Annotated in this window: 412 protein-coding genes, 8 tRNA genes, 1 rRNA gene, 1 pseudogene, 2 riboswitches and 1 other annotated feature (1 of these 425 running past the window's edge); of the genes and pseudogenes, 232 read left to right on the top strand and 190 right to left on the bottom strand. The window is 54.9% G+C overall.

Annotated elements, in window-relative coordinates:
* From rrf to aceK, 5 genes are all read left to right on the top strand, one after another.
* A 5S ribosomal RNA gene (rrf, locus tag MUU51_RS22255) occupies positions 1–73 on the top strand; the annotation flags it as partial.
* A gap of 266 nt (positions 74–339) precedes the next feature.
* Positions 340–1,269: a homoserine O-acetyltransferase MetA gene (gene metA / locus MUU51_RS14530; protein WP_159776557.1), complete on the top strand. Its 930-nt coding sequence runs from the start codon at positions 340–342 to the stop codon at positions 1,267–1,269.
* A 268-nt stretch (positions 1,270–1,537) separates the two neighbouring features.
* On the top strand, positions 1,538–3,139 hold the full coding sequence (gene aceB / locus MUU51_RS14525; RefSeq protein ID WP_258967997.1) for a malate synthase A: 1,602 nt from the start codon (positions 1,538–1,540) through the stop codon (positions 3,137–3,139).
* Positions 3,140–3,171: 32 nt separating this feature from the next.
* Positions 3,172–4,476, top strand: coding sequence for an isocitrate lyase (aceA, locus tag MUU51_RS14520; protein WP_159776561.1), 1,305 nt, complete (start codon positions 3,172–3,174; stop codon positions 4,474–4,476).
* Positions 4,477–4,526: 50 nt separating this feature from the next.
* On the top strand, positions 4,527–6,278 hold the full coding sequence (gene aceK, locus MUU51_RS14515; RefSeq protein ID WP_258967996.1) for a bifunctional isocitrate dehydrogenase kinase/phosphatase: 1,752 nt from the start codon (positions 4,527–4,529) through the stop codon (positions 6,276–6,278).
* On the opposite strand, the gene iclR is transcribed toward aceK, so the two are convergent.
* The gene (iclR, locus tag MUU51_RS14510) at positions 6,232–7,062 is read right to left on the bottom strand and encodes a glyoxylate bypass operon transcriptional repressor IclR (RefSeq protein WP_159776565.1); all 831 of its coding nucleotides are present in this window, start codon (positions 7,060–7,062) and stop codon (positions 6,232–6,234) included. The genes aceK and iclR overlap by 47 nt on opposite strands.
* A 182-nt stretch (positions 7,063–7,244) precedes the next feature.
* On the opposite strand from iclR, the gene metH reads away from it, so the two are divergent.
* The 3 genes from metH (at position 7,245) to rluF (ending at position 13,669) form a co-directional block, all read left to right on the top strand.
* Positions 7,245–10,928 carry a methionine synthase gene (gene metH / locus MUU51_RS14505; protein WP_159776568.1) on the top strand — a complete coding sequence of 1,228 codons (3,684 nt, stop codon included), beginning with the start codon at positions 7,245–7,247 and terminating at the stop codon, positions 10,926–10,928.
* A gap of 122 nt (positions 10,929–11,050) precedes the next feature.
* Positions 11,051–12,682 carry a Na/Pi cotransporter family protein gene (locus tag MUU51_RS14500; RefSeq protein WP_159776570.1) on the top strand — a complete coding sequence of 544 codons (1,632 nt, stop codon included), beginning with the start codon at positions 11,051–11,053 and terminating at the stop codon, positions 12,680–12,682.
* A gap of 105 nt (positions 12,683–12,787) precedes the next feature.
* Positions 12,788–13,669 (top strand): 23S rRNA pseudouridine(2604) synthase RluF, encoded by an 882-nt coding sequence (gene rluF, locus MUU51_RS14495; protein ID WP_110511073.1) that lies wholly within the window; start codon positions 12,788–12,790, stop codon positions 13,667–13,669.
* Between the two features lie 72 nt (positions 13,670–13,741).
* On the opposite strand, the gene MUU51_RS14490 is transcribed toward rluF, so the two are convergent.
* From MUU51_RS14490 to MUU51_RS14475, 4 genes are all read right to left on the bottom strand, one after another.
* Positions 13,742–14,014: a YjbD family protein gene (locus tag MUU51_RS14490; RefSeq protein ID WP_159776572.1), complete on the bottom strand. Its 273-nt coding sequence runs from the start codon at positions 14,012–14,014 to the stop codon at positions 13,742–13,744.
* A 104-nt stretch (positions 14,015–14,118) separates the two neighbouring features.
* On the bottom strand, positions 14,119–15,060 hold the full coding sequence (panS, locus tag MUU51_RS14485; RefSeq protein ID WP_258967995.1) for a ketopantoate/pantoate/pantothenate transporter PanS: 942 nt from the start codon (positions 15,058–15,060) through the stop codon (positions 14,119–14,121).
* Between the two features lie 95 nt (positions 15,061–15,155).
* The gene (lysC, locus tag MUU51_RS14480) at positions 15,156–16,517 is read right to left on the bottom strand and encodes a lysine-sensitive aspartokinase 3 (RefSeq protein WP_159776576.1); all 1,362 of its coding nucleotides are present in this window, start codon (positions 16,515–16,517) and stop codon (positions 15,156–15,158) included.
* An 85-nt stretch (positions 16,518–16,602) separates the two neighbouring features.
* Positions 16,603–16,797: riboswitch (Lysine riboswitch) on the bottom strand.
* A gap of 58 nt (positions 16,798–16,855) precedes the next feature.
* Entirely contained in the window at positions 16,856–18,643 is a 1,788-nt protein-coding gene (locus MUU51_RS14475; RefSeq protein ID WP_258967994.1) for a cation:proton antiporter, read from the bottom strand.
* A gap of 197 nt (positions 18,644–18,840) precedes the next feature.
* On the opposite strand from MUU51_RS14475, the gene pgi reads away from it, so the two are divergent.
* Complete coding sequence (gene pgi / locus MUU51_RS14470) at positions 18,841–20,487, top strand: glucose-6-phosphate isomerase (protein WP_258967993.1); 1,647 nt, start codon at positions 18,841–18,843, stop codon at positions 20,485–20,487.
* A gap of 203 nt (positions 20,488–20,690) precedes the next feature.
* Here the strand turns inward: pgi and MUU51_RS14465 are convergent, their stop codons facing one another.
* Positions 20,691–22,112 carry an L-fucose/L-arabinose isomerase family protein gene (locus MUU51_RS14465; protein WP_258967992.1) on the bottom strand — a complete coding sequence of 474 codons (1,422 nt, stop codon included), beginning with the start codon at positions 22,110–22,112 and terminating at the stop codon, positions 20,691–20,693.
* Between the two features lie 511 nt (positions 22,113–22,623).
* Between MUU51_RS14465 and yjbE the strand changes: the two genes are divergently transcribed.
* From yjbE to MUU51_RS14425, 8 genes are all read left to right on the top strand, one after another.
* Positions 22,624–22,866 carry an exopolysaccharide production protein YjbE gene (gene yjbE / locus MUU51_RS14460; protein WP_159776584.1) on the top strand — a complete coding sequence of 81 codons (243 nt, stop codon included), beginning with the start codon at positions 22,624–22,626 and terminating at the stop codon, positions 22,864–22,866.
* A 65-nt stretch (positions 22,867–22,931) separates the two neighbouring features.
* A complete protein-coding gene (locus MUU51_RS14455; RefSeq protein ID WP_159776586.1) occupies positions 22,932–23,570 on the top strand; it encodes a YjbF family lipoprotein in 639 nt (212 codons plus the stop codon).
* Complete coding sequence (locus MUU51_RS14450) at positions 23,567–24,304, top strand: capsule biosynthesis GfcC D2 domain-containing protein (RefSeq protein WP_258967991.1); 738 nt, start codon at positions 23,567–23,569, stop codon at positions 24,302–24,304. The genes MUU51_RS14455 and MUU51_RS14450 overlap by 4 nt, the downstream gene beginning before the upstream one ends.
* Entirely contained in the window at positions 24,304–26,400 is a 2,097-nt protein-coding gene (locus MUU51_RS14445; RefSeq protein ID WP_258967990.1) for a YjbH domain-containing protein, read from the top strand. Before MUU51_RS14450 ends, MUU51_RS14445 begins: the two co-directional genes overlap by 1 nt.
* A 137-nt stretch (positions 26,401–26,537) precedes the next feature.
* Positions 26,538–26,948, top strand: coding sequence for a phosphate-starvation-inducible protein PsiE (gene psiE, locus MUU51_RS14440; RefSeq protein WP_159776592.1), 411 nt, complete (start codon positions 26,538–26,540; stop codon positions 26,946–26,948).
* 287 nt (positions 26,949–27,235) lie between these two features.
* A complete protein-coding gene (locus MUU51_RS14435; protein WP_159776594.1) occupies positions 27,236–28,813 on the top strand; it encodes a PTS transporter subunit EIIC in 1,578 nt (525 codons plus the stop codon).
* A gap of 9 nt (positions 28,814–28,822) precedes the next feature.
* Positions 28,823–29,575 carry a 6-phosphogluconolactonase gene (locus MUU51_RS14430; protein WP_258967989.1) on the top strand — a complete coding sequence of 251 codons (753 nt, stop codon included), beginning with the start codon at positions 28,823–28,825 and terminating at the stop codon, positions 29,573–29,575.
* Positions 29,560–30,504 carry an isoaspartyl peptidase/L-asparaginase gene (locus tag MUU51_RS14425; RefSeq protein ID WP_159776598.1) on the top strand — a complete coding sequence of 315 codons (945 nt, stop codon included), beginning with the start codon at positions 29,560–29,562 and terminating at the stop codon, positions 30,502–30,504. Before MUU51_RS14430 ends, MUU51_RS14425 begins: the two co-directional genes overlap by 16 nt.
* Here MUU51_RS14425 and MUU51_RS14420 read toward each other — a convergent pair.
* The 4 genes from MUU51_RS14420 to malE form a co-directional block, all read right to left on the bottom strand.
* A complete protein-coding gene (locus tag MUU51_RS14420) occupies positions 30,501–31,520 on the bottom strand; it encodes a LacI family DNA-binding transcriptional regulator (RefSeq protein ID WP_159776600.1) in 1,020 nt (339 codons plus the stop codon). The genes MUU51_RS14425 and MUU51_RS14420 overlap by 4 nt on opposite strands.
* Before the next feature lie 161 nt (positions 31,521–31,681).
* Positions 31,682–32,572, bottom strand: coding sequence for a maltose ABC transporter permease MalG (gene malG, locus MUU51_RS14415; RefSeq protein ID WP_258967988.1), 891 nt, complete (start codon positions 32,570–32,572; stop codon positions 31,682–31,684).
* Positions 32,573–32,728: 156 nt separating this feature from the next.
* The gene (gene malF / locus MUU51_RS14410) at positions 32,729–34,273 is read right to left on the bottom strand and encodes a maltose ABC transporter permease MalF (protein WP_258967987.1); all 1,545 of its coding nucleotides are present in this window, start codon (positions 34,271–34,273) and stop codon (positions 32,729–32,731) included.
* A 64-nt stretch (positions 34,274–34,337) separates the two neighbouring features.
* Positions 34,338–35,528, bottom strand: coding sequence for a maltose/maltodextrin ABC transporter substrate-binding protein MalE (gene malE / locus MUU51_RS14405; protein ID WP_110511055.1), 1,191 nt, complete (start codon positions 35,526–35,528; stop codon positions 34,338–34,340).
* Positions 35,529–35,899: 371 nt separating this feature from the next.
* Here malE and malK point away from each other — a divergent pair, with 371 nt between their 5' ends.
* The 5 genes from malK to ubiA all read left to right on the top strand — a co-directional run bounded on the left by malK (position 35,900) and on the right by ubiA (position 41,063).
* Positions 35,900–37,009, top strand: a complete 1,110-nt coding sequence (gene malK, locus MUU51_RS14400) for a maltose/maltodextrin ABC transporter ATP-binding protein MalK (RefSeq protein ID WP_159776607.1) — start codon at positions 35,900–35,902, stop codon at positions 37,007–37,009.
* A gap of 43 nt (positions 37,010–37,052) precedes the next feature.
* Positions 37,053–38,399 (top strand): maltoporin, encoded by a 1,347-nt coding sequence (locus MUU51_RS14395; protein WP_258967986.1) that lies wholly within the window; start codon positions 37,053–37,055, stop codon positions 38,397–38,399.
* A 117-nt stretch (positions 38,400–38,516) separates the two neighbouring features.
* On the top strand, positions 38,517–39,494 hold the full coding sequence (malM, locus tag MUU51_RS14390) for a maltose operon protein MalM (RefSeq protein ID WP_159776611.1): 978 nt from the start codon (positions 38,517–38,519) through the stop codon (positions 39,492–39,494).
* Between the two features lie 188 nt (positions 39,495–39,682).
* The gene (gene ubiC / locus MUU51_RS14385) at positions 39,683–40,180 is read left to right on the top strand and encodes a chorismate lyase (RefSeq protein ID WP_159776613.1); all 498 of its coding nucleotides are present in this window, start codon (positions 39,683–39,685) and stop codon (positions 40,178–40,180) included.
* 13 nt (positions 40,181–40,193) lie between these two features.
* A complete protein-coding gene (ubiA, locus tag MUU51_RS14380; RefSeq protein WP_159776616.1) occupies positions 40,194–41,063 on the top strand; it encodes a 4-hydroxybenzoate octaprenyltransferase in 870 nt (289 codons plus the stop codon).
* Between the two features lie 103 nt (positions 41,064–41,166).
* Here ubiA and plsB read toward each other — a convergent pair whose 3' ends face one another.
* Positions 41,167–43,587: a glycerol-3-phosphate 1-O-acyltransferase PlsB gene (gene plsB / locus MUU51_RS14375; protein WP_258967985.1), complete on the bottom strand. Its 2,421-nt coding sequence runs from the start codon at positions 43,585–43,587 to the stop codon at positions 41,167–41,169.
* Positions 43,588–43,716: 129 nt separating this feature from the next.
* Here plsB and MUU51_RS14370 point away from each other — a divergent pair, with 129 nt between their 5' ends.
* From MUU51_RS14370 to MUU51_RS14355, 4 genes are all read left to right on the top strand, one after another.
* Positions 43,717–44,085 carry a diacylglycerol kinase gene (locus MUU51_RS14370; RefSeq protein WP_159776623.1) on the top strand — a complete coding sequence of 123 codons (369 nt, stop codon included), beginning with the start codon at positions 43,717–43,719 and terminating at the stop codon, positions 44,083–44,085.
* Between the two features lie 109 nt (positions 44,086–44,194).
* Positions 44,195–44,803, top strand: a complete 609-nt coding sequence (gene lexA, locus MUU51_RS14365) for a transcriptional repressor LexA (protein ID WP_159776625.1) — start codon at positions 44,195–44,197, stop codon at positions 44,801–44,803.
* Between the two features lie 138 nt (positions 44,804–44,941).
* Complete coding sequence (gene dinF, locus MUU51_RS14360) at positions 44,942–46,261, top strand: MATE family efflux transporter DinF (RefSeq protein ID WP_258967984.1); 1,320 nt, start codon at positions 44,942–44,944, stop codon at positions 46,259–46,261.
* Between the two features lie 147 nt (positions 46,262–46,408).
* A complete protein-coding gene (locus MUU51_RS14355; RefSeq protein WP_110511045.1) occupies positions 46,409–46,618 on the top strand; it encodes a CsbD family protein in 210 nt (69 codons plus the stop codon).
* A 76-nt stretch (positions 46,619–46,694) separates the two neighbouring features.
* Here the strand turns inward: MUU51_RS14355 and zur are convergent, their stop codons facing one another.
* A complete protein-coding gene (zur, locus tag MUU51_RS14350; RefSeq protein ID WP_159776629.1) occupies positions 46,695–47,216 on the bottom strand; it encodes a zinc uptake transcriptional repressor Zur in 522 nt (173 codons plus the stop codon).
* A 112-nt stretch (positions 47,217–47,328) separates the two neighbouring features.
* Between zur and MUU51_RS14345 the strand changes: the two genes are divergently transcribed.
* The 4 genes from MUU51_RS14345 to pspG all read left to right on the top strand — a co-directional run bounded on the left by MUU51_RS14345 (position 47,329) and on the right by pspG (position 50,767).
* Entirely contained in the window at positions 47,329–47,817 is a 489-nt protein-coding gene (locus tag MUU51_RS14345; RefSeq protein ID WP_159759789.1) for a cupin domain-containing protein, read from the top strand.
* Between the two features lie 176 nt (positions 47,818–47,993).
* The gene (locus MUU51_RS14340) at positions 47,994–49,304 is read left to right on the top strand and encodes a conjugal transfer protein TraF (RefSeq protein ID WP_258967983.1); all 1,311 of its coding nucleotides are present in this window, start codon (positions 47,994–47,996) and stop codon (positions 49,302–49,304) included.
* Positions 49,305–49,386: 82 nt separating this feature from the next.
* A complete protein-coding gene (gene dusA, locus MUU51_RS14335; RefSeq protein WP_258967982.1) occupies positions 49,387–50,385 on the top strand; it encodes a tRNA dihydrouridine(20/20a) synthase DusA in 999 nt (332 codons plus the stop codon).
* Positions 50,386–50,524: 139 nt separating this feature from the next.
* Positions 50,525–50,767 carry an envelope stress response protein PspG gene (pspG, locus tag MUU51_RS14330; RefSeq protein ID WP_110511040.1) on the top strand — a complete coding sequence of 81 codons (243 nt, stop codon included), beginning with the start codon at positions 50,525–50,527 and terminating at the stop codon, positions 50,765–50,767.
* Between the two features lie 287 nt (positions 50,768–51,054).
* Here pspG and MUU51_RS14325 read toward each other — a convergent pair whose 3' ends face one another.
* Entirely contained in the window at positions 51,055–52,038 is a 984-nt protein-coding gene (locus MUU51_RS14325; RefSeq protein WP_258967981.1) for a quinone oxidoreductase, read from the bottom strand.
* A gap of 91 nt (positions 52,039–52,129) precedes the next feature.
* Between MUU51_RS14325 and dnaB the strand changes: the two genes are divergently transcribed.
* The 5 genes from dnaB to MUU51_RS14300 all read left to right on the top strand — a co-directional run bounded on the left by dnaB (position 52,130) and on the right by MUU51_RS14300 (position 57,371).
* Entirely contained in the window at positions 52,130–53,545 is a 1,416-nt protein-coding gene (gene dnaB, locus MUU51_RS14320) for a replicative DNA helicase (RefSeq protein ID WP_159776639.1), read from the top strand.
* A 16-nt stretch (positions 53,546–53,561) separates the two neighbouring features.
* Positions 53,562–54,641 (top strand): alanine racemase, encoded by a 1,080-nt coding sequence (gene alr, locus MUU51_RS14315; RefSeq protein WP_159776641.1) that lies wholly within the window; start codon positions 53,562–53,564, stop codon positions 54,639–54,641.
* A gap of 137 nt (positions 54,642–54,778) precedes the next feature.
* Complete coding sequence (gene tyrB / locus MUU51_RS14310; protein ID WP_258967980.1) at positions 54,779–55,972, top strand: aromatic amino acid transaminase; 1,194 nt, start codon at positions 54,779–54,781, stop codon at positions 55,970–55,972.
* Positions 55,973–56,181: 209 nt separating this feature from the next.
* Positions 56,182–56,898 (top strand): acid phosphatase AphA, encoded by a 717-nt coding sequence (aphA, locus tag MUU51_RS14305; protein ID WP_159776645.1) that lies wholly within the window; start codon positions 56,182–56,184, stop codon positions 56,896–56,898.
* 119 nt (positions 56,899–57,017) lie between these two features.
* Complete coding sequence (locus MUU51_RS14300; RefSeq protein ID WP_159776648.1) at positions 57,018–57,371, top strand: MmcQ/YjbR family DNA-binding protein; 354 nt, start codon at positions 57,018–57,020, stop codon at positions 57,369–57,371.
* Here the strand turns inward: MUU51_RS14300 and uvrA are convergent, their stop codons facing one another.
* Positions 57,372–60,194 (bottom strand): excinuclease ABC subunit UvrA, encoded by a 2,823-nt coding sequence (gene uvrA, locus MUU51_RS14295; protein WP_159776650.1) that lies wholly within the window; start codon positions 60,192–60,194, stop codon positions 57,372–57,374.
* A 247-nt stretch (positions 60,195–60,441) separates the two neighbouring features.
* On the opposite strand from uvrA, the gene ssb1 reads away from it, so the two are divergent.
* Complete coding sequence (ssb1, locus tag MUU51_RS14290; protein WP_125354134.1) at positions 60,442–60,978, top strand: single-stranded DNA-binding protein SSB1; 537 nt, start codon at positions 60,442–60,444, stop codon at positions 60,976–60,978.
* 102 nt (positions 60,979–61,080) lie between these two features.
* On the opposite strand, the gene MUU51_RS14285 is transcribed toward ssb1, so the two are convergent.
* Positions 61,081–61,368, bottom strand: a complete 288-nt coding sequence (locus MUU51_RS14285; RefSeq protein ID WP_159776652.1) for a YjcB family protein — start codon at positions 61,366–61,368, stop codon at positions 61,081–61,083.
* Between the two features lie 544 nt (positions 61,369–61,912).
* Between MUU51_RS14285 and MUU51_RS14280 the strand changes: the two genes are divergently transcribed.
* Together MUU51_RS14280 and pdeC are read left to right on the top strand one after the other, a co-directional pair.
* Complete coding sequence (locus MUU51_RS14280; protein ID WP_159776654.1) at positions 61,913–63,310, top strand: GGDEF domain-containing protein; 1,398 nt, start codon at positions 61,913–61,915, stop codon at positions 63,308–63,310.
* A 302-nt stretch (positions 63,311–63,612) separates the two neighbouring features.
* Positions 63,613–65,211 (top strand): cyclic di-3',5'-guanosine monophosphate phosphodiesterase PdeC, encoded by a 1,599-nt coding sequence (gene pdeC / locus MUU51_RS14275; protein ID WP_159776656.1) that lies wholly within the window; start codon positions 63,613–63,615, stop codon positions 65,209–65,211.
* On the opposite strand, the gene soxS is transcribed toward pdeC, so the two are convergent.
* Positions 65,196–65,525, bottom strand: coding sequence for a superoxide response transcriptional regulator SoxS (soxS, locus tag MUU51_RS14270; protein ID WP_159776658.1), 330 nt, complete (start codon positions 65,523–65,525; stop codon positions 65,196–65,198). The genes pdeC and soxS overlap by 16 nt on opposite strands.
* Before the next feature lie 86 nt (positions 65,526–65,611).
* Between soxS and soxR the strand changes: the two genes are divergently transcribed.
* From soxR to MUU51_RS14250, 4 genes are all read left to right on the top strand, one after another.
* Positions 65,612–66,082, top strand: a complete 471-nt coding sequence (gene soxR / locus MUU51_RS14265) for a redox-sensitive transcriptional activator SoxR (protein ID WP_159776661.1) — start codon at positions 65,612–65,614, stop codon at positions 66,080–66,082.
* Between the two features lie 258 nt (positions 66,083–66,340).
* Positions 66,341–67,009 carry a glutathione S-transferase family protein gene (locus MUU51_RS14260; protein ID WP_258967979.1) on the top strand — a complete coding sequence of 223 codons (669 nt, stop codon included), beginning with the start codon at positions 66,341–66,343 and terminating at the stop codon, positions 67,007–67,009.
* 538 nt (positions 67,010–67,547) lie between these two features.
* A complete protein-coding gene (locus MUU51_RS14255) occupies positions 67,548–68,894 on the top strand; it encodes an NCS2 family permease (protein WP_258967978.1) in 1,347 nt (448 codons plus the stop codon).
* A gap of 139 nt (positions 68,895–69,033) precedes the next feature.
* The gene (locus MUU51_RS14250) at positions 69,034–70,680 is read left to right on the top strand and encodes a Na+/H+ antiporter (protein WP_159776667.1); all 1,647 of its coding nucleotides are present in this window, start codon (positions 69,034–69,036) and stop codon (positions 70,678–70,680) included.
* Positions 70,681–70,737: 57 nt separating this feature from the next.
* On the opposite strand, the gene murP is transcribed toward MUU51_RS14250, so the two are convergent.
* From murP to MUU51_RS14235, 3 genes are all read right to left on the bottom strand, one after another.
* Positions 70,738–72,189: a PTS N-acetylmuramic acid transporter subunit IIBC gene (murP, locus tag MUU51_RS14245; RefSeq protein WP_159776669.1), complete on the bottom strand. Its 1,452-nt coding sequence runs from the start codon at positions 72,187–72,189 to the stop codon at positions 70,738–70,740.
* A gap of 2 nt (positions 72,190–72,191) precedes the next feature.
* Positions 72,192–73,103, bottom strand: coding sequence for an N-acetylmuramic acid 6-phosphate etherase (gene murQ, locus MUU51_RS14240; protein WP_258967977.1), 912 nt, complete (start codon positions 73,101–73,103; stop codon positions 72,192–72,194).
* 161 nt (positions 73,104–73,264) lie between these two features.
* Complete coding sequence (locus MUU51_RS14235; RefSeq protein ID WP_159776675.1) at positions 73,265–74,152, bottom strand: LysR family transcriptional regulator; 888 nt, start codon at positions 74,150–74,152, stop codon at positions 73,265–73,267.
* Between the two features lie 101 nt (positions 74,153–74,253).
* Here MUU51_RS14235 and MUU51_RS14230 point away from each other — a divergent pair, with 101 nt between their 5' ends.
* Positions 74,254–74,664: a CidA/LrgA family protein gene (locus MUU51_RS14230; protein ID WP_159776677.1), complete on the top strand. Its 411-nt coding sequence runs from the start codon at positions 74,254–74,256 to the stop codon at positions 74,662–74,664.
* Positions 74,657–75,346, top strand: coding sequence for an LrgB family protein (locus tag MUU51_RS14225; protein ID WP_258967976.1), 690 nt, complete (start codon positions 74,657–74,659; stop codon positions 75,344–75,346). The genes MUU51_RS14230 and MUU51_RS14225 overlap by 8 nt, the downstream gene beginning before the upstream one ends.
* 34 nt (positions 75,347–75,380) lie before the next feature.
* Here MUU51_RS14225 and actP read toward each other — a convergent pair whose 3' ends face one another.
* The 3 genes from actP to acs all read right to left on the bottom strand — a co-directional run bounded on the left by actP (position 75,381) and on the right by acs (position 79,415).
* On the bottom strand, positions 75,381–77,030 hold the full coding sequence (gene actP, locus MUU51_RS14220) for a cation/acetate symporter ActP (protein ID WP_159776679.1): 1,650 nt from the start codon (positions 77,028–77,030) through the stop codon (positions 75,381–75,383).
* Entirely contained in the window at positions 77,027–77,341 is a 315-nt protein-coding gene (locus MUU51_RS14215; RefSeq protein WP_159776680.1) for a DUF485 domain-containing protein, read from the bottom strand. Before MUU51_RS14215 ends, actP begins: the two co-directional genes overlap by 4 nt.
* Positions 77,342–77,456: 115 nt before the next feature.
* The gene (gene acs / locus MUU51_RS14210; RefSeq protein ID WP_258967975.1) at positions 77,457–79,415 is read right to left on the bottom strand and encodes an acetate--CoA ligase; all 1,959 of its coding nucleotides are present in this window, start codon (positions 79,413–79,415) and stop codon (positions 77,457–77,459) included.
* A gap of 555 nt (positions 79,416–79,970) precedes the next feature.
* On the opposite strand from acs, the gene MUU51_RS14205 reads away from it, so the two are divergent.
* Together MUU51_RS14205 and gltP are read left to right on the top strand one after the other, a co-directional pair.
* Complete coding sequence (locus MUU51_RS14205) at positions 79,971–81,326, top strand: MFS transporter (protein WP_159776702.1); 1,356 nt, start codon at positions 79,971–79,973, stop codon at positions 81,324–81,326.
* A 481-nt stretch (positions 81,327–81,807) separates the two neighbouring features.
* Positions 81,808–83,121, top strand: coding sequence for a glutamate/aspartate:proton symporter GltP (gene gltP, locus MUU51_RS14200; RefSeq protein WP_258967974.1), 1,314 nt, complete (start codon positions 81,808–81,810; stop codon positions 83,119–83,121).
* A gap of 90 nt (positions 83,122–83,211) precedes the next feature.
* Here the strand turns inward: gltP and MUU51_RS14195 are convergent, their stop codons facing one another.
* Positions 83,212–83,883 carry a tetratricopeptide repeat protein gene (locus MUU51_RS14195; protein WP_159776683.1) on the bottom strand — a complete coding sequence of 224 codons (672 nt, stop codon included), beginning with the start codon at positions 83,881–83,883 and terminating at the stop codon, positions 83,212–83,214.
* A 124-nt stretch (positions 83,884–84,007) separates the two neighbouring features.
* Positions 84,008–86,155 (bottom strand): formate dehydrogenase subunit alpha, encoded by a 2,148-nt coding sequence (fdhF, locus tag MUU51_RS14190; protein ID WP_258967973.1) that lies wholly within the window; start codon positions 86,153–86,155, stop codon positions 84,008–84,010.
* Positions 86,156–86,417: 262 nt separating this feature from the next.
* On the opposite strand from fdhF, the gene MUU51_RS14185 reads away from it, so the two are divergent.
* Positions 86,418–87,176 (top strand): response regulator, encoded by a 759-nt coding sequence (locus MUU51_RS14185; RefSeq protein WP_258967972.1) that lies wholly within the window; start codon positions 86,418–86,420, stop codon positions 87,174–87,176.
* A 4-nt stretch (positions 87,177–87,180) separates the two neighbouring features.
* Here the strand turns inward: MUU51_RS14185 and MUU51_RS14180 are convergent, their stop codons facing one another.
* The 6 genes from MUU51_RS14180 to MUU51_RS14155 form a co-directional block, all read right to left on the bottom strand.
* Positions 87,181–88,188 carry a carbohydrate kinase family protein gene (locus tag MUU51_RS14180; protein ID WP_258967971.1) on the bottom strand — a complete coding sequence of 336 codons (1,008 nt, stop codon included), beginning with the start codon at positions 88,186–88,188 and terminating at the stop codon, positions 87,181–87,183.
* Positions 88,188–89,048: a ketose 1,6-bisphosphate aldolase gene (locus tag MUU51_RS14175; RefSeq protein WP_159776686.1), complete on the bottom strand. Its 861-nt coding sequence runs from the start codon at positions 89,046–89,048 to the stop codon at positions 88,188–88,190. Before MUU51_RS14175 ends, MUU51_RS14180 begins: the two co-directional genes overlap by 1 nt.
* Positions 89,049–89,059: 11 nt before the next feature.
* Complete coding sequence (locus tag MUU51_RS14170; protein ID WP_258967970.1) at positions 89,060–89,746, bottom strand: D-lyxose/D-mannose isomerase; 687 nt, start codon at positions 89,744–89,746, stop codon at positions 89,060–89,062.
* A gap of 120 nt (positions 89,747–89,866) precedes the next feature.
* Positions 89,867–90,808 (bottom strand): ABC transporter substrate-binding protein, encoded by a 942-nt coding sequence (locus MUU51_RS14165; RefSeq protein WP_159776688.1) that lies wholly within the window; start codon positions 90,806–90,808, stop codon positions 89,867–89,869.
* Positions 90,809–90,838: 30 nt separating this feature from the next.
* Positions 90,839–91,846, bottom strand: coding sequence for an ABC transporter permease subunit (locus tag MUU51_RS14160; RefSeq protein ID WP_159776689.1), 1,008 nt, complete (start codon positions 91,844–91,846; stop codon positions 90,839–90,841).
* Positions 91,843–93,363 carry a sugar ABC transporter ATP-binding protein gene (locus MUU51_RS14155; RefSeq protein WP_159776690.1) on the bottom strand — a complete coding sequence of 507 codons (1,521 nt, stop codon included), beginning with the start codon at positions 93,361–93,363 and terminating at the stop codon, positions 91,843–91,845. The genes MUU51_RS14160 and MUU51_RS14155 overlap by 4 nt, the downstream gene beginning before the upstream one ends.
* A 134-nt stretch (positions 93,364–93,497) precedes the next feature.
* Here MUU51_RS14155 and MUU51_RS14150 point away from each other — a divergent pair, with 134 nt between their 5' ends.
* Together MUU51_RS14150 and yjdP are read left to right on the top strand one after the other, a co-directional pair.
* Positions 93,498–95,789, top strand: a complete 2,292-nt coding sequence (locus MUU51_RS14150) for a hybrid sensor histidine kinase/response regulator (protein WP_159776691.1) — start codon at positions 93,498–93,500, stop codon at positions 95,787–95,789.
* 69 nt (positions 95,790–95,858) lie between these two features.
* Positions 95,859–96,200 carry a DDRRRQL repeat protein YjdP gene (yjdP, locus tag MUU51_RS14145; protein ID WP_258967969.1) on the top strand — a complete coding sequence of 114 codons (342 nt, stop codon included), beginning with the start codon at positions 95,859–95,861 and terminating at the stop codon, positions 96,198–96,200.
* Here yjdP and phnP read toward each other — a convergent pair.
* The 13 genes from phnP to MUU51_RS14080 all read right to left on the bottom strand — a co-directional run bounded on the left by phnP (position 96,197) and on the right by MUU51_RS14080 (position 105,291).
* Positions 96,197–96,955 (bottom strand): phosphonate metabolism protein PhnP, encoded by a 759-nt coding sequence (phnP, locus tag MUU51_RS14140; RefSeq protein ID WP_258967968.1) that lies wholly within the window; start codon positions 96,953–96,955, stop codon positions 96,197–96,199. The genes yjdP and phnP overlap by 4 nt on opposite strands.
* Before the next feature lie 9 nt (positions 96,956–96,964).
* Positions 96,965–97,396 (bottom strand): aminoalkylphosphonate N-acetyltransferase, encoded by a 432-nt coding sequence (gene phnO / locus MUU51_RS14135; protein ID WP_159776694.1) that lies wholly within the window; start codon positions 97,394–97,396, stop codon positions 96,965–96,967.
* Complete coding sequence (phnN, locus tag MUU51_RS14130) at positions 97,386–97,952, bottom strand: ribose 1,5-bisphosphokinase (protein WP_159776695.1); 567 nt, start codon at positions 97,950–97,952, stop codon at positions 97,386–97,388. Before phnN ends, phnO begins: the two co-directional genes overlap by 11 nt.
* Positions 97,952–99,088, bottom strand: a complete 1,137-nt coding sequence (gene phnM / locus MUU51_RS14125) for an alpha-D-ribose 1-methylphosphonate 5-triphosphate diphosphatase (RefSeq protein WP_258967967.1) — start codon at positions 99,086–99,088, stop codon at positions 97,952–97,954. Before phnM ends, phnN begins: the two co-directional genes overlap by 1 nt.
* Positions 99,085–99,765, bottom strand: coding sequence for a phosphonate C-P lyase system protein PhnL (gene phnL, locus MUU51_RS14120; RefSeq protein WP_159776697.1), 681 nt, complete (start codon positions 99,763–99,765; stop codon positions 99,085–99,087). Before phnL ends, phnM begins: the two co-directional genes overlap by 4 nt.
* Before the next feature lie 10 nt (positions 99,766–99,775).
* Positions 99,776–100,534 (bottom strand): phosphonate C-P lyase system protein PhnK, encoded by a 759-nt coding sequence (phnK, locus tag MUU51_RS14115; RefSeq protein WP_159776698.1) that lies wholly within the window; start codon positions 100,532–100,534, stop codon positions 99,776–99,778.
* Positions 100,531–101,376 carry an alpha-D-ribose 1-methylphosphonate 5-phosphate C-P-lyase PhnJ gene (gene phnJ, locus MUU51_RS14110; protein WP_133461422.1) on the bottom strand — a complete coding sequence of 282 codons (846 nt, stop codon included), beginning with the start codon at positions 101,374–101,376 and terminating at the stop codon, positions 100,531–100,533. The genes phnK and phnJ overlap by 4 nt, the downstream gene beginning before the upstream one ends.
* The gene (locus tag MUU51_RS14105; protein ID WP_258967966.1) at positions 101,369–102,433 is read right to left on the bottom strand and encodes a carbon-phosphorus lyase complex subunit; all 1,065 of its coding nucleotides are present in this window, start codon (positions 102,431–102,433) and stop codon (positions 101,369–101,371) included. Before MUU51_RS14105 ends, phnJ begins: the two co-directional genes overlap by 8 nt.
* On the bottom strand, positions 102,433–103,029 hold the full coding sequence (gene phnH, locus MUU51_RS14100) for a phosphonate C-P lyase system protein PhnH (RefSeq protein ID WP_258967965.1): 597 nt from the start codon (positions 103,027–103,029) through the stop codon (positions 102,433–102,435). The genes MUU51_RS14105 and phnH overlap by 1 nt, the downstream gene beginning before the upstream one ends.
* Positions 103,026–103,478, bottom strand: coding sequence for a phosphonate C-P lyase system protein PhnG (gene phnG, locus MUU51_RS14095; RefSeq protein ID WP_258967964.1), 453 nt, complete (start codon positions 103,476–103,478; stop codon positions 103,026–103,028). Before phnG ends, phnH begins: the two co-directional genes overlap by 4 nt.
* Positions 103,479–104,204 carry a phosphonate metabolism transcriptional regulator PhnF gene (phnF, locus tag MUU51_RS14090; RefSeq protein ID WP_258968001.1) on the bottom strand — a complete coding sequence of 242 codons (726 nt, stop codon included), beginning with the start codon at positions 104,202–104,204 and terminating at the stop codon, positions 103,479–103,481.
* A gap of 160 nt (positions 104,205–104,364) precedes the next feature.
* Positions 104,365–104,799 (bottom strand): VOC family metalloprotein YjdN, encoded by a 435-nt coding sequence (gene yjdN / locus MUU51_RS14085; protein ID WP_258967963.1) that lies wholly within the window; start codon positions 104,797–104,799, stop codon positions 104,365–104,367.
* 156 nt (positions 104,800–104,955) lie between these two features.
* Positions 104,956–105,291: a zinc ribbon domain-containing protein YjdM gene (locus MUU51_RS14080; RefSeq protein ID WP_159759687.1), complete on the bottom strand. Its 336-nt coding sequence runs from the start codon at positions 105,289–105,291 to the stop codon at positions 104,956–104,958.
* Between the two features lie 577 nt (positions 105,292–105,868).
* On the opposite strand from MUU51_RS14080, the gene crfC reads away from it, so the two are divergent.
* Together crfC and MUU51_RS14070 are read left to right on the top strand one after the other, a co-directional pair.
* On the top strand, positions 105,869–108,211 hold the full coding sequence (gene crfC, locus MUU51_RS14075; protein ID WP_258967962.1) for a clamp-binding protein CrfC: 2,343 nt from the start codon (positions 105,869–105,871) through the stop codon (positions 108,209–108,211).
* A complete protein-coding gene (locus MUU51_RS14070; protein WP_159775057.1) occupies positions 108,211–109,083 on the top strand; it encodes a diguanylate cyclase regulator RdcB family protein in 873 nt (290 codons plus the stop codon). The genes crfC and MUU51_RS14070 overlap by 1 nt, the downstream gene beginning before the upstream one ends.
* A gap of 23 nt (positions 109,084–109,106) precedes the next feature.
* Here the strand turns inward: MUU51_RS14070 and kdgT are convergent, their stop codons facing one another.
* On the bottom strand, positions 109,107–110,102 hold the full coding sequence (gene kdgT, locus MUU51_RS14065; protein ID WP_159775055.1) for a 2-keto-3-deoxygluconate transporter: 996 nt from the start codon (positions 110,100–110,102) through the stop codon (positions 109,107–109,109).
* Positions 110,103–110,845: 743 nt separating this feature from the next.
* On the opposite strand from kdgT, the gene proP reads away from it, so the two are divergent.
* Both proP and MUU51_RS14055 read left to right on the top strand, forming a co-directional pair.
* Positions 110,846–112,348, top strand: a complete 1,503-nt coding sequence (gene proP, locus MUU51_RS14060; protein ID WP_159775053.1) for a glycine betaine/L-proline transporter ProP — start codon at positions 110,846–110,848, stop codon at positions 112,346–112,348.
* A gap of 222 nt (positions 112,349–112,570) precedes the next feature.
* The gene (locus tag MUU51_RS14055) at positions 112,571–115,108 is read left to right on the top strand and encodes a penicillin acylase family protein (protein WP_258967961.1); all 2,538 of its coding nucleotides are present in this window, start codon (positions 112,571–112,573) and stop codon (positions 115,106–115,108) included.
* Between the two features lie 7 nt (positions 115,109–115,115).
* Here the strand turns inward: MUU51_RS14055 and MUU51_RS14050 are convergent, their stop codons facing one another.
* The 10 genes from MUU51_RS14050 to aspA all read right to left on the bottom strand — a co-directional run bounded on the left by MUU51_RS14050 (position 115,116) and on the right by aspA (position 123,828).
* On the bottom strand, positions 115,116–116,084 hold the full coding sequence (locus tag MUU51_RS14050; RefSeq protein ID WP_258967960.1) for a nickel/cobalt transporter: 969 nt from the start codon (positions 116,082–116,084) through the stop codon (positions 115,116–115,118).
* Positions 116,085–116,210: 126 nt separating this feature from the next.
* Complete coding sequence (gene cbpM / locus MUU51_RS14045) at positions 116,211–116,510, bottom strand: chaperone modulator CbpM (protein WP_258967959.1); 300 nt, start codon at positions 116,508–116,510, stop codon at positions 116,211–116,213.
* The gene (gene cbpA, locus MUU51_RS14040) at positions 116,503–117,432 is read right to left on the bottom strand and encodes a curved DNA-binding protein (protein ID WP_159775045.1); all 930 of its coding nucleotides are present in this window, start codon (positions 117,430–117,432) and stop codon (positions 116,503–116,505) included. Before cbpA ends, cbpM begins: the two co-directional genes overlap by 8 nt.
* A gap of 121 nt (positions 117,433–117,553) precedes the next feature.
* The gene (locus MUU51_RS14035; RefSeq protein WP_110510966.1) at positions 117,554–117,763 is read right to left on the bottom strand and encodes an HHA domain-containing protein; all 210 of its coding nucleotides are present in this window, start codon (positions 117,761–117,763) and stop codon (positions 117,554–117,556) included.
* 275 nt (positions 117,764–118,038) lie between these two features.
* A tRNA-Phe gene (locus MUU51_RS14030) sits at positions 118,039–118,114 on the bottom strand.
* 122 nt (positions 118,115–118,236) lie between these two features.
* Positions 118,237–118,812 carry a transcriptional regulator gene (locus MUU51_RS14025; protein WP_159775043.1) on the bottom strand — a complete coding sequence of 192 codons (576 nt, stop codon included), beginning with the start codon at positions 118,810–118,812 and terminating at the stop codon, positions 118,237–118,239.
* 36 nt (positions 118,813–118,848) lie between these two features.
* Positions 118,849–120,564, bottom strand: a complete 1,716-nt coding sequence (locus tag MUU51_RS14020) for a protein-disulfide reductase DsbD (protein WP_258967958.1) — start codon at positions 120,562–120,564, stop codon at positions 118,849–118,851.
* On the bottom strand, positions 120,540–120,863 hold the full coding sequence (gene cutA, locus MUU51_RS14015) for a divalent cation tolerance protein CutA (protein WP_125351829.1): 324 nt from the start codon (positions 120,861–120,863) through the stop codon (positions 120,540–120,542). The genes MUU51_RS14020 and cutA overlap by 25 nt, the downstream gene beginning before the upstream one ends.
* A 111-nt stretch (positions 120,864–120,974) precedes the next feature.
* Positions 120,975–122,276: an anaerobic C4-dicarboxylate transporter gene (locus MUU51_RS14010; RefSeq protein WP_258967957.1), complete on the bottom strand. Its 1,302-nt coding sequence runs from the start codon at positions 122,274–122,276 to the stop codon at positions 120,975–120,977.
* Positions 122,277–122,391: 115 nt separating this feature from the next.
* Positions 122,392–123,828 carry an aspartate ammonia-lyase gene (gene aspA / locus MUU51_RS14005; protein WP_159775037.1) on the bottom strand — a complete coding sequence of 479 codons (1,437 nt, stop codon included), beginning with the start codon at positions 123,826–123,828 and terminating at the stop codon, positions 122,392–122,394.
* Between the two features lie 336 nt (positions 123,829–124,164).
* On the opposite strand from aspA, the gene MUU51_RS14000 reads away from it, so the two are divergent.
* On the top strand, positions 124,165–124,635 hold the full coding sequence (locus MUU51_RS14000) for an FxsA family protein (protein WP_159775035.1): 471 nt from the start codon (positions 124,165–124,167) through the stop codon (positions 124,633–124,635).
* 36 nt (positions 124,636–124,671) lie between these two features.
* Here the strand turns inward: MUU51_RS14000 and yjeH are convergent, their stop codons facing one another.
* Positions 124,672–125,919: an L-methionine/branched-chain amino acid transporter gene (gene yjeH / locus MUU51_RS13995; RefSeq protein ID WP_258967956.1), complete on the bottom strand. Its 1,248-nt coding sequence runs from the start codon at positions 125,917–125,919 to the stop codon at positions 124,672–124,674.
* Positions 125,920–126,127: 208 nt separating this feature from the next.
* Between yjeH and MUU51_RS13990 the strand changes: the two genes are divergently transcribed.
* From MUU51_RS13990 to MUU51_RS13980, 3 genes are all read left to right on the top strand, one after another.
* Positions 126,128–126,421 (top strand): co-chaperone GroES, encoded by a 294-nt coding sequence (locus MUU51_RS13990; RefSeq protein WP_013367964.1) that lies wholly within the window; start codon positions 126,128–126,130, stop codon positions 126,419–126,421.
* A gap of 38 nt (positions 126,422–126,459) precedes the next feature.
* Positions 126,460–128,103: a chaperonin GroEL gene (groL, locus tag MUU51_RS13985; protein WP_159775031.1), complete on the top strand. Its 1,644-nt coding sequence runs from the start codon at positions 126,460–126,462 to the stop codon at positions 128,101–128,103.
* Between the two features lie 254 nt (positions 128,104–128,357).
* Positions 128,358–128,711 (top strand): DUF4156 domain-containing protein, encoded by a 354-nt coding sequence (locus MUU51_RS13980; RefSeq protein ID WP_110510957.1) that lies wholly within the window; start codon positions 128,358–128,360, stop codon positions 128,709–128,711.
* Between the two features lie 43 nt (positions 128,712–128,754).
* Here MUU51_RS13980 and yjeJ read toward each other — a convergent pair whose 3' ends face one another.
* Together yjeJ and epmB are read right to left on the bottom strand one after the other, a co-directional pair.
* Positions 128,755–129,603, bottom strand: coding sequence for a YjeJ family protein (gene yjeJ / locus MUU51_RS13975; RefSeq protein ID WP_258967955.1), 849 nt, complete (start codon positions 129,601–129,603; stop codon positions 128,755–128,757).
* Between the two features lie 121 nt (positions 129,604–129,724).
* Positions 129,725–130,753: an EF-P beta-lysylation protein EpmB gene (epmB, locus tag MUU51_RS13970; RefSeq protein WP_258967954.1), complete on the bottom strand. Its 1,029-nt coding sequence runs from the start codon at positions 130,751–130,753 to the stop codon at positions 129,725–129,727.
* Between the two features lie 40 nt (positions 130,754–130,793).
* Between epmB and efp the strand changes: the two genes are divergently transcribed.
* The 3 genes from efp (at position 130,794) to ecnB (ending at position 131,812) form a co-directional block, all read left to right on the top strand.
* Positions 130,794–131,360 (top strand): elongation factor P, encoded by a 567-nt coding sequence (efp, locus tag MUU51_RS13965; protein ID WP_159775025.1) that lies wholly within the window; start codon positions 130,794–130,796, stop codon positions 131,358–131,360.
* A 64-nt stretch (positions 131,361–131,424) separates the two neighbouring features.
* Positions 131,425–131,556, top strand: coding sequence for an entericidin A/B family lipoprotein (locus MUU51_RS13960; protein ID WP_373422901.1), 132 nt, complete (start codon positions 131,425–131,427; stop codon positions 131,554–131,556).
* A gap of 109 nt (positions 131,557–131,665) precedes the next feature.
* Entirely contained in the window at positions 131,666–131,812 is a 147-nt protein-coding gene (ecnB, locus tag MUU51_RS13955) for a lipoprotein toxin entericidin B (RefSeq protein WP_159775023.1), read from the top strand.
* 31 nt (positions 131,813–131,843) lie between these two features.
* On the opposite strand, the gene MUU51_RS13950 is transcribed toward ecnB, so the two are convergent.
* Positions 131,844–132,425, bottom strand: coding sequence for a LuxR C-terminal-related transcriptional regulator (locus MUU51_RS13950; RefSeq protein WP_159775021.1), 582 nt, complete (start codon positions 132,423–132,425; stop codon positions 131,844–131,846).
* A gap of 257 nt (positions 132,426–132,682) precedes the next feature.
* Here MUU51_RS13950 and sugE point away from each other — a divergent pair, with 257 nt between their 5' ends.
* Positions 132,683–133,000: a quaternary ammonium compound efflux SMR transporter SugE gene (gene sugE, locus MUU51_RS13945; RefSeq protein ID WP_110510950.1), complete on the top strand. Its 318-nt coding sequence runs from the start codon at positions 132,683–132,685 to the stop codon at positions 132,998–133,000.
* Here sugE and blc read toward each other — a convergent pair.
* From blc to frdA, 5 genes are all read right to left on the bottom strand, one after another.
* Positions 132,997–133,527 (bottom strand): outer membrane lipoprotein Blc, encoded by a 531-nt coding sequence (gene blc / locus MUU51_RS13940; RefSeq protein ID WP_159775019.1) that lies wholly within the window; start codon positions 133,525–133,527, stop codon positions 132,997–132,999. The two genes, sugE and blc, sit on opposite strands and share 4 nt — an antisense overlap.
* A gap of 101 nt (positions 133,528–133,628) precedes the next feature.
* Positions 133,629–133,988, bottom strand: a complete 360-nt coding sequence (gene frdD / locus MUU51_RS13935) for a fumarate reductase subunit FrdD (RefSeq protein ID WP_159759531.1) — start codon at positions 133,986–133,988, stop codon at positions 133,629–133,631.
* Positions 133,989–133,998: 10 nt separating this feature from the next.
* Positions 133,999–134,394 (bottom strand): fumarate reductase subunit FrdC, encoded by a 396-nt coding sequence (gene frdC / locus MUU51_RS13930; protein WP_159775017.1) that lies wholly within the window; start codon positions 134,392–134,394, stop codon positions 133,999–134,001.
* 10 nt (positions 134,395–134,404) lie between these two features.
* Positions 134,405–135,139, bottom strand: coding sequence for a succinate dehydrogenase/fumarate reductase iron-sulfur subunit (locus tag MUU51_RS13925; RefSeq protein WP_110510947.1), 735 nt, complete (start codon positions 135,137–135,139; stop codon positions 134,405–134,407).
* On the bottom strand, positions 135,132–136,922 hold the full coding sequence (gene frdA, locus MUU51_RS13920) for a fumarate reductase (quinol) flavoprotein subunit (RefSeq protein ID WP_258967953.1): 1,791 nt from the start codon (positions 136,920–136,922) through the stop codon (positions 135,132–135,134). The genes MUU51_RS13925 and frdA overlap by 8 nt, the downstream gene beginning before the upstream one ends.
* A 312-nt stretch (positions 136,923–137,234) precedes the next feature.
* Between frdA and epmA the strand changes: the two genes are divergently transcribed.
* Positions 137,235–138,212, top strand: coding sequence for an elongation factor P--(R)-beta-lysine ligase (gene epmA / locus MUU51_RS13915; protein ID WP_159775013.1), 978 nt, complete (start codon positions 137,235–137,237; stop codon positions 138,210–138,212).
* 266 nt (positions 138,213–138,478) lie between these two features.
* Positions 138,479–139,978, top strand: coding sequence for a glutamate/gamma-aminobutyrate family transporter YjeM (yjeM, locus tag MUU51_RS13910; RefSeq protein ID WP_159775011.1), 1,500 nt, complete (start codon positions 138,479–138,481; stop codon positions 139,976–139,978).
* Positions 139,979–140,023: 45 nt separating this feature from the next.
* On the opposite strand, the gene mscM is transcribed toward yjeM, so the two are convergent.
* The 3 genes from mscM to rsgA all read right to left on the bottom strand — a co-directional run bounded on the left by mscM (position 140,024) and on the right by rsgA (position 145,472).
* Positions 140,024–143,341 carry a miniconductance mechanosensitive channel MscM gene (gene mscM / locus MUU51_RS13905; RefSeq protein WP_258967952.1) on the bottom strand — a complete coding sequence of 1,106 codons (3,318 nt, stop codon included), beginning with the start codon at positions 143,339–143,341 and terminating at the stop codon, positions 140,024–140,026.
* A gap of 17 nt (positions 143,342–143,358) precedes the next feature.
* Positions 143,359–144,327, bottom strand: a complete 969-nt coding sequence (gene asd / locus MUU51_RS13900) for an archaetidylserine decarboxylase (protein WP_159775007.1) — start codon at positions 144,325–144,327, stop codon at positions 143,359–143,361.
* A 92-nt stretch (positions 144,328–144,419) separates the two neighbouring features.
* Positions 144,420–145,472 (bottom strand): small ribosomal subunit biogenesis GTPase RsgA, encoded by a 1,053-nt coding sequence (gene rsgA, locus MUU51_RS13895; RefSeq protein ID WP_258967951.1) that lies wholly within the window; start codon positions 145,470–145,472, stop codon positions 144,420–144,422.
* Positions 145,473–145,578: 106 nt separating this feature from the next.
* Here rsgA and orn point away from each other — a divergent pair, with 106 nt between their 5' ends.
* The 4 genes from orn to MUU51_RS13875 all read left to right on the top strand — a co-directional run bounded on the left by orn (position 145,579) and on the right by MUU51_RS13875 (position 146,868).
* Positions 145,579–146,124 carry an oligoribonuclease gene (gene orn, locus MUU51_RS13890; protein WP_159775002.1) on the top strand — a complete coding sequence of 182 codons (546 nt, stop codon included), beginning with the start codon at positions 145,579–145,581 and terminating at the stop codon, positions 146,122–146,124.
* Between the two features lie 200 nt (positions 146,125–146,324).
* A tRNA-Gly gene (locus MUU51_RS13885) sits at positions 146,325–146,400 on the top strand.
* Positions 146,401–146,558: 158 nt separating this feature from the next.
* Positions 146,559–146,634 (top strand) — tRNA-Gly (locus MUU51_RS13880).
* A 158-nt stretch (positions 146,635–146,792) separates the two neighbouring features.
* A tRNA-Gly gene (locus tag MUU51_RS13875) sits at positions 146,793–146,868 on the top strand.
* A gap of 272 nt (positions 146,869–147,140) precedes the next feature.
* Here MUU51_RS13875 and queG read toward each other — a convergent pair.
* Positions 147,141–148,280 carry a tRNA epoxyqueuosine(34) reductase QueG gene (gene queG, locus MUU51_RS13870; protein WP_258967950.1) on the bottom strand — a complete coding sequence of 380 codons (1,140 nt, stop codon included), beginning with the start codon at positions 148,278–148,280 and terminating at the stop codon, positions 147,141–147,143.
* Here queG and nnr point away from each other — a divergent pair.
* From nnr to rlmB, 14 genes are all read left to right on the top strand, one after another.
* Positions 148,279–149,829 carry a bifunctional ADP-dependent NAD(P)H-hydrate dehydratase/NAD(P)H-hydrate epimerase gene (gene nnr / locus MUU51_RS13865; RefSeq protein WP_159774998.1) on the top strand — a complete coding sequence of 517 codons (1,551 nt, stop codon included), beginning with the start codon at positions 148,279–148,281 and terminating at the stop codon, positions 149,827–149,829. The two genes, queG and nnr, sit on opposite strands and share 2 nt — an antisense overlap.
* A complete protein-coding gene (gene tsaE / locus MUU51_RS13860) occupies positions 149,798–150,259 on the top strand; it encodes a tRNA (adenosine(37)-N6)-threonylcarbamoyltransferase complex ATPase subunit type 1 TsaE (protein ID WP_159774996.1) in 462 nt (153 codons plus the stop codon). The genes nnr and tsaE overlap by 32 nt, the downstream gene beginning before the upstream one ends.
* 16 nt (positions 150,260–150,275) lie before the next feature.
* Positions 150,276–151,616, top strand: a complete 1,341-nt coding sequence (amiB, locus tag MUU51_RS13855; RefSeq protein WP_258967949.1) for an N-acetylmuramoyl-L-alanine amidase AmiB — start codon at positions 150,276–150,278, stop codon at positions 151,614–151,616.
* Positions 151,617–151,626: 10 nt separating this feature from the next.
* A complete protein-coding gene (gene mutL / locus MUU51_RS13850) occupies positions 151,627–153,486 on the top strand; it encodes a DNA mismatch repair endonuclease MutL (protein ID WP_258967948.1) in 1,860 nt (619 codons plus the stop codon).
* Positions 153,479–154,429, top strand: a complete 951-nt coding sequence (gene miaA / locus MUU51_RS13845) for a tRNA (adenosine(37)-N6)-dimethylallyltransferase MiaA (RefSeq protein WP_159775067.1) — start codon at positions 153,479–153,481, stop codon at positions 154,427–154,429. Before mutL ends, miaA begins: the two co-directional genes overlap by 8 nt.
* Positions 154,430–154,551: 122 nt before the next feature.
* Positions 154,552–154,863 carry an RNA chaperone Hfq gene (hfq, locus tag MUU51_RS13840; protein WP_159774990.1) on the top strand — a complete coding sequence of 104 codons (312 nt, stop codon included), beginning with the start codon at positions 154,552–154,554 and terminating at the stop codon, positions 154,861–154,863.
* 74 nt (positions 154,864–154,937) lie between these two features.
* On the top strand, positions 154,938–156,218 hold the full coding sequence (hflX, locus tag MUU51_RS13835; protein ID WP_110510932.1) for a ribosome rescue GTPase HflX: 1,281 nt from the start codon (positions 154,938–154,940) through the stop codon (positions 156,216–156,218).
* Between the two features lie 204 nt (positions 156,219–156,422).
* The gene (gene hflK, locus MUU51_RS13830; RefSeq protein WP_159774988.1) at positions 156,423–157,700 is read left to right on the top strand and encodes an FtsH protease activity modulator HflK; all 1,278 of its coding nucleotides are present in this window, start codon (positions 156,423–156,425) and stop codon (positions 157,698–157,700) included.
* 2 nt (positions 157,701–157,702) lie between these two features.
* Positions 157,703–158,707 (top strand): protease modulator HflC, encoded by a 1,005-nt coding sequence (gene hflC / locus MUU51_RS13825; protein WP_159774986.1) that lies wholly within the window; start codon positions 157,703–157,705, stop codon positions 158,705–158,707.
* 68 nt (positions 158,708–158,775) lie between these two features.
* Entirely contained in the window at positions 158,776–158,973 is a 198-nt protein-coding gene (locus tag MUU51_RS13820) for a DUF2065 domain-containing protein (RefSeq protein WP_110510929.1), read from the top strand.
* A 102-nt stretch (positions 158,974–159,075) separates the two neighbouring features.
* The gene (locus MUU51_RS13815; protein ID WP_159774984.1) at positions 159,076–160,374 is read left to right on the top strand and encodes an adenylosuccinate synthase; all 1,299 of its coding nucleotides are present in this window, start codon (positions 159,076–159,078) and stop codon (positions 160,372–160,374) included.
* Between the two features lie 259 nt (positions 160,375–160,633).
* Positions 160,634–161,059, top strand: coding sequence for a nitric oxide-sensing transcriptional repressor NsrR (gene nsrR / locus MUU51_RS13810; RefSeq protein WP_159774982.1), 426 nt, complete (start codon positions 160,634–160,636; stop codon positions 161,057–161,059).
* Between the two features lie 164 nt (positions 161,060–161,223).
* Positions 161,224–163,677 (top strand): ribonuclease R, encoded by a 2,454-nt coding sequence (rnr, locus tag MUU51_RS13805; protein WP_258967947.1) that lies wholly within the window; start codon positions 161,224–161,226, stop codon positions 163,675–163,677.
* 135 nt (positions 163,678–163,812) lie between these two features.
* The gene (gene rlmB, locus MUU51_RS13800) at positions 163,813–164,544 is read left to right on the top strand and encodes a 23S rRNA (guanosine(2251)-2'-O)-methyltransferase RlmB (RefSeq protein WP_159774978.1); all 732 of its coding nucleotides are present in this window, start codon (positions 163,813–163,815) and stop codon (positions 164,542–164,544) included.
* Between the two features lie 80 nt (positions 164,545–164,624).
* Here the strand turns inward: rlmB and MUU51_RS13795 are convergent, their stop codons facing one another.
* The gene (locus MUU51_RS13795) at positions 164,625–165,902 is read right to left on the bottom strand and encodes an MFS transporter (RefSeq protein WP_258968000.1); all 1,278 of its coding nucleotides are present in this window, start codon (positions 165,900–165,902) and stop codon (positions 164,625–164,627) included.
* 214 nt (positions 165,903–166,116) lie between these two features.
* Here MUU51_RS13795 and MUU51_RS13790 point away from each other — a divergent pair, with 214 nt between their 5' ends.
* Positions 166,117–167,739, top strand: a complete 1,623-nt coding sequence (locus MUU51_RS13790; protein WP_258967946.1) for an isovaleryl-CoA dehydrogenase — start codon at positions 166,117–166,119, stop codon at positions 167,737–167,739.
* A 34-nt stretch (positions 167,740–167,773) separates the two neighbouring features.
* On the opposite strand, the gene MUU51_RS13785 is transcribed toward MUU51_RS13790, so the two are convergent.
* Together MUU51_RS13785 and bsmA are read right to left on the bottom strand one after the other, a co-directional pair.
* Positions 167,774–168,049: a YdgH/BhsA/McbA family protein gene (locus tag MUU51_RS13785; protein WP_110510923.1), complete on the bottom strand. Its 276-nt coding sequence runs from the start codon at positions 168,047–168,049 to the stop codon at positions 167,774–167,776.
* A 132-nt stretch (positions 168,050–168,181) separates the two neighbouring features.
* A complete protein-coding gene (gene bsmA / locus MUU51_RS13780; RefSeq protein WP_235033684.1) occupies positions 168,182–168,493 on the bottom strand; it encodes a biofilm peroxide resistance protein BsmA in 312 nt (103 codons plus the stop codon).
* Positions 168,494–168,699: 206 nt separating this feature from the next.
* Here bsmA and yjfP point away from each other — a divergent pair, with 206 nt between their 5' ends.
* Positions 168,700–169,413, top strand: a complete 714-nt coding sequence (yjfP, locus tag MUU51_RS13775) for an esterase (protein WP_159774972.1) — start codon at positions 168,700–168,702, stop codon at positions 169,411–169,413.
* On the opposite strand, the gene ulaR is transcribed toward yjfP, so the two are convergent.
* Complete coding sequence (ulaR, locus tag MUU51_RS13770) at positions 169,410–170,165, bottom strand: HTH-type transcriptional regulator UlaR (protein ID WP_258967945.1); 756 nt, start codon at positions 170,163–170,165, stop codon at positions 169,410–169,412. The two genes, yjfP and ulaR, sit on opposite strands and share 4 nt — an antisense overlap.
* Before the next feature lie 127 nt (positions 170,166–170,292).
* Positions 170,293–171,357 carry an L-ascorbate 6-phosphate lactonase gene (gene ulaG / locus MUU51_RS13765; protein WP_159774968.1) on the bottom strand — a complete coding sequence of 355 codons (1,065 nt, stop codon included), beginning with the start codon at positions 171,355–171,357 and terminating at the stop codon, positions 170,293–170,295.
* A 364-nt stretch (positions 171,358–171,721) separates the two neighbouring features.
* Between ulaG and ulaA the strand changes: the two genes are divergently transcribed.
* Genes ulaA through MUU51_RS13735 form a run of 6 tightly spaced genes read left to right on the top strand, consistent with a single transcriptional unit; the run spans position 171,722 to position 176,152 of the window.
* Entirely contained in the window at positions 171,722–173,122 is a 1,401-nt protein-coding gene (gene ulaA / locus MUU51_RS13760) for a PTS ascorbate transporter subunit IIC (RefSeq protein WP_258967944.1), read from the top strand.
* A gap of 13 nt (positions 173,123–173,135) precedes the next feature.
* Positions 173,136–173,441 carry a PTS ascorbate transporter subunit IIB gene (gene ulaB / locus MUU51_RS13755; RefSeq protein WP_064540712.1) on the top strand — a complete coding sequence of 102 codons (306 nt, stop codon included), beginning with the start codon at positions 173,136–173,138 and terminating at the stop codon, positions 173,439–173,441.
* 9 nt (positions 173,442–173,450) lie between these two features.
* Positions 173,451–173,918, top strand: a complete 468-nt coding sequence (ulaC, locus tag MUU51_RS13750; protein ID WP_110510916.1) for a PTS ascorbate transporter subunit IIA — start codon at positions 173,451–173,453, stop codon at positions 173,916–173,918.
* Between the two features lie 12 nt (positions 173,919–173,930).
* Positions 173,931–174,587 carry a 3-keto-L-gulonate-6-phosphate decarboxylase UlaD gene (locus MUU51_RS13745; protein WP_258967943.1) on the top strand — a complete coding sequence of 219 codons (657 nt, stop codon included), beginning with the start codon at positions 173,931–173,933 and terminating at the stop codon, positions 174,585–174,587.
* 9 nt (positions 174,588–174,596) lie between these two features.
* A complete protein-coding gene (locus MUU51_RS13740; RefSeq protein WP_159774962.1) occupies positions 174,597–175,451 on the top strand; it encodes an L-ribulose-5-phosphate 3-epimerase in 855 nt (284 codons plus the stop codon).
* A complete protein-coding gene (locus tag MUU51_RS13735) occupies positions 175,451–176,152 on the top strand; it encodes an L-ribulose-5-phosphate 4-epimerase (RefSeq protein ID WP_258967942.1) in 702 nt (233 codons plus the stop codon). Before MUU51_RS13740 ends, MUU51_RS13735 begins: the two co-directional genes overlap by 1 nt.
* 88 nt (positions 176,153–176,240) lie before the next feature.
* Here the strand turns inward: MUU51_RS13735 and yjfY are convergent, their stop codons facing one another.
* Positions 176,241–176,492 carry a DUF1471 family protein YjfY gene (gene yjfY / locus MUU51_RS13730; RefSeq protein WP_374684500.1) on the bottom strand — a complete coding sequence of 84 codons (252 nt, stop codon included), beginning with the start codon at positions 176,490–176,492 and terminating at the stop codon, positions 176,241–176,243.
* Between the two features lie 363 nt (positions 176,493–176,855).
* Between yjfY and rpsF the strand changes: the two genes are divergently transcribed.
* The 5 genes from rpsF to MUU51_RS13705 all read left to right on the top strand — a co-directional run bounded on the left by rpsF (position 176,856) and on the right by MUU51_RS13705 (position 179,370).
* Entirely contained in the window at positions 176,856–177,251 is a 396-nt protein-coding gene (gene rpsF / locus MUU51_RS13725) for a 30S ribosomal protein S6 (protein ID WP_110510911.1), read from the top strand.
* A 6-nt stretch (positions 177,252–177,257) separates the two neighbouring features.
* Complete coding sequence (gene priB / locus MUU51_RS13720) at positions 177,258–177,572, top strand: primosomal replication protein N (protein ID WP_159759461.1); 315 nt, start codon at positions 177,258–177,260, stop codon at positions 177,570–177,572.
* 4 nt (positions 177,573–177,576) lie between these two features.
* Positions 177,577–177,804 carry a 30S ribosomal protein S18 gene (gene rpsR / locus MUU51_RS13715; RefSeq protein ID WP_002210155.1) on the top strand — a complete coding sequence of 76 codons (228 nt, stop codon included), beginning with the start codon at positions 177,577–177,579 and terminating at the stop codon, positions 177,802–177,804.
* A gap of 41 nt (positions 177,805–177,845) precedes the next feature.
* Positions 177,846–178,295, top strand: coding sequence for a 50S ribosomal protein L9 (rplI, locus tag MUU51_RS13710; RefSeq protein ID WP_110510910.1), 450 nt, complete (start codon positions 177,846–177,848; stop codon positions 178,293–178,295).
* A 145-nt stretch (positions 178,296–178,440) separates the two neighbouring features.
* Positions 178,441–179,370 (top strand): DMT family transporter, encoded by a 930-nt coding sequence (locus tag MUU51_RS13705; RefSeq protein ID WP_258967941.1) that lies wholly within the window; start codon positions 178,441–178,443, stop codon positions 179,368–179,370.
* A gap of 38 nt (positions 179,371–179,408) precedes the next feature.
* Here MUU51_RS13705 and MUU51_RS13700 read toward each other — a convergent pair whose 3' ends face one another.
* Positions 179,409–180,104 carry a LysM-like peptidoglycan-binding domain-containing protein gene (locus MUU51_RS13700; protein ID WP_159774956.1) on the bottom strand — a complete coding sequence of 232 codons (696 nt, stop codon included), beginning with the start codon at positions 180,102–180,104 and terminating at the stop codon, positions 179,409–179,411.
* Positions 180,105–180,236: 132 nt separating this feature from the next.
* On the opposite strand from MUU51_RS13700, the gene bamJ reads away from it, so the two are divergent.
* Both bamJ and cycA read left to right on the top strand, forming a co-directional pair.
* Positions 180,237–180,857 (top strand): BamJ family beta-barrel-assembly machinery protein, encoded by a 621-nt coding sequence (gene bamJ / locus MUU51_RS13695; protein ID WP_200849706.1) that lies wholly within the window; start codon positions 180,237–180,239, stop codon positions 180,855–180,857.
* Between the two features lie 308 nt (positions 180,858–181,165).
* On the top strand, positions 181,166–182,569 hold the full coding sequence (gene cycA, locus MUU51_RS13690) for a D-serine/D-alanine/glycine transporter (RefSeq protein ID WP_159774952.1): 1,404 nt from the start codon (positions 181,166–181,168) through the stop codon (positions 182,567–182,569).
* A 42-nt stretch (positions 182,570–182,611) separates the two neighbouring features.
* Here cycA and ytfE read toward each other — a convergent pair whose 3' ends face one another.
* The 4 genes from ytfE to MUU51_RS13670 form a co-directional block, all read right to left on the bottom strand.
* Complete coding sequence (ytfE, locus tag MUU51_RS13685; RefSeq protein WP_159774950.1) at positions 182,612–183,274, bottom strand: iron-sulfur cluster repair protein YtfE; 663 nt, start codon at positions 183,272–183,274, stop codon at positions 182,612–182,614.
* Positions 183,275–183,354: 80 nt separating this feature from the next.
* On the bottom strand, positions 183,355–184,329 hold the full coding sequence (locus MUU51_RS13680) for a DMT family transporter (RefSeq protein WP_159774948.1): 975 nt from the start codon (positions 184,327–184,329) through the stop codon (positions 183,355–183,357).
* Positions 184,330–184,402: 73 nt separating this feature from the next.
* Complete coding sequence (locus tag MUU51_RS13675; protein WP_159774946.1) at positions 184,403–185,227, bottom strand: AraC family transcriptional regulator; 825 nt, start codon at positions 185,225–185,227, stop codon at positions 184,403–184,405.
* A 78-nt stretch (positions 185,228–185,305) separates the two neighbouring features.
* Positions 185,306–186,154 (bottom strand): SDR family oxidoreductase, encoded by an 849-nt coding sequence (locus MUU51_RS13670; protein WP_258967940.1) that lies wholly within the window; start codon positions 186,152–186,154, stop codon positions 185,306–185,308.
* A gap of 90 nt (positions 186,155–186,244) precedes the next feature.
* On the opposite strand from MUU51_RS13670, the gene MUU51_RS13665 reads away from it, so the two are divergent.
* Complete coding sequence (locus MUU51_RS13665; protein WP_159774942.1) at positions 186,245–186,625, top strand: winged helix-turn-helix transcriptional regulator; 381 nt, start codon at positions 186,245–186,247, stop codon at positions 186,623–186,625.
* A gap of 46 nt (positions 186,626–186,671) precedes the next feature.
* On the opposite strand, the gene MUU51_RS13660 is transcribed toward MUU51_RS13665, so the two are convergent.
* Complete coding sequence (locus tag MUU51_RS13660; protein ID WP_159774940.1) at positions 186,672–188,615, bottom strand: bifunctional 2',3'-cyclic-nucleotide 2'-phosphodiesterase/3'-nucleotidase; 1,944 nt, start codon at positions 188,613–188,615, stop codon at positions 186,672–186,674.
* A 191-nt stretch (positions 188,616–188,806) separates the two neighbouring features.
* Here MUU51_RS13660 and cysQ point away from each other — a divergent pair, with 191 nt between their 5' ends.
* On the top strand, positions 188,807–189,547 hold the full coding sequence (gene cysQ, locus MUU51_RS13655; RefSeq protein WP_159774938.1) for a 3'(2'),5'-bisphosphate nucleotidase CysQ: 741 nt from the start codon (positions 188,807–188,809) through the stop codon (positions 189,545–189,547).
* Here the strand turns inward: cysQ and MUU51_RS13650 are convergent.
* The gene (locus MUU51_RS13650; RefSeq protein WP_159774936.1) at positions 189,541–190,098 is read right to left on the bottom strand and encodes a YtfJ family protein; all 558 of its coding nucleotides are present in this window, start codon (positions 190,096–190,098) and stop codon (positions 189,541–189,543) included. The two genes, cysQ and MUU51_RS13650, sit on opposite strands and share 7 nt — an antisense overlap.
* Positions 190,099–190,420: 322 nt before the next feature.
* Between MUU51_RS13650 and MUU51_RS13645 the strand changes: the two genes are divergently transcribed.
* Complete coding sequence (locus MUU51_RS13645) at positions 190,421–190,627, top strand: DUF1107 domain-containing protein (RefSeq protein ID WP_110510900.1); 207 nt, start codon at positions 190,421–190,423, stop codon at positions 190,625–190,627.
* A gap of 85 nt (positions 190,628–190,712) precedes the next feature.
* Here the strand turns inward: MUU51_RS13645 and paeA are convergent, their stop codons facing one another.
* The 6 genes from paeA to MUU51_RS13615 form a co-directional block, all read right to left on the bottom strand.
* The gene (paeA, locus tag MUU51_RS13640; RefSeq protein WP_110510899.1) at positions 190,713–192,050 is read right to left on the bottom strand and encodes a polyamine export protein PaeA; all 1,338 of its coding nucleotides are present in this window, start codon (positions 192,048–192,050) and stop codon (positions 190,713–190,715) included.
* Positions 192,051–192,197: 147 nt separating this feature from the next.
* Positions 192,198–193,742 carry an MFS transporter gene (locus MUU51_RS13635; protein WP_159774934.1) on the bottom strand — a complete coding sequence of 515 codons (1,545 nt, stop codon included), beginning with the start codon at positions 193,740–193,742 and terminating at the stop codon, positions 192,198–192,200.
* Between the two features lie 85 nt (positions 193,743–193,827).
* On the bottom strand, positions 193,828–194,850 hold the full coding sequence (locus MUU51_RS13630) for a Gfo/Idh/MocA family protein (protein WP_258967939.1): 1,023 nt from the start codon (positions 194,848–194,850) through the stop codon (positions 193,828–193,830).
* Positions 194,851–194,860: 10 nt separating this feature from the next.
* Entirely contained in the window at positions 194,861–195,928 is a 1,068-nt protein-coding gene (locus tag MUU51_RS13625; RefSeq protein ID WP_258967999.1) for a Gfo/Idh/MocA family protein, read from the bottom strand.
* A complete protein-coding gene (locus tag MUU51_RS13620; RefSeq protein WP_159774930.1) occupies positions 195,928–197,109 on the bottom strand; it encodes a Gfo/Idh/MocA family protein in 1,182 nt (393 codons plus the stop codon). The genes MUU51_RS13625 and MUU51_RS13620 overlap by 1 nt, the downstream gene beginning before the upstream one ends.
* Before the next feature lie 12 nt (positions 197,110–197,121).
* The gene (locus MUU51_RS13615; RefSeq protein WP_258967938.1) at positions 197,122–198,276 is read right to left on the bottom strand and encodes a Gfo/Idh/MocA family protein; all 1,155 of its coding nucleotides are present in this window, start codon (positions 198,274–198,276) and stop codon (positions 197,122–197,124) included.
* A gap of 190 nt (positions 198,277–198,466) precedes the next feature.
* Here MUU51_RS13615 and MUU51_RS13610 point away from each other — a divergent pair, with 190 nt between their 5' ends.
* The gene (locus MUU51_RS13610) at positions 198,467–199,525 is read left to right on the top strand and encodes a LacI family DNA-binding transcriptional regulator (RefSeq protein ID WP_159774926.1); all 1,059 of its coding nucleotides are present in this window, start codon (positions 198,467–198,469) and stop codon (positions 199,523–199,525) included.
* Between the two features lie 3 nt (positions 199,526–199,528).
* Here the strand turns inward: MUU51_RS13610 and msrA are convergent, their stop codons facing one another.
* Positions 199,529–200,170, bottom strand: a complete 642-nt coding sequence (gene msrA / locus MUU51_RS13605; RefSeq protein ID WP_159774924.1) for a peptide-methionine (S)-S-oxide reductase MsrA — start codon at positions 200,168–200,170, stop codon at positions 199,529–199,531.
* A gap of 212 nt (positions 200,171–200,382) precedes the next feature.
* Here msrA and tamA point away from each other — a divergent pair, with 212 nt between their 5' ends.
* From tamA to MUU51_RS13590, 3 genes are read left to right on the top strand one after another with little or no spacing between them, the layout of a single operon-like run.
* Entirely contained in the window at positions 200,383–202,116 is a 1,734-nt protein-coding gene (gene tamA / locus MUU51_RS13600; protein ID WP_159774922.1) for an autotransporter assembly complex protein TamA, read from the top strand.
* Positions 202,113–205,889: an autotransporter assembly complex protein TamB gene (gene tamB / locus MUU51_RS13595; RefSeq protein WP_258967937.1), complete on the top strand. Its 3,777-nt coding sequence runs from the start codon at positions 202,113–202,115 to the stop codon at positions 205,887–205,889. The genes tamA and tamB overlap by 4 nt, the downstream gene beginning before the upstream one ends.
* Positions 205,890–205,891: 2 nt before the next feature.
* On the top strand, positions 205,892–206,236 hold the full coding sequence (locus tag MUU51_RS13590) for a gamma-glutamylcyclotransferase family protein (protein WP_258967936.1): 345 nt from the start codon (positions 205,892–205,894) through the stop codon (positions 206,234–206,236).
* 154 nt (positions 206,237–206,390) lie between these two features.
* Here MUU51_RS13590 and ppa read toward each other — a convergent pair whose 3' ends face one another.
* On the bottom strand, positions 206,391–206,918 hold the full coding sequence (ppa, locus tag MUU51_RS13585) for an inorganic diphosphatase (RefSeq protein WP_110510886.1): 528 nt from the start codon (positions 206,916–206,918) through the stop codon (positions 206,391–206,393).
* A 417-nt stretch (positions 206,919–207,335) separates the two neighbouring features.
* Between ppa and ytfQ the strand changes: the two genes are divergently transcribed.
* From ytfQ to MUU51_RS13560, 5 genes are all read left to right on the top strand, one after another.
* A complete protein-coding gene (gene ytfQ / locus MUU51_RS13580; protein WP_159774907.1) occupies positions 207,336–208,292 on the top strand; it encodes a galactofuranose ABC transporter, galactofuranose-binding protein YtfQ in 957 nt (318 codons plus the stop codon).
* 214 nt (positions 208,293–208,506) lie between these two features.
* Positions 208,507–210,012 (top strand): galactofuranose ABC transporter, ATP-binding protein YtfR, encoded by a 1,506-nt coding sequence (gene ytfR / locus MUU51_RS13575; RefSeq protein WP_159774905.1) that lies wholly within the window; start codon positions 208,507–208,509, stop codon positions 210,010–210,012.
* 10 nt (positions 210,013–210,022) lie between these two features.
* The gene (gene ytfT, locus MUU51_RS13570) at positions 210,023–211,048 is read left to right on the top strand and encodes a galactofuranose ABC transporter, ATP-binding protein YtfT (RefSeq protein ID WP_159774903.1); all 1,026 of its coding nucleotides are present in this window, start codon (positions 210,023–210,025) and stop codon (positions 211,046–211,048) included.
* Entirely contained in the window at positions 211,035–212,036 is a 1,002-nt protein-coding gene (yjfF, locus tag MUU51_RS13565; protein ID WP_159465678.1) for a galactofuranose ABC transporter, permease protein YjfF, read from the top strand. Before ytfT ends, yjfF begins: the two co-directional genes overlap by 14 nt.
* A gap of 84 nt (positions 212,037–212,120) precedes the next feature.
* A complete protein-coding gene (locus MUU51_RS13560; RefSeq protein WP_258967935.1) occupies positions 212,121–213,689 on the top strand; it encodes a methyl-accepting chemotaxis protein in 1,569 nt (522 codons plus the stop codon).
* 125 nt (positions 213,690–213,814) lie between these two features.
* On the opposite strand, the gene fbp is transcribed toward MUU51_RS13560, so the two are convergent.
* Positions 213,815–214,813, bottom strand: coding sequence for a class 1 fructose-bisphosphatase (gene fbp, locus MUU51_RS13555; RefSeq protein WP_159774898.1), 999 nt, complete (start codon positions 214,811–214,813; stop codon positions 213,815–213,817).
* Positions 214,814–214,993: 180 nt separating this feature from the next.
* On the opposite strand from fbp, the gene mpl reads away from it, so the two are divergent.
* Positions 214,994–216,367, top strand: a complete 1,374-nt coding sequence (gene mpl, locus MUU51_RS13550; protein WP_159774896.1) for a UDP-N-acetylmuramate:L-alanyl-gamma-D-glutamyl-meso-diaminopimelate ligase — start codon at positions 214,994–214,996, stop codon at positions 216,365–216,367.
* 134 nt (positions 216,368–216,501) lie between these two features.
* Here the strand turns inward: mpl and yjgA are convergent, their stop codons facing one another.
* Complete coding sequence (gene yjgA / locus MUU51_RS13545) at positions 216,502–217,056, bottom strand: ribosome biogenesis factor YjgA (RefSeq protein ID WP_159774894.1); 555 nt, start codon at positions 217,054–217,056, stop codon at positions 216,502–216,504.
* Between the two features lie 94 nt (positions 217,057–217,150).
* Here yjgA and pmbA point away from each other — a divergent pair, with 94 nt between their 5' ends.
* Entirely contained in the window at positions 217,151–218,503 is a 1,353-nt protein-coding gene (gene pmbA, locus MUU51_RS13540; protein WP_258967934.1) for a metalloprotease PmbA, read from the top strand.
* A gap of 69 nt (positions 218,504–218,572) precedes the next feature.
* Entirely contained in the window at positions 218,573–218,959 is a 387-nt protein-coding gene (gene cybC / locus MUU51_RS13535) for a cytochrome b562 (RefSeq protein ID WP_159774890.1), read from the top strand.
* Between the two features lie 49 nt (positions 218,960–219,008).
* On the opposite strand, the gene MUU51_RS13530 is transcribed toward cybC, so the two are convergent.
* Positions 219,009–219,140, bottom strand: a complete 132-nt coding sequence (locus tag MUU51_RS13530) for a hypothetical protein (RefSeq protein WP_258967933.1) — start codon at positions 219,138–219,140, stop codon at positions 219,009–219,011.
* Between the two features lie 141 nt (positions 219,141–219,281).
* Between MUU51_RS13530 and MUU51_RS13525 the strand changes: the two genes are divergently transcribed.
* The 10 genes from MUU51_RS13525 (at position 219,282) to MUU51_RS13480 (ending at position 227,927) form a co-directional block, all read left to right on the top strand.
* Positions 219,282–219,611, top strand: coding sequence for a glycine dehydrogenase (locus tag MUU51_RS13525; RefSeq protein ID WP_110512152.1), 330 nt, complete (start codon positions 219,282–219,284; stop codon positions 219,609–219,611).
* Between the two features lie 10 nt (positions 219,612–219,621).
* Positions 219,622–219,984, top strand: coding sequence for an SFCGS family glycine-rich protein (locus tag MUU51_RS13520; protein WP_159759391.1), 363 nt, complete (start codon positions 219,622–219,624; stop codon positions 219,982–219,984).
* A gap of 1 nt (position 219,985) precedes the next feature.
* The gene (locus MUU51_RS13515; RefSeq protein WP_159774888.1) at positions 219,986–220,285 is read left to right on the top strand and encodes a DUF4312 family protein; all 300 of its coding nucleotides are present in this window, start codon (positions 219,986–219,988) and stop codon (positions 220,283–220,285) included.
* A 21-nt stretch (positions 220,286–220,306) separates the two neighbouring features.
* On the top strand, positions 220,307–221,083 hold the full coding sequence (locus MUU51_RS13510) for a DUF4311 domain-containing protein (RefSeq protein WP_159774886.1): 777 nt from the start codon (positions 220,307–220,309) through the stop codon (positions 221,081–221,083).
* Positions 221,084–221,094: 11 nt separating this feature from the next.
* On the top strand, positions 221,095–221,739 hold the full coding sequence (locus MUU51_RS13505; RefSeq protein WP_159774884.1) for a DUF4310 family protein: 645 nt from the start codon (positions 221,095–221,097) through the stop codon (positions 221,737–221,739).
* Between the two features lie 18 nt (positions 221,740–221,757).
* Positions 221,758–222,891, top strand: coding sequence for an amidohydrolase/deacetylase family metallohydrolase (locus MUU51_RS13500; protein ID WP_159774882.1), 1,134 nt, complete (start codon positions 221,758–221,760; stop codon positions 222,889–222,891).
* Positions 222,875–223,993: a DgaE family pyridoxal phosphate-dependent ammonia lyase gene (locus tag MUU51_RS13495; protein WP_159774880.1), complete on the top strand. Its 1,119-nt coding sequence runs from the start codon at positions 222,875–222,877 to the stop codon at positions 223,991–223,993. The genes MUU51_RS13500 and MUU51_RS13495 overlap by 17 nt, the downstream gene beginning before the upstream one ends.
* On the top strand, positions 223,990–224,730 hold the full coding sequence (dagF, locus tag MUU51_RS13490) for a 2-dehydro-3-deoxy-phosphogluconate aldolase (RefSeq protein ID WP_159774878.1): 741 nt from the start codon (positions 223,990–223,992) through the stop codon (positions 224,728–224,730). Before MUU51_RS13495 ends, dagF begins: the two co-directional genes overlap by 4 nt.
* An 87-nt stretch (positions 224,731–224,817) precedes the next feature.
* A complete protein-coding gene (locus MUU51_RS13485; protein WP_159774876.1) occupies positions 224,818–225,969 on the top strand; it encodes a lactonase family protein in 1,152 nt (383 codons plus the stop codon).
* 47 nt (positions 225,970–226,016) lie between these two features.
* A complete protein-coding gene (locus MUU51_RS13480) occupies positions 226,017–227,927 on the top strand; it encodes a BglG family transcription antiterminator (protein ID WP_159774874.1) in 1,911 nt (636 codons plus the stop codon).
* A 32-nt stretch (positions 227,928–227,959) separates the two neighbouring features.
* On the opposite strand, the gene nrdG is transcribed toward MUU51_RS13480, so the two are convergent.
* The 3 genes from nrdG to MUU51_RS13465 form a co-directional block, all read right to left on the bottom strand.
* Positions 227,960–228,424, bottom strand: a complete 465-nt coding sequence (gene nrdG / locus MUU51_RS13475; protein ID WP_258967932.1) for an anaerobic ribonucleoside-triphosphate reductase-activating protein — start codon at positions 228,422–228,424, stop codon at positions 227,960–227,962.
* Complete coding sequence (gene nrdD, locus MUU51_RS13470; protein ID WP_258967931.1) at positions 228,424–230,562, bottom strand: anaerobic ribonucleoside-triphosphate reductase; 2,139 nt, start codon at positions 230,560–230,562, stop codon at positions 228,424–228,426. Before nrdD ends, nrdG begins: the two co-directional genes overlap by 1 nt.
* A 373-nt stretch (positions 230,563–230,935) precedes the next feature.
* A complete protein-coding gene (locus MUU51_RS13465; RefSeq protein ID WP_159774868.1) occupies positions 230,936–231,679 on the bottom strand; it encodes a MurR/RpiR family transcriptional regulator in 744 nt (247 codons plus the stop codon).
* Between the two features lie 256 nt (positions 231,680–231,935).
* On the opposite strand from MUU51_RS13465, the gene MUU51_RS13460 reads away from it, so the two are divergent.
* The 3 genes from MUU51_RS13460 (at position 231,936) to celB (ending at position 235,021) form a co-directional block, all read left to right on the top strand.
* Positions 231,936–232,244, top strand: coding sequence for a PTS sugar transporter subunit IIB (locus MUU51_RS13460; protein ID WP_110512165.1), 309 nt, complete (start codon positions 231,936–231,938; stop codon positions 232,242–232,244).
* 81 nt (positions 232,245–232,325) lie between these two features.
* Entirely contained in the window at positions 232,326–233,633 is a 1,308-nt protein-coding gene (locus MUU51_RS13455; protein ID WP_258967930.1) for a 6-phospho-beta-glucosidase, read from the top strand.
* Between the two features lie 35 nt (positions 233,634–233,668).
* Entirely contained in the window at positions 233,669–235,021 is a 1,353-nt protein-coding gene (celB, locus tag MUU51_RS13450; RefSeq protein WP_258967929.1) for a PTS cellobiose transporter subunit IIC, read from the top strand.
* Positions 235,022–235,064: 43 nt separating this feature from the next.
* Here celB and treC read toward each other — a convergent pair whose 3' ends face one another.
* The 3 genes from treC to treR form a co-directional block, all read right to left on the bottom strand.
* Entirely contained in the window at positions 235,065–236,720 is a 1,656-nt protein-coding gene (gene treC / locus MUU51_RS13445; protein ID WP_258967928.1) for an alpha,alpha-phosphotrehalase, read from the bottom strand.
* Positions 236,721–236,771: 51 nt separating this feature from the next.
* Positions 236,772–238,190 (bottom strand): PTS trehalose transporter subunit IIBC, encoded by a 1,419-nt coding sequence (gene treB, locus MUU51_RS13440; protein WP_258967927.1) that lies wholly within the window; start codon positions 238,188–238,190, stop codon positions 236,772–236,774.
* A 155-nt stretch (positions 238,191–238,345) separates the two neighbouring features.
* Positions 238,346–239,293: a trehalose operon repressor TreR gene (gene treR / locus MUU51_RS13435; protein WP_258967926.1), complete on the bottom strand. Its 948-nt coding sequence runs from the start codon at positions 239,291–239,293 to the stop codon at positions 238,346–238,348.
* 187 nt (positions 239,294–239,480) lie between these two features.
* On the opposite strand from treR, the gene mgtL reads away from it, so the two are divergent.
* The 3 genes from mgtL to MUU51_RS13425 all read left to right on the top strand — a co-directional run bounded on the left by mgtL (position 239,481) and on the right by MUU51_RS13425 (position 244,965).
* The gene (mgtL, locus tag MUU51_RS22210) at positions 239,481–239,534 is read left to right on the top strand and encodes a mgtA regulatory leader peptide MgtL (protein ID WP_374684499.1); all 54 of its coding nucleotides are present in this window, start codon (positions 239,481–239,483) and stop codon (positions 239,532–239,534) included.
* 155 nt (positions 239,535–239,689) lie between these two features.
* The gene (gene mgtA / locus MUU51_RS13430) at positions 239,690–242,398 is read left to right on the top strand and encodes a magnesium-translocating P-type ATPase (RefSeq protein ID WP_258967925.1); all 2,709 of its coding nucleotides are present in this window, start codon (positions 239,690–239,692) and stop codon (positions 242,396–242,398) included.
* Positions 242,399–242,571: 173 nt separating this feature from the next.
* Positions 242,572–244,965, top strand: coding sequence for a beta-N-acetylhexosaminidase (locus MUU51_RS13425; protein ID WP_258967924.1), 2,394 nt, complete (start codon positions 242,572–242,574; stop codon positions 244,963–244,965).
* 77 nt (positions 244,966–245,042) lie between these two features.
* Here MUU51_RS13425 and MUU51_RS13420 read toward each other — a convergent pair whose 3' ends face one another.
* The 4 genes from MUU51_RS13420 to pyrL form a co-directional block, all read right to left on the bottom strand.
* Positions 245,043–245,429, bottom strand: coding sequence for an enamine/imine deaminase (locus tag MUU51_RS13420; RefSeq protein WP_110512172.1), 387 nt, complete (start codon positions 245,427–245,429; stop codon positions 245,043–245,045).
* Between the two features lie 83 nt (positions 245,430–245,512).
* On the bottom strand, positions 245,513–245,974 hold the full coding sequence (gene pyrI / locus MUU51_RS13415; RefSeq protein WP_258967923.1) for an aspartate carbamoyltransferase regulatory subunit: 462 nt from the start codon (positions 245,972–245,974) through the stop codon (positions 245,513–245,515).
* A gap of 11 nt (positions 245,975–245,985) precedes the next feature.
* A complete protein-coding gene (pyrB, locus tag MUU51_RS13410; RefSeq protein WP_159774849.1) occupies positions 245,986–246,921 on the bottom strand; it encodes an aspartate carbamoyltransferase in 936 nt (311 codons plus the stop codon).
* Between the two features lie 2 nt (positions 246,922–246,923).
* Entirely contained in the window at positions 246,924–247,061 is a 138-nt protein-coding gene (gene pyrL / locus MUU51_RS13405) for a pyr operon leader peptide (RefSeq protein WP_110512175.1), read from the bottom strand.
* 195 nt (positions 247,062–247,256) lie between these two features.
* On the opposite strand from pyrL, the gene MUU51_RS13400 reads away from it, so the two are divergent.
* Positions 247,257–247,709 carry a YhcH/YjgK/YiaL family protein gene (locus MUU51_RS13400; RefSeq protein ID WP_159774847.1) on the top strand — a complete coding sequence of 151 codons (453 nt, stop codon included), beginning with the start codon at positions 247,257–247,259 and terminating at the stop codon, positions 247,707–247,709.
* 96 nt (positions 247,710–247,805) lie between these two features.
* Here MUU51_RS13400 and argF read toward each other — a convergent pair whose 3' ends face one another.
* Together argF and argL are read right to left on the bottom strand one after the other, a co-directional pair.
* Positions 247,806–248,813 (bottom strand): ornithine carbamoyltransferase, encoded by a 1,008-nt coding sequence (gene argF, locus MUU51_RS13395; RefSeq protein WP_159774845.1) that lies wholly within the window; start codon positions 248,811–248,813, stop codon positions 247,806–247,808.
* Positions 248,783–248,878 carry a putative translational regulatory protein ArgL gene (gene argL, locus MUU51_RS22205; protein ID WP_374684791.1) on the bottom strand — a complete coding sequence of 32 codons (96 nt, stop codon included), beginning with the start codon at positions 248,876–248,878 and terminating at the stop codon, positions 248,783–248,785. Before argL ends, argF begins: the two co-directional genes overlap by 31 nt.
* Positions 248,879–248,976: 98 nt before the next feature.
* On the opposite strand from argL, the gene rraB reads away from it, so the two are divergent.
* Together rraB and miaE are read left to right on the top strand one after the other, a co-directional pair.
* Positions 248,977–249,402, top strand: coding sequence for a ribonuclease E inhibitor RraB (gene rraB, locus MUU51_RS13390; RefSeq protein WP_110512178.1), 426 nt, complete (start codon positions 248,977–248,979; stop codon positions 249,400–249,402).
* Positions 249,403–249,473: 71 nt separating this feature from the next.
* Entirely contained in the window at positions 249,474–250,235 is a 762-nt protein-coding gene (gene miaE / locus MUU51_RS13385) for a tRNA isopentenyl-2-thiomethyl-A-37 hydroxylase MiaE (protein WP_159774843.1), read from the top strand.
* 56 nt (positions 250,236–250,291) lie between these two features.
* On the opposite strand, the gene MUU51_RS13380 is transcribed toward miaE, so the two are convergent.
* Positions 250,292–250,795 carry a GNAT family N-acetyltransferase gene (locus MUU51_RS13380; protein ID WP_159774841.1) on the bottom strand — a complete coding sequence of 168 codons (504 nt, stop codon included), beginning with the start codon at positions 250,793–250,795 and terminating at the stop codon, positions 250,292–250,294.
* Between the two features lie 193 nt (positions 250,796–250,988).
* On the opposite strand from MUU51_RS13380, the gene MUU51_RS13375 reads away from it, so the two are divergent.
* Positions 250,989–252,188, top strand: a complete 1,200-nt coding sequence (locus MUU51_RS13375) for a YjgN family protein (protein ID WP_258967922.1) — start codon at positions 250,989–250,991, stop codon at positions 252,186–252,188.
* Positions 252,189–252,407: 219 nt separating this feature from the next.
* On the opposite strand, the gene MUU51_RS13370 is transcribed toward MUU51_RS13375, so the two are convergent.
* From MUU51_RS13370 to pepA, 3 genes are all read right to left on the bottom strand, one after another.
* Positions 252,408–255,263: a valine--tRNA ligase gene (locus MUU51_RS13370; RefSeq protein ID WP_258967921.1), complete on the bottom strand. Its 2,856-nt coding sequence runs from the start codon at positions 255,261–255,263 to the stop codon at positions 252,408–252,410.
* On the bottom strand, positions 255,263–255,709 hold the full coding sequence (gene holC, locus MUU51_RS13365; protein ID WP_159774835.1) for a DNA polymerase III subunit chi: 447 nt from the start codon (positions 255,707–255,709) through the stop codon (positions 255,263–255,265). Before holC ends, MUU51_RS13370 begins: the two co-directional genes overlap by 1 nt.
* Positions 255,710–255,810: 101 nt before the next feature.
* On the bottom strand, positions 255,811–257,322 hold the full coding sequence (gene pepA / locus MUU51_RS13360; RefSeq protein WP_110512184.1) for a leucyl aminopeptidase: 1,512 nt from the start codon (positions 257,320–257,322) through the stop codon (positions 255,811–255,813).
* Between the two features lie 154 nt (positions 257,323–257,476).
* On the opposite strand from pepA, the gene MUU51_RS13355 reads away from it, so the two are divergent.
* The 3 genes from MUU51_RS13355 (at position 257,477) to lptG (ending at position 259,773) form a co-directional block, all read left to right on the top strand.
* Complete coding sequence (locus MUU51_RS13355) at positions 257,477–257,527, top strand: hypothetical protein (protein ID WP_217448718.1); 51 nt, start codon at positions 257,477–257,479, stop codon at positions 257,525–257,527.
* 63 nt (positions 257,528–257,590) lie between these two features.
* Positions 257,591–258,691 (top strand): LPS export ABC transporter permease LptF, encoded by a 1,101-nt coding sequence (gene lptF, locus MUU51_RS13350; protein WP_258967920.1) that lies wholly within the window; start codon positions 257,591–257,593, stop codon positions 258,689–258,691.
* Entirely contained in the window at positions 258,691–259,773 is a 1,083-nt protein-coding gene (gene lptG / locus MUU51_RS13345; protein WP_159774831.1) for an LPS export ABC transporter permease LptG, read from the top strand. The genes lptF and lptG overlap by 1 nt, the downstream gene beginning before the upstream one ends.
* Positions 259,774–259,859: 86 nt before the next feature.
* Here lptG and MUU51_RS13340 read toward each other — a convergent pair whose 3' ends face one another.
* Positions 259,860–261,362: a helicase HerA-like C-terminal domain-containing protein gene (locus tag MUU51_RS13340; protein ID WP_258967919.1), complete on the bottom strand. Its 1,503-nt coding sequence runs from the start codon at positions 261,360–261,362 to the stop codon at positions 259,860–259,862.
* A 135-nt stretch (positions 261,363–261,497) separates the two neighbouring features.
* On the opposite strand from MUU51_RS13340, the gene MUU51_RS13335 reads away from it, so the two are divergent.
* Positions 261,498–263,138, top strand: coding sequence for a glycerone kinase (locus MUU51_RS13335; protein WP_258967918.1), 1,641 nt, complete (start codon positions 261,498–261,500; stop codon positions 263,136–263,138).
* A 58-nt stretch (positions 263,139–263,196) separates the two neighbouring features.
* Here MUU51_RS13335 and ahr read toward each other — a convergent pair whose 3' ends face one another.
* The 3 genes from ahr to MUU51_RS13320 form a co-directional block, all read right to left on the bottom strand.
* Positions 263,197–264,216, bottom strand: a complete 1,020-nt coding sequence (ahr, locus tag MUU51_RS13330; protein ID WP_159774825.1) for an NADPH-dependent aldehyde reductase Ahr — start codon at positions 264,214–264,216, stop codon at positions 263,197–263,199.
* Positions 264,217–264,359: 143 nt separating this feature from the next.
* A complete protein-coding gene (locus tag MUU51_RS13325) occupies positions 264,360–264,938 on the bottom strand; it encodes a class I SAM-dependent methyltransferase (RefSeq protein WP_258967917.1) in 579 nt (192 codons plus the stop codon).
* Positions 264,938–265,960 (bottom strand): HNH endonuclease family protein, encoded by a 1,023-nt coding sequence (locus MUU51_RS13320; protein ID WP_159774821.1) that lies wholly within the window; start codon positions 265,958–265,960, stop codon positions 264,938–264,940. The genes MUU51_RS13325 and MUU51_RS13320 overlap by 1 nt, the downstream gene beginning before the upstream one ends.
* 244 nt (positions 265,961–266,204) lie before the next feature.
* On the opposite strand from MUU51_RS13320, the gene MUU51_RS13315 reads away from it, so the two are divergent.
* Both MUU51_RS13315 and MUU51_RS13310 read left to right on the top strand, forming a co-directional pair.
* Positions 266,205–266,289, top strand: a tRNA-Leu gene (locus MUU51_RS13315).
* A 163-nt stretch (positions 266,290–266,452) separates the two neighbouring features.
* On the top strand, positions 266,453–267,706 hold the full coding sequence (locus MUU51_RS13310; protein WP_258967916.1) for a tyrosine-type recombinase/integrase: 1,254 nt from the start codon (positions 266,453–266,455) through the stop codon (positions 267,704–267,706).
* Positions 267,707–267,794: 88 nt separating this feature from the next.
* Here the strand turns inward: MUU51_RS13310 and dsr2 are convergent, their stop codons facing one another.
* The 4 genes from dsr2 to sid form a co-directional block, all read right to left on the bottom strand.
* On the bottom strand, positions 267,795–271,445 hold the full coding sequence (gene dsr2 / locus MUU51_RS13305) for an anti-phage defense-associated sirtuin Dsr2 (RefSeq protein WP_258967915.1): 3,651 nt from the start codon (positions 271,443–271,445) through the stop codon (positions 267,795–267,797).
* Positions 271,446–271,747: 302 nt separating this feature from the next.
* Positions 271,748–272,314 (bottom strand): phage polarity suppression protein, encoded by a 567-nt coding sequence (locus MUU51_RS13300; protein ID WP_258967914.1) that lies wholly within the window; start codon positions 272,312–272,314, stop codon positions 271,748–271,750.
* A gap of 16 nt (positions 272,315–272,330) precedes the next feature.
* Positions 272,331–272,576 carry an ogr/Delta-like zinc finger family protein gene (locus MUU51_RS13295; protein WP_000984204.1) on the bottom strand — a complete coding sequence of 82 codons (246 nt, stop codon included), beginning with the start codon at positions 272,574–272,576 and terminating at the stop codon, positions 272,331–272,333.
* Positions 272,573–273,310 (bottom strand): capsid size-determining scaffold Sid, encoded by a 738-nt coding sequence (gene sid, locus MUU51_RS13290; RefSeq protein ID WP_258967913.1) that lies wholly within the window; start codon positions 273,308–273,310, stop codon positions 272,573–272,575. The genes MUU51_RS13295 and sid overlap by 4 nt, the downstream gene beginning before the upstream one ends.
* 549 nt (positions 273,311–273,859) lie before the next feature.
* Here sid and MUU51_RS13285 point away from each other — a divergent pair.
* Genes MUU51_RS13285 through MUU51_RS13265 form a run of 5 tightly spaced genes read left to right on the top strand, consistent with a single transcriptional unit; the run spans position 273,860 to position 277,560 of the window.
* Complete coding sequence (locus tag MUU51_RS13285) at positions 273,860–274,117, top strand: helix-turn-helix transcriptional regulator (RefSeq protein ID WP_000556586.1); 258 nt, start codon at positions 273,860–273,862, stop codon at positions 274,115–274,117.
* A 5-nt stretch (positions 274,118–274,122) separates the two neighbouring features.
* Entirely contained in the window at positions 274,123–274,671 is a 549-nt protein-coding gene (locus MUU51_RS13280; protein ID WP_031608979.1) for a host cell division inhibitor Icd-like protein, read from the top strand.
* Complete coding sequence (locus tag MUU51_RS13275) at positions 274,668–274,895, top strand: hypothetical protein (RefSeq protein WP_258967912.1); 228 nt, start codon at positions 274,668–274,670, stop codon at positions 274,893–274,895. Before MUU51_RS13280 ends, MUU51_RS13275 begins: the two co-directional genes overlap by 4 nt.
* Positions 274,892–275,212: a DUF5375 domain-containing protein gene (locus MUU51_RS13270; RefSeq protein WP_063941034.1), complete on the top strand. Its 321-nt coding sequence runs from the start codon at positions 274,892–274,894 to the stop codon at positions 275,210–275,212. The genes MUU51_RS13275 and MUU51_RS13270 overlap by 4 nt, the downstream gene beginning before the upstream one ends.
* A 14-nt stretch (positions 275,213–275,226) precedes the next feature.
* Positions 275,227–277,560, top strand: coding sequence for a primase-helicase zinc-binding domain-containing protein (locus tag MUU51_RS13265; RefSeq protein ID WP_258967911.1), 2,334 nt, complete (start codon positions 275,227–275,229; stop codon positions 277,558–277,560).
* 526 nt (positions 277,561–278,086) lie between these two features.
* Here the strand turns inward: MUU51_RS13265 and MUU51_RS13260 are convergent.
* Positions 278,087–278,863, bottom strand: coding sequence for an NAD(P)H-dependent oxidoreductase (locus MUU51_RS13260; RefSeq protein ID WP_258967910.1), 777 nt, complete (start codon positions 278,861–278,863; stop codon positions 278,087–278,089).
* Positions 278,864–278,951: 88 nt separating this feature from the next.
* Between MUU51_RS13260 and MUU51_RS13255 the strand changes: the two genes are divergently transcribed.
* The gene (locus MUU51_RS13255; protein WP_258967909.1) at positions 278,952–279,848 is read left to right on the top strand and encodes a LysR family transcriptional regulator; all 897 of its coding nucleotides are present in this window, start codon (positions 278,952–278,954) and stop codon (positions 279,846–279,848) included.
* Between the two features lie 25 nt (positions 279,849–279,873).
* Here the strand turns inward: MUU51_RS13255 and MUU51_RS13250 are convergent, their stop codons facing one another.
* Positions 279,874–280,260: a VOC family protein gene (locus MUU51_RS13250; RefSeq protein WP_258967908.1), complete on the bottom strand. Its 387-nt coding sequence runs from the start codon at positions 280,258–280,260 to the stop codon at positions 279,874–279,876.
* Positions 280,261–280,390: 130 nt separating this feature from the next.
* On the opposite strand from MUU51_RS13250, the gene fos reads away from it, so the two are divergent.
* A complete protein-coding gene (gene fos / locus MUU51_RS13245) occupies positions 280,391–280,795 on the top strand; it encodes a fosfomycin resistance glutathione transferase (protein ID WP_258967998.1) in 405 nt (134 codons plus the stop codon).
* Positions 280,796–280,824: 29 nt separating this feature from the next.
* Here the strand turns inward: fos and MUU51_RS13240 are convergent, their stop codons facing one another.
* Positions 280,825–282,237, bottom strand: a complete 1,413-nt coding sequence (locus MUU51_RS13240) for an aminotransferase-like domain-containing protein (protein WP_258967907.1) — start codon at positions 282,235–282,237, stop codon at positions 280,825–280,827.
* Positions 282,238–282,415: 178 nt separating this feature from the next.
* Between MUU51_RS13240 and MUU51_RS13235 the strand changes: the two genes are divergently transcribed.
* The 4 genes from MUU51_RS13235 (at position 282,416) to MUU51_RS13220 (ending at position 285,298) form a co-directional block, all read left to right on the top strand.
* Positions 282,416–282,577 (top strand): DUF1127 domain-containing protein, encoded by a 162-nt coding sequence (locus MUU51_RS13235; protein WP_159771524.1) that lies wholly within the window; start codon positions 282,416–282,418, stop codon positions 282,575–282,577.
* Between the two features lie 121 nt (positions 282,578–282,698).
* Complete coding sequence (locus MUU51_RS13230) at positions 282,699–283,157, top strand: MarR family transcriptional regulator (protein WP_159771521.1); 459 nt, start codon at positions 282,699–282,701, stop codon at positions 283,155–283,157.
* A 10-nt stretch (positions 283,158–283,167) separates the two neighbouring features.
* Positions 283,168–284,235 carry an HlyD family secretion protein gene (locus MUU51_RS13225; RefSeq protein ID WP_159771518.1) on the top strand — a complete coding sequence of 356 codons (1,068 nt, stop codon included), beginning with the start codon at positions 283,168–283,170 and terminating at the stop codon, positions 284,233–284,235.
* Complete coding sequence (locus tag MUU51_RS13220; protein ID WP_159771515.1) at positions 284,225–285,298, top strand: DUF2955 domain-containing protein; 1,074 nt, start codon at positions 284,225–284,227, stop codon at positions 285,296–285,298. Before MUU51_RS13225 ends, MUU51_RS13220 begins: the two co-directional genes overlap by 11 nt.
* A gap of 55 nt (positions 285,299–285,353) precedes the next feature.
* Here MUU51_RS13220 and MUU51_RS13215 read toward each other — a convergent pair whose 3' ends face one another.
* From MUU51_RS13215 to xapA, 5 genes are all read right to left on the bottom strand, one after another.
* Positions 285,354–286,634 carry a DUF445 domain-containing protein gene (locus tag MUU51_RS13215; protein ID WP_258967906.1) on the bottom strand — a complete coding sequence of 427 codons (1,281 nt, stop codon included), beginning with the start codon at positions 286,632–286,634 and terminating at the stop codon, positions 285,354–285,356.
* Positions 286,635–286,803: 169 nt separating this feature from the next.
* On the bottom strand, positions 286,804–288,681 hold the full coding sequence (locus MUU51_RS13210) for a potassium transporter Kup (protein WP_445326612.1): 1,878 nt from the start codon (positions 288,679–288,681) through the stop codon (positions 286,804–286,806).
* 88 nt (positions 288,682–288,769) lie between these two features.
* The gene (locus MUU51_RS13205; protein WP_258967904.1) at positions 288,770–289,708 is read right to left on the bottom strand and encodes a LysR family transcriptional regulator; all 939 of its coding nucleotides are present in this window, start codon (positions 289,706–289,708) and stop codon (positions 288,770–288,772) included.
* 20 nt (positions 289,709–289,728) lie between these two features.
* Positions 289,729–290,925 (bottom strand): MFS transporter TsgA, encoded by a 1,197-nt coding sequence (gene tsgA, locus MUU51_RS13200; protein WP_258967903.1) that lies wholly within the window; start codon positions 290,923–290,925, stop codon positions 289,729–289,731.
* A gap of 45 nt (positions 290,926–290,970) precedes the next feature.
* Positions 290,971–291,804: a xanthosine phosphorylase gene (xapA, locus tag MUU51_RS13195; protein ID WP_258967902.1), complete on the bottom strand. Its 834-nt coding sequence runs from the start codon at positions 291,802–291,804 to the stop codon at positions 290,971–290,973.
* 329 nt (positions 291,805–292,133) lie between these two features.
* On the opposite strand from xapA, the gene MUU51_RS13190 reads away from it, so the two are divergent.
* Positions 292,134–293,489: an esterase-like activity of phytase family protein gene (locus MUU51_RS13190; protein WP_258967901.1), complete on the top strand. Its 1,356-nt coding sequence runs from the start codon at positions 292,134–292,136 to the stop codon at positions 293,487–293,489.
* 45 nt (positions 293,490–293,534) lie between these two features.
* On the opposite strand, the gene yjiA is transcribed toward MUU51_RS13190, so the two are convergent.
* The 13 genes from yjiA to hpaG all read right to left on the bottom strand — a co-directional run bounded on the left by yjiA (position 293,535) and on the right by hpaG (position 307,438).
* Entirely contained in the window at positions 293,535–294,491 is a 957-nt protein-coding gene (gene yjiA, locus MUU51_RS13185) for a GTPase (RefSeq protein WP_258967900.1), read from the bottom strand.
* Positions 294,492–294,501: 10 nt separating this feature from the next.
* Entirely contained in the window at positions 294,502–294,705 is a 204-nt protein-coding gene (locus tag MUU51_RS13180; protein WP_159771494.1) for a YbdD/YjiX family protein, read from the bottom strand.
* Positions 294,706–294,753: 48 nt separating this feature from the next.
* A complete protein-coding gene (locus MUU51_RS13175) occupies positions 294,754–296,907 on the bottom strand; it encodes a carbon starvation CstA family protein (RefSeq protein ID WP_159771491.1) in 2,154 nt (717 codons plus the stop codon).
* Between the two features lie 282 nt (positions 296,908–297,189).
* Positions 297,190–297,702, bottom strand: a complete 513-nt coding sequence (locus MUU51_RS13170) for a 4-hydroxyphenylacetate 3-monooxygenase reductase subunit (RefSeq protein ID WP_159771488.1) — start codon at positions 297,700–297,702, stop codon at positions 297,190–297,192.
* A 17-nt stretch (positions 297,703–297,719) separates the two neighbouring features.
* The gene (gene hpaB / locus MUU51_RS13165; RefSeq protein WP_258967899.1) at positions 297,720–299,282 is read right to left on the bottom strand and encodes a 4-hydroxyphenylacetate 3-monooxygenase, oxygenase component; all 1,563 of its coding nucleotides are present in this window, start codon (positions 299,280–299,282) and stop codon (positions 297,720–297,722) included.
* Between the two features lie 201 nt (positions 299,283–299,483).
* Positions 299,484–300,374: a 4-hydroxyphenylacetate catabolism regulatory protein HpaA gene (gene hpaA / locus MUU51_RS13160; RefSeq protein WP_159771483.1), complete on the bottom strand. Its 891-nt coding sequence runs from the start codon at positions 300,372–300,374 to the stop codon at positions 299,484–299,486.
* Positions 300,375–300,383: 9 nt separating this feature from the next.
* Positions 300,384–301,742, bottom strand: a complete 1,359-nt coding sequence (gene hpaX / locus MUU51_RS13155) for a 4-hydroxyphenylacetate permease (RefSeq protein ID WP_159771480.1) — start codon at positions 301,740–301,742, stop codon at positions 300,384–300,386.
* 21 nt (positions 301,743–301,763) lie between these two features.
* Entirely contained in the window at positions 301,764–302,561 is a 798-nt protein-coding gene (hpaI, locus tag MUU51_RS13150) for a 4-hydroxy-2-oxoheptanedioate aldolase (protein WP_159771477.1), read from the bottom strand.
* Positions 302,562–302,571: 10 nt separating this feature from the next.
* On the bottom strand, positions 302,572–303,375 hold the full coding sequence (gene hpaH, locus MUU51_RS13145; protein ID WP_258967898.1) for a 2-oxo-hept-4-ene-1,7-dioate hydratase: 804 nt from the start codon (positions 303,373–303,375) through the stop codon (positions 302,572–302,574).
* Positions 303,376–303,429: 54 nt separating this feature from the next.
* Positions 303,430–303,810: a 5-carboxymethyl-2-hydroxymuconate Delta-isomerase gene (locus tag MUU51_RS13140; protein ID WP_159771472.1), complete on the bottom strand. Its 381-nt coding sequence runs from the start codon at positions 303,808–303,810 to the stop codon at positions 303,430–303,432.
* Positions 303,811–303,819: 9 nt separating this feature from the next.
* Complete coding sequence (gene hpaD, locus MUU51_RS13135; protein ID WP_159771469.1) at positions 303,820–304,671, bottom strand: 3,4-dihydroxyphenylacetate 2,3-dioxygenase; 852 nt, start codon at positions 304,669–304,671, stop codon at positions 303,820–303,822.
* Between the two features lie 2 nt (positions 304,672–304,673).
* Positions 304,674–306,140, bottom strand: a complete 1,467-nt coding sequence (gene hpaE, locus MUU51_RS13130; RefSeq protein ID WP_258967897.1) for a 5-carboxymethyl-2-hydroxymuconate semialdehyde dehydrogenase — start codon at positions 306,138–306,140, stop codon at positions 304,674–304,676.
* On the bottom strand, positions 306,137–307,438 hold the full coding sequence (gene hpaG, locus MUU51_RS13125) for a 4-hydroxyphenylacetate degradation bifunctional isomerase/decarboxylase (protein ID WP_258967896.1): 1,302 nt from the start codon (positions 307,436–307,438) through the stop codon (positions 306,137–306,139). Before hpaG ends, hpaE begins: the two co-directional genes overlap by 4 nt.
* 272 nt (positions 307,439–307,710) lie before the next feature.
* Here hpaG and hpaR point away from each other — a divergent pair, with 272 nt between their 5' ends.
* Both hpaR and tsr read left to right on the top strand, forming a co-directional pair.
* Positions 307,711–308,166: a homoprotocatechuate degradation operon regulator HpaR gene (hpaR, locus tag MUU51_RS13120; protein ID WP_159771460.1), complete on the top strand. Its 456-nt coding sequence runs from the start codon at positions 307,711–307,713 to the stop codon at positions 308,164–308,166.
* A gap of 163 nt (positions 308,167–308,329) precedes the next feature.
* Positions 308,330–309,997: a methyl-accepting chemotaxis protein gene (tsr, locus tag MUU51_RS13115; RefSeq protein ID WP_258967895.1), complete on the top strand. Its 1,668-nt coding sequence runs from the start codon at positions 308,330–308,332 to the stop codon at positions 309,995–309,997.
* A gap of 113 nt (positions 309,998–310,110) precedes the next feature.
* Here the strand turns inward: tsr and opgB are convergent, their stop codons facing one another.
* The 6 genes from opgB to MUU51_RS13085 form a co-directional block, all read right to left on the bottom strand.
* Positions 310,111–312,402, bottom strand: a complete 2,292-nt coding sequence (gene opgB, locus MUU51_RS13110) for a phosphatidylglycerol--membrane-oligosaccharide glycerophosphotransferase (protein WP_258967894.1) — start codon at positions 312,400–312,402, stop codon at positions 310,111–310,113.
* Between the two features lie 184 nt (positions 312,403–312,586).
* On the bottom strand, positions 312,587–313,078 hold the full coding sequence (locus MUU51_RS13105; RefSeq protein WP_159771452.1) for a YjjA family protein: 492 nt from the start codon (positions 313,076–313,078) through the stop codon (positions 312,587–312,589).
* 60 nt (positions 313,079–313,138) lie between these two features.
* The gene (gene dnaC, locus MUU51_RS13100) at positions 313,139–313,876 is read right to left on the bottom strand and encodes a replicative helicase loader DnaC (RefSeq protein ID WP_159761806.1); all 738 of its coding nucleotides are present in this window, start codon (positions 313,874–313,876) and stop codon (positions 313,139–313,141) included.
* A gap of 2 nt (positions 313,877–313,878) precedes the next feature.
* Positions 313,879–314,418, bottom strand: coding sequence for a primosomal protein DnaT (gene dnaT, locus MUU51_RS13095; RefSeq protein ID WP_159771449.1), 540 nt, complete (start codon positions 314,416–314,418; stop codon positions 313,879–313,881).
* A gap of 102 nt (positions 314,419–314,520) precedes the next feature.
* Positions 314,521–314,994 (bottom strand): threonine/serine exporter, encoded by a 474-nt coding sequence (locus MUU51_RS13090; RefSeq protein WP_159771446.1) that lies wholly within the window; start codon positions 314,992–314,994, stop codon positions 314,521–314,523.
* A complete protein-coding gene (locus tag MUU51_RS13085) occupies positions 314,985–315,761 on the bottom strand; it encodes a threonine/serine exporter family protein (RefSeq protein WP_159771443.1) in 777 nt (258 codons plus the stop codon). The genes MUU51_RS13090 and MUU51_RS13085 overlap by 10 nt, the downstream gene beginning before the upstream one ends.
* Positions 315,762–316,036: 275 nt before the next feature.
* Here MUU51_RS13085 and pobA point away from each other — a divergent pair, with 275 nt between their 5' ends.
* The 4 genes from pobA (at position 316,037) to bglJ (ending at position 319,718) form a co-directional block, all read left to right on the top strand.
* Positions 316,037–317,221 (top strand): 4-hydroxybenzoate 3-monooxygenase, encoded by a 1,185-nt coding sequence (gene pobA / locus MUU51_RS13080; protein ID WP_159771440.1) that lies wholly within the window; start codon positions 316,037–316,039, stop codon positions 317,219–317,221.
* A gap of 23 nt (positions 317,222–317,244) precedes the next feature.
* Positions 317,245–318,114: a helix-turn-helix domain-containing protein gene (locus MUU51_RS13075; protein ID WP_159771437.1), complete on the top strand. Its 870-nt coding sequence runs from the start codon at positions 317,245–317,247 to the stop codon at positions 318,112–318,114.
* 255 nt (positions 318,115–318,369) lie between these two features.
* A complete protein-coding gene (locus MUU51_RS13070; protein WP_159771434.1) occupies positions 318,370–319,104 on the top strand; it encodes a helix-turn-helix transcriptional regulator in 735 nt (244 codons plus the stop codon).
* Positions 319,053–319,718: a DNA-binding transcriptional activator BglJ gene (bglJ, locus tag MUU51_RS13065; protein ID WP_258967893.1), complete on the top strand. Its 666-nt coding sequence runs from the start codon at positions 319,053–319,055 to the stop codon at positions 319,716–319,718. The genes MUU51_RS13070 and bglJ overlap by 52 nt, the downstream gene beginning before the upstream one ends.
* A gap of 10 nt (positions 319,719–319,728) precedes the next feature.
* Here bglJ and MUU51_RS13060 read toward each other — a convergent pair whose 3' ends face one another.
* On the bottom strand, positions 319,729–320,187 hold the full coding sequence (locus MUU51_RS13060) for a YbaK/EbsC family protein (protein ID WP_159771428.1): 459 nt from the start codon (positions 320,185–320,187) through the stop codon (positions 319,729–319,731).
* Positions 320,188–320,528: 341 nt separating this feature from the next.
* Here MUU51_RS13060 and MUU51_RS13055 point away from each other — a divergent pair, with 341 nt between their 5' ends.
* Positions 320,529–321,872 carry a PTS sugar transporter subunit IIC gene (locus MUU51_RS13055; RefSeq protein ID WP_159771426.1) on the top strand — a complete coding sequence of 448 codons (1,344 nt, stop codon included), beginning with the start codon at positions 320,529–320,531 and terminating at the stop codon, positions 321,870–321,872.
* Positions 321,873–321,943: 71 nt separating this feature from the next.
* On the opposite strand, the gene fhuF is transcribed toward MUU51_RS13055, so the two are convergent.
* On the bottom strand, positions 321,944–322,732 hold the full coding sequence (gene fhuF, locus MUU51_RS13050; RefSeq protein WP_258967892.1) for a siderophore-iron reductase FhuF: 789 nt from the start codon (positions 322,730–322,732) through the stop codon (positions 321,944–321,946).
* 93 nt (positions 322,733–322,825) lie between these two features.
* Positions 322,826–323,890 carry a GGDEF domain-containing protein gene (locus tag MUU51_RS13045; RefSeq protein WP_159771420.1) on the bottom strand — a complete coding sequence of 355 codons (1,065 nt, stop codon included), beginning with the start codon at positions 323,888–323,890 and terminating at the stop codon, positions 322,826–322,828.
* Between the two features lie 252 nt (positions 323,891–324,142).
* On the opposite strand from MUU51_RS13045, the gene MUU51_RS13040 reads away from it, so the two are divergent.
* On the top strand, positions 324,143–324,382 hold the full coding sequence (locus MUU51_RS13040; RefSeq protein WP_159771399.1) for a DUF1435 domain-containing protein: 240 nt from the start codon (positions 324,143–324,145) through the stop codon (positions 324,380–324,382).
* Positions 324,383–324,420: 38 nt separating this feature from the next.
* Here MUU51_RS13040 and MUU51_RS13035 read toward each other — a convergent pair.
* The 4 genes from MUU51_RS13035 to rsmC form a co-directional block, all read right to left on the bottom strand.
* A tRNA-Leu gene (locus MUU51_RS13035) sits at positions 324,421–324,507 on the bottom strand.
* A gap of 29 nt (positions 324,508–324,536) precedes the next feature.
* Positions 324,537–324,623, bottom strand: a tRNA-Leu gene (locus MUU51_RS13030).
* A gap of 29 nt (positions 324,624–324,652) precedes the next feature.
* Positions 324,653–324,739 (bottom strand) — tRNA-Leu (locus tag MUU51_RS13025).
* Positions 324,740–324,919: 180 nt separating this feature from the next.
* Positions 324,920–325,948, bottom strand: coding sequence for a 16S rRNA (guanine(1207)-N(2))-methyltransferase RsmC (gene rsmC, locus MUU51_RS13020; protein ID WP_159771396.1), 1,029 nt, complete (start codon positions 325,946–325,948; stop codon positions 324,920–324,922).
* Between the two features lie 138 nt (positions 325,949–326,086).
* Here rsmC and MUU51_RS13015 point away from each other — a divergent pair, with 138 nt between their 5' ends.
* The 9 genes from MUU51_RS13015 to MUU51_RS12975 all read left to right on the top strand — a co-directional run bounded on the left by MUU51_RS13015 (position 326,087) and on the right by MUU51_RS12975 (position 333,923).
* Positions 326,087–326,500 (top strand): DNA polymerase III subunit psi, encoded by a 414-nt coding sequence (locus tag MUU51_RS13015; protein ID WP_159771393.1) that lies wholly within the window; start codon positions 326,087–326,089, stop codon positions 326,498–326,500.
* Positions 326,469–326,915, top strand: coding sequence for a ribosomal protein S18-alanine N-acetyltransferase (gene rimI / locus MUU51_RS13010; protein ID WP_258967891.1), 447 nt, complete (start codon positions 326,469–326,471; stop codon positions 326,913–326,915). Before MUU51_RS13015 ends, rimI begins: the two co-directional genes overlap by 32 nt.
* A gap of 14 nt (positions 326,916–326,929) precedes the next feature.
* On the top strand, positions 326,930–327,610 hold the full coding sequence (gene yjjG, locus MUU51_RS13005; RefSeq protein WP_159771386.1) for a pyrimidine 5'-nucleotidase: 681 nt from the start codon (positions 326,930–326,932) through the stop codon (positions 327,608–327,610).
* 90 nt (positions 327,611–327,700) lie between these two features.
* Positions 327,701–329,290 carry a peptide chain release factor 3 gene (gene prfC, locus MUU51_RS13000; protein ID WP_159771384.1) on the top strand — a complete coding sequence of 530 codons (1,590 nt, stop codon included), beginning with the start codon at positions 327,701–327,703 and terminating at the stop codon, positions 329,288–329,290.
* Positions 329,291–329,625: 335 nt separating this feature from the next.
* Positions 329,626–330,237 carry a molecular chaperone OsmY gene (osmY, locus tag MUU51_RS12995; protein ID WP_159771381.1) on the top strand — a complete coding sequence of 204 codons (612 nt, stop codon included), beginning with the start codon at positions 329,626–329,628 and terminating at the stop codon, positions 330,235–330,237.
* A 112-nt stretch (positions 330,238–330,349) separates the two neighbouring features.
* Positions 330,350–330,511, top strand: coding sequence for a DUF1328 domain-containing protein (locus MUU51_RS12990; RefSeq protein WP_007373037.1), 162 nt, complete (start codon positions 330,350–330,352; stop codon positions 330,509–330,511).
* Between the two features lie 114 nt (positions 330,512–330,625).
* The gene (locus MUU51_RS12985; RefSeq protein WP_159771378.1) at positions 330,626–331,699 is read left to right on the top strand and encodes a patatin-like phospholipase family protein; all 1,074 of its coding nucleotides are present in this window, start codon (positions 330,626–330,628) and stop codon (positions 331,697–331,699) included.
* Positions 331,696–332,490, top strand: a complete 795-nt coding sequence (locus tag MUU51_RS12980) for a TatD family hydrolase (protein ID WP_159771375.1) — start codon at positions 331,696–331,698, stop codon at positions 332,488–332,490. The genes MUU51_RS12985 and MUU51_RS12980 overlap by 4 nt, the downstream gene beginning before the upstream one ends.
* A gap of 155 nt (positions 332,491–332,645) precedes the next feature.
* On the top strand, positions 332,646–333,923 hold the full coding sequence (locus tag MUU51_RS12975; protein ID WP_159771372.1) for a NupC/NupG family nucleoside CNT transporter: 1,278 nt from the start codon (positions 332,646–332,648) through the stop codon (positions 333,921–333,923).
* A gap of 1 nt (position 333,924) precedes the next feature.
* Here the strand turns inward: MUU51_RS12975 and MUU51_RS12970 are convergent, their stop codons facing one another.
* Together MUU51_RS12970 and MUU51_RS12965 are read right to left on the bottom strand one after the other, a co-directional pair.
* Positions 333,925–334,788, bottom strand: a complete 864-nt coding sequence (locus MUU51_RS12970; protein ID WP_159771369.1) for a YjjW family glycine radical enzyme activase — start codon at positions 334,786–334,788, stop codon at positions 333,925–333,927.
* Positions 334,760–336,298, bottom strand: a complete 1,539-nt coding sequence (locus tag MUU51_RS12965) for a YjjI family glycine radical enzyme (protein WP_258967890.1) — start codon at positions 336,296–336,298, stop codon at positions 334,760–334,762. Before MUU51_RS12965 ends, MUU51_RS12970 begins: the two co-directional genes overlap by 29 nt.
* 228 nt (positions 336,299–336,526) lie before the next feature.
* Here MUU51_RS12965 and deoC point away from each other — a divergent pair, with 228 nt between their 5' ends.
* From deoC to deoD, 4 genes are all read left to right on the top strand, one after another.
* On the top strand, positions 336,527–337,306 hold the full coding sequence (gene deoC / locus MUU51_RS12960; RefSeq protein WP_159771363.1) for a deoxyribose-phosphate aldolase: 780 nt from the start codon (positions 336,527–336,529) through the stop codon (positions 337,304–337,306).
* A 100-nt stretch (positions 337,307–337,406) separates the two neighbouring features.
* On the top strand, positions 337,407–338,729 hold the full coding sequence (gene deoA, locus MUU51_RS12955) for a thymidine phosphorylase (RefSeq protein WP_159771360.1): 1,323 nt from the start codon (positions 337,407–337,409) through the stop codon (positions 338,727–338,729).
* A 51-nt stretch (positions 338,730–338,780) separates the two neighbouring features.
* Positions 338,781–340,004: a phosphopentomutase gene (gene deoB / locus MUU51_RS12950; RefSeq protein WP_258967889.1), complete on the top strand. Its 1,224-nt coding sequence runs from the start codon at positions 338,781–338,783 to the stop codon at positions 340,002–340,004.
* Between the two features lie 92 nt (positions 340,005–340,096).
* The gene (gene deoD / locus MUU51_RS12945) at positions 340,097–340,819 is read left to right on the top strand and encodes a purine-nucleoside phosphorylase (protein ID WP_095280675.1); all 723 of its coding nucleotides are present in this window, start codon (positions 340,097–340,099) and stop codon (positions 340,817–340,819) included.
* A gap of 73 nt (positions 340,820–340,892) precedes the next feature.
* Here the strand turns inward: deoD and lplA are convergent, their stop codons facing one another.
* Complete coding sequence (gene lplA / locus MUU51_RS12940) at positions 340,893–341,909, bottom strand: lipoate--protein ligase (RefSeq protein WP_258967888.1); 1,017 nt, start codon at positions 341,907–341,909, stop codon at positions 340,893–340,895.
* A 40-nt stretch (positions 341,910–341,949) separates the two neighbouring features.
* Positions 341,950–342,597 (bottom strand): YtjB family periplasmic protein, encoded by a 648-nt coding sequence (locus MUU51_RS12935; protein WP_159771351.1) that lies wholly within the window; start codon positions 342,595–342,597, stop codon positions 341,950–341,952.
* Positions 342,598–342,700: 103 nt separating this feature from the next.
* Between MUU51_RS12935 and serB the strand changes: the two genes are divergently transcribed.
* The 3 genes from serB to nadR all read left to right on the top strand — a co-directional run bounded on the left by serB (position 342,701) and on the right by nadR (position 346,476).
* Complete coding sequence (gene serB / locus MUU51_RS12930; RefSeq protein WP_159771348.1) at positions 342,701–343,672, top strand: phosphoserine phosphatase; 972 nt, start codon at positions 342,701–342,703, stop codon at positions 343,670–343,672.
* Positions 343,673–343,681: 9 nt separating this feature from the next.
* Positions 343,682–345,064 (top strand): DNA repair protein RadA, encoded by a 1,383-nt coding sequence (gene radA, locus MUU51_RS12925; protein ID WP_110510686.1) that lies wholly within the window; start codon positions 343,682–343,684, stop codon positions 345,062–345,064.
* A gap of 179 nt (positions 345,065–345,243) precedes the next feature.
* A complete protein-coding gene (gene nadR, locus MUU51_RS12920) occupies positions 345,244–346,476 on the top strand; it encodes a multifunctional transcriptional regulator/nicotinamide-nucleotide adenylyltransferase/ribosylnicotinamide kinase NadR (protein WP_159771345.1) in 1,233 nt (410 codons plus the stop codon).
* A 79-nt stretch (positions 346,477–346,555) separates the two neighbouring features.
* On the opposite strand, the gene ettA is transcribed toward nadR, so the two are convergent.
* Positions 346,556–348,223: an energy-dependent translational throttle protein EttA gene (gene ettA / locus MUU51_RS12915; RefSeq protein ID WP_159771342.1), complete on the bottom strand. Its 1,668-nt coding sequence runs from the start codon at positions 348,221–348,223 to the stop codon at positions 346,556–346,558.
* Between the two features lie 242 nt (positions 348,224–348,465).
* Here ettA and sltY point away from each other — a divergent pair, with 242 nt between their 5' ends.
* Both sltY and trpR read left to right on the top strand, forming a co-directional pair.
* Positions 348,466–350,403, top strand: coding sequence for a murein transglycosylase (gene sltY / locus MUU51_RS12910; protein ID WP_159771339.1), 1,938 nt, complete (start codon positions 348,466–348,468; stop codon positions 350,401–350,403).
* Positions 350,404–350,491: 88 nt separating this feature from the next.
* Positions 350,492–350,821, top strand: a complete 330-nt coding sequence (trpR, locus tag MUU51_RS12905; RefSeq protein WP_125354026.1) for a trp operon repressor — start codon at positions 350,492–350,494, stop codon at positions 350,819–350,821.
* Here trpR and yjjX read toward each other — a convergent pair.
* A complete protein-coding gene (gene yjjX, locus MUU51_RS12900; RefSeq protein ID WP_258967887.1) occupies positions 350,812–351,327 on the bottom strand; it encodes an inosine/xanthosine triphosphatase in 516 nt (171 codons plus the stop codon). The genes trpR and yjjX overlap by 10 nt on opposite strands.
* A 51-nt stretch (positions 351,328–351,378) precedes the next feature.
* Between yjjX and gpmB the strand changes: the two genes are divergently transcribed.
* The gene (gpmB, locus tag MUU51_RS12895) at positions 351,379–352,026 is read left to right on the top strand and encodes a 2,3-diphosphoglycerate-dependent phosphoglycerate mutase GpmB (protein WP_159771334.1); all 648 of its coding nucleotides are present in this window, start codon (positions 351,379–351,381) and stop codon (positions 352,024–352,026) included.
* On the opposite strand, the gene robA is transcribed toward gpmB, so the two are convergent.
* A complete protein-coding gene (gene robA, locus MUU51_RS12890; protein WP_159771331.1) occupies positions 352,023–352,892 on the bottom strand; it encodes an MDR efflux pump AcrAB transcriptional activator RobA in 870 nt (289 codons plus the stop codon). The genes gpmB and robA overlap by 4 nt on opposite strands.
* Before the next feature lie 206 nt (positions 352,893–353,098).
* Here robA and creA point away from each other — a divergent pair, with 206 nt between their 5' ends.
* The gene (creA, locus tag MUU51_RS12885) at positions 353,099–353,572 is read left to right on the top strand and encodes a protein CreA (RefSeq protein ID WP_159771328.1); all 474 of its coding nucleotides are present in this window, start codon (positions 353,099–353,101) and stop codon (positions 353,570–353,572) included.
* Positions 353,573–353,627: 55 nt separating this feature from the next.
* Here creA and arcA read toward each other — a convergent pair whose 3' ends face one another.
* Positions 353,628–354,344, bottom strand: coding sequence for a two-component system response regulator ArcA (arcA, locus tag MUU51_RS12880; RefSeq protein WP_097162790.1), 717 nt, complete (start codon positions 354,342–354,344; stop codon positions 353,628–353,630).
* 96 nt (positions 354,345–354,440) lie between these two features.
* On the opposite strand from arcA, the gene yjjY reads away from it, so the two are divergent.
* From yjjY to MUU51_RS12850, 6 genes are all read left to right on the top strand, one after another.
* Positions 354,441–354,581 (top strand): YjjY family protein, encoded by a 141-nt coding sequence (gene yjjY, locus MUU51_RS12875; RefSeq protein WP_159771326.1) that lies wholly within the window; start codon positions 354,441–354,443, stop codon positions 354,579–354,581.
* Positions 354,582–354,980: 399 nt separating this feature from the next.
* Entirely contained in the window at positions 354,981–355,667 is a 687-nt protein-coding gene (locus MUU51_RS12870; RefSeq protein WP_159771323.1) for a tRNA/rRNA methyltransferase, read from the top strand.
* A gap of 216 nt (positions 355,668–355,883) precedes the next feature.
* Positions 355,884–356,001, top strand: a sequence feature (Thr leader region).
* Between the two features lie 26 nt (positions 356,002–356,027).
* Positions 356,028–358,490 (top strand): bifunctional aspartate kinase/homoserine dehydrogenase I, encoded by a 2,463-nt coding sequence (gene thrA / locus MUU51_RS12865; protein WP_258967886.1) that lies wholly within the window; start codon positions 356,028–356,030, stop codon positions 358,488–358,490.
* A gap of 1 nt (position 358,491) precedes the next feature.
* Complete coding sequence (gene thrB, locus MUU51_RS12860; RefSeq protein ID WP_258967885.1) at positions 358,492–359,421, top strand: homoserine kinase; 930 nt, start codon at positions 358,492–358,494, stop codon at positions 359,419–359,421.
* A 3-nt stretch (positions 359,422–359,424) separates the two neighbouring features.
* The gene (gene thrC, locus MUU51_RS12855; protein ID WP_159771314.1) at positions 359,425–360,711 is read left to right on the top strand and encodes a threonine synthase; all 1,287 of its coding nucleotides are present in this window, start codon (positions 359,425–359,427) and stop codon (positions 360,709–360,711) included.
* 223 nt (positions 360,712–360,934) lie between these two features.
* A complete protein-coding gene (locus tag MUU51_RS12850) occupies positions 360,935–361,252 on the top strand; it encodes a DUF2502 domain-containing protein (RefSeq protein ID WP_159771311.1) in 318 nt (105 codons plus the stop codon).
* Between the two features lie 32 nt (positions 361,253–361,284).
* Here the strand turns inward: MUU51_RS12850 and yaaA are convergent, their stop codons facing one another.
* Together yaaA and MUU51_RS12840 are read right to left on the bottom strand one after the other, a co-directional pair.
* A complete protein-coding gene (gene yaaA / locus MUU51_RS12845) occupies positions 361,285–362,058 on the bottom strand; it encodes a peroxide stress protein YaaA (RefSeq protein ID WP_159771308.1) in 774 nt (257 codons plus the stop codon).
* 66 nt (positions 362,059–362,124) lie between these two features.
* The gene (locus MUU51_RS12840) at positions 362,125–363,555 is read right to left on the bottom strand and encodes an alanine/glycine:cation symporter family protein (RefSeq protein ID WP_258967884.1); all 1,431 of its coding nucleotides are present in this window, start codon (positions 363,553–363,555) and stop codon (positions 362,125–362,127) included.
* Between the two features lie 203 nt (positions 363,556–363,758).
* Between MUU51_RS12840 and tal the strand changes: the two genes are divergently transcribed.
* The 3 genes from tal (at position 363,759) to MUU51_RS12825 (ending at position 366,936) form a co-directional block, all read left to right on the top strand.
* Positions 363,759–364,712 (top strand): transaldolase, encoded by a 954-nt coding sequence (tal, locus tag MUU51_RS12835; RefSeq protein ID WP_125354015.1) that lies wholly within the window; start codon positions 363,759–363,761, stop codon positions 364,710–364,712.
* Between the two features lie 109 nt (positions 364,713–364,821).
* Entirely contained in the window at positions 364,822–365,409 is a 588-nt protein-coding gene (gene mog / locus MUU51_RS12830) for a molybdopterin adenylyltransferase (protein ID WP_258967883.1), read from the top strand.
* A 228-nt stretch (positions 365,410–365,637) separates the two neighbouring features.
* Positions 365,638–366,936 carry an MFS transporter gene (locus tag MUU51_RS12825; RefSeq protein ID WP_159771299.1) on the top strand — a complete coding sequence of 433 codons (1,299 nt, stop codon included), beginning with the start codon at positions 365,638–365,640 and terminating at the stop codon, positions 366,934–366,936.
* A 54-nt stretch (positions 366,937–366,990) separates the two neighbouring features.
* Here the strand turns inward: MUU51_RS12825 and satP are convergent, their stop codons facing one another.
* The gene (satP, locus tag MUU51_RS12820) at positions 366,991–367,557 is read right to left on the bottom strand and encodes an acetate uptake transporter (protein ID WP_159771296.1); all 567 of its coding nucleotides are present in this window, start codon (positions 367,555–367,557) and stop codon (positions 366,991–366,993) included.
* Positions 367,558–367,853: 296 nt separating this feature from the next.
* Between satP and dnaK the strand changes: the two genes are divergently transcribed.
* The 4 genes from dnaK (at position 367,854) to nhaR (ending at position 373,308) form a co-directional block, all read left to right on the top strand.
* Positions 367,854–369,770 (top strand): molecular chaperone DnaK, encoded by a 1,917-nt coding sequence (dnaK, locus tag MUU51_RS12815; protein WP_159771293.1) that lies wholly within the window; start codon positions 367,854–367,856, stop codon positions 369,768–369,770.
* Positions 369,771–369,856: 86 nt separating this feature from the next.
* Entirely contained in the window at positions 369,857–370,996 is a 1,140-nt protein-coding gene (gene dnaJ, locus MUU51_RS12810) for a molecular chaperone DnaJ (RefSeq protein ID WP_258967882.1), read from the top strand.
* A 178-nt stretch (positions 370,997–371,174) separates the two neighbouring features.
* Positions 371,175–372,350 (top strand): Na+/H+ antiporter NhaA, encoded by a 1,176-nt coding sequence (gene nhaA, locus MUU51_RS12805; protein WP_159771287.1) that lies wholly within the window; start codon positions 371,175–371,177, stop codon positions 372,348–372,350.
* A gap of 61 nt (positions 372,351–372,411) precedes the next feature.
* On the top strand, positions 372,412–373,308 hold the full coding sequence (gene nhaR / locus MUU51_RS12800; RefSeq protein WP_110510707.1) for a transcriptional activator NhaR: 897 nt from the start codon (positions 372,412–372,414) through the stop codon (positions 373,306–373,308).
* Positions 373,309–373,377: 69 nt separating this feature from the next.
* Here the strand turns inward: nhaR and rpsT are convergent, their stop codons facing one another.
* Positions 373,378–373,641: a 30S ribosomal protein S20 gene (rpsT, locus tag MUU51_RS12795; protein ID WP_110510708.1), complete on the bottom strand. Its 264-nt coding sequence runs from the start codon at positions 373,639–373,641 to the stop codon at positions 373,378–373,380.
* Positions 373,642–373,759: 118 nt separating this feature from the next.
* Between rpsT and MUU51_RS12790 the strand changes: the two are divergent.
* From MUU51_RS12790 to rihC, 7 genes and pseudogenes are all read left to right on the top strand, one after another.
* A pseudogene (locus tag MUU51_RS12790) lies at positions 373,760–373,962 on the top strand (DUF2575 domain-containing protein); the annotation flags it as partial.
* A 7-nt stretch (positions 373,963–373,969) separates the two neighbouring features.
* The gene (gene ribF / locus MUU51_RS12785) at positions 373,970–374,908 is read left to right on the top strand and encodes a bifunctional riboflavin kinase/FAD synthetase (protein WP_159771284.1); all 939 of its coding nucleotides are present in this window, start codon (positions 373,970–373,972) and stop codon (positions 374,906–374,908) included.
* Between the two features lie 32 nt (positions 374,909–374,940).
* Positions 374,941–377,757 carry an isoleucine--tRNA ligase gene (ileS, locus tag MUU51_RS12780; RefSeq protein ID WP_159771281.1) on the top strand — a complete coding sequence of 939 codons (2,817 nt, stop codon included), beginning with the start codon at positions 374,941–374,943 and terminating at the stop codon, positions 377,755–377,757.
* A complete protein-coding gene (gene lspA, locus MUU51_RS12775; protein WP_258967881.1) occupies positions 377,757–378,257 on the top strand; it encodes a signal peptidase II in 501 nt (166 codons plus the stop codon). Before ileS ends, lspA begins: the two co-directional genes overlap by 1 nt.
* A gap of 94 nt (positions 378,258–378,351) precedes the next feature.
* On the top strand, positions 378,352–378,801 hold the full coding sequence (gene fkpB / locus MUU51_RS12770) for an FKBP-type peptidyl-prolyl cis-trans isomerase (protein ID WP_110510874.1): 450 nt from the start codon (positions 378,352–378,354) through the stop codon (positions 378,799–378,801).
* Between the two features lies 1 nt (position 378,802).
* Entirely contained in the window at positions 378,803–379,753 is a 951-nt protein-coding gene (gene ispH, locus MUU51_RS12765) for a 4-hydroxy-3-methylbut-2-enyl diphosphate reductase (protein WP_133460971.1), read from the top strand.
* Positions 379,754–379,937: 184 nt separating this feature from the next.
* Positions 379,938–380,852: a ribonucleoside hydrolase RihC gene (rihC, locus tag MUU51_RS12760; RefSeq protein WP_159771271.1), complete on the top strand. Its 915-nt coding sequence runs from the start codon at positions 379,938–379,940 to the stop codon at positions 380,850–380,852.
* 6 nt (positions 380,853–380,858) lie between these two features.
* Here the strand turns inward: rihC and MUU51_RS12755 are convergent, their stop codons facing one another.
* Positions 380,859–381,752, bottom strand: a complete 894-nt coding sequence (locus tag MUU51_RS12755; RefSeq protein WP_258967880.1) for a LysR family transcriptional regulator — start codon at positions 381,750–381,752, stop codon at positions 380,859–380,861.
* A gap of 92 nt (positions 381,753–381,844) precedes the next feature.
* Here MUU51_RS12755 and MUU51_RS12750 point away from each other — a divergent pair, with 92 nt between their 5' ends.
* The 3 genes from MUU51_RS12750 (at position 381,845) to MUU51_RS12740 (ending at position 383,901) form a co-directional block, all read left to right on the top strand.
* Positions 381,845–382,474 (top strand): alanyl-tRNA editing protein, encoded by a 630-nt coding sequence (locus MUU51_RS12750; protein ID WP_258967879.1) that lies wholly within the window; start codon positions 381,845–381,847, stop codon positions 382,472–382,474.
* Positions 382,475–382,562: 88 nt separating this feature from the next.
* Entirely contained in the window at positions 382,563–383,126 is a 564-nt protein-coding gene (locus MUU51_RS12745) for a glucose-6-phosphate isomerase family protein (RefSeq protein ID WP_258967878.1), read from the top strand.
* On the top strand, positions 383,119–383,901 hold the full coding sequence (locus tag MUU51_RS12740; RefSeq protein WP_258967877.1) for a glucose-6-phosphate isomerase family protein: 783 nt from the start codon (positions 383,119–383,121) through the stop codon (positions 383,899–383,901). The genes MUU51_RS12745 and MUU51_RS12740 overlap by 8 nt, the downstream gene beginning before the upstream one ends.
* Positions 383,902–383,977: 76 nt before the next feature.
* Here the strand turns inward: MUU51_RS12740 and MUU51_RS12735 are convergent, their stop codons facing one another.
* From MUU51_RS12735 to MUU51_RS12705, 7 genes are read right to left on the bottom strand one after another with little or no spacing between them, the layout of a single operon-like run.
* Complete coding sequence (locus tag MUU51_RS12735) at positions 383,978–384,793, bottom strand: PTS system mannose/fructose/sorbose family transporter subunit IID (protein WP_258967876.1); 816 nt, start codon at positions 384,791–384,793, stop codon at positions 383,978–383,980.
* Positions 384,793–385,590, bottom strand: coding sequence for a PTS mannose/fructose/sorbose/N-acetylgalactosamine transporter subunit IIC (locus MUU51_RS12730; protein WP_258967875.1), 798 nt, complete (start codon positions 385,588–385,590; stop codon positions 384,793–384,795). Before MUU51_RS12730 ends, MUU51_RS12735 begins: the two co-directional genes overlap by 1 nt.
* Positions 385,591–385,600: 10 nt before the next feature.
* Positions 385,601–386,095, bottom strand: a complete 495-nt coding sequence (locus MUU51_RS12725) for a PTS sugar transporter subunit IIB (RefSeq protein WP_159771252.1) — start codon at positions 386,093–386,095, stop codon at positions 385,601–385,603.
* Positions 386,096–386,106: 11 nt separating this feature from the next.
* Positions 386,107–386,535: a PTS sugar transporter subunit IIA gene (locus MUU51_RS12720; protein ID WP_258967874.1), complete on the bottom strand. Its 429-nt coding sequence runs from the start codon at positions 386,533–386,535 to the stop codon at positions 386,107–386,109.
* A gap of 2 nt (positions 386,536–386,537) precedes the next feature.
* Positions 386,538–388,283, bottom strand: coding sequence for a class I mannose-6-phosphate isomerase (locus tag MUU51_RS12715; protein ID WP_258967873.1), 1,746 nt, complete (start codon positions 388,281–388,283; stop codon positions 386,538–386,540).
* The gene (locus tag MUU51_RS12710; RefSeq protein WP_258967872.1) at positions 388,261–390,957 is read right to left on the bottom strand and encodes a glycoside hydrolase family 38 N-terminal domain-containing protein; all 2,697 of its coding nucleotides are present in this window, start codon (positions 390,955–390,957) and stop codon (positions 388,261–388,263) included. Before MUU51_RS12710 ends, MUU51_RS12715 begins: the two co-directional genes overlap by 23 nt.
* A gap of 11 nt (positions 390,958–390,968) precedes the next feature.
* Complete coding sequence (locus MUU51_RS12705) at positions 390,969–392,927, bottom strand: fructose-specific PTS transporter subunit EIIC (protein WP_258967871.1); 1,959 nt, start codon at positions 392,925–392,927, stop codon at positions 390,969–390,971.
* Between the two features lie 215 nt (positions 392,928–393,142).
* On the opposite strand from MUU51_RS12705, the gene MUU51_RS12700 reads away from it, so the two are divergent.
* From MUU51_RS12700 to folA, 8 genes are all read left to right on the top strand, one after another.
* Entirely contained in the window at positions 393,143–394,150 is a 1,008-nt protein-coding gene (locus MUU51_RS12700) for a LacI family DNA-binding transcriptional regulator (protein ID WP_258967870.1), read from the top strand.
* A 128-nt stretch (positions 394,151–394,278) separates the two neighbouring features.
* A complete protein-coding gene (gene dapB / locus MUU51_RS12695; RefSeq protein ID WP_159771238.1) occupies positions 394,279–395,100 on the top strand; it encodes a 4-hydroxy-tetrahydrodipicolinate reductase in 822 nt (273 codons plus the stop codon).
* Positions 395,101–395,555: 455 nt separating this feature from the next.
* On the top strand, positions 395,556–396,704 hold the full coding sequence (gene carA / locus MUU51_RS12690) for a glutamine-hydrolyzing carbamoyl-phosphate synthase small subunit (protein WP_159771234.1): 1,149 nt from the start codon (positions 395,556–395,558) through the stop codon (positions 396,702–396,704).
* A gap of 18 nt (positions 396,705–396,722) precedes the next feature.
* Positions 396,723–399,947, top strand: a complete 3,225-nt coding sequence (gene carB, locus MUU51_RS12685) for a carbamoyl-phosphate synthase large subunit (protein ID WP_159771212.1) — start codon at positions 396,723–396,725, stop codon at positions 399,945–399,947.
* Positions 399,948–400,143: 196 nt separating this feature from the next.
* Complete coding sequence (locus MUU51_RS12680; protein ID WP_159771193.1) at positions 400,144–400,377, top strand: YgdI/YgdR family lipoprotein; 234 nt, start codon at positions 400,144–400,146, stop codon at positions 400,375–400,377.
* A gap of 82 nt (positions 400,378–400,459) precedes the next feature.
* Positions 400,460–400,990, top strand: a complete 531-nt coding sequence (kefF, locus tag MUU51_RS12675; RefSeq protein ID WP_159760971.1) for a glutathione-regulated potassium-efflux system oxidoreductase KefF — start codon at positions 400,460–400,462, stop codon at positions 400,988–400,990.
* Positions 400,983–402,848: a glutathione-regulated potassium-efflux system protein KefC gene (gene kefC / locus MUU51_RS12670; RefSeq protein WP_258967869.1), complete on the top strand. Its 1,866-nt coding sequence runs from the start codon at positions 400,983–400,985 to the stop codon at positions 402,846–402,848. The genes kefF and kefC overlap by 8 nt, the downstream gene beginning before the upstream one ends.
* Positions 402,849–402,960: 112 nt before the next feature.
* On the top strand, positions 402,961–403,440 hold the full coding sequence (gene folA, locus MUU51_RS12665) for a type 3 dihydrofolate reductase (protein ID WP_258967868.1): 480 nt from the start codon (positions 402,961–402,963) through the stop codon (positions 403,438–403,440).
* A gap of 35 nt (positions 403,441–403,475) precedes the next feature.
* Here the strand turns inward: folA and apaH are convergent, their stop codons facing one another.
* The 6 genes from apaH to lptD are packed head-to-tail and all read right to left on the bottom strand — an operon-like array spanning position 403,476 to position 410,206.
* Entirely contained in the window at positions 403,476–404,324 is an 849-nt protein-coding gene (apaH, locus tag MUU51_RS12660) for a bis(5'-nucleosyl)-tetraphosphatase (symmetrical) ApaH (protein ID WP_159771184.1), read from the bottom strand.
* Positions 404,325–404,328: 4 nt separating this feature from the next.
* Positions 404,329–404,706, bottom strand: coding sequence for a Co2+/Mg2+ efflux facilitator ApaG/CorD (gene apaG / locus MUU51_RS12655; protein WP_258967867.1), 378 nt, complete (start codon positions 404,704–404,706; stop codon positions 404,329–404,331).
* Between the two features lie 3 nt (positions 404,707–404,709).
* On the bottom strand, positions 404,710–405,531 hold the full coding sequence (gene rsmA / locus MUU51_RS12650) for a 16S rRNA (adenine(1518)-N(6)/adenine(1519)-N(6))-dimethyltransferase RsmA (protein WP_159771181.1): 822 nt from the start codon (positions 405,529–405,531) through the stop codon (positions 404,710–404,712).
* The gene (pdxA, locus tag MUU51_RS12645) at positions 405,528–406,517 is read right to left on the bottom strand and encodes a 4-hydroxythreonine-4-phosphate dehydrogenase PdxA (protein ID WP_258967866.1); all 990 of its coding nucleotides are present in this window, start codon (positions 406,515–406,517) and stop codon (positions 405,528–405,530) included. The genes rsmA and pdxA overlap by 4 nt, the downstream gene beginning before the upstream one ends.
* Positions 406,517–407,803: a peptidylprolyl isomerase SurA gene (surA, locus tag MUU51_RS12640; RefSeq protein WP_159771175.1), complete on the bottom strand. Its 1,287-nt coding sequence runs from the start codon at positions 407,801–407,803 to the stop codon at positions 406,517–406,519. The genes pdxA and surA overlap by 1 nt, the downstream gene beginning before the upstream one ends.
* Positions 407,804–407,857: 54 nt before the next feature.
* The gene (lptD, locus tag MUU51_RS12635) at positions 407,858–410,206 is read right to left on the bottom strand and encodes an LPS assembly protein LptD (RefSeq protein WP_159771636.1); all 2,349 of its coding nucleotides are present in this window, start codon (positions 410,204–410,206) and stop codon (positions 407,858–407,860) included.
* Between the two features lie 261 nt (positions 410,207–410,467).
* Here lptD and djlA point away from each other — a divergent pair, with 261 nt between their 5' ends.
* The gene (gene djlA, locus MUU51_RS12630; RefSeq protein ID WP_159771172.1) at positions 410,468–411,286 is read left to right on the top strand and encodes a co-chaperone DjlA; all 819 of its coding nucleotides are present in this window, start codon (positions 410,468–410,470) and stop codon (positions 411,284–411,286) included.
* A 38-nt stretch (positions 411,287–411,324) separates the two neighbouring features.
* On the opposite strand, the gene rluA is transcribed toward djlA, so the two are convergent.
* The 6 genes from rluA to araB form a co-directional block, all read right to left on the bottom strand.
* On the bottom strand, positions 411,325–411,984 hold the full coding sequence (gene rluA / locus MUU51_RS12625; RefSeq protein WP_159771169.1) for a bifunctional tRNA pseudouridine(32) synthase/23S rRNA pseudouridine(746) synthase RluA: 660 nt from the start codon (positions 411,982–411,984) through the stop codon (positions 411,325–411,327).
* A 10-nt stretch (positions 411,985–411,994) separates the two neighbouring features.
* Positions 411,995–414,901 (bottom strand): RNA polymerase-associated protein RapA, encoded by a 2,907-nt coding sequence (rapA, locus tag MUU51_RS12620; protein WP_258967865.1) that lies wholly within the window; start codon positions 414,899–414,901, stop codon positions 411,995–411,997.
* 131 nt (positions 414,902–415,032) lie between these two features.
* Complete coding sequence (gene polB / locus MUU51_RS12615; protein ID WP_258967864.1) at positions 415,033–417,390, bottom strand: DNA polymerase II; 2,358 nt, start codon at positions 417,388–417,390, stop codon at positions 415,033–415,035.
* Between the two features lie 75 nt (positions 417,391–417,465).
* Positions 417,466–418,161 (bottom strand): L-ribulose-5-phosphate 4-epimerase, encoded by a 696-nt coding sequence (gene araD / locus MUU51_RS12610; protein ID WP_159771160.1) that lies wholly within the window; start codon positions 418,159–418,161, stop codon positions 417,466–417,468.
* An 84-nt stretch (positions 418,162–418,245) separates the two neighbouring features.
* On the bottom strand, positions 418,246–419,763 hold the full coding sequence (gene araA, locus MUU51_RS12605; protein WP_159771157.1) for an L-arabinose isomerase: 1,518 nt from the start codon (positions 419,761–419,763) through the stop codon (positions 418,246–418,248).
* Positions 419,764–419,773: 10 nt separating this feature from the next.
* Entirely contained in the window at positions 419,774–421,480 is a 1,707-nt protein-coding gene (araB, locus tag MUU51_RS12600) for a ribulokinase (protein ID WP_258967863.1), read from the bottom strand.
* A gap of 215 nt (positions 421,481–421,695) precedes the next feature.
* On the opposite strand from araB, the gene araC reads away from it, so the two are divergent.
* Positions 421,696–422,547: an arabinose operon transcriptional regulator AraC gene (araC, locus tag MUU51_RS12595; RefSeq protein WP_258967862.1), complete on the top strand. Its 852-nt coding sequence runs from the start codon at positions 421,696–421,698 to the stop codon at positions 422,545–422,547.
* 122 nt (positions 422,548–422,669) lie between these two features.
* A complete protein-coding gene (locus MUU51_RS12590) occupies positions 422,670–423,437 on the top strand; it encodes a DedA family protein (protein ID WP_159771148.1) in 768 nt (255 codons plus the stop codon).
* On the opposite strand, the gene thiQ is transcribed toward MUU51_RS12590, so the two are convergent.
* From thiQ to sgrR, 4 genes are all read right to left on the bottom strand, one after another.
* Positions 423,424–424,125 carry a thiamine ABC transporter ATP-binding protein ThiQ gene (gene thiQ / locus MUU51_RS12585; protein ID WP_159771145.1) on the bottom strand — a complete coding sequence of 234 codons (702 nt, stop codon included), beginning with the start codon at positions 424,123–424,125 and terminating at the stop codon, positions 423,424–423,426. The two genes, MUU51_RS12590 and thiQ, sit on opposite strands and share 14 nt — an antisense overlap.
* Positions 424,109–425,719, bottom strand: a complete 1,611-nt coding sequence (gene thiP / locus MUU51_RS12580; protein WP_258967861.1) for a thiamine/thiamine pyrophosphate ABC transporter permease ThiP — start codon at positions 425,717–425,719, stop codon at positions 424,109–424,111. The genes thiQ and thiP overlap by 17 nt, the downstream gene beginning before the upstream one ends.
* Positions 425,695–426,678 (bottom strand): thiamine ABC transporter substrate binding subunit, encoded by a 984-nt coding sequence (thiB, locus tag MUU51_RS12575; protein WP_159771139.1) that lies wholly within the window; start codon positions 426,676–426,678, stop codon positions 425,695–425,697. Before thiB ends, thiP begins: the two co-directional genes overlap by 25 nt.
* A gap of 31 nt (positions 426,679–426,709) precedes the next feature.
* A riboswitch (TPP riboswitch) is annotated at positions 426,710–426,860 on the bottom strand.
* Between the two features lie 36 nt (positions 426,861–426,896).
* Complete coding sequence (gene sgrR, locus MUU51_RS12570) at positions 426,897–428,552, bottom strand: HTH-type transcriptional regulator SgrR (RefSeq protein WP_159771136.1); 1,656 nt, start codon at positions 428,550–428,552, stop codon at positions 426,897–426,899.
* A gap of 87 nt (positions 428,553–428,639) precedes the next feature.
* On the opposite strand from sgrR, the gene sgrT reads away from it, so the two are divergent.
* Complete coding sequence (sgrT, locus tag MUU51_RS12565) at positions 428,640–428,795, top strand: glucose uptake inhibitor SgrT (protein WP_159771133.1); 156 nt, start codon at positions 428,640–428,642, stop codon at positions 428,793–428,795.
* A gap of 115 nt (positions 428,796–428,910) precedes the next feature.
* Entirely contained in the window at positions 428,911–430,089 is a 1,179-nt protein-coding gene (locus MUU51_RS12560; protein ID WP_258967860.1) for a sugar efflux transporter, read from the top strand.
* A 43-nt stretch (positions 430,090–430,132) separates the two neighbouring features.
* On the opposite strand, the gene leuD is transcribed toward MUU51_RS12560, so the two are convergent.
* The 5 genes from leuD to leuL form a co-directional block, all read right to left on the bottom strand.
* Entirely contained in the window at positions 430,133–430,738 is a 606-nt protein-coding gene (leuD, locus tag MUU51_RS12555; RefSeq protein ID WP_258967859.1) for a 3-isopropylmalate dehydratase small subunit, read from the bottom strand.
* A gap of 10 nt (positions 430,739–430,748) precedes the next feature.
* On the bottom strand, positions 430,749–432,149 hold the full coding sequence (gene leuC / locus MUU51_RS12550) for a 3-isopropylmalate dehydratase large subunit (RefSeq protein ID WP_258967858.1): 1,401 nt from the start codon (positions 432,147–432,149) through the stop codon (positions 430,749–430,751).
* A 2-nt stretch (positions 432,150–432,151) separates the two neighbouring features.
* Positions 432,152–433,243, bottom strand: coding sequence for a 3-isopropylmalate dehydrogenase (gene leuB, locus MUU51_RS12545; protein ID WP_258967857.1), 1,092 nt, complete (start codon positions 433,241–433,243; stop codon positions 432,152–432,154).
* Positions 433,243–434,814, bottom strand: coding sequence for a 2-isopropylmalate synthase (gene leuA, locus MUU51_RS12540; protein WP_159771118.1), 1,572 nt, complete (start codon positions 434,812–434,814; stop codon positions 433,243–433,245). Before leuA ends, leuB begins: the two co-directional genes overlap by 1 nt.
* 93 nt (positions 434,815–434,907) lie before the next feature.
* Positions 434,908–434,994 (bottom strand): leu operon leader peptide, encoded by an 87-nt coding sequence (leuL, locus tag MUU51_RS22195; RefSeq protein WP_159771633.1) that lies wholly within the window; start codon positions 434,992–434,994, stop codon positions 434,908–434,910.
* Positions 434,995–435,624: 630 nt separating this feature from the next.
* Here leuL and leuO point away from each other — a divergent pair.
* The 19 genes from leuO to ftsZ all read left to right on the top strand — a co-directional run.
* Positions 435,625–436,575, top strand: coding sequence for a transcriptional regulator LeuO (leuO, locus tag MUU51_RS12535; RefSeq protein ID WP_200849679.1), 951 nt, complete (start codon positions 435,625–435,627; stop codon positions 436,573–436,575).
* A gap of 398 nt (positions 436,576–436,973) precedes the next feature.
* Positions 436,974–438,698 (top strand): acetolactate synthase 3 large subunit, encoded by a 1,725-nt coding sequence (ilvI, locus tag MUU51_RS12530; RefSeq protein WP_258967856.1) that lies wholly within the window; start codon positions 436,974–436,976, stop codon positions 438,696–438,698.
* 2 nt (positions 438,699–438,700) lie between these two features.
* Entirely contained in the window at positions 438,701–439,192 is a 492-nt protein-coding gene (gene ilvN / locus MUU51_RS12525) for an acetolactate synthase small subunit (protein ID WP_097162857.1), read from the top strand.
* Positions 439,193–439,372: 180 nt separating this feature from the next.
* Positions 439,373–440,377 carry a catabolite repressor/activator gene (cra, locus tag MUU51_RS12520; protein WP_159771109.1) on the top strand — a complete coding sequence of 335 codons (1,005 nt, stop codon included), beginning with the start codon at positions 439,373–439,375 and terminating at the stop codon, positions 440,375–440,377.
* 602 nt (positions 440,378–440,979) lie between these two features.
* The gene (gene mraZ, locus MUU51_RS12515; protein WP_110510758.1) at positions 440,980–441,438 is read left to right on the top strand and encodes a division/cell wall cluster transcriptional repressor MraZ; all 459 of its coding nucleotides are present in this window, start codon (positions 440,980–440,982) and stop codon (positions 441,436–441,438) included.
* Between the two features lies 1 nt (position 441,439).
* Complete coding sequence (gene rsmH / locus MUU51_RS12510; protein ID WP_110510759.1) at positions 441,440–442,381, top strand: 16S rRNA (cytosine(1402)-N(4))-methyltransferase RsmH; 942 nt, start codon at positions 441,440–441,442, stop codon at positions 442,379–442,381.
* Complete coding sequence (gene ftsL, locus MUU51_RS12505) at positions 442,378–442,743, top strand: cell division protein FtsL (protein WP_110510760.1); 366 nt, start codon at positions 442,378–442,380, stop codon at positions 442,741–442,743. The genes rsmH and ftsL overlap by 4 nt, the downstream gene beginning before the upstream one ends.
* Before the next feature lie 15 nt (positions 442,744–442,758).
* Complete coding sequence (gene ftsI / locus MUU51_RS12500; RefSeq protein ID WP_159771106.1) at positions 442,759–444,525, top strand: peptidoglycan DD-transpeptidase PBP3; 1,767 nt, start codon at positions 442,759–442,761, stop codon at positions 444,523–444,525.
* Positions 444,512–445,999 carry a UDP-N-acetylmuramoyl-L-alanyl-D-glutamate--2,6-diaminopimelate ligase gene (gene murE, locus MUU51_RS12495; protein WP_159771103.1) on the top strand — a complete coding sequence of 496 codons (1,488 nt, stop codon included), beginning with the start codon at positions 444,512–444,514 and terminating at the stop codon, positions 445,997–445,999. The genes ftsI and murE overlap by 14 nt, the downstream gene beginning before the upstream one ends.
* Entirely contained in the window at positions 445,996–447,354 is a 1,359-nt protein-coding gene (gene murF, locus MUU51_RS12490) for a UDP-N-acetylmuramoyl-tripeptide--D-alanyl-D-alanine ligase (protein ID WP_258967855.1), read from the top strand. Before murE ends, murF begins: the two co-directional genes overlap by 4 nt.
* A complete protein-coding gene (mraY, locus tag MUU51_RS12485) occupies positions 447,348–448,430 on the top strand; it encodes a phospho-N-acetylmuramoyl-pentapeptide-transferase (protein WP_110510764.1) in 1,083 nt (360 codons plus the stop codon). The genes murF and mraY overlap by 7 nt, the downstream gene beginning before the upstream one ends.
* A gap of 2 nt (positions 448,431–448,432) precedes the next feature.
* Positions 448,433–449,749, top strand: a complete 1,317-nt coding sequence (murD, locus tag MUU51_RS12480) for a UDP-N-acetylmuramoyl-L-alanine--D-glutamate ligase (RefSeq protein ID WP_159771630.1) — start codon at positions 448,433–448,435, stop codon at positions 449,747–449,749.
* Positions 449,749–450,993, top strand: a complete 1,245-nt coding sequence (ftsW, locus tag MUU51_RS12475) for a cell division protein FtsW (protein WP_159771097.1) — start codon at positions 449,749–449,751, stop codon at positions 450,991–450,993. Before murD ends, ftsW begins: the two co-directional genes overlap by 1 nt.
* Complete coding sequence (gene murG, locus MUU51_RS12470; protein WP_258967854.1) at positions 450,990–452,057, top strand: undecaprenyldiphospho-muramoylpentapeptide beta-N-acetylglucosaminyltransferase; 1,068 nt, start codon at positions 450,990–450,992, stop codon at positions 452,055–452,057. Before ftsW ends, murG begins: the two co-directional genes overlap by 4 nt.
* A gap of 57 nt (positions 452,058–452,114) precedes the next feature.
* The gene (murC, locus tag MUU51_RS12465; protein WP_159771091.1) at positions 452,115–453,590 is read left to right on the top strand and encodes a UDP-N-acetylmuramate--L-alanine ligase; all 1,476 of its coding nucleotides are present in this window, start codon (positions 452,115–452,117) and stop codon (positions 453,588–453,590) included.
* Positions 453,583–454,503 carry a D-alanine--D-alanine ligase gene (locus MUU51_RS12460; RefSeq protein WP_258967853.1) on the top strand — a complete coding sequence of 307 codons (921 nt, stop codon included), beginning with the start codon at positions 453,583–453,585 and terminating at the stop codon, positions 454,501–454,503. Before murC ends, MUU51_RS12460 begins: the two co-directional genes overlap by 8 nt.
* 1 nt (position 454,504) lies before the next feature.
* Positions 454,505–455,344: a cell division protein FtsQ gene (gene ftsQ, locus MUU51_RS12455; protein WP_159771085.1), complete on the top strand. Its 840-nt coding sequence runs from the start codon at positions 454,505–454,507 to the stop codon at positions 455,342–455,344.
* Positions 455,341–456,597, top strand: coding sequence for a cell division protein FtsA (gene ftsA / locus MUU51_RS12450; RefSeq protein WP_097162871.1), 1,257 nt, complete (start codon positions 455,341–455,343; stop codon positions 456,595–456,597). Before ftsQ ends, ftsA begins: the two co-directional genes overlap by 4 nt.
* Positions 456,598–456,659: 62 nt before the next feature.
* Positions 456,660–457,126, top strand: the start of a protein-coding gene (gene ftsZ, locus MUU51_RS12445; protein ID WP_110510770.1) for a cell division protein FtsZ. The gene runs 688 nt beyond the window's last position; only the first 467 of its 1,155 coding nucleotides appear in the window; the start codon lies at positions 456,660–456,662; its stop codon lies off the right edge, out of view.

Genomic DNA, 457,126 nt, shown 5'->3' with positions numbered 1-457,126 from the left:
ACTCAGAAGTGAAACGCCGTAGCGCCGATGGTAGTGTGGGGTCTCCCCATGCGAGAGTAGGGAACTGCCAGGCATCAAACAAGTAAGAAACCCCGACCGAAAGGCCGGGGTTTTTTGCGTTTATACGCAGCCTGTCCACAGCGTTATCCACAAGCCTTTCTGAAACAAAAACCATCATTTAAAGCCTATTCTTCCCAAAAAAGGTCGATCCCACGGGCCGTAGCAGCCATGAAACTTTCTCACCTTTCACATGCGCACTCGACATTTCGTTTATTCCTGGTTATCTTCAGCTATCTGGATGTCTAAACGTGTATGCGTATGCTGTGAGGTAATAAGGTTATGCCGATTCGGGTGCTGGACGAGCTACCGGCCGTCAATTTCTTGCGTGATGAGAACGTCTTTGTGATGACGGCATCGCGTGCCACCAACCAGGAAATTCGCCCGCTGAAGGTGCTGATCCTTAATCTGATGCCGAAAAAGATCGAGACGGAAAACCAATTTCTTCGTCTACTGTCGAACTCACCGTTACAGGTTGATGTCCAGCTACTGCGCATAGATGCACGTGAATCCCGTAATACACCGGTCGAGCACCTCAATAATTTCTACTGCAATTTCGAAGACATCTGTGACGACAATTACGATGGTCTGATTGTCACCGGCGCTCCACTAGGTCTGGTTGAATTCAACGATGTCGCCTACTGGCCGCAGATCCAACAAGTACTCGAATGGGCAAAAGATCACGTGACCTCAACGTTGTTCGTCTGTTGGGCCGTTCAGGCCGCACTGAATATTTTGTATGGTATCCCGAAGCAAACCCGCTCTGATAAGCTCTCTGGCGTATATGAACACCACATCCTGCAACCTCATGCCTTGCTGACTCGCGGTTTTGATGATTCCTTCCTGGCCCCGCATTCTCGCTACGCTGATTTCCCGGCGGCGCTGATCCGTGATTACACAGACCTCGAAATACTGGCTGAAACGGAAGATGGAGACGCTTATCTGTTTGCCAGCAAAGACAAGCGGATTGCTTTCGTAACCGGACATCCGGAATACGATGCACATACCCTTGCTGGTGAGTTTTTCCGTGATGAGGAAGCCGGACTTTCCCCGGAAGTGCCCTATAACTACTTCCCACAAAATGATCCACAAAACAAACCGCGGGCAACCTGGCGCAGCCATGGGAATTTACTGTTTATCAACTGGCTGAATTATTACGTCTACCAAATCACGCCATACGATCTGCGACACATGAATCCTACGCTGGAATAATCCTCCACACGGACGATCGTAAAGCGATTCAGCACACCAGAACAGGCACCTACGGGTGCCTTTTTTATTTCCGAAAACATAACCAAATGGTGATGAAACTTTAAATTTAAAGTTATCAACATGTTAAGTTCCATTCAATTCAAAAATGGAAATAGTTTTTGATTTTGGATGATTATTGCGTAGGCTTAATTGAACTGAACGAAAACCAGACAACGATCATTGTTCGTTTTTGGGATGTGACTTTGGATCAACGACGAGGAGCCGCGCAATGACACAACAGGCAACAACCGCAGAAGAACTGGCCTTCAGCCAGCCCTTTGGCGAACAGGAACAGCAGATCCTGACCCCAGAGGCGATCGAATTTCTCAATGAACTGGTCACCCGGTTCACGCCAAAACGTAACAAGCTGCTGGCCGCACGTATTCAGCAGCAGCAAAATATCGATAACGGCCAACTGCCAGATTTCATTTCGGAAACGCATTCCATTAGGAATTCAGAATGGAAAATTCGCGGTATACCTCAGGATCTGCTAGACCGCCGGGTGGAGATCACCGGCCCCGTTGAGCGCAAAATGGTCATCAATGCGCTGAACGCCAACGTAAAAGTGTTTATGGCGGATTTTGAAGATTCGCTGGCCCCGAACTGGGACAAAGTCATCGACGGGCAAATCAACCTGCGCGATGCGGTTGACGGCGTTATCAGCCACACCAATGAAGCCGGGAAAATTTATCAGCTGGGGCCGGATCCTGCGGTGCTGGTATGCCGGGTTCGCGGACTTCATTTGCCAGAAAAGCATGTGACCTGGCGTGGAGAGTCCATTCCTGGAAGCTTGTTTGATTTCGCACTCTACTTCTTCCACAACCATAAAAACCTGCTCACCAAAGGCAGCGGTCCTTATTTTTATCTGCCGAAAACCCAGGCCTGGCAGGAAGCGGCCTGGTGGAGTGAAGTGTTCAGCTTTACTGAAGATCGTTTCGACCTCCCGCGCGGCAGCATCAAAGCCACGTTGCTGATTGAAACGCTCCCGGCGGTATTCCAGATGGACGAAATCCTGCATGCGCTGCGTGACCATATCGTCGGTCTGAACTGCGGGCGCTGGGATTACATTTTCAGCTATATCAAAACGTTGAAGAATCACCCAGACCGTGTGCTGCCTGACAGACAGATGGTCACGATGGACAAACCTTTCCTCAGTGCTTATTCGCGTTTGCTGATCAAAACCTGCCATAAGCGCGGAGCGTTTGCGATGGGCGGCATGGCGGCGTTTATCCCAAGCAAAGACGCCGGGCGCAATACACAGGTGCTCAATAAGGTGAAGGCGGATAAAGCGCTGGAGGCCAACAACGGCCATGACGGCACATGGATTGCGCATCCTGGCCTCGCAGATACCGCGATGGCGGTATTTAACGATGTGCTGGGCGACAGCCCAAACCAGCTGTCCGTGACCCGTGATGACGACGCACCGATTACTGCCGAACAGCTTCTGGCGCCATGCGATGGTGAACGTACGGAAGAGGGCATGCGCGCCAACATTCGTGTGGCTGTGCAGTACATCGAAGCGTGGATCTCCGGCAACGGCTGCGTGCCGATTTACGGCCTGATGGAAGATGCCGCGACGGCAGAAATCTCCCGCACCTCTATCTGGCAGTGGATCCATCACCAGAAGACGCTCAGCAACGGCACGCCAGTGACCAAAGCGCTGTTCCGCCAGATGCTGGCTGAAGAGCTGCGGGTTGTGCAGGATGAACTCGGTGAACACCGCTTCAGCAGCGGTCGCTTTGACGAAGCGGCGCGCCTGATGGAGCAAATCACCACCTCCGAAGAACTCGTCGATTTCTTAACACTTCCCGGCTACCGCCTGCTGGCCTAACCCATCCAATAATTAAAATGGAGCATCTGCCAATGAAAACCCGTACCCAACAAATCGAAGAGATCAAACAGGAATGGACCAACCCACGCTGGGAAGGCATTCGCCGCCCGTACAGTGCGGAAGAGGTGGTGAAATTACGCGGATCGGTGAACCCGGAATGCACACTGGCGCAGCACGGCGCGGCGAAAATGTGGCGTTTGCTGCACGGAGACGCGAAAAAGGGTTACGTGAACAGCCTCGGTGCGCTGACGGGCGGACAGGCGCTGCAACAGGCGAAGGCGGGGATTGAAGCGGTGTATTTATCCGGCTGGCAGGTTGCGGCAGATGCCAACCTGGCCTCGAGCATGTACCCGGATCAGTCGCTGTATCCGGCTAATTCTGTACCGTCGGTGGTGGATCGGATCAACAACACGTTTCGCCGTGCGGATCAGATCCAATGGGCGTCGGGCATTGAGCCAAACGATCCTCGTTATATCGACTACTTCCTGCCGATCGTCGCCGATGCGGAAGCCGGATTTGGCGGTGTGCTCAATGCTTTCGAACTGATGAAGTCGATGATTGAAGCAGGCGCGGCGGCTGTTCATTTTGAAGATCAGCTGGCCTCGGTGAAAAAATGCGGACACATGGGGGGCAAAGTACTGGTGCCAACCCAGGAAGCGATTCAAAAACTGGTTGCCGCACGTCTTGCTGCCGACGTGCTGGGCGTGCCGACGCTGTTGATTGCCCGTACCGATGCTGACGCCGCAGATTTGATAACCTCTGACTGTGACCCGTACGACAGTGAATTTATCACTGGCGAGCGTACCAGCGAAGGATTTTACCGCACCCGCGCGGGCATTGAACAGGCGATCAGCCGTGGGCTGGCGTATGCGCCGTATGCCGATTTGGTATGGTGTGAAACTTCCACACCGGACCTCGATTTGGCTCGCCGCTTCGCTGAGGCTATCCACGCGAAATATCCAGGCAAACTGCTGGCCTACAACTGCTCGCCGTCATTTAACTGGAAGAAAAATCTGGACGATAAAACCATCGCCAGCTTCCAGCAGCAGCTATCGGAAATGGGCTACAAATACCAGTTCATCACCCTCGCGGGCATTCACAGCATGTGGTTCAGCATGTTCGACCTGGCCCACGCCTACGCGCAGGGCGAAGGGATGCGCCATTATGTCGAAAAAGTGCAACAACCTGAGTTTGAATCGGGCAAACAGGGCTATACCTTCGTCTCCCATCAGCAGGAAGTGGGCACGGGCTATTTCGACAAGGTCACGACCATCATTCAGGGTGGTGCGTCTTCCGTCACTGCGCTGACAGGATCGACCGAAGAATCGCAGTTCTGATTTCGTCCTCTCTTCCTGCGGGGAGAGAGGAACCCACAACGGAGATGCAGATGACGCGTGGTCTCGAACTGTTAATCGCTCAAACTATTCTGCAAGGATTCGACGCGCAGTATGGCCGCTTTCTGGAAGTCACTTCCGGGGCGCAAGAGCGTTTCGAGCAGGCAGACTGGCACGCGGTACAACAGGCTATGAAGCAGCGTATTCATCTGTACGACCATCATGTGGGTCTGGTAGTGGAACAACTGCGTTGCATCACGGAAGGCAAAAGTCCGGATGCGGCTTTTTTGCTGCGGGTGAAAGAGCATTACACCGCGCTGCTGCCTGATTACCCTCGCTTTGAAATTGCCGAAAGCTTTTTTAACTCTGTGTATTGTCGGTTATTTGACCACCGCTCGCTGACTCCCGAGCGGCTTTTTATTTTCAGTTCTCAGCCGGAGCGCCGCTTTCGCGCCATTCCTCGACCACTGGCGAAAGATTTTTACCCGGAGAATGGCTGGGAGACGCTGTTCAATCACATGCTGACCGATCTGCCGCTGCGCCTGCCGTGGCAGGATAAAGCCCGTGATGTGGGTTATATCGTGGCGCACCTGATGGCGTCTTTCGAACCGGAGGTGCTACGTGAATCGCATTTGCAGGTCGCCAACGAGTTGTTTTATCGCAATAAAGCCGCCTGGCTGGTGGCAAAGTTACAGACGCCGCAGGGTGTGGTGCCACTGCTGTTGCCCATTCATCGCAGCGATGAAGGCGAGCTATTCGTTGATACCTGTCTGACAAGCAGCGCCGAGGCCAGCATTGTCTTCGGCTTCGCTCGCTCCTATTTCATGGTTTATGCCCCGCTCCCGGCAGCATTAGTCGAATGGCTGCGGGAAATACTGCCGGGTAAAACCACCGCCGAACTGTACATGGCGATTGGCTGCCAGAAGCATGGAAAAACGGAAAGCTATCGCGAATATCTGACCTATATTCGCCAGACCGATGAACAGTTCATCGAAGCGCCGGGCATTCGCGGGATGGTGATGCTGGTGTTCACGCTGCCCGGGTTCGACCGGGTATTTAAGGTCATCAAAGACAGGTTTGCGCCACAAAAAGAGATGAATGCGGCGCATGTGCGGGCCTGTTATCAGTTAGTCAAAGAACACGATCGCGTTGGACGCATGGCCGACACGCAGGAATTTGAAAACTTCGTGCTGGAAAAACGGCAAATATCACCCGCGCTGCTCGCCCTACTGTGGCAGGAAGTCCCGCAGAAAATCACCGATCTCGGGGACCGCATTGCCATCAGTCATCTCTACATTGAACGGCGGATGGTACCACTCAATATTTGGCTGGAACGGGTCAACGGCCAGCAGTTACGTGATGCGGTCGAAGAATATGGGAATGCTATTCGTCAGCTGGCTGCGGCCAATATTTTCCCCGGCGATATGCTGTTCAAGAATTTTGGCGTCACCCGCCACGGACGGGTCGTTTTTTATGATTACGATGAAATTTGCTACATGACGGAAGTGAATTTCCGCGACATCCCGCCGCCGCGTTATCCGGAAGATGAACTCGCCAGCGAGCCGTGGTACAGCGTTTCTCCGGGCGATGTTTTTCCCGAAGAGTTTCGCCACTGGCTGTGCGCCGATGCGCGTATCGGACCGCTGTTTGAAGAAATGCACGCTGACCTGCTACGAGCAGACTACTGGCGCGGCCTGCAAACGCGGATTCGGGACGGACACGTGGAAGATGTTTTTGCTTACCGTAAACGCCAGCGTTTTAGCGTGTGCCACCAAACGCCAGCGTCACTTCTTTCGCCGCCTTAATCACCAGCGCCCCAAGCTCGGTCACGCGATCGTCGGTCACACGGGAAATTGGCCCTGAAATGGAGATGGCAGCAAATGGTTCGCGATGCTCATCGTAAATACACGCCGCCACACAACGCAGGCCCAGTGCGTGCTCTTCATCATCAAATGAGTAACCGCGCTTGCGAATCTGCGCCAAATCTTCTTTCAGATGCACCGGCGATACCAGGGTTGCGTGCGTGTAGGCGTGGAGCCCTTTGCGGTGCAGCAGCCCGCTAACCTGCTCATCGGTCAACTGAGATAAAAATGCCTTCCCGGCGCCTGATGCGTGCATCGGTAGCTTGCCGCCAATCGGTGCGGACATGCGCATCAGCTGCGTACACTGCACCTGATCGATGATGATCGCCTGATGGTCGCTCTGGTCGAGCACCGCCAGGTTCACCGTTTCTCCGGAGTCATCCATCAGCTTGCGCAGGATAGGGTGCACAATCGCCAGCAGGTTACGGCTTTGCAGGAAACTACTGCCGACGATGAAGGCGTGCGCGCCCACCGTCCAGTGGCCCAGATCGCCGGTCTGACGAACAAAACCCAACTGCTGCATGGTGGTCAACAGGCGGTGAGTGGTGGAGTTCGGCAGGCCAGCCTGCTGCGCCAGCTCGGTCAACGCTACGCTGCCATGGGATTCTGCAATCGACTCCAGCAGCTTCAGGCCGCGTGTCAGCGACTGTACCTGACCGGTGGGCTGTGGGGCCGCTGCGGCAGGGGCGGGTTTTCTGCCACGTTTTGCGGGAACAGTTGCAACCATGACGAGCTCCTTATTCTGTATCGTGGAAATCATTTTCGTTTTATTTGATTATAATGCAACCGTTATCAGAACTGATCGGAGCAGTGGTAGTGAACATCTCTCATGTTCCGCGTGGTTCTCTTTTCCACAGTGGTTGAATATGCCACTATGGCTTGTTGATAAGAGCGTTGTCGGGAGTCCGCGTGAGCACCATCGAAAAGCAGCTGAAGCAGCAATTAAAAGATCGTATCCTGGTTCTGGACGGGGGCATGGGCACCATGATCCAGAGCTATCGCCTGAACGAAGAAGATTACCGTGGCGAACGCTTCGCTGAATGGTCGAGTGACCTGAAGGGCAACAACGACCTGCTGGTGCTGACCCAACCGGATATCATTGCCGCCATCCATAACGCCTATTTCGAGGCCGGGGCGGATATCGTTGAGACCAACACCTTTAACTCAACGACCATCGCCATGGCGGATTACCAGATGGAATCGCTGTCTGCGGAGATAAACTTCGCGGCGGCAAAGCTGGCCCGCGCTTGTGCCGATGAATGGACAGCCCGCACGCCGCACAAACCGCGTTATGTCGCCGGGGTTCTTGGCCCGACTAACCGCACGGCATCTATTTCTCCCGATGTAAATGATCCGGCATTTCGTAACGTCACCTTCGATCAGCTGGTGGTCGCCTACCGCGAATCCACCAAAGCGCTGGTGGAAGGGGGCTCAGACCTGATTCTTATCGAAACCGTTTTTGACACCCTCAATGCCAAAGCCGCGATTTACGCGGTGAAAGAGGAAATGGAGGCGTTAGGCGTTGATCTGCCGATCATGATTTCCGGCACCATCACCGATGCTTCCGGCCGTACGCTTTCCGGGCAAACTACGGAAGCGTTCTATAACTCGCTGCGTCATGCGGATGCGCTGTCGTTTGGCCTGAACTGTGCGCTGGGGCCAGATGAACTGCGCCAGTACGTGCAGGAGCTGTCGCGCATTGCTGAGTGCTACGTCACGGCGCACCCGAATGCCGGTTTACCGAATGCCTTCGGGGAATATGACCTTGATGCCGACACCATGGCGGCGCAAATTCGTGAATGGGCCGAATCTGGCTTCCTGAATATTGTCGGCGGTTGCTGCGGGACCACGCCGGAACATATTGCGGCGATGAGCCGCGCGGTGGAAGGCCTTGCGCCGCGCCAGCTGCCGGACCTGCCGGTCGCCTGCCGTCTGGCGGGCCTTGAGCCGTTGAATATCGGCGCTGAGAGCCTGTTTGTGAACGTGGGTGAACGTACCAACGTCACGGGCTCAGCCAAATTTAAGCGCCTGATTAAAGAAGAGAAATACGCCGAAGCGCTGGACGTTGCTCTTCAGCAGGTGGAAAGCGGCGCGCAGATAATCGACATCAACATGGATGAAGGGATGCTCGACGCCGAAGCGGCGATGGTGCGTTTCCTGAACCTGATTGCCGGTGAGCCAGACATCGCCCGCGTGCCAATCATGATCGACTCCTCGAAGTGGGAAGTTATCGAAAAAGGGCTGAAGTGTATTCAGGGCAAAGGCATCGTTAACTCCATTTCGATGAAAGAGGGTGTCGAAGCCTTCGTCGCTCACGCCAAAAAAGTCCGTCGCTACGGCGCTGCGGTGGTGGTAATGGCGTTTGATGAAATTGGTCAGGCCGACACCCGTGCGCGCAAAATCGAAATCTGCACCCGTGCCTATAAAATTCTGACCGAAGACGTGGGCTTCCCACCGGAAGACATCATCTTCGACCCCAATATTTTCGCCGTTGCGACCGGCATCGAAGAGCACAACAACTACGCGCAGGACTTCATCGGCGCGTGCGAAGACATCAAACGCGAGCTGCCTCACGCGCTGATTTCCGGCGGCGTTTCTAACGTCTCTTTCTCGTTCCGCGGCAACGACCCGGTGCGCGAAGCCATCCACGCCGTGTTCCTCTACTACGCGATCCGCAACGGAATGGACATGGGGATCGTCAACGCCGGACAACTGGCGATTTATGACGATTTGCCCGCTGAACTGCGCGACGCGGTGGAAGACGTGGTGCTCAACCGTCGCGATGACAGCACCGAACGTCTGCTTGATCTCGCTGAAAAATACCGCGGCAGTAAAACCGATGAAGCGGCCAATACTCAGCAAGCCGAATGGCGCAGCTGGGAAGTGAAAAAACGCCTCGAGTATTCACTGGTCAAAGGCATCACAGAATTTATCGAAATCGATACCGAAGAAGCACGCCAGCAGGCCTCGCGACCAATCGAAGTTATCGAAGGGCCGCTGATGGACGGTATGAACGTGGTCGGCGACCTGTTCGGCGAAGGCAAAATGTTTCTGCCGCAGGTGGTGAAATCCGCCCGCGTCATGAAGCAAGCGGTGGCGTATCTTGAACCGTACATTGAAGCCAGCAAAGAGAAAGGGCAGACCAACGGCAAAATGGTGATCGCCACTGTGAAGGGCGATGTGCACGACATCGGCAAGAATATCGTGGGCGTGGTGCTGCAATGTAATAACTACGAGATTATCGATCTTGGCGTGATGGTGCCGACCGACAAAATCCTCAAAACTGCGCGCGAAGTGAATGCCGACCTGATTGGCCTCTCCGGATTGATCACCCCGTCGCTAGACGAAATGGTCAACGTGGCGAAAGAGATGGAGCGCCAGGGCTTCACTATTCCGCTGTTGATTGGCGGCGCAACGACCTCGAAAGCGCACACGGCGGTAAAAATCGAGCAGAACTACAGCGGCCCGACGGTGTATGTGCAGAACGCCTCGCGCACCGTGGGTGTGGTTTCTGCACTGCTTTCGGCGACGCAGCGTGATGCGTTTGTTGCCCGCACGCGTCAAGAATATGACACAGTGCGTATCCAGCACGCGCGTAAAAAACCGCGCACGCCGCCAGTGTCATTGCAAGTCGCCCGCGATAACGATTTGGCCTTCGACTGGGCAAGCTACACGCCGCCAGTCGCGCATCGTCTCGGCGTGCAGGCCGTCAGTGCCAGCATCGAAACGCTGCGTAACTACATCGACTGGACGCCGTTCTTCATGACCTGGTCGCTGGCGGGAAAATATCCGCGCATTCTTGAAGATGAGGTGGTGGGTGAAGAGGCCAAACGTCTGTTTGCCGATGCCAATGAAATGCTCGATAACCTCAGTGCAAACAAATCGCTGAACCCGCGCGGTGTCGTGGGCTTGTTCCCGGCGAACCGTATCGGCGACGACATCGAAATTTATCGCGATGAAACCCGCACGCACGTGCTGGCGGTCAGTCGCCATCTGCGCCAACAGACTGAAAAGGTGGGCTTTGCTAACTACTGTCTGTCGGACTTCGTTGCACCGAAAATTTCCGGAAAGGCGGATTATATCGGCGCCTTTGCGGTCACCGGTGGGCTGGAAGAAGACGCGCTGGCGGATGCGTTCGACGCACAGCACGACGACTACAACAAGATTATGATCAAAGCGATAGCCGATCGTCTGGCGGAAGCGTTTGCGGAATACCTGCATGAACGTGTGCGCAAAGTGCACTGGGGCTACGCCGCCAATGAAAACCTCAGCAACGAGGAACTCATTCGCGAAAATTACCAGGGTATTCGCCCGGCTCCGGGTTACCCGGCCTGTCCGGAACACACCGAAAAAGCCACCATTTGGCAGCTGCTGGACGCCGAAACCCACACCGGCATGAAACTCACAGAGTCCTACGCCATGTGGCCAGGCGCCTCGGTTTCGGGCTGGTACTTCAGCCATCCGGACAGCAAGTACTACGCGGTGGCGCAAATCCAGCGCGATCAGGTAGAAGACTACGCCTTGCGTAAGGGAATGAGCGTCGCAGAAGCCGAGCGCTGGCTGGCGCCGAACCTGGGGTATGACGCTGATTAATTAATTTTTTCTTACAACAAACGAGGCGCCCTTACGGCGCCTTGTCTCTTTATTGTACGTAAACCCTTATACTGAAAGGGGGTCAGGATGCATATCCCGTAGAATAAGGAGAAAAATAACCCATGCTAATTTTATTACATCTGCTATCCGCAGTGGCGCTCCTGGTCTGGGGGACACATATCGTTCGAACCGGCGTGATGCGCGTTTTCGGCGCCCGCCTGCGTACCGTACTCAGCCGCAGCGTTGAAAAGAAACCACTCGCCTTCTGCGCGGGCATTGGTGTCACCGCGCTGGTGCAGAGCAGCAATGCCACCACCATGCTGGTCACCTCGTTTGTCGCGCAAGATTTAGTGGCGCTGACGCCTGCGCTGGTTATCGTGCTCGGTGCCGATGTGGGTACCGCGCTGATGGCCCGCGTGCTGACCTTCGATCTTTCCTGGCTGTCGCCGCTGCTGATTTTCGTCGGCGTTATCTTCTTCCTCGGGCGTAAACAAACGCGTGCCGGGCAGTTGGGGCGCGTGGGGATTGGCCTCGGGCTGATCCTTCTGGCCCTGGAACTGATTGTTCAGGCTGTTCACCCGATAACCCAGGCCAATGGCGTACAGGTGATTTTCGCCTCGCTGACTGGCGATATCATGCTCGATGCGCTGATCGGCGCGCTGTTTGCGGTCATCACCTACTCAAGTCTCGCCGCGGTGCTGTTGACCGCAACGTTAACGGCCACTGGTGTGATTTCGTTCCCGGTGGCGCTGTGTCTGGTGATTGGTGCGAATCTCGGTTCTGGCCTGTTGGCGATGCTGAACAACAGCACCGCCAATGCCGCCGCACGTCGCGTGGCGCTCGGCAGCCTGCTGTTTAAGCTGGTGGGCAGCCTGATTGTATTGCCGTTTATCCACATGCTGGCAGACGTAATGGCCCGCCTGCCGGTAGCGAAATCTGAACTGGTTATCTACTTCCACGTGTTCTACAACCTGATCCGCTGTCTGGCGATGGTGCCGTTCGCCGAGCCGATGGCTCGCTTCTGCAAGCGTATTATCGTGGAAGTGCCGGAGCTGGATGCACGTCTGAAACCGAAACATCTCGACCCAACGGCGCTGGATACGCCGACGCTGGCGTTGGCCAACGCCGCTCGTGAAACGCTGCGCATCGGTGATGCGATGGAAAACATGATGGCGGGCCTGCACAAGATTATTCACGGTGAGCCGCGCGAAGAGAAAGAGCTGCGCAAAATCGCTGACGACGTCAACGTGCTCTACACCGCCATCAAGCTGTATCTGGCGCGGATGCCGAAGGACGAGCTGGCAGAAGAGGAGTCCCGACGCTGGGCGGAAATCATTGAGATGTCGCTGAACCTCGAACAGGCTTCCGACATTATCGAGCGCATGGGCAGTGAGATTGCCGATAAATCACTGGCTGCGCGCCGGGCGTTTTCCGTCGAAGGGCTGAAAGAACTGGATGTTCTTTTCGAGCAGTTGCTCAGCAACCTGCAGCTGGCGATGTCAGTGTTCTTCTCCGGTGACGTCGACAGCGCCCGCCGTTTGCGCCGTAACAAGCACCGCTTCCGCATCCTGAATCGTCGCTACTCACATGCTCACGTCGACAGGCTGCATCAGCAAAACGTGCAGAGTATCGAAACCAGCTCGCTGCACCTGGGGCTGCTCGGCGACATGAAGCGCCTCAACTCCCTGTTCTGTGCGGTAGCGTACAGTGTGATGGAACAGCCGGACGAAGACGACGACCGCGACGATTATTGATTGTTGGTCCGTCTCATCAGCACCCCTGTATCTTGAAGAGCGACGGGGATAGCTGTTTTCTAAGGCTATCGGCCTTTGCTATAGTTCGCGCATACAGGAGAAACTATGCTGCCGACTCAATCAATCCGATTAAATAAATACATCAGCGAAAGTGGCATCTGCTCACGTCGTGACGCCGACCGCTATATCGAACAGGGCAACGTGCTCATCAACGGCAAGCGCGCCACCATTGGCGATCAGGTGGTGGCGGGCGACGTCGTGAAAGTTAACGGCCAGCTCATCGAGCCGCGTCAGGAAGACGATTTGGTATTAATCGTATTGAACAAACCGGTCGGGATCGTCAGCACCACCGAGAACGGCGAAAAGGACAACATCGTCGATTTCGTCAACCACAGCAGCCGCGTGTTCCCGATTGGCCGCCTGGACAAAGACTCGCAGGGCCTGATTTTCCTCACCAACCATGGCGACCTGGTGAATAAAATTCTGCGTGCCGGCAACGACCATGAAAAAGAGTATCTGGTCACGGTTAACAAACCGGTGACTGATGAATTTATCGCGGGAATGGGCAAGGGCGTGCCGATCCTCGGCACGGTAACGAAAAAGTGCAAAGTGAAAAGAGAAGCGCCGTTCACTTTCCGCATCACCCTGGTTCAGGGCCTGAACCGTCAGATTCGTCGCATGTGTGAACATTTCGGATTCGAAGTCACCAAGCTTGAGCGTACGCGAATCATGAACGTTAGCCTGAAAGGACTGCCGTTAGGCGAATGGCGAGACCTGACTGATGATGAACTGATCGAACTGTTTAAGCTGATTGAAAACTCATCTTCGGAAGCCAAACCGGCAAAAGCCAAAGCCAAGCCGAAAACCGCCGCAACCCCGGTGAAGAAACCGGCCAGCAGCGGCGCAAAAAACATGGCGAAAACCCCGGCAGAACTGGCAAACCGTAAGCGCTTTGCCTCACCAGGGCGCAAGAAGAAAGGGCGGTAAATCGCTCTGAGTTCAAAAGAGAAATGCCGGGAGATCCCCGGCATTTTTGTTCTTTCGTAGGCTTTATGGTGCTTAGCGTTTTCCTCGCGGCCCTGTGCTGGCAGTCCACGTGAATGTCGCTGTTTTATCGACTTTATAAGCCTGGTTTTTCTTCAACTGGCGGGCTTTCCTGGCTTCTGCTTCCCGCTCGGCCATCAGTTTGTCGATGTACTCTTTTTTGACGCTGTTGTTTTCCGCGTTGGTCAGCGGGCGGCCGTGGGCGATACGGGCGCGGTCGAGGAGGGTTTTCAGCTCGCGTTGTTCTTTCTCGGTCATGTCCTGCTGGGTCAGACGTGAAATTGCCATAGTGAAGCCTCCTGAGGAATAAGCCCAGAGTGTACCGCACAACCGGGCGATACGCTCTGGACTTCTTCTTGCATGACGTGGTGAGCCGCCACGCACTTCATCGATTAACTCTCTTTCGCCACCGCCACTTTCTGTTTCTCTACAGGTTTGCCTGACCAGTATCCCGCCAGCAGCGAGCCGGAAAGGTTATGCCAGACCGAGAACAGCGCGCCGGGTAGCGCGGCGAGTGGGCCGAAGTAGATTTTGCCCAGCGCCGCCGCCAGGCCGGAGTTCTGCATCCCGACTTCAATGGCCAGCGTGCGGCAGGTTGATTCGTCGAAGCCGAACAGGCGCCCGCCCCAGTAGCCGCCGAGCAGGCCCAGTGTGTTGTGCAGGATAACTGCGATAATCACCACAAAACCGACCGAAGCGATATGCGAAGCGGAGCCCGCCACCACGGCACTGATGATCGCCAGAATGCACAGCATGGAAAACGCAGGCAGGTACGGCTCTACTGCTTTCACCACGCGCGGGAGCAGGTGATGCACCACCAGGCCAAGCGCAATCGGGATCACTACAATTTGCAGAATGCTCAGCAGCATGCCCATTACGTCGACCTGAATGTGTGTGTCGACGTACAGGCGAGTCAGCAGCGGCGTGGCAATCACACCGACCAGCGTGGAGACGGACGAAATGGTCACGGACAGCGCCACGTCACCCTTCGCCAGGAAAATCATGACGTTTGACGCCGTGCCGCTGGCGACGCTGCCAACCAGCACCATCCCGGCAGACAGTTCCGGCGGCATATGGAACAGCAGCGCCAGCAGCCACGCGGCGAGTGGCATCACCAGATAGTGCAGGAAAATCCCGGCGGCAACCGGGGCCGGGCGTGACAGCACACGTTTGAAATCGTCAATTTTGAGATGCACGCCCATACCGAACATGATCAGCATTAGCAGCGTGGTCACCCACGGACCAATTGCCGTGAAAGTGGTCGGTGTTTTGTACGCCAGTACGGAGAGCAGCACGGCCCAGAGCGGGAACAGCCGCGTAAGTATCGAGAGCATGATGTATTCCTTGCAGATGTTATGTTGTCTTTTATAGGTATAAAAAAGCCGGGTTCGAGCCCGGCTATAGGTATTGTTTATCCTGCTAAGGATAATTATTCAAACAGATTATGATGAAGTTTTTGCACGACCTGCTCGGCTTCGGCACCGGGCACCAGGAAGCACAGGTTGTGGCTGGATGCGCCGTAGCAAATCATGCGGATGTTAAACGGTTCGAGTACGCCAAACACCTCTTTGCCCACGCCGCAGGCTTTCGACAGATCGTTCCCAATCAGCGCAACCAGCGCGAGGTTCTCTTCCACTTCCACGCGGCACAGGGCCGACAGCTCAATCAGCAGCGACTGCGTCAGCAGGGTATCGCTGGTGGCGGTCGAACCGGTGGTATCGAGGGTCAGTGCGATGCTGACTTCTGAAGTGGTGATCAGGTCAACTGAAATATTATGGCGCGCCAGGATGCCAAAAACTTCCGCAAGGAAACCGCGTGAATGCAGCATATTGAGACTGTGCAGTGTCAGCAGCGTTTGCTTGCGGCGCAGGGCCAGCGCGCGGAACAGGGGTGGGTTCTCGGTTTTGTTGCACACCAGCGTGCCACCGGCTTTCGGATCTTTGCTTGAGCCGACAAACACCGGAATGTCGCTGCGAACTGCAGGCAGCAGCGTGGCCGGGTGCAGCACTTTCGCGCCGAAGGTCGCCAGTTCTGCGGCTTCCTCAAACGCAATTTCATCGATGCGATGCGCGGCAGGCACCACGCGCGGGTCGGTGGTGTAGATGCCCGGAACGTCGGTCCAGATATCAACGCGAGACGCATGCAGCGCTTCACCCAGCAGTGCCGCGGTGTAATCACTGCCGCCACGGCCAAGCGTCGTGGTGCGGCCTTTGGCTTCGCTGCCGATAAAGCCCTGAGTGACCACCAGGCCCTCTTCCAGGCGCGGGGCGAGCTGTTGACTGGTCAGTTCAGCCAGCGCGGCGATGTCCGGCTCGGCGCGGCCAAAGCGGTCGCTGGTGCGCATGACTTTGCGGACGTCAAACCACTGGGCCTGGATATTACGTTCGCGGAGGATTTCGACGAACAGCAGCGTCGACATCAGTTCGCCATGGCTCACCAGCTCGTCGGTCAGTGCCGTTGACGTCGCCAGCGAAGCGGCTTCCGCCAGGGTGGTGATGTTTTCCAGCAGGCGTTCGACTTCTTCGCGGATAACGTTAGGGTTGTGCAGGCGTTCGAGGATATCGAACTGAATTCGGCGCAGCGCATCGAGTTTAACGAAGCGTTCGGTGGATTCGAGACCTTCCGCCAGGGCAACCAGCAGATTTGTCACCCCAGCTGAGGCGGACAGAACGACCAGGCGTGCGCCGGAATCGGAAAGCACCACGTCGGCGCTGCGGTTCATGGCTTCGTAATCGGCAACGCTGGTACCGCCAAATTTGGCTACAACGAGCGGAGAGTCTGCATGTGTCATAAAGATAAAAACCTCGTGTCAGGGAATTAAAAGTTCAGCCTTGGCACAAGGAAAGAGCGGAAGGGTAGACGTAGAAAGCTACAGTTCACCCAGAAGCGCTCCACCTTGTGAAGCGCCCGACTGCGGGTCGCTTCCGGTGACAGCCCAGAGGATTCAGCCTCTGTAGCCGATAGTGAACACTGCCAGATGTTCCGCTATCTCGGCATCGCTCCCCATAAGGTATTTTCGCAGGACTGGCTCCTCGAACACCTCGCCTGGGCGATGCTCCTCTTCTGGCCTGCGCACGAATGCGCAGGTAGGGTTTTATAAATAAAGGGTTCCGGGGGGTGTTGTCAATGTTACGATGATGTCGATTTTTCATTTTCAACAATCGCCACTAATGTACACGGTAGTGGCGGAGTCAGGTGACTGTTCATTGTCATCAAAACGCCATCCTCTTTTTGGGCAAACAGCGGCGTTGCGCCAGGGTTCGCTTTCAGATAATCCTCCCAACCAAAATTTTCATTCAGGCGGGTGACTTTCACTGCCGCACCTTTGGCGAGCAGGCTGCTGAGCCGCGCCCAGGTCACATCTTTGTCGAACAGGCGCTCATGCCGCGTCTCTTTTTCGCTACGGCCTTTGGTTTCCTGACCGGTACGAATCGAGAACACCCGGTTTTCGCCGAAGATGTGTTTGAAGTGCAGTACCGCGAGCGCATTTTGATGGCGGTTCGGTGAAAGGGCGATGACCTGACGCGTATCGCTCAGGTTGAGGTAGTTCTCCGCATGTTCCGACCAGGCATTACCGTACCAGGCCGGCAAACCGGCCATTCGCGCCAGACGATAATATTCCCAACTGTTATCGCTGAGCTGCACCGGAATATCGAGTTTTTTCAGCGCCTGCGCCAGCGTGCGGGCCACGGTATTCGCGCCGACAATCAAAATGCCCCGCGGTTTACGCTGTTGCACGCCGAGCAGTCGCGCCAGCCAGCCGCTGGTGAGGCTTTGCAGCACCACCGTGCCGATGATAATGGCGAACACCACTGTGACCAGCTGATCGGCGCCGTCGTAACCGTCTTTCTGTAGCGTCAGGGCGAACAGTGAACTGACCGCGGCGGCGACAATCCCGCGAGGCGCAATCCAGCACAGCAGCAGTTTTTCGCGCCAGCTCAGGGATGAGCCGTACGTTGAGACCAGAATACACAGCGGTCGCGCGACAAACTGCACCACCAATAACAGGCCTAACAGTGGCCAGCCCATCGCCCACAGCGCCTGGATGTCGAGCCGCGCCGCCAGAATGATAAACAATGCAGACAGCAGAATGGCCGATAGCTCCTCCTTAAACTCGACGATATCCGTCGTTTCGACTTCCTTCATGTTGGCGAGCCAGACACCGAGCACCGTCACCGCCAGCAGCCCGGACTCGTCCGCCAGGGCATTCGCCAGCCCGAACGTCAGCAGCACAATCGCCAACACCGCAAAGTTTTGCAGATAGCCTGGCAGCCAGCCACGTTTCAGCGCATTGCCGAGCAGGAAGCCAAATATCGCCCCGCAGGCCAGGCCCACGGCCAGCGTCTGCGCCAGCGTCATCAGCAGATGGAATCCGCCAGAGGAGGTTTCGTGTGCGGTGATAAATTCAAACACCAGTAGGGTAAAAATCGCACCGACCGGATCGATGACGATACCTTCCCAACGCAGCACCTGGTTGATGCCCGCCGTCGGGCGCACCACACGCATTAGCGGAGCGATAACCGTCGGCCCGGTGACCACCGTTACCGCGCCAATCAGCGCCGATATTTGTGGCGTAAGCCCAAGGATGCCCCAGCAGGCCAGTGAAATGGCCGCAAAGGTAATCAGCATCCCGACGGTGACCAGGTTGCGCACCACACCCCCGAGACCACGGATTTCGTCAAAGCGCAGCGTCAGCGCCCCTTCAAACAAAATGATGGCCACCGCCAGCGACACCAGCGGGAACAGCAGCGGGCCAAACAGCAGGTCAGGTTGTAAAATATGCAGGACCGGGCCAAGCCCGACGCCAATTAGCAGCAGCGGCAAAATGGCGGGAATGCGTAAACCCCATGCCAGCCATTGGGCCAGCAGGGAAGCGATGGCGATGATCACCAGGAGAAACGGGACCGGCAGTTCCATATTTTTCTTTTTTCCTTCGTCACGTGGAGCAAATCATTGTGCGAAATGACGCATGTGTAGATTATAAGCAGCAGTGATGAGTTCAGGATAACGAAGGCTGAACTGAAACGTCTCAATCACACAAAAATCATCACAAAAAGCGTCGCAGGCGCTACAATCGACCGAAGTCACATTTTTCAAATCAGAAGAGTATTGCTATGAAAAACATCAATCCAACGCAGACCTCTGCCTGGCAGGCATTACAGAAACATTATGATGAAATGAAGGACGTGTCGATTGCCGACCTGTTCGCGAAAGATGGCGACCGTTTCGCCAAGTTTTCTGCAACGTTCGACGATCAGATGCTGGTAGACTTCTCTAAAAACCGCATTACTGAAGAGACGCTGAACAAGCTGCAAGCGTTAGCGAAAGAGACTGACCTGGCGGGTGCCATTAAGTCTATGTTCTCCGGTGAGAAAATTAACCGCACCGAAGACCGCTCGGTACTGCATGTTGCCCTGCGCAACCGCAGCAACACGCCGATTATCGTTGACGGCAAAGATGTGATGCCGGAAGTGAATGCGGTGCTGGAAAAGATGAAGCATTTCTCAGAAGCCATCATCTCTGGCAGCTGGAAAGGCTACACCGGCAAAGCGATTACCGACGTGGTGAACATCGGTATCGGCGGCTCCGACCTGGGTCCATTCATGGTGACCGAGGCGCTGCGTCCGTACAAAAACCACCTCAATATGCACTTTGTGTCTAACGTCGATGGCACGCACATTGCTGAAGTACTGAAAGACGTGAACCCGGAAACCACGCTGTTCCTGGTCGCTTCTAAAACCTTCACCACTCAGGAAACCATGACCAATGCCCACAGCGCGCGCGACTGGTTCCTGAAAACTGCTGGTGACGAAAAGCACGTGGCGAAACACTTCGCGGCGCTCTCCACCAACGGTAAAGCCGTCGGTGAATTTGGTATCGATACTGCGAATATGTTCGAGTTCTGGGACTGGGTTGGCGGTCGTTACTCCCTGTGGTCTGCGATTGGTCTGTCGATCATTCTGTCCGTTGGCTACGACAACTTTGTTGAACTGCTTTCCGGCGCGCACGCAATGGACCAGCACTTCTCTACCACACCAGCAGAGAAAAACCTGCCGGTACTGCTGGCGCTGATCGGCATCTGGTACAACAACTTCTTCGGCGCTGAAACCGAAGCCATTCTGCCGTACGACCAGTACATGCACCGTTTCCCGGCGTACTTCCAGCAGGGCAACATGGAATCCAATGGCAAATACGTTGACCGTAACGGCAACGCGGTGGATTACCAGACTGGTCCAATCATCTGGGGTGAGCCAGGCACTAACGGTCAGCACGCGTTCTACCAGTTGATTCACCAGGGCACCAAAATGGTTCCTTGTGACTTTATCGCGCCGGCGATTACTCACAACCCGCTGTCTGACCACCATCCGAAGCTGCTGTCTAACTTCTTCGCGCAGACTGAAGCGCTGGCTTTCGGTAAATCTCGCGACGTGGTTGAGCAGGAATACGCTGACCAGGGTAAAGATCCGAAAACGCTGGAACACGTGGTGCCGTTCAAAGTGTTCGAAGGCAACCGTCCAACCAACTCCATCCTGCTGCGCGAAATCACGCCGTTCAGCCTGGGTGCGCTGATTGCGTTGTATGAGCACAAAATCTTTACTCAGGGCGCGATCCTCAACATCTTCACGTTCGACCAGTGGGGCGTTGAATTGGGCAAACAGCTGGCAAACCGTATCCTGCCAGAACTGACCGATGATAAAGACGTCAGTAGCCACGACAGCTCGACTAACGGCCTGATTAACCGTTATAAATCCTGGAAATAAACCCGAAATAAACGACAAAAAGCCTTCTCTTCGAGAAGGCTTTTTTTATGTTTGCACCCTCTCCCCGTGAGTGTGTACAGTCCGGGGTGAGGGCATCAGACCGCAGCGGACTTCCCCCTCACTCTACATTGCCCGGCGGCACTGGGTTTGCACGGTCCTACAAAACCGTAGGCACGATAAGCGAAGCGCCACCGGGCAATGACTCAGGCTATCCGGCAGCTTTGAATCCCTAACAACTTCGCAATTGCCTCGATTTTCTCTCCCACGTGACCCATGCCTATGGCGCAATGGTGTGCCGGACCGCCTTCGCACCAACGACGGGTAAACTCCCGGGCCGACAGCGAAAAACGATAATGGCTGTTGGTGTTACCGATATCCAGGGCCTCGCCAGGCACCGCTTCTCCTTCGGCGAACTGGAGCGTGACGCGACCATCCCGATGCTCAACCACCGATAAAAACGTCACCGGACCCGGCGTGACGGTCATCTGAATCGACACCCCTTTGCCCGGTTTTCCGTGGTATACCGGCAGCGGCACCAGCCTGACTTTTCCTTCCGACATCAGCGGATGCGCCGGGCCGTCGTGACCCCACTGCACGGTGTCGTTGTCGAAATCCATGCCGTAAGGCTCGGAGAACGAACCGCCCACTTTCAACAGACTGAGGATTTTCATCGCGAGCACATTCTTGATTTCACACTCTCCGGCCACCGGAATGTCGCGCTCGGTCAGCAGTGTATTGCCGAGAATGACCGAGGTGATGATGTTTTCCTGTGGCGAACCGGATGCGCCCTCGTAGTAATAGGCCATCGCGCCCAGCTGATGGCGGGCAACCAGCTTATCCAGCGCCACCGAGGTGGTTATCGCTCGCTGCAGTTCAAACTCCTCACATGCCGGGTCAACGTTCAGCACGTCGTACACCTGTTTGCGTTTTTGCTCATGCTCCTCAGAGGTTATCGACGGCAGCGAATCCGCCAGCTCGCAAATCTCCAGCACCCGGAAGCGCACGCCGAACTTCGCCGACAGATTGGTCATATCCGAGTAGACGTCGTACATGCCGTTGTAATAGTGGCCGAGTACGCCAACGTTGGTGGTTTTCAGGGCATGAACCGTTTGGGCGGCCGCCAGCCAGTTGTCGATTTCCCGCCACGCCTGGGGATCATCGAGATAACCCGGCACCAGGGTGTAACCGATGTTTGCCCGCTGGAATACGTTCGCCAGTTCCGGGGCGCTACAGGCCTGACAGTGCGCCAGCCATTGGCCGGTGCGTACACCGCGATCCGGATGCTGATTAATCGTGGCGCAGGGGACTTTTTTCTCTGGCTGTAGCGCCAGAATAATGACCGGGACGTTCAGCAGCTGCACCAACGGCAGGACGGTGGAACTCAGCGCATAAGTGGTGATGTACAGCACCAGCGCATCGACGTTTTTTGCGGCGAACGTCGCCGCAGCGGCATCCATGGTAGGCGGGTTATCAATCAGACCGGCGTTCACTACTGCCACGTCGCGGCGTTGTAATTGCTCGTCAACCCGGCCCAGATAGCCGTCGAGCTGTTCGCGCAAGCCGTGAAACTGCGGCCAGTAAGTATCAAGCCCAATGCCAAACAGACCAACGGTGAATGTTTTCATGATGGAGCCTCAGACAAGAGTGACAGGATGCCGTCACTTTACGCATCGGCAGGCGGGAAAACCTGCGGCTGATGGACATGCCTGAACCAGAGTTGGCAATTGAATCGAGGAACGGAGAATGTGGATCGCAGAATATTGATCCTGCGCGAAATGCATTTCCGCGAGGCAGAAATCGCAGTATTCATTTCCCATTAAAATTACAAGGAATAAAGAGGCAGGAGCCGCAAGGCTATTCCCTTCGCCTGTTCAGGTTAATCCTAAAAACGATTGTGACCAGCAATGCATAATCTGTTTTTTAGGATTTTCTTGAGGGGTGTATTTTAAATTGTGATTGAATTTAAAGGGTTTTATTATTTTATTTGATTGTTAAACAACAATTTTCTCTCATTATCCTAAAACCCGCCTGCTTATTTCCTGAGCCCTAATTCGACAGCTTTAGTTGTGTATACTCGATATCGCCTGAATTTCTCAGGTGAAACTCCATTCATTCAACCAATGAAGGGAAATAGTAATGAAAAAAGTTATGTATGGCATTTTTGCCATTTCTGCGTTTGCGGCGACTTCTGTCTATGCAGCTCCGGTGGAAACCGGTGATGCAGCAGGATCAGCAGCGACGTCTGTGTCTGCGGGCAGTTCCGCCGCAACCAGCGCCAGCGCCGTAAGTTCGGCCGTGGGGGTCGCACTGGCGGCGACCGGTGGTGGTGATGGCTCCAATACCGGAACCACGACCACAACAACCACAAGTACCCGCTAAGTTTCACGGGTCATTAACCCTAACCACACTTCGGTGTGGTTATTTTGCCCCTTCGGAGAAGAGTCGTGAAGCGACCTATTATTTTCACTCTTTGCCTGCTGCTTCAGGCCTGTTCAGCCAGCACGGAAGGACTCGGCAAGTCGTTGTGGCATAGCCTTTTCGGCACGCAAGGCGTGCAGCTTACCGCCGACGATATCCAGAACATGCCGTATGCCAGCCAGTACATGCAGCTCAATAACGGCCCGCAGCTGTTTGTGGTCCTCGCGTTTTCAGAAAACGGTCAGCAGAAGTGGGTGACGCAAGATCAGGCCACGGTGGTGACGCAGCATGGTCGCATCGTGAAAACGCTGCTCGGCGGCGACAACCTGCTCAGCGTGAATAACCTCGCCGACGATCCACTGGCAAAACCTAACCAGATTATCGATGGCGCAAGCTGGACCCGCACTCTGGGCTGGACGGAACACAAACAGGTGCGCTACGCCACCGCCCGCTCTGAATTCCACTGGCAGGGCACCGACACCCTGACGCTGGCGGGAGAATCCACCGTCGTGCGCGTGCTGGTGGAAGACGCCAGCACCGACCAGGCGAGCTGGCAGAACCGCTTTTGGGTAGATAGTGACGGACAAATTCGTCAGTCAGAACAGTATCTCGGTGCGAATTTCTTCCCGGTGAAAACCACCCTGATCAAGGCGGCGAAGCAATGAAAAAACTCACCCTTGCCGCAGTAATGACGCTGTTTGTTGCCCCGCTCGCGCTGGCCGCAGGCACCGTCGACGTGTATATCAACGGCGCAAAAGAAGCCAAAACCCTGACCGAGGCCGCCCATCTGGCGGATTTAGTGGCGCAGCCGAGGCTGGAAAACAGCTGGTGGCCAGGGGCGGTTATCGCTGAAAAACAGGCCACTGCCGTGGCCTTGCAGCAAAAACAGACGCTGATGTCGCAGCTTGGCGCGCTGGCGGCGGACGAAAACGGTGACGATGCCGCGGCCATTAACGCCCTGCGCCAGCAACTGCAAACGCTGGACGTCACCGGCAGACAGTTTGTCAGCCTCGACCCCGATCGCGTGCGGCTTGGGCGTCGCACGAACCCGCCGTTGGAAGGGCACTACAGCCTGTGGGTTGGCCAGCAGCCGACCACCGTCAGCGTGTTTGGGCTGATTAGCCGTCCGGGTAAAACCGCGTTTGTCCCTGGCAAAGACGTGGCAGCGTATCTCGATGAGATGAGCCTGCTGAATGGCGCGGACCGCAGCTATGCCTGGGTGATTTATCCCGATGGACGCAAAGAAAAAGCACCAGTGGCGTACTGGAATAAGCGTCACATTGAGCCGATGCCCGGCAGCATCATTTTTGTCGGTTTCGCCGACTCACTTTGGACGAAGAAGTATGACGATCTGAACGCCGCGCTTCTTCGTGCCCTTGCACAGCGGATCCCGGAATAATGAAAAAAAGATTTCTCTACAGCCTGCTGGCGCTGGGCGTGAGCGCGGCTTGCCATGCGGAAACGTACCCGGCGCCGATTGGCCCGTCGCAGTCAGATTTTGGCGGCGTCGGCCTGCTGCAAACGCCAACAGCGCGCATGGCGCGGGAAGGGGAACTGAGTCTCAACTATCGCGATAATGACCAGTACCGCTATTACTCTGCCTCGGTGCAGCTTTTCCCGTGGCTGGAAACGACCCTGCGTTATACGGACGTGCGAACCCGAGAGTACAGCAGCGTGGAAGCCTTCTCCGGTGACCAGACCTACAAAGATAAAGCCTTCGATCTTAAGCTGCGCCTGTGGGAAGAGAGCTACTGGATGCCGCAGGTGTCCGTCGGGGCGCGAGATATTGGCGGGACCGGCCTGTTTGATGCGGAATATCTGGTTGCCAGCAAAGCCTGGGGCCCATTTGATTTCAGCCTCGGTCTCGGCTGGGGCTACCTCGGCACCAGCGGTAACGTCAAAAACCCGTTCTGTAGCTACAGCGACAAATATTGCTATCGCGATAACAGCTACAAACAGGCGGGATCGATGGACAGCAGCCAGATGTTCCATGGCCCGGCCTCGCTGTTTGGCGGCGTGGAATACCAGACGCCGTGGCAGCCGCTGCGCCTGAAGTTGGAGTACGAGGGCAACAACTACAGCGAAGACTTCGCCGGAAAACTCGAACAAAAAAGCAAGTTTAACGTCGGCGCCATTTATCGCGTGACCGATTGGGCCGACGTTAACCTCAGCTACGAGCGCGGCAATACCTTCATGTTCGGCGTGACCCTGCGCACCAACTTCAACGATCTGCGTCCGTCGTACAACGACAACAGCCGACCGAAATACCGGCCACAGCCGCAGGATGCGATCCTGCAACACTCCGTGGTGGCGAATCAGCTGACGCTGCTCAAGTACAACGCCGGTTTTGCTGACCCGAAAATTCAGGTGAAAGGCGACACGCTGTACGTCACTGGCGAGCAGGTGAAATACCGTGATTCTCGTGAAGGGATTGAGCGTGCAAACCGCATCATCATGAACGATCTGCCGGACGGCATCAGCACCATTCGCGTGACTGAAAACCGTCTGAATATGCCGCAGGTGACCACGGAAACCAACGTCGCCAGCCTTAAGCGTCATCTGGAAGGCGAGCCGCTGGGTCAGCAGACCGAACTGGTGCAGAAACGTGAAGCGCCAGTGGTGCCGGACAAAACCGAGCAGGGCTGGTACATCGACAAATCGCGTTTTGATTTCCATGTCGATCCGGTGCTCAGCCAGTCTATTGGTGGGCCGGAAAGCTTCTACATGTACCAGCTGGGGGTGATGGCCACCGCCGACTGGTGGGTGACCGACCATCTGCTGACCACCGGCAGCGTGTTTGGCAACCTCGCCAACAACTACGACAAGTTCAACTACACCAATCCGCCAAACGACTCGACGCTGCCGCGCGTGCGTACTCACGTGCGTGAATACGTGGAAAACGACGTTTACGTGAATAACCTGCAGGCCAACTATTTGCAGTATCTGGGCAATGATTTTTATGGCCAGGTGTACGGTGGCTATCTGGAAACCATGTACGGCGGCGTGGGTGGCGAAGTGTTGTGGCGTCCGGTCGACAGCAACTGGGCGTTTGGCCTGGATGCCAACTACGTCAAACAGCGTGACTGGACCAGCTCGCTGGACATGATGAAGTTCACCGATTACAGCGCCAAAGTAGGGAATTTGACCGCCTACTGGACGCCGTCGTTCGCGCAGGACGTACTGGTGAAAGCCAGCGTTGGGCAGTATCTGGCGGGCGATAAAGGCGGCACGCTGGAAGTGTCGAAGCACTTCGACAGCGGCGTGGTGGTGGGCGCGTATGCGACGATCACTAACGTGTCGGCGGATGAGTACGGCGAGGGTGATTTCACCAAAGGGGTGTACGTATCGGTGCCGCTGGACTTGTTCTCGTCCGGCCCAACCCGCAGCCGCGCATCGATTGGCTGGACACCGCTGACGCGCGACGGCGGCCAGCAGCTCGGTCGTAAATTCCAGCTGTATGACATGACCAGCGATCGTAGTCAGAACTTCCGCTAAGTTTTCCCCTCACTCTGACCCTCTCTCCTATGGGGAGAGGGGCAACTTATGTGCGAAATATACACAAAAAATGTAGATCCCCGTCACATTTTTGCGTTATACAAGGGGTTCGCCACAACGAACGAAGGAGAAGCTGTATGACATCGCTGACTCGTCCACGCGTTGAATTTATCTCCACCGTTTTGCAGACTGTATTGAATCTGGGTTTGCTCAGCCTGGGCCTGATCCTGGTGGTTTTCCTCGGCAAAGAAACGCTCCATCTGGCCGATGTCCTGTTCGCCCCGGAACAAACCAGCAAGTACGAGTTGGTGGAAGGGCTGGTGGTTTACTTTCTCTATTTTGAATTTATCGCGCTGATAGTGAAATACTTTCAGTCCGGCTTTCATTTCCCGCTGCGCTACTTCGTCTACATCGGGATCACCGCCATTGTGCGGCTGATCATCGTGGATCATAAATCCCCACTCGATGTGCTTATTTATTCCGCCGCTATTTTGCTGCTGGTGATTACGCTGTGGTTATGTAACTCGAAACGTTTAAAGCGAGAATAAACAACCTGGCGACCATGTGTCGCCATTTTTTTATTAAGGGTTGTCATTACGCAAACATCTTATTATTAAATAAAATGCGAACGAAATATTAATCCGTTGGCGTTGTTAGTGCATCCTCTATTAATGTATTTATCTTTTAAAGATACTGGCCATATAATAATTTATGTGATCTTCTGCACAATGATTAACCGTTTAATCATTTAGCATCAATGGCGATTAATGAATAACATCACTGCCCACTGTCTCCTGTAGATAGTGAACTCTTTTTTTTTACAACTGGATTGTTTATGAAAAAGGAATATGTTCATTTTTTCCAGATGCTCTCACGTGCGTTTATCACGCCGATTGCACTGCTCTCCTTCGCTTCGCTGCTCTTGGGGGTTGCGTCCCTCTTCCTTTGGCATGAACGGCTAAGAGAATTGTTGCCGTTTATGAACTCATCAGTGATTCAGTATATTGCGAATTTACTGAATACTGTCGGCTCAGTAATAATGGACAATTTACCGCTATTATTCGCCGTATCGCTGGCATTTACCTTGGCGAAAAGTGAGCGAGAGTACGCGGCACTCGGCGCCATTTGCGGGTATCTGGGGCTATTGATGGGCATGCATGCGCTGATCGCCATCAACCCGCAAATCAGGGAAATGTTTCCAGAAAAAATATTTACTACCACGTTGGGTATTGAAACCGTAAATACCGGGGTGGTCGGCGGAATTATCACCGGGCTGCTTTCTGCGTTGATCCATAATAAAGTGTATCAAATCCGCTTTCCGGTTGCGCTGGCCTTTTTCGGCGGCGTGCGCTTCGTGCCGTTGGCGAACGTGATGTTTTTTGTCGCCTTTGGGCAATGTTTTCCTTTTTTATGGATTTTCCTCTCCAATATCATCAATAACGCCGCGCTGGGCGTTTCTCACGCGGGAATTTTCGCCCCATTTATTTATGGTTTTGGTGAGCGTCTGCTGCTGCCTACCGGTCTGCATCAGATCTGGAATACCGTTATTCGTGACACCATGGTGTCCGGTGTGGCGATATTTCCTGATGGTCATACGGTAGAAGGGGCGAGAGCGATTTTTGCGGAGTACCTGAAGATCAACGTACTGCCCGTCAATATGATGCTGCCGGATATCGTTAAGTTTTTACGCGGCGGGCAGATCCCGATCACCATGTTTACGCTGCCGATGATGGCCCTGGCAATGTACCACACCGCCAGACCAGAGCAGCGAGCCAAAATTAAACCCTTGCTGCTGACAGGTGCTTTCACCTCGATAATCGCGGGCGTTACGGAGCCGCTGGAATTTACCTTCCTGTTCGTCTCACCAGTCTGGTACCTGATTTATTCGCTGTTTAATGGCCTGAGCTGGATGCTCTGCTACATGTTCCACAGCCAGCTCGGCGGCACGGAGGCCAATATCATCGGCCTGGTGTTGTATGGCTTTCTGCGTCCGGAATCCCGTTTCTGGATAAACCTGCTGGTTGGCGTAGTGATGGCGCTGTGCGGCTATGGGCTGTTCCGCTTCTGGATCGTGCGTTTCGATCTCAAAACGCCTGGCAGGGGCAGCGACTATGAGCAAACGATCGACATTCTGGGGATCCTGCCGACTGACGATCAGCGCGCGAACGATCCTTTGCAACTTAAGGCCGCAGCAATCATTAAGGGGTTGGGCGGTAAAGAGAATATTCGCAATGTGGATTGCTGTTACAGCCGACTGAGAGTCTGCGTCAACGATGTCGCGCAGGTCGATGAAGCAATCATCAAAGCGACGGGATCGCTCGGCTATATCCCCATCGATGAGAACAATATCCAGATTGTCTACGGCACGACGGTAGACACTATCCGTAACGCAGTTAAAAAACAGCTTCAGTGAGGGAATACCATGCATTTTATGATTGTGAAGGACTATCAGGCAATGTCGCAGCAGGCGTTTAACGTTATCGCTCAGAGCATCCAAAATAGCGCGCGTCCGGTGATTTCGCTGACCACCGGCGCGTCGCCAATGGGGCTGTTTAAGCTTATGGTGTCGGCAGTGAATGACGGCTCGCTCGATATCTCAAAAACCGTGTTTTTGAATGTGGATGAGTATGTGGGCGATCAAAACGCGGTGTATACGGTACACACCTTTATGTTTACCCACTTTTATAACCAGATAACCCAGCGGCCTGCCTATTTTGATATGTTCAACGCCGGCAACCGCAACAAAGAGTATGAACTGTTACGCTACAAACAGGTGCTGTCTACCTATCCTCGTGATGTGCAACTGCTTGGGCTGGGGACTAACGGTCATATTGGCGCCTGCGAGCCGGGAACTCTATTTACCGCTTCGGCCTTCTGCGCCCGCCATGAAGAGTCAACCATTCAAAGTACCATGATGCTTTATGGTGTCAGCCGCCGTGAAGCGCCGACTGAAATGTTTACCCTTGGTTTTGAAGAAATCAGTGCGGCTAAAATTCCTCTGCTGATTGCCAGTGGTCAGAGCAAGGCAGAAGCGGTTCGCCGCCTGCTTGAGGAACCTGTCGATGAAGGCTGTCCGGCGTCGTTTCTGCGGATGCATCAGAATTTTACCTTCATCATTGATGAAGAAGCGGCATCGCTACTGAGCGAGGAGACACGGGCATGTGCAATACGTTGATTGCCACCTGGCGAATGGCGCTGGAGGGGATGACCGAAGTGGCGTCGGAAACGAATCTGCATCAGTCGGTGATTCGGGCGGTGATGAATGTCGAAAATAACCCGCTGTACCACTCCGTTGGCTATGGAGGATTGCCCAATATCGACGGTGAGGTGGAGCTGGATGCGGCATTTATGGATGGTGACACGCTGGATTATGGCGCCGTCGGAGCCGTCAGATACCTGAAAAACCCGATTCTCGCCGCCTGGGCGTTGAGTCGATATCAGCGCAGCAACGTGCTGGCAGGAGAAGGGGCGCTGACATTTGCCATTCAGAACGGACTGGCGTTACGTGATAATCGTCATCCGCTTGCGCATAACAAATGGCTGCTGGCGCGTCAGCAAAAGAGAGATAAAGAGCGGCAGGAGGCGTATGACGGGCACGATACCGTCTGCGTGCTCGGCGCCAGCCCCGGCGGATCGGTCTGTGCAGGAGTCTCCACATCCGGGTTGTTTCTGAAAAGAGCGGGGCGGTTGGGTGACTCGCCACTGATTGGCTCCGGCTGTTACGCGGACAGCGCTTCAGGAGCGGCGGCGGCCACTGGCGTAGGTGAAGACATTATGAAAGGCTGTCTTTCCTGGGAAATCGTGCGCCAGATGGCGACCCTCTCCCCACAGCTGGCATGTGAAAACGTGGTCCGGCAGCACACGGCAACGCTAAGACAGCGCAAAGGAGAGTGCGGCAGTATTTCCGTCATTGCGCTAAATCAGGCGGGGCAGTGGGGAGCCGCCACCAACAAAGAGACATTTTCGTTCGTGGTGAACGAGCCGGACAAAGGGCCGCAGGTCTGGCTGGCGCATTGTCGGGATCAGCAACATTCGCTTGAGATCGCGTCCGAATGCTGGCTGGTGGACTATCTTGCTGGGGTATCCGCCGGTACTGGCAACTAAGCGGAATCTCTGAGCAGAAGTTGCGGAGTCGGGGCAAGGTTATCTGCGTTGCCTGCACACTCATCAACCTGCAGGCTAAGCTGATGGGCACTGTTCCAGCCAAGCTGCCACATCGAAAAATCTAAACAGGTGATGGTGGGCGATAACAGTCCGCCATCATCCATTTTTTCCAGACAGATAACCGAGATATCCCGGCGAATATAGTTATCCTTGCCAATGTTCCGCCCGGCATTTTTGATGGCGGTGATAACACTTTTGGTAGTGTCAGTATCGTAGCAAAGAAGCGCGGTGACCCAGGGATGCGTCGTCAGCAGCTCACGCACGCAGTTCTCCAGTTCCAGCGGTCTGGAGGAGCCCGCAATAATCAGCTCTCTTGATTCCTCAATATTATGGTTTTTCAGAACCGAAAAATAACCCGCCAGTTTCTCAATACGATCCCAACGGTTCTCATCTCCGCCAATAAAGCCGATATGACGATGACCGTTGTTGACGAAATGCTGAGTAGCCAGCGCGGCGCCTTCAAAGGTGTGAATACTGAATTGATGATTTTTATTGGGTTGTGGCGCAGCGGTCAGCACGATGCAGGGAATATGACGTTGCAAAAGGCGCTGTTCAACAGCATCAACGCTGGCAGAACCGTCCATGATCAACACGCCGTCGACATTATAATTTAATGCCACGTTGAGCCGGGTGGAGATATCGCTCTGGTTTTCATAAAACAGAATAAATGCCACTTTGCCCTCCTGATCCAGCCGGGCATTAACGCCCTGGAGCATTTCAATGTTGTCAGGATGAGCAATGCCGTGGACCAGAACCGCAATGAGTCCGGTTTTCCCGCTTCTCAGCGTTGCCGCATTATTATTGCGGACATAGCCTAACTGGTCGATGGCTTCGTTAATGCGTCGGGTAGTCCAGGAGGAAATGCGTCCTTTTCCGGAAAGCACCATGGAGACGGCGGCGGTAGAGACATCGGCGAATTTCGCGACATCAGAAATAGTGGGTTTCTTCCTTGCCATGGTGCACCTATATCCTTGCATATCGTGATGTTATTGACGCTTTTTGGAGTATACGCCTCTCTTAAAGAATAAAAAAATGGCGCTCCAGGGAGCGCCAAATCAACAGTCACAAGTACAAATTGAGGATAACAGTGGCATTACAGTGGCAATAACAATGAAACTTAACCTTTCACCCCGCCTGCGGTCAGGCCGTTAACCAGCCAGCGCTGAGCCAGCAGGAACACCAGCGTGATCGGGATGGCGGACAGCACAGCCGCTGCGGCAAAGTCGCCCCACAGGTAATTTTGCGGGTTGAGATATTGCTGCATCCCAACGGCCAGGGTGTAACTGTTCACGTCGCGCAACAGCAACGAGGCGACCGGCACTTCGGTGATGGCGGCGATGAACGACAGAATAAAGACTACCGCCAGAATCGGCACCGACAGCGGCAGTAGCACCAGGCGGAACGCCTGCCATGGCGTGGCGCCGTCCAGTGCGGCGGCTTCTTCCAGCGAACCGTCGATGGTTTCGAAGTAACCTTTAATCGTCCAGACGTGCAGCGCGATGCCACCCATGTAAGCGAAGATAACGCCGCCGTGGGTATTCAGGCCGATAAACGGAATGTACTGGCCGAGGCGGTCGAACAGAGCATACAGCGCGACCAGTGACAGCACCGCCGGGAACATCTGGAAAATCAGCATACTTTTCAACAGTGTCGCTTTGCCCGGGAACTTCATGCGGGCGAAGGCGTAAGCGCAGGTAGTCGAGAGCGCCACGATACCCACCGCGGTGATACCGGCGATTTTGATCGAGTTCCACAGCCACAGCAGCACCGGGAACGGCGGTGGGGTGACGCGGCCATCGGCGTGCTCGACACTAAAGCCCAGCGCCAGTTTCCAGTGCTCCCAGGATATCTGGTCCGGGATCAGGCTGCCGGTCGCAAAGTTACCTTCACGCAGCGAAATGGCGATAACCATCAGCAGCGGGAACATGATTGCGGCGATGAAAATCAGTAGCAGAAGATGCGTGGTGAACAGTCGCACTTTCTGAGATTTCGGTTGAACCATAGCCATAAAATGAATCTCTCCTTAACACCGCTCCAGGCTATTTTACTTGCCATTTTGAACCTGGGCTGTGCTCAAAATCCTCACGTACTACGTGTACGCTCCGGTTTTTCCGCGCAGTCCAGGTTCAAACTGGCTGCGCCAATAACGCCTGGTCTTTTAGGCTTAATCGAATTTCATGCGCGTGGCTTTGAGATTGATAATCGCCAGCGCGCCTACCAACAGGAAGATCAGCGTGGCAATCGCCGCCGCCAGACCGAAATCCTGACCGCCGCCGCCTTCGAAGGCGATACGATAGGTGTAGCTCACCAACAGGTCGGTATAGCCCGCCGGAGTGGTGGTGCCGAGTCTGTCCGGGCCACCGTTGGTCAACAGCTGAATCAGCACGAAGTTATTAAAGTTAAAGGCGAAGCTGGCGATCATCAGCGGCGTCAGCGGCTTGATCAGCAGCGGCAGCGTAATCTTAAAGAAGTTCTGGAACGGGCCTGCGCCGTCCATTGCCGAGGCTTCGTACAGATCGTCCGGAATCGCCTTCAGCAGCCCCATGCACAGGATCATCATGTACGGATAACCGAGCCAGGTGTTGACGATGATAATCATCGAGCGCGCGGTGGTTGGGTCGCTGAACCACGCTGGTTTGATGCCAAACAGTGCGCTCAGCATCATGTTGATTTCACCAAAGCTCTGGTTGAACAGACCTTTGAAGATAAGGATCGAGATAAACGACGGCACGGCGTATGGCAGAATCAGCAGCACGCGGTAAATGGCTTTCCCTTTCAGCGATTCCCACTGCACCACGCAGGCCAGTACCATGCCCACGGCCACAGTCAGCAGTACGGTCAACACCGAGAAAATCACGGTCCAGACGAAAATGGCGAAGAAGGGTTTCTGAATGCCTTCGTCGGTGAAGACGCGGGTGAAGTTATCCCAGCCGATGCTGACGGTATATCCCGGGCTCAGCTTTTCATCACCCCAGTTACCGTCGGCGTTAACCGCCTGATAAAAACCCACCTGGTTATTGGGGTGATATTTCACGCCGCTCTGGTTGTTGGTCAGCTCGCCTTTTTCACCCTCGGTATACAGTGGGCGGGTGCCAGAGAACTGGCGCAGGGAACTCATAATCACTTTGCTGTCATCCGGCAGAATCGCGGTCAGCTGATTCAGCGCCTGACGATTTTGAGTGATGACGCGCAGGTTGCCACGTTCGCCTTCCGGCAAAGCATCGGCTTCTTTCAGGGTAATTTTTTGCTCGCCGCCAAATTTGAAGGCGTCGGAGACGTAATTTTTACCGCTGTCACCGTCGGTCAGCGCCAGCTTCCACGCATCGCCCGCCGGGTATAACCCGAAGTTATAGGTTTTGCCCGCCTGATAAGAACGGTCCATCAACACCTGCTGCGCGCGTTCCTGGGTCAGCTGGTTGGTGCTGCTGTAGTTGGTGAAGGCGATAGCGATGGTGCAGATCAGCGGGAACAGGACGAACAGCCCCATACCGGCCATGCCAGGATAAACATAGCGCCACGCGTAGGCTTTACGATTGGCGAAAATATACAGGCCAGCTGAGCTTAAAATCAGCGTCATGATGGCGAACAGGTACTCCCCCTGGGCGTACATTAAAACAACAAGGTAGCCGACCAGCAGGCCCAGCAGTCCGACAACGGACCACTTCAGCGTTTCGCTTTGCCACCAGTGACTCTTTTTAACGGCATCCATGGGGTCTATTCCTCTACAACGTTACTTTTCCCCTCTCCCCATCGGAGAGAGGGGTCGTGCGGTATTACTTGGTAATACGTCCCTGAGCATCTTTCAGCGCAGCGTCTACGGTCTGGCGACCGCTGGCGGCGTTGATGACTGCGGTGCGGGTGGCGTACCAGAAGGCGGCCATCTGCGGGATGTTAGGCATGATTTCGCCTTTCTGGGCATTGGCCATGGTAGCGGCGATGCGCGGATCTTTTTCCAGCTGTTCCTGGTAAGATTTCAGCGCAACGGCACCCAGCGGTTTATCCTTGTTTACTTCCGCCAGACCGTCGTTGGTCAGAAGGTAGTTTTCGAGGAACTCTTTCGCCAGTTCTTTATTCGGGCTGGCGGCATTGATGCCCGCGCTCAGCACGCCCACGAACGGTTTAGACGCTTTGCCTTTAAAGGTCGGCAGCATGGTGACGCCGTAGTTGATTTTGCTCTTGTCGATGTTCGACCACGCCCACGGACCGTTGATGGTCATCGCGGTTTCGCCTTTGTTGAAGGCCGCTTCTGCGATGGAGTAATCGGTGTCGGCATTCATGTGTTTGTTCTTGATAAGGTCAACCAGGAAGGTCAAACCTGCTTTCGCGCCTGGGCTATCAACGCCCACGTCTTTAACGTCATATTTGCCGTTTTCAAACTTGAACGCGTAACCGCCGTCGGCGGCAATCAGTGGCCAGGTGAAGTACGGCTCTTGCAGGTTGAACATCAGCGCGGATTTACCCTTCGCTTTCAGTTCTTTATCCAGCGCCGGGATCTCTTCCCAGGTCTTCGGCGGATTAGGCACCAGGTCTTTGTTATAGATAAGCGACAGCGCTTCCACTGCGATTGGGTAAGCAATCAGCTTGCCGTTGTAACGCACGGCATCCCAGGTGAACGGGTACAGTTTGTCCTGGAAGGCTTTATCAGGGGTCACTTCAGCCAGCAGACCAGACTGCGCGTAGCCACCAAAACGGTCATGCGCCCAGAAGATGATGTCCGGGCCATCGCCAGTAGCGGCAACCTGCGGGTATTTCTCTTCCAGTTTATCCGGGTGTTCAATGGTGACTTTGATGCCGGTGTCTTTCTCGAATTTTTTACCGACTTCAGCAAGGCCGTTATAGCCTTTATCGCCGTTGATCCAGATAACCAGCTTACCTTCTTCGATTTTGGCGAAGGCAGAGGCGGAAAACATCATCGTGGTCAATGCAGACAGCGCGAGGATGCGTGCGCCAGTTTTGATTTTCATATATCCCGTCCTATTTGGTGATGTACTCGTGGATACGCCTGGTGGCTTTTACAACGCTGAGTTTCCTTTCTTAGCAACCTCTTTCCATCCTCCCCGACCCTACGCCCCACCCCTCGTTTATGTGATCTCTGTTACATAGTTTTAAGTTATGGGTTCTGGCGCACACAATATGACACTGAATTTTGACGTGCCCATCACGCTTTTAGCCAGGCCACGCCACGAGCGGGCTCAGACCGGCTCTTCTCATCCTCCCGTCTCCTCCCCCATGAAAAACCCAGAGGGTGGAGGATTCACGAAAGTTATTGGTCGCGCATAGTCAGCCGCAGATGAATATTTCTTTTAGTGACGAGTTGTAACGAAGGGAGAAGGGGATGGCGAGCGTACAGCTGCGAAACGTAACGAAAGCCTGGGGTGACGTGGTGGTGTCGAAAGACATCAATCTCGACATCCATGAGGGGGAGTTTGTGGTGTTTGTCGGGCCATCGGGCTGCGGCAAATCTACGCTGCTGCGAATGATCGCCGGTCTGGAAACCATCACCAGCGGGGAATTGCTGATTGGTGAAAAACGCATGAACGAGACGCCGCCTGCGGAACGCGGCATCGGCATGGTGTTCCAGTCCTACGCGTTGTACCCCCATCTCTCTGTTGCAGAAAATATGTCTTTCGGCCTCAAGTTAGCCGGGGCAAAGAAAGACGTCATTACCCAGCGCGTGACTCAGGTGGCCGAAGTGCTGCAGCTGGCTCACCTTCTGGAACGTAAACCGAAAGCACTTTCAGGCGGTCAGCGTCAGCGTGTGGCCATTGGCCGTACGCTGGTGGCCGAACCGCGCGTTTTCCTGCTCGATGAGCCGCTGTCGAACCTCGACGCCGCCCTGCGCGTGCAGATGCGTATTGAGATTTCCCGTCTGCACAAGCGTCTGGGCCGCACGATGATTTACGTCACCCACGATCAGGTCGAAGCGATGACCCTCGCTGACAAAATCGTGGTGCTGGATGCCGGTCGCGTAGCGCAGATTGGCAAGCCGCTGGAACTCTATCACTACCCGGCCGATCGCTTTGTCGCGGGCTTTATTGGTTCGCCGAAGATGAACTTCCTGCCGGTGAAAGTCACTGCCACCGCCATTGAGCAGGTGCAGGTTGAACTGCCGAACCATCAGCAAATCTGGCTGCCGGTTGAAAGTACCGGCGTGCAGGTCGGCGCCAATATGTCGTTAGGTATTCGTCCTGAGCATCTTCTACCGAGTGACATCGCCGATGTCACCCTCGAAGGGGACGTGCAGGTCGTCGAGCAACTGGGTCACGAAACGCAAATTCATATCCAGATCCCCGCCATCCGTCAGAACCTGGTGTACCGCCAGAATGACGTGGTGTTGGTAGAAGAGGGAGCCAAATTCGCTATCGGTCTGCCGCCAGAGCGTTGCCATCTGTTCCGTGAGGATGGCACTGCATGTCGTCGGCTGCACAAAGAACCGGGCGTTTAAATCCCATAACAAAAGAAAAGCAATGGTCTCAGGAGATAGAACGATGATTACTCTGCGCAAACTTCCCGTGGCAATCGCCGTGACAGCAGGCATTTTGTCTGCGCACGCGGGCGCCGTAGATTTTAAAGGTTATGCCCGTTCGGGTATCGGCTGGACCGGTAGCGGCGGTGCACAACAGTGTTTCCAGGCAACTGGTGCACAAAGTAAATATCGTCTCGGTAACGAATGTGAAACGTACGCCGAGCTGAAATTTGGTCAGGAAGTGTGGAAAGAGGGCGATAAGAGCTTCTACTTCGACACTAACGTAGCGTACTCCGTTGCGCAGCAGAACGACTGGGAAGCGACTGACCCGGCGTTCCGTGAAGCCAACGTGCAGGGTAAAAACCTGATCGACGCACTGCCAGGTTCCACCATCTGGGCCGGTAAGCGTTTCTATCAACGTCATGACGTTCACATGATCGACTTCTACTACTGGGATATCTCCGGTCCGGGCGCTGGTCTGGAAAACGTAGACGTTGGCATCGGTAAACTCTCCTTCGCGGCAACGCGTTCAACGGAAGCTGGCGGTTCTTCTGCGTTCTCCAGCAACAACCTGCGTGATTACACCTCTTCAACTGCCAACGACGTGTTTGACATTCGTTTGGGCCAGATGGAAATCAACCCAGGCGGTACCCTGGAGCTGGGTGTTGACTACGGTCACACCAACGTTAATGACGATTACTACCTGCAGCCACAGGCGTCTAAAGATGGCTGGATGTTCACCGCTGAACACACCCAGAGCATGCTGAAAGGCTTTAACAAGTTCGTGCTTCAGTACGCCACTGACTCTATGACCTCCCAAGGTAAAGGCCAGTCTCAGGGTGCCGGTGTCGGTATTGGTAACAGCGAAGACGGTTCACTGTATGCTTACGGCATCAACAACGATGGCCACCTGCTGCGTGTTCTCGACCACGGTGCAATCTCCCTCGGCGACAACTGGGACCTGATGTATGTGGGTATGTACCAGGACATCAGCTGGGATAACAACAACGGGACCAAATGGTACACCGTCGGTGTGCGTCCAATGTACAAATGGACGCCTATCATGAGTACCTTGCTGGAAGTGGGCTACGACAACGTCAAATCGCAGAACACCGGCGACACCAACAACCAGTACAAAATCACCCTCGCGCAACAATGGCAGGCAGGCGACAGCATCTGGTCCCGTCCGGCTCTGCGTGTGTTCGCAACCTACGCCAAGTGGGATGAGAAATGGGGCTATGACACTGCTGGTAACCCGAACAGCAACAGCAACAACTACAACTCTAACTTCGGTATGCAGACCGGTGGCCTTGGCCGCGGCGACAGCGACGAGTGGAGCTTCGGTGCCCAGATGGAAATCTGGTGGTAATGTGCAGTTAAGTTAACCCACTGTTATGCCACACAAAGAGGGGCATAAGCCCCTCTGATTTAGACTCAGCGCGCTATTGCCTGGCTACCGCTGAGCCCTGTTTTTGAGGTCATTAAAATGAAAATGAAAAAAAGTCTCATCGCGCTGTGCCTCTCAGCTGGCCTGATGGCAAGCGTACCGGCCGTCAGTTTCGCTGACGTGAATTTCGTGCCGCAGAATACCGCTGCTGCCCCGGCTATCCCGGCTTCTGCCTTGCAGCAGTTGGTCTGGACGCCTGTTGATCAATCCAAAACCCAAAGTACCGATCTTGCCGGAGGCGGTCAGCCGCTGAATGTGCCTGGCATTACCGGCCCGGTGGCGGCGTATAGCGTCCCGGCTAACATTGGTGAACTGAATATCACCCTCACCAGCGAAGTGAACAAACAAACCCACGTTTATGCGCCGAACGTACTGATCCTCGATCAGAACATGACGCCATCCGCGTTCTTCCCAAGCAGTTATTTCACCTACCAGGAACCGGGCGTCATGAGCGCCGACCGCCTGGAAGGTGTGATGCGCCTGACGCCTGCGTTAGGTCAGCAGAAAATTTACGTGCTGGTGTTCACCACGCCGCAGGATTTACAACAGACCACGACGCTGGTTGATCCGGCGAAAGCGTATGCCAAAGGTATTGGTAACGCGGTGCCGGATATTCCGGACCCGATTGCGCGCCACGCCTCTGAAGGCACCATCAAGCTGAAAGTGAAAACGTCCTCCGCTTCAAGCGTGCTGGTCGGCCCACTGTTTGGCTCGTCCGGCCCAGGCCCTGTCACCGTGGGTAACACGGCGGCACCGGTATACGCAGCTCCTGCTGCGGCACCGGCAACGGCGGCGGCTGTTGCAGCGCCGGTTGCGGCTTCAGCGGCCTCTACGGCACCTGCCGCGAAAAGCGAGCCGGTTCTGAATGACACCGAAAGCTATTTCAATACCGCGATTAAACAGGCAGTTAACGAGGGCAACATCGACAAAGCCCTGAAACTGTTAAATGAAGCCGAGCGCCTCGGTTCGACTTCTGCCCGTTCCACCTTTATCAGTAGTGTAAAAGGCAAGGGGTGACCGTCTCCCCACATTGCTGATCTTTGGCCCAGGCCATTCGGTGCGTCCTTTTGGGCGCACCGTTTTTTCTGGCGCAACAGCGGTCGTTGCATGGCTGTTGCGCGGCTGATCGTATATTGACGTTTCTTCCTCCCGCGAACCCTTTTCTACGATACAATGCCGATAAGTTATGTATCGGAGAGCCTGGTATGTCACACCCTGCGCTGGCGCAGCTGCGTGCGCTACGCTATTACACCACCCTTCCGGAACTCGATGCGGCACAGCTTGACTGGTTGCTGCTGGAAGATTCCATGACCAAACGCTTCGAACAGCAGGGCAAGCGCGTCACTGTGACGCTTATCCGCGAAGGTTTTGTCGGTCAGGATGAGATTATTGCAGAGCAGGCATTGCTGCCTGTTGAAGCGCGCTACTGGCTGCGTGAAATTTTGCTGTGTGCCGACGATGAGCCCTGGCTTGCCGGGCGCACGGTTGTGCCTGAATCCACCCTGAGCGGGCCCGAGCTTCAGCTGCAACAGCTGGGCAAAACGCCGCTGGGGCGTTATCTGTTTACGTCATCCACTTTAACCCGTGATTTTATTGAAATTGGTAAAGATGCAGAGCTGTGGGGGCGTCGTTCCCGCCTCCGGCTGAGCGGAAAACCGCTGTTGTTAACCGAGCTGTTTCTGCCTGCGTCGCCGCTGTACTGAGAGGAAGTGAATTATGGATAAGAGTCTGACGCAGAATAAGCTGCAGGCTTATAGCCGTCTGATGAGAATTGATAAGCCAATCGGCTCGCTGCTGCTGCTTTGGCCGACGTTATGGGCGCTGTGGGTGGCGATGCCTGGCGTGCCGCCGTTGTGGATCCTCGCGGTATTTGTGGCGGGCGTCTGGCTGATGCGCGCCGCCGGCTGCGTGGTCAATGATTACGCAGACCGCAAAATCGACGGCCATGTTAAACGCACGGCACATCGACCTTTACCCAGCGGTGACGTGAGCGAAAAAGCGGCGCGTACGCTGTTTATCGTGCTGGTGGTGCTGTCGTTCCTGCTGGTACTGACGCTCAATAAGATGACCATTCTGCTGTCGGTGGCAGGTCTGGCGCTGGCGTGGGTGTATCCATTTATGAAGCGTTACACCCATCTGCCGCAAGTGGTGCTGGGCGCGGCGTTTGGCTGGTCGATTCCGATGGCCTATGCCGCCGTGAGTGAATCGCTGCCCCTGAGTTGCTGGCTGATGTTCCTCGCCAATATTTGCTGGGCCGTGGCGTACGACACCCAGTACGCAATGGTCGACAGAGATGACGACCTGAAGATTGGCGTGAAATCGACGGCCATTCTGTTCGGTAAACAGGACAAATTGATCATCGGCATTTTGCAGGTGGCCGTACTGGCGCTGATGGCCGCCGTGGGCTGGATGAGCGGTTTAAACTGGGCGTTCTACTGGTCGATTTTTGTCGCCGGTGCGCTGTTCGTTTACCAGCAGAAACTGATTAAAGACCGTGACCGTGATGCCTGTTTTAAGGCGTTTCTGAACAATAACTACGTGGGGCTGGTACTGTTTATCGGTCTGGCGATGAGTTACATGGTTTAATTTTTCCCCGGCGGCGCATTGCTTGCCGGGCAGGACCACCTGGCAACAAAAACAAAAAAGGCGGAGCCGTTCACATGGCTCCGCCTTTTTTTATGTGCTGACATTAAGCGTCCTGACTGGCGCTCTCGATAGTCAGACGGACGTCCGGTGTCAGCAGTTCGGCCAGCAGCTGATAGATTTTCATCGTCTCAGCCGGTTCGGCATCGCCACTGTCGCTGATGTAGCCTTCGTCGCGCAGGGTCAGCACCAGAGTACTGAACACCGCTTTGTCGAAGAACTCCGGCGCATTGATGCCGTGCAGCACCGACAGACGCTGAGCCACGGTACGGCTCTCTTTTTCAAGCGTGCTACGGTTGATGGACGGATTCGCGCTCAGCAGCCAGAAGGTTATCGCGTAACGTTGCAGCGTTTCACGTGCTCCGGCGGCCAACAGCTGCAGGGTGCGGGAGTGCGACGGATTAATGCGAACATCGTCGTTCTCAATAGTCACCAGTTCCTGACGCTGCATTTCTGCCAGCAGCTCGTCAATCACGCCCGCCAGCTCTTCCTTTTCCCAGCGCAGGAACAGTTCGGATTTCAGCATCGGATACAGCATCTCCACATGACGGACCATCTCGGTGCGGGAGATAGTGCGATGCTGCGTAACGATGGCCGCCAGCAGGGACGGGATCATCAGCATGTGGGTGATGTTGTTGCGATAGTAAGTCATCAGCACTGCCTGCTCGCGCGGCAGAATGATGATATCGCCGATGGTGTCTTTCTCGACTTCGAACTTGTTCATCTGCAACGCGTGGTCAATCAGCGCGCTGGCAGTGACCGACGGCACCGTGGCATCTGCTGCGTACGGCACATTGCGCATCAGCTGCAGATAGCAATCCAACTGTTCGGTCAGCTGCTCGCGAGTCAGAGAACGTTGGCGCGACGCCAGCAGCGCAGTCACACACAGGTTCATGGCGTTAGCCGCGCCCGCGTTGTTAATACGCACCATCAGATCATCGGCGATGTTATTCACCGTTGGCGTCAGCCATGCCGGGCGAATGGATTCAATCGGATCGATTGATTCACGCCATTCCGGCACGTGCTGGTTCAGGTAGGTCATCAGCGGCAACGGTTCGCCAAAGTTGACGTAACCCTGGCCGAGATTGCGCAGCTTGCTTAACCCGCGCAGCATCTGCGGCAGGCTCTCTTTCTCTTTAGTCGCACCACGCAGTTCTTTCGCGTAAGTTCCCACTTCCATCACATGCTCATAGCCGATGTAGATCGGTACGAGGGTGATAGGTCGGGTGCCGCCGCGCAGCATTGCCTGAATGGTCATCGACAGGGTGCCGGTTTTCGGGTCCAGCAGACGACCGGTACGGGAACGCCCGCCTTCCACGAAGTATTCTACGGAGTAACCACGGCTGAACAGCTCGCCGAGGTATTCACGGAACACAGTGGAATAGAGCTTGTTGCCCTTGAAGGTACGACGGATAAAGAACGCGCCCAGACGACGGAAAATCGGGCCGGCTGGCCAGAAGTTCAGGTTGATGCCCGCGGCGATATGCGGCGGCACCAGCCCCTGGTGATAGAGCACGTAGGACAGCAGCATGTAGTCCATGTGACTGCGGTGGCAGGGCACATACACAATTTCATGGCCATCGTGAGCCAGCTGGCGCACGCGCTCGGCGTTATTCACGTTGATCCCCTGGTACAAACGGTTCCAGGTGAAGCCCAGCACGCGGTCAGTGAGGCGAATCATTTCGTAAGAGAAGTTGGCGGCAATCTCTTCCATCAGGGCGACGGCGTTTTGCTGCGCTTTCTCATGGGAAATTTTCTTGCTGCGCGCTTCGTCTTCTACCGCGCGGGCAATCGCTTTGGACGCCAGCAGCTTGTTAAACAAGTCCTGACGTGCAGGTAGGCGTGGGCCTACGGCCGCCAGACGCTGACGGGCAAAGTGCGTTCGTGCCACACGGGCCAGCTTCTGTGCGATAATTTTGTCGGTGCCGTGCTCGGTGGCCATGCGGCGCAGCGAAACGGACGGTGAGAAACGCACGAAGCTGTCGCGACCGAGCCAGGTCACGGCAAAGAATTTCTGGAAGCCATTCATCATGCGCAGCGGCGGGTTGACTTCGCCTTTTTCGCGGCCCGGAGAGCGTCCAAACATCACGGACACCGGCACCATCTGCACATCAAGTTCTGGATTGCTGCGATGCAAATCCAGATAATTGTGGAACAGCTTGATAGACTCTTCTTTCGGCGTGTAATACGTAAACGCACGCGGCCCGCCGTGAATGAACACGTAACGCGGCAGCTCGGTGCCGTCGATTTCGAGCGGCTCAAGCGGGTCCGGAAGACCGTGCGCCAGACATTGGGCGCGTAAAGTCAGCAGATCTGCCTTCGAGTTATACGGCAGAACGTACATAATAGGGCGTGAGGTATCGAGTCCAAGTTCCTCAGCAGGATTTGCCGGGATAGACTTACTTTTTACCAGCACGCTTAATGGTAAATTCAGTAATTTGTAGTAAATTCGTGGCCAGCCAGACATAAACGATGTAAAGCCTCTGGTTAATCATGCAAATGCGCCGCAAGGATAACAGAAAGTGCACAGAATATCTGTTCTACCGCGTCAGGCGCGCAGTGACATTGATGCTAAATAATGTAAAAGGTTCTTTTGATGGCAAATGATACCACCGGGTTAACCCGAATCTTCAAAGCAGCAGGCTACTCCTGGAAAGGTTTTCGTGCCGCATGGCAAAACGAAGCCGCGTTCCGCCAGGAAGGCGTTGCCGCCGTTATCGCCATCATTCTCGCCTGTTGGTTAGATGTGGATGCCATCACCCGAGTGTTACTGATTGGCTCAGTGCTTCTGGTGATGATAGTGGAAATTATCAACAGTGCGATTGAAGCGGTGGTTGACCGCATTGGGACGGAACGCCACGAACTGTCAGGTCGTGCAAAAGATATGGGTTCCGCCGCGGTGTTTCTGGCAATTGGTGTCGCCTTACTCACCTGGGTAACGCTGTTGTGGTCGCATTATCGATAACACCCGCAGAATTACGCAAACGTCTGGTTTTTTGTGCGTTTTGCGGTTCCAAATTCGCCATTAACTGTATATACTCACAGCATAACTGTATATGCACCCAGGGGGCGGAATGAAAGCGTTAACGACCAGGCAGCAAGAGGTGTTCGATCTTATCCGGGATCACATCAGCCAGACGGGCATGCCGCCAACGCGTGCGGAAATCGCGCAGCGCTTGGGGTTCCGTTCCCCGAACGCGGCTGAAGAGCACTTGAAAGCGCTGGCACGTAAAGGCGTTCTTGAGATTGTTTCCGGTGCCTCTCGTGGCATTCGTCTTCTGGTAGAAGAAGAAACCGGTATCCCGCTGATCGGGCGTGTTGCGGCGGGTGAACCCCTGCTGGCACAGCAGCATATCGAAGGCCACTACCAGGTTGACCCGGCGATGTTCAAGCCGAGCGCCGATTTCCTGCTGCGCGTCAGCGGAATGTCGATGCGTGATATCGGTATTCTCGACGGGGATTTGCTCGCGGTTCATAAAACGCAGGATGTGCGTAATGGTCAGGTCGTTGTCGCCCGTATCGACGATGAAGTGACGGTTAAGCGCCTGAAAAAGCAGGGCAGCACCGTTGAACTGTTGCCTGAAAATAGCGAGTTTTCTCCGATTGTGGTCGATCTGCGTCAGCAGAGCTTCTCCATCGAAGGGCTGGCGGTTGGCGTTATTCGCAACGGCGAGTGGCTGTAATTAGCTTTAGACACCCTCAATAATTCACGTTGCGTTCAGGCATACATCGCCAGAACATCAGCACGTAAGTTTTGACGGGAAGAGTGGCGCTATTCTGGCGTCACTTCGTTTTACCCATTCACAATCACAGGTTTTCTCATGTCGCTCTTCACCACTGCAGACAAGGCATTGTGGCGTCTCGCGCTGCCGATGATTTTCTCAAATATCACCGTGCCGCTGTTGGGTCTGGTGGATACGGCGGTCATCGGTCATCTTGATAGTCCTGTTTATCTCGGCGGCGTGGCGATCGGTTCCATGGCGACCAGTTTCCTGTTCATGCTGTTGTTGTTCCTGCGCATGAGCACCACCGGCCTCACCGCACAGGCCTACGGCGCTCAAGACCCTGTACGTCTGGCTCGCGCGCTGGTACAGCCTCTGCTGCTGGCGCTGGGGGCGGGCCTGGTGATTGTTGTGTTCCGCACCCCTCTGATTGACCTGGCGCTGCACATTGTCGGCGGCAGCGATGCCGTACTGGAACAGGCGCGGCGTTTCCTCGAAATCCGTTGGTTAAGTGCCCCTGCGTCCCTGGCAAACCTGGTTCTGCTCGGCTGGCTGCTCGGCGTGCAATACGCGCGCGCGCCGGTGATTTTGCTGGTGGTCGGCAACGTCTTAAACATCGTGCTCGATTTATGGCTGGTGATGGGCCTGCACATGAACGTGCAGGGCGCAGCGTTGGCGACAGCGTGTTCCGAATACGCGACCTTTTTCATTGGCTTGCTGATGGTACGGCGCGTGCTGCACCTGCGCGGTATATCGCTGGATATGCTCAAAGAGGCCTGGCGAGGCAATATCCGCCGCCTGCTGGCGTTGAACCGCGACATCATGCTGCGCTCGCTACTCCTGCAACTCTGTTTTGGTGCACTCACAGTATTTGGCGCACGGCTGGGCAGCGATATCGTCGCCGTGAACGCGGTACTGATGACAATGCTCACCTTCACCGCCTACGCCCTGGATGGTTTCGCCTATGCGGTGGAAGCACATTCCGGCCAGGCTTACGGCGCGCGGGATGACAGCCAGCTATTGGACGTCTGGAAAGCGGCCTGTCGTCAGTCCGGAATTGTTGCTCTGGCCTTTGCGCTGATTTATTGCTTGGCGGGGGAACACATTGTCGCGATGCTGACGTCGATAACCCAACTGCGCGAGCTGGCCGATCGCTACGTCATCTGGCAGGTGGTTTTACCGGTGATCGGCGTGTGGTGTTATCTGCTCGACGGGATGTTTATCGGCGCAACGCGCGGGGCGGAAATGCGTAACAGCATGGCGGTGGCGGCCGCCGGTTTTGCTCTCACGCTGCTGACGGTGCCGGTGTTAGGTAACCACGGATTGTGGTTGGCGCTGGCGGTGTTCCTGGCGCTGCGCGGGCTGTCTCTGGCGTGGATTTGGCGGCGTCACTGGCAGCAAGGAACGTGGTTTTCGTAACGGCTTAATTTCACCTGGTGGTTAAAGATTCTGAATAATCCCCGGATGGCGAAATGCTTACCTATACTCTTTATCACGTCCAGCAGAAAACGGTGTAACGGACGATGTATTTTCACTCTGCACCACCGAACTGATGAGGAATAGATCATGAATAAAGACGAAGTCGGCGGCAACTGGAAACAGCTGAAAGGTAAAGTGAAAGAGAAATGGGGTAAGCTCACCGATGATGATTTTACGGTTATCGAAGGTAAGCGTGACCAGCTGGTCGGGAAAATCCAGGAACGTTACGGTTATGCGAAAGATCAGGCCGAGAACGAAGTGAAAGACTGGGAAACCCGCAACGATTACCGCTGGTAATCAAACGCACTAGCCGTGCGTACCAGGAAGTACAACCCTCGGGGCGGCTTAAGGCCGCCCACTCTTTTTCTGGGGCTTACTTCTGACCAGGTTTTCGTTTGATTTGAATCGTATGGTCATGACCGCAGCAGTCCTGCGTGCGGCAAGCTTCCACTTCGACACATCCTGAGCACAGCCCATGCGCCTCAATCACATTATGACGCAGCGCAAACCCCATGCGGGCTGCCAGCGTATGCATAATGTCTTCCACCCCGTCAGCCGCTTCTTCCTTCACCACGCCACAGCGATCGCAAATAAACATCGCCGACGTATGCGACGGTTTATCAAACAGATGGCACAGCACGTAGCTATTGGTCGATTCCACCTTATGCACAAACCCTTGCTCGAGTAAAAACTCCAGCGCGCGATAAACGGTGGGCGGTTTCGCCTGCGGCTCACTGACTTTCAGCAGGTCCAGCAGGTCGTACGCGCTGATGGCGCCCTGTTGCAACGTCATCAGGCGTAACACTTCGAGGCGTTGCGGTGTCAGACGAACGCCACGTTGTGCGCAAAGCCTTTCGGCCTGCACGAGCATGTCTTGTGGAGTAGTCTGGTCCATAGGCGCCTCGAATCGGGTGTAAAGTAAACGCCTACTTTATCATGTTATGGCCGAAACGCCGATAACCTGCAGGGTATGCTATACCTGACGCATCACTACCTGAGGGAACACCATGAAAAGACCAGACTGTATTCGACACTGGCGCGAGCTGGAAGAGCCTGATAACGCCGGTTATCCCGATAGCAAAGAGCTGTTTTCCGTTGGCGCGCCGTTGGCCCGCAAGTTGGGCCTGATGCGTCTCGGCATTCACCATGAGCGTCTTTCACCTGGCAGACGCACCTCCTATCCCCACGCCGAAAGCGATGAAGAAGAGTTTATCTACGTGATTGAAGGCCGCCCTCAGGCGTGGATCAACGGCTACCTCTGGCAGCTGGAACCGGGCGACAGCGTGGGATTCCCGTCAGGCACTGGTGTCTGCCACACCTTCATCAATAATACTGAGGAAGAGGTGGAGTTACTGGTCGTCGGTGAAGTGAATAAAAAACACAACCGGATATATTATCCGCTAAATCCCGAGTACGCCGCGACCCGCCAGGACCGATGGGTGGACCATCCACCACAGTTTTTTGGTCCACACGACGGGAAACCTTCACGGAAATAACAATCTCTTCTATAAATAGTGAGGGGCGACGCATATTCCAACGTTATCACAGCGCCCCTTAACTCAAATCACCCTAATTGACTGCTTTTTACATCGTTATTCACAGCAATAGATCGACCCTTTTCGGCGGATAACTGAAAGGGGATTAACGTTCATCTGCAAATAACGAGCATATCGTGAAAAAAAATATCAAATATTCTGTGGTGTCTGCGGCTGTCTCCCTGTTTATGGCAAATCAGGCGGGAGCGGCCAATACGTGGTCAGAGGCAAGAAATGATGCAATGGGGGGAACCGGCGTGGCGTCGGCGAACTATGGGAGTGCGGTGCTGATTAACCCCGCGCTGCTGGCGAAGTCACAACCGGATGATGATGTCTCTGTCGTTATTCCCTCTGTGGGAGCGCAGATTACCGACAAAGACAATCTTCGTGATCAAATAGATGATATCAGCAATGAGATCGACCACTACAAAAGCGTACTCGATAACCTGACGCCGCAAGGGATCCTGATGGATCCGGGCGGTACATTAAATCAGTTCCAGAGTGCGGCGGGGGATCTGGCCGGGCAACTGGACGATCTGCGTGGCAAAACGGCGCGGGCAAATGCTGGCGCGGGGATCGCGGTGAGCGTGCCGACCTCGGCGGTCTCGCTTGCGTTCGTTACCAAAGCCTACGCCCATGCTCGGGCCAGTTCGAACATCGATCAGAGCGATATCGACTACCTGCGCAACATTCAGAACTCTGACGCGTTTGCCGCCACCCAGGCAGCCAATGCGGTGCTGAACGGTAGTGATCAGATAACCAATAATCTGAACTCCACTGCGTCGGGGAAAGCGGCGATTGTGTCCGATTACGGCATCGCTATTGCGCGTAAGTTCGATATCGGCGGCGTGCCGGTGTCGCTCGGTGTGACACCGAAACTGCAACAAACCTGGCTCTACAATTACACCACGTCTATCGACAATTATCACAGCGATGACTGGAAGGACAGTAAGTATCGTAATGACGATACCGGCTTTAACGTCGATGCGGGTCTCGCGGCGGACTTTGGCGAAAACTGGACTGTTGGCCTGAGTGGGCAGAACCTGATGTCTCGCGATATCGACACCAAAGACGTGCGCATCAAGAACAACGCGACCGGCGTGACCACCAACTACAAAGACACGTATCAAATCCGACCGTTGGTGACTGCGGGCGTGGCGTGGCATACCGATTTACTGACGCTGACCGCCGACGGCGACCTGACGGAAACCAAAGGCTTCAAAACTGAAGACGATTCGCAATACGTTGGCGTCGGGGCGGAAGTGACGCCATTGAGCTGGCTGGCGGTGCGTGCGGGTTACCGTGCTGACGTCAAAGGCAACGACAGCAACATCTTCACCGCCGGTGTGGGCTTCGCCCCACTGAACACGGTGCATGTCGACCTGATGGGTCTGTATGGCGAAGATGAAACCTGGGGGGCGGGGGTGCAGCTGGGCCTGACATTCTGACAATCGCGGAGGCCATGCGCCTCCGCTTTTTCTTTGTGCTATAGTAGCGCCCCATTTTCCACCGGATGCTCAATACTTCGCCATGCTGCCAGAAACACAATCCTCCGCTTATCCTGCGCACCGTTTCTCCATCGCACCGATGCTCGACTGGACGGACAGGCATTGTCGTTACTTCCTGCGCCTGTTGTCCCGCCACACGCTGCTGTACACCGAAATGGTGACCACCGGGGCGATTATTCACGGCAAAGGCGATTACCTGGCGTACAGCGAGGATGAACATCCGCTGGCTCTGCAGCTGGGCGGTAGCGATCCGGCTGCACTGGCGCATTGCGCGAAGCTTGCAGAAGAACGCGGCTACGACGAAATTAACCTCAACGTCGGCTGTCCGTCTGACCGCGTACAGAACGGCATGTTTGGCGCCTGCCTGATGGGCAATGCCCAGCTGGTTGCCGACAGCGTTAAAGCGATGCGTGACGTGGTGTCGATTCCGGTGACGGTCAAAACCCGCATCGGCATTGACGACCAGGACAGCTACGAATTTCTCTGCGACTTTATCAACACTGTGTCCGGTAACGGCGAATGCGAGATGTTCATCATCCACGCGCGTAAAGCCTGGCTTTCCGGCCTCAGCCCGAAAGAAAACCGTGAAATTCCCCCGTTGGATTATCCTCGCGTTTATCAGCTCAAGCGCGACTTTCCGCACCTGACGATGTCGATTAACGGCGGCATCAAATCGCTGGCCGAAGCTAACGCGCATTTGCAGCATATGGACGGCGTCATGGTAGGCCGCGAGGCGTATCAGAATCCGGGTATTCTGGCGTCGGTCGACCGTGCGATTTTTGGCGTTGAAGGCGTCGATCCGGATCCGGTTGATGTGGTTCGTGCCATGTATCCTTACATCGAACGTGAGTTGAGCAACGGCACTTATCTTGGTCACGTGACACGTCACATGCTCGGCCTGTTCCAGGGCATTCCGGGTGCACGCCAGTGGCGTCGCTACCTCAGTGAAAACGCACATAAAGCGGGTGCCAATATCGACGTGCTCGAACAGGCACTCCAGCTGGTGGCGAATAAGCGTTAAGAAATACGCTAAAAGTTAGTCTGATTGACCACGCCTCGCAGAGTTCTGCGGGGCGTTTTCGTTTTAAATCAATGAAATATGTTTTGGCATGATTTTTGTAATGGTAAAGGCAGTAGGTTATTTTTTAAGGGGAAAAGCCATGCTGGAACTGTTATTTATCATCGGATTCTTTGTGATGTTGCTGGTTACCGGAGTCTCCGTACTGGGTATTCTGGCAGCGATAGTGGTCGCGACCGCGCTGATGTTCGTCGGTGGTCTGTTTGCCCTGATGATCAAATTGTTGCCGTGGCTGCTGCTTGCCGTCGCCGTGGTGTGGATTATCCGGGCGGTCAAAACGCCGAAAGTCCCGGCGTATCGCCGCGACGATCGCTGGCGCTATTAAGGGTTTGCGGTGTGCGTCACAACCTGAGAAAGGCAGAGTAGGCAGTACGTCATAAATCTGTCATTCTTAGCGCGATAACGAATTCATCGCGCTGTACCCTACATACAGTGAACGATAAAAAAAGGGCTTCCCAAGGGAAGCCCTAATAATTTCTCCTCCGTCATACTTCAAGCTGCAGACGCGTTGCCTGCATTCTCTCACCCCAGTCACTTACTTATGTAAGCTCCCGGGGATTCGCTCATTTGCCGCCTTTCTGCAGCCTGAATTATTTAGGAGGGCAATGAGAATTACGGTAGCAGCAAACTCGACCCTTGTGTTGCCCGGCTTTCCAGCGTTTCATGCGCTTTTTGCGCATCGTGCAACGCAAATTTCTGGCTATCGGCCACGTCTACTTTAATCACGCCACTGGCGATCAGCGAAAACAGCTCATTGCTGGCTTCCTCTAACTCTTCGCGGGTGGTGATGTAACCCTGAAGGGAAGGACGGGTGGCGAACAGCGAGCCTTTCTGATTCAGAATACCCAGATTTACGCCGGTGACTGCGCCGGAGGAATTACCAAAGCTGACCATCAGCCCACGTCGCTGCAGGCAATCGAGCGATGCTTCCCAGGTGTCTTTTCCCACCGAGTCATACACCACGCGCAGCTTTTTACCGTTCGTTATCTCTTTAACGCGCTCCACCAGGTTTTCTTCCCGATAGTTAATCACCTGCCAGGCGCCAGCCTGTAACGCGCGCTGCGCCTTTTGTGCCGAGCCCACGGTACCAATTAGCTGAGCCCCCAAGGCTTTCGCCCACTGGCAGGCGATCAGCCCCACGCCCCCGGCCGCCGCGTGGAACAGGAACGGTTCGTTCGGCTTTATTTCATAGGTTTTACGCAGCAGGTAGAACACCGTCAGCCCTTTGAGGAAAGAGGCGGCGGCTTGCTCATAGGAAATTGCGGCGGGCAGAATGGCGGCTTTATCGGCAGGCACGTTGTGGACCGAGCTGTAAGCGCCGAGCGATGACTGTGCGTAGACCACGCGGTCACCCACTTTAATGTGCCTCACGCCGCTGCCGATTTTGCTAACCACACCTGCGCCTTCCGTTCCCAGACCGCTTGGCAAAGAGGGCGGCGGATACAGCCCGCTGCGGATATAGGTATCGATATAGTTAATGCCGATGGCCTTATTTTCCACCTGGATCTCGTTCTCTTTTGGATCCACTGGGGTAAATTCCACGGCGTTGAGTACGTCAGGCCCACCGTGCTGATGAAATTCTATTCGCGTTGCCATGCATCCTCCGTACATATCGTTTAGTAGGGGCATCAGACATCAGATATGATAATCTTACGACCCACTCTTTAACCCGGTAACTCCATTCACTATGGCAGGAAATAAACCCTTCAACAAACAACAGACTGAGCCACGTGACCGCGATCCAATGGTCTCCGGGCTGAAAGTACCCCCGCACTCGATTGAAGCGGAACAGTCGGTGTTGGGCGGTTTAATGCTGGATAACCAACGCTGGGATGACGTCGCCGAACGCGTCGTAGCAGAGGATTTTTACACTCGCCCGCACCGCCATATTTTTACCGAAATGGCGCGTTTGCAGGAAAAAGGCAGCCCGATTGACCTGATTACGCTCGCGGAGTCGCTTGAGCGGGAAGGGCAACTGGATACCTGCGGCGGGTTCGCCTATCTGGCTGAACTGTCGAAAAATACGCCAAGTGCGGCGAACATCAGCGCTTATGCGGATATCGTGCGCGAACGTGCGGTTGTGCGTGACATGATCTCGGTGGCGAATGAAATCGCCGAAGCCGGTTTTGATCCCCAGGGCCGCACCAGTGAAGACCTGCTGGATTTGGCCGAAAGCCGGGTATTCAAAATCGCCGAAAGCCGCGCCAATAAAGACGAAGGCCCGAAAAATATCGCCGACGTGCTCGACGCCACCGTGGCGCGTATCGAGCAGCTTTTCCAGCAGCCACACGATGGCGTGACGGGCGTGAACACCGGTTATGACGATCTGAATAAAAAGACCGCCGGTTTGCAGCCATCGGATTTGATTATCGTCGCGGCGCGTCCGTCGATGGGTAAAACGACATTTGCGATGAACCTCGTCGAAAACGCGGCGATGTTGCAGGATAAGCCGGTACTTATCTTCAGTCTCGAAATGCCCTCCGAACAGATTATGATGCGTTGCCTGGCGTCGCTGTCACGCGTCGACCAGACTCGTATTCGTACCGGTCAGCTTGATGATGAAGACTGGGCGCGGATTTCAGGCACTATGGGCATTCTGCTCGAAAAACGTAATATCTACATCGATGATTCCTCCGGCCTGACGCCGACGGAAGTACGCTCCCGCGCGCGCCGTATCGCTCGCGAACATGGCGGCATTGGCCTGATCATGATCGACTACCTGCAGCTGATGCGCGTTCCGTCGTTGTCGGACAACCGTACCCTGGAAATTGCCGAAATTTCACGCTCCCTCAAGGCGTTAGCAAAAGAGCTTCATGTGCCGGTGGTGGCACTGTCTCAGCTTAACCGTTCCCTGGAGCAGCGTGCCGATAAGCGTCCGGTCAACTCCGACCTGCGTGAATCCGGCTCCATCGAGCAGGATGCCGACTTAATCATGTTCATCTACCGTGATGAGGTTTATCACGAGAACAGCGACCTGAAAGGCATCGCCGAAATCATTCTGGGTAAACAGCGTAACGGCCCGATCGGTACCGTTCGCCTGACGTTTAACGGACAATGGTCGCGTTTTGATAACTACGCCGGGCCACAATATGATGATGAGTGATATCTAAGGAATTCACATGCAAGCGGCAACTGTTGTGATTAACCGCCGCGCTCTGCGACACAATCTGCAACGCCTGCGCGAACTGGCGCCTGCCAGTAAGCTCGTTGCGGTCGTGAAAGCGAACGCTTACGGACACGGTCTTCTGGAGACCGCGCGAACGCTCCCCGACGCCGATGCCTTTGGCGTCGCCCGCCTGGAAGAGGCCCTGCACCTGCGCGAGGGCGGCATTACCCAGCCAGTTCTGCTGCTGGAAGGTTTTTTCAATGCCAGCGATCTGCCGCTGATTTCTGCTCAGGGTTTCCACACAGCGGTGCACAATCCCGAACAGCTGGAAGCGCTGGAGCAGGCTGATTTGCCTGAGCCGGTCACCGTCTGGATGAAGCTGGATACCGGTATGCACCGCCTGGGCGTGCGCCCGGAAGAAGCGAATTCGTTTTATCAGCGTCTGAGCCAGTGCAAAAATGTGCGCCAGCCGGTGAATGTGGTCAGCCACTTTGCCCGTGCGGACGAGCCAGAATGCGGTGCGACCGAAAAACAGCTCGATATTTTTCTGACCTTCACCGAAGGCAAGCCGGGGCAGCGGTCAATTGCCGCGTCCGGTGGGATTCTGCTGTGGCCACAGTCGCATTTTGACTGGGTGCGTCCGGGGATCATCCTGTACGGCGTATCGCCACTCGAGAACAAACCCTGGGCCGACGAATTCGGCTTCAAACCGGTGATGTCGCTGACGTCTAACCTGATTGCCGTGCGCGAGCACAAAGCGGGTGAACCGGTGGGCTACGGCGGTACCTGGTCGAGCGAGCGCGATACCCGGCTCGGGGTGGTTGCCATGGGTTACGGTGACGGTTATCCGCGCGCCGCGCCATCCGGAACGCCGGTGCTGGTGAACGGTCGGGAAGTTAAGATTGTCGGTCGCGTGGCGATGGACATGATTTGCATCGATTTGGGCCCTGAATCCACCGATAAAGCCGGTGATCCGGTCATTTTGTGGGGCGAAGGGCTGCCGGTTGAGCGCATTGCTGAAATAACAAAAGTGAGTGCTTACGAACTTATCACGCGCCTGACTTCACGGGTTGCGATGAAATACCTCGACTGAAATGCCTGATTTCACCCTCTTCGCTGTGGGGAGGGTGAACGCCTCTGTTTGCTTTCCCTTAACATCCCCTCGATCTTCCCACGTATCCGGTTTATTGTGTTTATCCCTGCCCTGTATGACATCTGGAGAATCATCGCGTGTTTCAGAACGTTGACGCCTACGCTGGCGATCCCATCCTTTCGCTGATGGAAAAATTCAAAGAAGATCCCCGTAGTGACAAAGTGAATCTCAGCATCGGCCTTTATTACAACGAAGATGGGATTATCCCGCAATTACAAGCGGTTGCCGAAGCCGAAGTGCAGCTGAATGCGCAGCCGCACGGTGCGTCGGTGTACTTGCCGATGGAAGGGTTAAACGCTTACCGTAACGGGATTGCGCCGCTGCTGTTTGGGGCTGACCATCCGGTTCTGCAACAAAAACGCGTGGCGACCATCCAGACGCTGGGCGGTTCAGGTGCGCTGAAAGTCGGTGCCGATTTCCTGAAATACTACTTCCCGGCTTCAAAGGTGTGGGTCAGTGACCCGACCTGGGAAAACCACATCGCCATATTTGAAGGGGCTGGCTTCGAAGTAAGTACTTACCCTTGGTTTGATAATCAGACCAACGGCGTGCGTTTCGAGGCGCTGCTCGAAAAACTGAATTCGCTGCCTGAAAAAGACATCGTGCTGCTGCATCCGTGCTGCCACAACCCAACCGGAGCTGACCTCACCAACGCCCAGTGGGATGCAGTAACGGAAGTGCTGAAAGCACGAAACCTGATCCCGTTCCTCGACATCGCCTATCAGGGCTTTGGCGCTGGCATGGAAGAAGATGCGTACGCTATCCGCACTATTGCGAGTGCGGGCTTGCCGGTGCTGGTCAGCAACTCATTTTCCAAGATTTTCTCGCTGTACGGCGAGCGCGTTGGTGGCCTGTCCGTAGTCTGTGAAGACAGCGAAACCGCAGGGCGCGTGCTGGGCCAGCTGAAAGCGACCGTACGCCGTAACTACTCCAGCCCACCGAATTTCGGTGCGCAGGTGGTGTCGGCCGTGCTGAACAGCGCTGAGCTGAAAGCTTCGTGGCTGGCCGAAGTTGAAGCCATGCGTACCCGTATCCTGGAGATGCGTCAGGCGCTGGTCAACGTGCTGAAGCAGGAGATGCCGGACGGTAATTTTGACTACCTGCTGCAACAACGCGGCATGTTCAGCTATACAGGGCTGAGCGCCGCTCAGGTTGAGCGTTTGCGCGAAGAGTTTGGCGTATACCTGATCGCCAGCGGCCGTATGTGCGTGGCGGGCCTTAATTCCCGTAACGTGCAGCGCGTGGCGCAGGCATTTTCCGCAGTAATGTAAGTACCCACTTACTTTTGGCTCTCTCGTTGCGGGAGAGCCAAATCTCACCCTGTTGGGCGAGTTTTTTCGTGAGTGTGATCATCACCTTTTTCTATGACATTCCTCCCAGATATTCCTTTCCTTCATTACCTTTCGCAGTTATGGTCAGAATGCTTTTTTGTCTTTCCATTCGCTTTTTAACGATAACAGTCGGATTTTTAGGGATAAATATGCGCAAGGTTTCATTAGCGCTCAGCGCTATCTGCTTGTTGTTTACGATAAACAGCACTGTTGTTGACGCTCATGCGTCGTCGCCATCTCCGCTCTATATTGGTACAAATGTCGCGAAACTCGCCGAACAGGCGCCGATTCACTGGGTTTCCGTGGCGCAGATTGAAAACAGTCTGCTGGGCCGGGCTCCCATGTCCGTCGGATTTGATATTGATGATACCGTGCTGTTCTCAAGCCCGGGCTTCTGGCGTGGTAAAAAGACCTTTTCCCCTGACAGTGAAGACTACCTGAAGAACCCGGAATTCTGGGAAAAGATGAACAACGGCTGGGATGATTTCAGCATCCCGAAAGAAGTGGCGCATGCGTTGATTGCCATGCACGTCAAACGCGGCGACAGTATCTATTTCGTCACTGGCCGCAGCCAGACCAAAACAGAAACCGTCAGCAAAACGCTGCAGGATGATTTCCTGATCCCGGCTGCGAACATGAACCCGGTTATTTTTGCCGGGGACAAAGCTGGGCAAAACACCAAGGTTCAGTGGCTGAAAGACAAGAAAATCAAAGTCTTCTACGGTGATTCCGACAATGACATTACCGCCGCCCATGACATTGGTGCGCGTGGTATCCGCGTATTACGCGCGTCAAACTCCACCTACAAACCGTTGCCAAATGCCGGGGCGTACGGGGAAGAAGTTATCGTCAACTCCGAGTACTGACAGCAAATAACGGCAACCCCAGAGGTTGCCGTTTTTTTAATCAGAACCGTTTCCCCTTTCCGCCGACTTGTTGCACACTAAGAAAAGACTCATTCCGCGTTCCTTCAGGGGGAATCAAGATGACCATTTCGGAGTTGCTGCAATATTGCATGAACAAGCCAGGCGCAGAACAGAGCGTTCACAGCGACTGGAAGGCCACGCAGATTAAAGTGTCTGATGTGTTATTCGCGATGGTGAAAGAGGTAGAAGGCCGTCCGGCGACGTCGCTCAAAACCAGTCCGGAGCTGGCAGATTTATTGCGTCAGCAGCACAGCGATGTGCGTCCCAGCCAGTATCTGAATAAAGCGCACTGGAGTACGGTGTATCTCGATGGTTCACTGCCGGATTCGCAGATTTATTATCTGGTTGATGCGTCTTATCAACAAGCAATGGGCATGCTGCCTGACCAGGTCAGGCAGCATCTTTCAGAGTGATTACAGCAACGGCTTAAGGAAGCGTGCGGTATGCGAGGCTTCGCACTCTGCGACCGTTTCCGGCGTACCGGAGACGAGAATTTCCCCGCCGCCACTGCCGCCTTCCGGGCCGAGATCGACAATCCAGTCCGCCGTTTTAATCACGTCCAGATTATGCTCGATAACCACGATGGTATTGCCCTGATCGCGCAGTTTATGCAGCACGTCCAGCAGCTGCTGGATGTCGGCAAAATGCAGGCCAGTGGTCGGTTCATCGAGGATATACAGCGTCTGGCCGGTGCCGCGTTTGGACAGCTCACGCGCTAACTTCACGCGCTGAGCTTCACCGCCGGAGAGCGTCGTCGCCGACTGGCCGAGACGAATGTAGGTCAGGCCCACGTCCATCAGCGTTTGCAGTTTACGCGCCAGCGCCGGAACGGCATCAAAGAACTCACGTGCTTCTTCGATGGTCATATCCAGCACTTCGTGGATGGTCTTGCCCTTGTACTTAATCTCCAGCGTTTCGCGGTTATAGCGCTTGCCTTTACACTGGTCGCACGGCACGTAGATATCCGGCAGGAAGTGCATTTCCACCTTGATAACGCCATCGCCCTGGCACGCTTCGCAGCGGCCGCCACGTACGTTAAAGCTGAAACGTCCTGGTGTATACCCACGCGCACGCGATTCCGGCACGCCCGCGAACAGTTCACGCACTGGTGTAAAGATGCCGGTGTAGGTCGCCGGGTTAGAGCGCGGTGTACGGCCAATCGGGCTCTGGTCAATATCGATAACTTTATCGAAATGCTCGAGGCCCGTGACATCGCGATACGGCGCAGGCTCCGCAATAGTCGCGCCATTGAGCTGGCGCTGTGCAATCGGGAATAGCGTGTCGTTAATCAACGTTGATTTACCGGAACCGGATACGCCCGTCACGCAGGTGAACAGGCCAACCGGCAACGTCAGCGTGACGTCTTTGAGGTTGTTGCCGCGTGCGCCGGTAAGCTTCAGTACTTTTGACGGGTCGGCCGGAACGCGCTCGTTCGGCACTGCAATTTTGCGTTTACCGCTCATGTACTGGCCGGTCAACGATTCGGGTACCGCCATAATGTCTTCCAGCGTACCTTCCGCCACCACTTCGCCGCCGTGAACGCCAGCGCCAGGGCCGATATCAATCACGTGGTCAGCCGCGCGAATGGCGTCTTCATCGTGCTCCACCACAATCACCGTATTACCGAGATTGCGCAGATGGATCAGTGTGCCAAGCAGGCGTTCGTTGTCGCGCTGATGCAGGCCGATTGACGGTTCATCAAGCACGTACATCACGCCCACCAGACCAGCACCAATTTGGCTGGCCAGACGAATACGTTGGGCTTCACCGCCGGAGAGCGTTTCCGCCGAGCGGGACAGGGAAAGATAGTTCAGGCCAACGTTGACCAGGAACTTCAGGCGATCGCCAATCTCTTTCAGTATTTTTTCCGCAATCCTGGCGCGTTGCCCGGACAGCTTCATGTTCTGGAAGAAGTCCATCGCATGGCCGATGCTCATGTCTGAAATGGTTGGCAGCGGGGTGTTTTCGACAAACACATGGCGCGCTTCACGGTTCAGGCGGGTGCCGTCACAGCTGGTGCAAGGACGGTTGCTGATGAATTTCGCCAGCTCCTCGCGCACCGCGTTAGATTCGGTCTCTTTGTAGCGACGCTCCATATTATGCAGCACGCCTTCGAACGGATGGCGGCGCACGGACGTATCACCACGGTCGTTCATATATTTGAATTCAATCGACTCTTTACCTGAACCGTACAGCACCACTTTGTGCACATTGGCGTTCAGGCTACCCCACGGGGCTTCGATATCGAATTCATAATGCTCCGCCAGCGAGCGCAGCATCTGGAAATAGTAGAAGTTACGGCGATCCCAGCCGCGGATTGCGCCCCCGGCAAGGGAAAGCTCCGGGTTCTGGATGATGCGATCCGGGTCGAAATACTGCTGCACGCCGAGGCCGTCACAGGTCGGACAGGCTCCGGCCGGGTTGTTGAACGAGAATAGACGCGGTTCGAGTTCACGCATGCTGTAGCCGCAAATCGGACAGGCAAAGTTGGCGGAGAACAGCAGTTCATCGGCTTTCGGGTCATCCATATCGGCGACGATCGCGGTGCCGCCGGAGAGATCCAGCGCGGTTTCAAACGATTCGGCCAGGCGTTGGGCCAGATCTTCACGCACCTTGAAGCGGTCAATCACGACTTCAATGGTGTGCTTCTTCTGCAGCTCAAGCTTCGGCGGATCGGACAGGTCGCAGACTTCACCGTCAATACGGGCGCGGATATAACCCTGACTCGCCAGGTTTTCCAGCGTTTTGGTGTGCTCACCTTTACGCTCTTTAATCACCGGCGCCAGCAGCATCAAGCGCTTGCCTTCAGGCTGTGACAGCACGTTATCGACCATCTGGCTGACGGTCTGCGCCGCCAGCGGCACATCGTGATCCGGGCAGCGCGGCTCGCCCACGCGGGCAAACAGCAGACGCAGATAATCGTGGATTTCAGTGATGGTCCCGACGGTTGAACGCGGGTTGTGAGACGTTGACTTCTGCTCGATGGAAATTGCGGGCGACAGCCCTTCGATGTGGTCAACGTCAGGCTTTTCCATCAATGACAGGAACTGACGCGCATAGGCGGAGAGTGATTCAACGTAGCGCCGCTGGCCTTCGGCATACAGCGTATCAAACGCCAGCGAAGATTTACCTGACCCAGAAAGCCCGGTCACGACAATCAGTTTGTCGCGAGGGATGACGAGGTTGATGTTTTTGAGATTATGGGTGCGGGCGCCCCGAACTTCGATCTTATCCATTCACCTTTCCCGGTAGAGACTCGGAATGCCTGGTTTGTTAGAAGGACAAACGGCGGAAACGGCTAATTATGACACAGATTGACCTGAATGAATATACAGTACTGGAATCGTGCTTCAGCGCTTCGCTGCAACAACAATAGTCCACAACGGAATCCTGGAATACGGCTCGCAAACTATCAAAACGACACTTTGTAATGCTACAATCCCCCGTTTACACTATTAAGAAATATCTTCAGGAGACACGATCATGGCCAGCAGAGGCGTAAACAAGGTGATTCTCGTCGGTAATCTGGGTCAGGACCCGGAAGTACGCTACATGCCGAGTGGTGGTGCAGTTGCCAACATTACGCTGGCTACTTCTGAATCCTGGCGTGATAAAGCGACCGGCGAAATGAAAGAGCAGACTGAATGGCACCGCGTAGTGCTGTTCGGCAAACTGGCAGAAGTAGCCGGTGAGTATCTGCGTAAAGGTTCTCAGGTCTACATCGAAGGTCAGCTGCGTACCCGCAAATGGACCGATCAGAGCGGTGCTGAAAAATACACCACTGAAGTGGTTGTTAACGTGGGCGGCACCATGCAGATGCTTGGCGGTCGTCAGGGCGGCGGCGCACCAGCAGGTGGTGGTCAGCAGCAGGGTGGAAGCTGGGGTCAACCACAGCAGCCACAGGGCGGCGGCAATCAGTTCAGTGGCGGTGCGCAGTCTCGTCCGCAGCAGCAGCCAGCCGCTGCACCGGCACCGTCTAACGAACCGCCGATGGATTTCGACGACGATATCCCGTTCTGATAACGAGGCATATTGTCTGACAGAAACGTCACGCATTAAAAAAGCGCTTCCCGCAAAGGAGGCGCTTTTTTTATTCTGCGAACTCAGGCGGAGTCGCTGAAATCAGGTCACGACCATCGGCCATTCTGATGGGGTCGGGGTCTGGCTCATGACTTCCATCATCACGTCTTTGATATTGTTCCAGACCAGCGTCAGGTCGACCAGCGTAATCCCCAGTAAACCCGTGGCGAACCAACAGGAGGCCGCAACGCCAAAGAGGCTGCAAATAACCGCCAGCCCGGCATAATCGGATTTACGAAACTGAATTTTTAACGTGCTCGCCAGAAACATCAGCACAGCGCTCGTGAGTGGCCAGCGAAGGAGAACAACGCCGGTGGTGACAGACATCATGAAACGTACCCTCTGAAAACGGAGCCAGGGATAGCGCGGCGTTGCTCATCAGGGGCATCACACTCTGGCTATCGTCAGGCATCGACCAATGTAATGAAACACTGTTTTGTGTTTCATGAGATTGTGTGAACTATATCACATTCGCTGTTTTATTCGCCACTGGTATGGTGAAATTTTACATACATAAAAATCGCGGTGTAAGGATGATGCATTGATATGGAGAATATATTCTTCGCGGTCTTTGGCGGGGATTTCAGATATTTCAGTAAGATAGAAAACGGGCACGATAGTTTAGTACTTATACAATATTTACATTATAAATTACATGACATATGCTTTCTGGACAAATAAATTTACTTGCGATCAATTAATCAGCTATTGATTTTATTGGCTATTTTGATATTTGTAATTTTTTTAAGACAACACAGTGTGTTTTGTTACTTAGAACGTACACCTTTATGATTAACCTGTGCTTAATCATGTAAATCAGTATCTGATTCATTCATTGCGGGTTTTTGTCCTCAACGAACCTGTGATTGAAAAAATGAAAAAAGAGCGATTACATACAGCAATTAACGATGCAGAGCTTTGCCTGCATCGTCTGGCCAAACTGATGCCCGGTTTGTCCGCACATCGCACGTTGACCGATGTCTTGCAGCTCATTCATGAGGTGTTTGACGCGCGTCTTTCCTGGATAATGCTGGAAAGCGAGGACGTGCAGCATATAGAAGTGCTGGGCGACTCGCTGTATGCCGAGGAAAGCGCCCGACACTTACTGGCGGCGTTGCGCCTGCAGCAGGCCCCCTGGCGAGTGAAGTGTTGGCATCGTAACGTGGGTCGGTTGCTTTACCCTGATGCGCATCCGCTGGCGCAGGAATTACAGTGCGGCGTGCTATGCCGAATATTCCCCGTACAGGAAGATGCTCGCGCTTTTATTTTCATCGCGTTCGACCAGCCTCTATTAGCACCAGGGGTATTACGCAGCGTAGCGCTGATAATCGCAGAAAAACTGCATGACGCGATGACCGAATTAATAACCCGCGAGCGCACCGCCGTTGAATTGAAAAATATCGTTAATCAATATCGAATTCTTTTCGATCGGGCGCCGGTATTAATGAATTCCTTTGATAAACATAATCGCTGCATATTATGGAACGGAGAATGCGAACGGGTATTCGGCTGGACGCTGGAGGAAATAAATTGTCAGCCGGACCCGCTGGCGCTGTTTTATCCCGATCCTGAAGTGCGTCGCGGGGTGCGTGAGTCGGTGAACTACTCTCCTATGCTTGAGATGCATGAATGGTATCCGCACCGACGCGACGGGGAGGTGCTGGCCACGCTGTGGTCAAATATCATGTTACCCGACGGTGAAATAATGAATATCGGGGTGGACATCACCGAGCGCAAACGTGCGGAGAATCTGCTGGCTTTTCAGGCCACTACCGACGCGCTGACCTGCTGTTATAACCGGTTGGCAATCCTCGGCCATTTACAGCAAAGCCTCGATAATTGTCATTCAGAACAAAACGATACGCACTTTGTGATGGTTATGATTGATCTCGACCACTTCAAACAAATTAACGACCGCTGGGGGCATGTGGCGGGTGATGATGCGCTGGTCTACTTCTGCCAGCGCATCCGCGAACAGTGCGAGGGTCAGACAAGGCTGGGGCGGTTAGGCGGGGAAGAGTTTCTGCTCCTGCTACCGTTTGCTGAAACCGGCGAAGCGGTTGCGTTTACCGACCGGCTGCGTGCGCAACTGCGCTCTATGCCTTTTGCGGTTGGTGATGCCTCAGTGGTGATGTCCTTTAGCGCAGGTGTGATGGGGGTCCGTGAAAATAATACCGAACGTGCGGTGCTATTAACGCTAGTCGATAACGCACTTTATGATGCCAAACGCACCGGGCGCGGCAAAACGGTGGTGACTTCATTAACATCTTAATCTTACAACAGGCGGCAGTTTTTATGTCGCCTGCTATTGTTATTAGATTTTACTTACTTTCATTGTGTTGGCCTTTTAAACAACAATATCACCGGTCGCTTAATAAATGGTGGACTTAATAAAAACGTTGGCACAACTTTTAGTTTGCCTTACGGACAAATATTATCGTCATAACCCAATATTCGATTTTTGAGGTCAAAAGACGGTTGCTAACGTTGAATGATTCATGCAACGTTATCACCTGTCAGAAAGCGTCCAGCCTGAGTATCAGGCACATTAAATGCAGGGATATCAGGCTGAATATGAATCAGAGTGCGCGAAGCAACGTGCAGAGGGGCTTGGAGGTGATCATCGTCGTGCTCTTGCCGATGATGCTTGCGCTTTGGTTTTCGCAGTTCAGAGCCGAGTCTCAAACCCACAGCCAGCTTACTACATTCGCCCATATCGCCCTGAATAAAACAGAACAGGTTATTCGCCAGGCCGATCTTGCCAGAGATGCCGCCGAACATTACACCGGCACGCTTTGCTCGCCAGAACATCAGAAGCAGATGTTAAATATTGTTCGCGGGCGGCTGTACGTTGAAGATTTAATTTACGCTCAGGGCGATCAGTTTGTCTGCTCCACGTCGGTGCATCCGGGTAAAGCCTGGTTGATGCCAGAGCCTAATTACCGCCGCAAGCCTGATATTTCTATTTATTATTATCGCGATACCCCGTTTTATCCCGGCTATAGCATGACGTATATGCAGCGTGGGAATTATGTCGCGGTGATTAACCCGCTATCCTATGGTGAAATCGTGTCGGACGATGGCAGCCTCGCGTTTGGCGCTTACGACACTAAAACCAATACCTTCTTTTCGGTTAGCGAAAATGCCAGTCTGAATACATTAAAACCACTTATCCGTGACAGCGCATCTGCGTTTCAACACGATGGGCGTTTTTATACTATCGCGCTTTCTGAACGTCGGCCGATTGCAATTATTATTTCGTCATCGGATGTGCGTTATGTCCAAAACTTCCGCCATCAGGCGATGCTGACCCTGCCGCTCGGATTCATTTGCAGCATGCTTATCCTGATAGTCTGGGCCCGCAGCCGTCAGCGATTTAATTCGCCGAAGCGCTTATTGCAACGGGCATTGAATAAGCAGCAGCTGCGTCTGCACTATCAGCCGATTATTGATATCAAAAATAATCAATGCGTTGGAGCCGAAGCGCTGCTGCGCTGGCCGGGATTTGACGGCCCGGTGATGAGCCCGACTGAATTTATTCCGTTGGCGGAAAAAGAGGGTTTAATTGAGCAGGTGACGGATTACGTCGTGGAATCGGTGTTTACCGATTTAGGTGATTTTCTACAGCGACACCCGCAGCTGTATGTCTCCATTAACCTGTCGGCGTCTGATTTCCACTCTTCACGTCTGATTGGGATGATTTCTGACAAAGCCCAACAATATCGGGTTCGGGCCCAGCAAATCAAAATTGAGGTGACGGAACGTGGGTTTATTGACGTACCCAAAACGACACCGGTTATACAGGCGTTTCGTCAGGCGGGCTATGAAGTGGCTATCGATGATTTCGGCACTGGCTACTCCAACCTGCACAACCTCTATTCGCTGAACGTCGATATCCTGAAAATCGATAAATCGTTCGTCGACACGCTCACCACCAACAGCACCAGCCATTTGATTGCAGAACACATCATTGAAATGGCGCAAAGCCTGCGGCTGAAGATCATCGCGGAAGGCGTCGAAACCGCCGAGCAGGTCAGCTGGCTTCTTAAGCGTGGGGTACAGTTCTGTCAGGGCTGGCATTTTGCGAAAGCCATGCCGCCGCACGAGTTTGTTGAATGGCAGCAGGGCTCAACGCAGTGGGCGAGCCATCAGGTAGCTCACGCCGAGATTTGATGGCGATAGTCGCTCGGCGTGCGGTCGAACTCCCGGCGAAAGACGCGCGAAAAGGTCTGCTGCGACACGTAACCCAAATCCATCGCAATATCAAAAATCGGACGCTGCGTAGTGCGCAGTGCTTCTGCCGCCATTAGCAACCGCCGCTGGCGAATGTATTCACCCAACGTCTGGTGCATCACCGCGCGGAACATCCGCTGCAAATACCATTTTGAATAACCCGATTTTCTGGCGACCACGTCAATGTTAAGTGGTTGATCAATATGTTCATCAATCCATTCAATCAGCGTTTCTATGATGTCGTGATGGGACATAAATAGCCTCTCTTTCACAATTTCGGTTCGTCGATTTGTCTGCGGGCGAGTATAATTCCTCAAGTTAACTTGAGGTAAAGTGCTTTATGGAAAAGAAATCTCCCCGCATTAAAACGCTGCTGACGCCGGGCGAAGTGGCAAGGCGTAGTGGCGTCGCCGTATCGGCGCTGCATTTCTATGAAAGCAAAGGATTAATAGAGAGTACCCGCAACGATGGCAACCAGCGTCGATATCGTCGTGATGTGCTGCGCTATGTGGCGATTATCAAGATTGCCCAGCGAATAGGCATTCCGCTCGCGACCATCAGCGACGCGCTAGGTGTGCTGCCGGAAGGGCACAACCTGAGCCCAAAGGCGTGGAAACAGCTTTCATCACAGTGGCGTGAAGAGCTGGACAGTCGCATCCACACGCTGGTGGCATTGCGCGATCAGCTTGATGGCTGTATCGGTTGCGGTTGCCTGTCGCATCGTGACTGCCCGCTGCGTAACCCGGGCGATATGCTCGGCGAGAAAGGGCCTGGTGCTCACTTCCCCGACGATAACGACTCAAAAAACTAAAGCGCCACAATTGGGCGCTTTAGTTGTTTTCCGGTCTTTGTCTTTCTCTCTATCCCGTTGGTTCACAGGAGGGTTTCCCCCGACATCAGCACGCCTCAGTCGATCAAAAGTGGTTGGAGGTTCCGGTTTGTACTGACACTTTAATTGTACGTCGCAACCCGACTTTTGCCACCGCCATTGGCGGTTATTTCGCCGAAATTTTTCCCGTCTTTCGCCACAGTTCCTATAGTTATTTTGAACAACTCACAGGAGACCGCCATGCTGACGGTGCATCATCTTAATCTGTCGCGCTCCCAGCGCGTGCTTTGGGCCTTAGAAGAACTGGAATTGCCCTACCAGATCGTGCGCTACCAGCGCGAGCCGACGATGCTGGCGCCTGAGGCGTTGAAAAAAGTGCATCCACTGGGTAAATCTCCGGTGCTGGAGGATGACGGACTGATCCTCGCCGAGTCGGGCGCAATTCTGGAATATTTACAGGAGACGCACGATCCCGGACAAACGCTAAAACCCCTGAATCCGCAGGACCGCATTCAGTACCGTTTCTGGCTGCATTACGCCGAAGGCTCGCTGATGCCGTTCCTGTTAATGAAATTGGTGTTTGCTAACCTCGGTAAACCGCCGGTGCCAGTGGGTCTGCGAACCGTGGGAAAACTGCTGGGGCAGGGTGTACAAAAGGGATATCTCAATAAACAGCTGGCGACTCATGCGGCGTTTATTGAAGCGCACCTGGCGCAAAACATGTGGTTTGCCGGAGAGCAGCTCAGTATGGCGGATATTCAGATGAGCTATCCGGCGATGGCATTACTGGCGCGTGGAGAACAGGGCGCACTGCCGAATCTGACAGCGTGGACAAAACGCGTTGAAAACCGTCCCGCCTGGCAGAGAGCAATTCAACAGGGCGGCCCACTCGATTTTCCCGGCAGCTGATTCATCATCACAAAAACCGATGACCCGGCGAAATGAAAACAAACGTTCGCAAAAATGTTAGCAGATTGCGCATGGACGATATCGTTTGCGCACACGTTGTCTATTTCTTCGCCGTCATAAGGGAAATTTAGCGAAATGGCATAAACATCAGTTGAAAAGGGCAGTATAAAAGCCAGATAATCGTTTGCCTTTTTTGACCGATGTCTTTCGGGCCGCATTTTTGTTGGCTGCTTTTGCTCACCCCAGTCACATAGTTATCTATGCTCCTGGGAATTCGCGCAATTGCCGCCGCAATGCAACCCGAAATCCATGTGGCAAAAATCTGTTCCGCCGTGAAGGTCAGGAGCAGGTCACATTGCATACCGTTTTTGTTTGCGTGAAGCTAATCGTTTGCTTTTTTTGCGACCCCCCTTAGTCGCGATATCGCACAGGGAAAAGTACATGGCATCTTAATGATGTTGTGTATAACGCTTAGCTGGCAGTGGATTGTCCATCACGCGGACGGACGAATGATAAAAATTCTCAGGGGATGTTTTCTATGTCTACGCCTTCAGCGCGTACCGGCGGTTTGGACGCCTGGTTCAAAATTTCAGCTCGTGGCAGCACCGTACGTCAGGAGATCCTTGCTGGTTTAACCACCTTCCTGGCAATGGTGTACTCCGTTATCGTCGTACCGGGCATGCTCGGTAAAGCGGGCTTCCCACCGGCGGCCGTCTTCGTAGCGACCTGTCTGGTGGCGGGTGTCGGTTCTCTGGTCATGGGCCTGTGGGCAAACTTGCCGCTGGCGATTGGCTGCGCCATCTCGCTGACCGCGTTTACCGCCTTTAGCCTGGTGCTGGGCCAGCACATCAGCATTCCTGTGGCGCTGGGTGCGGTGTTCCTGATGGGTGTACTGTTCACCATCATCTCTGCCACCGGTATCCGTAGCTGGATCCTGCGCAATCTGCCGCAGGGCGTTGCGCACGGCACCGGTATCGGTATCGGTCTGTTCCTGCTGCTGATCGCGGCGAACGGCGTGGGTCTGGTTATTAAAAACCCGCTGGACGGCCTGCCCGTCACGCTCGGTCACTTCGCCAGCTTCCCGGTTATCATGACGCTGATTGGTCTGGCGGCAATTATCGGTCTGGAAAAATTAAAGGTGCCGGGGGGGATTCTGCTGACCATCATCGGGGTCTCCATCGTTGGCCTGATTTTCGATCCGAGCGTGCATTTCTCCGGCATTTTCGCCATGCCTTCCCTGAGCGATGAACACGGCAGCTCGCTGATTGGCAGTCTCGACATCATGGGCGCGCTGAATCCGGTGGTCCTGCCAAGCGTTCTGGCGCTGGTGATGACCGCGGTATTTGATGCCACCGGGACTATCCGTGCTGTTGCCGGTCAGGCAAACCTGCTGGATAAAGACGGACAAATCATTAATGGCGGCAAAGCGCTGACCACTGACTCCCTGAGCAGCGTGTTCTCAAGCCTTGTGGGCGCAGCCCCTGCGGCGGTGTACATCGAGTCCGCTGCCGGTACGGCCGCGGGCGGTAAAACAGGCCTGACGGCAATCACTGTTGGTGTGCTGTTCCTGCTGATCCTGTTCCTGTCCCCGCTTTCTTATCTGGTTCCGGCCTACGCGACTGCGCCAGCGCTGATGTACGTGGGCTTGCTGATGCTGAGTAACGTCGCGAAAATCGACTTCGGTGATTTCGTCGATGCGATGGCGGGACTGATCACCGCAGTACTCATCGTCCTGACCTGTAACATCGTGACCGGTATCATGATCGGTTTCGCCACCCTGGTGATTGGCCGTATCGTTTCTAGCGAATGGCGTAAGCTGAACCTCGGCACCGTGATTATTGCCATCGCACTGGTTGCCTTCTACGCGGGCGGCTGGGCTATCTGAGTCCTGCTCAATGCGCAAAAAGGGCGACCATGGGTCGCCCTTTTTGTTTTTAGGGCACATCCTGTTGTTCTTTGCGATAAGCTGAAGGGCGTATTATCAGAAGTTGCACCAGATTTAAGACATCGCAAACAGGGAAAGCATGGAAATTTTCTTCACGATACTGATCATGACCCTTGTGGTCTCCCTTTCCGGAGTCGTTACCCGCGTACTCCCCTTCCAGGTCCCACTGCCATTGATGCAAATAGGCATCGGCGCACTGCTGGCATGGCCGACGTTTGGACTGCATGTTGAATTCGACCCGGAACTGTTCCTCGTTCTGTTTATCCCGCCACTGCTGTTTTCTGACGGCTGGAAGACCCCCACACGCGAATTTATAGAACACGGGCGAGAGATCTTTGGTCTTGCTCTGGCTTTAGTGCTGGTGACGGTTATCGGCATTGGCTTCCTGATTTACTGGGTGGTGCCCGGTATTCCGCTGATCCCGGCGTTCGCACTGGCGGCAGTGTTGTCACCGACTGATGCGGTCGCCTTGTCTGGCATCGTCGGCGAAGGGCGTATTCCGAAAAAAATCATGGGCATTTTGCAGGGCGAAGCGCTGATGAACGATGCGTCTGGCCTGGTGTCGTTAAAATTTGCCGTCGCCGTGGTGATGGGCACAATGGTGTTCACTGTCGGCGGTGCAGCGTTTGAGTTCGTCAAAGTCGCTACCGGCGGCATCCTGGCCGGGTTTGTTGTCAGTTGGTCATACGGGCGTTCACTGCGCTTCCTCAGCCGTTGGGGTGGGGATGAACCGGCTACGCAGATTGTGCTGCTGTTCCTGCTGCCGTTCGCCTCTTACCTGATTGCTGAACACATTGGTGTCTCGGGCATTCTGGCCGCAGTGGCTGCCGGGATGACCATCACCCGTTCCGGCGTGATGCGTACTGCGCCGCTGGCGATGCGCCTGCGTGCCAACAGTACCTGGGCAATGCTGGAGTTCGTGTTTAATGGCATGGTATTCCTGCTGTTAGGCCTGCAATTGCCGGGCATTCTCGAAACGTCGCTGGTGGCGGCAGAAGCTGATCCGAACGTCGAAACCTGGATGCTGTTTGCCGATATCATACTGATTTACGCGGCGCTGATGCTGGTACGCTTTGGCTGGCTGTGGACCATGCAGCGTTTCAGCCAGCGCTGGCTGAAGAAGAAACCGATGGAGTTTGGTAGCTGGAGCATACGCGAGCTGCTGATCGCCTCTTTTGCCGGTGTGCGCGGGGCGATTACGCTGGCGGGTGTGCTGTCTATTCCGCTGCTGCTGCCGGACGGCAGCGTTTTCCCGGCGCGCTATGAGCTGGTGTTCCTTTCGGCGGGGGTGATTTTGTTTTCCCTGTTTGTCGGCGTGGTGATGCTGCCGGTGCTGTTGCAGCACATCGAGGTGGCGGATCATTCACAGCAGCATAAAGAGGAGCGGCTGGCGCGTGCCGCAACGGCGGACGTGGCGATTGTCGCGATTCAGAAAATGGAAGAACGTCTGGCGCAGGACACCAAAGAGAACATCGACAACCAACTGCTCACCGAGGTGAGTTCGCGGGTCATTGGTAACCTGCGTCGCCGCGCGGATGGCCGTAACGATGTGGAAACCTCAATGCTGGAAGAGAGCCTCGAACGCCGCTTTCGTCTTGCGGCCCTGCGCTCCGAGCGCGGTGAGCTTTACCATCTGCGCGCCACTCGACAAATCAGTAATGAAACGCTGCAAAAGCTCCTGCACGATCTCGATTTGCTGGAAGCGCTGCTGATAGAAGACCAGTAATCTCGCCCAAAAAAAGCCGCCTGAATGGCGGCTTAAAGGGGGGAGTATTGCCGCCCGTTATTGCAGGTCGACGTTTTTACTGCCAAAGAACCAGGTCAGGACAAAACCTGCCAGATATGAAATCAAAATGCCCGCCACGTATACCGCCATCCCGGCGAAAATACCTTGCGCAGACGTCATCAACGGAATCGACACCAGGCCAGACGGGCCGAAGACGGTGTTCAGACCCACCGGCAGCCCCAGCCACGAAATGAGGCCGATGAAGAAGCCGCCCACCGCGCCGCCGAGACAGGCCGTCACGAACGGTTTCAGGCGCGGCAGCGTCACGCCGTAAATCAACGGTTCGCCAATCCCCAACAGGCCAGGGAAGATGGCGCCTTTAATTTGGGTGCGTAACAGCGAGCCATGTTTGGCGCGGAAGTACAGCGCCAGTGAGGCACCAACCTGTCCGGCACCGGCCATCGCCAGAATCGGGAACAGGGAGTTGAAGCCCTGAGCGTCCATCAGCGCGAAATACACCGGCACAAAGCCCTGATGAATGCCGAACACAACGGCTATCAGGAACAGACCGGCCAACAGTGCCGTGCCAAACGGGTTGCCGTTCAGGTGCAGGAACAACCACGACATGCCTTTAAACAACTCGCCGCCAATCGGCATAATCACCGTGAAAGTGATGGCCCCGGTAATGAGCAGCGTAATGGCTGACGTCAGGATCATATCCAGTGAATCATGAATAAAGCGTCGCACCTGGCGCTCAATCCACGCCCCGAGAATACAGGCCAGCAGCACGCCAATAATGTTGCCGCGTGGGTCGATGACCAGCCCGAAAAAGTCCGACATGCCCGCGTAATAGCCGACTTTACCTTCCGGCACGTAGCGCAGAATAAACAGCGAGGCGATGATCGCGCCGTTCACACCCGAGCCGCCAAAGGCTTTTTGGGTGTTGAAGCCGATAAGAATGCTGAGGAAAGTGAACAGGCCGATGCTGAACACCTTCATATAGGCGATCATGTCCACGAGCCAGGTTGCCGGTGACGCGCTGTCGGTAATGAAAATTTGCTGCAACAGCGTCGCGATACCGAGCAACAGGCCCGCCGCGATAAAGCCCGGGATCAGCGGTGTAAAGATGGTGGCAAACTTGGTTAAAAAGTTATGCACCGCGCTGTTCTGCTTGCCTTTCATCTTCGCTTTATTCTGGCTGGCCTGAGATTTCAGGTCGGCGTCTGACGCTGGTACAGCCGCTTCAGCACCTTCTGATTTCAGCAGATCATTCATCATTTCACTGGCAGTTTGCGCTTTACCCGGCCCGAGAATAATTTGCAGCTGGTCGTCGCCGTTAATCACGCCGAGGACGCCGGGCACCGCTTTGAGCTGTGCGATATCGACGTCATCCCGGTCGACCAGCGTCAGGCGCAGGCGCGTCATGCAGTTGCCACACACGCTAATGTTCGCCGGTCCTCCCGCCAGTCGCAAAAGTTGTTCGATCATCGAGCCGGTTATCTTCGCCATAATTAGTTGCTCCCGATGCCCTGGATGGCGCTGCGAATGAAGCCGTTGTTGTTGTTTAGCATCGCGCTGGCATCGGCGGCGCTGACCCCCGCCAGAACCATCACAATGGCGGTTTTACAATGTCGATCGCAGGCGTTCAGCGCAGCTTCTGCCATCGCCGGGTCGCATTCGGTGGCCTGTACCACGATGTTCACCTGACGCTGCAGCAGCTTGGCATTGGTGGCTTCCACATCGACCATCAGGTTGCCAAACACTTTGCCGGAACGGATCATCGCCCCGGTGGTCAGCATATTGAGTACCAGTTTCTGGGCGGTGCCAGCTTTCATACGTGAAGAGCCGGTGACCACTTCCGGGCCGACCATCGGTTCGATGGCGATGTCGGCCAGTTTGCCAATTTCGCTGCCGCGGTTGCAGGCGATAGCCCCGACGGTCGCCCCGACGCTACGGGCGTAGTTCAGGGCGCCAATCACATACGGCGTGCGCCCACTGGCCGCAATGCCGATGACCACGTCACGTTCGTTCAGGGCCAAATCACGCAGGTCCTGCTCGCCCATTTGCGGGCTATCTTCGGCGTTTTCGACCGCCTGCAAAATGGCGGTTTTACCGCCCGCAATCAGACCAACGACCATTTCGCGCGGCGTGCCGTAGGTTGGCGGGCATTCGCTGGCATCCAGAATACCGAGGCGGCCCGAGGTGCCCGCGCCGCAGTAAATCAGGCGTCCGCCGCAGGCAAAGGCTTGAGTAATCGCATCGACGGCCTTCGCGATGGCAGGCAGTTGTTCTTCAACCGCCAGCGCGACCTTTTGGTCTTCCGCATTAATGACTTTCAGCATCTCCAGCGTCGACAGGGTGTCAATGTTCTCGCTCGCCGGGTTGCGGCTCTCTGTAGTCAGTGCGGATAAATTAATTTTCATAACGACCTCGATGAATTGCGTTCTCTATAGTTTGGAATAATATATTCCATACATTGATGTAAGAAGTAATATTTTATCCCAGTATCTAATCTGTGATCGGGCGCAGCCTGCACCGTCGAAGGAGCGCTATGGAAAGGGAGAAACAGGCGAGCGGAGTGGGACTAGCCTTCCGGCAGCCAAAATCCTTCGCAGCACTGGAGCCAGGCCTGGGCGCTGTGCGAGAGGTAAGTGCCTTCGCGCCAGATCATACCCAATTGCCAGTGCAGCTTGCTGTCGAGCGGGATCCAGCGCAGGGTGTTTTTGTCGAGCCGCTGGCAAATCGGTTCCGGTAAGATTGCCACGCCAACGCCCGCCTGCACCATCGCCGCCAGAAAATCCCACTGGCCGCTGCGAACTGCAATGCGCGGTTTCACATCATGCTCGGCAAACAACGTCATCAATTGGCGGCTGAGCGCAAAATCTTCGTTATAAATCAACAGTGGATGCGCGGCTAACTGTTCCGGACTAATGGACTCAACGTGTAGCCATTCGCCAGATTTCGGCACCAGCACGCACAGCGGATGGCTGAACAGCGGCAGCGTCGACAGGCCACTTTCTTCATCCACGGGCAGGGCGGTCATCGCCACATCGAGCTCGCCGTTCATCACTGCCTGTTGTACCGTCAGGCCGCCGAATTCAGCAATTTTGAGTTCCACGCCGGGGTAGCGCTGGCGGAACAAACTGATAGGGCCGGCCATTAACATGCCAACCATAGGAGGAATGCCGAGGCGCAGTATCCCTTTTTGCAGGTGATTGATATCGCTCAGTTCTGCTTCAAGCTGGCGGAATTCGGCCAGGATCGCCAGACCCCGCTCGAACACAACGCGTCCGGTATCGGTCAGCAGTAGCTTGCGTCCGTCGCGGATGAGCAGAGTGCAGTTAAGGTCATCTTCCAGATTTTTCAACATCTTACTGATGGTGGGCTGTGTGACGAACAGCTTCTCTGCCGCACGGGTAAAGCTCTGTTGCCGGACCACTTCGACGAAATAGCGCAGTGTTCTTATGTCCATGATTATTCCTCGAAATATACCTTCAATGATTTTAATTCATTTCAGTCGCAGTCGACGGCTCTCTATACTGAACGCCTTCATTTTTTTCAGGAATTCCTTTCATGGCTGTGGCCTTAGGGCGCGTAACGCCTGCTGTCCTGCACCATCTTCAGGTCCCGGTGCAGGTCGTGTTGTACGCCGGGTTGTTTGTGCTGGCGGAACATCTGGTGGCGTGGGGCCATCTTCCGCTGCCTGCGAATCTGGTCGGTATGGTGTTAATGCTGGCGCTGATTGTGTGCCGCATCTTACCGCTCAACTGGGTACGCGCCGGTTCGCGCTGGCTGCTGGCGGAGATGCTGCTGTTCTTCGTGCCAGCGGTGGTGGCGGTGGTTAATTATGCCCAGTTGTTGAGGGTAGATGGCTGGCGCATTTTTCTGGTGATTGCGCTGAGTACGATGATGGTGCTGGGCGCGACTGCCTGGGTGGTCGATAAAGTGTATCGCTACGAGCTAAGCAGGATGAATCGTGAATAGTCTTGCGCTGAGCCTGCTATGTCTGGCGGTTACCCTCGGACTCTATTACGCCAACAAACGCCTGTATCGCCGCTTTCGCAAACTGCCGCTGATGCCGCTGGTGTTCACCCCGCTGTTGCTGGTGTTGATCCTGGTATTCGGCCACATCTCTTATCAGAATTACATGGGCGAAGCGCACTGGCTGCTGTGGCTGCTCGGCCCGGCGACCATCGCCTTTGCGGTGCCGGTGTATGACAATCTGGCGGTGATCAAACGCCACTGGATGTCCCTCAGCGCGGGCGTAGTGACCGCGAACGTAGTGGCGGTGTGCAGCTCGGTCTGGCTGGCACGTCTGTTTACGTTGCCGGATGAAATTCAGCGCAGCCTGGCGGTGCGTTCAATTACCACGCCGTTTGCGCTTGCCGCGGCGAAACCGCTCGGCGGACAGCCGGAGCTGGTGGCACTGTTCGTGGTGATTACCGGTGTGTTTGGCATGGCGGTTGGCGATATGCTGTTTTTGCGTCTCGCCATTCGGGAAGGCACGGCGAAAGGCGCAGGCTTTGGTGCCGCATCACACGGAGCAGGCACCGCGCGTTCCTACGAACTTGGCCCGCAGGAAGGGGTGATTGCCAGTCTGGTGATGATGCTCTCTGGCGTCACGATGGTCCTGTGCGCGCCGCTAGTTGCATGGGCGATGTTCTGAGAAATCCCCGGCCGGAAGGCCGGGGATAACGTGCTTAGTGTGCCCGGCCCTGGTCGATGCCAATCCCGGTTTGAGAACGAATAAACTGCGCGCGGAACTTCTCGCGTTCGCGCATTCCGGCTTCGGAGTTGTCCGTGGCGGAGAACACCCAAATCCCGATAAACGCCACCGCGATGGAGAACAGCGCCGGGTATTCATACGGGAAGATGGCTTTTTCGTGGCCGAGGATCTGCACCCAAATTGTCGGGCCGAGAATCATCAGCACAATCGCCGTCAGCAGACCCAACCAGCCGCCAACCATAGCCCCACGCGTGGTCAGTTTCGACCAGTACATCGAGAGCAGGATTATCGGGAAGTTGCAGCTCGCGGCAATCGAGAACGCCAGGCCGACCATGAAGGCGATGTTCTGCTTCTCGAACAAAATCCCCAGCAGAATCGCCACCACGCCCAAAATCAGCACGGTGATTTTCGACACCCGCAGTTCATCACGTTCGGACGCGCCTTTGCGGAACACGTTGGCATAAAGGTCATGCGACACCGCAGAAGCACCTGCCAGCGTCAGACCCGCAACGACCGCCAGTATGGTGGCAAAAGCCACGGCTGAAATGAAACCGAGGAACAGGTTGCCGCCTACCGCATCGGCCAGATGCACCGCCGCCATATTGTTACCGCCAATCAGCTGACCCGCCGCGTCTTTAAACGCCGGGTTCGCCCCGACCAGCATGATCGCGCCAAAGCCGATGATGAAGGTCAGAATGTAGAAGTAACCCATAAATCCAGTGGCGTAGAGCACACTTTTACGCGCTTCACGTGCATCGCTGACCGTGAAGAAACGCATCAGAATGTGCGGCAGACCGGCGGTGCCGAACATGAGACCCAGCCCTAACGACAGTGCAGAAATTGGGTCTTTCACCAGTCCGCCTGGACTCATGATCGCTGCGCCTTTCGGGTGGACAGCCATCGCCTGGGTAAACAGGTTATTGAAGCTGAAGCCCACGTGCTTCATGACCATAAATGCCATAAAGCTGGCGCCAAACAGCAGCAGCACCGCTTTGATGATTTGCACCCAGGTGGTCGCCAGCATGCCGCCGAACAGGACGTACATCACCATCAGCACGCCGACCAGCACCACGGCGACGTGGTAGTTCAGGCCGAACAGCAGTTCGATGAGCTTCCCGGCGCCGACCATCTGTGCAATCAGATACAGCGCCACGACGACCAGCGATCCGCAGGCAGACAGAATACGAATCGGCCCTTGTTTCAGGCGATAGGAGGCCACGTCGGCGAAGGTGAAGCGCCCGAGGTTGCGCAGGCGTTCTGCTATCAGGAACAGGATAATCGGCCAGCCGACGAGGAAGCCGAGAGAGTAAATCAGCCCGTCGTAGCCGGAGGTATACACCAGCGCGGAAATACCAAGGAATGACGCCGCAGACATAAAGTCTCCGGCAATCGCTAGGCCGTTCTGGAAACCGGTGATATTGCCGCCTGCGGTGTAGTAATCGTTGCGCGAGCGGACCCGTTTAGAGGCCCACCAGGTGATGTACAGCGTCAGCAGCACAAAAATCAGGAACATGATGATCGCCTGCCAGTTGGTCGGCTGGCGCTGCACTTCACCGCTAATGGAATCGGCAGCGTTCGCCGCCAGCGGCAGCAAGGTGGCCAGTGCCGTCAGTCGTTTTTTCATGGCGCTTTCACCTCACGCAGAACGGCCTTCGTCAGCCGGTCAAATTCACCGTTTGCCCGCCAGACGTACACGGCGGTAAGCACGAAAGAAATGATGATTACGCCAATTCCGATGGGAATACCACGCGTGACGCTGGTGCCCGCATGCAGCGGCGTACCGAGCCAGCCGGGCGCGAAAGCAATTAACAGAATAAAACCGACGTAGACCACCAGCATGATGATCGACAGGAGGGTGGCAAACCGTTGCCGTTTTTCGACGAGCTCCCTGAAATGCGCACTGTTTTCTATCTGCTGACAAATATCTTGATTCATCACCGCGTCTCCAGAGGTTCCCCGTCGTCTTTCAGAAGCACGAAATTCAAACGGGAAGGTTAGGTATTGTTATTATGAGCAGGCCCGGTTAGCGGAGCGCTACCGGGCAAGAATGTTATGAAGGCATTGAGATGGACTGCTTCTCTTCGAGCAGTTTTTCCACCACGCCCGGATCGGCAAGCGTTGAGGTATCACCCAAGTTGCTGGTATCCCCAGCGGCAATTTTGCGCAGAATGCGGCGCATGATTTTGCCGGAGCGGGTTTTCGGCAGCGAGTCGGTCCAGTGCAGCACGTCTGGCGTCGCCAGCGGGCCAATCTCTTTGCGCACCCAGTTACGCACTTCGCTATACAGTTCCGCGCTCGGCTCTTCGCCGTGGTTCAGGGTGACGTAGGCATAAATCGCCTGGCCCTTAATGCTGTGCGGAATACCGACCACCGCCGCTTCGGCGATTTTCGGATGTGAGACCAGCGCTGACTCAATCTCTGCGGTGCCCAGACGGTGGCCAGACACGTTCAGCACGTCATCGACGCGGCCCGTTATCCAGAAGTAACCGTCTTCGTCACGGCGGGCGCCGTCTCCGCTGAAGTACATGTTTTTGAAGGTCGAGAAGTAGGTCTGTTCGAATCTGTCGTGATCGCCAAACAGCGTGCGCGCCTGGCCCGGCCAGGAATCGGTGATCACCAGGTTGCCTTCGGTCGCCCCTTCCAGCACGTTGCCTTCGTTATCGACCAGCGCGGGCTGCACACCGAAGAACGGACGGGTCGCTGAACCGGCTTTCAGCTCGGTCGCACCCGGCAGCGGGGTGATCATGAAGCCGCCGGTTTCGGTCTGCCACCAGGTGTCCATCACCGGACATTTTTCGTTGCCGATTTTCTTCCAGTACCACTCCCAGGCTTCCGGGTTGATAGGCTCGCCGACGGAACCGAGAATGCGCAGGGAAGAGCGGTCGGTGCCCTGAATCGCCTTATCGCCTTCGGCCATCAGGGCGCGAATAGCGGTCGGGGCGGTGTAGAGAATGTTCACTTTGTGTTTGTCGACCACTTCGCTCATACGCGCAGGTGTCGGCCAGTTTGGCACGCCTTCAAACATCAGCGTGGTCGCGCCGCAGGCCAGCGGGCCGTATAGCAGATAGCTGTGACCAGTGACCCAGCCGACGTCGGCGGTACACCAGTAGATATCGCCCTGATGGTAATCAAAGACGTATTTAAAGGTGGACGCCGCATACACCAGATAGCCGCCAGTAGTGTGTAGCACGCCTTTTGGTTTACCTGTAGACCCGGAGGTGTAGAGGATAAACAGCGGGTCTTCCGCGCCGACTTCAACCGGCTGATGCTGGTCGCTGGCTTTTTCAACCAGCTCGCTCCACCACAGGTCGCGGCCTTCCTGCCAGGCGATAGACCCGCCGGTACGTTTCAGGACTACCACGTGTTCGACGGTGTTGACGTTCGGGTTTTTCAACGCGTCATCGACATTTTTCTTCAGCGGAATGGAACGGCCCGCGCGTATGCCCTCATCGGCGGTGATCACCAGGCGGGAGCTGGAATCGATAATGCGTCCGGCAACCGCTTCCGGTGAGAAGCCGCCGAAAATCACCGAATGCACGGCACCAATGCGCGCACAGGCGAGCATCGCCACCGCCGCTTCCGGCACCATCGGCATGTAAATCGCCACCACATCGCCTTTTTTGATGCCGAGTGCAGTCAGCACGTTGGCGAAGCGGCACACGTCGGCGTGCAGTTCTTTATAGGAAATATGTTTGCTCTGGGTGGCGTCGTCGCCTTCCCAGATGATGGCGGTCTGATCGCCGCGCGTGGCCAGATGGCGGTCGAGGCAGTTGGCCGCCAGGTTCAGGGTGCCGTCTTCGTACCATTTGATTGAGACGTTACCGGGGGCGAAAGAGGTGTTTTTAACGTTCTGATAGGGCTTCATCCAGTCGAGGATTTTTCCCTGCTCGCCCCAAAAGGTGTCAGGGGAGCTCACTGACTGTTGATACTTCTCTGCATACTGCTCCGGGTTGATCAGGCAATTTTCCGCAATGTTTGCGGGAATAGCGTGTTTGTGGACTTGGCTCATGGCTTTTGCTCTCCTTTTTTGTTAACTATATGTCAACGAAAGGTTAATTATAGGGCGCAGAGCAGTTTTTTTACTTTTTTGCACGACAGATCACGGATTAATTTGGTAATGAATTAATTGATATCGAAATCGCGGCAAATAATTAATTGCATGTCTTATTTTGACGGGAGCTGAATATATATTTCGTCTCTTTTTTGTCGTCAATAAATCCATCAGGACGGCAGCGGAGCAAGAATATGTATCATGAGGCATGGCATATACGTAAATCGCGAAGGTATCTTAATATTAAACCGGGGCACGCATCAAAAAGGGAGCCTTCTATTTCTCTCTGCCGTTTGACGATAACCGGCAAGCTGAATTTTCTGACAGAAAAAGTAAATTACGCAGTTTTTTATGCTTAATTTATTATCCTGCGATATGAATTAAAAATTTAACTCCGCGGCTTTGCCTCTAGCATAGCATTTTCATGAAAATGTTACATAGAGGTTAAGTGTGAGTGGTGTTTTAGTTGCAGATCTCGATGGGGAAGCGCAGCAGCCTCTCCATGAAGAGGACCTGGCCGCAAGGATCGATGCTTTACCCGCTTCTGCCGGGTTATGGCGCTTTATCATCCTGCTGGCGTTAGGGGGATTTTTCGAGCTCTATGATCTTTTTCAAACAGGGTATATCAGCGCCGGGCTGGTGGCTGACGGAATTTTCCATAGCGGTTCACAAGGCATCTTCGGGATAGCGGACCAGGCGGCATTTGCTTCTGCAACGTTCCTGGGGTTATTTATCGGTGCCAGTGTGTTAAGCCCCTTTGCCGATAAGATTGGACGCCGGGCAACGTTTATGTACGCGTTGCTGTGGTATGGCGTGTTTTCGCTCGGTATGGCGTTTCAGCACCAGGCCGAATGGGTCATCTTCCTGCGCTTTATGGTCGGGGTCGGCCTGGGCATTGAACTGGTCACGATCGATACCTATTTGACGGAATGGGCGCCTGCTCATCTACGCACCCGGGCTTTTGCCTTTTCCTTCTTTATCCAGTTTCTGTCTGTTCCGGCGGTAGCATTAATGTCGTGGTGGCTGGTGCCGCAGACCTTTTTCGGGCTTAGCGGCTGGCGGTATGTGGTGATTATCGGCGCTGTCGCATCGTTGATTATCTGGCTGGTACGTAAAGGGTTGCCAGAGTCTCCGCGTTGGTTATTGCAGCAAAAACGCTATCAGGAAGCGCGCCAGGTTGTTCAGGAGATGGAACAACGCTGCGGTATGGGTGAGATGCCTGATTTCCCGGTACGCGACATCGCGCCGACTGACCTTCCGCCAGCGAAAGGAACCTTTAAGGATATCTGGTCTCCACGTTATCGCGGCCGCACGCTGATGCTGACGGTGATGAACTTCTTTCAGGCGATCGGATTTTTTGGCTTTGGTAACTGGCTGCCGGCGCTGCTGTCGGGTAAAGGTGCCTCGTTTACCCATAGCTTGCTGTATGCGTTCTTTATTACCCTGGCTTACCCGCTGGGGTCCCTGATTTGCAGTCGCTACGCCGATAAGATGGAAAACAAGTGGCAAATCGTTCTCTCCTGCCTGACCACCGTTATCTTCGGTTCGCTGTTTGCCATTCAGAATAACCCCGTGTGGCTGATTTTATGTGGCTTCTTCATTACCTGGTCGAATGCATGGCTGACCTACAGCTACCACTCTTATCAGTCTGAAGTGTTCCCGACCTACATCCGTGCTCGCGCGGTGGGTTTCTGCTACTCATTCAGCCGGCTGTCGACGGTATTCAGCAGTATTATTATCGGGCTTATCCTGCAATATAGCGGTTCGCTGGGGGTTATCGCGTTTATCGTGGTGAGCATGTTAATTGTGATGTTCACGATTGGAGTCTTTGGTCCCGCTACACGTGGCATCGATTTGGAGGATATCTGATCGATGGCGGTAACGTCCCAAAGAAAAACAGCCTGATTCGGTATTGAAAATGCAATGGCAGGGCTCGCGAAAGAGGCTGCCATTGCCACTTCTGCTCGCCAGCCATTGCTCTTAGGGGCATCTCTCTCAACGTTTCATGCTCCTGCATTCTGAATCGCCGCCAGAGGCTGTTTTTGGCGTATAAAAATTCACCAAACAAATCTTTGAAAATAAATAATAACCATGATGAATTTATATATTTTTCGACTAAAAAAAGTTTTCTATAACAAAAGGTTATTTAAGGTAACTAGCCTTAACGCCTACCGGTCACACTTTTATCAGCCTAACGTCCTGTTCTTAAAGGCTTGCGCAGTATGCCGTGCAGGTGGTACTGATATGCCGCGTTATAATTCGTCTTAAATTAAACAACACAAATCATCTCCCGTTTCAGTGGGAAACATGCGTTACAAAATGTCTCCCTGCGTTGAGGAAGTCTGTAGTTATGAAAAAAGCGAAAGTCAGCCTGGCCTGGCAAATACTGCTGGCGTTAGTGCTGGGTATTCTTCTGGGTAGTTATCTTCATTATCAAAGTGATAGCCGTGAATGGCTGATTACCAACCTATTATCACCTGCCGGTGATATCTTCATCCATCTGATCAAAATGATTGTGGTACCGATTGTGATTTCGACGCTGGTTGTCGGGATTGCAGGCGTAGGCGATGCCAAGTCGCTGGGCCGTATCGGTGCGAAAACCATTATCTATTTCGAAATCATCACTACTATCGCCATCGTGCTGGGTATTACGCTGGCGAACGTCTTCCAGCCGGGGTCAGGCATTGATATGTCGACCCTCGCAACGGTGGATATTTCGAAATACCAGAGTACTGCGACCGATGTACAAAGCCACGCGCATGGCCTGATGGGCACGATCCTGTCGTTGGTGCCGACCAATATTTTCGCCTCGATGGCGAAAGGCGACATGCTGCCGATTATCTTCTTCTCGGTGCTGTTTGGTCTGGGGCTGTCATCGCTGCCATCTGCGCATCGCGAACCGCTGGTCACGGTGTTCCGTTCGGTTTCCGAAACGATGTTCAAAGTGACGCACATGGTGATGCGCTATGCGCCAGTCGGCGTGTTCGCGCTGATTTCCGTCACCGTCGCCAACTTTGGTTTCGCCTCCCTGTGGCCGCTCGCCAAGCTGGTCATTCTGGTATATGTCGCCATTGTATTCTTCGCGCTGGTGGTTCTGGGTACGGTCGCGAAAATGTGTGGGTTGAGCATCTGGATCCTGATTCGTATCCTGAAAGACGAGCTGATTCTGGCGTACTCCACGGCGAGTTCCGAAAGTGTGCTGCCGCGAATTATCGAGAAGATGGAAGCCTATGGTGCGCCAGCGTCGATCACCAGTTTCGTGGTGCCGACCGGCTACTCCTTTAACCTTGATGGTTCGACGCTGTACCAAAGTATCGCGGCGATTTTCATCGCTCAGCTGTACGGCATTGACCTGTCCATCGGCCAGGAAATCATTCTGGTGCTGACCTTAATGGTGACCTCGAAAGGGATCGCGGGCGTGCCCGGGGTATCGTTCGTGGTGCTGCTGGCAACGCTCGGAAGCGTGGGTATTCCGCTGGAAGGGCTGGCGTTTATCGCAGGCGTAGACCGTATCCTCGACATGGCGCGTACCGCGCTGAACGTGGTGGGTAACGCGCTGGCGGTGCTGGTGATTTCAAAGTGGGAACACAAATTTGACCGCAAAAAAGCGCAGGCTTATGAGCGTGAAATGCTGGGAATATTTGATAAGACCGCCAGCCGTTAAACCCCTGTTTGCCCGATGGCGCTTACGCTTATCGGGCCTACAAAACGCAAAATCACACAGGCCCGGCAAGCATCGCGCTGCCGGGCGGTATTATTCGCCGCTCAATGCATCAAGCTCTTCGCATCCCGAATCATTTCCTTCCAGACAGCTGACGTTAAACCAGTTCAGCGCCTTCTGTTTATTCGGCTTGATGAAGCCTTTTTCCCCTTCGCGGAATATCATGGCCGCCCAGTATTCGGCATAGCCGGAACGCGAGAGCGTCGAGCTGCGTTTAAACCAGAAGGTCGCTTTGACGTCATCTTCCGGTACTTCGCCGCCGTTGGCGTAAATCAGCCCCAGCAGCATTTGTGCGTCGACCGCGGTGTCGCTATCGATATCTTCCGCCACTTTTTGCAGCAGGGATATTGCGCGCGGGTAATCGGTTTTACCCGCCTGAGTGTTCAGCAGCATGTGGGCGAGGGTGATTTCCCCGTTAGTGCTGCCCGCCAGCGTCGCCTGTTCGGCCAGCTTACGCGCGTTGGGCAGGCTTGTTTTCATCATCATTTGCGCCAGCAATGCAACGGCGTCCGGCTCACCAGCCTGCGCCGCTTTTTCAGCCCAATAGCGAGCATGCGGTTCATCACCGGAACTGTAATACGTATCAGCCAGATAATACTGGGCGCGTTTGTCGCCCGCTTCGGCCTGCTCTTTGTACCGGGTGCCGATTTCGTCGGCGTGCGCCAGTAAAGGGAGCAACAATAACCAGCCACAGCGCTTAATCATTCTTTTTCTTCCGCATGCAAGGAGCCGCAGTATAAAGGGCGCCGCAAGAGAATTAAATGGGGCAAGAAGTGTAAAAAAAGGGATGAAAATCTTCACCCCCACAATGACGCGTTCATAACGCGCATCAGCCCTGAGCACTCTCACGTAACCGGGACTTCAGCTTATTATATTCGTCAATAACGTACTGTTCAGCGCTGTGCTGGTCGGCAATGCTTTCCACCCGAACGGCGCAGTATTTATACTCCGGCGTTTTGGTTATCGGGCTTAGGTTCTCCGTCACCAGCTCATTACAGGCGCCGATCCACCACTGATAGGTCATGTAAACCGCCCCGACATTCGGGCGATCGCTGACCTGCGCGCGGGTAATGATTTTACCTTTGCGCGAATACACCCACACCAGCGCTTCGTTCTCAATTCCGAGCCTTGCCGCGTCAGCGGTATTGATTTGCGCGTAGCCCGGTTCATCGGCAAGCGCCGCCAGCGCGGCACAGTTACCGGTCATCGAACGACAGGAGTAGTGGCCGACTTCACGCACGGTGGAGAGCACCAGCGGATACTCTTCGGTGAGTTTATCGATAGGCGCGACCCAATCGCAGGTGAAGAACTGCGCCAGACCGTTCGGCGTATCGAACTTCTCCGCGAACAGGTACGACGTACCCTGATCGGCGTCTGACTCATCGCTGCACGGCCACATCACATAGCCCAGCTCACCCATTTTTTCGTAAGTGGCCCCGGTAAAGCTCGGACACAGATGACGCAACTCATCCCAGATTTCCTGAGTGTTGTTGTAGTGCATCGGATAGCCCATCCGGGTGGCGATTTCGCTGATGATTTGCCAGTCGGTTTTCAGGTCCCACTGCGGTTCAACCGCTTTGAAGAAGCGCTGGAAGCCACGGTCTGCGGCGGTATAAACGCCTTCGTGTTCGCCCCAGGAGGTGGACGGCAAAATGACGTCGGCCGCCGAGGCGGTTTTGGTCATAAAGATGTCCTGCACGATAACCAGCTCGAGGTCTTCAAACCCTTTGCGCACCGCAGAAAGCTCGGCGTCAGTTTGCAGCGGATCTTCGCCCATAATATAGGCCGCGCGCACTTCGCCATGCGCCGCACGATGCGGCAGCTCGCTGATGCGATAGCCGGTGTGCGCAGGCAGACTTTCCACGCCCCAGGCTTTGGCGAATTTCTCGCGGTTGGCCGGATTGTTGATGTACTGATAACCCGGATAGGTATCCGGCAACGCGCCCATATCACAGGCACCCTGCACGTTGTTCTGCCCACGCACCGGGTTGACGCCGACGCTCGGACGGCCCAGGTTGCCGGTCAGCATTGCCAGGCTTGTCAGCGAACGCACCGTTTCCACACCTTGATAGAACTGGGTCACGCCCATGCCCCACAGAATGGCGGCGGATTTTGCGCCGGCGTACATCCGCGCGCACTGGCGAATTTCCTGCGCGCTGACGCCGGTGATTTCTTCAACCGATTCCGGCGTATAGCCTTCAACGATTTTGCGATAATCTTCAAAACCCTCAGTACGGCTGGCGACAAACGCCGTGTCGTAGAGATTTTCTTCGATGATCACGTGGCCAATGGCGTTGAGCAGCGCGATGTTCGAGCCGTTTTTCAACGCAATATGCATATCGGCAATGCGCGCGGTTTCAATTTTGCGCGGATCGCAGACGATAATCTTCGCCCCATTGCGTTTGGCGTTAATCACGTGATTCGCAACAATTGGGTGTGAATCTGCCGGGTTGTACCCGAAGATAAACACTAAATCCGTGTCATCAATCTCTGTGATGGCATTGCTCATGGCGCCATTACCGACCGATTGGTGCAGACCTGCAACCGAAGGGCCGTGTCAGACGCGAGCGCAGCAGTCGACGTTATTGGTGCCAATAACGGCGCGCGCAAATTTTTGCATCACATAGTTGGTTTCATTGCCTGTTCCGCGCGACGAACCGGTGGTCTGGATAGCATCCGGGCCGTATTTGGCTTTGATGGCGCTCAGGCGGTCGGCGACATAATTCAGCGCCTCGTCCCAGGATACGGATTCCAGTTTGCCGCCACGCTGGCGACGGATCATCGGGATTTTCAGGCGTGGGGTGAGGATTTGGGTATCGTTGATAAAATCCCAACCGTAGAACCCTTTCAGGCACAGCGTGCCCTGGTTGGTTTTCCCCTGCGCCGCTTCCGCCCGGATTATTTTGCCGTTATCTACCACCAGGTTTATCTTGCAGCCCGATGCGCAGTAAGGGCAAACCGTGACGACTTTTTTCATCGGTTTCGCTCCAGTTTAACAGTCGCATAAATGCGTTCAGCGCTCCTTAATGCAGGTTTTATGCCACTCTTTATTGTATGGGTATTGGCGGGTTTTAGCGTGGGCGCAGCTGACGAAAAAGGGCGGCTCGTCAGTTTTGACGTGTCGAAAGCCGTTGGGATGTGACAGCGGTTATAAATTCGTCACCCGGCGCTCGAATTGGCTGGAGCGCGCCCCAGAATCATCCAGACTTACTCCATGGCGTTCAGAGCAGGGGCTGATGATGAAACCGGTCATACTGGTGATTGACGACGACACGGCAATCTGCGAACTCCTTCGGGATGTGCTCGCCGAGCATGTGTTTGACGTGGTGGTGTGCCATTTGGGTCAGCAGGGCGTAGCGACGGTGGCGCAGCGGCCAGATATCGCGCTGGTGCTGCTCGACATGATGCTGCCAGATATCAACGGCCTGCAGGTGCTGATGCAGGTGCAGAAAATCCGCCCGGCGCTACCGGTGGTGATGCTCACCGGAATGGGCAGCGAGTCTGACGTGGTGGTCGGGCTGGAAATGGGCGCCGATGACTATATCGGCAAACCGTTTAACCCGCGAATTGTTGTGGCGCGCCTGAAAGCGGTATTACGCCGCAGCGGCGCGCTGGCGGTGGATGTGCGCAGCGGGCAGAGCGGTGGGATCAGCTTTAACGGCTGGCGGCTCGACACCGAGCGTTGCGAGTTGTTCGACCCCACGCAAAACGCGGTGGCGCTGACCCAAGGTGAATATGGATTGCTGTTGGCGCTGGCGCAAAACGCCCGGCGCGTGCTCAGCCGGGAACAGCTGCTGGAGCTGACCCACAGCGAAAGCACCGAGGTGTTTGACCGGACGATAGACGTGCTGATCATGCGCCTGCGCCGCAAAATTGAAATCAATCCGCACCAGCCGACGCTGATCAAAACCCTGCGCGGGCTGGGCTATGTTTTTGCCGCTGATGTAACAGAGGCTTGCGCAGGCCCGTGCAAGCACAGCGCCGCCGGGCAATACTGACCCGTTACACGCTGTTTTCACTGATAAACAGCTGTAACTCATCGAGGCTTTTCGCTCCGTCAATCGCATTGGCGCACAGCAGGCTGGCGCGTGCGCAGGCGTGGGCCAGCAGCACGCTTTGGCGCAGCGTCCAGCCTTCGTGACAGCCGTACAGGAACCCGGCACAAAAGGCATCACCCGCGCCAACGCTGCCGATAATCTCGTTCTGCGCCAACGGCCAGGACGGCACCCATTCGCCCGGCTCGCCAGGCGCTTCGCACCACGCGCCTTCAGGGCAGTGGATAACCACCCGCTGTTTCACGCCCGCCGCTAGCAGCAGCGCCGCAGCCTGGGCGATGTTGTCGATGATGGGCTCACCGTTTTCGATGCGGATCGGCAGCTCGCTAAACTCCCCGGCTTCCAGTTCGTTAATCACTAAGTAATCGAGATAGGCCAGCGCCGGACGCACCAACGGCTGATAGCGTGGGTCGCCTTTGCGTGACACCAAATCCAGCGATGTTTCGTAGCCTTTCTCGCGCATCTGCGCCAGCAGTCGCGCGGCCCGCGTGCCGTACTCTTTGTCCGCCAGATCCAGACTATCGAGCAGCAACAAATAGCCGAGATGGAAGATCTTCATCGATCCTTCCAGCCGATCAAAGGCCGGAAGATCCAACAGCCGGTTCGCGCCGGGAGAATGGAAAAAGGTGCGTTGCCCGTCGGGATCGGTCATCACCTGAGACATCGAGGTCGGCGCAAACGAAGTGCGCTGCACGTGCTGACGATTGACGTGATACTGATCGAGCATCGCCATGATGTAATCGCCGTCCGCGTCTTCACCAATCAGCCCCACCGCCTGCAACGGCATATGGTTGCGCATTTTCGCCAGTGTCAGCAGCACGTTCAGCGGTGCGCCGCCGGTTGAACGTTCGCTGTGAGTGATCTCCGCCAGCCAGCCGCGCTCCGGCCACTGCACAATGCGATGCACGTGATCGACCAGCATATTTCCGGCAGCGATAATGCCCTGGCGTTCCATTACACTTTCCCCGCGCTGGAGAAAATCCGCATCTGCTCGGCAACGGTGTCGGTAATGGCGGTTTCGATACCCAGCAGCAGTTCGGCAAACTCATCATAAATCGGCTGACGCTGCGCCATGCGCTGCTCAACTGCGCCCAGCGCCGCCTGCGACATGCCGGTGTAGAAATTGATTTTGTGAATACCAAGCTCAATGGCGCGACGGAAATCCGTATCGCTAATGCCCGACCCGCCGTGCAGCACCAGCGGTAAACCCGTTTGTTGGCGAATAGCGTCGAGGCGCGCGAAATCGAGTTTCGGCTCGCCTTTGTATTTGCCGTGCGCGTTGCCGATGGCGACGGCTAGCGCATCAATGCCGGTTCTGTCGACAAACTCGCGGGCCAGTTCCGGGTCGGTGAAGAAGGCTTCATCGGCGTGACCGTACAATGCGCCGCCCTCATCACCGCCGACCGCGCCGAGTTCCGCTTCCACCGAAACGCCCACCGCGTGGCACATTTTCACCACTTCTCGGGTCTGGCGGATGTTTTCGTCGTAGTCGAGGGTCGAGCCATCAAACATCACCGAGCTGAAGCCAAGGCGCAGAGCGCGCACCACCGCCTCAAAATGCAGGCCGTGATCGAGATTCAGGACTACCGGAATGTCGTGCCGTGCAGCCTCAAAACGCACTGCCTCCACCAGCGATTCCAGCGACAGGTATTTGAAATGGACTTCGGCGATATTGATGATGAACGGCGAGCGTTCCTGTTCGGCGGCGGCAAACAGCGCCCGCAGGAAGTGCGAATCGAGCACGTTAAACGCGCCCAGCGCGTAGCGGTGTTCCCGGGCGTGGGCCAGTCCTTCGGCAAGAGAAATCATCGGCATAGCGTTCTCCTTCAGCAGCGATTCAGGCGGTATTCGTTGCACAGCACCAGATGGGCCGGCTCGTCTTCTTCAATGTTGTTATAGCGGTCGAGGGGCGTCAGGAAGTGGTTATCATGTTCGTCATCGTTCACCGTCGACACTTCGCCCACCAGCACGTCACCAAAGCCCGGCTCACCCCAGAAGCTGTGATACAGCCCCGGCGGCAGGCAAATACTTTCGCCCGGCGCTAAGCGCAGCTGACTGCCTGCGGTGTGGGTCTGACGACAGCCGTCGAGCGTCACCGTCACCTCTGTGTTGTCGGTTTGTTCAAGGGCGTCTGCGTTCCACAGCTCGACAATCAGATTGCCGCCGCCGCGATTGATAATGTCTTCCCGCTTGCGCCAGTGAAAATGCATCGGCGTCACCTGCCCGTCGCGCACGTGCATGATTTTTTCAGCATAGCTCTTTTCGTAGGGCATACCGTTGGGCGAGCCGTTACGCAGCGTAAAAAGGGTCAGCCCTTGGGCGAGAAAATCGTTGCCACCAAAAGAGGTGACGTCCCAGCCAAGTCTGAGGGCAAACACTTCGTGCCAGGTATCGGGGTCGAGCTGCTGCCATTGTGTCGGAGGAAAGCTGGCGAACGGCGGGAGATGCACGTCGTGCATGGAGAAAAATTGCCGGGTATGGCCGAGTATGTTGTTAATTTCGGAGCGTTTCATTTCACCTCCTGAAGGGAGAGGCTGCGGCCTTATTGTCGGGTGGCGCCACGCTTACCCGACCTACAATTCCGGTAGGTCTGATAAGCGTAGCGACATCAGGCATTGTCTGGCGCAGAGGAATTACTTAACCGTCCAGCCCTTATACGTCCCGATATTTTTCTTGTCGATCATCGTCACCGGAATCAACACCGGTTCAGTTGGCGCGGGTTTGCCCTGCAAAATGTCATAACCAATTTCCACCGCTTTCGCCGCCATGACCTGCGGATCCTGGGCAGGCGTTGCCACAAACAGTGAATTTTGGCGCTTCAGCGCTTCTTCCCCGTCCGGTGAACCATCCACGCCAACGATAAAGAACTCTTTACGTTGCGCCTGTTTCGCTGCCAGATCGGCCCCGATCGCCGTCGGATCGTTAATCGCAAATACCCCATCGATCTTCGGATTCGCCGCCAGCAGCGACGTCATCACCTCCAGCCCGCCTTCGCGACTGCCTTTGGCGTTCTGGTTATCAGACAGCACTTTGATATCCGGGTGCTTTTTGAATTCAGACTGACAGCCTTCGACGCGGTTTTGCACCGCAGACACCGGCGGTCCGTTGATGATGACCACATTGCCTTTACCGTTCAGGCGATCGGTGATGTATTTACAGGCCATCGCACCCGCCTGGGTGTTATCGGAAGTGATGGTCGCATCGGCTCCCACGGCCGCCACGTCAACCGCCACCACCACAATCCCGGCCTCTTTCGCGCGCTTCACCGCCGGGCCAATGCCCTTCGAATCGGCGGCGTTGAGGATAATCATATCGACCTTGGCGGCGATAAAATTATCAATCTGCGATACCTGCTGACCCAGATCGTAGCCGCTGGAAACCAGCGTCACTTTGACGTTATCTCCGGCGAGCTTGCGGGCTTCCAGCTCAGCCCCTTTGGTGATTTGCACGAAGAACGGGTTGGCGAGGTCGCCCACCGTCACGCCGATAGATTTCAGCTCTTTAGCCTGCACAAACGGCGCGGCGGCGAGCAGGGAGCCTGCACAGAGTGCGATGGCAATTGGCTTCAAACGCATGTTGTTTTCCTCACAGGTAAGATGTTGTTGTTATGCACTTTGATGGTGTCGGGTACGGTATTTGTCGATCAGAACCGCAATGATGATCACCGCCCCTTTGATCACCAGTTGCCAGAAATAGGAGACGCCCATCAGCGTCATGCCGTTGTTGAGGGTGGCGATGATAAGCGCCCCCACCAGCGTCCCGGTGATGGTGCCGATGCCGCCGACGAAGCTTGTCCCGCCGAGGATAACGGCGGCGATGGCGTCCAGCTCATAGCCCATGCCGAGATTGCCGTTGGCGCTGTACAGCCGCGAAGCGCTCATCACCCCGCCAAGCCCCGACAGCAGGCCGCTCATGCCATACACGAATAGCAAAACCAGCCACACCTTGATGCCGGTCAGGCGCGCCGCCTGCATATTGCCGCCGACCGCGTAGATATGAACCCCAAGCGTGGTGCGGCGCAGAATGAACCAGCACACCACGATAACCGCCAGCGCAATGACCACCAGCCACGGGATCGGCCCGAGGTAGTTGTTGCCTATCCATTCAAAACTGATGTCGGAGTTAATCACCGTGGTGCCATCAGCCAGTAAGTACGCCACGCCGCGTAGCGCCGTATAGGTGCCGAGCGTGACGATAAAGGGCGGTAGTCCGGCAAACGCCACCAGCGCGCCGTTGAACAGCCCGAGGATCAGCCCCAGCATCAGCGCCGCCGGAATGGACAGCAGAGCGAATTGCGGAATGAGCGACACCACCATCGCTGCCACCGCCGTGGTGCCGAGAATCGAGCCTACAGAGAGGTCTATCCCGCCGGTCAAAATGATGAATGTCATCCCTGCCGCCAGCACGATGTTGATCGACGCCTGGCGGGTAATGTTCAGCAGATTGCTTTCGGTGAAGAAGTTCGGCGTGATGAAGCCAAATACCGCCACAATCAAGATCAGGATCGGCAAGATCCCCACGGTTTGCATCAGATCGCCCATCAGCATTTTTCGGGCGGACGCCTTAGCAACTTGCTGCGGCGAGGGCACGGAATGTTCTTTTTGCGTGGTCATGGTTGCACCGCCTGGTGATGGGATTCGTTTACGCCGGTCGCCAGCGTCATAATATTTTCCTGGGTGATGTCATGCTCCAGCAGCTCCCCGGCAATGCTGCCTTCGCGCATCACGTAGACCCGGTCGCTCATGCCGACGATTTCTGGCAATTCGCTGGAAATCATCAGGATCGCCACGCCCTGGCGCGCCATCTGATTCATGATGCGATAGATTTCACTTTTGGCCCCGACGTCTACGCCGCGCGTGGGTTCATCGAGGATCAGAATGCGCGGGCCAATCGACACCCAGCGGGAAATCAGCAGTTTTTGCTGATTGCCACCGGACAAACCGCCCGCGCGCACCTGGGAATGCGGCACGCGGATATTCAGCAGCTTGATGGCATCGTCAGAAATAGTCTGGGCTTTTTTACGGTCAAGCATTCCGTAGTGCGAGTCACGTTCTAGCGTCGCCATGGTGATGTTTTCCTGCGCCGCCAGTTCGAGGAATAAGCCCTGCTCTTTGCGGTTTTCCGTTAAAAAACCGATGCCTAAATCTATGGCTTCCCGTGGGGAATGAATCAGCACCGATTCGCCGTCCACTTCAATCACCCCGCCGGTGGCCTTGCGCACGCCGAAAATCAGCTGCGCCAGCTCGGAACGCCCGGCCCCGACCAGCCCCGCCAGCCCGACGATTTCGCCCGAACGTACCAGCAGACTGCACGGTTGCACTTTGCCGCCGTCGGTCAGGTGGTGAACGTTCAGACGCGGCTGGCCGTGAGGGATATCGCGCTCTTTGTTGAACAAATCGCTTAACGGGCGGCCAACCATCATCCGCACCAGCTCGGAGGCGTTGAGCTTGTCGCGGATCAGGCTGCCGACGTACTGCCCGTCGCGCAGCACGCTGACGCGGTCGGACAGCTCGTACACCTCCGCCATGCGATGGCTGATGTAGATAATCGCCATCCCTTCGTCGCGCAGGCGCAGGATCAGCTCAAACAAGCGCTGGGTTTCACGGGAGGAGAGGGCAGCGGTGGGTTCATCCATCACCAGAATACGGCTGTTGCGATGCAGCGCGCGGGCGATTTCGACCTGCTGCTGTTCGGCGATGGTGAGCTTCATTACCCGGTCGGTGGCTTTGAACTGCGCCCCGAGGCGGTTAATCACTTCCTGCGCCTGAAGCACCATGGTTTTGCGCTGTACCAGGCCGCCGCGCGACAGTTCGCTGCCGAGGAAAATGTTTTCGGCGACGGTGAGATTGGGCGCAAGCTGCATCTCCTGATAAATCAGGGTGATACCTGCGGCCAGGGCGTCTTTCGGACCTTTGATGGTATGGGGTTTGCCGTCAATCAGGATCTCACCGCTGGTGGCGGTATAGGCGCCAGCAAGAATTTTCATCAGCGTGCTTTTTCCGGCGCCATTTTCCCCCATCAGCGCGTGGATTTCTCCGGGAAAGACCGTCAGGTCGACCCCTTTCAGCGCATAAAACTTGCCAAAGGCCTTGGCGATGTTGTGCATCTCCAGCACCGGCGTCTGACTCATGGCTGCACTCCTGAGGATGGTCGATATCAGCAGTCCATCACAGGAAAGTAAATGCAAAATGTCAGAGGCCGTTCATATTTGTCATAGTGATAAAAATGTGGCGAAACTTTGACGCCTCTCACGCCGGAGCCACTATGCCAATACGCCGTCCCTCGTTTTTCGCCAGCGCGCGCGGCCGCCTGCTGTTTTTCAATTTGCTGGTGGTGGCGGTCACGCTGATGGTGAGCGCGGCGGCGGTGCTCGGTTTTCGTCACGCCAGCCAGATCCAGGAACAGGTGCAGCAGCAGACCTTTGACGACATGACCGGCAGCATGAATCTGGCGCGTGACACCGCCAACGTCGCCACTGCCGCGGTCCGGCTATCGCAGGTCGTCGGCGCGCTTGAATACAAAGGCGAGGCCGAACGTTTACAGGCGACACAAAAGGCGCTGAAGCATTCGCTCGATCAACTGGCCACCGCGCCGCTGGCGCAGCGTGAACCGGAACTGGTGCAGCGCATTATCCAGCGCAGTAACGAACTCCAGCAAAGCGTGGCGGGCATGTTGCAGCGCGGGCAGCAGCGTCATCTGGAGCGCAACGCGCTGCTCAGCTCGCTGTATCAAAATCAGAGCTACCTGCGCCACTTACAGGAGATAAACCGGCGTCAGGGAGAAGGCTCGCTGGATGGACGTCTGCTGCTGGAAATGGACCGGCTGATGACCGCGGCGATTGAAACGTCGACGCCGCGCTCGATGGTACGCCAGATTGACGTCGTGATGCACGGGCTGCCAACGGAAAATGCGGATCCGACAATCGCTTTCATATTGCCGGATTTCAATGCAGAACTGCGCAAACTCGCCCCGCTTTCCCGAAGTCTGGAGCAAAGCGATTTGGCGATCAGCTGGTACATGTTCCACATTAAGGCGCTGGTGGCGATCCTCAACGGCGATATTAATCAATACGTGGCGCAGGTGGCGCAGGCGTCCGAGCAGCGGGTGGCGCAAAGTCATCGTGAGCTGGGGTCGATTATCGACTTAATTCTCAGCTTCGCCCTGCTGGCGCTGGTGATCACGGGGTTTGCGGGCTGGTATATCTATCGCAATCTCGGCTGGAACCTGACCGCTATTTCTGACGCGATGTCGCGGCTGGCGCATGGCGAACAGGACGTCTCAGTTCCTGCATTGCAGCGACGCGATGAGCTGGGGGAACTGGCTCGCGCGTTCAGCGTTTTTGCGCGTAATAAATCGACGCTGGAGCACACCACCCGGCTGTTGAAAGAAAACACCACGCAGCTGGAAACCGGCCGAATCGAGCGACAGGGGCTGGAAGAGGCGCTGCTGCACAGCCAGAAAATGAAAGCCGTTGGGCAGCTGACGGGCGGTCTGGCTCATGATTTCAACAACCTGCTGGCGGTGATCATCGGCAGTCTCGAGCTCGTCAAACCGAATGAGGCCGATGCACCGCGAATTTCCAGAGCGCTGCAGGCCGCCGAGCGCGGGGCGCTGCTGACTCAGCGTTTGCTGGCGTTCTCGCGCAAACAGTCGCTGCACCCGCACGCGGTGGAGATGAAAGGCCTGCTGGAAAACCTCGGCGAACTGATGCGCCACTCGCTGCCCGCCACGCTAACGCTTGAAATAGAGGCGCAAACCCCGGCGTGGTCGGCGTGGATAGACGTCGGGCAGCTCGAAAACGCCATCATTAACATGGTGATGAACGCCCGCGATGCGATGGAAGGCCAGGCTGGCGTCATCAAAATTCGTACCTGGAATCAGCGGGTGAACCGCAGCGACGGGCGCAAACAGGACATGGTGGCGCTGGAGGTTATCGACCATGGCAGTGGCATGTCGCAGGCGGTAAAAGCCCAGGTGTTCGAACCTTTCTTCACCACCAAGCAGACCGGCAGCGGCTCCGGGCTGGGCCTGTCGATGGTGTACGGTTTTGTGCGCCAGTCCGGCGGGCGGGTGGAAATCGAAAGTGCGCCAGGGCAAGGCACCACAGTCCGGCTGCAGTTGCCGCGTTCAATTTTGCAGGCGGTTGAGCGTGCAGATGAAAGCGTGGTCGACGATGAAATGCCCGCCGAACGGCTGGCACTGGTGCTCGAAGACGAAGCCGACGTGCGCCAGACCTTGTGCGAACAGCTGCACCAGCTGGGCTGGTTAACGCTGGAGGCAAGCCGTGGCGAACAGGCGATTGCGATGCTGGATGCATCGGAAGATATCGCGATGCTGGTCAGTGATTTGATGCTGCCGGGCAGGCTCAGCGGCGCGGACGTGGTCAATCACGCCCGTACGCACCATCCGCGGGTGGCGGTGCTGATTACCAGCGGCCAGGATTTACGTCCAGCACATAACCCACAGCTGCCGGACGTCGTACTGCTGCGCAAACCCTTTACCCGAGCGCAGCTCGCGCAGGCGCTGAGGCAGGCTCAGGCAGAGCGGTGCAATTGAGATTCCTCCGCTACCCGGCACTGTTCGCGTTGATTACGCTGAAGTCAGTTCAACCCAGAGTCTGACCCGATGAAAAGACCCGCAACGGCGCTGCTGTTTGGCACGCTCACCTTGGCAAGCCAGCTGGCTCATGCCGATATTATTGATGACGCGATTGGCAATGTTCAGCAGGCCATCAGCGATGCGTATAAGCCGAATAACGATAACGTCTACCATGACGACCGCGACGATAATGATGACAATGCCGACAATCGCCGGCAGGACAGCGACCGCGATCGGCAGTATGACGACCGTTATCGTCAGCTCGAAGACCGCCGCCGTCAGTTAGACGACAGGCAGCGCCAGCTCGACCAGGAACGCCATCAGCTTGACGACGAAGAGAGCCGACTGCGCAACGAGTACGATCGCTAATCCAGCACGATCTCCATTCCGTCATACCCGGCTTCAACGCCTTCCGGCAGCGGGTTGTTCATCATCCACGCATCAAAATGATGACTGATATGCGTCAGGATGACGCGCGGACAGCGCAAGACCGCGTTGATCGCCAGCACCGTATTCAGATCGCAATGATTGCGCGGCGGCTCGGCTTTTGGCGCGTGGCTACAGTCGATGATCATCACCTGCGAATGGTTGTTCAGCAGAAATTTCAGCGTCTTATCTGGCAGTCCGGCGGTATCGGACAGCCATGCCACCCGGCTGTGGGCGGATTCCAGCAGATAACCGAAGGTCAGCTTTGAATGGGTGAGCGGCAGCGGCGTAACCTGCAAACCCTGCAATTCAAACACCACAAACGGCTCAACGGTATGGCTGAAATCGAGCAGGCCGGGGTGTTTGAATAAATCATCGCAGCCCTGTTCATCCGGCGGGCCGTAAACCGGGATCGTGTCCCCCACGCCCCAGCGCAGCGGGAACAGGCCTTGCACGTGATCCATATGATAGTGGGTGAGTAAAAACTGCTGAAAACTGCCCGCCGGGTAGTGGTCCATCAGGTCAGGAATGCCTGCGTCCAGCAGCGTCAGCGCGTCGTTGTAGCGCACTTCACCGCTGCACGGACGACGGCGGTGGGTGTCGTCCTGGCGGGCACGACGACACGCCGCGCAGTCGCAGCCAAACACCGGCACCAGCTGTGCCCCGCCGGTGCCGGTTAAGCGTAGGGTCAGGCTCATGGTCGACTCCTACAGCGTTTTTTTGAAACGGAAATGGCTCTGCTGATAGCCTTCGCGCAGGTAAAAGCGGTGCGCGTCGGTGCGAACTTTGCCGCTCGACAGTTCCATCAGGCTCGCGCCGCGCTGGCGGACTTCCTCTTCCGCCCAGTTCAGCAGCTGCTGGCCGATGTTCAGGCCGCGCATCTGCGGCAGAATAACCAGCTCCTGAATTTCGCCAATCCAGCAGTTGAGGTTCAGCGGAAACATCATTTGCAGGCCAATCAGCCCCACGATTTCGTCGTTCACCAGCGCCAGCTGATAGCGCTGGCTCGGGTTATTCAGATTCGCGGCAAAGCCCGCCGCGAAGGTCTGTCGGTCGTACTCTTTCTGTTTAAGCTCGCAGATAAGCCCGTATACCGCGTCGGTGTCAGCGGGCGTGGCGGGGCGAAGTTCACAGGGCATGTTGGCTCTCTTTCTGGTTACCGTGGGCGCGGATCAGGCGCATGAAGGTTTCCACAGACTGTAGCAGACTGCCGTCGTTGTTCAGCATCAAACAGTCGCTGAGGGGATAACGCGCAGCCCTGCCCAGGCGCAGGGCAATCTCGTTTTCCGTTTCACGCCCGCGCTGCTCGAGGCGCTGGCGCAGTACGTCCGGAGAAACCTGCAAACATACCGGCAGCAGCGCGTCGGCGTAGCGTGCTTTGGCCTGAGCCAGATGCGCGCGTGAACCGTTGACTACCACGTCAAATCCGGCGTGCAGCCAGATGTCGATTTCAATGCCGACGCCGTAGTACAGTGCGTTGGCGTGCCAGCTCAGGGCGAACAGCTGGCGTTCCGCGCGGGTGAAAAACTCGTGTTCGCTGAGCGCAATATGGTTTTCACTCCCGGCGTTGGCCGGGCGGGTGATGTAGCGGTGCGCGACCAGCATTTGCGTGTGCTCCCGCTGGCGAAGTGCTGCCAGCAGGCTGTCCTTCCCGGACCCGGACGGGCCAACCAACCAGATAAGCCGTCCCGTCATCAGAAGACCCTCTTGCCCTGGCGCCACACGTGGTCGATATGCACGTGTTCGCCTTTGCGGTGCGCCAGCACCAGGTCCGCGCGTTTACCCTCAGCGATGATGCCGCGGTCAGACAAGTTCAGCGCCCGCGCCGGGTTGCGCGTCACAAGATGCATGGCCTGCGCCAGGCTGTAGGCGTTGCGCTCGTCGTCAGCGATCCGGAAGGCCGCATCAAGCAGGCTGGCCGGGTAATAATCCGAGGAGAGAATATCCAGCAGCCCGCGTGAGGCGAGGTCATGGGCCGCGACGTTGCCGGAGTGCGAACCGCCGCGCACGATGTTCGGCGCGCCCATCAGCACGTTCATCCCGTGCTGGCGTGAGGACTCAGCGGCCTCGAACGTGGTGGGAAATTCGGCGATCACGCTGCCAATATCAAACGATTCGACCACATGTTCATGTGTGGCATCATCATGACTTGCCAGCGCAATATTGCGCGTGCGGCAGACCTGTGAAATCGCCATCCGGTTTGGCTGTGACCATTCGGCGGCAAGCTCAAGCTGCTCTTCTTCAAATTTGTCCATTTGCTCGTTGGTCAGATGGTATTTGCCCTGATAGTAATCGCGATATTTTGAGCGGTCGGCGTACTGACGCTGGCCCGGTGAGTGGTCCATCAAGGACACCAGCGATACCAGTTCGCGGTCGACCAGCTTTTCGAATAGCGGCAGGGTGGTGAAGTGCGGCAGCTCGCAGCGCAGGTGCAGACGGTGCTCGGCGCGGTTGAGGCCGCGTTTCTGCGTGTCTTCCACGGCGTTGATCATCTTCTCTAAGTTTTCCAGACGATCGCCGCCGTCGCGCACATCGCCGATGGCGACGGCGTCCAGCACCGTAGTGATCCCGCTCGCCACCATCAGCGCATCGTGGCTGCTCATGGCGGAATGCGCAGGCCAGTCCACTTTCGGGCGCGGGGTGAAAAATTTATCCAGATTATCGGTGTGTAGCTCAATCAGCCCCGGCAGCAGCCAGCCGCCTTCGCCGTCCATTGCCTGCGGGCTTTGGCTCTGGGTTTCGGCAAATGTGCGGATAACGCCGTCCTGCACGTCGACCGAGCCGTGAACCACTTCATTTTCGAGCACTAATTTCACGTTGTTGATAATCATGCTGCGGCTCCCATTGGGTGCAGACGGTCGGCGACGCGATTACGCACCGCTTCATCATGGAAAATGCCGACGATGGCCGCGCCACGCGCTTTGGCTTCGTCGATAAGCTCAACCACGGCGGCGCTGTTTTTGTCATCCAGCGAGGCGGTGGGTTCGTCGAGCAGCAGAATGGGGTAGTCGACCACGAAGCCGCGGGCGATGTTGACGCGCTGCTGTTCGCCGCCGGAAAACGTCGACGGCGCGAGATGCCACAGGCGTTCCGGTACGTTGAGGCGCGTCAACAGGCTGGAGGCTTTGGTGCGGCAATCTTCTTTTGAAACGCCGAGATCCAGCAGCGGCTGCATCACCACGTCGAGGGCGGAAATACGTGGGATAACGCGCAGGAACTGGCTGACCCAGCCGATGGTGCCTTTGCGCACTTCCAGCACTTTGCGCGCCGGGGCGGTGACGAGATCGACCCACTCATCGCCGTGTTTGATGTGGATATGCCCTTCATCCGGCAAATAGTTAGCGTACAGCGAGCGCAGCAACGTCGATTTTCCGCTGCCTGAATGGCCGTGCAGCACCACGCATTCACCGGCGTTGACCGTCAGTTCTGCTTTGTACAACACCGGCAGATTGATGCCGTTCTGGTGATGCAGGACGAAAGTTTTACTCAGGTTTTCAACGCGAATCATAATCAGATCCTTAATTCTGCAAAACGGAGGAAACCAGCAGCTGGGTGTACGGATGAAGCGGGTCGTCGAGCACGCGGTCGGTTAATCCACTTTCCACCACCCGGCCCTCTTTCATCACCATCAGACGGTCCGCCAGCAGGCGAGCGACGCCCAAATCATGGGTAACTATCACCACCGCCAGATCCAGTTCCACCACCAGGCCGCGCAGCAGGTCGAGCAAACGCGCCTGCACGGACACATCCAGGCCGCCGGTCGGCTCGTCCATAAACACCAGCTTCGGGTGCGTCACCAGGTTGCGGGCGATTTGCAGGCGCTGCTGCATGCCGCCGGAAAAGGTGGTCGGCAGCTCATCAATGCGCGACGGTGGAATTTCCACCGCCTCCAGCCATTGCGCGGCGGTTTGACGGATGTTGCCGTAATGGCGCCCCCCGGTGGCCATCAGCCGTTCGCCGATGTTGCCCCCCGCCGATACCTGACGACGCAGGCCGTCCATCGGATGCTGATGCACCACGCCCCATTCGGTGCGCAGCAGGCGGCGGCGCTCGCCTTCCGACATACCGTACAGCGACTGGTTTTCGTAAATCACGTCACCCTGCTGCGGCGAAAGGCGTGCGGAAATCGACTTCAGCAGCGTGGTTTTGCCGGAGCCGGATTCCCCGACGATGCCCAGCACTTCGCCCGGCCACAGGTCGAACGACACGTCGCTGAAGCCTTTGCCCGGCGCATAAAGATGGGTCAGGTTATTGACCGAAAGTAACGGCTGATTCATTGGCTTAACGCCTCGCTCTGTTGGCGGCAGTAATCGGTATCGGAGCAGACAAACATCCGTTTGCCGGTGTCATCGAGCACCACTTCGTCGAGATAGCTGTGGCGCGAACCGCAGATGGCGCAGGGCTCATCCCAGGCCTGAACCGTGAACGGGTGATCGTCGAAATCGAGGCTTTCCACTTTGGTGTACGGCGGCACGGCGTAGATACGTTTTTCACGTCCGGCCCCGAACAACTGCAGCGCAGGCATCCTGTCCATTTTCGGGTTATCGAATTTCGGGATAGGTGAGGGATCCATCACGTAGCGATCGTTGACCTTAACCGGATAGGCGTAGGTGGTGGCGATATGGCCGAAACGGGCGATGTCTTCGTACAGTTTCACCTGCATTACGCCGTACTCTTCCAGCGCGTGCATGGTGCGGGTTTCGGTTTCGCGCGGCTCGATAAAGCGCAGCGGTTCCGGGATCGGCACCTGGAAGATCAGGATCTGATCTTCGGTCAGCGGCGTTTCTGGGATCCGGTGGCGGGTCTGGATCAGCGTCGCGTCTTCGGTTTTTTCGGTGGTGTTCACCCCAGTGACGCGTTTGAAGAAGTTGCGAATCGACACGGCGTTGGTGGTGTCGTCGGCGCCCTGGTCAATCACTTTCAGCACATCTGCCTCGCCGATCACGCTGGCGGTGAGCTGAATGCCGCCGGTGCCCCAGCCGTACGGCATCGGCATTTCACGCCCGCCGAACGGCACCTGATAGCCGGGGATCGCGACGGCTTTCAGAATGGCGCGGCGGATCATGCGCTTGGTCTGTTCGTCGAGATACGCGAAGTTATAACCGCTGAGATTAGCCACGATGGCGCTCCTGTTGCAGGCGTTTGAGCAGTTCCAGTTCGGCCTGGAAATCGACGTAGTGAGGCAGTTTGAGGTGCGAGACGAACCCGGCGGCTTCGACGTTATCGGCGTGGGCCAGCACGAATTCTTCGTCCTGCGCGGGGCCTGCGATGTGTTCGTCGTAGTCCGGGGCTTGCAGTGCGCGGTCCATCAACGCCATCGCCATCGCTTTGCGTTCGCTGAGGCCAAACACCAGGCCGTAGCCGCGGGTGAAGTGCGGGGCCTGCTCGTCTGGCGCGACAAAACCGTTAACCATTTCGCATTCGGTCATCAGCAGTTCGCCGACGTTCACCGCAAATCCTAACTCTTCCGGCACGATTTCCACATCAATGTGGCCGCTGCGGATTTCCCCGGCAAACGGGTGATTGCGCCCATAACCGCGCTGCGTGGAGTAGGCCATCGCCAGCAGATAGCCTTCGTCGCCGCGCATCAGCTGTTGTAAACGTGAAGCGCGGGAGCACGGATATACCGAGGGCGTGCGGGTGATGTCGTCCGGCGTTTCACCGGCATCTTCCTCCACCTTCGCCAGTCCCTGGCGAGTCAGCAGGCTGAACACATGCGGTGACGCGGCGGGTTGCTCTACGCTTGTGGCAACCTGTGGCGTCTCACCGTTGGCGAGCAGCGTGAAATCGAGCAGACGGTGGGTGTAATCGTACGTCGGGCCGAGCAGCTGGCCGCCGGGCACGTCTTTATAGACCGCTGAGATCCGGCGTTCGAGGCGCATTTCTGCGGTGTTAATCGGTTCGCTCACCGCCAGACGTGGCAGGGTGGTGCGATAGGCGCGCAGCAGGAAAATGGCTTCGACGTTGTCGCCGCTGGCCTGTTTCAGCGCCAGGGCCGCCAGCTCGCGGTCGGCAATGCCGCCTTCGGTCATCACGCGGTCGACGGCGAGATTCAGCTGTTGTTCAATTTGCGCGACGCTAAGCTCGGGCAGCTGTGCATTGCCGCGGCGCTTTTGTTCCTGTAGGGCGTGTGCGGCATCGATGGCCTTTTCGCCCCCTTTGACGGCGACGTACATCAGCACACCTCCACGTGAGTGGTGCGCGGAATAGCCAGCAGGCGTTCGCCGCAGGTCAGGATCAGGTCCACGCCCAGCGGGAACGGGTGCGGGCGTTCGGTCAATTCGTGAAGAATGCATTCCGGCAGCTGCGGGGCAATCATCCGTTCTTCGTTGATCCCGGCCCCGGTCAGGCGCAGCATCCGGCCCCCGCTCAGGCTGCTGAGCTGCACAATCAGCGTGGCGCTGGTTTCCGGTGCAATCGCGCTGCCCGCCGACAGGGCGTTCAGCTGTTCGGCGCTGATCGACGCGTCGGTGACGGCAAACAGCGCGTGCTGTGGCTGTTCGACCAGTGGCGCATTGATGTGAAAACGCAGGTTCTGGCGTGCGATGTCGTTATCAACGGAGGCCGACAGCCACACTGGCGTATCGTTATCCGCCAGAGTCAGCAGCACGCTGGTGGTCGCCGGGGAGAGCGGCTGCCAGCCGTGTTTATGCTGATGCAGCGAGACAATCACGCCCGGCTCGCTCATGGCTTTCAGCAGACGCCGGAAACTGTGCTGGGCATCCTGCACCGGATGAGGAAAAGCGGTCTTGAGTTCTGAAGTAAGGGTCATGCGTTGTCTCCACGCACTAAGGTAAAGAAGTCCACCCGGCTGGCGTTCACTTCGGCGTGGCGCGCGGCAATGCGGGCCTCACGATCGGCTTCCAGCGGGGCAATCAGGGTTTCCATCAGGGTCTGAAAATGGGCCTGGGTTTGCAGCAAGGCGTCGATCGCCGCGCAGCGTTCGGCGTGGGTTTTATCGCGGCCCAGCACCCAACTGTAGCCCAGCGTGCCGTCGTTCAGTCGTACGGTGGCGCGGGTCAGGGTGGCGTCTCCGGCGAAGAATCGTGAACCGGTCGCGCCCATCCGGGCCTGGATTTGCACCAGGCCGCTTTCTGGCGTGCGGAGGATTTCATATTCCGGCGAGAGCTTCAGGGCCTGCATACGGGTGGCAAGTTCGGCCGGCTGACTGTGGGCCAGCGCCGACATCCAGCGCTGACGGGTGGCGGTATCGAAAGGCATTCAATGCTCCATTGTGAATTCAATCATGTCGGCGCGGGTCAGGCTGACGGAGTATTCCGCCGCGTTAACGTCGCCTTCACGATGGTTCAGGGTGCGCACGCAAAGCAGCGGCGCCATGTTCGGGATTTCCAGCACCTTGCTCTCTTTGGCCTGAGCACGGCGGGCGCCTACCCGTGTTTGCGTGCGAGTCAGTTCGAGGGCCAGTTCTTCACGCAGGAAATCGTGCAGCGAACCGCAGTTGAAACGCTGAAGCGTGGGCCAGAAACGCATATCGGAAAAGTAGTGATCGATGATGCACAGCGCGACGCCGTTGACGCGGCGCAGGGTGCGCAGGTGGATGACGTTGTCGCCCTCCTGAATACCCAGTGCATCGGCCACGTGACCCGAGGCCGGGCGCAGTACCGAGAGCAGTTTTTCGCTGGTCGGGTGGCTGCCCTGGTCGAGCAGATTCTGGCTGAAGCGGGCCTGAGCGTTGAGCGGGTAGTCAAACGGGCGCATCAGCACCAGCACGCCAATGCCCTGACGACGCTGCACCCAGCCTTTTTCCACCAGTTGATCGATGGCGCGGCGCAGGGTGTGACGATTAACGTCAAAGCGGGCGGCAAGCTGATGTTCAGCGGGAAGGTAGTCGCCGCAGCGATACTGGTTACGTAGCTCCTGCTCAAGCAGGGCGGCAATTTCCTCGTAACGCGTTGGGTAACTGGTCGGATGTCTGGACAAGTGCATCATAAGGAACACCTCTTCAACGTCACTTTCGCGGATGAGTGAAAATATGCCGATAGGGTGACGCGAAAATATGACACTCCGGTTAAGGTGCGGTGACTGAACGATGAAGAGTTGAAGTAGGGCGTATGACAGGGCGGGGCGGGCCGCCCTGGGGGGGAGATTACTGCGGTTGTTTGACGACGTTGATCATCCACGGCACGCCGAATTTATCGGTGACTTTGCCGAATCCGTGGGCCCAGAACGTTTCCTGCCAGTCCATTTCAATCATGCCGCCCTCGGCGAGGGCATCGAACCAGCCTTTCCCTTCGTTGACATCCTGGGTGTCGAGCACCAGCGTAAAACCGGAATAGCTGACGCTGCCGGTCATCCCGTCGCTCATCATTATCTCGCTGCCCGCAATGCGGACGTTAGAGTGGGCGATGGCATCAGGTGGAAAAGCCATGCCGGAGGGGCAGACTTCTTCGCTGTTCTGATCGGATTTTGGCATTTCGCCGAAGGTGATTTTGTAGCCCAGTTCAGCGTTTAATGCCTGCTGATAAAAAGCATGGGCCTCGGCGCAGTTGCCGGAAAAAGAGATGTAGGGATTTAACGGCATAACCATAACCTCGGGTAAAGGGGGACCCGATAACTATAGTTACCTTGCGTTAATATAACCAGGCGGTAGGTTTTTGCCCGATGGCGCTGATGCTTATCGGGCCTACGAAGGTATAGGCCTGGCAAGCAGAGCGCCGTCGGGCGATTTGGCGCGGGATCAGTTCTTTTTCACGAACTCAGATTTCAGCTTCATTGGGCCAAAACCGTCAATTTTGCAGTCGATGTTGTGATCGCCTTCAACGAGGCGGATATTCTTCACTTTGGTGCCGATTTTCAGCATCGAAGAGCTGCCCTTAACCTTCAGATCTTTCACCACGGTCACACTGTCGCCGTCGACCAGTAGGTTGCCGTTGGCATCTTTAACGATAAGCTCGTCACCGTCGTTAGAAGGCTCTGCGTCGTTCCACTCGTGGGCGCACTCAGGGCAGATGAACATGCCGCTGTCTTCATAGGTGTATTCGGAATTGCATTTTGGGCAGTGTGGCAGAGACATAGTAACCTCGTAATAATTGAAAATGCGCCACAGACCGTGCAAACTGCCGCTGAGCGCTAAAAGTATGACTCATTATATCGCATGTCCTTACGGTTGTCGGGACTATTTATCCCCCAGCCTGTACCGCTTACGTTAAGCTGTTCAATTTTTTATGTTTCGAAATTGCCGAGTAATGTTGTTTGCGTTATGTTGAGGATCGTATTTCTGATTATTACTAAGAACCTATCCCATTAGGGCTATTTTGCTTGCCATTTTGAACCTGGCAGTGCTCGAAATCCTCACGTACTACGTGTACGCTCCGGTTTCTCCGCGCTGTCCGTGTTCAAACTGTCTGCGCCAATAACGCCTACTGGGATAGGTTCCAGGCGCTAACTTATTTACTCTATTCCGACAGGAAATTTATATGCAATATATCCTGTTGAATGCTGTTTATGGCGTTAATCTGTATATCTCCTGGGTTTCTTACGTACTGCGTTTTCTTTCGTCGTACGGATAATTATATAAAAAATAAAACCCGGATATAAAAAAGTCTGACAAATAAAAGTTATAAAATTTGCGTTAAGGGAATACTTTAACCATGTACACACAGACAATATTTGAATTGAGTCAGGAAGCTGAGCGCTTGCTGCAGCTGGCATTACGACATCTCGATACCGTGAATGGGCTTCCGGGTAATCTGCTGAGCGGTGCACAGGCAATGTCTGAGGCGCCTGGGGGCTCGCATGGCCGCAATCCGGGAAGCCATTTATTGGTGACGCAGCAGGAGACGCTGAATAACGAGCTGCGTAAAATTACTCGTCTGGAAATGGTGCTGGCGATTGTTGGCACAATGAAGGCGGGCAAATCCACCACCATTAATGCCATCGTTGGAACGGAGGTTTTGCCTAACCGCAACCGGCCGATGACCGCATTACCCACGCTTATTCGCCATACGCCGGGTCAGAAAGAACCTGGTCTTAATTTTATTCATGCTAAGCCCATTGAACGCTTAATGCATGAATTGCAGGATAAACTTCGTCGCGTCGACCGGGCTAAACTTGCGCTCAAGCTCGAAATGGATAAAGACATGAACGCCCTGCTCGAGCGTATTATCGGCGGCGTTGCTTTTGAAAAACATTATCTCGGGGCGCAACCCATATTTCAGTGTCTGAAAAGCCTGAATGATTTGGTTCGTCTTTCTCGAGCAATGGACGTCGACTTTCCCTTTGCCGATTACGCTTCCATTGAACATATTCCAGTGATTGAAGTGGAGTTCGTGCATCTCGCCGGACTGGGCGAAAACGCAGGCCAGTTGACGCTGCTGGACACGCCGGGACCGAACGAAGCCGGGCAACCGCATCTGCAAAAAATGCTTAATGAGCAGCTGGCCCGCGCCTCGGCGGTGTTGGCGGTGATGGATTACACCCAGCTCAAATCCATTTCCGATCAGGAAGTGCGCCAGGCGATTACCGCGGTGAGCAAGTCGGTACCGCTGTACGCGCTGGTGAACAAATTCGATCAGAAGGACCGAAACAGCGACGATGAGGATCAGGTGCGGGCGATGATCTCCGGCACGCTGATGAAGGGGTATATTCATCCGGGACAGATTTACCCAGTGTCATCGATGTGGGGTTATCTCGCCAATCGCGCGCGCCATGAGCTGACCCTTCACGGCAGATTACCCGACCCGCAGGAGCAGCGCTGGGTGCAGGATTTTGCCGAAGCGGCACTCGGTCGCCGTTGGCGAACCGCCGATCTGGCTGACGTGACCCACATTCGCCACGCGGCAGATTTGCTGTGGGAAGATTCGCTGTTTGAAAAACCCATCAATATGCTGCTGCACGCCGCGCACGCCAACGCCTCGCTGTTCGCACTGCGTTCCGCTTCACACAAGCTGCTGAACTACGCCCAGAGCGCCCGGGATTTCCTGGAGTTTCGCCTGCAAGGGCTGACCGTCGCCGCCGAGCAGTTGCAGGATAATATCGTTCGTCTCGAAGAAGATATGGCGCAGTGTGAGGTGCGCCAGCGGAGGGTGAGCGAAGAAATTAGCCACGAAGTGGAACAGGCTTTGGACGCTGCAGAATCGTTCATTGCCGGGCAGAAAAGTGAGATTTTAGCGCTGCTCGACAGCAGCTTTAGCGCGGACAATCTGCGGCTGATGAGCCTCGCTAACGGCGCGGATTTGCAATGGTCGCAGCATGATGACAGTGGCGAAATCGTGCTCGATGATGAGGAGCAGGCTAACCGGCTGCTCAGCATTATTCGTGCCGACTGTGAAGGCACGGTGTTTGCCTGTCAGCAAAGCATTATTCGCGAGCTGTCGTTGCGTTTTGACCAGCTCGAAACGTCGCTCAGCCGAACGCTTGATGACGCGCTGAAGCCGATTGAATCTCATGTGAAGGAAGAACTGCACCGCGCCGGGTTCCGCACGCGGATAACGCTGCCAGTGTTTCAGTCCGGTTCGCTGCAAATCACCATGCCGCAGTGGTTTAATGGGGCGATTGCCACCGAAGATCTGCCGTTGGGTAGCCAGCGCGGCGGGATGCGCGATTCCATTAGCCGCTGGCTGAACAATCCTGGCTGGGGCTGGGATGATTATGTGATGACTAAAACGCGTTACATCATTGATATGAATGCGATTAAGGAGCGTATCGTGGTGAGTATTTCGACTTTCTGCTCACAAATCCTTAAAGCTTTAGCCGCGCAAGTCGATGTCTCTGTTACGGCGGGAATGGTGACCTTCTTTGCGGAGTTTTCTCAGAGCCTCAGCGACTTGCAGAAAAATTTGCAGGAGAGTCTCTCTTTGCGCCAACAGCATCAGTCCACGGTTAACGCTCTTTGCCAGCAGCTTGCTCAGTGCCTGGCCACGGTGCGCTGGATTGAAGAGGATGCGCGCCTGTTGCGTGATGATATTCAAACCCTTTTTGCGGCTGAACAGTGATGAACACGCGATTACTGGAGGGGCCAGGCCGGATACTGGAATCTCTTCATGCCCGATTTATGGTGGATCTGGTGCTGGGTATTGAAAACCCGCGTCAGCATACGCTTGCCCCGCAACAGCAGCAGTTTCGCGAACGCCTGATGAATGAAATCGTGGCGCAAACGCAGCTGCGCCCGTGGTCGGTGGCGGGTCTGTTTAGCGATAACCCGGCTATGCGGCTCGGGTTGGCGGAAAAACTCGCCAGTCAGTTCGACCCCGGTCATCTGGCGCTGACACGCATGAGCCGTTACCTGCAACAGTTACAGAGCAAAAGCCAGAGTTCGCCAGAGCTGCGCCAGCAGTTTAGCCTGGTGAGCGAACAGTTCAGCCAGCGTGCGGAGCATAAACAGCGGGCGCTGACGCAGCGTGGATTGATGGTGGAATCCGGTTCGCACAGCGATGAAGTGTTCACCCGCTGGCACGCCGGGCAGTACGACGGCTGGTCGCTGGCCGGACGCTGTTACATTGCGCTGGAAGAGCTGCGCTGGGGCGCGTTTGGTGATGCGTGGCGGCTCGCAAACGGTGAAGTGCGCGGCTTGCTGAAAGACAGTTTGCGTTCAATGACGGCTCAGTATCTGGCGCAAGGTATCGGTGCTGCGACGGAAACGCGTCATTTTTATCATCAATGGCTGGCATCGCCGACGTCATTAGGCTTGATGGATCACAAAGAGATGTTGGCCTGGCTGGGCAGTAGCTGTGACGCGGTGCGTCAGCCAGTGTGCTGGTCAGTGACGCAAACGTGGCAGCCGGTGGCGCTGGGAATGCCGCGTCTGTGTTCTGCGACCCGGCTGGTTGATGCGATGCTGGAAGAGTTGTTTACCGACGAGGCCTGATGGCCCCGCCGGTCAGTGAACGATTAATGATGTAAGGATTCGACCGCCACGGGTTCAGGCTGCTTCGCCTGAACGTTGCCAAAGCGTTTGGCATACAGCGCGGTGATAATCGGTACCAGAATAGCCGTCACAATTACGCTCGCTGCCACCAGAGCCGTTGCCGATGCGGCAACCGGTTCGAAGGCCGGGTTAATCTGCGCGATAATTACCGGGTTCGCCACCGCAGCACCCGCTGCCGACGACGCCGCCACGCCTGCTGTACCATTCCCGCCACCAATCACGCGGTCCGCAATAATCAGTGGGATACCGGTAATGATGATTACCGCCACGCCCAGCACGATACCCAGCAGGCCGGTGTCCATAATCACGCTCAGGTTGATGGTGTTACCCAGCGCGAAGCCGAAGAACGGGATCAGCACCGGCGTCGCTTTGCTGAAGAAGGTGCGGAAATCGTGGTCGAGGTTGCCGAGGGCGAAGCCAATCAGGAACGGCAGCACTGCGCCAATAAAGTGGTGTGCTTCAAAGGAGGCGAGGCCTGCGGAACCGAGGATAACCATGGTCATCAGCGGGCCGGATTCCAGTGACATCAGCACGAATGCGCCGGATTCTTCTTTTGAGCCGTACTGATTCATCAGGCTGGCGTATAGCCCGCCGTTTGTCATGTCCATCGCTGACACCAGTGCCAGCACCGACAGCCCGGCGAAGAAGCCAGTCTGAATGCCGCCGTCCGGAATAAAGGCGGCGGCGATCATCGCTACGACCCACGCGACAGCAATTTTTGTGAGCACCAGAGTGCCGGATTTGCGCAGTACGGTGCCGGTGGCACGTAAGTCGATCGACGCCCCGATGCAGAAAAACCAAACCGCCAGGATTGGCACCGTACCGCCAATCATTCCTTTGGTGAACGAACCAAAATAATTTCCTGTATCAGGTGCGAGCGTATTTAACACAGCGCCTAATAGCAGTGGAACTAACATCATTCCACCGGGGATACGTTCAATCGTGGCTTTGATTTTCATTTTCTATCCTCGCTTCCCACAGCGCTCCGCGCTGGGAAGACATAAAAGAATGCGGTTCAACAAATTGACTAACGGTTTTTTAGGTATCTGTTTGTTTATGTGAGCAAAATTAAGCAGAGGTAGCCTGGTTGTTTTCTCTTCATCAGCGGCGGGCTGATTCGCTGAGGCTATAATGCGATCAATGGAATGTTGATTCAATGAAAATAAAACAGTGTTTTGGTTATTCTGATCACATATTTAAAGGAAAGAGTGGCGAGGCTTTAAATAATCAATTGGGTGTGAATTGGATGTAAAGAATTGTCGACAATAAACCGTTAGCAAATAAATAATTACCAGGCTTATTTTTGGTTAATTGGCTGGCGTGATTGGCATTTTTCTTATGGCTGAGGAGAATCTGGATTAAGAATGTACTTAGCACAAATATGAACTTATTGACGTTTCATGAATCAACTTAACAGTAAGCATTATTTTCCGTGAAGTTGATCACACATATAAACACTGTTAGGGTAAGAAAGGAAAGTACGGAAAATATCACTCTACTTTGAGGGTTTGGTCAGAATCTTTTACTGCCAGAGCAGGCGTCAACAGGTTCGGTTGTACAGGCTGTGAGCAGCCAGTGTAAGTAAACCTGCTACGCTTGAAATGAGGAGCACAGCAATTCGCCGCTCCCTAACCGCACACAAGCGAACCTTCGTGTTTGCCTCCCCCTGCGTGCGCTCACGGCGATAGTTAACGAGGACAACATGCTAAAAAGGAAAAAAGTTAAGCCGATCACGCTACGTGATGTCACCATCATCGACGACAGTAAGCTGCGCAAAGCGATTACCGCTGCGTCGCTCGGTAACGCGATGGAATGGTTTGACTTCGGTGTCTACGGTTTTGTGGCCTACGCTCTTGGTAAGGTCTTCTTCCCGGACGCTAACCCTAGCGTTCAGATGATTGCTGCTTTGGGGACCTTCTCTGTTCCCTTCCTGATCCGTCCACTGGGTGGCCTGTTCTTCGGGATGCTCGGCGATAAATACGGTCGTCAGAAAATACTCTCTATAACCATCATTATTATGTCGATCAGTACATTCTGTATTGGTCTGATACCCGGGTATGCCACCATTGGTATTTGGGCCCCGATTCTGCTGCTGTTGTGTAAGATGGCGCAGGGCTTCTCGGTCGGCGGGGAATACACCGGCGCGTCTATCTTCGTTGCGGAATATTCTCCGGACCGTAAGCGCGGCTTTATGGGCAGCTGGCTCGATTTCGGGTCGATTGCGGGCTTCGTGCTCGGTGCGGGCCTGGTGGTACTGATTTCCACCATTGTCGGCGAGGACAACTTCCTCGAGTGGGGCTGGCGTCTGCCGTTCTTCCTGGCGCTGCCGTTAGGCATTATCGGCCTGTATCTGCGACATGCTCTGGAAGAGACGCCTGCGTTCCAGCAACACGTTGAGAAACTGGAGCAGGGCGACCGCCAGGGTCTGCAGGACGGTCCGAAAGTGTCGTTCAAAGAGATTGCGACCAAACACTGGCGCGCGCTGCTGGTCTGCGTTGGGATGGTGATTTCAACCAACGTCACCTACTACATGCTCCTGACCTACATGCCAAGCTACCTGTCGCATAACCTGCATTATTCAGAAGACCACGGCGTGCTGATCATCATCGCTATCATGGTCGGTATGCTGTTTGTTCAGCCGATTATCGGGATGCTGAGCGACCGCTTTGGTCGTCGTCCGTTTGTCCTGGTCGGTAGCGTGCTGCTGTTCCTGTGCGCAATCCCAGCGTTCATCATGATTAACAGCGATGTGGTTGCCCTGATTTTCGCCGGGCTGCTGCTGCTGGCGGTGATCCTGAACTGCTTTATCGGCGTGATGGCGTCGTCGCTGCCGGCGATGTTCCCGACGCATATTCGATACAGTGCGCTGGCCAGTGCGTTTAACATTTCGGTGCTGGTTGCCGGTCTGACGCCAACGCTTGCCGCGTGGCTGGTGGAATATACGCAGGATCTGATGATGCCAGCGTACTACCTGATGGTGGTTGCGGTTATCGGTCTGCTGACCGGTATTACCATGAAAGAAACCGCTAATCAGCCGCTGAAAGGTGCGACGCCAGCGGCGTCTGATATCCATGAAGCGAAAGAAATTCTGCAAGAGCACCACGACAATATCGAACATAAAATTGAAGATATTGATGCAGAAATTGAAGCGTTGCAGGAAAAACGTACCCGTCTGGTCGATCAGCACCCGCGTATCAACGAGTAAGTTTTCAGCGTGACGTCTACGAAAACGCCTCCCATTGGGAGGCGTTTTTTTATGCCTGTAGTTCACCGTTATTTGTGATTCAAAATTTCCAACACACATCAAAAAATGAATCAAATTTAGTTAGCATCCTCACAATTCCTCTGCAAAGTGGCTTTTGATTCTGGATAAGGCAAGGTTTTTTGCCAGGATCAAACCGCGTTAACTCATCTGCAAGAGGATTCAATGAATAATAAAAATCATAAAATAGTGAACTGTTTTACAGGGATTGTGCTGAGTGTCAGCGGATCCTGTGCCCTGGCTGCCACAACGGCAACGGAAGTCAAAATTGTACGCGACGGCTACGGCGTGCCACACATCTACGCCAACGACGCGCGTCGTCTGTTCTACGGTTACGGCTACGTGGTGGCGCAAGACCGGCTGTTCCAGATGGAGATGGCCCGGCGCAGCACGCAGGGAACGGTAAGTGAAGTGTTGGGCAAAAAGTATCTCGATTTCGATAAGGACATTCGCACCAACTACTGGCCCGCGTCCATTCAGGCACAGATTGATGCCCTGCCTGAGAAAGAGAAAGCCATTCTGGAAGGGTACGCTGAGGGGATGAATGCGTGGATCGATAAGGTCAATGCGCAGCCCGGGACGCTAATGCCGCAGCAGTTTACCGAGCTGGGGTTTATGCCTAAACACTGGCGCGCGTTTGATGTGGCGATGGTGTTTGTCGGCACTATGGCGAACCGTTTCTCTGACAGCTCCAGCGAGATTGATAACCTGGCGCTGCTGACCGCGCTGCGGGATAAGTACGGCATCGAGAAAGGTATGGGCGTGTTTAATCAGCTGAAATGGCTGGTGAACCCGGCGGCGTCGACCACCATTGACGCCAAAGAGGGGAAGTATCCGTTGCGACTGAGCGCCGAGGCGAAGCAGCTCGCGATGCAGCTACCGCGTTATGACCTCCCGGCACCGATGTTTGAGCGGCTGGCCAAAGGGGACGACGGCGCGCTGCTGGCGTTATCACCCCAGCACAACCGAGAGACGGTTGCGGCGCAGTTTGCCCGCAGCGGAGCCAACGGGCTGGCGGGATATCCTACGACCAGCAACATGTGGGTGATCGGCAAAGCGAAAGCCAAGGACGCCAACGCGATAATGGTTAACGGCCCGCAGTTTGGCTGGTATGCCCCGGCATACACTTACGGCATCGGCCTGCACGGTGCGGGCTATGACGTCACCGGCAACACGCCTTTCGCCTATCCGGGTCTGGTGTTTGGCCATAACGGCCATATTTCCTGGGGCGCCACTGCGGGCTTCGGCGACGATGTCGATATCTTCGCTGAGAAGCTTGATGCCGCGCGTCCTGGCGAATATTTCCACAACGGCCAGTGGCAGAAAATGCAGCGCCGGGATGAAACGATTGCGGTGAAAGGGGAGCCGCCTGTCGACTTTACGGTTTGGCGAACCCTTCATGGCAACGTTATCAAAACCGACAATACGACGCACACCGCCTATGCGAAAGCGCGGGCCTGGGACGGAAAAGAGGTGGCTTCGTTACTGGCGTGGACGCACCAGATGCAGGCCAGGGATTGGACGGAGTGGAAACAGCAGGCCGCGCAGCAGGCGCTGACTATCAACTGGTACTACGCCGATATGCAGGGCAATATCGGGTATGTTCATTCCGGCGCTTACCCACAACGTCAGCCGCAGCACGATCCGCGTCTGCCGGTTCCCGGAACCGGGCAGTGGGACTGGAAAGGGATTTTGCCGTTCAGCAACAATCCGCAGGTGTATAACCCGGCGTCAGGATACATCGCCAACTGGAACAACTCGCCGCAAGAGGGTTATATCGCCTCCGATTTGTTCGCGTTTCTGTGGGGCGGCGCAGACCGGGTGGATGAGATTAAACGTCTGATCGACAAACAGCTGACCTTAACCCGCGAGCAGGCCTGGGACATCATTCGCCATACCAGTCGTCAGGATCTGAATTTACGCCTGTTCTTACCGGCAATGCAGACCGCGGTGAAAGGGCTTCCGGCCAACGATCCACGCCTGTTGCTGGTGAATACGTTAGCGGCCTGGGACGGCCAGAATGCGCTGAACAGCGATGGAAAAACCTGGGCTCAGCCGGGGTCTGAAATCCTCAATGTCTGGCTGACCAGCATGTTAAAACAGACGGTTGCCGCCGCCGTGCCGGCGCCATTCAACAGCTGGTACACCGCCAGTGGTTATGAGACGACTCAGGACGGCCCGACCGGCTCGCTGAACATTAGCGTGGGGGCGAAAATTCTGTACGAAGCTCTGCAAGGGTCGAAAAGCCCGGTGCCGCAGGCGGTGGATCTGTTCGGCGGCAAGCCTTCGCAGCAGGTGATTCTGGCCGCGTTAGGGGAAAGCTGGCAGACGCTGTCGCAGCGCTACGGCACCGACATCACCCAATGGCAAACCCCGGCTATGCATTTAACCTTCCGCGCGAATAACTTCTTTGGCGTGCCACAGGCGTTGCCGAAAGAGGCGCGCCATCAGGCTGAGTATCAAAATCGGGGCACGGAGAATGACATGATTGTCTTCTCGCCGAAGGAAAAACCGGACAGCGTGCTGGCGTGGGATGTCGTTGCGCCCGGCCAGAGCGGTTTCATCGCTCCGGACGGCACGCCTGCGAAACACTACAACGATCAGCTGAGCCTGTATCAAACCTTTGGTCGCAAGCCGCTGTGGTTAAGTGCGCAGGAGGTCCATACGCACCGTGAATCTGAGGAGGTTATTCAGGTTCCTTAAGGCGAACTCAGCAACCGGCGGCGATATAGTCGCCGTTTGCGCTGATCGGAATCACGGTCAGGAACAGCACTACCGCGAACAGAATAATCAGCACTCCGCCGATGATTTTCACCGTCGGGACCAGCCAGCGCATCTGTTCGGAACCTTCACCAAACCACGCCACCGTCCGCTCGCGTGCGTAACGTACCGCCAGCGATAACCCGAGAATGGAGAGCGCGGTGCCGAGCGCCATCGACATTACCGCCGCAATTCCCCAACTGACGATACCGAGGGCGTTGGAGAACAGTAAAATCATGATCGCCCCGCTGCACGGCCGCGCCCCGATGGCAATCACAATGCCTGCGCGGGTTTTCCAGTCGGCATGGGTGATATCGGCCCCCACGCCGTGATGCCCGCAGCCGCAGTCGGCGCCATGGTCATGTCCGTCATTGGACAGGGGTTTAATGCGACGAATGCTGAAGGTTTTCGGCTGCAGGCTTTTCAGGGTCTGCCAAATCACAAACATGCCGAAGCTGCCTATCAGCACCGCACTGATTTTCTCAATGTACCAGCGGCTTTCACTGAGATCGCCCGACGCCAGATTCATCCCGACGGCGAGCACAAAGACGAACACTATGGCGCTGATGCCCTGCATCAGGCTACCGAGGAAAGGCACTACCCGTGAGGCCAGCTGACTTTCCTGATGCGTACTGAGATAGGTCGTGACAATAAATTTGCCATGACCCGGCCCGATGGCGTGCAGCACCCCGTAAAGAAACGCCCCGGCTAACAGCCACAGTCCACCGGTGTACTGATGGTTATTGAGCTGCAGCAGGTACATCACCAGATAGCGATGCAGCGTGATTTGCGTCGCGAGGCACCATTGCAGGAAGGCAGCCCAATGGGTGTGGAGCTGAAAGGTAAAGGCCAGTATCACCGCGACGAGGATAGCAGCGGTGGGAATTCGCCAGTCGCGTTTAAGAACGGATGTTGTCATGGGGAAATAATGTCGGTAAAGAACGCATGCAGACATTATAAGAGGCGCTGGCTAAGAAGGGTAATCGAAAGGGCCAGCCCGCAGGCTGGCTTTGTGTCAAATGATTACACCCGTCGATGTCTGGGGCTAGTTGATAAAGCGTTGTAGCCGCTGAAGCAGCAGCCTGTTTTCCAGTCTCAGGCGCTCGTTTTCATCGAGCAGGGTCAGCGTGACGGCGATACCAGGCCAGTCGAGCGCCAGTTCACGCCGAAGACGTAGCGCGCGATGGACGATGGTGACGGCACGATCGTCAAACAGCCAGTGCGCATCGGGGCTTTCGTCGGGCTGGATGACGCCCAGGCCGACTATCTCATCCAGCTCCTCTTCGGAGACGCCGGTATGCAGACAAAATTCGGTGACGGTCAGGGTGAAAGTGACATTAGCCATGATTTTTACCCCACTGTTGGCGAGGATTGAAGGTGGTTTGTGCCTCAGCTAACTGCTGCCACAGGGCGCTGGTTTTCTCATCTGTTTTCGGTGGCATGACGATTTTAATCACCGCAAACAGATCGCCGGTGTGCTGCTTATTCACCAGGCCTTTGCCTTTGATTCGCAGTCGTTGCCCGGCCTGACAGCCCGCCGGAATGGTCAGTAAAATCGGCTCTTTCAGCGTCGGGACCTTCACTTTTGCCCCCAGCGCGGCTTCCCATGGGGCGAGCGGCAGCACAATTTCCAGATGATGTCCGACGATATCAAACAGCGGATGTGGCGCGATGCGGATGATGAGCCACAGATCTCCCGCAGGCCCACCGTTCTCGCCCGGCGTGCCCTGGCCTTTCAGACGAATGCGCTGCCCGTCACCAACGCCGGCCGGGATTTTAACGTTGAGTGATTTGGGGATTTCTTTCTCAACCATCCCGAAAACGTTGTAAAGCGGCAGCGTGTAGTTGATAGGGCGGGTGTGGGCTTCGAGCGTTTCTTCGAGGAAAACGGCGACTTCAATTTCGACGTCATGGCCACGGGCAGAATGTTGCTGACGCGATTGCTGCGCGTGCTGGCCAAAAATGGAGGAAAAGATATCGTCGAACTCTTCCTGGCTGTAGGTTTGTTGTTGCGAATCAGACTGTGCCTGCTGACGGAACGGCGGGTCGTTGCGGTGTTGCCAGAGGGTGTCATATTCAGTGCGACGCTGTTCGTCGCTCAGCACTTCCCAAGCCTGCGCAATGTCTTTAAAGCGGGCTTCGGCATCGGGTTCTTTACTGACATCAGGATGGTACTTGCGGGCAAGACGACGATATGCGGTCTTAATGGTCTTGAGATCGTCCGTCGGCTTCACGCCCATAATGGCGTAATAATCCTTTAATTCCATAGCATTATCTCTTGTGAATCACACGAACAGAACGGGTTTCCCTAATAACTCACCTTTGTAAGTGTAGGGTAACCCCGGTGATTCGCCCGGAGAAAATGCAGCGGAATAAAGAACGCAGGACTTAATACTTGCGAGGGGCTTTCAATTCACCAAAGTCGTCGTTCAGGCTGAACTGATAATCACACAGTTCTGCCCGGCGCTTATCGGCGGCTTTCTGGAATGCAGCCATATATTCCGGTTCAATACTGTTTTCAATGCGGGCAACAATTTTTTCGAGCATCTGCTCTTCGTTCACATTTCGAAGTCGTTTCAGGTAGTTCTCAACGGTCATAGTGCAGCCTTCCGGTATCCGGTGGTTAATTTATCGACGCGTACAGCGTCAATAGTACACTGTTTAGACAATTATTGTTTGTTCAATTGCTACCTGAATGGGCTCAATTTGGATGAAATGTTCATGGAAAAGCCTGCAACCACCTTAATCAGGACGGTTTCTGTTCATGATTGAATGGTGTCGAGGGAGTGCATTTTATTGTTTAGAGAGGGATGTCACGAAATATTGATACGCAGAAAAGCAAAAACCCGCCATAGGCGGGTTCTTTAGAATAGTGGTGCCCGGACTCGGAATCGAACCAAGGACACGGGGATTTTCAATCCCCTGCTCTACCGACTGAGCTATCCGGGCAACGGGGCGCATTAAACCTTAATCAGCGTTGTCCGTCAACCCAAATCACGGAAATCTGGTGCGTTTGCTTAACATTGCGGCAGCTTGCGCAAATTATCTACGATTGACGTGAACGACACGCATCAGGTCAGTGCGCCACCCGAACGGCACTGGGCAAAGCGTAAAATATCTTCGGCCAGTCGCTGCGCGGTATCGACATCCTGTTGGCTGCGTTTTACCAGTAAACGGCTCAGGCACCCTTCAAGCACCAGTTCCATTTGCTGCGCCACCATTGCAGGATCATCGACTTCCAGCTTCGTCAGTAGCTCATGGCTGAATTCGTAGGCAGCACGTTTTTGCAGATCCGCAAGCTGATGAATGGGGTGCTCGGGATCCGGATAAAATGTACACGCCGCGATGAACAGGCAGCCGGGATAGCGGTTATTGCTGACACACTCCGTCAATGCGCTGTAGCGGGCCAGCAGCTTTTGCTCGCTGCTGAGCTCCTCATTGAGCATTAACTGTCGGCGCCAGATATCCACCTGCTGGCTGAGATAGCGCAGCACGTCATACAACAGCGCTTCTTTGTCGGGCCAGAAACGTTGCAGATCATCAAGCGGGAGGTTCACCTCTTTGGCCACCATTTCCAGCGTTGTGTCGGCAATCCCTTTAATCTCAAGCAATTGCAGGGCTTTCCCCAATACGTCTTCGCGTTGCACGGCTTTATCCTCCGTTTATCCCTTTAAAAGTGTCGTTTACCGGACCAGATTCTGCAAATGCGCCTGAAACGCGGCGGCATCCATAAATCCGGCAACCCGCATGGCTGGGATCTCTTTACCTGCGGAATCAAAAAACAGAATGGTCGGCAGACCCGGAACTTGCAACTGTTTCAGCAGCTCCGCATCTTGCGCTGTGTTGCGCGTCACGTCGGCCTGCAGTAAAACGCTGTTTTTCAGCGCCTGCTGAACCTGCGGATCGCTAAAGGTGTATTTCTCGAACTCTTTGCAGGCAACGCACCAGTCGGCGTACAGGTCTAGCATAACCGGTTTGCCGTTAGCCTGCGCCAGCGCCTGATTCAGTTCATCCACGTTAGCGATACGCGTGAAGTTTAAATGCGCCTGCTGTTGCGTTGGCACTGCGCCAAATGCCCAATCCTGGAGCGGGCGCGCACTGACCAGCGCCGCGGCCAGCAGTATGATTTGTATCACTCGCATCCACGGTTTGCTCGTCGTCAGGCTGGCGATAAACGCCCAGCTGAAGAAGGCAACACCAAGTATCGACCACAGTCGAAGTCCCCATGTGTCGCCAATAATACGTTCGAGCAGGAACACGGGCAGTGCGAGGATCACGAAGCCAAAGGCGATTTTAACCTGCGCCATCCACGGCCCACTTTTCGGTAGCAGCCGGTTGCCAAAGACGGTGACCAGAATCAGCGGTAATCCCATTCCCAATGCGTACAGGTACAGCGTGCCGCCGCCCAACCACAGATTTCCGCTTTGGGCGATGTACAGCAGAATGGCGCTCAGTGGCGCAGTAGTGCAGGGGGAACAAATCAGCCCGGCGATGGCACCCATCGCAAATACGCCGCCCGCAGAGCCGCCCTGTTGGCGATTACTCATCAGCGTCAGGCGCGTTTGCAGCGAAGAGGGGAGCTGCAGACTGAACAGGCCGAACATCGACAACGCCAGCAGAATAAACACCGCTGACAGGCCAATCAGCACGTAAGGATGCTGGAGCGCAGCCTGAAACTTCAGCCCGGCAGCCGCAACTACCAGGCCCAGTGCGGTATAGGTCAGCGCCATGCCCTGTACATAGATAAACGCCAGCAACAACGCGCGGCCCGTGGACAGACGCTGTTGTCCGCCAAGCACGATACCGGAAATCAGCGGATACATCGGCAACACGCAGGGCGTAAAGGCGATACCAATGCCAATCAACAGCGCCCACAGTGCCGAGAACGGCAATGTAGAGGGCGGCTCGCTGGCGGGGGGATTCACCTGCGCTGCAGGCGGGGTCACTGATTCAGACGTAGCCTTGGCCGGGGCGATAACCTCACTCAGAGGCACCACTTTAGTTTCAGGTGGATAACAGAATCCAGCTTCGGCGCAGCCCTGATAGGTGACCGTTAACGTCGCGCCTTTACTGGCCTGGTTGATAGTGACCGGAAGCGTGAGCTGATGGCGGTAGATTTCACTTTTGCCAAAGAACTCATCTTCATGCCATTCGCCCTTGGGCAGCTGTAGCGGGTCGACGGAGGCCTGGGCTGGCGTGATGCTCACCTGTTTTCGATACAGATAATAGCCGTCTTTTATCTGCCAGCTCAGATTTAGGTCGTGGGCGTTCTGCTGGAAATCAAACGCAAATGCCTGATCAGCAGGAATGAAATTGGAGCGGCCGGGAGCGTCAAATAACCCGGCAAAGGCCGATGTGCTGCACAGCAGCAGGATCAGCGTAATGAATCGTTGAGCCATGAGAGGTAAGCGTTGTCTCCGTGGGACACGGGTAAAACCAGCAATTCTGGCGTTTGATACGGGTGATGTGACTTCAGGCAGTCCAGGAGTTCCTGCTGATGCGCCGTGTCTGATTTCAGCAGCATCTGCACTTCGTACTCCTGTTCGAGCTTGCCTTCCCAGTAGTAGAGCGACGTGGCATTGGGCATGAGCGTGACACATGCTGCGAGCTTTTCAGCCAGCACTTTGGCGGCCAGGTCCTGGGCCGTAGCTTCATCCGGGGCGGTACAGAGCACAACAACTGCGGTGGGCAGGGTCATCGTCAACCTCGTATCGGCGAAAAAAGGCACTATAGCACGATGCGGGGCGGGGGGATGAAGGAGTCAGGCCGCGAGCGGCCTGACTTTAAGCATTTTTACACCTGGTGAGGGTCAGAGAATGAAACTGCCGAGCAGGAAACCGAAGCATACGGAGAAAATCACGCCCATGGTGCCAGGGATAAAGAACGGATGGTTAAACACGAAGCGGCCAATGCGCGTGGTGCCGGTGTCATCCATCTGCACGGCGGCAACCAGCGTCGGGTAGGTCGGCAGGATAAACAGGCCCGACACGGCGGCAAACGAGGCGACGGCGGTCAGCGGAGAGACATTCAACGCCAGCGCCATTGGCATCAGTGCTTTGGCGGTCGCAGCCTGAGAATAAAGCAGCGCCGATGCGAAGAAGAAAATCACTGCCAGCAGCCACGGATGGCCCTGAATCACGCTGCCCGCCGTCTCTTTGATCCAGTCAATATTGGCGGACACGAAGGTGTCGCCGAGCCACGCTACGCCCAAAATACAGATACAGGCGCTCATCCCGGCTTTAAAGGTGCTGGAACTGAGAATGCTGTCGGTTTCAACGCGGCACAGAATGGTGGTCAGCGTCGCGACGCTCAGCATGATAATCAGGATGGCGTTGGTGGTGTTCATCAGCGGGGCGGCTACCAGGCCAAGGCTTGGGCTGTTGACGATGGCATAAACCACCACGCAAACCACGCCGAGCAGGAACATCAGTACCGACAGTTTCGCCCGGGGTTTGATCTCCATCTGACGTTCGCCGCGCAGTTCCACCAGGCCCTCTTCCAGGCGCTTGAGGTATACCGGGTCGTCGGACAGTTTAGAGTTAAACAGCATGGTGACGAGGAAAGACATCAGTAGTACCGCCATCAACGTGGAAGGGATAACCACGGAAAGCAGGTGAATGTAGCTGATACCGTGGACTTCCAGCACCGACGACATGTACACCACGGCTGCGGAAATGGGTGAGGCGGTAATCGCAATCTGCGCGGCAACAACGGCTGTGGACAGCGGGCGGCAAGGTTTAACACCTTGTTCTTTCGCCACTTCGGCGATAACCGGCAGCGTGGCCAGCGAGATGTTGCCGGTACCGGCAAAAATGGTCAGGAAGTAGGTGACGATCGGCGCGAGAATGGTGATGTATTTTGGATTTCTGCGCAGCAGTTTCTCGGTTTGATTCACGAGATAGTCCAGACCACCGGCAATCTGCATCGCTGAGATAGCAGCAATCACCGCCATGATGATGGAGATAACGTCAAACGGGATGTGTCCCGGCTTCACGCCGATCGCCGCGAGAACGAGAACGCCCAGGCCACCCGCATAACCGATGCCAATTCCCCCTAGTCTGGCGCCGATAAATATCGCCGCTAATACAATGATAAGTTCGATGACTATCATGGCCGCTTCCTTGATTGTTAGATGTTGGATACGTAAATGTTATTTTTTTGATGTTCCAGAAATGAAAAAAGGCACGTCACCCCTGACGTGCCTTGTATGATTTTAACCAGAATTATTACTGTTCGCTTTCATCTGTAAAGCGCCTGGCTTTGTAGGCCGGGTGCATCAGGTTCTGTGGCGAGAAGATATCGTCCAGCTCCGCTTCGGTAAGCAGGCCGCGCTCCAGTACCACTTCGCGTACGCTCTTCCCGGTTTCAGCACAGATTTTACCGACGATATCGCCGTTGTGGTGGCCGATGAACGGGTTGAGATAGGTAACAATCCCGATGGAGTTGTAGACGTAGCTCTCGCACACGGCTTTGTTGGCGGTAATGCCGTTGATGCATTTTTCCAGCAGGTTGTAGCAGGCGTTGGTCAGAATGTGGATGGACTCAAACATTGCCTGGCCAATCACAGGTTCCATCACGTTCAGCTGCAGCTGGCCCGCTTCAGACGCCATGGTAACAGTGGTGTCGTTGCCAATGACTTTGAAGCACACCTGGTTCACGACTTCTGGCACCACCGGGTTCACTTTTGCTGGCATGATGGACGAGCCCGCCTGCAGTTCTGGCAGATTGATTTCGTTCAGGCCAGCGCGCGGGCCAGAGGACAGCAGGCGCAGGTCATTACAGATTTTAGACATTTTCACCGCCAGACGTTTCAGGGCACTGTGCACCATCACGTATGCGCCGCAGTCGGAGGTGGCTTCAATCAGGTCTTCTGCAGGCACTACCGGCATGTTGGCAACTTCGGCCAGCTTCTGTACCGCCAGCTGCTGATAGCCATCTGGCGTATTCAGGCGCGTACCGATGGCGGTTGCGCCGAGGTTCACTTCCAGCAGCAGTTCAGCCGTGCGCAGCAGGTTTTTCGTTTCTTCGTTCAGCAGCACGTTAAATGCGTGGAATTCCTGGCCGAGCGTCATCGGAACCGCATCCTGCAGCTGGGTGCGACCCATCTTCAGAATATCCTGGAATTCAACGGATTTACGCTGGAAGCCATCACCCAGTTGGTTAATGGCGTCCATCAGTTTGACGATGGAGGCATACACAGCGATGCGGAAACCGGTCGGATAGGCGTCGTTCGTGGACTGGCACTTGTTGACGTGATCGTTAGGGTTCAGGAACTGATATTCCCCTTTCTGATGTCCCATCAGCTCAAGGCCGATGTTGGCCAGCACTTCGTTGGTATTCATGTTCACGGAGGTGCCCGCGCCGCCCTGATAGACGTCAACCGGGAATTGATCCATGCATTTGCCGTTGTTCAGCACTTCATCACAGGCGGCAACAATGGCGTCGGCAACACCTTTAGGAATGGTGTGTAGCTCTTTGTTCGCCAGCGCGGCGGCTTTCTTCACCATCACCATCCCGCGAACAAATTCCGGGATGTCGCTGATTTTGTTGTTGCTGATGTAGAAATTTTCAATCGCTCTCAGAGTGTGGACACCGTAATAAGCGTCCGCTGGAACTTCCCTGGTGCCCAACAAGTCTTCTTCGATACGAATGTTGTTTAACATGTGAACCTTCTTGATTAAGCTGCTAATGATTTCACCCTACACACAGGATGAGTGGGGTCATGTGTGTTTTTTAGCCGACGATTATTTCCTTAATCGGCCCGGTACCCATGATCATATGCTGATGATAGCGAATTGCCGTAATCTGGATCACTTATTATGCGCCGATCCATATCAGATTTATTAATCTGTGAAATGAATCACCGCAATAACGTCAGGGTGAAAAAGAGTGCCACCGCCGATTGAAAATGCGGTTTTTGCCTCCATCTCCTGAACACGCGAATCGCAAACTCATTCAAACAGCCGCCGGAAGCGGCTGTTGCTCAACAGGAGAAACCAGTGCGCTGGATACCTTTAATTGCCGTTTTTTTATATGTCTACATCGAGATCTCGATATTCATTCAGGTCGCGCATGTGTTCGGTGTATTGATGACCCTGATTCTGGTGATTTTCACTTCGGTCATCGGGATGTCTTTGGTGCGTAACCAGGGCTTTAAAAACTTTATGCTGATGCAGCAGAAGATGCAGGCGGGTGAAAGCCCTGCGGCGGAAATGATCAAAAGCGTATCGCTGATCATCGCGGGCCTGCTGCTGGTGCTGCCGGGCTTCTTTACCGATTTCCTCGGTATGCTGCTGCTGTTACCGCCGGTGCAAAAACACCTGACGCTCAAGCTGATGCCGCATCTGCGCTTTGCCCGCACGCCGGGCGGTGGCTTTAACGCAGGCAGTGGCGGCGGAGAGACCTTTGACGGGGAATATCAGCGTAAGGATGACGAACGCGACCGACTGGAAAACAAAGACGACCGCTAATGAGATGAGCCCGGAAGCACAACGCCCCGGGCTTTTTTAGGGTGTAACCACCGCCCCGCGCTTGGGCAAAAACAGCCACAGCGCCGCCAGCATGATAATGGCATACAGGCTTTTCAGGCCGACCATCGCCAGCAGCAGCAAACACAGAACCCCGCCAATCACCGCCAGCACTTTGAATCGCCCTTTCAGCAAACGACACCCTGCCAGCATGCACAGCAGATAAATCATGATGAAAATGCCGTTGGCATAAATGATTAACGCCTCCAGATTGATATTCAGCGCATAGATGCACAGCGTGCTCAACACGCAGCAGCCGAGGACCATGTTCAGGGCATTCAGCGGAATACGTCGCGGGGAAAGCTGTGCCAGCCGGCTATTTGGCCGGTATTGCGCCTGGGACCACACCAGCCGGGCGAAGCTCTGGATGTAAATATTCAGGCTGGCGAAGCATGCCAGAAAACCGATCACGCTCGCCACCCACAGGGCTTTAACGCCAAACAGCGTGACCACAATACTCGGCAACGAGGCCGCTGCGGCTTTATCGGCGCCGAACGTGTGGAAATGCAATACCAGCACCGTGCAGGCCCAATAGACGGCACCCGCCAACAGCAGGCCAATCATCAGCGCGCGCGGGAAATCGCGTTCCGGTTGTTTGAATTCGGATGCCATATGCGCAAAGGCTTCGAGACCGACAAAGCACCAGAACATCACCGACAGCGCGGCGAAAAGCTGCGAGTGGTCGACACGGGTTATCGGCGGGAAAGGGATGGCGGAAAAGGTGATGTTGCCTGCCCACCACAGCACCGCGATGAGCGCGACAATCAGGGCCGCGACCAGCGTTTGCAGATTGGCGCTGGTACTGGCGCCGCGCGAGCCGACCCACCAGATGATGCCCAGCGTGCCGAGTTCGGCCAGCAGCAGCTGTTCATCATGCCAGCCAAACAACGCCTGGCCAAAACCGGTGGCAATATGTAACGCTGCCGGTAAACCAACCGGAATCACTAACAAAAACAGCCAACCGGTGACGCGCTCCAGTCGCGGGCCAAACGCCATGCCGACAAAGTGTGCCACGCCGCCTGCGCTTGGGAAATGGCGGCCCAGTACGGCAAAGACAATCGCAATCGGGAAGACTAACAGGATGAGCGCAGGCCACGCCCAAAGGCTGGTGTCACCGGCAACCAGCGCACCCAGCGCCGGTACGGCAAAAACGCCAGTGCCGAGCAGCGAAGTGGACAGTAATCCCACGCCTTGCGCCAGACCGAGCTCTTGTTTTAAACCACTCATCACTTCAACCTGTTACGGGAAAGCCCGCATCGTAGCACTGAAGCGCGTTAAATCGTTTTGTGACGAATGCCCATTTCAAAATTTTTTTTTGATTTTCCCCTTGAAGGGGTAGCAAGCCATCCCCATCTCTCAGGTCACTAGCCGGTAAACCGACTGTGTCCCGGCGCCATCCATAAGTGATAAAGACTTTCTCAAAGGAGAGCTATCAATGAGTATTCGTCCGTTACATGATCGTGTGATCGTCAAACGTAAAGAAGTTGAATCCAAATCTGCGGGCGGCATCGTTCTGACCGGTTCAGCAGCAGGCAAATCAACTCGTGGCGAAATCATCGCTGTCGGTAAAGGCCGCATCCTGGAAAACGGTACTGTGCAGCCACTGGACGTTAAAGTCGGCGACATCGTTATTTTCAACGACGGTTACGGCGTGAAGTCCGAGAAGATCGACAACGAAGAAGTGCTGATCATGTCTGAAAGCGACATTCTGGCAATTGTTGAAGCGTAATCCACTCGCGAACCTGAACGAATTTAAGGGAAAAGAAAATGGCAGCTAAAGACGTAAAATTCGGTAACGACGCCCGTGTGAAAATGCTGCGCGGCGTGAACGTACTGGCAGATGCAGTGAAAGTAACCCTGGGCCCTAAAGGCCGTAACGTGGTTCTGGATAAATCTTTCGGTGCACCGACCATCACTAAAGACGGTGTTTCTGTAGCACGTGAAATCGAGCTGGAAGACAAGTTCGAAAACATGGGTGCACAGATGGTAAAAGAAGTTGCCTCTAAAGCGAACGACGCTGCAGGCGACGGTACCACCACCGCAACCGTACTGGCTCAGTCCATCATCACCGAAGGTCTGAAAGCCGTTGCTGCGGGCATGAACCCAATGGATCTGAAACGTGGTATCGACAAAGCTGTCGCTGCGGCCGTTGAAGAACTGAAAACCCTGTCCGTACCATGCTCTGATTCTAAAGCCATTGCTCAGGTCGGCACTATCTCTGCTAACTCCGACGAAACCGTGGGTAAACTCATCGCTGAAGCGATGGACAAAGTGGGCAAAGAAGGTGTTATCACCGTTGAAGACGGTACCGGTCTGCAGGACGAACTGGACGTGGTTGAAGGTATGCAGTTTGATCGTGGCTACCTGTCACCATACTTCATCAACAAGCCAGAAACTGGCGCAGTAGAACTGGAAAGCCCGTTCATCCTGCTTGCTGATAAAAAAATCTCCAACATCCGTGAAATGCTGCCAGTTCTGGAAGCCGTTGCGAAAGCAGGCAAGCCACTGGTAATCGTTGCTGAAGATGTTGAAGGCGAAGCGCTGGCGACGCTGGTGGTTAACACCATGCGTGGCATCGTGAAAGTAGCTGCGGTTAAAGCGCCTGGCTTCGGCGACCGTCGTAAAGCCATGCTGCAGGATATCGCAACGCTGACTGGCGGTACCGTCATCTCTGAAGAGATCGGTATGGAGCTGGAAAAAGCAACTCTGGAAGACCTGGGTCAGGCGAAACGCGTTGTTATCAACAAAGACACCACCACCATCATCGATGGCGTGGGTGAAGAAGCTGCAATTCAGGGTCGTGTGACTCAGATTCGTCAGCAGATCGAAGAAGCGACTTCCGACTACGATCGTGAAAAACTGCAGGAACGTGTAGCGAAACTGGCTGGCGGCGTTGCCGTTATCAAAGTAGGCGCTGCGACTGAAGTTGAAATGAAAGAGAAGAAAGCCCGCGTTGAAGATGCCCTGCACGCAACCCGTGCTGCGGTAGAAGAAGGTGTGGTTGCAGGCGGCGGCGTTGCGCTGATCCGTGTTGCAAGCAAGCTGGGCGAACTGCGTGGCGTGAACGAAGACCAGAACGTGGGTATCAAAGTTGCGCTGCGCGCGATGGAATCCCCACTGCGTCAGATCGTGCTGAACTGCGGCGAAGAACCATCCGTTGTGGCTAACATCGTTAAAGCGGGCGACGGTAACTACGGTTACAACGCGGCGACCGAAGAATACGGCAACATGATCGACATGGGTATTCTGGACCCAACCAAAGTCACCCGTTCTGCACTGCAGTACGCAGCATCCGTTGCTGGCCTGATGATCACCACCGAATGTATGGTGACTGACCTGCCTAAAGGCGACGCGCCTGACTTAGGTGCTGGCGGTATGGGCGGTATGGGTGGCATGGGCGGCATGATGTAATTCGTCCCCCCCAAATCTTACACTAAATAATTTGAGTCGCAGGAAGGCGGCCAGCTCGAGGATCCCCAGGAGCTTACATTAAGTAAGTGACTGGGGTGAGCGAGTGCAGACAACGCACCTGCGGATTGAATTATGACGTGTAAAAATAAACCCCTGTGGCAGATAATGTCGCAGGGGTTTTTCTTTTGGTCATCTTTTTAGTATAACGTTCACACGGACAAGTTGTGTCCAGCCCATTTATAACGAGGAATAAGATGCGCGTAAACGTCTGTGCAGGGATCGTCGGTGCCGCTTTATTATTGGCAGGCTGCAGTTCCAGCAATGAACTGACCGCAGGCGGGCAAAATGTTCGCTTTGTTGAAGATAAGCCGGGCGCTGAATGCCACCTGGTCGGCACCGCAACAGGCAAGCAGAGCAACTGGCTCTCTGGCCAGCATGGTGAAGAGGGTGGTTCAATGCGTGGCGCGGCGAATGCGCTGCGTAATCAAGCGGCAGACTTGGGCGGCAACGTTATTTATGGCGTGAGCAGTCCAACCCAGGGCATGCTTTCCAGCTTTGTTCCGACGGACAGCGAAATGATCGGCCAGGTTTATAAGTGCCCTAACTGATTGTTTCCCGCCGTAAAGACGCCCTCTCTTCGAGGGCGTTTTCTTATGTGGATTTCCCTGATTTCTGCCATAACGCATGTAACGCGCGTAAACAGCGCTCGCGGAGAACATGTTCCGTGCCTGACGCCAAAGTAAAGACCGAAATCTGACCCTTTTTCCCTTCGCACTTTTTCAGCCGTGGGCTAAACGCCAAAAGCCGCTGTGCAATGGCCTGCGTTTCTTTCATCTCACTGCGAAGCCGGGTTTTAATCACCGTGCCGTATGCCTGCTGTTCTCCGTGTTCATCGGTGGAGTGGTACACCAGCGCCAGCGTTTCGCTAAAGAGCGCGAGTTTCCAGGCCGGATGCGAATAAGAATCATATTCCAGCTCGCCGTTATTTTTTATCGTGGCATCGTACAGCGGTAAAAAGTCCAACAGCGATGACAGGCGCAACGACAGCGTATGCATACCCGCGTTATTGATGGCGTGGGATATAGCGCTGACGAACAACGCGATTTGTGCGTCATCAATCAACAGCGATAACGTGTTTCCGCCCTGAAGCGTAATCGTGAGCTGCAGTTCATTTTTGCGTTTGTTGTTCGGCTCAATTTGAGTGATGCGCTGATAGAGCCCCGCTTCCAGTAATTCACTTTGGGTTAGAGAAGGAATATTTTTGTGCATCGCCGCCGTAGCGATTTCCTGCCGTTTTTTGAATGCCGCTTTTTCTTTCACATTGCGCAGGCTTTGCAGGTGCAGCCGGTATTCGAAACAGATAAAAAGATCGCGCAGTGGTAACGCCGGGATGAGCAGCAGGTGCTGTTCGTGTTGTTGATTAATTTTCAGCGCCAGCGCCGTAAACTGTTCGCCGTGGCGAATGACGCCGGTATTAATGCCGGTGAGGATTGAGCTCATCTTATTCTCCCTGTTTTTTCGGGGGCTAAAATAGCACTCGTCGGGAGTTGGGAAGAGTCGGTTTCCGGACTTGCAGCCTGCGCGAAGGGCTCCGCGCAGGCAAGTATGATCTAAAATTGGATTAGCTTTGGCGTAGCTGTAAGTCGAGCGGCGTTTTACTTGGCTCACCGCCAATTTCACGGGCCAGTTTGGGCACCATGTAGCCTGACACCAGCGTCAGCAGTTCACGCATGATGGCGCGGGCTTCGTCATCGCTTACCAGGAAATGCGCGGCGCCCTGTACTTTATCCAGCACGTGCAGGTAATAGGGCATGATGCCTGCGTCAAACAGGGCATTGCTGAGGTCCGCCAGCGTGCGTGCGTTATTGTTCACGTCACGGAGCAGCACGCTCTGGTTGAGCAGCGTCACCCCGGCTAATTTCAGTTTTCGCATCGCCTGACGGAATTCATCATCAATTTCCTGAGCGTGGTTGATGTGATTCACCAGCAGAATTTGCAGCGATGAACGGGCGAAGCGTTCCGCCAGACCCTCGGTGATGCGTGCCGGAATGACTATCGGCAAACGGCTGTGAATGCGCAGGCGTTTGAGGTGCGGAATGGCTTCGAGCGCATCCAGCAGCCAGGTGAGCTCGTGATCTTTCGCCATTAGCGGGTCGCCGCCGGAAAAGATGATTTCGTCGAGCTCAGGATGGGCGGCAATGTAATCCAGCGCCACCTGCCAGTTCCGCTTGTTTCCCTGGTTGTCGGCATACGGGAAATGACGACGGAAGCAGTAGCGACAGTTCACGGCGCAGCCGCCTTTCACCAGCAGCAGCGCGCGGTTGCGGTACTTATGCAGCAGCCCCGGTACAACGCTGTGCTGTTCTTCCAGCGGGTCGGTACTGAAACCGGGGGCCGTGGCGAACTCTTGCTGTGAGGTCAGAACCTGAAGCAGCAAAGGGTCGTTGGGGTTACCTTTTTCCATGCGTGCGACAAACGCCCGCGGGACTCTCAGCGGGAATAGACGTTTTGCCTCACGGCCAGCGAGCAAATTTTCATCAGCGTCTACATTTAAGAGACGTAACAGTTCGTCAGGATCGGTGATTACATCGGCAAGTTGCGATAACCAATCTTCTCTGGACGGGGTGTTTAGGGTTACAATATGCGCCATTTTGTGGCTTAGCTACCAGTTAACAAATTTAGAGGGCCTTATGGCGACTTATTCTAGCAACGATTTCCGTGCCGGTCTTAAAATCATGATGGATGGAGAACCGTATTCGGTTGAATCCAGCGAATTCGTAAAACCAGGCAAAGGCCAGGCGTTCGCACGCGTTAAGCTGCGTCGCCTGCTGACCGGTACTCGCGTAGAGAAAACCTTCAAATCGACCGACTCTGCAGAAGGCGCAGACGTTATCGATATGAACCTGACTTACCTGTACAACGACGGTGAGTTCTACCACTTCATGAACAACGAAACCTTCGAGCAGCTGGCTGCCGACGAGAAAGCGGTTGGCGAAAACGCTAAATGGCTGCTGGACCAGGCTGAGTGCATCGTGACTCTGTGGAACGGTCGTCCAATCTCTGTGACTCCACCGAACTTCGTTGAACTGGAAATTGTTGATACCGATCCAGGCCTGAAAGGGGATACCGCAGGTACCGGCGGCAAGCCAGCAACGCTGACGACTGGCGCTGTGGTTAAAGTTCCTCTGTTCGTGCAGATTGGTGAAGTCATCAAAATTGACACCCGCTCTGGCGAATACGTTTCTCGCGTGAAGTAATTCATGCTATAAAAAAGTCGGCACCGCTTTCGTCGTGCCGACTTTTTCTTAGAGCGCAGGGATGATGAACCGTTTACTCAAACTCTTCTTTATACTTCTGTTCACCGGTACGCTGCTATCGGGCTGCAACACCTTCCGTGGCTTCGGCCAGGACGTCCAGCATCTGGGCAACTCCATTTCGCACGCTGCCAGCTAATCACTTCACATCGTCTTAAAATTGCGCTGTTTTCGTCCATGATGGGCGATCTTGTCTATGCTTATGTTGCTACATAATGAATATTAACTGGCAATTAAAGGATGACATTATGCTTAAGAAAACCATTGCTGCGTTTTTTACTCTCCTGGTGCTCTCTTCTGTGCTTTCGGGCTGTAATACGACGAAAGGGATGGGGGAGGATATTTCTGATGGCGGTAACGCTATTTCAGGTGCAGCAACCAAAGCCCAGAACTAATGATGTTCGGTACGGCTTTCATGCCGTACCGTTATTCCGCACATTCGGTTGAGGGAATGAACGGCGAAAATCGATTTTCGACTTTCAGTTTCATGCGAATGTTGCGCTTGTAGGTGTAAACCGTTTTGCCGGTAATCTGCATTTCCTTGGCAATTGTCTGATTGCTGGCACCGTCCATCCATAACGACAATACTTTCTCTTCCTGACGCGTTAAGAGCGGCGTGACTATGCGCACTGGATTAATTGCGGGACCGTTGCGCAGCACTGTCAAAATACGCTGGCCGAGCGTTTCCAGCGGTGCTTTTTTAGCGAGCGTTTCTCCCACGTTTTTAAAGACAAAGGGCTCGTTTTGCAGCCGAATTAGGCGCGTGCGTTGTTCACAAACGGCCAGAAGGGCGGGCAGAAAATGTGACTGCTGAAGATCGTGCTGAAAGCAGGTGAAATCAGCGATAACCAGATGCGGTTGCCAGCTTTCTACATGCGCTTTTGCCAACAATAAACTGTTCAGATGGGTAATCAGAAACGGCGATTTACCGCCATTGACCGCTTGCAGCCACGTTTCCAGTCCGAGACGACTGAAACAACAGCGATCAATAATCAGGATTTTATACATACAGGCCAGGTAAGCGCTTCATAGTTTGCGAATGCAAGGGGAACAGAAGGCCATCATAATGAAAGTATCGGTAACATAAAAAGGCGATCTCCGCATTGAAATGCGCCTAATTCACTTAATCATCGCAGAAAACTACCTTAAGCCAAATTACTTGCATCCCCGAAAACAGGGGTTAAAATAAGCACTCTCAAAGACCTTACAGGACGACCTGTAAGCGTATCTACAATACCGGGGACGGCCCCAATCTGGAGTCAAAAATGTCCTGGTTAATTCTTGTTGTTGCAGGTCTGCTGGAAGTTGTTTGGGCTGTCGGTCTGAAATATACCCACGGTTTTACGCGCCTTGTGCCGAGCGTCATTACGGCAACGGCGATGATCGCCAGCATCGCCTTGCTGTCATGGGCAATGAAAACCCTGCCAGTCGGCACGGCTTATGCTATCTGGACCGGTATCGGTGCAGTGGGTGCGGCGATAACCGGTATCCTTCTGCTCGGTGAATCCGCCAGTGCCGCCCGTATATTCAGCCTGGGGCTGATCGTCTGTGGCATCATAGGCCTGAAACTCAGCGCGCATTAATAGGTCTGATTCACCCAAATCAATTTCTGAACGGGGAAACCCTGTCGGGTCGCGATATCCAGCATCTGTTGCTTCATTTCATTGGAAATGGTTGGCGTGCGGGCGAGGATCCATAAATAATTCCGATCCGGTCCACAGACCAGCGCGTGCTGATACTCTTTATCCACCGCGATAACGTTATAACTGCCATAGAACGGGCCGATGAAGGACACCTTCAGTGCGGCCCGTTCTGATGAGCCAGTAAAATACGCCACGCCGTCGACTTTTTGCCACATCCCGCGATCCGGGTTGTAGCCTTTGTTCAGCACGTTAATACCGTTATCACTGCGCAAGCTATAAGTGGCGGTGACCCTCTGCAGTCCTTTTTCAAAATTGTGGTCCAGACGGGCGATTTCATACCAGGTGCCAAGGTAGCGATTGGCATCAAAAGGGGCGACGACGGTCACGCCGGGAGGGGGAACAGGATTACTACAGGCAACAACCAAAAATGCAGCAGCAACAGTCGCAATGATGGACAGCAGACGCATGGTAATGTCCTTGCATGTTTTCTTGTAAGTGTAGAACCGGGCGGGGGAAAAGTACGAGACAGGACAAGAAATATGCCCGGCATGTGCCGGGCATCTCAGCTTTAAATGAAAATCACACCGACGAGGGTAATGACGGTCAAAATAGCCGCCAGTCCGTAGAACACCCATTTGCCATTCGGCACATGAATTTTCAGATCATGCATGGCGTGATGAATGCGGTGCAAACCACACCACAGTGGCAGAACAATCATCAGGAACAGGAACGCGCGACCAATAAAACTTTGAGCAAAGGACAGCACGCGTTCATAGCTGAAGGCGTCATGTGGTGCCAGGCCGAGCGGCAGCAGAACACCGACCAACAGCACCATCACTGGCGCAATGATCGCCCCCCACATTCCGCCTGCGCCAAACAGGCCCCAGAAAACGGGCTCGTCTGAACGTTTTGGATTTGGATTAATCATCTTGGTCTCCTTACCAGAACAGTGCGACAAACAGGATCACCACGGTGGCCACAATCGTCACCCCCCACAACGCTTTAATGACCGGCTCTGGCCCTAGCTTTTCGCCTTTGATAATCACATTGGCGGCTTTTGGCGCTAATTCGAACCAGGTTTTGGTATGCAGTAACGCGGCTGCCAGCGTAATGAGATTGAGGATAACCACAATCGGGTTTTGCAAAAAGTCCACGTATCCGGCCCAGGATTCAGCGCCGTGCTTCAGTGCGAACAGTCCGTAAATCAACACGATGCTGAACCATACTGTTGGAATCGCGGTTCCTTCGCGAATCATATAAAAGCGATAAAAAGGCAGTTTCTTCCACCACGTGGAGGTCATCGGCTGCACGTAGGGTTTGCGTTTTGTCGTCATGATGCACTCCTTAGCGTGGTTTCAGGGTGGCGATAAGAAAGTCTTTCGAGCTTTCCACTTTGCCCTGCTGAATGGCGGCGGCCGGGTCGACGTGCTTCGGACACACTTCCGAGCAGTAGCCGACAAAGGTGCAGCTCCAGACGCCATTTTTGCCGTTCAGTTGCGCCATGCGCTCCTTTTTCCCGTGGTCGCGGCTGTCTTCGTTATAACGATGCGCCAGCGTAATGGCCGCCGGACCAATAAACTCTTTGTTGAGACCAAACTGCGGGCAGGCGGCGTAGCACAGACCGCAGTTGATGCAGCCGGAGAACTGATGGTATTTCGCCATTTGCGCCGGGGTTTGGGTGTTTGGCCCCTGATCCGGCGTACGCGGATTGCCGATGATGTACGGCTTAATGGCTTCCAGACTTTCGATAAAGTGGGTCATATCGACCACCAAGTCGCGTTCAATCGGGAAGTTGGCCAGCGCTTCGACTTTCAGGCCCTTTTCGTATTCGCGCAGGAAAGTCTTACAGGCGAGTTTCGGCACCTTGTTAACCATCATGCCGCAGGAACCGCAGATAGCCATACGGCAGGACCAGCGATAGCTGAGGTCTGGCGCAAGGTTATCTTTGATATAGCCCAGCGCGTCCAGCAACGACGTTTGCTCGTCGTAAGGCACTTCATAGAACGCACTGTGCGGGGCCGTGTCTGATTCCGGGTTGTAGCGCACGATCTCGATTTTCAAATTCTTCATCTCAGCCATTTGCCGTCTCCTTCTTATCGGCAGCTTCCGCTTCTCCGCCGTAAACGCGTTTCGCAGGCGGCAGCGTGGTAATCTTCACGTCGCTGTACTCGAGGCGCGTAGTGCCATCGGCATCGCGGAAAGCAAGGGTATGCTTGAGGAAGTTAACGTCATCACGCTCGGTGCAGCCTTCGTCCAGACGCTGATGCGCCCCACGGGACTCTTTACGCGCCAGGGCGGAGTGCGCCATACATTCGGCAACGTTCAGGCCGTGGCCCAACTCGATGGTGTACAGTAAATCGGTGTTGAACACGCTCGAGGTGTCGGTGATACGCACGCGTTTGAAGCGTTCCTGCAGCTCAGCCAGCTTATCGATGGTTTTCTGCATCAGCTCTGGCGTACGGTAGATACCGCAACCTTCTTCCATCGACAGGCCCATTTCGTCGCGGATCTTCGACCAGTTATCATTACCTTCCTGATTAACCAGCGCTTTCAGGCGTTTTTCGACATCTACCACCTGTGCATCCAGCGCCGCGCTGTTGGCTTCACCTGCCGTCGAAGCACGTTCCATCGCGCGTTCACCGGCCATACGGCCAAAGACAACCAGTTCTGCTAATGAGTTAGAACCCAGACGGTTTGCACCGTGCAGGCCGACGGAAGAACATTCACCCACGGCAAAAAGGCCCTTGATGCGGCTTTCGCACTGCTGATCGGTTTCAATTCCGCCCATGGTGTAATGCGCGGTTGGACGCACCGGAATCGGTTCTTTCACCGGGTCGACGCCGACATAGGCTTTGGCCAGTTCGCAGATAAACGGCAGGCGTTCCAGCAGTTTTTTCTCGCCGAGATGGCGCAGGTCGAGGTAAACCACGTCCCCACGTGGCGTGGAGATGGTGTTGCCTTTGCGCCATTCGTGCCAGAAAGCCTGTGACACTTTGTCGCGTGGGCCCAGTTCCATGTATTTATTTTTCGGCTCGCCGAGCGGCGTTTCTGGTCCCATGCCGTAATCCTGCAGGTAACGGTAGCCGTCTTTGTTGACCAGAATACCGCCTTCGCCGCGACAGCCTTCCGTCATCAGAATGCCGGACCCTGGCAGGCCGGTTGGGTGATACTGGACGAACTCCATATCACGCAGCGGCACGCCGTGGCTCAGCGCCATGCCCATACCGTCACCGGTGACAATACCGCCGTTGGTGTTGTAGCGATAAACGCGACCCGCACCACCCGTCGCCATGACAACCGCGTTGGCGCGAATCTGGATCAGTTCGCCTTCCATCATGTTCATTGCCACGAGGCCACGCGCCTGACCGTCATCGACCAGAATATCCAGTACGAAGTGTTCGTCAAAACGTTGAATTTGAGGGAATTGCAGGGAAGTCTGGAAGAGGGTGTGCAGCATATGGAAGCCGGTTTTATCTGCGGCAAACCAGGTACGCTCAATTTTCATTCCGCCGAAGCGACGCACGTTAACGGAACCATCTTCACGGCGGCTCCACGGACATCCCCATTGCTCAAGCTGGGTCATCTCGGTCGGGCAATGGTGAACAAAGTAGTCCACGACATCCTGCTCACAGAGCCAATCGCCACCGGAAACGGTATCGTTGAAATGGTACTCAAAGCTGTCATGATCCTGAGCGACCGCCGCAGAACCGCCTTCAGCGGCAACGGTATGGCTACGCATAGGATAGACTTTTGAAATCAGTGCGATTTTTGCGTTGGGATTGGCTTGTGCTGCGGCAATTGCAGCCCGTAATCCCGCCCCGCCAGCGCCTATAACGGCCAGATCGGCATGAAAGGTTTGCACGACATTCCTCCAGAATTGTTGTTATTTCGCAACACACCTAACCAAAGGTAGTTCACTCCGTCGGCACGGCAATTGCGAACGTGATTCCACTGCTCCTTTATGGGTAGCTCAGTATATCCATATGGTTGCGAGGGAAATTTGACGCGTTCGATTTTTTTGTTGTTCTGTTCAGCCATTTATCATCGAAATTGATGAATTACCTCACGGAAACGTATTTACGCCGTAAACGGACGTTTTCGCCGGGCAAAATTTGTCTCGTGCAGCGCTTGCGAGTAGACTTCGGGCCTTTGTTTGTCTTCGGAGAGTTTTACCATGAGCGAAACGGCCACCTGGCAGCCGAGCGCCTCCATCCCCAATCTGTTGAAACGCGCGGCCATTATGGCGGAAATCCGCCGCTTCTTTACCGACCGCGGTGTGCTGGAGGTGGAAACGCCGTGCATGAGTCAGGCGACGGTGACGGATATTCATCTGGTCCCGTTTGAGACGCGTTTCGTCGGCCCTGGCCATTCTCAGGGTATCAATCTTTACATGATGACCAGCCCGGAATATCACATGAAGCGCCTGCTGGCGGCGGGATGTGGCCCGGTGTTCCAGCTGTGCCGAAGCTTTCGTAATGAAGAGATGGGGCGTCATCACAACCCAGAATTCACCATGCTCGAGTGGTATCGTCCGCATTACGACATGTACCGCCTGATCAACGAAGTGGACGATTTATTGCAGCAGGTACTGGAATGTCAGCCGGCTGAGAGCCTCTCCTATCAGCAGGCGTTTCAGCGTCATCTGGAAATTGACCCGCTGTCGGCGGATAAGGCGCAACTGCGTGAAGTGGCGGCGAAACTCGATCTCAGCAACATTGCCGACACGGAAGAAGACCGCGATACGCTGTTACAGCTGCTGTTCGCCATGGGCGTTGAGCCGCATATTGGAAAAGACCGTCCAACTTTCGTCTATCATTTCCCGGCAAGCCAGGCGTCACTGGCGCAGATCAGCACCGAAGATCACCGCGTGGCGGAACGTTTCGAGGTGTATTACAAAGGTATTGAGCTGGCGAATGGTTTCCACGAACTGACCGACGCGCGTGAACAGCAGCAACGTTTTGAACAGGACAACCGTAAACGTGCTGCCCGCGGCCTGCCGCAGCAGCCGATTGACGTTAATCTGCTGGACGCGCTCAATGCAGGACTGCCGGACAGCTCCGGTGTCGCACTGGGTGTCGATCGCCTGGTGATGCTGGCCCTGGGTGCCCAAAACATTGGCGACGTGATCGCTTTTACGGTAGATCGCGCCTGATGTGACTGATACTCGCCGTCGGGTTTCTCCGGCGGCGAAAGCCTGAAATCTCCCCTCACTCTCTTTTCGAGTTTACATCTGTAACATCCTTGTTACTTAGATGATAATTTCACTTTCGCTCTAAAAGTCACATTTTTTATCTGGTTTTGCCTTATTATCCTGACATCATGTCCGTTTATCTCACCTTACCGCGCCGCCATTTCTGTTCGGCTCGACGGGCATCACTTTGAAAGTATTCTCGTTTTCGCCAGGATTCAGGAGGGTTAATGACCCAAAATATAAAAAGGATGAGTCTGACAGGTCTCATTCTCATGATTTTCACGTCGGTGTTTGGCTTCGCTAACAGTCCGTCGGCGTTTTATTTGATGGGCTACAGCGCCACGCCGTTTTACCTGCTTTCAGCGCTGTTCTTCTTCATCCCTTTCGCGCTAATGATGGCGGAAATGGGATCCGCATTTCGTAAAGAAGAGGGCGGGATTTACTCCTGGATGAACAATAGCGTCGGACCACGCTATGCGTTTATCGGCACTTTCATGTGGTTTTCTTCCTACGTGGTGTGGATGGTCAGCACCGCGGCGAAGATTTGGGTACCGCTGTCGACTTTTCTGTTCGGAGCCGATAAAACCCAGACCTGGTCATTCATCGGCCTGAGTTCAACTCAGATGGTCGGGATCCTGGCCGTTCTGTGGATGGTGGCGGTGACGTTCGTGGCCGCAAAAGGTATCAATAAAATTGCCAAAATCACCGCCGTGGGTGGGATTGCGGTGATGTGCCTGAACCTGGTTTTGCTGGCAGTGAGTATTGCCATCTTCGCGCTGAACGGCGGGCATTTTGCTGAGCCGGTTGCGTTTACCGCCTCGCCTAACCCAGGTTATCAGACCGGTTTGTCGATGCTCTCGTTTGTGGTATTTGCCATTTTTGCCTACGGCGGGATTGAAGCCGTCGGCGGCCTGGTCGATAAAACCGAGAACCCGGAGAAGAACTTCGCCAAAGGCATCATCATCGCGGCTATCGTGATTTCCATCGGCTATTCGCTGGCAATCTTCCTGTGGGGCGTAAGCACTAACTGGCAGGCGGTGCTGAGTAACAGTTCTACCAACCTCGGTAACATTACCTATGTGTTGATGACCAGTCTCGGGGCAAACTTTGGCCATGCGCTGAATTTGTCGCAGGAAGGGGCTATCACGATGGGCGTATGGTTTGCCCGCATCACCGGCTTGTCGATGTTCCTGGCCTACACCGGCGCCTTTTTCACGCTGATTTACTCTCCGCTGAAGGCGATTATCCAGGGGACGCCGAAGGCGCTGTGGCCAGCCAAAATGACTCGCCTGAATGCAGTCGGTATGCCCGGGAATGCCATGTGGATGCAGTGTCTGCTGGTATGCTTGTTCATTCTGCTGGTGTCGTTCGGCGGGGATACCGCGTCGGCGTTTTATAACAAACTGACGCTGATGGCGAACGTCTCGATGACGCTGCCGTACCTGTTCTTGTCCATCGCTTTCCCGTTCTTCAAAGCGAAAGCCGGTCTGGATCGCCCGTTCGTTATCTTTAAATCGCGCCTGTCGACTCTGCTGGCTACCACCGTCGTTGTGCTGATTGTGGCCTTCGCCAATATCTTTACGGTGATTCAGCCGGTGATTGAAGCAGGGGATTACAGCAGTGCGCTGTGGATGATTGGTGGGCCGATATTCTTCTCACTGCTGGCGTCCGCCATTTATGAGAACTACCGCCGTCGCATGACGACGCTTGTCGTAGAGCCGGCATAACGGCAAGCCCGGCAGCCAACCTGCGCTGCCGGGCTTATCTTCAGATTACAAACTCCCCGCCGGGCGATTGCGCCCCGTAGACGTCAACGTCCTGCCCGTTTTCCGGCCGTCCATGGTTTCCAGACGCATCTGGAACGGTGGGAACGGCATATCAATTCCGTGTTCGCGGAAACCGGCCAGAATCAGCTGGTGAATCTCATGGCGCAGCGGCATACGGTGACCCATTTCGGCGGCGTAGATACGCAGCTCGAAAATCTGAATACCCTGCTGCAAATCAACCAGGAACACTTCCGGAGCCGGGTTATCAATCACCAGCGAGCAGCGCTCTGCGGCGGTCATCAGGATTTGCGTCACTTCTTCGCTGTTAGCATCCGACGGTGCCGGAACGGTCAGCACCACGCGGGTGACAGAGTCCGACAGCGACCAGTTGATGAACTGCTCGGTGATAAACGCCTTATTTGGCACGATTATCTCTTTGCGGTCCCAGTCGCTTATGGTGGTCGCACGGGTATTGATTTTCGTTACGCTGCCGGTTAAATCACGGATCGTGACGGTATCGCCGATTCGAATCGGTTTTTCGAACAGGATAATCAGGCCAGAAATAAAGTTGGCGAATATCTCCTGCAAACCAAAGCCGAGCCCGACACCCAGGGCAGCAACCAGCCATTGTAGTTTCGCCCACTCGATACCGATCATTGAGAAGCCGACCAGCCCGCCAATCAGCATCAGCAAATATTTAGTGATAGTGGTGATGGCATAACCGGTGCCCGGCGTCAGGCTGAGGTGCTGGAGCACCGCCAGTTCGAGCAGGGCAGGGAGATTGCGCACCAGCTGAGTGGTGATGATAAACACCAGAATCGCAATCAGCACTGCGCCAAGGGTAATCGGCTCTAGGCTTTCCACGCCCTGCGCCGTAGACGTCACATCCCACAGCGAGATGTTCTCGAGGAAGCCAAACGCCGAATGAATTTCGGACCACAGCACAATCACCGACACCAGCGCGATAAGCATCAGGATGGAGCGCACCAGTCGCAGCGACTGAGCGCTGAGGGTGTCGAGATCCACTTCGCTGATATCCACTTCCGGCGAGCCTTCCAGGCTGGTGTTGTTATGGGCCTCGTCTTCGCCACGGGCGCGCTGCGCCAGCATTTCTGCCCGGCGATGCTTCGCGCGGTCGAAGGCGATACGACGACGCTGAATCAGCATCCAGCGGCGGATCACGTGATAAATCACCAGCAGCAAGAACCAGATGGCCACCGAGGTTTCAAGGCGTGCCAGCAGGGCTTCGGCCGTCGCCAGGTAACCCACTAACGCCGCAAAAATCGCAATCAGCGGCGCGCCTATCAGCAGGCTCCACAGCATGCGGTTAACCATGTTCTCACCGCTGCCCTCTTTGTCGAGGAACAGCGGAATGCCTGCCCGCTTGAGGCTAAGCGTCACAATCCCCAGCGCCCCGCAGATTAGGACGAAGCACAGTCTGCCGAGGGAAGAGGAGAATTCGCGGTCGTGCAGGTTATCGAACATGAACAGCGCCATGATCAGCGGCACGATAAGCCCGATGCTCATCAGGTAGTAACGCATCGCACGTGCGACACGGTTATGCGGCCAGCCAAAGTGCGCCACGAACAGGCCATTCGGGCGGGCAAAAGCGGCGCAAATCATCACCACCCATAGCAGCGGCACGGTAGCAGTGACGCCGTTGCCAATCGCCACGGCCAGTGGGTATGGCCACGCTTCCTGCAATCCGAAGCCGAGCGTCATCCACAATACCGGCAGCGGTGAGGCCACCAGAATCGACCAGAACACCGTGCGCAGCGTGAGCCAGAAGTGGTCCTGCGTCACTTTGCCGACGCGGTTGCTGGAACGCTCCAGGAAGCGCGTGAAGTGCTTACGCGAGCTGATGCTGAACCCAACCAGAATCAGCGCGGCAAACAGCGGGATCAGCGTCTCTTTGCTGGTCAGCATCATGATCGAGGCTTTACCGAGCTGGCTGAAGGTATCGAGCGAAATCAGACGGCGCAGATCCTGCACGATTTCCAGCGGCCAGGCGAAGGTTATCGGGCTGACGTCGGAGGTCCAGAACAGGTAGCGGTGGGTGGCTTCGTTGATCTCCTTCAGTGCATCTTCCAGCTGTCCGTTGGCGACTTTCAGCTTGGTGAGTTCGAGGATCAGCGTATCACCGCCCTGCAGCAGCGAATTGAGCAACTCGCGCTGGGTGCGCAGCTGGGCTTCCAGAATCCGTGATTCATTGTTGGCCAGCGGTTCGCCGTCGGTCTGGCGGCTTTCCCGCAGCTGCGTTTGCTTGCTGAGCAAGTCTTCGTAGCGCAGGCGATGGACGCGCAGCTGCGCCATTTCGGTATCGAGCTGCTGCGGCTTAGGCATCTCCGGCAGACGGGCAACCTGGGCGCGCAGGGCTTCGCCTAACAGGTTGGATGAGCCTAGCCACTGAGACTGTTCGCGCAGGGTGTTCAGGGCCTGACGGACCTGCAGCGTCTGATTGGTTGCCTGACGCTGTTGAGAAGCGACCAAATCCATACGCTGCGCTTGTTGGTTGAGCGCCTGCGACAGTTCGCGGTTAATGGCGAACTGCTGGACGATACTCGGCGGCAGGTTAGCGCTGTTCTCGGCTAATAATTCGGTGCTTTCCAGCGCTTTTTCAGCTTCCCGCTGACGCTGGCTATTGAGCTGGTTACGCAGTGCCTGGAGATAGGCATCCAGTTGCTCGCTCTGTTTCTGCGCCAGCTCCGAGCGCATCCGCGCCAGTTCCTGGCGGTTGTTTGCCGAAAGCTGTGCCAGCTCCAGTTCATCAACCAGGGCTTTTAGCTTGGCGGATTCCGCCTGCAAGCTGAGGTTTTGTGCCAGCGCGGTTTTACCCGTGGCGGTGCCGACCCGGCGTTCGACGTCATTCAGCTGGCGGCGCGCGTCGGTTTGCTGTTGCGGCAGCTGGCTGAGTGAATCGGCGATTTCCCGGGCGCGTTCCTGCTCCTGCTGGGCCTGACGGCTTTTTTCCAGCAGCTGGCTACTGACCTGCAGGATTTCCTGATTCAACGCATCGGTAGTGAGGTTTTCAGGGGCTGGACGAGGCTCGTCGCGCAGGTTAGTGAGCTGAGTGCGTAGCGATTGGGAAAGTTTGGGGAAGTTATCAATAACTTGTTGATATTGCTGAACGCGCTCGAGCGAACCTTTACGCTCTTCGAGCGCGTTCAGCGCGGACTGGAGCGCCTCGACGGCTTCAGGCTGAGCGGGCTTTGCCGCTTTCGCCTGTTCCAGTTCCTGAGTGATTTGTTTGGCGTCGGGGGCGCTTGCTGCGTACGCCCCCATGCTGAGGCACCAGGCCATCAGAAAAGTGATAATCAGGCGCACGTCAGCGATCCTTGTGGTTAGCCCTGGTCGTTTTTATCATCAACCGGCGGAATGATTTCATCCGCGGTCACAACGTCTTCTGCTACAGGAGTGACAACGTCTGTTTCCTGGGCGGCAAAGATTTCAGTAGACACCGCCAGCGGCAGACCAATCCTGGTTGCAGAGAGGCTGGCGAGTTGTTCTGCCAGCTGAACTTTACCCGGCGCAAACAGGTTGATAACCGTTGAACCCAGCTTGAAGCGACCCATTTCCTGGCCTTTCAGCAGAGCAACAGAACCTTCGCTTTCACCGGCAGGCCAGGTCCAGCGCTTGATGACGCCTTCGCGCGGCGGGGTAATGGTGCCAGCCCAAACGGTTTCAATGCTACCGACGATAGTCGCACCGACCAGAATCTGTGCCATCGGGCCAAATTCGGTATCAAACAGGCAGATGACGCGTTCGTTACGTGCGAACAGGTTTGGCACATTCTGCGCGGTCAAATGGTTAACGGAGAACAGATCGCCCGGCACGTAAATCATTTCGCGCAGGATACCGTTGCACGGCATGTGCACGCGGTGATAGTCGCGCGGCGAAAGATAGGTAGTGGCAAAAGAACCGTTACGGAACAGGTCCGCCATCTGGTAGTTGCCTGCCAGTAGTGCTTCAAGGCTGTAGTTATGGCCTTTCGCCTGTAGGATTTTGTCGTCTTCGATTTTGCCAAGCTGGCTAATCACGCCATCGGCTGGCATGACCAGCACGCTTGGATCGGTGTCAATTGGACGCACTTCGTCACGCAGCGGGCGAACGAAGAAGTCGTTGAAGGTGCGATAGCTGGCGGTATCCGGCTTTTGCGCCTCTTTCATGTCGACTTTGTAGCATTTCACGAACAGGTCAATGACCAGCTTCGTCAGCCAGCCTGCTCGTTTGCTTGCGCCCCAGCCTGCGAGGCGGGTGAGCCACAGTTTAGGCAGAATGTATTGAAGCGAAAGTTTAAATGAGTTTAGCAAGGTAGCCTCCAGGCCAATGGTTATGCCATTTCAGGCTCAATTGTGAGCCTGTTAAAAAAAGGGGCTGATTCTATCGGCGTTCAGCTTAAATGTCAGTTGCCACTTTCAGAAAAGGTTTTACGCGATTTTACCTCTGACATACTTTCGAGGATGCGATGATAATTTTCAAAGCGCGTTTCGGCGATGTCACCTTTTTCAACAGCTTCACGAATTGCGCAGCCCGGATCGTTGTCGTGCTTGCAGTCGCGGTATTTACAGGCGCCTAAATACTCGTGGAATTCGACAAAGCCGTTGAAGATTTGTTCTGCTTCCAGATGCCAAAGGCCAAACTCACGCACGCCTGGCGAGTCAATCACATCTCCACCGTGAGGGAAATGATACAAACGCGAGGCGGTGGTGGTGTGCTGGCCGAGGCCTGAGTTGTCAGAGACATCATTGGTGAGGATCTCTGTTTGCAGGCCAAGCAGGTTGTTCAGCAGGCTGGATTTACCCACGCCAGACTGGCCCGCAAAGATGCTGATACGCCCGGTCAACGCCTCTTCTAGCGGCTTCAGGCCATCTTTCTTGTGACTGGAAACCATCAATACGGTGTAGCCAATTTTGCGATAGATATCCATCTGCTCATTAACAAACGCCAGGCCTTCGTTATCAAGAAGATCGATTTTGTTCAGAACGAGAAGCGGCTCAACGTCGAGCGTTTCGCAGGCAACAAGATAACGGTCGATAATGTTCAGTGAGAGTTCAGGCAGAATGGCTGACACGATAACTATCTGATCGATATTCGCGGCAATCGGTTTTACGCCGTCGTAAAAGTCCGGACGCGTCAGAACCGATGTGCGCTCGTGAACGGCTTCCACGATGCCTTTGACGTTAACGCCTTCTGCGGCAGATTTTCCTGGGCGCCAGACGACGCGGTCACCCGTGACCAGCGAACGAATGGTGCGGCGAATGTTACAACGGTGGGTCGTGCCTTCGGTGGATTCCACATCGGCATGCATGCCGAAGCGGCTGATAACGATGCCTTCAGCTTTTTCGCCAAACAGGTTGTCATCGAGATCGGGCTTCTCCGAAGTCGTTTTAAGACGGCGCTCGTGGTTGGCTTTAACCCGGCGCTGCTGACCTTTGGAGAGTTTATTTTTACTCAATCGTGCTGACTCCTGGTCGCCCCTGAGGGGCAAAACCTCTATGATACACGCTATTTTAGATGAATATAGTCACTGTCGTTGTGACGCGAGAAGGGTGGAAAATAGCATGAGTGCAAATGAAAACAACCTCATTTGGATCGATCTTGAGATGACGGGTCTGGATCCCGAGCGCGATCGCATTATTGAAATCGCAACCCTGGTGACCGATGCAAATCTGAATATTTTGGCAGAAGGGCCGACCATTGCGGTGCATCAGTCCGATGAACAGCTGGCGTTAATGGACGACTGGAACGTTCGCACGCACACCGGCAGCGGTCTGGTTGAGCGTGTGAAAGCAAGCTCCGAAGACGATCGCGCGGCAGAACTGGCGACGATTGAATTCCTCAAACAGTGGGTGCCAGAAGGAAAATCACCTATCTGCGGCAACAGCATCGGCCAGGATCGCCGTTTCCTGGTTAAGTATATGCCGGAACTGGAAGCGTATTTCCATTACCGCGCTCTGGACGTCAGTACGCTGAAGGAGCTGGCGCGTCGCTGGAAGCCAGAAATACTCGATGGCTTCAAAAAGCAGGGTACGCATCAGGCGATGGATGACATCCGCGAGTCGGTCGCTGAACTGGCCTATTACCGCGAGAATTTCATTAAGCTGTAAACGTTTTGCCCGGCGCTGAAGGCTCGCCGGGCCTGATTTCTGGGTGATTTGGTGTAAAAACAGTCGATGTGGCGAATATTCCATCACTTGAACTGAATTTCAAAAAAATCGCTTACAGGGGGGTTGCAGCTCATTCGATTTCTCGTATAATGCGCCTCCCGTAACGACAGGAATTTCCGTGTTACGGCAGCACCAAATTTGCGGGAATAGCTCAGTTGGTAGAGCACGACCTTGCCAAGGTCGGGGTCGCGAGTTCGAGTCTCGTTTCCCGCTCCAAAATTTGAAAGTATCGCAAGATATACGCACCACCCAATCGCAGGATTTCAGGTTGCGACAAGGCGGCAAGTGAACGAATCCTTATGAGCTTACTCAAGTAAGTGATTAAGGTGAGTGAAAGCAGCCAACGCAGTAGCAGCGTGAAAGACAAAGATTAAGCGGGAATAGCTCAGTTGGTAGAGCACGACCTTGCCAAGGTCGGGGTCGCGAGTTCGAGTCTCGTTTCCCGCTCCAAAATTTGAAAGTATCGCAAGATACACGCACCACCCAATCGCAGGATTTCAGGTTGCGACAAGGCGGCAAGTGAACGAATCCTTATGAGCTTACTCAAGTAAGTGATTAAGGTGAGTGAAAGCAGCCAACGCAGTAGCAGCGTGAAAGACAAAGATTAAGCGGGAATAGCTCAGTTGGTAGAGCACGACCTTGCCAAGGTCGGGGTCGCGAGTTCGAGTCTCGTTTCCCGCTCCAAATTTTCTTCAATCAAACCCTCTTATCCACAGCGTTTAATGACGTTGGGGACGATTTTTATTTTCTCTGAAATATTCTTGTAAACAGACTTATCCACAGCCATGCGATTTTGTCTGGAAATTCAAAATGCTTCGAAGTGTGAATAGTAAACTTTCAATTTGTTGATATATAACAATAAAAATAGATTTCAAATTGTTATCACGATCACTTGACGAATTTTGCACCCTTGAATTTCAATGTGTTTTTATTTTTATTCACACCCTGTGAATGAATCAGGCATCCCTCGGCAGACCCTTTTCAATCACTCTCACCAGACGTTGTTTTTGCGGTAACTGAACTTCAACCACGCAGGCATTTCGCTTGTCTATTTGCTGCGTAACCGCCCACTGTATGTGTTCATCGAGAAGTGGGTGCTCACCTCTGCGACTCTCCAGCGCTTCAATATTGTGTTCATCCCACGGAGCATTTCCCAGGGCGACAGCAATATTACGCAGCCAGCGAAAATGACCGATTCGCCGAATAGGCGACCCTTCGGTGACCTTCAGGAAATGGGCTTCGCTCCAGCTAAACAGCGTAATAAGCTCTGGCGCATGCAGCGCTTTACGCGGGCTGAAATCCTCTTCGTCGGTGAGTTGCGAGTAACGATTCCACGGACAAATTAGCTGGCAGTCATCGCAACCGTAGATGCGATTGCCCATCAGTGGGCGAAACTCTACCGGGATGGCGCCTTCCAGTTCGATAGTCAGATAGGAAATGCAGCGGCGGGCGTCGACGGTGTAAGGCTCAACGATGGCGCCAGTAGGGCAGATGGTCATGCAGGCTACGCAGCGGCCACAATTTTCTTCCACTGGTTTATCAATGGGTAAGGCCAGATCGATAAGCAGCTCGCCGAGGAAAAAGAACGAACCCGCATCGCGGCTGAGAATAAGTGAGTGCTTACCTGTCCAGCCGAGCCCGGCTTTTTCAGCGATTGGACGCTCCAGAATAGGCGCGGAATCAACAAAAGGTCTAAAATTCAGCGAGGCACACTGTTCCTGAATTTTTTCGCCGAGCTTTTTAAGGCGGTTACGTAACAGCTTATGATAATCACGCCCAAGGGCATAACGGCTGACGTAGCCAAGTGACGGGTTTTTCAGGGTGCTGGCAAACGCCGCGTTGGCGGGCAGATAGTTCATCCGCACGCTTATCACGCGCAGCGTACCGGGCAGAAGTTCATGAGGGCGGGCACGCATCATGCCGTGGCGTGCCATCCACTCCATTTCGCCATGGTATTGTTTGTCCAGCCATGCCTGCAGTTTGGGTTCACTGGCGCTGAGATCGGTATCGGTAATACCGACGTGCTGAAAGCCCAGCTCGGTGCCCCACTGTTTAATATCTTGCGCTAATTGGTTGAGATCGAGGGGCTGTGACATGACGGACCATACAATGACGAGTAACCCCGAAAGTATACCACACACCATCTGGTCTGCGGATGACCTGCGTCGCGCTGAAAAAGAGGCCGCCGATGCGCTCGGTCTGACGCTCTACGAATTGATGCAACGCGCAGGCGAGGCCGCTTTCAACGTTGCGCGCCGCTATCATTCTGCGACAACACATTGGCTTATCCTCTGCGGTCACGGCAATAACGGTGGCGATGGCTACGTCGTGGCGCGACTCGCGCAGGCGGCGGGCATTCAGGTGACGTTGTTGGCGCAAGAGAGTGATAAACCGCTTCCTGAAGAAGCCACTGAAGCCCGGACCGCGTGGCTCAACGCCGGTGGCGTGATTCACGCCCACGATATCGCCTGGCCTGACGGCGTCGATTTAATTGTTGATGCCCTGTTGGGGACCGGGTTAACCAGCGCCCCGCGTGCGCCCATTGCCGCGCTGATAGTGCACGCCAACGCCCATCCTGCACCTGTTATTTCGCTCGATATCCCTTCTGGCCTGCTTGCCCAAACGGGGACGACGCCGGGAGAGGTTATCCGCGCCGCCCGCACCGTCACGTTTATCGCCCTGAAACCGGGATTGTTAACCGGCAAAGCCCGGGATGTGACGGGGGCGTTGCATCATCATGCGCTGGGTCTTGAAGTATGGCTGAATGCGCAAACCACTCAGTTTCAACGCGTGGATGCCAGCCAGCTGGCGCAGTGGTTACTGCCGCGCCGTCCGACGTCGCACAAAGGCTCTCATGGCAAGCTGGTGATTATTGGCGGCGATCATGGCACGGCGGGTGCCATTCGCATGGCTGGCGAGGCGGCGCTGCGTACCGGGGCCGGGCTGGTGCGGGTGCTGACTCGCGTCGAAAATATCGCGCCGATTGTGACTGCGCGCCCGGAATTGATGGTGCATGAACTCACTGCTCAAAGTCTGGATGATGGCCTGGAATGGGCTGACGTGGTGGTGATTGGCCCCGGCCTTGGGCAACAGTCGTGGGGCAAACAAGCGTTACGCAAAGTGGAGAACGTTCGCAAGCCAATGCTCTGGGACGCCGATGCGCTGAACCTTCTGGCAATCAACCCCGATAAACGTCACAATCGCGTACTGACGCCGCACCCCGGCGAGGCCGCCCGATTGCTGAATTGCAGCGTGGCAGAAATTGAAAGCGATCGCTTACTTTCTGCACAACGTCTGGTAAAAAGGTACGGCGGGGTCGCCGTGCTGAAAGGCGCAGGCACGATCGTTGCTGATAATGAACACGGTATTGCGATTGTCGATGCCGGAAATGCAGGCATGGCCAGCGGTGGGATGGGTGATGTGCTATCGGGTATTATCGGCGCGTTGCTAGGCCAGCATCTCTCACCGTATGATGCTGCCTGCGCAGGCTGTGTCGCGCATGGCGCAGCGGCTGACGTACTGGCCGCGCAGTCTGGAACCCGCGGCATGCTTGCCACCGATCTTTTTTCCACGCTCAGGCGTGTTGTTAACCCGGATGTGATTGACGTAAACCATGATAAATCGAGTGATTCCCTTACCCAATGAGCAGGCAACATTAGATCTCGGCAACCGCATTGCCGGGGCCTGCACAGGCGCAACCGTCATTTATCTCTACGGCGATTTGGGCGCCGGGAAAACCACTTTCAGCCGTGGATTTTTGCAGGCGCTGGGCCACAAAGGCAACGTCAAAAGCCCGACTTACACGCTGGTTGAGCCGTATACCCTCGAAAATTTGATGGTCTATCACTTTGATTTATATCGCCTTGCGGATCCTGAGGAGCTTGAATTCATGGGGATCCGCGATTACTTCGCTGACAATGCCATTTGCCTGGTGGAATGGCCGCAACAGGGCGCGGGTGTGTTGCCTGAACCGGATGTCGAAATTCACCTGGAGTACCAGGCACAAGGGCGAGAGGCGCGCGTGACGGCAGTCTCCTCACTGGGTGAGTCTTTACTGGCACAATTGGCCAGTTAACCTGAGGGATGACGGGATGATGCATCGCGTTAAAAATTGGTGGGTTGTCGGCATGATGCTGTTTAGTTTGCAGGCAACGGCGGCAAGTTTATCCGATATTCAGGTATCCAATGGCGATAAACAAGCCCGTATTACGTTCAGTTTTATGGGCGATCCTGATTACTCCTTCTCGCAGGAAGGAAAACGCAGTGTCGCGCTCGATATCAAACAAACCGGTGTTATCCAGGGTTTACCGCTCAATTTCAGCGGTAACAATCTGGTCAAAAGCATTCGTTCCGGCACGCCGAAGGACGCACAGTCCCTACGCCTGGTGGTTGATTTAACCGGCGATGGCAAGACACGCGCGGTGAAACAACAAAGCGGCGGAAATTACACCGTCGTCTTCACCATTAACGCAGATGCACCGCCACCTCCGCCGCCGCCTCCGGTCGTCGTGAAACGTGTGGAAGCGCCAGTCGTTACAGCCGCTCCACGTCAGATCGAGCCGGCACGAAACCCGTTTAAACCGCAAAACGACAGAATGACCAGCGTGACCAGCAGCAACACGGCAACGCGTCCCGCACGGTCCCGCACAACCAGTGTCAGCGGTGATAAAGTGATCATCGCCATCGACGCCGGTCATGGTGGTCAGGATCCTGGTGCCATCGGGCCGGGCGGAACCAAAGAGAAAAACGTCACCATTTCGATTGCCCGTAAACTACGTACCTTGCTGAACGACGACCCGATGTTTAAAGGCGTGTTGACCCGCGATGGTGATTACTTCATTTCGGTAATGGGCCGTTCGGATGTGGCGCGTAAGCAGAATGCCAACTTCCTTGTCTCTATTCATGCGGACGCCGCGCCAAACCGCGACGCCACGGGGGCGTCGGTGTGGGTGCTGTCCAACCGTCGTGCGAACAGCGAAATGGCGGGCTGGCTTGAGCAGCATGAGAAACAGTCTGAACTGCTCGGTGGGGCTGGGGATGTGCTGGCTAACAGCCAGTCTGACCCGTATCTGAGCCAGGCGGTGCTGGATTTACAATTCGGCCATTCCCAGCGCGTCGGGTATGATGTGGCGGTTGATGTCCTGGGCCAGCTCCAGCGCGTCGGAAACATTCATAAGCGCCGTCCTGAGCACGCCAGCCTTGGCGTTTTACGCTCGCCGGACATCCCGTCTATCCTCGTCGAAACCGGTTTTATCAGTAACGGTGGCGAGGAGCGTTTGCTGGGTAGCAACGATTATCAGCAGCAGATCGCCGAGGCGATTTATAACGGGCTGCGCAACTATTTTAACGCGCATCCGCTGCAGAGTGGGCCGCGCGGCGAAGCCTCGCAAACGGCCAGCGCTTCTGGGCCTGGCGGGACGTTAATTAATTAAGGAGCGCTTCATGCCGATTCAGGTTCTGCCACCGCAGCTTGCGAACCAGATTGCCGCTGGCGAAGTGGTGGAACGACCTGCGTCGGTGGTGAAAGAGCTGGTAGAAAACAGTCTGGATGCGGGCGCGACCCGTATCGATATCGACATCGAACGCGGCGGGGCGAAGCTCATCCGCATTCGTGATAACGGCTGTGGCATTAAAAAAGATGAACTGGCGCTGGCGTTAGCGCGTCACGCGACCAGCAAGATTGCCTCGCTCGATGATCTGGAAGCCATTATCAGTCTCGGTTTCCGTGGCGAAGCGCTGGCGAGTATCAGCTCAGTTTCGCGTCTGACGCTGACCTCTCGCATTGCCGAGCAGCCGGAAGCCTGGCAGGCCTACGCTGAAGGGCGCGACATGGACGTGACGGTGAAACCGGCCGCGCATCCTGTGGGCACCACGCTTGAAGTGCTGGACCTGTTCTATAATACCCCGGCGCGCCGCAAATTCATGCGCACAGAAAAAACGGAGTTTAGCCATATCGACGAAGTGATTCGTCGAATCGCGCTGGCCCGTTTTGACGTCACTATCAATCTCAACCACAACGGCAAAATGGTGCGTCAGTATCGCGCCGTAGCCCAGGACGGGCAGAAAGAACGCCGTCTGGCCGCTATCTGCGGCACGCCGTTTGTGGAGCAGGCACTGGCTATCGAGTGGCAGCATGGCGATTTAGCGCTGCGCGGCTGGGTGGCAGACCCACAGCACACCAACGCCCAGCTCGTGGAAATCCAGTATTGCTACGTTAACGGCCGCATGATGCGCGACCGCTTGATCAACCACGCCATCCGTCAGGCCTGTGAAGACAAGCTGGGCGCGGGCGAGCAGCCAGCGTTCGTGCTTTATCTGACTATCGATCCGCATCAGGTAGATGTGAACGTGCATCCGGCCAAACATGAAGTGCGTTTCCATCAGTCGCGGCTGGTGCATGATTTTATCTATCAGGGCGTGGTGAGCGTGCTGCAACAGCAGATGGACGCGCCGCTGCCGCTGGCAGACGAAGATGAACAACCCGCGCCGCGTGTACTGCCGGAAAACCGTGTCGCAGCGGGGCGCAATCACTTCGCGGAACCGGTAGCCGCCCGGGAACCTGCGGCTCCACGCTACAGCGCCTCTTCTTCTGGCGGTAATGCGCGGGCAGAAGGCGGTGCAACATGGCCAAATGCGCAGCCGGGCTATCAGAAACAGCAGGGCGCGCTGTATAAGCAGCTGCTGGATACGCCTGTTGCTGAACGCAAACCCGTTTCCGCGCCCATGACTGAAAGCCTGGCGGGCCATAGCAGCAGCTTTGGCCGGGTGCTGACTATCGTGGCGGGTGACCGGGCGCTGCTGGAACGTGATGGAAAACTGAGCTTACTGGCATTGCCGGTGGCCGAGCGCTGGTTACGTCAGGCGCAGCTTTCGCCGGACAGTACCGCAGTTTGCGCACAGCCGCTGCTTATTCCTCTGCGGTTAAAAATTTCCGCAGACGAACAGGCGGCGCTGAAAAAGTCCCTGACGGTACTAGGGCAATTAGGCATTGATATTCAATCAGAAAGCCAGCATGTGACCGTGCGTGCGGTGCCTTTACCCTTAAGACAACAAAATTTACAAATCTTGATTCCTGAACTGATAGGCTACCTCGCGCAGCAATCAATCTTCGATGCGGGAACGCTGGCACAGTGGCTGGCGCGTAACCTCGCAAGCGAACATGCGCAATGGAATATGGCGCAGGCAATTGCCGTGCTGACAGATGTCGAACGTCTCTGTCCGCAGCTGGTAAAAGCTCCGCCGGGTGGCCTGTTACAACCCGTTGATCTGATTACGGCGATGAATGCCCTTAAAAATGAGTGATGTAACCGAGGCAAGCCTGCCAAAGGCCATATTTTTGATGGGGCCAACGGCCTCCGGTAAAACCGCGTTAGCCATTGAGCTGCGTAAAGTTTTACCCGTAGAGTTGATTAGCGTGGATTCCGCCCTCATCTATCGAGAGATGGATATCGGAACCGCGAAACCGGATGCGACGGAGCTTGCCGCTGCACCGCACCGGTTGCTGGATATTCTCGACCCGGCCCAGGCGTATTCTGCCGCGGATTTTCGCCGCGATGCGCTGGCCGAGATGGCGGAGATCACCGCAGCAGGAAAAATCCCGCTGTTAGTGGGCGGTACGATGTTGTATTTCAAGGCGTTGTTGGAAGGGTTGTCGCCGTTACCGTCGGCAGATCCGGACGTCAGAGCCAGAATTGAGCAGCAGGCAGCAGAGCAGGGATGGAATGCGCTGCATCAGCAACTTCAGGAGATTGATCCGGTTGCTGGCGCGCGTATTCATCCAAATGATCCGCAAAGACTTTCCCGGGCACTGGAAGTTTTTTTCATTTCGGGTAAAACTTTAACGGAACTGACGCAAACGTCAGGAGAAGCTCTGCCGTACACGGTGCATCAGTTCGCCATCGCCCCGGCGAGCCGTGAACTGCTCCATCAACGCATCGAGCAGCGTTTTCATCAGATGTTGGCTTCAGGTTTTGAAGCAGAAGTTCGGGCGCTTTTTGCCCGTGGAGATTTGCATACGGACATGCCTTCCGTTCGTTGTGTGGGATACCGCCAGATGTGGTCATATCTTGAAGGCGAAATTTCATATGATGAAATGGTTTATAGAGGTATTTGCGCCACGAGACAGTTGGCTAAGCGCCAGGTAACCTGGTTGCGCGGTTGGGAAGGCGTTCATTGGTTAGACAGTGAACAACCTGAACAGGCGTTCAACGATGTGTTAAAGGTTGTTGGTGCGGGTCTTGGCTGAACGTGTAAAATTAAGACGTATCGTGCGCAATTTTCAGGATCGCAAGGTTCTAAGTACAAGCCCGAAGTTTGTGGGTAACTCCCTGAAAACCGTGGGTAAAACAAGCATATAAGGAAAAGAGAATGGCTAAGGGGCAATCTTTACAAGATCCGTTTCTGAACGCACTGCGTCGGGAACGTGTTCCAGTTTCTATTTATTTGGTGAATGGTATTAAGCTGCAAGGTCAAATTGAGTCTTTCGATCAGTTCGTGATCCTGTTGAAAAACACGGTCAGCCAGATGGTCTATAAGCACGCAATTTCTACGGTGGTTCCGTCTCGTCCGGTCTCTCATCATAGCAACAACGCCGCGGGCGGCAGCACTGGTAGTAACTACCATCACGGTAGCAACGCGCAGCCAACTTCTGCGCCGCAAGACAGCGACGAAACCGAATAAGGTTGGTGGCTGTTTTTCCATGTCGGGGAGCCAGCTTGTTCGGTTCCCCGCTGGTCTTTTAGGAGATATTACGCTTGTTTGACCGTTATGACGCCGGTGAGCAGGCGGTGCTGGTACACATCTATTTTTCGCAAGACAAAGATATGGAAGACCTTCAGGAGTTCGAAGCCCTGGTCTCTTCCGCCGGTGTCGAAGCAATGCAGGTGATTACCGGTAGCCGTAAAGCGCCGCACCCAAAGTATTATGTTGGTGAAGGTAAAGCTGTCGAAATTGCGGAAGCCGTGAAAGCAACGGGGGCATCCGTTGTCTTATTCGACCATGCATTAAGTCCGGCCCAGGAGCGAAACCTGGAGCGTTTGTGCGAGTGCAGGGTTATCGATCGTACCGGTCTTATTCTCGATATTTTTGCTCAGCGTGCACGTACCCATGAAGGGAAACTGCAGGTTGAGCTGGCGCAGCTGCGCCATCTGGCGACGCGTCTGGTGCGTGGCTGGACCCACCTTGAAAGACAGAAAGGCGGGATTGGTTTGCGCGGCCCGGGTGAAACCCAGCTCGAAACTGACCGTCGTTTGCTGCGTAATCGTATTATGCAAATCCTCTCCCGTCTGGAGAGAGTAGAAAAGCAGCGTGAACAAGGACGCCGTTCGCGTACCAAAGCCGATGTTCCAACCGTGTCGCTGGTGGGCTACACCAACGCCGGAAAATCGACGTTATTTAATCAGATAACTCAAGCGCAGGTATATGCCGCGGACCAGCTGTTCGCGACGCTCGACCCCACTCTGCGCCGGATTAACGTCGCTGATGTCGGTGAAACCGTACTGGCGGACACCGTTGGGTTTATTCGCCATTTGCCACACGATTTAGTGGCCGCGTTTAAAGCAACATTGCAGGAGACGCGTCAGGCGACGCTGTTACTGCATGTGATCGACGCCGCGGATGTGCGTGTGCAGGAAAACATTGATGCAGTGAATGTTGTACTCGAGGAAATCGAGGCCGACGAGATCCCAATGCTGCTGGTGATGAACAAGATAGATATGCTGGAAGATTTTGAGCCGCGTATCGACCGGGATGAAGAAAATAAACCGATTCGGGTCTGGCTCTCAGCGCAGACCGGGGTGGGTGTACCACTGCTTTTCCAGGCTTTAACTGAACGACTTTCCGGTGAAGTGGCACAGCACACGCTGCGTTTACCTCCACAGGAAGGGCGTTTACGAAGCCGTTTTTATCAGCTTCAGGCGATAGAAAAAGAGTGGATGGAGGAGGACGGTAGCGTCGGTCTGGAAGTTCGACTGCCGATCGTGGACTGGCGTCGCCTATGTAAGCAAGAACCTGCGCTGGTGGACTACGTAGTCTGACAGCCAGCTAGCCTGAAGATTATTCGCCTTTATACCCGGCAATATGGGTATATACACAAAATAATTCGAGTTGTATTGAGGCGGCAAGTGAATGAATCCCGATGATCTTAGTCAACTAAGCGATTCGGGTGAGTGAACACAGCCAACAAAGATGCGGCTCGAAGTATGACGGGTATCACCGCATAACAAATATGGAGCATATACATGGCGTGGAATCAGCCCGGTAATAACGGACAAGACCGCGACCCGTGGGGAAGCAGCAATAATCAAGGCGGCAACTCTGGGGGAAATGGAAACAAAGGTGGTCGCGATCAGGGGCCCCCTGATCTGGATGATATCTTCCGCAAGCTGAGTAAAAAGCTCGGTGGTTTAGGCGGCGGTAAAGGTGGTTCAGGCGGCGGCAGTAATAATTCTTCTCAAGGGCCGCGCGCGCCAATGGGTGGACGCATCGTGGGCATCGCTGCCGCGGCTGTGGTCATCATCTGGGCGGCGAGCGGTTTCTACACCATTAAAGAAGCAGAACGCGGCGTTGTGACGCGCTTCGGTAAGTTCAGTCATCTGGTTGAGCCAGGTCTGAACTGGAAGCCGACATTTGTCGATGAAGTCACTCCGGTCAACGTGGAAGCCGTTCGTGAACTCGCGGCTTCCGGTGTGATGCTGACCTCGGATGAAAACGTGGTGCGCGTTGAAATGAACGTACAGTACCGCATCACCGATCCACAGAAATATCTGTACAGCGTCACCAGCCCGGATGACAGCCTGCGTCAGGCAACCGACAGCGCCCTGCGTGGGGTTATCGGTAAATACACCATGGACCGTATTCTGACGGAAGGTCGTACCGTTATTCGTAGCGATACCCAGCGTGAGCTGGAAGAGACCATCAAGCCGTACAACATGGGTATCACCCTTCTGGACGTCAACTTCCAGGCCGCACGTCCGCCGGAAGAAGTGAAAGCCGCATTTGATGATGCGATTTCTGCCCGTGAGAACGAGCAGCAGTACATCCGTGAAGCCGAAGCGTACACCAACGAAGTTCAGCCACGTGCGAACGGTCAGGCGCAGCGTATTCTCGAAGAAGCGCGTGCGTATAAAACGCAGACTGTCCTGGAAGCACAGGGTGAAGTGGCTCGCTTCTCAAAACTGCTCCCTGAGTATAAAGCTGCACCGGAAATTACCCGTGAACGTCTGTATATCGAAACCATGGAAAAAGTGCTGAGCCATACCCGTAAAGTGCTGGTCAATGATAAAGGGGGCAACCTGATGGTTCTGCCGCTTGACCAGATGCTGAAAGGTGGCAGTGCCGCACCTGCAAAAAAGAATGACAGCAGTGGCGCCAACAGCCTGTTGCGCCTGCCACCTGCCTCCAGTTCGAGCAGCAGCGCCAGCAGCAATAGCAATGCACCGGCATCAAGCGATGACAATATCATGGACCAACGCCGTGCGAATGCGCAGCGTAACGACTACCAGCGTCAGGGGGAATAACGATGCGTAAATCAGTAATTGCGTTAATTATCATCGTGCTGGTAGGCCTCTACACGTCAGTATTTGTGGTGAAAGAGGGTGAGCGCGGTATCACGCTGCGATTTGGTAAAGTCGTTCGTGACGATGAAAATAAACCGCTGGTGTACGCGCCAGGTCTGCACTTTAAAGTGCCGTTTATTGAATCCGTTAAAACGCTGGATGCGCGCATTCAGACCATGGACAACCAGGCCGATCGCTTCGTCACCAAAGAGAAGAAAGACCTGATCGTTGATTCCTACATCAAATGGCGTATCAGCGATTTCAGCCGTTACTATCTGGCGACTGGCGGCGGTGACGTCTCCCAGGCAGAGGTGCTGCTGAAACGTAAGTTCTCTGACCGTCTGCGTTCTGAAATTGGTCGTCTGGATGTGAAAGACATCGTGACCGATTCCCGTGGTCGTCTGACCATCGAAGTGCGTGACGCGCTGAACTCCGGTTCTTCCGGCGGTGATGACGAAGTGGCCACGCCTGCAGCAGACAGCGCTATCGCTGAAGCAGCAGAACGTGTAGTTGCGGAAACCAACGGCAAAGTGCCGGTGATCAACCCGAACAGCATGGCGGCATTAGGGATTGAAGTGGTTGATGTTCGCATCAAGCAAATCAACCTGCCGGCGGAGGTGTCGGAAGCGATTTACAACCGTATGCGCGCTGAGCGTGAAGCGGTTGCCCGTCGCCACCGTTCACAAGGTCAGGAAGAAGCAGAAAAACTGCGTGCAGCAGCCGATTATGAAGTGACGAAAACGCTGGCAGAATCTGAGCGTCAGGGGCGCATCACCCGCGGTGAAGGCGATGCAGAAGCAGCGAAACTGTTTGCTGATGCCTTCAGTCAGGATCCGGATTTCTACGCCTTTATCCGTAGCCTGCGTGCGTATGAGGCGAGCTTCAATTCTGGACAAGACGTGATGGTGCTCAGTCCGGAAAGCGATTTCTTCCGTTACATGAAGACGCCGAGCAGCGCAACGCGTTAAACTCTCGGGCAGTCGATTTAGTAAAAAACCACCGCATTGACGGTGGTTTTCTTTTATCAGGATGAATCATGAACTCAACGATTTGGCTGGCGCTTGCGCTGGTGTTAGTCCTTGAAGGCCTCGGCCCGATGCTCTATCCACAGGCCTGGCGGAAAATGGTCGCGGCTTTATCGCAACTTCCGGATCATATTTTACGTCGTTTTGGTGGGGGTCTTGTGGTTGCAGGCGTCGTCATCTACTACATGTTGACGAAAGCGATGGCCTGACAAGGTCTTAGTCGCTCTTGTCAGATTTTGCCTGGAAAAAGTGCTGTATCTCTGAAAAAGCGATGGTAGAATCCTTTTTTAAGCAAACGGTGATTTTGAAAAATGGGTAACAACGTCGTCGTACTGGGCACCCAATGGGGTGACGAAGGTAAAGGGAAGATCGTTGATCTTCTGACTGAACGGGCTAAATATGTTGTACGCTACCAGGGCGGTCACAACGCAGGCCATACTCTCGTAATCAACGGTGAAAAAACCGTCCTCCATCTTATTCCATCAGGCATTCTTCGCGACAATGTGACCAGCATCATCGGTAACGGTGTTGTGCTGTCTCCTGCTGCGCTGATGAAAGAGATGAAAGAACTGGAAGACCGTGGTATCCCGGTTCGCGAACGTCTGCTGCTCTCTGAAGCATGCCCGTTGATCCTTGATTATCATGTTGCGCTGGACGTTGCTCGTGAAAAAGCGCGCGGTGCGAAAGCTATCGGTACTACCGGTCGTGGTATCGGCCCTGCGTATGAAGATAAAGTGGCCCGTCGTGGCCTGCGCGTTGGCGACCTGTTCGACAAAGCGACCTTCGCCGATAAACTGAAAGAAGTAATGGAATATCACAACTTCCAGCTGGTGAACTACTACAAAGCTGAAGCCGTTGATTTCCAGAAAGTGCTGGATGATGTCATGGCTGTGGCCGACATCCTGACCGCGATGGTTGTTGACGTTTCTGATCTGCTGGATCAGGCGCGCAAGCGTGGTGATTTCGTGATGTTCGAAGGTGCCCAGGGCACCTTGCTGGACATCGACCACGGTACCTATCCGTACGTGACTTCCTCCAACACCACCGCAGGTGGCGTGGCGACAGGTTCCGGTCTGGGTCCGCGTTACGTTGATTACGTGCTGGGCATCATCAAAGCTTACTCTACCCGTGTAGGTGCAGGTCCGTTCCCAACCGAGCTGTTCGACGAAACCGGCGAGTTCCTCTGCAAGCAGGGTAACGAGTTTGGTGCGACCACCGGTCGCCGTCGTCGTTGTGGCTGGCTGGATGCGGTTGCCGTACGCCGTGCCGTACAGATCAACTCCCTTTCTGGCTTCTGCCTGACCAAACTGGACGTTCTGGATGGTCTGAAAGAAGTGAAAATCTGTATTGGCTACCGTATGCCGGATGGCCGCGAAGTGACGACCACTCCGCTGGCAGCCGACGACTGGGAAGGTATCGAGCCGATTTATGAGTCCATGCCGGGCTGGTCTGAGACCACCTTTGGCGTGAAAGAGCGCAGCGGCTTACCGCAGGCAGCGCTGGACTACATCAAACGTATCGAAGAACTGACCGACGTTCCTGTTGATATCATTTCAACCGGTCCGGACCGTAATGAAACCATGATCCTGCGCGACCCGTTCGACGCATAATCATGTCAGGGGCGCTTTCAAGGCGCCCCTTGTTCTTGCTTTCCACCTTCTCCCGCTTAAATAAATTAACCGCTGCATGGCTGGCTGGTTTATCATCAATGTAAATACGCGTCATCATTCAAGCTGCCTCTTTGTTGGCTGCCTTCGTTCACCCCGGTCACTTACTTGTGTAAGCTCCCTGGGCTCACTCAGTTGCCGCCGCGATGCAACCTGAATGATTTAGCGTATTTCTGTCTTTATTCCCTGCGTTGAGGTTGATGTGCAGTTAACGAGTTTCACCGATTACGGATTGCGTGCGCTAATCTATATGGCATCGCTGCCGGACGGTCGAATGACCAATATCTCTGAGGTAACAGAGGTCTATGGTGTGTCCCGTAATCATATGGTTAAAATTATCAACCAGCTAAGCCGTGCAGGCTTCGTCGACGCCGTACGCGGAAAAAACGGTGGCATTCGTCTGGGGAAACCGGCACGCACGATTATTATTGGTGACGTGGTTCGCGAACTCGAACCCTTGTCGCTGGTGAACTGCAGCAGCGACTTTTGCCACATTACGCCCGCCTGTCGTTTGAAACAGGCACTGTCTGAGGCCGTAAACAGTTTTCTCAAGGAACTGGATAACTACACCCTGGCCGATTTGGTTGAAGAGAATCAACCGCTTTATAAATTATTGCTGGTGGAGTGATCTATACCCTAAATAATTCGCGTCGCAGGAAGGCGGCAAGTCCGGGAATCCCTCAGGAGCTCACTCAGGTAAGTGACTGGGGTGAGCGGACGTAGCCAACGCACATGCAACGCGAAGTATGACGGGTATATTACTTCACCGGAGCTGACAACGGAGGAACCGCTATGTCACACGATCCTTTCCAGGAACGCGAAGCTGAAAAATACGCGAACCCTATCCCTAGCCGGGAATTCATCCTCGATTTCATTACTAAACGCGAAAAACCGGTCAGCCGAGACGAACTGGCAACAGAGCTGAAAATCGAAGGTGAAGAACAGCAGGAAGCCCTGCGTCGACGCCTGCGCGCCATGGAGCGCGACGGGCAACTCGTTTTCACTCGCCGTCAGTGCTACGCGCTGCCGGAACGCCTTGATCTGCTGAAAGGTAAAGTCATCGGTCACCGTGATGGTTTTGGCTTCCTGCGCGTCGAAGGGCGTAAAGACGATCTCTATCTTTCATCTGAACAGATGAAAATGTGTATGCACGGCGATCAGGTCCTGGCGCAGCCGCTGGGGGCCGATCGTAAAGGCCGTCGTGAAGCGCGCATCGTTCGCGTGCTTGAGCCAAGAACCGGGCAAATCGTTGGTCGCTACTTTACCGATGCAGGCATCGGCTTTGTGGTGCCGGACGACAGCCGTCTGAGCTTTGATATCCTCATCCCGCCTGAAGAACTGATGGGCGCGCGGATGGGCTTTGTGGTGGTGGTTGAGCTGACTCAGCGCCCGACCCGCCGCACGAAAGCCATCGGTAAAATTGTCGAAGTGCTGGGCGATAACATGGGCACCAGCATGGCCGTGGACATGGCGCTGCGTACCCATGAAATTCCGTACGTCTGGCCGCCAGAAGTTGAAAAACAGATTGCGAACCTGAAAGAACAGGTACCGGAAGAAGCGAAAATAGGCCGTGTAGATTTGCGTGATCTGCCGCTGATGACCATTGATGGTGAAGATGCCCGTGACTTCGATGACGCCGTGTTCTGTGAGAAGAAACGCGGTGGCGGCTGGCGCCTGTGGGTGGCGATTGCTGACGTAAGCTATTACGTGCGTCCGCCAACTGCGCTGGACACCGAAGCCCGCAACCGCGGCACCTCGGTGTACTTCCCGTCGCAGGTTGTCCCGATGCTGCCGGAAGTACTGTCCAACGGTCTGTGCTCCCTGAACCCGCAGGTTGACCGACTGTGCATGGTCTGTGAAATGACCATTTCAGCAAAAGGGCGCCTGACGAGTTATACATTCTACGAAGCGGTAATGAGCTCCCATGCGCGCCTGACCTATAACAAGGTCTGGCACATTTTGCAGGGCGATCAGGAGCTACGTGAGCAGTACTCCCCGCTGGTGAAGCATATCGAAGAACTGCACAACCTCTACAAAGTGCTGGATGTCTCCCGTGCTGAACGTGGCGGGATCTCGTTTGAAAGCGAAGAAGCGAAGTTTATCTTCAACGCCGAGCGCCGCATTGAGCGCATTGAACAAACTCAGCGTAACGATGCCCATAAACTGATCGAAGAGTGCATGATCCTCGCGAATATTTCGGCGGCGCGTTTCGTCGAGAAAGAATCAGAGCCTGCGCTGTTCCGTATTCACGATAAGCCAACCGAAGAGGCGATCACCTCTTTCCGCACCGTTCTGGCAGAGCTGGGCCTGGAGCTGCCGGGTGGCAATAAGCCTGAGCCGCGCGATTATGCCGAGCTGCTGACTTCCATCGCAGATCGCCCGGATCACGAGATGCTGCAAACGATGCTGCTGCGCTCGATGAAACAGGCGGTATATGACCCGGAAAACCGCGGTCACTTCGGTCTGGCGCTGCAATCTTACGCGCACTTCACCTCGCCGATTCGTCGTTATCCTGATCTTTCGCTGCACCGTGCCATTAAATATCTGCTGGCGAAAGATGAGGGGCATCAAGGCAATTCTACCGACACCGGCGGCTGGCACTACAGCATGGAAGAGATGCTGCAACTGGGCCAGCACTGTTCGATGACTGAACGCCGTGCCGATGAAGCGACCCGTGAAGTCTCCGACTGGCTGAAGTGTGACTTCATGCAGGATCAGGTCGGCAACGTGTTCCCTGGCGTTATCGCCAGCGTGACAGGCTTCGGCTTCTTCGTACGTCTAAGCGACTTGTTCATCGACGGCCTGGTGCACGTGTCTTCCCTCGACAACGATTACTACCGTTTCGACCAGGTTGGCCAGCGTCTGATTGGCGAATCCGGCGGCCAGACTTACCGTCTGGGCGACCGCGTGGAAGTTCGCGTGGAAGCGGTCAACATGGACGAGCGCAAAATTGACTTCTCGCTGATCTCCAGCGAACGTGGTCCGCGTAACGTCGGTAAAACCGAGCGTGAAAAAGCGAAGAAACCGGGCGGCGCGAAGCCTGGAAACCGTCGCCGCCAGGCGGGTAAAAAGGTGAACTTCGAGCCGGATAGCGCATTCCGCGGCGATAAAGGCCAGGCGAAACCGAAGCCAAAAGCGAAGAAAGACGCGGCGGGTAAGAAAGCCAAAAAACCGTCTGAAAAAACGCTTAAAATCGCCACCGCGACCAAAGCTAAACGCGCGTCGAAAAAGAAAGTCGCCGAGTAATTTTTACCCTCACGCTGTCCTTCTCCTTAAAAGGGCGAGGAGAATGCCCGGAGCAATCTGGGTTTTCTCTCTTGCCACTTTGGGGAGCGGGCCGGGGTGAGGGGATCAACGATTAACCATTTACGAGTACCATTCATGAGTGAAATGATTTACGGCATCCACGCGGTGCAGGCCCTTCTCGAGCGTGCACCCGAGCGTTTTCAGGAAGTCTTTATCCTGAAAGGCCGCGAAGATAAACGCCTTCTGCCGCTTATCCATGCGCTGGAAGCCCAGGGTGTGGTGATTCAGGTCGCGAACCGCCAGTATCTTGACGAGAAGAGCGAAGGTGCTGTGCATCAGGGGATCATCGCGCGCGTAAAAGAGGGTCGACAGTATCAGGAAAACGATCTGCCGGATCTGCTGAGCCAGTTCGAGAACCCATTCCTGCTGATCCTCGATGGCGTGACCGATCCGCACAACCTCGGTGCTTGTCTGCGTAGCGCAGACGCTGCGGGTGTGCACGCGGTGATTGTTCCGCGCGATCGTTCTGCACAGCTCAATGCGACGGCGAAGAAAGTGGCCTGTGGTGCTGCAGAAAATGTGCCGTTGATCCGTGTGACCAACCTGGCACGTACTATGCGTCTGTTGCAAGAAGAGAACATCTGGATTGTGGGTACCGCTGGTGAAGCCGACCACACGCTGTATCAGAGCAAGCTGGCTGGCCGTATGGCGCTGGTGATGGGGGCGGAAGGTGAAGGCATGCGTCGCCTGACTCGTGAGCACTGCGATGAGCTGATCAGCATTCCGATGGCGGGCAGTGTGTCTTCACTGAATGTGTCTGTCGCCACCGGTATTTGCCTGTTTGAAGCCGTGCGCCAGAGAAGTTGATATTGAATGCCTGGCGGCACTACGTTTACCCGGCCTCCAATCCGTAGGCCTGGCAAGCGTAGTTCCGCCGGGCAGTTTGTTTACTCATCCAGTGACCGCAGATGGTCATCCTTTCTCAGCGTCATCAATGCCACAATACTCACCACTGCCGTAGCCATCACGTAATACGCCGGAATATCGAGATTACCCGTCTGCTTAATCAGCCCGGTAATAATCAGCCCAGCGCAGCCAGAGAAAATGGCATTGGAAAGTGAATACGCCAGCCCAAGTCCGGTATAACGCACTTTGGTTGGGAACATCTCAGACAGCATGGCAGGCCCAGGCCCGGCCAACATCCCTACCAGACCACCCGCAATAAACACGACCAGTCCTTTGACCAGTAGCGTGCTGGATTCCGCCTGCAAAATTTTCAGCAACGGCAGGGCGAGAACCAGCAGTAATACCGCGGCGAGCACCATCAGCATGCGGCGCCCAATTTTATCGCTAAGCATGCCCGACGGAAGAATGGTCACCGCAAAACCAATATTAGAAATCACCGCAATCAGCAGCGCCTGGTTAAACCCGGTATGCAGCGCAGATTGTAGGTAGGAAGGCATGATTACCAGATAGGTGTAACCCGCAGCAGACCACACCATCAGACGGCCAATGCCGATAACAATCGCTTTAAAGGTACCAGAGGTGCTGGCTTTGACTGGAACCGCATCCGTTTTCTGCTGACGGACGAAACTTGGCGTTTCTTCCATATTCATCCGCAGCCAAAGCGCCACACCGCCCATCGGCAGCGCTAAAAAGAACGGCACGCGCCAGCCCCAGTCGAGCATTGCTTCAGGGCTGAGGATGGCAGACATCAGTGCCACGATACCCGCGCCCGCTAGCAAACCCAGCGCAACGGTGAAGGATTGCCACGCGCCGTACAGCCCGCGTTTACCTTTTGGCGCAAACTCGGTCATCAACGACACGGCCCCACCGTATTCTCCGCCTGCGAAAAGGCCCTGCAAAATGCGCAGCACGGTTAAGAGTAACGGCGCGGTGACGCCGATTGTGGCGTACACCGGCACGAGGCCAATCGCGGTGGTTGCCAGCGTCATCATTACCAGCACCAGAATCAACGTCGGTTTACGCCCGATGCGGTCGCCCAGTCGGCCGAAAACGACGGCGCCCAGCGGGCGGAAGAAAAAGGCTACGGCGAATGCCGCATAGGTGAGGATAAGCCCGGTAATCGGCGCCTCTCCTTCGAGCTGAAAGAAGTTTTTGGCAATTACCGTCGCCAGAAAGCCGTAAACGGCAAACTCATACCATTCGATGAAATTGCCAATTGAACCGGCGATCAACGCACGTTTGTGCGCCCCTGCTGCCACTGATCCTGTTTGCATAGCCTGTCCTGAGGTTGCACATCGTATTAACCATTGAATAAATTATTCCATACAAAACAGATAAGAAAATTTAAAATTCTTGTGGCTGTGATGAGTCTCACGAAGCCGGGCATGATTCTTTTTTGTCACCCTTTTTATAGGCAGACCCTCAGAGTGCTGACCATACTTACGGCTGATGCTCATGAAGGAAGGAGGCGCTATGTCCTGGCAAACGCATACCGTGTTCAACCAGCCAATGCCGCTCAATAACAGCAACTTGTTCCTTTCCGACACCGCGCTGCACGAGGCGGTGATGCGAGAAGGCGCAGGCTGGGATCTCGATTTGCTGGCCAGCATCGGGCAACAGTTAGGGGCCGCAGAATCGCTGGAACTCGGGCGACTCGCCAACGTGAATTCGCCGGAACTGCTGCGATACGACGCCACGGGTGAACGGCTGGATGATGTGCGCTTTCATCCGGCCTGGCACCTGCTGATGCAGGGCCTGTGTGCCAACCGGGTGCATAATCTGGCCTGGGAAGAGGACGCGAGGTCTGGCTCGTTTGTTGCCCGCGCAGCGCGTTTTTTGCTGCATGCGCAGGTCGAGGCCGGCACGCTTTGCCCGGTGACAATGACCTTTGCCGCCACGCCGTTGTTACAGCAATTCCTGCCTAAGCCCTTTGCCGACTGGGCCACACCCTTACTGAGCGATCGCTACGATTCCCATTTGCTGCCCGGCGGCCAAAAGCGCGGGCTGCTGATTGGCATGGGGATGACCGAAAAGCAGGGTGGTTCTGATGTGCTGAGTAATTCCACCCGGGCCGAGAAAATCGACGGTGTAATGTACCGACTGGTGGGGCATAAATGGTTCTTCTCCGTGCCGCAAAGCGATGCGCATCTGATTCTGGCGCAAGCCAGCGGCGGATTGTCGTGCTTTTTCGTCCCGCGCTTCTTGCCTGATGGACAACGTAATGCGGTGCGGCTCGAGCGCCTGAAAGATAAGCTCGGCAACCGCTCCAACGCCAGCAGCGAAGTAGAGTTTACCGATGCAACCGGCTGGCTGCTGGGCGAAGAAGGCGAAGGGATCCGCCTGATCCTCAAAATGGGCGGCCTGACCCGCTTCGATTGCGCGCTGGGCAGCCACGGCCTGATGCGCCGGGCGCTGTCAGTGGCGCTTTATCACGCGCATCAACGCCAGGCGTTTGGCAAAACGCTTGTCGAGCAGCCGTTAATGCGCCAGGTATTGAGCCGGATGACGTTGCAACTGGAAGGGCAAACCGCCTTTCTGTTTCGTCTGGCACGGGCGTGGGATAACCGGACTTCCACCGAGAGCGCGCTATGGGCCAGACTCTTTACGCCGACGGCGAAATTCGCCATCTGCAAGGCGGGCATTCCGTTTGTCGCTGAGGCGATGGAGGTGCTCGGCGGGGTAGGCTACTGCGAAGACAGCGAGCTGCCTCGTCTGTACCGTGAAATGCCGGTTAACAGCATCTGGGAAGGCTCGGGGAATATCATGTGCCTCGATGTGCTGCGGGTGCTGGCGAAACAGCCGGGCGTACTGGAACTGCTCAGCGCCGAATGCAATGAAGTCAAAGGCCAGGACCGGCATTTTGACCGCGCCTGGCGTCAGCTTCAGCAGCGGCTGCGTAAACCGCTGGAAGCGCAGGGGCGTGAAATCACGCAGCAGCTCTATCTGCTGGGTTGCGGGGCACAAATGCTGCAAACGGCGTCACCACCGATGGCGCAGGCGTGGTGTCGGATGATGCTGGATTCGCGCGGCGGAATGCTGCTGGATGAGCGTTTACAGAGTGATTTACTGCTGCGGGCGACAGGCGGGATGGGGTAAAGCAGGGGCAGGCGCTCAGCGTCTGCCCATCATCTCAGGCGTACAGAATGGCCTGTACGCGCCAGTTGTCTGGGTTCTGTTCTTCATACATCTGGATAATACGGTACCACGACGCCCCTTGCTCATCGGCTTTGAGGGCGATCACGCGTTCGACGTCCTGAAGGCTGCCAGAAATATTATTGACGGAAATTTGACCGATTTCATTCAGTCCAGTCACACAATCGGCGCTGGCAAACTCTGCAGATTGCGCCGTGGTGTTCGAAAATCCTAATGTGTAGGCAAAGGCGTGTTTCATCGTCGTCAGCTCCATTTCACGTAACCCGAGGTTAGCCTTGGGCAATCCATCGCAGACATACATCCTTAGGGGATGGCATGACGTCATTGTGCATCGGGAAACGTGAACGGCTGAAAAGCAATGTAAAGCTGGCTAAATTATGCCCGCTTATGGTTTGCGATATAATATGGCCTGTGAATACCATTGTCCTGGAACCATAGTGTCATCAATCATGATGATCACGTAGTAATCTGCTTTGGCAGCGGTCACTTTCGCCTTGATGGCTGATTCCACATCCATCGGTGAACCGTATACCATGGCACTGACCGTACCCATCTTTTGCAGACCTTCCGTCTGATTCCGTTGGATTTCCTGCGGGTGACTGGTGAGTGGCGGCGGGGCTTCAGGGGTTCCCTGAAGTACGCTACATCCACACAGCAAAAGCACCAGCAGCATTGGCGCAAAACGTCGCATAGCCATATCCCGTTTCCTGATAATCATTAGTGTAGTGATTAATAAATTGCGTTTAGGGGGAATGTTCCCGAACTGTTATCTCTGGCGCGATTTTCGAATGAAATAATCGTAAAACCGTAATCCACCTCTCAACATTAGCAGCCGTGAGGAAAGGATAAACTTGCGCGGGAAATCTCAGCGTGTCATACCAGCATAAAAGAAGAGGAAGATAAATGATTGAACTTGAAATGCGTAAGCTGGCGGGCAGCGAAGTTTTACACGCTTTTCCGCACGGCAAAGCAGATTCGGCATTGCCGTGTATCGTTTTTTATCATGGGTTTACCTCGTCAAAACAGGTCTACAGCTATTTTGCCGTAACGCTGGCACTGGCCGGCTTTCGGGTGATCATGCCCGATGCGCTCGATCATGGCTCGCGTTTTAGCGGTGATGGCGCGAGGCGAATGCAGCGCTTCTGGCCCATTCTGCTCAACAGCTGTCACGAATTTGCCGTGCTGAAAGAGGCTATCGTGGAAAAAGGATGGCTGGAAGAAGACCGACTGGCGGTGGCGGGCGCATCGATGGGCGGCATGACGGCGCTGGGGATAATGACGCATCATCCGGAAGTAAAATGCGTCGCCAGTCTGATGGGGTCAGGCTACCTTACATCACTTTCTCGCTCGCTGTTCCCTTCACTGGAAATGCCAGCGGAATTGACCGAATGGGACGTTGGGCATCAGCTGGAAAAACTCGCTGCCAGGCCTCTGCTGCTGTGGCACGGCGAAGATGATGACGTCGTCCCTGCCGCTGAGACGTTCCGTCTACAGCAGGCGATGCAACGGCAGGGACTGGACCACAAGCTCACCTGCCACTGGCAAGCAGGCGTTCGTCACCGCATCACGCCGGAAGCGCTGGACGTGACGGTGGCGTTCTTTAAGCAGTTCCTCTAAACGCGCAGAACCTGGACGCCCTGAGCTTCAAGCTGTTTGAGGATTTCAGGGTTAGCGTCTTTGCCGGTGATTAAAATATCGATATCTTCCGCACGGCTGAACAGCATGCCCGCGCGCTCACCGACTTTGGTGCTGTCGACCAGCACTACCAGTTTCCCGACGCCGTTCAGCATTTTTTGTTCTGCCATCGCGGTCAGCATATCGGTTTTATATAACCCGTCGGCGGTGAGGCCCTTGCCGCTGGTGAACATCCAGTGCCCGGCATAAAGCGAGTTTTCACTTCCCTGCGGGCTCAGCGTGATGGACTGACTCTTATCGTACTGGCCACCCATGATGATCACACTGTCGTGCTCCTGGTCGATCAGGAAATTCGCCAGCGGCAGATAGTTGGTGATGATTTGTACTGGCTTGCCGCACATTTCCCGGCCAAGTAGAAATGCGGTTGAACCACAATTGATCACCACGCTTTCCCCTGGATTCACCAGCTGCGACGCGGCGCGGGCGATACGCACCTTTTCATCATGATTCAGCGCTTCGTGGATGTTCATCGGCGTCCAGCGTGGGCGCTGTTGGCTGATGGCTTCGGCGCCGTTCCGTACTTTTTTCAGCCTGCCGCTTTCATCCAGTTTATTGATGTCCCGACGAGCGGTGGCAGGGGAAATCCCCAGTTTTTCAATCACCTGTTCGACAGTGACAAAACCCGTCTGCGCCAGCAGTTCGAGTAAGATTTGGTGCCGTTGTGCTTCGGTCATGAGCTATTCCGCAGATCCTTGATTTTTAATGATGATATTTGAAATAGCCTGAAATTACTAAGTAAACGTCGGATTAAAAGGCCAGCGCAGCGGTCATCCCCCGGATCGGTGCCGCGCCAGCGCGGTCTTACAGGAAGGATTTAAACGGCAGATCCGGTTCCGTGGTGAAGCAATCATCGAAGCCACGCGGGTAGTGGTATTCCAGATTGTCTTTATCCTGCGGCCAGGTGAATTTGCCGCCAACCTGCCAGATAAACGGTTTGAAGCCATATTTCAGGCGGTCTTTCTTCATTTCCCACAGCACGCGGATTTCCTGCGGGTCGGCCTGGAAATTGGACCAGATGTCGTGATGGAACGGGATGACCACTTTGGTGTTCAGCGCTTCCGCCATGCGCAGCATATCGGCGCTGGTCATTTTGTCGGTTATGCCACGTGGGTTTTCACCGTACGACCCGAGCGCAACGTCGATCTGGTGCTCATTGCCGTGTTTGGCGTAGTAGTTGGAATAGTGAGAGTCGCCGCTGTGATAGAGATTACCGCCCGGTGTTTTGAACAGGTAGTTGACTGCGCGTTCGTCCATGCCATCCGGCAGAATGCCTGCCGCTTTTTGTTCAGCAGGTAAGGTTATCAACGCTGTGCGGTCAAAAGCATCGAGGGCGTGGATTTCAATGTCTTTCACTTTTACCACGTCGCCCGGTTTTACCACGATGCAGCGTTCACGCGGCACGCCCCAGCCAATCCACAGATCGACACAGGTTTGCGGCCCGATGAACGGGATATCGTCGGGGCAGTTTTGCATCACGGCGGCAGCGACGTTCACGTCGATATGATCGTTGTGATCATGCGTCGAAAGCACTGCGTCAATTTCTCTGATCGCAAAAGGATCCAACACAAACGGCGTGGTACGCAGGTTAGGCTGGAGCTTCTTCACACCCGCCATTCGCTGCATCTGGTGGCCCTGTTTCATCAGCGGGTTGCCGTGACTTTGCTTGCCGGTACCGCACCAGAAGTCGATGCAAAGGTTGGTGCCACCCTGAGATTTCAACCAGATGCCGGTGCAGCCCAGCCACCACATGGCGAAGGTTCCCGAGGCCACCTGCTCTTGCTCAATTTCCTCATTCAGCCAGCTTCCCCACTCCGGAAAAGTATTCAGGATCCAGGATTCGCGGGTAATGCTCTTCACTTTGCTCATGGTTATCGTCCTTATCAGTTGTCAAAATAAATCACATTGTGATTATTATTGATTGATAGTGACACCACTTTTGCATCAGCGCAACTCTGCTTTTTGCCAATCATCGCTAACGCCATAGACCGGTTTGTGAGCCGGATATGTATCACTTATGGTTTAAATGTGTTTTTTATTATTGAGTTACGTTGATTTGTTTGGTGTCGAAAACGATGTGATGAAAGCCATGTAACAACCAGGGATATATTTTGCGATCGGACTCTCAATAAATCAAATTCAATCTTGTGGTGATTACTTGTGATTACTAAAGTGAGCGACACAACACCGGGCGGTGTCAATTCGCCCGATGATTCCAACCATGGAGATCATTATGGCGTTCCTCTACACCGCCTTTACCGTGTTCTTTAATCAGGTCATGACTAACGCCCCGTTGCTGCTGGGGATAGTGACGTGTCTGGGCTACATCCTGCTGCGTAAGAGCGTGAGCGTAATCATTAAAGGCACCATCAAAACCATTATCGGTTTCATGCTGCTGCAGGCAGGGTCGGGGATTTTGACCGGCACGTTCAAGCCGGTGGTGGCGAAAATGTCGGAAGTGTATGGCATTAATGGCGCTATTTCAGACACCTACGCGTCGATGATGGCGACTATCGAGCGTATGGGAGATGCCTATAGCTGGGTGGGATACGCGGTACTTATAGCGCTGGCGCTGAATATTATTTATGTCCTGCTTCGGCGCATCACCGGTATCCGTACCATCATGCTGACCGGGCACATCATGTTTCAGCAGGCAGGGCTGATTGCCGTGTTCTTCTACATACTCGGTTACCCGATGTGGACCACCATTATTTGTACTGCTGTACTGGTGTCACTCTACTGGGGCATCACTTCCAACATGATGTACAAGCCGACGCAAGAGGTCACCGACAACTGCGGTTTCTCTATCGGCCACCAACAGCAGTTTGCCTCCTGGATTGCCTACAAAATTGCGCCGTACCTCGGTAAGAAAGAGGAGAGCGTTGAAGATCTGAAGCTGCCTGGCTGGCTGAATATTTTCCACGACAATATCGTGTCTACGGCAATTGTTATGACCGTATTCTTCGGTGCCATCTTGCTTTCCTTCGGCATCGATGTGGTGCAGGCGATGGCGGGCAAAGTGCACTGGACTGTCTACATCCTGCAAACCGGTTTCCAGTTTGCGGTGGCAATATTCATCATCGTGCAGGGCGTGCGCATGTTTGTGGCTGAACTGTCCGAAGCCTTCAACGGAATATCGCAGCGCCTGATCCCTGGCGCCGTGCTGGCCATCGACTGCGCTGCAATCTACAGCTTCGCGCCGAACGCTGTGGTCTGGGGCTTCATCTGGGGCACTGTTGGCCAGCTGATTGCCGTTGGCATCCTCATCGGCTGCGGATCGTCGATCATGATTATTCCAGGTTTCATCCCAATGTTCTTCTCTAACGCCACCATTGGCGTCTTTGCTAACCACTTTGGCGGCTGGCGCGCTGCGCTCAAAATTTGTCTGGTGATGGGCATGATTGAGATTTTCGGCTGCGTCTGGGCTATCAAACTCACTGGCATGAGCGCATGGATGGGCATGGCGGACTGGTCGATTCTGGCTCCGCCGATGATGCAGGGCTTCGTCTCTATTGGCATCGTCTTTATGGCGGTCATTATCTTGATTTCGCTGGCTTATATGGTCTTCGCTGGCCGCACATTGCGTGCCGAAGAAGACGCAGAAAAACAACTGGCAGAGTCTTCTGCCCACTAAAAGGATCTGGATTATGACGGTACGAATTCTGGCGGTATGCGGTAACGGGCAGGGCAGTTCCATGATTATGAAGATGAAAGTGGATCAGTTCCTGACGCAGCAGGGGGTCGATCACTCAGTGAACAGCTGTGCGGTGGGCGAATACAAAAGTGAGCTGAGCGGGGCTGACGTCATTATTGCTTCAACGCACATCGCCGGTGAAATCACGGTAACGGGCAACAAACATGTGGTCGGCGTGCGCAACATGCTGTCAGCGGCGGATTTTGGACCAAAGCTGATGGAAGTGATTACCGCGCATTTTCCTCAGGATCTGAAATAAGGACGCGGTATGAAACTACGTGATTCGCTGGCCGATAACCGCTCGATTCTGCTTCAGGCTCAGGCTAACACCTGGCAGGAGGCGGTAAAGCTGGGCGTCGATTTACTGGTCAAGGCCGACGTTGTCGAGCCGCGATATTACCAGGCCATTTTGGATGGCGTGGCGCAGCACGGCCCGTATTTTGTCATCGCACCAGGCCTCGCCATGCCGCATGGTCGTCCGGAAGAGGGCGTGAAGAAAACGGGTTTTGCCCTGGTCACGCTGCGGGAGCCGCTGGTGTTTAACCATGAAGATAACGACCCGGTGGATATCCTCATCACCATGGCGGCGGTGGATGCCAACACCCATCAGGAAGTGGGCATCATGCAAATCGTTAATCTGTTTGAAGACGAAGCCAACTTCGACCGTTTACGCGCCTGCCGTACCGAGCAGGACGTGCTGGACCTCATTGATAGCGCCACTGCGGCGTGTGCTTAACAAGGAAATACTATGAGCTCTTCATTACCGATGTTGCAGGTTGCGCTGGATAACCAGAGCATGGCCGATGCGTATGCCACTACGCGATTGATCGCCGAAGAAGTCGATATCATTGAGGTCGGCACCATCCTTTGCGTGGCCGAAGGCGTTCGTGCTGTGCGTGATTTGAAAGCGCTGTATCCGCACAAGATTGTGCTCGCGGATGCCAAGATTGCCGACGCCGGAAAAATCCTCTCGCGGATGTGTTTTGAAGCCAATGCCGACTGGATAACGGTGATTTGCTGCGCGGATATCAACACCACCAAAGGTGCGCTGGACGTAGCAAAAGAATTTAACGGCGACGTACAGATAGAACTGACGGGATTCTGGACATGGGAACAGGCACAGGAGTGGCATCAGGCGGGTATTCAGCAGGTGGTTTATCACCGTAGCCGTGATGCACAGGCGGCGGGAGTGGCGTGGAGTGACGCGGATATTACCGCCATCAAACGCCTTGCAGATATGGGTTTTAAGGTTACTGTGACCGGTGGTCTGGCCCTGGACGATTTACCGCTGTTTAAAGGTATTCCCATCCATGTATTTATCGCCGGGCGTAGCATCCGTGATGCAAAAGATCCTGTCGAGGCCGCGCGTCAGTTTAAGCGGTCTATCGCCCAGCTGTGGGGCTAAGGAGCGGCTATGTTGTCGAAACAGGTTCCACTCGGTATCTATGAGAAAGCGCTCCCCGCCGGGGAGTGCTGGCTGGAGCGTCTGGGCCTCGCCAAAACGCTGGGTTTTGATTTCGTCGAAATGTCGATTGATGAGACCGATGCGCGCCTTTCGCGACTTGACTGGAGCCGTGAGCAAAAGCTCGCGTTAATTAACGCCGTCGCCGAAACCGGCGTGCGGGTGCCGTCGATGTGCCTGAGCGCTCATCGTCGTTTTCCGCTCGGCAGTGAGGACGATGCGGTGCGCCAGCAGGGCCTGACGATCATGCGCCAGGCGATTCAGTTCGCGCAGGATGTCGGTATTCGGGTGATTCAACTGGCAGGTTATGACGTCTATTACCAGCAGGCGAATAATGAAACGCGTCGCCGCTTTCGCGAAGGGCTGAAAGAATGCGTTGAAATGGCGAGTCGGGCGCAGGTGACGCTGGCAATGGAAATCATGGATTACCCGCTGATGAACTCCATCAGCAAAGCATTGGGGTACGCCCATTATCTCAATAACCCGTGGTTCCAGATTTACCCAGATATTGGCAACTTGTCGGCATGGGAAAACGATGTGCAAATGGAGCTACAGGCGGGCATAGGGCATATCGTGGCGGTTCACGTCAAAGATACACAACCGGGCGTCTTCAAAAATGTGCCGTTTGGCGCGGGTGTCGTGGAATTTGAACAATGCTTCAGTACCTTAAAACAGAGCGGCTATCACGGGCCATATCTGATTGAAATGTGGAGCGAAACGGCGGAGGACCCTCTGGCTGAAGTGATTAAAGCCCGCGACTGGGTGCTCACGCGCATGGCAAATGCTGGATTGGTGGAGGTCGCGTGATGGAACAGCTTAAGCAGCAGGTTTTCGCCGCTAACATGGCTTTACCGCAGTTTGGTCTGGTGACATTTACCTGGGGAAACGTCAGCGCCATTGATCGCAAACACGGATGGGTAGCCATTAAGCCGAGCGGCGTGGCATATGAAGCCATGACTGCCGATGACATCGTCGTTGTCGACTTCCAGGGCAATGTGCTGACAGGCCGCTATCGTCCCTCCTCTGATACTGCCACACATCTGGCGCTGTACCGTCAGTATCCCGACATCGGCGGCGTGGTGCATACACACTCAACGCATGCTACTGCGTGGGCGCAGGCAGGCTTTTCTATCCCGGCATTGGGCACAACGCATGCGGATTACTTCTTTGGCGATATTCCCTGCACTCGCCCGTTAAGTGAGCCGGAAGTGCAGGGGGATTACGAGCTCAACACCGGCAAGGTGATTATCGAAACACTCGGTGAAGCCCCACCTTTGCATACGCCTGGCGTAGTCGTCTGGCAGCATGGCCCTTTTGCGTGGGGCAAAGATGCAGAAGAAGCGGTCCATAATGCGGTAGTCATGGAAGAAGTCGCGAAAATGGCGTGGCTGGCGCAGGGGATTAATCCACAGCTCAAGCCTATCGATGGCTGGTTGATGGAGAAACATTTCAATCGCAAGCATGGGCCGAACGCCTACTATGGGCAAAAAGAGACTGGCCAGAAGTAAGTTTTCAGTACCTGCCGTACAAAAAAAGCCCCCGAAAAGCGGGGGCAGCATTGAGTCAGGGCAAATACGCTCTGTGGTTTTCCTGGTGCTAGCGGTAAACGTCAGCACTGGCGTGAATAAGGCCATTGCTGCCGGGTTCATGGATAAGGATTGGGTGATAGTATTTGGCGCCACGGGCGTCACTCTCTTCACTCAAGGCTTGATCTGCTTCACTTTCGGTGGCGATGTTATGATTAATATAAATGACGCCTAAGCTCTGCACATCGTCCATATTTCTGGCCTGTCGGCCGTCTATCTTGATGGCTGCCATCGCGTTTGCACTGAGCAAAACTGCAGCCATTACGGCGATTGCGATGTTTTTCATGATAGTGACTCCATACAGCCTGCGCGTTACGGTGAAGTCTCCTCGTGGCTTCGGTCCTGGTATGATTTAAGTGTAATCCCTCCGGGTTGATTAAATAGTGACCATTTCTGATGCAGTTGTTCAAAAAAATGGCGCATTCGATGTTGGTTGATTTTAAGCCACTGACTTTCTTCCTCTTTGCGCTTCGTGCGAATTATTTGCGCAATCACCTTGAGTTATTCAGGGCCTGCAAGTATGATTACGCGTCAATTTTTCAGCCGCCCTTTAACCACGTTCCTTGCCTCCATGGGCCGCGGCTGACCCAGACAGGAGGCTGAATAATCCGTAAGGAGCAATTCGATGCGTCATTACGAAATCGTTTTTATGGTCCATCCTGACCAGAGCGAACAGGTTCCGGGTATGATCGAGCGTTACACTGGTGCAATCACTGCAGCAGAAGGTACGATCCACCGTCTGGAAGACTGGGGCCGCCGTCAGCTGGCTTACCCGATCAACAAACTGCACAAAGCTCACTACGTTCTGCTGAACGTTGAAGCGCCGCAGGAAGTTATCGATGAGCTGGAAACAAACTTCCGCTTCAACGATGCCGTTATCCGCAGCATGGTTATGCGTACTAAACACGCTGAGACTGAAGCATCTCCGATGGTAAAAGCGAAAGACGAGCGCCGTGAGCGTCGCGATGATTTCGCAAATGAAACCACAGATGATGCTGAAGCTGGGGATTCTGAAGAGTAATCGCTGATGGCCAACCGTCTGGCGTTGTCCGGCACAGTGTGCAGGGCGCCACTTAGAAAGGTTAGCCCCTCAGGAATTCCTCACTGCCAGTTCGTGCTTGAGCACCGATCTATGCAGGAGGAAGCCGGTTTTCACCGGCAGGCATGGTGTCAAATGCCCGTTATTATTAGCGGACACGAGAACCAGGCCATTACTCACAGTATAACGGTCGGCACGCAAATCACCGTTCAGGGCTTTATCAGTTGCCACAAGGCACGAAATGGTCTGAGCAAAATGGTGTTGCATGCCGAGCAGATTGAATTGATAGATTCTGGAGACTAGCCAAATGGCACGTTATTTCCGTCGTCGCAAGTTCTGCCGTTTCACCGCGGAAGGCGTTGTAGAGATTGATTACAAAGACATCGCTACGCTGAAAAACTACATTACCGAAAGCGGTAAAATTGTCCCGAGCCGTATCACCGGTACTCGTGCAAAATACCAGCGTCAGCTCGCTCGTTGCATCAAGCGCGCTCGCTACCTGTCCCTGCTGCCGTACACTGATCGTCATCAGTAATCGGCCACAGTCCATTAACACGACTTTGAGAGGATAAGGTAATGCAAGTTATTCTGCTTGATAAAGTAGCAAACCTGGGCAGCCTGGGTGATCAGGTAAACGTTAAAGCGGGCTACGCTCGTAACTTCCTGGTTCCACAGGGTAAAGCTGTTCCAGCTACCAAGAAAAACGTTGAATTCTTCGAAGCACGCCGTGCTGAACTGGAAGCCAAACTGGCTGACGTTCAGTCTGCTGCTGAAGCTCGCGCTGAGAAAATCAACGCACTGGGCACCGTTACCATCGCGTCTAAAGCAGGCGACGAAGGTAAACTGTTCGGTTCTATCGGTACTCGCGACATCGCTGATGCAGTTACTGCTGCTGGCGTGGCTGTTGCTAAGAGCGAAGTTCGCATGCCGAACGGCGTTCTGCGTACCACTGGTGAGCACGAAGTGGACTTCCAGGTTCACAGCGAAGTGTTCGCTAAACTGGTAGTAAACGTAGTTTCAGCGTAATTTGATTACTCTGTAACAACGATGAAACGCCGGCCTTGTGCCGGCGTTTTGCTTTTCTGCATTTGCTCAATTCTCGCCACTGTAGATATTCCCTACACATTTCCGGATAATGAATTAAAACGCTATTTTAATTCAGGTGTTGTTAATGGAAATGGTTACACCCGCTCCACTCTTTACCCGTAAAAACGTGGTCTACGCCGGGGCAACGCTATGCTGTTTGTTGTGGGGGAGCTCTTACCCCGCTATCAAAAATGGCTATGAAATCTTTCAGATAGCCACCGACGACATCCCTTCAAAAATCATCTTTGCAGGCTACCGTTTCCTCTTCGCAGGTTTGCTACTGCTGCTGTTCGCGCTGGCGCAGCGTAAACCCATTGCCCGACTGAACGCCCGGCAGTTCGGCCAGCTTACGATCCTGGGTCTGACCCAAACCTCGATTCAGTACGCCATTTTCTATATCGGCCTGTCGTTCACCACGGGGGTGAAAGGCTCAATCATGAACGCCACGGGCACGTTCTTTAGCGTACTATTGGCGCACTTTATCTATCAGAACGACAAACTGAGCTATAACAAAACCCTGGGCTGTATCCTCGGGTTTGCCGGAGTGATGTTGGTGAACTTCAGCCATTCACTGACCGATTTCAGCTTCGTCTGGCGCGGTGACGGTTTTGTGGTTCTGGCTGCATTCATTCTTTCCGCGGCAACGCTGTACGGGAAGCGCATTTCGCAGACTGTCGACCCGACGGTGATGACCGGCTGGCAGTTGGCTATCGGCGGGTTGGCGCTGGTGGTGGGCGGATATCTGTCCGGTGGCACGCTGACGTTTCACGGCGTTGAATCCGTGGCGGTGCTGGGCTATCTGACCTTGCTCTCATCGGTGGCGTTTGCGCTGTGGAGCACGCTGCTGAAGTACAACCGTGTCAGCATGATTGCGCCGTTCAATTTCGTTATTCCGGTGGCGGGCACGGTGCTGTCAGGCATTTTCCTCGGCGAGAACATTATGGAATGGAAATACGCGCTGGCGCTGGTGTTGGTGTGTACGGGGATCCGGTGGGTGAACAAGCAGAAAGGGTGAAACTGGCCCGGTAAGCGCTGCGTTACCGGGCAAAAGCGTTAGCGAACGCGGATATAGCTGCCGTCAGATTGACGGGTAAACAGCACCTGCTGTCCGCCGCCGCTATCGATGGCGAGCCCTGTCACCACGCCGTTAGCATTCTGGCGAACCTGAACCATTTGCCCGGCCTGCAGTGAACTTAACGGCTTTCCGGCGCCTTCCACTTTTGACATCGCGTAGACATCGGTCGGCGGCAGATTATGGTCGCGGAACAGCTGTGCCAGGGTTTTGCCTGACTCTACGCGATAGCTGCGCCATTGCTGCTCGATGCCTGGAGCGGACTGCGATTGCGTCTGCACAGGTGCGGTTTGCGCCTGAGGCTCAGATTGTGGCTGTGATTGCACCGTCTGCGGCTGCTCGTCAGGCTGTTCTTCCTGAACCACTTCCGGCGCAGCAGGCGCAGCCTGGCCTGGATCGTTTACCGGTGGCGCGGAAACCAGCGGTGGCAGCGGCTGCTGTAGATTCCCCTGTTGCGGCTGAGACTGCGACTGGATGTCGAGCTGCGCATTCCGGCTCACCGGCTGTTGGACAGGCGCATTATCATCAGAGGGAAGCAGAAAGCCGATGATGACCAGCAGAAAACCCGCAATAATACCGCGACGGTGCAGCGGTGGCAGCGGGTCCATCAGTGTGAAATTATCCGGTGCATGCCAGATTTTTAACAACGTAGGTTGTAGTGCGAATCGCCCGGGCATGGGTCACCTCCTGCTCCGCGTTTCCCTGTTTTGTCCCTCAGTATATACATAATTCTGCCGAGACAAAGTTTTACCCGATGCGGCCTGGCTGTTATGCTGCCCGCTGATTTTCATCCGATGAAAGGAAAGACCATGGCAACCCCGACTTTTGACACCATTGAAGCCCAGGCTAGTTACGGAATCGGCCTCCAGGTAGGACAACAGCTTAGCGAATCCGGGCTGCAGGGCCTGCTGCCAGAAGCACTCGTTGCTGGTATTGCTGATGCGCTGGAAGGCAAACAGCCGCAGGTTCCAGTGGATGTGGTTCACCGTGCGCTGCGTGAAATTCACGAACGTGCTGATGCAGTGCGTCGCGAACAATTCGAAGCCATGGCTGAAGAAGGCGTGAAATACCTGGAAGAAAACCGTGAGAAAGACGGCGTGAGCAGCACCGAATCCGGCCTGCAGTTCCGCGTTCTCAATCAGGGCGAAGGCGCAATCCCTGCACGTACCGACCGCGTACGCGTTCACTACACCGGCAAACTGATTGACGGCTCCGTGTTTGACAGTTCCGTCGCACGCGGCGAACCTGCGGAATTCCCGGTTAACGGCGTGATCCCAGGCTGGATCGAAGCCCTGACCCTGATGCCAGTTGGCTCCAAATGGGAACTGACTATCCCGCAAAACCTTGCTTACGGTGAGCGTGGCGCTGGCGCGTCCATCCCACCATTCAGCACTCTGGTTTTCGAAGTAGAACTGCTCGAAATCCTGTAAGTCAGCTGATCCTCTCCCGTTCGCGGGAGAGGATGTTAAAAAGTAGTGTAAAACCCTTTGTTTTGAATTTTTTTTTAGCATTTAATCTTGCATTGTCGTGAGGTTAGTGTGTTTTTGTGAGATGTTTCGCGTAAGTAGAGTGATATAACACTCACTTCAAACATCTTATTAACATTATATTCATTTCTTAGTATTCAACCCGCCGATTCTTTCCTACTATCGATCCGTCTTAAAACTGAAACATCGACAGATGTATTCAATGGCCGCAGAGCCAGCACAACACAACAGGAACAACAGGAAGAAATCACATGGTAGATCAGATAAAAGTCGCTGCCGACGAAGAGGCATCGACCGAACAGTCGCTACGGCGCAATCTCTCCAACCGGCACATTCAGCTTATCGCTATCGGCGGCGCCATCGGCACCGGGCTGTTTATGGGATCGGGTAAAACCATCAGTCTGGCCGGGCCGTCGATAATCTTCGTTTATATGATTATCGGCTTCATGCTCTTCTTCGTCATGCGCGCAATGGGTGAGTTGCTGCTGTCGAATCTCGAATACAAGTCCTTTAGCGATTTCGCTGCCGATCTGCTCGGACCGTGGGCGGGATACTTCACCGGCTGGACTTACTGGTTCTGCTGGGTGGTGACCGGAATGGCTGATGTCGTCGCGATTACCTCCTATGCGCAATTCTGGTTCCCCGGATTGTCAGACTGGGTCGCGTCACTGGCGGTTATCCTTCTGCTGCTGGGCCTGAATCTCGCCACCGTGAAAATGTTCGGCGAGATGGAGTTCTGGTTCGCGATGATCAAAATCGTTGCCATCGTCGGGCTGGTGATTGTCGGTCTGGTCATGGTGATGACGCACTTCACCTCCCCAAGCGGTGTACAGGCTTCATTCGACCACCTGTGGAATGATGGCGGCTGGTTCCCGAAAGGGATTAGCGGCTTTTTCGCCGGGTTCCAGATAGCGGTGTTTGCCTTCGTCGGTATTGAGCTGGTGGGCACCACGGCTGCCGAAACGAAAGACCCGGAGAAATCCCTGCCGCGTGCGATCAACTCGATTCCCATCCGTATCATCATGTTCTACGTGTTCGCGTTGGTGGTGATTATGTCCGTCACACCATGGGGTTCCGTAGTACCGGATAAGAGCCCGTTTGTTGAATTGTTCGTACTGGTTGGCCTGCCAGCGGCGGCGAGCATCATCAATTTCGTGGTGCTGACCTCTGCGGCATCGTCCGCGAACAGCGGCGTATTCTCGACCAGCCGTATGCTGTTTGGGCTGGCGCAAGACGGCGTAGCGCCAAAAGCGTTTGCCAAGCTCTCTAAGCGCGCAGTTCCGGCGAAAGGTCTGACCTTCTCCTGCATCTGCCTGCTGGGCGGGGTGGTGATGCTGTACGTGAATCCAAGCGCAATCGCCGCGTTCACGATGATCACTACCGTGTCGGCCATTCTGTTTATGTTCGTGTGGACCATTATTCTGTGTTCGTATCTGGTCTACCGCAAACAGCGTCCGCAGTTGCATGAAGCGTCAAAATACAAAATGCCGCTCGGCAAAATGATGTGCTGGGTATGTATGGCGTTCTTTGTGTTCGTGCTGGTGTTGTTGACGCTGCAGGAAGATACCCGTCAGGCGCTGATCGTTACGCCGCTATGGTTCGTGGTGCTGGGCTTAGGCTGGATATACGTCGGTAAAAAACGGATGGCGAAGTAACGACTTTTTCCCTCTCCTTCCCGGGAGAGGGAAACGACAGAACTATTCCCCTGCTAACGCCCGCGGGAAAAGCACATTATTTTCCAGACTGATGTGCTCCATCAAATCATCAATCAGTTCGTTAATGCCGTTATACATCGCCTTCCAGGTGGTGCAGGCTTCCGGCGGTGGCGTCACGTTGTGAGTCACGTGTTTAATCACTTCCAGCAGTTCTCCGGCATCATCATGCTCGCTTTCCATTACGCTGATGGGCCCCATCGCCTGGCTGCCCATGCCTCGTTTGATCATCGGGAACAGGATCTGTTCTTCTTTCATCATATGGCTGGAAAGCTCCTGATGCAGGGCGGTCAGGTATTTCGCCAGGCCTTTTGGCACGTTGGGTTTATCCGCATGCACGCGCTCCACTTTAGTGGCCTGTAAAATCAGCTCTGGCAACTGTTCGCGGTGACGGTCGTGATAGCGCACCAGAATGTGGTCGATAATTTCAGCCAGCGGTGCCTCGCGCCACTCTTTCTCGACGGGCTGCAGCGCGAGTGTTGCCAGCTCTGCTTCGATCAGCGCCACGTCCAGCGCTTTGCGTTCCGCAGCCCTGGCCAGGGTTTGCTTGCCACCGCAGCAGTAATCCATATCGTATTGACGAAACAGGGCAGACGCACGCGGGATTGTGAGCGCCAGTTCACCTAAAGGTTGATCGCGAAATGCCATAGCCGTTACCTCATCTTGAAACATAAGATGCATTTTAAATGCATCTTTACGGTAAAGAAATACCCCTTAGGAATAACGGATTATTTTACCGGGTCTTCATGCAGTTCCTGGAGTCGCGGAGGCTGTGGTTTGGCGCGCACGGCGATCATCACGCCCACGACCAGTAGCGCAATGCCGGTGAACGTCAGTAGCGGCGGAAAACTCTGGCGCAGGAGGAAGGTATACAGCAGGCCCGCCAACGTTTCGAACACAATTAAAGGCCCGACGATAACCGTTGGCAGGCGCTGACTGGCGATATTCCAGCACAGTGCGCCCACCCACGAGCAGAACACGGCGATGGCTATCATCAGCGTGATAAACACCTCTGGTCGTGGACCAAACGGCAGCGGGAAGGATTGTTCCTGGCCGCTGAGCCACAAACAGGCAAGCACGTAACCCAGCAGCGACACGGGCAGTGTGACGAGCGCCTGTGCGGTCGCCCACATCATCGGGTGCTTATCCGGATTTTCACGCAGCCAGCGCGCGTTGCGCAGTGCGTACCACGCCCAGCATACGACGGATATTAACGCCAGACCGATCCCGCTCCCGTAACGCCACCAGCTGAAATTTACGAGGCCGTGGCGCAGCTCGGCGATATTCACGCATACCAATCCCAACGCGATGCAGGCCAGGGCGGGCGCCATGCTCAGCCAGGAGAGCTTGCCGTCGCGATGGCTGTACAGCAGATTGGCAAATACCGGAAGCACCACCGGCAGCGTACCGATGATCATCGTTGAAACCGGCGCGCCCGCGCGCTGAATGGCGCTAGCCAGGCAGACGTAATAAATGAGGTTGCCCATCATGGTCAGGCCCAGCGCCGTAAGCCAGTCACTTTTGCTAAGCTGTTTAAGCTTCGCGCGTCCGAGCCACGCCAGCGGCAGGGCAATTAATCCCAGTGCCAGATAGCGCCCCATCGACTGCAACACCGCCGGGTATTCCGGCACCAGTAGCGGCCCGACGAAAATCAAACCCCACATCAACCCCGCCAGCAGGGCGTACAACACACCACTCATCATTTTCTGCCCCTTCATGGTCAACAGACGCAGTGTAGGAAGGACGGTGGCGGGACGTATTGTATGAGGTTGCGCATTAGCGCATGAAGACCTGTTTCTGGTAGCGAACGGGCGTGATGCCGTAGCGATGGGTAAAAGCTCGGGTAAGGTGTGACTGATCGGTCAGGCCGGTAGCGGCAGCCACTTCGGCGGCAGGCATGCCGCGGGTCAGAAAATCTTTGGCACGCCACAGGCGAATTGCCATCAGCATCTGGTGTGGCGAAACGTGATAACGGGCTTTGAACTGACGCTGAAAATGGTACGGGCTCAGCGACACCACTGCGGCCAGATCGTCGAGGGTCACGGTATGCATATAGTTATCGTGCAAATAGTCGCGAACGCGCTCGAAACGGTGGGGCGCTTCATGCAAATGCGGAGCATGGTGGGCGAAGGGGCGGAAGGTCTCGATAAGATCGAGCAACATCCCTTTTTGTGCCAGTGGGTCGTCGGTATTCCACAGGTTATAAATTTGCTGGCAAAGCAGGGCGGAGCGTTGGGCGTCGTGACGGACCACATCGCTGAACCACCAATGGCGAACGCCGGTCACTTCTTCAAGTAAATCCGGCTCCAGATACACCATCCGATAGCGCCAGCCGTCGGCGGTTTCTGCTTCGCCCGTGTGTAGCTCGTCCGGGTTCATGGTGACAACGGAATTGACCGGAGCCACATACTGGGTGCCGCGATAGCGAAAACGTTCGGCGCCCAGTTCAATGGCGCCGATACCAAAGGCTTCGTGGGTATGCGGTTCAAAGGCATAGCGCGAGATATGGGCGTGATAAAGCTCCACCCCAGGCACCTGGGCCAGATGGCGGAAGCTGGCACTGTCTCGCTCGTCTGTGAATTGCTGAGGAACACCCTGCATGCTGACCTCCCACGGAATATCCCGTCATTATCGAAGATACCCCGTGGGCGCGCCACAAAAATAGCCGCTTGTTAACTTTTACAGGAGTCTTTTGACGCTTTCAGACAACGGGGTAGTTGGGCGCTGGATAAGTTTGCTGAGGGTGCGGCTGTCATCAAACAGGCCGCCTTTTGAGGCACCAACGTCAGAGTCCGCCAGCATATCTGCCAGCCCAGCTGGCAGGCCGACACCTTTCAGTGCGGCGGCAAAATCTGCTTCGCTCAGGTTCTGGTAACTCACTGGCTTACCGCTCTGTTTGCTCAGTTCGGCGACCAGTTCGCTGAGTGTCCAGGCACTGTCACCCGCCAGCTCATACACTTTTCCTGCGTGCCCCTCTTCGCTCATCACCTTTGCCGCGGCGGCAGCGTAATCGGCGCGGGTCGCCGAGGCAATTTTGCCGTCACCCGCAGCCCCGATAAACACGCCATGCTCAATGGCCTGAGGCGCGCTGGCGAGATAGTTTTCGGTGTACCAGCCGTTACGCAGCAGGGTGTACGCGATACCGGATTCAGCGAGCATTTTCTCGGTTTCGACGTGCTCAACCTGCAGGCCCAATGGGGATTTGTCAGCATGGAGGAGGCTGGTGTATGCAATGAATTTCACGTCCGCGGTTTTCGCAGCGTTGATGACGTTGCGGTGCTGCACAGCGCGCTGGCCCACTTCGCTGCCGGAAATCAGCAGCAGTTTGTCTACGCCCTGGAATGCGGATTTAAGCCCGGCTTCGTCGGTGTAATCGCCCTGACGGACGACGATGCCTTTGTCGCTCAGTGCCTGGGCTTTCGCCGGGTTACGCACAATGGCGACCAGCTGGTTGGCGGGAACAGTTTTCAGCAGGTTGTCGATAACAAGTTGGCCCAGTTGGCCGGTAGCGCCGGTAATTGCGATCATCAGGTGACTCCTTCGTGTTTGTCTTCAGTTGTGATACGCTAACACCGAAACTAACTTTTAGTAAGTACGCACAAAAAGGTAAGTATAAAAATGGCAAATCCTACCCTCAGTGAACAGCTGCGCGATGGCAATTTGTTTGCCGAACAGTGTCCGTCCCGGGACGTGCTCAAGCATGTGACCAGCCGCTGGGGCGTGCTTATTCTGGTGGCGCTGCGAGATGGAACCCATCGCTTCAGCGACCTGCGTCGGAAAATGGGCGGCGTCAGCGAGAAGATGCTGGCACAGTCCTTACAGGCGCTGGAGATGGATGGCTTTATCGACAGAGTGTCGTATCCGGTGGTGCCCCCGCATGTGGAATATAGCCTGACGCCGCTCGGCGTGCAGGTGAGTGAGAAAGTGGAAGCGCTGGCGGACTGGATTGAGCTGAACCTGCCGCAGGTGATGGCACACTGGGATGAGCGTGCCGCGTGATTGCCCGGCGGCGCTGAGGCTCGCCGGTTCTACAAATAGCCTACAGTTACTTGCTTAAATCAAGCTGATACACCGCAAAACCAATATCGTCGGTGCCGACTTTTTTCATCGGATACTGCGCGTGGTCTTTGATAAACGCCGCGGCTTTCTCCGTCGGTGACGTCTCAAAACGAATATCCAGCGGTGTGGCCGAATGAATCGGCGCTAAGCGCCAGTTGTTGTCCGCTGCCGGATGGATTTCGCCCTGTTTTTTCGACTCCGCCCCGATCCACGCCGCCAGCACCGAACGGTTTTCATCTGGTGAGGCGAAAGCGATATGGCTGTCGCCGGTTCCGGCAAACTTGCCGCCGTAAGCGCGGTAATTATTGGTCGCCACCAGGAAGGTTGCGGTTGGGTCAATAGGCTTGCCGTTAAAGGTCAGGTTTTTGATGCGTTCTGCTTTCGGGTTAATGCTCTGGCATTCGCCGTCGTAGCGCGCGGGTTGGCTGACATCAATCTGATAATCCACGCCGTCGATAACGTCGAAGTTATAGGTGCGGAAACCGTCCCAGTTGATCAGTGACTGCGGTTTGCTGCTGGTCACGTCAATCTGGTTGAACTGCCCGGCGGAGCACTCCAGCCACTCTTTCACCTCTTTGCCGCTGACTTTCATCACCACCAGCGTATTCGGGTAGAGATACAAATCGGCGGCGTTACGGAAGGTGAGCTGGCCTTTTTCCACTTCCACAAAACTGGCCGGATCGTTTTTACGTCCACCGGCTTTAAACGGTGCGGCGGCGGAAAGCACTGGCAGTTTCGCCAGGTCCGGGTCGCCCTGAATAAAGTGCTCCACGTAGGCTTTCTGCGCCATATTCACCACCTGAACGGTGGGATCGTCCTGCACAAGCGACAAATAGCTGTACATATTGTCGGACGATTTACCGATAGGCTTGCTGACGAAAGCGCGAGTTGCGTCGTGATCGGCCTTCAGCACCTTCACCATATTCTGATCTTCAGCGGCGAGGGATTTTTTGGCGACGGCATCATAAATCGGCCGCGCTTCGGCTTTGGCCTGCGACACCTGCCATTTACCGCCATCATTGTTCAGCACCAAATCCACCACTCCGAGGTGATCGCCCCACATGCCAGGCATCACCGCCGGAACGCCGTTGAGTAAACCTTTGTCGATATCCGCCCCTTTGATGTTGGCGAAATCCTTCGACGGGAACACCGCATGGGCGTGGCCAAACATGATCGCATCGACGCCTGGAACCTGGCTGAGATAGTAAACGGAGTTTTCCGCCATCGCCTGATACGGGTCGGCGGAGAGGCCTGAGTGGGCGATAACCACGACCACGTCGGCACCTTTTTCACGCATTTCAGGCACATACTTGCGGGCAGTTTCGGTAATGTCATTCACCGTCACTTTGCCGCTAAGATTGGCTTTATCCCAAATCATTATCTGCGGCGGCACAAAACCGATATAGCCAATTTTCAGAGTCTGCGGCTTGCCGTCTTTGTCGACAACCTGGGTCTCTTTAATCAGATACGGTGTAAATAGCGGCTTTTTGGTCTTAACGTCGATGATATTGGCATTAACGTACGGGAATTTCGCGCCATTGATTGCTTTGTGCAGGTAATCCAGTCCGTAGTTAAATTCGTGGTTACCAAGATTACCCACCGCGTAATCCAGCGTATTCATCGCCTTGTAAACCGGATGGACATCGCCCGATTTGAGCCCTTTCGCCGCCATGTAATCGCCGAGCGGACTCCCCTGAATCACATCACCGTTATCCACCAGCACGCTGTTTTGCACTTCACCCCGCGCGGCATTGATCAGGCTGGCGGTGCGCACCAGACCAAACTTCTCCGTGGCGGAATCTTTGTAGTAGTCAAAATCCATCATGTTGCTGTGCAGGTCAGTGGTTTCCATGATCCGCAAATCCACGGTCGAAGCCTGAACACTTGCGGCAATCAGCGTGGCAAGGAGCGTTGCGCTAAACTTAATCATCAGAGGGGGCCTTTTATTGATCGAGGGCACAAAAGACAAAAGGGTATACATCCTGTTGCTTACAGAAGTGTGAAGGTTGCCAGAAAATTGCGCGAGGAAACGGGTAACGCTTCACAGATAGCGCAATCGGTCGCGATAGGATATAAATAAAACAACGAGTTAACGCCACTCTACTTAACACGAGGTGGAAAATGCTGGAACAAGTATGTCAGCTTGCACGGAAAGCAGGTGATGCCATTATGCAGGTTTACGATGGGGCACAGCCGATGGACGTCGTCAGCAAAGCTGATGACTCTCCGGTGACGGCAGCGGATATTGCGGCCCATAGAGTGATAGTCAGCGGGCTGAACGCCCTGACGCCGGAAATTCCGGTGCTGTCAGAAGAAGACCCGCCGGGGTGGGACGTGCGCCAGCACTGGCAGCGCTACTGGCTGGTGGATCCGCTCGATGGCACCAAAGAGTTTATCAAGCGCAACGGAGAATTCACGGTCAATATCGCCCTGATTGAACAGGGGAAACCGGTGCTCGGCGTGGTCTATGCGCCCGTGATGAAAGTGATGTACAGCGCACATGAAGGCAAGGCCTGGAAAGAAGAGTGCGGCGTGCGCAACCAGATTCACGTGCGCGATGCCCGGCCGCCGCTGGTGGTGATCAGCCGTTCGCACGCCGATGGCGAGCTGACGGAGTATCTGCAGCAGCTTGGCGAGCATCAGACCACATCGATTGGCTCGTCGCTTAAATTCTGCCTGGTGGCAGAAGGGCAGGCGCAGCTTTATCCGCGCTTCGGGCCGACCAACGTCTGGGACACCGCCGCGGGCCACGCGGTTGCGGTGGCCGCCGGGGCGCACGTTCACGACTGGCAGGGAAAAACCCTCGATTACACCCCGCGTGAAGCGTTTCTCAACCCCGGCTTCCGGGTCTCAATCTACTGACCGAGTAGCTTATGCAGCAGGGCGATAACCTGCTGCACATCCTCTCGTGTCAGCGCCCCGTCTTTCGCCCATTCCACGCGGCCTTCTTTATTCAGCACCACAATGGCCGAACTGCCTTCTTCAAGCTGCCAGGCGCTGCGTGCCAGTCCGTTGCTGTCGACAATAAACTGTGACCACGGATAGAGCTTTTTATTGCTCTCAATGCTGCTGCGCACGAACATCCCCGAGCCTGGAATGGCGTCATCAGTGTTTACAATGGTGGTGGTCTGGTATTTATCGTGCGGAAATTTTTCGGACTTAATCGCTTCGATAAGCGTGGCGTTCTTCTCTTTGGCAGATGTACGACCGGCAATATGTTGTACAACTCTCACTTTGCCAGGAAGCTGCGAGCTATTCCAATTTTTATAGCTAAAATCATCATTATCAAGAATGAGTTCGCCACGGTCCGCGATGCCCACAGCGGGCACCCGTTGACCGTTCTGGAAATTATGCGCAGAGGCCATCAGCGGCATTAACAGGCATGAAATCGCCATCAGCTTACGTAGAGTCATGGTGTTTTCCTTATTTTATGCAGGTGATCCGACCACTTGGTTCTAAGCTTTAATGATAAGTGCGAATGATGAGGTTTTCCCGCAATCATGATGCCAGTTTGCGGGTGACCGCACATAACCGTGGAAAAATGAAGGCTTATACTGACTTATTCACCAATCTGAATAGATTATTCTTAATTACTGTCATCAAACGGTAAATAAACTTCTACAGACTGGGTGTCCCGGTTGATATGGACTATAGTTTTAGAGCATTAATTTTGCGCCCCGGAACGCGGACCCGATTATGGAGTCGCAAGGGCGTAAGACTCAGCAGGAGATAACAATGAAAATTTTCCAACGGTACAACCCACTTCAGGTGGCTAAGTACGTGAAGATCCTGTTTCGTGGACGGTTGTACATCAAGGACGTGGGCGCTTTCGAATTTGATAAGGGTAAGATTCTTATCCCGAAAGTGAAGGACAAGCAGCATCTTTCTGTCATGTCCGAGATCAACCGTCAGGTTACGCGTCTGCAAACTGAGATGGCGTAATCAACCAACGTGCTATGCAGTAATTAAGCAGTAAAAAAAACGGCTCCTCGAAAGGGAGCCGTTAGTGTTTCTATGGGCCGTAAACTTATGCCGCGCCTTTCTCTTCGGCATCAGGCAGTTTCGGCGTCAGAACCGTGGGCTTGCTGTCGACGCGGGTCACCAGCAGCTGATCGATGCGGTAGTTATCGATATCCACCACCTCGAACTTATAACCCGAGAACTTAACGAAATCAGTGCGTTTCGGGATTTTGCGCAGGGTAAACATCATGAAGCCGCCGATGGTTTCATAGTTGCCCGATTGCGGGAAATCGTCGATATCCAGCACGCGCATCACATCTTCAATCGGCGTACCGCCGTCGATGAGCCATGAGTTTTCATCACGCGCTACAATCTGCTCTTCCTGACCCTGACCGACCAGGTCGCCCATCAGCGTGGTCATCACGTCGTTGAGGGTGATAATGCCCACCACCAGCGCGTATTCGTTCATGATAACTGCGAAGTCTTCACCGGCGGCTTTGAAACTTTCCAGCGCTTCTGAGAGCGTCAGGGTATCCGGCACAATCAGCGTATTGCGTAACTGCACGCCACCCGCCAGCGCCAGACTCTGGTTCGCCAGCACGCGGTTCAACAGATCTTTTGAGTCAACATAGCCGATGATGTGATCGATATCTTCTTTACACACCAGGAACTTAGAGTGTGGATGCTGCGCGACTTTGTTTTTCAGGCTTTGTTCGTCTTCGTTCAAATCGAACCAGATAACGTTTTCGCGCGACGTCATCGACGATGGCACGGTACGCGATTCCAGTTCAAACACGTTCTCAATCAGTTCGTGTTCCTGCTTACGCAGCACGCCAGCCAGCGCACCGGCTTCCACCACCGCATAAATATCGTCGGAGGTGATGTCGTCTTTACGCACCATTGGCAGCTTGAACAGGCGGAAAATCATGTTTGCCATACCGTTGAAGAACCACACCAACGGGCGGAATACTGAGAGGCAGAAGCGCATCGGGTTGATGATCCGCAAAGCCACGGCTTCGGGCGAAATCATACCGATGCGTTTCGGAGTCAGGTCAGCTATCAGGATGAACAAACTGGTGACCAGCACGAACGACAGAATGAAACTTATCTGCTCAGCAAGCTCAGCTGAAACGTACTTAATAAGAATGCTGTGGAAGGCCGGGGAAAAGGCTGCATCACCGACGATACCACCAAGAATGGCGACGGCGTTAAGACCGATTTGCACCACGGTAAAGAACATACCGGGGTTTTCCTGCATTTTGAGAACACGGTGTGCATTAATATTGCCCTCATCGGCGAGCAGCTTCAGTTTGATTTTGCGGGAAGCTGCAAGCGAAATCTCGGAAATCGAGAAAAACGCACTGACGCCGATGAGGCAGAGTATGATTAATATACTGTTTAACATAGTTTTTCTAACCGTTAAGGTCAGAACCTCGGAAGGATGGTTGAGTCGTTGATTGAATTGGATGAACGCTTAAAAAACCGGTCCGAAGGCTCTGGACCGGCAATATCGGGGATAGTATAGCGTAAGGGACTGTAAATTCGCCAGAGGTTAACTTCCAGGCACGAAAGCGGCACCGTTTTTGCTTTTATCCGGCGTAGCGTCCCACACTTCGTTGTAGGCCCGACCGGTCAAATCTTTAATGACCTGGCGTGTCTCTTCATCGCAATCCTCGCAAGCGCCGCCAAGTTTGCGACGGGCTATCTCTTTTATCAGCGTTCTGTGCGATGCCTGGGTGAGTTTGAATTTGAAAGTCATCCAGAAGCTTATCGCCAACAGCCCGGAGGTGGCGAAAATCATCAGCCCAATAATCGCGTGCAGGGCGCTTTCCGGCTGAGCGCCGCCGCCTTTCACAAAGCCGCTTTCCTGCAACACAATCCCGATAAGCATAATGGCCAGCGCCACCGTACTTTTGCGGGTCAGCACCATCACGCCAGCGAAAATACCTTCGCGACGCTGGCGAGTGACTATCTCATCCACATCGGGAATGAAGCTGTAAATGTTCCATGGAATGTAATACAGCCCCGCACGGGCCGCGCCGAGTACCACAAACACGGCGGAGAACAGCAACGTTGGCACCTGGAGATCGTTGATATACACCACAAACAAGAACGCCAGCACCGCGAAAATACAGCTGTAGGCGAGTCGCAGCGCGCCGGATGGCGTCATGTTGAGCTTATTCATCAGCATCATAAAGCCGAAGGTGCCCGGCACAGACACAAAGGCAGCGATAGTCAGCAGGCCCGATACCGCCCCGGCATCGCGGCCTAGTGCGTACACGACGTAATAGGTGAAGACCGACCCGAAGACATCCATCGCGGTGAACGAGCAGATGTAAATCATAATGTGCTGGCGAAAGGCTTTGATTTTGAACGATGAAAAAAGGTCGATAACCAGATATTTCAGGTGATTGAACAACCCTGATTGCCGGTTATTCTCGGGCTTAAACTCATACTCTTCGCGCACATCTTTGGCTTCCCAGGTACAGGCCCAAGTGGTAAAGACCGCAATACAGAAGATCAGGGCAAAGATGCTGCCGGTCAGGGTGTAGGTAAACGAGTTGTCCTTACCGGTAAACTGCATAATCACGCCGGGGATGGAAACCGCCAGAAAGCCGCCAAACTGGGAGCACATCATGCGCACGCCGGAAAGCCGGGTACGTTCGCTGAAGCGGTTGGTCATTTCAGCGGCCAGCGTTTCCCACGGAACCAGGACCATCGCTGAAAGCAACTCGATGGAAAGATAAGTGCCGAGGTAATACCAGTAGCTCATGTCGGTGAGCCAGACCAGCGCATACAGGAACATCAGCGGGGCGCTTAACAACAGGAAAAAGCGGCGGCGACCGAATTTACGGCCCAGCCATGTATCGCCAAAGTTATCCGTCACGTAGCCCATGACCGGGCTTAAAATGGCGTCGATAACGCGGGCAATCGCGAAGATAGAGCCCGCCTCTAAAACCGACAGGCCACAATAGGTGGTGTAAAAAAAGAGTAACCAGGTGCCGATTACGGCAAAAGCACCCCCGCCAAAAAGATCGGTTACGCCGTAGCCAATTGCCACGCCGTAGCCCACTCTGCGTTCAGTAGGTTTAGCCATATTATTATTCTCGTGCTGATTTGTTTGGTTATGGCACACGCCTCATCAGTGCGTGCCGCATCTTATTACAGCCTCAAGTGCATTGTTATTCGGGCAACGTGACCCATTGTCGTAATTGTGACGAACGATAAATTGCCTCAACCAGATGCAGCGATTTCGCCGCGTCGTTGAGGCCGGTAACGCCGCTGTGACTGTCACTGCGCACGGCGTCATAAAACTGGCGAATGGCGTTGATATGGCCGTTTCCCCAGTAGCGTTTACTGTGGCCGTAGGGTGCTTCGTCGCTGGCAATCTCCACTCGTTTGCCGTCGTCGACGTGCCACAGCGTGTTATTGCGCAGCTGCAACTCGCCGTTTTCGCCGTGGATATCCAGCTGCAACGGCGCGTCCTGGGTGTGATTGTTGCTGGCGAAAAATAGCCCGCGCGCGCCGCCGGTAAAATCGAGCGTAGCCATGGCGGTGTCTTCGGTGTCGATGGTGTCGGCGAGCCGCGCGCAGTCCACCACGGCTTTCAGGCGCGTCACGCCGCCGCCCAGCCACTGCATCAAGTCCAGGGTGTGAATGGCCTGATTGATCAGCAGGCTGCCGCCCTCGGTGGCGTAATGCCCGCGCCACGCGCTGTGGGCGTAATACGGTTCAGTACGCGACCAGGTGAGGAAGGCGTTGATACTGAGCACGCGCCCGATAGTGTTTTCCTCCAGCAGCTGACGCAGCGCCAGGCTGGTGGGGTTCAGGCGATTTTGATAACAGACACCGAGCTGCCCCGAAGCCTGTATTTCTGCTTCCCGTATTTCCGTCACTTCGGCCATGTTCATCGCCACCGGCTTCTCGCAGAACACCTGTTTTCCTGCCGCCAACGCGGCGAGAATCATCGGTTTATGGAGGTAATGCGGCGTGCAGATGTGCACCGCGTCGATGGCCACATCACAGAGCATCTCCCGGTAGTCCTGATAAAAATGGCAGCCATACCCGGCGGACAGCGCCAGTCCTTTGTCTTTGTCGACGTCCACCACCGCCCGCAATGCCACGCCAGGCGTCTGGCGTAGTGCTTCAACGTGGCAGGTGTGAATGGCTCCGCAACCGATAATGGCGGCATTCAGCGTTTTCATCGCAGCCTCCTCATCGTCCGGCGTTGGCCAGCATTTGCGCCTTCACGCACAGCTCGGCGGCCTTAAAGGCGTGCGCCTGGCTCATGGCGTTTTCGGTGCGGTTCAGGCAATCCTTAATCAGCTCGCCGAAATAAGGGAAACCTACCTGGCCCGCCACCGGATAGCGATGCTCGCCGTCTTTATTCACCAGATACACCACGTCCTGTTCGCCGCGCGTCAGGTCAATGTATTTGCGGATTTCGATATAACCTTCGGTGCCGAGCAGCGTCAGGCGGCCGTCACCCCAGGTTGGCAAGCCTGCTGGCGTGAACCAGTCGCAGCGGAAATAGCCCGTTGCGCCGTTAGCCCCGGCCAGCATTGCATCGCCGAAATCTTCGAATTGCGGATACTGTGGATGCGTGACGTTGCGCACCTGGCTGGCGACGATGTGCGCCTCTTCATTGCCGGTGTAAAACAGGAATTGCTCAATCTGATGGCTGCCGATGTCGCACAGAATGCCGCCGAAGTAGCGCCGCTCGTAAAACCAGTCCGGGCGGCCTTCGCCTTCGCGGTGTGGCCCGGTGCCAAGCGTCTGAATGACCTGACCAATCGCGCCCTGTTTCACCAGTTGCCCGGCGAAGACTGCGCTTTCCACGTGCAGGCGTTCGCTGTAGTAAACCGCGTATTTACGCCCGGTTTTCGCCACCATTGCTTTGGCATCTTCCAGCTGTTCCAGGGTGGTCAACGGCGCTTTATCGACGAAGTAATCCTTGCCAGCCGCCATCACTTTCAGCCCCAGTGCGCAACGTTCAGACGGCACGCCCGCGCCTGCGATAAGCTGCACCTGTGGGTCGTTAAGCAACGTTTCCAGCGAGGTGGCAACCTGGGCCTGCGGATACTGCTGCACAAACTTATCGACTTTCGCCGGGTCCGGATCCCACACCCATTTCAGCTGCGCTCCGGCTTCAACCAGCCCGTTGCACATGCCGTAGATATGCCCGTGATCGAGGGCGGCGGCGGCAAAAACAAACTCGCCAGGCTTCACCACCGGCTGAGGTTTGCCGGTCGGGGCGTAATTCATACCGTCGTTCTTGTTCATCATGCTGCTCCTGTATCGAAATTTTTGCCGAGCGGGATGGCGCCCACTTCGCTGAAGTTGGCGACTGAGGCGGATTTTTCATAAAAATGTGGCGCGCGCGCGGTCAGGCCGCCGGTCCGATAAAAGACGTCGTCAGGCGTAATTGGCAGCGTCACCACCGTGCGGGTAATCGCTGATTTATAAATGGCGGTGATGATTTCCAGCGAACGCTTGCCCTGCACGCCGTCCACTAACGGCGACGTCTGCTGTTCAAGTGCGGTGAGGACGTTGTCTATTTGCCCGGTGTGCAACGTCCACCGTAGCCTTGGCGTCGTCTGAAACAGCGTGGCGAGCTGGTCTTCCAGCGCCGTGTTATGGGTCTCTTGTGGGAAACCGTTGTCTGCTGACTGACTGGCGAAAACGTCCCATGGCGCGGAGATTCGCGCTTTTTCACCCTGAATCACCATTTTCTGATCTTCGCCGTGATGCACCACCGAGGCAGTAAGCTGGGTCAGCGCGCCGGAAGGGTATTTGAAAATGGCGGCGCTCAGGTCCTCCACTTCGGCATTGTCGTGGGCGACGTTGCTCATCATTGCCACCACTTCGCTTGGGAAGCCGAGCATCCACTGAATGGCGTCGATGTGGTGTACGGCGTGGTTCAGCGTGCAGCCGCCGCCTTCTTTTTCCCAGGTGCCGCGCCACCACAAATCGTAATAGCAATGGCCGCGCCACCAGAAGGAATCGACCTGTGCGTGGCAGATTTTCCCCGCAAGGCCGGAGTCCACCGCCGCTTTCAGGCGCCAGAAGGCGTCGGTAAAGCGGTTCTGGGCGATAATCGACAGCGTTTTACCGCTTGCCTGCTGGGCGGCAATCATCGCGTCGCACTCTTCCAGCGATGCGGCCATGGGTTTTTCGCACAGCACGTGTTTCCCCGCGTGCAGCGCGTCGATGCTGATTTCCGCGTGAACGTACGGCGGGGTGCAGACATCCACGATATCAACGTCCGGTTCGTCATCGAGCATCTGCTGATGGCTGCTGTAAACCCGGGCGTCCTGCAAGCCGTAGCGCGTTTTTTTCTCCTGTGCTTTTTCCGGGTAGATATCGACCAGCGCGACAATTTGGCAGCGCGCGCCCATTTCCAGATAGCCCTGAATGTGGTTGTGCGAAATGTTCCCTGTTCCGACAATTGCGACACGTAACATGTTGGCTCCTACTTACCAGGTTCCGGATGCGTCGAGGGTGCGGCTCTCGACCTGTTTTTCCACCGAGGCGGCGATGCGTTCATCGAGCAGTTGCTTGAAGCGCTGCTCATCAAACGGTAAATCGACCCAGCTGTCGGTCCACGTGGAAAGGTGCATGGCGTTGGAAAGGGTCAGGCCGCGAATGCCTTCGAGGCCCGGAGCGATAAGGGGTTCGCCGCGCAGAATGGCGGCACAGAAATTGGCGGTTATCACGTGATGTTCGCTGCATTCGGCGGCGACGGGGAGGATGACTTCCCAGCACTCCGGCTCGCCAAAGCCGTTTTGCCAGCGCGCATTGAAGGCGTCTTCAGATTCGCGCAGTCGCCAGAAACGCAGCCTGCCCTCTTCGACAACAATTTTGCCCCGGGTACCTGCGATTTCCAGGCGGTTGGTGCCCGGTGTTTCCGCCACGGTGGTAATGAACACGCCGGTCGCGCCATTGGCATATTCGGCGTAGGCGGTGACTTCGTCTTCCACCTCAATCTGACGGTGCTTGCCGAACTGGCAGAAGGCGCGCAGTCGTACCGGCATACCGACCAGCCACTGCCAGAGATCGAGCTGATGTGGGTCCTGATTGAGCAGCACGCCGCCACCTTCACCTTTCCATGTGGCGCGCCAGCCTCCAGAGTTGTAGTAGCTCTGCGAGCGATACCAGTTGGTGATAATCCAGTTAGAGCGGCGGATGTCGCCAAGTTCGCCGCGGTCGATCAGGTCTTTGACCTTCTGATACAGCGGGTTAGGGCGCTGGTTGTACATGATGCCGAACACCACATCGCACTCGCGGGCGCAGGCGTTCATCTCCTGAACCTGCGCGGTGTAAACCCCGGCGGGTTTTTCGCACAGCGTATGAATGCCGTTTTGCATCGCCAGGATCGAGAGGCTCGGGTGATCGTAATGCGGCGTGGCGACGATCACCGCGTCGATAAGCCCACTGCGCAGCATGTCATGGGCGTTGCTGAAGATGTCGACCTTCTCACCCACAATTTGACGGATGGCGTCGTGCTTTTTCTCGTCAATATCGCACACCGCGGTCAGTTGCGCGTCTTTCACCGTGCCTGCCAGCAAATAGCGGGCGTGAACTGTGCCGATATTACCCACACCAATAATGCCGAATCTTACGCTTTCCATGTCATACCTTATTCAGAGTTGATGGCTGATAAAGCGAAAATAGGTAAGGGGATACGGACAGACAAAAGGAATTTGTGAGAATGCTCGCAGGCTAATTATCAATTTTCCCTGCAATGGGAAATTCTGTTTTAAAATCAGTTGACTGTATCTGCAAAAATTTGCAGATATTGATTGCGAGCGAGGTCACATAATGTCCGGCAAGCTGAAAATGGACCAAATTGCGGCGGCAACGGGATATTCCGTCAGTACAGTTTCGCGAGTGCTAAGCGGAAAATCGTATACCAGCGAACAGGCGCGGGAGGCGATTGTTCGCTGTGCCAGAAAGCTTGGCGTGCTGGATGAACTCGCCAGCGGGCGGTTATTGATTAATGGCATTGCCGTATTTGCGCCGTCGAGAACCTTTACCGCGCGTGGGGATATTTTCTATCAGGAAGTGACCCGTGGGATTGCCGATGCCATTGAACCGCATGATGTGTATCTGACATTTTGTGGCCTGGAAGAACAGGACGCGGATATTAAGGTCTTCCTGGATAAAGCCAATAATAAGAATATTAACGCGATAATTATTATCGGCACCGATGATTCCACCGTCTTTAAGCTGGCGCAGACCCTGAATAAACCCTGCGTATTAATTAATACCAACGACAAAGAACGTATTCTTGATGCAGTTTCTCCCGATCATCGTGCCATTGGTTTTAGCGCCATGCGTTACCTGTTCGAGCAAGGCCATCGGCGCGTGCTGTGCATGACTACCCTTCGACGTGAAACGCTGTATGCCCGGCTGGATGGCATAAAAGAGGCCTATCGCCGCTATCACGTGCCGTTCAACGCGCAAAAGGATGTGATTATCACCGAAGGCTTTACCGCCGAGGAATCCGAGCAGGCACTGATGCAGTGGCTGGCAAAAACCCCGCGTGAAGAGTGGCCACAGGTGATTTTCCCCGGCAGCACCAGCATGACTACCGGCGTGCAGCGCGTGCTGGCGCATCACGGCCTGCGAGTGCCGGAAGATATTTCGCTGATAACCACTGATTTTCACTGGCGGCTCGATAACGAACTGGCGAAGCCCATCACCAGCGTGACGGTGCCGTGTCGCGAACTGGGCGTGGAAGCGGTGCATTTACTGCAAAACCGGCTGAACCGGCAGGGCGCCTCAGTGCTGAATGTGCTGCTACAGGGGAAATTACAGGATGCGGGAACGGTGAGTAATGCAACGCGGCATGCGGCCCGCGTTGCGATAGAGAGCTAACGGTCAGGCGAGCTGTGGCGGTAAGCACACGCCAATGCCGCCGATGCCGCAGTAGCCGTACGGATTTTTATGCAGGTACTGCTGGTGGTCGTCTTCCGCGTAGTAGAACGGTTTAGCGGTGTCGATTTCAGTGGTAATGGTTCGGGAGTCATTGGCCTCGTTCATCGCCGCCTGGAAACGCGCCAGACTGGCGTGGGCCGCTTTCTCTTGCTCAGGCGTCAGCGGGTAAATTGCCGAGCGGTACTGGGTGCCTTTATCGTTGCCCTGACGCATGCCCTGGGCCGGATCGTGATTTTCCCAGAACACATGTAACAACTGCTCATAGCTGATAACGGACGGGTCATAGACCACGCGAACCGCTTCGGCGTGACCGGTTTCGCCGGAGCACACTTCGCGATAGGTCGGGTTCGGTGTGTAACCGCCGCTGTAGCCCGCGGCGGTGCTGTAGACGCCAGGCAGCTGCCAGAACAGGCGTTCAACGCCCCAGAAGCAACCCATGGCGAACAGCGCGACTTCCATCCCTTGCGGAATATTGGTCATGGAATGCTCGTTAACGGCATGCAGCGCGGCGACAGGCATCGGCGTATTGCGACCGGGCAGCGCATCCGCTTGAGCGACAACGTGTTTTTTATCGAATAAACTCACGGTTTGGCCTCCGGATAAAGGAAATTGGGGTTAAGGTTGTCACAGCGCCTCTCTTTGATGACAATAAAGGCGATGAATACGTCTAGATTTAAACATAAGAAATATTGAGGTGGATGTCTTTTTTTCAACCGGTAGTGTTGAACTTTTGTTAAGCCGTGGATCGGCTATTGCGTTTCCTGACGGGGTGGAAACAAGGATATTTGGGAGAAAACGTGCCACAAATTCGCCAGTTATGTTGGGCCAGTCTGTTATTGGTCAGTGGTGTTGCCGGGGCGGCAAACATACGTTTACAGGTAGATGGACTTTCTGGAGAGCTGCTCAAAAACGTGCGCGCGCAGCTGTCGACGATTGAAAGCGACGAGGTGACTCCGGATCGCCGCTTCCGTGCGCGTGTGGATGACTCCATCCGTGCAGGGCTTAAAGCTCTGGGCTATTACGAACCGCAGATTGATTTCGAACTGAAGCCTGCACCGGCCAAAGGCCGTCAGATTCTGCTGGCGCACGTCAAACCGGGTGAACCGGTACGCATTGGCGGCACCGACGTGATTTTGCGCGGCGGCGCACGTAATGACAGAGACTATCTGGATTTACTGAATAAACGCCCGGCGATAGGGACGATTCTGGACCACGCCGATTACGACGGCTTCAAAAAATCTCTCACCGGCGTCTCGTTGCGTAAGGGCTACTTCGACAGCGAGTTTAAAAAGAGCCAGCTCGGCGTGTCGCTCGACCGTCATCAGGCATTTTGGGATATCGATTATGACAGCGGCGAACGTTATCGCTTTGGCGCCGTCACGTTCCAGGGGTCGCAGATCCAGGACCGTTATTTGCAAAATCTGGTGCCGTTCAAAGAGGGAGATTATTACACCTCCGATGATTTGGCGGAGCTGAACCGCCGCCTTTCCGCGACCGGCTGGTTTAACTCGGTTGTCGTGGCGCCAGAATTTGATAAAGCGCGGAAAACAAAAGTGCTGCCGTTAAGCGGCGTGGTGTCTCCGCGTACCAAAAACACCCTCGAAACCGGTGTCGGTTACTCCACCGACGTGGGGCCGCGAGTCAAAGCCTCGTGGAACAAGCCGTGGATGAACTCCTACGGACACAGCCTGACCACCGACCTCAGCCTGTCTGCACCTGAGCAGCAGCTTGATTTCTCCTACAAAATTCCGCTGTTGAAGAACCCGCTGGAGCAGTATTACCTGCTGCAGGGCGGCTTCAAACGCACCGATTTGAACGATACCGAATCCGACTCGACGACGCTCGGCGTGTCGCGTTACTGGGATCTCTCCAGCGGCTGGCAGCGCGCCATCAACCTGCGCTGGAGCCTTGACCACTTTACGCAGGCTAACGTCACCAACACCACCATGCTGCTTTATCCGGGCGTGATGATCAGCCGTACCCGTTCACGCGGTGGCCTGATGCCAACCTGGGGCGATTCGCAGCGCTACTCGGTGGATGTCTCCAACGGCGCGTGGGGCTCTGACGTCGATTTCGTCGTTGCTCAGGCGCAAAATACCTGGATTCGCACAATTTACGATCGCCATCGCTTCGTGGTGCGCGGCAACATCGGCTGGATTGAAACCGGCGACTTCGACCGGGTGCCGCCCGATCTGCGCTTCTTCGCCGGGGGCGACCGCAGCATTCGCGGCTATAAATACGAATCCATCTCGCCAAAAAATGCCGACGGCAAACTCACCGGCGCCTCGCGTCTGGCCACCGGTTCACTGGAATATCAGTACAACGTGACCGGTAAATGGTGGGGCGCGGTATTCGTCGATAGCGGCGAAGCGGTGAACGACTTCCGCGACAATGATTTCAAAACCGGTGCTGGCGTCGGCGTGCGCTGGCAGTCGCCAGTCGGCCCGGTCAAACTCGATATTGCCGCTCCGGTGGGTGATAAAGAAGAGCACGGTTTACAGTTCTACATCGGTCTGGGGCCAGAATTATGAGTTTATGGAAGAAGATTAGCCTCGGCGTCCTGGTGTTTATCATCCTGCTGCTGGGGACCGTGGCGTTCCTGGTCGGCACGACTACCGGTTTGCATCTGGTATTTAAAGCGGCTGACCGCTGGGTGCCTGGCCTTTCTATCGGCCAGGTGGTTGGCGGCTGGAAAGATTTGACCGTTAAAAACCTGCGTTACGAGCAGCCAGGCGTGGCGGTCGATGCCGGGCAATTTCATCTGGCGGTGAACACGTCCTGCCTGTGGGACAGCAGTCTGTGCGTGAGTGACCTTTCGCTTGCCAACGTGAACGTGGCTATCGACAGCAAAAAGATGCCGCCGTCGGCACCAGCGGTGGAAGAGGACAGCGGGCCGCTGAACCTCTCGACGCCGTATCCTATTACGCTCAGTAGGGTCGCGCTGAACAACATCAATATCAAAATCGACGATACCACGGTGTCGGTGATGGATTTCACCTCCGGCCTGAACTGGCAGGAGAAAAACCTGACGCTGATGCCAACGTCATTGCAAGGGCTGCTGATTGCGCTGCCGAAAGTAGCGAAAGTGGCGCAGGAACAGGTGGTTGAGCCTAAAATCGACAAGCCGAAGCCGGATGAAAAACCGCTCGGCGAAACGATGAAAGACCTGTTCTCGAAGCCTGTTTTGCCTGAAATGACCGATGTGCATCTGCCGCTGAACCTGAACATTCAGGAATTCCGCGGCGAGCAGCTGCGTCTGACCGGCGACACCGATTTAACGGTCTACAAACTGTTGCTGAAAGTCAGCAGCATCGACGGCAACATGAAGCTCGACGCGCTGGACGTGGATTCGAGCCAGGGTACGGTCAACGCCACCGGTACCGCGAAGTTGCAGGATGACTGGCCGGTGGATTTAACCCTCAACAGCACCCTGAATATCGACCCGGTGAAGGGCGAAAAAATTAAAATGAAGATTGGCGGCGACGTGCGCAAGCAGCTCGACGTCGGGATTAATCTTTCCGGGCCGGTGGACGTGGGCATTCGCGCTCAGGCGCAGCTGGCCGAAGCCGGGCTGCCGCTGAATCTCGAGGTGCTCAGCAAACAGCTTTACTGGCCGTTTACCGGTGAAAAGCAATATCAGGCCGACAACGTAAAACTCAAGCTTAGTGGCAAGATGACCGACTATACGATGTCATTCGCGGCTGTGGTAAAAGGGCAAGGTCTACCGCCAGCCACGATTACGCTGGACGCGAAGGGCAACGAGCAGCAGGTCAATCTCGATAAACTGACCATCGCGGCGCTGGAAGGGAAAACCGAGCTGAAGGCACTGCTCGACTGGCAGCAGGCGATCAGCTGGCGCGGCGAGCTGAAGCTTGACGGCATCAACACCGCCAAAGAAGTGCCGGACTGGCCGGCGAAGCTGAACGGTCTGATTAAAACCAGTGGCAGCCTGTACGGCGGCAGCTGGCAGGTCGACGTGCCGGAACTGAAACTCACCGGTAACGTGAAGCAGAACAAGGTCAATGTCGACGGGAAGCTTTCCGGTAACAGCTATCTGCAATGGAAAATTCCCGGCCTGCACCTCGAACTGGGGCGTAACAACGCTGACGTGAAAGGCGAACTGGGGGTGAAAGATTTGAATCTTGATGCCACCATCGACGCGCCAGGGCTGGATAACGCGCTGCCAGGACTTGGCGGTACGGCGAAAGGATTACTGAAAGTGCGTGGCACCATCGATGCGCCACAGCTGCTGGCAGATATTACCGCCCGCAACCTGCGCTGGCAGGAAATCTCTGTCGCTCAGGCTACCATCAAAGGTGACGTCAAATCGAGCGATCAGATTGGCGGCAATCTCGACGTGCGCGTGAACGGTATTGCGCAGCCGGGTGTGAACATCAGCCAGGTGCTGCTCACCGCCAAAGGTGATGAAAAGCAGCACAAGCTGGAGCTCAAAATGCAGGGCGATCCGGTTTCCGGTCAGCTTGAACTGGCGGGCAGCTTCGACAGGAAAGAGCAACGCTGGAAAGGTACGCTGAGTAATACGCGCTTCCAGACGCCGGTCGGCCCGGTGTCGCTCTCGCGGGCGATTGCGCTCGATTACCGCAATCAGGAACAGAAAATCAGCATCGGACCACACTGCTGGACCAACCCGAACGCCGAGCTGTGCGTGCCGCAAACCATTGATGCGGGTGCTGCCGGACATGCGGTGGTGAATCTCAATCGCTTCGACCTGGCAATGCTCAAACCGTTTATGCCAGACGCCACGCAGGCCAGCGGTGTGTTCACGGGGAACGCCGACGTCAGCTGGGATGCCACCAAAGAAGGGCTGCCGCAGGGCAAAGTGAGCCTGTCCGGGCGCAATGTGAAAGTTACCCAGATGGTGAACGATGCGGCGCTGCCAGTGGCGTTTGATACGCTCAAGCTGAATGCCGATTTGCACAACAACCGCGCGCAGCTGGGCTGGACGATTCGCCTGACTAACAACGGCCAGCTCGACGGGCAGATTGACATCACCGACCCGCAAGGGCGGCGCAATCTCGGCGGTAACGTCAATATCCGCAACTTCTCGCTGGCAATGATTAACCCTGTCTTCGCGCGCGGTGAAAAAGCAGCGGGTACCCTGAATGCGAATCTGCGTTTGGGCGGCGATCTACAAAGCCCACAGTTGTTCGGCCAATTGCAGCTCACCGGCCTGGATATCGACGGCAACTTTATGCCGTTCGACATGCAGCCGAGTCGAGTGGCGATGAACTTCAACGGCACGCGCTCGACACTGGACGGCGTGATTGCCACGCAGCAGGGGCAGATTAGCCTCAGCGGCAGCGCCGACTGGACGCAAATTGACAACTGGCGGGCGCAGGTGGCGGCGAAAGGCAGCCGGGTGCGCATCACCGTGCCGCCGATGGTGCGCCTCGATGTGTCGCCGGACGTGGTCTTTACCGCCACGCCAAGCCTGTTCACGCTCGACGGTAACGTAGACGTGCCGTGGGCGCGCATCGTGGTCCACGACGTGCCGGAAAGCGCCGTGGGCGTGTCCAGCGACGAAGTGATGCTCGACAAAGATCTCAAACCGGTGAATCCGAAATCTGCGGGTATTCCTATCAACAGCAACCTGACGATTCACGTGGGCAATAACGTGCGTCTGGATGCGTTTGGTCTGAAGGCGCGTCTGACCGGTGACCTGAAAGTGGCGCAGGACAGTCACGGTCTCGGCCTCAACGGACAGATCAACATTCCGGAAGGGCGTTTCCATGCCTATGGTCAGGACCTGATCGTGCGCAAAGGGATCTTGTTGTTCTCTGGCCCGCCAGATCAGCCTATGCTCAATATTGAAGCCATTCGTAACCCTGATGCCACCGAAGATAACGTGACCGCCGGGGTGCGCGTGACCGGAATGGCGGACCAGCCGAAGGCCGAAATCTTCTCTGACCCGGCGATGTCTCAACAGGCCGCGCTCTCGTACCTGTTACGCGGACAGGGGCTCGACAGCGAACAGGGCGACGGCGCTGCAATGACTTCCGCACTGGTTGGCCTGGGGGTTGCACAAAGTGGGCAGATTGTGGGTAAAATCGGCGAGACGTTTGGCGTCAGCAATCTGGCTCTGGATACCGCTGGAGTAGGGGATTCCTCTCAGGTGGTGGTCAGCGGCTATATCGCGCCAGGTCTGCAGGTAAAATATGGTGTGGGAATTTTTGACTCTCTGGCAACACTCACGTTACGCTATCGCCTGATGCCTAAGCTTTATGTTGAAGCGGTGTCTGGCATAGACCAGGCACTTGATCTGCTCTATCAGTTTGAGTTTTAGCAATGCGAATATTTGTTTACGGCAGTTTACGGCGCAAACAAGGCAACAGCCACTGGATGACCAACGCGCAGTGGCTGGGCGATCATAGCGTCGATAACTATCAGCTCTACAGCCTGGGCCACTATCCAGGCGCTGTTCCCGGCGACGGGACTGTAGTAGGTGAAGTGTATCGTATCGACGCCTCGACCCTCGCCGAGCTTGATGCGCTGCGCACAAAAGGCGGTGAGTACGCACGCCATTTAATCCAGACACCGTACGGTAGCGCGTGGATGTACGTCTATCAGCGTCCGGTGACCGGATTCATTCGTATAGAAACCGGCAACTGGCTGGACAAAGATAAGTTCTGAAAGACTAAATGAGTAACGTCACCTTAGGGTGGCGTTATTTTTTACACGCTTCTGAAGAAATTCCTGCGTCATTTTCTGCATTTTCATCTCTTCTCTGAGCCGTACAAACAAAAACACCGCCCGTAGGCGGTGTTTTTCTTCACGACGGTAAGAATTACTTCTTAGCGCGTTCGAAGGAGGCGATGATTTCTGCTTTCGCAGCTTCAGCGTTATCCCAGCCTTCAACTTTAACCCATTTGCCTTTCTCGAGCGCTTTGTACTGCTCGAAGAAGTGGGAGATCTGCGCTTTCAGCAGTTCTGGCAGGTCGTTCACATCTTTGATGTGATCGTATTCTTTGCTCAGTTTGGTGTGCGGTACCGCAACCAGTTTCGCATCTTCACCGGCTTCGTCGGTCATTTTCAGAACGCCAACTGGACGGCAACGGATCACAGAACCCGGCTGCAGTGGGTATGGCGTTGGGACCAGCACGTCAACCGGGTCACCGTCCAGAGACAGGGTGTGGTTGATGTAACCGTAGTTGCACGGATAGAACATTGCGGTAGACATGAAACGGTCAACAAACAGCGCGCCGGTGTCTTTATCAATTTCATATTTGATAGGGTCAGCGTTGGCTGGGATTTCGATAACAACGTAGATGTCTTCTGGCAAGTCTTTGCCCGCAGGGACGTTGAGTAAGCTCATGTCTTTTTCCTTTAATCTGGTGTCATTCAAGTGCCCGGTATTATAGCCAACTCAAGGTAAATGTCTCCGCTTCTTTTCAGCCGCAGAAGGCCTTCAGACCGTTTTTCAGAGCCTTTAACCAGGCGATAAATCCATAAACCCAGCCACTTGATGAATAAGTTTGTGGAAGCGCTTACAAATCATCCTCTCTCTTTTTGGAAGTGTGATGTAACGCATCACGTAACATTTTTGATTGTCTATAGTTTTTCGGCGGATGACGCTTTTTTACCCAAGATAGTTCGAGTTGCAGGAAGGCGGCAAGTGAGTGAAGCCCAAGAGCTTACTAAAGTAAGTGACTGGGGTGAGGGAGTGCAGCCAACGCGCATGCAGCTCGAAATATGACGGGTAAACCGATAATAACCCGAAGAGGATACCTTTATGTGGAAGCGCTTACTTCTTGTCTCGGCTGTTTCTGCAACCATGTCGTCTATGGCGATGGCTGCCCCTTTAACCGTAGGATTTTCACAGGTCGGGTCGGAATCCGGCTGGCGTGCTGCTGAAACCAGCGTGGCGAAAAGTGAGGCTGAAAAACGCGGCATCACTCTGAAAATTGCTGATGGTCAGCAAAAACAAGAGAACCAAATCAAGGCAGTACGTTCATTTATCGCCCAGGGCGTGGATGCGATTTTCATCGCGCCAGTGGTGGCAACGGGCTGGGAGCCGGTGCTGAAAGAAGCGAAACAGGCAAAAATCCCGGTGTTCCTGCTCGACCGTTCCATTGATGTGAAAGACAAATCGCTCTACATGACCACCGTGACCGCTGACAACGTGCTGGAAGGCAAGCTGATTGGCGACTGGCTGGTGAAAACCGAAGCCGGTAAACCGTGTAACGTCGTAGAGCTACAGGGTACGGTCGGGGCGAGCGTGGCTATCGATCGTAAGAAAGGCTTTGCAGAAGCCGTGGCGAAAGCGCCAAACATCAAAATCATTCGTTCTCAGTCCGGCGACTTTACCCGCAGTAAAGGTAAAGAAGTCATGGAAAGTTTCATCAAAGCGGAAAACAACGGCAAAAACATCTGCATGGTTTACGCCCATAACGATGACATGGCGATCGGTGCCATTCAGGCCATCAAAGAAGCGGGCCTGAAACCGGGCAAAGATATCCTGACCGGCTCTATTGACGGCGTGCCGGATATCTATAAAGCGATGCTGGCTGACGAAGCTAACGCCAACGTAGAGCTGACGCCAAACATGGCTGGCCCGGCGTTTGATGCACTTGAGAAGTTCAAGAAAGACGGCACCATGCCGCCGAAATTGACGCTGACCCACTCGCAGCTTTACCTGAAAGATAGCGCTCAAGCGCAGCTGGATAAGAAAAAAGACATGGGCTATTGAGTTGTATTAGCCCTCGCCATCGCTGCTCTGTGCAGTTTGTTGTTCGCCCTCTCCCCGTGGGAGAGGGCAGGGTGAGGGTGCAGTCGACACCGTAGTTCGTTTTCCTTCGCCCTAACCCTTTCCCCTGAGGGGAGATGAAACCGGTTAACACCGCGTGTTTCCTCTCCTTTTTCGGGAGCGGGTTGGGGTGAAGGGCATTTTCAGGGGGCTGATAATGACTGACGTAACCCACAATCAGGATATTTTGCGCACGGAAGGCCTGAGCAAATTTTTCCCCGGCGTGAAAGCGCTGGATAACGTGGATTTCAGCCTGCGTCGCGGCGAAATCATGGCCCTTCTCGGCGAAAACGGCGCCGGAAAATCGACCCTTATTAAAGCGCTGACCGGTGTGTATCACGCCGATCGCGGCACTATCTGGCTGGAAGGCGACACTATCTCGCCAAAAAACACGGCCCACGCCCAACAGCTGGGCATCGGCACGGTGTACCAGGAAGTAAACCTGCTGCCCAACATGTCGGTGGCGGACAACCTGTTTATTGGCCGTGAACCACGCCGATTTGGTTTCCTGCAACGCAAAGAGATGGAAAAACGCGCCACCGCGTTGATGGCTTCTTACGGCTTTTCCCTCGACGTACGCGAACCGCTGAACCGCTTTTCGGTGGCGATGCAGCAAATCGTCGCGATTTGCCGCGCCATCGATTTATCGGCCAAAGTGCTTATCCTCGATGAACCCACCGCCAGCCTGGATACCCAGGAAGTGGAGATGCTGTTCACCCTGATGCGCCAGCTGCGTGATCAGGGCGTCAGCCTGATTTTCGTCACCCATTTTCTCGATCAGGTTTATCAGGTCAGTGACCGCATCACGGTGCTGCGCAACGGCAGTTTTGTCGGCTGCAAAGAAACCAAAGCGTTGCCGCAAATTGAGCTGATCAAAATGATGCTCGGCCGTGAGCTGGATAACAACGCCCTGCAACGTGCGGGCCGTACCCTGCTGAGCGACAAACCGGTGGCGGCGTTTAAAGGCTACGGCAAAAAGGGCATCATTGAACCGTTCGATTTACAGGTACGCCCTGGTGAAATTGTCGGCCTGGCGGGGCTGCTCGGCTCCGGGCGCACCGAAACCGCAGAAGTCATATTCGGCATCAGACCGTCCGACAGCGGCAGCGCAGAAATCAAAGGCAAACCGCAAACGCTGCGATCCCCACATCAGGCCTCGTGTCTTGGCATCGGTTTTTGCCCGGAAGACAGGAAAACCGACGGCATCATCGCTGCCGCTTCGGTGCGAGAAAACATCATTCTGGCGCTCCAGGCCCAGCGCGGCTGGCTGCGGCCAATTCCGCGTCGTGAACAAAATGAGATTGCCGAACGCTTCATTCGTCAACTGGGGATCCGCACGCCCAGCGCGGAACAGCCGATCGAGTTTCTTTCTGGCGGCAACCAGCAAAAAGTCCTGCTGTCACGCTGGCTGCTGACGCGTCCGCAGTTCCTGATCCTCGATGAACCCACGCGCGGGATCGACGTTGGCGCGCACGCGGAGATCATTCGTCTGATCGAAACGCTGTGTGCCGATGGCCTCGCGCTGTTGGTCATTTCGTCGGAGCTGGAAGAGCTGGTGGGCTATGCGGATCGGGTTATCATTTTACGCGATCGGAAACAGGTGGCAGAGATCCCTCTGGATGCGCTGTCGGTTCCGGCGATCATGAATGCAATTGCGGCATAAGGAGTACGACGTGATGCCACAATCTCTCCCTCAAACTGAACGGCCAAAACGCCGTTTCCGTTGGCCCACGGGGATGCCGCAAATCGCGGCATTGATCCTGGTATTGGTGGTCGACAGCATTGTTTCACCGCATTTTTTCCAGGTGGTATTACAGGACGGTCGTCTGTTCGGCAGCCCGATAGACATTCTTAACCGCGCGGCTCCGGTGGCGCTGTTGGCCATCGGCATGACGCTGGTGATTGCCACCGGCGGCATAGACTTGTCGGTCGGCGCAGTGATGGCGATTGCCGGCGCTACGGCGGCGTCGATGGAAGTCGCCGGGCACAGTTTGCCGATGGTGCTGCTGGCGGCGCTGGCGACGGGCGTGCTGGCCGGGCTGTGGAATGGCATTCTGGTGGCCATTCTTAAGATCCAGCCGTTTGTCGCGACGCTGATTTTAATGGTGGCCGGGCGTGGCGTGGCGCAGCTGATCACCGCCGGGCAAATCGTGACTTTTGATTCGGACTCCCTCGCCTGGTTTGGTAGCGGCAAATTGTTGCTGTTCCCAACACCGGTGCTTATCGCGCTGATGACCCTGGTGATTTTCTGGCTGTTCACCCGGAAAACGGCGCTGGGAATGTTTATCGAAGCGGTGGGGATTAACATCCGCGCGGCGAAAAACGCCGGGGTGAATACCCGAATCGTGGTGATGCTGACCTACGTCCTGAGCGGCGTGTGTGCCGCCATTGCCGGGGTGATTGTCGCGGCGGATATTCGCGGCGCAGATGCCAACAACGCCGGGTTGTGGCTGGAACTGGACGCCATTCTGGCGGTGGTAATCGGCGGCGGTTCGCTGATGGGCGGGCGTTTCAACCTGCTGCTGTCGGTGATTGGCGCGCTGATTATCCAGGGCATGAATACCGGGATTTTACTGTCGGGCTTCCAGCCGGAGCTCAATCAGGTGGTGAAAGCGGTGGTGGTGCTGTGCGTGCTGGTGGTCCAGTCACCGCGCTTTATCAGCTTACTGAAAGGAGTGCGCGGCCATGATAAAACGTAATTTGCCGCTGATGATCACCCTCGGGGTGTTTATCCTCGGCTATCTCTATTGTCTGACCCAGTTCCCGGGCTTCGCGTCGACACGCGTGATTTGCAACATCCTCACCGATAACGCGTTTCTTGGGATCATCGCCGTCGGCATGACCTTTGTGATCCTCTCCGGCGGGATCGATCTGTCGGTCGGCTCAGTGATCGCCTTTACCGGGGTGTTTCTCGCCAAGGCGATCGGCTTCTGGGGATTATCACCGCTGGTGGCGTTCCCACTGGTGCTGCTGATGGGCTGCGCATTCGGCGCGTTTATGGGCCTGCTGATTGACGCTCTGAAAATCCCGGCGTTTATCATCACCCTGGCCGGGATGTTCTTCCTGCGTGGCGTCAGTTATCTGGTGTCAGAAGAGTCGATCCCGATTAACCATCCCATTTACGATTCGCTGTCGGACATGGCGTGGATGATTCCCGGCGGTGGGCGCCTGAGCGCCATGGGCGTACTGATGCTGCTGGTAGTCGTCGCGGGAATGTTCGTTGCGCACCGCACGCGTTTTGGTAATCAGGTTTACGCTATCGGCGGCAGCGCGGTGTCGGCCAACCTGATGGGCATTTCCACCCGCAGTACCACTATCCGCATTTACATGCTGTCGACGGGCCTGGCTACGCTGGCCGGGATCGTCTTCTCCGTTTACACCCAGGCCGGTTACGCGCTGGCGGGAATGGGCGTGGAGCTGGATGCGATTGCCTCGGTGGTGATTGGCGGCACGCTGCTCAGCGGCGGTGTGGGCACGGTGCTCGGTACGCTGTTTGGCGTCGGCATTCAGGGGCTGATTCAGACCTATATCAACTTCGACGGCACGCTCAGTTCGTGGTGGACCAAAATCGCCATCGGCATTTTGCTGTTCATCTTTATCGCTCTGCAACGCGGCCTGACTGTGCTGTGGGAAAGCCGCCAAAGCTCGACGGTGACCCGCGTCCCGGTGGCGATAACCAAGCAATAACGTCCTGAACCCTAATGTTTACCCGGTAGCAGCCGATACTGTCTGTTTACGCCCAAAAGTCTCTTTGCTACCGGGAATGACATCATGCTGAAAAAGCTTTCAATCCGTACCGGCCTGCTTTCTTTACTGGCCGTGATGACCCTTCTTCTGCTGCTGGTCAGCGGCATTGGTATTTACGCACTCACCAAAAGTTCGTCTTCTCTCACGCGCATAAATCACCTGCAGGGTGAGCAACTTGTCCAGCTCAACAAGGGCTATACGCTTATTCTGCGCGCGCGGAACGAAGCGGGTCAGGCGGTCCGATTGATGGAAATCGGGATGCTCGACGACGCGGCAAAATCGGTACAGAACATCAATCGTGAAGTCACGACGGCGCAAAAAACGCTGACCGACGTGATTGCCTCGACGATCGATGATGAGCAGGGCGCGCAGCTGCTGGCGAAGGTGGCAAAAAGCTACGCCGCCTATAACCAACAGGGCATCACGCCGATGCTGGCGGCACTGAATCAGCAAAGTGCAGACAGCTATTACGATCTGCTGGAAAATCATCTGATCCCGGTTTCCCGCCAGTTTGATAACGATATGCAGGCGTTTCAGACGTGGGTCGACAGCCGCGGGCAGGCCGAAGTGAAAGTGGTCCAAAAAAACAAAAACCGGGTGATGACGCTGATGGTTATCGCCATTCTGCTGACTGCCGGCGTGATTGTGCTGGCCTGGCTGGCGCTGCGCAACATGCTGCTCAAGCCGCTGAACACGGCGATTGAACAACTCGAACAGGTGGCGGCGGGCAATCTGACCCACAGTGACAATGCGCCGGTCAGCCGGGAGATCAACCGTTTGAACGCGGCGATAAGCGAAATGCGTGAATCGCTGATGGGCTCGGTGCTGCGGGTGCGTGACGCCAGTTCGCAGATTGATATCGGCAGCCGCGAACTGACCGCTGGCAACAATAATCTGGCGCAGCGCACTGAATCCACGGCGACCTCGCTGGAGCAAACGGCGGCGAGCATGGAGCAGATAACTGCGACGGTGAAACAGAACGCCGACAACGCCGAGCAGGCACACCAGCTGGCGAAAACGGTGTCGGATACCGCCGATCGCGGCAGCGAAATGGTGTGTTATGTCATTGAGAAAATGCGCGATATTTCCGGCAGTTCCAGCCGCATCGGCGACATCCTCAGTGTAATTGACGGGATTGCCTTCCAGACTAATATTCTGGCGCTGAATGCCTCTGTCGAAGCGGCACGCGCCGGTGAACAAGGGCGCGGTTTTGCCGTGGTCGCCGGTGAAGTGCGTAATCTGGCGAGCCGCAGCGCTGACGCAGCGAAAGAAATCCGCACCCTGATCAGTGATTCACAAACGCACGTCAGCGAAGGCAGCGAACTCGCGCAGCAGGCCGGGGAAACGATGGACGAAATCGCGTCTGAAGTGATGCGGATGACTAAACTGATGCGCGAAATTGCCAGCGCGTCGCAGGAGCAGAGCCGTGGCATTGAGCAGGTGAATATTGCTGTGATTCAGATGGATGAAACCGCGCAGCAGAATGCGGCGCTGGTTCAGCAGTCTTCCGCCGCAACGCGCTCACTGGAAGAGCAGTCCCGCGAACTGATGGAAGCCATGGCGTCGTTCAGATTGCAGAATCAGGCGGCGTAAACGGGAGCCGCTCAGCTCGGTGGAATCGTTCCGTTCAGGTTCTGTACGGTTTACGGAACCTGCGGAACATTTGGTGAGCGGAACGGTTCCACCGAATTCAGAAGGCCATTAAGGACCAGGGCGAATTACGCCTCAGGGAACTCGCGAATTAAGCGTTCCACATCATCGACCATATGCTCGTTACCAACGAAGAATGGACGGCGCTGGTGCAGCGTATCCGGAACGATATCCAGAATTCGGTCTTTACCGTCGCTGGCTTTACCGCCCGCCTGCTCGGCAAGGAAGGCCATCGGGTTGCATTCGTACAGCAGACGCAGTTTCCCTTCCGGGTGGCTGGCGGTGCTTGGGTACAAATAAATCCCACCCTTCAGTAGGTTACGGTGGAAATCCGCCACCAGAGAACCGATATAGCGAGAGGTATACGGGCGCTGGGTGTTCTTATCTTCTTCCTGACAGAACTTCAGATACTTTTTCACACCCATCGGGAATTTGATGTAGTTGCCTTCGTTGATCGAATAGGTGTTGCCTTTGTCCGGGAAGCGCATGCGCTCCTGGCACAGGCAGAACACGCCGAGCGAAGGGTCGTAGGTGAAGGCGTGCACGCCGCAGCCGGTGGTGTACACCAGCATGGTCGAGGAGCCGTAAACTACGTAACCGGCCGCGACCTGTTTGTTGCCGGGTTGCAGGAAATCTTCTTCAGTTACCGGTGTGCCGACAGGCGTCACGCGACGGTAGATGGAGAAGATAGTGCCGACGGAGACGTTAACATCGATGTTGGACGAGCCATCCAGCGGGTCCATCAACACCACGTACTTGGCGTGCTCGCAGCCGTCGAAAACGACAATTTCGTCTTCTTCTTCGGAGGCAATCCCGGCCACGATATCACGGGCTCTCAGTGCGGCTTTCAGCTTTTCATTGGCGAACAGGTCCAGCTTCTGCTGCGTTTCGCCCTGAATATTTTCAGCCCCGCTGGCACCCAGGATATCGACCAGACCGGCCTTGTTGATATCGCGGTGGATGATCTTGGCGCCGAGTTTTATTGCCGACAGCAAAGCAGTGAGCTCCCCGGTCGCATGAGAGAACTCGTGCTGCTTTTCGACAATAAATTCACCTAACGTTTTCATAACACTTTCCCTGCATTTGATGTTGAGTAAAGCGGTTAATGTCCAACAATCTTAACAAACATTCAAAATCCCGCGTAATGGTGAATCGCGCCAGCAAATTACGGAATTAACCGAAATGCGTTTCTCAGCCCGCTCACATGAGGGTAAAATACGCGGCTGATGAAAAAGGGATAATGACGTATGCGCATTCATATTTTGGGGATTTGTGGCACTTTTATGGGCGGGCTGGCGATGCTGGCACGCTCCCTGGGCCATGAAGTGACGGGTTCGGACGCCAATGTGTATCCACCGATGAGCACGCTGCTGGAAGAGCAGGGTATCTCCCTGATTCAGGGCTATGACGTGAGCCAACTCGAGCCTCAGCCGGATCTGGTCATCATTGGCAACGCGATGACTCGTGGCAATCCGTGCGTTGAAGCGGTGCTCGAGAAAAACATTCCGTACATGTCCGGCCCGCAGTGGCTGCATGACTTTGTACTGCGCGACCGCTGGGTCGTGGCCGTTGCCGGTACCCACGGAAAAACCACCACTGCCGGGATGGCGACGTGGATCCTCGAAGCCTGCGGGTATAAACCAGGTTTTGTGATAGGCGGCGTACCGGGCAACTTCGACGTATCCGCGCGTCTGGGCGACAGCCCGTTCTTCGTGATTGAAGCCGATGAATATGACTGCGCGTTCTTCGATAAGCGTTCCAAGTTCGTGCATTACTGCCCGCGCACACTGATCCTCAACAACCTTGAGTTCGATCACGCGGATATTTTTGACGATCTGAAAGCGATCCAGAAGCAGTTCCACCACCTGGTGCGCATCGTGCCGGGCCAGGGCCGTATTATCGCGCCGGAAAACGACATCAACCTGAAGCAAACCCTGGCGATGGGCTGCTGGAGCGAGCAGGAACTGGTGGGCGAACAGGGTCACTGGCAGGCGAAGAAAATCACTACCGATGCCGCCGAATGGGAAGTGTTCCTCGACGGTGAAAAAGTCGGTCAGGTGAAATGGGGCCTGGTGGGCGAGCACAACATGCACAATGGTCTGATGGCGATTGCTGCCGCGCGCCACGTGGGCGTAAAGCCTGCCGATGCGGCAGAGGCGCTGGGCTCGTTCGTCAATGCCCGTCGTCGTCTGGAACTGCGTGGCGAAGCCAACGGCGTCACCGTGTACGACGATTTCGCGCATCATCCGACCGCAATCCTCGCGACGTTGCAGGCGCTGCGTGGCAAAGTCGGCGGAACGGCACGTATTCTTGCCGTGCTGGAGCCGCGTTCTAACACCATGAAAATGGGCATTTGCAAAGACGATCTTGCACCGTCTCTTGGCCGTGCCGATGAAGTGTTCCTGTTACAGCCGCAGCACATTCCGTGGCAGGTCGCGGAAGTGGCGGAAGCCTGCATTCAGCCTGCGCATTTCAGCGCTGACGTGGATACGCTGGTCGACATGATCGCGAAATCCGCACAGCCGGGCGATCACATTCTGGTGATGAGTAACGGGGGTTTCGGTGGCATCCACCAGAAACTGCTGGATATGTTGACTAAAAAAGCGGAAGCGGCAGAGTAATCAACACGCCCGGTGGCGCTTTGCTTACCGGGCTTACAGATTGCTGATTTTTTGCCGGGTGGCAGCTTCGTCTTACCCGGCCTGCACGGCGTGTATCCGTAGCCCGGATAAGCGCAGTGCCATCCGGCAATAACTTAGCCGGCGTTTTCGGCCAGTTCGCGCAGATACTGGAAAATCAGGCGCGAAGATTTCGGCGGTTTGTTGCCTTCTTTCTCTTTCTTCGCGTTACGGATAAGCGAACGCAGCTGCTGACGATCGGCATCTGGCCACAGATTCAGCACTTCCGCTACCGCGTCATCCCCTTCATCCACCAGACGATCACGTAGTTGTTCCAGTTTGTGGAACAGAGCAACCTGCTGGTTGTGGCGGTTTTTCAGCTTATCGAGCGCCTGACGGATTGGGTCTACGTCACGGCTTCGCAGCATTTTGCCGATCAGCTGCATCTGACGGCGGCGGCCTTCTTTCTTGATACGCTGCGCCAGTTCAATGGCGGCACGCAGGTCGTCATCGAGCGGGATTTTGTCCAGCGCGTTTTTACCCAGCTCTACGATTTCGGCCCCAAGGTCTTTTAACTCCTCGGCGTCGCGTTTAATTTCACTTTTACTGACCCAGATGATTTCATTATCTTCATCTTCGATCTCGTCATCACCGGGCACGTCGTCGAGCCAGTCTTCGGGCTGCTTTGTCATCTCAGGCTCCTAAAAAAAGAGACACATGTTATCAGTTAAGGAGCGCACTGAAAAACGGTTCTCTGTTAGACTTCAATAAACTCCTTTCTACATTATGGCATTAGCGATGAAAGTAATCACACAGGTTGCAGAACAGCGTAAAGCACTGGAAAAAGCCGTCTCCACCGCCCTCGAGCTGGCGGCAGGCAAGTCTGATAGTGCAGAGGTCGGAGTCAGTAAATCGACCGGGATCAGCGTCAGCACGCGCTACGGCGAAGTGGAAAACGTCGAATTTAACAGCGACGGCGCCCTGGGGATTACGGTTTACCATCAGAATCGCAAAGGCAGCGCGTCCACCACGGATTTAAGCCCGGACGCCGTCGCGCGTACTGTGCAGGCCGCACTGGATATCGCACGTTACACCTCGCCAGACCCGTTCGCGGGCGTGGCGGAAAGGGAGTTACTGGCCTTTGACGCGCCGGACCTCGACCTGTTCCACCCGGCAGAAGTGACGCCGGACGAAGCTATTGAGCTGGCCGCGCGCGCTGAACAAGCGGCGTTGAAGGCAGACAAACGCATCACCAATACCGAAGGCGGCAGCTTCAACAGCCACTACGGCGTAAAAGTGTTCGGCAACAGCCACGGTATGCTGCAGAGTTATTGCTCGACCCGCCATTCGCTGTCGAGCTGCGTCATTGCCGAAGAAAATGGTGATATGGAGCGTGATTACGCCTACACCATTGGCCGTGCGATGGGCGATCTGCTCGATCCGGAATCTGTCGGCGAAGACTGTGCGCGACGCACGTTGTCTCGCCTTTCGCCGCGTAAACTGTCGACCATGAAAGCGCCGGTGATTTTTGCCAATGAAGTGGCCACCGGGCTGTTTGGTCATCTGGTTGGTGCCATTGCCGGTGGTGCGGTATACCGCAAATCCACGTTCCTGCTGGACTCACTCGGTCAGCAAATTCTACCGGAATGGCTGACTATCGAAGAGCATCCGCACCTGCTGAAAGGCCTGGCGTCGACGCCGTTCGACAGCGAAGGCGTGCGCACCTCCCGTCGCGACATCATTAAAGACGGCATCCTGACGCAATGGCTGCTGACTAACTACTCTGCCCGCAAACTGGGGCTGAAAAGCACCGGCCATGCTGGCGGCATTCATAACTGGCGCATTCAGGGCCAGGGTTTGAGTTTTGAAAAGTTGCTTAAAGAGATGGGCACCGGCCTTGTCGTCACCGAATTGATGGGGCAGGGTGTGAGTGGCGTAACGGGAGATTACTCTCGTGGTGCATCAGGCTTCTGGGTTGAAAACGGTGAAATCCAGTATCCGGTGAGTGAAATCACCATCGCTGGCAACCTGAAAGAGATGTGGCGTAATATCGTGACCGTGGCCGACGATATCGAAACGCGTAGCAACATTCAGTGCGGTTCCGTACTGCTACCGGAAATGAAGATCGCGGGCCAATAAAAGTGTTCTCATGGTGGCGCGACCTGCCGCGCCACGTCTGTTCAATAATAAAAATGAAGGAAGTGAGCAATGCGTAAACACCTGCTGGCAATGCTGGCTGTCTCGACCCTGATGATGGGCGCAGCACCGGCGTTTGCCGACCTCGGCGATGATATGGACACGCTGTCTGAGAACCTGAAAGTGGTGCAGAAAACCGACGATGCGGCTGAAATGAAAGCGGCGCTCGGCAAAATGCGCACAGCGGCGCTGGATGCTCAGAAGCAAACGCCACCGAAGCTGGAAGACAAAGCGCCAGACAGCGCTGAAATGAAAGATTTTCGCCACGGTTTTGATATTCTGATTGGCCAGATTGACAGCGCCACCAAATTTGCCAATGAAGGCAAAATTAAGGAAGCGCAGGGCGTGGCGCTTGATCTCGCCGGAACGCGCAATACGTACCACAAAAAATACCGTTAATTTCATTGTTACCCTGCCGGGGAAAAAACGTTCCCTGGCAGCCATCCCCTCATTCTCCCGCATCGTCATCATAAAAGCTTATCGACATCACAGTTTTACGCGAAAGCTCGCAACGTTTTTCCACTTTCTCCTGCTCTCTTTTCAGCCGTTTCCCGTGATATTCATCACGCTTATCTAGCATTTAATCCGCATTCAGTGAAATTATGTGGGACAGATCACTTCCGCCTCTCCCCTTTCCACTTCGAAGTGGAAAACAACTCGCTACAAACCCAACACCGCCCACGTTAGTTTTAAGTCAGACGCAACAAACGGGGTCAGAAGAGTGAACAACGGAGCAGTCATTACCGACGTTGGGAGTCAGACAGAAGAGCTTGCGACACGCATGCTGAGCCAGGTTTACAGCCTGCTGAAAGGTCATGGCATCATCCCGAACGCCGTCCAGGAGCAAATGCTGACATCTCATGTCCGTGCGATGGCACACCGGTCAATCACCGGCGAGCCGCTGCCAGAAGTAGAAGCCAGCCTGTTTGAAGAAATTTCACCCGATTCAATGTCGCTTGCCCGTGAAGTGGTAGCACAGTTCGGCAACCTTCCGGATGAAGAAGCCTGGCTGTTGTCGGTGCACTTCGAAGTGGCAAAAGAAAACCTTTAAGGAGCAAAACATGGAACAAATTACCGTAGTGATTGGCGATCGTCTGGGCAAAGGTCAGAAAGTTGCAGCAGGTGTGGAAAAGGCCGGTGGCCGTGCGGTAGTCGTACCGGGCGTTGCTGCTGATATGAAACTGGGCGATGTGATGAAAGCAGAAAATGCCACCTTCGGCATCTCCTTCTGCGGCAGCGGTGGCGCAGGTGCGATTACCGCACAGACCAAGCACGGTTACAAAGCAAAATACGGCATGCGCTCAGTGGATGAAGGCGTTACCGCAATTAACGAAGGTGCGAACGTATTGGGCTTCGGCTTTATGGATAAAGAAGAGTTGGGCGAGCGTCTGGTGCTGGCCTGGCAGAAGAAATACGGCGCATAAGATGAAAGAACAATTCACCACCACGGTGAGGGTCAAGGGCAAAGGTGAGGCCAAATCACGCGCCTTCGCCGATGCTCTCAACCAGGTACAGGGTGCGGTGATGAAAGCGTCACCGCATATTTTACTGCGCATCGAACCACAGGACGTGGCGGTTGTTCATGCGCAGGAATCGGTCCGGAAAGAGGCATTTCTGTTTATCTTTCTGCGCCGGGAGCGACGCACGTTCAGCGTTGAGCTGGATGTCACCGTCAACGTGACAGCGTTAAATCTCGACAAAGTAGATTTCGTCACGACAACATAACCATTAGAAAAGGACAGACTCATGTTCCTGATTATTCTCTTTAAATCACTCATTATCGGCGGCCTGGTCGGCGTCGGTGTGGGTGCCGGAGCTGCACGCATGTTTCATGCGCCCACCACACAAGGGATGGGTGCTTTTCGTACATTGGGCGAGCTGAACTCCTGTGAAGGTGACCCGGCCTCCCACTTCTCCTTTGGCCTGGGCTTCTTCTTTAACGCCTGGGCATCCTCAGTGGCGGCGGGGGCCTTCACTCAGGACGTTGACCACCGCATCATCCCGAACTGGGGTGCCGCGGCGCTGATGATCAAAAACCGCAACGTGGCAGAAACCCTGCACGACCCGAGAAAGATGGCGATCGCCTGTGGCGTGATTGGCATGATCGTGGTGGCATTCCTGAACTCTACCGCTTCGGCAGTACCGGAAGCGCTGCAGGTGACTGCGGTGAAAGTGCTGGTCCCTGCGGCTAACCTGCTGGTTAACACCGTGATGCCGGTTATCTTCTGGCTGGCAGCGATTGATGCCGGTAAGAAATCCGGTTTCTGGGCGACCATTTTCGGCGGCGCAGCGCAGCTGATTATGGGTAACGCCGTACCGGGCCTGGTACTGGGTATTCTGATCGGTAAAGGCGTTGAAGAGAGCGGCTGGCATCGTGTCACCAAAGTGATGATGGGCGCGATTGTGGCTCTGTTTGTGCTGAGTGCCTTCTTCCGTGGCTTCGACATGAAGATGATTGAATCCTTCCACATGACGGTGCCGAACTGGCTGGATCTGATTCACAACGCCATGAGCGGGAAATAAGGGGATAACGCATGGAACAGAATAAAGGTTTTTGGTACGCGGACTGGTCATTCCCGATCTTTGTCGGCCTGCTGTCCGCCGGCGTGTTCGCCGGGACACACATGTATTACCTGTACGGCATTGGCGCATTTAACGAAGTGGCCTTCGTCGCGATGCTGAAAGCAGGTATCGACACCGGCGCGTACGGTGCGGTTGCCGCGTTTGGCGCAAGCTTCCTGTTCGCCCGAATCATTGAAGGCTCGCTGGTGGGGATTCTGGATATCGGCGGTGCCATCCAGACCGGTATTGGTCTTGGGGTTCCGGCACTGTTACTGGGCGCAGGCATTGTTTTCCCGGTCGCTAACTTTGCGGCTTCTCTGGCGACCGGTCTGATTCTGGGCCTGGCAGTTGGCTACATCATTATCCTGGCGCGTAAATTCACCATCAATCAGAGCGACTCCACCTACGGTGCCGACGTGATGATGGGCGCGGGTAACGCCTCTGGCCGCTTCCTCGGTCCTTTGATTATCCTCAGTGCGATGACCGCCTCCATTCCTATCGGAATCGGTTCTCTGGTTGGCGCGTTACTGTTCTACATCTGGCAGAAACCGATCACCGGCGGGGCTATCCTCGGCGCGATGGTCCTCGGGTCTATCTTCCCGGTCGCGATCGGCTAAGTCTGCAAGGAGAAAGCGATGTTTGATTTACTGCTTAAGCGCGCACGACTGGTTGACGATACGGTAACGGATATCGCCATCAAAGACGGCAAGATTGCAGCGTTGGGCGAGATTAACGGTGAGGCGACGAAAGTCGTCTCTCTCAACGGCGAGCACTACGTCAGCGCGGGCTGGATTGATTTACATGTTCATTGCTACCCGAAATCGCCCATTTATAACGACGAGCCGGACAGCGTGGGCGTGGCGACTGGCGTCACCACCGTCATCGACGCAGGCAGTACCGGGGCAGACGATGTGGATACCTTCCACGAACTGACCCGCGCCTGTGCCACCGACGTGTATGCGCTGCTGAACATCTCTCGCGTAGGCCTTATTGCGCAAAACGAATTAGCCAATATGGCGAACATTGATGCTGACGCCGCGACGGCCGCCATCAAGCGCCACCCGAATTTCATCGTCGGCCTGAAGGCGCGCATGAGCAGTAGCGTGGTCGGTGAAAACGGCATCACGCCGCTGGAAAAAGCGAAAGACATTCAGAAAGCGAACGGCGACCTGCCGCTGATGGTGCATATCGGCAATAACCCGCCGAATCTTGATGAAATCACTGAACTGCTGACTTCTGGCGACATCATTACTCACTGCTATAACGGTAAACCGAACCGTATTCTGACCCCTGCGGGTGAGTTGCGGGCCTCGGTTTCCGGCGCCCTGAAACGCGGCATTAAGCTGGATGTGGGTCATGGTACCGCCAGCTTCAGCTTTGAGGTGGCGAAGCAGGCGATTGCGATGGGCATTCTGCCGCACACCATCAGTTCTGATATTTATTGCCGCAACCGCATCGACGGACCTGTTCATTCGCTGGCCCGCGTGATGGCGAAATTCCTCGCGATCGGAATGTCGTTGCCGCAGGTGATCGACTGCGTCACCGCCAATGCCGCTGAGGCCATTCGCCTGAAGAACAAAGGCCAACTGGCGGTGGGTTTCGATGCCGACCTCACCATATTCACCCTGAAACGCCAGCCGGTCACGCTGGTGGATGCTGAAAACAACGCCCTGCAGGCGGACCAGGATCTGGTGCCGCTGGCCGCCATTCGCGCAGGCAAGGGCTATATGACCGAACAAGGGAGTGCAGAACATGTCTTCGATTTATGAGAAATACCAGCTTAAACAAGTGATTAACGCCTCTGGCCGTATGACGGCGCTCGGTGTGTCGACCCCGCGCCCGGAAGTGGTTGAGGCGGTCCTGACAGGTATGAATCACTACTTCGAAATGAAAGACCTGGTCAACAAAACCGGTGAGTACATCGCGAAGTTGCTGGATGTGGAAGGCGCGACCGTGGTGTCCTGCGCCTCCGCCGGGATTGCTCAGTCTGTTGCTGCGGTACTGGTAAAAGACAGCGACTGGCTGCTGGAAAACCTGCACAACACGCCGGTTGAGAATAATGAAATCGTTCTGCCGCGCGGGCACAACGTCAACTTTGGCGCACCGGTCAGCACCATGATCGCCCTTGGCGGCGGCAAAATGGTGGAAGCGGGCTACGCCAACGAGTGTTCCGCCGATCAGCTGGCGGCGGCGATTACGCCACGTACCGCGGCAATTCTCTATATCAAATCTCACCACTGCGTACAGAAAAGTATGCTCAGCGTAGAGCAGGCGGTCGTGGTGGCGCGTAAACACAATCTGCCGCTGATTGTGGATGCTGCCGCAGAGGAAGATTTGCAGTGTTACTACCGTGCGGGCGCTGACCTCGTGATTTACAGCGGTGCAAAAGCAATTGAAGGGCCAACCAGCGGTCTGGTTATCGGTAAAACGCAGTATGTTGAATGGGTTAAACGCCAGTCAGCCGGTATTGGTCGTGCGATGAAAGTCGGCAAGGAAGGCATTCTCGGCCTGACCTGCGCCATCGAACATTACCTGACCGCAGAGAAAGAGAGCGGGGCGCAGATGGTCGAAAAAATGACGCCGTTTATTGCTGCTCTCAACGCCCTGAATGGCGTGACATCCCGCGTGGTGTGGGATGCGGCGGGTCGTGATATCGCCCGTACCGAAATCAAGTTTGATGAAGCCGTCACCCGCATCGCCACAGGCGAACTGGTGTCCGAGCTGAAAAAAGGCGAATACGCCATCTACTTCCGTGGCTACAAGGCCAACGAAGGCATTATTGAAGCTGATGTGCGCAGTGTGAATGCGCAGCAGTTGGAGATTGTCGCAAGCCGTATTGCAGAAGTGCTGAACAAGGAAAAAAACGCATGAAACTGACCCCGAATTTTTACCGTGACCGTGTCTGTCTGAATGTCCTCGCCGGGTCGAAAGCGAATGCCAGCGAAGTGTATGAGGCCGCAGAGGGCCATGTGCTGGTCGGCGTGCTCTCCAAAAATTATCCGGACGTCGCGACCGCGGTTGCCGATATGCGTGAATACGCGGCGCTGATTGATAACGCGCTCTCCGTCGGCCTTGGCGCCGGCGATCCGAACCAGTCCGAGATGGTTAGCCAGATTTCCCGTGAAGTGCAGCCACAGCACGTGAACCAGGTGTTCACCGGCGTGGCCACCAGTCGTGCGCTGTTGGGGCAGAATGAGACCGTGGTTAACGGTCTGGTGTCGCCAACCGGTACGCCGGGTATGGTCAAAATCTCCACCGGTCCCTTGAGCAGCAAAGAGCAGGACGGCATTGTGCCGGTCGATACCGCGATTGCGCTGCTGAAAGATATGGGCTGTAGCTCCATCAAATACTTCCCGATGGGTGGCCTTAAGTGTCGTGATGAATATCAGGCCGTGGCGGAAGCTTGCGCCCGCCACGATTTCTGGCTGGAGCCGACCGGTGGTATCGATCTGGAAAACTACAGCGAAATCCTTAAGATAGCCCTCGATGCGGGCGTCAAAAAGGTGATCCCACACATTTACAGTTCGATCATCGACAAAGACAGCGGCAACACCCGCCCGGCGGATGTGCGCACGCTGCTGGAGATGACGAAAAAGCTGGTAGGGTAATTTCCCGCCCTCACCCCGCCCTTTCCCAAAGGAGAGAGGCGGGAGAGGGTATCAGACCACTCATCAACTGACCGTCAAGGAGTTCCCATGCTGTCCGCACGTCATCTGCTTGTCGCTTCATTATCACTTCTCGCCACCGCTGCCAACGCACAGACACAGTTCGCCTGGGTCGGCACCTACAATCCGAACGGTGAAGGTCTGTACCGTTTCGCGGTCGATCCTTCCACCGGCGAACTGCACGACAAAACCCTGGTCAGCTCGCTGCCTAATGCTGCGCAGCTGACCGTCTCTCACGACGGTAAAACGCTGTACGCCGCCAGTGAAGCGGAAAAGGGCGTGGTGCAGGCCTGGAAAGTGGCTGCCGACGGCAGTCTGACGGAGTTGAATCAGGTGTCTTCCGGCGGCGCGGGCCCGGTGTATCTGTCCCTGACGCCGAACGGTCGCCACTTGCTGGTAGCGAACTACGTCAGCGGTACGATTGCGGTATTACCGGTGAAAGAGGACGGCAGCCTCGGTGAGGCTACGGACACGCATCAGGATGAAGGCCCGGCGGGCGCGAGCAAACCAGAAGCCGCCGTTGAAGGAAGCTTTGCCGCCAGCGATCATAACGGACCACACGCGCACATGATCGCCGCCGATCCGCAGGGAAAATACGTTTTCTCAACCGATCTGGGTCTCGATCGGATCTACCAGTATCAGCTGGATGATGCCACCGGCAAGCTGACGCCAAACACGCCGCCGTTTATTGCTGCATCTTCCAAAGGTGCCGGCCCGCGTCACTTTGTCTTCACGCCGAAGGGAGATGGGCTATGGTTAATCAACGAAGAGGCCTCGACGCTGACGCACTACCGCCTCGATTCGGCGAAGGGCACGCTGACCGAAGGAAAAACCGTCTCATCGCTGCCAAAAGACTATAAAGGCACCAATTTTGCTGCCGGTTTGACGCTGAGTCACGATGGGAAACAGTTATATGTCGCCAATCGTTTGCATAACAGCGTCGCACACTTTACGGTATCCGCCGACGGTGAGCTCATTCATCAGGATGATGTGTGGACGCGTGGGGATTACCCGCGCACCGTCACGCTGGACCCGAAAGGCCAGTGGCTGTACGTCATGAACCAGCGCAGTGACAACATCACTCGCTTTAAGGTCGCCCCGCACACCGGAAAATTGACCTTCGAGCCTGGCTACACTGCGGTAGGCAGCCCATCGCAAATGGTGATATCACCCAAAAATTAAGCTGGCTGTCGGGCGTTCATCGCCCGTTTTGAAAAGAGGACACCCGAGTGCGATTTCCGAACCAACGCTTAGCGCAACTGTTTGATATGTTGCAAAACGAAACGCTGCCGCAGGACGAGCTCGCCCAGCGGTTGTCCGTTTCTACGCGTACGGTTCGGGCAGATATCACCGCGCTCAATGCCCTGCTACTTCAGCACGGCGCGCAGTTTGTGCTTAGCCGGGGTAACGGTTATCAGCTGCGTGTGGATGACCCGACGCTGTTCCAGTCTTTGCAGGATTCCCGCCCGCGCCTGCTGCGTATTCCGCGAACCGGTAGCGAGCGGGTGCATTATTTGATGGTGCGTTTTCTGACGTCAGCCTTTTCTCTGAAGCTGGAAGATTTGGCCGATGAATGGTTTGTCAGTCGCGCCACCTTGCAGGGTGATATGGCGGAAGTGCGTGAATGGCTGGCTCGTTATCAGCTGACGCTGGAAACCCGGCCGCGGCACGGCGTGAAGCTGTTCGGCAGCGAAATGACCATCCGTGCCTGCCTGACAGACCTGCTGTGGCAACTGGCGCAGCAGGACAGCACCAATCCGCTGCTGACCCAGGAAGCCCTCAATGCGGGCGTGCCTGAGCAACTGACATCCGTGTTGCAGGACGCGTTTAGCCGCTGGCATATTCGCCTCACCGACGAAGGTGAGCTGTTCGTGCGGCTGTATTGCGCGGTGGCGGTGCGTCGCGTTAGCGAGGGGTATCCGCTGCCGGAATTCAGCGCCGATGATGTCGATGACGCGGTGCGCAACGCGGCCCGTGATATCGCCGTCGCGATTCAACAGTTGGCGGGCAAAACCCTGGCCCCTTCGGAAGAGAACTGGTTACGAGTGCATATTGCGGCGCGCCAGGTGCAGGATATCGCCCCGAGCCAGATTAACGCCGACGACGATGAAGCGCTGGTGAATTACATTCTGCAGTACATCAACAGCCACTATAACTACAACATGCTCAGCGATGAGCAGCTGCACGCAGACCTGCTGACCCACATCAAGACCATGATCACCCGCGTGCGCTACCAGATTATGATCCCTAATCCGCTGCTTGATAACATCAAACAGCACTATCCGATGGCCTGGGATATGACTCTGGCGGCAGTGTCCGGCTGGAGCAAATACACGCCGTGGACCATCAGCGAAAATGAAATTGGTTTCCTGGTGCTGCATATCGGCGTCGGGCTTGAGCGCCATTACAACATCGGTTATCAGCGTCAGCCGCGCGTGCTGCTGGTATGCGATGCGGGCAACGCGATGGTGCGGATGATTGAAGCGGTACTGCAGCGCAAGTATCCGCAGCTGGTGATGACCGAAACCATCACCCTGCGCGATTACGAACAGCGGGATGGCATCAGCGAAGACTTCGTGGTTTCGACGGTACGCATCACTGAGAAAGACAAACCGGTGGTGGTGATGTCGCCTTTCCCAACCGACTATCAACTGGAGCAAATCGGCAAGCTGGTGCTGGTGGACCGAACCCGTCCGTGGATGCTGGAGAAGTTCTTTGATGCTCGCCATTTCCGTATCATCAACGAGCCGGTCGATCAGCAGACGTTGTTTGCCGAACTGTGTGAGCAGTTACACGATGAAGGGTTCGTTGATGACGACTTTGTTGAGTCGGTCATTGAACGTGAGGCGATTGTCAGCACCATGCTCGGCGATGGCATTGCCTTGCCGCACGCATTGGGGTTAATGGCCAAGAAAACGGTGGTGTACACGGTGCTGGCCCCGAAGGGAATTGCCTGGGGCGATGAAACCGCGCAGGTGATTTTCCTGCTCGCCATCAGCAAAAGCGAATACGAAGAGGCGATGGCGATTTACGATATTTTCGTCACTTTCCTGCGTGAACGCGCCATGGCCCGACTCTGTATCTGCAAAAACTTCAGTGAGTTTAAAACCGTGGCGATGGAGTGCGTGAGCCGGTTTTGATACAAAAAAGCGGAGCCAGAGCTCCGCGTTTTCTAACGCAGGTGATGAACCACCTGATTGCTGCTGCCGCGCCAGATAAGCGCCGGGTCTTTGAGGTCCTGCACAAACTTGCCATCGATCAGCACGTTGATGAGGTTCACCACTTCCAGCTGTTCCGGACTTAGCTCATCAAGCTTGTAGCCCGTCCACACCCAGATATCTTTCCCCGGGCATTCCGCCTGAATGCGTTTCACCAGCCGCAGGATCTCCGCCACATTTTGCGGATGCAGCGGATCGCCACCCGAGAGCGAAATCCCCTGTCGTTTGACGCGCGTATCATTGAGGTCAGCGATGATGCGGTCCGCCACCTCGTCGGTAAACGGCAGGCCGGAGTTCACCCGCCAGGTGCTTTTGTTGTAGCAGCCAGGGCATTCATGCACGCAGCCGGAGACGAACAGGGTACAACGCGTACCCGGTCCGTTGACGATGTCGACCGGATAATATTGGTGGTAATTCATCAGCCTAACTGCCCATTCCCCAAATGCTTCACGCGACGTTTCACTTCTTCCTGCTTACCGGCGTTGAACGGACGTGCGTCCGGGCTGCCGAGATAGCCACACACGCGGCGAGTTACGGACACCCGCGCGGCGTCGTGGTTACCGCATTTCGGACAGGTGAAGCCTTTGCTGGTGCATTCGAACTCACCGGTAAAGCCGCACTCGTAGCATTCGTCGATCGGCGTGTTGGTTCCGTAATACGGCACGTGCTGATAGCTATAATCCCACACGTCTTCCAGCGCTTTCAGGTTGTGCTGAATGTTCGGGTATTCGCCATAGCAAATGAAACCACCGTTAGCGATTGGCGGATAGGCCGCTTCGAAATCAATCTTGTCGTACGGGTTCACCTTCTTCTCCACGTCGAGGTGGAAGCTGTTGGTGTAATAGCCTTTGTCGGTCACGCCATCGACCAGGCCGAATTCGGCGGTGTCGAGACGGCAGAAGCGGTCGCACAGGTTTTCGCTTGGTGTGCTGTACAGGCTGAAGCCGTAGCCGGTCTCGTCTTTCCACTGATCCACGGCGTCACGCAGACGCTGCACAATGGCCACGCCTTTTTCGCGCAGTGCCTCGCTGTCGTACATGTGCGAATCGCCAAATAGCGCGTTAATGGTTTCGTGAATGCCGATATAGCCCAGAGAAATGGACGCGCGCCCGTCTTTGAAAATTTCCGACACATCGTCGTCAGCCTTCAGACGCACGCCGCAGGCACCTTCCATATACAGGATGGGGGCCACGCGCGCTTTGACACCTTCCAGGCGAGCGATGCGGGTCATCAGCGCCTTACGGGCAAGCTGTAAACGTTCGTCCAGTAAGGTCCAGAACGCGGCTTCGTCGCCTTTGGCTTCCAGTGCAATGCGCGGCAGGTTGAGGCTGATAACGCCGATGTTGTTGCGGCCTTCGTGGATTTGCTCGCCGTTTTCGTTTTCCCACACGCCGAGGAAACTGCGACAGCCCATCGGAGTCTTGAACGAACCGGTCACTTTCACCACCTGGTCGTAGTTCAGGATGTCCGGATACATACGCTTGCTCGCGCACTCCAGCGCCAGTTGCTTGATGTCGTAGTTAGCGTCACCGGCTTTGTGGTTCAGACCATCGCGAATCGCAAACACCAGTTTTGGAAACACCGCGGTTTTGCGGTTTTTGCCCAGACCGGCAATACGATTACGCAGGATAGACTGCTGGATCATCCGCGATTCCCAGCGGGTGCCCAGGCCAAAGCCGAAGGTCACGAATGGCGTTTGGCCGTTGGCGGTGTGCAGCGTGTTCACTTCATATTCCAGAGACTGGAACGCGTCGTAGCACTCTTTCTCGGTACGGGCGTGGGCGTAACCGTCGGCATCAGGAATTTGCCATTCTTCTGCCGTTTTACGATGTTTTTCAAAACTTAAGGTGACGAACGGGGCCAGCACTTCATCGATGCGGTTGATGGTGGTACCGCCATAGATGTGGCTCGCCACCTGGGCGATTATCTGCGCGGTGACGGCGGTGGCCGTAGAGATGGACTTCGGCGGTGCAATTTCCGCGTTACCCATCTTGAAGCCCTGAGTCAGCATGCCTTTGAGGTCAATCAGCATGCAGTTGAACATCGGGAAGAACGGCGAATAGTCGAGATCGTGATAATGAATTTCACCGCGCTCGTGCGCCTGCACCACGTCATAAGGCAGCAAATGCTGGCGCGCGTAGTGTTTGGCCACGATACCCGCCAGCAGGTCGCGCTGGGTCGGGATCACTTTGCTGTCTTTATTGGCATTTTCGTTGAGCAGTGCGGAGTTGGTCTGCTCAACCAGACCACGAATTTCCTGATTCAGACGACCGCGCTTTTCACGTTGTACGTCACGGTCGTGACGGTACTCAATGTACGCGCGCGCCAGCTGTTTGTACGGGCCAGACATCAGCTGGTTTTCGACCGCTGTCTGGATTTCGTTGATATCAACGTGGTCGCGGCCCTGCATTTGTTCGCTAACGACTGCTGCGACGGTGGCGCAATAGTCTGCGTCATCGACTCCCGCTGCTTTGGCCGCACGCAGGATAGCTTCCTGGATGCGTGCTGACTTGAAAGGCGCTTTACAGCCGTCTCGTTTCATCACATGCGGTGTCATGATCACTCCATAATTATAAGAACAGGTTATCCACAGAGGGGGAATGCGCACCTGAGACGCCAATGGGCTTATGCACCAATAGCTTCCTCAGGTTCCGGCCCTTTTTATCCACAAAACTCATCACTCGTGTCCTTGGGGGATTGGTGTGAGAATAGGTGATTAATACAATATGTAGGGTCGGTGTGCATTCTAAGTTCTATATATAGTGATATGCATCAAACATGTTTGCGATTTTTTTGATTCAGAACAAAGTAAAAACGGGACAGTACAGCAGACGGGCAACGCGGCTTAAAATGAAATTTCTGATAATTTGAGGTGTGTAAAAAAGTAGCGAAATCAGTTGGTCACCGTGCAACCCATGTTGTGAAAAAGATCACGCAATGAGGGTGTCGTTCAGCAAGTCGACCAGCATCAGCAGAGCGTAACGCGCAGCCTGGGCGGAAGGGGCCAGCGGCAGCACTTCTGCGGCCATATTGCTCAGCGCGTGGGTATCCGGCGTGAGAGCAAAGATAGTCGCGCCCTGCATTCTGGCCTGTAGTGTGGCGCTTTGCAGCAGGTTATCCGCCGGGCCGGTGGCTAACACCAGCAGAACGTGATCGTCGCTGAGGGTGCTGGCAATCATGCGCATCAGGTTGCCGTCCTGGCACAGATTGATGGCGATGCCGAGCGGCAGTAGCTGGTGTTGTAGCAGGGTTGCGAGCGGGATGTCCTGCTCGCCGAGGGCAAAACAGTGAACCGCGCGGGCAGTTTGTAGCCGCGCTTTCAGCTTTTCCACCGCGCTTTCGCTGGTGTGCTGCAGTTGGTGGGTCAGGGTCAGATTGACGGTATCAAAGCGGTCGTGCCAGCTGGATGGCAGGGCGGCGCTGTTGCCTGACACCCAGGTCGAGCGGCGTTCGCTGGCCTGCGCCAGTTGTTTACGCAGGTCACGAATATCATCGCAGCCCACAGAACGGGCAAAACGGGTGATGGTCGCCGGACTGACGCCCGCTTTCGCCGCCAGTTCGTCAATCGAAGCACTGGCGGTAAAACTCATGTTTTCCAGAATAAACGCCGCCACCCGGGATTCCTGGGTGCTGAAACGGCTCATCCCATCCTTCAGTTGACCAACGATATCCATCCGGTTGTGTCCTTTGCGCGAAGTCACGACTTGAAAATATTTTTCACTTATTGATAACTCACTTTATACCATTAATTCCCAATAACGCCTACGTGTTCGCGTGATCTTCCCGCTGCACAGACGTAAATAATGGCTGAAAACTATGCATTGATCACATCCATGAAAATAAATTTCACATAGCCTTCACCATTACATAATCTTAACAAATAGTCATTCGTATCCAGATTGACCGTATGAATCACTGAAGGGGAAAGTCATGCAACGAATTGTTTTATGCTGTGCCGCTGGAATGTCGACCAGCATGCTGGTGAATAAAATGAAAGCCGAAGCGCAGCTGCGTGCGCTGGAGCTGGATATCTACGCCGTGCCCGTCGCTGAATTCGAACGCGAGCTGCCGGGTGCCGATGTGGTGCTGCTGGGCCCACAGGTCAAATATGAAATTGCCCGCCTGTCCGCCATCGCTGAGCCGCAGGGCAAAGCCGTCGCGGTTATCGACATGGCCGACTACGGCATGATGCGCGGCGCGGCGGTGCTCGACAAAGCGCTGGCCCTGATCGCTCACTAATTTTCTTTATATCCTGACTGGCACTTCCGCGTGGCGTTCGCGTCCACGCGTGGGCTTTCGTGTGCCGAAAACGAGGTCATCATGCAATCCTTAAAAATCGCCGTGATCGGCGGCGGCAGCAGCTACACCCCGGAACTGATTGAAGGGATTATTGTGCGTTACGACCAGCTTCCCGTAACGGAACTGGCGCTGGTGGACGTGGAATCAGGCCGCGAAAAAGTCGATGTTATCGCCGCGTTGACCCAGCGAATGCTCAAACACAAAGGACTCGAACACGTCAAAGTCAGCGTGCATTTCACGCTGGATGATGCAATTCGCGGGGCCAATTTCGTGCTGACGCAACTGCGCGTCGGGCAACTGGCGGCGCGTGCCCAGGATGAGCGGTTAGGACTGAAATACAACCTGCTGGGCCAGGAAACCACCGGCGTGGGCGGCTTCGCCAAAGCGCTACGTACCATTCCGGTGATTCTCGAGGTGGCGCGAAAAGTGGAAGAGCTGGCCCCCGACGCCTTTATTCTCAACTTCACCAACCCGGCGGGGATCGTCACCGAAGCGGTCAGCCGCTACAGCAAGGCGAAAATCATCGGCCTGTGCAACGTGCCCATCAACATGCAGCACATGATTGGCAAAATGCTTAACGCCGATGAAGCCACGCTGAACCTGCGCTTCGCCGGGCTGAACCACATGGTGTGGATCCACAAAGTAATGCAGGACCATCAGGACGTCACCGCGAAAGTGATTGAGATGCTGTGCGACGGCAATGCGCTGTCGATGAACAACATCAAAGAGCTGCCGTGGCCTGCCGATTTTCTGCGTGCGCTGAAAGCCATTCCGTGCCCGTACCATCGCTATTTCTGGCTGACGCCAGCAATGCTCGCCGATGAGATCGAAGCGGCGAAAAGTAAAGGCACCCGCGCAGAGCAGGTGATGAAGGTCGAGCAGGAGCTGTTTGCGCTGTATGCCGATCCGAATCTGGACGAAAAGCCGGAGCAGCTGAGCTTCCGCGGCGGTGCCTACTACTCCGAAGTGGCGGTGGAGCTGATCAACGCTATTCACAACAATTTGGGCAAAGAGATGGTGGTGAACACCCGTAATAACGGGGCGATCCACGGACTGGACGACGATGCGGTGGTGGAAACCAACAGCATTATCGATGCGCAGGGTGCGCGGCCGCTGGCGTTTGGCCCGCTGCCACCGGCGATGAACGGACTCACTCAGCAGGTCAAAGCGTTCGAACACTTAACGATTGAGGCGGCGGTTCACGGCTGTCGGGAAAGTGCGCTGCTGGCGCTGGTGACCAACCCGCTGGTGGGCAACGTCACCGATGCACAGGCGCTGCTTGAGGAAGTGTTAACCCTGAATCGTCAGTGGTTACCGCAATTTAACTGAGTTCGGCTTTTTAACGTAAGAGACGGGGTTTCACCATGTCAAAAACTACGCTTATTGAACGCTATGTCATGCCCGTCGCGCTGAAAATCGCCGGGCAGAAGCATGTATTGTCGGTGCGTGACGGCATCATTCTGAATATGCCGTTTATGCTGATCGGCTCATTTTTCCTGATTTTTGCCTACCTGCCGGTGCCGGGTTATGCCGACATGATGACCCATCTTTTTGGCGACGTCTGGCGTGACAAAATGCTGTATCCGGTGAAAGCCACCTACGACATCATGGCGCTGATTTCGAGCTTCGGCATTGCGTATCGTCTGGCGGAAAAATACCGTACGCTCGATCCGCTCACCGCCGGAGCGATGTCGCTGGTGGCGTTCGTGATGACCATCCCGCAGAACACGTTGTTCACGCCAGTGCACGGCGCGGCAGAAGTGGTGAAAGGGGTGATCCCGGTGAGTATGGTGGGCAGCCAGGGACTGTTTGTCGCGATTGTGATTTCGCTGCTTTCCACTGAGATTTACCGCTTTGTCGCCAACCGTAACCTGGTGATTCGTATGCCGGACGGCGTGCCGCCTGCGGTGGCAAAATCGTTCCTCGCGCTGGTGCCGGGTTTCTGCGTGCTGGCGGTGGTGCTGGCGCTGCGTCTGGCGGTGGAAGCTTCACCGTTCGGCGACATCAACAGCATGATTGCAACGTTGATCGGCATTCCGATGCATCACGTTGGCGGCACGTTGCCGGGGATGATTATCTCGGTGATTCTGATTGGGATCCTGTGGACGCTCGGCCTGCACGGCGATGCGATTGTGCTGGTGTTCATTCAGCCGGTGTGGCTGTCGAACATGGCGGAAAACCTGACCGCCTTCCAGAGCGGTTTACCTATTCCGCACATTATCACTCAGCAGTTCTACGATCTGTGGATTGCGCCGGGCGGGACGGGGGCGCTGTTAGGGCTGGTGATTTTCATGGTGTTCCGCAGCCGCAGCGCACAGATGAAGCAACTGGGTAAAATCGCCGCGCCAGCCGCGCTGTTCAACATCAGCGAACCGATGGTGTTTGGTATTCCGCTGGTAATGAACCCGTATTTCTTCCTGCCGTTTATCCTGACGCCGGTGCTGCTGGTGATAGTTACCTACACCTCGATGGCGACCGGGCTGGTGGCGCCGCCTGCGGGGATTGCGCTGCCGTTCACCACGCCGATTTTCATCAGCGGCTATCTGGCGACCGGCGGGCATATTTCCGGCACCGTGTCGCAGGCGGTAAACCTCGGGATTTCGCTGGTGATTTACTATCCGTTCTTCCGCGCCTGGGACAAGCTGAAGGCGAAAGAGGAATATGCGTCGCAGCAGAACGAAACGGCGGTGACCGCAGAAGGCGTGCCAAACGCGTAACGCGATTGCCCGGCGGCACAAGCTTGCCGGGCGATTCAACACATTACTTCTGTATCCACCACACCGCTTCAAACGGGCGCAACGTCATCGCGCCCGGCTGGGCATCGACGTCCGGATAGTTGCTCATCGCCACGTCCCATTCACCGCCCACATTTTCCGGCTGCCACGGCTGGCTTTCGCGGCTGAGGTTCGCCACCACCAACAATTGCTGGCCCTGCCATTCGCGGCGATAGCACCACAGCGACGGATGTTCCGGCAGCAAGTCCTGATAGCTCCCCCACGTCAGCAGCGGCTCGGCTTTACGCAGGGTAATCAGCTGTTGATAGGCACAGAACACCGAATCCGGGTCTTTCATCGCCGCCTGAACGTTAATTTCCTGCACGTTGTCGGCCAGGCCAATCCACGGCTCGCCGGTGGTAAAACCACCGTGTGTTTCCGTGCTCCACTGCATCGGCGTGCGGCTGTTGTCGCGCGATTTACTGGCCAGAATCGCCAACAACTCATCGGCATCGCGGCCCTGTGCGTGTAATTCTGCGTACATATTGTGGCTTTCCACGTCGCGATAATCGGCGATCGTCGCGAAATGGGGGTTAGTCATGCCAATTTCTTCGCCCTGATAAATGTACGGTGTCCCCTGCATACCGTGCAGCACCATCGCCAGCATTTTCGCCGCCGGGATACGGTATTCCCCTTCATCACCAAAGCGCGACACGATGCGCGGCTGATCGTGGTTACACCAGAACAGCGCGTTCCACGCCCGGTTGTGCATCCCTTGTTGCCAGTGACTGAACAGCGCTTTCAACGCCACGTAATCGGGTTTGGCGAGCGTCCATTTTTCACCGCCGGGGTAGTCGACTTTAAGGTGATGGAAGTTGAACGTCATCGACAGTTCGTGGCCCGCCAGGGAAGCGTACTGCTGACAGTTACCGAGCGTGGTGGAGGACATTTCGCCGACCGTCATTAAGTCGCGCGGCATAAACACGTCGCGGCTCATTTCCTGCAAGAATTCGTGTACGCGCGGGCCATCGGTGTAGAAACAGCGCCCGTCGCCGACCGGATCGTTCGGGAATGCCTGGTCTTTAGAAATCAGATTCACCACGTCGAGACGCAGACCATCGACGCCACGATCGGCCCAAAATTCACAGACCTTTTTCAGCTCATCGCGCACTACCGGGTTTTCCCAGTTGAGGTCCGCCTGTTCCGGGGCGAAAAGGTGCAAATAATATTGTTCGCTTTCGGCGTGCCACTGCCATGCATTGCCGCCAAACTTCGAACGCCAGTTGTTCGGCAGTTCGCCGGATTTACCGTCGCGCCAGATGTAGAACTCGCGGTGCGGGCTTTCCGGGTCGAGCGATGCCTGGAACCACGGGTGCTGCGTGGAGGTGTGGTTGAGGACCATATCCAGCACGATGCGAATACCGCGTGATTTGGCTTCGGCTACCAGTTCGTCAAAATCATCCAGCGTGCCGTAAGCCGGGTCGATGGCGGTGTAGTTCGCCACGTCGTAGCCGTTATCCACCTGCGGCGAAACATAAAACGGCGTCAGCCAGATGGCATCCACGCCGAGGGTTTTCAGGTATTCCAGCCGCAACGTCACGCCGCGTAAATCGCCGGTGCCGCTGCCGGTGGTGTCCTGAAAACTTTTTGGATAGATCTGGTAGATAACGCCGTTTTGCCACCAGTGGGGGAGGTTGTTCATAAGACTTTCCTGGTTAAAACAGAACGGGGCGCAAACGCGCCCCAAAAGGATTTATACAATTTGCAGCGTGCCCTGACGGAACTTACGCTGGTACATCGCGGTGGTGAGGACAATCGGGATAATCACCGCAATTGCCATCGCGACGGCATATACCTGCCAGAAGGTGGGCTGAATGGAGAGGATACCCGGCAGGCCGCCGACGCCGATGCCGTTCGCCAGCACCCCGTTCAGGCCACACAACAAACCCGCCAGGCCTGAGCCGACCATTGCACACAGCATCGGGAAGCGGTATTTGAGGTTGATGCCGTACATCGCCGGTTCGGTCACGCCGAGGAAGGCGGAAATGGCGGCGGGTACGGAAATCTCACGCTCGTTGTGTTTCTTGCTACAGATAATGATGCCGACCACCGCCGAGGCTTGCGCAATATTCGACAGCGCAATCAGTGGCCACACCGGCGTGCCGCCCATGCTCTGAATCATCTGCATGTCGATGGCGAGCGTGGTCTGATGCACGCCGGTAATCACCAGCGGCGCATACAGGAAGCCGAACAATGCGGCACCAATCGGTGCGAAGCTACCGGTCAACAGGTGACGTACCGCGAAGGCGACGCCGTCACCAATCATGCGGCCAAACGGGCCGATAAGCGCGTGGGCTAGGAACACCGCGAGGATCAGCGAGCACACGGGTACCACAACCAGATACAGGTAATCCGGGACGATGCGTTTGAGGCGTGTTTCAATCATGCCGAGCGCCAGACCCGCCAGTAATGCCGGGATCACCTGTGCCTGATAGCCGACTTTTTCAATCGCAAACAGGCCGAAGTTCCATACGTCCGGGATTTTGCTGCCGAGTTCGTAAGCGTTCATCAACTGCGGAGAAACCAGCGTGACGCCCAGTACGATGCCGAGGATCGGCGTGCCGCCCATTTTCTTGACCGCAGACCAGCAGATGCCGACCGGCAGATAGAAGAAGATGGCTTCGCCAATCAGCCACAGGAAGTCATACAGGGTTTTCAGGCCCGGATACATCTGCGCCAGCGTCTGGCCGTTGCTCATTGGTACATCACCGATGACGTTTCGGAAACCGAGGATCAGACCCCCGCTGATCAGCGCCGGCAGCAGTGGGAAGAAAATCTCCGCAAAGTGCGAAATCATCCGCTCGTGCCATTTCATATTCTGGCGCGCCGCCAGTTTGGCCTGCTCTTTGTCGGCCGACGCCTGGCCGGTGCTGGCGATCAGCACTTTGTAGTAATCGCCCACTTCGGTGCCGATAACCACCTGGAACTGCCCGGCGTTAGTGAAGCAACCTTTGACCATCGGCAATTCGTCGATGGCTTTCGGGTTGGCTTTGGCCGGGGAGTTCAGCACAAAACGCAGCCGGGTAATGCAGTGGCTGACGGTGGCGATGTTGTCGCGACCGCCGACCAATTCGATCAGCTGATCGATATCCTGTTGTCTGACTTTGCTCATCATGGAGTCCCATCGAATGATTTCGTGTTGGAAGTTGGATTGAGTGTTATATGACCTGGACGCAAGCCTATCCGTTTCGCTTATTTTGCAAAATGGGAACGTTCCCGAAACAGGGCGGCGATCACAATAAATCGCGTTTCACCGGCGTTGAAGGATCAGGTCAGGGCGGCGGGGATCACCAGCTGCTGTGGCTGTGCGCGGCCGTTGATCTGTTCGATCAGCTGATGCGCGGCCTGGCGTCCGGCCTCGCCGTAGCCGGGATCAACGGTCACGATTTCGGGGTGCAGGAACTTCATCAACGGCGTGTTGCCGACGCTGGCGAGTTGCAGGGTGTTGTTGCGCTGTTCTTGCAGATATTTGCTGGCGCCGAGCGCCAGGGTATCGGTGGCACACACCAGCGCGGTGGTATCGCTGTGGGTCACGCTGGCGACGGCGTCGTAGCCCTGTTTCATCGCCAGACCGGGCAGCGCGGCGACCGGGTGCAGTTTGTATTGTTTGCAGAAGGTGAGGTACGCATCGTGACGGCGCTTTCCGGTGGTCACATCGCTGTGCGGTACACCGAGATAGCTGATCTGGCGGTGGCCTTTATCGAACAGCGACTGCATCAGCAGCGTGATGGCCCCTTCATCGTCGTAGCATACCGAGGCAATGCCTTTGGCATCGCGCGCCAGCATCACCAGGGTTTCTCGCCACGGCGCAAGCATCGCGTCGGAAATTCCGGTAAAACCAAACAGCACCACGCCGTCGATATTGCGACGTCGCAACATGCCGAGATGCTCCGTCACCTTCTCTGCAGAGAACTGGCTTTCCATCATGATCGGGTCGTAACCCTGTTCGTAGAAGGCCGGGAGCATGGTCTGCACCGCGAGGTTTTCCGACAGCGAATCCAGGCGGCTCATGATGATCGCCACCACTTTATCGCTCTGACCGCGCATCGCCCGGGCTGAACGGGAAGGGGAAAAGTCATGCTGATTCATCACCGCCTCCACCCGTTCACGGGTGCGCTGACTGACGCCGCTTTCGTTATTCAGAACGCGAGAGACGGTCGATTTACCGACGCCGCTTAAGCGCGCAATGTCTTTGATAGTCAGCCGGTTTTGCATCCTTTTTTCCCGTGTCAGTAAAGGCGAAGTGATTATAAGCGTAAACGCGTCGAGAAACAGTTCAATGAGTAAAGTCTGGTATACGTTTCGTTTAGTGTCGGGCATGTATGATAATGACATTATCGCTACGCATTGTAGGGTTAAAGGCGTATAGTACGCGCCGTTTATTTCACTTACCGGAGGCTGTATGGATCCCGATCCCACTCCCCATCATCGATGGAGCAATATTTTTTCCCGGTAAGCCACTCTTTCGCTGCCTTGCCGGACAACGCGTGAGGCAGTGACGTCACTTCTTTGATGTCCCTGTTTTAACTCTTAAAGTACCCTTCAGGTGCGGCTTTGTTGTGCCTGTAAGAAACCCGCGATCGCCGAACGGTGAGCGCAGAGGGACGTATTATGCTGAAAAACTTCACCCGGCAGCTGTTCGCGCAGCTCAGCCGCCACCTGCCACATCGTCTTGTTAGCCGCGATCCGCTGCCTGATGGTAAAAATCTGGCTGCCACTCCGATCCCGGATTCGTTAAGCAAACAGTGTCTTAACGTGGCGGCGATGGATGAAAATGAAATCTGGCGCGCCTTTAACAGTCATCCTGAAGGGCTGAATCCGTCGGAAGTGGAAGACGCCCGCGAACAACACGGCAGCAATGTGATCCCGGCGCAGAAGCCGTCGCCGTGGTGGGTGCATCTGTGGCTGTGCTATCGCAACCCGTTCAACCTGCTGCTGACCATCCTCGGGGTCATTTCGTACTCCACCGAAGACGTATTCGCCGCCGGGGTGATCGCGCTGATGGTGGGGATCTCCACACTGCTGAATTTCGCGCAGGAAGCCCGCTCCACCAAAGCGGCAGATGCGCTGAAAGCGATGGTCAGCAACACCGCCACGGTGCTGCGCGTGATTAACGAGCAGGGCGAAAGCCGTTGGCTGGAGATCCCCATCGATCGGCTGGTGCAGGGCGATATCGTGAAACTGTCTGCCGGCGATATGATCCCGGCAGATCTTCGCGTGTTTCAGGCCCGCGATCTGTTCGTGGCTCAGGCCTCGCTCACCGGAGAATCGTTGCCGGTAGAGAAAGTGGCGCGCACCCGTGTGCCGCAGCAAAATAACCCGCTTGAAAGCGACACTGTCTGCTTTATGGGCACCAACGTGGTGAGCGGCACGGCACAGGCAATTGTCTTCGCGACCGGCGGTAATACCTGGTTTGGTCAATTGGCCGGGCGGGTGAGCGAACAGGAAAACGAGCCAAACGCTTTCCAGAAAGGCATCAGCCGCGTCAGCATGTTGTTGATTCGTTTTATGCTGGTGATGGCGCCCGTGGTGTTGCTGATCAACGGCTACACCAAAGGCGACTGGTGGGAAGCGGCGCTGTTTGCGCTGTCCGTGGCGGTCGGCCTGACCCCGGAAATGCTGCCGATGATCGTCACCTCGACGCTGGCGCGCGGGGCGGTGAAGCTGTCAAAACAGAAAGTTATCGTTAAACACCTCGACGCCATCCAGAACTTTGGCGCGATGGATATTCTTTGTACGGACAAAACCGGGACGCTGACGCAGGACAAAATCGTACTGGAGAATCACACCGACATCTCCGGCAAAACCAGCGAGCGCGTGCTGTATAATGCCTGGCTGAACAGCCATTATCAGACCGGGCTAAAAAACCTGCTGGATACCGCAGTGCTGGAAGGTGTCGATGAAAACTCGGCGCGTGGGCTGTCCGAACGCTGGAAAAAAATTGACGAGATCCCATTCGACTTTGAACGCCGCCGAATGTCAGTCGTGGTGGCCGAGCAGGACGACGTGCATCAGCTGATTTGCAAAGGCGCGTTGCAGGAAATCCTCAACGTGTGCACCCAAGTGCGCTACAACGGTGACATTGTGCCGCTGGACGATACCATGCTGCGCCGTATCAAACGCGTGACCGACACTCTCAATCGTCAGGGCCTGCGCGTGGTGGCGGTGGCGACGAAATATCTGCCAGCGCGCGAAGGGGATTATCAGCGTGTTGATGAATCGGATCTGATCCTCGAAGGCTACATTGCGTTCCTCGATCCGCCGAAAGAAACCACAGCACCGGCGCTGAAAGCGCTGAAAGCGAGCGGCATCAGCGTCAAAATCCTCACCGGCGACAGCGAATTAGTGGCGGCGAAAGTGTGTCACGAAGTCGGGCTGGATGTGGGCGAGGTAGTGATAGGCAGCAGCCTGGATGCGATGAGCGACGACGCGCTGGCGGCGTTGGCAAAACGCACCACCCTGTTCGCGCGCCTGACGCCGATGCATAAAGAACGCATTGTCACGCTACTGAAACGCGAAGGTCACGTGGTCGGCTTTATGGGTGATGGCATCAACGATGCGCCCGCGCTGCGTGCAGCCGATATCGGGATTTCCGTCGACGGTGCAGTGGATATCGCCCGTGAAGCGGCAGACATCATTCTGCTGGAAAAAAGCCTGATGGTGCTGGAAGAAGGGGTGATTGAAGGCCGTCGGACCTTCGCCAACATGCTGAAATACATCAAAATGACCGCCAGTTCTAATTTCGGTAACGTCTTCAGCGTGCTGGTGGCGAGCGCCTTCCTGCCGTTCCTGCCGATGTTGCCGTTGCACTTACTGATTCAGAACCTGCTGTACGATGTATCCCAGGTGGCAATCCCGTTTGATAACGTCGACGACGAGCAAATTCAGAAGCCGCAGCGCTGGAACCCGGCAGATTTGGGACGCTTTATGGTGTTCTTCGGGCCAATCAGCTCCATTTTCGACATTCTGACGTTTTGCCTGATGTGGTTTGTGTTCCACGCGAATACGCCTGAACACCAGACGCTGTTCCAGTCCGGCTGGTTCGTGGTGGGGCTACTGTCGCAGACCCTGATTGTGCATATGATCCGCACCCGTCGCATTCCGTTCATCCAGAGTCGTGCTGCCTGGCCGCTGATTGTGATGACCCTGGTGGTGATGGTGGTGGGTATTGCGCTGCCGTTCTCGCCACTGGCGTCGTATCTGTCGTTGCAGGCGCTGCCGCTTTCCTATTTCCCATGGCTGGTGGCGATTCTGGTGGGGTATATGACCCTGACGCAGCTGGTGAAAGGGTTCTATACCCGGCGTTATGGCTGGCAATAATCCTTCTCCTCACCCTGACCCTCTTTGAGAAGAGAGGCGGGGTGAGGGCCCTGGCATTTTACTGAATTACCAATAAGTTGTGACCCAGGTCGCGCCTCGCTCTTGACCCCTTCAACCCCCGCATGGTACCTCATTGGATTGCCTTTTTTTGGCCCGTCATAAAGGAACCCCTTATGCTTAAAACTGTGCGCTACAGCTTGTTGACGACCGGACTCTTATTGAGCGGATTCGCGCTGGCAACCCCCGCTGGCGATTTACCTTTGATGCCCTGGCCTGCCCAGGTTGAACGTCCGGCCGCGCAAGGGGCGCTGGTGCTGAATAATCAGCTCACCATCAATCTTTCCGGTGATGATTTAGGGGACGCGGTAAACCGTCTGCGCGAGCGTATTGGCCGTCAGACTGGCTGGGAAATGGTGCCGCAAAGTGCGCCTGCAAAATTACCGACGATTGATATCGTCATCGCGCGTAAAGTTCCGGCCATCCCGCGCCCGGATAGCGATGAAAGCTATAAACTGGTGGTTGATGAAAGCGGCGTGAAGCTCACCGCCAACACCCGGTTTGGCGCGATGCATGGCATTGAAACGCTGCTGCAACTGCTGCAAAACGGTCCGGACAATACCGCTATTCCTTACGTCACCATTGAGGATGCGCCTCGCTTCCCATGGCGTGGCGTACTGTTGGATTCCGCGCGTCACTTCCTGCCGATTGAAGATATCAAACGTCAACTCGACGGCATGGCGGCGGCCAAACTCAACGTCTTCCACTGGCATCTGACCGACGATCAGGGCTGGCGTTTTGCATCGACCCGTTACCCGAAACTGCAACAGCTCGCCAGCGACGGCAAGTTTTATACCCCGGCGCAGATGAAGGACATCGTGCGTTACGCCGCCGATCGCGGCATTCGTGTGGTGCCGGAAATCGATATGCCGGGACACGCTTCGGCAATTGCGGTGGCGTATCCGGAGCTGATGAGCGCGCCGGGCCCGTATGAAATGGAGCGCCACTGGGGCGTGCTGAAGCCGGTGCTTGACCCGACCAAAGAAGCGACTTACGCCTTTGCGGACGCGATGGTCGGCGAGCTGTCGGCTATCTTCCCGGATCCGTATCTGCACATTGGCGGCGATGAAGTGGATGATACCCAGTGGAAAAACAATCCGGCTATTCAGAAATTTATGCAGGAGAACAAGCTGGTGGACAGTCATGCGTTGCAGGCGTACTTCAACCGCAAGCTGGAAACTATCCTCGAAAAACACCATCGCCAGATGGTCGGCTGGGATGAAATTTATCACCCGGACCTGCCGAAAAGCATTCTGATCCAGTCCTGGCAAGGGCAGGACGCGCTGGGCGAAGTGACGAAAAATGGCTACAAGGGCATTCTGTCGACCGGGTTCTACCTCGATCAGCCGCAAAGTGCCGCCTATCACTATCGCAATGAAATCGTGCCGCCGGGTCTGAACGGCGTGGACAAAATCAGCGACGCCGACAGCGCTCAGAGCTGGACTTTCACCATGCCGCGCCTGAAAGGCAGCGCCGTGGAAGGCACCTTTACGCTGGTCAAAGGTGACCAGGAGTGGCGCGGGTTTATTGATTTTAAAGGCAAATCCCGCCGCGCGGTGGATGATATCGAATGGCTGAGCCCGGATCAGGTGACCTTCACGGTCGATACCTGGATGGGTGAAACCCGCCCGGTGCTGAGCATTCACGATGACCAACTGAAAGGTTATTTCCTGGTGGGCAATGTCCGCTATCCGATCAGCGGCGAGCGTCTGGATGAGGTGCCGAAAGGCATTCAACCGGTGGTGCCGGATGAAGCGCAGCAGAAGAATCTGCTGGGTGGCGAAGCCGCACTGTGGGCGGAAAACATCGTTGCTCCGGTACTGGATATTCGCCTGTGGCCGCGCGGATTCGTGGTGGCAGAACGCCTGTGGTCGGCGAAGGATGTGACCGATACCGACAACATGTATCAGCGCTTGCAGGCAATTGATAGCTGGTCGACGGTGTCCGTCGGGCTGCAGCAGCACACGCAGCAGCTGGTGCAATTCACGCGGCTGGCAAACGGCGGCAGCACGCTACCGCTGATGATCCTCGCTCAGGCGATTGAGCCTGCGCAGTATTACACCCGCCAGCACCTGAAATTCCAGGCCGGGAATTATCACGCCTTTGAGCCGCTGAACCGCGTGGCCGACGTGCTCCCGGCGGAGAGCAATACCGTGCGTCATCTCAATGAGTGGGCAGATAATCTGATAAGCGACGCCGAAGATAATGAGAGCGCCGATGCGCTGCGTCATGTCTTCACCCGCTGGCAGAACAATACCGCGGATGTGCTGGTGCTGACCGACGGTAACCATCAGCTGGCGAGTATGAAACCGGTGGCGTTGCAGGTCGATAAACTGGCGGCGTTAGGGCTGCGTTTAACCGATTTGGTGGCGCGACAAGGCACACTGGATGACAAAGAGTATGCGTCGATTCAGTCGCAACTGGATGAAGCAGCGAAAACGCAGGATGAAGTGGTGATTGCGGCGGTGTATCCGCTGGAAACGCTGCTGCGTGCAACGAGGATAGAGTAAAACGGTTGCCCGGTGGCGCTTTGCTTACACGGGCCTACAAAACCCGGTGGCGTAATGCCGCCGGGCATGTGTGGCGATTAACGACGAACAGCAATCGCTTCGATTTCAATTTTCACATCTTTCGGCAGACGCGCGACTTCCACACAAGAACGTGCCGGGAAGGTGGCATTATGCTCGGTGAAGAATGCTTCATAAGTGGCGTTAACGGTGGCAAAATCATTGAGATCTTTCACGAAAACGGTGGTTTTCACGATATCGCCCACTTTCAGGCCCGCAGCTTCAACGATAGCCTGCACGTTTTCCAGCGACTGGCGCGCCTGCGCGGAAACGTCTTCTGCTACGGTGCCGGTTTTCGGGCACACCGGGATCTGACCGGACGTGATAATCATACTGCCTAAATCAACGCCCTGAACGTATGGGCCGATGGCTGCGGGTGCATTTTCCGTCGCGATAACTTTAGTCATGTTGTCTCCATTTGTGACAGCGGGATTAGGTTCTGGCGTAACCGGGCCATTATAGGCAGCCCGGCTTCTGATACCAACCTCAATTAGTTGGCCAACACCACAGTATGAGAGAACTCTTTTTCACAGTATTTGCACTTCAGGGCGATATCGTCGGTGCGCTTTTTGACGCTAAAGCTCGAAGAAACCGGTTCCGCGTGGCTGATGCAATTGCTGTTTGGGCACACCAGCACGTTTTCGATACGCTCCGGCAGGCTGGGGCGTGACTTGCCCACCACTTCATATTCGTCGATGCGGTTCACCGTGGCCTGCGGTGCATACAGCGACAGCTGGTTGACCTGCTCGTCGGTCAGGAAAGTGTTCTCAATCTTAATCAAATCTTTACGGCCCATTTCGCCGGATGGCAGGTTCAGGCCGATGGTGATGCGCTGGTCGGTTTCGGTCAGTTTGAACAGCGTCAGCAGCTTAAAGCCGATTTGTGCCGGGATATGGTCAATCACCGTGCCACGTTTGATGGCTTCTACCTGAAGTTTATTATCGTGTGTCATCATCATTCCCCTTACAGTGCCAGGTCGCTGTTCAAAACCAGCGCCAGTAACGCCTGGCGCGCGAAGATGCCGTTACCGGCCTGCTGGAAGTACCAGGCGTGCGGCGTTTTATCGACATCGGTAGTGATTTCATCAATGCGTGGCAGCGGGTGCAGCACCTTCATGTTGCTGCGCGCGCCTTCAAGATCTGCCGCCCGCAGGACAAACTGTGCTTTCACGTTGGCGTATTCGGACGGGTCCAGACGCTCTTTCTGCACGCGAGTCATATACAGAATATCCACGTCCGCCATCACCTCTTCAATGGTGCCGTGCAGGCTCCAGGCAATGCCTTTATCATCGAGCATATCGAGAATGTACTGCGGCATCGCCAGCGCGTCCGGGGCGATAAAGTAGAAACGGTTACCGTTAAACTTCGCCAGCGCCTGGGTCAGAGAATGCACGGTACGGCCATATTTCAGGTCGCCGACCATCGCGATGCTTAAGTTTTCCAGACGGCCCTGAGTTTCCTGAATGGTGAACAGGTCGAGCAGGGTTTGCGTCGGATGCTGGTTGGCACCGTCACCGGCGTTGAGGATGGGCACGTTGCCGGAAAACTCGGTCGCCAGACGCGCCGCGCCTTCTTGCGGGTGGCGCATCACAATCGCGTCCACGTAGGTACTGATAACGGAAATGGTGTCGGCGAGGGTTTCACCTTTTTTGCCCAGCGAGGTGTTGGCGCTGTCCGAGAAGCCCACCACGCTCGCGCCCAGACGGTGCATCGAGGTTTCAAACGAGAGGCGGGTGCGGGTAGAGGCCTCAAAGAAGCAGCTGGCAATAACCTTATGCTTCAGCAACTCCGGCTGTGGGTGCGCTTTCAGTTTGGCGGCAGTCGCCAGCACCAGTTCGAGGTCTTCGCGGCTGAGATCGTTTATGGAAATGATATGTTTTTGATATAGCGGATTAGCCATGGTTATCTCCTGACGCCTGGGCAAAAAAAAAGCCCCTTAAAAAGGGGCTTCTTGAATGGGGTGATGCAACGGGAGAAAAACGGCAGGCCAGCGTCTGTTTTCAGACGCGGTAAGACAGAATGTCGAACGCAGTTGACCATGCTTCCTCCCGGCAAATCGGCTGGCATTATACGCAGCTAAGCGCGGGATTCAAGCGATTCGTTCACAGACAGGAAAACGTTTGCCTCAAAAGATCCTGCGGCAGTGCAAATATCCCTAAAAAAGGAGTGGTGTGGCCCGGTGATTGCGCGTATAAAAATTTAAAATGAAACGTTGTTTTATATTTGGAGGTTTGAATGATCGCCGGAAATATTCACCATTTGCATAGCTGGCTGCCGCTGGAACTGCGTCAGGCCATCGAATACGTTAAGTCACACGTGACTGACGCCACGCCGCTTGGGAAACATGATATCGACGGTAACCGACTGTTTTATCTGATTTCCGAAGACAGCACTGAGCCGTTTGCGGAGCGTCGCGCGGAATATCATGCGAAATATCTCGATATTCAAATCATTCTCAAAGGCCAGGAAGGGATGACGTTTAGCACCCAGCCCGCGGGCAAGCCGGACACCGACTGGCTGGCCGATAAAGACATCGCGTTTCTGCCGGAAGGCGTGCAGGAAAAAACCGTGGTGCTGAGCGAAGGCGATTTCGTGGTGTTTTACCCCGGCGAAGTGCATAAACCGCTGTGCGCCGTGGGCACGCCTGCGAAAGTGCGCAAGGCGGTGGTGAAGATGTTGGTTGAATGATCGTGAGTTTGATATGCCCGGTGGCACTGCGCTGACCGGGCCTGCGACCGTTTTGTATGCCCGGCAAGCAACGCGCCGCCGGGCATATCCAGGGGATCAAGCCTGTGCCAGCGTCGCCACCATCACCGCTTTAATGGTATGCATCCGGTTTTCGGCTTGATCGAATACAATGCTCGCTTCCGACTCAAATACCTCGTCCGTGACCTCCATCCCACCGTGTAAACCGTACTCTTCGGCCATCTGTTTTCCGAGCGTGGTCTCATCATCATGGAATGCTGGCAGACAGTGCAGGAACTTCACCTGCGGGTTACCGGTCAGCGCCAGCATGTTTTTATTCACCTGGTAGTCACGCAGCAGCCCGATACGTTCGGCCCATTTTGACTTCGCTTCGCCCATCGACACCCACACATCGGTATAGATGAAATCGGCGTCTTTCACGCCAGCAGTGACATCTTCCGTCAGGGTGATATCGCCGCCATTTTTTTGCGCCAGCGCTTTGCATTCCGCAACCAGGCTCGCTTCTGGCCAGCAGCTTTGCGGGGCCACCAGGCGTAAATCCAGCCCCGTCAACGCCGCTGCTTCGAGCATCGAATTTCCCATGTTGTTGCGTGCATCGCCCGCATATACCAGCGTCATCTCATTGAACGCTTTGCCCGGCAGGTGTTCCTGCATGGTCAGCAAATCGGCCAGCAGTTGGGTTGGGTGGAACTCGTTGGTCAGCCCATTCCACACCGGAACGCCTGCATATTGCGCCAGGGTTTCAACGACTTCCTGACCGTGGCCGCGATACTGAATGCCGTCATACATCCGGCCCAGCACCCGGGCGGTGTCTTTAATCGATTCTTTATGGCCAATCTGGCTGCCGCTTGGGCCGAGGTAAGTGACGCGTGCCCCCTGATCGTATGCGGCAACTTCGAAAGAGCATCGGGTACGGGTCGAGTCTTTTTCGAAGATGAGCGCGATGTTTTTGCCGGTCAGTTTTGGCACTTCGTTGCCGCTTTTTTTATCGGCTTTCAGCTGTGCGGCCAGCGCCAGCAGGTGAGTGAGTTGCGCAGGGGTAAAATCCAGTAATTTCAAAAAATGGTTCTGATATAACGCAGACATATTTTCCTCTCATGGCTTAAGCCACTTATTGAATTAAAATTCAATTTATATGTATGAATATTCATTTGCAACCCCGTTTCACAATTCTTTCTCGGAAAGGTGGAGGCATTGACTGCGGTATGTGAAAATAGAAGTATCTGCCGCACATCATGAGGAACGAGCTATGGCAAACCCGGAGCACCTGGAAGAGCAGCGTGAAGAGACGCGTCTGATTATTGAAGAGTTACTGGATGATGGCAGCGATCCGGACGCGCTGTACACCATCGAGCACCATTTCTCTGCGGACGATTTTGAAACGCTTGAGAAAGTGGCGGTTGAAGTCTTCAAACTGGGTTACGAAGTGACCGAGCCGGAAGAGCTGGAAGTGGAAGAGGGCGGCGAAGTGGTTATCTGCTGCGACGCACTCAGCGAATGTGCCCTGAACCCAGAGCTCATCGATTCACAGGTTGAACAGCTGATGAACCTCGCTGAGAAGTTTGGCGTGGAATATGACGGCTGGGGAACCTACTTCGAAGATCCGAACGGTGAAGGCGAAGAAGGTGATGACGAAGACGAGATCGACGAAGACGACGATGGCGTTCGCCACTAAGTCATGACGGATGCGGCAGCGCGAGCTGCCGCATTTTATTCAGAGTTTATCCACGAGACCGCGCAAGACTCATGCATTACCCGCAAATACTCGCTCCTGTTTTAACCTTTCTGCAGTGCCCTACGCCGCAGGCGTGGATAGACCAGGCCCGTTCTCCTGAACACCTTCCTCTGTTGCTGACTGACCATCTGGTGTGCGAGCTGAAAGCCGCGCAGACCGCCATGCTATTGGTACGCAAATACGTGGCCGACAAAGACGGGGCCGACGCGTTGCTGGCGTGGCTACAGCCGTACGAAGCCTTTGCGTTTCGTGGTGGCCCGGAGCCTGATTTTGCCGCCCTGCAAAAGCAGATTGGCAAAAGCGTGATGCCGCAGACCGATGATGTCTGGGGCCGACAACTCATCGACAGTATGGTGCTGCTCATCAAAGAGGAGCTGCATCACTTCTGGCAGGTGCGGGAAATCATGACTGCGCGAGACATTCCGTACGTGAAGATAACCGCCAGCCGCTACGCCAAAGGTATGCTCAAGGAAGTGCGCACTCACGAACCGCTGACGCTTATCGACAAGCTGATTTGCGGAGCGTACATCGAGGCGCGTTCCTGCGAGCGTTTTGCTGCGCTGGCGTCGTATCTGGATGAGGATTTGCAGAAGTTTTATCTGTCGCTGCTGCGCTCCGAGGCGCGGCATTATCAGGATTATCTGGCGCTGGCTCAGCAGGTGTCAGACGACGATATCACCCCGCGCGTGCGACATTTTGGAGAAGTGGAAGCGGCGCTGATTTTGACGCCAGATGCAGAGTTTCGTTTTCATAGCGGGATACCCACTCCCTGAGGGAGTGTACAGAGAGAGGGCAGAGGTGAGGGGGAAGAACCCCGCACCAAACCGCATTACAGCGTTTTCAACATCCGCACTTCACAGTCCACATGGCCGGTACAGCCCAGTGGCTCATCAATATGCTCAAAACCGAGGCGTTCATACAGCGCGATGGCGTCCGTCAGAAACGCTGTCGTTTCCAGATAGCAGCGGGTAAACCCCTGCTCCCGGGCGTAGTCCATCGCCATCAGCGCTAGCTTCTTCGCCAGGCCTTTCCCGCGAGCCGTCGGCAGAAAGTACATTTTTTGCAGTTCACAAATACCGATTTCACTGCATTTTAACGGCGCAACCCCGCCGCCGCCCACAACCTGGCCGTCTTGCTCAATCACCCAGTAGGCGTGGTCCGGTTGACTGTAAACCTGGTACAACTCGTCCAGATTAGGATCGGCTACGGTGTAGCCTTTATCAGCCGTGAGGCCGTATTCAGCGGAGACGGTGCGGATGACGCGCGCGATGGCGGCATTATCTTCAGGTGCGAGGGCGCGTAACGCGAACGGTTGTGCGGAGACTGCATTCATTTAATTACTCAATATAAATACTTCAATCATTTTTTTATTTAATACCACTCTCATTAAATCTGTGCAAGGTCCATTTCCACGCCGTCACCGACTTGCCGTTGGGATTGCATAAGGCTCATACTATCGTGGGATGTTTCTCAAAGTATTTTATTCAGTGGATTTATATTTTTAAATAAAATGGAGTTTTATTTGTATGGTTGGGACTGAGCATGATGTTCGCAATACGCAACATGGATTTGTATTTCATGGTAGTGCCGGACGGTTTTTTGTAATTTGTCTGGTGAATTTTTTACTGACAATAATTACCCTGGGTATTTATTTCCCATGGGCAAAGGTGAAGTCTCGGCATTATATCTATGAAAACATGGAATTGAATGGGGCTCGTTTTAAATACAGCGCAACCGGTGGGGCAATATTTTGCAGTTTTATTCTGTTATTTGTCAGTCTTCTGGGGACGACGCTAATCTTTAGTTTTATCAGCCCGGTATTGAATTGGCTTCCGATGATTGTTCTGATATTGGTTATGCCATTAATGATAGTGAAGGGCCTGCGTTATGAGGCGATGATGACCTCGCTGAATAATGTGCGCTTTGGTTTTAACTGTCGTAATGGTCAGGCTATGTGGGTGTTACTGGGGTTGCCGGTAGTGATCACGATTGCAGGTGTGGTAGTCCTCTTTCTTTTGAATAAAATATCAGGAGAGGTTTCAGATATAACTGATCTGATTATCCGCGTAGTTGTCCTGGCAGTGGCGGTGTTAATACTTATCGGGATTGTGAATGGTGTTTGCTATGGCAAATGGATGCAGCTGCTGAGTAAAAATGCCCGCTTTGGTACGCATGCTTTTGACATTAATGTTTCCATTAAAAAATGCGTGATCGCCTGTACGCTGGCGATGCTCATTCTTCTGCCTTTCATTATTGTCATTGGGAAATTAATGATACCCACTTACATGGCATTCGTCTTTGCGTCGATGAGCGGTAAAATGGATGCCATGACCCAACAGGCGCTATTAGCCGAACATATGCCGCAGATAATGATGGGCTACTTGCTGTACTTTGTCGGCGGTATGTTATGCGGAACGTTTTTCGTGACGTCTTTGCGCAATATCTTCATTAATGGCCTGACGTTAGCTAACACACTGCGCTTTCAGTCTTCCATCACCTTTATCGGGATGCTGGCGCAAATCGTGCGACTGGTGCTTGCCACAATGTTGACGTGTGGCCTCGCCTACCCATGGGCGAAAATATGTTTTATCCGCTATCTGGCCAACAACACCAACGTTGTGGGTGACCTTGATGCACTGGCACTGGCAGATACTGATGAGCAGGAAGATAAAGGCTTTTTGGCCGCCGTCTCCCGAGGCATGTTCCCGGCATTACCGTTTATTTGATATAAAAAAGCCGGGGAGATATCCCCGGCTTGAGAGTGCTGACAAAGAAGGAAAAAGCGTGGTTTTTCCTTCTTTGTGGTGATCAGCCGAAAATCAATGAATTGATTTTCCTTGTTTTTTATCTGGTGCGATCGGTTCGACTCTCAAACGTTTTAGGTTTGTCATCAGTCTGAAGCCGGGGAAGCATCCCCCGGCTTTGTATTTCACCAACTGAGAGGATTACAGCGCAGCGATAACAGCCTGCTGCTCAATCAGCTTGGTTTTCGCTTCTGCGTAACCGTCCAGCTTCTCGCGCTCTTTGGCAATAACGGCTTCCGGGGCACGCGCCACGAAACCTTCATTGGCCAGCTTGCCTTCGATGCGGCCAATCTCACCTTCGATTTTCGCCACTTCTTTCGCCAGACGCGCCAGCTCATCTTCTTTGTTGATGAGGCCAGCCATTGGGATCAGCAGCTCAGCGCCGTCGATAATTTTGGTCACGGATACCGGACCTTTGTCATCGGCTGGCAGCACGGTGATGCTTTCCAGACGCGCCAGATTTTGCAGGAAGCCGAGGTTGTCGTTGACGCGACGCTGCGCATCCTGACTGCAACCACGCAGCAGCAGCGCCAGCGGCTTGCCCGGTGCGATGTTCATTTCAGCGCGAACGTTACGCACCGCGATGATTGCCTGCTTCAGCCATTCGGTATCAGAAGCCGCAGCTTCATCCACCTGAGCGGCATCGAACGCCGGGAACGGCTGCAGCATGATGGTGTCGGCGGAGATCCCGGCGATAACCTTCACGCGCTGCCAGATGGTTTCGGTGATGAATGGAATGATTGGGTGCGCAATACGCAGCAGACCTTCCAGCACCGTCACCAGTGTATGGCGAGTGCCGCGCAGTTCAGCTTCTGAGCCACCGGTCATCACCGGTTTGGTCAGCTCCAGATACCAGTCGCAGAACTGGTTCCAGGTGAACTCGTACAGGATGCCTGCGGCGATATCGAAGCGGAAGTTGTCCAGCGCGTCACGGTACGCTTTGATGGTCTGGTTGAATTCGGCGAGGATCCAGCGATCTGCCAACGACAGCGTCATTTCACCGCCGTTGAAGCCGCAATCCTGGTCTTCGGTGTTCATCAGCACAAAGCGGCTGGCGTTCCACAGCTTGTTACAGAAGTTACGGTAACCTTCCAGGCGCTTCATGTCCCAGTTGATGTCGCGGCCGGTAGAAGCCAACGCTGCCAGGGTGAAACGCAGGGCGTCGGTGCCGTGCGGCTCAATGCCGTCCGGGAATTGCTTCTCGGTGCGCTTGGCGATTTTCTCTGCCAGCTGCGGCTGCATCATGTTACCGGTACGTTTCTCCAGCAGGTCTGCCAGCGAAATCCCGTCGACCATATCCAGTGGGTCAATAACGTTGCCCTTGGATTTGGACATCTTCTGGCCTTCGTCATCACGGATCAGACCGGTCATGTAGATGGTCTTGAACGGGATCTGCGGCTTGCCGTCTTCATCTTTGATGAAGTGCATGGTCATCATGATCATGCGGGCAATCCAGAAGAAGATGATGTCGAAGCCGGAAACCATCACGCTGGTCGGGTGGAACTGACGCAGCGCGTCGGTGTTTTCCGGCCAACCGAGGGTGGAGAAGGTCCACAGCGCGGAGGAGAACCAGGTGTCGAGCACATCTTCGTCCTGGCGCAACGCAACGTCGGCGCTCAGGTTGTAATCCTTACGCACTTCGTCTTCGGTGCGGCCCACATAGACGTTGCCGTCGTTGTCGTACCATGCCGGGATACGGTGACCCCACCACAGCTGACGGGAGATACACCAGTCCTGAATGTCGCGCATCCAGGAGAAATACATGTTTTCGTACTGCTTCGGTACGAACTGAATGTCACCGTTTTCAACGGCTTCCACCGCCGGTTTGGCCAGCACGTCAGCACGCACGTACCACTGGTCGGTCAGCATCGGTTCGATAACCACACCGCCACGGTCACCGTACGGCACGGTCAGGTCGTGAGGTTTGATTTCTTCGAGCAGGCCGAGAGCGTCGATAGCCGCAACCACCGCTTTACGCGCAGCAAAACGCTCCAGCTTCTGGAATGCCGCCGGGATGTCTGAGGCGTATACGTCAGACTCTTCGCCTTTGGTGTCGAATACCTGCGCGCTTTCACGGATATCGCCGTCGAAGGTCAGGATGTTGATCATCGGCAGGGCGTGACGTTTACCGACTTCGTAGTCGTTAAAGTCGTGGGCCGGGGTGATTTTCACGCAGCCGGTGCCTTTGTCCATGTCGGCGTGTTCATCGCCCACAATCGGAATGCGGCGGTTAACCAGCGGCAGCACCAGGAATTTGCCAATCAGATCTTTATAACGCGGATCTTCCGGGTTTACGGCAACGCCAGTATCGCCCAACAGAGTTTCCGGACGGGTGGTCGCAACCACCAGGTAATCTTTACCGTCGGCCGTTTTTGCGCCGTCGGCCAGCGGATAGCGGATGTGCCACATCGAGCCTTTAGACTCGCGGTTTTCCACTTCCAGGTCAGAAATCGCGGTACGCAGTTTCGGGTCCCAGTTGACCAGACGCTTACCACGATAAATCAAATCTTCTTTGTACAGGCGAACGAAGACTTCTTTCACGGCATTGGAAAGACCTTCGTCCATAGTGAAACGCTCGCGCTCCCAGTCTACGGAGTTGCCGAGACGGCGCATCTGGCGGGTAATGGTGCCGCCAGATTCTGCTTTCCACTGCCAGATTTTGTCGATAAAGGCATCGCGACCGTAGTCGTGACGGGTTTTACCTTCTTCAGCGGCAATCTTACGTTCAACCACCATCTGGGTAGCAATACCCGCATGGTCAGTACCCGCCTGCCACAGGGTGTTTTTGCCCTGCATGCGCTGGTAGCGAATCATGGTGTCCATGATGGTTTGCTGGAAGGCATGACCCATATGCAAACTGCCGGTGACGTTCGGCGGCGGGATCATGATGCAGAAGCTTTCCTGGCTTTCATCACCATTCGGTTTGAAATAGCCCTGCTTTTCCCAGTGCTCGTAAAGCGGCTGTTCGATATCTTGTGGGTTGTATGTCTTTTCCATTATTTCCAGGTTGCCGTATTCAGGTTAAATCCAGCCATGCGGTACGCTTTGTAGCGATCGCGCGCCAGTTGTTTTAAAGAATCTTCGTGAGGAACGAAGTCTATCACTTCTGTGAAAGCGGTGGCAAAATCTGCAAAGCCCACTCGCAGGCTAATCAGTATATCTCGCGGGCTGCTGTTACGTTTTTGCGGCCAGGCGATTTCCACCGGCGCGCCGCCGCGTGGACCTTCACCGGACAAATTGTGTGGCACAAAGCTTTCCGGCGGCCGTGACCACAGCGCCTCATCGAGGCGAATGGCCTGCTTTTCATCTTCACAGGCAATCAGAATGCGCTTCCCCGCCCGCCAGCGGTCTGCCGCCAGTTCGCACACCAGTTGCTCTACGGCGCTTAATCCGTCGGCGGTGTCTTCGTTGTCGAGCAGGTAAAACGTCGCATTCTTATTCATATGGGGCTTCTTGTGGTGGATTTAAACGTATCGCCGGGCAGGCCCGGCTTACGTAAATCTTGTAGGCCCGGCAAGCATTACGCCGCCGGGCAATCATTGACTTACTCTTCGCCGCTAAATCCTGCGCGGTTCAGCAGGAACTGAGACAGCAGCGCAACCGGACGACCGGTAGCACCTTTGGCTTTACCGGAGCGCCATGCGGTACCGGCGATATCCAGGTGCGCCCAGTTGTACTTGCGGGCAAAGCGCGACAGGAAGCAGCCTGCGGTGATGGCGCCGCCAGGACGACCACCGATGTTGGCCATATCCGCGAAGTTGGTTTCCAGCTGTTCCTGGTATTCGTCGCCAAGCGGCAGTCGCCACGCGCGGTCGCCAGCCTGTTCGGACGCGCCGATAAGCTCATGCGCCAGCGGGTTATGGTTCGACATCAGGCCGGTGATGTGATGGCCCAGCGCAATCACGCAGGCGCCGGTCAGGGTCGCCACGTCGATAACGGCTTCAGGTTCGAAACGCTCAACGTAGGTCAGCACATCGCACAGCACCAGGCGGCCTTCGGCATCGGTGTTCAGCACTTCAACCGTCTGCCCGGACATGGTGGTCAGCACGTCGCCTGGACGATACGCCCGCCCGCCCGGCATGTTTTCACAGCCCGCGAGTACGCCGACCACGTTCAGCGGCAGCTGAAGCTCGGCCACCATGCGCATCACGCCGTAAACCGCCGCCGCGCCGCACATGTCGTACTTCATCTCGTCCATGCCTTCGGCCGGCTTGATGGAGATACCGCCGGAGTCGAAGGTCAGACCTTTACCGACCAGTACGATAGGACGCGCATCTTCTGACGGATTGCCTTTGTATTCAATGACCGACATCAGGGACTCGTTCTGTGAGCCGTTGCCGACTGCCAGATAAGAGTGCATACCCAGCTCGCGCATCTGCTGTTCACCGATAACGCGGGTGATGACGTTCTTGCTGTAGGAATCAGCCAGCTGACGCGCCTGCGACGCGAGGTACGCTGCGTTACAGATGTTCGGCGGCATATTGCCGAGATCTTTCGCGGCTTTGATACCGGAGGCAATCGCCAGACCGTGCTGAATCGCGCGCTCGCCGCTGGTTAATTCGCGACGGGTTGGCACGTTGAACACCATTTTACGCAGCGGGCGACGTGGCTCGCTTTTGTTGGTTTTCAACTGGTCGAAGCTGTAAAGCGTTTCTTTAGCCGTTTCAACCGCCTGGCGTACTTTCCAGTAGTTATTGCGGCCTTTAACGTGCAGCTCAGTCAGGAAGCAAACCGCTTCCATCGAGCCGGTGTCATTCAGCGTATTGATCGTTTTCTGAATAACTTGCTTATACTGACGCTCATCAAGCTCGCGTTCTTTGCCGCAACCAATCAGCAGAATGCGCTCGGAGAGCACGTTCGGCACGTGGTGCAGCAGCAGAGTCTGGCCTGGTTTGCCTTCCAGCTCGCCACGACGCAGCAGGGCGCTGATATAGCCGTCGCTGATTTTATCGAGTTGCTCGGCTATCGGGGAGAGACGGCGTGGTTCAAAGACGCCAACAACGATGCAGGCGCTCCGCTGTTTCTCCGGGCTACCGCTTTTTACACTGAACTCCATGCACTACGCTCCTGAATCTTAAAGACAACGGCGGTGGCTACGGGATAGAATTGCAAGCTTTCGTAACTCATGTCCGCTGTTGCGGTGACTTCGTGTTAATCTTAACGATATCGCGATGTTGGCTCGTCAGAACCGGGTCTGAAACGTAAAGCCGCTGAGTCATATAATCTTAGCGATGTTTTCGACGACTCAAGAGAATAAATGACGTTTAAGCCATGAAACAAGCAATTTTCCTGTAACAAGACGGGTTTTAACGGGCGTATTTATAGTGATAATCATAAGATATCTCGTGCGGGAGACGCTGAAAAGCCAGCTGGCGATCCTCTTCATCCTGCTTCTGATCTTTTTCTGCCAGAAATTGGTCAGGATCCTCGGCGCAGCGGTAGATGGTGACATCCCGACAAACCTCGTGCTTTCCCTGTTGGGTCTCGGGGTGCCAGAAATGGCGCAACTTATTCTGCCCCTCAGTCTGTTCCTTGGCCTGTTGATGACGCTGGGCAAACTCTACACCGAAAGTGAAATCACGGTGATGCACGCGTGCGGCCTGAGTAAAGCCGTGCTGGTGAAAGCCGCGATGATCCTCGCCCTGTTTACTGCCATCGTGGCCGCCGTTAACGTGATGTGGGCCGGACCGTGGTCTTCGCGTCATCAGGACGAAGTGCTGGCGGAAGCCAAAGCCAACCCAGGCATGGCGGCACTGGCTAAGGGGCAGTTCCAGCAGGCCAGTGATGGCAATTCGGTGCTGTTTATTGAAGACGTTAACGGAAGCAATTTCCAGAACGTATTCCTGGCGCAGATCCGTACCAAGGGTAACGCGCGTCCGTCGGTGGTTGTGGCCGATTCCGGACACCTCTCGCAGCAGAAAGACGGCTCTCAGGTGGTCAACCTGAACAAAGGCACCCGCTTTGAAGGCACCGCGATGCTGCGTGATTTCCGTATTACTGATTTCCAGGATTACCAGGCCATTATCGGTCATCAGGCGGTTGCGCTTGATCCTAACGACACCGAACAGATGGGCATGAGTGCGCTTTGGCACGCGGATACGCCACGAGCTAATGCAGAGCTGCACTGGCGTTTAACGCTGATAGCGACGGTGTTTATCATGGCGTTGATGGTGGTTCCGCTGAGCGTGGTGAACCCGCGTCAGGGGCGCGTGCTGTCGATGTTGCCCGCGATGCTGCTGTATCTGGTGTTCTTCCTGGTGCAAACCTCACTAAAATCCAACGGTGGTAAGGGCAAAATTGACCCGACCGTCTGGATGTGGGCGATTAACTTGCTGTACTTCGGCCTGGCTGTACTGCTGAACGTCTGGGATACGGTGCCGATGCGTCGCGTTCGCGCACGACTTAGCGGGAAAGGAGCGGTATAATGCAGTTATTTGGCGTACTCGACCGCTATATCGGTAGAACTATTTTCACCACCATCATGATGACGTTGTTCATGCTGGTGTCGCTCTCGGGCATCATCAAGTTCGTTGACCAGCTGAAAAAAGCCGGGCAGGGCACCTATGACGCGCTCGGCGCGGGCATGTATACCCTGCTCAGCGTGCCGAAAGATGTGCAAATCTTCTTCCCGATGGCCGCGCTTCTGGGCGCGCTGTTGGGCCTGGGGATGCTGGCGCAGCGCAGTGAACTGGTGGTCATGCAGGCGTCGGGTTTTACCCGTATGCAGGTGGCGATGTCGGTGATGAAAACCGCGATTCCGCTGGTGCTGCTGACCATGGCGATCGGCGAATGGGTGGCTCCGCAGGGCGAGCAAATGGCGCGTAACCTGCGTGCGCAGGCGATGTACGGCGGTTCGCTGCTGTCCACGCAGCAGGGCATGTGGGCGAAAGACGGCAACAACTACATCTACATCGAACGCATCAAAGGCGATGACGAACTGGGTGCCATCAGCATTTACAGTTTCAACGATCAGCGTCGTTTGCAGTCGGTGCGCTACGCCGCATCGGCGAAATTTGATAAAGACGCTAAGGCCTGGCGCCTGTCGCAGGTGGATGAATCCAACCTGAGCAATCCGAAGCAGGTGACCGGTTCGCAGACCGTAAGCGGGACCTGGAAAACCAACCTCACGCCGGACAAACTCGGCGTCGTGGCGCTGGATCCGGATGCGCTGTCGATAAGCGGCCTGCACAATTACGTGAAGTACCTGGAATCGAGTGGCCAGGATGCCGGACGCTACCAGCTGAATATGTGGAGTAAAATCTTCCAGCCGATGTCAGTGGCGGTCATGATGCTGATGGCGCTGTCGTTTATCTTCGGCCCGCTGCGAAGCGTGGCGATGGGCGTGCGTGTGGTGACAGGGATAAGCTTCGGCTTTGTGTTCTACGTCCTTGACCAGATATTCGGCCCGCTAACGCTGGTGTACGGCATACCACCGATTGTCGGTGCGCTGTTGCCAAGTGCTAGCTTCTTCCTGATTAGCCTGTGGTTGATGACGCGTAAAGCGTAATACTCCGCGAGCGCCCGGCGGCGCTACGCTTGCACGAGCCTACGGTTTGTAGGCCTGGTAAGCGTAGCGCCACCGGGCAATACTCACTACCGCTTTCTTCCCCCAAGCAAACTACCCAACATTCCACGTACTATCTGATTGGTTATCTGTCGGGTGGCACTCTTCGCCATCGTCTGCACGACCCCATCGCGCTTACCGCCGCGTGGGCCGGTGGTGCCGAACAGAATATCCTTCAGGCCGCCGAGAATACCCTCATCGACGTCAGCCGATGCTCCCTTCGCCGGAGGCGCATTCTGTTGTTCAGTGGTGGCCTGTACGCCTTGTTGCAGCTTTTCAAACGCCGACTCCCTGTCGACCTCATCTTCATATTTGCCGTACAGCGGCGAGTTGTTGATAAGCCCGTTGCGTTCATCATCGGTCACCGGCCCCATCCGGGAACACGGCGCAATCACCATCACCCGTTCGACAACCGACGGGCTGCCTTTTTCATCGAGGAACGACACCAGTGCCTCACCGGTGCCAAGCTCCTGAATCGTTTTTTCAGTATCAAATGCCGGATTGGCGCGCATGGTTTGCGCCGCCGTTTTCACCGCTTTCTGATCTTTGGGTGTAAAGGCTCTCAGAGCATGCTGCACACGATTCCCGAGCTGACCAAGTACGTTATCGGGAATATCTGATGGGTTCTGCGAGACAAAATACACCCCGACCGCTTTGGAGCGAATCAGGCGGATCACCTGCTCGATTTTATCCAGCAGCACCTGCGGTGCGTCGCTGAACAGCAGGTGCGCTTCGTCAAAGAAGAACACCAGTTTGGGTTTCTCTAAATCGCCCGCTTCCGGCAGCTGTTCGTACAGCTCTGACAGCATCCACAGCAGGCTGGCGGCGTACAGTTTTGGCATCTGGTAGAGCTTTTCGGCGCTGAGAATGTTGATCACACCTTTGCCGTTGCTGTCGGCCCGCATCCAGTCTTTGATGTCGAGCATCGGCTCGCCAAAGAAATGCTCCGCGCCCTGCTGTTCGAGCGTCAACAGCCCGCGCTGGATGGCACCCACCGAGGCGCCGCTGATATTCCCGTACTGATTCTGGAACGATTTGGCGTTATCACCGATGTACTGCGTGATGGCGCGCAGATCTTTAAAATCGAGTAGCAGTAGGCCCTGATCGTCGGCGATACGGAAGATAATATTCAGCACGCCCGACTGTACATCATTCAGATTAAGCAGGCGGGCGAGCAGCAATGGCCCAAGGTCTGATACCGTGGCGCGAACCGGATGCCCTTTCTCACCGAAGATATCCCACACCACCACCGGATTACTGTGCGGCTGCCAGTCAGTCACACCGATTTTTTTCAACCTTTCCAGCAGCTTTTCAGAGGCCTGGCCATCCTTCGCCACACCGGTTAAGTCACCTTTTACGTCGGCCATAAATACTGGCACGCCAATCTCTGAAAACGACTCGGCCATTTTTTGCAGGGTGACGGTTTTCCCCGTCCCCGTCGCACCGGTGATAAGCCCATGGCGGTTGGCCATGCCAGGCAGCAAATACAGTTGTTGTTCCGTCGTTTGGGCAATCAGCAGGGGTGAGCTCATGTTGTTTCCTCCGTTTCTCCTGCGTCGAGTATAGGTCAAAGCCGGGGAAAAAATGCCCAGTCAGTTTTCGACTTTGCGGCTTAAACCGCAGTGCCGACTATGCTTTTCATACCTGTTTCAAAAGAGTGGAAGGTAATGTCCAGATTCTTCTTTAATGACCGCAAACAGCTGGTCAACGACGCCATCGAAGGCATAGTGTTATCCGCACCGCACGGCAACCTGGTGCGCCTGGATATCGATCCGGCCATTCGGGTGATTGCCCGTAGCGATTGGGATAAAAGCCGCGTGGCGGTCATTTCGGGCGGCGGTTCCGGGCATGAACCGGCCCATGCCGGGTTTGTCGGCAAAGGGATGCTTACCGCCGCGGTGTGCGGCGACCTGTTCGCCTCGCCGAGCGTGGATGCGGTGCTCAACGCCATCGTGGCGGTGACCGGCGATAGCGGCTGCCTGCTGATCGTCAAAAATTACACCGGCGATCGCCTGAACTTTGGCCTGGCGGCGGAAAAAGCCAAACGCCACGGCCTGAAAGTTGAAATGGTGATCGTCGCCGACGACATTGCGCTGCCGGACAACAAACAGCCGCGCGGTATCGCAGGCACGGCGCTGGTGCATAAAATCGCAGGCTACGCCGCCGAGCAGGGGAAAACCCTCAGCGAAGTGCGCCACATCGCGCAGCAGGCCTGCGACAGCGTGTTCAGTCTCGGCGTGGCGATGGAGAGCTGTAACTTGCCGGGTAGCGATGACGAAGAAGGGCGCATCAAGCCTGGCCACGTCGAGCTTGGGCTGGGGATTCACGGTGAGCCGGGCGCTTCCGTGGTCGACAGCCACAACAGCAAAAAGCTCATCGAGACGCTGGTGCAACCGCTGCAGGCGAAAGTCGGCGACGGCAAAGTGGCAGTGCTGATCAACAACCTCGGCGGCGTGTCGGCGCTGGAGATGGCGCTGCTGACTAAAGAGCTGGCCCATTCGGCGCTGAAGAACCAGATAAGCTGGCTGATTGGCCCCGCGACGCTGGTGAGTTCGCTCGACATGAAAGGTTTTTCGCTCTCGCTGCTGACGCTGACGCCTGAGTTTGAACAAGCGCTACAGGCTGACGTAGAGACCCTCGGCTGGCAAAAACCGGTGGCTTTCGCGCCACTCAAAACCATCGCGCACGACAAAATTCATGACAGCGTCGAAGCCACGCCGTCTGACAATCCGCAGGTGAAAGCGATTCTGCTGGCCGCCACGCAGAGGCTCATCGACCTGGAGAGCCGCCTCAACGCGCTGGATGCAAAAGTGGGCGACGGCGATACCGGCTCGACGTTTGCTGAAGGTGCGCGGGATATCGCCGGGCAGCTCAACGCGGGCAAATTGCCGCTGAACGACAGCGCGCAGCTGTTACAGGTTATTGGCGAACGGCTGGCGACGGTAATGGGCGGCTCCAGCGGCGTATTGATGTCTATCTTCTTCACCGCCGCCGGGCAGGCCGTGCATGACGGCAAAAAACTCCCGGATGCGCTATTAACCGGTCTGCAGCAGATGAAACAGTATGGCGGGGCCGATCTCGGCGACCGGACGCTGATCGATGCGCTGCAACCTGCGCTCGAAAGCTTGCGCGATCAGAACCTGCAAGCCGCCGTCAGTGCGGCCAAAACCGGCGCAGAAAGCACGGCCAGAATGCAAAAGGCGGGAGCAGGGCGCTCATCGTATGTGAATAAAGAGAACCTGGATGGCGTCAGCGACCCGGGAGCGGTGGTGATTGCGGAGGTGTTTGCCGCTGTCGTGACGGGATAATCCTCCAGGCCCGGCAAGGCGTAGCCGCTGCCGGGCACTCATATTCAACTCGCGATGCTTAAAAATCCGCTTTCAACACCACGCGATAACGGGCTTTGCCCTCACGCACATGCTTCAACGCTTCATTGATTTGCGACATCGGGAACATCTCGGTGGTTGGCGCCACTTTGGTGCGACCGGCAAACTTCATCAGCTTACGCAGTTCCGCCGGGTTACCGGTAGCAGAACCTGAAATGCTGCGATCGCCGCCAATCAGCGTAAAGGCCGGAACCTGCAACGGTTTCATCACCGCGCCGACGGTATGGAAGTTGCCGCCGTAGGCCAGCGCTTCAAAGTACGGCTGCCAGTCCAGGTCCACGCTCACGGTGTTGATGATCAGGTCAAACTGACCGGCTAACGTTTTCAGCGCTTCCGGGTCGCGGCTATTCACCACGCGGTCAGCGCCCATCGCCAGCACTTCTTTTTCCTTCGCCGGATTAGAGCTAAACGCCGTCACTTCCGCACCCATAGCGTGCAGCAGTTTAATGGCGATATGCCCCAGGCCGCCAATACCAATTACGCCCACGCGGCTGGTGGCGGTCACGTTATTGAGCAGCAGTGGTTTAAAGACCGTAATGCCGCCACACAGCATAGGGCCTGCGGTTTCAATATCAATGCTTTCCGGCAGCGGAATAACCCATTGCCAGTCGGCGCGAAGCTTATCGGCGAAGCCACCGCGGTTCATGATGGTCGGCAGAGAGCCTTCCAGACAGTTAATTTGATTGCCGCTGATGCAGGCGTCGCAATGACCGCAGCTGCGTGCCGTCCAGCCCACACCCACGCGCTGGCCCACTTTCAGACCTTTGTTCTGTGCGGCTTCGCCTAATGCAGCCACGCGGCCAATGATTTCATGGCCCGCAACCAGCGGATAGCTCGACATGCCCCATTCGTTGTCGATCATCGACAGGTCGGAGTGGCAAATCCCGCAGTAATCTACCTGGACTTCCACATCTTCCGGCTTCAGCTCACCGGCATCGTATTCCCACACTTCCAGGTCGGCACCCGCCTGCTTCGCGGCGTAGCTTTTTATGATGGACATCGCACTTCCCCTATTATGGCGTTGAACTGAGAGTGTAGAGCATGGGGTCAGGTGGTGCTTAGCAGAAGGGGGCAGGAAAAGGGCTGTGGCAGAAGGGATTGTCTGATTTTTCAGGCAATTCCTTTGCCCGTTGAGCATAAATACTACGCCTTACGCAAAAGAGCGTTCAGCCAGGTTTCATTCCGGTCCGGCCGCTTATCTTCCGTCAGCCATGTCGACTGGATGTGAATGCCAGGTAGTTGCTGAATCAGGTTGCTGAATGTCCGTTCATTGAGATCGGTAAAATGCCGACCCTCTTTTACGCGTTCGCTGTCACCGTATTTGAACGAGACATACCAGATGCCGCCAGGCGTCAGAGCCCGTGCAAGCTTTTGCATCGCATCCGGCAGTTGTGATGCGGGCAGGTGCAACAGCGAAGCACAACACCAGATTCCCTGATAGCGCCCGGTGTCCGTGAGTTCATGAAACGACAACTGACGAACTGGAACGGCGGCATGCTGGGAAGCCAGCGTCACCATTTCAGATGATGCGTCGAAGGCTTCAACCTGATATCCCATTTCGCGAAAAGCTTTGCTGTCCCGGCCCGAGCCGCAACCGGCGTCCAGCACGCGGGCATTAGGTGCAAGCTGTTCGGTGAATGCGGCATACAGCGAAGACATATCCACGTTGACGGTGCTCTCAAAAAACTGTCGGGCGTTGGTCTGGTAAAAGTTGATAGTCATCAGAGGATCAGTGTCTCCCGAACGGGTGGCTTCCAGGTTTGCAGCCGCAGGCTAAATGCCGCGTTCCAGCTGGCGTTTAAAAATGTCCGACGTTGAGATTCATTTTTGCCGGTCTGATTAATAATCGCCTCATGCAGCGGCAGCCTGCTGTTAATAAAATACTCATTGCGGGCATGAAGACGATACAGTAAATCCAGCACAGGCACACGATCCGACTTCCCCTCAATGCCGCGATTACAGGGCTGGCAGGCCAGAACCAGATTCCAGACACCATTCAGGTTCACGCCCGGTAGCGACGATTGAATTTTCAGCGGCAGAAAATGATCGACATCCGCCAACTGCACATGGCCAGCCTCAAGGCTGATGGGCGCGTGGCAGTAGAAACAGTGACCTTTCTGATAGCCATTCAGGCTGTTGCGGCAACTGGTGAGCGTAATGCGTGACGATTTCGCCAGGGTGAACAGCGTTTCCTGATTCGGATCGTAATGGACATCCAGAAGTTCCGGCGGGAGGTTCATCTCCCAGGCTTTCTCCACCAGACGCCAACGGGCATCCGTTTCATGCGTCAGGTTATGAAACTGTACGCTCTGGGTGAGATGATAAAAATCATCCGTCAAGCGGATGCTTTTATTTGCGCGCTGTTCATTGATGAAAAACTGCTTAGCGATGGGGCCGCCACCGACGTTGTGAAACGCGTCCAGCACAATGCCGAACCCGTGCTTCACGGTCTGTTGAATGAGTTGGTCGTCAGAGATTGTGCCATCGTTAAACTGCATGCACGCTTTCAGTAATGGCCCGGGTTTGCTCATGTTGAGCGTTTGTTTGGTTGCATCCCGCAGATGTGCGCAGAGATGTCGGCTGAATGGAACCGCCAGGTCTTCAAGACGGATGACTTCATGGGCATGAGAGACGTCATACAGCGCATGTGCCAGCGCAAACTTATAGGTCGCGAAGTTCTTGCCAAAAAGGATAACCCCGCGCCAGTAGCTTTCAAGCGTGGGATCGACCTGATAAAACCGCATACGTTGTCCTGATTGATTCGGATGGTGAATAGTAAAACCCGTAACAGGATCAGATAACAATGGGAGAAGAATGTAAACCACCCTCGTCACGTTGCAGCGTTTTGCGAGCACGGTTCCAGAGTGGTAGGTAAGATGAGAGAAGTGTCGATTTTTTCGGCGTTCAGAAGGGCTTACGCTGAGCAAGGCTTGCACAGGGATGAGCAACAGGTATAATGCCACCCGCTATCAGCAGTTCCCCTTCCGTGCCGGAGTGGCGAAATCGGTAGACGCAGTTGATTCAAAATCAACCGTAGAAATACGTGCCGGTTCGAGTCCGGCCTTCGGCACCATTTGAATGTTCGAGAACGTCCGTAACAGTCCGTAAGTTACTAAAATTAAAGCCGAAAGGCTTTTTTTTGGTCCCAATTCGTCCGAGCACATCCGTTGCAATCCGGACATTGGTGGGGGCATAATTGGGGGCATCTTCACTTCGATTGAAAATGTGCCCCCAAAATGAAGCTCAACGCCCGCCAAGTCGAAACAGCCAAACCAAAAGAGAAAACCTACAAAATGGCCGATGGTGGCGGTTTGTATCTTGAGGTGACGAGCAAAGGATCTAAATACTGGCGCATGAAGTACCGGCGGCCAGTGGATAAGAAAGAAGACAGATTAGCATTCGGTGTCTGGCCGACAATCACTCTTGCCGAGGCACGAGCAAAACGTGATGAAGCTAAAAAACTTCTGGTTCAAGGAATAGATCCCAAAGCTGAGCAGAAAGAAGCCCAAGCTGAAACCTCCGGTGCCTATTCCTTTGAAACTATCGCGCGCGAATGGCACGCCAGTAATAAGCGGTGGGGTGAATACCATAGCTCGCGTGTGCTCCGTTATCTGGAACTGTATCTTTTCCCACATATTGGCTCTGCTGATATTCGTAAACTCAAAACCAGCAATCTCTTAGCGCCAATTAAAGTCGTGGATGCAAGTGGAAAACACGATGTAGCGCAGCGGCTGCAACAACGGGTTACGGCTATCATGCGTTATGCCGTTCAGAACGATTACATTGATTCTAATCCTGCCAGTGATATGGCTGGAGCGCTAACCTCAGCCAAAGCTCGTCATTATCCCGCCTTACATTCAAGTCGAATCCCTGAGTTCCTCGCCCGTCTTGCTGCTTATCGCGGCCGCAAAATGACGCGTATTGCAGTCGAGTTATCTCTACTTACCTTCGTTCGCTCCAGTGAGATGCGATTTGCTCGATGGGATGAGTTTGATTTTGATAACGCTTGCTGGCGTATACCGGCGCAGCGTGAGGAAATTAAAGGAGTGCGTTATTCCTATCGCGGAATGAAGATGAAGGAAGAACACATTGTTCCGTTAAGCACTCAGGTTTTAGCTTTGCTGGATGAGTTGAAGCAGCTCAGTGGGGATAATCCGAGGCTGTTTCCCGGCGATCACGATCCAAACAAAGTTATGAGTGAAAACACGGTTAACAATGCGCTCCGGACTATGGGCTATGACACACAAACGGAAGTCTGTGGGCATGGGTTCAGAACTATGGCTCGGGGTGCTTTGGGGGAGTCTGGATTGTGGAGTGATGACGCTATAGAACGTCAGTTAAGCCACTCTGAGCGTAATAATGTGCGTGCGGCTTATATCCATACTTCTGAGCATTTGGATGAACGTCGTTTGATGGTCCAATGGTGGGCTGACTATCTAGATGAAAATAAGAAAATATCTATAACCCCTTATGATTTTGGAAAACAATAGAGAACATATTCAAAATATGTAAGTACTAATGAATTGTTACTGTCCCATTATAAAAAACTTGGCTGCGTTAGCAGCCAAGAGATGGAAACTATTCTTTTTTATAAAACCATGCGTTCCTAATTTCTTCAAACTCATCAGAGGAAGTGCATGCTTCTTTCCATTCAATCAATATGGTTGGCATTTCCAAGCCTGACTCAATGTGTTGGTTATATATATATGATGCGAGCTTGGCAGCTTTTACCTTCTTTTCTAGGTGATTAAGAATTGACTCATTGCTGCTTTCATGGTTCTTATCTATTTCTATTATATTATGGAGGCCAATAAGTATATCTTGTATAAAATCAGAATCTAAAGGTATTGTTCTGTTTTTTATAATATCTAGAGATATACTTAGACTTTCTTGAACACAGGGTTCATGATTCCATGATAATTTTTGCCCAAGAAATAAAAGTATGTGAGAGAGGTCTATATGTAGATCTAGTAATATATACATTGATTCGATTGCATCAATGACATGTTTCTCAGCAGTCTGGTAAAATTGATTTTTTATATCAGCACATATCTCATTTATAGGGATATTGTTGATGATTGATAAAGTGGTTAATGCCCTACCAACTTGCACTCCTTTGCTCTTCATCTCTAGGAGTAATGAGCTAATCTCATTTTTTGAGTTTTCTGTTATTAAGTGGCTATGTTTTTTTAATATAATGGTAGTGATAAATGCAATATTCTTGTATCGTTTTAAAAACTCATCATGAATTTCATCTTTTTTATCTAGATAATGTTTATCCGAATGATACCATTCGATTAATTTAGATATAATTAGTTCAATGTCCTCCCCGGAAAATGACATGTGAGAAAGTGAGCCGACAAGCTCATTACAATAGTGTGAATTCCCCCCTGTTAGAGAAACGCCTTGTCCTTCCTGCCTAGGGAAAGAAAATTGTTTGATTAAATGAAGAAGCTTCTCTTCTACGTTCTCTGATTCAGGTTTTAAATCCTCGAGAAAAAAGAAACTATAATATCCTGATTCTCTCGGGAAACCATTTTCATCTAGTTTTGACCATAATGCCTTAATCAGGCTTTTCTCATCTGTTTTATTTAACTTACCAAGCTTATATAGAGTTATGAGTTTTGCTGAGGAGACTTGCCTAACTTGATCATCACCATATCTTACTTCTTGAAGGCTGTACTTTATTTTTGCTGATGATATTTTTTTATCATCACTTACATTTGATAAATATTTGTTCTTTTCGTCGGCAATTTTCAGCATTATTATAAATGGATTGGTGAAACCAAATCTTTGTAAGTGTTTTGCATTTTCATTTATTGGTTGGGAGGGGAAATCAACGAAAATTGGAATTAAAGATAGTTTTTGTTCGAGACTTAAATTATTAATTGTACGGGTTAAGAGATTCTTTGTATGATCGTAGCCAGTAAACTCTTTTGAGTTGTATAACCGACAAAGCAAAGATATTATTTTTTCTTTCTTTTCAAAAGAAACTTTAGTAATTAATCGAGATAGGATTTCTGGAACAACTTTCAGCATAGATCCTTCAATATCTAATGAATTATCTAATTTGTCGTTCATCTGCCTAGAAATTAAGTTTTCGTATTTTGAATAATATTTGTCAAATTGTATTTCAGCTTTGGTTCTACCCATTGTAGATAAATTATTTCTACTTAGGATATATTCAAAGTGTTTCTCATTAAAAACTCGTAAAATTGTGAAGGTAGACCATTGTGGACAATGGTCATAAATATTTTTTGCTGCATTAACGGCTGTTTTACCAAATATCGTACAACCAGGGATATGGAAAGGTAATCCAATATTTTCAGCTAAAAGTAAAAAATTGAACGAATTTAACGCTGCACTATCTGTTGTGCCAGAACCGAAATTTGTAGTTTGTGTTCTTCTACCCAAGTCAAAATCGGATCTCACTTTTGTTGCATTATGCTCTAAAGAAGACTCAAGCCTAATCTCTAGATATTTAAATTCATTATCGGGATCGCAACGATATTGTGATAAGTAAGCTAAGCGAGAACGATATTTGTTTGATAAATCTCTTTCGTTATCAGGTAAAGACCATGAGTGCTTAAACATTCTAAGTATAAAAATAACATATGCTTCCTGAGATGCACTGGAATAATCATTATCTTTTGATGATTGTAGGCTATTTCTCCTGATTATTGATAGCGATTCCTCTAGGATTGTTATAGCCTCATCAAGCATACCAAATTCGGCTAATAAACCGGCTCGTTTAACTTCATGGTAAGGTAGTTGTTTATTTATCTCCCAATTGTTAATTCTTGCTCTAGCTTCTTCAAAATTTAAGAGGTAATAAGACTGAAGTATATACTCATATTCATACTCCGCTCGTGTTTCCGGAGTTAAATTTATAATATGTTTAGTCAAAATCGAACTTAAATCGTTCCATTTGCTATCTAATGATTCTTGTCTACAATATTTTAAAAGCCCGATGATTATAGAAGGTAACTTCGCATTGATCTCTTTTTCCTTATCAGTTTTTATCTTTGTTTGAGAAAATAAAAAATCTTTATATTGCTCAATTATTTTAAATAAAAACTCTGCAACATCATCAAATATTGGCAGCAAACTTTTGTCAATTCGCCAAACTAGTTCAAATCCAAATGATAGGTCAAGGTTATTTTCCCAAGCATACTCTTCAGAGCATGCTTGGAGCCAATTTATGGTATTTTCCCATAGTTTACTTCGGTTTTCTTCTGGTGTAATAAGCCATTGAGGATAGTTCTTTTTTGTTTGCTCCCAGACAGCAATACATTTTTTTAATTTATTATTAATTATTTCCTCGGAATCACCACGTGATATTCTATCTGCGTTATCATTGGTGGGCCAATCAAACTGATTTTCAGCACCTTTACTTTGAATTAAAAAATCTATGAAACCTTTATGTGCTTCATAATGATTATCTCCAAAATCATCTAGTAAACTTAGGTCAACAATTACTATGTTTCTTTTTTCTAATAGTTTACGTTGTGCTTCGTTAAAGGAAAATAAACCAATCATGAATATTTTTGGGGAGTTTTCAGCACCTAAATTATCTCTAATCCAACCAATCCAACTTAAAAAATTAGGGTCATCTCCAGAAAAGCCAATAAGACATAGAGTGTTTTCAATCAGGGATTGCTGTACTGTATTTACAAACGGTGAATTATCTATAGGGTATCTTCGATAATCCTCTTCGGTGACTATAAATGGTCGTTCAGAAGGAAAGCTACCATGTAGTTTTATAATTCGTGGTCTCTCTGCATTCATGAGATCATTCTTGTTAAAAACAAAATCATATTTTCGCGAATCAACAGCCACGCATGCTCTTTCTAACAATGAATCATAGTTTGTAGTAAAAACATCAACCCAAGGTAAAGATAATAGGGATGAGTGAAGCTTGGACGGCTCATACTCTTTATCTGGAACATTTTCTATAATTAATTTATCTAATGTTGCACGCCCAAAAGCTGCTTGAACCTCATCACCTAATTTGAGTACGTTGGAGTATTTGCTGGTATTCTTTTCACAGTAAACTTTTTCATAAAATAGATCGCCAAGATCATTCCACATTGGAAATCTTCTTGATGTTCCACTCAAGGGTTTAGCATTACGGCTAAAACCAGCACCAACCAAAACAGCAGCATGACCTTCCCATAATCGAGAAGCAATATTTTTAAGTAGAGGTATGATTTTGCTTTTATTTGACATAGATCAATCCATGTTTCTTAACTGATTAATGATGTGATTATTTCTCTATAAGAATCAGTTTAATCTTGTTTGTACTATTTTAAAATCATAACAGTAAGCATCTGCGCGCAATGCTCTCCCCGCCACGCCTGCCCGCTTAAGGTGCCGCTTTTAATGCAGGTGCAAAGGCGGCCTCAGGCCGCGCCGGGACTGGCGCTGGTCGGGAGTACATGAACGGGAAAACGCATGCAAAACCATGCACCCTTTGGATGCATGGCTTAATTCGGGAAAAATGGCGGGAATTACGGGGATTGTTTGACAGGTTACTGCTCGGCCAGTTCGGCGCGTCGACGGGTGTAAATCATGCTCTGTGCAGGGGTGAATTTTTCACGATTATCATCCCGCGAAGGCGCGTCAGGCCTGTATCCGATGGCCGTTAAAATGTCTTTATCCTGTGCAGAATAATTAATGTCATTTCCTGCGGCCAGCCAGACGGAAAGAGCTTCGCGCAGGTATGCTACTGAACGGTCAAGCGTACGGTTTTTTATCATTGTGGGCTGGTTCTTAATTCCCATCAGCTCGGGTGCCAGTGTGGCGACCAGCTCTGCGCCGTTCTGCTGCATAAAATCGTGCAGCCGGTTATGGATGCTGATGCGCTGCACTTCCTCATGCGAGAAAATGTAGCGACCGGCGGCCTGATTAACCTCCCATTTTTTTACGTCAATGCGGTCGCGCAGCGACTGTAATCTGCGGGAGCCTGATGCGTTGTCATCCAGCAATAATGCCTGATATTCCTCCTCGGCAGCGGCCAGTTCGGTTCTACGGTTCAGCCATGCGGTTTTGTTTGTCTGACAGGCTTCATAGGCTTGCTGTAAGGTCAGGGTGGTCACGGGTTGTCTCTCCTGATTAATGGCGGAACGGTGAGCTGTAACAGCCTTTCACCTGACGTGGAGCTGCGGGTGCTGTCGGCACCGGTGCGGGTTTCTCATCGACGACCGGGGAACGGATCACCTCAAAGATGGACTCATGCGTTTTGAATGTCGCCGAGCAGTGCACATTCTGGCACTGCAGGTAACTTTCTTTGACGCTGTCAGACATATAGCGGCTGGTGCGAACGTGGGCCGCCGTGCGGCAGAAAGGGCAGCGCATCATGACAGTAATCCCCGTGCTTTCAGGTCGGCCTCACGTTCCCGCATTTTTTCCTGCCAGACCTTGCGCTGGCCGGGTGTGGTCGCAACGTCATGCTCCATATGCGGCAGAGTGGAGGCCGACAGACCCGTTTTAAACAGCACGGGTTCATCAGTCAGACGGATATTGCAGCCCTTCACCGCCTGCTCAAGCCACGTTTTCACCTGCTGCATAACGGCATGCTCTGGCTCGACATAGCCCTGATGCCCGATGGTGTTGGCAAGCGGATTTTCTTTAACCAGTATGCTGAGTTTCATTGCCCTGACGAGCGCACCGCAGCTTTCACGCAGGGCTGCATCAAGTTCATGCTCTGCATACTGACTGAGGGCGCTGTGATGTGCCTGACGGTATGCTCTGGCCGTGCGGTCACAGGCTCCCCGGAGGCTATCCAGCTCGAAAGAAAGCACTTCAGCCATGTTGTCACATTCCTGCGCCAGTTCACGCCGTGTCACGCGCTCTATATGGCGTTGTCTCAGCTCATCGGTAATGACAGCACCACCGGCACGAAAGGCGGTACGCCATGCGCCGGAATCAGTGCCGTTTTCCTGCTCCAGTTCATTTTTTTGCGATTGCACCTGGCTGATGGCCGTCGTGGTTTCGTCCATACGTCGGGCATTGGTGAGATGCACCTCTCTGGCCGTCTCAAGACGATCCATTGCGGGTTTAAGGTAGTCGGGAATAACAGCGGTCTGAGTCATGTCGGGTCTCCTATTCGTTTCAATCTGAGGAGATTCTGCCGCGCCAGACACAACAAGACGATTCATTGCCGTTGTGGCAAAAATGGCACAAACAGACCTTAAAACCCGGCTGGCCAGAGAAAGGTCTCTGGAAAACTATACTCACCATTTGTTTTTTTACTAATAACTATTCACTACTATTCACTCCAAAGAAAAAGATAAGTAATACAGTAAATTAAGAGGTGAACAGTTGAGAGGTAACTATTCACCGACTGTTCACTACTGTTCACCTTTCTGCTTTTACGATGCTCTGCCCATTTAGACTTTTTAGCGATTAAAAGTAAAATATCTATAATTAAAGGTAATTGGGATTGGGCCACCAGTTTGCCAACATTTGCCAAAGAAGGGCCAACGTTTGCCACGGTTTGCCACTCACTTGTTAACGGTTTGTTGCAGTGGTTTGCGGTGCAAAATGACTTGTTGCCCTGAGGGAAAATATTCACAAAATAGAGAGCTACCCGAAGCCGGACGGACACGACCGGCACTGTATGGACTTTGTGAGGTAGCCCGATGCACACTGCTTTTTCTTCCCCGTCTTCTGCCCCTGCCGCGCCTCTGATGCCGGTCTCTGACGCCGTTCATGAGCGTTTTATTCGTCTGCCCGAAGTGATGCATTTATGCGGCCTGTCTCGTTCGACTGTGTATGACCTCATCAGTCGGGAGGCATTCCCGAAACAAATCAGCCTCGGAGGAAAAAACGTGGCGTGGGCGAAGTCTGAAATCACCGCATGGATGGCGGATCGCATTGCAGAACGCAACCGGGGCTAAGACGCATGATGATGACCGTTCAGCAAACAGCCCCTTTTTCTGGCTTGCTTCTTTTCGCCGTTTCCAGGTATAGTTTTCCCGCTGTCGCAAAATCGACAGCCGGGCGTGAGAACCCGAGTTACTTCAAGGCGACACCGGACGCGCCATGCGTCTTTTTTTGTGTCTATGCCTATGTGCACCTGTTGTTTACGCATCGGTTCTTAAGCCGTTGCTGTATCTGCGTAATGGTGGCTCAGGCGGGGCAGCCTTCGGGCTGGCCGGTTCCCTTGAAGGCCGGTTTCTCACCCCCGTCTGGGCTACCACCCGAGCGTGAGAACTCCGGTGGTGGCGATAACCGCTACTTCAAGGAGGTTGCCCCTATGGCTACGACCCTCACCCCGTCACACCCGCAGTTTGTCTTTGTGTTTGCCGCCGTTCGTCGCGCAGACCGTAAACCCCGTATTTGTATGCTCCGCACCGTTGCCGGTGATGAACACGCCGCACGCCTTTCCCTTGTTCGTGATTACGTCCTCTCGTTCGCTGGCCGTCTGCCGGTTGCGGAGGTGCACGCATGAGAAATACCACTATTACCGCCCGTGACCTCGAATGCCTTGAGCATATGCGCAACGTCGGCCAGCTCGTCGGCGATCTGATGCAGGAACAGGATTGCGCGACCGTTCGTCGTGACCTGGTGCAGCAGTTACAGCTCACCTCCGTGATTTATCTCATGACCGCCCAGCTCGACGGCGTGGTCGAGCGCTGCAATCAGCGCTGGCTGACCGGGGAGGGCAACGTATGAAACAGCCATTACCGCCCGTATTACGTGCCGCACTGTATCGCCGCGCCGTGGCTTGTGCGTGGCTGACCCTGTGTGAACATCAGCGCCGCTACCCGCACCTCACCCTCGACGCACTGGAGAACGCCATTTCAGCCGAGCTGGAGGGCTTCTATCTGCGCCAGCACGGCGAGGAGGAAGGCCGTCAGATTGCCTGTGCATTACTGGAAGATTTAATGGAAGCCGGACCACTGAAAGCCGCGCCGTCACTGTCCTTTCTCGGGCTCGCGGTGATGGATGAACTTTGCGCCCGTCACATCACATCGCCTGTACTGCACTGAGGGAGAAAAAAACAATGAAAATGAACGTAACGGAAACCGTTAAACAGGCCTGCGGCCACTGGCCGCACATTCTCCCGGCGCTGGGTGTGAAGGTCATTAAAAACCGGCATCAGGCCTGCCCGGTATGCGGCGGCTCTGACCGTTTTCGCTTTGACGATAAAGAGGGGCGCGGCACGTGGTTCTGTAACCAGTGTGGCGCGGGTGACGGGCTTAAACTGGTTGAGAAGGTATTCGACATTTCTGCCTCAGAGGCCGCCCAAAAGGTGAATACTGTCACCGGTAATCTGTCACCGGTTGCCCCGAAGGTGATTGCGGCCGCAGAGACTGAAACCGATGCCGACCGTAAAGCGGCGACCTCACTGGCCGCGAAACTGATGGAGAAAACCCGACCGGCCACCGGCAACGCTTACCTGACCCACAAGGGCTTCCCTGTTCTGGAATGTCTGACGCTCACCGCCCTGCATAAAACCGGCGGCGTGACGTTCCGCGCCGGTGATGTGGTGGTGCCGCTGCATGACGGCACCGGTGCACTGGTTAACCTACAGCTTATCAATTCTGACGGTGTCAAACGCACCCTGAAAGGCGGCGCAGTAAAAGGGGCATGTCATATCATTGAGGGGCAGAAACAGGCCGGAAAACGCCTGTGGATAGCGGAGGGCTATGCGACCGCACTCACCGTGCATCACCTGACCGGCGAAACCGTCATGGTGGCGCTGTCCTCCGTGAACCTCCTTTCTCTGGCGAGCCTTGCCCGACAAAAGCACCCGGCCTGTCAGATTGTGCTTGCCGCTGACCGCGACCTTAACGGTGACGGCCAGACAAAAGCCGAAGCGGCCGCAGAAGCCTGCGAGGGCGTTGTTGCCCTGCCGCCTGTGTTTGGTGACTGGAATGATGCGTTTATGCAGAATGGCGAGGAGGCGACGCGGAAAGCGATTTATGACACCATCCGGCCACCGGCTGACAGTCCTTTCGCTACCATGAGCGAGGCGGAATTTACCGCCATGAGTACCAGTGAAAAGGCGATGCGGGTGCATGAGCATTACGGCGAAGCGCTGGCCGTGGATGCGAACGGCCAGCTCCTGTCCCGTTATGAGGCCGGGATATGGAAAATCATTCCGCCGTCAGATTTTTCCCGTGATGTGGCCGGATTGTTCCAGCGCCTGCGCGCGCCGTTCTCGTCGGGGAAAATTGCCTCAGTGGTGGAAACCCTGAAACTGATTATTCCGCAGCAGGATTCCCCGGCACGGCGTCTGATTGGCTTTCGCAACGGCGTGCTTGATACCGCCACTGGCACATTCATCCCGCACCATAAATCACACTGGCTGCGCACGCTCTGTGATGTCGATTTTACCCCGCCGGTCGAGAGTGAAACACTGGAAACCCACGCCCCGGCTTTCTGGCGCTGGCTCGACCGCGCCGCCGGTGGCAGACCGGAAAAACGCGACGTTATTCTGGCTGCGCTGTTTATGGTGCTGGCGAACCGCTACGACTGGCAGCTCTTTCTCGAAGTGACCGGGCCGGGTGGCAGTGGCAAAAGTATTCTGGCCGAAATTGCGACCATGCTTGCCGGGGAAGATAACGCCACGTCGGCTACCATCGAAACGCTGGAATCACCACGTGAACGTGCTGCGTTGATTGGCTTCTCGCTGATCCGTCTGCCTGACCAGGAAAAATGGAGTGGTGACGGGGCAGGACTTAAGGCCATCACTGGTGGGGATGCGGTATCGGTCGACCCGAAATACAAGGATGCGTACTCCACCCATATTCCGGCGGTGATTCTGGCCGTGAACAATAACCCGATGCGCTTTACTGACCGCAGCGGCGGTGTTTCCCGTCGCCGGGTGATCCTGCATTTCCCGGAACAGATTGCCCCGGAGGAACGCGACCCGCAGCTTAAGAACAAAATCGCCCGTGAGCTGGCCGTGATTGTGCGCCAGCTTATGCAGAAGTTCAGCGACCCGATGACCGCCCGCGCACTGCTCCAGTCACAGCAGAACTCCGATGAAGCACTCAGCATCAAGCGTGACGCCGACCCGACATTTGATTTTTGTGGCTACCTTGAAGCACTGCCGGAGCCCGAGGGTATGTATATTGGCAATGCCAATATCATTCCGCGTCAGCCGCGCCTGTATTTGTATCATGCCTATCTGGCGTATATGGAAGCCCACGGCTACAGGAATACCCTAAGCCTGACTATGTTCGGTAAGGGGTTGCCAGCCATGCTGAAAGAGTACGGGCTAAGTTATGAGATGCGCCGAAAAAATCAGGGCATACAGACCAATCTCACGCTAAGAGAGGAAAGCAACGCCGACTGGCTACCGAAATGCGATGATCCCATAGCGAAATAACCTACCCTGACCGGCAATCGCCGGTCTTTTTTTACCTGCGAAAAGGCAATAGTGAACAGTAAAGTGTTCACTGTTCACTAACCATTCACCTTATAACCACATGAATATTATAAATAAAAAACCTTAGTGAACAGTGTGAACAGTTTTTCCAAAAAAAAAGTTTTTTTCTGTTCTGGTTTGGATCCGTGCAACGGATCCAAACCGAAGATAGAATTTGTTATCTTTTTCCAGATAAACCAAGTAGTTGAGCTTAAAATTATCAAAATAAATGGTGGGGGCACAAAAGGGGGCACTTTGAATTGTGGTTTATATTTTTTGTTTGTATTTTATATGGTTACATGATGATTTGAGTCCGGCCTTCGCACCATCTACTATGCAATTCTAGCGCTTTTTTTGTTTCCTGCATCAACGCAACATAAACCTTTCCACTCTTTTTCATTCAATCCTTAAAACCAAAGCCCCCCAAAAACTGGAAGTGGCTACAAATGTCAGCCACCTCCCATTTACCGACGCAACTCTCTGATTCTCATCCCATATGCATCCCCAACCCGCTTTTCCCTTCGGCCAGCTCTGGCCGTAGCGTCAGCGCGGGGATCTCATAGTCGCCGTAGTTTTGGCGGCGAAACGGCAGCGGCGGGGTGTCTTCGAGCGTATCCAGTCGATGTAAAAGCTGTTGGCGATATTCAGCGTAGCGCGCGTCGTCAGTTTTCTCGGCGCGGTAGATAAGCATCGGCGGCAGAACGTCGAACCCCGGGTAGAACAGCATTCCGTGCTGGATGGGGAACAGAATGTCGTCGATGGCGCCATTTATGCCGCGCGCGGAATAATGCGATTCCCAGCCGCCGGTGCTCACCAGCAGCATGGCGCGTTTGCCCGCCAGCGTGCCTTCGCCGTAGCGGTCGCCCCAGTGTGTTTCGTTGTGTTCACCCACGCCGTAAGCGAACCCGTTGGCATACACCCGATCGAACCAGCCCTTCATGATGGCCGGCATGGAGAACCACCACAGCGGAAACTGGAATATAACGGCATCGGCCCAGATGAGTTTTTCCTGCTCAGCGGCGATGTCTGAACTTTGCAGCGCATTATCAAAAGCATAGCGCGCATCGGTGATGGGGTTAAATCTCTCCCCGCGCAGTGGCGCGGTGGTATCTTGCGCATCCAGCGTCGGTTTCCACTGCATCCGGTAGAGGTCGGAAACCTGCACCTGATGCCCCGATCGTTGCAGATGCGCGACGGCATCATCCTTGAGTTGTCCATTAAGTGAGCGGGGTTCCGGGTGGGCGAAGACGATAAGTACGTTCATAACGAATATCCTGTCTGGTAAAAGTCTCTGCAGGGTATGTAATTTGGCGGTATAGTTGAAATTCATTGCTGCAATAACAGGTATTGTCATGGCTAATTTCAATCGGCTGGATCTTAATCTTCTGCTGACGCTGCAGGTGCTGCTCGACGAGCTCAACGTGACCCACGCGGCGCGGCGGCTCAATCTGTCTCAGCCGTCGGTGAGCGTGCAGCTCGCAAAGCTGAGGGAGATTTTTGACGATCCGCTGTTGCTGCCAGGCCCGCGGGGCATGCAGCCCACCTCCCGGGCCGATACGCTGCGTGAGCCTCTGCGTCAGGCGCTGAGCACGCTGGAGGCGGTGGTGGCGCCCGTCGAAGCGTTTGATCCGGCGAAGGCGGAGCTCACCTGGCGTGTGGCGGCCACTGACTATATGGCGACGGCCATCCTGTTGCCAATGCTGGAAGGGCTGCGCCAGGAGGCGCCGCTATCCCGCCTCGCGGTGTATGAGTTGCAGCCCCAGCGCTTTTTGCGTCAGGCGGAGCAGGGTGATATCGACCTGATTTTCCACACCCGCGATGGCGCGCCGGATTCGCTGCATCAGCGAACTTTGTTCCACGAACGCTACGTGCTAGCCGGGCGAGAGCAGCATCCAATGCTGCAATCTCCCCTGACGGCGGCGGAGTTTTGTCAGCTTGAGCAGGTGATGGTCTCGCCGGATGGCGGTGGATTTTGGGCAGCGACCGACGATGCGCTGGCCCGCAGCGGGTTGTCGCGTCGCGTAGTGTTGTCGGTGCCTCACTTTTTATTCCTGGTCGAGACGCTGCTGAAAACCAATCTGGTCGCAGTGGTGCCGGAGCGGCTTACGCGAAACGTGGCTGGGTTAACCACCGTCGTGCCACCGGTTGATGTTGAAGGATTTGAAATGCTGATGCTCTGGCATGAGCGGCAGCACCGCGATGCAGGGCACCGCTGGCTGCGTCAAAGAATGACGGAATCGCTGAAATGACCGGGAAACGCGAGGCGCGTATTGATCAGCCCGCCACAATCTCGATCATGTTGCCATCCGGATCGAGAATGATCGCTTCGTAGTATCCATCCCCGGTCATGCGCGGGCCGCTTTTCAGAATGCCTTCCTCGCGGGCTTTATCTGCCAGTGCATCCACCGCCTGCTTGTCACCGACGTTCAGCGCGATGTGCGCCCAGCCGCAAAACTCGCGGTTGTCCGGGGCGTCAGGCAATTCCGGCAGGGTCATCAACTCAACCGTTGGGCCATCTGCCAGAGTGATGAAATAAGAGGCAAATCCTGGACGGTTTTTGCTGAGGTATTTCTCATTCGGCGTGCCGTCGAAATACCGCTGCCAGAATGCTGCCTGTGCGTCCAGGTCGCGGGTCCACAATGCCACGTGCGCAATCTTCATTATCACCTCCATAATTCATTGTTTTCCTGAGTATGCCGCGACAACCCGTCGGTTCAAACCGTGTACTATCCAGGGTGTGATCAAGGCTGCTAGTCTTGTTCTTTTAATCGCACTGATGGACAACGCTTCTATGCTGACCGGCCTCAACCATTTAACGCTTGCGGTGACTGACCTCCCGCGCAGTATCACGTTTTATCAGCAACTGCTCGGGATGCAACTTCACGCCCGTTGGGATAACGGCGCATACTTTAGTTGTGGCGCGCTGTGGCTGTGTTTATCGTCTGATTCTGCGGTGACGGAAAAGGTTGATTACACGCACTATGCCTTCACGATTTCGCCATCTGATTTTGCCGTTTTTGTCGCACGCCTACAGGCGCAGAGCGTGGTGATGTGGAAAGCCAACAAGAGCGAGGGTGAGTCTTACTATTTTCTCGACCCGGATGGCCATCAGCTTGAGATCCACGCCGGCAGCCTCGAACAGCGGCTGGCGGCCTGCCGTGAAAAGCCGTATGCCGGAATGGTTTTTTTTGACTGAATACGCGAGGCGGCTTTCACCGCCTGCGCTTAGTCCATTGCCAGATGAATGGCTTCGCCGAGTTTTTCCATTACTTCGCGGTGTTTCTCGGTGGTTGGCAGGGCGCAGTTGATGCGCAGGCAGTTGCGGTACTTGCCAGAAGCGGAAAACAGCGTGCCCGGCGCCACCTGAATTTTCAGCTCGCACAGCTGTTTCGCGACGCACACCATATCGACCATTTCCGGCAGTTCGACCCACAGCATAAAGCCGCCTTCGGGCCGGGTGACGCAAATTCCACACGGAAAATACTGACGCAGCCAGCAGGTGTAAGTTTCCATATTGCTCTGATAAATCTGCCGTATCCGGCGCATGTGGCGGTGGTAATGCCCCTCGCGCACGAAAGCCGCGACCGCCAGCTGAGTGGTCGGTACGTTGGTGCCGGTGGCGGCGTATTTCATGTGCAGCACCCGGTCATGGTAGCGGCCCGGCACAATCCAGCCCACGCGCAGGCCCGGGGCGATGGTTTTGGTAAATGAGCTGCACAGCAGCACCCGGCCATCGATATCCCAGGATTTGATCGTGCGCGGTCGGGGATAAACGTTTGCCAGTTCACCGTAGACATCGTCTTCGAAAATAACGATATCGTGGCGTTGAGCCAGCGCCAGCACCGCACGTTTACGCGCATCCGGCATGATAAAACCGAGCGGATTGTTGCAGTTCGGCACCAGAATCACCCCTTTGATCGGCCACTGCTCCAGCGCCATTTCCAGGGCTTCTACGCTGATCCCGGTTTGTGGATCGGTCGGGATCTCAATCGCTTTAATGTCGAAACCGCGCAGCAATTGCATGGTGCCGTAAAACGACGGCGATTCTATAGCGACGATATCGCCCGGTTTACACACCGCCAGCAGGGCAATCGCCAGCGCCGCGTGGCAGCCGCTGGTGATGATAATGTCGTCGGCGCTGACTACCGCTTCGCCATCGAGCATCAGGCGGGCGATTTGTTCACGCAACTCCCTACGGCCAGCGAGTTCGTCATAGCTGAAAATATCGGTGGCATGATGCTGCACAAGGCGCGCCATTTCACGCCAGAGCGGCTTCAGACTCGGCTGGGTGATATCCGGCGAGCCACCGCCGAAGGGGACTATCGATTTATCGTGGCGCGCATCCAGCATGGTGAGGATCTGATCCCAATGGGTGACATCCACCGGGCGCTGCACCGGGCGTGACATCGCTGGCACGGGCGGCTGGGCTTTACGCGGCGCGATAAAATAGCCGGACCGCGGCTGGGGCGTTATCAGCTGCAGCGTTTCCAGCGTCTGATAGGCCTGCTGCACGGTGCTGATACTGACGCCGTGTTCCTGACTCAGCGCACGCACTGACGGTAATTTTTCGCCATGACGGTACAGCCCCTGTTCGATTCTTTCGGCGATCAGATTCGCCAGATGCTGGTAACGCGTCATCGCTGTATCCTCATTTGATGCCATACAGATGGCAAAACCAGTACAGATTGGCGTGAAAAACGCCGTGCAGATACCGTTTTAGCGGATCTGTATGTTAAATAAAAGTACAATTTGAATCTGTATTGTTAACCCTCCTCACGGCGAAAATAGCGTCATTGACAGCGTGAGGAGGTGCAGGATGGAATTTCATGAAAATCGCGCGAAAGCGCCGTTTCAAATATTCGTATTGATGGGCCGCTGGCTGCGGCAAACCTGGCGTATCTGGAAAACACGTCGGGCACTCGACCGACTCAGCGACGCGCAGCTGAAGGATGTTGGGCTGCGACGCGAGGATTATTGAGTGCATCATCCGGCCTGAGCGCCGGGTTTTTTATTTCGCATTCCATGCTCTTTCGTTAAGACGTTTCTTGATACTTATCAGGGTAAGTATTAATCTTCTCCTGCGTTGTTAAGGAGACCTCATGACTGAAGATGCTTTGTTCGCCCGCCGCCCGATGGGGATGCGCATGGCGATGGTGGTGCGCCAGTGGCGAGCCATTATCGACAACGCGATAACCGACACTGGCCTGACGCAGTCCAGCTGGACGACGCTGATGCAGCTGCAACAACTGGGTGATAACGTCTCAACCAGCGAACTGGCGGAAGTGCAGGGCATTGAACTGCCGCCGCTGATGCGCACGCTGGTGCATCTCGAGGAACAGGGCTATCTGCTGCGTACGATATCGCCGTACGACAAACGCTGCCGTCTGTTAATGCTCACGCCAAAAGGCCGTGACGTGCTCAAGCGGTTGACCCACGTGATCGAAACCTGCCAACAGCGGGTGACGGAAAACATTCCTGCCGATGTCATGGACGCCTTCAGCAACACGCTTAACCAACTCGCCTGCAATATGCGGAACCTCCGCGACGACATTAAATAAGACCTAAAAAATGATGAGCCCCGAACAAAAATTTGCCCGCTGGGTAAGGGTGAGTATTGCCTCTTTCCTGCTGATGTTTGTCTATTTCATCGTGGCGGATATCTGGATCCCGCTCACGCCGGATTCCACCGTCATGCGCGTGGTGACCCCGGTGTCATCGCGCGTCTCCGGCTACGTGGCCCACGTCTACGTGCATAACAACAGCCCGGTGAAAAAAGGCGATCTCCTGTATGAGCTGGACCCGACGCCGTTTATCAATAAGGTGCAGGCGGCGCAGATAGCACTGGAACAGGCGAAGCTCTCCAACCAGCAGTTGGACGCGCAAATCGCCGCCCAGCAGGCCAATCTCAAAACCGCGCAAATCACCGCCCGCAATAATCAGGCGACGCTGAGTCGTTATCAGCGTCTGGCGACGATGCAAAACGTGTCGCAGCAGGATCTGGATAACGTCCGCACCGCGTGGCAAAACAGTGAGCAGTCGGTGAGTTCACTCACCGCAAGCATCCATAATTTGCAGATTCAGCGCGGCGAACGCCACGACGATCGCAACGTCACGCTGCAAAAATACCGCAACGCGCTGGAAGAGGCGCAGCTCGATTTGGGCTGGACGAAAATCCGCGCGGAAGCAGCGGGCACCGTCAGTAACTTGCAGTTAAGCCCCGGGCTGTATGCTTCAGCGGGTACCGCGCTGCTGGCGGTGGTGAACGACGAGACCGATATTGTGGCGGATTTCCGCGAAAAAAGCCTGCGCCATACGCAGCCCGGAACCGATGCCGCGGTGGTCTTTGACGCACTGCCCGGCAAGGTATACCGCGCCCATGTCACCAGCAGCGATGCCGGGATTTTGGCCGGGCAGGAAGCGGTCAGCGGCAAACTTTCGCAGCCGGAAGAGTCCAACCGTTGGGTGCGCGATGCCCAGCGGATGCGCATTCACGTGGCGCTCGATGAGCCGATCGATAAAGCGCTGCCAACCGGCGCGCGGGCCACGGTGCAGCTTTATAACAGCGAAGGTGTGCTGGCCCGTTTTTTCTCCGGCCTGCAAATCCACCTCGTAAGCTGGCTGCATTATGTCTATTAATACCCTGGCGCGGGTATTTACCCCGCACGACAACATCGTCTACAGCGCCAATGATTTTCGCCAGACGCTGCGCATAGTCTTCGCGGGGATGATTGCGCTGAGCATTTCCACCTTCTACAACGTGCAGTACGGCGTCTTTTTTGTGGTTTATCCGGTAATGCTGCTGTCGCTGGTGCCGGTTTTTAACCGCCATGTGGCGACGCAGTTTATCTTCAGTGCGGCGCTGAACTGTGTCGAAATGGTGCTGATCATCGGCTATCTTTCGCAATGGCCGATCGTCATGACTCTGGTGGTATTTGCGCTTTACGTGATGCGTTTTCGCTTTATGAGTCAGGGCCCGCTATTTCTGTTTGGCTCGATGGGCGTGGTGTGCCAGAGCGTGATGCTCAATTTTATGAGCTACCCCGCTAACAGCTGGCACACGCTGCTGTCGTCCAACCTGGAAGCCAGCGTGATGGCGGTTAGCCTGAGCGCGTTGATGCATTTCCTGCTGCCCGACGTTGAACCGCGCCAGCCGCCACCGCGCATTGAAAAGAATGCCGCGCGGGTTCGCCATGAGTCACTGCTCTCTGGCACCGTGGCGACGGCTATCTTTGTGATTTTCCAGGTCTGCGATCTCAGTGATTCACTGTCGGCGCTGATGGCGGGGATCCTTATTCTGTTTCCGATGCATTATCGCGGGGCGGTGCTGAGCTCGCTCTGGCGCGTGGTGGGCGTGGTGCTGGCCTGCTTGTATATTCTGCTGGTGCAGCTGATCCTTTACGATCACAGCAGCCATATGCTGCTGATGATGCCGTTGATTGGCCTCGGGCTGGCGTTCAGCGCCCGTCTGCATGTGATGGAAAAGGTAGGGGCAGGCGTCGGGTTTGCCAGCATCACCACCATTGGGATCATGTTTGGGCAGAATCTCCATCCTGAACAGGATCTGGTGTTCAGCGATCTTTATCGCGTGGTGTCGGTCACGGTGTCGCTGCTGGTAACGCTAACGATGGTGTTTCTGGTGCACCTGATCCTCAACCGCTTCGCCGCCACGCGGTTCGTGGTGAATAATCCGAATGCGTAATTCGCAGATTGGTAAGCGTTTTATGCCCGGCAAGCGTAGCCCGCCGGGCACAGCGTTAATGAATTAACGGCATAACCAGCGCTGGAAGCTGTGAAAGCAGCCACAGGATCAGGCCAATCGTGCCGCCAACCAGCGTGCCGTTGATGCGGATAAACTGCAGATCCTTACCGATGTTCAGCTCAATCTGACGCGACATATCGCGCGCGTCCCAGCTTTTCACTGTGTCGCTGATATGACGGGTGAGGAATTTGGCAAAGTCAGGTGCCACGCGGCGTGCAGCCTGTTCGAGATGCTCGTTCAGCGAGGCACGCAGCGCGCCGTCCGTTACCAGCGCTTCGCCGAGCCACATTCCGGCTTCCGCAATCCGCTTCTGCGTGCGCGAATCTTCTGTTTGCAGATCGTTCTTCAGCCACTGACGCAGATCGGCCCACATTTCCCCCAGATACCGGTTAAACGCCTCATCGTCTTTCAGGTAGCGTTTGATGTTCTCCGCTTTCTCGGCCATCTCCGGATCGGTTTTCAGGTTGTCGATAAGTTTTCTCACCGCTTTATCAAAAGCATGTCGCACCTGATGCGCGCTGTCCTGGCTGACATCGTCCAGCAGCGTATTCACCGCCTCGGTGACCATTTCGGCGCTGTGTTCGCCGAGCCATTCGGTCGGCAGAATTTTGGCTTTCAGCGGGTGCTCTTTCTCCAGCCAGTGAATGATTTGCCGGGCAATGAATTCGCGGCTGCTGTCGCGCTGGAGCAGGGCTATCAGCTGCGCAATCAGCGCGTCGAGCAGCTTCTGATGCCGGTTGTTTTTGGTCATGCTTTCCAGCATCAGTGCGCTGGTGCCGGTTAAATCAACCTTATCAATCGCCTTATGCACCGCGCGTTTAAGCAGGCCCTGAATGCGCGAATCATCGGTCAGTTCGAGAAAACCGCCCATCACCTTAATCAGATGTTGCCCCACGCGCTGGGCGTTTTCGGGCTGGCTGAACCAGTTGCCAATCATCAACGCCGGTTCATGCTTCTGAATTAAATTCACCAGCGACTGGGTGTCGAGAAATTTTTCCTGCACGAAATGACCGAGATTGTCGCCGATCCGGTCTTTATTGCGCGGAATAATCGCCGTATGCCGAGAGATGAACGGCAGCGGCACGCGACGAAACAGCGCCACCACGGCGAACCAGTCTGCCAGGGCGCCGACCATCGCCGCCTCGGAAATGGCTTTCAGCGCACTGACCCACCGCGCAGGGGGCAGGAACAACGTGGTCACAAAAAGGGCGGCCGCAATGAGCAGTAATGAGAGCGCCAACAGTTTAGCGCGTTTGAGTTCAGCTAATTTATCCATGATCTATACCCAAAATAATTCGAGTTGCAGGAAGGCGGTAAGTGAGTGAATCCCCAGGAGCTTACTGAAGTAAGTGACTGGGTGAACGAGCGCAACCAACGCACATGCAACTTGAAGTATGACGGGTATAAGCATAGAGCGGGACGGCGGGGGAGTGCAAAGCCTGGCATCAAATCGCTACGCGGCGGCTGATCTCCACCACCTGATCGCCCGGCAGTTGATAATAGTGCGTGGCGTGTGTGCAGTTGCGCACCATGAAAGCGAAACAGCGGCGTTGCCACTGGGCGATACCCTCTCCGTCTTCGCGCCCAACCAGGGTTTCATGACCCAAATAGTACGTGGCGTCGGCCAGTTCAAACGGGCAGTTTCGTTTCTTGATTTCGTACTGTAACGCCGGGATGTTCGGATGTTCCATAAAGCCGTAATAGGCTACCGCGCGCCAGTAGCCGGGCGCGGCTTTACGGATAACCAACCGGTTCACATTGGCAATATGCGGCACGTTGAGAATGGTGACGGTCAGGGCCATCACCTGCTGCTGCAACGCGCGATTACGTATCACATGCCAGCGCATTACCGGCGGAACGCCACTTTGTGAGCGGGTTAAAAACACCGCTGCGCCTGGCCCGCGGGGAATCTCATTCTCGCGAATTTTGTCGAAAAAGGCCTCGGTGTCCATGCCAGTATCGTTCAGCGCCCGCAGCGTGGCGGTGTGGCCGCGATGCCAGATAACCATCACGCAGCAAATCGCGGCGGCCAGCAGCAGCGGAATATAACCGCCTTCCAGCACCTTAATCAGATTGGCGATCAGGAAACAGATATCAATGGTCAGGAACAGCAGGGCGGCTAGCGCGCTGGCGGTGCGGTTCCAGTGCCAAATCCGCCGCATAGCGACGAACAGCAGCCCGGACGTCATCAGCATGGTTAACGACACCGCGATACCGTACGCGGCGGCGAGGTTATCAGATGAACGGAAGAACACTGCGAGAAACACCGTCGCCACCATCAGCAGCCAGTTGACGATGCCGATGTAAATCTGGCCGTAGTTAGCTTCAGCCGTCTGTTTAATCCGCAAACGCGGCAGCCAGCCGAGCTGGATGGTCTGGCGCGTCATCGAGAACGCGCCGGTAATGATCGCCTGGCTGGCGATAATAGTGGCGAGGGTGGCGAGGATAACCAATGGAATTTGCAGTGCGGGCGGGCACAGGCGAAAGAAGATGTTGTGCGAAATATCCCCGCCGGACAGCAGCAGCGCCGACTGCCCGGCGTAGTTCAGCAGCAGGCTCGGGAACACCAGGCCAAACCACGCAATCCAGATAGGCTTTTTGCCAAAGTGACCCATGTCGGCATACAGCGCTTCCGCCCCCGTCACGCACAAGAAAACCCCGCCGAGCACCAGAAAGCTGACGAAACCGTGGGACAGCAAAAAATGCACGCCGTAATACGGATTAATCGCCATCAGCACCGCCGGATGCTGGCCTATCCCCCAGATGCCCAGCCCGGCAATCACCAGGAACCACAGCATCATGACTGGGCCAAACACGATGCCAATTTTGGCCGTACCAAAAGGCTGAATGGCAAACAGCGCCACCAGAATCGCCACGGTGCCCGGCAGGATCAGATGCCGGGCTTCTGGGAATACGATGTTCAGCCCCTCGAGCGCCGACAGCACCGAAATTGCCGGGGTGATGGCACCGTCGCCGTAAATCAGCGCCGCGCCGAGCAGTCCGGCAAAGATGATCAGCGCCCGGCCTTTGCCGTTGTGCTGCAACAGTGACATCAGCGCCATGATCCCGCCTTCGCCACGGTTATCAATGCGCATCGCAAAGGCCGCGTATTTTATCGACGTGACGAGGATAAGCGTCCAGATAATCAGCGACAGCAGACCGAGAATAATGCCCGGCGTCGGGCTGCTGCCGGAAAGCAAGATGACAGTTTTGAGGGTATACAGCGGGCTGGTGCCGATATCGCCGAACACCACGCCGAGTGCGCTGCCTGCCAGCAAAATCGCGTTAGGCGGTTTTTGTGCTGTGCTGTTTTCCGTCGCCAGTGCCGTCTGGTCCATGAAAACATCCTGTGGGTGAATGTGACCTTTTTACACTATAGCCCTGAATAATGCGTCACACGGCGGCAGGCAGTTATTCGTCGCGCAACGCCTGTAAAAAGCGGGCGAAAAGATCCGGCAACGGTTCGTCGTACCACAGCGCGTAGAGATCGGCGGGGATCGACTCTTCGAGTTGCAAAAAAGCCACGCCAGGCCAGTGGATCAGGGCGCAGGATTCGGGCAGCAGCGACACACCGTTACCGGTGCTGACCAGTGCCAGCGCGGTTTGGGGTTCAAAAACCTGATGGGTGACCAGCGGAGATACGCCCAGTTCAAGGCAATTGTCATACACCTGACGGGCGAAATCACTGCGGTTGAAGGAAAGTGAGATAAAGGCGCGATCGGCCAGATCTTTCAGGGAAACCGTGGCGCGAGCGCACAGCGGATCGCTCTCATGCACCGCCACGCAGATTGCCTCCCGGGCAAACAGCTGACAGCGGATCTTCGCTTCCACATGCGGGATAACGTTGCGGTTAATGGCGATATCAATGGTTCGCGCGCGCAGAGCTTCGGTTTGTTCCTGCTGGCCCAACTCATGCAGCGACCAGTTCACGTCCGGGTTGGCTTCGCGAAAGACCTTCATCCGTGTCAGCAGCGGGCCCCACATCGCGCTGCCGATCACGCCGATGTTGATGTGCTGTTTCTCGCTGCGGCCAATCTGGCGTACGTAATTCAGTGACTGCTCTGTGGCGCTGAGGAGTTTATCGACCTCCGCTTTCAGCACTTTTCCGGCGTGAGTCAATGCGACTTTACGGCTGGATCGTTCGAATAATTCCACGTCAAGAATCGCTTCCAGCTCTTTGATTTGCATACTGAGCGGCGGCTGAGAGATGTTTAACTTCGCGGCGGCCCGGCCAAAATGCAGCTCGTCGGCGAGGGTCTGGAAATAGCGCAGCATCCGAAAACGGATGCGGCTGTTGGCCTGTGGATCGAGCATGCCGGGCACCGAGAAAAAGGAGGGTGGCGGTATCATGCAACCCTCCCTGAAGGCTGTCAAACCGCGACCGCCTCGCCCTGATGCAGGCGTTCTGCCTTGCTGCAGGCAATGGCGGCGAGCAGCGTCACCATCAACAGCGCATACGCGCAGGTGGATGCATTGACCGCGCCGTACAGGCCGTAATGGCTGTTGACCAGCGAAGAAACAGTGGCGAACAGCAGCGTGCCCACGGTGCCGCAGGTGAGCAGCGCCGAAATCAGGGTCGGCGAACTGCGACTGACCTGCAACGAACCGTAACTCATCAGGCCGGAGAACAGGCCGGAGTTAAAGAAACCAAACGCGCCGCAGGCAATCAGGATAAGTGTCGTATTGGCACTATTACTGATTAGCGCAATCGAGCCCAGCCCGACGGCGGTACACATCAGCAGGAAAGTACGCAGCTTCATCCATTTCACGGTGAACTGATTGAGGAACAGGCCGGTGGCTTTCGCGACCCAGTATACGGTGGTGAACAGTGCCGCTTGTTCTGGTAATAACTGGAAGCGCCATTGCAGATAGCCAGGCGTCCAAAGGGTGAAAATCGGTTCGGCGAGCAGGAACAGGAACAGCGCGCCGCACAGTAGCCACACCGAACGACCCCACGGTTCCGACGACGTTTCCTGATGCGCCGCTGCCGGTGCTTCGGTGGTCGGATAACGGCTACGTAGCGTCAGCAGCAGCATCAGCACGCCGAGGCCGCCCATAATGCCGTACATCGCAATCCAGCTCGCACCCATTTTGAACAGCCACGCCAACAGGAACGAGAGCGTGGCGCCGGCCAGGCTGAAGAAGAAGTCTGTGAAAATCAGGCTCGACGAACGGCTTTTCTCGTCCGGATTGATACGCACCACCAGGTAACTGCCGATGGTCATGAAAATACCGCCGCAGGCGCCGATAATAGCGACCGCCACGCTAAACATGGTCAGCGTTGGAGTGACGAACAGCAGGGCGCTGATGAGGATGGTCAGCGCGGCGGCGATCACCAGCGGCTTTTGCAGACCCCATTTTTTCATCAGGATACCGCCGAGCATAATCGGCACGAACATGCCGATATTCATCAACGTAAAGACCTGGCCGATAAAACTCGGATCTTTGTTGAACGCGGCGCACAGCGGGCCGAGAACGATGCCGAGCGTCGACACCAGCGCGCCGACAAAGTAATAGCTCAGATAGGAAATCGCGTTCAGATTACCGCGAGAGTAATTTTCTGACATCTGCACTTCTCCTGGCGGGCTGTACGGCCGCCGCTGGACGGGAATTTAGCGGCAGCTCTTCACGAACTGGCTAATCAGGCGAATGAAATCATCGGTGACCATCGCCGCGCATTTCAGGGTTTGTTCGTGAGACAGTTCTACATCGCTCAGGCCTTCCGCCATATTGGTTATCGCCGATACCGCCAGCACCTTCAGGCCGCAGTGGCGCGCCACGATAACTTCCGGCACGACCGACATGCCGACCACATCGCCGCCCATGTTTTGCATCATGCGAATTTCTGCTGCGGTCTCGAAGTTCGGCCCTGGATAGGAAACGAAAACGCCTTCGTGTAGCGTCAGGCCCAAATCACCGGCGGTGTGCTGCAGTTTCGCGCGCAGGTCTTTGTCATACGCGTTGGCGAGGCTGAAGAAACGTGGGCCAAAGCGGTCATCGTTCGGGCCAACCAGCGGCGTGGACGGCATGGTGTTGATGTGGTCGTTCAGCGCCACCAGGCTTCCGGCAGGGATGCTCGGGTTGAGTGAACCAGCGGCGTTGGTGCAGAACATAAATTCACAGCCGAGCAGCTTAAAGGTGCGCACCGCGTGAGTCATGATGCCCATCCCGACGCCTTCGTAGAAATGCCCGCGACCCTTCATGCAGATGATGTCCACGCCGTGCAGCGAGCCCATCACGACTTCGCCCGCATGACCAATCACGGTGCTTACCGGGAAGCCGGGCAGTTTTTCGTAAGAGATGACGGTCTTGTTATCGAGCTTATCGGCCAGCGACCCAAGGCCGGAGCCGAGGATAAACGCGATGCGTGGCTTAAAACCTGGCTTAACGGCGTTAATGATTTCAACGGCGTCGTAGGGGGTGTCGTTAATCACGGAATGAGACATAAAAACTCCTGAATGCTTTGGGATATACATCCATTCTGAGAAATGAGTGATTGGGAATCCAATTGGATAACAGAGGTTATTGATAGTTTTTTTCGAATGAATTGGCGTGGGCATAGAGCAGCTCAACGGTATTTCAATGAGTTACGATGCGGTTGCCTGACAGCGAGGGACTGATAGCGGAAAAGCACATAGCGGAAGTGTGATGGAGTTCACTGGCATGCTCATTCGCGAAATTGAGAATGAGGATCCTCATTCTGTCATCCTTCCGTCATCTTTCTGTCATGCCACATTCTTATGGTGTTTCACATTCATAAAAAGGTGACAACAACATGAAAATTAAACTTATTTCTCTGGTGTTTGGCAGTACCCTTTCTCTCTCGGCTTTTGCAGCAGAGCCCACCGCGGAGCGCTTTGTGGTGAGTTTTCCTGAAGGCTCACACGTCAATTACAGCGGTGCGTTTTCCAGCGCGTTTGCGAATGGTTTACCGGTGGGGATTGGCTCTGGTTTACTGTTTACCGGTAAGCAAGGCGATGCGCTGACGTTTGCGACGGTGACCGATCGCGGCCCGAACGCTGATTCGCCGAATGTTGGTCAGAACGAAGCTAAAATTTTTGTCACCCCGGACTTTACGCCGTTACTGATGTCCATTCGTGTTGAAAACGGCAAAGCCGAAGCGACCCATCTGCGTCCGCTGCATGATGAGAAAGGCAATATCAACGGTCTTCCGCTGCAAAGTGGGGTGATTGGATCGACCAACGAAGTGGCGCTGAGTGATACCCTGAAAACGCTGACGGGCGATAACCGCGGGCTGGATACCGAAGGCATCACCCCGGACGGCAAAGGCGGTTTCTGGCTGTGTGATGAATATGGCCCGTTCATGATTAACGTCGATGGCAATGGCAAAATCATCGCGAAGCACGGCCCGCAGGCGCTGGACGGTGAAAAGTCGATTGCTGGTGGTCTGCCGAATATCATCAAGTGGCGTCAGTCAAACCGTGGCTTTGAGGGCATCACCCGGACGCCGGATGGGCGCATTATTGCCGCTGTGCAGAGCACACTGGATATTGACGGTAAGAGCAAGAAGAAAGCCCTGTTTACCCGTCTGGTGAGTTTTGACCCGGCGACAGGTAAAACCGCAATGTACGGTTATCCGATTGATAACGTCTACAGCAAAAACAGCGATGCCAAAATCGGCGATATCGTGGCGCTGGATAATGACCACATCCTGCTGATCGAGCAGGGCGGCGATAAAGATGACGTGATGCGCAATAACATCTACAAGGTCGATCTGAGCCAGGCCAGCGATCTGGCGGCATTTGATAAGCCGGGTGAATATCCGGAGTTTGATAGCGCGGATCAACTGGCGAAACGCGGGATCGCTTTAGCGAGCAAAACTCTGGCGGTTGATCTGCGAAAACTCGGCTGGAAGCAGGAAAAAGCCGAAGGTCTGGCGCTGATCGACGGCAAAACTCTGGCGGTGGCGAACGACAATGATTTTGGCGTGAAAACGACGCTGAAAAGCCCGGTGGAAGGGAAGAAACTGAAGGATTATCGGGTGAATGATCAGGGGAAATTGACGGTGGATGACCAGGCGGTGGCGACAACCATCGACATCCAGCCACTGGAAAAACCGGCGTCTGATAGCGAGCTGTGGGTGATTACGTTGCCTGAACCGTTGTTGTAGTTTTTGCGGTTTTCCTCTCCCCATAGGGGAGAGGGTATCGTGCCGTTAGCGCTTCAACCCTGCAAACGCCGCACGAATTTCTGTTTCCGGTAATTGAACGCCGATAAACACCAGCACGCTGTGCGGTGTTTCGTCTCCCCACGGGCGGTCCCAGTCGGCGCTGTACAGGCGTTGCACACCCTGGAACAGCAGGCGATTTGGTTCACCGTCAATCCACAGCATCCCTTTATAACGCAATAGCTTATCGGCAAAATCGAGCAGCAGGTTTTCCATTACGCGGGAAACGTCGCTGATATCGACCGGGTAATCGAGCTCGACCACAATCGATGAGATGTCGTTTTGCTTATCCGCCATAAAGTGAAAACGCGGCTTAGGCTGGATGACGTTTTCTTCGAGCATAAAGCCGTTGGTATTGAACAATAATTCGAGGTCAATATCACCGTGCGTCACGGTGTAAATCGGTGCGCGGGCGTTGATGCGCGTCAGGCGCTCACAGAGTTTTTCTGTCTCTTGCGCCACGTCGGTTTTAGTCAGCAGAATGCGATCCGCGTAGCCTACCTGCGACTGCGCCAGCGTGAACTGATTCATCTGCTCGTCGGCGTGAACGGCGTCGACCAGGGCTATCACCCCGTCGAGCATGTAGCGCTCGCAGAGGATCTCATGCGAGAAAAAGGTCTGCACGATAGGTCCTGGATCGGCCATGCCGGTACATTCGATGATCAACCGGTCGAATTCGATATCGCCGCGATCGCGACCGTCGAGCAGATCCAGCAGCGCGTCTTCCAGTTCGTTGGATCGACTGCAACAAATACAGCCGTTGGTCAGGGTGGTTATCTGCGTGGCGCGTGAGCCAATCAACTGATCGTCCATCGAGACTTCGCCGAACTCGTTTTCGATCACGGCAATTTTGAACCCGTGATCCGCGTTGAGAATGTGACACAGCAGAGTCGTTTTACCTGCGCCGAGAAAACCGGTAAGTAGGGTGACGGGAATCGGGGTCATTATTTCTCCTTTAGCAGCAGCGCATGCCGCCTTCTCCACTGCCGCCGTAGCGCGCTTGCTGGCGCTCGCGGAAGAATTCTTCGTAAGTCATGTACGGTTTATCCGGATGATTGCTCTGCATGTGTTCGACGTAGTTGTCGTAATCCGGGATACCAATCAGCATCTTTGCCGCCTGACCGAGATATTTTTTGGCCTGCCCTAAGTTACCAAACATAATTCATCCTGATAAGACAAAGCCCCGCCGGAGCGGGGCTGAATACGATTAATGATGTGAAGAGGTCTTCACGCCACCTTCTGGCACCGGAACATACGGCGTTTCCTTGTCGGTTCGCGCGTCGATAGCGCGCGCCTTCATACAGGTTTTGATGCCGTAGAAAATGATGCTGTAAACCACCACCAGGAACAGAATGCTCAGCCCTGCGTTGGTGTAGTTGTTGATGACGATGTGGTTCATGTTAGCAATCTGTTGGGCAGTCAGGTCGCTGCTGCCTGCGGCAATTTTCGCTTTGTACTGGTTCGCCATGAAGAAGAAGCCTTCCAGCTGCGGATTATTGCTGAACAGTTTCAGGCCGAGCGCCCAGGTGGTACACAACAGCAGCCATAGCGCAGGCACCACGGTGACCCAGATGTATTTGGTGCGCTTCATTTTCACTAGCACCACGGTGCCGAGCACCAGCGCCACGGCCGCCAGCATCTGGTTAGAGATCCCGAACAGCGGCCATAGGCTCTTCACGCCGCCCAGTGGGTCAACCACGCCCTGATACAGCAGATAGCCCCACAGGCCGACGCAGCCCGCCGTCCCGGCGATACCCGCCACCAGAGAGTCGGTTTTCTTCAGGAATGGCACGAAGTTACCGAGCAAATCCTGCAACATAAAGCGACCGGCACGGGTGCCTGCATCCAGCGCGGTCAGAATGAACAGCGCTTCGAACAGAATACCGAAGTGGTACCAGAAGCCCATGTCCGCCCACGGCAGTACTTTGTGGAACACGTGGGCGATACCGACGGCAAGCGTAGGCGCGCCACCGGCACGGTTCAGTACCGACGGCTCGCCGATGTCTTTCGCGGTCTGCATGATTTGCTCAGGCGAGATAACGAAGCCCCAGGAGCTAACGGTCGCCGCGGCGTGAACGCTGGCATCTTTCAGCTGCGCCATGATCATCGCCGCATTTTCGCCGCCCATTTCGTGCAGGTTCGGCATGGTGATACCGAGGCCCGCAGGCGGGGTATTCATCGCGAAGTACAGGCCCGGCTCGATGATAGACGCCGCAACCAGCGCCATGATCGCCACGAAAGACTCCATCAGCATCGCGCCATAGCCAATCAGGCGCGCATCTTTTTCATTCGCCAGCAGCTTCGGCGTGGTGCCGGACGCAATCAGCGCATGGAAACCAGACACCGCACCGCAGGCGATGGTAATGAACAGGAACGGGAACATCGCGCCTTTCCACAGTGGACCAGTACCGTCGATGTACTGGGTCACTGCCGGCATTTTCAGCTCCGGGTTGAGGATAACGATGCCGAGCGCCAGGCCCACAATCACCCCGATTTTCAGGAAGGTGGCGAGGTAGTCGCGCGGAGCCAGAATCAGCCACACCGGCAGCAGCGCAGAGACAAAGGCGTAGCCAATCAGCGCGAAGGTGATGGTGGTGTCTTTAAAGGTCAGCGCCGGGCCCCAGTACGGGTCGTGAGCGATGACGCCGCCGAACCAGATGGATGCCACCAGAAGCACGATGCCGATAACCGAGATTTCGCCCACGCGGCCGGGGCGAATAAAGCGCATGTAGACGCCCATAAACAGCGCAATTGGCACGGTCGAGCAGACGGTGAATACGCCCCACGGGCTTTCGGCGAGGGCTTTCACCACGATAAGCGCCAGTACCGCGAGGATAATAATCATGATAAGGAAGCAGCCGAACAGGGCAATCGAGCCCGGCACGCGGCCCATTTCTTCTTTTACCATTTCACCGAGCGAGGAACCGTTACGGCGCGAGGAGATAAACAGCACCATAAAGTCCTGCACCGCCCCGGCCAGCACGACACCGGCCAGCAGCCACAGCGTGCCGGGCAGATAGCCCATTTGCGCTGCCAGCACCGGGCCGACCAGTGGGCCTGCGCCGGCGATCGCCGCAAAGTGGTGCCCGAACAGCACGTAGCGGTTGGTCGGGACGTAGTTCAGACCATCGTTATTGATAACCGCCGGTGTGGCGCGGGTCTCATCGAGTTTCATCACCTTCTGGGCGATGTACAGGCTGTAGTAGCGATAGGCCACCAGATACACCGAGACCGAGGCGACCACGATCCACAGGGCGCTGACGTGCTCGCCGCGACGCAGGGCAACCACCGACAGGCAGAACGCCCCGATGATTCCAATAATGGCCCATGGCACATGCTTGAGAAGTTTTTTCATATCCATAGTTAAAAACCTGGCGTTTATAAGAATGAGTGAAGTGTTACAACGACTTCTGGAGGTATTGATGCTGGGAGCTATGGTGCCAGAGCTTCGCGCGCGCAGAAGGGGGAAAATGGGTGAGTGGTTGTCAGACGCAGGTAAGCGGTCAAAAAGGCGGGCGAGCGGTTCAGGCTCGCCGCAATTGACTGAATTTGTGTGATTGGGATCACTTAAGGCGGGCCGCCATTTTGCACTTCAGCCCGCTTTTTGATGTCCCGATACGTTTTACCGTCGATGTGCAGGTGGTTAAATCGCCGCTTCCAGTTCCATCATCACCGGATGGAAACGGCGTTTGAAATAGATAAGACCGTGGCCCGCATCGCTGAGAACGATATTTTTAATTTCAACCAGATAGGTCAGATGGGTGCCGATGGTTTGCACCTGGCTTATCTCCCCTTCAAGGCTGGCGAGTGCGCCTTTTAACACCGGTTGCGCCAGCGGGCCTTTCTGCCAGCAGGAGAGGTTAAAACGCTCCTCCATCGTCATCCCGGTCATGCCAGCAAAGTGGCGCGCCATCAGTTCCTGTTCGTGATTCAGTACGTTGACACACAGTCTGCCATTCCCCTGAAACACCGGGTTCATCGCGCTGTTGGCGTTAATGCACACCAGCAGGGAAGGCGGCGTGTCGGTGACTGAACAGACCGCGGTGGCGGTTATCCCGCAACGTCCGGCTTCACCCTCGGTGGTGACAATATTGACTGCCGCCGACAGGCTGGCCATCGCCTCGCGAAAACGCAGGCGTTGTTCATCTGATTGCATTGAAGCCTCCCGCTGCGTTATTTCAGCAGCTTATCCAGCAGGTTGATATCGCTGTTGTTGTGTAAATGGGGAACCGTCCAGCCGTGCTGGTCGTACTCAGAGAGACAGCGGTCGACCATCGCCATCATTTTGTCCATGTTGCCGGAGCTTTGTGCCTGACGCAGACACTGCAGGCGGATTTCATCCTGGCTGCCTGAGTAGTTGATTTCATACAGCTCGTGACGGCCGCCAAATTCACTGCCAATCGCATCCCACATCAGTTTCAGGATCTTAATGCGCTCAACATGATCCATGCCGTTGGAGCCACGCACATATTTCGCCAGATACTGATCTATCTGTGGGTTGTTCAGATCGCGGGCGCTGGAGGGCAGATAGATCAGACCGCTGGTGACGTTACGCTCGATAATGTTTTTGATCTTGGCGTAGGCCATCGGCGCCATTACGCGATAGGTCTGCAGCGCGGCGTGATCTGGCAGATAAGCGCCGTTCACCCACGGAGTCGCTTCGGAACACATGGAGTCACTCAGCGCCCAGAACATGTTGCGCCAGGCCACCACTTCACCGAGGTCGGCCTGTACGCCACGGAACTCAACGGTACCAGTGCATTCCAGCGACTTTTTCAGCAGTGCGGTGATGAAATCGAGCTTCACCGCCAGCCGTACGCAGGCTTGCAACGGATACATACGGGCGAAGCCGCCTTCCATCGTCCAGCGACGGCAACGATCGAAATCACGATAGATAAGCACGTTCTCCCACGGGATCAGCACCTTATCCATCACCAGGATCGCATCGTTTTCGTCGAAGCGGCTGGAGAGCGGATAGTCGAATGGCGACCCGGTAGCCCCCGCCACCATTTCATAGGAGGCGCGTGAGATAAGTTTCACCCCTTCTGCGTCCATTGGGGCGACGAACATCAGCGCGAAGTCCGGGTTTTCGCCCATCACCTGTGCGGAGCCAAAGCCAATCATGTTGTAGTGAGTCAGTGCGGAGTTGGTCGCCACCACTTTTGCCCCACTGACGACTATCCCGGCATCGGTCTCTTTTTCCAGCTTGATGTAGACATCTTTTACTTCATCAGCGGGTTTATGGCGGTCAATCGGTGGATTGACGATGGCATGGTTAAAGTACAACCCGGTTTCCTGGATGCGGCTGTACCAGTTGCGGGCGTTTTGCTCGAACTGGCCGTAGAAAGCCGGGTTAGCCCCGAGTGCGCAGCCAAAGGCGGCTTTGTAGTCCGGTGTGCGCCCCATCCAGCCGTAGCTCAGGCGTGACCATTCTGCGATCGCGTCACGCTGCTGGCGCAGGTCGTCGGCACTTTTCGCCACGCGGAAGAACTTATGGGTGTATCCGCCGCTGCCGGTATCGGTGCCCCAGCACAGGGCATCCTGCATTTCTGGTTTATGCAGCGCGTCATACAATTGCCCCACGGAAGCCGCCGCATTACGAAACGCCGGATGGGTGGTGACGTCTTTAACGCGCTCGCCGTAGATATAAATCTCACGACCGTCTTGCAAGCTTTTTAAATACTCTTCGCCGGTTAATGGACGTTTGGTATCAGCGCGGAAATCTTCAGGTTTCATGTCGACCTCTTCAGTAGTCATCGGAATTTGATTGTTAAATTTGTGTTTTGTTTTTGTTGTTTAATTGAAGCGCCAGACCGGGGTTACGTGAAGAGACTTTTGCGACAACGGCGGGTACTTTTCGGGGACGTCCGGGATTTGTGAGCGGTATCGCTTTTAACCTTGCCGGGTAGAGAAAACGCAAGAAAAAAGGGCCAGATTTCAGGAGACTGGCACTTTTTGCGCCCGATATGCACTGGGGGAACAGCCCACTAAGCGATTAAAAAAGCGCGCAAAATAGGCCGGATCTTTAAAGCCTAATTGCCAGGCAATTTCATTCACCGCGCGATCAGAAAAAAGCAGAAGCCGTTTGGCTTCACGCAGCTGGCGGTCAAAGATCAGGCGTTTGGGGGGACGATTGGCAAAGCGGCGGCAGATATCGGTCAGCCGCGATTCCGTCAGATGCAATTCGCTGGCGTAATCCGGCACCGTCCAGTGCTGGTGGTAGTGGCTGTCGATCATCTGGTTAAAGCGCTGAAACAGTTTGAGCTCACCACGCATCCCGCTGGCGGCGTGATCGTCGAGCTTTGCGTTACGCAGCAGCAGGGTAAATACCGCCTGGGCAAGCAACACCAGGGTGTGCTCGCGCCCCGGCAGGTGTGCTGTCGATTCCCGGGCAATCAGTTGCCAGTAGTGTGTCAATGCCGCGAGTTCATCGGGTTTATCCGCCAGTGAAAGACAGATCCCCGGCAGGCCGAATGCTTCCCGTGTGCCGGGATAGAGCACTTCCAGCAGCGGCCAGATAAGATTTTCGCGAACCGTCAGCACGTGGCCATCGCTGTCAGACTCGGTGATAAAGGCGTGCGGCACCGACGGAGGCGTGATGACAAACAGCGGTGCCTGCACCGAGTAGCGATGATCGTCGAGCTGAAGTTCAATCTGCCCGGTATCGAGAAAATGCATCTGGAAAAACTGGTCATGGCGATGCGCCTGCATGTCGCGCCCGAAGAACGCGGCCATGCGGGCGAATGACTGATAGTGCACATCGTCGGTGCCGAGACTTTCATCATACTCTTTGCTGATGTCGATATTGGCGACCGGACTCTGGCACATAACCACTCCTTAATGACTTTTCTGCGCAGCAAGCCCTGGGGCGCTGGCTGGGCTTTCCTTCTGGGTCATGGGGATACGTGTCAGCACCAGTGCGCCGAGCACCAGCAGGCCGGCGACAAACCACAGGCCGGAGCTGAAACTGCCGGTGGCATCACGCAGAATGCCGATCAGCAGCGGACTGACCGCCGATCCTACGTTACCGATGGCGTTGATCACAGCCAGTGCCACCGCGCGGGATTGCAGGCTGATAACCTGATCCGGCGTGGTCCAGAAGATGGCCATTGCGGTAAACGATCCAGTTGAAGCGATGATTATCCCGAGTAGCTGGATCAGACTGTGATCGGTGGCGGAGGCCAGCAGCCAGCCCACGGCGGCAAACAGATACGGCACAATGGTGTGCTTTTTGCGCTCTTTCAGTCTGTCGGATCGGCGGCTCCACCAGATCATTCCAAGGATGGTGCAAAACTGCGGGATCGCCGCCAGCAGGCCAATCACAATATTACTGCTGCCGGTGTTGAAGCTTTGCAGGATTTGCGGCGTCCAGATATTGATAGCACTCAGCGTATTGGTCAGGCAGAAGTAGGCCAGCGTGTACAGCAACACCGCCGGGGTAAGCACTTCGCGCAGCGTCGATCGCGGGGTGTTCGGGCGGGCAAGGGCGTTTTCCTGCTCGCGGGCGATCATGGCTTTTAGCGTCTGTTTCTCTTCGGCATCCAGCCAGCTGGCCTGGTCAGGCGTATCGTTGAGGTAGAACCAGGTCACCACACCGAGCACCACGGAAGGCAACCCTTCCAGCAGGAACAGCCATTGCCAGCCTTTCAGGTTCCACAGGCCATCAAGCGCCAGAATGTAGCCTGAGAGTATTGAGCCAAGCATCATGGTGACCGGCATCGCTATCATAAACAGGGCGTTAGCCCGGGCGCGATGGTAAGCGGGGAACCACCAGGTCAGATAAACCAGAATACCCGGCAGGAAACCGGCTTCCGCAATACCAACCAGCATACGCAGGATGTACAGCGTGTGTGGGCTGGTGGCAAACATCGTGCAGGTGGACGCGATGCCCCACACCACCATGATCCCGGCAATCCAGCGGCGTGCGCCCACCTTCGCCAGCATGATGTTGCTAGGGATCCCGCACAGCACATAAGTGACATAAAACAGTGTCGCCGCCAGGCCAAACATGGTGGATGTCAGGCCCAGATCTTTGCCCATAGTCAGACCGGCAAAGCCGATGTTGATACGATCGAGAAATGAAAAGACAAACAGAATAAAGAGAAAAACAATTAAACGACGGAACAATTTATTGATGACGCGATGTTCTATTTCAACGGCTTTATTATCATTAGGTTGCAGGGTAGCAGTCGTCATGATGCGCTCCACATCGTACGGTCAGTAGACGGATTTATTGTTATGTACTGCGGTGACGGAGGTGCGATTAAAGCGTGCGGCCAGCGCTTCTGCGCCACGCGCGAGCAGGGTAGTATCGACTCCAACGGCGACAAACAGCGCGCCGAGTTCGAGATACCGTTTGGCCTGTTCTTCATTGGCCATCAGGATCCCTGGGGCTTTGCCGGCCTGACGGATGTGCACAATGGCCTTTTCAATGGCGGCCTGTACCTCGGGATGCTGCGGATTACCGGCAAATCCCATATCTGCGCTGAGATCGGCCGGGCCGATAAATACGCCGTCCACGCCCTCGACATCCAGGATTTGCGGCAGATTTTTAAGCGCTTCCCGGGTTTCGATTTGTACCAGCACGCACATGGCGTCATTGGCCTGCGCGAGATAATCCGGAATGCGATTCCAGCGCGATGCACGGGCCAGCGCACTGCCCACGCCGCGAATACCGGCCGGGGGATAGCGGGTTGCGCTGACCGCAAGTCGCGCTTCGTCAGCATTCTGCACCATTGGAACGAGCAGTGTTTGCGCACCGACATCCAGCAGCTGTTTGATTTGCACCGGGTCATTCCACGATGGGCGGACCACCGGCTGGCTCGGGTAGGGCGCAATAGCCTGCAACTGGCTCAGCACCGTTTGCACATTGTTAGGCGCGTGCTCACCGTCGATAAGCAGCCAGTCAAAACCAGCCCCTGCCAGCAGTTCGGCACTGTAGCTGCTGCATAAACCCAGCCACAGGCCGATTTGCGGATGACCCGCTTTCAGCGCGTCTTTAAAGGCATTATTCATGAGTATCTCCTTATACGAAGCGACAGCTGACAGAACCCATGTTGCCGTAGTCGACATGGAAGGTATCGCCTTTGCTGGCGGCGACCGGGCGGGTAAACGAGCCGCCGAGGATAATTTGCCCCGGCTCAAGCTGTACGTCGTACGGCGCCAGCTTGTTGGCAAGCCATGCCACGCCATTAGCCGGATGATTCAGTACGCCTGCCGCGACACCGGTTTCTTCGATAACGCCGTTGCGATAGAGCAGAGCGGAGATCCAACGCAGATCCAGTTCGTCTGGCCGAATTGGGCGTCCGCCGAGGATCACCCCGGCGTTGGCGGCGTTATCGGAAATGGTGTCGAACACTTTGCGTGGGCGTTGCGTTTGGGGATCGACGCTGTGGCAGCGAGCGTCGATCAGTTCCAGCGCCGGGATCACGTAGTCGGTGGCGTTGTAAACATCGAACATCGTGCAGTTTGGCCCGCGCAGCGGTTTCGCCAGCACGAAAGCCAGCTCCACCTCGATGCGTGGGACGATAAAGCGATCCGCAGGGATATCGCTGCCATCGTGGAAGAACATGTCGTCCAGCAGCGCACCGTAGTCGGGTTCACTGATTTGTGAGCTGGCCTGCATCGCCTTTGAGGTCAGGCCGATTTTGTGTCCTTTCAGCACGCGGCCTTCGGCGATTTTCAGGCTGACCCACTCACGTTGTATGGCATAGGCGTCGTCGACAGTGATCGTCGGATAATCCAGCGAGATCTGACGGATCTGCTCGCGGTTCTGTTCTGCCTGATGCAGACGATGGGCTATCAGGGTATGAGTATGTTTATCGAGCATAGCGATTTCCTGTGACCGTGCCCGGCAGGCAAGTGCCGTCGGCTGTAACGCGCACTACTTAAATAAAGCGTGCACGTTGTTTTGTTTGTAATTGAGCGTCGGATGCAATTCGTCTATCTCAAATGACAGCGCCAGATAGCGATTGGCCATCAGGTGCGCAAAATGGTCTTTGATCAGCGTAAACAGCATTTCGCCCACTTCCTGACGGCTCTCCAGGCTGCGGCCTGATCCAATTTTTAGGGTGATGTGGACGAAGGCGTAATCGTGCTTACCGTCCGCCATTTGCCAGGTATCTATCCAGTGCGCGCGGCTGCGGATGCCGCCGAGCGGGAAAATACCGGTGGCCGCCAGAGCCTCGTTAACGTGGGCGAACAAACCCGCTAAATCGGCCTGTTCGCGGATATTCTCCGTACATTCGACGATAAAGTGCGGCATGGTGACCTCTTATGCAGGCAGGGGGAAAACGGCGTTGACCTGGCCGGTGCCGGAGCTGGCGAACAGCTCGGTGAGGAATTCCACCTTGCCGTCATAGTTATCCCAGCCGAGCATGCCGAGCAGCATCACCGTGTCATGCATATTGCCTTCGCCATAGCAGTAGTCGGCATACTCCGGCAGCATGCTACAAAATTCTTTGAACTGGCCTTCGCGCCACAATTTGACCACGCGCTCGTCCATCTGCCGGTCAAACTCGCGGGTGTAGCTGTTCATTCCCTCCTCGGCGCGCTGATCGTCGATGAAGCGGTGTGACAGCGACCCGCTGGCGAGCACCGCCACGGTGCCGTCATATTTTTCAATCGCCGTGACGATGGCTTCCCCCAACTTGCGGCTGTCGGCAAAGTCATGCACGGTGCAGAAGGCGGAGATGGAGAGCACTTTGAAATGCTTGTCGCTGTTCATGTAGCGCATTGGCACCAGCGTGCCGTACTCCAGCTTCAGGCTCGGGATGTTGTGCGCTTTGGCACGCACGCCGAGCTTCACCGCTTCGTCAGCAATCAACTGACCCAGCGCCGGGTTGCCGTCGTAGTCGTAGGTCATGTCGCGGATAAAGTGCGGCAGCTCGTTACTGGTGTAGACGCCGGAAAAGTGATCCGCACAGTTGATGTGGTAAGCGCTGTTCACCAGCCAGTGGGTGTCAAAGACGATAATGGTATCGACGCCCATCTCGCGACAGCGCTTGCTGATTTCTTTATGCCCATCGATAGCCGACTGACGGCAGCCATAGTTTTTACCTGGCAGTTCAGACAGATACATTGACGGAACGTGGGTGATTTTGGCCGCTAAGGCTAATTTGCCCATTTTTATACCCCCCATTTTGGGATCGGGTGGTCGCCCATGGAAATACAGACGTTTTTCATTTCGGCGAACACCTCAAAGCTGTATTCACCCCCTTCGCGCCCGGTGCCGGAAGCCTTCACACCACCAAATGGCTGGCGCAGATCCCGCACGTTCTGGGTATTCACAAACACCATGCCCGCTTCGATATTACGGGCCAGGCGCAGCACTTTGCTGACATCCTGGGTCCAGATGTAAGACGCCAGGCCATATTCCACGTCATTCGCCAGGCGCAGACCCTCTGCTTCGTCTTTGAACGGCAGCAGGCAGGCGACCGGGCCGAAGATCTCTTCCTGTGCCACGCGCATGCGGTTATCGACATCCGCCAGCACCGTCGGGCGCAGGAAGTTGCCGTTTTTCAGATGGGCAGGGAGATCGGTCGGTTTATCAGGGCCGCCCGCCAACAGGGTGGCGCCTTCTTCAAGGCCCAGGCGGATGTAACCAGAGACTTTCTCCCAGTGCTGCTGGCTGATAAGCGCGCCAATCTGGGTATTGGGATCGGTTGGATCACCCACCCGCAGACGGTTGGCGCGTTCGGCAAAACGCTTCACAAACTCCGGGTAGATGCTCTGCTGAATAAAGATGCGTGAACCGGCAGTGCAGCGCTCGCCGTTGATGGAGAAAATAGTAAACAGCGCGGCATCCAGTGCGCGTTCGATGTCGGCGTCTTCAAACACCAGCACCGGCGATTTACCACCGAGTTCCATCGAATACTTTTTCAGTCCGGCATTCTGCATGATGCGACGGCCGGTGGCGGTGCCGCCGGTAAAGGAGACAGCGCGGACGTCATGATGGCGGACCAGCGCATCGCCAGCGCTTGCACCATACCCCTGTACCACATTGAGGACCCCGGCTGGGATCCCGGCTTCCAGCGCCAGCTCACCCAGACGGTCAGCGGTCAGTGGCGACAGTTCTGACATCTTCAGCACCGCGGTATTGCCCAGCGCCAGACACGGCGCAACCTTCCAGGTGGCGGTCATAAACGGCACGTTCCACGGCGAAACCAGTGCGCACACACCGACCGGCTGCACCAGCGTGTAGTTGAGCATTTTGTCATCCACCGGATAGGTCTTGCCGTTCATCTGCTGGCACACTTCGGCGAAGAATTCGAAGTTGTGTGACGCGCGTGGGATCAGCACGTTTTTGGTCTGGTGAATGGGCAGCCCGGTATCAGCGGTTTCCATCGCCGCAATCTCAGGCACATTGTCGTCAATCAGCTCGCCGAGGCGGCGCATCAGGCGTGCACGCTCTTTCATCGGCAGGTTAGCCCATTTCGGGAATGCGGCTTTGGCGGCGTCTACCGCCTGATGAATTTCACGTTCACCGCCGGAGGCAACCTCGGCCAGCACCTCGCCGGACGCCGGGTTGGTGGTGTGAAAATAGTCGGTTCCCGCTACGTTTTTACCGTTAATCCAGTGGTTTATTTTTTTCATCGCAGCGTCTCCTCATGCGTTTGCGCGCTGATAATTCGGTTGGTCACACGACCGATACCTTCGACTTCCACCACCACTTCGTCACCCGGGACGACGTCGGACAGCCCTTTTGGGGTGCCGGTCGCAATCATGTCCCCTGGCTGCAAGGTCATAAATTCGCTCAGCCAGGCGATAAGAAACGGGATGCTGAAGATAAGATCGGCGGTGGTGCCTTGCTGGCGTAACTCGCCGTTGACCCAGGTGCGCAGGGTTAAGTTGTGCGGATCGGGGATGGCGGATTTATCGATGACATCCGGGGCAATCGGTGTCAGCCCGTCGCGGCTTTTTACCCGCAGGTTGGGACGGTAATAGTTTTCCAGATAGTCACGAATGGCATAGTCATTACAGACGGTATAGCCCGCCACGTAGTCCATCGCCTCGGTTTCACTCACCTTGCACGCAGTTTTGCCTATCACCACCACCAGTTCCGCTTCGTAGTGCATGTACTCCACATTGTCGGGGCGTACCGAATTCTGCGCATCACCGGTCCAGCTGTTGGGGGATTTGATGAAGACCAGCGGTTCCTGCGGTGGTGTAAATTCCAGTTCACTGGCGTGATCGGCATAGTTCAGACCCAGCGCGAAGAGCGTACCGTGGGGGTGAGATGACGCCGGGAAAGTTCGGGTTTCAGTTATCACCTGCTCCGCTACCACCGGGTTTTCCAGTGAGGGGAAGCCTGGTGCCTGAATGCTGACGCGATCGCCAGGATGCAGTTCCACGCGTTTATGTGGCGTACCGATCAGAATGGCATCACCGGGGTTAAGGGTGGCGAACTCACTCAGCGCGCTCAGCAGTTCGACGGCGCTGCGTTGTAAATCAGCCGTATTCCATTGGTCAACTTCACGGCCATTGATAGAGGTCACGATAGTCAGATTATCGATGTTATCGACGCTCGCCATTTCCCCCAGCGGGCAAAAACCGTCACGGCATTTTGCTTTAATCGCAGGGCGGTAAAAGCTCTCTTCCGGCAGGCTGACTTCATTCGCCAGTGCGTAACCGGCGATGTACCCGGCGGCGTCTTCCGCCCGGATTTTACTCGCCGTTTTTCCCACAATCAGCGCCACCGTTGCGCCGCTGAGCACCGTTTCTCCTTGCGGATGCGGAATAGGCTCGTCGGCGCCAATGACAGTATTACGGGGTTTGATAAACCAGACGGCTGTCTTTGGTAGAGCCTGGTAAGGCGGGCGTTCGAACGCTTCGCGCCAGACATCGAGCTGGCTGCGATGGTTGAGTGCCACGGCGAAAACAGTACCTTTCATGCATATACTCCTCAGGCCGGAAGACCGGGCTGTAATTTCATTAATATATTAATAATCAGGTTTTATGCTTTTGCTGATTGTTTCGCAAACAGAAGTGAATTATTTGTGATGTAATTAACAATAAATTTACACATTGCGATAAATTCTGTTATTTATCATTGTTTTAATTTATTGCGTTGATTTCTGTTAAACTTTTTAGCTAACATTGGCTTGTTGATAAAAACAGCATAATTAAATCATTCATCTATTAATGATTTCATCGAGGGAAGGCTATGCATGATTCACTAACGATTGCGTTGTTGCAGGCGCGGGAAGCGGCAATGTCTTACTTCCGGCCCATTGTGAAGCGGCATAATCTGACAGAGCAGCAGTGGCGTATTGTGCGTGTACTGGCTGAGCATCCTTCTATGGATTTCCATGACCTGGCTTTCCGGACCTGCATCTTGCGCCCCAGCCTGACGGGGATCCTCACGCGCATGGAGCGTGACGGCCTGGTGCTGCGTTTAAAACCGTTGAATGACCAGAGGAAACTGTATGTCTCGCTGACCAAAGAGGGGAATGCGCTGTATGAACGCGCTCAGGCGCAGGTGGAAGAGGCTTATCGACAGATTGAAGCGGAGTACACGCCGGAGAAAATGCAGCAACTGACCGCGTTACTGGAGGAATTTATTGTGCTGGGTAACCGGCATATTGCTGAGCGTGACCGCGAAATACCCTCAGAAGAGTAGTGATAACTTTCTCATTTTCAATGATATAGCGTACATGGTTAAATTATAGCTGTTTTGGTCAGCATGAATGGAGGGTATTAATCCCTCTTTTCAGCCTGTTTTTCCTTAAAGTTTTCTCTTTTCAGGCCGAATAACTGTTAACTTCCCACTGGATAGAGACAACATGTTAAACCGTATTAAAATTGTGACCAGCCTCGTGCTGGTTTTGGTCATATTTGGCCTTTTACAACTGACATCCGGCGGTCTGTTCTTTAACGCGCTGAAACACGACAAAGAAAACTTCACCGTTCTGCAAACCATCCGCCAGCAGCAGGCCACGCTGAACGGCAGCTGGGTGGCACTGCTGCAAACCCGTAACACCCTCAACCGCGCTGGGATCCGCTATATGATGGATCAGAACAATATCGGTAGCGGCGCGATCGTGGCGGATCTGATGAAGGTCGCCACCGCCTCTCTCAATGATGCGGAACAGCGTTGGGCAGAATACGAAGCCCAGCCTCGCGATCCACGCCAGAGTGAAGCGGCCGCGCTCGACATTAAACGCAATTACGATATCTATCACGGCGCGCTGGCGGAGCTTATCCAGCTACTCGGTGCGGGTAAGATCAACGCCTTCTTTGATCAGCCGACCCAGGGCTATCAGGATGGCTTCGAGAAAGCCTATGTGACGTATTTCCAGCAAAACGATCATCTTTACGAGCTGGCAGTAGAAGATAACAGTAGCTCATACACTCAGGCGATCTGGGTGCTGGTAAGCGTATTGATCGCGGTGTTGGCGGTGATCGTTGTGGTCTGGCTTGGGATCCACAAAACGTTGATCCAGCCGCTGACGCGGGTGATCGACAGTATTCGCCATATTGCCGGCGGCGATCTGGTAAAACCGATCGACGTGCACGGCAGCAATGAAATGGGCCAGCTGGCGGATTCTCTGCGCCATATGCAGAGCGAGTTGGTGCGTACCGTCGGCGAAGTGCGCAACGGGGCTGACGCCATTTACAGTGGTGCCAGTGAGATTGCGATGGGCAACAACGACCTCTCTTCCCGTACCGAACAGCAAGCTGCTTCTCTGGAAGAGACTGCCGCGAGCATGGAAGAACTGACCGCGACGGTGAAACAGAACGCCGAAAACGCCCGTCAGGCGAGCCATCTGGCGCTAAGCGCGTCGGAAACCGCGCAGAAAGGCGGCAAAGTGGTGGATAACGTGGTGCAGACAATGCGCGATATTACCAGCAGTTCGCAGAAAATTGCCGATATCATCAGCGTTATTGACGGAATTGCCTTCCAGACTAACATTCTGGCGCTGAACGCCGCGGTAGAAGCCGCGCGTGCTGGTGAGCAGGGCCGTGGTTTTGCGGTGGTCGCCGGTGAAGTGCGTAATCTGGCGCAGCGCAGCGCCCAGGCGGCACGTGAAATCAAGAGCCTGATTGAAGACTCGGTCAGCCGGGTTGATATCGGTTCGACACTGGTCGAAAGCGCCGGTGAAACCATGGATGAAATCGTCAATGCGGTAACCCGCGTGACCGACATCATGGGTGAAATCGCGTCGGCATCCGACGAACAGAGCCGGGGTATCGATCAGGTGGGTCTGGCAGTGGCCGAGATGGATCGTGTGACGCAGCAGAACGCCTCGCTGGTGGAAGAGTCCGCATCGGCAGCGGCCGCACTGGAAGAGCAGGCGAGTCGTCTGACGCAGGCGGTGGCGGTATTCCGTATTCAGCAGCAGCAGCTGACGGCCAGGCGTGAGTCATCTGCCCCGAAAACCAGTGTGCCGGTTAAGACTCTGCGTAAAACCGCAGCGACTGAAAACGGTGAGAACTGGGAAACCTTCTGATACGCAAATGCCCGGCGGCGCAGGCTTGCCGGGCCTACTAAACCTGATTGTGTAGGTCCGCTTTGCATCGCGCCAGCGGGTAAAAAAGAGGGGAGCCTAAGCTCCCCTTGATTTTACCCTTCCGATTTCACCACTTTGATCTCCACCATCCCAATCCCCAACTGGCGTGGGGCGTGGCCGAGAATATTGCCCTCGTTGGTGGTCTGCGGATCCGGCGGCGCGATAGTCAGCAGATTACTGTTTGTCGGGTTGTCGAAATGCAGCGTGGTGGTGGTGACGTCTTTGCCCAGGGTCAGCGTTTGCTCACTGTTGCCGACCCGCACAGGAATCGGTTTATCAGCGTTTTCGCCATAGGCTTTGGCGGTGATCACCAGGTCGAATTTCTGCGGCAGTGGCGTTTTGTACTCAATCTTCACTTCATTGCCCAACTGTGCGTTAGACCAGCGGCCCCAGCTTTCCGGACGTGAAATTCCGCTGAACTGTTTGACCTCTTCCGGCGCACCGGCGACGTTGAAGATGAAACTGTCCGCTTTATAACGAATGTCGTTATCGACGATTTTCAGGGTATCGACGTTGCCTTTATAGCGCTCCATGTCGATAACCGTGTCTTTAAACGCGGCTTTGCCTTTCCATTGCGCTTTATCGACGTGCTGCACAATTTGCTGGCCGCCAAGCTGGCCCTGAGACACGCACCAGTCAGTAGAAAGAGCCAGTTCCGGCGCCCACATCTGGGCCATTTTGTAGCAGCGGTCAATCCACATGAAGTTGTCGCGCGGGGCGAAATCTGCCAGCTGGTAACGCAGCGGGGCGGAGTATTCACTTTCCGGCAGCGGCTCAACGCGGTTATCCGACACCTTCAGCAACAGCGGCAGACGGAAGTGCGACCCGGAGAACGCAATCATCCCTTTCTGCTCATCGATGGTGAAATCTTTGATCGATTTCGGGAAGTTCCACAGGCGAATAATGTCCGGCTTCCACGCCAGCACTTTCTCTTTCATGTTGAGGAACACTTCCGCCAGCGACTGGCCGGACAGGCTGCTGCGACCGAGGCCGATAAAGTTATCGCCGCCAAGAATATCCAGCACCGTCGCGCCGTTATCCATGGTGCTGCGCTTCACGCCCATCACTTCCTGCTGCGGCTTATCGCCACGAATCACGAAGAACAGGTTGCTGCGATCCTGTTTGTTGAGGTAATCCCAGGCGGTGTTTTTCATCGCCAGATGGTCAGATGACACCACGATCACCGTGTTCTTAAAGTACGGAGAGGCTTTGATTTTTTCGATCAGCGCCGCCACGTGTTCCTGGCTGCAGGTTACCGCGCTGAATGACTGGTTGGTTTTACCGTCAATCTCATATTTTTTGCGATCGCAGGTGCGGGAGATGAATCCATCCGGGTGATGGGTATCGACCGTCAGCGTGAACAGCGAGAAGCGCTGGCCGGACTTCGACAGCTCTTCGTACTTTTTCCACACTTCGTCGAGAACCGTGTCGTCGTAGAAGCCCCAGTCATTGCGGTAGCCTGGGTCTGAAACGAGGGTTTTCAGCTCTTCGGCACCGTAAAGATGGTCAAAGCCGTGTGATTGCAGGAATACGTCTTTCCCGGCGAAGCGCAGGTTAGCGCCTTGCATAAAGTAGTTTTTGTAGCCTGAGTTTTTCAGGATGTCACCGAGGCAAATGTTCTGCGGGAAGAAGCTCGAGACCGAGGCCGAGGCGTTGCCTTCGAATGGCGCGAACAGCGGAATACCGCACTGGGAGGCGACCATACCGGCGATGGTGTAATCGGTGCCCGGCAGCTGCATGGTGTGGCTGAAATCGATGCTCTCGTTTTTGAGCTTACCGAGTTCCGGCGTCAGATTCGGGAACGCTTTATTATCGAAATAGGTGCGTTCGAGGCTTTCACCGTAGATATACACCAGGTTCAGCTTCGGATTTGGAATGGTTTTCGACGGCTCTTTATACCAGGCGGCAAAGTCCGGATCGCCATCGCGGGACTGGGATTTTACCAGTTCGGTTATCTGGCGAAATGCCGGGCTGGCATCTACGGACGCGAGAGCAAGCCCCAGCGCCAGGACACTGTAGCCAAGATGATGCGGATGATGGCGACGACGGCGTAGCACCCAGCCGAGTCCACCAAAGACCAGTACCAGCGCCACGACCAGACCAATGCCAGGCAGGATATATTTGCTGATACCCGCACCGGTCAGGCTGTTGGTCAGGGTATAGAGCACGGCATCGTTAATGCCGTCGCCGGTGAAATAATCGCTGGCGTAAAGAGTCAGATTCAGGACCACAAAAAGTCCAAGCACCATCAGGATGGAGGCAAACCACCAGGTATTACGTCCCGCTTTCCATGAATAAATCACGACGGAAGCGAGAAACAGAGCAATAGAAACAAGCTCGGACACGGCACATCCTCAGTCACACAGGCCATCCGCTGACCCGATACTATTTTTTGACCCTACACTGTAATTGCAGTGCCATATTGCTGCAATTATAGCGTCATTAAAATGTGCGCTGATTCAGAATTGGATTAGAAATGGGTGATTTTTAACCCGCTCACATCCGGTGTGTGCGGGTGTTTAGCGGAGATCAGGAGAGGAAATTGGCGCCTTGTTTGAGTACCAGATCGCAAGCCTTGGTTTTCACTTGTTTTCCAAGATCTGAATCGCCCAATGAGCTCAGATTCAGCTGCTGGCCATTTTGGGCGTTAAGCAGACCCTGAATACCGTCCATATAGTTGGTATCGGCTTTCTGTTCTGGCGCGGTATCCAGACCCAGTTTATCCAGCACCTGATTCTTCACGTTTTCGGTATCGGTAACGGAAGTCAGTTTCTGTTGGGCGCAGTAGCTGAGAATACCCGCGGCGTTGTTCATGTTGTCGGCGCTCAGCGCTTTGCCGCTGTCGCTCAGCAGGCTGGTCAGCGAGGAGAGCGAAGTTGTGCCTGTTGACGAAGTGCTTGAGCCACCCAGTTCGCTTGCGGCGCTGGAAAGCGTGTCACTCAGGGAAATTGCGAAGGTGCTGGTGGAGAGCAGGGCGCTGGTCAGCGCGGCAGTGCAAAGAAGACGTTTAGCAGTATTCATAGGTTTTACTCAGTTGACTGAAACCCGGTCAGTATAGCGCTGCCGGGGTTCGGAAAAATCTCAATACTCTTTGCCAGTGACGCGGCTGCGGTAGCTATCCCAGTTGAAAATCACCCACAGGCTGTTGCCCAGACGCATACGGTCCATGACACGTTCGCCCAGCAGCTTATTCATCTCGTCCATGTTGCTGTTGGTCAGCATCCCGGTCGGACGTTTTGACGAAGAGCGGCGGTCAACAATCTGGTTGATGATCACTTTTTCATAGCGCGATTCCGTCTGGACGCCGATCTCATCAATCACCAGCAGATCGACATTGCTCAGATCGTTCAGCAGCTTTTCTTCGGTGGTTTCGCGGTTAGTAAAGGTGTCTTTCATCGCGGACATGATGTCGGCCACGGTGATGATTAACACTGATTTCCCGCGCAGCAGCAGCTCATTGCAGATGGCTGCCGCCAGATGGTTTTTACCGGTTCCAGGTTTACCGGAAAAGATGAAGCTGGCGATGTTGCCGTCGAACTCTTCGACGTACTGACGCGCTTTGGATAACGCGTTCATCTGCCCGTCGCTTTCCACGCGGTAGTTATCAAAGGAACAGTTTTGGTGCAGCGGACGAATGCCGGAGCGGTTGAACGTCCGCTGCATTTTCATCGCCCGGTTTTCACGTTCCAGCGCGGCGGAACGCAGCTGGCCCTGTTCTTTTTGCCACGCAAGCAGCTCTTCACCCGTTTTGAATGCCGGTTCAATATGTTTCGGCATCATTTTCTGCAGGCGCAGCATCAGATCACCAACATTTTTCATCATTAACCTCGGAAACCTGGGGGAATTTGATTATCGGGTTCGGAGAGCGTGTTGAGATCACGTCTCGGCTGCCCGCCGTTGCTGGCTCGCCCGATTTGCAGGCTGCGGGCCAGTTTCTGCTGCCACTGAACGTGATGGAACACTTTGCCTTCCGCCTGCCAGTAGGCGGTAAAAGAGGCCAGCTCTTCCGGGGTGGCGGGCTGCGTCAGCGAGATGCCCCACAGTGCGGCCATCCGCTGAAAATCAGCATCCGGCTGCCAGTCGGCATACATGGCGAATTTGCCCATTGGCACCGCAACCGGCGCGGCCGTCGGCTCGTCGAAGAATTGACCATCCAGCACCACGTCACTGCCCGGTTGGGAGAGTTTAGCCTCCAGCTCAAGCAGTTGCGCCAGGCGTGCGGGCGCAATGGCATAAAACGCCGGTGCATTATTGGCAAACACCGCGATAGCACCGTTTTCGGCATTGTTTAACACGCCGTCGGGATCGCGCAGAAACGCATCAATCCCAATGACGCTGGACGTTAAAATTCTGGAGGACATGGCAATTACTCAAACAAAACGACGACAGGTATAACATGGGCTGATAGTAGCACAGACCAGCCCGCGGGAGGAGATTCCCCAGGCGACGCCTGGGCAGGTAGCTCAGACGCGCGGGCGTTTACGGTACAGCCACAGACCGGGGATCGATAATCCAACCGACAGTGCACCGACGATCGATGTAGCTTTGAGGAAGTTTTCCAGCAACAACATCATCAGCTCATTGCTGTAGCCGACGTGGCTGATTTTCACCGCGGAGATCATCGCGGTATAAGCGGAGATCCCGGGAAACATGGGAATGACCGCGGCGACGGTGAAAATTTTAGGGTGCGCCAGATACCAGCGTGACCATTGGATCCCGATGCTGCCAACCAGCATTGAGGCGATAAACGTCGCCCATTCGATGTTCATCCCTGCCAGCATGATGACCATTCGCGAACTGTGCCCGATAGCGCCCAGTAGCGCACACCAGGCCAGCGCGCGGTGCGGCACGTTAAACACCATCGCAAAACCCACAGCGGGAATGGCGGACAGCAGCATGTCTTGCAGCAGCACTTGCAAAAAATCGATTATACCCATCCGCGCAGCCCCCACAGTGTCATCGCCATCACTACCCCAATACACGTGGCGAGCGTCAGCAGGCTGGCGATAGCCCAACGTGCCAGCCCGGTATTAATGTGACCTTTGAACATATCGGCGACGGCATTGATAAGCGGGAAGCCCGGCACTAACAGCAGCACGCTGGCGGCCATCGCCACCGTAGACGTTTGCTCGAACGCGGGCAGGCGCAGCATCAGCCCGGAAATGGTGGTGGCGACAAACGCGGTGATGCAGAAGTTTATTTGTGGGTGCATCGAGCGATGGGTGAGCACCTGGCGAATATACATGGCCAGCGCGCTGGCGCAGAGAGTGATAAAGGCCCCGTCCCAACCGCCGTTATTAAGTTTGCAGAAACAGGCGCAGGAGAGGCCAACCATAGTGACAACCAGCCAGCGTGGATAGCGCAGCGGTTTTATCTGTGCAAAACGCTTATCGACATCTTTGGTATCCAACAGCTTGTGCTCGGCCATGATCACGATGTGCTGGACCTCAGTCACCACATGCATGTTGATACCGCGATCGTTGTTTTTGCGGGTCGAGGTCAGGCATTTCCCGTCCAGAATCGTGGTCAACACAATAGCGTTCGAGGAGATGGCGCTTTCCACGCCGTCCATGGCCAGTGCTATCCCTAGCCGGGTTGAGAGCTCCTCGACCAACGCGCTCTCTGCCCCGTGTTGCAGCAGTAGCAGGGCGCACTGAATACATAACCGGGTGACTTTTCGTTGCTCTGCGCTATCTGCTTCCATAACGACCGTTCTTGGTTGGCTATTGTCAGGTTCTGAAACCAGGTTTTACCTGAATGCCACGTGAAGCAAGGCCCGGCGAGATCAAACATTGTGAATATGACCTTCGGTTAACGTCTGTTTTTTGAACTGCTCCACAATTTCACAAGATCGTTGAAAAGTGCACGTTTTGTCTGATTTATGCCCTTCTTTTTCCGTTCAAGCTTATCAAAAATGCAATAAGACACTTTATAGATACAAAAAATAAACAAATAATTAACCATTCTGGAGCGGAACTCATGAAAACGCAGGTCGCGATTATCGGGGCGGGCCCATCAGGGCTGTTGCTTGGACAGCTGTTACACAATGCCGGGATTGCTACGGTCATCCTCGAACGTCAGACCCCGGAATACGTGTTGGGTCGTATCCGGGCAGGGATCCTGGAAAGCGGTACCGTAGATTTGCTGCGCCAGGCGGGCGTTTCGCAGCGAATGGATGCCGAGGGCCTGGTACATCATGGCGTGGAGTTTTTGTTTGACGGCGTGCGGATCCCGGTGCCGTTGAGTGAGCTCACGGAAGGTAAAAGCGTGATGGTGTACGGCCAGACCGAAGTGACGCGTGACTTAATGGAAGCCCGTGTCAGCAGCGGCGCGCCGATTGTGTACGGCGTGAGTCAAGTTGAGCTGCACGATATGAAAACGGACAAGCCTTTTGTCACCTTTGAAAAACAGGGCGAAGCCTGTCGGATTGACTGCGATTTTATTGCGGGCTGCGATGGCTTTCACGGCGTGTCGCGTCAAAGTATCCCCAAATCGGTGCTGCGTGAATATGAAAGCGAGTGGCCATTTGGCTGGCTGGGGTTGTTATCCGACACGCCTCCGGTGAATCCGGAGCTTATCTACGCCCATCATGAACGCGGGTTTGTATTATGTAGTCAGCGCTCACTAACCAGAAGCCGCTACTATTTGCAGGTGCCATTGAGCGAGAGCGTTGACGCCTGGAGCGATGAGCGCTTCTGGCAGGAGCTGAAATACCGCTTGCCATCCGAGCTTGCTAATAAGTTAGTGACTGGTCACTCACTTGAGAAGAGCATTGCGCCACTGCGCAGCTATGTTGTCGAGCCGATGCAGTTTGGCCGACTGTTTTTGGTCGGCGATGCGGCGCATATCGTGCCGCCCACTGGCGCAAAAGGGTTGAATCTTGCGGCCTCTGACGTGAACTATTTATGGCGAATTCTCTGCCAGTTCTACCATCACGGGCGTGAAGATTTGCTCGCCAGCTACTCCTCGTTTGCCCTCAATCGGGTATGGAAAGGTGAACGTTTCAGCTGGTTTATGACCCATTTACTGCATGATTTCCAAGATAAAAGTGCATTCGACCGAAAAATGCAGGAAGCCGATCGCCGCTATTATTTAGGCTCACGGGCCGGGCTGACGACGATAGCGGAAAACTATGTGGGCCTGCCTTACGAAACGGTCCGTTAATTACGCCTGCCGCAGGAGTGTGTATGACGCAACAGAGCACGATCCCCGTCTTTAAGCTGTATGGTGAACAGCTTGGTTGGCCGACGCCGGAGCTTCTGCATTGCGAATCTATCCATCAGCGAAGCAGCCTTTATGAATGGCACATCCGTGTGCATCAGCATGCGGAAATGGTGCAGCTGCTGTATCTGCACAAAGGGCAGGCCGAAATTGAAATCGAAGGGGAAAGGAAAGTTGTAAAGGAAGCCAGCATTCAGGTGGTGCCTTCGCTGTGCGTGCACGGTTTTCGTTTTTCGCCCGGCACGCAGGGCTACGTTTTGTCCTTAGCATTACCGTTGCTCAGCCAATTCGACGCTCAGTTTGGCCGCCAGCTTGGGGTCCTGAATCAGCCACATTGCGTCAGCGTAACGCACTCCCGGTCGCACATTCGCACACTGTTTTCGACGTTGCTGGAAGAATATCAGCAGGATAACGACGCCCGCGAATTAATGCTGCACGCGATGCTCAGTGCGCTGCTGGTGTGGCTCAATCGCCAGTGTCAGGGAGCACCGCCTGCAGAAGACCGGGCGGAACGCCGACGTGCGGTGATGCAACAGTTTGCCCGTCATATTGAAAGCCATTATCGGGAACACCTTCCGATGTCCGATTACGCACAGGCGGTGGGTTTATCCGTCACACATTTGAATTATTTGTGCCATGAATTTCATAACTGCAGTGCGCTGAATGTGTTACATCAAAGGCTAATGCTTGAAGCGAAGCGGAGTCTGCAATATACCAGCATGTCGATTATACAACTCTCTGATTACTTAGGTTTTAGTGACGCCACCTATTTCTCTCGTTTTTTTCGGCGCTATGCGGGGATGCCACCTAAAATATTCAGGGAAAAAATGAAATAAGCTGAAAATATATAATTATTTTCTTGATGAATATTCTTTAACGATTTCACTCTGGATGTTAGCTGATGGAGTGTTTATTCTTAATGTGCTAATGTTGAAGGGTTATTTTGTCCGTTACTGCCTTTATTTAACGTTGCAACAAATTAAATTATAGCCCGAGTCAATGGAAGCGTCCTTAGAATAATTCTAATCATGAATGATTGGATGGTTTTAATCAATTATGTAAATAATTCTGGAACATAAAAGGGAGGTTTTATGCTCACGGTATTTAATAGATGTGGCGTAATGATCAGCAATGTCCCCATCATTCAAGCAGGTCTTTTGTCTATCATGAAAGACAACTTTCCAGAATATGAGGTCAGTTGTCATCATCACGTCGATGAGCTCACGATAATACAACTCCAGCGCACGAGTTTGATTGTATGTGATCTGTCTGGCGATCGTTTTCAGGTTAAAGCGCTCTGCGAAAAATATTATTCATTAATGACGCAGTATAGAGAATGTCGTTGGATTTTTATGCTGAATCAAGCCAATTATGCGCTCGCAGTTGAATATTTATTGCGCCCGGAAAGTATCTTACTTTCTGACGCAGAATCTATTCCTGAACTTATTGCGGCTATCCGTGATCAGGGTTCCCAGGCGAATCGCATCAGTACGTCTTTGATGTCACTTGAAGCCACGCCCGCACTCTCTCCTCAGGGATTAAAAACCTCATTGTCTCTCGCAGAGCGTCAGGCCTTACGATTGCTTGCTAAAGGCTGGGGAGTCAATCAGATAGCGATGCTGCTCAGAAAAAGCAACAGGACCATTAGCGCGCAGAAAAATAGCGCCATGCGTCGTTTGTCATTGCGCGGCAACGCAGAGTTATATGCCTGGCTCAACAGCGAACAGGGGATGAAGGAGTTGAATCTCCTTTCCGTATGGGGAGAGCCAATGCCATGGAAAAGCGCACCGCAAATAAACACGTCGCTGTCGTTGAAAACTGTGTAATGACGGAAGCAGGGCTGCGCGGGCTCTTTTCTTGTTGTGCGGGTTCGTTTTATGAATTGCAGGTCTATAAAGGCAGTCAGGAATGGTTTGCACAGACAGAGCAGCGCTTTTATGACATGGTGATTTACTCTGTGGCGGGGGCTCGTGACTCACGCCAACAAAGTATTCGCTTTTTTTCCGATCTTGCTTGTATGCAGCCTGAAGCACTTCGGGTTCTGCTTGCAGAGGATGAAGGACAGGCGACATTAATTCATCACCTATTACCTGTCCCATTACATGCGGTATGGTGCAAAACTTCTTCCGTTGAAAGGCTTCTGATGCAAATTAACGGCTTAATAACCCAGGAGGAGTCGGTACATTCGGCCTGTAAAACGCTCAATACTGTTTCAGGTTCGGTAGGATTAAGCCCGACGGAACGCGCGATTCTTTATTATATGGGAAAGGGCTTTTCCATTCCGGAGATTGCCGTACAGATGGCGCGGAATCCAAAAACTATTCGCACGCATAAGTTCAATGCGATGAATAAGCTCGGGGTGAAGAACTACACGGGATTGCTCTGTGCGGCAGATATCTTACGTTATCTGCCGTTACAGGCGCGGAATGTGACCTGGTGAGACGGTGAGTTTACAGACAGACGTCGATCCAGGTGGCATCGGTGAGTTCTGCCAGGCGTTCAGGGGAGATGCGTACCGCGCTGTGTGTTGCGCCAGCGGCAGGTAATACTTCGTCAAAAGCTTTCAGGGAAACGTCGCAGTAAATGGTCAATGGATTTTCCAGACCAAAAGGGCAGACGCCGCCAACGGGGTGTCCGGTCCAGGTGACGACTTCGTCGCAGCTGAGCATTCGGGCTTTGGCACCAAATGCTGATTTCAGCTTTTTGTTGTCCAGGCGCGCATCGCCTTTCGCCACAACTAAAATGACTTCATCTTTGACTTTCAATGACAGCGTCTTCGCAATCTGACCTGGCGCCACGTTATGCGCCGCTGCAGCAAGTGCCACAGTCGCAGTACTCTGATTCAGTTCTATAATTTCGATATCGGGGGCGCGGTCAGCGAAAAATTGCCGCACGGTTTGCAAACTCATAGTTCTCTCCTGATATAAACAAAATTAATCTGTCACAAGCGGCTGAGGCTGTAAATAAGAGGATGAGTATTCCCAGTATTTCATTGATTTCTCGATCCCCTTCACATTCACTGCAACCGGTTACAGTAACCGGTTGCAGAAGTGTGTCATGCCGATTAATACTGAATGTGTAACTTCCTCTGTATCGCTAAAAAAATAAGAGCCGTGTATGAAACCTATCTTTATCTGCTGTAGATCGGGCCAACCCCCCGGCGTGGTAGTGAACTCACAGTTCGAGATTGCACATCGCGGCACACTAACCGTCGCTGTGCTTACGTCTATCGTTCGTCAGGAGAGCTGCTATGTCTGCTAACCATGCTGCGTTTAATTTGATTTTCCGTTTTGTAGAAAACTATATCAGTCCTGTCGCCGGGCGTATCTCGTCCCAGCGCCATGTGATGGCAATCCGTGATGGCTTCATCTCTGCGATGCCATTTATGATTGTCGGCTCGTTCCTGTTGGTGTTTGCTTATCCTCCTTTCTCGCCGGACACCACCTGGGGCTTTGCCCGCGCGTGGCTGGACATGGCGAAGCAGTTTGAAGGCCGCATTCTGACTCCGTTCGATATGACCATGGGCATTATGTCCATTTATATCTGTGCGGCGATTGCCTATAACCTGGGCAGACATTACGAAAAGAGTTTCCAGCTTGATCCGTTCATGAGTTCAATGCTGTCGATCATGGCGTTCCTGCTGGTTGCTGCGCCTAAGACTGATGGCACGCTGCCGGTTCACAGTCTGGGTGGTACCGGGATTTTCACCGCTATTCTGGTCGCTGTGTACTGCGTAGAATTGATGCGCTTCCTCAAGGCCCACAACATCGGTATTCGTCTGCCAGACCAGGTACCGCCGATGATCAAAAACTCGTTTGATCTACTTATCCCGGTGCTGGTCGTCGTGCTGACGCTGTATCCGCTGAGTCTGTTCATCCAGAGCCAGTTCGATATGCTGATCCCTCAGGCGATCATGTCTATCTTTAAGCCGTTGGTATCCGCTGCTGATTCCTTGCCTGCGATTCTGCTGGCGGTCCTGATCGGTCACCTGCTGTGGTTTGCAGGCATTCACGGTGCGGCTATCGTGTCCGGTATGCTGCAGATGTTCTGGCTGACTAACCTCGGTCTGAACCAGACGGCGCTGGCGCAAAGTGCACCATTACCGCACATCTTTATGGAAGCATTCTGGACCTTCTTTATTGTTATCGGCGGTTCCGGGGCGACGATGGGCCTCGTGTTCTGCTACCTGCGTAGTAAGTCCGCGCACTTGCGTTCGATTGGTCGTCTGGGTGTGGTACCGAGCATCTTTAACATCAACGAACCGGTTATCTTCGGTACGCCAATCGTGATGAACCCAGTGTTCTTCATTCCGTTCCTGTTGGCACCAATGGTTAACGCCACGCTGGCCTGGGCCGCAATGAAGCTGGATCTGATTGGTCGCGTGATCTCCGTTGTTCCATGGACCGCGCCAGCCCCTATCGGTGCGGCATGGGCGTTAGGCTGGGATTTCCGTGCCGTGATCCTGGTCGTACTGCTGGCCTGCGTGTCTGCCATCATCTACTTCCCGTTCTTCAAAGTGTACGAGAAGCAGCTGCTGGAACAGGAAGCCGAAGAAGCGCAGCGCTCAGCGGGAGAAGCTGAACAGGCTGCTTAAGGTTTAGTTAAAGCAAAACAAAAGACCCGGTCGCGTTGCGTTACCGGGTCTTTTTGTATTCAGGGATGTGATTATTTCAGCGTACAGTCGCCGCACTGTTGGACGTCCGGCAGACGGTAGCGCTGACAGCAGGTGCGACGCACCAGCAGACCCTCACGCATCACCACGGTGCGCCACAGCGGATTATCCCGTCCATCGGAGAACTGTTTTTCAAAGAAGAGATGCTGACGCAGGCTGTTGACCTGTTCATCGCCGAGCAGCGTTTTCATTTCACCCAGATACCAGTTAATGAGATAGCCGGTATTACTCCAGATGAGTTTCGCGTTGATCTCCCCGGTCGCTTCCAGAGCCTCGATAACCGGTACCAGTGTTTGCGTCACAAGGTTTTCCATGCGAATCAGTGAAGACTGCTGAGTTAAATAAGGGTCTTCTTGCACATCGACCCAAAATTTGGCGGCACGGCCCGTTTCGTGAAACTCAACGTGAAAATGTTGCGGAGAAAGACTCAGTGCCCGTTTTTCAGTCAGCAGCGCCAGCATCAGCGGTGGCACCTGTAGCCCGATATACCACTGCGCCCACAGGGACAACAACGGTTTGTTTTCCCGCGTCTGAGTGAAATTATTGCGATAGATATGATCGGAATATTGCGCGCACAGCGTAGTCAGCTCGCTGTGGCGGCTCCACTGTGCCAGCGTCATCGTCTGATGTGGATGAGGTTCGTCAAGACGAATGAAATCCAACAGGTGGGGGCGGTGTTCTGCAAATTTATTCTGCAAAGATGCCGCAAGCCCTTGTTCACGCTCAAAGAGCGGGGCGCGCCAGATAATATCGTCAGTGATCGGTGCAGAACGGTAGGCCATGAGCGTAGCTTGGATACAAATCTAAATGATAATGATTGCCAATCCTAGCTATAGCCATAAACAATCGCAACCCTTTTATGCATCTACTGCACTTCATGTACCCTGCAGCGCTTCGCTGGTCAGAATGTTATTACGCCCCAGATGCTTGGCCTCGTACAGCGCTTTGTCAGCCAGCGCCAGCGCTCCGTCGATATCTTCGCCGAGTAGCGGCGCAAGACCGATACTGACCGTCACATTGGTTGCGACGCTGTGGTTAAACATGTGCGGGATTTTCAGGTCGTATACGCGCTGGCGAATACGTTCCGCCGTTTCTAAGGCGGCTTCCGAAGTGGTGGACGTCAATAACACCATAAATTCTTCGCCGCCGTAGCGAGTCACAATGTCTCGAGAACGCACGGCATTGCGTATCGCGGCCGACACCTGGATCAGCGCCTGATCGCCCATCATGTGCCCATAATGGTCGTTGTAGGCTTTGAAATAGTCGATATCCAGCAACAAGACGTAATGCCCGCTGGCATCCAGCGACATCAGTGTTTCAAGGCGGTTTTGCAGACCACGACGGTTATAAAGCCCGGTCAGTGGGTCGAGCATGCTCAGGTCGTTAAGGGTCTGACGCTCTTCCAGCAGCTTGTACATCAGCCCCTGGGCAAAGTCATCGTTACGTCGTTGAATTACGCTCTGAATGGAAATGCCAATAACCGGCAGGGCAAAGCAGTACACCATGCGCAGCCACTGATCGCCTTCGCCAAGGATGAGGCAGGTGATAAGTACGGGCAAAGAATGAAACGTAAAGGCAATGATATTATTAGAAAAAGCAATTGCACCAACAAACAGCACGCTTAATAAAGCGATCACCAGATAGTTAAAATTAGCGTTATCCAGTAAGGGTAATTTAATGGCGATATGCCAGGCCCACAGACAGCCAAACAAAATGGAGATGGCGGGAATATTGATTTTTTTCTCGGCCCAGGCCCAATGACCCAACAGCAAACCTGCGCTGATAACGGTTATCAGCACCAAAGGAAGGGTGATCGCCGAAATGGAATACACCGGGCTAAGCATAGAAAAAAGTGATGAAGCTAAATTAAGAAATAAAAAAAGTCGTAATGAAAATTGATATTTCTTAATGCGCAGCGAACGCCAGGATTGTGATGTCATGTCAGGAAATCGTTTTTATTGTGTGATTGCAGAAACACTAAGCATCAGGAATGACACATTTCACACGGGAACGTTTCGCGCGAAAATATCAGTAACACTAATCAATTCGTATAATCCGCACAATTTATCACCTTAAAGCAACACTGTCACCTGCGTGAAAGTAAAGAGCGCCGCGGTTTTCAGTGCGATCTTGCAAATGATAAAAATTATCATATGATATTGGTTATCATTATTGTTTCGAGAGTCAAAACCATGTTGCAGCGGGCGTTAGGCAGTGGGTGGGGTGTGTTGATTCCTGGCGTGCTTTTAGCCGGGTTGGGCTTTGCCGGTCTGTCAATTGATACCTGGCGAGGTCTGATAGCGCTGGGTTTACTGCTTTCTTGTGTGATGATCTGGCATCGTCAGCTGCGGCATTTTGTGTTGTTGCCATCGGCATTTGCGTTGATAAGCGGGATGATGCTGGTGATGATGAATTTGAAACTGATGGGATAATGAGAAAATCAGGGAGAGAGTAAAGAGAGATAAGAAGCTGGTGCGAGGGGGGGGACTTGAACCCCCACGTCCTTACGAACACTAACACCTGAAGCTAGCGCGTCTACCAATTCCGCCACCTTCGCACAGTCGTCTTATCTTGATATTGTCTCGTTGGTGCGAGGGGGGGGACTTGAACCCCCACGTCCTTACGAACACTAACACCTGAAGCTAGCGCGTCTACCAATTCCGCCACCTTCGCCCAGTGCGAGCAATATCTTACGTGGTATATGGTGCGAGGGGGGGGACTTGAACCCCCACGTCCGTTAGGACACTAACACCTGAAGCTAGCGCGTCTACCAATTCCGCCACCGTCGCATACCATCGACTCTTAAAAAGAATCTTTACCACGGAGGCGCATTCTAGTGGTTTTCGGATTTTCGTCAACAGTTAATTGCAGCAGAATTTTCCGATCGCTGTAAAAATGGGCGCTTTTCGACAGAAAGGGTGGTGCGGTGGGAGCGCCCGCAAGTCAAAGCCTGCGGGCGGGGTAAGTAATTACTTCTTCGCCTGGCGAGTCATCACAGTGCGATAGACTTTAAACCGGCCAGTCTGCGCGAGCACTTCGTGGAAGCCGAAGGTTTCGTCCAGAATTTTTGGATAGGCCAGGAAGGCGTTGGCCACAATGCGCAATTCACCGCCGCTATTCAGATGACGTACCGCCCCGCGGATCAGCTGCTGAGCGGCTTCGAGGCTGGTCTGCAGCCCGTCGTGGAACGGCGGGTTGGAGATAATCATATCGAAACGGCCGGTCACGTCAGAGAAGACGTTACTTGCCAGCACTTCACCTTCGAGGCCGTTAGCGGCAAGCGTTGCACGGCTGGCTTCGACCGCGGCAGCGCTGACGTCACAAAGGGTCAGGCGTACTTTCGGCGAATGGCTCGCCAGCACGGTGGATAACACGCCCGCGCCGCAGCCTACGTCCAGCACTTTACCTTTAGTGTGTGGCGTCAGGGTGGAGAGCAGCAGCTTACTGCCGGTATCCAGGCCATCGCGGCTGAACACGCCCGGCAGCGTTTTGACGGTCAGACCGTCAAGCTGATACTCAGCCCAATTGTCTTCGGCGTTGAACGACGGCTGTTTTTCCAGACGACCGTGATACAGGCCGCAGCGACGTGCGCTGTCGACTTTATTCAGCGGGGCGAATTCAGCAAGCATCTGCTCAGCGCTGCGCACGCCGCTTCGGTTCTCACCGACCACAAAAATATCGGTGCCAATCGGCATCAGCGATAAAATGTTGGTCAGCTGATACAGCGCTTCTGGCTTATTTTTAGGCCAGTAGTAAATCAGCGTATCGCAGTCGGCAACGTCCGCTGCTTCTGCCGTCAGGCTAAAGCGCACGTTCTCACCCATCTCGCGACTCAGGTTCTGCCAGTGGTGATACTGTTGCGTATGGGCGCGGCTAAACGCGGTATCCAGACGAGCGGGCAGGTCATCCTGCAGATCACCGGCAAACATAATGCGGCTTTGTTCGAAATCATCACTGTGGCGCAGCAAGACTTCACTTGCCGGGGTCAATGCAGACATAACGCGTAATCCTCTATAAACGACGGCCGCGATTATACACACTATCTGCCCTCTCTGCGCGTGAGCCTCCTTGCTTTATTGGCGCAAGTTCGACGAATTTGCTATATTTCCGCGCCTGACAGACAGGAGAAACCCGCGATGACATCCCGACGAGACTGGCAACTACAGCAACTGGGCATTACCCAGTGGTCTTTGCGCCGTCCTGCGGTTTTACAGGGCGAAATCGCTATCTCTCTGCCTGACCATATTCGTCTGGTGATGGTGGCGCAAACGCTGCCGCCGCTGACCGAACCGCTGGTGAACGATATCCTCCGTGCGCTGGCCGTAACGCCGGATCAGGTATTACAGCTGACGCCGGAACGCGTCGCAATGCTGCCTGAGGGCGGCCGCTGTAACAGCTGGCGTCTGGGCGACAGTGAACCGGTCGCGCTGGAAGGCGCGCAGGTCATCAGCCCGACATTCGAACAATTGCAGTCCAGCGCGACGGCCCGCGCCGAACTCTGGCAACAAATTTGCGCCCATGAACACGATTTCTTCCCTAAGCCAGACTGATTTACCCCGCGCCCTGCTGATTGAGCAGCGCGCTCACGCTTTCCCGTGGAGCGAGCAGACCCTCGCCAGCAATCAGGGCGAGCGTTATCTCAACCTGCAGCTGACGGTACACGGCGAAATGGCGGCCTTCGCCATTACCCAAATCGTGCTAGACGAAGCCACGCTGTTTAACATCGCCGTTGATCCGGCGTATCAGCGCCGAGGGCTAGGGCGGGAATTGCTCGAACAGGTTATCGACGAAGTAGAAAAACGCGGCGTGGTTACGCTGTGGCTGGAAGTCCGCGCCTCGAACGTTGCCGCCATCGCACTGTATGAAAGCCTGGGTTTCAACGAGGCGACGATTCGACGCAACTACTATCCGACCGCGGAAGGGCGTGAAGACGCAATCATTATGGCACTGCCAATCAGTATGTAAGACAAGGGTTTACGATGAAGATGTGGGACTGGATTTTCTTTGATGCCGACGAAACACTGTTTACTTTCGATTCGTTCAGCGGCTTACAGCGGATGTTTCTTGATTATAGCGTGACCTTCACCGCAGAAGATTTCCAGGACTATCAGGCTGTGAATAAGCCGCTGTGGGTGGATTACCAGAATGGAGCCATCACTTCGCTGCAGTTGCAGCATCAGCGTTTTGAAAGCTGGGCTTCACGCCTGAACGTCAACGCGGGTGATTTAAACGACGCTTTTATGAATGCGATGGCCGAGATCTGCTCCCCGCTGCCGGGAGCCGTTTCACTGCTGAATGCCCTACAAGGCAAGGTGAAAATGGGCATCATCACCAACGGCTTTACCGCGTTGCAGCAAATTCGCCTTGAGCGTACCGGTCTTCGCGATCATTTTGATTTACTGATTATTTCTGAGGAAGTGGGCGTGGCAAAACCTGACGCGCGCATTTTCGACCATGCGCTTGAATGCGCGGGCAACCCGGATCGTTCGCGGGTGCTGATGGTAGGCGATACCGCAGCATCGGACATTCTGGGTGGCATGAATGCCGGTCTTTCTACCTGCTGGTTGAATGCGCATCAGCAGGAATTGCCGTCGCACATTAAACCGACCTGGACAGTGACATCACTTGCCGAGCTGGAGCAACTCCTGTGTAAACATTGATTGTCAGCCCCCGGCTAACGGGTAAAATAGCCGCAATTTCGTATTTAACATGCGCGGTTTGCTGCCGCGTTTACTGAAGAAGAACTGACTATGACGTTGTCTCCTTATTTGCAAGAGGTGGCGAAGCGCCGCACTTTTGCCATCATCTCCCACCCGGATGCCGGTAAAACGACCATCACCGAAAAGGTGCTGTTGTTCGGACAGGCCATTCAGACTGCCGGTACGGTAAAAGGCCGTGGCTCCAGCCAGCATGCGAAATCTGACTGGATGGAGATGGAAAAGCAGCGTGGTATCTCCATTACCACCTCTGTAATGCAGTTCCCGTATCATAACTGCCTGGTCAACTTGCTGGACACCCCGGGTCACGAAGACTTTTCCGAAGATACCTATCGTACCCTGACTGCGGTGGACTGCTGCCTGATGGTCATCGATGCCGCGAAAGGCGTTGAGGATCGAACCCGTAAGCTGATGGAAGTTACCCGTCTGCGCGATACGCCGATCCTGACCTTCATGAACAAACTCGACCGCGACATTCGTGACCCGATGGAAGTGCTGGATGAAGTGGAAAGCGAGCTGAAAATTGGCTGTGCGCCAATCACCTGGCCTATCGGCTGCGGCAAGCTGTTCAAAGGCGTTTATCATCTCTATAAAGATGAAACCTATCTGTACCAGACCGGTAAAGGGCACACTATTCAGGACGTGCGTATCGTTAAAGGGTTGAACAACCCGGAACTCGATACCGCTGTCGGTGAAGATCTGGCCGCGCAGCTGCGTGACGAGCTGGAGCTGGTGCAGGGCGCATCGAATGAATTCGACCAGGAGCTGTTCCTGGCCGGTGAAATCACCCCGGTATTCTTCGGGACCGCACTCGGCAACTTCGGTGTAGACCACATGCTAGACGGTCTGGTGGAATGGGCGCCTGCGCCGATGCCGCGTAAATCTGACACCCGTGAAGTGGAAGCGAAAGAAGAGAAGTTCTCCGGCTTCGTTTTTAAAATTCAGGCCAACATGGACCCGAAACACCGTGACCGCGTGGCGTTCATGCGTGTGGTTTCCGGGCGCTATGAGAAAGGCATGAAGCTGCGCCAGGTGCGCACCGGTAAAGATGTGGTGATTTCCGACGCGCTGACCTTCATGGCGGGCGACCGTTCGCACGTGGAAGAAGCGTACCCGGGCGACATCATCGGTCTGCACAACCATGGCACCATTCAGATTGGTGACACCTTCACTCAGGGTGAAATGATGAAGTTCACCGGCATTCCGAACTTCGCCCCTGAGCTGTTCCGTCGTATTCGCCTCAAAGATCCACTGAAGCAGAAACAGTTGCTCAAAGGTCTGGTTCAGCTTTCCGAAGAAGGCGCGGTTCAGGTCTTCCGTCCGATTGCCAACAACGATCTGATCGTCGGCGCGGTCGGTGTGCTGCAGTTCGACGTGGTGGTTGCGCGTCTGAAGAGCGAGTACAACGTCGAAGCGATTTACGAATCGGTGAACGTGGCTACCGCCCGTTGGGTTGAAAGCACGGACGTGAAGAAGTTCGAAGAGTTCAAGCGTAAGAACGAAATCCAGCTGGCACTCGACGGCGGTGATAACCTTACGTACATCGCACCAACCATGGTTAACCTCAATCTGACCCAGGAACGTTACCCAGAGGTTCTGTTCCGCAAAACCCGCGAGCACTAATCGTCTCCAGAGCACGGCATGCGCCGTGCTCTGTCATTTCCCCTCCTTCTTGATTCCGTTGCAGAAAGTTCTTAAATGAGCCCGTTCACGCCCTAAAACGCCACTTTTTGGCCGTTTGCTCGGGCGAGTTAGAAATTGTTGGCTATATTTAACAAAGTGATGACAAGTTTGCTGGCTTAATCCGCTAATCAATGCGTGTTAAATGGCGTATTAGCCCGTTAAAATTGATAATCGCAATATTAATAACTGTGAGATTGTGGTGATGTTCACCCCTACAGCAATGCGATCATGAAGATCGCCTGAGCTCAAATTCTGAGCAAACTACAGGAATCGAGATGATGACAAGCCAAAAGATGTCCAAAACGCTGCTGGCGATTATGCTGGGTACTGCGATGATGAGCGGTTCTGCACTGGCAGAAACGACGATGGATAAAACGCAATCCGCGGCTGACAGCGCCGGGCAAAAAGTCGACAGCTCAATGAATAAAGTCGGCAACTTTATGGACGACAGCAGCATCACGGCGAAAGTGAAAGCGGCGCTGGTCGATCATGATTCGATTAAAAGCACCGATATTTCGGTGAAAACCGACGATAAAGTGGTCACGCTGAGCGGCTTCGTTGAAAGTCAGGCTCAGGCGGAGCAAGCGGTTAGCGTCGCGAAAGGCGTAGAGGGCGTTTCCTCCGTCAGTGACAAGCTCCATGTGCGTGACAGCACTAAAGAAGGTATGCAGGGTTATGCAGGCGATACTGCAACCACCAGTGAAATCAAAGCCAAACTCCTGGCTGACGACATCGTTCCGTCCCGAAAAGTGAAAGTAGAAACCACTGATGGTGTGGTGCAGCTTTCCGGTACTGTTGACTCCCAGGCGCAAAGTGAACGTGCCGAGAGCATCACCAAAGCGGTTGATGGCGTGAAAAGTGTGAAGAACGACCTTAAAGTTAAATAAATCTATTTAAGACATTCTTCCCCGGCAAATAGTCGGGGAAACGAGTCTGTCGTTTTGAGTGCCTGAGCGTTCATCAAAGCGGTCGACATTCACTATGGTAAAGGAGAATCGTATGTTTCGTTGGGGCATTATATTTCTGGTTATCGCGTTAATCGCCGCCGCTCTGGGCTTTGGTGGTTTAGCCGGTACGGCAGCGGGCGCAGCAAAAATTGTCTTTATCGTCGGTATCATTCTGTTCCTGGTCAGTCTGTTCATGGGACGCCGGCGTCCATAGCGGGTTTAATTTTCGTAACACCAAGCCAGTCCATTGGACTGGCTTTATCAGTTTAAGAGAATCCTTATCTGCGTTATGGTGATGTGACAAAACAATCAAAAACGGGAAAGCAGTGTGGGACAGCGAATTCCGGTAACGCTCGGCAATATTGCGCCACTTTCGGTGAAACCCTTTCGCCCAGGACCGTTAGCGCTGGTATGTGAGGGCGGCGGACAGCGCGGCATTTTTACAGCCGGGGTGCTGGACGAGTTCATGCGTGCGCGATTCAACCCGTTTGATCTGTTCTTAGGTACTTCTGCCGGCGCGCAAAATCTTTCCGCTTATGTGTGTAACCAGCCGGGCTACGCCCGTAAAGTCATCACCCGTTACACCACCTCCCGCGAATTTTTCGATCCGATGCGCTTCGTGCGCGGCGGTAATCTTATCGATCTTGACTGGCTGGTCGAAGCAACGGCGAGCAAAATGCCGCTGGCGATGGACGTCGCTGCGCGTCAGTTTGACGATGGAAAATCGTTCCTGATGTGCGCCTCCCGAGCCGATGACTACTCGCCTGGCTACTTTTCGCCTACCCGCGAAACGTGGATGGATCAGATTCGAGCCTCGAGTGCGATTCCGGGTTTCTATCGTCCAGGCGTGACGCTCGACGGCATTAACTGGCTGGACGGTGGCGTGAGTGATGCGATTCCGGTGCAGGAAGCGGTGAAGCGCGGTGGAAAAACCATTGTGGTTATCCGCACGGTCCCGTCGCAGATGTATTACACGCCGCAGTGGTTCAAACGAATGGAGCGCTGGCTGGGCGAAAGCAGCCTGCAGCCGTTTGTGAATCTGGTCCAGCATCATGAGAAGACCTACCACGCCATTCAGCAGTACATTGAAACGCCGCCGGGAAAAGTACGGATCCTGGAGATTTTCCCGCCTAAACCGCTGAAAAGCATGGCGCTCGGCAGTGGGCTACCTGCGCTGATGGAAGACTATAACGTCGGTCGCCAGTGTGGACGCTATTTCCTGGCGACGATGGGCAAAATGCTGGCCGACCAGCCACCGATATCCCGTTTCCGCCCACGCATAGCCACGCCTTCGCCGCTGGTGGTTCCGCCCGCAGCGGCTGCCAACGATCTTCACAGCGCGACGCTGGTCGATGCGCCGCAGGCCAACGATGCCAATTTTGATAACGAGGGGCTGGCGTGAGTTTCCGCTTTATCGATACCCACTGTCATTTCGATTTCCCGCCATTCGCGGACGACATCGGGCACAGCCTGACGCTTGCGGCGCAGGCGGGCGTCACCAACATCGTTATCCCGGCGACGGAAGCCTCGCGTTTTGAGCAGGTGTTGTCATTGGCGGCGGAACACACGCCGCTGTATGCTGCGTTGGGCCTGCATCCGATAGTGGTTGAAAAGCATAATGACGAGAGCCTGGCGCAGCTTGCGACGCTGCTGGCCCGGAAGCCGCCAAAACTGGTGGCGGTAGGGGAGATTGGGCTTGATTTGTATCGCGACGATCCGCAATTCGACAAACAGCAGGCGCTGCTCGATGAGCAGTTGAAGCTTGCCAAACGCTACGACCTACCGGTGATCCTCCACTCGCGCCGCACCCATGACAAACTGGCGATGCACCTCAAACGGCACAATTTACCCTGTACCGGCGTGGTTCACGGTTTTGCCGGAAGCCTGCAACAGGCGCAGCGATTCATTCAGCTTGGCTATAAGATTGGCGTCGGTGGCACTATCACCTATCCGCGAGCGAACAAAACCCGCGAAGCTATCTCGCAACTTCCTCTTTCTGCTTTGGTTCTGGAAACTGATGCGCCGGATATGCCACTGAACGGCTTTCAAGGGCAGGCTAATCGCCCTGAGCGGGCCGCGCGTGTGTTCGATTCTCTGTGCGAACTGCGTTCCGAATCCCCCGTTGAAATTGCCAATTCCTTGATTGATAACACAGGAAAACTATTCCCCGCCTTATTATTTACGTCGCGTTGAGTGACGTAGATCTCATTATTTAGTTTTGCATTCACATTATTGCCAGAAATGTGTGACACGGACTCACAGAATAGTTCCGGATCGTTATAATCGGCGCGATTGCTGAGTTTTTTCTCATTTTTAAACCTTTCACTTTCAATACACAGGGAATCTGTATGCAAATCCTCATGGGATTGATTGGCATGGTGGTGCTGCTCGCCATCGCCGTGCTGCTCTCCAGTAACCGTCGTGCTATAAACCTGCGTACCGTGCTCGGCGCGTGGATGATTCAGATAGCCATAGGAGCACTGATCCTTTATGTCCCTGCCGGACGTAAAGTACTGCTGGCGATGTCCGAAGGCGTGGCCAATGTTATCGCCTACGGTAACGAAGGCATCGGCTTCCTGTTCGGTGGCCTGGTGTCCGACAAAATGTTCGAAGTCTTCGGCGGCGGCGGCTTTGTTTTCGCCCTGCGCGTACTGCCGGTTATCGTCTTCTTCTCGTCGCTGATTGCGGTGCTTTATTACCTCGGCATCATGCAGTTCGTTATCCGTATTCTGGGCGGTGGCCTGCGTGCGCTGTTGAAAACCTCCCGTACCGAATCGCTGTCAGCCACCGCGAACATTTTCGTCGGGCAAACTGAAGCGCCGCTGGTGGTGCGTCCGTACATTGCAACCATGACCCGCTCTGAGCTGTTTGCGGTCATGTGTGGCGGTCTGGCATCGGTGGCCGGTTCTGTTCTCGCGGGCTACGCACAGATGGGCGTGCCGCTGGAATACCTGATTGCCGCGTCGTTCATGGCGGCGCCGGGTGGCCTGCTGTTCGCCAAAATCATGTTGCCAGAAACTGAAACGCCAAACGATTCGCCGGATCTTGAAGCACAAATGCCGGATATCGACAGGCCGTCTAACGTGCTCGACGCCGCCGCATCCGGTGCCGCATCCGGTATGCAACTGGCGCTAAACGTCGGTGCAATGCTGCTGGCATTCGTGGCGCTGATTGCGCTGTTGAACGGCATTCTCTCCGGGATTGGTGGCTGGTTTGACTATCCGCAGCTGTCGATGCAGCTGATCCTCGGTTGGATATTCTCCCCGCTAGCGTGGGTAATTGGCGTGCCATGGAGCGAGGCGAATGTGGCCGGATCGTTCATTGGCCAGAAGCTCATCATCAACGAATTCGTGGCTTATATGAATTTCGGCGAATATCTGAAAGATGACGCGGTTGTTGCCGCAGCGGGCCTGCAGGTGATTTCCGACCACACCAAAGCCATTATCTCCTTTGCCTTGTGTGGTTTTGCTAACCTGTCGTCGATAGCGATCCTGATTGGGGGGCTCGGCAGCATGGCGCCAGGTCGTCGCCATGAAATCGCCCAGCTTGGCCTGAAAGCCGTCGTGGCGGGTACGCTCTCGAACCTGATGAGTGCAACCATCGCCGGGGTGTTCCTTTCGCTCTAGTTTATAAGTAAAGCGCCGGGAGAATAACGTGGTGTATTCCCCGGTCCTTCAGTGCCTGCGCCAGTGGATCAACGTCCGCGGCGCAGGCGCTACGCCAGGTTTTCGCCTCGCCGTACACCCCGTGCGCGTGAAACGCATTCAGCCGCACCGGCACCTCGCCTAACGAACGAATAAATTCACTCAGTGGCTCAATAAACGGCAGATAATCCGTTTTTTCCGGGATCACCAGCAGGCGCAATTCCGCCAGTAAATGATGTTCCGCCAGCCAGCGAATGCTCGTTTTAATACGCGTGTTGCTGCGTTCGGTGAGCGCCTGATGGGTGTTCTCTTCCCACGCTTTTAGGTCCACCATCACGCCGTCACAAACGGGATGTAACTTTTCCCAACCGCTTATACCCAGCTCGCCGTTACTGTCGACCAGGCAGGTAAGGTGTTTCAGCGTGGGGATATTTTTGAGCTGCGTAAACAGTTCAATGATAAATGGCAGTTGGGTGGTCGCTTCGCCGCCGCTGACGGTTATCCCTTCGATAAACGGCGCGGCACGGGCGATGTGTTTCAGAACGTCATCTACCGACAGAGTTTGTGTCATCGGCGTGGCCTGCTGCGGGCAACTTTTCAGGCAGGTATCGCACTGTTGGCAGTTCGCTTCCAGCCACACAACGCGACCCTCCTGAATCGATAGCGCCTGGTGAGGGCAGGGTGCGACGCAGTCTCCGCAGTCGTTACAGCGCCCGATGGTCCACGGGTTGTGACAGCTTTTACAGTGCAGATTACAGCCCTGTAGAAACAGCGTCAGACGGCTGCCGGGGCCGTCGACGCAGGAGAAGGGGATAATGTTACTGACTAAAGCGCATCTGCTGCTCATGGCTGATGACTCTCGGCTGTCGTTCCAGAATGCGGGTATTACGGGCGGCTTCCTCTCCGAGCCAGGTGGTGTTGGTACGCGAACCTTCCTCGCGGAATTTCTCCAGGTCGGAGAGTCGTACCATATACCCGGTGACGCGCACCAGGTCATTACCGCTGACGTTGGCGGAAAACTCACGCATCCCGGCGTTAAATGCCCCGAGACACAGTTGCATCACCGCCTGCGGGTTACGTTTGATGGTTTCATCGAGAGTTAAAATATCGCTGATCCCGGCGTGATAAAACGCGTGATGCGGCGCAACGGTCAGCAGGTGGCTTACCGGGTCCGGTTCGCTGCCGTAAGGAATGCGCGCCCCCGGCGTGGTGCCGCTGTCGGAGCTGATTCCCGATTGTGCATGGAGCAACGCCCGCTGCTGCCAGCCGTATTTCACCGGCGTCTTTTCGACAAACTCGGCCAGCTGCGCGCTGATGCGCCAGGCCAGCTGATTGGCCGCGTCATCCTGGCCGTAGCGCGCCGGGCTACCTGCTTTTTCACACAGCACGTTCACCGCTTCGGCAAGGGCATAAATGCCGAACATCGGGGTAAAGCGTTGCGGGTCAATCAACCCTTCTGCGACCAGGAAGCTATTCTCAAAGAAGTGGGATTGTTCGTAGAGGAAGGCGCAGCGGGCATCAATGATGTCGATTTGCTGTTGGCAGTAGTACGGCAAAACGCGGTTGAGGAAGTCTGCTTCTGACTCACTTCGCAGCGCAATTTCCTTCAGGTTGAGACGCACCAGCGTGCTGCCGCCGCCCGCCAGCGGCAGTGAGTTGTAACAGCTGACCACGCCGTAACGGCCTTTTGTGAAAATTTTATCATTCACCGGGCCGTTAGAGATGTGCGGTTTACTGCACTCGCAAATGTTTTTGCTCACTTCCAACAGCAAATCATTTGGGGTGATTTCAGGATCGTAGATAAACGTCAGATTAGGCGCGACCTGCTTTAGTTCAGCGTCGGCACGTAAAATGGCACGTGTGACGGGCGTATCTTCCGGGCCGATGTTCACATGGGTAAAGGCGTCCGGCAGGGTTCTGTCGAGGTAGCGCCAGAAACGTTTTATTCGAATATCAATTTCGTCTTGTGTTAGAATTTTAACATGCGGTGAAAGGATCGTATCCAGATGCCCAAGGTAAACCGGCATCGACGTTACCGAAGGCACGTGGTGAAAGAGAATCGTGAGCAGTGATAGCGCGTCGTCTAAATCCTTCGCGCCTTCGAGCTCTAGCCACTGTGAGCCGTTGGCGAGGAAGCGGGCGTAGTCAGGCAGTACGTAGCGTGGTTTGTACGGCGCGTGACCTTCAAACATGTCGCAGATTACGCCGTCATCCAGCGCCATCCGGGCTTCTGATGACAGCTCGGGGTAAGGTAAAGCGTTTTCTGCTTCGAGCGCCAGAAAGTGACGTTTTTGCTCGGGGCTCAACGTATTGCTGGTCACAATGTTCTGGCAGCGTTGCTCAAAAGAGTCAGACATAGAAGTTCCTCAGACACGATGGCGATGAGGGCAGTGTAGAGAAAAGCGTCGGCGAGGCTTTTGATCCATATTCCCTCGCTGCAGCTTTAAAGAGTGATAAATGTCTCATTTCAGTAATGCAAATTTGTATCTGCGTTTCATTAACTGTGATGGGGATCGAAGTGAAACGCTGGGTCGGTGTTAAAATAGTCACAGACCCGCAAGGTAAAATTACACACCGGAGAGAATATGACCGATTTAACAGCAAGCAGCCTGCGCGCGTTAAAACTGATGGACCTGACCACCCTCAACGATGATGACACTGATGCGAAAGTTATCGCCCTGTGCCATCAGGCGAAAACCCCGGTGGGCAATACTGCGGCAATCTGCATTTATCCGCGCTTTATCCCGATTGCGCGTAAGACCCTGAACGCGCAGGGCACGCCTGACGTGCGTATCGCGACCGTCACCAACTTCCCGCATGGTAACGACGATATCGACATCGCGCTGGCGGAAACCCGCGCAGCCATCGCTTACGGCGCAGACGAAGTTGATGTGGTGTTCCCATACCGTGCGCTGATCGCCGGTAACGAGCAGGTCGGTTTTGACCTGGTGAAAGCTTGTAAAGATGCCTGTGCGGCAGCGAACGTTCTGCTGAAAGTGATCATCGAAACCGGCGAACTGAAAGAAGAGCAGCTTATCCGTAAAGCGTCTGAAATCGCCATCAAAGCGGGTGCCGATTTCATCAAAACGTCTACCGGTAAAGTGCCTGTTAATGCGACCCCAGAAAGTGCGCGCATCATGATGGAAGTGATTCGTGATATGGGCGTGGAAAAAACCGTAGGCTTCAAGCCAGCGGGCGGCGTACGTACTGCCGAAGACGCGCAGACCTTCCTGGCGATCGCTGATGACCTGTTCGGTGCCGACTGGGCCGATGCGCGTCATTACCGCTTTGGTGCATCCAGCCTGCTCGCGAGCCTCCTGAAAGCATTGGGTCATGGCGACGGTAAGAGCGCCAGCGCTTATTAAGTCAAACATTGCCGGATGACGCTTTGCTTATCCGGCCTACTGGATCGTAGGGCGGGTAAGCCACCCGCCACCATTCACCCGATTCCTCATGGGGGTTACCGTGTTTCTCGCACAAGAAATTATTCGTAAAAAACGCGATGGTCACGCGCTGAGTGACGAAGAGATCCGTTTCTTCATCAACGGCATTCGTGATAATACCGTGTCGGAAGGGCAAATTGCCGCTCTGGCGATGACCATTTTCTTCCACGATATGGCCATTGAGGAGCGCGTCTCGCTGACCATGGCGATGCGGGATTCCGGAAGCGTGCTGGACTGGAAGAGCCTGAATTTAAACGGCCCGATTGTGGATAAACACTCCACTGGCGGCGTGGGCGATGTGACCTCGCTGATGCTTGGCCCAATGGTGGCAGCCTGCGGCGGTTATGTGCCGATGATCTCCGGGCGTGGCCTGGGGCATACCGGCGGTACGCTCGACAAACTGGAAGCGATCCCGGGGTTTGATATTTTCCCTGACGACAACCGTTTCCGCGACATTATTAAAGACGTTGGTGTAGCGATCATCGGGCAGACCAGTTCCCTCGCGCCTGCGGACAAACGTTTTTATGCGACCCGCGACATCACTGCAACGGTTGACTCCATTCCGCTGATCACCGCATCCATTCTGGCGAAAAAGCTGGCCGAAGGGCTGGACGCGCTGGTGATGGATGTCAAAGTTGGCAGTGGTGCATTCATGCCGACTTACGCGCTTTCCGAGTCGCTGGCTGAAGCCATCGTTGGCGTATCCAACGGGGCTGGCGTGCGCACCACCGCATTGCTGACCGACATGAACCAGGTGCTGGCCTCCAGCGCAGGCAATGCGGTTGAAGTACGTGAAGCCGTGCAGTTCCTCACCGGCGAATACCGCAATCCGCGTCTGTTCGAGGTGACCATGGCGCTGTGCGTGGAAATGCTGATTTCCGGTCGTCTGGCGAAAGACGACGCCGAAGCCCGCGCTAAACTGCAGGCGGTACTGGATAACGGTAAAGCGGCGGAAATCTTTGGTCGCATGGTGGCCGCGCAGAAAGGCCCGACCGATTTCGTCGAAAACTACGCAAAATACCTGCCGACGGCGATGCTCAGCCAGGCGGTTTACGCTGATACCGAAGGTTTCGTGTCCGCGATGGACACTCGCGCGCTGGGCATGGCGGTCGTGGCGATGGGCGGCGGTCGTCGTCAGGCCTCTGACTCACTGGATTACAGTGTCGGCTTCACCGATATGACGCGTCTGGGGGACAGCATTGACGGACAGCGTCCGCTGGCAGTTATCCACGCTAAAGATGAAGCAAGCTGGCAGGAAGCGGCGAAAGCCGTGAAAGCGGCAATTAAACTGGACGACGTCGCACCGAAAGAAACCCCAACGGTCTATCGTCGAATCACGCAATAGCGGTATACTGATCTGATCGCTTTTTTGCAGCGCAAAACGTACGGAGAAGATATGAAACGTGCATTTATTATGGTGCTGGACTCTTTTGGGATCGGCGCCACCGAAGACGCAGAACGTTTTGGTGATGTCGGTGCCGACACCATGGGCCACATCGCAGAGGCCTGTGCAAACGGTGAAGCAGACAAAGGCCGTAAAGGCCCACTGACTCTGCCAAACCTGACCCGTCTGGGTCTGGTGAAAGCTCACGAAGGCTCGACGGGCAAGGTTGCTGCGGGCATGGACGGCAACGCCGAAGTCACTGGCGCATACGGCTGGGCACATGAACTCTCTTCCGGGAAAGACACGCCGTCAGGTCACTGGGAAATCGCCGGTGTGCCTGTGCTGTTTGACTGGGGCTATTTCCCGGAACACCACAACAGCTTCCCGCAGGAGCTGCTCGACAAACTGGTGAAACGCGCGAACCTGCCGGGTTACCTCGGTAACTGCCACTCTTCCGGGACCGTGATTCTGGACGAGCTGGGCGAAGAGCATATGAAAACCGGCAAACCGATTTTCTATACCTCCGCTGACTCCGTGTTCCAGATTGCCTGCCACGAAGAAACCTACGGTCTCGATAAGCTGTATGAGCTGTGTGAAATCGCGCGTGTTGAACTGACCGAAGGCGGCTATAACATTGGCCGCGTGATTGCGCGTCCGTTCGTTGGCGATAAAGCCGGTCACTTCGAGCGTACCGGTAACCGTCACGATCTCGCCGTTGAACCGCCAGCACCTACCGTGCTGCAGAAACTGGTCGATGAGAAAGACGGCCACGTGGTCTCCGTCGGTAAAATCGCGGATATCTACGCCAACTGCGGCATCACCAAAAAAGTGAAAGCCACCGGTCTGGACGCGCTGTTTGATGCCACCATCAACGAGATGAAAGACGCAGGTGACAACACTATCGTCTTCACTAACTTCGTCGATTTCGACTCCTCATGGGGTCACCGTCGCGATGTGGCGGGTTATGCTGCGGGTCTGGAACTGTTCGACCGCCGTCTGCCTGAGCTGCTGGAGTTGCTGGGTGAAGATGACATCATCATTCTCACCGCTGACCACGGCTGTGACCCGACCTGGAGCGGTACGGACCACACCCGTGAACACATTCCGGTGCTGGTGTACGGCCCGAAAGTGAAAGCAGGTTCTCTGGGCCATCGCGAAACCTTCGCGGATATCGGCCAGACACTGGCGACGTACTTCGGTACTTCGGCAATGGACTACGGCAAAAATATGCTGTGATGGGATTGCCCGGCGGCGCGAGGCTTGCCGGGCCTACGGTTAGGTTAACCGGGTTCGCAGCCCGGTGAATTAAACATAAAAAGGAAATAATGATGGCCACTCCACACATTAACGCAGAAATGGGTGATTTCGCAGACGTCGTACTGATGCCGGGTGATCCGCTGCGTGCGAAGCACATTGCTGAAACCTTCCTCGAAGATGTCCGCGAAGTGAACAACGTGCGCGGCATGTTGGGTTTCACCGGGACGTACAAAGGCCGTAAAATTTCCGTAATGGGTCACGGGATGGGTATCCCGTCCTGCTCCATCTACACCAAAGAGCTGATCACCGATTTCGGCGTGAAGAAAATCATCCGCGTGGGTTCCTGTGGCGCTGTGCGCATGGACGTTAAACTGCGTGACGTGGTTATCGGCATGGGTGCCTGCACCGATTCCAAAGTGAACCGCATGCGTTTCAAAGATCACGACTTCGCGGCGATTGCTGACTTCGGCATGGTGCGTAACGCCGTTGATGCAGCGAAAGCGCTGGGTGTTGATGCTCGCGTCGGTAACATCTTCTCTGCTGACCTGTTCTATTCCCCGGACGGCGGCGAAATGTTCGACGTGATGGAAAAATACGGCATCCTGGGCGTGGAAATGGAAGCAGCTGGTATCTACGGCGTTGCGGCTGAGTTTGGTGCGAAAGCGCTAACTATCTGCACCGTGTCTGACCATATCCGTACTCACGAGCAAACCACTGCCGCTGAGCGTCAGACCACGTTCAACGACATGATCAAAATCGCGCTGGAATCCGTACTGCTGGGCGATAAAGAGTAATTCTCGTTATGCCGGGTGGCGGCGACGCCTTACCCGGCATACGATTTTGTAGGTCCGCCAGCGGACATTTTCATTATCTCACCGCTTTTGCAATCCACTCCGATAATTCTCGTAGCTCTTTTTCCTGTTCCGGGAAATCCACTAACAACGCGTCACATTCCTGTTGCAGACTCTCTGCGCGATAAAGGCTGCCTTGCAAACGCGCCGCAAGGGCTTCGAGTGGGGCAGGGTTCAGGCTGTCGGTAAAAACCTGAGCGCGGGCGATGTGACCTTTCTCTACGTCAAAATGCAGTTCGATACCCCCCCAGGTAAAGCGCTCATCCAGCAGATGCGAGAACGCCGGCGCCTGACCGAAATTCCATTCCCAGCTGCTTTGACGAGCAAAGGTTTCCGCGAAGTTAGGCAAGTCCGGCGTTTTTTCCGGGGAAATGACCTCGGCTTCAACTCGCTCGCCGTAGTGATCGAAGAATGCCTCCGTCACCGCATCGCAAATCTGCTGATGAGTGATGCCTGGCAGCAGTTCGGTCAGGTTCGCCACCCGACCGCGAACGGAAGTGATGCCTTTCGCCTGCAGCTTTTTCTTATCCGGGTTCAGGTAATTTGCCAGACGGCTGAGGTCGGCATTCAGCAGCAGTGTGCCGTGATGAAAACCACGATCCATCGTTTCGCGATAGGCAGAGCCAGAGACTTTGCGATCGCCATCCTCGGTTTTAACGACGAGATCGTTACGCCCGGAAGCTTCAGCTTCCACACCCAATGAATTCAGAGCGTTAAGGACGATGTTGGTCGAGATGGTTTTATCATATTCCGGCTTGCCTGCCATAAAGGTAAAGCAGGTATTACCGAGGTCGTGAAACACCGCGCCGCCGCCGCTACTGCGACGCGCAAGGCGCACGTTATCCTCCTCCATGCGCCGCGTATTGCACTCTTTCCACGGGTTTTGCGCCCGGCCAATGACCACGGTATCCGCGTTGCGCCACAGGAACAGTACACGTTGGGTGGCCGGCATCTGGCGGAAAATACACTCTTCCACCGCCAGATTGAACCATGGATCGTATGAATCAGAGATAAGCAAACGTAGCGTCGACATAACAGATTTCCTTTCTTATTCACTTCACTCAATATATCAATTATCTATCGTTCTTTTCGTCTTCATCTTCTTCCGGCACGGACTTACTGGCCGTCAGCAGGAACGGGGATTGCTGCCAGCGGGTGCGTTTACCTTGCAGCAACGTACGGGTCAACACCACGCCGATCGCCAGCGAAAGCAGCAGCATCAGGCGTAAAATGTTGGTGGTGTTATCCACCTGCTTGGCTTCCGTCGCCAGCGTATGGGTGTCGAGGGTTAGCCGCAGGTAGCCGAGCGGTTCATTCTTCCCTTGAATGGGTTCGACGATCTGCTGGTTGAAGTATCCCCCGGCTTTTTTCCCGTCGAGCGCCAGCCTGTCGCGAACGTTCACGCTTTCCCCGGCGTGAGTGACCAAATCGCCTTGTTCGTCATAGACGCTGGCATCTAACAGGCGGCTTCTTGTGGTCAGCTGCGTCAGCAACTGATTGATTTTCTTCTCATCAGGCGTTTCTGAACGCATTAGCGGCGCCAGGTTCAGCGTGACCTGATGGGCGAGTGTGCGGGCCAGTTCTTCCATCTGCGGATTACGCTGCCGCTGGTGGCTTTGACTGAACCACGACGCCCCTTGCATCAGGGCAACCAGCAGTGCGAGACAGATAAGGACGATCACGGCGCGATGCAGCCGAAATTTCAGTTTTGCGCGAACCATATTCCACCTTTGAAAATTTGCAGCTTAATGTTGCCAGAAGCGCTGGATACAAGGTAGCCTCATGCGTTATTTTCCTGCTCAAATCTCGATTACTGGAGCTGTAATGCCGAACAGTCTGACCTGGTGCGACCTGCCCGATGATGTCTCCTTCTGGCCTGGGCTGCCGCTGTCTTTAAGCGGTGATGAAGTCATGCCGCTGGATTACCATGCCGGACGCAGCGGCTGGCTGCTATATGGTCGTCGTCTCGATAAGCAGCGCCTGACCGATTATCAGCACAAGCTGGGTGCGGCGATGGTGATTGTTGCCGCCTGGTGTGTTGAAGATTATCAGGTCATTCGCCTGGCGGGTTCACTGACGCCACGCGCGACGCGCCTGGCGCATGACGACGGGCTGGACGTGGCGCCGCTGGGAAAAATTCCGCATCTGCGCACGCCGGGGCTGCTGGTGATGGATATGGATTCCACCGCAATTCAGATCGAATGTATTGATGAAATTGCCAAGCTGGCGGGCACCGGTGAGCTGGTGTCCGAAGTGACCGAGCGCGCCATGCGCGGTGAGCTGGATTTCACCGCCAGTCTTCGTCAGCGCGTCGCCACGCTGAAAGGCGCTGATGCGAACATTCTGCGTCAGGTTCGCGATACGCTTCCGCTGATGCCGGGTCTGACCCAACTGGTGCTGAAGCTGGAAACGCTGGGCTGGAAAGTGGCGATTGCCTCCGGTGGTTTTACGTTCTTTGCCGATTATCTGAAGGACAAACTGCGGCTGACGGCTGCGGTGGCCAATGAGCTGGAGATTCGTGACGGTGTGCTGACCGGAAATGTGACCGGCGACATCGTAGATGCGAAATATAAAGCCAGCACCCTCATAAGCCTGGCCGAAACGTACGAAATCCCGACTGCACAGACCGTGGCGATTGGCGACGGCGCCAACGACCTGCCGATGATCAAAGCGGCGGGGCTGGGCATCGCCTATCATGCCAAACCGAAAGTTAACGAGCAGACGGAAATTACCATCCGTCACGCTGACCTGATGGGCGTGTTCTGCATTCTCTCCGGCAGCATGAATCAAAAGTAAGAGGTTATTGTGGCGAAAGCACCCAAACGCGCGTTTGTCTGTAACGAGTGTGGCGCGGATTATCCGCGTTGGCAGGGACAGTGCAGCGCCTGTCATGCCTGGAACACCATTACTGAGATGCGCATTGCCGCTTCGCCCACAGTGGCACGCAATGAGCGTCTGAGTGGATACGCGGGGGCGTCCGGCGTATCGAAAGTGCAGAAGCTGTCAGAAATCAGCCTTGAAGAGCTGCCGCGCTTTTCCACCGGTTTTAAAGAATTCGATCGCGTTCTTGGCGGAGGCGTGGTGCCAGGCAGTGCAATTCTGATTGGCGGCAACCCAGGTGCGGGTAAATCCACGCTGTTGCTGCAAACGCTGTGCCTGCTCAGTGAAAACATGAAAACCCTGTACGTGACCGGTGAAGAGTCCTTACAGCAGGTCGCAATGCGTGCGCACCGCCTCGGATTACCAGCCTCGAACCTCAATATGCTGTCGGAAACCAGCATTGAGCAGATTTGCCAGATTGCTGAGGAAGAAAAGCCGAAGCTGATGGTTATCGACTCGATCCAGGTGATGCACATGGCGGACGTTCAGTCGTCGCCGGGCAGCGTGGCGCAGGTGCGTGAGAGCGCGGCCTATTTAACGCGCTTTGCCAAAACCCGCGGCGTGGCGATAATCATGGTCGGTCACGTCACTAAAGATGGCTCGCTGGCTGGTCCAAAAGTGCTGGAGCACTGTATTGACTGTTCCGTGCTGCTGGACGGCGATGCCGATTCCCGTTTTCGCACCCTGCGCAGCCATAAAAACCGCTTCGGTGCCGTGAACGAGCTCGGCGTGTTCGCCATGACCGAACAAGGGTTGCGCGAAGTCAGCAATCCGTCGGCCATTTTCTTGAGCCGTGGCGATGAAGTGACGTCGGGAAGCTCGGTGATGGTGGTTTGGGAAGGCACGCGCCCGCTGCTGGTAGAAATTCAGGCGCTGGTCGATCAGTCGATGATGGGCAATCCGCGCCGTGTCGCAGTCGGTCTGGAACAGAACCGTCTCTCTATTCTGCTGGCGGTGTTGCATCGCCACGGCGGTTTGCAGATGTTCGATCAGGACGTGTTTGTCAACGTGGTGGGGGGCGTAAAGGTCACCGAAACCAGCGCCGACCTGGCGCTGTTGATGGCGATGGTCTCCAGCCTGCGCGACAGGCCGCTGCCGCAGGATCTGGTGGTGTTTGGCGAAGTCGGGCTTTCGGGCGAGATTCGCCCGGTGCCGAGTGGCCAGGAGCGTATTTCCGAAGCGGCTAAACACGGCTTCCGGCGTGCGATTGTCCCAGCCGCCAACGTGCCGAAAAAAGTACCAGAAGGGATGAAGGTCTTTGGCGTGAAGAAGCTTTCCGATGCGCTAAACGTCTTTGACGACTTATAATAAAATCCCCGTCGTCTTTCCGGCGGCAGGTGTGTTGGCTACATTCTCTCACCCGAATCACTTAGTTTTCTAAGTTCATCGGGATTCGTTTACTTGCCGCCTTCCTGCCACCCGAAATCCATAGGGAATTTCTACATGTGCCCGACTAATCCGGGAGAGATCATCAGCAGGAGGCTCCTTTGTCATCGTTCGATTACATTAAAACCGCGATTCGCCAGAAAGGCTGCACGTTGCAGCAGGTGGCGGACGCCAGCGGGATGACCAAGGGCTACCTTAGCCAGTTGCTGAACGCCAAAATCAAAAGCCCGAGCGCGCAGAAACTTGAAGCGCTGCACCGCTTTTTGGGCCTTGAGTTTCCGCGCCAGCAGAAAAATGTCGGCGTCGTGTTCGGCAAATTCTATCCGCTGCACACCGGCCATATTTACCTGCTTCAGCGCGCCGGAAGCCAGGTCGACGAACTGCACGTCATCCTGGGCTACGACGAAAAGCGCGACCGGGCGCTGTTCGAAGACAGCGCGATGTCACAGCAGCCGACGGTATCTGACCGTTTGCGCTGGCTGCTGCAAACCTTCAAATACCAAAAAAACATCCGCATTCACGCCTTTAACGAAGAGGGTATGGAGCCGTATCCGCACGGGTGGGACGTCTGGAGTAACGGTATCAAGGCCTTCATGGAAGAGAAGGGGATTGAGCCGAACTGGATTTACACTTCGGAAGAAGCAGATGCCCCTCAGTTCCGCGAGCATCTTGGAATCGAAACCGTGCTTATCGATCCGCAGCGCACGTTCATGAACATCAGCGGGGCGCAAATTCGTGAGAACCCGTCGCGCTACTGGGAATACATTCCGACCGAAGTGAAGCCATTCTTCGTGCGCACGGTGGCGATTTTGGGCGGCGAATCAAGCGGTAAGTCGATGATGGTGAATAAGCTCGCCAACATCTTCAACACCACCAGTGCCTGGGAATATGGCCGTGATTACGTCTTTTCTCATCTGGGCGGCGACGAGATGGCATTGCAGTATTCCGACTACGATAAAATCGCGCTGGGTCATGCGCAGTACATTGATTTTGCAGTGAAATATGCAAATAAAGTGGCGTTTATTGATACCGACTTTGTGACTACTCAGGCTTTCTGTAAGAAATACGAGGGCCGCGAGCATCCGTTCGTGCAGGCGCTGATCGACGAATACCGTTTCGACCTGGTTATCGTACTGGAAAATAATACCCCGTGGGTCGCCGATGGTCTGCGAAGCCTGGGCAGTTCGGTGGACAGAAAAGAGTTTCAGACCATGCTGGTCGATATGCTCAATGAAAACAACATTGAGTACGTTCACGTTGAAGAGTCAGATTACGACGCCCGCTTCCTGCGGTGTGTTGAGCTGGTGAAGCAGATGATGGGCGAGCAGGGCTAAAAAAAACCGGGTGCTGTGAAAGCGGCCCGGTTTTGTCATTTCACCCTTTCCCAACGGGAAAGGGCATCAGACCGCAGAATTACTTCGAAATACGCTTGTACTTGATACGCTTCGGCTCCAGCGCATCTGCGCCGAGGGTGCGTTTCTTGTACTCTTCGTACTCGGTAAAGTTACCTTCGAAGAACTCCACTTTACCTTCATCCTGGTAATCCAGAATGTGGGTGGCGATACGGTCGAGGAACCAACGGTCGTGGGAAATAACCATTGCGCAGCCCGGGAACTCCAGCAGGGCGTTTTCCAGCGCGCGTAGGGTTTCGATATCCAGGTCGTTGGTAGGTTCATCGAGCAGCAGCACGTTCCCGCCCACCTGCAGCAGTTTTGCCAGATGCAGACGACCACGCTCACCACCGGACAGTTCGCCAACGCGTTTGCCCTGGTCGGTGCCCTTGAAGTTAAAACGACCCACATAGGCGCGGCTTGGCATTTCGGTGTTACCGACCTTCATGATATCCAGGCCGCCAGACACTTCTTCCCACACGGTTTTGCTGTTATCCATGGCGTCACGGAACTGGTCAACGGACGCCAGTTTGACCGTTTCACCCAGGGTGATGCTGCCGCTGTCCGGCTGTTCCTGGCCTGACATCATACGGAACAGGGTAGATTTACCCGCGCCGTTCGGGCCGATGATGCCGACAATCGCGCCTTTCGGCACGGAGAAGGTCAGATCATCAATCAGCAGACGCTCGCCGTAGGATTTACGCAAGTTGCTGACTTCCACCACTTTATCCCCCAGACGTGCTCCAGGTGGAATAAACAGTTCGTTGGTTTCGTTACGTTTCTGGTATTCGGTATTGTTGAGCTCTTCAAAGCGTGCCAGACGGGCTTTGCCTTTAGACTGACGGCCTTTCGCGCCCTGACGTACCCATTCCAGCTCTTTTTCGATGGATTTGCGACGAGCGGCTTCTGAAGACGCTTCCTGCGCCAGACGCTGATCTTTCTGCTCAAGCCAGGAAGAGTAGTTGCCTTCCCATGGAATGCCTTCGCCACGGTCCAGTTCGAGGATCCAGCCCGCCACGTTGTCGAGGAAGTAACGGTCGTGGGTGATTGCCACCACAGTGCCTTCGAAGTCGTGCAGGAAGCGTTCCAGCCAGGCCACGGACTCGGCGTCCAGGTGGTTAGTCGGTTCGTCGAGCAGCAGCATGTCTGGTTTTTCCAGCAGCAGGCGGCACAGGGCCACGCGGCGGCGCTCACCACCGGACAGGTTTTCGATTTTCGCATCCCAGTCTGGCAGACGCAGCGCATCTGCGGCGCGCTCAAGCTGCACGTTCAGGTTGTGACCGTCGTGCGCCTGAATGATTTCTTCGAACTTGCCCTGCTGAGCTGCCAGCTTGTCGAAATCGGCATCCGGTTCGGCATACTTCGCATAGACTTCGTCGAGGCCTTTCAGGGCATTAACCACTTCAGAAACGGCTTCTTCAACGGATTCGCGAACCGTTTGTTCCGGGTTGAGTTTCGGCTCCTGCGGCAGGTAACCAATTTTGGTCCCTGGCTGCGGACGTGCTTCGCCTTCAATGTCGGTATCGATACCGGCCATGATGCGCAACAGGGTGGATTTACCGGCACCGTTCAGGCCCAGTACACCGATTTTTGCGCCAGGGAAGAAACTCAGGGAGATGTTTTTCAGAATATGACGCTTCGGCGGGACCACTTTACCGACGCGATGCATGGTATAAACGAATTGAGCCACGTTGGACTTCGCCTCTTTTATTTTGATGATAAGGAGTCAAAGGCGAAGTGTAGCCTTTTTCCCACGCTAATCCCAGCCAGGCGATCGTGATAACAGTAAAGGTAAAAAAGTGTTCATAACGTGGCGCAATCCCTGTTGTCTGGTTAGCATAAAGAGAGGATCCGAAACACAAGGATAATGACCGGATACGGCTTTTTTACGCGGCATGATGCTGCATTGACACAATTTTCTAAGGAGCGCATGTGGAAAAAGCTACACCCATGACGTGGCGTCTTCTGGCTGCTGGCGTCTGTCTGCTTACGGTCAGCAATGCGGTTCACGCTGATTCACTGGATGAACAACGCAGTCGTTACTCTCAGATTAGACAGGCGTGGGATAACCATCAGATGGATGTTGTTGATCAACTGATGCCGACCCTGAAAGACTATCCACTCTATCCCTATCTCGAATATCGTCAGCTGACTGACGACCTGATGAACGAACCGGCGGTCAGTGTGACCCAGTTCGTGCAGGCCAATCCGACGCTGCCGTCCGCGAGGACCCTGAAAAACCGCTTTGTGAATGAGCTGGCACGCCGTGAAGACTGGCGTGGCCTGCTGGCGTTCAGCCCTGATAAACCCGGTACCACCGAAGCGCAATGTAACTACTACTACGCAAAATATAACGTGGGCCAGACTCAGGAAGCCTGGGATGGTGCAAAAACACTGTGGTTGACGGGTAAGAGCCAGCCTAACGCCTGCGATCCTTTATTCAGCGCCTGGCGTGCGTCCGGGACTCAGGATCCTCTGGCGTATCTGGAACGCATTCGCCTGGCGATGCAGGCCGGAAATACCCGTCTGGTTACCTCCCTTGCCAATCAAATGCCGACGGATTACCAGACTATTTCCGCCGCGGTGATAAGCCTGGCGAACAACCCAAACAGCGTGCTGAGCTTCGCGCAAAGCACCGGTGCGACTGATTTCACCCGCAAGATGGCGGCGGTGGCGTTCACCAGCGTCGCGCGTCAGGATGTAGAAAATGCGCGCCTGCTGATCCCGCAACTGGTTGAGGCGCAGAAACTCAATGAGAGTCAGACGCAGGATCTGCGCGATATCGTCGCTTGGCGTTTGATGGGCAACGACATCACGGCTGAGCAGGCGCAATGGCGTGATGACGCCATCATGCGTTCTGAATCGACCTCGCTGGTCGAGCGTCGCGTGCGGATGGCGATTGGCAATGGCGACCGTCGCGGGCTGAACACCTGGCTGGCGCGTTTGCCGATGGAAGCCAAAGATAAAGACGAATGGCGCTACTGGCAGGCTGACCTGTTGATGGATCGCGGTCGTGAGCAGGAAGCGAAAGATATTCTGCATTCCCTGATGCAGCAGCGCGGTTTCTATCCGATGGTGGCGGCGCAGCGTCTGGGTGAAGATTACTCGATTCGCGTCGAAAAACCGGAAGGCACAGTGGCTCCGCTGTTGGTCAATAGCCCAGAAATGGCCCGTGTGCGGGAGCTGATGTACTGGAATCTGGATAACACCGCGCGCAGCGAATGGGCGAATCTGGTGAGTAGCCGCACCCGTACCGAACAAGGGCAGCTGGCGAAATACGCTTTCGACCAGGACTGGTGGGATCTCAGCGTGCAGGCGACGATTTCTGGGAAGCTGTGGGATAACCTCAAAGAGCGTTTCCCGCTGGCGTACAAAGATTTGTTCGTGCGCTACACCGGCGATAAAGACATCTCCAAAAGCTATGCGATGGCGATTGCTCGTCAGGAAAGTGCCTGGAACCCGAAAGTTCGTTCACCGGTTGGCGCTACCGGGCTGATGCAAATCATGCCGGGCACCGCAACGCATACGGTGAAGATGTTCTCGATTCCGGGCTATAACAGCGCCAGCCAGCTGTTAGACCCGGAGACCAACATCAACATCGGCACTCACTATCTGCAATACGTTTATCAGCAGTTTGGCAACAACCGCATCTATGCGTCGGCGGCGTATAACGCGGGTCCTGGCCGGGTCAGAACATGGCAGGGCAACAGTGCAGGGCGCATCAACGCGGCGGCGTTTGTCGAGAGCATTCCGTTCTCTGAAACGCGCGGCTATGTGAAGAACGTGCTGGCGTATGATGCCTACTATCGCTATTTCATGGGCGAGAAACCGCAGATCCTCACCGATGACGAATGGAAGCAGCGTTACTGATCCGCTGAGAGTATGTTATGCTTGTACTCGCTAAAGAGTACATTCGGCGGATGGCCTTGTGCCATCCGCCCCAACATGGTGGCGTAACATGACCCAACAATCCCCTTACTCAGCCGCAAACGCGGAACAGCGCCACCAGGAGTGGCTGCGCTTTGTGGAACTGATGCGTCAGGCTTTTGCCGCTGACCTGGATCTGCCGCTTTTGAATTTGATGATGACGCCGGACGAGCGTGAAGCGCTGGGCACGCGGGTGCGAATTATCGAAGAGTTACTGCGCGGTGAGATGAGCCAGCGTGAGCTGAAAAGCGAACTGGGCGCGGGCATCGCAACCATTACCCGCGGCTCGAACAGCCTGAAATCAGCGCCTGCTGAACTGCGTCAGTGGCTGGAACAGACGCTGCCGGAAACTCACCGATAAACGGCGTTGTGAAAAGGACTGAGTGCCAGAATCACTGCCTGATGATAGACACTGCTGCGGGTCAGTTTGCCCGCAGTAAACACGCCAATCGCCCCTTCTTTACGGCCAATCTCATCGATACCGGTATAGTGTGACATCACCGGTCCGAGGGCATCGCCTGCACGAACGCGCTCGAGGATTACTGCGGGCAGTGGCAGGGTGGCCGAACGGGCTTCACCGCGCTGTTCGCGCGTTTCAATCACGACCCAACTGAAGGTGCTGCCTTCGTCGATACCCGCTTCAATCGCCACCCAAAAGTCAGCATCTGGTCGGACAAGGCGGGCATTTTCCACGCGATTTCGTGCGCCAGCACGCGTTTCCTCATTCCCGAGGGGTTGTTCTGGCACGCCGCTCTCGACGGAAACGGCGTCAATATGGCAGGATCCTTCGCCGAAGATCTCATTAAAAGCCTGCAGAATAGCCTGAATTTTGGCGGGATTGGTGGTAGCTGAGACAACCTTGTGCATAATCAGTACACTTACGAAAAAAACATCATCGCAGTATAACGGAAAATTAGCATGTTACAGGTATACCTTGTTCGCCACGGTGAAACGCAGTGGAACGCCGAGCGACGTATTCAGGGCCAGTCCGACAGTCCGCTCACTGAAAAAGGTGAGCAGCAGGCCCGTCAGGTAGGTGAGCGTGTCAAAACGCTCGGCATCACGCATATCATCTCCAGCGATCTGGGCCGCACGCGCCGTACCGCTGAGTTAATCGCGGAAGCCTGTGGTTGCAGCGTCACCTACGATCCGCGGTTACGTGAACTCGATATGGGCGTGCTCGAACGCCGTCTGATCGACTCACTGACTGAGGAAGAAGAAGGCTGGCGTCGTACGCTGGTGAATGGCACGGCCAACGGACGTATCCCGGAAGGGGAGTCTATGCAGGAGCTGGGCGATCGTATGAATGCGGCGCTGCAGGATTGCCTTGAACTGCCAAATGGCAGCCGCCCGTTGTTGGTGAGTCATGGCATGGCGCTTGGGTGTCTGGTGAGTACTATTCTCGGATTGCCGGCCTATGCCGAACGCCGTCTGCGTTTGCGGAACTGCTCAATCTCTCGCGTGGATTACCAGCAAAGCCCGTGGCTGGCACCCGGCTGGATTGTTGAAACCGCAGGTGACGTCACACATCTGGACGCCCCTGCCTTGGATGAATTGCAGCGCTAGCGGCGAATCGGAATCAGGTACTCGCAGCGTAGCTGGATAGGCGGTTCCTGATTCATCGCATCTTTCTGCGGGAAGAATCGTTCGATGTCCTGGCCCTTACGACGGGTCAGGCCGAGCATCGGCATGCAGGTGCCATAAACGGTCAGTACAAATTCCTGCAATCCGCTTCCCAGCCCTTCGTAGGTGAACATCACGTATTCACCCCCTTCCAGTTTCACCGGATGCGCATCCTGCAGATGGCCGTTGGCCATTTCAGGCGTCAGCGCCGTGGTGTACAGCACTTCCTGCTCATCGTCTCGTTCAAGGCTCGGACGCGGTTCATGCAGACCGTAAAGCATCGGCGGGAGCGACGGCGAATTGCCGAGGAAATCGCGCCAGAACTGGCCACGCATCTGCTGGCGGAATGCAGAAATCTCTTCCAGCTTACAGGTATAGCTCTGGGTGATACCGACCAGGTGTGTGTCCGGCATGGCGATGAATTCAAACTTCGGCATCGTAAATTCACCCAGGCGCAGCGGTGGACGCATACCGAACGAACTCCAGTCCGGCGAGCGGCGATAAAGCGCTGGCGTCAGGCTAAACTGTTTCTTGAACGCGCGGGTAAAGGTCTGCTGAGAATCGAAACGGTACTGCAGAGCAATATCCAGAATCGGGCGCGCGGTCAGGCGCAGAGCCACAGCAGATTTCGACAGGCGACGAGCACGAATATAGGCGCCGATAGCATGGCCAGTGACATCTTTGAACATCCTTTGTAAATGCCATTTGGAGTAGCCCGCTTTTGCTGCAACGTTATCCAGTGACAAAGATTGGTCGAGATGCCCTTCAAGCCAGCTAAGAAGATCGCGTATTATCCCAGCTTGATCCATATAATGTCCTCATCCTTTCGCAGGTGCCTGTAACTAGGGTAGCGGATAATAGCATTTTTTGATGTTTTAGCATTCAGTGTTTTTTTTGCTCTAAAGTGCGATAAAAGTTACTAAATAGGCATGATTTTTGTAAGGCTGTGATCTATAAATATTTTCTTCTGCGCAAGGGCATAAAAACGAATGACTTTTTCAAAAATGGTAACAATATGAAATACAAGCAGTTAATTACAGGATGTCTGCTGGCGTTGGCCTGCAGCGCCGCGCATGCGGAGCAAGTGGGTTCCGTCGATACCGTCTTCAAGATGTTTGGCCCGGACCATAAGATTGTCGTTGAGGCCTTTGATGACCCGGATGTGAAGAACGTGACCTGCTATATCAGCCGCGCTAAAACCGGTGGCATTAAAGGCGGGCTGGGGCTTGCGGAAGATACCTCCGACGCGGCTATCTCTTGCCAGCAGGTTGGGCCAATTGAGGTCAGCGACAAGATTAAGAAGGGCAAAACGGAAGGAGAGGTCGTGTTCCAGAAGCGGACTTCTCTGGTCTTCAAGAAACTTCAAGTCGTGCGTTTCTATGATGCTAAACGTAATGCGCTGATCTATCTGACCTATTCCGACAAAGTGGTCGACGGTTCACCGAAAAATGCGATAAGCGCGGTGCCGATCATGCCCTGGAAGGAATAACAGGCGAAAAAAAAACGGCGCGAAAGCGCCGTTTTTTTATGCACAGAGAAACCGATTATTCCTGCAGCTCGCCGCAGAAACGGTAACCTTCGCCGTGGATAGTCGCGATGATTTCCGGGGTATCCGGCGTAGATTCAAAGTGTTTACGGATGCGACGGATTGTCACGTCAACCGTACGGTCGTGTGGCTTCAGCTCACGGCCGGTCATCTTCTTCAACAGTTCTGCACGGGATTGGATCTTGCCCGGGTTTTCGCAGAAGTGCAGCATCGCGCGGAATTCACTGCGCGGCAGCTTATACTGTTCGCCGTTCGGGCTGACCAGTGAGCGGCTGTTGATATCCAGTTCCCAGCCGTTGAACTTGTAGCTTTCCACGCTGCGGCGTTCTTCGCTCACAGTACCCAGATTCATGGTACGGGAGAGGAGGTTGCGCGCACGGATAGTCAGTTCACGAGGGTTGAACGGTTTGGTGATGTAATCGTCAGCGCCGATTTCCAGGCCGAGGATTTTATCCACTTCGTTGTCACGTCCGGTCAGGAACATCAGAGCGACGTTAGCTTGCTCGCGCAGCTCACGTGCCAACAGCAGGCCATTTTTGCCCGGCAGGTTGATATCCATGATGACCAGGTTGACATCATTTTCAGATAGGATCTGATGCATTTCCGCGCCATCGGTGGCTTCGAACACATCGTAACCTTCTGCTTCGAAAATACTTTTTAACGTGTTGCGTGTTACCAACTCGTCTTCAACGATAAGAATGTGCGGGGTCTGCATGTTTGCTACCTAAATTGCCAACTAAAATCGAAACAGGAAGTACAAAAGTCCCTGACCCGCCTGATGCATGTCGAAAATTAACATGACCGGCATAACATGACTAAAGTACGTAATTGCGTTCTTGATGCACTTTCCATCAACGTCAACAACATCATTAGCTTGGCCGTGGGTACTTTCCCTCTGGACCCGACAGTGTCAAAAACGGCTGTCATCCTAACCATTTTAACAGCAACATAACAGGCTCAGAGATGACTGACACCCAATAAAACTACGCTTCGTTGACATATATCAAGTTCAATTGTAGCACGTTAACAGTCTTGTGAAATCCTTGCATCTAAATGCTAGCGTTTGTCACAATTTTTCAACAATCAATGTAATTGCAAGAATGAACTGATTAGCAAAATGAATCCAAAAGATGTGCCATAAACCAGTTTGAAATACCCTAGTAGAACATAAGGATATCGAGGTTCTGTTAACATGTCCTATGGGGTGATTCTTGGGTAATAGTTTAGCCTTGTTGATGTGTTAAGAAACACCCTTTCAGCGTTTTTTGTTGCAATTAAGTAAATTCGCGACGCGCAATATGATGATGTGCATCACATTGTGGTTGTGACAGAGCAAAAAAGAGAAGACTACATGCGCTTATCAATAGTGCTGGTTTCACCAGCAAGAGCCGAAAATATCGGCGCTGCGGCCCGGGCAATGAAGACCATGGGATTCACAGAAATGCGAATTGTCGACAGTCAGGCGCACCTGGAGCCTGCGGCAAAGTGGGTCGCACACGGGTCAGGTGAGATACTTGAAAATATTCAAACCTTTCCGACGCTTGCTGACGCACTCCACGATGTTGATTTTACCATTGCGACCACCGCCCGCAGTCGCGCTCGCTTCCACTATTACGCCGCGCCCCAGGAGCTGGTGCCTATCCTCCAGGAAAAATCACAGTGGATGGGCCACGCGGCGCTGGTGTTTGGCCGCGAAGATTCCGGGCTGACCAACGATGAACTGGCACTGGCTGATATCCTCACCGGCGTACCGATGGTTGCAGATTACCCGTCGTTGAATCTCGGCCAGGCAGTGATGGTGTTCTGCTATCAGCTTTCGGCGTTAACACAAATGCCGACGCCTCCTGTTGCTGAAAATAACGAAAACCAACTTCAGGCGTTACGTGCGCGGGCAATGTCGTTACTGAGCAAATTACAGGTCGCGGATGACGTCAAACTGGCTGACTGGCTTCAGCAGCGAATTGGCCTTCTCGGGCAGCGAGACACCGCAATGTTGCATCGATTACTGCATGATATCGAAAAAAATATTGCCGATTAAAGTGCTGTTGTAAGTTTTTGTTATGGGTTAATGCTCTACCATAGGCTTTTTTACCAGGTAATGCGTGACGAAGATCGATATTTTTCTGGCGCAGGCTAATGGTGTGACAAATAGGGGCGAATGTAAAAATTCGTTGACATACCAGGGCCAATACTTTAACCAATAGAGGCAGACGACAGACAATTAAAATGACAGAGCACACAACATCCATGATTCGCATCAGCCGCATGACAACAATTATTACCACCACCATTACCACAGGTATCGGTGCGGGCTGACGCGTACAGGAAAAACAGAAAAAAGCCCGCACCTGAACAGTGCGGGCTTTTTTTTCGACCAAAGATCAAGAGGTAAAAAACCATGCGAGTCTTGAAGTTCGGCGGTACATCAGTGGCAAATGCAGAACGTTTTCTGCGTGTTGCCGATATTCTGGAAAGCAATGCCAGGCAGGGGCAGGTAGCAACCGTGCTCTCTGCCCCGGCCAAAATCACCAACCATCTGGTCGCGATGATTGAGAAAACCATCGGCGGTCAGGATGCACTTCCAAATATTGCCGATGCCGAACGTATTTTTGCCGAACTGCTTCAGGGCCTTGCCGATATCCAGCCTGGTTTTCCCCTCTCTCAGCTCAACGCGTTTGTTGAACAAGAATTCGCACACATTAAGCATGTCCTTCATGGCGTCAGCCTGCTTGGTCAGTGCCCGGACGGCGTCAACGCATCCCTGATTTGCCGCGGCGAAAAACTGTCGATTGCGATCATGGCGGGCCTGCTCGAAGCGCGTGGTCACAAGGTCAGCGTCATCGACCCGGTCGAAAAATTACTGGCCGTTGGTCACTATCTTGAATCCACCGTCGATATCGCCGAATCCACCCGCCGCATTGCCGCAAGCCAAATCCCGTCAGACCACATGGTGCTGATGGCGGGCTTTACCGCGGGCAATGACAAGGGCGAATTGGTGGTGTTGGGCCGTAACGGCTCCGACTACTCCGCCGCAGTACTGGCCGCATGCCTGCGCGCCGACTGTTGTGAAATCTGGACCGACGTCGACGGGGTCTACACCTGCGATCCGCGTCAGGTACCGGACGCTCGCCTGCTGAAATCGATGTCGTATCAGGAAGCGATGGAGCTTTCTTATTTCGGTGCCAAAGTGCTGCACCCGCGTACCATCGCGCCGATCGCACAGTTTCAGATCCCCTGCCTGATTAAAAATACCGGTAACCCACAGGCGCCGGGCACGTTAATCGGTGCCAGTCATAACGAAGATGGCCTGGCGGTGAAGGGGATTTCCAACCTCAACAACATGGCGATGTTTAACGTCTCCGGTCCTGGCATGAAAGGCATGGTCGGCATGGCGGCGCGCGTGTTTGCCACCATGTCCCGCGCCGGTATTTCCGTCGTACTGATAACCCAGTCGTCTTCTGAATACAGCATCAGCTTCTGCGTACCACAAATTGACTGCGGCCGCGCGAAGCGGGCGATGGAAGATGAATTCTATCTGGAGCTGAAAGAGGGCCTGCTGGAGCCGCTGTCGATCATGGAGCGCCTGGCGATCATCTCCGTCGTCGGCGACGGGATGCGCACTCTGCGCGGTATCTCCGCCAAATTCTTTGCGGCTCTGGCTCGCGCCAATATCAACATCGTGGCGATTGCTCAGGGTTCGTCTGAGCGTTCAATTTCCGTCGTGGTGAACAACGACGATGCCACCACCGGCGTGCGCGTCACGCATCAGATGCTGTTCAATACCGATCAGGTGATTGAAGTGTTTGTGATTGGCGTGGGCGGCGTAGGCGGTGCATTGCTGGAGCAGCTCAAACGCCAGCAGACCTGGCTCAAGAATAAGCACATTGACCTGCGCGTGTGCGGCGTAGCGAATTCCCGCGCGCTGCTGACCAATGTGCATGGACTGAATCTGGAAGACTGGAAAAGTGAACTGGCCGAAGCCAAAGAGCCCTTCAATCTCGGTCGCCTGATCCGTCTGGCGAAAGAGTATCACCTGCTGAACCCGGTGATTGTGGACTGTACTTCCAACCAGGCGGTGGCCGATCAGTACGCCGACTTCCTGCGCGAAGGTTTCCACGTCGTGACGCCAAATAAGAAGGCGAACACTTCGTCGATGAACTACTATCACGAGTTGCGTCAGGCGGCTGCAGGTTCACGTCGCAAATTCCTGTACGACACCAACGTTGGCGCGGGTTTGCCAGTCATTGAGAACCTGCAAAATCTGTTGAATGCCGGTGATGAGCTGCAAAAATTCTCCGGTATTCTGTCAGGTTCACTGTCGTTCATTTTTGGGAAGCTGGACGAAGGCATGAGCCTGTCGCAGGCGACCACTATCGCCCGCGAAATGGGCTACACCGAACCTGATCCGCGTGACGATCTCTCTGGAATGGACGTGGCGCGCAAGCTGCTGATCCTTGCCCGTGAAACCGGACGCCATCTGGAACTGAGTGATATTGTGGTCGAATCCGTACTGCCGGATCACTTCGATGACAGCGGCGACACCGAGAGCTTTATGGCGCGACTGCCGCAGCTCGATGACGAGTTCGCGGCGCGTATCGCACAGGCCCGGGATGAAGGCAAAGTGCTGCGCTACGTCGGTAATATCGAGGACGATGGCGTGTGTCGCGTGAAAATTGCTGAAGTGGACGGAAACGATCCGTTGTACAAAGTGAAAAACGGCGAGAACGCGCTGGCCTTCTACAGCCACTATTATCAGCCGCTGCCACTGGTCCTGCGTGGTTATGGCGCGGGCAACGACGTTACTGCGGCCGGGGTATTTGCCGACTTGCTGCGCACCCTGTCCTGGAAGTTAGGAGTTTAAGATGGTTAAGGTCTATGCCCCGGCGTCCAGCGCCAATATGAGCGTTGGATTTGATGTGCTTGGCGCGGCGGTCGCGCCGGTTGACGGCACGCTGTTGGGCGATAACGTGGAAGTCGTCGCGGCTGAGACTTTCAGCCTGAAAAATGTCGGCCATTATGCCAGCAAACTGCCGCCGGAGCCGCGGGAAAATATCGTTTATCAGTGCTGGGAACGCTTCTGCCAGGAAATTGGCAAAACCGTTCCCGTCGCGATGACCCTTGAGAAGAACATGCCGATTGGTTCTGGCCTTGGCTCCAGCGCCTGCTCCGTGGTTGCAGCCCTGGTGGCGATGAATGAATTCTGCGGCAAGCCGCTCAACGATGGCAAAATGCTGGCGCTGATGGGTGAGCTGGAAGGACGGATCTCCGGCAGCGTGCATTATGATAACGTCGCACCGTGTTTCCTCGGCGGCATCCAGCTGATGCTGGAAGAAAACGGCATCATCAGCCAGCAAATCCCGGCCTTCGACGAATGGCTGTGGGTGCTGGCGTATCCGGGCATTAAGGTGTCAACCGCTGAAGCGCGAGCGATTTTACCGGCGCAGTATCGCCGTCAGGATTGCATCGCGCACGGCCGCCATCTGGCGGGCTTTATTCACGCCTGTTACAGCCGCCAGCCCGAGCTTGCGGCGAAACTGATGAAAGACGTCATTGCGGAACCGTATCGCACCAAGCTGCTGCCAGGCTTTGGCGAAGCGCGTCAGGCGGTGGCGGAAATTGGTGCGCTGGCCAGCGGGATTTCAGGCTCCGGCCCGACGATGTTCGCCCTGTGCGATAACCCGGAAACCGCACAACGAGTCGCAGACTGGCTCAGTAAACACTATCTGCAAAATCAGGAAGGCTTCGTTCATATTTGCCGGCTGGACACGGCGGGCGCTCGCGTAGTGGGATAACCGATGAAACTGTATAACTTAAAAGATCATAATGAGCAGGTCAGCTTCGCGCAGGCCGTGACGCAAGGGTTGGGCAAAAATCAGGGGCTGTTCTTTCCGCATGATCTGCCGGAATTCAGCCTGACCGAAATCGACGAGATGCTGAAGCTGGATTTCGTCACCCGCAGCGCCAAAATTCTGTCGGCGTTTATCGGCGATGAAATCGCGCCTCAGGAGCTGGAATCTCGCATTCGCGCGGCGTTTGCTTTCCCGGCACCGGTGAAACAGGTGCAGGAAGACGTTGGCTGCCTGGAGCTTTTCCACGGGCCGACTCTGGCGTTTAAAGATTTTGGCGGCCGCTTTATGGCGCAAATGCTGACGCACATCAGCGGCGATAAGCCCGTCACCATTTTGACCGCGACTTCCGGCGATACCGGCGCTGCGGTTGCACATGCGTTTTACGGTCTGAAAAATGTGCGCGTGGTCATCCTCTATCCGAACGGCAAAATCAGCCCATTGCAGGAAAAACTGTTCTGCACCCTCGGCGGTAACATTGAAACTGTGGCTATCGACGGCGACTTTGACGCCTGCCAGGCGTTGGTGAAACAGGCGTTTGATGATGAAGAGCTGAAAGTGGCGCTGGGCCTGAATTCCGCCAACTCGATTAACATCAGCCGCCTGCTGGCGCAGATTTGCTACTACTTCGAAGCGGTAGCGCAGCTGCCGCAGGAAGCCCGCAATCAGCTGGTGATTTCCGTTCCAAGCGGTAACTTTGGTGATTTGACCGCGGGCCTGCTGGCGAAATCGCTGGGCCTGCCGGTGAAACGCTTTATTGCCGCGACCAATGCCAATGACACTGTGCCGCGCTTCCTGCAGGATGGTAGCTGGGCACCTAAGCCAACGCAGGCGACGCTGTCTAACGCAATGGACGTCAGCCAGCCGAATAACTGGCCGCGCGTGGAAGAGCTGTTCCGTCGCAAAGTATGGCGTCTGAACGAGCTGGGCTATGCGGCTATCGACGATGAGACCACCAAAGGGACCATGCGCGAGCTGCAGACTTTAGGTTACACCTCGGAGCCGCACGCGGCGGTGGCCTACCGTGCGCTGCGCGATCGTCTCAACCCAGGTGAGTATGGCCTGTTCCTTGGCACCGCACACCCGGCGAAATTCAAGGAAAGCGTAGAAGCGATCCTTGAAACTGAGCTGCCGCTGCCTAAAGAGCTGGCGGATCGCGCTGACCTGCCTCTGCTGTCGCATCATCTGCCTGCTGACTTCGCAGAATTACGTAAGTTGATGATGACAAAAGCATAACTTTAGCCTGAACTGACATAAAGCCGGGTCGGCGTTTCGCGCCCCGGTTTTTTTATGGGCAAATGTGGAGAAAATAGGGAGGCAATAAGTAGGGATTAAGGACGAATTCCCAATAAATGCGGGTACTTAGAGATTAGGATTGCGGAGAATAACAAGTCCGCTTCTGGAGAGGTAATCTCACTCCATCGACCCGAAACGGGCAATGATGTGAATGGAGTAACCTATGTCTACGTTAAAACCTGTAATTTTGGCACTTTCTATGATGCTGGTGGCTCCGGCGGTAGTACATGCTTCTGAAATCACGCTGGTTCCTGCGGTGAAACTGCAGATTGGCGATCAGGATAACCGCGGTAACTACTGGGATGGCGGCAACTGGCGCGACCATGACTGGTGGGATCATCACTACGAGCGTTACAACAATCACTGGCGCGCACGTCATGAGCCGCATCATGATGATCACCACAACGATCATCACGACGACCATCACGGTAAAGAGCATCACGATAACGGCAATCACTATGGTCAGTACAAACACCACTAAACAAAACGCCAGCATTGCGCTGGCGTTTTGTTTTACTGTTCGTGCCGTTTAAACACCAGTTCGCCGTCACCCGACGCGGCTTCGTCAAAGAAATACCCTTCGCTATCAAACTCTTTCAGCTGTTCTGGCTTCGTCAGGCGGTTTTCAATGATGTAACGGCTCATCAGCCCGCGCGCTTTTTTGGCGTAGAAGCTGATAACTTTAAATTTGCCGTTTTTCTCATCCAGGAACACCGGCTTGATAATCGTGCCCTGCAACACTTTCGGTTTCACCGCTCTGAAGTATTCGTCTGAGGCCAGATTGATAACGGTGTCGTCACCCTGGGCCTTCAGCGCTTCATTGAGTTTGTTGGTGATAATCTCACCCCAGAAATGGTACAGATCTTTGCCTTTGGCGTTTTCGAGACGAATGCCCATTTCCAGACGATACGGCTGCATCAAATCCAGTGGACGCAGCACGCCGTACAGACCGGAAAGCATCCGCAGATGCTGCTGGGCGAAATCAAAATCGGCTTCGCTGAACTCTTCCGCCTGTAGTCCGGTGTAAACGTCGCCTTTAAACGCGAGGATAGCCGGGCGCGCATTTTGTGGGGTGAAATCCGGGTGCCAGTCGTGAAAACGTGTGGCGTTGAGGTCGGCAAGCTTATCGCTGATGCTCATCAGTTTGCCAATTTGCGGCGCAGACAGCTTGCGCGCTACGCTAATCAGCTGCTGGGAATAGTCCAGCAGTTCCGGATGGGTGTAACGCGCCGTTGGCAGGTCGCTTTGGTAATCGAGCGTTTTAGCAGGTGAAATCAGAATCAGCATAATCAGTCCTTGCGGGCATTTTTCCGTGACTTTAGCAAAAAACGCCCGAGAAAGGATCGATAGCTGCTATTGGCGAGGCACATCATCCCAGCTTCCTGGCGCCAGCTGCTGTTCAATGTCCGGATAACGTGCCGGGTCGAACACTGGTTTCACACCCATTTTGCGCTGACGCAGATAATCGCTGGCGATAATCTTCACCACCGGGGAGAGCAGCATAATGGCGGTCAGGTTGGTGATAGCCATCAGCGCCATGATGATATCGGCGAGCTGCCAGACAACCGGCAGGCTCAGCATCGTGCCCAGCATCACCATCATCAGGGTGATTCCGCGGAGCAGCCAGACGTTAAGCGGGCTATTCATCTTCAGGTAAATCAGATTATTTTCAGCGTAGATGTAGTTGGCCACGATTGAGCTGAAGGAGAACAGCAGCACGATCCCCGCCACAAACCCAGAGCCCCAGCCGCCGGCGAAAGAGGCCACGGCGTTTTGCACCCGCTGGATTCCGTCCAGTGAGCTTTGAGAGGTGGTATTCCCGGCTAGTAGCACAATCATTGCCGTGGCGGTACAAATCACCAGCGTATCAACCAGCACGCCAATCATTTGAACGATGCCTTGCGCCGCAGGGTGCGGAGGCCATGAAGCGGCTGCCGCCGCAGCGTTGGGCGTGGAGCCCATTCCGGCTTCGTTAGAGAACATACCGCGCTGGAAGCCGCTGGTTATCGCCTGGCTGATGGTGTAACCCACAGCACCGGCGGCGGCTTCCTGCCAGCCGAACGCGCTGCGGATGATGGTTTCAAACACTTTGGGAATTTCAGTGAAGTGCCAGAGGCTGATGATCACGCTGGTGGCGACCCATATCAACGCCATCACCGGCACCAGCCACTGCATCAATTTCGCTACGCCGCGCAGGCCGCGCATCACCGTCACCAGGGTGCAAACCATCAGGATCAAACCGGTCATAAATTCCGGAAAATGAAACGCATAATGCATGGCATTAGCGACGGAGTTCGCCTGGACGGTATTGAAAATCAGGCCATATGCCAGCAGCAGAAACGCCGAGAACATGACGCCCATCCAGCGCATACCAAGCCCGCGGGACATATACCATGCCGGGCCGCCGCGAAATTGCCCTTCGGCATCGCGTTCTTTGTAGAGTTGCGCGAGAGAGCATTCGGCGAAGCTGCTCGCCATGCCGATGATGGCAGAAACCCACATCCAGAAGACTGCACCGGGGCCGCCTGCGGTCAGCGCAATGGCGACCCCTGCGAGGTTGCCGCTGCCGACGCGAGCTGCCAGGCTTGTGCACAGCGCCTGGAATGAGGTCAGGCCGCCCGACTGAGGGGTGAGACTGCTTTTAAGACTTTTGCCAAACTGGCGAAGATAGCGAAACTGGATATAACCCGTCCGCCATGTGAACCACACTCCGGCGCCGAGCAGCAGGTAAATCATTACCGAGCCCCAGAGTATTTCGTTAATAAATGATAGGAATTCAGGCATTTGGCGTTCCTTGGTCGATGCCGAAGACAACTGTAAGCGCTACCATTTTGAGATAATCCATTATCGGATAGGCCATGAATATAAGGAGTTTATCATACTCTGCGCTCATGGACCGTCTGCGGTTGCGCTGAAAACGCGGCGTGATATTATCGGGTCAGAACGGTTACATCCCCCTAACAGCTGTTTAATAGAGAAACACTATCATGACGGATAAATTGACCTCCCTGCGTCAGTACACAACCGTAGTGGCTGACACCGGAGACATCGCGGCAATGAAGCTGTATCAGCCTCAGGATGCGACGACCAACCCTTCTCTGATCCTCGGCGCTGCTCAAATCCCGGAATACCGCAAGCTGATTGACGAAGCGATTGCCTGGGCGAAAAGCCAGAGCAGCAACCGCGAGCAGCAGGTTGTTGACGCTACCGATAAACTGGCAGTGAACATCGGTCTGGAGATCCTGAAACTGATCCCTGGCCGTATCTCTACCGAAGTTGATGCGCGTCTGTCCTACGACACCGAAGGCTCTATCGCCAAAGCGAAACACCTGATCAAGCTGTACAACGATGCTGGCATCAGCAACGACCGTATCCTTATCAAACTCGCGTCCACCTGGCAGGGCATCCGTGCCGCTGAGCAGCTGGAAAAAGAAGGCATCAACTGTAACCTGACCCTACTGTTCTCCTTTGCTCAGGCGCGTGCTTGTGCAGAAGCGGGCGTGTTCCTGATTTCTCCGTTTGTTGGCCGTATCCTCGACTGGTACAAATCCAACACCGACAAGAAAGAGTACGCACCAGCAGAAGATCCAGGCGTGGTTTCTGTGTCTGAAATCTACAGCTACTACAAACAGCACGGCTACGAAACTGTCGTGATGGGTGCAAGCTTCCGTAACGTGGGCGAAATCCTGGAACTGGCTGGCTGTGACCGCCTGACTATCGCGCCGCCACTGCTGAAAGAGCTGGCTGAAGCGGAAGGCGCAATCGAACGTAAACTGGTTTACACCGGTGAAGTGAAAGCGCGTCCAGAACGTATTACTGAATCCCAGTTCCTGTGGCAGCACAACCAGGATCCAATGGCAGTAGACAAACTGGCGGACGGTATCCGTAAGTTTGCTATCGACCAGGAAAAACTGGAAAAAATGATCGGCGACCTGCTGTAATCATTTCAGGTGTGGCCGGGCTTCCGGTCACATCTTCCTCGCGTTATTTGTCTCCGTTTCCCTTCCGCGTGTATCATTCCGCTTAACCGCATTTTTTAACGGAATTGATATGAACACTCTTCGCATTGGCCTTGTCTCCATCTCCGATCGCGCTTCAAGCGGCGTTTACCAGGATAAAGGCATTCCGGCACTGGAAGCCTGGCTGGCCCGCGCACTGACGACCCCTTTCGAACTGCAAACCCGTCTGATCCCAGACGAACAGGTCATTATCGAGCAGACGCTGTGCGAGCTGGTGGATGAAATGAGCTGCCATCTGGTGCTGACCACCGGTGGAACCGGCCCTGCGCGCCGCGACGTCACGCCGGACGCGACGCTGGCGATTGCTGACCGTGAAATGCCGGGTTTTGGCGAGCAGATGCGCCAGATAAGCCTGCATTTTGTGCCGACGGCAATCCTGTCGCGGCAGGTGGGCGTTATCCGCAAACAGGCGTTAATCCTGAATCTGCCAGGCCAGCCGAAATCCATCCAGGAAACGCTGGAAGGCGTGAAAGATGAAGCCGGGAAGGTGTTGGTGCACGGTATTTTTGCAAGTGTACCGTATTGTGTACAGTTGCTGGAGGGGCCGTATGTGGAAACTGACTCGCAGGTTGTCGACGCATTTCGTCCTAAAAGTGCGCGCCGCGACACAATCTCCTAAAGATAAATCTTTTCCAGTATAACTTTCGCGGGCCATCGATTGACCGAAGATTTACGGTATAGTAATTTTTTCTTTACAATATCTGTATGCCCTAAATAGTTCGAGTTGCAGGAAGGCGGTAAGTCTGGGAATCCCCAGGAGCTTACTTCAGTAAGTGACTGGGGTGAGCAGACGCAACCAACGCACCTGCAGCTTGAAGTATGACGGGTATAAAACAAATGGCCCGCTATGTCACAACATGCAAGACCTCTGAACCGACAGGATTATAAAACGCTGACGCTGGCCGCCCTTGGCGGCGCGCTGGAGTTTTACGATTTCATCATTTTCGTCTTCTTTGCCGCGGTTGTCGGCGAACTCTTCTTCCCCCCGGATGTTCCGGAATGGCTACGCCAGGTGCAGACCTTCGGTATTTTTGCCGCAGGCTATCTGGCGCGCCCGTTAGGCGGGATCATCATGGCCCACTTTGGCGACCTGGTGGGGCGTAAAAAGATGTTTACCCTAAGTATCCTGCTGATGGCGGTGCCGACGCTGCTTATCGGCCTGCTGCCGACTTACGCCTCGGTAGGCATTGCCGCGCCGCTGTTACTGTTGCTGATGCGCGTGCTTCAGGGCGCAGCCATTGGCGGAGAGGTGCCGGGCGCTTGGGTTTTCGTTGCTGAACACGTGCCTGCGCAGCGCATCGGCATTGCCTGCGGCACGCTGACCGCCGGGCTGACGGTGGGCATTTTGCTCGGTTCAGTGGTGGCGACGCTTATCAACACCAGCATGACGCCGCAGGTAATTCACGATGGCGGCTGGCGTATTCCATTCCTGCTCGGCGGAGCGTTTGGCCTGGTGGCGATGTACTTGCGCCGCTGGTTACAGGAGACGCCAATTTTCCTCGAAATGCAGCAGCGTAAGCAGCTGGCGCAAGAGCTGCCGGTGAAATCGGTGGTGATGAAACATCAGAAAGCGGTCGTCATTTCGATGCTGCTGACCTGGCTGTTGTCGGCGGGAATTGTGGTGGTGATTCTGATGTCACCGGTGTGGCTGCAAAAGCATTATGGTTTCGCACCCGCGTTGACGTTACAAGCCAACAGTATTGCCACCATTATGCTGTGCGTGGGCTGCCTGCTGGCGGGTTTATCCGCCGATAAGTTTGGTGCCAGCCGGACCTTTATCGTCGGTAGCCTGCTGCTGGCGGCGTCGAGCTGGGCGTTCTATCACCTGGCGGGTACCTCAGCGGAGCATCTGTTTGCGCTGTATGGACTGGTGGGGTTGTGCGTAGGTGTGGTCGGTGCGGTGCCGTATGTGATGGTCCGGGCGTTCCCGCCTGAAGTACGCTTCACCGGGATTTCTTTCTCATACAACGTGTCCTACGCGGTCTTTGGTGGGCTGACGCCCATTGCGGTCACGTTGCTGATGAGCGTCTCGCCAATGGCTCCGGCCTGGTATGTGCTGGCGCTTTCGCTGGTTGGATTAGGATTAGGGATCTGGCTGCGGCAGACGTACAGCGCACCTGAAAAGGCGTCGTTGGCGGCGCATTAAAAAAGAAGCCGGGCGATGCCCGGCTTCTTCACAATAAACCTTTAGCACACCAACTTAGTGTTTTTCACCGATTGGCAGCACGGTGCGACCGAATTTTTCATTCAGCACTTCACCCATTGCCAGCCAAATAGCGCTTGCGCCGCATACCAGACCGACGTAACCCGCGATTTTTACGATGCCTTCGTTGTCCGCCAGGTGACCGATAGCCAGCAGAGCAAACAGCACGGTCAGGCTCAGGAACACGAACTGCTGCATGCGTGGACCGTTCAGAGTGCCGAAGAACATGAACAGGGTAAACACGCCCCACAGGCCCAGATACATTCCCAGGAAGTGCGCATTAGTGGGTTCAGCCAGACCCATTTTCGGCATGATCAGAATGGCGACCAGGGTCAGCCAGAAAGAACCGTAAGAGGTGAATGCAGTCAGACCGAAGGTGTTGCCTTTCTTAAACTCCAGCAGGCCTGCGAAAATCTGCGCCAGTCCGCCGTAAAAAATGCCCATCGCCAAAATGGCAGTATCAAACTGGAAAAGACCGCTGTTTGCCAGGTTCAGCAGAATGGTGGTCATGCCGAAGCCCATCAGGCCCAGCGGTGCTGGGTTAGCCAACTTAGTGTTAACCATATTTCCTCAAAAACTCATCAATAAAGGGGGAATCGTCGTAATCCCACGCCGATCCTCTGGCTGCGGGGCGCGGCATAATAATCAGAGCCGTGCCCTCCGTCTATGATCTGAGCAGGGTGAATTTAAAATTTTTTTTTGCATCTCCCCCTTGATGCCCGATGTTACGACCCCATCTTGTATGCAACCGCAGTGGTGAGCCTGGAAAAAAAAGCATGAAGGCGCTTGAAACGACACGTTTCGCCCTTATTACAGGTTCATAATCACATGTTGATCGAATTTTTAGTGGAGACGTTTAGATGGGTAAAATTATTGGTATCGACCTGGGTACTACCAACTCTTGTGTAGCAATTATGGATGGCAACACCCCGCGTGTGCTGGAAAACGCTGAAGGCGATCGCACCACGCCTTCGATCATTGCTTATACCCAGGATGGTGAAACTCTGGTTGGACAGCCGGCTAAACGTCAGGCAGTGACTAACCCGCAGAACACTCTGTTCGCGATCAAACGCCTGATTGGCCGTCGTTTCCAGGACGAAGAAGTGCAGCGTGATGAAGCCATCATGCCGTACAAAATCGTTGCTGCTGATAACGGCGATGCATGGCTGGACGTGAAAGGCACCAAAACTGCACCACCGCAGATTTCTGCTGAAGTGCTGAAAAAAATGAAGAAAACCGCTGAAGATTACCTGGGTGAGCCGGTAACTGAAGCTGTTATCACCGTACCTGCATACTTCAACGATGCTCAGCGTCAGGCAACCAAAGACGCTGGCCGTATCGCGGGTCTGGAAGTAAAACGTATCATCAACGAACCAACCGCAGCTGCACTGGCTTACGGTCTGGATAAAGAAGTCGGTAACCGCACCATCGCTGTATACGACCTGGGCGGCGGTACTTTCGATATCTCTATCATCGAAATCGACGAAGTTGATGGCGAAAAAACCTTCGAAGTACTGGCGACCAACGGTGATACCCACCTCGGTGGTGAAGACTTCGACAGCCGTCTGATCAACTACCTCGTTGAAGAGTTCAAGAAAGATCAGGGCATCGACCTGCGTAACGACCCGCTGGCAATGCAGCGTCTGAAAGAAGCAGCAGAAAAAGCGAAAATCGAGCTTTCTTCTGCACAGCAGACCGACGTTAACCTGCCGTACATCACTGCAGATGCGACCGGTCCGAAACACATGAACATCAAAGTGACTCGCGCGAAACTGGAAAGCCTGGTAGAAGACCTGGTTAACCGTTCAATCGAGCCGCTGAAAGTTGCACTGCAGGACGCTGGCCTGTCCGTATCCGACATTCAGGACGTTCTCCTGGTTGGCGGTCAGACCCGTATGCCAATGGTGCAGAAAAAAGTTGCTGAGTTCTTCGGTAAAGAACCGCGTAAAGACGTTAACCCGGACGAAGCAGTTGCCGTTGGTGCTGCGGTTCAGGGCGGCGTGCTGACCGGTGAAGTGAAAGACGTTCTGCTGCTGGACGTTACCCCGCTGTCGCTGGGTATCGAAACCATGGGCGGTGTGATGACTGCGCTCATCAACAAAAACACCACTATCCCAACCAAGCACAGCCAGGTGTTCTCTACCGCTGAAGACAACCAGTCTGCGGTAACCATCCATGTGCTGCAGGGTGAACGTAAACGTGCAGGCGATAACAAATCTCTGGGTCAGTTCAACCTGGATGGTATCAGCCCGGCACAGCGCGGCATGCCGCAGATCGAAGTAACCTTCGATATCGATGCCGATGGTATCCTGCACGTTTCCGCGAAAGATAAAAACAGCGGTAAAGAGCAGAAGATCACCATCAAAGCGTCTTCCGGTCTGAACGAAGAAGAAATCCAGAAAATGGTGCGTGAAGCAGAAGCTAACGCCGAGTCTGACCGTAAGTTCGAAGAGCTGGTTCAGACCCGTAACCAGGGCGACCACCTGCTGCACAGCACGCGTAAGCAGGTTGAAGAAGCCGGTGAACAGCTGCCAGCTGACGACAAAACTGCTATCGAGTCTGCACTGACTGCGCTAGAAGGCTCTCTGAAAAGCGAAGACAAAGCGGATATCGAAGCGAAAATGCAGGCGGTTGCCGAAGCTTCTCAGAAGCTGATGGAAATTGCTCAGCAGCAGCACGCACAGCAGCAGGCTGGCGGCGCTGACGCTTCCGCGAACAACGCGAAAGATGACGATGTTGTCGACGCTGAGTTCGAAGAAGTTAAAGATAAAAAATAATCGCCCTGATGCAGGGTAATTAACTGGCACGGGCGTCGGAGTTTACTCCACGCCCGTGCTCGCATGTTAAGGGCAGAAAAACAGAAATGGCGAAGAGAGACTATTACGAGGTTTTAGGCGTTTCCAAAACATCGGAAGAGCGTGAAATCAAAAAGGCTTACAAACGCCTGGCGATGAAGTTTCACCCGGACCGTAATCAGGGTGACAAAGAAGCCGAAGCCAAATTCAAAGAAATCAAAGAAGCGTATGAGATCCTGACCGACGCGCAGAAGCGCTCGGCGTACGATCAGTACGGTCATGCAGCCTTTGAACAGGGCGGCGGTGGATTCGGTGGCGGCGGCTTTGGCGGCGGCGGGGCAGACTTCGGCGACATCTTCGGCGATGTATTTGGTGATATCTTCGGTGGAAGCCGTGGTCGCCAACGTGCATCCCGTGGTTCAGACCTGCGCTACAACATGGATCTGACGCTGGAAGAAGCCGTTCGCGGCGTGACGAAAGAGATCCGCATTCCGACGCTGGAAGAGTGTGAAGTTTGCCACGGCAGCGGCGCGAAATCCGGTTCCAAACCGCAGACCTGTCCGACCTGTCATGGTCAGGGCCAGGTGCAAATGCGTCAGGGCTTCTTTGCCGTGCAGCAGACCTGTCCGCACTGTCAGGGCCGCGGCACACTGATTAAAGATCCGTGCAACAGCTGTCACGGTCACGGTCGCGTTGAGAAGACCAAAACCCTGTCGGTTAAAATCCCGGCGGGCGTCGATACCGGTGACCGTATTCGTCTGACAGGCGAAGGTGAAGCGGGTGAGCACGGTGCACCAGCAGGCGATCTGTACGTTCAGGTGCAGGTGAAACAGCACCCAATCTTCGAGCGCGAAGGAAATAACCTGTACTGCGAAGTGCCGATCAACTTTGCGATGGCTGCGCTCGGCGGTGAAATCGAAGTTCCGACCCTCGACGGTCGTGTGAACCTGAAAGTGCCTGGCGAAACCCAGACTGGCAAGCTGTTCCGTATGCGCGGTAAAGGCGTGAAGTCCGTTCGCGGTGGCGCTCAGGGCGACTTGCTGTGCCGCGTAGTGGTAGAAACACCGGTCAGCCTGAACGAAAAACAGAAGCAGCTGCTGAAAGATCTGCAGGATAGTTTTGGTGGCCCAACGGGTGAGCAAAACAGCCCGCGCTCCAAAAGCTTCTTCGACGGCGTGAAAAAATTCTTTGATGATTTGACCCGATAATTCTTCTGGCCTCATCATTAAACCTAAAGCCCGGGTCTCAACAACCCGGGCTTTTTTTAATCCTGGCATTATACTTCGATAATGCCGATCTAAATTGCAGTGATAATCTGTTTTTAACGAGCCATCCTGGTGGTTATTATGGTTTTATCGATGTATTAACGGAAAAGAGAGAGTAAAAGTGAAACATCTTCAGCGTTTTTTTAGCAATGAGGCTTCAGGGGGCATCATCTTGATCATCGCCGCCGCGCTGGCGATGCTGTTGGCGAACATGGGTTCGACCAGCGGTCTGTATCATTCTTTTCTGGAAACACCGGTGCAGCTCAAAGTGGGCGCGCTGGAAATCAACAAGAACATGCTGCTGTGGATTAACGACGCGCTGATGGCGGTGTTCTTCCTGCTCATCGGACTAGAGGTCAAACGTGAGTTGATTGTTGGCTCGCTGGCTAGCCGTCGAGAGGCGATTTTCCCGGTGATTGCGGCCCTGGGCGGCATGGTGGTCCCGGCGCTGGTGTACCTGGCCTTTAACTTCCAGGACCCGATTACGCGCGAAGGCTGGGCGATTCCGGCTGCGACTGATATAGCCTTTGCGCTCGGCGTGCTGGCGTTGCTCGGTAGCCGTGTTCCGGCGTCGCTGAAAATTTTCCTGATGGCGCTGGCGATCATTGATGACCTGGGCGCTATCGTCATTATCGCGCTGTTTTATACCAGCGACCTGTCGCTACTGTCACTGGGCGTCGCTGCGGCGGCCATTGTGGCGTTGGCTATTCTCAACCTGACGGGCGTACGTCGTACCGGGATTTATATCCTGGTCGGGGTCATCCTGTGGACGGCGGTATTGAAATCGGGTGTGCATGCCACACTGGCGGGCGTAATTGTCGGTTTCTTCATTCCGCTGAAAGAGCAGAATGGCAAATCTCCGGCGGTGCAGCTTGAGCATGTGCTGCATCCGTGGGTCGCGTACCTGATCCTGCCATTGTTTGCATTTGCCAACGCCGGTGTTTCGCTGCAAGGCGTGACGATTGAAGGTCTGACTTCACTGCTGCCGCTGGGCATTATTGCCGGTCTGTTTATTGGTAAGCCGTTGGGTATTAGCCTGTTCTGTTGGCTGGCGCTGAAAATGAAATGGGCGACGCTGCCTGCGGGCACCACTTTCAAGCAGATTATGGCAGTCGGGGTGCTGTGCGGTATCGGTTTTACCATGTCGATATTCATTGCCTCGCTGGCTTTCGGGGACGTTGACCCTGCGCTGATTAACTGGGCGAAGCTCGGCATTCTGATTGGTTCGGTGCTGTCGGCGGTGGTCGGCTATGGCTTACTCAGAATGCGCACATCCTCGGAGCAGGCCCAGGTCTGACATCACATCACAAGAGAGCCCTGAGTGGCTCTCTTTTTGACATCCATCAGGGAGCGAAAACGTGTCGCACATTAACTACAACCACCTCTACTACTTCTGGCACGTCTACAAAGAAGGCTCGGTCGTGGGCGCCGCGGAAGCGCTGTATCTGACGCCGCAGACTATCACTGGTCAGATTAAAGCGCTGGAAGAGCGTTTGCAGGGCAAACTGTTTAAACGTAAGGGCAGGGGACTTGAGCCGAGCGAACTGGGCGAACTGGTTTTTCGCTACGCGGATAAAATGTTTACCCTGAGTCAGGAGATGCTCGACATCATCAACTACCGCAAAGAGTCGAACCTGTTGTTCGACGTCGGCGTGGCGGATGCGCTGTCGAAACGGCTGGTCAGCGGCGTGCTGGACGCGGCGGTGGTAGAGGATGAGCAAATTCACCTGCGCTGCTATGAATCGACGCACGAGATGCTGCTGGAGCAGCTCAGTCAGCACAAGCTGGACATGATTATTTCCGATTGCCCGATTGATTCGACGCAGCAGGAAGGGCTGTTCTCGGTAAAAATCGGCGAATGCAGCGTCAGCTTCTGGTGTATGAATCCGCTGCCGGAAAAACCGTTCCCGGCTTGTCTGGAGGAACGTCGGTTGTTGATCCCAGGGCGTCGTTCGATGCTCGGACGCAAGCTGCTGAACTGGATTAACACCCAGGGGCTGAAAGTGGAAGTGCTGGGAGAGTTTGACGACGCGGCGCTGATGAAAGCCTTTGGTGCGGCACATAACGCGATTTTCGTCGCCCCGACGCTCTACGCGCACGATTTATATGCCGATGACAACATCGTTGAAATCGGGCGAGTGGAAAACGTCATGGAGGAGTATCACGCGATCTTTGCCGAACGCATGATCCAACACCCGGCGGTGCAGCGAATCTGCAATCGTGACTACTCTGCGCTGTTTGAACTGCCGCGTTAGGCAAAACGCAGATATAAAAAAACCCGCCGAGGCGGGTTTTTCTTCAACAAAGACTCAGCGAGCGGGCGATTAAGCCAGTTTGCTGATCTGCGCAGCCAGGTTGGCTTTATGACGCGCAGCTTTGTTTTTGTGGATCAGACCTTTAGCAGCCTGACGGTCCACGATTGGTTGCATTTCGTTAAATGCTTTCTGTGCAGCAGCTTTATCGCCTGCTTCTACAGCTGCGTATACTTTCTTGATGAAAGTACGCATCATAGAACGACGGCTAGCGTTGTGCTTGCGGGCCTTTTCAGACTGAACGGCGCGCTTCTTAGCTGATTTGATATTAGCCAAGGTCCAACTCCCAAATATGATCTATATAGACAATTCAAAGGCCGAGGAATATGCCCTCTTAGCCTTCTTTTGTCAATGGATTTGTGCAAATAAGCGCCGTTAGTAATACAACGCTTGGTTACGTAGTGATGGCGCAGGATTCTACCAGCTTGCGCCCACCGAATACAGCCTTTCTGCGATAAAAATCGCCAGTGACGCCAGATTTGAGTGGTGTTTATATCAAGGTGGATGAAATCGTTGCATCTTTCGTAAACGAGGTGCAATCGCCGGTTAACGTCGCCTGCTCGACAAGGTATACTTTCACGATTTTCACTGTATTGAGCCAGACATGAAGCTGATACGCGGCATACATAATCAAGGTCAGGCACCGCATGGGTGCGTGTTAACCATTGGCAATTTCGACGGCGTGCACCGTGGGCATCAGGCGCTATTAGAGCGTTTGCGTGCAGAAGGGCGCGAGCGCGGCCTGCCAGTTGTGGTGGTGATTTTTGAGCCGCAGCCGCTGGAGCTTTTCGCGACGGATAAAGCCCCGGCGCGTCTGACGCGTTTGCGCGATAAGGTCCGTTATCTGGCCGAAAGCGGCGTGGACTACGTTCTTTGCGTCCGCTTTGACCGCCGTTTCGCGGCCCTGACGGCGCAGGAATTTATCAGCGAGCTGCTGGTGAAACGCCTGGGCGTACGGTATCTGGCGGTCGGTGATGATTTCCGCTTCGGCGCTGGTCGCGAAGGGGATTTCTTGTTATTACAGAAGGCTGGCGCGGAATTCGGTTTCGACGTCACCAGCACCCAAACGTTTTGTGAAGGCGGCCTGCGCATCAGCAGCACCGCGGTGCGTCAGGCACTGGCTGAGGATGACCTCGAGCTTGCACAAACGCTGCTGGGCCATCCTTTCAGCATTTCTGGGCGCGTGGTTCACGGTGATGAACTGGGGCGCACCATTGGTTTCCCGACGGCGAATATACCGCTGCGTCGTCAGGTTTCCCCGGTTAAAGGGGTATATGCGGTGGAAGTGGCGGGGCTGGGCGATAAGCTATTACCCGGCGTGGCCAATATCGGCACCCGCCCAACGGTGGCTGGCGTGCGCCAGCAGCTGGAAGTACATCTGCTAGACGTTGTAATGGACCTTTATGGTCGCCATATAGACGTCATACTGCGTAAAAAAATACGCGACGAGCAGCGATTTTCATCGCTGGACGAATTAAAAGCGCAAATCGCGCGTGATGAATTAACGGCTCGCGAGTTGTTCGGGCTATCAAACCCGGCGTAATGCCAACGTAAATAGACGGAAACGAGAATCTGATGAGTGACTATAAATCAACCCTGAATTTGCCGGAAACAGGGTTCCCGATGCGTGGCGACCTCGCCAAACGCGAACCGGGAATGCTGGCCCGTTGGACCGATGATGACCTTTACGGTGTCATCCGTGCAGCGAAAAAAGGCAAAAAGACGTTCATTCTGCATGATGGCCCTCCCTATGCGAATGGCAGCATTCATATTGGTCACTCCGTCAACAAGATTCTGAAAGACATTATCGTTAAGTCTAAAGGCCTGACGGGCTTTGACTCGCCGTACGTACCGGGTTGGGACTGCCACGGTCTGCCAATCGAACTGAAAGTTGAGCAGGAATTCGGTAAGCCAGGTGAGAAATTCACCGCGGCAGAATTCCGCGCGAAATGCCGTGAATATGCGGCCACTCAGGTTAATGGGCAGCGTGAAGACTTCATCCGTCTGGGCGTGCTGGGCGACTGGTCTCGTCCGTACCTGACCATGGACTTCAACACCGAAGCCAACATCATCCGTGCGCTGGGTAAAATCATCGGCAACGGCCACCTGCATAAAGGCGCGAAGCCTGTGCACTGGTGCGTAGACTGCCGTTCTGCGCTGGCTGAAGCGGAAGTGGAATACTACGACAAAACCTCTCCATCCATCGACGTGGCGTTCAACGCCGTCTCCGAGGATGCGGTGAAGGCGAAATTTGGCGTGGCTTCCGTTAATGGCCCAATTTCTCTGGTTATATGGACCACCACGCCGTGGACCCTGCCCGCTAACCGCGCCATCTCTCTGTCAGCAGAGTTTGAATATGCGCTGGTGCAGGTAGAAGGTCAGGCAATTATCCTGGCGAAAGATCTGGTTGAAAGCGTGCTGAAACGCGCGAACATCACCGACTTCACCGTGCTTGGCACCGTGAAGGGGGATGAGCTGGAACTGATGCGCTTCAAGCATCCATTCCTCGATTTCGACGTGCCGGCCATCTTGGGCGATCACGTTACCCTGGATGCGGGTACCGGTGCGGTACACACCGCCGGTGGCCACGGTCCTGACGACTACACCATCAGCCAGAAATACGGTCTGGAAATCGCCAACCCGGTTGGACCGGATGGCGCGTATGTGGCGGGTACTTATCCGACCCTGGACGGTGTGAACGTTTTCAAAGCTAACGACGTTATCGTCAACATGCTGCGTGAAAGCGGCGCGCTTTTGCACGTTGAGAAGCTGGTTCACAGCTATCCGTGCTGCTGGCGTCACAAAACGCCGATCATCTTCCGTGCGACCCCACAGTGGTTCATCAGCATGGATCAGAAAGGCTTGCGTGAGCAGTCGCTGAAAGAGATCAAAGACGTGCAGTGGATCCCGGACTGGGGCCAGGCGCGTATCGAATCAATGGTCGCAAACCGTCCTGACTGGTGTATCTCCCGTCAGCGTACGTGGGGCGTGCCAATGTCTCTGTTCGTGCACAAAGAGACGCAGGAACTGCACCCGCGCACGCTTGAGCTGATGGAAGACGTGGCGAAACGCGTTGAGCAGGACGGCATTCAGGCGTGGTGGGATCTCGACCCACGCGACATCATGGGCGACGACGCTGACACCTACGAGAAAGTGCCAGACACGCTCGACGTATGGTTCGACTCCGGTTCTACCCACTCGTCTGTGGTTGACGTGCGTCCGGAGTTCTCCGGTCACGCGGCAGATATGTATCTGGAAGGTTCTGACCAGCATCGCGGTTGGTTCATGTCTTCGCTGATGATTTCCACGGCGATGAAAGGCAAAGCGCCTTACCGTCAGGTACTGACCCACGGTTTCACCGTTGACGGTCAGGGACGCAAAATGTCCAAGTCGATCGGTAACACCGTATCGCCGCAGGACGTGATGAACAAACTGGGCGCAGATATCCTGCGTCTGTGGGTGGCTTCCACCGACTATACTGGCGAAATGGCGGTCTCTGATGAGATCCTCAAACGTGCTGCCGACAGCTATCGTCGTATCCGTAACACCGCGCGCTTCTTGCTGGCGAACCTCAACGGTTTCGATCCGGTAAAAGACATGGTGAAACCGGAAGAGATGGTGGTACTGGATCGCTGGGCGGTGGGCTGTGCGCAGGCCGCACAGGAAGACATCCTGAAAGCGTATGAGTCTTACGATTTCCACGAAGTGGTGCAGCGCCTGATGCGCTTCTGCTCCATCGAAATGGGCTCGTTCTATCTCGACATCATCAAAGACCGTCAGTACACCGCGAAACCAGACAGTGTTGCACGTCGCAGCTGCCAGACCGCGCTGTATCACATCGCGGAAGCACTGGTTCGCTGGATGGCTCCTATCATGTCCTTCACCGCGGATGAAATCTGGGGCTACCTGCCAGGCTCCCGCGAGAAGTATGTCTTCACCGGTGAGTGGTATACCGGTCTGTTTGGCCTGGCGGAAACCGAAGCGATGAACGATGGCTTCTGGGACGAACTGCTGAAAGTGCGCAGCGAAGTGAACAAAGTCATCGAGCAGGCGCGTGCTGATAAGAAAGTGGGCGGTTCTCTGGAAGCGGCGGTCACGCTGTATGCCGAGCCAGAACTGGCGGCGAAACTGACCGCGCTGGGCGATGAATTGCGATTTGTCCTGTTGACCTCCGGGGCTTCCGTTGCGGATTATGCTGCGGCAACTTCCGAAGCGCAGCAGAGCGAATTGCTGAAAGGCCTGAAAGTGGCGTTGCAGAAAGCCGAAGGTGACAAGTGCCCGCGCTGCTGGCATTACACCACCGATATCGGCCAGGTGGCGGAACACGCAGAAATCTGCGGCCGCTGTGTCAGCAATATCGCCGGTGCCGGCGAAAAACGTAAGTTTGCCTGATGAGTCAATCACTCTGTAAAAGCGGACTGCGCTGGCTGTGGCTGGTGGTGGTTGTGCTGATTATCGATCTTGGCAGTAAGTTCCTGATCCTCCAGCATTTCATGCTGGGGGAAACGGTCTCGCTGTTCCCATCGTTGAACCTGCACTACGCCCGTAATTATGGCGCGGCGTTTAGCTTCCTCGCCGACAGAGGTGGCTGGCAGCGTTGGTTCTTTGCTGGCATCGCCATCGGTATCTGTGTGATTTTGGCGGTACTGATGTACCGTTCGAAAGCCACTCAGAAGCTGAATAACATCGCCTATGCGCTGATTATCGGCGGCGCGCTGGGTAACCTGTTTGACCGGTTGTGGCACGGTTTCGTGGTCGACATGATCGACTTCTACGTCGGCAACTGGCACTTTGCGACCTTCAACCTTGCCGATTCCGCAATCTGTATTGGTGCGGCACTGGTGGTGCTGGAAGGCTTTTTGCCGAACGCGGCCGCGAAGAAACAGGCGTAAAAAATCGCCGGCGGCGCTAACGCTTGCCCGGCCTACGACATCCGTAGGCCCGGTCAGCGCAGCACCACCGGGCAACATTAGCGAGCAAATCTGCATGTCTAAATCTGTACAGAGCAATAGCGCGGTGCTGGTGCACTTCACCCTGAAACTCGAAGATGGCTCCACGGCTGAATCCACCCGTAACAACGGTAAACCCGCGCTGTTTCGTTTGGGTGATGCCTCGCTGTCAGAAGGGCTGGAGCAACATCTGCTAGGCTTGAAAGAAGGGGATAAAACCACCTTTTCCCTCGAGCCAGACGCGGCCTTTGGCGTGCCGAGCCCGGACCTGGTTCAGTACTTCTCGCGTCGTGAGTTTTTAGATGCTGGCGAGCCGGACATTGGCGCGATCATGCTCTTTACCGCAATGGATGGCAGCGAAATGCCAGGGGTTATTCGTGAAGTTAACGGCGACTCGATCACCGTCGATTTCAACCACCCGCTGGCGGGGCGTACCGTTCATTTTGATATTGAAGTGCTGGAGATAGACCCGGCACTGGAGGCATAAAATGCAGATCCTGTTGGCCAACCCGCGCGGTTTCTGCGCCGGTGTAGACCGCGCTATCAGCATTGTTGAAAACGCGCTGGAGATCTTCGGCGCGCCGATTTACGTCCGCCATGAAGTGGTGCACAACCGCTACGTGGTCGACAGCCTGCGTCAGCGCGGCGCTATCTTCATCGAGCAAATCAGCGAAGTGCCGGACGGCACGATCCTGATTTTCTCCGCGCACGGCGTTTCTCAGGCGGTACGAAACGAAGCCAAAAGCCGTGACCTGACGGTCTTCGACGCGACTTGTCCGCTGGTGACCAAAGTACATATGGAAGTCGCCCGCGCCAGCCGTCGTGGCGAAGAGTCGATTCTGATTGGTCACGCCGGCCACCCGGAAGTTGAAGGCACCATGGGTCAGTATAGCAACCCAGCCGGAGGCATGTATTTGGTCGAATCGCCGGAAGACGTCTGGACGCTGAACGTTAAAAACGAAACTCGTCTGTCATTCATGACCCAGACCACGCTCTCCGTCGACGATACCTCTGACGTGATTGATGCCCTGCGCCAACGTTTCCCGAAAATCGTCGGACCGCGTAAAGACGACATCTGCTACGCGACGACTAACCGTCAGGAAGCGGTGCGCGACCTCGCACAGCGCGCGGATGTGGTACTGGTGGTGGGTTCCAAAAACTCCTCCAACTCCAACCGTCTGGCTGAGCTGGCTCAACGTATGGGCAAAGCGGCATTCCTGATTGATGATTCCACCGATATTCAGGAAGAGTGGGTGAAAACGGCAGGCTGCGTCGGTGTCACCGCCGGAGCCTCTGCGCCGGATATTCTGGTGCAGAACGTGATTTCACGCCTGCAGGAACTCGGTGGCGGCGATGCCATCCCGCTTGAAGGCCGCGAAGAAAACATCGTTTTCGAAGTGCCGAAAGAGCTGCGACTCGATATCCGCGAAGTGGAATAAGTTTTTTTCGATGCCGATATACTCTAAATAATTCGAGTTGCAGGCAGGCGGCGAACCTGTGAATTCCCAGGAGCTTACTAAAGTAAGTGACTGGGGCGAACCGGTGAAGCCAACGCACATGCAGCTTGAAGTATGACGAGTATAAAAATGCCAGGCTAACACCTGGCTTTTTTATGGAGGAATCATGCCCTTATCTTTTATTCTCGACACCGACCCTGGCATCGACGACGCTGCCGCCATTGCCGCCGCGCTGTTTGCCCCTGAACTCAAACTCCAGCTGATAACCACCGTCGCCGGGAATGTCTCCGTAGAAAAAACAACGCGTAATGCCCTGCAATTACTGCATTTTTGGCAGGCTGATGTGCCGGTCGCCCAGGGTGCAGCCACGCCGTTATTACGCCCGCTGCGCGATGCCGCCTATGTTCATGGCGAATCCGGAATGGAAGGCTACGACTTTGTCGATCACCAGCGTCAGCCGCTGGCGAAACCTGCTTTCATTGCTATCCGTGATGCGCTGATGAGCGCCCCGGAGCCGTTGACGCTGGTGGCGATTGGCCCGCTGACCAACATTGCTCTGCTGCTGACGCATTATCCGGAGTGTAAATTCAATATCCGCCGCCTGGTGATTATGGGCGGTTCGGCCGGACGCGGTAACTTCACGCCGAATGCAGAATTCAATATTGCCATCGACCCGGAAGCCGCAGAGCGCGTGTTCCAGAGCGGGATTGAGATTGTGATGTGCGGCCTGGATGTCACCAATCAGGCACTGTTAACCCCGGAATATCTGGCGACGCTGCCCGAAGTGAACCAGACCGGGAAAATGCTGCATTCGTTGTTTAGCCACTATCGCAGCGGCAGCATGGGCAGCGGCCTGCGGATGCATGACCTCTGCGCCATCGCCTGGCTGGTACGCCCGGAATTATTCACCCTCAAACCGTGTTTTGTGACGGTCGAAACCCAGGGGACCTGGACTGCCGGCACCACGGTGGTCGATATCGAAAACCGCTTCGAACGCCCGGCAAACGCGCAGGTGGCGCTGGGTCTGGACGTCGACGGCTTCCGTCAGTGGGTGGCTGAAGTGATCGCGCTGGCACCGTAAGCACGACTAAAGCTTCTCGCTGAGATAATCAATCATCGCCCGCATTCTGGCGGGCATGTGTTTATTGCCCGACCACAGCAGCCATAGCTGGCCGGAATAGCGACTGATAAACTCCCATTCCGGCAGCACCTGCACAATGTCCCCGTTTTCCAGCGCTTCTCGGGCGGTAAACAGCGGCAGGCTGCCGATTCCCAGATGCTGTTTGACGGCGTCCAGACGCACCGCGGTATGGTTGGCGGCATAGCGGCCCTGAGTCCGAATGGTCTCCGTTTTGCCCTCACGCCGAAATTTCCAGCGGGCGTCCCCAGGCATCTCGCCGAGACTAATACAGCTATGCGCGGCCAGTTCCTGAGGGGTTTTGGGTGTGCCGTGCTGCTGTAAATACGCGGGTGTTGCGCAGATGATATGTGTGACCGGTATCAGCAGCTTACCGTGCAGCCCGGGAGAAGGGGAATGGGTAATGCGCAGCGCCAGATCAATCCCGTCATCAATGAAATCCAGCACTCTGTCCTCCAGTCGCAGACAAACGTCCACCTGCGGATAGCGCGTCAAAAATTCCATCATCAGAGGATGTACCACAAACCGCCCGACGGCTTTCGGCACACTGAGCGTCAGTTTTCCCTGCGCGATGGCCTGCTCACGGTTGGCGCCATCCATCGCCTGGCGAGCGGCCTCCAGCATCTGCTGCGCATGTTGATAAACTGTCTTTCCGCTGTCGCTCAGACGCAGTTTTCGCGTTGTCCGGTGTAGCAATTTGCTGCCAATTTCGTGTTCCAGTCGAGAAACGCTGCGACTAATGGCTGAAGGCGTCGCCCCGGATTTTCGGGCTACGGCGGAAAAACTGCCCTGGTCGACAACCTGGACGAACAGCGCGAGATCGGGAAGTAAGCTCAGATTCATTTGTGCCTGCTGCGCAAAGGTGCATTGAGAATGAATGGGATTATCGTTACAGATGATATCAATATACTGTCCAGAACCAGAGGAGAACAACCATGACAGAACGCCTTTATTACACCAGCGACGCCACTGAAGGGCGGGCACAAATACTGCGTTGCGAGCCCGACGCGGAAGGGCGCTACGCTGTGGAACTGGACCGAACGTTGTTTCATCCACAGGGGGGCGGCCAGCCCGCAGACAGCGGCTGGATTGCGGGCGTGGCGGTCGAAAGCGTAATGACGCGCGGCGACCACGTCGTACATTTATTGTCGCAGCCGCTGTTGCCTGGCGAGGTGTCGATTGAGGTGGATGCGGCGGCGCGGTTACTGCATTCCAGGCTGCATTCTGCCGGACATATGATTGGTCAGGCGGGCGAGCAGCTCGGCTGGCAGCCCGTCAAAGCGCATCACTGGCCGGGGGAAGGGCGGATTACGTTTGTGGCCAGAGATAATTCCGCGTTACCGGAAGCCAGCGCATTACAGGCAAAAATTGACGGCTGGGTATCAGAGAATCTGCCACGGCGCCTTTCCATTGAAGAGGGCTTACGCCAGGTCGGATTCGGCGAGCAGACTGCATATCCGTGCGGCGGCACTCACGTTGCCAGCTTGTCAGCGCTCGGTGAAGTGGTGATAACCCAACTGAAGCTCAAAAAAGGCCAGATGGTGGTCAGCTATACCCTAGCGTGATCCTGCGGCAAAGTGAGCCATCTCACAGTCGGTTAATCGATTAATCTGCTAATCTTATTCCGTTGTTCTCCTCGGGCCGGAGAAACTGATGAATCCTTCAATAACAATGCCGCCGCAGGTGGCATGGGCAAGCGGTGCTCTTTCTGACGCGCCGCTCATCCAAAAAACGACTCACCTCGGTGATTTAAATAACGTCTTTGCCGACGATGACGCGTGGCGGTGCTGTGAACCTACGCTCGCCGTCTATCGCGTTGAAATGTTTGATACTCCCTCGGGGGAGGGCGAACTGTATACCGGCGTGACCCATCTCAACCCAGGCCGCGTCGGCAATGAGTTCTTCATGACCCGTGGTCATTTCCACGCCCGCCGCGAGCAGGGCGAAATCTACTTTGGTCTGCGTGGCGAAGGACTGCTGCTGTTGCAGGACGAGCAAGGACACACCCGGCTGGAGCAGGTTCGGCCAGGTTCTGTGCATCACATCGCCGGTTTCACGGCGCATCGACTGATCAATATCGGCAGCGATATTCTGTCGGCGCTGGCCGTATGGCCCAGCGTCGCCGGGCATGATTACGCTGCGCTGAGCGGCGGTTTTGCTCTGCGGGTAACGGCTGACACGCTGAAGTTGATGGCGAAAGAGGTGCAGAATGGCTGACCGCGCGCGACGTTTTGGCCTGGATATGACTATTCAGCGCCAGCCGATGGGTTTTACCTACGGCGACGATGTCATTGGGCCGATGCCGGAGATCCGCACCCTGGCGCAAATCCGGCCTTCGCTGCGGGATCCGACGTGCGACGGGCCGGAAGAGGTGTATGCGATAGCCATGGACGTCGCCAGACTTCAGGATCGCGAAGAGCTGAAAAAGCGTATGCTGCTGTTTGGCGTTGTTACCTATGCGGCCGGAAAACTAGGGGATGAACCCGTTCGCAGCCAGGGGCATATTCATCGCATCAGCCAGCACAGCGGCTGGTCGCCGCCGGAGCTGTATGAAATCTGGCAGGGCAAAGCGATTATTTATATGCAGGAGTATGTGGCTGACGATCCGGGGCGCTGCTTTGCGGTGATTGCCGGGCCTGGCGAAAAAGTGCTGGTACCGCCGGGCTGGGGACATGCCACGATTTCGGCCGATTCAGAGCAGCCGCTGACCTTTGGCGCCTGGTGTGACAGGGAATATGGCTTTGAATATGACGCCGTACGGGCACGTAAGGGGCTGGCATGGTATCCGTTGTGGCAGGATAAACAGATTATCTGGCAGCATAATTCTCACTATGCTTCCGCCCGCTTGCAGGTGATCCCGCCACGCGCATATCGGGAGTTTGGTCTTACCGACGCCCCCATTTATCAGCAGTTTATCGACTCCCCCGCGCGCTTCCAGTTCATCTCACGCCCGGATAAAACCGCCGCGTTGTGGCAGAACTTTCATCCATAAAATTATTCCGGTGGCGCTACGCCTACCGGGTCTGCCGAGTATTCCAGGCCCGGCAAACGCAGTGCCGCCGGGCGAGTCAGGCAAACAACCCTGTCGCGACACCGACCGCTGCCAGTACCAGCAACAGGAGCATCGCTTTGACCGGTGATACGCCGCGCTTGGCCATCAGATACCAGGTGCCGAGCACCACGATCAGCGGCAGCAACTGTGGGAAAATCCCGTCCAGCATCTGTTGCAGGTGTATATTCACGCCATCTTTGGTCACGAACTCCAGGCCTGAGCCGAGCTTAACGTAGCTCGCTGCTACGCCGCCCATCACAAACACCCCGAGCAGCGACAGCGCTTCACGCAGACGAGTCGATTTGCTGCTGACCAGCATTTCAACCGATCCGGAGCCCATCTGGTAGCCCTTCAAAAACAGGAACCACGATCCGGGCAGAATGATCGCCAGCCACGCGACGGTGTAAAACAGCGGGCCAAGAATATTGCCCCCAGCGGCCAGTGCCATGCCGATACTGAGCAGAATGGGGATTAGCATGCCGGGGATCATCGAATCGCCGATCCCGGCGATCGGTCCCATGAGCCCGACCTTCAGGGTGTTAATGGTTTCTCCGTCGATTGGCTCACCGTTGGCTTTTTTCTCCTCCAGGCCCAGCGCCATGCCGTTGACGATCGCGCCCAGTTGCGGCTCGGTGTTGTAGAACGACGCGTGACGACGCAGCATTTCGGTGCGCTGTGCGGCATCCGGGTACAGCTTTTTCGCCACCGGCAGCATGCTCAGGCAGAAACCGAACGATTCCAGACGTTCGAAGCTCATTGAAGACAGATTATGCATCATCCACGCGCGCCAGCAGCGGCGCAGATCGGTGCGGGTCAGTTTACGTTCTTCCATCAGAATTCATCCTCATCATCGACAGTCGGCTTCGCGGCGGCAGTCTGCGGCGCTTCTGGCTTGTAGTTGTAGTGGATAAGCGCCAGCAGCGCGCCAACAATCACCAGCGCCACCATGTTCAGTTTCAGGAACACGATGCAGATAAAGCCGACGAGGAAATAGATAATCATGGTGTAGTTTTTGATGATTTGTTTCAGCAGGATAGCGATACCCACCGCCGGTAAAATGCCGCCCAGGACGCTCATGGTGGAAATGACAATCGCCGGCAGGCTGTCCATAAAGCCGCTGATGTACTGCGCGCCAAAGTAAACGGCAATAAACGTCGGTACGAAGCGCAGCACAAAGTTTGTGGCCTGGGGCCAGATGGCGCTGTTGAGGTAAATGCCGCGTTCGTCGCCGCGCTCAAGGGCGCTGTCTGCCCGGTGGTTCCAGAAGGAATTGAGCATCATCATGGTGTTGAACAAAATGGTGCCCGCGATCCCGATGGTGGCGGCCAGGGCGACGGCGACTTCCGGGCCTTTGCCGGACAGGATCCCCAGCGCGATTGCGGGATATGCGACAAAGTTCAGGTCCGCAGGCATCGAACCGCCCGGCGTGACCATCGCGATATACACTGCCTGCACCGCGACGCCGATCAGGATCCCGGTTTTCACATCGCCGAGGATCAGGCCGACCAGCATCCCGGAGACCAGCGGGCGGGAAATCAGATACCAGCCGCCGGTCAGACCGAACAGCCAGGGGCTGCTGAGCGCGCCGAGGTAACAGAGCAGGCCAATCAGAGTGGCTTCGAATATCATTTTCGGCTCCTTATTTCAGTTTCTGACGCGCGTCCTGCCAGCTGTAACAGCTGGCATCGGGCACCAGGCGAAACTCGACGTGATGGCCTTGGGCGCAGAGCCATTCAAACGCGGCCGCTTCCTCGGCGGTCACCGACTGGTTCGGGCCAATAGTGGTGCTGTTGGCGCGCGCGCTCATCGGCCCGACGTTGATTTTGCCGTTGCTGTTTTTCAGGCTGATCCCGGCCTGCTCAATGCGCTGCAGCGTGAGCGGAGATTTGCCAATCACGAAATACCGTTTCTCGCTGGCAATGACTTTGGGCAGCTTTTCGATGGCGGTGGCGGTATCAAACAGCCAGACTTTGGTGTCCGACACCGCACCTTTCATTACCGACGAGAGCAGCGGGTCGGCCGCAACGGCATCGTCAATCGCCACGATACCGTCACAGGGCAGCTCTTTGGCCCAGCGTGTGACGAGTTGCCCATGGATGACGCGGTCATCAATACGTACGAAAGAAAGACTCATAGAACACCTCGTTAAAAATCATCAGATTGGGTGAATGCGACCGGTACCGCGATGACCAGCGTGGGCTGAGTTAATGCCAGCAGTTGTGCTGCGGCGGCATGAACGTCGGTCAGGAGATGGATGTCGTCGGTTTGCAGCAGCATCGGCAAATTTACCCCTGCCAGAACTGCCATTGGCGGCGTCATAGCGGGTGAAAAGGCGTGCTGGCAGGCGACGTTCCACGGCGTGCCGCTTTGCATATCGCACAGCACCAGTACGCCGTCTGCATTGTGTTGGGCCTTCACCAGGGTGGTGGCGAAATCGTCTCTGAAACCGTCTATCCCGGCGGTTTCATTGAGCGAGACGGGAAAGATATACGGCAACTCGCCGTACACCAGCGTCGCGCTGTCCAGCAGGGCGTTCGCCAGCGGGCCATGAGACGCGACAATCACGTTAATCATTTTTACCCCCTGACCCAGGCTTTGACGGTGGCCAGCTGTTGGCCGAGGCCTTTGCCCCACGGTGTGATGCGGTATTCACCCACGGCGGCGGGCACAATAAAGGTTTCGGCGTAATGGATAACGAAGGGCTCAAATGCGCCCGTCGGGCTATCGACGCGCGCTTCGTCTCCGGCCACCAGGTTCAGCACGTTTACGCCGCCCCGGGTATGGTGCGTAACGGATTTCGTAAACCAGTGGCGGCGGGTTTCAATAAATTCACGTTCGTGCAGCCCGGTACGCTCCTCGCGCCAGCCGTCACCTTCGCCCATTGTCTCAATGCAGTTCACCAGATGTTGATGCACCCATTGGGTATCGCGCTGCCAGTCGATCACCTTTTCACCGTGTTCGAGGTGCACTGGTCTTGGCAGGCCGTCCATTCCCAGCCGACCCCAGTCCCAGAGCTTGAAGGTGAAAATATACGGCGTAGCGCTTATCTCCAGCACCATCGTGCCCGAACCGGAACAGTGGACGGTGCCTGACGGGATCAGGAAATGATCGTGCTTGCGCGCCGGGATCTGATTGACGAAACGCTCGTCGTCAAAGTCGGTTTGTCCTTGCGCAGCCTGATGTAAATTGTCCAGCATCGCCTGCGGATCGGTTCCGGCTTTCGTACCGAGATACACCACCGCATCTGGCTCTGCATCCAGAATGTAGTAACTTTCATCCTGGGTGTAGTGCATGCCGAACTGCTGCTGGATATATTCGGTCAGTGGGTGCACCTGGAAACTGAGGTTCTGCCCGCCCATGGTGTCGAGAAAATCGAAGCGAATCGGAAACTCAGCGCCAAAGCGCGCATGGACTTTTTCGCCCAGCAATTCGCGCGGGTGAAGCAGCACCACATCCAGAGAAGGGATCTCGATCCGCACGTCGCCAAATCGTAGCAACAGGCTGTTTTCCTCGGGCACGCAGTCAAAACACCAGGCGTAGTTTGGTTTCGAGGGATCGAGATCGAACTGGTTTTTCATCCACTGACCGCCCCAGACGCCGGGATCAAAAAACGGCACGACGCGAAACGGGCGCTGGACGGTGTGCGCCAGACCGGCGCGGAGCGCATCGCCGCTGACCATCGCGGGATTGTCCGCCACGGTGGTATCCAGCAGGAAATCGGCGCGTTGTAATAAAGGCGTTTTATGGCGATCGAATACCCGCCATTCGATAAAAAAGGCCCGCTTATAGCGGCGCAGAATATCTTCATCATTATTTTCCGCGCCCCAGTTGCCCAGTTCGCCGCTGCGCATCCGCTGCTGAATTTCCCAGCGTGGCAAATCGGCATACACCAGTACGTCGCCGTTGTGGACCAGCGCAGCCCCTGGGCCGTAGACAATCACCAGCCCGCTGGCATCTGCCACCCGCTGACGCATAGCGGCAAGCTGCTGCGGGTCAAAAAATTCAGTGAGTTGATGGCAGGAAAGCACACCAAAAACGCGATCGTCAGTCAGATTTCGGGCCAGCAAGCTGTGTAGCGCTTCCTGGTTTTTGCGCGCCGCTTCAACGTTTAGCAAACTGCTGCCCGCGAACTGCGTCTGTAACGCCTGCTCCAGTTCGTCGAGACGCACGCCGGGATAGCAATCGATCACCAGCACGGTTTTTTTTGTGTCAGAAAGTCGGGCGTTAAGTGCGACAAGTAATGCAGGCCAGTCTTGCCAGGCCTGCTCGTCGTAACCCTGAACGGGGACTTCAGGGTGTTTATCGTAGGTTGTCGATTTCATTCTTTTCTCCGCGATGGCCGGAAGAGGTTGGGGTAAAAGAAATGCTTAAAGTCAGATAATCACTGGCCTTCAGTGTGATTTCTCCGGTCAGGGGTTTGATCTTTTCGTCGCGCAGTGACACTTGCCAGATGTGCAGGGGATAGGGACTGTTCAGCGCGAACGTTTCGTCATCCTCACCCGGGTTGAAAAGCCGGAGTGTGACGTCACCCTTGTTACCCGGGTTACACAGGCTCATCTGGATCCTCGGATTATTGAGCGAGAGCCATTCCGCAGCAGGTAAGATTGGGGTCGTCGATAGCGGCAAGGTGAAACGCTCAAGGCGCTCTTCAAAGGTATTCAACTGCTGTACCTGATAGGTCAGATAGCGTTCGCGATAGCGGGCGCAGGCGCTGAATATTTCTGCATCAGACAGCGGGGACGTAATAAAGACGGCATATTCAAAGCACATTGTCTGTTGCATTTGTGCATCTGGAGTCGACACCACTTTGTTGTTGATCCCGGATGCGCGGCCCGGACGCCAGGGGGTATTGTCTTTACCCAGTAGTCCCACGCTACGAAACAGGGTCAGCGCCAGAGTATCTTCGTCAGGCAGTACCTCATACTCTTTGATGCCTTTGGTCATGACGCCCACGCAATGGTCAGCATCACGCAGGAAAACACCGTTTTCCATCGTAAAAATCGGCACCGGTTTTTCGACAAAACCGTTTTCACGCCACTGCCCGGTATAGCGGCTGATCGTTTCTCGACGCACCAGGGAAAAGCCCTGATCGGCCCAGCTATAACGTGGTGAAACTACCGGCGTCTTCAGGTGGATGCGTAAACGGTGATCGCTGGCCGCGTTGTCGAGTTCATGCTGGATCCGAAGCCAGTTTTCGCCTTGTCGCAACTCCAGGCGGGTACGGATAATCATGCTCTGATCGTGTTCACCCGCCAGCCGATGCGTGATATCTGAGGGAAGCAGAAGCGTGCACTCCATCGTCATGATGGCCGTGTGCGGGTGGGTTTCAGCGCCGATAACCCGAAACGGACCGGAACTGAGCGGCGTGTCGTTTGCCAGTGGTGCAAAATCAAATTCATCGCCGTTGTCGGCGCAATCGCTGAATTGTATCAACGCGGGGTAATGCGTATCGCTGCGGCGATCTGTCAGTGTGATACTGCCATTCTCAATACTGAGGCGGTAATAGTCGTTCTCGATACTCTGGTTCCACTGTGGCGAGAGGGAGTCAACGCCAGTAGATGTTTCTTCCACCGACCAGGTCTGATATCCCAACCCGTTGAGGTCCGATACCGGGAACAGGATTTCACTGCGCCAGTAATCGTCCACTGCTTCCAGTTTTTCTCCTCCAGCGGTCACGATAACCCGTTGCCCGCCGCTGATACGCTGCTGGCTAATGACACTGTGCGCTACTGGATCCTCCTGTCGCCGTAGAGTGAAATCACGCTGCTGGGTAAAGACCACCGCATTGACCAGACCGTTTTGCGCCTGAATATCGCAATTGAACACCACCAGAAGATTGTTTTTCCCGGTCATCAGCCCGATGCCGTGGCTGATTTTTTTCTTCAACAGATTAATCAGACTTAAGACCGAGCGCTCGACGCTAATCAGGCGCTGGATAATGTTGTGGTTAACGGGATCCGCGTTGCTCGCCTCAATGCCGTTATGGGCATGTGCAGAGAAGACCTTCTTCCAAAGCGAAGCCATCAACGGCTGCGGCCAGTGAATGCCCAGTTGATTGGCGATGACCGTTAGCGGTTCGAGTTTATCCAGCAGGAGGTGCTCGGTCTGCCATGTCTGGCGTTTAATATCGTAGCGGGTCGAATGGCAGGTACGGTGAATACGCGATTTCTGACAGGCATACAATTCGCCCTCGAGGGTATGACTGAACTCACTTTCAGCCCAAACTTCCTCCATATAGCGCTCATAGCTCGCCATTTTAAACCGGTAAGGCAGCGCCATTTCATTCAGTGTCGCAACGGTCTGTGGAAACGAGGCATTGGGCAGGACCTGATCGCCACCGCAGGGCAGCAGCAATTTGTCGGTGTGAGTGTTCTTTTGCGCAAGCTGTTGCAGAATGGGCAACAGCCTGTGAGTCAGATAGTCATCGTCGTGAGCTAAAAATTTTCCTGGCCCGTAGCCGTAATAAAGGTAGTTGGTTGCAATGGAGACCTGATTGGGCGCCCGCCACCAGAAATTGAGATCACCGTCCAGTTGATCGGTATAAATCCCGCGTTGCAGGACGCAGTACTCAATCCCAAGATCGCGATATAACGCGGGCAGCCAGCAGTGCTGACCAAATATATCGGGCATATAGCCAATGTTCATACTGTGGCCGAACGCTTCGGCAATGCCGATCCCACACTGCAAATTACGGATCAGCGATTCGCTGCGGATCAACAGTGAATCGCACTGCGTATACCAGGGGCCGACCAGAAGCCGACGCGCCTGAATCAGTTTGCATAGCCGCTCGCGATTTTCCGGGCGGACCTGCAAATACTCATCCAGCACGATCGACAGTCCGTCAAAGGTGTAGCTCGGAAAATCGTCGCGCGTTTCCAGCAGATCGAGCAGATAATCGATATTTTCGACCAGCAGGATATGTGAGTCCTCACAGGTGAAATACCATTCGGCGTCCCAATGACAATGCGGGACCACATAGACCTCTTTTTGAGACATAACTTTTCCTGTTAATTCAGTGTGATCCTGCCGGATCTAAGCAAATAGAAGCGAACGAAGACGTTAGCAAAAGCCACGAACAACACCCCCGTGGTCATCCCGGCCAGATAAGCGGGTAAATTCTGAACCAGTGGCCAGCCCCAGATAGCAGGGAGAGGGAACCATTGAACGGAACCCATACTGATGGCGATAAGCGAGCCGATGATTGCGCCCAGGATGTTGATCGAGATGGTGATCACTGGATTTTTCAGCATGAACGGAATGGCGCCTTCGCCAATGGCAAGAAAGCCCAGAATCAGCGACGTCGTGCCGGTCACCCGCTGGTTTTCATCAAACACCCGCTGGCGTACAACAAAGCGGTCAATCACCGTCGCAAGACCGATGCCAATCGGCGGGATCACAATCCCGAGCACGCGGGCGGTGAGCGGGAAGATATGGTCAGCGGCAAGCCCTATGGCGATAGCACCAGCCGATTTGTTGACTGGCCCACCCAAATCAAACGCCGTCAGAGAGGTGATGATGACCGCCAGGGTGAGTGCGCTGGAACGGCCGTGATCAAGGATGAACTGCTGGAAGAAATGGTTAATGCCGCCAAAGACTGGGTCGACAAAATAAAAGTTGAAGAAGAAGATCGCCAGAACCGTCAGGCCGGGCACGATCAACATCGGTTTCATCGCCTGCAGATGCTTGTGCAGGTGAATATGACGATTGAGAAAGTCAGCCAGTAAGCCCGCAACCATGCCGAGCAACAGCGCCCCGAGAAAGCCGGAAGGAATGCCGCCAGGCTGCGCCCATAGCGTGAAGTGCAACCCGCCCGCGAACGCTCCGCCGATAAAACCGGGAACCAGGCCGGGTCTGTCGGCAATGCTATAGGCCATATAGGCGGCAAACACCGAATACATGAACTTCATGATCATGCTGCCGTACAGCGTCAGGTAGTGGCAAATCTGTAAAAGGCTATTGGCGTCAGTGGCATAACGGGTGTCCCCGATCGCCGTCACACCCATGATGCTGGCTGAAAGCTGACCGATGCCGATCATCAGCCCTGCCGCGACGATCACTGGGATCATATACGAGATGCCGCTGGAAACGCCCTGATAAAGGCGAGCGCCAAATGACAGAGCGCGTTGCGGCGAAGGGCTAGCCGATTCACCGCTCCTTTCGACAATGCCGTCCGGCTGATGAAGCATACGCTCAATCAGAGCGGCTGCGTCTTTCAGCGGCTCAGAGACCGATGTGCTGATGAACGGTTTTCCGGCGAAACGCTCGCGCCCTTTCGGCGGCAGAGTGGCGGCAAAAATAACCCCCTGCGACTGTTCAATCTGTTCTGCGGTGAGGGGGTCTTCCGTTCCACTGGCTCCCTGTTTTTCGCTGTAAACGCGGATCCCTTTTGCGGCACCGGCTTTCTCCAGCGCCTCGGCAGCCATATAGGTATGAGCGATTCCGGCAGAGCAGGAGGTGATCACCACGATGCTTTTACCGCTATCGTTGACGATCTTTTTCTCCGCTGTCGGCTCAGTAGCATCGAGCTGCGCCAAAAAAGCACTAACCGTTGGGGCGGTGCGTAACGCGGCAACGTTCTGCTCATCCATCAGTGCCAGGCTCAGTGAGGACAGGAGGCGTAAATGGCCTTCATCATCGTCGTTTGGCACGGCCAGTAAAAAGACCATCGATACGCTATCTTCACCCTCCATTGTCGGCCAGTCATCGACGGGCTGCGTCAGGCGCACTGCGGCAAAAGCAGGGCGTTTCACCGTCGATGATTTGCCGTGTGGAATAGCGATACCTTGTTCAAATCCCGTTTCGGAGAGGGCCTCTCTCGCCCATACCGCTTCGCTAAAGTCTTCTTTACTGGACACTACGCCCTCGTCAAACAGGCGCTGGCAAAGGGCGGTGATGATCTCACCCCGGGTTTGCCAATTTTTATCGAGCAGAATCAAACTTTCCTTCGTTACGCTACTGAGCTGCATACAAACCCCCAAAGTGTTTCAATCAATCCTTGCTTCCACATCTTCTTACGCTCAGATTAATCGATTAACCGTAAGAGGGAAGGGTGGTTAATGGGATTAACCCGGCAAAAATCAGCGTTGGGTGATTTTTATCCACCAGGTTGTGAAGCGCCTCACAGGGAGTAATGCAAAATTAAGGTTATTCGATTAATCTGAGGGAAACACAAGGAGGAATCATGACCACTGTTACGCTGGCGCAGGTCGCCGCGAAAGCTGGCGTGTCGACCGCCACGGTCTCGATGGTACTGCGAAACCGCGGGCGTATCTCACAGGCAACCCGGGAAAGAGTGCTACTGGCGTTGGATGAATCCGGCTATGTCTATAACCAGACTGCCGCGAATCTGCGCAACCGCAGCAGCAATCAGGTCGGGCTGCTGTTGCACGATATCACCAATCCGTTTTACGGCGAGATGACCGCCGGGCTGAGCCATGAAATGGAGCGTCATGAGATGCTGCTGTTTCTGGCTAACAGCGAAGAGTCTGAAGAGCGGCAGCAGAAGTTTGTCGATTCGCTGATGCGAAACAGCGCCTGCGGAATGGTGCTTTGCGCGGCGAGGGGCACGCCGCAGGCGTTTTTCGATGGCCTGAAGCGGCGCAATATCCCGGCAATTATGGTGGTGCGCCCGCTGGAGGACCCGGATTTCGATTTCGTCGGCACCGATAACTTTCTCGGTTCGCGAATGGCGACCGCGCATTTGCTGAAACTGGGCCATCGCAACATTGCGTTTATCGGTGGGAGCCTGAATTCGGGGACGCGCGCTGAGCGTATTGGCGGATTTACCAGTAAGCTGCTGGATTATGGCGTGGCGCCAAAGCCGGAGTGGATCGTCGCCTCGCAGGCAAGCCAGAGTGATGGTGCGCGGGTGGCGGAAGCGCTGTTTAGTCAGTTTCCACAGATTACCGCTGCCGTATGCTATCAGGATATTGTCGCGCTGGGGGTGATGCTGGCGCTGCGTAAAGCGGGCCGCGAGCCGGGGCGCGATTTTGCGCTGGTCGGCTTTGACGATATCACCGAGGCGGCGCTGGTACAGCCCGCACTGACTACGGTTTCCGTTGCCGCGAAAGAGATCGGGCGTAAGGCCGGAGAGCTGTTATTCAGTCGGATTCAGGGCAATAGCGAACCACCAAAACGGATAATTCTGCCTCCGGCGCTGGTGGTCAGAGAATCCTGTGGTTTTCGCTGATCATGCCTTTTACTGATATTGGCTGCAGTTTCACGTTAAATTCTAATTATCGCCGTTTTTAGTGGCAGGGCCCTCAGGCGCTGGTTACTCTGAAAACGATTTACATTGTATTAACGAAGAGAATAGATATGCAAGATGGACACATCCGTGTCGCTATAGCAGGCGCGGGCGGCCGTATGGGACGGCAACTGATTCAGGCGGCGGCACAGCTGGCAGGTATTAAACTGGGTGCGGCGCTGGAGCGTGAGGGTTCTTCTCTGCTGGGCGCAGACGCAGGCGAGCTCGCAGGCATTGGTGCGACGGGCGTGAAGGTGCAAAGCAGCCTTGATGCCGTGAAGGATGATTTCGATGTCTTCATCGATTTCACCCGTCCGGAAGGCACGTTGCATCATCTGGCTTTTTGTCGCCAGCACGGTAAAGGCATGGTTATCGGCACCACCGGTTTTGATGAGGCGGGCAAACAGGCAATCCGTGACGCGGCAGAGAGCATCGCGATTGTGTTTGCTGCGAACTTCAGCGTCGGCGTGAACGTGATGCTGAAACTGCTGGAAAAGGCCGCGAAGGTGATGGGCGATTATACCGACATCGAAATCATCGAAGCGCATCATCGTCACAAAGTGGATGCGCCATCAGGTACGGCACTGGCGATGGGCGAAGCGATTGCTCATGCCATGGATAAAGATTTGAAGGAGTGTGCCGTGTACAGCCGTGAAGGCTATACCGGTGAGCGTGTACCTGGCACTATCGGTTTTGCGACCGTGCGTGCGGGGGATATCGTCGGGGAACATACTGCGATGTTCGCCGATATTGGTGAACGCGTTGAAATCACGCATAAAGCTTCAAGCCGAATGACCTTTGCCAATGGCGCAGTGCGATCTGCTCTGTGGCTGAAAGAGAAGCCTAACGGTCTTTTTGATATGCGTGATGTGCTTGATCTCAACAATTTATAATGAGTTTACCCCATCGTGATGTGGTTGTGGCAATCACAATTAGTTGATTGCAAAGGGCAATATTTTATTGCCCTTTAATTTTTCCTTCTTCATTTTAATTTCTTCTTATATCGCTCAAAACAATGTGTTTTCATGTCTTTTTTCGTTATGTGAATGTAAATTTTGACCATCTGGTCCACTTTTTTACTTCCACTGGGCGGGTTTAACAATTATCCTGGTGCGCAAGCGTGTACGGAAAGGCCATTAGCTGATCTTTTTGCCTGCTTTACAGCGTCATAACCCCCAGTGGCGCAAAATGACATAAAAAAACCCCTCGTTTACGTTGACTTTCTCCCCGTAAATATCCAGAATGCCGCCGTTTGCACGAATTTCGCGGGCAGCAGATTTGCATTGATTCGTCATTGTGAGTGAATTAATATGCAGATAAACTGAGTGAATATTCTCTGGAGGATGTTTTGATTAAGTCAGCGCTTTTGGTTCTGGAAGACGGAACCCAGTTTCACGGTCGGGCCATAGGGGCAACGGGCACGGCGGTTGGGGAAGTCGTTTTCAATACTTCAATGACCGGTTATCAAGAAATCCTCACTGATCCTTCCTATTCTCGCCAAATCGTCACTCTCACTTATCCCCATATCGGTAATGTCGGCACCAATGCTGCTGACGAAGAATCTTCCCAGGTACACGCTCAAGGCCTCATCATTCGCGATCTGCCACTGATTGCCAGCAACTACCGCAACACCGAAGACCTCTCTTCTTACCTGAAGCGTCACAACATTGTGGCGATTGCCGATATTGATACCCGCAAGCTGACCCGACTGCTGCGCGAAAAAGGCGCTCAGAACGGCTGCATCATTGCCGGTGACCACCTGGACGCCACCCTGGCGCTGGAAAAAGCGCAGGCCTTCCCGGGTCTGAACGGTATGGATTTGGCGAAAGAAGTGACCACCACTGAGCGCTACAGCTGGACTCAGGGTAGCTGGACGCTGGCAGATGAACTGCCAGAAGCGAAGAAAGAAGAAGAGCTGCCTTTCCACGTGGTGGCCTACGACTACGGCGCGAAGCGCAACATCTTGCGCATGCTGGTTGACCGCGGCTGCCGCCTGACGGTAGTCCCGGCGCAAACCTCTGCCGAAGACGTGCTGAAAATGAATCCGGACGGGATTTTCCTCTCCAACGGTCCTGGCGACCCGGCCCCATGTGATTACGCGATTACCGCGATTGAGAAATTCCTCGAAACCGATATTCCGGTATTTGGCATCTGCCTCGGCCATCAGCTTCTGGCGCTGGCGAGCGGGGCGAAAACCATCAAGATGAAGTTCGGCCACCACGGCGGCAACCATCCGGTGAAAGATATCGACAACGACACGGTGATGATCACCGCGCAGAACCACGGTTTTGCGGTGGACGAAGCCTCGATGCCCGCCAACCTGCGCGTCACGCACAAGTCACTGTTCGACGGTACCTTGCAGGGTATTCATCGTACCGATAAGCCCGCGTTCAGTTTCCAGGGGCACCCGGAAGCGAGCCCAGGCCCGCACGATGCCGCACCGCTGTTCGATCACTTCATCGAACTTATCGAGCAATACCGTAAGACCGCTAAATAATCAGGAGCTGAGAAAACCATGCCAAAACGTACAGACATAAAAAGCATCCTGATCCTTGGCGCTGGCCCGATCGTTATCGGTCAGGCTTGTGAGTTTGACTACTCCGGTGCCCAGGCGTGTAAGGCGCTGCGTGAAGAGGGCTACCGTGTCATCCTGGTGAACTCCAACCCGGCGACGATTATGACCGACCCGGAAATGGCCGATGCGACCTACATCGAGCCGATTCACTGGGAAGTGGTTCGCAAGATTATTGAAAAAGAGCGTCCGGATGCGGTGCTGCCAACCATGGGTGGCCAGACCGCACTGAACTGTGCGCTTGAGCTGGAACGTCAGGGCGTGCTCGAAGAGTTCGGTGTGACCATGATTGGCGCAACGGCTGACGCGATTGATAAAGCAGAAGACCGCCGTCGTTTCGACGTAGCGATGAAGAAAATCGGCCTCGACACCGCGCGTTCCGGCATTGCACACACGATGGAAGAAGCGCTGGCGGTTGCCGCTGACGTCGGTTATCCGTGCATCATCCGTCCGTCCTTCACCATGGGCGGCACCGGCGGCGGTATCGCCTACAACCGTGAAGAGTTCGAAGAGATTTGCGAACGCGGTCTGGATCTTTCCCCAACCAAAGAGCTGCTGATTGATGAGTCTCTGATTGGCTGGAAAGAGTACGAGATGGAAGTGGTGCGTGATAAAAACGACAACTGCATCATCGTCTGCTCTATCGAAAACTTCGATGCGATGGGTATCCACACCGGTGACTCCATCACCGTGGCCCCGGCGCAGACTCTGACCGACAAAGAATACCAAATCATGCGTAACGCCTCGATGGCGGTGCTGCGTGAAATCGGCGTGGAAACCGGTGGCTCTAACGTCCAGTTCTCTGTGAACCCGAAAAATGGTCGTTTGATTGTTATCGAAATGAACCCGCGCGTGTCCCGCTCTTCCGCGCTGGCGTCCAAAGCGACGGGTTTCCCGATTGCCAAAGTGGCAGCGAAACTGGCCGTGGGTTACACCCTCGACGAGCTGATGAACGACATCACTGGCGGCCGTACCCCGGCTTCCTTCGAACCGTCCATCGACTACGTTGTGACCAAAATCCCTCGCTTTAACTTCGAGAAATTTGTGGGTGCTAACGACCGCCTGACCACGCAGATGAAATCCGTCGGCGAAGTGATGGCGATTGGCCGCACTCAGCAGGAATCCTTGCAGAAAGCGCTGCGCGGCCTGGAAGTGGGCGCGACCGGTTTCGACCCGAAAGTGAGCCTGGATGACCCGGAAGCGCTGACCAAGATTCGCCGCGAGCTGAAAGACGCGGGCGCCGAGCGTATCTGGTACATCGCTGATGCCTTCCGTGCGGGCCTGTCAGTCGACGGCGTCTTCAACCTGACCAACATCGACCGCTGGTTCCTGGTACAGATTGAAGAGCTGGTGCGCCTTGAAGAAAACGTGGCGGAAGTCGGTATTACCGGCCTGAATGCTGATTTCCTGCGTACGCTGAAGCGTAAAGGTTTCGCCGATGCACGCCTGGCAAAACTGGCAGGCGTTCGCGAGTCAGAAATCCGCAAGCTGCGTGAACAGTACAACCTGCACCCGGTCTATAAGCGCGTGGACACCTGTGCGGCAGAATTCTCCACCGACACCGCGTACATGTACTCCACGTATGAAGACGAGTGCGAAGCGAACCCGTCCGTGGACCGCGATAAAATCATGGTCCTCGGCGGCGGCCCTAACCGTATCGGTCAGGGTATCGAATTCGATTACTGCTGCGTACACGCCTCTCTGGCGCTGCGTGAAGACGGTTACGAGACCATCATGGTCAACTGTAACCCAGAAACTGTTTCCACCGATTACGACACCTCCGACCGCCTGTACTTCGAGCCGGTGACCTTTGAAGACGTGCTCGAAATCGTGCGCATCGAGAAACCTAAGGGCGTTATCGTGCAGTACGGTGGTCAGACTCCGCTGAAACTGGCGCGTGCGCTGGAAGCCGCAGGTGTGCCGATTATCGGTACCAGCCCGGATGCTATCGACCGTGCAGAAGACCGCGAACGTTTCCAGCAGGCGGTTGACCGTCTGAAGCTGAAACAGCCTGCGAACGCCACCGTGACCGCGATTGAAATGGCGGTAGAGAAAGCGAAAGAGATTGGCTACCCGCTGGTGGTGCGCCCGTCCTACGTGCTTGGCGGTCGTGCGATGGAAATCGTGTATGACGAAGCTGATCTGCGTCGCTACTTCCAGACCGCAGTCAGCGTCTCTAACGATGCGCCAGTGCTGCTGGACCGTTTCCTCGACGATGCGGTTGAAGTGGACGTGGATGCTATCTGCGACGGCGAAAACGTGCTGATTGGCGGCATCATGGAGCACATCGAGCAGGCAGGCGTTCACTCCGGTGACTCCGCATGTTCTCTGCCAGCGTATACCCTGAGCAAAGAAATTCAGGATGTGATGCGCCAGCAGGTGCAGAAACTGGCCTTCGAACTGCAGGTTCGCGGCCTGATGAACGTCCAGTTCGCCGTGAAAGACAACGAAGTGTATCTGATTGAAGTCAACCCGCGTGCGGCTCGTACCGTACCGTTCGTCTCCAAAGCCACCGGCCTGCCGCTGGCGAAAGTGGCGGCGCGCGTGATGGTCGGTCAGACGCTGGCGCAGCAAGGCCACCTGGAAGAGATCATCCCGCCGTACTACTCGGTGAAAGAAGTGGTACTGCCGTTCAACAAATTCCCAGGCGTTGACCCGCTGTTAGGGCCAGAAATGCGCTCTACCGGTGAAGTGATGGGCGTGGGTCGTACTTTCGCAGAAGCGTTTGCCAAAGCGCAGCTCGGCAGCAACTCCACCATGAAGAAGCAGGGCCGTGCGCTGCTCTCCGTGCGTGAAGGTGACAAAGAGCGAGTGGTAGACCTGGCGGCAAAACTGCTGAAACAGGGCTTCGAACTGGATGCGACCCACGGGACTGCCGTTGTTCTGGGCGAAGCGGGCATTAACCCGCGTCTGGTGAACAAGGTGCATGAAGGCCGGCCGCACATTCAGGACCGTATCAAGAATGGTGAATACACCTACATCATTAACACCACCGAAGGTCGTCAGGCGATTGAAGATTCCAAGCTGATTCGCCGCAGCGCGCTGCAGTACAAAGTGCATTACGACACCACCCTGAACGGCGGTTTCGCGACAGCCATGGCGCTGAACGCGGATGCGACCGAGAAGGTGATTTCGGTGCAGGAAATGCACGCGCAGATCAATAAGTAACCCTCGCTGTATGGGGTGTGCGGGCTGATGCTCTACTAAAAACGGCAACCTTCTGGTTGCCGTTTTGCTTTTACCTTGTCTCTCATCCCATCGTCCCATCTTCAGAGTGTTCTGGTTTTCCATGTGCGTTCAGTCAGTTAGCCTAAAATCATTAGGCAGATAATGATTCTTTAACCGAAGAGCACGGGAGAACACCATGCGTAACAATCTACTGATCACCTCCATTTTTACCGCCGCAGCACTGTTTACCGTAGCAGGCTGTTCCTCAAACCAGGCGCTGAAAACGACCGATGGTAAAACCATCGTCACCGACGGTAAGCCAGAGGTTGATAGCGACACCGGCCTCGTGTCCTATAAAAATGCGGAAACCGGTAAGACCGAACAGATCAACCGCGATCAGGTTCAATCCATGGGCGAGCTGGACAACTAGTTCACCAATCTTCGCTGTTAGCCTGTAAGTTAACTGACTACACTTCGCTGATAAAACAGTGAAGTGCAAAACAGGCTAACAGATGATTTTGATTATTTATGCGCATCCTTATCCGCAGCATTCGCATGCGAATAAACGGATGCTCGAGCAGGCAAGGGAAATCGATGGCGTAGAAATTCGCTCTCTGTATCACCTCTATCCCGATTTCAATATCGACATTGCCGCTGAGCAGGAGGCGCTTTCCCGCGCCGACCTGGTCATCTGGCAGCACCCCATGCAGTGGTACAGCGTGCCGCCACTCCTCAAACTCTGGATTGATAAAGTTCTGTCTCACGGCTGGGCCTACGGGCACGGCGGAAAAGCGCTGCACGGTAAAAGCCTGTTGTGGGCAGTGACGACCGGTGGCGGAGACGATCATTTCGCGATTGGCAGTTTCCCCGGTTTTGACGTTCTGGCGCAGCCATTACAGGCGACGGCGCTGTATTGCGGCCTGAACTGGCTGCCGCCGTTCGCCATGCATTGCACCTTTATCTGCGACGATGAAACGCTTGTCGCCGAGGCCCGGCATTACAAACAGCGTCTGCTCGAGTGGCAGGAGGTGCATCATGGATAGCCATACGCTGATTCAGGCCCTGATTTACCTCGGTTCGGCGGCGCTGATCGTGCCGATTGCCGTGCGTCTGGGATTAGGTTCCGTGCTCGGCTACCTGATAGCAGGCTGCATTATTGGGCCGTGGGGTTTGCGCCTGGTGACGGATGCCGAGGCCATTCTGCACTTCGCTGAAATCGGCGTGGTGCTGATGCTGTTTGTCATTGGCCTGGAGCTTGATCCGAAGCGTTTGTGGAAGCTTCGCGCGTCGGTATTTGGCGGTGGAGCGCTGCAAATGGTCGCGTGTGGTGTCCTGATCGGTGGCTTTTGCATGCTGCTCGGTCTTGACTGGAAAGTGGCTGAACTTATCGGCCTGACGCTGGCACTCTCTTCCACGGCCATCGCCATGCAGGCGATGAGCGAACGGAATCTGACCGTCTCTCAGCTTGGCCGCAGTACGTTTGCGGTGCTGCTGTTCCAGGATATCGCGGCGATTCCGCTGGTGGCGATGATCCCGCTGCTGGCCTCCAGCGGGGCGACTACCACGCTTGCCGCTTTTGGGCTTTCCGCCCTGAAAGTTGCCGGCGTCCTGGAGCTCGTGATTTTGCTCGGGCGCTACGTCACGCGCCCGGTGCTGCGTTTTGTCGCTCGCTCAGGCCTGCGCGAAGTGTTCAGCGCCGTCGCGCTGTTCCTGGTTTTCGGTTTCGGACTGCTGCTGGAAGAAGTGGGCTTATCGATGGCGATGGGCGCATTTCTGGCCGGCGTGCTGCTGGCGAGTTCGGAATATCGCCATGCGCTGGAAAGCGATATCGAACCGTTTAAAGGCCTGCTGTTGGGACTGTTCTTCATCGGCGTTGGCATGTCTATCGACTTCGGCACCCTGGTGACGCATCCGCTACGTATTCTGATTTTACTGGCCGGATTCCTTATCATTAAAGCGGTGATGCTGTGGCTGATTGCACGCCCGCTTGGCGTGCCGAAAGCCCAGCGTCTTTGGTTTGCTGCGCTGTTAGGCCAGGGCAGTGAGTTTGCGTTTGTGGTGTTTGGTACGGCGCAGATGGCGAAAGTACTGGACCCGGAATGGGCCAAAGCGTTGACCCTGGCAGTGGCGCTGTCGATGGCCGCCACGCCGATTTTACTGGTGCTGCTGTCACGCATGGAAAAAGCCAAAGGCGGTGACGATCGCGAGGCGGATGAAATTGATGAAGAGCAGCCGCGGGTGATTATCGCCGGATTTGGTCGGTTTGGTCAGATTACCGGTCGTCTGCTGCTGTCGAGCGGCGTGAAGATGGTCATTCTCGATCACGATCCAGACCACGTCGATACGCTGCGTAAATTCGATATGAAGGTGTTTTACGGTGACGCGACGCGGGTCGATATGCTTGAGTCAGCCGGTGCAGCCCGGGCGGAAGTGTTGATCAACGCCATTGATGACCCGAAAACCAACCTCGAACTGACGGAACTGGCGAAAGCGCATTTCCCGCATCTGCGGATTATCGCCCGCGCCCGCGATATCGATCACTACATTCAGCTGCGTCAGGCGGGTATCGAAGCGCCGGAGCGTGAAACGTTTGAAGGCGCTCTGAAGTCAGGTCGCATGGCGCTGGAAGCGTTGGGGCTTGGCGCCTATGAAGCCCGCGAGCGTGCAGATGTGTTCCGCCGTTTCAACGTGAGAATGATAGAAGAAATGGTCGATATGGCGGATGAAGACGATGCGTCCTTCGCGGCGGCGTTCAAACGCACCAGTGCGATGCTGACCGATATCATCAACGAAGACCGCAGCAACATGTCGATTATTCAGCGTCACGGCTGGCAGGGAACCGAGGAAGGAAAGCACACCGGTAATCCGGCTGACGAACCAGAAGCGAAACCATCGGCATAACGGGCACTTAGTGAGAAGGCGAAAATATTTCGTCTTCTTTACTCTCCCTATTGTCGACGAAAGATTAAGCTTTCCGTATAGTGGCGGCAATTTTTACATCCGGGATATTTCAATGATCAGTCTGATTGCGGCGTTAGCGGTGGATCGCGTTATCGGCATGGAAAACGCCATGCCCTGGAACCTGCCTGCCGATCTCGCCTGGTTTAAACGTACCACGCTCAACAAACCTGTGGTGATGGGTCGCCTGACCTGGGAATCCATTGGACGTCCGCTGCCAGGACGCAAAAACATTGTGATTAGCAGCCAGCCAGGCACTGACGATCGTGTTGAGTGGGTAAAGTCGGTAGATGAAGCGATTGCCGCCTGCGGTGACGCAGAAGAGATCATGGTGATCGGTGGTGGTCGGGTTTACGAACAGTTTCTGCCGAAAGCGCAGCGCCTGTATCTGACGCACATTGATGCGGAAGTGGAAGGCGATACCCATTTCCCGGACTACGATCCGGATAACTGGGAATCGACATTCAGTGAGTTTCATGATGCCGACGAGCAGAACTCGCACAGCTATTGCTTTGAGATCTTAGAGCGTCGATAAGCGTATCCCCTCACCCGACGGGTGGGGGGATAATATTAAGACGCGACGGCTTCTTCTTCGCCGAGATCGAGATGACGATTAGACGGTTGCACAAAGTATTTCTTATCTTCCCAGCGCAGACACGTTAAATCCCCGCCCCAGCAGCATCCGGTATCCAGACCGTAAATCCCTTCCGGCGTACCTTTGCCTTCCAGCGAAGCCCAGTGGCCAAAAATGACGCTGTACTCTTCAGTGACGGGGCCAGGAATAGCAAACCACGGTTTTAGCGGTACAGGCGCGTTTTCCGGCGACTCTTTGGTGTACATATCGAGCTGACCGTTCGGGAAGCAGTAACGCATCCGCGTAAAGGCGTTGGTGATAAAGCGCAGACGTGCAAGACCTGTCAGCTCTGGCGACCAATGGTTCGGCAAATCGCCATACATGGCGTCAAGGAAGAACGGATAGGAATCGCTGCATAGCACCGCTTCAACGTCGCGAGCGCAAAGCTCCGCGGTATCAAGATCCCACTGCGGAGTGATCCCGGCATGGGCCATCACCAGTTTCTTCTCTTTATCAACTTGCAGCAGCGGCTGACGGCGTAGCCAGTTCAGCAGTTCGTCAGCATCCGGCGCTTCCAGTAGCGGCGTGAGTCGGTCTTTCGGCTTATTACGACTGATCCCGGCGAATACCGCCAGCAGATGCAAATCGTGATTGCCGAGAACCATACGCACGCTATCACCCAGAGATTTCACGTAGCGCAGAACGTCGAGCGATGCGGGGCCGCGGGCCACCAGATCGCCTGTCAGCCACAGCGTGTCTCGTCCAGGGGTAAATTCCACCTGCTTTAATAACGCGATCAGTTCATCGTAGCAGCCGTGAACGTCGCCAATAAGGTATGTGCTCATTTTATCAATGGATGAGAGCTGGCACGGCCAGACGGAAAACGGGAATATCAATGCTGAACGGGTTACCGTCAGCGTCGATCATGTCATAGTGACCCTGCATGGTGCCGAGTGGCGTTTCCAGCACGGCACCGCTGGTGTACTGATATTCGTTGCCCGGAGCAATGTGTGGCTGAACGCCGATGACACCTTCGCCCTGAACCTCGGTTTCATGACCGTGGCCGTTAGTAATCAACCAGTAGCGCCCAAGCAGCTGCACCGATCCTCGCCCCAGATTACGAATCGTGACCGTATAAGCAAAAACATAGCGTTCATCGTCCGGCGAGGACTGGGACTCAATGTAGACGCTTTGTACCTGGACACAGACACGGGGCGAATTGATCATGGTTTAGCTCTCCTTCTGAGGCGCATTTTCTGACAGCCAGTTTGCCAGGCGGCAGTACTGGGCCACAGAGATATTTTCTGCACGCATCGCCGGGTCAACGCCAAGCTCAGTCAACAGTTCGACAGAGAAGATATTGCCGAGGCTGTTACGGATAGTCTTACGACGCTGGTTGAACGCTTCGGTGGTTATTCGGCTTAACACACGAACCTCTTTAACCGGATGCGGCAGCGTGGTGTAAGGCACCAGGCGAACAACGGCAGAATCCACTTTTGGCGGTGGCGTAAAGGCGGTTGGCGGCACTTCCAGCACAGGGATAATCTGGCAGTAGTACTGCGCCATGACGCTTAAACGACCATACGCCTTACTGTTTGGCCCTGCAACCAGACGATTTACCACTTCTTTTTGCAGCATGAAGTGCATGTCGGCAATGGCATCAGTATAGCTAAACAGGTGGAACATCAGCGGGGTAGAGATGTTGTACGGCAGGTTACCGAACACGCGCAGCGGCTGGCCCATTTCCTTCGACAGCTCGCCGAAGTTCATGGTCATCGCATCTTGCTGAAAAATGGTCAGCTTTGGTCCAAGGAACGGGTGCGTTTGCAGGCGTGCAGCCAGGTCACGGTCCAGTTCGATGACGGTCAGTTTATCCAGACGTTCGCCAACCGGCTCGGTCAATGCGGCAAGACCCGGGCCGATTTCAACAATGGCCTGACCTTTCTGCGGGTTGATAGCCGAAACGATGCTGTCGATGACAAACTGATCGTTGAGGAAGTTTTGCCCGAAGCGTTTTCGGGCTAAGTGGCCCTGATGGACTCGATTATTCATTGAGAGTTACTGATCATTTTGATGGCGAGATTAAGCGCCGTAATAAAACTGCCGACGTTTGCTTTCCCCTGACCCGCCAGTTCTAGCGCGGTGCCGTGGTCAACGGACGTACGGATAAAAGGTAAACCGAGCGTGATATTCACGGCACGGCCGAAACCCTGGTATTTTAGCACGGGCAGGCCCTGATCGTGGTACATCGCGAGGACTGCGTCGGCATTGTCGAGATATTTTGGCTGAAACAGGGTATCTGCGGGCAGCGGCCCACTCAGATTCATGCCCTTAGCGCGCATTTTTTCGAGCACCGGAATGATGGTGTCTATCTCTTCCATCCCCATATGCCCGCCTTCACCGGCATGCGGATTCAGCCCACACACCAGGATATGCGGCTTGGCAATGCCAAACTTCGCGCGCAGGTCGGTATCCAGAATGGTAATCACGTCGCTCAGGACATCTGTCGTAATCGCATCGCTAATGGCTTTGAGCGGCAGGTGGGTCGTTGCGAGTGCGACGCGCAGCTCTTCTGTTGCCAGCATCATCACCACTTTAGCGGTGTGAGAACGCTCTTCGAAGAATTCGGTGTGTCCGGTAAACGCAATCCCGGCATCGTTGATGATGCTCTTTTGCACCGGCCCGGTAATCAGGGCGGCAAACTCGCCTTCGGTACTGCCATCGCAGGCGCGTGCCAGGGTTTCCACCACATAAGGGCCGTTCAGCACGTTAAGTGTGCCTGGTGTAACGGGAGCCTGAAGGGGGACGGGAAGGAGAGTCAGCGTACCGGCTTTTTGCGGCACAGGTGCCAGAGCGGCATCGTAGGGCAGGAGCGTTAACGGCAAACCGAGCATTGCTGCCCGGTCTGTCAGAAGCGTTTCATCAGCGCAAACCACCAGTTCAACAGGCCAGTCACACTGTGCCAGTTGAACCACGAGGTCTGGGCCAATCCCGGCAGGTTCGCCGGGAGTGATAACCACACGTTGGGGCTGTGTCATCAGTTGCTCAGAATTTTGACGTACGCGCTGGCTCGTTGTTCCTGCATCCAGGTTGCAGCTTCTTCAGCAAACTTACGGTTCATCAGCATGCGGTAAGCCCTGTCTTTCTGTGCTGCATCGGTGCGGTCCACGTTACGGGTATCCAGCAGCTGAATCAGGTGCCAGCCGAACGAGGAGTGAACCGGGGCGCTGATTTCGCCTTTGCTCAGTTTCATCAGTGCATCACGGAATGCCGGATCGTACATGTCCGGAGTGCCCCAGCCTAAATCACCGCCCTGGTTTGCAGAACCTGGGTCCTGAGACAGTTCTTTCGCCGCTTTATCAAAGGTGGTTTTACCACTCTTAATGTCCGCAGCCACGGCTTCCAGCTTCGCACGTGCCTGGTCGTCAGTCATGATTGGCGATGGCTTCAGCAGGATGTGACGGGAATGAACTTCGGTCACAGAAATGCTCTGGCTCTGACCGCGCAGATCGTTCACTTTGATGACGTGGAAGCCCACACCGGAACGGATCGGACCAATCACATCGCCTTTTTTCGCAGTGCTCAGGGCCTGCGCGAAGATGGACGGCAGTTCCTGAATACGTCCCCAGCCCATCTGGCCGCCTTTCAGTGCCTGTTGGTCAGCGGAGTAAGTGATAGCGAGTTTCCCGAAGTCAGCGCCTTTGTTTGCCTGATCGACAACCGAGCGCGCCTGAGCTTCCGCTTCGTTAACCTGATCAGAGCTTGGGTTTTCCGGCAGCGGGATCAGGATGTGGCTCAGATTCAGCTCAGTGCTGGCATCGTTCTGATTGCCAATCTGTGAAGCCAATGCATCAACTTCCTGCGGCAGTACGGTAATACGACGACGAACTTCGTTATTACGCACTTCAGAGATAGTCATCTCTTTGCGGATCTGTTCGCGATAGGTACTGTAGTTCATACCATCGTAGGCCAGACGGCTACGCATCTGATCCATCGACATATTGTTCTGCTTGGCGATGTTGGTGATGGCCTGATCGAGCTGTGCGTCAGTGATTTTTACGCCCATTTTCTGGCCCATCTGCAGGACAACCTGGTCCATGATCAGACGTTCCAGAATCTGGTGACGCAGCGTGGCGTCATCCGGTAATTGTTGTCCGGCCTGGGTTGCATTTCCTTTTACGGACTGCATCAAATTATCGACATCGCTTTCCAGTACAACGCCGTTATTTACGACAGCTGCTACCTTATCGACAACCTGTGGGGCGGCGAAACTGGTATTCGCAACCATGGCGATACCGAGAAGCAGCGTTTTCCAGTTCTTCATACTCTTTCCATTTCAATTAACCGCAAAGCGGATTACGTTTCTAATACCGTGGCGTTACAAAGAGCTTTGGTACGGCATGATGGTCGAACGCAACATCTGCTGTGTGCCAAGACCATAGTTAGAGCTCAGGCCACGCAGTTCGATATTGAAGCCGACGACGTTGTCGTACACACCCTGGACATTGTTAGGATCCCAACCGTTGAGCTTACGCTCATAGCCGAGACGGAGAGCATAACAGCAGGAGTTATACTGTACGGCTATCATCTGATCCGCTGGTTTGTTGGCGTTAGTGTCGTAGTAATACGCGCCAACGACAGACCAACGGTCAACGACCGGCCAGCTTGCCGTCATGCCCACCTGGGAAATCCCGTCTTTATACTGCTGTGCCGTGGAGTAGGAAGGCAGTGTCGCCTGAATATACTCCGGGCTGGCGTAACGGTAGTTCAACTGGACTAAGCGGTTTTCATCGCGACGATACTCGACGGTACCGTTGCCGGTGGCCACGTTATCCAGACGCGTATCGTATTGAATACCGCCACGCAGGCCCCATTGGTCAGTCATGCGCCAATAGGTATCACCGGCCCATACCAACGAGCCTTTTTGATCGCTTTGAGACCATTCGGCTCCTTCATCACCCGTACGCGTTGGCGTGAAGTAGTAGATTTGACCCACAGAAACGTTAAAACGTTCAACGGCGTTTTCATCATAAACGCGAGAGGTGAGGCCGGTCGTCACCTGGTTAGCCGACGCGATTCGGTCCAGGCCGCTGTAGGTCCGGTCACGGAACAGGCCGCTGTAGTCCGATTGCAGCAACGTTGAATCGTACGACATGATATCGCTTTGATCTTTGTACGGCACATACAGGTACTGTACGCGTGGTTCGAGGGTCTGGGTATAGCCCTGTGACCAGTCCATATCGCGCTCAAAGACCATTTTGCCGTCAATTTTAAACTGCGGCAGTACGCGGTTAACGTTTTCTTTCAGATTCGTGCCATAACGGGTGTTGTACCAGTCGACGTCATCCTGCTGATAATGTGTCGCCATCAGCTTGGCTTCGGTGTCGATGCTTCCCCAACCGTTCGACAGTGGCAAATCGATTGTCGGTTCCAGGTGTACACGCGTCGCTTCTGGCATGTTGTCATTAGTGTTTTTGAAATGCACTACCTGACCATAGATATGGGTGTCAAACGGCCCAACGTCATTCTGGTAGTAGTTAACGTCCAACTGCGGTTGTGCGGCATAGGAGTTTGAGTTTTCTGTATCAAAGACCTGGAACTGCTTGCTGGATACGGTGGCGTTAAAGTTCTCAATGGCATAGCCAACGCTGAATTTCTGCGTGGCGTAACCGTCGGTACTGGAACCGTATTTGGAATCAAAGTCGTTGAAGTAGGTCGGATCGCTGACTTTGGTGTAGTCGACATTGAAGCGCCACACCTGGTCCATCACGCCGGCATGTCGCCAGTAGAAGAGCCAGCGACGGCTATCATCGTCTCCAGGGTGTTCGTCTTCGTAGACTTTATCTTTGTTCAAATAGTCGAATTCAAACAGCCCTGCACCCGCCTTAGTCAGATAGCGGAATTCGTTCTCCCACATCACGCCGCCGCGCTTTTCCATATAGTGTGGCGTGATGGTGGCATCGAAGTTCGGCGCGATGTTCCAGTAATACGGCAGGTAGATTTCCGTACCGTTATTACTGCTGTATTTGGCATTCGGGATCAGGAAACCTGAACGGCGTTTGTCACCAATCGGTAGCTGCAGATAGGGGCTATAAAACACCGGCACCGGGCCGATTTTAAAGCGGGCGTTCCAGATTTCGGCAACCTGCTCCTGGCGGTCCTGAATCACTTCGCTTCCGACCACGCTCCAGGTGTTCGAACCTGGCAGACAGGAGGTAAAGGTTCCGTTATCGAGAATGGTATACCGGTTTTCGCCACGCTGTTTCATGACGTCAGCAGTACCACGGCCTTGACGGTCGACCATTTGATAGTCGCCTTTCCAGACGTTGGTATCTTTGGTATTCAGATTGGACCAGGCTTTAGGACCTTTCAGGATCACCTGATTATCGTCATAGTGTACATTGCCCAAAGCATCTACGGTGCGAACCGGATCCGCCTGTCCAGGCGCCTGCTTCTGGTGCAATTGCACTTCGTCTGCCTGTAATCGACTGTTCGCCTGATTAATATCGACATTGCCGGTAAATACGGCATCATCAGGGTAATTACCCTTGGCATGGTCGGCATTGATGGTGACAGGCAGGTTATTAGTATCCCCCTGAACCAGCGGACGGTTATAGCTTGGTACCCCCAGCATACATTGTGATGCGAGGTCGGCCGCCGCACCCTGTTGACTGTACAGGGCGCTGGCGATCAGGGTTGCCAGAAGGGTGGGAATACGTTTTTTCATACGTTTTATTTGTTGTTCCGTCATCTGTGGCTTCGCGGCTTGCAAACGGTCAGAGACTAACGTACTCATCGGTCACGCGCCAGTGTTAATCCTGCCGCTTCGAGCCAGTGGCGTTAGGCACTGTGTAGAATGGCGAGTATGATAAAGCAAATTATAGGTTATGTCCTGCACTGACCATCAGGTCATCGCTGCGAAAATCGCCTTTTATCAAGGCGGAAGTCATTACCTGCGACATGATGATTATGACTATCCGGGGAGTCTATGCAGTATTGGGGTAAAGTGATTGGTGTGGCCGTCGCACTTATGATGGGTGGCGGATTCTGGGGAGCGGTACTTGGACTGCTGATTGGCCACATGTTTGATAAGGCGCGTAGCCGCAGGCTCAACTTTTTTGCCAACCAGCAAGAGCGTCAGTCGCTGTTCTTTGCCACCACCTTTGAGGTGATGGGGCATTTGACCAAATCGAAAGGTCGCGTGACCGAAGCGGATATCCATGTTGCCAGTATTCTGATGGACCGCATGAATCTTCACGGCGAGTCCCGCATCGCGGCGCAGCAGGCTTTCCGTGTCGGTAAAGCGGATAATTACCCGCTGCGTGAGAAGATGCGTGCGTTCCGTGGTGTCTGTTTTGGTCGCTTCGATTTAATTAGGATGTTTCTGGAAATTCAGATTCAGGCCGCGTTTGCCGACGGCTCATTGCACCCTAACGAACGTGAAGTGCTGTTTGTCATCGCCGACGAACTCGGTATCTCCCGCGCCCAGTTTGAACAGTTCCTGCGCATGATGCAGGGTGGCGCACAGTTCGGCGGCGGCTATCAGCAGCAATCGCAGTCCGGCGGTGGCTGGCAGCAGGCGCAGCGTGGCCCTACGCTTGAAGATGCGTGTAACGTGCTCGGTGTGAAATCGACGGATGATGCGACGACCATCAAGCGCGCCTATCGCAAGCTGATGAGCGAACATCACCCGGATAAGCTGGTGGCGAAAGGTTTACCGCCGGAAATGATGGAAATGGCGAAGCAAAAAGCGCAGGAAATTCAGCGAGCTTATGAATTAGTGAAGGAACAGAAAGGAATTAAGTAACCTGTTCTGAATGCCCTCTCCAGCCGGAGAGGGACATCTCAAAAATCTACCGGTGCCTTAAACGTCATGCTATTACCAAACTGCGGGTGGGTGATGGTCAGCATTTCTGCGTGCAGCAGAAGGCGAGGTGCCATTGCCAGTGCTTCAGGCGTGGCGTAGAAACGATCACCCAGAATCGGATGCCCCAGCGCCTGCATATGCACGCGCAGTTGATGCGAGCGGCCGGTAATGGGCTTAAGCAGCACCCGCGCGGTGTTGTCGTTGGCGAACTCCAGCACTTCAAATTCGGTTTGCGCCGATTTGCCTGTCTCGAAACAGACTTTTTGCTTTGGACGGTTCGGCCAGTCGCAGATCAGCGGTAAATCCACCACACCGTCGGCTTTTTCCGGATGTCCCCATACACGGGCCAGATACTGCTTTTTCGGTTCACGCTCGCGGAACTGGCGTTTCAGCTCCCGTTCCGCCGCTTTGGTCAGAGCCACAACAATCACGCCGCTGGTCGCCATATCGAGACGATGCACCGACTCAGCCTGCGGAAAATCACGCTGCACCCGCGTCATCACGCTGTCTTTATGACTTTCCAGGCGGCCGGGGACGGACAACAGGCCACTAGGCTTGTTGACCACCATGATGTGCTCATCCTGATAGAGCACCACCAGCCACGGATCCTGTGGCGGATTGTAGGACTCCAGTACCATACTTTTTTCCTTACTGATGCGTAACGACGATCAGTCGCAGCGCATCGAGACGCCAGCCGGCCTGCGCCAGGGCTTCCATCACCTGTTGACGATTGCTTTCAATCGCTTCCAGCTCGTCATCACGGATGTTCGGATTGACCGCTTTCAGTGATTCCAGACGCGACAGCTCGGCGCTCAGCTTATCGTCAGCTTCCTGACGAGCCGCTTCTATCAGCGCCTTCGCCACTTTTTCTACCTGCGCTTCGCCCTGTTGCAGAATGGCGTGAACGTCCTGCTGCACGGCGTTAACCAGCTTGCTGCCGGTATGACGGTTAACGGCGCTCAGCTGACGGTTAAAGGTTTCAAACTCGACTTGTGCCGCAAGGTTGTTGCCATTTTTATCGACCAGCATACGGACCGGCGTTGCAGGCAGGAAACGGTGCAGCTGAAGCTGCTTCGGTGCCTGCGCTTCAACCACATAAATCAGCTCAAGCAGCAGGGTGCCAACCGGTAACGCTTTGTTTTTCAACAGTGAAATGGTGCTGCTACCGGTATCACCGGACAGGATCAGATCCAAACCGTTGCGGATCAGCGGATGTTCCCAGGTCAGGAACTGCGCATCTTCGCGGGACAGCGCCACGTCACGTTCAAAGGTCACGGTGCAGCCATCTTCGGGCAGGCCCGGGAAGTCCGGAACCAGCATATGATCGGAAGGCGTCAGGACGATCAGGTTTTCACCGCGGTCATCCTGATTAATGCCGATGATGTCGAACAGGTTCATGGTGAAGCTAATAAGCCCGGTGTCGTCATCCTGCTCTTCAATGCTTTCTGCCAGCGCCTGCGCTTTTTCACCGCCGTTGGAGTTGATCTCCAGCAGACGGTCACGGCCTTGCTCAAGCTGGGCTTTCAGCGCATCGTGCTGTTCGCGACAGGTTTTGATCAGCGCATCGAATCCATCGGTATTTTCCGGTGCCGCAAGGTATTCAATCAGCTGCGGATGCACGTTGTCGTAGATGGTGCGGCCGGTCGGGCAGGTATGTTCGAACGCGTCCAGACCTTCGTGGAACCAGCGCACCAGCACTGACTGCGCGGTTTTTTCCAGATACGGCACGTGGATTTGAATATCGTGCGCCTGGCCGATACGGTCCAGACGACCAATACGCTGTTCCAGCAGATCCGGGTTAAACGGCAGATCGAACATCACCAGATGGCTGGCAAACTGGAAGTTACGGCCTTCAGATCCGATTTCAGAACACAGCAGCACTTGCGCGCCGGTATCTTCTTCGCCAAACCAGGCGGCGGCGCGGTCACGTTCAACAATCGACATGCCTTCATGGAACACGGCGGCACGGATGCCTTCGCGCTCGCGCAGCACTTGCTCCAGCTGAAGCGCAGTGGCGGCTTTGGCGCAGATCACCAGCACTTTCTGTGAGCGGTGGCTGGTCAGATAGCCCATCAGCCACTGAACGCGCGGGTCGAAGTTCCACCAGGTTCCGGTATCGCCTTCAAATTCCTGATAAATCTGCTCTGGATAGAGCATGTCGCGGGCGCGTTCTTCTGACGATTTACGCGCACCCATGATGCCGGACACTTTAATCGCGGTCTGATACTGCGTCGGCAGCGGCAGCTTGATGGTGTGCAGCTCGCGTTTCGGGAAGCCTTTCACGCCGTGACGAGTATTACGGAACAGTACGCGGCTGGTGCCGTGGCGGTCCATCAGCATCGAGATCAGTTCCTGACGGGCGCTTTCGCCGTCATCGCTGCTGCTGTTCGCCGCCGCAAGCAGTGGCTCAATATCCTGCTCGCCCATCAGTTCGCTCAGGGCGTTCATCTGTTCGTTATTCAGCTTCTCGCCGCTCAGCAGCAGAGAAACGGCGTCGGCTACCGGACGGAAATTCTGCTGTTCTTCGACGAACTGCTCGAAATCGTGAAAGCGGTTCGGATCCAGCAGGCGCAGACGCGCAAAGTGGCTTTCGAGGCCCAGCTGTTCCGGCGTCGCGGTTAAAAGCAGAACGCCCGGCACGCGTTCGGCCAGCTGTTCGATGGCCTGATATTCACGGCTCGGCGCGTCTTCGCTCCAGACCAGGTGATGTGCTTCGTCCACCACCATGATGTCCCACTCGGCATCGCACAGGTGTTCCAGGCGCTGCTTGCTGCGGCGCACGAAATCCAGCGAGCAGATCACCAGCTGTTCGGTTTCAAACGGGTTGTCCGCGTCGTGCTGCGCTTCGGCATAACGCTCATCATCAAACAGCGCAAAGCGCAGGTTGAAACGGCGCAGCATCTCGACCAGCCACTGATGTTGCAGGGTTTCCGGCACGATAACCAGAACGCGCTCGGCTGCACCGGACAATAACTGCTGATGCAAAATCATCCCGGCTTCGATGGTTTTCCCGAGACCCACTTCATCGGCCAACAGGACGCGTGGCGCGTGGCGACGACCCACGTCGTGGGCAATGTGCAACTGGTGTGGGATCAGACTGGTTCGCTGACCGCGCAGGCCGCTCCATGGCATACGGTATTCTTCACTCTGATACTTACGCGCACGGTAGCGCAGGGCGAAACGGTCCATACGGTCAATTTGCCCGGCAAACAGACGGTCTTGCGGCTTGCTGAAGATGAGTTTGCTGTCGAGCAGAACTTCACGCAGTTCCACGCCTTCTTCTTCGGTATCCAGACGCGTACCGGTGTACGCCAGCAGGCCATTTTCTTCTTTTACTTCGTCAACGCGCAGCTGCCAGCCCTCGTGGCTGGTAATGGTATCGCCTGGATTGAACATCACGCGGGTGATGGGGGAGTCGTTGCGGGCGTACAGTCGGTTTTCACCCGTTGCCGGATAAAGGAGAGTGACCATGCGCGCATCCAGCGCTACGACTGTCCCTAATCCTAACTCGCTTTCTGTATCGCTGATCCAGCGTTGACCAAGTGTAAAAGGCATATAATTTGGGCTCTATATCTTCAATTGCAGGCAATAATTGTCCTCCGCAGAAAAAACCACGGAGAGTCAAAATTGGGGTCCAGGAATGGAAAGGGCGCTATGGTACTGGAAGCCAGGGTGTTAGTCACCTGTCAAAATAGCCCCAGTTGTCCTGTCAGTAGTGTAGCAAAATCATCATGGACAAAGGGCAAAATTCCATCGGCAATGGGTTCTAACTGTTTCGTCAGATAGTGTTCATAATCCAGCGGAGATTGCTGATAGGCCAATGGCTCCGGGCCGCTGGTGGTCCAGACATATTTAATACTGCCGCGTGATTGGTATTGTAAAGGGCGGCGAAGCCGGGCGTTATGTTCATCGGCAAGCCGCGCGGCTCGGACATGCGGCGGAATGTTGCGTTGATATTCCGCCAGCGGACGCCTGAGTTGTTTGCGGTACACCAGCCTGTCGTCGAACTCACCGGCCATCAGCTTATCAATGGTTTCGCGAATAAAATCCTGGTAAGGCTCGTTGCGGAAAATGCGCAAATACAGCGTTTGCTGGAACTGTTGCGCCAGCGGCGTCCAGTCCGTTCTCACCGTTTCCAGCCCTTTAAACACCATCTTCTGCTCATCACCCGTCTGGATCATACCCGCATAGCGTTTTTTACTGCCCGTCTCGGTGCCGCGAATGGTGGGCATCAGGAAGCGGCAAAAATGGGTTTCGAATTCCAGCTCCATCGCGCTGGTCAGCCCCTGTTTTTGCAGCTCTGCTGACCACCAATCGTTGACGAATTTTACCAGTTCACGGCCAATTCCCGCAGCATCTTCTTCGCTGTGCGCACGTTTCAACCACACAAAAGTGGAGTCCGTATCGCCGTAAATCACGTCGTAACCTTGCGATTCAACCAGCTCTTTGGTCTTACGCATGATCGCATGACCACGCATGGTTATTGATGAGGCCAGGCGCGGATCGAAAAAGCGGCAGGCGCTGGTGCCGAGTACGCCATAGAAGGCGTTCATGATAATTTTTAGCGCCTGGGAGAGCGGTTTATTACCCTGTAATTTGGCTTCATCGCGCCCGTGCCAGATTTGCCCGACGATGTCCGGCAGGCAATTCTGCGTGCGAGAAAACCATGCGCCAAGAAAACCCTCGGTGCTGTGTTCAGCGTCCGGCTGCGCCATGCCTTCCACCAGGCCGACAGGGTCAATCAGAAACGTGCGGATAATCGACGGATACAGGCTTTTGTAATCCAGCACCAGCACGGAGTCGTAGAGCCCAGGACGCGAATCCATGACATAGCCGCCAGGACTGGCCTGGGGTGGCACTTCGCCGAGATTAGGTGCGACGTAGCCCAACCGGTGCATCCGCGGAAAATAGAGGTGACCAAAGGCTGCAACCGAACCGCCGTGACGATCGGCAGGCAGGCCATTGACCGTCGCGCGTTCCAGTAAGAACGGCATAATCTCCGTTTTGTGGAAAATGCGCGTCACTAGCTCGCAGTCTTTGAGGTTATATTTCGCCAGTGCGGGTTTATCTTCGGCAAAACGGCGGTCAATTTCGTCCATCCTGTCCCACGGGTTATCGATAGACTTGCCTTCCCCGAGCAGCTCCCGTGATACGGATTCCAGTGAAAATGACGGGAAATTCCAGAATGCGGATTTCAGCGCTTCGATGCCGTCGATAATCAAACGACCGTTGGCCTGAGCGAAGAATACGCCGTTCTTAAAGCCGTGCTCACGCCAGTCAATCTCAACGTTTCCGCGCCCGAGTGTCAGCGGGATTCGGTAACGCTCGGCATGTTTTTGCAGGACTTTGAGGTCAAACTGCACCAGATTCCAGCCGATTACCACATCCGGATCGTGTTCGGCAAACCAGGCGTTCAACTTCTCGAGTAATTGCGGACGACTGGTGACATATTCCAGCCGAAAATCGAGCTGCGAAGGGTCGCCATTTTCAGGCCCCAGCATGTACACCACGCGCTGACCACAGCCTTCAAGGCCAATGCAGTAAAGCTCCCCGTGGCGCGTGGTTTCGATATCCAGCGATACCCACTTCAGCGGTGGGCGATAGTGCGGGCTCGGCTTCAGACGCGCGTTAATCAGCGAATTACCCTGACGCTCACCTTCCACCCAAACGGGAGCGGTGATAAAACGCTCCATCAGGTAGCGTTCTGGTGGACGGATATCCGCTTCATAAACGGTAATGCCCTCTTCGCGGAGCCGTTTTTCGAGGCGCATCAGCTGTCGGTGGGAGCGGCAGTAAAGGCCGAAGACCGGCTGGCGATGGAAGTCTTTCAATGAGAGAGGCGCCAGCCGAGCATCGCGCTCGCTGCGAAGCACGCGCTCGGTCTGAGCGCGTTGTGATTCAGGAATAAACGCCACCGAATCCTGCGGCGCAAGGGTGACCTGCAGCGGACCGTCGTCGGTTGCCAACCAGAATGTCACTTCTGTTCCCTGCGGGGTATCCCGCCAATGACGGGTTAATAAAAAACCTTCTCGCGCCTGCGTCACACGCTCTACTCAAATAGAAAACCAGGCCTGATTATAGCCTGGTTTAGCGTGAATTGCTGTGGTTTTATACAGGTATTACTGCCCGTAATAGGCTTTCGCACCGTGTTTGCGCAGGTAGTGTTTATCCAGCAACGTTTGCTGCATATCCGGAAGTTGTGGCGCCAACTGGCGACAGAAAATCCCCATGTAAGCGACTTCTTCGAGCACGATGGCATTGTGCACGGCATCTTCGGCATTTTTTCCCCAGGCAAACGGCCCATGGGAATGCACCAGCACGCCGGGCATTTGTGCGGCATCGATCCCCTGTTTTTCGAAGGTTTCGACAATCACATTCCCCGTTTCCCATTCGTACTGGCCGTTAATTTCGCCGTCGGTCATTTTGCGCGTGCAGGGAATTGCGCCGTAGAAATAGTCCGCGTGAGTGGTGCCGGTGGCCGGAATTGACTGACCCGCCTGCGCCCAGATGGTGGCGTGGCGCGAGTGGGTATGCACAATCCCGCCGATGGTCGGAAACGCCTGGTACAACAGGCGGTGCGTCGGCGTGTCCGATGACGGTTTTTTGTCGCCTTCCACCACTTCGCCCGTTGCGAGACTCACGACCACCATATCGTCTACGGTCATCAGGCTGTAATCGACGCCCGAAGGTTTAATGACGAGCACACCTTTTTCGCGGTCAACTGCGCTGACGTTGCCCCAGGTCAGGGTGACCAGATTGTGTTGCGGGAGCTGAAGATTGGCGTCCAGCACCTGCTGTTTTAACTGCTCTAACATAGTGAACTCCTTGCCCGATGGCGCGTTGCTTATCAGGCCTACACGCGTGTAGGCCCGGTAAACGGAGCGCCACCGGGCATCGTCTTAGCGTTTCGAACCGTAATAGACTTCGTTCCAGCGCAGCGCGTCTTTGAAGGCTGGCAGGCGCGTGTCGTTGTCGATGACGGTCAGCTCGATGTTGTGCAACTCGGCGAACTGGCGCATGTCGTCCAGGGTCAGCGCATGGCTGAATACGGTGTGGTGCGCGCCGCCTGCCACGATCCATGCTTCGGACGCAGTTTGCAGATCCGGATGGGCTTTCCACAGCGCATTCGCCACCGGCAGTTTCGGCAGGTTGTGCGGGGTCTGGACCGTTTCAATGGTGTTCACCAGCAAGCGGAAACGATCGCCCAGATCGATAAGGCTAGCGACCAGCGCCGGGCCGGTTTTGGTATCGAAGATCAGACGCGCCGGATCGGCTTTGCCACCGATGCCCAGATGCTGCACGTCGAGGATTGGTTTCTCGGCGGTGGCGATCGTCGGGCACACTTCCAGCATGTGCGAGCCCAGCACCAGATCGTTGCCGTTATCGAAGTGGTAGGTGTAATCCTCCATAAAGGAGGTTCCGCCATTCAGGCCGGTCGACATCACCTTCATGATGCGAAGCAGCGCCGCGGTTTTCCAGTCACCTTCGCCCGCAAAGCCGTAACCCTGCTGCATCAGACGTTGTACCGCCAGGCCAGGCAGCTGTTTCAGGCCGTGCAAATCTTCAAAAGTGGTGGTGAAGGCGTGGAAGCCGCCTTGTTCAAGAAAGCGTTTCATGCCCAGTTCGATACGCGCGGCATCCAGCACATTCTGGCGTTTATCTCCGTGCACCTGTGCCGCCGCCGTCAGGCGATAGCTGCTTTCGTATTCATCGACCAGCGCACTGATATCGCCGTCGCTGATTTCATTGACAACCTGCACTAAATCGCCCACTGCCCAGGTATTCACCGAGAAGCCAAATTTAATCTGCGCCGCCACTTTATCGCCGTCAGTCACCGCGACTTCGCGCATGTTGTCGCCGAAACGCACCACTTTCAGCTGGCGGGTGTCCTGTTTGGAAACTGCCTGGCGCATCCATGAGCCAATGCGCTGATGCGCCTGTTTGTCCTGCCAGTGGCCGGTGACGACGCCGTGCTGCTGACGCATACGCGCGCCGATGAAACCGAACTCGCGGCCGCCGTGCGCGGTCTGGTTGAGGTTCATAAAGTCCATATCGATGCTGTCCCACGGCAGGGCCGCGTTAAACTGGGTATGGAATTGCAGCAGCGGTTTATTGAGGATTGTCAGACCGTTGATCCACATTTTGGCTGGAGAGAAGGTGTGCAGCCACACCACCATACCGGCGCATTTATCGTCGTAATTGGCATCACGACAGATAGCGGAAATTTCGTCCGGCGTGGTGCCAAGCGGTTTCAGCACCAGCTTACACGGCAGTTTGGCTTCGGCATTCAGCGCATTAACGACGTGTTCCGCATGCTGTGTCACCTGACGCAGCGTTTCCGGGCCATACAGATGCTGGCTGCCAATCACAAACCACACTTCGTAGTTGTTAAAGATTGAGTTGTTAAAAATCGTCATCTTCATTTCCTTAATGAGTCATTGCTGCCTGAACCACCGGCTTGCTTTCCGTCGGGGCTGCAGAAGGGAGATAGTGTTGTTCGGCGCTTTTCGCCCATTGCTGGTAGCGCTGATAAAGCTGTTCAAAACGCAGGGCCTGAGCAGGGCGAGGCTCGAGCGTGTGCTCGACGCGACTGGCCATTTGCTGCTGCGCTTGTGGAATATCGGCGTGAACGCCTGCGGCCACGGCGGCAAAAATGGCGGCTCCCAGCGCACAGCACTGGTCAGAGGCGACGATTTGCAGTGGGCGATTGAGCACATCGCTGCAGGCCTGCATGATTTCGACGTTTTTACGGGCGATACCGCCCAGCGCCATCACGTTGTTCACCGGGATGCCCTGCGAGGTGAAGCACTCCATAATGGCGCGCGCGCCAAAGGCGGTGGCGGCGACCAGGCCGCCGAACAGGGCCGGAGCATCCGTCGCCAGGTTCAGGTCGGTAATCACGCCCTTCAGACGCTGGTTCGCATTCGGTGTGCGTCGGCCGTTAAACCAATCGAGGACTACCGGCAGATGTTCGAGAGAAGGTTGTTGCGCCCAGGCGGCGGTCAGCGCAGGCAGAAGCTGTTTCTGACTGGCTTTGATGTGTTCTTTCAGTTCAGGATGCTGGGTGGCGAGTTGCTCCAGCGGCCAGCCGAGAATGCGGCCAAACCAGGCGTAGATATCGCCAAAGGCAGACTGCCCGGCTTCCATCCCGATGAAGTCTGGCGTCACGCTGCCGTCCACCTGCCCGCAGATACCCTGCACGGTGCGGTCGCCGACGCTGGATTTGTCAGCGATCAGGATGTCGCAGGTCGAGGTGCCAATGACTTTGACCAGGGTATTCGGCTGCGCACCGGCCCCGACGGCACCCATATGGCAGTCAAACGCGCCGCCGGAAATGACCACGCTTTCAGGCAGGCCCAGGCGCTGCGCCCAGTCGGCGCTGAGCGTGCCCACCGGGATATCGGCAGTCCAGGTGTCGGTAAACAGCGGGTAATCGAGATGCTGATTGAGCAGCGGATCGAGCGCATCAAAGAAGCTGGCTGGCGGCAGGCCGTTCCAGCTTTCATGCCACAGGGATTTGTGTCCGGCGCTACAACGCCCGCGACGAATATCCTGCGGACGGGTGGTGCCGGAAAGCAGGGCAGGCACCCAATCGCACAATTCAATCCAGGAGGTGGCTGCCTGCGCCACGCTGCTGTCGGCGCGAGTCACATGCAGGATTTTTGCCCAGAACCATTCGCTGGAGTATATCCCGCCGATGTAGCGCGAGTAATCAACGTTACCCGGCTGATGGCACAGGCGGGTGATGGCTTCGGCTTCTTCGACGGCGGTGTGATCTTTCCACAGCACAAACATGGCGTTTGGGTTGTCGGAGAACTCAGGGCGTAGCGCCAGCACGTTGCCGTTGGCGTCAATCGGGGCCGGAGTTGAGCCGGTGCTGTCTACACCGATCCCGATGACCTCCGCCCGGCGAGAGCCGAGTTCGTCCAGCACGCTTTTCAGCGCAGTTTCCATTGACTCGATGTAGTCGAGAGGATGATGGCGGAACTGATTATTAGGGGCGTCGCAGTAGCGACCTTCCTGCCAGCGCGGATACCATTCCACGCTGGTGGCGATTTCATTCCCGGTGGCACATTCCACCGCCAGCGCTCGCACTGAATCACTACCAAAGTCGAGGCCAATTGCTATTGCCATCGTGTTGCTCCATGAAGAATGTCAGACATGGTGAAACAGTAGATATCAGGGAAAAAAAACGTCAGGCGGGAACCGCTAATCTTATGGATAATAATGCTGTGCCATTGCAAAGTGTGACGGCGTGCAAATATTCTCGTAGGCCATTTCGCCCTTTTTCACTTCGCTGGCAATATGGACAATTGATTTCCTGATGAGCATGCTGAGCGAGTATTTTTATGCCTGAACTCCAGAATGACCCGCTGTTACCCGGCTACTCTTTTAACGCCCATTTGGTGGCGGGGCTGACGCCAATTGAGGCCGAAGGCTATCTCGATTTTTTCGTGGACAGGCCGCTCGGCATGAAGGGATATATCCTCAACCTCACGGTGCGGGGAGAAGGGGTTATCGACAATCAGGGGCAACAGTTTGTATGCCGTCCGGGGGATATCTTGCTGTTTCCACCGGGCGAAGTTCATCACTACGGCCGTCACCCCGAGGCCAGTGAGTGGTATCACCAGTGGGTGTACTTCCGTCCACGCGCTTACTGGCACGAATGGCTGGCGTGGCCCGCGTTGTTTGCGCAGACCGGGTTTTATCGTCCAGACGATGCGCACCAGGCGCAGTTTGCCGAACTGTTTGGGCAGATAATCGATGCCGGGCAGGGCGTTGGGCGATATTCCGAATTACTGGCAATCAATCTGCTGGAACAGCTTTTACTGCGGCGTATGGAGGTCATCAACGAATCGCTGCTTCCGCCGATGGACCACCGGGTGCGCGATGCTTGCCAGTACATCAGCGATCATCTGGCGGACAGCCACTTTGATATTGCCAGCGTTGCGCAGCATGTGTGTCTGTCGCCGTCACGCCTGTCGCACCTGTTCCGCCAGCAGCTCGGCGTCAGCGTGCTGAGCTGGCGCGAAGACCAGCGCATCAGCCAGGCGAAGCTGTTGTTGAGCACGACCCGGATGCCAATCGCCAGCGTAGGGCGCAACGTCGGCTTCGAAGATCAGCTCTACTTTTCCCGCGTTTTCAAGAAGTGTACCGGTGCCAGCCCAAGCGAGTTTCGTGCTGGTGTAAACAATGTGTGAAAAAAGTGAACCCCTTTACGCGAATGCGGGTCATAACCTGTAAACTATTCAGACAATTGACGGCTTGACGAAGTAGGTGCCCCTCGGGAGAATCCCTGCTTCGTTTTCCTGGCGGGTACTCTATGCAAGCATTGCTGGAACATTTCATTACGCAGTCGGTGATGTATTCATTGATTGCGGTCGCGATGGTCGCATTTCTCGAGTCGCTGGCGCTGGTTGGGCTGATCCTGCCAGGCACCATTATGATGTCGGCGCTGGGCGCCCTGATTGGCAGCGGAGAAGTGAATTTCTGGCAGGCGTGGCTGGCGGGAATTATCGGCTGCCTGCTCGGGGACTGGATCTCTTTCTGGCTCGGCTGGCGTTTTAAAAAGCCGCTGCACCGCTGGTCGTTCATGAAAAAGAACAAAGCGCTGCTGGATAAAACCGAGCATGCGCTGCATCAGCACAGCATGATTACCGTGTTGATTGGGCGCTTCATTGGCCCGACACGTCCGCTGGTGCCGATGGTGGCCGGGATGCTCGACCTGCCGGTGTCCAAATTTATCATTCCTAATATCATCGGCTGCCTGTTCTGGCCGCCGGTCTACTTCCTGCCGGGCATCCTTGCCGGGGCGGCCATTGATATTCCTGCTGATGAACAAAGCGGTAGCTTTAAGTGGCTGCTGCTGCTGGCGGCAGGGATGGTGTGGTTAACAGCATGGCTCGGCTGGCGCTTATGGCGCAGCGGTAAATCAGGCAGCGATCGCCTGACGCGCTATTTGCCGCGCGCGCGTCTGCTTTGGCTGACGCCGTTGCTGTCGGTGTTGACCGTCGTGTCGTTGTATATGCTGTTCAAACATCCGCTGATGCCGGTGTATCTGGACATTCTCGGTAACGTTATTGCCCGCTGATACCTAACAGATGCGATGCGCTGGCTTTGCCGCTGAGCAACTCCTCCGTGGCACCGTCCCAGGCAATTCGCCCATCAGCTACCACCAGCGAGCGTGGAGCAATGCTAAGCGCATCCTCCACGCTGTGTGACACCATTAACAGCGTCAACTGCTGGCGGCGGCAGACGTCGCTGACTAACTTCAGCATCTCCTGACGCAGCGCCGGATCGAGTGCTGAAAACGGTTCATCCAGTAACAACACCGGCTGCTCACGCACCAGACAACGGGCCAACGCCGCACGCTGACGTTGCCCGCCTGACAACTCGCCCGGCACCCTTTCCAGCAGTGACTCAATTCCCATCTGATTGGCGATCACGTCCAGTTTAAGCTGCTGCGCGGCGTTCAGTTTCAGCCCCGGATGCATGCCGAGGCCAATGTTCTGCCGCACCGTCAGGTGGCTGAAAAGATTATTCTCCTGAAACAGCATCGACACCGGACGTTTTGCGGGCGGCGTGTCGGTATGCGGCTGATTGCCGATAAAAAGCGTCCCGCTTTCCGGGGTTAGAAAACCGGCGATCAGATTCAGCAGCGTACTTTTACCGGCGCCGCTTGGGCCGAGCACCGCGATGTGCTCCCCCTGTTTTACGGTGAGGGAAAAACGCATCGGCAGATGCTCGTAAAGCCAGGTGACATCATTCAGTTTTAGCATCACGACCCGGAAGTTTTTCAATAACGGTGAATAACAGGAAGCACAGCAGCAGCAGGATAAAGGCGGTTACGGCTCCGTCCTGGCTGCGATAGGCGCCAATCTGCTGATAAAGATAGAACGGTAGGGTGCGGAAATCCTCGTTGCCAAACAGTGCTACTACGCCAAAATCGCCAATCGACAACACGCAGGCAAACGCCAGCGCCTGTGCCATAGGCCGTTTCAGCGCGCGCAACTCCACCACCCGAAAACGGGTAAAGCCTTGCATCCCGAGCGACTGACATAGCAGGCTGTAACGCGCGGTGGCGTCGCGCATCGGGCTTTCCAGCACCTTCAGCGCATAGGGGATAGCCATCAGCGCATTGGTGAAAATCACAATTCCGTCGGCGGTGCTCGGTAAACCAACGCTATTGTTGAGCAGTAAAAAAAAGCCCGTCGCTAGCACGATGCCCGGCATGGCGAGAATTAGCATTCCGCTCAGTTCCAGCGCTTGCCCGGCCAGATTTCGCTTCCTGGCATGCAGTTCGCGACTGCTCCACAGCAGCATCAAGGTCAGCGTAATACATAAAAAACCTGCAGCCACCGCGATGCGTAGTGACGTCCACACCGCCTGCCAGAGTACCGGCTGCGCCAGTACCTGCGGCAGGCTGCGGTTCAGGCCATCGGCAATCACCGCCATCAGCGGCGGCAGCAGCAGCAGCAGGGCGAGGGCGATCAGCGTGATATCAATAACGCGGCTGTGCAGCCTGTCGTCCGGATCGCGCCAGCCGACGTGCTGAGTGTTTCCCGGCATCAGCGATTTGCTCAGGCGTTGGCTGATGAGCATCAACCCCAGACAGCACAGCATCTGGACGATCGCCAGCATCGCCGCGCGGCCCGGGTCATAATCAAAATTGAGCGCCTGATAGATGGCAAGCTCAATGGTGGTGGCCTGCGGACCACCGCCGAGCGACAGCACGGTAGCGAAACTCGCGAAGCACAGCATGAAAATAAGTGCGGCAATCGCCGGAATTTGTCGCCGCATCCACGGCCATTCGACGAAGCGGAAAAAGGTGAAGCCGCGCATCCCTAGCTGCGCCGCCAGTTGGCGCTGCTCGCCAGGAATTTGCTCCAGCGCCTGCAATAGCAAACGCGTCGCCATCGGCATATTAAAGAATACATGCGCCAGCAAAATGCCCTGTAAACCGTAAGGCGAGAATGTCCATTCCCAACCGAATAAGTGCCACAACTGGGCCAGCCAGCCCTGTCGCCCGTAAACGCTGAGAATGCCAAACACCGCCACCAATACCGGCAGAATTAAGGTCATCGCGCACAGGCGAAGCAGGATTTGACGGCCCGGGAATCGGCGTCGATATAGCGAGCGGGCGAGGAAAATGGCCGGAATAACCGACAGCGTGGCGGAGAGAAACGCCTGCCAGAAGGAGAATCTGACCACGTGCCACAGATAGCTGTCGTGCAGAAAACGGCTCCAGCTTGCCGACGGAGCGTTAAACCACAAGGCCAGAAACGCGGCCAGCGCGACGGCCACCATTAAGGTCGCAACCGTCACGCCTGGCAGCAGCCAGCCGGCGATTACTGGCTGACGGCGCGTTGCCATTCGGCAATCCAGTTCTGACGTTCGGAGGCGACCTGCTGCGGCGTGTATTCCAGCGTATTTTTCGGTTTCACCAGGCCGTTAAAAGCGTCTGGCAGCGTGACCTGAGTGACCGGATACATCCAGTTGCCGGTCGGGATCGCCTTCTGGAACGCCGGGCTAACCATGAATTTCAGGAATTTTTCGGCCAGCTCAGGCTGTTTGCTTGAAGCGGTGCGCGCGGCAACTTCCACCTGCAAGTAATGGCCTTCGGCAAAATCGGCGGCGGCGTAGTTATCTTTTTTCTCTTCGATAATGTGATACGCCGGGGAAGTGGTGTAGCTCAGTACCAGATCGCTTTCGCCTTTCAGGAACAGGCCGTAAGCCTCGCTCCAGCCTTTGGTGACGGTGACGGTTTTGGCGGCCAGTTTCTGCCACGCTTCAGGGGTATTGTCGCCGTACACTTTTTGCATCCACAGCAGCAGGCCCAGACCTGGCGTGCTGGTGCGAGGATCTTCATAGATAACGCGCCATTTCTGCGGGCTTTCGACCAGGTCTTTCAGGCTCTTCGGTGGATTCTTCAGCTTGTTCTTGTCATAGACGAACGCAAAGTAGCCGTAGTCGAACGGGACGAAGGTGTCATTTTTCCATCCGCCTGGTACATTAACGCCGGTGGTCGGCACGCCGCTTTTGGCGAACAGCCCGGTTTGCGTGGCGGCGTCGAGCAGATTGTTGTCGAGCCCCAGAACCACGTCGGCTTTGCTGTTTTTGCCTTCCATACGCAGACGGTTGAGTAGCGACACGCCGTCTTCCAGCGCCACGTATTTCAGCTCGCAGTTGCAGTCGGTTTCAAAGGCTTTTTTCACCGCAGGCCCTGGTCCCCAGTCGGCGGAGAAAGAATCATAGGTATAAACGGTGAGAACAGGCTTCGCGAAAACGGGTACGCTCGCCAGGAACAGTAACGGCAGGAATTTTTTAAGCACTTTGCACCTCAAATTAAGGGGTGGCAAAGGATTTTGAGTGAGCCCCAAATCCCTTCGCCGGCGTTATCCGGATCAGGTTCGACGGGTATTATCTCAGCCCATACACTTCATCCTTCAAGCTGCCTCTGCGTTGGCTTCTGCATCTCGAATGATTTTGTATATCAGCACCCCGTTGAGAACGGCGCTATTGTAATGAGTTTGTGACTTTTCAGAAAGCCTTATGGATCCGGCGGGGCAAACCATGCCGATTTAAAGTCAAACCAGCCCAGGGTGTTCATGCGCAGGCCGCGCATACTTCGCTGTCCTTGAATGCGCAGCCAGTGGTGAATCAGTGGCACCACCGAACGTTGGGCTATCAACTGTTGTGACCAGTTGGCCAGATTTATCTCTCCGGACTGCCAGTCGGCGGCGGCCTGCTGCCAGTCCAGCGGAATACAGTGCTGAATTAGCGGCACTTCGAACAGATGGGCAAACAGCGAGAAATCCAGTGGCAGTGTGAAGTTGGCGCTGTTTAACCACATGTCGCTGTGAATATCGCCGAGATGCCACTCGTCGTAGTTTATCTCCCGGATCTCCAGCGTCACCTGATGCTCGGCGAGTAGGCGACTCATGATCAGCCCAATGTTTTTGTGTTCAAGATGTTCCCGATAATAGGTCAGCGTCAGCGTTTCCAGCCCAGCGGGTTTGTCGCCCTTGCCCGGACGCGCATGGTGCCAGCGCGGCAACAGGCCGTAAGCCGGAAACCAGTCACCCTGATACTGCTCGTCGGCGTGGTACAGCAGATTGGCAGGAGAGAGAATTTGGCTGACCCAGCGGCGAACGTCGTCAGACACCCCTTTCTGGCTGCGGGCATCAAACAGCAGGTAATAGCAGCCTTCCTCCAGGCGACTTTCGACCGCTTTTTCGCCTTCGGTCGAGCCTTCCAGCGTCAGGCCGCAGGTCACTTCGTCCCCGATTTCCGGCAGTACCCACACATTCACTTCATCGATCAGCGCGCGATAGCCGAAGAAGTCGTCAAAGGCGTGGATTTTGAGTTGGTTCTGATTATTGCGCGAAACGGCGTAAGGCCCGGTGCCCACCGGCATGCTGGAAAAGTTGTTCATGGTTTCCCATTCGCGCGGCAGGATCATCGCCGGGATATGACCCAGCAGCCACGGTAGCCAGACATCGGGGCGAGAAAGGTGAATATCCAGCGTCCAGGTGGTAGGCGATTCGATGCGGGTAATGTGGGAATACAGCGGTAGGGGATTGATTCGCTGTAAGGAGTGAACCACATCGTCCATCTCCAGTTCACGACCGTGATGAAAATGAATGCCTGGACGAAGATAAAAACGCCAGTGCAAAGGGGAAATTTGCTGCCAGTGATGCGCAATATCCGCTTCCAGTTCCCCATTTTCCTCATTTATACGGGTCAATGCGCTGAAAATTTGCCGCGCAATGTGGGTTTCCGAGCGCCGTAAAGGCGTGCCGGGCAGTAAATTACGCATCGGGCGGTAGTAAAGCACCCGCATAATGTGTCGCCCCTGACGGAAACTGCGGCCCAGATGTGAGACCAGCATTTGCCGCACGGTGGCTTTATCGCCCACCAGTTGCACCAGTTGATCGATTCTGTCTTGCTCAAGTAAGTCTTCCGCCCGCTGCTGCTGGAGCGCCAGCCCGGTATAGAGAAACGTCAGGCGGGACCGCTTGCCACGCCCGGCTTCCGCCTGCCAGGTCAGCCAACCGCGGTCCTCCATGGTGTTCAACAACGTTCGCATATGGCGACGCGAACAGCTGAGCAGTTCGGCCAGCTCGTTGAGCGTGGTGTCATGGGATTTCCCGTCACAGCATTGCCATAAACGGATGAACTGTTGTTGCAGACGACCAGAGGACATAAAAGGGGAACTCCTGACGAAAACCCAGCAATTTATTTATCCTCATATTAAGCCAATAATCAATCTCGATGAAGTGAGGAGATGAATATGAAGAAGCTAACTGCTTGTGAGTTTTATCGACAGTACTTTTCGGCGACGCAGGGAGCGTCATGGCTGGCCCGCCTGGTCGCAGGAACGCGCCTGAAAATGCTGGAAGATTTGATGCAGTGGGACGTTACATGCCCGGCTTCGGATCCTCATTAACTTGACTTGATCATGTGTGACTGAGTATTGGTATCAGGCGATAGCCTTGAAAGACCCGCCAGCAGAATGCTTCTGCTGGCTTTTTTCGTTTCCCTTTTGCGAGTAAGGATTAATCATGCTCTGGCTGATGACGATGGCACGACGACTGAACGGGGTGTACGCCGCGTTCATGTTGGTGGCATTTATGATGGGGATTGCGGGTGCATTACAGATGCCGACGTTGAGCCTGTTTCTCAGCCGCGAAGTGGGCGCGCAGCCGTTCTGGATTGGCCTGTTTTATACCGCCAACGCCATCGTCGGGATTGCCGTGAGTCTGGTGCTGGCGAAGCGCTCGGACAACCAGGGCGACCGCCGCAAGCTGATACTGTTCTGCTGCCTGATGGCGGTGGGCAACGCGCTGCTGTTTGCCTTTAATCGACATTATCTGACGCTTATCACCTGCGGCGTGCTGCTGGCGTCGCTGGCGAATAGCGCCATGCCTCAGCTGTTTGCCCTTGCGCGTGAATACGCCGACAGTTCGGCACGCGAAGTCGTGATGTTCAGTTCGGTGATGCGTGCGCAGCTTTCGCTGGCGTGGGTGATTGGCCCGCCGCTGGCCTTTATGCTGGCGCTTAATTACGGCTTCACCGTGATGTTTTCCGTTGCCGCCGGGATTTTTATCCTGAGTCTGGTCCTGATTGCGTTTGCGCTGCCGTCGGTGGCGCGCGTTGAACAACCCGCCACGGTGGCGTTGACGCAGGTCAGCGGCTGGAGCGATAAAAACGTGCGTATGCTGTTTGTGGCCTCCACCCTGATGTGGACCTGCAATACCATGTACATCATTGATATGCCGCTGTGGATCAGCAGCGATTTAGGCCTGCCGGATAAGCTCGCAGGTTTTTTGATGGGCACCGCTGCGGCACTTGAGATCCCGGCGATGATCCTTGCGGGTTATTACGTTAAACGCTTTGGGAAACGTCGGATGATGGTGACCGCTGTGGCAGCGGGCGTGCTGTTTTATATTGGGCTTATTCTGTTCCATAGCCGCGAGGCGTTGTTGATATTACAGCTGTTTAACGCGGTGTTCATTGGGATAATCGCTGGCATAGGCATGCTGTGGTTCCAGGACTTGATGCCGGGCAGAGCGGGTTCTGCCACAACGCTTTTCACCAACAGCATTTCTACCGGGGTAATCCTCGCAGGGGTGATTCAGGGAATGGTGTCGCAAAGCTGGGGACACCAGTACGTATATTGGGTGATTGCGGCAGTGTCAGTGGTGACGCTGGCGCTGACGTGTCGGGTAAAGGATGTTTGATGTTGATAGTTGCCCGGCAAGCATCGCGCCGCCGGGCACGGCATCACGCCATAAACGCAGGCTGTTTGTTTTCGTACTCTGAAATGGACGCTTCATGCTGGAGCGTCAGTCCGATGCTGTCCAGACCGTTCAGCATGCAATGGCGGCGGAAGGCGTCGAGGGTAAAGCTGTAGGTTTTATCGCCCGCTTTGACCACCAGTGCTTCCAGATCCACTTCAAACGTCATGCCCGGATTGGCCTGAACCTGCTTAAACAAATCATCGACCTGCTCATCGCTCAGGGTCACCGGCAGCAGCTGGTTGTTAAAGCTGTTGCCGTAGAAGATGTCAGCGAAGCTTGGGGCAATCACCACTTTAAAACCGTAATCGGTCAACGCCCACGGCGCGTGTTCACGCGATGAACCGCAGCCGAAGTTTTCACGCGCCAGCAGGATCGATGCGCCTTTAAATTCCGGGAAGTTCAGTACGAATTCCGGGTTTGGCTGTTCGCCTTTATCATCGAGGAAACGCCAGTCGTTAAACAGATGCGCGCCAAAACCGGTGCGGGTGACCTTCTGCAAAAACTGCTTCGGGATGATCGCGTCTGTATCCACGTTAGCCGCATCCAAAGGGACAACCAGGCCGGTGTGTTGGGTAAATTTCTCTGCCATGATGGTGTCCTTATTTCATGCTACGAATGTCGGCGAAATGGCCGGTAACGGCAGCCGCTGCGGCCATTGCCGGGCTAACCAGATGCGTGCGTCCACCGCGGCCCTGACGGCCTTCGAAGTTGCGGTTGCTGGTCGATGCGCAGCGCTCACCTGGCTCCAGGCGGTCGTTGTTCATCGCCAGGCACATGGAGCAGCCCGGCAAACGCCATTCAAAACCGGCTTCAATGAAAATCTTATCCAGACCTTCGGCTTCTGCCTGTGCTTTCACAGGGCCAGAGCCAGGAACAACCAGAGCCTGTACGCCTGGAGCGACTTTACGGCCTTTGGCAATTTCTGCCGCTGCGCGCAAATCTTCGATACGGGAGTTGGTGCAGGAGCCGATAAAGACTTTGTCGATAGCGACGTCGGTCAGCGGCACGCCTGGTTTCAGGCCCATATACGCCAGTGCTTTTTCGGCGCTGGCACGCTCAACCGGATCGGCGAACGATGCGGGATCGGGCACGTTGTCGTTAACGGAAATCACCTGGCCTGGGTTGGTTCCCCAGGTCACCTGCGGTGCAATTTCCTCTGCTTGCAGGATGACGACGGTGTCGAAAGCTGCGCCTTCGTCGGTGTTCAGGGTTTTCCAGTACGCGACAGCGTCTTCAAAATGTTGCTCTTTCGGTGCGTGCAGACGGCCCTTCACGTAATTGAAGGTGGTGTCATCCGGCGCAACCAGGCCCGCTTTGGCACCCATTTCGATGGCCATGTTGCACAGGGTCATGCGGCCTTCCATGGTCAACGCCTGAATGGCATCGCCGCAGAATTCCACCACGTGACCAGTACCGCCTGCGCTTCCTGTTTTACCGATAATCGCCAGCACGATGTCTTTGGCGGTGATGCCCGGTGCAGCTTTGCCTTTGACTTCGATTTTCATGGTTTTCGCGCGGCCCTGTTTCAGGGTCTGCGTCGCCAGCACATGTTCAACTTCTGAGGTGCCGATCCCGAATGCCAGTGCGCCAAATGCGCCGTGGGTCGCGGTGTGGGAATCGCCACAAACGATGGTCATGCCCGGCAGGGTGATACCCTGTTCCGGCCCCATCACATGAACGATGCCCTGATACGGGTGGTTCAGGTCGTACAGCTCAACGCCGAACTCACTACAGTTTTTGATAAGCTCCTGCATCTGGATGCGGGCCATTTCGCCGGACGCGTTGATGTCTTTGGTCTGGGTCGACACATTGTGATCCATGGTCGCGAAGGTTTTACCCGGCTGACGCACTGGACGATGGTGTGCGCGCAGGCCGTCAAACGCCTGCGGGGACGTCACTTCGTGGACCAGATGACGGTCGATGTACAGCAGCGGGGTTTCGTTTGGCGCTTCGTGCACAATGTGCGCATCAAACAATTTTTCATATAACGTCTTCGCCATGATTACACCCCTTCAGCTACATAGCGGGCAATGATATCGCCCATTTCTTCGGTACTGACGGCCGCGTTGCCGCGCGCTAAATCGCCGGTACGCACACCTTGCTCTAACGCGTGGTTGATAGCGCTTTCGATAGCGGTAGCCGCATCGTTTGCATCCAGGCTGTAGCGCAACAGCAGCGCCAGGGACAGGATTTGCGCAATCGGATTCGCGATGTTTTTACCTGCGATATCCGGTGCGGAACCGCCTGCAGGTTCATACAGACCAAAACCTTGTTCGTTGAGGCTGGCAGACGGCAACATGCCCATCGAACCGGTGATCATCGCGCACTCGTCAGAAAGAATGTCGCCGAACAGGTTGGAGCACAGCAGGACGTCGAACTGAGACGGGTCCTTAATCAGCTGCATGGTGGCGTTGTCGATGTACATGTGCGCCAGCTCAACATCCGGATACTCTTTGGCTATTTCGTTAACGATTTCGCGCCATAAAATAGAAGACTGCAGCACGTTCGCTTTATCAATCGAGGTCACTTTGTGACGACGCTTGCGGGCTGATTCAAACGCGATGCGAGCGATACGTTCAATCTCAAAGCGGTGATAAACCTCGGTGTCGAATGCTTTCTCATGCTGGCCGCTGCCTTCGCGACCTTTTGGCTGACCGAAATAGATACCGCCGGTCAGTTCACGCACGCACAAAATGTCGAAGCCGTTAGCGGCGATGTCTGCACGCAGCGGGCAAAATTCTTCCAGGCCCTGATACAGCTTGGCCGGGCGCAGGTTAGAGAACAGCTTAAAGTGCTTACGCAGTGGCAGCAGCGCGCCGCGCTCTGGCTGCTCTGCCGGTGGCAGGTGTTCCCATTTCGGACCACCGACGGAACCGAACAGAATGGCATCAGCCTGCTCGCAGCCTTCAACGGTGGCCTGTGGCAGCGGTTTGCCGTGCTTGTCGATGGCGATACCACCGACATCATAGTGGCTGGTGGTGATGCGCATTTCAAAACGCTGACGAACGGCTTCCAGTACTTTCAGGGCTTGCGCCATCACTTCCGGGCCAATACCGTCACCCTGCAAAACTGCAATATGGTAATTCTTCGACATTACACGGTTTCCTTTTTGTTCTCGTTATTCTGCGCTTTGCGCTGCAACTCTTTTTCGACTTCATTGGCGCGCCAGATGCTGTTCAGCACGTGAACCATGGCTTTTGCGGAGGATTCAACGATATCCGTTGCCAGGCCGACACCGTGGAAACGGCGGCCGTTATAGTTAGCAACGATATCCACCTGACCCAGCGCATCTTTGCCGTGACCTTTGGCAGTCAGACCGTATTTGACCAGTTCGATGTCAAACTGGGTGAGGCGATTTATGGCCTGATAAACCGCATCGACCGGGCCGTTGCCGTTCGCGGCTTCGGCTTTCACTTCATCTCCGCAGGCCAGTTTAACCGAGGCGGTAGCGATGTCGTTGGAACCAGACTGCACGCTGAAATAGTCCAGGCGGAAATGCTCAGGTTCTTCCTGCTGCTTATTAATGAAGGCCAGGGCTTCCAGGTCGTAATCGAAAACCTGCCCTTTTTTGTCGGCCAGTTTCAGGAATGCGTCGTACAAATTGTCCAGGCTGTAATCGGACTCTTTGTAGCCCATTTCGTCCATGCGGTGTTTCACTGCCGCGCGGCCAGAGCGTGAGGTCAGGTTCAGCTGCACCTGATTCAGACCGATGGATTCCGGGGTCATGATTTCGTAATTTTCGCGATTCTTCAGCACGCCGTCCTGGTGGATACCGGAGGAGTGGGCGAAAGCGCCGGTGCCGACAATCGCTTTGTTCGCCGGAATAGGCATGTTGCAAATCTGGCTGACAGTCTGGCTGGTGCGCCAGATTTCGTTATGATTGATTCGGGTCTGCACATTCATGATGTCTTTGCGGACCTTGATAGCCATGATGACTTCTTCCAGCGAGCAGTTACCTGCGCGTTCGCCGATTCCGTTCATGGCCCCTTCAACCTGGCGCGCACCGGCGTGAACCGCAGCGATGGCGTTGCCGACAGCCAGGCCCAGATCGTCATGGGTGTGGACGGAGATAATGGCTTTATCAATGTTCGGCACACGCTCGTACAGGCCGGTAATGATGTTGGCGAACTCGAACGGCATGGTGTAGCCAACGGTGTCCGGGATGTTGATGGTGCGCGCCCCGGCGTTAATCGCGGCTTCTACGACGCGGGACAAATCGTCAATCGGTGTACGGCCTGCATCTTCACATGAGAACTCAACGTCGTCGGTGTAGTTGCGAGCGCGTTTAATCATGTAAATGGAGCGCTCGATGACTTCATCCAGCGTGCTGCGCAGTTTGGTGGCGATGTGCATCGGTGAGGTGGCAATAAAAGTATGAATTCGGAACGCTTCCGCGACTTTCAGGGACTCAGCCGCCACATCAATGTCTTTCTCGACACAGCGCGCTAAACCACACACACGGCTGTTTTTGATGTTGCGCGCGATGGTCTGTACGGATTCGAAGTCGCCCGGGGAAGACACAGGGAAACCGACTTCCATTACGTCTACACCCATGCGCTCAAGGGCCAGAGCGATCTGCAGTTTCTCTTTTACGCTCAGGCTTGCCTGTAACGCCTGTTCACCGTCACGTAAGGTGGTATCGAAGATAACGACTTGTTGGCTCATGTTTTTAGGTCCTTGTCAGTCTTGGGTCGCCTTGTTACGAGCATAAAAAAACCCGCGCTAAGGCGCGGGTTTTTAGTCTTACTGGGAGATGACTTAACGCAAAACGTCGCCCACCAGTCTACCGCGCAGAGTGATTGCGTTTAGTAGTAGTAGACCGGTGAAACGAGAGGTGCGGATCATTGCGTCATGCTCCAGATGAATGCGTTATGCTTTTAGTGGTACTGGATACGCAGATTGATGTCAACCTTTTCTGAGGCGAAAGAGGGGATAAGTGGTCGGAGAATGAGAAAGTTCTTTAGCTAATTGTGCTGGTGCTTCTCTTTTTTATCGAAGATTATCGTTATGTTGTTTCGCGGGTTTAATGCAATGAATCATATGAAAATGTTTATTTTCATCTGGAAATGCTTTTTGGCATCCCATTCATTCCTGTAAACTGATGATATTCGGGCGATTAACGACCGATGTTTTCTGGATTTAAGAATTTTCACAGTTTATTGATGAAGATTTGTTATGTGATCCAGGTTGTTTTAAACCACAAGTTTAAATTTGCTTAAGTAGTCTTGTCTCAAAGTGCTGTTGTCTATTCCCCCTGTTTATGATTAAAATTTGTCTACAAAGCGCCACTTATTGTTTGATGGTTAATTGAACGCAGTTCAGCCGGGTTTAATCCATATCTTACTGGCGTGACTTTATAAATTCCTAAATTTGTCCGTATCTCTTTTTCTGAATTTATATGCATGTTAAATCATATTTTCAGTATTTATTACTTCACCTATGAAAAGGACGTTAAGTGTGACAGTGGAGTCAAGTATGATCGTTGAAAAAGAAATCCCGCCTACAGGTTCTGGTCAGGAGCATGCGCGCGTCCAGCTCCGTTCGGTCGATCTCAATTTATTGACCGTTTTTGATGCGGTCATGCAGGAACAAAATATTACACGTGCCGCCCATCTTTTGGGCATGTCACAGCCCGCTGTCAGTAATGCGGTCTCGCGTCTGAAAGTCATGTTTAACGATGAGTTGTTTGTGCGCTATGGCCGTGGCATCCAACCTACCGCCAGGGCCTCTCAGCTGTTCGGTTCTGTTCGACAAGCATTGCAGTTGGTGCAAAACGAGTTGCCAGGCTCAGGGTTCGAACCGATTAGCAGTGAGCGTGTGTTTAATCTCTGTGTGTGCAGCCCACTGGATAATGCGTTGACCTCATTAATTCTTAATAATGTGAATAAGGTCGCACCCAATACGCATTTAGTATTTAAGTCTTGCTTAAATCAAAATACTGAACATCAGTTACGCTACCAGGAACTCGAGTTTGTTATTGGCTATGATGAATTCCGCCGGCCTGAGTTCGCCTGTGTGCCATTATTTCGCGATGAAATGGTGTTAGTAGCGAGTACGGGCCATCCGCGTCTGCTGGGTCCACTGAAAGAAAGTGATATATATCACGAAGAACATGCAGTCGTTTCCCTGGAGCGTTACGCATCATTCAGTCAGCCCTGGTACGATACGGTAGAAAAACAGGCCTGTATCGCTTATCAAGGAATGGCATTAACCAGCGTGCTTAATGTCATCTCACAGACAGAGCTCGTGGCTATTGCGCCACGTTGGTTAGCGGAAGATTTTACGAAGAAATTGAATATTCAAATTCTGCCGCTGCCCATGAAATTAAATAGCCGTACCTGTTTCCTTTCCTGGCATGAAGCTGCGGGCCGCGACAAAGGTCATCAGTGGATGGAAGAGCTGCTGGTATCAGTTTGTCGCCGTTAATCTCCGCGCACGAATAATCTTACCCATAAGCCAGGTGCGAAAGCATCTGGTTTATTCTGTTAATGTCATTAATAGCGGTATATTCCACTAACATCATTTTTTTGATGGCCTGTAGTCGGGTTAAAAATGCATGATTATCTGCTACAGAGCTATTCCTTCGAATTTTTCCCATTATCTTTCCTTATTCCTGAAGTATTTCACCATTTAGCGAAAATCCATCCTCCTTTTCTTCTGTATGGCCCCGTTCTACGGGTCAGGTGGCTGATTGCCTGCCTGATAGGGAGCGGTTATGTTAAGGAAATGCTGTCATTCTAAAATCAACGGGGCGCGATATAACCCTGTTGTATGACGATGCGGAAATGAGTTCTGCCGTCATTAACTAAGCCTGGAGGCAAACCATGGAGATGTTGTCTGGCGCCGAGATGGTCGTTCGATCATTAATCGATCAGGGCGTAAAGCAGGTGTTCGGTTACCCGGGAGGCGCGGTCCTCGATATTTATGATGCATTGCATACTGTGGGGGGAATCGATCATATTCTGGTTCGCCATGAGCAGGCCGCAGTGCATATGGCAGATGGTCTGGCGCGCGCGACAGGTGAAGTGGGCGTGGTGTTGGTGACGTCCGGTCCTGGTGCGACCAATGCGATCACCGGGATTGCGACCGCCTATATGGACTCGATTCCCTTGGTTATCCTCTCGGGGCAGGTGGCGACCTCGCTGATTGGCTATGATGCGTTCCAGGAATGCGACATGGTGGGCGTGTCTCGCCCAGTGGTAAAACACAGCTTCCTGGTGAAGCAAACCGAAGATATACCTGGCGTGTTGAAGAAGGCTTTCTGGCTGGCGGCTAGTGGACGTCCTGGCCCGGTAGTGGTTGATTTGCCGAAAGATATCTTGAGCCCGGCCAACAAACTGCCGTACAGCTGGCCGGATGAAGTTAGCATGCGTTCGTATAATCCAACCACGACCGGACACAAGGGCCAAATTAAGCGCGCGTTACAGACGCTTATCGCCGCCAAAAAACCGGTGGTGTATGTCGGTGGCGGGGCGATTACTTCGTCCAGTGAAGCTGTGCTGCGTACGCTGATTGAAAAACTGAATCTGCCCGTCGCGTCGTCGCTGATGGGATTAGGCGCATTTCCGGCGACGCATCGCCAGGCGCTCGGCATGCTCGGCATGCACGGCACCTATGAGGCCAACATGACCATGCACAACTCCGACGTAATTTTTGCCGTCGGGGTGCGCTTTGACGATCGCACCACCAACAATCTGGCGAAGTACTGCCCGAACGCCACGGTGTTGCATATCGATATCGATCCGACGTCGATTTCCAAAACCGTTTCCGCCGATGTGCCCATTGTGGGTGATGCGCGCCAGGTACTGGAACAAATGCTGGATCTGCTGGATCAAGAGTCCACCACGCAGCCGCTGGATGATATCCGCGACTGGTGGCAGCAAATCGATCAGTGGCGTGCGCGTCAGTGCCTGAAGTACGACACCCAGAGCGAGCACATTAAGCCTCAGGCGGTGATTGAAACGATCTGGCGTCTGACGAAGGGCGAAGCTTATGTGACCTCTGACGTGGGTCAGCATCAGATGTTTGCGGCCCTCTATTACCCGTTCGATAAACCGCGTCACTGGATAAACTCTGGTGGCCTCGGCACGATGGGCTTTGGCCTGCCTGCTGCGTTGGGCGTTAAAATGGCGCTTCCGGCAGAAACGGTTATCTGCGTGACCGGCGATGGCAGTATCCAGATGAACATCCAGGAACTGTCGACCGCATTGCAATACGAGCTGCCCGTGCTGGTGCTGAACCTCAACAACGGCTATCTCGGAATGGTGAAACAATGGCAGGACATGATCTACTCCGGACGCCATTCGCAGTCCTATATGTCTTCGTTACCCGACTTTGTCCGTCTGGCGGAAGCCTATGGTCACGTGGGGATCCGCGTCAGTGAACCTGCTGATCTGGAAGCTCGCCTGAGCGAAGCGCTGGAGCAGGTGCGGAACAATCGCCTGGTATTTGTGGATGTCATCGTTGACGGCACTGAGCATGTCTATCCAATGCACATCCGCGGCGGCGGTATGGATGAAATGTGGTTGAGCAAAACGGAGAGAACCTGATTATGCGCCGGATATTATCAGTCTTACTGGAGAATGAATCGGGTGCTTTATCGCGCGTGATTGGGCTGTTCTCCCAGCGTGGCTACAACATTGAAAGCCTGACCGTGGCGCCGACCGACGATCCGACGCTCTCCCGCATGACGATTCAGACCGTCGGTGACGAGAAGGTCATCGAGCAAATCGAAAAGCAACTGCACAAGCTGGTGGACGTGCTGCGCGTCAGTGAACTCGGCCAGGGCGCGCACGTCGAACGTGAAATTATGTTGGTGAAAGTGCAGGCCAGCGGTTACGGGCGCGAAGAAGTTAAGCGTAATACCGAGATCTTCCGCGGGCAAATCATCGACGTCACGCCGTCTATCTACACCGTTCAACTGGCGGGTACCAGCGATAAGCTCGACGCTTTCCTTGCCTCGCTACGTGATGTGGCGCGCATTGTCGAAGTGGCGCGTTCAGGCGTTGTGGGCCTGTCTCGCGGCGACAAGATAATGCGATAAGCCTGCGTTTCATCTGAAAACCGTAGCCCGACCTTTGATGTCGGGCTTTTTTTTGCGAAATCAGCGGTAAGTGTCAACAAAAGCGGTTGCCGCTGTGCGCATTCTGCGCTTAGATGTTATGGAATTTATTCCATGATTTAACAATGGTTATGGATTGTACATTTTAAGCAAGGGGCAATTGTGAAACTGGATGAAATCGCCAGGCTTGCCGGCGTGTCACGCACCACGGCGAGCTATGTGATCAATGGAAAAGCGAAACAGTATCGCGTCAGCGATAAAACTGTCGACAAGGTCATGGCCGTTGTGCGCGAGCATAACTATCATCCCAACGCCGTCGCCGCCGGTCTGCGCGCGGGCCGTACCCGTTCCATTGGCCTGGTTATCCCCGATCTCGAAAACACCAGTTATACCCGCATTGCGAATTACCTCGAGCGCCAGGCGCGCCAGCGTGGCTATCAGCTGCTGATCGCCTGCTCTGAGGATCAGCCTGACAACGAAATGCGCTGCATTGAGCATCTGCTCCAGCGTCAGGTGGATGCGATCATCGTGTCGACATCATTGCCACCTGAGCATCCGTTTTATCAGCGCTGGGCTAACGATCCCTTCCCGATTGTTGCCCTTGATCGTGCGCTCGATCGCGAGCATTTCACCAGCGTCGTCGGTGCCGATCAGGAAGACGCCGAAGCGCTGGGCGCTGAGCTGCGTAAATTCCCGGCGGACACGGTGCTGTATCTTGGCGCGCTGCCGGAGCTTTCCGTCAGCTTCCTGCGTGAGCAGGGGTTCCGTAGCGCATGGAAAGATGACCCGCGAGAAGTGAATTTCCTTTATGCGAACAGCTATGAGCGTGAAGCCGCCGCTCAGCTGTTTGAAAAATGGCTGGAAACCCATCCGATGCCGCAGGCGCTATTTACGACCTCTTTTGCGCTGCTTCAGGGTGTGATGGACGTTACGCTTCGTCGAGAAGGGAAGCTGCCATCGGAACTGGCTATCGCCACCTTTGGCGATCATGAGCTTCTCGACTTCCTCCAGTGCCCTGTTCTGGCCGTGGCGCAGCGTCATCGTGATGTTGCCGAACGCGTGCTTGAAATCGTGCTGGCAAGCCTGGATGAGCCTCGTAAGCCAAAGCCAGGCCTCAGCCGTATTCGCCGTAATCTGTATCGTCGCGGAAGTCTGAGCCGCCGTTAAGCGATAATGGGAAAGGCAAGTGAATCGAATTGCCTTTCCTAATTTCCTTCCAGAAAAAGATGAAAATACTTATTCAGACAATTCCTTAAGATTCAGCCAATCACTATTATCTTTCTTTTTAACGAAGCCTGGCGGTATTAATTTAGGTTAATGAAAAGTAAAGAACGTTTTCTTTTGTATTGTTTTGTTACATTCTTGCCGCCTTTTGCAGAATTAACAGTCACTTCATTCACGCGCTCACATTTCCTCACGCTTTAAGGGCTCTGGGCTGGTAGAAACAGTTCCAGCAAGGGCTATTAACGCGGAGGAGAATGTCCTAAAATGCCGCGCACGTCGCAAACTGACACTTTATATTTTCACCTTTGTGAAATTGAGTTGTTCAAAATCGTTACGAACCTGTTGGTTTTTTTCTCGCCACTATTCATGACGTTATTTTGCCTCGTTCGCTGGACAGAAATTAATCAAGGCGAATATTGGTGCTTATTATTGAGTTTTCGGACTCATATGGCATCAGTGCTGGCTTGACAAGCTTTTCCTCCGCTCCGTAAACTCCTTGAGGTGGGGATTTGTGGGCGAAAGTGGAGAAAAGGGGTGAGGCTGGCATGTTCCGTGGAGCTACGTTAGTCAATCTCGACAGCAAGGGGCGTTTAGCCGTCCCAACCCGATACCGGGATTTGCTGCTTGAGAACGCTGCTGGTCAATTGGTTTGCACCATTGACATCCATCACCCATGCCTGCTGCTTTACCCGCTGCCCGAATGGGAAATCATCGAGCAAAAATTGTCGCGACTGTCGAGCATGAACCCCGCAGAACGCCGCGTACAGCGTCTGTTGCTGGGGCATGCCAGCGAATGTCAAATGGACAACGCCGGTCGTTTGCTGATTGCGCCGGTTTTACGGCAACACGCCGGACTGACCAAAGAAGTGATGCTGGTCGGACAGTTCAACAAGTTTGAACTGTGGGATGAAACGACCTGGTATCAACGGGTCAAGGAAGATATCGACGCTGAGCAGTCCGCCTCTGGAGAATTGTCGGAGCGGTTGCAGGATTTGTCCTTATAAAATGATGGAAAATTTTAAACATACAACGGTACTGCTGGACGAGGCTGTAAACGGTCTGAACATTCGTCCTGACGGTATCTACATTGACGGCACTTTTGGTCGTGGTGGTCACTCACGCCTGATCCTTTCGCAACTGGGAGCGGAAGGGCAGTTGTTGGCTATCGACAGGGATCCAGAAGCTATCGCTGTGGCGAACGCCATCGATGACTCCCGCTTTTCCATTGTGCATGGACCTTTTTCCGCGCTTGCTGATTACGTTAGCGAGCGCGGCCTTACAGGCAAGATCGACGGCATTCTGCTCGATCTTGGTGTCTCTTCACCACAGCTTGACGACGCTGAACGCGGCTTCTCCTTTATGCGTGACGGCCCGCTGGATATGCGGATGGATCCCTCGCGCGGCCAGTCAGCAGCCGAGTGGCTGCTGAACGCGGAAGAAGCGGATATCGCCTGGGTTATCAAAACCTTTGGTGAAGAGCGCTTTGGCAAACGTATTGCCCGCGCCATCGTTGAGCGTAATCGCATTGAGCCAATGACCCGCACCAAAGAACTGGCGGAAGTCATTGCTGCGGCGATGCCGGTGAAAGACAAATTCAAACATCCTGCGACCCGTACTTTCCAGGCGGTGCGCATCTGGGTGAACAGTGAACTTGAGGAGATAGAGCAGGCGCTAAAAAGCTCGCTCAGCGTGCTTGCCCCGGGTGGGCGGCTCTCCATCATCAGTTTCCACTCGCTGGAAGACCGCATTGTGAAACGCTTTATGCGTGAGCAAAGCCGCGGTCCGCAGGTTCCGGCAGGGTTACCGATGACCGAAGAGCAACTCAGGAAGCTGGGTGGCCGTTATCTGCGAGCACTAGGCAAGTTGATGCCGGGCGAACAAGAAGTGGCAGAGAATCCACGCGCTCGTAGTTCAGTACTGCGTATTGCAGAGAGGACGAACGCATGATCAGCAGAGTGTCAGAAGCCCTAAGCAAAGTGAAAGGGTCGTTAGGAAGCAACGAACGCCATGCCTTGCCTGGCGTGATCGGCGACGACCTTTTGCGGTTTGGGAAGCTGCCACTCTGCCTGTTCATTTGCATTATTTTGTCGGCAATAACGGTGGTCACGACGGCGCACCATACCCGTTTGCTGACCGCACAACGTGAACAGCTGGTTCTGGAACGCGATGCTCTGGATATTGAGTGGCGTAACCTGATCCTTGAAGAGAATGCACTCGGCGACCATAGCCGGGTTGAGCGGATCGCCACGGAGAAGCTGCAAATGCAGCATGTCGATCCTTCCCAGGAAAATATCGTTGTACAAAAATAAGGATTATCACGACGCATGAAAGCAGCGGCAAAGACGCTTAAATCAAAACGTCAGGAAGCACAGGCCAACTTTATCAGTTGGCGTTTTGCGTTGCTTTGCGGCTGTATTTTGCTGGCGATGGCGTTTCTGCTGGGTCGTGTAGCATGGTTGCAGATAATCAACCCTGACATGCTGGTGCGTCAGGGCGATATGCGCTCCCTGCGCGTGCAGGAAGTCACTACCTCGCGCGGCATGATAACCGACCGCTCTGGCCGCCCACTGGCGGTGAGTGTGCCGGTGAAGGCTATCTGGGCCGATCCGAAAGAATTGCATGATGCAGGTGGCGTCAGCATCGATAACCGCTGGAAAGCATTAGCCGACGCGCTGAACATGCCGCTCGACCAGCTGGCTGCACGTATCAATACCAATCCGCGGATGCGCTTTATCTATCTGGCGCGTCAGGTCAACCCTGACATGGCCGACTACATCAAAAAGCTTAAGCTGCCAGGGATTCATTTACGTGAAGAATCTCGTCGTTACTATCCATCCGGAGAAGTAACCGCTCACCTCATCGGTTTTACTAACGTTGATAGCCAGGGGATCGAAGGCGTTGAAAAGAGCTTTGATAAATGGCTGACTGGCCAGTCGGGTGAGCGTATCGTGCGTAAAGACCGTTACGGTCGCGTGATTGAAGATATCTCCTCGACAGACAGTCAGGCCGCACACAACCTGGCGTTGAGCATTGACGAACGGCTGCAGGCTCTGGTTTATCGCGAACTGAATAACGCCGTGGCGTTTAACAAAGCGGAATCCGGTAGCGCGGTGCTGGTGGATGTCACCACGGGTGAAGTGCTGGCGATGGCCAACAGCCCCTCCTACAACCCGAATAATCTGTCCGGTACGCAGAAAGACATTATGCGTAACCGCACCATTACTGACGTCTTCGAACCCGGTTCGACCGTCAAACCGATGGTGGTGATGACCGCGCTGCAACGCGGTATCGTCAATGAAAACACGGTCCTGAACACCATTCCATACCGAATTAACGGCCACGAAATCAAAGACGTGGCGCGATACAGCGAATTAACCCTGACCGGGGTACTACAGAAGTCGAGTAACGTCGGTGTCTCCAAGCTGGCGTTAGCGATGCCGTCCTCAGCGTTAGTAGATACTTACTCACGTTTTGGACTGGGAAAAGCGACCAATTTGGGGTTGGTCGGAGAACGCAGTGGCTTATATCCTCAAAAACAACGGTGGTCTGACATAGAGAGGGCCACCTTCTCTTTCGGCTACGGGCTAATGGTAACGCCGTTACAGTTAGCGCGGGTCTACGCAACGATTGGCAGCTACGGGGTCTATCGCCCGCTGTCGATAACCAAAGTTGATCCCCCGGTTCCCGGTGAGCGTATCTTCCCGGAGCCTATCGTTCGTACCGTGGTTCACATGATGGAAAGCGTGGCGCTGCCTGGCGGCGGCGGCGTGAAGGCGGCCATCAAAGGCTACCGCATCGCGATTAAAACCGGTACGGCGAAGAAAGTGGGTCCAGACGGTAAGTACATCAACAAATACATTGCTTATACCGCGGGCGTTGCGCCAGCCAGCCAGCCGCGTTTCGCGCTGGTGGTGGTCATCAACGATCCGCAGGCAGGGAAATACTACGGCGGCGCCGTTTCCGCGCCGGTGTTCGGTGCCATCATGGGCGGCGTTCTGCGCACCATGAACATTGAACCGGATGCGCTGGCAACGGGCGAAAAAAGTGAATTTGTGACGAATCAAGGCGAGGGAACAGGTGGCAGATCGTAATTTGCGCGACCTTCTTGCTCCGTGGGTGCCGAATGCACCGGAGCGGACACTGCGAGAGATGACACTCGACAGCCGTGTAGCGGCGTCGGGCGATCTTTTCGTGGCTGTTTTAGGTCATCAGGCGGACGGGCGTCGATATATCCCGCAGGCGATAGCGCAAGGTGTAGCTGCCATTATTGCTGAAGCAAAAGATGACGCTGCGGATGGCGAAATCCGCGAAATGCACGGCGTGCCGGTCATCTATCTCAGCCAGCTCAACGAACGTTTGTCCGCCCTGGCGGGACGTTTCTACAACCAGCCTTCAGAACAACTGAGCCTGGTCGGCGTGACCGGGACTAACGGCAAAACCACCACTACCCAGCTTCTGGCGCAATGGGCGCAGCTGCTCGGTGAAACCAGCGCCGTGATGGGCACGGTGGGCAATGGCCTGCTGGATAAAGTCATTCCAACCGAAAATACCACCGGTTCTGCGGTCGACGTACAGCATGTGCTATCTGGCCTGGCAGGGCAGGGCGCCTCGTTTGCGGCGATGGAAGTGTCATCTCACGGCCTGGTTCAGCATCGCGTATCGGCGCTGAAATTTGTCGCTTCGGTGTTTACCAATCTCAGCCGCGATCACCTTGATTACCACGGCGACATGGAACACTACGAAGCGGCGAAGTGGATGCTCTATTCCACGCACCATTTCGGCCAGGCGATTATTAACGCCGATGACGAAGTGGGCCGTCGCTGGCTGGAAAAACTGCCGGACGCCGTCGCGGTGTCGATGGAAGACCACATTAATCCGAACTGTCATGGCCGCTGGCTGAAAGCCACTGCGGTGAACTATCACGACAGCGGGGCGACCATTCACTTCGACTCCAGCTGGGGCGAAGGCGAAATCGAAAGCCGCCTGATGGGGGCGTTTAACGTCAGCAATCTGCTGCTGGCCCTGGCGACGCTGCTGGCGCTGGATTACCCGCTGGCTGACCTGCTGAAATCTGCGGCGCGTTTGCAGCCGGTTTGCGGCCGTATGGAAGTGTTCAGCGCACCAGGAAAACCGACCGTAGTGGTGGATTATGCCCATACGCCGGATGCTCTGGAAAAAGCGCTCGAAGCCGCACGACTGCACTGCACCGGTACGCTGTGGTGCGTATTTGGCTGCGGCGGCGATCGCGACAAAGGCAAGCGTCCACTGATGGGTGCCATTGCTGAACAGTTCGCGGATATCGCCGTGGTGACGGACGACAACCCCCGAACTGAAGAGCCGCGCGCCATCATCAACGATATTCTCACCGGAATGCTCGACGCAGGCCGGGCGAAAGTGATGGAAGGCCGCGCGGAAGCCGTGACTGCCACCATCATGCAGGCGAAAGAGAATGATGTCGTTCTGCTGGCCGGTAAAGGTCACGAAGACTACCAAATCGTTGGCAATCGCCGTCTCGACTATTCCGACCGCGTCACCGCGGCGCGTCTGCTGGGAGTCGTCGTATGATTAGCCTTCCACTGAGCCAAATTGCTGAGATCCTTAACGGCGAGCTGTTGGGCCAGGACACCACGATTGATGCCGTGACCACGGATACTCGCAAAATCACGGCGGGCTGCCTGTTTGTGGCCCTCAAAGGTGAGCGTTTCGACGCCCACGATTTTGCCGAACAGGCCGAAGCCGCTGGCGCAGGCGCACTGCTGGTGAGCCGTAAACTGGACTGTCATTTACCGCAGGTGGTGGTGAAAGACACCCGACTGGCTTTTGGCGAGCTGGCAGCCTGGGTGCGTCAGCAGGTGCCAACGCGCGTTGTCGCATTAACCGGTTCTTCCGGTAAAACTTCGGTGAAAGAGATGGCGGCATCTATTCTCAGCCAGTGTGGCAACACGCTTTACACCGCAGGCAATCTGAATAATGACATCGGCGTGCCCATGACGCTGCTGCGTCTGACCAAAGAACACGAATTTGCGGTGATTGAATTAGGCGCGAACCATCAGGGCGAAATTGCCTGGACCGTCGACCTGACGCGTCCGGAAGCTGCATTGGTGAATAACCTGGCTGCCGCGCATCTGGAAGGCTTCGGCTCTCTGGCGGGTGTTGCCAAAGCGAAAGGTGAAATCTACAGCGGCCTGCCGCTGAACGGCATCGCGATTATGAACGCCGATAATAACGACTGGCTGAACTGGCAGAGCGTGATTGGCTCCCGCAAAGTGTGGCGCTTCTCGCCGAATGCAGCGAACAGTGATTTCACGGCCAACAACATTCACGTCACCAGCCACGGCACCGAATTCACGTTGCAGACTCCGGTCGGCAACGTCGACGTGCCGCTGCCGCTGCCTGGCCGTCACAACATCGCCAATGCGCTGGCCGCAGCGGCGCTGACGATGGCGGTTGGTGCGGATTTAGCGGCAGTGAAAGCGGGTCTCGCCACGCTGAAAGCCGTGCCGGGCCGTCTGTTCCCGATTGAACTGGCCGAAAACCAGCTTCTGCTCGATGACTCCTACAATGCCAACGTGGGTTCAATGACCGCGGCGGCGCAGGTGTTATCTGAAATGCCCGGCTTCCGCGTGATGGTCGTTGGCGACATGGCAGAGCTCGGCGAGGAAAGCGAAGCCTGCCATAACCAGGTGGGTGAAGCGGCGAAAGCGGCGGGCATCGACTGCGTCATCAGCGTCGGCACCCTCAGTAAAACGATTAGCGATGCCAGCGGCGTTGGCGAGTATTTTGCCGACAAGCCAGCAGCGATTTCACGTCTGAAAACGCTTATCGAAGAGCATCAGATTATTACCATTTTAGTGAAAGGTTCACGTAGCGCTGCCATGGAAGAGGTGGTTCGCGCTCTACAGGAGAACGGAACATGTTAGTTTGGCTGGCCGAACATTTGGTCAAATATTACTCAGGCTTTAACGTCTTTTCCTATCTGACGTTTCGTGCCATCGTCAGCCTGCTGACCGCGCTGTTCATCTCCCTGTGGATGGGCCCGCGTATGATTGCCCGTCTGCAAAAATTAGCGTTTGGCCAGGTCGTACGTAACGACGGCCCGGAGTCGCATTTCAGTAAACGCGGCACGCCGACCATGGGCGGGATCATGATCCTGACCGCCATTGTGGTGTCTGTTCTGCTGTGGGCTTACCCATCTAACCCGTATGTCTGGTGCGTGCTAGTGGTGCTGGTGGGTTACGGCATCATCGGCTTCGTCGATGACTACCGCAAAGTGGTGCGTAAAGACACCAAAGGCCTGATTGCCCGCTGGAAATACTTCTGGATGTCGGTGATTGCGCTGGGCGTGGCCTTCGCGCTTTACATGGTCGGAAAAGATACGCCAGCCACCGAGCTGGTTGTGCCGTTCTTTAAAGACGTCATGCCGCAACTCGGCATCTTCTACATCGTGCTGGCCTACTTCGTGATTGTCGGCACCGGCAATGCGGTAAACCTGACGGATGGCCTCGACGGCCTGGCGATTATGCCAACGGTCTTCGTGGCGGCGGGCTTCGCACTGGTGGCATGGGCTACCGGTAACATGAACTTTGCCAACTACCTGCACATTCCATATTTACGCCATGCCGGTGAGCTGGTGATCGTCTGTACGGCGATCGTCGGGGCCGGTTTAGGTTTCTTATGGTTCAACACCTATCCGGCTCAAGTCTTCATGGGCGACGTGGGCTCTCTGGCGCTGGGCGGCGCGCTCGGCATTATCGCCGTGCTGCTGCGTCAGGAGTTCCTGCTGTTGATCATGGGCGGCGTGTTTGTGGTTGAAACCCTGTCGGTCATTTTGCAGGTCGGCTCCTTTAAGCTGCGCGGTCAGCGCATCTTCCGTATGGCGCCAATTCATCACCACTATGAGCTGAAAGGCTGGCCGGAACCGCGCGTGATCGTGCGCTTCTGGATTATCTCGCTGATGCTGGTCCTGATTGGCCTGGCCACGCTGAAGGTGCGTTAATGATGACTGATTACCAGGATAAAAACGTTGTCATCATCGGCCTGGGAATGACCGGGCTTTCTTGTGTCGATTTCTTCCTCGCGCAGGGCGTGACCCCACGTGTGATGGATACCCGCGTAACGCCTCCTGGTCTGGATAAGTTGCCAGAAGACGTCGAGCGTTTTGTCGGTGGCCTGAATGATGATTGGCTGCTTGCGGCGGATTTGATTGTTGCCAGTCCTGGTATGGCCCTGGCTCATCCATCGTTGAGCGCGGCTGCAGATGCGGGTGTCGAAATCGTGGGTGACATCGAACTGTTCTGCCGTGAAGCGCAGGCACCGGTTATTGCCATTACGGGTTCGAACGGTAAAAGCACCGTCACCACGTTGGTGGGTGAAATGGCGAAAGCCGCGGGTGTGAACGTCGGCGTGGGCGGCAACATCGGCCTGCCTGCGTTAATGCTGCTGGACGTCTCGCGCGAACTGTACGTGCTTGAGCTTTCCAGCTTCCAACTGGAAACGACCTCCAGCCTGGAAGCCGTGGCCGCGACGATCCTCAACGTTACCGAAGATCATATGGACAGATATCCGTTTGGTCTGCAGCAGTATCGTGCCGCCAAACTGCGGGTCTATGAAAATGCAAAAACCTGTGTGGTGAACGCTGATGATGCGCTGACCATGCCGGTCCGCGGCGCCGATGCGCGCTGCGTCAGTTTTGGCGTCAATATGGGTGACTATCACCTCAACCGCCAGCAGGGCGAAACCTGGCTGCGCGTAAAAGGCGAGAAAGTCCTGAACGTGCGCGAAATGAAACTGACGGGTCAGCACAACTACAGTAACGCCCTGGCGGCGCTGGCGCTGGCGGATGCCGCTGGCCTACCGCGTGCCAGCAGCCTGAAAGCGCTGACCACGTTTACCGGTCTGGCGCACCGTTTCCAGTTAGCGCTGGAGCATAACGGCGTGCGCTGGATTAACGATTCGAAAGCGACCAACGTTGGCAGCACCGAAGCTGCGCTAAACGGCTTACATGTTGATGGCACGCTGCATCTGCTGCTGGGTGGCGACGGTAAATCGGCCGATTTCTCCCCGCTGAAGACCTGGCTGAAAGGCGACAACGTGCGTCTGTGGTGCTTTGGTCGCGATGGTGATGCGCTGGCGGAACTGCGTCCTGACACTGCCGTTCGTACCGAAACAATGGAAGAAGCAATACGTCTGATTGCTCCGCAACTGAAACACGGCGACATGGTCCTGCTCTCTCCGGCCTGTGCCAGCCTTGATCAGTTTAAGAATTTTGAGCAGCGCGGAGATGTATTTACCCGCCTGGCGAAGGAGCTTGGTTAATGCGTTTATCTTTCCCACGCCTGAGAATGCCCCATATGCCGGGATCCGGAATCCTGGTATGGCTGTTTGCGGCATTAAAAGGTTGGGTGATGGGCTCCCGGCAGCAGGATACCGACAGTCTGGTCATGTACGATCGCATGCTGCTGTGGCTGACACTGGGCCTGGCAGCCGTCGGTTTTATTATGGTGACCTCAGCGTCAATGCCAGTGGGCCAGCGTCTGGCGAACGATCCGTTCCTGTTCGCTAAACGAGATGGTTTGTACATCGTTCTGGCGTTCTGTCTGGGCCTGGTCACGCTGCGTTTGCCGATGGCATTCTGGCAGCGCCACAGCACCGCAATGCTGATAACGGCGATCGCGATGCTGTTGATTGTACTGGTGGTCGGCAGCTCGGTTAACGGTGCATCGCGCTGGATTGCCTTTGGCCCGCTGCGTATTCAGCCGGCGGAATTTACCAAGCTGTCGCTATTCTGCTACATCGCTAACTACCTGGTGCGTAAAGGCGATGAGGTGCGAAACAACCTGCGCGGCTTCTTAAAACCGATGGGCGTGATATTCGTGCTGGCGATCTTACTGCTGGCACAGCCGGACCTCGGTACTGTGGTGGTGCTGTTCGTGACGACCCTGGCGATGTTGTTCCTCGCCGGTGCCAAGCTGTGGCAGTTCATTGCCATCATCGGCATGGGGATCTCTGCGGTAATCCTGCTGATCCTCGCTGAACCCTATCGTATTCGCCGTGTGACGTCCTTCTGGAACCCATGGGAAGATCCGTTTGGCAGCGGCTACCAGCTGACGCAATCCCTGATGGCCTTTGGCCGCGGTGAGATGTGGGGGCAGGGCCTCGGCAACTCGGTACAGAAACTCGAGTATTTACCGGAAGCGCACACCGACTTCATCTTCGCTATCATCGGCGAAGAACTGGGCTATATCGGTGTGGTCCTTGCTCTTTTAATGGTATTCTTCGTCGCTTTCCGCGCCATGTCCATTGGCCGCAAGGCGCTGGAGATGGACCAGCGTTTCTCAGGTTTCCTGGCATGTTCGATTGGTGTGTGGTTCAGCTTCCAGGCGTTAGTTAACGTCGGTGCGGCAGCGGGTATGTTGCCAACCAAAGGTCTGACGCTGCCGCTCATCAGTTACGGTGGTTCCAGTCTGCTGATTATGTCGACGGCCATTATGTTCTTGTTACGCATTGATTATGAAACGCGTCTGGAAAAAGCGCAGGCGTTTACACGGGGTGTTCGATGAGTGGTCAGGCTAAGCGGTTGATGGTGATGGCGGGTGGTACCGGTGGACACGTGTTCCCTGGGCTGGCCGTGGCGCACCATCTGATGGATCAGGGCTGGCAGATTCGCTGGCTCGGTACCGCCGATCGTATGGAAGCGGACTTAGTGCCGAAACACGGGATCGACATTGATTTTATTGAGATCTCCGGTTTGCGTGGAAAAGGTCTCAAGGCAATGCTTTTTGCGCCGATACGTATCTTCAACGCCTGGCGTCAGGCCCGCGCAATTATGCAGCGTTTTCAGCCAGATGTGGTGCTGGGAATGGGCGGATATGTCTCTGGTCCGGGTGGCCTGGCGGCGTGGTCGCTGGGTATTCCCGTGGTACTGCATGAGCAAAATGGTATTGCCGGACTGACCAACAAATGGTTGTCGAAAATTGCCAAAACCGTGATGCAGGCGTTTCCGGGGGCATTCCCGAACGCCGAAGTGGTCGGCAACCCGGTACGCACTGACGTGCTGGCGCTTCCGCTACCTGAACAGCGTTTGGCCGGGCGTGACGGCGAAATTCGCGTACTGGTCGTTGGGGGCTCTCAGGGCGCTCGCGTATTGAATCTGACGATGCCGCAGGTTGCCGAAAAGTTGGGCGATAGCATCACCATCTGGCATCAGAGTGGCAAGGGTGGGCAGCAGACCGTGGAGCAGGCGTACGCCGATGCCGGTCAGTCGCAGCACAAGGTCACTGAATTTATTGACGATATGGCCAAAGCGTACGCCTGGGCCGATGTCGTGGTTTGCCGCTCCGGCGCGCTGACGGTAAGCGAAATTGCCGCCGCCGGGCTGCCCGCGATTTTTGTACCGTTCCAGCATAAAGACCGACAGCAGTACTGGAATGCGCTGCCATTGGAAAAAGCAGGCGCCGCGAAGATTTTTGAGCAGCCGCAATTTACCGCGGATGCCGTTGCCAGCACCCTTGCGGGCTGGGATAGAAAGACATTGCTGGAGATGGCCGAGCGCGCACGTGCCGCCGCCATCCCGGATGCTACCGAGCGTGTAGCGCAAGCAGTCAGCCTGGCAGCTCAGGCTTAATCATCGCAGCGCCTTTTGCGCTGCACGAATTTTTAAGTAGTCGATGGCGTTTAGAGAATGAATACACAACAACTGGCGAAACTGCGTTCCATTGTGCCCGAGATGCGTCGCGTCCGGCACATTCACTTTGTTGGCATCGGCGGTGCTGGCATGGGCGGTATTGCCGAAGTGTTGGCTAACGAAGGGTATCAGATCAGTGGTTCGGACCTCGCGCCGAACCCAGTGACTCAGCAGCTGACGGCGCTGGGTGCCACGATTTATTTCAATCACCGTCCTGAAAACGTGCGCGATGCGAGCGTGGTGGTGGTTTCAACGGCAATTTCTGCGGATAACCCGGAAATCGTTGCGGCGCATGAAGCGCGTATTCCAGTTATTCGTCGCGCAGAGATGCTGGCCGAACTGATGCGTTTTCGCCACGGCATCGCCGTTGCCGGGACGCACGGTAAAACCACGACCACCGCGATGGTGTCGAGCATTTACGCCGAAGCCGGTCTGGATCCGACTTTCGTCAACGGTGGCCTGGTTAAGGCTGCGGGTGTGCATGCGCGCCTGGGCCACAGCCGTTACCTGATCGCGGAAGCGGATGAAAGCGATGCATCGTTCCTGCATTTGCAGCCAATGGTGTCGATTGTCACCAATATCGAAGCCGACCATATGGACACGTACCAGGGCGATTTCGAAAATTTAAAGCAGACGTTTATTAATTTCCTGCATAACCTGCCGTTTTATGGACGTGCGGTGATGTGCGTTGATGACCCGGTTATTCGCGAGCTTCTGCCGCGCGTTGGTCGTCAGATTACAACGTATGGTTTTAGTGACGATGCCGACGTGCGCGTCGAAGATTACAAACAGATTGGCGCGCAGGGACACTTTACTCTGATTCGTCATGATAACGCGCCGCTGCGCGTAACATTGAACGCACCGGGTCGTCACAACGCCCTGAATGCGGCTGCAGCGGTGGCGGTCGCCACAGAAGAAGGCATCGAAGACGAAGCCATTCTGCGCGCGCTGGAAAGCTTCCAGGGGACAGGCCGTCGTTTCGATTTCCTTGGCGAGTATCCGCTTGAAGGCGTTAACGGTAAAAGTGGTACCGCTATGCTGGTGGACGACTACGGTCATCACCCAACGGAAGTGGATGCAACCATTAAAGCGGCTCGCGCGGGCTGGCCGGATAAAAATCTGGTTATGGTGTTCCAGCCACATCGTTATACGCGTACGCGCGATCTGTATGACGATTTTGCCAACGTACTGACGGAAGTTGATGCGTTGCTGATGCTGGAAGTTTACGCGGCGGGCGAAGCGCCGATTCCGGGTGCGGATAGCCGTTCTCTGTGCCGTACCATTCGTGGTCGCGGTAAAGTGGACCCTATTCTGGTGTCAGACCCGGCGAAAGTCGCTGAGATTCTGGCGCCGGTTCTGACCGGTAACGACTTGATTTTGATACAGGGCGCGGGAAATATCGGCAAAATCGCGCGTAACTTAGCTGAAATCAAACTCAAGCCGCAAACTCAGGAGGAAGAGCGCCATGGCTGATAGAATCGCTGTCCTCCTCGGGGGAACCTCCGCTGAGCGTGAGGTTTCACTGAATTCCGGCGCGGCTGTGCTGGCGGGTCTGCGCGAAGCGGGCATTGATGCACACGCGGTCGATCCGCGTGATGCAGATATCACTCAGCTGAAAAACCTGGGTTTTAAGAAAGCGTTTATTGCACTTCACGGGCGCGGTGGGGAAGATGGTACGTTGCAGGGCCTACTGGAGCTGACAGGCCTGTCTTACACCGGCAGTGGCGTGATGGCATCTGCACTTTCAATGGACAAACTGCGCAGTAAATTGCTCTGGCAGGGCGCAGGTCTTCCGGTGGCACCCTGGGTCGCATTGACGCGTACTCAGTTCGCTCAGGGCCTGTCACAGGACGAAAAACACCGCATTGCCGCACTCGGTTTGCCGCTGATTGTGAAGCCAAGCCGGGAAGGTTCCAGCGTCGGAATGTCGAAAGTGGACGAAAGTAGTGCACTTCACGATGCCTTAACGCTGGCTTTTCAGCACGATGAAGAAGTTCTCGTCGAAAAATGGTTAAGCGGGCCGGAATTTACCGTCGCAGTACTCGGTGAAGAAATTTTACCGTCGGTTCGCATCCAACCGGCCGGAGTCTTCTATGATTATGAGGCGAAGTATCTCTCTGACGAGACGCAGTATTTCTGCCCTGGTTGTGAAGATTCGGCGCGTGAGCAAGAAATGCAGGCCCTGGTGCTCAAAGCCTGGAACATTCTCGGGTGTTCAGGTTGGGGACGCATTGATGTAATGCAGGACAGCGATGGTCAGCTTTATCTGTTGGAGGCTAACACCTCCCCAGGCATGACCAGCCACAGTCTGGTGCCGATGGCGGCACGTCAGGCCGGCATGAGCTTCTCGCAGTTGGTGGTACGTATTTTGGACCTGGCGGGTTGATATGTCGCAGGCAGCACTGAACACACGGAACCGTGAAGAAGAAGAGGACGACATCGCTTCTTCACGCAGAAATAATGGAACGCGTCTTGCGGGGATGATGTTCCTGCTCGCGGTATTATTCACCGTGTTGATGAGCGGCTGGATGGTACTGAACTGGATGGAAGATGCGCAGCGTCTGCCGTTATCCAGGCTGGTAGTGACCGGGGAACGTCACTACACGCGTAATGATGATATTCGCCAGGCAATTCTGGCGCTCGGCTCGCCGGGCACGTTTATGACTCAGGACGTGAATATCATTCAGAGTCAGATCGAACGCCTGCCATGGATTAAGCAGGCAAGCGTTCGTAAGCAGTGGCCAGACGAATTGAAGATTCATCTGGTTGAATATGTGCCGATTGCGCGCTGGAATGATCAGCATATGGTGGACAACGACGGTAACGCGTTTAGCGTACCGGCCGAACGCACCAGTAAGCAGAATCTGCCTATGTTGTATGGCCCGGAAGGTAGCGAGAACGAAGTGCTGCAAGGCTATCGCGATATGGGGCAGATGCTGGCGAAAGATAAGTTTACGTTGAAAGTGGCGGCGATGACCGCACGCCGCTCCTGGCAGCTGACGTTGAATAACGACATCAAGCTGGACCTGGGGCGCGGCGATACGATGAAACGGCTTGAGCGCTTTATAGAACTCTATCCTGTTCTTCAGCAGCAGGCGCAAACCGATGGCAAACGGATTAGCTACGTTGATTTGCGTTATGACTCAGGCGCGGCAGTAGGGTGGCAGCCCGCTCCCGTAGAGGATACACATCAACAACAAAATCAGGCACAGGCAGAGCAACAATGATCAAAGCGACGGACAGAAAACTGGTAGTAGGACTGGAAATTGGTACCGCGAAGGTAGCCGCTTTGGTAGGGGAAGTTCTGCCCGACGGAATGGTGAATATCATTGGTGTGGGCAGCTGCCCATCCCGGGGTATGGACAAAGGCGGTGTGAACGACCTGGAATCCGTGGTGAAATGCGTACAGCGCGCCATTGACCAGGCGGAATTAATGGCTGATTGCCAGATTTCTTCAGTGTATCTGGCGCTTTCAGGCAAACATATTAGCTGTCAAAATGAAATCGGGATGGTGCCGATTTCTGAAGAAGAAGTGACGCAGGAAGACGTTGAGAACGTGGTGCATACGGCGAAGTCCGTTCGCGTACGCGATGAGCACCGTGTTCTGCATGTGATTCCGCAAGAGTACGCTATCGACTACCAGGAAGGGATCAAAAACCCGGTAGGTTTGTCCGGCGTGCGGATGCAGGCAAAAGTGCACTTGATCACCTGTCACAACGATATGGCGAAGAACATTGTCAAAGCCGTGGAACGTTGTGGACTGAAAGTTGACCAACTTATTTTTGCCGGGCTGGCATCAAGCTATTCCGTCCTGACGGAAGATGAACGTGAGCTGGGCGTCTGCGTGGTTGATGTCGGTGGTGGTACAATGGATATCGCCGTTTATACCGGCGGTGCGCTGCGTCACACTAAAGTGATCCCGTATGCCGGGAATGTAGTGACCAGTGACATCGCTTACGCCTTCGGGACGCCACCGAGCGATGCCGAAGCGATTAAAGTTCGCCACGGTTGCGCACTGGGCTCTATTGTCGGTAAAGATGAGAGCGTAGAAGTGCCAAGCGTAGGTGGTCGTCCACCGCGTAGCCTGCAGCGCCAGACGCTGGCAGAGGTCATTGAGCCGCGTTATACCGAGCTGCTCAACCTGGTGAACGAAGAGATTTTGCAATTGCAGGAACAGCTGCGCCAACAAGGTGTCAAACACCACTTGGCCGCAGGGATTGTTCTGACCGGTGGTGCGGCGCAAATTGAAGGCCTGGCGGCCTGCGCTCAGCGCGTGTTCCATACGCAGGTGCGCATTGGCGCGCCGCTGAACATTACCGGACTGACGGATTATGCTCAGGAGCCGTACTATTCAACGGCTGTGGGCCTGCTGCACTACGGGAAAGAATCGCATCTGAGTGGTGAAGCGGAAGTGGAAAAACGTGTCGCAGTGAGTTCGTGGATCAAACGAATCAATACCTGGCTGCGAAAAGAGTTTTAATTTTTTAAGAGAGCGCCGAAAATTAGCGCTCTCAGGCGACAGGCACAAAACGGAGAGAAACTATGTTTGAACCTATGGAACTGACCAACGACGCGGTGATTAAAGTCATCGGCGTCGGTGGTGGCGGTGGCAACGCCGTCGAACACATGGTGCGCGAGCGCATTGAGGGTGTTGAATTCTTCGCAGTGAACACTGACGCTCAGGCGTTACGTAAAACGGCTGTCGGCCAGACTATCCAGATTGGTAACGGGATTACCAAAGGTCTGGGTGCTGGCGCAAACCCGGAAGTCGGTCGCAATGCGGCAGACGAAGACCGTGAAGCACTGCGTGCAGCCCTTGATGGCGCTGACATGGTGTTTATCGCAGCTGGCATGGGCGGCGGTACCGGTACTGGTGCTGCACCTGTTGTCGCTGAAGTTGCCAAAGATTTAGGTATTCTGACCGTTGCTGTCGTGACTAAGCCATTCAATTTTGAAGGCAAAAAGCGTATGGCGTTTGCGGAGCAGGGTATCGCCGAGCTGTCCAAGCA

Source organism: Scandinavium manionii (assembly GCF_024764775.1).
GTDB classification, from domain to species: Bacteria; Pseudomonadota; Gammaproteobacteria; order Enterobacterales; family Enterobacteriaceae; genus Scandinavium; species Scandinavium manionii.
The sequence above is the reverse complement of the archived record's forward strand: the minus strand, read 5'-3'. Positions and strand labels throughout refer to the sequence as shown.

Bases quoted from the DNA above. Each gene is read 5' to 3' on its own strand.
- metA (WP_159776557.1), top strand. From the start codon at position 340: ATGCCGATTCGGGTGCTGGACGAGCTACCGGCCGTCAATTTCTTGCGT.
- aceB (WP_258967997.1), top strand. From the start codon at position 1,538: ATGACACAACAGGCAACAACCGCAGAAGAACTGGCCTTCAGCCAGCCC.
- aceA (WP_159776561.1), top strand. From the start codon at position 3,172: ATGAAAACCCGTACCCAACAAATCGAAGAGATCAAACAGGAATGGACC.
- aceK (WP_258967996.1), top strand. From the start codon at position 4,527: ATGACGCGTGGTCTCGAACTGTTAATCGCTCAAACTATTCTGCAAGGA.
- iclR (WP_159776565.1), bottom strand. From the start codon at position 7,062: ATGGTTGCAACTGTTCCCGCAAAACGTGGCAGAAAACCCGCCCCTGCC.
- MUU51_RS14500 (WP_159776570.1), top strand. From the start codon at position 11,051: ATGCTAATTTTATTACATCTGCTATCCGCAGTGGCGCTCCTGGTCTGG.
- rluF (WP_110511073.1), top strand. From the start codon at position 12,788: ATGCTGCCGACTCAATCAATCCGATTAAATAAATACATCAGCGAAAGT.
- MUU51_RS14490 (WP_159776572.1), bottom strand. From the start codon at position 14,014: ATGGCAATTTCACGTCTGACCCAGCAGGACATGACCGAGAAAGAACAA.
- panS (WP_258967995.1), bottom strand. From the start codon at position 15,060: ATGCTCTCGATACTTACGCGGCTGTTCCCGCTCTGGGCCGTGCTGCTC.
- lysC (WP_159776576.1), bottom strand. From the start codon at position 16,517: ATGACACATGCAGACTCTCCGCTCGTTGTAGCCAAATTTGGCGGTACC.
- MUU51_RS14475 (WP_258967994.1), bottom strand. From the start codon at position 18,643: ATGGAACTGCCGGTCCCGTTTCTCCTGGTGATCATCGCCATCGCTTCC.
- pgi (WP_258967993.1), top strand. From the start codon at position 18,841: ATGAAAAACATCAATCCAACGCAGACCTCTGCCTGGCAGGCATTACAG.
- MUU51_RS14465 (WP_258967992.1), bottom strand. From the start codon at position 22,112: ATGAAAACATTCACCGTTGGTCTGTTTGGCATTGGGCTTGATACTTAC.
- yjbE (WP_159776584.1), top strand. From the start codon at position 22,624: ATGAAAAAAGTTATGTATGGCATTTTTGCCATTTCTGCGTTTGCGGCG.
- MUU51_RS14450 (WP_258967991.1), top strand. From the start codon at position 23,567: ATGAAAAAACTCACCCTTGCCGCAGTAATGACGCTGTTTGTTGCCCCG.
- MUU51_RS14445 (WP_258967990.1), top strand. From the start codon at position 24,304: ATGAAAAAAAGATTTCTCTACAGCCTGCTGGCGCTGGGCGTGAGCGCG.
- psiE (WP_159776592.1), top strand. From the start codon at position 26,538: ATGACATCGCTGACTCGTCCACGCGTTGAATTTATCTCCACCGTTTTG.
- MUU51_RS14435 (WP_159776594.1), top strand. From the start codon at position 27,236: ATGAAAAAGGAATATGTTCATTTTTTCCAGATGCTCTCACGTGCGTTT.
- MUU51_RS14430 (WP_258967989.1), top strand. From the start codon at position 28,823: ATGCATTTTATGATTGTGAAGGACTATCAGGCAATGTCGCAGCAGGCG.
- MUU51_RS14425 (WP_159776598.1), top strand. From the start codon at position 29,560: ATGTGCAATACGTTGATTGCCACCTGGCGAATGGCGCTGGAGGGGATG.
- MUU51_RS14420 (WP_159776600.1), bottom strand. From the start codon at position 31,520: ATGGCAAGGAAGAAACCCACTATTTCTGATGTCGCGAAATTCGCCGAT.
- malG (WP_258967988.1), bottom strand. From the start codon at position 32,572: ATGGCTATGGTTCAACCGAAATCTCAGAAAGTGCGACTGTTCACCACG.
- malF (WP_258967987.1), bottom strand. From the start codon at position 34,273: ATGGATGCCGTTAAAAAGAGTCACTGGTGGCAAAGCGAAACGCTGAAG.
- malE (WP_110511055.1), bottom strand. From the start codon at position 35,528: ATGAAAATCAAAACTGGCGCACGCATCCTCGCGCTGTCTGCATTGACC.
- malK (WP_159776607.1), top strand. From the start codon at position 35,900: ATGGCGAGCGTACAGCTGCGAAACGTAACGAAAGCCTGGGGTGACGTG.
- MUU51_RS14395 (WP_258967986.1), top strand. From the start codon at position 37,053: ATGATTACTCTGCGCAAACTTCCCGTGGCAATCGCCGTGACAGCAGGC.
- malM (WP_159776611.1), top strand. From the start codon at position 38,517: ATGAAAATGAAAAAAAGTCTCATCGCGCTGTGCCTCTCAGCTGGCCTG.
- ubiC (WP_159776613.1), top strand. From the start codon at position 39,683: ATGTCACACCCTGCGCTGGCGCAGCTGCGTGCGCTACGCTATTACACC.
- ubiA (WP_159776616.1), top strand. From the start codon at position 40,194: ATGGATAAGAGTCTGACGCAGAATAAGCTGCAGGCTTATAGCCGTCTG.
- plsB (WP_258967985.1), bottom strand. From the start codon at position 43,587: ATGTCTGGCTGGCCACGAATTTACTACAAATTACTGAATTTACCATTA.
- MUU51_RS14370 (WP_159776623.1), top strand. From the start codon at position 43,717: ATGGCAAATGATACCACCGGGTTAACCCGAATCTTCAAAGCAGCAGGC.
- lexA (WP_159776625.1), top strand. From the start codon at position 44,195: ATGAAAGCGTTAACGACCAGGCAGCAAGAGGTGTTCGATCTTATCCGG.
- dinF (WP_258967984.1), top strand. From the start codon at position 44,942: ATGTCGCTCTTCACCACTGCAGACAAGGCATTGTGGCGTCTCGCGCTG.
- MUU51_RS14355 (WP_110511045.1), top strand. From the start codon at position 46,409: ATGAATAAAGACGAAGTCGGCGGCAACTGGAAACAGCTGAAAGGTAAA.
- zur (WP_159776629.1), bottom strand. From the start codon at position 47,216: ATGGACCAGACTACTCCACAAGACATGCTCGTGCAGGCCGAAAGGCTT.
- MUU51_RS14345 (WP_159759789.1), top strand. From the start codon at position 47,329: ATGAAAAGACCAGACTGTATTCGACACTGGCGCGAGCTGGAAGAGCCT.
- dusA (WP_258967982.1), top strand. From the start codon at position 49,387: ATGCTGCCAGAAACACAATCCTCCGCTTATCCTGCGCACCGTTTCTCC.
- pspG (WP_110511040.1), top strand. From the start codon at position 50,525: ATGCTGGAACTGTTATTTATCATCGGATTCTTTGTGATGTTGCTGGTT.
- MUU51_RS14325 (WP_258967981.1), bottom strand. From the start codon at position 52,038: ATGGCAACGCGAATAGAATTTCATCAGCACGGTGGGCCTGACGTACTC.
- dnaB (WP_159776639.1), top strand. From the start codon at position 52,130: ATGGCAGGAAATAAACCCTTCAACAAACAACAGACTGAGCCACGTGAC.
- alr (WP_159776641.1), top strand. From the start codon at position 53,562: ATGCAAGCGGCAACTGTTGTGATTAACCGCCGCGCTCTGCGACACAAT.
- aphA (WP_159776645.1), top strand. From the start codon at position 56,182: ATGCGCAAGGTTTCATTAGCGCTCAGCGCTATCTGCTTGTTGTTTACG.
- MUU51_RS14300 (WP_159776648.1), top strand. From the start codon at position 57,018: ATGACCATTTCGGAGTTGCTGCAATATTGCATGAACAAGCCAGGCGCA.
- uvrA (WP_159776650.1), bottom strand. From the start codon at position 60,194: ATGGATAAGATCGAAGTTCGGGGCGCCCGCACCCATAATCTCAAAAAC.
- ssb1 (WP_125354134.1), top strand. From the start codon at position 60,442: ATGGCCAGCAGAGGCGTAAACAAGGTGATTCTCGTCGGTAATCTGGGT.
- MUU51_RS14285 (WP_159776652.1), bottom strand. From the start codon at position 61,368: ATGATGTCTGTCACCACCGGCGTTGTTCTCCTTCGCTGGCCACTCACG.
- MUU51_RS14280 (WP_159776654.1), top strand. From the start codon at position 61,913: ATGAAAAAAGAGCGATTACATACAGCAATTAACGATGCAGAGCTTTGC.
- pdeC (WP_159776656.1), top strand. From the start codon at position 63,613: ATGAATCAGAGTGCGCGAAGCAACGTGCAGAGGGGCTTGGAGGTGATC.
- soxS (WP_159776658.1), bottom strand. From the start codon at position 65,525: ATGTCCCATCACGACATCATAGAAACGCTGATTGAATGGATTGATGAA.
- soxR (WP_159776661.1), top strand. From the start codon at position 65,612: ATGGAAAAGAAATCTCCCCGCATTAAAACGCTGCTGACGCCGGGCGAA.
- MUU51_RS14260 (WP_258967979.1), top strand. From the start codon at position 66,341: ATGCTGACGGTGCATCATCTTAATCTGTCGCGCTCCCAGCGCGTGCTT.
- MUU51_RS14255 (WP_258967978.1), top strand. From the start codon at position 67,548: ATGTCTACGCCTTCAGCGCGTACCGGCGGTTTGGACGCCTGGTTCAAA.
- MUU51_RS14250 (WP_159776667.1), top strand. From the start codon at position 69,034: ATGGAAATTTTCTTCACGATACTGATCATGACCCTTGTGGTCTCCCTT.
- murP (WP_159776669.1), bottom strand. From the start codon at position 72,189: ATGGCGAAGATAACCGGCTCGATGATCGAACAACTTTTGCGACTGGCG.
- murQ (WP_258967977.1), bottom strand. From the start codon at position 73,103: ATGAAAATTAATTTATCCGCACTGACTACAGAGAGCCGCAACCCGGCG.
- MUU51_RS14235 (WP_159776675.1), bottom strand. From the start codon at position 74,152: ATGGACATAAGAACACTGCGCTATTTCGTCGAAGTGGTCCGGCAACAG.
- MUU51_RS14230 (WP_159776677.1), top strand. From the start codon at position 74,254: ATGGCTGTGGCCTTAGGGCGCGTAACGCCTGCTGTCCTGCACCATCTT.
- actP (WP_159776679.1), bottom strand. From the start codon at position 77,030: ATGAAAAAACGACTGACGGCACTGGCCACCTTGCTGCCGCTGGCGGCG.
- MUU51_RS14215 (WP_159776680.1), bottom strand. From the start codon at position 77,341: ATGAATCAAGATATTTGTCAGCAGATAGAAAACAGTGCGCATTTCAGG.
- acs (WP_258967975.1), bottom strand. From the start codon at position 79,415: ATGAGCCAAGTCCACAAACACGCTATTCCCGCAAACATTGCGGAAAAT.
- gltP (WP_258967974.1), top strand. From the start codon at position 81,808: ATGAAAAAAGCGAAAGTCAGCCTGGCCTGGCAAATACTGCTGGCGTTA.
- MUU51_RS14195 (WP_159776683.1), bottom strand. From the start codon at position 83,883: ATGATTAAGCGCTGTGGCTGGTTATTGTTGCTCCCTTTACTGGCGCAC.
- MUU51_RS14185 (WP_258967972.1), top strand. From the start codon at position 86,418: ATGAAACCGGTCATACTGGTGATTGACGACGACACGGCAATCTGCGAA.
- MUU51_RS14180 (WP_258967971.1), bottom strand. From the start codon at position 88,188: ATGGAACGCCAGGGCATTATCGCTGCCGGAAATATGCTGGTCGATCAC.
- MUU51_RS14175 (WP_159776686.1), bottom strand. From the start codon at position 89,048: ATGCCGATGATTTCTCTTGCCGAAGGACTGGCCCACGCCCGGGAACAC.
- MUU51_RS14170 (WP_258967970.1), bottom strand. From the start codon at position 89,746: ATGAAACGCTCCGAAATTAACAACATACTCGGCCATACCCGGCAATTT.
- MUU51_RS14165 (WP_159776688.1), bottom strand. From the start codon at position 90,808: ATGCGTTTGAAGCCAATTGCCATCGCACTCTGTGCAGGCTCCCTGCTC.
- MUU51_RS14160 (WP_159776689.1), bottom strand. From the start codon at position 91,846: ATGACCACGCAAAAAGAACATTCCGTGCCCTCGCCGCAGCAAGTTGCT.
- MUU51_RS14155 (WP_159776690.1), bottom strand. From the start codon at position 93,363: ATGAGTCAGACGCCGGTGCTGGAGATGCACAACATCGCCAAGGCCTTT.
- MUU51_RS14150 (WP_159776691.1), top strand. From the start codon at position 93,498: ATGCCAATACGCCGTCCCTCGTTTTTCGCCAGCGCGCGCGGCCGCCTG.
- yjdP (WP_258967969.1), top strand. From the start codon at position 95,859: ATGAAAAGACCCGCAACGGCGCTGCTGTTTGGCACGCTCACCTTGGCA.
- phnP (WP_258967968.1), bottom strand. From the start codon at position 96,955: ATGAGCCTGACCCTACGCTTAACCGGCACCGGCGGGGCACAGCTGGTG.
- phnO (WP_159776694.1), bottom strand. From the start codon at position 97,396: ATGCCCTGTGAACTTCGCCCCGCCACGCCCGCTGACACCGACGCGGTA.
- phnN (WP_159776695.1), bottom strand. From the start codon at position 97,952: ATGACGGGACGGCTTATCTGGTTGGTTGGCCCGTCCGGGTCCGGGAAG.
- phnM (WP_258967967.1), bottom strand. From the start codon at position 99,088: ATGATTATCAACAACGTGAAATTAGTGCTCGAAAATGAAGTGGTTCAC.
- phnL (WP_159776697.1), bottom strand. From the start codon at position 99,765: ATGATTCGCGTTGAAAACCTGAGTAAAACTTTCGTCCTGCATCACCAG.
- phnK (WP_159776698.1), bottom strand. From the start codon at position 100,534: ATGAATCAGCCGTTACTTTCGGTCAATAACCTGACCCATCTTTATGCG.
- MUU51_RS14105 (WP_258967966.1), bottom strand. From the start codon at position 102,433: ATGTACGTCGCCGTCAAAGGGGGCGAAAAGGCCATCGATGCCGCACAC.
- phnH (WP_258967965.1), bottom strand. From the start codon at position 103,029: ATGACCCTTACTTCAGAACTCAAGACCGCTTTTCCTCATCCGGTGCAG.
- phnG (WP_258967964.1), bottom strand. From the start codon at position 103,478: ATGCCTTTCGATACCGCCACCCGTCAGCGCTGGATGTCGGCGCTGGCC.
- phnF (WP_258968001.1), bottom strand. From the start codon at position 104,204: ATGCACTTGTCCAGACATCCGACCAGTTACCCAACGCGTTACGAGGAA.
- yjdN (WP_258967963.1), bottom strand. From the start codon at position 104,799: ATGCCGTTAAATCCCTACATCTCTTTTTCCGGCAACTGCGCCGAGGCC.
- MUU51_RS14080 (WP_159759687.1), bottom strand. From the start codon at position 105,291: ATGTCTCTGCCACACTGCCCAAAATGCAATTCCGAATACACCTATGAA.
- crfC (WP_258967962.1), top strand. From the start codon at position 105,869: ATGTACACACAGACAATATTTGAATTGAGTCAGGAAGCTGAGCGCTTG.
- MUU51_RS14070 (WP_159775057.1), top strand. From the start codon at position 108,211: ATGAACACGCGATTACTGGAGGGGCCAGGCCGGATACTGGAATCTCTT.
- kdgT (WP_159775055.1), bottom strand. From the start codon at position 110,102: ATGAAAATCAAAGCCACGATTGAACGTATCCCCGGTGGAATGATGTTA.
- proP (WP_159775053.1), top strand. From the start codon at position 110,846: ATGCTAAAAAGGAAAAAAGTTAAGCCGATCACGCTACGTGATGTCACC.
- MUU51_RS14055 (WP_258967961.1), top strand. From the start codon at position 112,571: ATGAATAATAAAAATCATAAAATAGTGAACTGTTTTACAGGGATTGTG.
- MUU51_RS14050 (WP_258967960.1), bottom strand. From the start codon at position 116,084: ATGACAACATCCGTTCTTAAACGCGACTGGCGAATTCCCACCGCTGCT.
- cbpM (WP_258967959.1), bottom strand. From the start codon at position 116,510: ATGGCTAATGTCACTTTCACCCTGACCGTCACCGAATTTTGTCTGCAT.
- cbpA (WP_159775045.1), bottom strand. From the start codon at position 117,432: ATGGAATTAAAGGATTATTACGCCATTATGGGCGTGAAGCCGACGGAC.
- MUU51_RS14035 (WP_110510966.1), bottom strand. From the start codon at position 117,763: ATGACCGTTGAGAACTACCTGAAACGACTTCGAAATGTGAACGAAGAG.
- MUU51_RS14020 (WP_258967958.1), bottom strand. From the start codon at position 120,564: ATGGCTCAACGATTCATTACGCTGATCCTGCTGCTGTGCAGCACATCG.
- cutA (WP_125351829.1), bottom strand. From the start codon at position 120,863: ATGACCCTGCCCACCGCAGTTGTTGTGCTCTGTACCGCCCCGGATGAA.
- MUU51_RS14010 (WP_258967957.1), bottom strand. From the start codon at position 122,276: ATGATAGTCATCGAACTTATCATTGTATTAGCGGCGATATTTATCGGC.
- aspA (WP_159775037.1), bottom strand. From the start codon at position 123,828: ATGTTAAACAACATTCGTATCGAAGAAGACTTGTTGGGCACCAGGGAA.
- yjeH (WP_258967956.1), bottom strand. From the start codon at position 125,919: ATGAGTGGTTTAAAACAAGAGCTCGGTCTGGCGCAAGGCGTGGGATTA.
- MUU51_RS13990 (WP_013367964.1), top strand. From the start codon at position 126,128: ATGAGTATTCGTCCGTTACATGATCGTGTGATCGTCAAACGTAAAGAA.
- groL (WP_159775031.1), top strand. From the start codon at position 126,460: ATGGCAGCTAAAGACGTAAAATTCGGTAACGACGCCCGTGTGAAAATG.
- MUU51_RS13980 (WP_110510957.1), top strand. From the start codon at position 128,358: ATGCGCGTAAACGTCTGTGCAGGGATCGTCGGTGCCGCTTTATTATTG.
- yjeJ (WP_258967955.1), bottom strand. From the start codon at position 129,603: ATGAGCTCAATCCTCACCGGCATTAATACCGGCGTCATTCGCCACGGC.
- epmB (WP_258967954.1), bottom strand. From the start codon at position 130,753: ATGGCGCATATTGTAACCCTAAACACCCCGTCCAGAGAAGATTGGTTA.
- efp (WP_159775025.1), top strand. From the start codon at position 130,794: ATGGCGACTTATTCTAGCAACGATTTCCGTGCCGGTCTTAAAATCATG.
- MUU51_RS13960 (WP_373422901.1), top strand. From the start codon at position 131,425: ATGAACCGTTTACTCAAACTCTTCTTTATACTTCTGTTCACCGGTACG.
- ecnB (WP_159775023.1), top strand. From the start codon at position 131,666: ATGCTTAAGAAAACCATTGCTGCGTTTTTTACTCTCCTGGTGCTCTCT.
- MUU51_RS13950 (WP_159775021.1), bottom strand. From the start codon at position 132,425: ATGTATAAAATCCTGATTATTGATCGCTGTTGTTTCAGTCGTCTCGGA.
- sugE (WP_110510950.1), top strand. From the start codon at position 132,683: ATGTCCTGGTTAATTCTTGTTGTTGCAGGTCTGCTGGAAGTTGTTTGG.
- blc (WP_159775019.1), bottom strand. From the start codon at position 133,527: ATGCGTCTGCTGTCCATCATTGCGACTGTTGCTGCTGCATTTTTGGTT.
- frdD (WP_159759531.1), bottom strand. From the start codon at position 133,988: ATGATTAATCCAAATCCAAAACGTTCAGACGAGCCCGTTTTCTGGGGC.
- frdC (WP_159775017.1), bottom strand. From the start codon at position 134,394: ATGACGACAAAACGCAAACCCTACGTGCAGCCGATGACCTCCACGTGG.
- MUU51_RS13925 (WP_110510947.1), bottom strand. From the start codon at position 135,139: ATGGCTGAGATGAAGAATTTGAAAATCGAGATCGTGCGCTACAACCCG.
- epmA (WP_159775013.1), top strand. From the start codon at position 137,235: ATGAGCGAAACGGCCACCTGGCAGCCGAGCGCCTCCATCCCCAATCTG.
- yjeM (WP_159775011.1), top strand. From the start codon at position 138,479: ATGACCCAAAATATAAAAAGGATGAGTCTGACAGGTCTCATTCTCATG.
- orn (WP_159775002.1), top strand. From the start codon at position 145,579: ATGAGTGCAAATGAAAACAACCTCATTTGGATCGATCTTGAGATGACG.
- nnr (WP_159774998.1), top strand. From the start codon at position 148,279: ATGACGGACCATACAATGACGAGTAACCCCGAAAGTATACCACACACC.
- queG (WP_258967950.1), bottom strand. From the start codon at position 148,280: ATGTCACAGCCCCTCGATCTCAACCAATTAGCGCAAGATATTAAACAG.
- tsaE (WP_159774996.1), top strand. From the start codon at position 149,798: ATGATAAATCGAGTGATTCCCTTACCCAATGAGCAGGCAACATTAGAT.
- amiB (WP_258967949.1), top strand. From the start codon at position 150,276: ATGATGCATCGCGTTAAAAATTGGTGGGTTGTCGGCATGATGCTGTTT.
- mutL (WP_258967948.1), top strand. From the start codon at position 151,627: ATGCCGATTCAGGTTCTGCCACCGCAGCTTGCGAACCAGATTGCCGCT.
- miaA (WP_159775067.1), top strand. From the start codon at position 153,479: ATGAGTGATGTAACCGAGGCAAGCCTGCCAAAGGCCATATTTTTGATG.
- hfq (WP_159774990.1), top strand. From the start codon at position 154,552: ATGGCTAAGGGGCAATCTTTACAAGATCCGTTTCTGAACGCACTGCGT.
- hflK (WP_159774988.1), top strand. From the start codon at position 156,423: ATGGCGTGGAATCAGCCCGGTAATAACGGACAAGACCGCGACCCGTGG.
- hflC (WP_159774986.1), top strand. From the start codon at position 157,703: ATGCGTAAATCAGTAATTGCGTTAATTATCATCGTGCTGGTAGGCCTC.
- MUU51_RS13820 (WP_110510929.1), top strand. From the start codon at position 158,776: ATGAACTCAACGATTTGGCTGGCGCTTGCGCTGGTGTTAGTCCTTGAA.
- MUU51_RS13815 (WP_159774984.1), top strand. From the start codon at position 159,076: ATGGGTAACAACGTCGTCGTACTGGGCACCCAATGGGGTGACGAAGGT.
- rnr (WP_258967947.1), top strand. From the start codon at position 161,224: ATGTCACACGATCCTTTCCAGGAACGCGAAGCTGAAAAATACGCGAAC.
- rlmB (WP_159774978.1), top strand. From the start codon at position 163,813: ATGAGTGAAATGATTTACGGCATCCACGCGGTGCAGGCCCTTCTCGAG.
- MUU51_RS13790 (WP_258967946.1), top strand. From the start codon at position 166,117: ATGTCCTGGCAAACGCATACCGTGTTCAACCAGCCAATGCCGCTCAAT.
- MUU51_RS13785 (WP_110510923.1), bottom strand. From the start codon at position 168,049: ATGGAGCTGACGACGATGAAACACGCCTTTGCCTACACATTAGGATTT.
- bsmA (WP_235033684.1), bottom strand. From the start codon at position 168,493: ATGGCTATGCGACGTTTTGCGCCAATGCTGCTGGTGCTTTTGCTGTGT.
- yjfP (WP_159774972.1), top strand. From the start codon at position 168,700: ATGATTGAACTTGAAATGCGTAAGCTGGCGGGCAGCGAAGTTTTACAC.
- ulaR (WP_258967945.1), bottom strand. From the start codon at position 170,165: ATGACCGAAGCACAACGGCACCAAATCTTACTCGAACTGCTGGCGCAG.
- ulaG (WP_159774968.1), bottom strand. From the start codon at position 171,357: ATGAGCAAAGTGAAGAGCATTACCCGCGAATCCTGGATCCTGAATACT.
- ulaA (WP_258967944.1), top strand. From the start codon at position 171,722: ATGGCGTTCCTCTACACCGCCTTTACCGTGTTCTTTAATCAGGTCATG.
- ulaB (WP_064540712.1), top strand. From the start codon at position 173,136: ATGACGGTACGAATTCTGGCGGTATGCGGTAACGGGCAGGGCAGTTCC.
- ulaC (WP_110510916.1), top strand. From the start codon at position 173,451: ATGAAACTACGTGATTCGCTGGCCGATAACCGCTCGATTCTGCTTCAG.
- MUU51_RS13745 (WP_258967943.1), top strand. From the start codon at position 173,931: ATGAGCTCTTCATTACCGATGTTGCAGGTTGCGCTGGATAACCAGAGC.
- MUU51_RS13740 (WP_159774962.1), top strand. From the start codon at position 174,597: ATGTTGTCGAAACAGGTTCCACTCGGTATCTATGAGAAAGCGCTCCCC.
- MUU51_RS13735 (WP_258967942.1), top strand. From the start codon at position 175,451: ATGGAACAGCTTAAGCAGCAGGTTTTCGCCGCTAACATGGCTTTACCG.
- yjfY (WP_374684500.1), bottom strand. From the start codon at position 176,492: ATGGCTGCAGTTTTGCTCAGTGCAAACGCGATGGCAGCCATCAAGATA.
- rpsF (WP_110510911.1), top strand. From the start codon at position 176,856: ATGCGTCATTACGAAATCGTTTTTATGGTCCATCCTGACCAGAGCGAA.
- priB (WP_159759461.1), top strand. From the start codon at position 177,258: ATGGCCAACCGTCTGGCGTTGTCCGGCACAGTGTGCAGGGCGCCACTT.
- rpsR (WP_002210155.1), top strand. From the start codon at position 177,577: ATGGCACGTTATTTCCGTCGTCGCAAGTTCTGCCGTTTCACCGCGGAA.
- rplI (WP_110510910.1), top strand. From the start codon at position 177,846: ATGCAAGTTATTCTGCTTGATAAAGTAGCAAACCTGGGCAGCCTGGGT.
- MUU51_RS13705 (WP_258967941.1), top strand. From the start codon at position 178,441: ATGGAAATGGTTACACCCGCTCCACTCTTTACCCGTAAAAACGTGGTC.
- MUU51_RS13700 (WP_159774956.1), bottom strand. From the start codon at position 180,104: ATGCCCGGGCGATTCGCACTACAACCTACGTTGTTAAAAATCTGGCAT.
- bamJ (WP_200849706.1), top strand. From the start codon at position 180,237: ATGGCAACCCCGACTTTTGACACCATTGAAGCCCAGGCTAGTTACGGA.
- cycA (WP_159774952.1), top strand. From the start codon at position 181,166: ATGGTAGATCAGATAAAAGTCGCTGCCGACGAAGAGGCATCGACCGAA.
- ytfE (WP_159774950.1), bottom strand. From the start codon at position 183,274: ATGGCATTTCGCGATCAACCTTTAGGTGAACTGGCGCTCACAATCCCG.
- MUU51_RS13680 (WP_159774948.1), bottom strand. From the start codon at position 184,329: ATGATGAGTGGTGTGTTGTACGCCCTGCTGGCGGGGTTGATGTGGGGT.
- MUU51_RS13675 (WP_159774946.1), bottom strand. From the start codon at position 185,227: ATGCAGGGTGTTCCTCAGCAATTCACAGACGAGCGAGACAGTGCCAGC.
- MUU51_RS13670 (WP_258967940.1), bottom strand. From the start codon at position 186,154: ATGATCGCAATTACCGGCGCTACCGGCCAACTGGGCCAACTTGTTATC.
- MUU51_RS13665 (WP_159774942.1), top strand. From the start codon at position 186,245: ATGGCAAATCCTACCCTCAGTGAACAGCTGCGCGATGGCAATTTGTTT.
- MUU51_RS13660 (WP_159774940.1), bottom strand. From the start codon at position 188,615: ATGATTAAGTTTAGCGCAACGCTCCTTGCCACGCTGATTGCCGCAAGT.
- cysQ (WP_159774938.1), top strand. From the start codon at position 188,807: ATGCTGGAACAAGTATGTCAGCTTGCACGGAAAGCAGGTGATGCCATT.
- MUU51_RS13650 (WP_159774936.1), bottom strand. From the start codon at position 190,098: ATGACTCTACGTAAGCTGATGGCGATTTCATGCCTGTTAATGCCGCTG.
- MUU51_RS13645 (WP_110510900.1), top strand. From the start codon at position 190,421: ATGAAAATTTTCCAACGGTACAACCCACTTCAGGTGGCTAAGTACGTG.
- paeA (WP_110510899.1), bottom strand. From the start codon at position 192,050: ATGTTAAACAGTATATTAATCATACTCTGCCTCATCGGCGTCAGTGCG.
- MUU51_RS13635 (WP_159774934.1), bottom strand. From the start codon at position 193,742: ATGGCTAAACCTACTGAACGCAGAGTGGGCTACGGCGTGGCAATTGGC.
- MUU51_RS13630 (WP_258967939.1), bottom strand. From the start codon at position 194,850: ATGAAAACGCTGAATGCCGCCATTATCGGTTGCGGAGCCATTCACACC.
- MUU51_RS13625 (WP_258967999.1), bottom strand. From the start codon at position 195,928: ATGAACAAGAACGACGGTATGAATTACGCCCCGACCGGCAAACCTCAG.
- MUU51_RS13620 (WP_159774930.1), bottom strand. From the start codon at position 197,109: ATGTTACGTGTCGCAATTGTCGGAACAGGGAACATTTCGCACAACCAC.
- MUU51_RS13615 (WP_258967938.1), bottom strand. From the start codon at position 198,276: ATGGAAAGCGTAAGATTCGGCATTATTGGTGTGGGTAATATCGGCACA.
- MUU51_RS13610 (WP_159774926.1), top strand. From the start codon at position 198,467: ATGTCCGGCAAGCTGAAAATGGACCAAATTGCGGCGGCAACGGGATAT.
- tamB (WP_258967937.1), top strand. From the start codon at position 202,113: ATGAGTTTATGGAAGAAGATTAGCCTCGGCGTCCTGGTGTTTATCATC.
- MUU51_RS13590 (WP_258967936.1), top strand. From the start codon at position 205,892: ATGCGAATATTTGTTTACGGCAGTTTACGGCGCAAACAAGGCAACAGC.
- ppa (WP_110510886.1), bottom strand. From the start codon at position 206,918: ATGAGCTTACTCAACGTCCCTGCGGGCAAAGACTTGCCAGAAGACATC.
- ytfQ (WP_159774907.1), top strand. From the start codon at position 207,336: ATGTGGAAGCGCTTACTTCTTGTCTCGGCTGTTTCTGCAACCATGTCG.
- ytfR (WP_159774905.1), top strand. From the start codon at position 208,507: ATGACTGACGTAACCCACAATCAGGATATTTTGCGCACGGAAGGCCTG.
- yjfF (WP_159465678.1), top strand. From the start codon at position 211,035: ATGATAAAACGTAATTTGCCGCTGATGATCACCCTCGGGGTGTTTATC.
- MUU51_RS13560 (WP_258967935.1), top strand. From the start codon at position 212,121: ATGCTGAAAAAGCTTTCAATCCGTACCGGCCTGCTTTCTTTACTGGCC.
- fbp (WP_159774898.1), bottom strand. From the start codon at position 214,813: ATGAAAACGTTAGGTGAATTTATTGTCGAAAAGCAGCACGAGTTCTCT.
- mpl (WP_159774896.1), top strand. From the start codon at position 214,994: ATGCGCATTCATATTTTGGGGATTTGTGGCACTTTTATGGGCGGGCTG.
- yjgA (WP_159774894.1), bottom strand. From the start codon at position 217,056: ATGACAAAGCAGCCCGAAGACTGGCTCGACGACGTGCCCGGTGATGAC.
- pmbA (WP_258967934.1), top strand. From the start codon at position 217,151: ATGGCATTAGCGATGAAAGTAATCACACAGGTTGCAGAACAGCGTAAA.
- cybC (WP_159774890.1), top strand. From the start codon at position 218,573: ATGCGTAAACACCTGCTGGCAATGCTGGCTGTCTCGACCCTGATGATG.
- MUU51_RS13530 (WP_258967933.1), bottom strand. From the start codon at position 219,140: ATGCTAGATAAGCGTGATGAATATCACGGGAAACGGCTGAAAAGAGAG.
- MUU51_RS13520 (WP_159759391.1), top strand. From the start codon at position 219,622: ATGGAACAAATTACCGTAGTGATTGGCGATCGTCTGGGCAAAGGTCAG.
- MUU51_RS13515 (WP_159774888.1), top strand. From the start codon at position 219,986: ATGAAAGAACAATTCACCACCACGGTGAGGGTCAAGGGCAAAGGTGAG.
- MUU51_RS13510 (WP_159774886.1), top strand. From the start codon at position 220,307: ATGTTCCTGATTATTCTCTTTAAATCACTCATTATCGGCGGCCTGGTC.
- MUU51_RS13505 (WP_159774884.1), top strand. From the start codon at position 221,095: ATGGAACAGAATAAAGGTTTTTGGTACGCGGACTGGTCATTCCCGATC.
- MUU51_RS13500 (WP_159774882.1), top strand. From the start codon at position 221,758: ATGTTTGATTTACTGCTTAAGCGCGCACGACTGGTTGACGATACGGTA.
- MUU51_RS13495 (WP_159774880.1), top strand. From the start codon at position 222,875: ATGTCTTCGATTTATGAGAAATACCAGCTTAAACAAGTGATTAACGCC.
- dagF (WP_159774878.1), top strand. From the start codon at position 223,990: ATGAAACTGACCCCGAATTTTTACCGTGACCGTGTCTGTCTGAATGTC.
- MUU51_RS13485 (WP_159774876.1), top strand. From the start codon at position 224,818: ATGCTGTCCGCACGTCATCTGCTTGTCGCTTCATTATCACTTCTCGCC.
- nrdG (WP_258967932.1), bottom strand. From the start codon at position 228,424: ATGAATTACCACCAATATTATCCGGTCGACATCGTCAACGGACCGGGT.
- nrdD (WP_258967931.1), bottom strand. From the start codon at position 230,562: ATGACACCGCATGTGATGAAACGAGACGGCTGTAAAGCGCCTTTCAAG.
- MUU51_RS13465 (WP_159774868.1), bottom strand. From the start codon at position 231,679: ATGGATATCGTTGGTCAACTGAAGGATGGGATGAGCCGTTTCAGCACC.
- MUU51_RS13460 (WP_110512165.1), top strand. From the start codon at position 231,936: ATGCAACGAATTGTTTTATGCTGTGCCGCTGGAATGTCGACCAGCATG.
- MUU51_RS13455 (WP_258967930.1), top strand. From the start codon at position 232,326: ATGCAATCCTTAAAAATCGCCGTGATCGGCGGCGGCAGCAGCTACACC.
- celB (WP_258967929.1), top strand. From the start codon at position 233,669: ATGTCAAAAACTACGCTTATTGAACGCTATGTCATGCCCGTCGCGCTG.
- treC (WP_258967928.1), bottom strand. From the start codon at position 236,720: ATGAACAACCTCCCCCACTGGTGGCAAAACGGCGTTATCTACCAGATC.
- treB (WP_258967927.1), bottom strand. From the start codon at position 238,190: ATGAGCAAAGTCAGACAACAGGATATCGATCAGCTGATCGAATTGGTC.
- treR (WP_258967926.1), bottom strand. From the start codon at position 239,293: ATGCAAAACCGGCTGACTATCAAAGACATTGCGCGCTTAAGCGGCGTC.
- mgtA (WP_258967925.1), top strand. From the start codon at position 239,690: ATGCTGAAAAACTTCACCCGGCAGCTGTTCGCGCAGCTCAGCCGCCAC.
- MUU51_RS13425 (WP_258967924.1), top strand. From the start codon at position 242,572: ATGCTTAAAACTGTGCGCTACAGCTTGTTGACGACCGGACTCTTATTG.
- MUU51_RS13420 (WP_110512172.1), bottom strand. From the start codon at position 245,429: ATGACTAAAGTTATCGCGACGGAAAATGCACCCGCAGCCATCGGCCCA.
- pyrI (WP_258967923.1), bottom strand. From the start codon at position 245,974: ATGACACACGATAATAAACTTCAGGTAGAAGCCATCAAACGTGGCACG.
- pyrB (WP_159774849.1), bottom strand. From the start codon at position 246,921: ATGGCTAATCCGCTATATCAAAAACATATCATTTCCATAAACGATCTC.
- pyrL (WP_110512175.1), bottom strand. From the start codon at position 247,061: ATGGTCAACTGCGTTCGACATTCTGTCTTACCGCGTCTGAAAACAGAC.
- MUU51_RS13400 (WP_159774847.1), top strand. From the start codon at position 247,257: ATGATCGCCGGAAATATTCACCATTTGCATAGCTGGCTGCCGCTGGAA.
- argF (WP_159774845.1), bottom strand. From the start codon at position 248,813: ATGTCTGCGTTATATCAGAACCATTTTTTGAAATTACTGGATTTTACC.
- argL (WP_374684791.1), bottom strand. From the start codon at position 248,878: ATGAATATTCATACATATAAATTGAATTTTAATTCAATAAGTGGCTTA.
- rraB (WP_110512178.1), top strand. From the start codon at position 248,977: ATGGCAAACCCGGAGCACCTGGAAGAGCAGCGTGAAGAGACGCGTCTG.
- miaE (WP_159774843.1), top strand. From the start codon at position 249,474: ATGCATTACCCGCAAATACTCGCTCCTGTTTTAACCTTTCTGCAGTGC.
- MUU51_RS13380 (WP_159774841.1), bottom strand. From the start codon at position 250,795: ATGAATGCAGTCTCCGCACAACCGTTCGCGTTACGCGCCCTCGCACCT.
- MUU51_RS13375 (WP_258967922.1), top strand. From the start codon at position 250,989: ATGGTTGGGACTGAGCATGATGTTCGCAATACGCAACATGGATTTGTA.
- MUU51_RS13370 (WP_258967921.1), bottom strand. From the start codon at position 255,263: ATGGAAAAGACATACAACCCACAAGATATCGAACAGCCGCTTTACGAG.
- holC (WP_159774835.1), bottom strand. From the start codon at position 255,709: ATGAATAAGAATGCGACGTTTTACCTGCTCGACAACGAAGACACCGCC.
- pepA (WP_110512184.1), bottom strand. From the start codon at position 257,322: ATGGAGTTCAGTGTAAAAAGCGGTAGCCCGGAGAAACAGCGGAGCGCC.
- lptG (WP_159774831.1), top strand. From the start codon at position 258,691: ATGCAGTTATTTGGCGTACTCGACCGCTATATCGGTAGAACTATTTTC.
- MUU51_RS13340 (WP_258967919.1), bottom strand. From the start codon at position 261,362: ATGAGCTCACCCCTGCTGATTGCCCAAACGACGGAACAACAACTGTAT.
- MUU51_RS13335 (WP_258967918.1), top strand. From the start codon at position 261,498: ATGTCCAGATTCTTCTTTAATGACCGCAAACAGCTGGTCAACGACGCC.
- ahr (WP_159774825.1), bottom strand. From the start codon at position 264,216: ATGTCCATCATAAAAAGCTACGCCGCGAAGCAGGCGGGTGCCGACCTG.
- MUU51_RS13325 (WP_258967917.1), bottom strand. From the start codon at position 264,938: ATGACTATCAACTTTTACCAGACCAACGCCCGACAGTTTTTTGAGAGC.
- MUU51_RS13320 (WP_159774821.1), bottom strand. From the start codon at position 265,960: ATGCGGTTTTATCAGGTCGATCCCACGCTTGAAAGCTACTGGCGCGGG.
- MUU51_RS13310 (WP_258967916.1), top strand. From the start codon at position 266,453: ATGAAGCTCAACGCCCGCCAAGTCGAAACAGCCAAACCAAAAGAGAAA.
- dsr2 (WP_258967915.1), bottom strand. From the start codon at position 271,445: ATGTCAAATAAAAGCAAAATCATACCTCTACTTAAAAATATTGCTTCT.
- MUU51_RS13295 (WP_000984204.1), bottom strand. From the start codon at position 272,576: ATGATGCGCTGCCCTTTCTGCCGCACGGCGGCCCACGTTCGCACCAGC.
- sid (WP_258967913.1), bottom strand. From the start codon at position 273,310: ATGACTCAGACCGCTGTTATTCCCGACTACCTTAAACCCGCAATGGAT.
- MUU51_RS13285 (WP_000556586.1), top strand. From the start codon at position 273,860: ATGCACACTGCTTTTTCTTCCCCGTCTTCTGCCCCTGCCGCGCCTCTG.
- MUU51_RS13280 (WP_031608979.1), top strand. From the start codon at position 274,123: ATGATGATGACCGTTCAGCAAACAGCCCCTTTTTCTGGCTTGCTTCTT.
- MUU51_RS13275 (WP_258967912.1), top strand. From the start codon at position 274,668: ATGAGAAATACCACTATTACCGCCCGTGACCTCGAATGCCTTGAGCAT.
- MUU51_RS13270 (WP_063941034.1), top strand. From the start codon at position 274,892: ATGAAACAGCCATTACCGCCCGTATTACGTGCCGCACTGTATCGCCGC.
- MUU51_RS13265 (WP_258967911.1), top strand. From the start codon at position 275,227: ATGAAAATGAACGTAACGGAAACCGTTAAACAGGCCTGCGGCCACTGG.
- MUU51_RS13260 (WP_258967910.1), bottom strand. From the start codon at position 278,863: ATGAACGTACTTATCGTCTTCGCCCACCCGGAACCCCGCTCACTTAAT.
- MUU51_RS13255 (WP_258967909.1), top strand. From the start codon at position 278,952: ATGGCTAATTTCAATCGGCTGGATCTTAATCTTCTGCTGACGCTGCAG.
- MUU51_RS13250 (WP_258967908.1), bottom strand. From the start codon at position 280,260: ATGAAGATTGCGCACGTGGCATTGTGGACCCGCGACCTGGACGCACAG.
- fos (WP_258967998.1), top strand. From the start codon at position 280,391: ATGCTGACCGGCCTCAACCATTTAACGCTTGCGGTGACTGACCTCCCG.
- MUU51_RS13240 (WP_258967907.1), bottom strand. From the start codon at position 282,237: ATGACGCGTTACCAGCATCTGGCGAATCTGATCGCCGAAAGAATCGAA.
- MUU51_RS13235 (WP_159771524.1), top strand. From the start codon at position 282,416: ATGGAATTTCATGAAAATCGCGCGAAAGCGCCGTTTCAAATATTCGTA.
- MUU51_RS13230 (WP_159771521.1), top strand. From the start codon at position 282,699: ATGACTGAAGATGCTTTGTTCGCCCGCCGCCCGATGGGGATGCGCATG.
- MUU51_RS13225 (WP_159771518.1), top strand. From the start codon at position 283,168: ATGATGAGCCCCGAACAAAAATTTGCCCGCTGGGTAAGGGTGAGTATT.
- MUU51_RS13220 (WP_159771515.1), top strand. From the start codon at position 284,225: ATGTCTATTAATACCCTGGCGCGGGTATTTACCCCGCACGACAACATC.
- MUU51_RS13215 (WP_258967906.1), bottom strand. From the start codon at position 286,634: ATGGATAAATTAGCTGAACTCAAACGCGCTAAACTGTTGGCGCTCTCA.
- MUU51_RS13205 (WP_258967904.1), bottom strand. From the start codon at position 289,708: ATGATACCGCCACCCTCCTTTTTCTCGGTGCCCGGCATGCTCGATCCA.
- tsgA (WP_258967903.1), bottom strand. From the start codon at position 290,925: ATGTCAGAAAATTACTCTCGCGGTAATCTGAACGCGATTTCCTATCTG.
- xapA (WP_258967902.1), bottom strand. From the start codon at position 291,804: ATGTCTCATTCCGTGATTAACGACACCCCCTACGACGCCGTTGAAATC.
- MUU51_RS13190 (WP_258967901.1), top strand. From the start codon at position 292,134: ATGAAAATTAAACTTATTTCTCTGGTGTTTGGCAGTACCCTTTCTCTC.
- yjiA (WP_258967900.1), bottom strand. From the start codon at position 294,491: ATGACCCCGATTCCCGTCACCCTACTTACCGGTTTTCTCGGCGCAGGT.
- MUU51_RS13180 (WP_159771494.1), bottom strand. From the start codon at position 294,705: ATGTTTGGTAACTTAGGGCAGGCCAAAAAATATCTCGGTCAGGCGGCA.
- MUU51_RS13175 (WP_159771491.1), bottom strand. From the start codon at position 296,907: ATGGATATGAAAAAACTTCTCAAGCATGTGCCATGGGCCATTATTGGA.
- MUU51_RS13170 (WP_159771488.1), bottom strand. From the start codon at position 297,702: ATGCAATCAGATGAACAACGCCTGCGTTTTCGCGAGGCGATGGCCAGC.
- hpaB (WP_258967899.1), bottom strand. From the start codon at position 299,282: ATGAAACCTGAAGATTTCCGCGCTGATACCAAACGTCCATTAACCGGC.
- hpaA (WP_159771483.1), bottom strand. From the start codon at position 300,374: ATGTGCCAGAGTCCGGTCGCCAATATCGACATCAGCAAAGAGTATGAT.
- hpaX (WP_159771480.1), bottom strand. From the start codon at position 301,742: ATGACGACTGCTACCCTGCAACCTAATGATAATAAAGCCGTTGAAATA.
- hpaI (WP_159771477.1), bottom strand. From the start codon at position 302,561: ATGAATAATGCCTTTAAAGACGCGCTGAAAGCGGGTCATCCGCAAATC.
- hpaH (WP_258967898.1), bottom strand. From the start codon at position 303,375: ATGCTCGATAAACATACTCATACCCTGATAGCCCATCGTCTGCATCAG.
- MUU51_RS13140 (WP_159771472.1), bottom strand. From the start codon at position 303,810: ATGCCGCACTTTATCGTCGAATGTACGGAGAATATCCGCGAACAGGCC.
- hpaD (WP_159771469.1), bottom strand. From the start codon at position 304,671: ATGGGCAAATTAGCCTTAGCGGCCAAAATCACCCACGTTCCGTCAATG.
- hpaE (WP_258967897.1), bottom strand. From the start codon at position 306,140: ATGAAAAAAATAAACCACTGGATTAACGGTAAAAACGTAGCGGGAACC.
- hpaG (WP_258967896.1), bottom strand. From the start codon at position 307,438: ATGAAAGGTACTGTTTTCGCCGTGGCACTCAACCATCGCAGCCAGCTC.
- hpaR (WP_159771460.1), top strand. From the start codon at position 307,711: ATGCATGATTCACTAACGATTGCGTTGTTGCAGGCGCGGGAAGCGGCA.
- tsr (WP_258967895.1), top strand. From the start codon at position 308,330: ATGTTAAACCGTATTAAAATTGTGACCAGCCTCGTGCTGGTTTTGGTC.
- MUU51_RS13105 (WP_159771452.1), bottom strand. From the start codon at position 313,078: ATGAATACTGCTAAACGTCTTCTTTGCACTGCCGCGCTGACCAGCGCC.
- dnaC (WP_159761806.1), bottom strand. From the start codon at position 313,876: ATGAAAAATGTTGGTGATCTGATGCTGCGCCTGCAGAAAATGATGCCG.
- dnaT (WP_159771449.1), bottom strand. From the start codon at position 314,418: ATGTCCTCCAGAATTTTAACGTCCAGCGTCATTGGGATTGATGCGTTT.
- MUU51_RS13090 (WP_159771446.1), bottom strand. From the start codon at position 314,994: ATGGGTATAATCGATTTTTTGCAAGTGCTGCTGCAAGACATGCTGCTG.
- MUU51_RS13085 (WP_159771443.1), bottom strand. From the start codon at position 315,761: ATGGAAGCAGATAGCGCAGAGCAACGAAAAGTCACCCGGTTATGTATT.
- pobA (WP_159771440.1), top strand. From the start codon at position 316,037: ATGAAAACGCAGGTCGCGATTATCGGGGCGGGCCCATCAGGGCTGTTG.
- MUU51_RS13075 (WP_159771437.1), top strand. From the start codon at position 317,245: ATGACGCAACAGAGCACGATCCCCGTCTTTAAGCTGTATGGTGAACAG.
- MUU51_RS13070 (WP_159771434.1), top strand. From the start codon at position 318,370: ATGCTCACGGTATTTAATAGATGTGGCGTAATGATCAGCAATGTCCCC.
- bglJ (WP_258967893.1), top strand. From the start codon at position 319,053: ATGGAAAAGCGCACCGCAAATAAACACGTCGCTGTCGTTGAAAACTGT.
- MUU51_RS13060 (WP_159771428.1), bottom strand. From the start codon at position 320,187: ATGAGTTTGCAAACCGTGCGGCAATTTTTCGCTGACCGCGCCCCCGAT.
- MUU51_RS13055 (WP_159771426.1), top strand. From the start codon at position 320,529: ATGTCTGCTAACCATGCTGCGTTTAATTTGATTTTCCGTTTTGTAGAA.
- fhuF (WP_258967892.1), bottom strand. From the start codon at position 322,732: ATGGCCTACCGTTCTGCACCGATCACTGACGATATTATCTGGCGCGCC.
- MUU51_RS13045 (WP_159771420.1), bottom strand. From the start codon at position 323,890: ATGACATCACAATCCTGGCGTTCGCTGCGCATTAAGAAATATCAATTT.
- MUU51_RS13040 (WP_159771399.1), top strand. From the start codon at position 324,143: ATGTTGCAGCGGGCGTTAGGCAGTGGGTGGGGTGTGTTGATTCCTGGC.
- rsmC (WP_159771396.1), bottom strand. From the start codon at position 325,948: ATGTCTGCATTGACCCCGGCAAGTGAAGTCTTGCTGCGCCACAGTGAT.
- MUU51_RS13015 (WP_159771393.1), top strand. From the start codon at position 326,087: ATGACATCCCGACGAGACTGGCAACTACAGCAACTGGGCATTACCCAG.
- rimI (WP_258967891.1), top strand. From the start codon at position 326,469: ATGAACACGATTTCTTCCCTAAGCCAGACTGATTTACCCCGCGCCCTG.
- yjjG (WP_159771386.1), top strand. From the start codon at position 326,930: ATGAAGATGTGGGACTGGATTTTCTTTGATGCCGACGAAACACTGTTT.
- prfC (WP_159771384.1), top strand. From the start codon at position 327,701: ATGACGTTGTCTCCTTATTTGCAAGAGGTGGCGAAGCGCCGCACTTTT.
- osmY (WP_159771381.1), top strand. From the start codon at position 329,626: ATGATGACAAGCCAAAAGATGTCCAAAACGCTGCTGGCGATTATGCTG.
- MUU51_RS12990 (WP_007373037.1), top strand. From the start codon at position 330,350: ATGTTTCGTTGGGGCATTATATTTCTGGTTATCGCGTTAATCGCCGCC.
- MUU51_RS12975 (WP_159771372.1), top strand. From the start codon at position 332,646: ATGCAAATCCTCATGGGATTGATTGGCATGGTGGTGCTGCTCGCCATC.
- MUU51_RS12970 (WP_159771369.1), bottom strand. From the start codon at position 334,788: ATGAGCAGCAGATGCGCTTTAGTCAGTAACATTATCCCCTTCTCCTGC.
- MUU51_RS12965 (WP_258967890.1), bottom strand. From the start codon at position 336,298: ATGTCTGACTCTTTTGAGCAACGCTGCCAGAACATTGTGACCAGCAAT.
- deoC (WP_159771363.1), top strand. From the start codon at position 336,527: ATGACCGATTTAACAGCAAGCAGCCTGCGCGCGTTAAAACTGATGGAC.
- deoB (WP_258967889.1), top strand. From the start codon at position 338,781: ATGAAACGTGCATTTATTATGGTGCTGGACTCTTTTGGGATCGGCGCC.
- deoD (WP_095280675.1), top strand. From the start codon at position 340,097: ATGGCCACTCCACACATTAACGCAGAAATGGGTGATTTCGCAGACGTC.
- lplA (WP_258967888.1), bottom strand. From the start codon at position 341,909: ATGTCGACGCTACGTTTGCTTATCTCTGATTCATACGATCCATGGTTC.
- MUU51_RS12935 (WP_159771351.1), bottom strand. From the start codon at position 342,597: ATGGTTCGCGCAAAACTGAAATTTCGGCTGCATCGCGCCGTGATCGTC.
- serB (WP_159771348.1), top strand. From the start codon at position 342,701: ATGCCGAACAGTCTGACCTGGTGCGACCTGCCCGATGATGTCTCCTTC.
- trpR (WP_125354026.1), top strand. From the start codon at position 350,492: ATGACCCAACAATCCCCTTACTCAGCCGCAAACGCGGAACAGCGCCAC.
- yjjX (WP_258967887.1), bottom strand. From the start codon at position 351,327: ATGCACAAGGTTGTCTCAGCTACCACCAATCCCGCCAAAATTCAGGCT.
- gpmB (WP_159771334.1), top strand. From the start codon at position 351,379: ATGTTACAGGTATACCTTGTTCGCCACGGTGAAACGCAGTGGAACGCC.
- robA (WP_159771331.1), bottom strand. From the start codon at position 352,892: ATGGATCAAGCTGGGATAATACGCGATCTTCTTAGCTGGCTTGAAGGG.
- creA (WP_159771328.1), top strand. From the start codon at position 353,099: ATGAAATACAAGCAGTTAATTACAGGATGTCTGCTGGCGTTGGCCTGC.
- arcA (WP_097162790.1), bottom strand. From the start codon at position 354,344: ATGCAGACCCCGCACATTCTTATCGTTGAAGACGAGTTGGTAACACGC.
- yjjY (WP_159771326.1), top strand. From the start codon at position 354,441: ATGACTAAAGTACGTAATTGCGTTCTTGATGCACTTTCCATCAACGTC.
- MUU51_RS12870 (WP_159771323.1), top strand. From the start codon at position 354,981: ATGCGCTTATCAATAGTGCTGGTTTCACCAGCAAGAGCCGAAAATATC.
- thrA (WP_258967886.1), top strand. From the start codon at position 356,028: ATGCGAGTCTTGAAGTTCGGCGGTACATCAGTGGCAAATGCAGAACGT.
- thrB (WP_258967885.1), top strand. From the start codon at position 358,492: ATGGTTAAGGTCTATGCCCCGGCGTCCAGCGCCAATATGAGCGTTGGA.
- thrC (WP_159771314.1), top strand. From the start codon at position 359,425: ATGAAACTGTATAACTTAAAAGATCATAATGAGCAGGTCAGCTTCGCG.
- MUU51_RS12850 (WP_159771311.1), top strand. From the start codon at position 360,935: ATGTCTACGTTAAAACCTGTAATTTTGGCACTTTCTATGATGCTGGTG.
- yaaA (WP_159771308.1), bottom strand. From the start codon at position 362,058: ATGCTGATTCTGATTTCACCTGCTAAAACGCTCGATTACCAAAGCGAC.
- MUU51_RS12840 (WP_258967884.1), bottom strand. From the start codon at position 363,555: ATGCCTGAATTCCTATCATTTATTAACGAAATACTCTGGGGCTCGGTA.
- tal (WP_125354015.1), top strand. From the start codon at position 363,759: ATGACGGATAAATTGACCTCCCTGCGTCAGTACACAACCGTAGTGGCT.
- mog (WP_258967883.1), top strand. From the start codon at position 364,822: ATGAACACTCTTCGCATTGGCCTTGTCTCCATCTCCGATCGCGCTTCA.
- MUU51_RS12825 (WP_159771299.1), top strand. From the start codon at position 365,638: ATGTCACAACATGCAAGACCTCTGAACCGACAGGATTATAAAACGCTG.
- satP (WP_159771296.1), bottom strand. From the start codon at position 367,557: ATGGTTAACACTAAGTTGGCTAACCCAGCACCGCTGGGCCTGATGGGC.
- dnaK (WP_159771293.1), top strand. From the start codon at position 367,854: ATGGGTAAAATTATTGGTATCGACCTGGGTACTACCAACTCTTGTGTA.
- dnaJ (WP_258967882.1), top strand. From the start codon at position 369,857: ATGGCGAAGAGAGACTATTACGAGGTTTTAGGCGTTTCCAAAACATCG.
- ribF (WP_159771284.1), top strand. From the start codon at position 373,970: ATGAAGCTGATACGCGGCATACATAATCAAGGTCAGGCACCGCATGGG.
- ileS (WP_159771281.1), top strand. From the start codon at position 374,941: ATGAGTGACTATAAATCAACCCTGAATTTGCCGGAAACAGGGTTCCCG.
- lspA (WP_258967881.1), top strand. From the start codon at position 377,757: ATGAGTCAATCACTCTGTAAAAGCGGACTGCGCTGGCTGTGGCTGGTG.
- fkpB (WP_110510874.1), top strand. From the start codon at position 378,352: ATGTCTAAATCTGTACAGAGCAATAGCGCGGTGCTGGTGCACTTCACC.
- ispH (WP_133460971.1), top strand. From the start codon at position 378,803: ATGCAGATCCTGTTGGCCAACCCGCGCGGTTTCTGCGCCGGTGTAGAC.
- rihC (WP_159771271.1), top strand. From the start codon at position 379,938: ATGCCCTTATCTTTTATTCTCGACACCGACCCTGGCATCGACGACGCT.
- MUU51_RS12755 (WP_258967880.1), bottom strand. From the start codon at position 381,752: ATGAATCTGAGCTTACTTCCCGATCTCGCGCTGTTCGTCCAGGTTGTC.
- MUU51_RS12750 (WP_258967879.1), top strand. From the start codon at position 381,845: ATGACAGAACGCCTTTATTACACCAGCGACGCCACTGAAGGGCGGGCA.
- MUU51_RS12745 (WP_258967878.1), top strand. From the start codon at position 382,563: ATGAATCCTTCAATAACAATGCCGCCGCAGGTGGCATGGGCAAGCGGT.
- MUU51_RS12740 (WP_258967877.1), top strand. From the start codon at position 383,119: ATGGCTGACCGCGCGCGACGTTTTGGCCTGGATATGACTATTCAGCGC.
- MUU51_RS12735 (WP_258967876.1), bottom strand. From the start codon at position 384,793: ATGGAAGAACGTAAACTGACCCGCACCGATCTGCGCCGCTGCTGGCGC.
- MUU51_RS12730 (WP_258967875.1), bottom strand. From the start codon at position 385,590: ATGATATTCGAAGCCACTCTGATTGGCCTGCTCTGTTACCTCGGCGCG.
- MUU51_RS12725 (WP_159771252.1), bottom strand. From the start codon at position 386,095: ATGAGTCTTTCTTTCGTACGTATTGATGACCGCGTCATCCATGGGCAA.
- MUU51_RS12720 (WP_258967874.1), bottom strand. From the start codon at position 386,535: ATGATTAACGTGATTGTCGCGTCTCATGGCCCGCTGGCGAACGCCCTG.
- MUU51_RS12715 (WP_258967873.1), bottom strand. From the start codon at position 388,283: ATGAAATCGACAACCTACGATAAACACCCTGAAGTCCCCGTTCAGGGT.
- MUU51_RS12710 (WP_258967872.1), bottom strand. From the start codon at position 390,957: ATGTCTCAAAAAGAGGTCTATGTGGTCCCGCATTGTCATTGGGACGCC.
- MUU51_RS12705 (WP_258967871.1), bottom strand. From the start codon at position 392,927: ATGCAGCTCAGTAGCGTAACGAAGGAAAGTTTGATTCTGCTCGATAAA.
- MUU51_RS12700 (WP_258967870.1), top strand. From the start codon at position 393,143: ATGACCACTGTTACGCTGGCGCAGGTCGCCGCGAAAGCTGGCGTGTCG.
- dapB (WP_159771238.1), top strand. From the start codon at position 394,279: ATGCAAGATGGACACATCCGTGTCGCTATAGCAGGCGCGGGCGGCCGT.
- carB (WP_159771212.1), top strand. From the start codon at position 396,723: ATGCCAAAACGTACAGACATAAAAAGCATCCTGATCCTTGGCGCTGGC.
- MUU51_RS12680 (WP_159771193.1), top strand. From the start codon at position 400,144: ATGCGTAACAATCTACTGATCACCTCCATTTTTACCGCCGCAGCACTG.
- kefF (WP_159760971.1), top strand. From the start codon at position 400,460: ATGATTTTGATTATTTATGCGCATCCTTATCCGCAGCATTCGCATGCG.
- kefC (WP_258967869.1), top strand. From the start codon at position 400,983: ATGGATAGCCATACGCTGATTCAGGCCCTGATTTACCTCGGTTCGGCG.
- folA (WP_258967868.1), top strand. From the start codon at position 402,961: ATGATCAGTCTGATTGCGGCGTTAGCGGTGGATCGCGTTATCGGCATG.
- apaH (WP_159771184.1), bottom strand. From the start codon at position 404,324: ATGAGCACATACCTTATTGGCGACGTTCACGGCTGCTACGATGAACTG.
- apaG (WP_258967867.1), bottom strand. From the start codon at position 404,706: ATGATCAATTCGCCCCGTGTCTGTGTCCAGGTACAAAGCGTCTACATT.
- rsmA (WP_159771181.1), bottom strand. From the start codon at position 405,531: ATGAATAATCGAGTCCATCAGGGCCACTTAGCCCGAAAACGCTTCGGG.
- pdxA (WP_258967866.1), bottom strand. From the start codon at position 406,517: ATGACACAGCCCCAACGTGTGGTTATCACTCCCGGCGAACCTGCCGGG.
- surA (WP_159771175.1), bottom strand. From the start codon at position 407,803: ATGAAGAACTGGAAAACGCTGCTTCTCGGTATCGCCATGGTTGCGAAT.
- lptD (WP_159771636.1), bottom strand. From the start codon at position 410,206: ATGAAAAAACGTATTCCCACCCTTCTGGCAACCCTGATCGCCAGCGCC.
- djlA (WP_159771172.1), top strand. From the start codon at position 410,468: ATGCAGTATTGGGGTAAAGTGATTGGTGTGGCCGTCGCACTTATGATG.
- rluA (WP_159771169.1), bottom strand. From the start codon at position 411,984: ATGGTACTGGAGTCCTACAATCCGCCACAGGATCCGTGGCTGGTGGTG.
- rapA (WP_258967865.1), bottom strand. From the start codon at position 414,901: ATGCCTTTTACACTTGGTCAACGCTGGATCAGCGATACAGAAAGCGAG.
- araD (WP_159771160.1), bottom strand. From the start codon at position 418,161: ATGTTAGAGCAGTTAAAACAGCAGGTGCTGGACGCCAATCTTCAGCTC.
- araA (WP_159771157.1), bottom strand. From the start codon at position 419,763: ATGACGATTTTTAACAACTCAATCTTTAACAACTACGAAGTGTGGTTT.
- araB (WP_258967863.1), bottom strand. From the start codon at position 421,480: ATGGCAATAGCAATTGGCCTCGACTTTGGTAGTGATTCAGTGCGAGCG.
- araC (WP_258967862.1), top strand. From the start codon at position 421,696: ATGCCTGAACTCCAGAATGACCCGCTGTTACCCGGCTACTCTTTTAAC.
- MUU51_RS12590 (WP_159771148.1), top strand. From the start codon at position 422,670: ATGCAAGCATTGCTGGAACATTTCATTACGCAGTCGGTGATGTATTCA.
- thiQ (WP_159771145.1), bottom strand. From the start codon at position 424,125: ATGCTAAAACTGAATGATGTCACCTGGCTTTACGAGCATCTGCCGATG.
- thiP (WP_258967861.1), bottom strand. From the start codon at position 425,719: ATGGCAACGCGCCGTCAGCCAGTAATCGCCGGCTGGCTGCTGCCAGGC.
- sgrR (WP_159771136.1), bottom strand. From the start codon at position 428,552: ATGTCCTCTGGTCGTCTGCAACAACAGTTCATCCGTTTATGGCAATGC.
- sgrT (WP_159771133.1), top strand. From the start codon at position 428,640: ATGAAGAAGCTAACTGCTTGTGAGTTTTATCGACAGTACTTTTCGGCG.
- MUU51_RS12560 (WP_258967860.1), top strand. From the start codon at position 428,911: ATGCTCTGGCTGATGACGATGGCACGACGACTGAACGGGGTGTACGCC.
- leuD (WP_258967859.1), bottom strand. From the start codon at position 430,738: ATGGCAGAGAAATTTACCCAACACACCGGCCTGGTTGTCCCTTTGGAT.
- leuC (WP_258967858.1), bottom strand. From the start codon at position 432,149: ATGGCGAAGACGTTATATGAAAAATTGTTTGATGCGCACATTGTGCAC.
- leuB (WP_258967857.1), bottom strand. From the start codon at position 433,243: ATGTCGAAGAATTACCATATTGCAGTTTTGCAGGGTGACGGTATTGGC.
- leuA (WP_159771118.1), bottom strand. From the start codon at position 434,814: ATGAGCCAACAAGTCGTTATCTTCGATACCACCTTACGTGACGGTGAA.
- leuL (WP_159771633.1), bottom strand. From the start codon at position 434,994: ATGATCCGCACCTCTCGTTTCACCGGTCTACTACTACTAAACGCAATC.
- leuO (WP_200849679.1), top strand. From the start codon at position 435,625: ATGATCGTTGAAAAAGAAATCCCGCCTACAGGTTCTGGTCAGGAGCAT.
- ilvI (WP_258967856.1), top strand. From the start codon at position 436,974: ATGGAGATGTTGTCTGGCGCCGAGATGGTCGTTCGATCATTAATCGAT.
- ilvN (WP_097162857.1), top strand. From the start codon at position 438,701: ATGCGCCGGATATTATCAGTCTTACTGGAGAATGAATCGGGTGCTTTA.
- mraZ (WP_110510758.1), top strand. From the start codon at position 440,980: ATGTTCCGTGGAGCTACGTTAGTCAATCTCGACAGCAAGGGGCGTTTA.
- rsmH (WP_110510759.1), top strand. From the start codon at position 441,440: ATGATGGAAAATTTTAAACATACAACGGTACTGCTGGACGAGGCTGTA.
- ftsL (WP_110510760.1), top strand. From the start codon at position 442,378: ATGATCAGCAGAGTGTCAGAAGCCCTAAGCAAAGTGAAAGGGTCGTTA.
- ftsI (WP_159771106.1), top strand. From the start codon at position 442,759: ATGAAAGCAGCGGCAAAGACGCTTAAATCAAAACGTCAGGAAGCACAG.
- murF (WP_258967855.1), top strand. From the start codon at position 445,996: ATGATTAGCCTTCCACTGAGCCAAATTGCTGAGATCCTTAACGGCGAG.
- mraY (WP_110510764.1), top strand. From the start codon at position 447,348: ATGTTAGTTTGGCTGGCCGAACATTTGGTCAAATATTACTCAGGCTTT.
- murD (WP_159771630.1), top strand. From the start codon at position 448,433: ATGACTGATTACCAGGATAAAAACGTTGTCATCATCGGCCTGGGAATG.
- ftsW (WP_159771097.1), top strand. From the start codon at position 449,749: ATGCGTTTATCTTTCCCACGCCTGAGAATGCCCCATATGCCGGGATCC.
- murG (WP_258967854.1), top strand. From the start codon at position 450,990: ATGAGTGGTCAGGCTAAGCGGTTGATGGTGATGGCGGGTGGTACCGGT.
- murC (WP_159771091.1), top strand. From the start codon at position 452,115: ATGAATACACAACAACTGGCGAAACTGCGTTCCATTGTGCCCGAGATG.
- MUU51_RS12460 (WP_258967853.1), top strand. From the start codon at position 453,583: ATGGCTGATAGAATCGCTGTCCTCCTCGGGGGAACCTCCGCTGAGCGT.
- ftsQ (WP_159771085.1), top strand. From the start codon at position 454,505: ATGTCGCAGGCAGCACTGAACACACGGAACCGTGAAGAAGAAGAGGAC.
- ftsA (WP_097162871.1), top strand. From the start codon at position 455,341: ATGATCAAAGCGACGGACAGAAAACTGGTAGTAGGACTGGAAATTGGT.